Here is a 453,945-nt window from a genome sequence, read left to right as displayed (position 1 = left end):
GGCGCCGCCGATGCCGTCGCCGCCGGTCCTGGCGCCGTACAGGATGACCTTGTTGCCGGGCCCGGAGGCCTTGGCGAGGTGGATGTCCTCGTGCCGCATGACGCCGATGGCACCGGCGTTGACCAGCGGGTTGCCCTGGTAGCAGGCGTCGAAGACGACCTCGCCGCCGATGTTGGGCAGGCCGAGGCAGTTGCCGTAGCCGCCGATGCCGGCGACGACGCCGGGCAGGACGCGCTTGGTGTCGGGGTGGTCGGCGGCGCCGAAGCGCAGCGGGTCCACGACGGCGACCGGGCGGGCGCCCATCGCGATGATGTCGCGGACGATGCCGCCCACCCCGGTGGCCGCGCCCTGGTAGGGCTCGACGTACGACGGGTGGTTGTGCGACTCGACCTTGAAGGTGACCGCGTAGCCCTGGCCGACGTCGACGACACCGGCGTTCTCGCCGATGCCGACGAGCATCGCGTCGGACTCGGGGGCCTTCTCGCCGAACTGGCGGAGGTGGACCTTGGAGGACTTGTACGAGCAGTGCTCGGACCACATCACCGAGTACATGGCGAGCTCGGCGCCGGTCGGGCGGCGGCCGAGGATCTCCACCACCCGCTCGTACTCGTCCTTCTTGAGGCCGAGTTCGGACCAGGGCAGCTCGACGTCGGGGGTCTTCGCCGCGTGCTCGACCGTGTCCAGAGGCGTCCGGCTCATGCGTTGACCAGCTTCTTGAGGATCGAGGTGAAGAACGGGAGGCCGTCGGTGCGACCGGTGCCGATCAGTGACTCGACGGCGTGCTCGGGGTGCGGCATCAGACCGACGACGTTGCCCGCCGCGTTGGTGATGCCGGCGATGTCGTTGAGCGAGCCGTTGGGGTTGAAGTCGAGGTACCGGAAGGCGACGCGGCCCTCGGCCTCCAGCTCGTCCAGCGTGTACTGGTCGGCCACGTAGCGGCCGTCCATGTTCTTCAGCGGGATGTGGATCTCCTGGCCGGCCGTGTAGTCGGTGGTCCAGGCGGTCTCCGCGTTCTCCACCCGCAGCTTCTGGTCGCGGCAGATGAAGTGCAGGTGGTCGTTGCCCAGCATGCCGCCGGGGAGCAGGTGCGCCTCGGTGAGGATCTGGAAGCCGTTGCAGATGCCGAGGACCGGCAGTCCCGCCTTCGCCTGCTCGACGACGGTGTCCATCACCGGCGAGAAACGGGCGATGGCCCCGGCGCGCAGGTAGTCGCCGTAGGAGAATCCGCCGCACAGCACGACCGCGTCGACCTGCTTGAGGTCCTTGTCCTTGTGCCAGAGCGCCACGGGTTCGGCGCCCGCGAGCCGGATCGCGCGTTGCGAGTCCCGGTCGTCGAGGCTGCCGGGGAAAGTGACGACGCCAATACGAGCGGTCACTTCACGGCCTCCGAGACTTCCTCGACCCTGACGGTGAAGTCCTCGATCACAGTGTTGGCGAGGAAGGATTCCGCAAGATCACGAATGCGGGCGAGCGCGGCCTCGTCGACCGGCCCGTCAACTTCCAGTTCGAATCGCTTTCCCTGACGGACGTCCGAGATCCCCTCGAAACCCAGTCGCGGCAGTGCGCGCTGCACCGCCTGGCCCTGGGGGTCGAGGATCTCCGGCTTGAGCATGACGTCGACTACGACGCGTGCCACTGGCACTCCCGGTGTGTGGTGCTGAGCAGGTCCCTTCAGACTACCCGCACAAAATTTCTACGCGAGTAGAGTTGGAGGAATCTACGTGACCACGATCACGATTCGGCGTCACGGGGAGGTGCTCGGGAAAAGATCCGGGAAAGATCCGCGATCCGTCACGTATCGCTATTGCGCACCGGACACGCGGGCAGATTTAGTCGAGCTTCACAATGCATTGCCGAGCACTGTACAAATGAATTGTCATTAGCAGATGGTTTGCCCGTTTACAGGCGGACGCCGACATCTCCGCGACACCCGGGGCGTCATCACCGACGTCGACACAGAGGCGTCGCACGAAGGGACCGATTATTCGTGGCGCAGAAGGTCGTGGTCACTCTCTTTGACGACATCGACGGCTCGGAAGCGGCGGAAACGATCGCCTTCGGACTCGACGGCAAGTCGTACGAGATCGATCTGAACGAAGCCAACGCCGACGGCCTGCGGAAGGCGCTCGCGCCCTACGTGCAGGCCGGCCGCAAGCGCTCCCGCTCGGGCCGGGCGTACCGGCAGACGGAGATCGCCCCCGATCCGGCGGCCGTGCGCGCCTGGGCACTGTCGAACCAGATGGACGTCCCCGCGCGCGGACGGATCCCCAAGCGGATCTACGAGGCGTTCGCCGCGGCGCGGTGAGACCGGCGCGGCGGGACGGGTGTGACGGGGCGCGCGGTGCGGCGGGGTGCGTCCCGGCCACCCGGGCCCCGGTCGTCCGCGCTCCGGCCATCCGGCCCCCGTGGCAGCCGACTTGCACAACACCCCCGTTGATCAGCTAGAGTCTGGAGCACACCGCGAGGCCAGGCCGAAAGGCCCAGCTCACGGAGTACATGCGGGTGTAGTTCAGTAGTAGAACATCCCCCTTCCAGGGGGAAGGCGCAGTGTGCGATTCCTGTCACCCGCTCTGCTTGGCCGTACCGATCGGCGCATTCGATCAGGTAGGCTGGTGCTCGCACCGACCGGTGAAAGCTGGTCGGAGGCAATGCGGACGTAGCTCAGCTGGTAGAGCGCAACCTTGCCAAGGTTGAGGTCGCGAGTTCGAACCTCGTCGTCCGCTCGGGAATCAGACCCCGGTCCATCGGACCGGGGTCTTTTCGTGTCGCCGTACCCCTCTCGGTGCCCGTGCGGGACGGCCCGGCACCGTTCTGACATTTGTCACCCCCAGTGATGACAGCCCGCACGGCTGCCTGGCCGATTGATCCTGAATGATCGAAGCATGCGAGGAAACGAACATGAACACGTGATCGAGGTCACTGACCTGCGCCGTGTGTACAAGGGCGGGTTCGAGGCCGTACGCGGGATCGGCTTCTCCGTACGGCGCGGGGAGGTCTTCGCGCTGCTGGGCACCAACGGCGCGGGCAAGACCTCCACCGTCGAACTGCTGGAGGGCCTCGCGGTACCGACCGGCGGACAGGTCAGGATCTTCGGTCACGACCCGTACACCGACCGCGCCGTGGTACGGCCTCGCACCGGCGTGATGCTCCAGGAAGGCGGCTTCCCCTCCGACCTGACCGTCATGGAGACCGCGCGGATGTGGGCCGGCTCCGTCAGCGGGGCCCGTCCGCCGCGGGAGGTGCTGCCGCTGGTCGGACTGGCCGGGAAGGACGACGTACGGGTCAAGCAGTTGTCCGGGGGTGAGCGGCGCCGCCTCGACCTGGCCCTCGCGCTGCTCGGCGACCCCGAGGTGCTGTTCCTCGACGAGCCGACGACCGGCCTGGACGCCGAAGGGCGCCGCGACACCTGGCGCTTGGTGCGGGCCCTGCGCGACAACGGCACGACCGTGCTGCTGACCACCCACTACCTCGAGGAGGCCGAGGCACTGGCCGACCGCCTCGCGATCATGCACAAGGGGCGCATCGCCACCACCGGCACCCCCGCCGAGGTGACCGCCGCGCAGCCGTCGCGGATCACCTTCGAACTGCCCCACGGCTACTTCCCCGGTGACCTGCCGCCGCTCGACGACCTGGGCGTGACCGGGCACGAACTGGACGGACGGATCATCCGGCTGCACACCCGTGAGCTGCAACGGGCGGCCACGGGCCTGCTGGTGTGGGCGGAGCGGACCGGTGTGGAACTGAAGGGACTGGACGTGCGCTCGGCGTCACTGGAGGAGGCGTTCCTGGGCATAGCCCGGGAAGCCTCCGCACGCGAAACCCTCGAGCAGAGGGAGAGCACCACCACGGCAAAGGAGTACGCGGCATGAGCGGGACGGTCAGCACGACCAAGGGGGCGACCGGGGGAACGGCCGGGGCCGCGAGCGGCGGGAACACCTCGGCCAGCACCCCCGTGGGACGCATGCGGGCCCTCGCCCGAGCCGAGTTGACGCTGCTCGGACGCAGCAGGGGCACGCTCTTCGCCGCGCTCTTCTTGCCGCTGGTGCTTCCGCTCAGCCTGTACTCGGCGGCCGACGGGATGGACCTCGACGAGGTGGGTCTCAGTCTCGGCGCGGTGATCCTGCCCGGCGCGATCGGCTTCTCCCTGCTGTTCGCCGTCTACACGTCGCTCGTCAGCGTCTTCGTCACCCGCCGCGAGGAACTGGTGCTGAAGCGGCTGCGCACCGGGGAACTGCGGGACGCCGAGATCCTGTGCGGGGCCTCGCTCCCGGCCGTCGTCACCGGGCTGGTGCAGTCGCTGCTGCTGGCGGTGGGCTGCGCGCTGCTCCTGGACGTGACCGCGCCGCAGGCCGTCCATCTGTCCGTACTGGGGCTGCTGCTGGGCCTGGGGCTGTGCGCGGCACTCGCCGCCGTCACCGCCGGCTTCACCCGGACCACCGAGAGCGCGCAGGTCACCGCGATGCCGGTGCTCATGGTGTCGATGCTCGGCTCCGGGATGATGGTCCCGCTGGAGGTGCTGCCCGACCGGCTGGCCTCCTTCTGCGAACTGCTGCCCCTCACCCCCGTCGTGACCCTGCTGCGCGGCGGCTTCACCGGCAACCTGTCCGGCTCCGAGACGCTGTTCGCCGTGGCGACCGGCGCGGCCTGGGCACTGCTGTCGGTGTTCGCCGTCCGCCGGTGGTTCCGCTGGGAACCGAGGCGCTGACATGCCGGCGGCGGGAGGCGGGGGCACGAGCGGGCCGGGCGGCTGGTGGGGGAGCAAGAGCACCCCGGCCAAGGTGGAGACGTACACCCGGTGGTCGTTCCACTCCTTCGCGTTGGTCGAGTTCGTGGCGGCCGGCGGCCCGTTGATCGGGCGGTTCGAGCACCTCGGGCCGAGGCTCGCCGCTCCACTGCTGCTCGTGATCGCCGTGCACTGCGCGCTGTGCGCCGTGACCGGCTCGCGGGCACTGGACTGGGTGCGCGGGCAGCGGGAGCAGCCGCTCCGGCTGCTGTGGACGCTCGGGGTCGTCTCCGCGGTCGTCACGGTGACGGCCGTGGCGATCGCCGAGCACGGGCCGGCCGACCGCGACGTCGCCGAACCGGTCGTCGGGATCCTGATGTTCGTCCCGTCCTTCGGCGTCGGGATCGTCGCACTCGGGGTGCGCAGCCGGCCGCGGGTGCTCGGCTGGGTGGCGGGCTTCGCGGTGGGCGCGGGACTGGTGTCACTGCCCTTCGGCATGCCCGCCCCGGCCGCGCTGCTCTTCGCGGTGATGATGCTGCTCGGCGGCGGGTTCGTCGCCTTCACCTCGGTCTTCTCTGTCTGGCTGCTCAACGCCGTGTACGAACTCGACGAGGCCCGGGAGACCCGTACCCGGCTCGCCGTCGCGGAGGAGCGGCTGCGGTTCGGGCGGGATCTGCACGACGTCATGGGCCGCAACCTCGCCGTGATCGCGCTGAAGAGCGAGTTGGCCGTCCAGCTGGCCCAGCGGGAGCGGCCGGAGGCGGTGACGCAGATGGTCGAGGTGCAGCGGCTGGCACACGAGGCGCAGCGGGAGGTGCGCGAGGTCGTCCGCGGCTACCGCGATGCCGACCTGGGCAGCGAACTCGCGGGTGCCAGGGGCGTCCTGGACGCGGCCGGCATCGACTGCACGGTCACCGGTTCGACGACCGGGCTCCCGGCACAGGTGCAGTCCGCGCTGGGCTGGGTCGTACGGGAGGCGGTGACCAACGTGCTGCGGCACGGGGACGCACGGTGGTGCGCAGTGGGGATACGGGTGCTGAAGGGGCGGACGGTACTGACGGTGGAGAACGACGGTGCACCGGAGAACGGCGGCTCGGGCCGGGGGTCCGGGCTGGTCGGGCTGCGGGAGCGGCTGGCCGAGATCGGGGGGACCCTGCGGGCCGGCCCGGCCGGGGACGGACGGTTCCTGCTGACGGCCGAGGTCCCGTCGCCGTCGGCCGCCGGTTGGGAAACGTTCCCCTCGGGGGAGTCCACCGCGTCGCCCGCGCCCCGCACGAGCGTGAGCGAGGTCACGCCATGACGACACCTCGGCCCGCGCACCCCGTCCGGCTGCTGCTCGCCGACGACGAGCATCTGATCCGGGGCGCGCTCGCCGCGCTGCTGTCCCTGGAGGACGACCTCCTGGTCGTCGCCGAGGCGGCCTCCGGTCCGGAGGCGCTGGCGATGGCTCGGGCGCACGCCCCCGATGTCGCCGTACTGGATCTGCAGATGCCCGGCGCCGACGGCGTGAACGTCGCCACATCTCTGCGGTCGGAACTCCCCGGCTGCCGGGTGCTGATCGTGACCAGCCACGGGCGGCCCGGGCACCTGAAGCGGGCGCTCGCGGCGGGTGTGCGCGGCTTCGTCCCCAAGACCGTCAGCGCACAGCGCCTCGCGGAGATCATCCGCGCGGTGCACGCGGGAAACCGTTACGTGGATCCCGAGTTGGCCGCCGACGCGATCGCCGCGGGTGACTCGCCGCTGACCGCGCGCGAGGCCGAGGTGCTGGAACTCGCGGCCGACGGGGCGCCCGTGGCGGAGATCGCGGAGCGGGCCGCGCTGTCCCAGGGGACCGTGCGCAACTATCTGTCGTCGGCCGCGTCGAAACTCGGTGCGGAGAACCGTCATGCCGCGGTACGCCTCGCCCGCGAGCGAGGTTGGGTATAGTTGGCCTCGCGCCACGGCGCAACGCGGACGTAGCTCAGCTGGTAGAGCGCAACCTTGCCAAGGTTGAGGTCGCGAGTTCGAACCTCGTCGTCCGCTCCGCACCAAGGCCCCGGTCATCGACCGGGGCCTTCGCCGTTGCCTCAGCTCCAGCTCATGCCGGTCAAACGCTCGTACGCCTCCACGTACTTCGCCCGGGTCGCGTCGACGACGTGCTGCGGCAGCGCCGGCGGGGGCTGCTCGCTCGCGCGGTCCCAGCCCGACTCGGCGGAGGTCAGCCAGTCCCGCACGTACTGCTTGTCGTACGACGGCTGCGCGTGGCCCGGCTCCCACTGATCGGCCGGCCAGAAGCGGGAGGAGTCCGGGGTGAGCACCTCGTCCGCGACGACCAGGGTGTCGCCGTCGAAGCCGAACTCGAACTTGGTGTCCGCGAGGATGATCCCCCGGTCGCGGGCGATGTCCCGGGCACGGGTGTACGCGGCGAGGGTGGCCTGCCGCAGCCGCGCCGCGGTGTCGGCGCCGACCTGCCGGGCGACCTCCTCGTAGGAGACGTTCTCGTCGTGCTCGCCGACGGCGGCCTTGGTGGCCGGGGTGAAGATCGGGGCCGGCAGTTCCGATCCGTCCACCAGGCCCTCGGGCAGGGCGAGACCGCAGACCGTACGGGACTCCCGGTACTCGGCGAGACCCGAGCCGGTGAGGTAGCCGCGGGCCACGCACTCCACGGGGGCCATCCGCAGGGACTTGCAGACGAGCGTGCGGCCCGCCCAGTCGGCGGGGGCGCCCGCGGGGAGTTCGGTGCTCAGGATGTGGTGCGGGACCAGGTCGGCGAGCTGGTCGAACCACCAGAGGGAGAGCTGGGTGAGGACCCTGCCCTTGTCCGGGATCTCGGTCGGCAGCACCCAGTCGTAGGCGGAGATGCGGTCACTGGCGACCATGACGAGGTCGCCGGCCTCGTTCCGGTACAGCTCGCGCACCTTTCCGGTGTGCAGATGCACCAGGCCCGGAACCTGGATCGGCTCGGGCTTCTCGACGAATCCGGACACGGTTCCTCCGCGTGGCTCGGAACAGCAGGACACCCGCGGGGCTCGCTCCGCTCGCGAGGGGTGGCGGTGGGAGACGGCGGGACAGTGACGCCAATTGTCCCGTACGAACAGCCGCCCCCGCCGCTCGGGGGCAGCCGCGGGGCCCACGGGCCGGAGCCGGTCAGGTCAGTCGTGTTTGCAGATGCGGTCGAGGAGGTTGGCCGTGGCGCGCTGGATGCGGGGATCGCTCCGGCCGGGGCCGTCCAGGGCCGGGGACCAGGCGAGCGTCCCCGACGCGAAGACCCACGCGCCGGAGGGCGCCCGGTAGAGGGAGGTCTCCTGGTGCCGTCCGCCGTCCGCCCGGTCGGTGTACGGGGAGTGCGCGAGCAGGACCCGCTCCTCGTGCTCGGGCAGCGGGGTGCGCGGGAAGTAACGGTCGGCCCCGACCGCGACCAGCCCCTCGATCCCGTCGCCCTCGGCCGCCCCCGTCCCCTCCCACATCCAGTGGTCGGCGTTGCGCACGATCAGCGGATGCGGTGCGGGGACCTGACCGGCGTACTGGATGCCGAGCAGTTGCTGCTCCGCGCGGTCCGACTCCCGCCACAGCGACGGTCTGCCCGGAGTCCTGCGTTCCGGCGCTCGGCGTTCCGGAGCCCGGCGTCTGCGGCGGGTCAGCAGACGGTCGGGGGCTCCGGACGGGGAAGGGGCTAGCTCCACCTGCCCGTACATCGTGCGGGCGGAGAGGAAGACGAGGGAGGTGCCGTACTCGCGGGCGTGTTCCACGCTGTCGCGCATGGCCTGGGACCAGTACACGTCGGGGCCGGGGAAGACCATCCCTCGGTAGCGGGTGGGATCGACCCGGCCGGCGTGCAGGTCGCCGGCGCCGGCGTAGGCGAGGTCGTAGCCGTAGCGTTCGGCCCAGCGGATGACGTCATAGGTGTGACCGCCGTACGGCGGCAGGCCGGTGCCCGTGTACGGGCGGTCGAAGGAGACGGTGGTCGTCGCCGCGTCGGCCTCGTCGAGCGGCTGTCCGTCCCCGCCCCACGGGTAGCGGTTGTGGGCCTGCCAGGTGATGTCGGGCAGCACCAGGAGCAGATCCGCCGGACGGTCGTCGCGCACCGTGAAGGGGACGTGGGAGCGGTGGCGGCCGTCGGCGGTGGTCAGGACGGCCACGTAGGCGCCGACGCTCCAGTCCGACGGGACCCGCAGCCGCCAGGACAGCCACCAGTGGTGACAGGAGACCGTACGGTCGGCGGTGAGCGGCGGCGGCTGCGCGATGCCTGCCAGGCGGGGACCGGACGTGATCCGGGCGGTGCGCCGCCCGTCGTAGTGGCCGACGCGGTGGACCTCGACGCCGAACTCCTGGGGTGGGTCGACGGAGACGTGGAAGTCGATCGTCCCTCCGGGTGCCACCCCGCCGGTGGAACTGAACCCCTCGATCCGGCGGCGGCCCTGCTCCGGTCCCATGGTCGCTCCCCTCCCCCGGCCCCGTCGGCCCCATTGCCGGCGGTCGGCAATGCGCTTGTCGTATGCCGCAAGCCCTGGTCACGGAGCACGAACAGGCCAAGCACATCACATGGGGCGCATATTCCATCACCCTTCGTCGCGAACCGGTCAAAAGCGGAAGCCGGAACTCCGGGCGATGGGCGGGAGTGGTGGTGGGCGGGAGTGGTGGGGAGTTCGACTCAGACGAGTCGTACGGGCTTCTCCGGGCGTATGCCCTGCCGGGTCAGCCACAGGCGCAGGGCCACGGGATCGCCGTTCTCGATCAGCGTCATGACCTGGGCGGGGAGGTCCGTGACACGTACGCCGCCGATGAAAAGGGCCGGGCCGTCGAGCCAGTCGAGCCCGGGGGTCGCGCCCGCGGTGTCCATGGCCGCGCAGCAGACCATCGCCATGATGTGGTCGGCGAGCAGTTCGCGGCCGGTGCGCGGGGGCTGGAGGGGGAGCAGGGGCAGCGCCCTGTCGTCCCAGAGGGAAGCGGGGTCGGCCGGTGCGGGGGGAACGGTCGGAGCACTCTCGGCCGAGGTGAGTGCGGAGGCGGGTATGGACGCGGAAGCGAGTATGGACGCGGACGCGGCCCGCTCGGTGGCCGCGGCGCCCTCGCGGGCCACTTCGGCACTGATCCGGGCGGCCAGGGCGGCACTGCGCGGGGTGGTTCCGGCGAGGTCCTCGTCGTCGGGGTCCTCGCCGTAGTCGACGGCGTCGGCGTCGGCGTCGGCGTTTTCCGGTCCCGCATGTACGGGCGGTTCCGCGCGCGGGACCGGCACCGGGTCCGTCAGGTGGTCGAGGACGCGGGAGAGGGTCGGGCCGTCGGAACCCAGGCCCTCCCCACTGTCGGCGGGGCGTACGCCGAGGGCGTCCAGAACGCGGTGGAGCCGGGCCGCGTCCGTACGCCATTTGCGGTCGACGACCTCCTCCGGGTAGTCGCCCCAGCGGACGGGCGACCACTCGGGCCCACTCCCGGCGGGACCGCCGTGGAAGAGGCGGGCGGCGAGGAGGGAGGTGGCCTCGTCCACCGCGCCGGGCTCTTCGAGCAGGTCGCAGGCGGGACGCTCACCGAGGCGGGAGGCGAACCCCTCGGCCAGCCGGTCCCGGCGGGACAGCTCGGTGAGCGCGGCCACCACCCCGGCGTTGAGCCGGGAGGGCCAGCGGCCCATCCGCCAGGCGGGCAGCGCCACCCGGGTGAGCAGCCGGTCCCAGCCCGCGTACGCCAGCCCCACCTGTTCCTGGGCGACGATCCTCAGCCCGTAGTCCACGGCCTGGGCGCGATCGGCCGCCGCCGCGGCGACCCCGCGCTCCATCTCGGCGGTGTGCACCCGGCAGCCGCGCAACAACGACCGCGCGACCCAGCCGACGCCCGCGAACACCGCCCGGCACACCGGCCCGCGCCGAGGCTCCGAGGCCACGGCCACCGCCGCGTCGAGGCCCCGGACGAAACGCCGGGCGGCGGCTATGTCCGGGTGCGCCGAGGGTCCCGTACCGGCGACGACCGGGGCGAGGACCGCGCGCAACTCGCCGACACGCATCCACCACAGGAACGGGGAGCCGATCACCAGCACGGGCGCGGCGACGGTCGTCCGGCGGTGCGGAGGCCGGCCCGAGCCCGCTGTGTCGCCGTGTTCCTCGACGGGCGGGGGGCCGTGCGCCGGGTGGGTGCGGTCCTCCAGCCAGCTGTCGCAGTCCGGGGTGAGCGCTATCGCGGACGGAACGGGAACGTCGAGCCGGTCGGCGAGGTCGCGCACCATCCGGTACAGGTCCGGGGCCGCCCCCTCGGCGATCGGGACCGTCGGGCTCAGGGCGGGCCGGGCACGGGCGACGACCAGGGCGACTCCGGCGGCGGCGAGCAGGACCAGCACCGCGAGCGGCGTGAGCGTCCAGCGGACGGCGTCCCAGCCGGTGCCGACGAAATGGCCGGTGGAGCCGCCGACGAGCAGGATCACGGCGACGGCCGCGGGCAGCAGGGCGACGGCCAGTGCCCTGCTGCGCAGGCGGAGTACCGCGAGCGCCCGTGAACGCGCCGACTGCGCGCCCGCATCCCTGCCCATGCCACCTCCGCTCATGCTCATGCCCCTGCCTCACCCCCCTCCCGACGGTCCTGACGCTCTCCTGGCGTTGCCCACTCCCCCCACTGTGACACCCGTCACTGACATCGCAATGCCGGTGAGCCAAGTGCCGGAGCGTGCCGGAACGCTTGCGCGGCACCCTAGTTGGGGCCCCGGCCCTCGTCAGCCGGATGGCGCATCGGTCACTCGATGGAATGGCTCAGGGCAAAGGTGAGTGACGGACGGCAAAGTTCGGGCCCCGGATCCTGAGGCGGATCGGGGCCCATGGGGTTCATCGGTGTCCGCGAGGGCTCATGCGCCCTTGGCCGCCTCCGCCGCGATGTCCGTGCGGTGCTGGGAGCCGTCGAGGCGGATGCGGGAGACCGCGCGGTAGGCACGGTCGCGGGCCTCGGTGAGATCCGCGCCGGTCGCCGTGACGGACAGCACCCGGCCGCCTGCGCTGACGATCTCGTCGCCCACCTGCTTCGTCCCCGCGTGCAGCACGTACGCGTGTGGGGCGTCCTGGGCGACGACCTCGTCCAGGCCGGTGATCGGGTCGCCGGTGCGCGGGGGGCCGGGGTAGTTGTGCGAGGCGACGACGACCGTGACGGCGGCGTCGTCGCTCCAGCGCAGCGGCTCCAGGTCGGCGAGACCGCCGGTGGCGGCGGCCATCAGCAGCCCGGCCAGCGGGGTCTTCAGACGGGCCAGCACGACCTGTGTCTCGGGGTCGCCGAACCGGGCGTTGAACTCGATCACGCGCACACCGCGCGAGGTGATCGCGAGACCGGCGTAGAGCAGACCGGAGAAGGGGGTACCGCGCCGCCGCAACTCGTCGACGGTCGGCTGCAGGACCGACCGCGTGACCTCGTCGACCAGCTTCGGATCGGCCCACGGCAGCGGGGAGTACGCCCCCATGCCGCCGGTGTTGGGGCCCGCGTCGCCGTCCAGCGCGCGCTTGAAGTCCTGGGCGGGCTGGAGGGGCAGCACGGTCTCGCCGTCGGTCACGGCGAAGAGGGAGACCTCGGGGCCGTCCAGGTACTCCTCGATGACCACCTGCCGGCAGGCGTCGGCGTGCGCCCTGGCCACCTCGATGTCATCGGTGACGACCACGCCCTTGCCGGCGGCGAGCCCGTCGTCCTTGACGACGTGGGGAGCGCCGAAGGCGTCGAGGGCGGCGGCGGTCTCGGCAGGGGTGGTGCAGACGTACGACCGTGCCGTGGGCACGCCCGCACCCGCCATGACGTCCTTCGCGAAGGCCTTGGAGCCCTCGAGCCGCGCGGCCTCCCTGGAGGGGCCGAAGGCGGCGATGCCCGCTTCGCGCACGGCGTCGGCGACACCGGCGACGAGGGGGGCCTCCGGGCCGACCACTACGAGGTCCACGCCGAGCCGTGCGGCCAGCGCGGACACGGCCGCGCCGTCCAGGGCGTCGACCTGGTGCAGCTCGGCCACCCCGGCGATACCGGCGTTGCCTGGGGCGCAGTGGAGCGCGGTGACGTCGGGATCGAGGGACAGAGAACGGCACAGGGCGTGTTCGCGGGCACCGCTGCCGATGACGAGGACCTTCACGGGGCCAGCCTAACGGGACCGGCGGCGTTCGCCTTGTGCGGGCTTCCGAAGGGCCGGGGCGGACGGGTTCGTGCGTTCCTCCAATCCGTCCGGCCGCTCCACTCGTCCGGGTCCACTCGTTCGGGTCTACTCGTTCATGAGTTCCTCGATCACGGTCGCACCCAGCTCCCGGACGATCAGCTCCTGGCCGGAGAGGGCGGACTCGTCCAGGTCGGGGTCGTCCTCCTCGGGGACGTCGTCCTCGGGGGAGACGGGGGGCGGTGGTTCCGGAGCGGAGGGCCGGGGCGCCGGTGCCGGTGCCGGAGCGGGCACGGGGGACGCCTGTTGCGCGGAGGCGTACCCGGACGGACCGGACGGGCCGGACGTCCCCGACGGCTGGGCGGCCCCGGAGCGTTGACCGGCGCCGGCACCCCCGTAACCACCACCACCGTCGCCGTAGCCCGCAGCGCCCCCGCCGCTCCGGCCGCCTCCGGGGGCCGGAACCGCCGCGCCGCCCCCGGACGGGTCGACGACGGCCTCGATCTTCCACTGCACGTTGAACTGCTCACCCAGGGCCTGCCGCAGCACGTCCTCGCTGCCGCTGCTCAGGAAGTTGTCCCGCGCGCCGGAGTTCACGAAGCCGATCTGGAGGGTCGTACCGTCGAAACCGGTCACCTGGGCGTTCTGGCTGAGCAGGATCCAGGTGAACCGACGGCGGTTCTTGACCACCTCAAGGATGTTCGGCCAGAGCACGCGGGGATCGAGCCCGCCGCCACCGCCCCCGGAGGGCCCGGGGCCCGCCTGGGGCACCTGGGGCGCAGGGGCGGAGGCGGGAGCGGGAGCACCCGGAGCGGCGGCCTGGGGCCGCCCGCCGCCCGCCGCCGCGGCCGTGGGCCAGCCGCCGGGCCGGCGCCCGCCTCCGGCGGAGGCCGCGGTGGGCCAGGCCCCCGGGGCGGGCGCACCGGGGGCGGGCTCGCTCGGCCCCGCAGCGGGCGGAGCCGCCGAAGCCGCAGCCGGGGGCTGAATGGAAGCCGGAGCCGGAGGCACGGCAACCGGAGGCACCGGAGCCGGAGGCTGCACCGGCGAGGAAGAGAGCGAGGGCGAGGGCGAGGGCGAGGGCGGGACCTGCCCCCGTGCCGCGGCCCGAGCCGCGGCCGGACCGCCCCCCGGCGGCACCGGGGCGCCCTCGGCTCCCCCGTGGGCACCGCCCCCCGGCACGTACCCCATGGCCGGCATGCCGGCGGCGGGACCACCCGCCGAGAAGTTCACGCCCCGCTCGATCCGGTCCAGGCGGGCCATGACCGACCGCTCGTCGCCGTACGCGGCGGGCAGCAGCACGCGGGCGCAGATCAGCTCGAGCTGGAGCCGGGGCGAGGTGGCGCCCCGCATCTCGGTGAGCCCCTCGTTGACGAGGTCGGCGGCGCGGCTGAGCTCGGCGGCACCGAAGACACCGGCCTGGGCCTGCATCCGCTCGACGACATCGGCGGGGACGTCGATGAGCCCCTTCTCGGCGGCGTCCGGGACCGCGGCGAGGATCACCAGGTCGCGAAGGCGCTCGAGCAGGTCGGCGACGAACCGCCGGGGGTCGTTGCCGCCCTCGATCACGCGGTCGACGACCTCGAAGGCCGCCGCGCCGTCCCCCGTCGCGAACGCCTCGACCACGGAGTCGAGCAGCGAACCGTCGGTGTACCCGAGCAGGGAGGTGGCCATGGCGTACGTCACACCGTCGGGCCCGGCGCCGGCGAGCAACTGGTCCATGACGGACATGGAGTCACGCACGGATCCGGCACCGGCCCGCACGACGAGCGGCAGCACGCCGTCCTCGACGGGGCTGCTCTCCTTGTCGCACACCTCGCCGAGGTAGTCCCGGAGGACCCCGGGCGGCACCAGCCGGAACGGATAGTGGTGCGTACGCGACCGGATCGTCCCGATGACCTTCTCGGGTTCGGTGGTCGCGAAGATGAACTTCAGGTGCTCCGGAGGCTCCTCGACGACCTTGAGCAGGGCGTTGAAGCCCTGCGGGGAGACCATGTGGGCCTCGTCGATGATGTAGATCTTGTACCGGCTGTGGGCGGGCCCGAAGAACGCCTTCTCGCGCAGGTCACGGGCGTCGTCCACACCACCGTGGGACGCGGCGTCGATCTCGATGACGTCGATCGAGCCCGGCCCGTTGCGCGCGAGGTCCTGACAGGACTGGCACTCGCCGCACGGCGTCGGCGTGGGGCCCTTCTCGCAGTTCAGGCACCGGGCCAGGATGCGCGCGCTGGTCGTCTTGCCGCAGCCTCGCGGACCGCTGAACAGGTACGCGTGATTGACCCGGTTGTTCCGCAGCGCCTGCTGCAGCGGGTCGGTGACATGTTCCTGCCCGATGACCTCGGCGAACGACTCCGGGCGATAGCGGCGGTACAGCGCGAGAGACGACACACCTACGAGGTTATAGGCGCCCACCGACATCGGGCCCCGCCCTCGGGACGCCCCCGCGCGTGCGGGGCCGGAAACGCGAACGCCCCCCACGCACCCGCCAGAGCCGACCTACCCTTGCTGCCTTCCGGCCCTGGGGGAGTTCAGTCAGATAGCGCCGCGTGAGGGGCTGCGCAAAGGCTACCTCATGTCGCGGGGAGGGAACGAGTTCGCGAGCACTCCCCTCGGTCATGTAATGTTCCTGCCGGAGGATTCGCCTAGTGGCCTAGGGCGCACGCTTGGAAAGCGTGTTGGGGGCAACCCCTCACGAGTTCGAATCTCGTATCCTCCGCCAGTGCCTCACCGGGCACGATGCCGAAGGGCCCCACCGTTCGCGGTGGGGCCCTTCGACGTGTTCCAGCCCTCCCTGCGGGTACCTCGCCCGCGCCCGTGCCCGTCAGTCGCGAAGCCGTGCCCCCTCCCGCGCCGGCTGCGGCAGGAGACTCGCCGTGAGCGGCGCGACCGGGCGCGAGGTGGCCCGGGCCGTTCTTTCGAAGCGGCTCGGGAACGGGTACTTCCGCTCCAGGAAGGCGCGGATGGCGGTCCCGGCCGCCGCCCTGTCCGCCGGGGCGGTGTCCACGTCGTTGAGGCAGAAGAAGTCGATGTCCTCACCGGCCGCGAGGCGGGCCAGGTGCCGCCGCATGTCCGGTGCGCCCAGTTGCACGTAGCGGAAGCGGTAGTCGGCCGGGACGGCCCGGCCGGTCGCGATCGCCCAGTGGTGGTGGAGCGTGGACGCCGGTGCGACGTCGGAGGTGGAGCGGAAGCGCGAGCGGGAGGTCCGCTCGCGCTCCTCGATGCCGAGGCTCTCCATCTCCCGCAGGACCGACAGCAGCCGGGGATGCGGAGTGTGCAGCGACTTGTGGGTGATGTGTCTGCCGTGGAAGCGCCTGATCACCTCGCGGGTGTTCTTGCCCGCGGAGTTCGGGGCCGGCTCCAGTGGGTGCGGGGCACCGACGCCGAGCTTCAGCGGGGACAGCGGGATCCGGGCGATGCCGTTGCCGTGGAAGAAGTGCTCGGCCCGTACCGGGCGATTGATGAAGACGTCGTCGTTGAAGCAGAGGCAGTGCTCCGACAGACCCGGGATGTGATGCAGCCGACTCTCTGTCGCGTGCGAGTTGAAGACGGGAAGCGCGTCGGCCGGGAGGATGTCCCGGTGGTCGACCACGGTCAGACCCTCCGCGTCCGGGTCCAGCCAGGCGGGGATCTGGGAGTCGGTCACGAGGTAGACGTGCCGGACGAACCCGGCGTACATCCGCAGCGAGCGCAGCGAGTACTTCAGCTCGTCGTGGCTGGCGTAGCGGAAGGCGTTGGTCTCCTTGTCCAGGATCTCGACGATGCCGCGCTCCTGGTGCCGGGCCCGCTCGGCCCGCATCTTTGGCTCCTCGCCGTCCACCCAGGTGTAGACGACGTCGACGGGGAAGGTCACGTCGTTCACGGTCGGCAGGGTGAGCGGGACGAAGCTCGGCAGCTCCCGGTCGCCGACCCGCACCGTGACCGGCTTCTGCTCGGACGCCGGCAGTACGTCCGTGATGCCGTTGTTCCGCGGTGCGACGAGGGACTCGGCGAAGATGTCCTCGGACGCCTGCGGCTGCACCTTGGCCAGTCGGCGAGGCCCGTCGGCGGAGGCGAGGAGCTGTGCCCCGTCCTCCCAGAACTCGATGTCGCAGGCGAGTTCCGGCCCGGCGAGCAGTTGGCCCGAGGGCCCCAGGTGGTTCTCCCCGACCCGCAGTACGGGGGCCGTACGCAAGGCGGTCGGCAGTACGCCGTCCATGGACAGTGCGGGGTGCTTGAGCTTCGCGCCGGGCAGCGGTCTGCCGATGAACACCGCCTTCCCCGCGTTCTGCGCCTCGAGGGCGGTGAGGAAACGCTCCCGGTCGACGGCGTTCACGCCGACCGTGTGGCGCGTACGCGAGGCCGGCACCAGGAAGTAGGGGATGCCTTCCTGCTCCAGCGCGGCGACGACCAGGTCGAGGTTGGCGGCGGCCGCGGCGGCGGCGCTGAACCGCGTCACGACCCGTCCGTAGAGCTGCTGGCCGCGCACCGCCACCGGGCGGAGCACCGGGTCCGTGGTCGCTGCCAGGCGGCGCCGCCGCATGGTGCGCAGCTGTCACACCCTTTCGGCGGCTTTCCGCTCGACTCGCGGTCGCATCCGCCGGGCAAAGGAACGCGCGGTCACGTTCTGAGCTCCTCTACATGAAGCCTCATGAACCCTTGAACATCTCTGCGCTGACCAGGCAGATACATGCGACGAAAGGCTGCAGAAGAGTTCCCCGAGAGTTCATAAATGGCGGACTGCGTGCACAACTGACCCACAGTCGGGCATCGTGGGGAGCCGTTGCCCGATGGGGCGGTCGCAAGGCACCGGGCGCATACGGACACGTGCGACCGCCCGGCTCACCGGATGCGTGCGCGCCTTCGACGATCACGCCCTGGGCCCCCACGGGCACACAGGCCCATACTGGTGGCGATGACAAAGCCAGCTGCACCGAAGCGCACTCTGCCCACCAGCCCCTTCAAGGCCCCGGTCGCTCCGCCTCCCAAGCATTTCGCGGTGGGCGACCAGGTCACACACGACATGTACGGTCTCGGCCGCGTGATCGGCGTCGAGGACGGAATCGCGGCACTCGTGGATTTCGGTTCGGCGCGGGAGCGGATCCTCAGCCCGTACGCCAAGATGAGCAAGCTCTGACCGGCTCCCCGGGCCGAAGCCCGGGGACTCCCGGCCTCCTCGCCGGTGCCGTGCGGGTCCGTTCCCGCACCGGTGCGGTCCCGGTGAGGGCGCCTCAGGGGTCGATGCGAATGGGGTGGGATTCGGTCACCTGGTCCACGTCCGAGACCCTGATGGTCGCCTTCATCGTCCAGGTGCCGGGAAGGGGGAGGGTGAGATCGCTGGTGGCCCAGTAGCCGCCGCGGTCGGTCAGGCCCGCGTCGATGGGGCCGACGTCCTTCTCCTCGAGGGTGAAGGACAGGCGGAGCTCCGGGATCGAGTCCAGGGCGCCGTTGGGGGCGAACGCCACCGCCTGGATGCCGTTCTCCCCGACCCGGCCCGGGTCCAGGGTGATCTGCACGCTGCCCCTCCCGCCGGGGGTGCCGATGGCGTAGGGGATGGTGACCACCGTCGCCGCGGGCAGTCCGGCGATCGGGGCGCTCTCGGCCGCATCTGCCGCCTCGGCCTCGGCACGGGCCGGGAGGGTGCTGGTCAGCACCGACGTGATCAGCAGCACCACGGTCGCCACGACCGCTTCCGCCAGGACGGAGACACGCAGACCTCGCCGACAGCGGTCGGGAGCGGACGCCTCGGGGGCGGGGGCATCCGGTTCGGGTGACGTCCGGGCGTCGGGGGGCAGGTGTGCGGGAGGTACGGGGGGTGTCTTGCCCGGGGCGGAGGCGGTCACGAGTTCCGGGACCCGTTGCCGCGTCGCCGACGGTGCCTTCTCCGCAACCACAACCGCTGCCGGTGCTTCCGCCGTCTCCCCGTCCCCCGCGCCCGTCGCCGTCGCCGTCGCCGACGCCGCGGCCGTCGCCAGGCGGATGGTCCAGCGGCGGGACAGGGCCGCCGCCAGGAGCAGTACGGCCGTCATCACGAGCTTGGCGGTCAGGACCCTCCCGTACGCCGAGTCCCCGAGCGCCGTCCAGGAGCCGAGACCCCGCCAGGACTGGTAGACGCCGGTGACGACCAGCACCGTCACGGAGAGGAAGGCGAGGCGGGAGAAGCGGATGACCGTGGTGACGGGCAGCGGGGTCTCGGCACGGAACAGGGTGGTGAGCAGGGCCACGAGGCCGCCGAGCCAGCAGGCCATCGCCAGCAGGTGCAGCACGGACGACGTCATCGCCAGCGGGACCTGGATACCGGCCGAGGCGTGCTCGGCGGCCGCCCAGGTCAACGCCAGCGCGACGGCCAGGACGCCGCCCACGGCGAGCTGGGCGGGCGGTGTCCGGTCGCCGGCGTCCGGGTCACGGCGGCGGGTGAGGCGGGGCAGCCACAGGAGGACGGCCGCCGTCAGCACCAGCAGCGCCACCCGGGCCAGCATGGCGATGCCCGGCCGCCCGGTGAGGATGCCGGTGAAGGCCGAGAGGTCGAACGCCGTCGTGGGTGACGTGCCCTTCTCGTACGGGGCCCGCAGGACGAGGAGGACCGAAGTGGCCGTCAGCAGCGTCCACCAGCCCGTGACCAGCGGCATCCGCAGCGGGGCGGTGTCCGGCGGGCGGCACAGGGCCGCGAACGCCACCGTGCCGATGAGCAGGGCGGCGGCGACGTACGCGAGGTAGCGGCCGGTGTTGTAGAGGCTCGAGGTGACCGGGTGCTCCGTCGGGGCCTCGGGTGCGGCGGGCGCGGAGGGCGAGGGCTTGCCGATGGAGAACGTGAAGGCACCGGAGACGGGGTGGCTGTCCGCGGAGACCACTCGCCAGGCGACCGTGTAGGTGCCGTCGTCGAGCCCGTCGGGCAGTTCGACACGCGCGGTGTCGGACCTGCCGTCGGCGTGCCGCGGCTCGCCCAGCTTCACCCGGTGGTTGTCGGGGCTGTAGACGCGGAACGAGTCGTCGAGCAGGGCGACGGACTCCGTGAAGGTCAGGGTGACGTGCTGCGGGGCGGACTTGACGACGCTTCCGTCCTCGGGGACGGCCTCGCGGACGGCCGCGTGCGCGCTCGCCGGTCCGGCGCTGCCGAGGAGGAGCAGGACCAGCACGGTGCCCAGCAGCACCAGCCCTTGAAGCCGCCGGGTTCCGCGGCTCGTTCCTGCGTCGCGCCCGCCGTCGCCCACCGCCCGGCCGCCCCGTCGCTGCACCTTGTTCCCCGCCTTTCGGCAATCCGGCAATCCGACTTCAGGCTGAGTACGGACGGGAGGCGCAGAACACTCACCTGCCCCGGGAAACCACGGCTTCCCGACGGAAACCACGGCTCCCCGGGGAAACCACGGCGGCACGGGCAAAGCCGTCACCCGCCGAAGGCCGCCTCCCGGGTGAGGAAGGCGAGTCGGGCCCTCTTCTCCGGCAGGTACACGTCCGGCAGGTCGATCTCGGGCAGGACGACCGCGGGGCCGGCCGTGAAGCCCTGCCGCAGGAAGCGGGCGATCGCCTTCTCGTTGGCCACGTCCGGGTCGACCACCACGCGCTCGCGGTCCAGGCCCAGCAGCACGAACGTGACGACGGCGGCGATCAGCGCGGCCGTCCACCCGGGGCGCGCGCCGCCCGGTGCGGCGGGCGCGAGCAGCAGATGGAGGCCGATGTCGCCGGGTTCGACGGGGTAGCACTCACCGACCCGGTCGGCCTCCGGTTCGTAGGTCTGGAACAGGGCGGCCGGCTCACCGTCCTTGGCGAGGAGGTACGCGTGGTGGGTGTCGAGCGTGTCCATGTGGGCGTAGCTCTCGGCCACTTGCCGCTCGGTGAGGCCGTTCATGCCCCAGAAGACGGCGCGTTCCCCGCTCACCCAGCGGTGCAGCAGGGGCGCGTCGGCCGACGGGTCGAGCGGCAGGACGCGCAGGGAGCCGAAACCGTCGACCACCTGCTCGTGGACGGCCGCGCGGGAGTCGTACGGGTCAGACATCGGTCTCCTTCCGCAACCGCGCCCAGTCGGTGACGACCGGGACGAGATCTCCCTTGAGCCACAGGGCCAGTTGGTCTCGGTGATGGGGCGATCCGGGGACGCCCGAGGCGCCGAGCGGCACCACCCAGCGGCTGTCCTCACGGCGGGCCAGGTCCCAGACGTACCGGGCGGCCGGGCCGCGTGCCGCGAGGTCGGTGAGGCCGGGCACTGAGGAGGTGCACAGCACGCAGTCGTGGTCGCCCGACAGACCGGGTTCGTCGTACGGCGTCGTGGGCGGCAACGCCCGCCAGGGCGCCGACCGGTGGGTGTCGCCCCAGGTGCCGGCGGGCGGCCGGACGGCCACCTCCTCCAGTGCCGCGCGGACCGCGGCCGGGCGGTCGATTCCGTACGACTCCTCTGCGGTGAGGAGGTGTTCGAGCGCGAAGCCGATGCGCGGGAGCAGCGCCAGCCAGGGCAGGAAAACCTCCGGCCAGGCCGGGGACGTGGTCAGTGCGGCGAACGCGGGGTGCTCCGCGAGCCGCCGTACGACCGCGCCGCGCACCGCGGCGAAGACAGCCGCGTCGGCGCTGTCCGCGTCCATGCGCCGGTCCCAGCGCAGCAGCCGGTCGCGCAGACCGGCCGCCGGACCGGTCAGGCCGTCGAGGGCGGCGAGGTGGTCCAGCAGGGCGGTGGCGGAGGCGAGGTGGGTGTCCATGTGGAGGGCGGACATGTCGGCCGCGGACCAGTGCTCCTTCCGCGCGAGCAGGGCGGCGATGCGGTCGGCGCGGTGCGGCGGCGCGAACTCGACCCCGAGGGGGGAGGCCGGGCCGCGCTGGTTCGCCATCACGGCGACACCGTCGGTCAGCCCGGCGCGCGGTGGCTCGTGCCATCCCTGCCAGTCGTGGCCCGGCTCCCACGCGGGCACCGGACGGGTCCCGTTGGCCTCGGCCCGGACCGGCACCCGGCCGGCCACCCGGTGCAGCGTGCCGCCTTCGGTGTCGGCGGCCTGGAGCACGTTGACGGGCTCGGCCCACAGGTCGACGGCCCGGTCCACGTCGGCGACCCGACGGGCCCGCAGCAACGGCAGCAGGGCGCCGAAGCCGAGGTCCCCGGTGACGCGCGGCGGGTAGCGCAGGGCGAGAGCGACCGGGGGCACGCCGGGCTCGGGCACGCCGTCGTCGAGGCCCTCGGGGCCACCGATGACCACCGGCCCGCGGTCGGTCTCGATCACCTCGACCCCGACCGGTTCCTCGCCGGCGACCTCGATGGTCTCGGTGTGCCGGGCGGCCCGCCGCCAGACCCCGTCCGGACCGAGCGCCTCCACGCCTGCGCCTGTGCGCCGAAGTTGCTCTCGGTAGAGGTCCTGGTAGTCGGCCATGGCGTTGGTGATCGCCCAGGCGACCGTGCCGGTGTGACCGAAGTGGGCGATGCCGGGGACACCGGGCACGGCGAGGCCGACGACGTCGAACTCCGGGCAGGACAGGTGGATCTGCTGGTAGACGCCGGGGTCCTCGATGAAGCGGTGCGGGTCCCCCGCGATGACGGCCCGCCCGGTCACCGTCCGCTCCCCGGCGACCAGCCAGCCGTTGCTGCCGGAGGTGCCCGGGCCGTCGGCGGCGAACAGCCCGACGGCGTCCGCGCCGAGGTGCGCGGCGACCCGCTCGCGCCAGAGCTTCGCGGGGAAGCCGGCGAACAGGATGTGCGTGGCGATCCAGACCGCGAGCGGTGTCCAGGGCTCCCAGCGGCCGGGCTTGAGGGCGGTGCGGGCGAACTCGGGGGCGGTGGCGGAAGGCAGCCCCTCGTTGACGCCCGCCACGTACGCCCGTAGCCAGTGCGCCGTCTCCGCATCCCGTCGTCCCCGTTGCCCCCGTTGTCCCCGTTGCCCCCGTCGTTCCAGCTCGGCGAAGCAGCGGCGGGCCGTGTCGGCCAGGCGGGCGCGGCGGGCGAAGCGGTCCCAGGGGAGGGCCTCGGGGCCGAGGAAGGACGCCGAGGTGCCCTGCGCCCTGTGTCGCTCGACCTCCAGCTGCCAGGCCCGGTCGAGGGCGGTGACCCGGCCCTGGAGACGGGCGAGTTCGACCGCGTCGCCCGCGCGCAGATGCGGAATTCCCCAGTCGTCCCGAAAGATCTCACCGGCCACTGTGCCCCCATTCCTTTAGGTTAGGCTCTCCTAAGTAAACCGTGGGCGGAATCGTACGCGAAGGGTGAGTGCGCGACGGGGCGGAGCCGGCAGGGCCACGGAATCCGCGAAGGCGACCGCGAAGTGGTCACGGTGTCAGCCACGTGTCCTGCCCCAGGTGATGGGCCGCTCGGGAGATCGTCCACGGGAGGAATGCGTCGGCAACCCGGCCACACCCACCCCCTTTGACGGAAATCGGCCACGACTCTCCCGGACTTGCCCACGTGTCCGAGCCGTGAGGCTGCGCCCGGAACGTCTTGACCGGTAGGCTTTCCGTGTGATCTTCAAGCGCATCGGAAACGGCCGGCCGTACCCCGACCACGGCCGGGAAAGCACCCGGCAGTGGGCGGACGTCGCGCCGCGCCCGGTCCGCCTCGATCAGCTCGTCACGACGAAGCAGCAACTCGACCTCGAGACCCTCCTCGCCGAGGACTCGACCTTCTACGGCGACCTCTTCGCGCACGTCGTGAAGTGGCAGGGCGATCTCTATCTGGAGGACGGCCTGCACCGCGCGGTGCGGGCGGCGCTCCAGCAGCGCCAGGTGCTGCACGCCCGCGTCCTCGAGCTGAGCTGACCCTCCCCCGGAATCCGTCCGGGGGGACCCCCACCCGCCGGCACGTCCGCGCGGAACCGCCCCCGGCCGAGGAGCCCTCGGCGTGCCGCCGGGCACCTCCGGCTTCCCCCGGTCGACCCGCCCGCGGCCTCGGATGAAACCCGACCGAGCCCGCTTTGGCCCTTTCGGGTTGGACTGCGTGGAATCCGATGATCATCTAGTAGGCATTACCGTCGGAGCGCACTACGCTGCGCCCATGAGCATGCTGACTCCTCCCGGCATGGGCGGCCAGTACCGGATCCGGGGTGACAAGTACCCGCGGATGCGCCGACCCCGTCGCCGCGGCAGGCTCGTCGCCCTGGCCACCGCGTCCGTCGCGGCGCTCGGCGTGGCCGGCTGGGGCACGCTGCAGCTCTTCGACGTCTTCACCGGCGACAAGAACCCCGCATCCGCGGTCGGCGTCAAGGCTGGCTGTGCCCCCAAGGCGAGCCCCTCGCCGAGCCCCAGCCCCGCCCGCAGCACCGCGCTCCCTGAACCCGGCCGGATCACGGTCAACGTCCTCAACGCCACGACCCGCAGCGGCCTGGCCCAGAAGACCGCCGACGAGCTGGAGAAGCGCGGCTTCAAGATCGGCGACGTCGGCAACGCGACCGAGGAGTACGACAAGAAGGTCAAGGGCACCGGTGTGCTGCTCGGGCCCACGTCCGCGCTCAAGTCCTCGCTGCCGGTGCTCGGCGCTCAGCTCGCCGGCGCCGAACGTCGTACCGAGGTCTCCCGCAAGGGCGGCGAGCTCGACCTCATCATCGGCGACGGCTTCACCCGGCTGACGGCGAAAGCGGACGCCGACCGGGCCCTGACCGCACTGACCGCCCCCGAGCCGGCGCCCACCGCGAAGAAGAGCTGCTGAAGCCGCGGCGGCCGCACGGGAGCACCGGCACCCGGACGGCCGCGGGACAGGCACCCACGCGCGCACCGACGAGGGTCCACGCGCACTGCCGGGCTGCCGCTCGGCCCCTGTTCGGCTATTCGGCCGCCCCGTACATCCGGTCCCCCGCGTCGCCGAGGCCCGGCACGATGTAGCCGTGCTCGTTGAGGCGCTCGTCGACCGACGCGGTCACGACGGTCACCGGGGTGCCGGCCAGCTCGCGCTCCATGACCTCGACGCCCTCCGGCGCGGCCAGCAGCACCACGGCGGTCACGTCGTCCGCGCCCCGCTTGATCAGCTCCTGGATCGCGGCGACCAGCGTGCCGCCGGTGGCGAGCATCGGGTCCAGGACGTACACCTGGCGGCCGGACAGGTCCTCCGGCATCCGGCTGGCGTACGTCGCCGCCTGCAACGTCTCCTCGTCGCGGATCATGCCGAGGAAACCCACCTCGGCGGTCGGCAGCAGTCGGACCATGCCGTCCAGCATGCCGAGACCGGCCCGCAGGATCGGTACCACCAGCGGGCGCGGGTGGGACAGCTTGACACCCGTGGTCGGCTCCACCGGCGTCCGGATGTCGACCTGTTCGGTGCGCACGTCACGCGTGGCCTCGTAGGCGAGCAGGGTGACCAGCTCGTCGGCGAGGCGGCGGAAGGTCGCGGAGTCGGTGCGCCGGTCGCGCAGCGTGGTGAGCTTGTGTGCGACCAGGGGGTGGTCGACGACGTGGAGACGCATGTCCCCACATTAACCGGGCCGAGCCGGGCCCTGCTCCCCCGTGGGTGGCAAGCCCTTCGGCCCGCGACCACTCCTTCGCTGGCGTCAAACCGCCTGCCCGGGGGAAAGTGGGAGGGACGGACTGGGGTGATGAAGCAATGCCTGAACAGGATTCCCGAGACGAGCCGTCGACACGCGGGACATCCGGAGCACGCGCAATACGCGCAGTACGCGGAACAAACGGAATAAACGGAATACGCGGGATACGCGGGATACGCGGAATATCCGGAGCACCCGGAGCGCGCGGAAGACGCGAGGCACCCGGCGGCCCGCGCGGCACATCCGGCACGCCCGGCCCCTCCGACACATCGGAGGCGCCCGATGTGTCCGGCGTGTCCGGTGTACCCGGTATGACCGGGCCGCCCGGGGCGGACGAGACGGAGGCCGAGCGGCGGCAGCGCCGTGCCCTGTTCCTGCGCGAACTCGCCGAGGCCAGGGAACTGCGCAACCGGGTCCAGCCGCGCCGCGCCAAGGCGGCCCGGCTGCGGCACGCGATGCGCATGCGGACCTTCCGCTGGTAGGGCCCCGTGAGGGGATCCCCCGCCAGACCCCCCGGTGGGCGCGGCGCCGAAAGGGTGAGCCGGGCGCGGGAAGCTCACGGCGCATGCGGGTGTTTGCCGCAGTGGCCCTACGGGCTGGACGGGCAGAGCCGCGTACGATCCGCGTATGGCGAGGGCGAGCGCGCCGACGGGTCCCCTACGGGAACACCTGGCGGCGTGGGTGCAAAACTGCCGGACACAGGGGGCCGAAGACATCCCCTGACGGCCTTGTTTCTGCCACGATTCCGAGTGGGCGGGGGCGGGGCTCGAAGAGCACTCCCCGTCCGCTACCTCCGCCGGGGGGACCCCCGACCGGCACACCTAAGACCAGTGGGAGAGTCACGGTGTACTTCGCCGCACTGCTCGCGCGCACCGAAGACGGGTGGGAAGCGAGCGACACGGAACTCGACGATGTGGAGACCCTGTCGGATCTGGCCGACCTGGCCCGGGAGGCCGCACCCGACGAGGACACGGTGCTCGTACTGATCGAGCAGGAGGACGGCTGGTTCGGCGTCGTCCGCGTGGACGGCGAGGAGGACCCTCGTATCTACGTGTCCGACGCCGCGGCCGCCGCCCGCAGCAGTTACGGCGAGATCCTGCTCACCGACGAACTGCTCGGCCGGGAGCCCGGGGACGACGGCACCGACCTGGACGCCCTCGACCTCGACGGCACGGAGGACGGTGAACCGGACGACGAGAGCGCCGACGAGGTCGTCGCGGGCACCGGCTCCGGCGAGTCCGTGCCGCACGGGCCGGTCGGCGACGCCCGGGTCCTGGACGACCTGGGCGTGAGCGAGAAGGAACTGCGTTCGCTGTCCGGAGACGCGCTCGGTGAGATCGCCGAGGTCCTGGGCGCCTCGGAGGTCCTGGAGACCGTCCGCTGACCGGGAACACCCATCCGCCCGACCCCGTGCGCGACCCCTGGCGGGCCGCGATGCGGCTCGCCCTGGACGAGGCCGAACTGGCCGTCCGGGGCGGGGACGTGCCCGTCGGCGCGGTCGTGCTGGCACCGGACGGCAGCACCGTGCTGGCCTCCGGGCACAACGAACGCGAGGCTGGTCCCGACCCCACGGCCCACGCGGAACTGCTCGCCCTGAGGCGGGCCGCCGCGAAGCTGGGGGAGTGGCGGCTGGCCGGCTGCACCCTCGTGGTGACGCTGGAGCCGTGCACGATGTGCGCGGGCGCGATCCAGCAGTCGCGGGTGGACCGGGTCGTCTACGGCGCCCGGGACGAGAAGGCCGGCGCGGTCGGCTCCCTCTGGGACGTCGTCCGCGACCGGCGGCTCAACCACCGGCCGGAAGTCGTCGAGGGAGTGCTCGCCGAGGAGTGCGCCGACCTGCTCACGGCGTTCTTCCGGAGCCGCTGAATACCGATTTCGAACCATCGCGCCCGTGCTGTAAGGTCTCCCTCGGTAGCGTGTCCGAGCGGCCGAAGGAGCTCGCCTCGAAAGCGAGTGTGGCGCAAGTCACCGTGGGTTCAAATCCCACCGCTACCGCCTCTGAAGGGCCCCGTCGTCAGACGGGGCCCTTCGTGCGATCATGGGCCCGCTCGGCACGTACGGGTGACGCCGGTGCATCACAGTGACAGGGGGAGGGCCGCGATGGCGGTGAACGCGAAGAAGGTCGCCTTTTTTGTCCTCGCGGTCTTCGCGCTGTATGTGATCATCACGGATCCCACCAAGGCGACCGGCTACGTCGGGACAGTGTTCGAGGGCATCTCCGACGCCGCGAACGCCGTCGGTGACTTCATGACCTGGCTCGCGAACGGAGGAGGCTGATGATCCGCCACCTGGTCCTCTTCAGGCTGAACGAGGGCGTCGAGCGCGACGATCCGCGCGTCGTGCGGGGCGTGGAGGCGTTCCGTTCGCTCGACGGCGAGATCCCGGAGATCCGTTTCTGGGAGTGCGCCTGGAACATCAGCGACCGGCCCATCGCCTACGACTTCGTCATCAACTCGGCGTTCGAGGACGCCGACGCGCTGCGCCGGTACGTGGAACACCCCAGGCATCAGGCGGGTGTCGGGCTGTGGCGCGAGTTCGCCACGTGGGTGATCGCCGACTACGAGTTCTGAGCCTCCGCCCCGGAAGCCCTCCACCATGACGGTGGAGGGCTTTTGCGCATCCTTAGGAATGAACCGTCCCTCAACACGGAATATGCGGTGCTTGCGCACAGTGAGCATGTCTTGTGATGCTATGACCGCTTTTGACGGATGAGTCGACCGATGAAGAGGTGGCGTTGACCGTGTCGGCCAGTACTGCGCCGCCCCAGGACCAGGTGTCCGCCCTGACCCCGGCTCCGGCTCAGTTCCCGGACTCGACCACCCCGGACCCGACCCCAGCCCCGGCCTCGACCCCGGCTCACCCCTCGACGCAGCCCTCTGCACCCCCGCCCACACCTCCGCCGACGGCCGAACAGCCACCGGCCCCGAAGCCCGCCCCGTCACCGGCCAAGCGTCGCGGCGCCGACACCCGGGCCCTGACCCAGGTGCTGTTCACCCAGCTCAAGGATCTCGAGCCGGGCACGCCGGAGCACACCCGGGTGCGCACGGCGCTCATCGAGGCCAACCTGCCGCTCGTGCGCTACGCCGCCGCCCGCTTCCGCTCCCGCAACGAGCCGATGGAGGACGTGGTCCAGGTCGGCACCATCGGGCTCATCAACGCCATCGACCGCTTCGACCCGGAGCGGGGCGTGCAGTTCCCGACGTTCGCGATGCCCACGGTGATCGGCGAGATCAAGCGGTACTTCCGCGACAACGTCCGCACCGTCCACGTACCTCGCCGGCTGCACGAGTTGTGGGTGCAGGTCAACAGCGCCACCGAGGACCTCACGACCGCCTTCGGGCGCTCCCCGACGACCGCCGAGATCGCCGAACGGCTGCGCATCAGCGAGGAGGACGTGCTCTCCTGCATCGAGGCCGGGCGGTCGTACCACGCCGCCTCCCTCGAGGCCGCACAGGAGGGCGACGGGCTCCCCGGCCTGCTGGACCGGCTCGGCTACGAGGATCCGGCGCTGGACGGCGTCGAGCACCGCGACCTCGTCCGGCACCTGCTCGTCCAGCTGCCCGAGCGGGAGCAGCGGATCCTGCTGCTGCGGTACTACAGCAATCTCACCCAGTCGCAGATCAGCGTGGAACTCGGCGTCTCGCAGATGCACGTGTCCCGGTTGCTCGCGCGCAGCTTTCAGCGGCTGCGGTCCGCGAACAGGATCGACGCATAACCCGAAAGGGGCAATCGCTCACCAGTGCCCATCTCGGTGCTTCTGGGCTGAAACTCCGCCAGTTCCCTTGTTTCCAGGGCTGATTCGTCACTCGGATGTCGACATGTCACTACAGCGCGTTGCCGACATGTGACATTCTGCGGGAAGCGCGTTTGCCGAGGCTCCGGCTCCGGTATTCAGGTGAGGGCTGCGTTCCTCGGACGGGAACGTTCGCCCCGACCGTCCCGCGACCCAAAGGGGGTGGCATGTCCGCAGACCAGGGCAGCTCGAAGGTGCTCACGCTCGCGGAGAGCGAGACAGCTCCCAATGCTCTCGACGCACTCGGCCCCATCGATGACGTCCCGGCCCTCGCGGCCGCGCCCGCTCCAGAGCTTCCGGACACGGCGGCCATCGACACCCGCACCCTGTCCCGCTCCCTGTTCCTGCGGCTCGCCGCACTCGACGAGGACAGCCCGGAGCGCGGCTATGTCCGGGACACCCTGATCGAACTCAACCTCCCGCTGGTGCGGTACGCCGCGGCGCGCTTCCGCTCGCGCAACGAGCCGATGGAGGACATCGTCCAGGTCGGCACCATCGGGCTGATCAAGGCGATCGACCGCTTCGACTGCGAACGGGGCGTGGAGTTCCCGACGTTCGCGATGCCGACGGTGGTCGGCGAGATCAAGCGGTTCTTCCGCGACACGTCGTGGTCGGTGCGGGTGCCGCGCCGGCTGCAGGAGCTGCGCCTGGCGCTCACGAAGGCCGGCGACGAGCTCTCCCAGAAGCTCGACCGCTCCCCGACGGTTCCCGAACTCGCCGCGGTGCTGGGCGTGTCGGAGGAGGACGTCGTCGACGGACTCGCGGTCGGCAACGCGTACACGGCGTCCTCGCTGGACTCCCCGGCCCCCGAGGACGACGGCGGCGAGGGCTCCCTCGCGGACCGCCTCGGCTACGAGGACACGGCGCTGGAGGGCGTGGAGTACCGGGAGTCGCTCAAGCCGCTGCTCGCCAAGCTGCCGCCCCGCGAGCGGCGGATCATCATGCTGCGGTTCTTCGCCAACATGACCCAGTCACAGATCGGCGAGGAGGTCGGCATCTCCCAGATGCACGTCTCCCGGCTGCTCACCCGGACCCTGGCCCAGCTGCGTGAGGGCCTCATCTCGGACTGAGCACGGCTGAGCCACCGGTCGGCGGAGCGTCGGCGACTGCCGCCGCTCCGCCTCGGGAGCCCCGTCCCGGAACCATCAAGTCCCGGGACGCGGAACTCCGGCCGCCGGAACGCCCCTCGTGGGCGTGACGGCGGCCTTCGCGCGCCCGGTCGTCAGGTCAGCGCCAGCCAGGCCACCGCCGCGACGATCGCCACGGCGACGACGACACCGATGATCAGGCCGATACGCGGACCGCCACCGCTCGTCGCGGCGGCCTGCTGCCCCTGAGGGGCGTCGTCGACGAACGCGCGGAACATCTGAGTGCTGCCGGCGGGGTCGTGGTTGCCCTGGGGGGCCTGGGAGTTAGCCATGGCCCGAGACACTAGCGAATTGCCGACGCGGGCCCCAAGTGGGGGCGTGCGTAACGCGCCTGACCGCGTCCACCGTCGATCGGCCTGGTCGCGTGCTCAGGACATCCGGCCCTGAGCACGCGACGCCAGGGGACCCACCTGCGGGTTTACGATTCGCAATACTTGCCTTTGCCAAGTTTTAAGGCACCCGAACCCCATTTTGCTTGTCTGTGGCAACCATCGACTTCTATTGTTGCCCTAAGCAACAAATGGGAGGTGTGATGGCCGAGCAGGCTCAGTACGAGGAGCTCGTACGGCAGCTCAGCGCTTTCAGCGCGGTGAAGCGGGAGCTCCGCCGGAACATGCCGGCCGACTGTCACAGCGGCTCCGCCGCCGTACTGACGGCCCTCGGCCGCCACGGCGACATGCACATGAGCAGGCTCGCCGAGCTGCTCGTCCTCGACCTGTCGGTCACCAGCCGCCACGTCGCCCATCTGGCCGAGCGCGGGTGGATCGAGCGCTCCCCCGACCCGGCCGACAAGCGCTCCCGCATCCTGCGCGTCACCCCGGCGGGCCACGCCCGGCTCGACGAGTTGTTCCGGCGGACCACACACCTGCTCGCCGAGCGCCTGGACGACTGGTCCGACGAGGAGATCGGGCAGCTCACCCAGCTCATGGCCCGGCTCAGGGACAGCTTCGGCGACTGCCGTCCCGCGCCCCGCGCGACGCCGCCGCCCAGACCCGCGGAGACCGCGTACACGCCCGCACACACTTAAGAGAAGGAAGCCCATGGCAACGACCACACCGACCGGTGTGCGAGCTCATGCCAAGCACGGGGGAGGCTCCACGGACAGCACTGCCCCGATGACCCACCGGCAGATCCTGGAGGCACTGTCGGGCCTGCTGCTCGGCATGTTCGCCGCGATCCTGTCCTCCACCATCGTCTCCAACGCCCTGCCCGAGATCATCACCGACCTCGGCGGCGGTCAGAGCGCCTACACCTGGGTCGTGACGGCCGCGCTGCTGTCGATGACGGCGTCCACCCCCCTGTGGGGCAAGCTCGCCGACCTGGTCAGCAAGAAGGCGCTGGTTCAGCTGGCCCTGATCGTCTTCCTCCTGGGCTCCGTGTTCGCCGGCATGGCGCAGAACTCCGGCATGCTGATCGGGGCCCGGGTCGTCCAGGGGCTGGGCGCAGGCGGGCTGACCGCGCTGGCCCAGATCATCATGGCCGCGATGATCTCCCCCCGGGAACGCGGCCGTTACTCCGGCTACCTGGGCGCGACCTTCGCGGTCGCGACCGTGGGCGGCCCGCTGGTCGGCGGCGTGATCACCGACACCTCTTGGCTCGGCTGGCGCTGGTGCCTGTACGTCGGTGTGCCGTTCGCGCTGATCGCCCTGGTCGTCCTGCAGAAGACGCTGCATCTGCCGGAGACCAGGCGCAAGGTGAAGGTCGACTGGGCCGGCGCCTTCTTCATCACCGCGGCCGTCAGCCTGCTGCTGATCTGGGTCACCTTCGCGGACGACAGGTTCGCCTGGCTGTCCTGGCAGACGTACGTGATGCTCGGGGGCGCGCTCCTGCTCACCCTGGTCTTCCTCTTCACCGAGACGAAGGCCTCCGAGCCGATCATCCCGCTGCGGCTGTTCCGCAACAGCACCATCACGCTGGCCTCGGTCGCCTCGCTGTTCGTCGGTATCGGGATGTTCACCGGCACCATCTTCTTCAGTCAGTACTTCCAGCTGGCGCGGAACGAGTCCCCGACCATGTCGGGCGTCCTGACCATCCCGATGATCGCCGGCCTGTTCGTGTCGTCGACCGCCTCCGGTCTGATCATCACCCGGACCGGCAAGTGGAAGGCCTGGCTGGTCTCCGGCGGTGCGCTGCTGACCGCCGGCCTGGGGCTGCTGAGCACCATGCGCTACGACACCCCGTACTGGCACATCGGCGTCTTCATGGCGCTCATGGGCCTCGGCGTCGGCATGATGATGCAGAACCTGGTGCTGTGCACCCAGAACCAGGTCGCCCCGAGCGACCTCGGCGCCGCCAGTTCGGTCGTCACCTTCTTCCGGTCGCTCGGCGGCGCGGTGGGCGTCTCGGTGCTCGGCTCCGTGATGACGACCCGGATCAGCCACTACGCCGAGGACACCATCGGCACGCTGAGCCCGCAGGAGCAGGCCGGTGCCGCCAAGGCGCTCGGCTCCGGTGAACTGCCGGACATGGACCTGCTGCCCGCCGGCATCCGCACCTGGCTGGAGAGCGCCTACGGACACGGCATCGCCGACATCTTCCTGTACGTCGCCCCGGTCGCGTTCCTCGCCTTCCTGGTGACCCTGTTCATCAAGGAGGTCCCGCTGCGGACCACGGGCGCGCTGACCCAGGCCGCCGAGGCACGGGTCGACGCCCGGGTACCGGCGGCGGTCGCGGCGGCGGCGGTCGCGGCGGCGACGGGGACAGCCACGGTCGAGGCCTCCGGGCCGGAGTCGCGCCGTTCTCCGGACGCCGAGTCCACCTAGGCTGCCCCCATGGCACCGAACATCGCGACGAACACCCGTGTATCGCTCGACGAGCTGCTGGACTTCGTACGACCCCGGCACCGCGCGATCCTGCTGACCCGGCGGGCCGACGGCAGCCCCCAGGGCTCCCCGCTGACCTGCGGGGTCGACGACTCGGGCCGGATCGTGGTATCCACCTACCCGGAACGCGCCAAGACGCGCAACGCCAAGAGGGACAGCCGGGTGAGCCTGATCGTCCTCAGCGACGAGTGGAACGGGCCCTGGGTGCAGATCGACGGCACGGCCGAGGTCGTGGACCTGCCCGAGTCGGTGGAGCCGCTGGTGGAGTACTACCGGAACATCGCCGGGGAACACCCCGACTGGGACGAGTACCGGGCGGCCATGGTCAAGCAGGGCAAGTCGGTCATCCGGATCACCCCGGAGCGGTGGGGGCCGGTGGCGACGGGCGGGTTCCCGGCTCGGCTGGTCGAAGGGGCGTGAGCGAGGCGGAACCCGCCGGCCGCGCGCATCGCGACCTCACGCCCGTGGACGCGACCGCGGGTCCGGCGTCGTCACCTCTCACGAGACCGCCGGTTCTCACGAGACCGCGGGCCTGATCATGTATCCGGCGCCGCGCCGGGTGTGGATCATCGGCTCCCGGCCGGCGTCGATCTTCCGGCGCAGATACGAGATGTACAGCTCGACGACGTTGGCCTTTCCGCCGAAGTCGTAGGACCAGACCCGGTCGAGGATCTGCGCCTTGCTGAGCACGCGCCGCGGGTTGCGCATCAGGAAGCGCAGCAGTTCGAACTCGGTGGCGGTGAGGTGGATGTGCTCCCCGCCCCGGGTGACGTCGTGGCTGTCCTCGTCGAGGGTGAGGTCGCCGACGACCAGCACGGACTCCGGCCGGCGGTCGGCCGCGCCGGAGCGCCGGATCAGCCCGCGCAGCCGCGCGACGACCTCCTCCAGGCCGAACGGCTTGGTCACGCAGTCGTCGCCACCCGCGGTCAGACCCGCGACACGGTCCTCGACGGCGTCCTTGGCGGTGAGGAAGAGGACGGGGACGTCCGGCTGCTCGCGGCGCAGCCGCCCTAGAGTGGACAGCCCGCCCATGTCCGGAAGTGTCATGTCCAGGATGACGACGTCGGGCCGGAACTCGCGCGCGGCACGGACGGCGCCCTGGCCGTCCCCCGCGCTGCGGATCTGCCAGCCCTCGTAGCGCAGGGCCATGGACAGCAGTTCGGTGACCGACTGCTCGTCGTCCACCACAAGCACCCGGACGGGACTCCCGTCCGGCCTCAGCAGTTCGGCGCGCCCCTGGGGCGAGGTCGTGGTCATGCTCCACACCGTCGCGGGGACCTCTGAGAGGGCCCTTTCGGAAGTCTGTGATTTCCCTGAGAAACGCCCCGGCTCCCGTCCTGGGGGGCCGGATTCTCAGGAGGCCGACGGCCCCCCGCTCTCACCCAGGCCGAAGAGACGGGCACCGTTGTCGTGGCACACCGCCCGCAGCCAGGCCTGCCCGAGCCCGAGCCGCTCCAGGGCGTGGAGCTGGTGGACGTACGGATACGGGATGTTGGGGAAATCCGTGCCGAGCAGGATCCGGTCGCCGAGGTCGGCCAGCCGGGGCAGGGCCCGTCGGGGGAACGGCACCATGCGCTCGGTGAAGTCGGTGAACGCCATGGTGGTGTCCAGCCGCACCTCCTCATAGCGCGCGGCGAGGTCGAGGAAGTCCTCGTACTCGGGCATCCCGAGGTGCGCCACGATCAGCCGCAGCCGGGGATGCCGGGCCAGTACCCGCGCGATCGGCTCGGGTCCGGTGTACTTTCCGGGTGCCGGCCCGGAACCGCAGTGGATCACCACCGGGACGCCCGCCTCGGCGAGCACGCCCCAGGCCCTGTCCAGCAACGGGTCGGCCGGGTCGTACGCTCCCACCTGCACATGCGCCTTGAAGACCCGTGTCCCCGCTTCGACGGCCTCCAGGACCTGCGCCTCGGCCCCGGGCTCGGGGAAGAGCGTGGAGGTGTGCAGGCAGTCGGGCGTACGGCGGGCGAAGTCGACCGCCCAGCCGTTCAGCCACCGCGCCATGCCGGGCTTGTGCGGATACAGCATGGCCGTGAAGGCGCGGACCCCGAACTCCCGCAGCAGCCCGGCCCGTTCGCTCTCCTCCTGCCGGTAGGTGATCGGCCACTCGACCCCGCCGGTCAGCGGCCCGAGCGCGTCGAAGTAGGCCCACACCTTGCGCAGCACCCGCTCCGGCATGAAGTGCGTGTGCACGTCGACGAGTCCGGGAAGCCCGAGCCCCTCCCAGAACCGCCGCACCTCGGCGGATTCCGCTACGGATTCCGGTGCCGGTGCCCGTTCCGGCGCTGCTGCCGCTGCCGTGAGGTGATCACTCATGCTGCCACGATCACCCCTGACCGCGCCCCGGGTCCACTCCCGTGCAAGGAGAACGAACCGGAGAACCAACCGGAGACCGAACAGCAACGAACGGTCCGGCCGAGCCCGCAGGCCCGGTACGAAGCCGGGCCGGGATCAGAACAGCCCGTCCTGCACCCCCGCCCCCTCACCGGCCCCCTTCAGCGCCTTCACCGGCAGGTCGAACCCCCGCCCCGCGCCCGGCACCAGCCCCCACCCGGCCAGCAACCGCGTATCCAGCACCACGACCCCGCTCCCGCCGAGGCTCTGGTCCCCGCCCCCCGTCGCCAGATGCAGATCCGGCCCGGCGGCGGCCACCAGCTCCCCGCTCGCCGCACCCCCGGCGACCAGCTCGCCCACCTCCCCCGCGGCGGACGGCACCCCAGCCAGCCCGAACACCCGCACATGATCGACGGGCCAAAAGGGCGCACGGTCGAGCGACTCGGGCCACCCGGTCAGGGCGAGGGCCCGCGCATGCAGCTCCGCGAGCTCCGCCGACCGCTCCACCTCCGTGTCCGGAAGCACCGCCCGCACCGCCCGCTTGTCGGCGTACGGAATCCGGTCGGGCACGCGGAGCGCGGCACGCAGCAGCTCCTCGGTGCGCCGAGCCGCCATCAGCGGCCCGCTCCCCAGCCAGCTGAAGCAGACAGCCCCCTGCTCCAGCAGCCGCGCCGGCCCCCGCTCCACCGCGGTGATCCCGACCTTGACCATCCCCGGCCCGAACCACGCCAGGTATACGCGGTACGGCCGCGGATCGTCCGCGACGGTGTCGGCGGCCACGGAATGCGCCCGGTCCAGCCGCGCACACTCCTCGCAGCGCGCCCCCGTGCTCCGCCCCGGCACCACCGCGCCGAGCGGGCACGCATGTCCCCGCGCCCCCACGCATGTCCGCACACCCCCTTCCTCGACCCCGAAGGCCACCCGTTTCCCCCAGGTCAGCGCGGTGCGCCGACCGCCCTCCCACTCCAGCACGGGACCGTCCGCCGACCAGCGCAGTCCCGAGCACTTCCATGTCCGTGCCATCTCTCACGAGAGTAGGGCCGACCTCTGACATCGACGGTGGCAGGCGCCTCACCGCCCACCGAGGTGCCGCCCGCCCTGCCCGGTGCAAACCTGGAGGAGGGGCCGTACCGCTCGGGGACGACCGAAAGGGCGAACACATGGCCAGTAACGTCGGCGGAACGCAACACCGGACCGAATGGGCACCCCGGAGCACCTGGGCGACGGGCTGGACCGCGGCCGCGGCAGTGCTGATGACCTTCGGCGGGATCATGGCGATCTTCGAGGGGATCTCCGCCATCGCCAAGGACGACATCTTCGTCACCACCCCCAACTTCACCTACGCGTTCAGCCTGACCGGCTGGGGCTGGATCCATCTGATCCTCGGCGCCCTCGCACTGGCCGCAGGGCTCGCCCTGTTCAGCGGGGCGACCTGGGCCCGCGTCACGGGTGTGGTGCTGGCCGGACTGGGCATGATCTCCAACTTCGTGTGGCTGCCCTACGCGCCGGTCTGGTCGATCACCCTCATGATCGTCTACGGATTCGTCATCTGGGCCCTGTGCGCACCACGCGGCGAGCCGAGCCGCACCTAGAACACCGGAACCCTTCACCCCTGCCGACCCCCGGCACCCCATGGACAGCGGCCGCAAGCCCTTCACACCCCGGGCCCCCCTGTGGCGATGGCTCGTCCAGATGGCCGGCGCGACCCTCATGGTCACCGCCTACTTCCTGCTCCCCCTCGACGGCCTGGGCCCCCAGCGCCCCGCCCTGAGCTGGACCTTCTTCGTCCTGGCCCTGGCGCTCATAGCCGCCCTGCTGCTCCAGCAGATCGTCCATGTCCTCCTCAACCATCCGCACGCCCGGCCCGGACTGGTCATCCCCCTGCTGATGTGCCTGGCCATCCTGGTCTTCGCGACGGCCTACCAGGCCCTGGCCCGACACCCCGGCGAAATGATCGGCCTCAGCACCCGCCTGGACGCCCTCTACTTCACGCTGGTCACCCTCGCCACCATCGGCTACGGCGACATCACCCCGCACGGCCAGGCGGCTCGCCTGGTCGCCATCCTCCAGATCCTCTACACCTTCATCTTCCTCACCGCGGCGGCCACAGCCCTGAGCCGCCAGCTCCGCACGGTGTTCCTCCACCGCGGAACCGAACACCAGCACCGCAAACCCGGAACCTGAATCGGCGGTGCACGGACAACGCAAAAACCCCGCTGGACATCCAGCGGGGCTCTCACTCTGTGCACTCGGCAGGATTCGAACCTGCAACCTTCTGGTCCGTAGGATCGGGCAGCACGCCTTGAGGACGGCTCACGGCCTTGGGTTTCGATCGCGGACATCCGTGATCATGCGCGTCTGTGTGCTGCGGTTGCCGTCAGAGCCGCCGTCAGATTGGAACTACGGCGCCACCGTCAAGTGTCGGCGCCCGTCGCCGCCTCAGCGAACCCGCTGCCGGCGCATCAACCGCACCGGTCTCAGACACCGAGCTGAACAGAGCTCTCCTGTGAGTTGCAACTTCTCCCACCAGTTCAAGGCGACTCCACCGCCCTCTGGAGATGAGCCGCACGCAAGCGATGCGGCTGCACGTGCGGCTGCGGTGCTGTGCTTTGCGGGACGTGCACTGGGGTGGGGCCAGTCCGCCGGGGGAGGCGTACCGCCGCGGCGAGGCCGTCGAGTCCTATGACGGCCAGGGCGATCACCGCTGCGGTCTGGGTCCCCGTGGTCAGTCCGGAGACCAGAATGGTGCCGGCCATGGCTGTCCCGAAGGAGGAGCCGAGGTTCGACACGCTGCGGGACAGCCCCGAGACCTCCCCTTGCTGCTCTTCTGGGAAGCTCGACTGCACGACGTTGACCGAGGGGGTCAGCATGACGCCCGGTCCGGGTCCGAGTCGAAGGCCTGCTGGACGAGCTGCAGCGCTTCCGCTTGCCTTGGTACGTGCGTTCGCCCCTTCTCTGCCGCGACACGGCCGGGCGGCCGAGGTTCACTTCATTGCATGGGCGACGGCAGTAGCGCACCCCACCGGCGAAGGCACACCCAATGGTGGCGCGCAGATCGGCGGTGGCGGGCCGCCGGCCACCGTTTCGAGGAGAGCGGGGCGGGCCGGCTGTGGGGCCGGCTCTCGGCGGTCGACTTCTTCGGGCACTCCTTCCAACTGGCCTCGCTCGCGTTCTTGTGCTTCTTTCCGTTCCTGATCATCATCACCGCGGCGGCAGGCCGCGAGGCCGCCATGGTCGTCGTCAGCTGGCTGGGGCTGAATCAGCAGGCGGCACAGGCCGTGGCATCCCTGTTTGTCCCTGCAACGACGTCGTACCCCCTCACCGTGACGAGCGCCGTCCTGCTGCTGCTCGGAGCCATGGCCGTGGCCGGCACCCTCCAGAGCTGGTACCGGATGCTGTTCAACGTCCTTGGAGGCGGGTGGCGGAACACCGCGGCCCAGCTCGCCTGGCTTGCAGGGCTCCTCGCCTACTCCGCCGCGCAGGCCGCGCTCGGCAGGGCGTTCGACGGGTGGCTCTTGACCAGTCTGACCGGCTTCCTCTGGGCGGTCGTCTTCTGGTGGGGAAGCTTGTACATCTTGCTCGCCGGTACGGTGGCATGGCGCGCCCTGTTCCTCCCAGCCCTGGTCACCAGCGTCTGCTGGACCGGCCTCGGGGTGTTCTCCGCCCGCTACTTCTCGGCGACGATCGTGGCGAACGAACAAAAGTTCGGCCCTGTCGGCGTCGTCATGGTCCTCCTGTCATGGCTGGTGGCCGTCGGCGTGGTCATCCACCTGGGGGCCGTCGTGGGCCGCATGCTGCGTTGAGCCCCACCGCACGATTTGCCCTCTCACACGGAGCGGCATCACGAGACGCCCATCCGGGCCGTCCTGGGGCCGTAGGAGGGCGCTCAACGACGACCAACGGCAGCTGAGTCGCCGGTCGCAGCGTTGATCGAGGGCACGGCCCCAGGTCAAAGACCCGGTCCTTCACCTCTTCGGCCACTGATCGCGCTCGACGGCGTCGACTCGCCCATTGAGTGATCCGAATCTCCTGACGGCGCCCCCAGGGGGAGGAAATCGGGTTACGGCCGTCCGGCTGGCGTCGCGGAGCCTTGGTGCCACCAGAAACCGACATTGAGTCGTCCCGGAGAATGTCGAAGACGACCTTGGAGAGCAGGAAGAACCACAGCCTGGTCCAGAAGGCGTTCAGCAGGGGGCAGCCGTACGCGAGGTACATCTGCGTGATCCCTTCCTCTCCGTCCCGGGCCGTCACCCGGATGACCCTGTGGGTCCACACCGCGCCGGGGGAGGGCTGGAAGCCTCACACGGCTCGGGGGAGCTTGTACCGGCGGACCCCGGTCCTGCTCAGCACTTCGGGAAGCCACTCACGACTGGGAAGAGATCACCCCGGCTGGGAAACGAGATGCGTGGAAGCCGGGCCGCACCGAAATACCTGTCGTTCGCGGAAATCACCCGCGTTGGGCGAGGCCTCAGCAGGCCGGACAGAACTGTGCTGAACACAGCATGACGCCTAGGAGGGAGCGCACATGTCCGGAACACGGGGGCCGCAGGAGCATCCGAACGGGGCCGGAGCGTCCGCTGCGAGTGAGGCCGGAGCGGGTCTGACTGCGGGGGGCGGTACCCCAGGAGGGCCGGCGCAGCCCGCGCGGCACCGGAAGCTGCTGTACGCCACCCTTCCCGGGAGCTGGGGCGCTGTGGTGCTGGGGTGTCTGTCCTTCACGCCTTCGCTGCTCCCGCGCGGGGGTCTGCTCCAGGGGATGATCTGCGGAATCACGGCGGCCATCGGCTACGGGCTCGGCGTACTGGCCGCATGTGTGTGGCGCGCCTTCGCGGACCGGGAGCCCCGGCCTGCGCGACGCTGGGCCTGGCCCGCCTTCTTCATCGGCGCGCCGATCCTTTTCGGTGTCTTCTTCGGGTTCGGTCAGTACTGGCAGTACGAGATCCGCCAGCTGATGAGGGTGACGGACTACAGCGTTCCGCTCGCCGTCGCGTCGCCCTTCATCGCGGTGCTGGTCTTCTGCCTCCTCCTGCTGACCGGGCGTGGCGTTCGCGGGATTTATCGCTGGCTCTCGGACTTGCTCAAGCGCTGGGTCGGGGCACGGGCCGCCCGGGCGGTCGGCTGGATCCTGGTCACCGGTCTCGCCTATCTGATCGTCACCAGTCTTCTCCTCGACGGATTCGTCGCCCTGGCCAATCAGGCTTTCTCGGTGCGCAACACGACGACCCAGGAAGGGGTGCACCAGCCGACCACAAGCCTGCGCTCGGGAGGGCCGGGCTCGCTGATTCCGTGGGACTCCCTGGGCCTGCAAGGACGCAGCTTCACCGGAGCGGGCCCCTCGCCGTCGGACATCACAGGCTTCACCCACCGTCCCGCGGCGGAACCGATCCGCGCCTACGCCGGACTGGCGTCGTCGGACAGCACCGAGTCCCGCGCCTCGCTGGCGGTCGCCGACTTGAAACGCGCGGGCGGATTCCAGCGCAAGAACTTGCTCGTGGTGACGACCACGGGCAGCGGCTGGGTCGACCCCGCAGCGGTGGACTCTTTCGAGTACCTCACTGGCGGCGACTCGGCAACCGTGGCCATCCAGTACTCCTACCTGCCGTCGTGGATCTCCTACCTCGTGGACCAGTCGAAGGCACGGGCGGCGGGTCGCGACCTGTTCGACGCCGTCTACGACGCCTGGCTGCAGCTGCCGCAGAGCCAGCGCCCCCATCTGTTCGTCGCCGGGGAGAGCCTGGGATCGTTCGGCAGCGAGGCCGCCTTCAGCGGAGAAGCCGACCTGCGCATCCGTACCGCCGGCACCCTGTTCGCCGGGCCACCCAATTTCAACACTCTGTTCCGGCAGTTCAGCGACCAGCGTGATCCCGGCAGCCCAGAGATCCAACCGGTCTACCGAGACGGCCGGACCGTACGCTTCACAACCAACCCAGCCACGGGCATCCCCCCAGCGGACCGGCCTTGGGACGGCACCCGGGTCCTCTACCTGATGCACCCCTCCGACCCAATCGTCTGGTGGAGCCCCCGTCTCATCTTCAACGAACCGGACTGGCTCACCGAGCAGCACGGAAAGGACGTGCTCAAGGGCATGTTCTGGCTCCCCTTCGTGACCTTCTGGCAGGTCACCGCCGACCTTCCGTTCTCCACTGGAGTCCCGGACGGCCACGGCCACAAATACACCACCGAATACGTGGACGCCTGGAACGCCGTCGTGCGGCCCGCCCACATCACCGCCCAGGACCTCGCCCATCTGAAAGAGGTCATTGCCGCGGAGGACTGAACCGCACACACCCGAGCCCCCGGCAGGGGTCAGCACCCTTCTCACCGCAACAGGAATCCGACCAGGTAGCCCAGAGCGTTGACAGCCCAGTGCAGGCCCATCGGCGCCAGCAGACTGCCACTGCGCCGACGCAGTTCGCAGAAGAGCACACCCGCGGCCGCCGTGAACAGCACCGCTCCCGCGTCCGCGACGACGGAGCCGAGCGCGGAGTGGCCGAAGACCGGGATCAGCCGGGGCTTCGCCGCCACCAGGCCCAGCGACGGCAGGATGTGCCACAACCCGAACAACACACTGGACACGAGGGTGGCCCAGACGACGCCACGCGCACGATCCACCAACCCGTACAGAACTCCCCGGAACGCAACCTCCTCCAGCAGAACCGTACCCACAGGGACGGTGATCACTATGCGGAGTGCCACCTGGCCGCCCGTGAACCCGCTGTAGCGCTGGTCGGCGAAAAGTCCGCGGGCGCTCGGAAGCAGCGCCGCAGCCAGGTAGACGACGCAGACCAGCCCGATCAACGCCAGCGCCCAGCGCGCACCACGCCCCATCGCGGATGGGTCCAGCCCCGCATCCGCCCAAGTGTCGCCGGCCCAGAAGAGCACCCCCAGCAGCAGCGCGCTGACCAGTACCGCGGTCAGCAGATGGAACGACGGCGCCCAGCGGTTGTCGATCACGTTCGTGAGCGCGAGCACGGCGATCACCATGCCCACGCCCGTGCCGGAGCCGATCGAGCGCCTGGGGAAGGCCCGCCGAGGGCCGGAGGCGACCACCACGCGCCTGCTGCTGTCAGGTCCCGACGTGTCCCAGCTCGGTCCACCGGTCCACAGAGTCCCCGCTGCACGAGACATGACCGAGGACAGCCTGCGTGATCAAGCAGAGGTTTTCCAGGTCCATGATGCGCTCCGAGATCCCGCCGCCCGAGGGATTGGGGACGACCCAGGGCAGTCGCCACCATCCTGCGGCTGGGAGTCACCGCCCGCCATCCGAGCCACCAGCTGCCACGACTGGGCACAGGTCTCACAGGTGTTCGCGTGCTGCTGAGGAAGTGGTGGCCAGAGCTGAGCGGTCCGGCAGGCAGGCGGCGCCGCGGAACCGACGCCCCAGACGGCCGCCGGAGTGATCACCGCCGGGGAGACGTCACCGTGACGCTCCTGCTCTCTGCCACGGACGCTTCCACGGCCGGGAAAACGGACAGACCGTGCATGACGGCAACCTCCACAAGATCAGCACGTTCGGTCCCTTGCCCGGCTCGACGCGCGCCATCACCTGAGGGTGCCCACGCTTGAGCGGCAACTGCCGGGCAGGGGGATTTCCGAGTCAAGCGGATGGCGGTTCACCTCCCTACGGAAGCAGAAGGCGGCCCAACCATGGCTACTGCGTCTGAGACTCCCGTACTCGACACGATCGCCGCCATGACGATCGACTCCGTCGAGCACTGCCACATGGACGAGCGAACGCTCATCCTCGCCCGCGTCGCCGCACTCGTGGCCATGGACGCACCGGCGATCTCCTACCTGGCCCACATCAACCCCGCGATCAAAGCCGACTTCACGGTTGAGTAATTGCAGGACCTCCTTGTCGCCATCGCTCCCGTGGTAGGAACAGCACACGTCATGTCGGCGGCGGGCTACATCACGCAGGCGTTCGGTGTCACGCTCGCACCGGCCGAGAGCGAAGCCGAAGCCATAGCCCAAGCCGAAGCCGAGAGCCGTAACGCCTCCTGAGACAAACCCGACGCGCCGCTGTGACCGGCGGCTGGAAGAACTGACGTAACAGCCGACACCACAACACCAGAGGCCCCGGATCTCTCCGGGGCCTCTGGTCTGCTGTGCACTCGGCAGGATTCGAACCTGCAACCTTCTGATCCGTAGGATCGGGCAGCACACCATGAGGACGGCTCACGGCCCTTGGCTTCGATCGCTGACATCCGTGATCATGCGCGTCTGTGTGCTGCCGTTGCCGTCAGAGCTGCCGTCAAATTGAAACTACGGCACCACTGTCAAGTGTCGGCGCCCGTCGCAGCCTCAGCGAACCCGCTGCTGGCACATCAACCGCACCGGCCTCAGACACCGAGCTGAACAGAGCTCTCCTGTGAGTTGCAACTTCTCCCACCAGTTCAAGGCGGCTCGCTCCGCTCACCGCGCGCACCCCGGCCCCCGGCCGGGCCGGCGCTCCTGTCTCCGCCCCGCTCCGGCCCGGCCGGCGCCCGTGCCGCGCGCACAGCAGTCAGCCGCTTGCCGTAGAAGGGGGTACATCGTGGCTGGGGCGATCGGCTTCACGGCTTTACGCAGTCACTTTGGCGCGAGCCTCGCAGATCATGGCCCCACGTCGTGCTTTACCGGGCAGGTCCACAGACTGCCCGACGCGCCGGAAGCTTACGGGGCCGTGCTCACTCGCGCCAAAGCCGCTCCACCGACCGCTGCTTCGCAAAGTGCGTCGCAGTACACAGAGCAGGCGCACGACGACTAGTCGAATCATTTCTGCCTTTCTGCAATAAGCAACACCGGCTTAAGGCCTCGATGGACTCCGGCTCCGGAGATGGCGAAGCCACCCACTCAGCCTGAATCCACTGACGAAAGCCGGACCCGAGCAGCCTTCGTCCAGGTCAGCGGCCCAATCGAGCCGTTCCGCGCCTTCACCTCTCGGGTGAAGATCGACTACCGCCCGAAGGGCTGACTGACCTGGGAGGACGCAGTCTGTCCTCCATGGTCATCGGTGGATCCAGGCTCAGGCCGACCAACGATGACGCTGAAGAGTCGAAACCGATCGGGGGGTGGGGAGGGGCACGTATGATTCCGGGCGTGATCACCGGTGACATCAAAGCGAAGATCGACCGTGTCTGGGACATGTTCTGGTCAGGTGGAATCTCCAACCCTACGGACGTGATCGAGCAGATCACCTACCTGCTGTTCGTCCGTCGCCTGGACGACCTGCACACCGCCGCGCTCCAGCGCGCCCAGGTCCTCGGCCAGCCCATCACTGGCGGGATCTTCCCCGAGGGCACCGACGACCAGGGCCGGGACTGGAACGACCTGCGCTGGTCGGTGTTCCGTAACTTCGAGCCCGACCGCATGTACGAGGTCGTAGACAAGAGGGTCTTCCCGTTCCTGCAGACCCTGGGCGTAGACGGCTCCACCTTCTCCCAGCACATGGAGCACGCCCGCCTGGCGATCCCGAACGCCTACATGCTCGACAAGGTCGTCGGCATGCTCTCCGACATCCCGATGCAGAACCGGGACACCAACGGTGACCTGTACGAGTACATGCTCGGCAAGCTGTCCACGTCGGGCACCAACGGCCAGTTCCGCACCCCGCGGCACATCATCGACCTGATGGTCAACATGACCGCCCCACGCCCGGACGACGTCATCATCGACCCAGCCAGCGGCACCGCCGGCTTCCTGGTTGTGGCCGAGGAGTACGTAAGAACCCACCACGCCCAGGCGCTGCGCACCGAGGAGGGCCGCCAGCACTTCCACCACGACATGTTCCACGGCTTCGACACCGATCCGCACATGCTGCGCATCGGCTCGATGAACATGCTGCTGCACGGCATTGAGAACCCCGACATCCAGCACCGCGACTCCCTGTCCCAGCAGGCAGGCCATGATGAGGAAAAATACTCCCTAGTCCTGGCCAACCCGCCCTTCGCCGGGTCGCTGGACTACGAGCAGGTCAGCAAAGACCTACTCAAGGACGTCAAGACCAAAAAGACAGAACTGCTGTTCCTCGCACTGTTCCTGCGCCTGCTCAAGCCCGGCGGTCGCGCGGCCGTGGTCGTGCCCGACGGCGTCCTGTTCGGTTCCTCGACGGCACACAAGAACCTCCGCAAGACCCTCGTGGAGGACCACCGACTGGCTGCGGTGGTCAAGCTGCCATCGGGCGTGTTCAAGCCGTACGCAGGTGTCTCCACGGCGATCCTGTTCTTCACCAAGACGGGCGTGGGCGGCACGGACGAGGTCTGGTTCTACGACGTCAAAGCCGACGGCATGAGCCTCGACGACAAACGCACGATGCTCGTGCCCGAGGATCAGTTCGGGCCTGTGCCCTCCGCAGACTTCGTGATCGCGAACCATGAGAAGAACAACCTGCCCGATGTCCTGGGCCGCTGGCACCAGCGTGAGACCTCTGAGAGGTCGCGAGCGCGCACGGACCAGTCCTTCACGGTTCCTAAGGCGGAGATCGCGGAGAACGACTACGACTTCTCCATCAACCGCTACAAGGAGATCGTCCACGACAAGGTCGAGTACCCCGAGCCTGCTGAGGTCATCGCGAACCTGAGGGAGCTTGACGCCCAGATCCGTACTGGCCTCGATGAGCTGGAGGGGATGCTCGCGTGACCGCGATACCGACTGGCTGGAAGCTGTACAGCACGCATGCCATTGCTGGTCTTGCGAAGGACGCGCTTATCATCGGCCCCTTTGGTAGCAGCCTCAAGACGAGTGATTATGTCAACGAGGGTGTGCCTCTCGTGTTCGTCAAGGACATCCGCTCTGGAAACTTCTCTCACCCGCGGGCGTATGTCGCCGCTGATAAGGCTGCCGAGCTCGCGGCGCATCAGGTGGTTCTGGGGGATATCTTGGTCACCAAGATGGGGGACCCGCCGGGGGATGTGGCTTTGTATGACAGTGATGCGCCAGGAATCATCACGGCCGACTGTATCCGCTTGAGGCCGGCATCGGGATTTGATCGCAGGTTCCTTGTTCACGCGTTTCGAACACCGGAAGTGCGTCACCAGATCAATTTGATTACGACTGGAGCGGCGCAGAAGAAGGTCAGTCTGGACCGGTTCCGCACCCGGGTTCACATTGCTGCACCTTCATTGGAGGAGCAGCAGCGGATCGCACGTATCCTCGACCATATAGACGACCTCCGCGCCAAGCGCCGCGCTTCCATAGATAAGCTCGCTGATCTTGCACTTAGCCTTGCGGAAAATATCGCCTCGGGCCAGGAGCGGATGAGGCTTTCCGATACGGGAATTTCATTTTCGTCCGGGAAGAGTGTCGTTGGCACCGGAGGGGATGAATCTACGGCGCGGGTGATTAAGACCAGCGCAGTTTCAGGAGGTGTTTTTGACCCTCTACAGTCAAAGCCTCTTCCTGGCGGATACGAGCCACCCGCGCGTCACAAAGTTGCGCCCGGAGACCTGTTGGTTACTCGGGCCAGCGGAAGCATCGACATGATTGCGGTTCCTGCTTTCGCCACAAAGCATGAAGGGGATCTATATCTCCCGGACAAGGTTTGGCGCGTCGAATTCGAAGCCGATGCAAAGTTGCGTCCAGAGTTCCTCGCGGAATCCTTCAAGACGCCTCGATTCCGTCGATACATTGAAAACGCTGCCAGTGGGGCAAGTGGCGTCCGTAACGTATCGCAGGCCAAGTTTATGAAGTATGAGGTTGCAGTTCCTCTGTTGAGCGCTCAGCAGGAGTTCGCGGCCAAGGCTCGGCAGATCAACGTGGTTCGCCAGCAGTACCAGGCACACCTGACGCAGCTGAACACTCTATTCGCGTCATTGCAGTCCCGCGCATTCCGCGGCGAACTGTGAGGCGTTGACGTGTCGCCACGCACTGTCCGGTTCCACATAGACACCGGCCCTGCAGCCCTTTTTGAGCGGGTGCGACAAGTGATCTCATCGAACACCCAGGTCGTGGCGGATGTGGCTCACCTGGAGCAGCGCACCGCAGAGCGCGCGCTGCCCCAGGATGTCATCGAAGCCTTCGACCCTGCGGTGTGGGAGTTGATGGCGGTCGAGGCCCGCAGGGACACGGGTCGATTCGTCTCCAGTGCCTGGCGGTGCGAGTACCAGGGTCGGTACTTGTGGATTGTGCTCGGTTACCGCAACGCGGTGCGCACCGCCTACCTGGCCTCGCCGTCCAAGCGGGGCCTAGGACCCCAGATCGTCACGACAGGCCCGTTGTGGGACCTGGCGAAGCAGACCAATCAGAGCCTGCTGGAACAGGCGCATGGGGAGTGAATCGGGCTTTCGGCCCGTCATGGTCCGTCAGGCCTAGTGACCGTGGGGTAGGGACTGGTTGACTACTCCTGTCAACTTCACACGCATGCATGGGGGAGTGCCAAGGGTGGGCACGTTCGAGTTCGTCAAGGCCGAATGGCCTGTCCTGCACCAGCTGGCCGACCGCGCCGAGCAGTACGCCCGCTTCGACCCGTACGCCTCTGGCATCTACTCCCGTCGCGCTCTGGAGGCTGCAGTCGGATGGCTGTACGCCTACGACGGCACCCTGGTTACGCCCTACCAGAACGACCTCAACGGCCGTTTGGCCGAGCCGACGTTCAAGGCCCTGGCCGGCCCGGATCTGCTGGACAAGATGCACCTGGTGCGCCGGACCGGGAACCGCGCGGCGCACGACACCACGATGACGAAGGTGACGGTGCAGCACGCGGTGGCCTCCCTGCGCGCGCTTTTCCACAGCCTGTACTGGCTGGCGCGCACCTACACCCAGTACCCCGGCTCGATCCCGTCCTCATTGACGTTCGACCCGGCCGCGCTGCCGGTGCCCAAGACTGCGGCGCAGAAGCAGGACCAGGCGCGCAAGACGCACGTGGAGATCGAGGCCCTGGACGCAGAGCTTGCAACCAAGGCCAATGCCCTGGAGGCGGAACGGGCCAAGAACGCTTCACTGGAAGCCGAGCTGGCCAAGGTCCGCGCCGCGCTGGCGGCCAAGAAGGCCAACTCCAAGCTGCCGGACACGCATGACTACGACGAGGCCACCACCCGCACCGACCTGATCGACGACTTGCTAGCCGAGGCTGGCTGGCCCCTGGCTGAGGTTCGGGACAGAGAGTTCCCGGTGCCTGGGGCGGCGGCGAACGGTGGCACGGGATATGCCGACTACGTGCTGTGGGGCGACGACGGGCTGCCGCTGGCCGTCGTGGAGGCAAAGCGCACTAGCCGAGACCCGATGGACGGTCTCAAGCAGGCCGAGACGTACGCCGACGGCCTAGCGAAGATCTACGGGCGCCGCCCGGTCATCTTCACCACGAACGGCAACGAGCACCGCATCTACGACGACGACGGCTACCAGCACGGGCCCGGATACCCGCCACGGAAGGTCGCGGGCTTCTACACCAAGGATGAGTTGGAGTGGATGCAGCAGCGCCGCAAGAACCGGCGGGTGATCTACGGCGTGCCGCTGCCCGAGCGGACTGCGAAGGTCGCCACCCGTGACTACCAGGGCCGCGCGATCCGCGCGGTGGCCGAGGACTTCGACGACAAGGCCCAGCGGGGGGCGCTGCTGGTCATGGCCACCGGTACGGGCAAGACCCGCACGGTGATCGGCCTGGTCGAGACCCTCTTGAAGGCCGGGTGGGTGCGCCGCGTGCTGTTCCTGGCTGACCGGGACGCGCTGGTGCGTCAGGCGGTGCGTGCGTTCGGCAAGAACCTGCCGGACGTGCCGGCCGTGGACCTACGGGAGGCGGACAAGGCTGAGAAGGCCCGTATCTACGTGTCCACGTACCCGAAGATGATGAACGAGATCAACGAATTCAAGGACGACGGGACCCGCAAGTTCGGGCCGGGGTTTTTCGATCTCGTTGTCATCGACGAGGCCCACCGGTCGGTGTACCAGAAGTACCAGCACATCTTCCGGTGGTTCGACTCGCTGCTAGTGGGCCTGACTGCCACCCCCAAGGACGAGGTCGATCGCAACACATACTCGCTGTTCGGGCTCGAACAAGGCATCCCAACCGACTTCTACCCTCTGGACCAGGCCATCGAGGATGGGTGGCTCGTGCCCCCTCGGGTGATCGACGTGCCCTTGAAGTTCCCCCGCCAGGGCGTGCGCTACGAGCAGCTCTCGGACGAAGAGAAGGACCAGTGGGACGCACTGGACTGGGGTGAGGAGGTCGAGCCGCCTGACGGTGTGGACGGCGAGGCCCTAAACAACTGGCTGTTCAATACCGACACCGTCGACAAGGCCCTGAAGTTTTTGATGGAGAAGGGCCACCGGGTCGAGGGCGGTGACCGGATCGCCAAGACAATCATCTTCGCAAAGAACCAACTGCACGCCCGGTTCATCGTAGAACGGTTCGACCGCGCCTACCCGCACCTGGCTGGCAAGGCCGCGCGCGTGATCATCTCCTCCGACCAGCGCGCGCAGACGACCCTGGATGAGTTCTCTGATGCGGCCAAGCAGCCCGACATCGCCGTGACCGTCGACATGCTCGACACTGGCGTGGACGTGCCTGAGGTCGCCAACCTCGTCTTCTTCAAGCGTGTGTTCACCTCCTCGAAGTTCTGGCAGATGATTGGCCGCGGCACCCGGCTGCGCCCCGACCTGTACGGGCCCGGCCAGGACAAGGAGGACTTCTTCGTCTTCGACCTGCTGGGCAACGCCGAGTGGTTCAACCAGGATCTGCCCCACGCCGAGGGGCGGGTAGCCAAGTCTCTGCACGCGCGAATGTTCGCCACCCGTGTGGACTTGCTGCGCACTATCGGCCTTCTGGACGAGCCCAGCGAGGAACTGGCTGGGCTGCGCGACGACGTTGCTGTGCGGCTGCACGAGACCGTGGCCGGGATGAACCTGGACAACTTCATCGTGCGCGAGCACCACTCCTGGGTGGAGACCTACGCCAACCGGGAGGCCTGGGCGCGCGAGAAAATCCGCGCCGCCGACCCCCAGGACTTGGGCGACCTGATCGAGAACCTGGGCGACCTGCCCACCTCCGACCGCGGGGACGGCACCGACGAGAAAGCCAAGCGGTTCGACCTGATGATGCTCACCCTCCAGTTGGGCACCCTGCGTGCGGATGTGGACGTGGCACGGGTGCGGGAGAATGTGCGGGCAATCGCCTCGGCGCTGTTGGAGAATCGCGACGTGCCTCAGATCGCCACTCAGGCCGCGCTGCTGGACGACCTAGCCGGCGAGGAGTGGTGGCAGGACGTTACCGCTCCCATGCTGGAGGTCGCGCGCCTGCGGATACGAAGCCTGGTCGGGCTGATCACCAAGTCCCAGCAGAAGATCGTCTACACCGATCTGGTCGAGGAGATAGGCGAGGTGGGCGAGGTCGAGCTGACCGCCGCGGCTAAGGGCGTCAACGCCAAGCGGTTCCGCCAGAAGGCCCGGGCGTATCTCGCCGGACACCTGACCAACTTGGCCCTACAAAAGCTGCGCCGCAACAAGCCCCTAACCCAGCAGGATCTGGACGAGCTAGGCCGCATGCTCGTGGACGCCCAGATCGGCACGGAGGCCGACGTGAACGCCGCCGCCGAGAAGGCCCACGGCCTGGGCAGGTTCATCCGTTCCCTTGTCGGCCTGGAACGTGAGGCCGTCGAGGAAGCATTCGCCATGTTCCTGCAAAACACGGGTGCCACTCGCGCTCAGCAGGACTTCGTGCGCCTGGTCATCGACCACCTGACCGACAACGGCGAGCTCGACCCCAGCCTGTTGTGGGAAGACCCGTTCAACCGGGACGACCCCTCCGGGGTCTCAGGAATATTCCCCGACCCGGTCCCGCTGGTCGAGGTTATCCGCCGTTTCAACGACGGGGCCGACCTGCCGCCGTCCGTGACGGCGTAAGGACACCTGTTGCACGCTGGTGGTTTTCCCGCGCAAATCACTCATAGTGTGTACCTAACTGCGTGAGAGCAGCGCCATATAGAGATCACCTCGGGACGCAACCCAGCTGTACCAGACGTAGAGGTCAGCCACAGTCGACACAGGCGGGTATTAAGCGTGTTCCTACTCGCATCTCAGCCAAAGAAGCCCCAGTGGTCATCGAGAAGTCATCCCGGGTCCCCGTCTCCAATCCGATGGTCAAACACGCGAGAGCCCCGGACCTGCTGCATTGCCCGAGAGCCTAGCGCCCCCGGAGTTGTAGAACTAGGCGCCGTCCTGACGTGACAGTTGGATCATCGGTCTGGCCACCATCGACCGTGAAGTCGAAACGGCGTGTCGGAAGAACCGGACGAGCCGTCATGCAAGAGCGAAGCTAGTCCTGGACATACTCAGCCGGCTGCGACCTGCACTCAACCGCGCATCAAGTCGTAGGCCACCGTCATCCAGGTCGACGGCATCCCCCGTGCTGTCGGGCGTCACCGCGACTACCTACGTCGAAGCCGGGGTTGACGGTCGATAGCCGGGGTTGACGTGTGAGAATGATGCTCCGATTCGCGCCCGCGCCCACTGGAGACGACGTGACTATCGCGGACCTTATTGCAGCGCCGGACCGACAGCAGGCGCCGCTTAAGACTCTGGCTCATGTTGAGTTTCAGCTGCGGGTGCTGGGGCTGCTCTGTGCTGCCGCTGCCGGGGGACCAACCACGTTGTCCACACCGGGATCCCTCGATGTATGGTCCCGCTACATCAATCTGCAGCGCGGTTCTCTGGGTTGTGATGTCTGTCAGTCCGCCGCCCTTGACGTCGCGGACAGCGTCAATACCGAGGTGGCTACGGGCACATCGGTCCGCCAGATGCGCAACCAGGTGTTTCACGGCGGTCCCGACCCGGAGAACGTGGACCTCAGTGCTCTCCATCGGGTGGTCTCAGACAATGCGGACCATATCGTGATGATCTATGAGCACGGGCACGTCCCCCAACTGGAGCCGTTCTTCATCCTGATCAATGGTGAGCTCGCCGCCCTGCACGACTACTCCGGGGGGTTCGCGACCTATTGGCCCCGCCGTGGGTCGGCGACCGACGTCACCCGACCGGAGATCCTGGAGGCGCTTCAAAAATTGGGGCTGCAAGGCGGCGACCGGCTGCTTGAGAACTTTGCGCTGGACATTCGGAAGGATCTCCGCGGATTCGCCGAGAGAGATTCGATACAGACCTTGGTCTCTCCGCCTGATCCGATCACGGTGCGGTGGGATCTGCGCACCTCCCATGGCACGATCCGGCGCGTCGACCGGTTTGCACTTAATGCCGATCATGCTCGAGTTTGGCAGTCAGATTCAGGATTCAAACCATATAAGGCGTTTCTGGCAGAGATCTGCAACTGGGAGCTCCTCAAGGAACGGCTTCTGGAGGAACTCGAGGAGCAGGTCGCGCTTGAGAGCCTGATCAAGGAGGAGCTGTTCCCGGATCTCAAGCAGCACGTCCGTCATGTGCCGTCCCGTGTCCGCATCGTTGGGGATGGCACCGATGTCACCATCACCCAGGCATGTGAACAGATCACCGACCAGACCGGCTTCTACAGCTCGTACACGAACCTCATCACGCTGACTGGGGAGGCTGGATCGGGCAAGACGCACAGCCTGCTGCAGTTTGCTCGGGAGTCGCTCTCCCACCGCGGTGAGCTCACCCCCCTTGCGATCTACATCTCATCGAGCGGAGCCAGTGCGAACAGCCTCGACACGCTTCTCGACGCTCGCTTGGCACGGACGAAGATCCTCGACAAGAGCTCTGTGCTGGCTCTGTGCCGCGCGGGTCTCGCCATCCTGGTGATCGACGGCTTTGACGAGCTGCTCGGCTTCCGAACCTACGATAATCCGCTGACCGGCCTGAAGCCCATCTTGGACGAGCTGCGGGGCAGAGGGACAGTCATCCTGTCGGCGCGCTCAAGCTACTCCGAAGCCCGTCTTCGCCAAAGTCTTGACCTTCACGCCGCCCTGGACTGGCCGCCGTACGTGACAACGCTCGAACTACTGCCGTGGCAGCCCACGCAGCTGCGGGAGCTCACCGATCACCTGTCTGTCGATGAAGCGGGAGCGAATAAGTCTCCTGAGATCCGACAACTTCTGACTACGCCATTCTTCTGCCTGGCCTTCGCCGCCTGGGTGCGATCCGAGAAGACATCCGAGTTCTTGCAGTTCGTCGTCGAGACCTATCTGCAGCGGGAACGACGCAAACTGGTTGGCCAAGGAAGTGTAAAGCTCTTCGGATCCGAAGTGCTGGCCGACATTTTCTCCGAAGTTGCAGAGATGATAGCTCGAAACGCCGTAGCAGAGGTCTCCGAAGAGGACCTAGAGCTAGCAGCGTCTCAAGCTCTGGGCCGGGACCTCACCAAGGAAGAGAAGCGCCGGCTGATAGCGTTGTGCGGGATGAGTGCCGAATGGGCGGACGAAGAACTCTCGTTCAAGTTCACCCACCTCGCGATCGCCGAACAATTCCTTGCCCGGCAGGTCGCCAGACTACCGCTCGACCAGGCGGCCGCCCTGCTGTTCAGCGTTCCCATCTCGGCGCTCTGCGCGCAGCTGATCAATTCCATCTGGCAATCCGAGCATCGTAGGGCGCCCAACGCGCTGATCACGGCGCTGCAGGAAAAGGTAAACGCGGCAGAGCCCTATAACCAGCGTCGGTCCGGGATGATCAGCCTGGGCGAGCTGTGGGCGAGGGTCTACGGGGCAGGCGACGCCCCTCGCACTGCGCGTCGGATCACAGTCGAGAATCTGGAACTCAGCGGCTCTGGCCGAGTTACGCTCCAGGAGGCACACATCCAGAATCTGACCGTGGGGCCAGGTGTTGAACTCCTGTTGACCTCCGGCCATGTCGATCGAGTGGACCTGTCGAAGTCGTCGGGTGCCGCTCTGGTGGGGGACTCCTACAAGCAGGTACTCGAGGTACTGACGCAAGGCGAATTGGCGGTCGGGCAGTCGAGGATTAAGCACGTGCTCGGGCTACCTGAAGACACGGCCTACGACGTTAGCGAGGTCGACAACTACTTCAAGTCGAACATCGCCCTTGCCCGGGGACCGATAATCGTGAGCTCACGCGAGTATGCTCCGGACAAGGACAACCGGTTCAACTGGATTCGAGCCTACGGTCTCGACGCCTGGCAAGACTTCGTCCGCAGGATGCAGGAGGAAGGAAAAATTATCCTCGACAAGGTGAACGCGAGCGGGCGCCTCAAGGTGCGGCTCCACCTGACGGAGAAGTTCGACGAGCAGTGACCCGAACAGAACCATCACAGCACCGTCGCATGACGGCTCGGGGATCAACGCTTCGGCATAGTCGCACGATGTCCTGCACATGATCATGCGAACCGCGGGAGGGCGAGCGGCCGTTGGAGCACCATCCGGCTGCGATGTCCGTAGCGCGGGTTAGCCGCAGTGCCCCGGCGCGGCGGGGATCACGTCGAGCGAAGCCGTGCCCGACCCTTCGGCCTGTCTGCCTGCGGTGTATCGCTTGGTGTTGGCTGTCTCAGTCTAGATTCGGCCCGGGGTGTCCGCATCAGTGGTGCCGCAGCCACAGCACCCATACCGGCGCTCCCGCCACCCCAGAGCAGTCACTGGCTTCCGTCGAATGCGCGTCGAAGCTGCCCAGGCCGATCGATCACAGCGCTGCCAACCGCAGGTCAGAGGCCGTATATGGCTCGGACCACCAAGCACCTTCTAAGCGCTTGGCCCGTCATTCATCGCGCGGCTTCGGGCGGACGCGTGCCACAGTCGTGCCACAACGGGCGGGAAACAGCAGGGAATCACGGTGACAGCAACGGCACCCGAAACGGCAACGCACCCTGCATTGCAGCAGGTCAACGCCACAGCAGATCCCTGATCGCCGCAGCTTCCCAAGCTGGGGCTTCGCCTCATCTCCCCTGCCGCTGCTCCCTGGGTCCCGCCTCCTAGCACCTGGCCGCTTCAGCCAGAAGGCGGGTCACTCGCAGGCCATCTCGTCAAGGTGACGCGAAAAGAGTCGAACCAGCACCCTCCTCCGGAGCAGTCTGAGATCCTGAAGACCGATCGAGAGGGGCCGCAGGTATGGAGTGGAAGACCCACGGTGAGCGACAGATCTACACCAACCCTTGGGTGAATCTGTGTCTGGTCGACGTCCAGCAGCCCGACGGACGCAGGTGGGAGTACCACGTCGTCCGCCTGCGGCACTTGGCTGTGGCCACTGTGGTCAACGACCGCCAAGAGGTCCTGATGATGTGGCGACACCGCTTCATCACCGAGTCGTGGGCCTGGGAACTGCCCATGGGCCTGGTGGAAGTCGACGAGACGCCAGAAGAGGCGGCGGCCCGCGAGGTGTTGGAGGAGACGGGCTACCGCCCCGGCGCCATCAAGCCCCTGGTCTACGCCGAGCCGGCCAACGGGATCACCGACTCACAGCACCACGTCTTCCGCATCGACGGCGCCACGTATGCCGGACCGCCCACCGAGAAGAACGAGTCCGACCGCATCGAGTGGATCCCCCTCGCAGAGGTGCGCGGGATGATAGACCGCCGGGAGATCGTGAGCAGTGGATCGCTCGTCGGCCTGCTGTATCTGCTCATGGATGAGGCGATCCGCTGACCGGTGGGAGGAGTGCCCGTAGCCGCGCTTCGAACGCCAGGGCTACGGGCTCCTGCCTGCTCGGGGCTAACTGGTCGTAAAACTCCCTGAGATGCCCTGTCACTCGCTCCGAGGACACCGTGGAAGCAGACTCCAGGGCCTCCGTGGCCGTATGACACGCCTGGTCAAGCTTGCCCTGGTCCAGCTGTGTCCTCGCCAACCAGAACGAGTGGAACGCACGGCCGCGCTGGTTACTGCGGTCCTCTCTGCGCAGCGCATCCGCGATCAAGGGTTCGGCGGTCGCGGCCTCGCCCAACCGTCCGTGAGCGATGCCTGTGTCGACCAGGAGCTTGGGCTCATCAAAGTAGGTGACCCAGGACGGGTCGGGGTCGCTCGCTCTGATCTGTTCGAAGTGACGGTGCGCCTCCCCGATCGCCCGGTGAGTGGAGTCTCGGCTGCCGAGAGTGGCGTGGGCGAAGGCTTCACGCATGGAGAGCATGGACAGGACGCGTGGCGTCGTGCCGAGAGAAGAACGGGCCTGGTCCTGCGCGGCGGTCACCAGGGCAAGGGAGTCCGCTGGCTTATCCTGGTAGGTGGCTTGCAGGCTCATGCAGGCGAGGACGTTGGCCATGAACTGGCGATCGTCGATCTCCTTCGCCAGTTGCAGGGCTTCTGTGAAGTACGCGCGAGCCTGGTTGTACTGGCGGGCGTCGAAATGGGTCCAGCCGGTGAGGCGTGCCAGCTCCGCGGCAACTCCGTACAGGCCGTTCTGGATCGCCGGCGCTCGGCTCTCCTTCAAGAGGCCGACGACGTAGCGCAACTGGCCGACGATGGCCGGCCGCAGTGCCTCGCCCCCGTGTTGGTTGTCCCGCTTCCAGTAGTCCTCGATCGACGCACGGAAGGCTTCGAGCGTGGCTGTGCTGAGGCTGGTCCGGGTAGCCAGGGCCAAGATGCTGTCCACATCCGGACTCGGCAGGGATTCCGGCGTCTGCTGCTCCGGGTCCGGCTGTTGCGGTGCTTCGCGCTCGGTGACGACGAGAGCCTGGGGCGTTTCCCACGGACGTCGGGCCAGCCCGAGCATGTGTCCCGGGATGCGCAAGCCGTCCGCGATGCGCTCGATGACGTCCATGTGCAGCAGCTGGCGGCGGCCCGCGATCACTTCCCCGACTCGGCTGGGCGTCAACTCGCAACGCCTGGCGATCATCGACGGGTAGATACCCGCTCTCGTCTTCATCAGTCGGAAGACCCTCGCGAAGTCCCGCACTCGACACGCACTGATCATCTCGGGATCGGTGAGCAGCCTGGCAGGCAGTTCCTGCGGCCGGTCGGCGTCGGGCATTGGGCAAGCTCCCACACTTCGAGGGCTACGCAACGTCGCTGGTTCTCTACTTGCCGCGATGTTACCCAAGTTGGGTAATCAGCCTGACCTTTTAGCCGTGGTCCCTGAATCGCGATGCTCCTTGCATGGCGAGCAACCAGCAGACCAGACCAGGCATCGGTGAACTGGCGAAGGACAGTGCCAAGGGACGTCTCGGCGTCGTCATGGGTGAGGTCGGCGGCCGGGTGCAGATAAGGCCGATCGGTGGCGGCACGGAGTGGGATGCCATGCCGGACAACGTGGTGGCGCCGAGTGCGCGCGAAGAGCTGAGCGCACGCCTGGCCATCAAGAACGGCAACAGCCGGGATGGGCTGTGATGCGCGCCATCGGGCGGTACGCGGGAGTCCTGTTCATCGTCATGGTCAGCGGGTCGTGCGGCCTGGTGATCGGCATGGCTCTCAGCATCCGCCAGTAGACCGACCGCCCCGGACGGTGCCGATTCACAGGCTCCCCACCCCGTCCGGGGCGGTCCTCCAAGCCCGCTCCTGGTCGTAACCGGGCAGGACTCGGCGATCAAAGCGGGCGGTAAATGCCCCACACCGTCTCATACAAGGAGATTGAGCATGACGGCAACGGCGAACGATCAGAGGACCGGTCGCGCGGTGGCTGGCGAGGAGCTGTTCGAGAGCCTCGCCCACTTCGTGGTCGCCCACAACGGGCAGTCGCCCGAGAGGGCCCGGCGGATCGCGGATCAGGCAGTCGCGTTCCTGGTCACGGCGGCCACCGCCACCGTCCCCATGGTCCCCTCGGACGACGTGGACCTCGGCCTGCACGCGCTCATCCTGCACACGAAGGAGTACGCCGAACTCTGCGAGCAGTACGCGGGCCGCTTCCTGCACCACAACCCGAGGCCGGGCGGGGGTGCCCGCGACCCGGAGGAGGTCGCTGCTTCCGCTCGCGCCATGAAGGCCGCCGGATTCATGGTCTTCGACGACCTCTGGACCGTGAACGGTGAGAACCTCGCGCAGTGCGACTCCGACTGCGGGCGACCGTACGGCCAGGCGTAACACACGACAACAGCGACGCGGCCGGCCTGTGCTCATGGTCGGCCGCGCTCGCCAGGAAGGAGAGGCTCCCTTGTCCGGCCCGACCCCTGAATTGCCGATCGTGGTGCTCGACGCGCTCATGCCCACGGCGCAGCACCTGGTCATCAACCGCCGGGGCTCCACAGTGTGGGAGGTGGAGAGCCATCGAGGGCGGTACGCCGTGAAGCTCGGATATCCGATCGATGCCACGCCCGACTGGACTGCCCAGCCTTGGACCGCTCTTGCGCCCGCACGCGAGGGTGCCGTTCTGTATCGCCTCGGCTTCGACGACGTCGCGTATGGCGAGTGGGAACGCGGAACGTGGAACTTTCAGCCGTGGCACGAAGGGCCGGATCTGTACCGCTTGTGGGAGCCGTGCCGTGAGCGGGACTCGTCCGTCGAACCGCACACCGGCGTGGCGCTGGGCTGCGTCGAAGCGCTGGCGGAACTTCACGCGAAGGGTTGGACGCACGGTGATGTGCAGCCCGCCCACTTCATCATCGGGCCGGACCGAACCCATCTGATCGACCTTGCCCTTGCTCAGGGCGGACGCATCCCCGAGGGGTACGACTTCCCGTTCCGCGGCTGCCTCGTCCACTACGAGGCACCGGAGATCGCCCGCAGCGTGCTCGCCACTGGAGAAGCCAAACCGACACAGGCAGCCGATATCTACGCCCTCGGGGCCTCCCTGCTCATCTCCGCCACAGGCTGGCGGGTGGTCGAGTACCCCGACGACGCTCCACGCCGTGTGCAAAGAGAGGCGGTGGCGAGCGGTCGGCGACGGCGTGTGAAAGTCCCCGGTGAGCTGGGCGAACTGATCGACGCGATGCTCAGCACTGCCCCGGAGGACCGCCCCACCATCTACGAAGTGGGTAAGGCCCTGAGCTAATCCCGAACCCACGGCTCGTCCTCCGCGCCTCATGCGACGGAGGCCAACAACAAGAGGCCGGACCACCCCTCAGCCTGGACAGCAATCCGGGGTGGTCCGGTCGCGGAATCCCTGATCAGGACCCCGGTGCCGATGGTACCGGGGCGGTCGGCGTGCTCGGATGCGGGTGCGGCTGCAACTCCGGTTCCCTGTTGCTGAGTTAGAGAGGATCACTGTTGCGGTCCGGCGACCTGAATCCCAGTTCTGACCTGAGCCACCGAAAGTCAGCCACGATGGCGGGCGTGCCGACCGAGCACCCGTCACGTGTGTTTCCAGCAACCCCCCGCCGACCTCAGCCACGCTTCTTCGATTCGTCACGGCCCTCGCCACCATCCCGGCCTGGGCGTTGTCGACGCAGATGCCTTACGCATGGGCGTGCCTGCGGCTTTGCGCTCTGTCGGCTGCGGAGCGTGGGCCGGTGGGGTGGAGGGGCCCCGCTTGGTCGGTGTCGGCCTGGTCCTGGTGCTCGGACTGGTCGGGCTGCTTCCTGGTCTGGCTGTCCGCCTTGCTGGTGCTGCGCGCTGAGCGGGTGGGGGCCGGCGCAGCGGTGGCGGAGACAAGGAGCGGCGGCGGCCCTTGGCCGCCAGCGCGCGCGGACCGCCGTAGGCGGGCCGCCTTGATCCAGTAAAGAAACTCTGAACAGCTCCGGCGCGCTGTGCCTTGGTGCGTCATGCGGTCATGCACTGCCCGCGCCTTCCCCATCGGCTCCGCCGCTTCGACACCACTTCGGGCACTTATAGGCGCATTGCCGCCTATTCGTTCCGGCAGTCGGCGAAATTTATCCACAGGTTGGCCAGTCCAGGGTTGAGCCTGTGGAAAAGTCGGCGCCTTCGTTATGCGCCCGTGACCGTGGTCGCCCCTTCGCGGTCGGGGGCGTAGTCGGGGGCGAGTGGTGGGGTGGCACGGGCGCCCTCCGAAACAGGGCGGCTGAACATAGCCGACGATCGCCGGTTACCCAAACCGGCGATTTTCCAGACTATTGAGGCACTGCCCGGACGACAAGAAAGGACGACTGGCGGTGAGCGCGCAGCGATACGGGCCCGCCCGGCGGGACGCGAATGAAGGTTGTTGCCCGTCCGACGGGAGCCCGGAGCTGTGTGCCGCACACCTGTCCAGTTCGGCCGATAGACCTGACTCAACAGCCGCGATGACGGCTTGCCGAGCAGTTCGGGCAAGCCCTGATCCGGCGGTGGTTGACCGCTGGGCAAGCCTTCGGGCAAGCCCTCAGCGGTTGGCTGCACTCGATACGCGACAACGGCACAACAACGAACGGGTGGACATGACCAAGCACGAGGCGGCGCTTATCGCGGCGAAGCTCAAGAAGGTCGAGGAAAAGGTGGCGCTCCTGGAGGACCTGGCGCGTCGCGTCCTCGAAAAGGAGGCCGCTACTTCTTCGACGTCTTCTTCGCCTCGCTGATGCCTAGCCGCTCCATAAGGACGTCGATCACGTTGTCCAGTCGAGTGCTTAGGGCATCGATTCGTTCGGATAGTTCGAGGTATTCCGGCGTGGGCATGTGCCCGCTGCCTGCCGTCTCGGGAGTGCCGGCCTTCGGGTCGGCCCCTGCGGGGAGGGGGTCCGCGACGAAGTTGCCCCGACCCGGCATGGTGTGGATCAGCCCTTCGTCACGCAACATGCGCAGGGCGGAACGCGCGGTCATGTTCGCGATCTCGTAGGTCGCCTCCAGGTCGCGGGACGAAGGGACCCGCTCCCCCGGCTTGAGGCGCCCGGAGCGGATTTGCCGTCGTAGTTCCTCGGCCACCAAGCGGTACGGCGGAGTGTCGGAATCCTTGGGCAGCTTCATAGCCCGAGGGTAGCGGGCCTGGCTCGCTTACCGCAGTAAGTCCCTGATGCACCCCTGCTTCCGCACGACTCCCGTACGAAGCAGGTGCGATGTGCGCTAGGCGCTTGACGCACCCATCGGAGGTAGTGCACAGTTGATCTCGCTTCGCCGCCCGGCGGAGCACCTGCCGAAAGGACGTAACACCCATGGCTCGTATCCGTGTTGGCCTGCACTCCACCGCGTCGTTCATGGTCGGCACCCTGCCGGTGCCGAAGTACGCGGACGCTGAGAAGACCCAGTTCGCCACCGACCGCGAGACCGGCGCGAAGCTCTACACGATCACCCTCTTCTTCATGGAGGAGGGCCGCGCCGAGGCGATGAAGATCACCGTTCCGGAAACCGGTCTCCCCAACGGGCTGAAGCCGGGCATGCCGGTGATGCCGGTGGAGTTGTTCGCCACCCCGTGGGCCCGGATCTTCAACGGTCAGCTCTCGGACGGCATCGCCTACCGCGCTGACCGCCTGGACCTGGCCCTCCCTGCCCCTGCCGCTGACGCGGCGTGACCGGCACCGTCGACGCCTCCCGCACCTGCCGCGACGACATGCTTCGGCGCGTCGCGGCGGTGTGGGAGCACGAGAGCTACCCGCCCGGTGAAGCCCCCGCTCACGCGGAGATCTGCCTCATCATCACCGGGCTTCCTGTCCCCTGGGCCGATCCCCTGGCCGCACTCCGTAAGCAAAGGAAGGAAGCGAAGTGACCCTGCACGACATGAGCGAGGTGATGGGCTACGCCCCGGTTCTGGTAGGGGTGGGATTGGCTGGCCTCGTCGCATGGACTTCCGTGTGGGTGGTCCGCTACCTGCTGGCCGACACGATGATGCGAGCCAGCATCCGGCAGGCCATACGGGTACGCCGGATCTGGAAGCGGTTCGCTCCCATGGCGGGGCTGTCCGTGACAGACAAGACCCCGACCGCGATGGCGTCGCTGTCCAACACGGACGGCAAGCCGCCCAAGCCCCGGGTGCTGATACCGGCCCTGAAGGTGAAGCCCGACCCGTTCGGCGTGGTCGTGAGGGCCGGTTGCCTGCCGAAGGTGGGGCTGGAGGAGTTCCAGAAGGCTGCGCCCTATCTGGCGGACGCCTGGCGGTGCACGCGGGTGTCCGTCTCCCAGGACAAGCCCGGCCACGTCCTCATCCGCGGGGTGCGGGTGGACCCATTGATTACCAAGACCTCCCACACACCCACCGGGAAGATGCCGGAGGAGCTGGCGACGTGGAACCTGGGGATGGACGAGTACGCCCAGGCGGTGAGTGTCGACCTGGCGGAAGTGCCGGGCGTCACCGTGGCCGGCCTGCCCGGCTTCGGGAAGACCTCGCTGATCAACCGGTTCATCTGCGACTGCGCACCCTCCCCGGCGGTTCAGATCGCGGTGGCGGACGGCAAGGTGATGGCCGCCTATGAAGGCGACTACGCCGACCTCATGGGCCGCCTGTTCGCCTTCGTCGGAAGCGATCTGAAGGAAGCCAACGCCCTGTTCTGGAAGCTCGTGCGGCTGCGCCGCGCCCGGTCCACTGCAATCAAGACCGTGCTCGGCCGCAAGGACATGTGGCACGGTGGCCCGTCCGTCGCCTGGCCGTGGGTGGTGCTGATCGTTGATGAGGCGCACACCTACTTCCGCGACCACAAGGGCTCCGACAAGGAGACCAAGCAGCTCGCCGCCCTGGCCGCGCAGAACGCCCGGCTGGTGGAGGAGCTGGTGAAGATGGGCCGCTCGGTGGGCATCCTCGTCATCCTCGCCACGCAGAAGAGCACGGGCGACGCAATCCCGACCTTCATCCGCGACGTGTGCCCGGTCGGCCTGTCCTTCGCGCAGAAGACCACTGACGCGGCCGTGGCCGCCCTCGGCGACGACATCCGCGACTGGCCCGATGCCAGCCCGACCCTGCTGCAGGAGCCGGCCTACGTCGGCGTGGCGGTCATGAAGACCAACGGGCGGAAGGGCTTCACCCGCCTGCGCACCCCGTACGTCGGTGAGGACGACTCCGCCCACGTCGCTGCCCGGACGGCCCACCTCACCGCTGACCCGGACGACCTGCTCGCCGCCCAGCTCCCCGGCATCGACCTCACCAAGGACGACCCGGACGACGACTCCGTACCGCCGCTGGCGGCCTGACCACAACGCCCGTTACAGGCTGACCTTTGAAAGGAGGTGAATCCCTGTGTCTGAGGACCGGATCACCCAGCGCACCGTGACCGTGGTCATGGTCATCATCGCCCTCCTGGCGTTCGTCTTCTCCTTCGGCAACGTCTGGGCCCTGGCGCTGCGCCTGGGCGTCCCCGCCCCCATCGCACCCCTGATCGCCCCCATGGTCGACCTGTCGGTGGTCGGGCTCCTGGTCGCCCTGCGCTACCTGTCCCTGCGCGGCGTCCCGCCCGAGCAGATGAAGGCGGCCACCCGGCTGATGCACTTCTCCGGGTTGCTGACCCTGGCCCTCAACGTCGCCGAACCCATCGTCGCCGGGCACTACGGCCGCGCTGCCGTCGACGCCGTTGCCCCCTTGCTCCTCCTGGGCTGGGGAGCTGTCGGCCCACAGCTCCTGCGCTCCTTCCACACAGTCGCCGTCAATGCGGCCGACCCGGCCTCCGCTGTCGATCCGGAACCGGCCCGAACGCCCGACCTGGCCCCGGCCGAGCCGGAACCCTCCTCGACGCCGGCACCGCCCGTCATGCCGGAACCGGCCCCGGCCACTCCGGCCCCGGCAGCTCCTGCCGTCAAGGTCCCTGAGTCGCTGCTCACCGAAGCACGCTCCATCGCCGCGGCCCACCACTCCGAGCACGGCAACCCCATCACGGCGGCTCAGCTCAAGATCCGGCTCGGCATCGGCCTGCCCATGGCCACCGCCCTCCACGCCGCCCTGTAGCGCCGCCCCAGCCGCCGGCTATCCCGGCATTTCCCGCCCTCGCCCGCCTCTGGGCCCGATCCGTCATGCCTGCGGGCAGCAACTCGGACGCCTTCACCAGCAACCGGCTGCTGCCCGTGGGCCCCACCCTCGCGCCAGAAAGGAGACCCCACCACTCATGCGTCGCCCCCTCGACCTGCGCCACGTGATCAGCCCCGGCCTGCGGAACCTGATCGAACTGGCCAACACCCACGACTTCGACCGCGTACAGCAGCAGGTCCGCGACCTGCGCGGCTGCACCCGCCCCGTCAACCTCCATGGCTGGACCGTCACCACCGACCAGACCACCAAGGAAGTAGTCCGCTCCTACCGCTCCGAGGACGAACCCTCCGGACGGCTGCTGACCACCTGCGGCAACCGCCGCGCCACCCGCTGCCCCGCCTGCTCCCGCATCTACGCCGCCGACACCTACCACCTGATCAAGGCCGGGCTGTCCGGCGGCAAGAACGTCTCCGACACCGTCCGCGACCACCCCCGCGCCTTCGTCACCCTCACCGCCCCCTCCTTCGGCCCCGTTCACAACCGCCCCACCACCAACGCGGGCAAGCCCCGCCCCTGCGCCTGCGGCGACACCCACACCGAAGACGCCCCGGAACTCGGCACCCCGCTGAACCCGGCAACGTACGACTACACCGGTGCCGTGCTGTGGAACGCCCACGCCGGACAGCTCTGGGCACGCTTCACCACCTACCTGCGCCGCGCCCTGGCCGAACACCTCGGCATGACGCAGAAGGCGCTCAACGCCACCCTGCGCATCTCCTTCGCCAAGGTCGCCGAGTACCAGAAGCGCGGCCTGGTCCACTTCCACGCCGTGATCCGCTTCGACGGACCCGACGGCCACACCACCCCGCCCCCGCCCTGGGCCACCTTCGACGCCCTCCGCGTCGCCGTTGGCCTGGCCATCGAGCGGGCCCGGCTCACCATCGAGTCCGACGCCATCGGCGAACGCGTCATCGCCTGGGGCCGCCGCTACAAGGTCGACCCCATCACCGCCCTGGGCGACGGCGAACTCACCGACGCCAGGGTCGCCGAGTACACAGACGCCAAGGTCGCCGGATACATCGCCAAGTACGCCACCAAGAACGCCGAAGGCGCAGGCACCGTGGACCGCACCCTCATGTGCCGCCCCTGCGCCGGACGCGGCTACGTACGCGGCCCCGCCCGACTCCACGCCCGGTGCACCGACTGCCACGGCACCGGACAGGCCGAACCCATCAAGGCCCTGCCCGTACAGCAGCACGTACGCCAGATGATCCGCACCGCCTGGGACCTCGGCCACCTGCCCGAGTTCGCCGACCTCAAGCTCTGGAAATGGGCCCACATGCTCGGCTTCCGCGGCCACTTCTCCAGCAAATCCCGCGCCTACTCCACCACCCTCGGCGCACTCCGCGACGTACGCCGTGCCTGGCGCACCGCCCAAGCCGAAGCCGCCCGCATCCGCGCCGGCCTCCCCGTCGACGACGAGAACACCGCCCTCGTCACCGACTCCTCATGGACCTACCTCAGCAGCGGCTACCGCCCCGGCGAGGAACTGCTCGCTGCCCAAGTCCGCCACGACCTCGCTTGGGCTCAACAGCTCAAGCACGAAAGGGCTCTGCCTGCATGACGACCGCCGTGCTCACCGTGGACCAGGTCGCCGAGCGTCTCGGCATCAGCCGCTGGAAGGTCCACGACCTGATCCGCTCCCGCGAACTCGCCTCCTTCAAGATCGGCCGCTGCCGACGCATCAGCGAAGCCGCCGTGGACGCCTACGTTTCCCTCCGCACCGAACAGGAAGCCGCCTGATGGCCAAGCCGAAGAAGAACGCCAACAACGAGGGCACCATCTACCAGCGCAAAGACGGCCGCTGGGAGGGCAGTGCGTACGTCCTCACGATGGACGGCACGTACAAGCGACGCAGCGTCTACGGCAAGACCTGGGACGACGCGCACGAGAAGCTCACCAAGCTCAAGGCCGACTCCCTCAACGGTCTCCCGGTCGCCACCAACAAGATGACCATCGCTGAGTACCTGGCCTACTGGCTGACGAACGTCGCCAGGGGCAAGGTCCGCCGGACGACCTACGTGAACTACGAGTCCCTCGTCCGCAACTACGTCACTTCGGAATTCGGCCGGAAGAAGCTGGTACGGCTCACTGCCCGCGACATCCGGGCCTTCCTCGCGAAGACGGCCGTCACCTGCCAGTGCTGTGCGCAGGGCAAGGACAAGAAGCGGCCGGAGCACAAGCGGCGCTGCTGCGCCCTCGGCAGATGCTGCAAGAAGCTCCCCTCCGACCGGACCGTGCGCTTCCTCCTCGTGATCCTGCGGGCCGCCCTCCAGCACGCCGTACGTGAGGACGAGCTGCCCCGCAACGTGGCCCGGAACGTGGAGCTGAGCATGGGCACGAAGCGAGAGATCGAACCGCTCACAGCCAAGGAGGGACGTCAGCTCCTGGCGGCGGCCCGGGAGAACCGGCTGTGGGCTGCGTACGAGCTGGCGGTCCGTATCGGCCTGCGGCGCGGCGAGCTGCTCGGGTTGCGCTGGTCGGACGTGGATCTTCACGAAGGTGTCCTCACCGTCCGGCAGGCGCTCCAACGGGTCGGCGGTGAGCTGCTGATCGTCGCGCCGAAGACTCAGCGCTCAGCCCGCCGCGTCGCCGTGCCGGCCGAGTGCGTGACGGCGCTCCGTGCGCAGCGCGCGCAGCAGATAGCTGATCGGAAGGCCGCTGGTGCCAACTGGAAGGGGACAGGTCAGGGTCTCGTCTTCACCACGAAGAACGGGACCCCCATCGAGCCGCGCAACCTGAACCGGTCCTTCGAGGCGCTGTGCGCCCGCGCCGGCGTCCGTAAGGTCCGCTTCCATGACCTGCGGCACACGTGCGCGTCGCTGCTTCACGAACAGGGCGCCGATGCCCGCATGATCATGGAAGTCCTGGGCCACAGCTCGATCCGGGTGACCATGGACATCTACACCTTCGTACGGCTCGACTCCCAGCGCTCCGCCTTCGATCGCGTCGGGGATGCGCTGAGAGGTGACGGCTACGAGCCGGATGATGACGACGGCACGGCCGGAGTCCCCGTAACCGTCTAGAGGCGTTTCAGGTTCCGGTCCAGGATCGCCCGGAGCAGGTCCACGTCCGCGGGGTCCTGGGCGTCCCGCTTGGGCAGTACGGCGACTCCGGCCGCGCGGTCGCCGCCCAGCAGCACGAAGAGCCCCGGCGTCTCCAGATACTCCCGGAACACCGTCCAGTCCATGCTGAAGGACGCCCGCTCACCGGTGGTGACCGCACCGCGGTCGTCGGCCACCATGCGGCACTGCCCGTACGACTGCACCATGCTGAACATCCGGCGGGCCATGGTGCGCAGTCCTCGTACGGTGCCCCAGGACGCGATGCCTACGGAGAGCACCAGAGAGATGATCCACACGGGCAGCGGGGCATCAAGGAAGGCCGCGAAGACGACCACGCCGATTGCCGCCATCAGCGGCGCCATCAGCGCCTGGGCCCGGCCCGCCGGTGTTCGACGGGCTCGCGCACGGAGCGCCTCCTCGAAGTCCGCGGCCGTCAGCCGGTAGACGAACTCCACGGCCGTACCGCGGTCCGTGTCTGTGGAATCCCCACCCCTGGTGTCCATGGGCAGGGATCCTAGCCAGGGGGTGTCCGGTGGATCAGGGCCGCGTGCCAAGATCCACCGGACACCCCCTGATCCACTCCCGAACGCGGTTGCCGTCAGAGACTGCCGTCAAAGCAAAAGCCAGAGGCCCTGTGGATCACTCCACAGGGCCTCTGGTCTGCTGTGCACTCGGCAGGATTCGAACCTGCAACCTTCTGATCCGTAGTCAGATGCTCTATCCGTTAAGCTACGAGTGCCTGTGTCTTCAGTTTTCTCGCCGCTCCCGGGCCCGCTGGGCTCGCTCGCGGCGACAGGAAGAACATTACATGACCGCCGCCGTCATGTGAAATCCGTTTGGCTCACCCCTTGTGACCTGCGAAAACAAGGACGGAGGACCGGGAATGCGACGAAGCCCCGGTCGGGTGGACCGGGGCTTCGAAACGGTGCGGAGGCGGAGGGATTTGAACCCTCGATGGGCTTTAAGACCCAAACCGCATTAGCAGTGCGGCGCCATAGACCGGACTAGGCGACGCCTCCGTGCACAACCCTCCGCGCGCGAGCGCGGATCAAGTGGTGCGTGCCGATGATGACACAGTCACGTGTGCCCTCACCAATCGCCCCCCACGGTACTAGGCAGGGTGGCCACAGGGCAAAGCTCTTCCGACCGGCGAGTGGCGGGCGCGGCGCCGGCGCGGCGGGGGGGGGGCCGGATCGGCACGCCGGGGAAAGGCGTGGAGGTCCCGCAACGGTTCTGGCGGTGTCGGTGCAGGCCGGTGCCGGTGTGCGGCGATCCGGCAGTCACATCCCCGTCACGTTACGTGCGACCTCGGTCTCATCCGGCATCGCGAGCGCAATCCCAACCCTTAGACTCCCTCGGGTGACACGTCGCGGGCCGGTTGGCAAGATGGCCCGCGCGGTCGGCACGTAGCGGAACAGGGAGGAAGCGTCTCGTGAGCAGCAGGCCATCCCGAGGCACTGCTCGCCTCGCAGCCATACTGGACGCGCTTCCCGACGCCCTGGTGCTGGTCAACGCCAACGGGACGGTCGTCAACGCCAACACCATCGCCCTCGAGGCGTTCGAGACGCCGGGCACGGCGCTGGTGGGGCGCGGGCTGCTCGATCTGCTGCCGCAGTTCGACTCCAAGCTCATCCCCGGTTCCATGCGCCGGCCGGACCACATCGACCCGCGGGCCCGTACCAAGCCGACGCGCATGGTCGCCCGGCGGACCGACGGGACCGAGTTCCCGGTCGAGGTCACCAGTGCGAATCTGGAGACCGGCCAGCAGGCCTACGACAACTACGGCTACACCGGCGACGAACTGCTGATGCTCGTCGTACGCGATCTGTCCGGCACCGTCGACACCGAGGCCGAGCTGGCGCGTTCGCAGCGGCAGACCGAGATGATCCTGCGGGCCGCCGCGGAGGGCGTCGTCGGGACGGACACCGACGGACGGATCGTCCTGGTCAACCCGGCCGCCGCCCAGATACTGGGGCACCGGGCCAGTGACCTCGGCGGGCGCGAGCTGCACACCCTCGTCCTCCACTCGCGCGCCGACGGCTCCCCCTTCCCGTACGGCGAGTCCCCGCTCGCGGACACCCTGCGCTCCGGGCGCAAGCACCGGGTGCGCGGGCAGGTGCTGTACTCCAAGAGCGGCGACAAGGTGCCGGTCGACCTGACGACCGCGCCGGTGCGCGACGGCGACCAGCTCGTCGGCGCCGTCATGACCTTCACCGACCGGCGGCCCTACGACGCGGTCGTCAAGGAGAAGGAGGAGGCCGAGCGGCAGCACGCCGAGGAGCTGGAGCGGCTCGCCGAGGAGCACGCCTCCGAACTCACCGCCCTGCGCCAGAAGCACGTCGGCGAGCTGGAGGAGCTGCGCGAGGCGCACACCGAGGAACTCGCCGCGAACGAGGAGCGGTACGCCGCGCTCGGCGAGCGGGAGAAGGACCGCTACGAGGCCCTCTCCGGTCGGCACGAACAGCTCCTCACCCTGCTCGGGCAGTCGCTCAGGAGTCCACTGGAGGAACTGCGCCGCGAACTGACCGCGCTCGCCTCGGACGACGCCGGCCAGCTGTGGCCCGAGGCCAACCAGGTGCTCCACCACCTGTCGGCCGGCTACTCCCGGATCACCACCCTCATCGACAACGTCCTCGGCTACCAGCGGCTCGACGCCGGGACGGAGGGGATCACCCGTACGAAGGTGATGCTCGACGCCGTCGTCGCCGCCGGTGTCGACGGGGCCGTGGAACTCATCGGGCCGGGCCGGGTGCAGTTCGCCGTGCACGCGCCGCCCATCGAGGCCGAGGTCGACTCACGGCTGCTCGCCACCGCCCTCGCACATCTCGTCGCGGACGTCGCGGGCGTCGACGCCACCGGCAACACCCGCGTGTCGGCGGGCGGTTACCTGGACAACACGGTCGTGGTCGCGGCGGCGCAGCGCGGTGAGGTCGTACGCCTCGAGGTGCGCGGGCCGTACAGCGGCGGCGATCCGGTGCACGAGCCGATCGTGCGCGGGATCGTACGGGCGCACGGAGGTGTGCTGCAGACGCACGAGGTGCCGGGGATGAGCGGCAGCGCGTTCGTCCTCGAAGTGCCCATCGGGGGCGGAGCCGGTGCCGTCGCCGCAGGTCAGGGGCAGCTCGCGCTGACTTCCGGGGGGCCTGCGGAGGCTCCGGAGGAAGCGCCGGTGCCGGTGGCCGTACCGCCTGTTCCGGTGCCTTCGCAGGGATCGGGACCGGGATCGGCGTCGGCGGAGGCCTCGGCCGAGGAGGCCGGTTCGACCGCGGGCGGTCAGCGGGGTTCCGGTGGCGGGCGGCGGAGGGCCCGGCGGGCCTCGGTGGACGCGTTCCTGGAGAGCGGGGTGCCGGGGGCCGAGGACGGCTCCGGCTCCGGTGCGGAGGCCGCGGCGCCCCCCACCGGTCGGCGCAGGCGCCGGGCGGCGGCACCGGCGGAGCCCGCGCGGCTTCCGGCTCAGGCGTCCGGTGAGGGCGCGGTGGTGGTGTCCGGCGGGACCGGGCGGCGTCGTGGGCGACCGGCCGAGGGCGCGGAGGCCGCTGCCGCCGTACCGGGTGCGAGTGTGGTCGGTGCGGTCGGTGGGGCTGTCGTCACGGCCGCCGAGTCCGCGGCGGGGTCCGCCGCCTCGAACACGGGGCTGGGCGGGACCGTACCGCCGCAGGGAGTACCCGTCCCCTCCGGAGGGCTGCGCGCCGGACAGGCCTCCGGTGAGCAGCACGCCCTGCCGCCCGCGTTGCCCGCTGCGGACAGTGCGGACGGAACGGCACAGGCCGCTCAGGGCCTGGACCAGGCGCAGGAGCAGGAAGAACAGCATCAGTCGACCGGGCGGCGTCGGCGGGCGCTGGCGGCGGCCACCGAGCGGGCGGCGGCGCAGGAGGCCGCGCCCCGTACGGTGTTCGCGCTGCCGCCCGCCGAAGCGGACCAGGGGGAGCAAGCCGGGGTGGTCGAGGGTCCGCAGGAGGGCCCGGTGCCGGTGCCGCTTCCCGGACCGGCCGCTTCCGGTGACGCCCTGCTCGACGGGCGCCATGACGCCGTCCCGCAGGACCAGGCCGACGATCACACCCCGCCGCAGCCGCATCCCACCAGCGCCCCGACGGGCCGACGCCGTCGCGCCGTCGCCCAGCCGGCCGAGCAGGGCGCGGGCCTTGCGCCGGTGTCGGCCCAGGCCCAGGCCCCGACGCCGGTCCCGGCTCCGGCTCAACCGGTGCCGCCCGTGCAGGCTGCCCCGATTCCCGCGCAGGGCATGCCCGTACCGCCACAGGGCACGACCCCTCCGTCGGCCGTCCCGCCCCAGGGCGAACCTGTGCACGGTCGGGGCACCGCCGTCCCCGGGCGGATGCCTCAGGTGCAGGCACCGGCGCAGGCACAAGCGGTACAGCCACCGGCACCGGTGCCGGCACCGGCCGATCAGCCCCAGGCGGCCTCCGGCGGTCAGCCGATGCCCCAGCCCGCCGCGCCGGTCCCGGCACAGCCCGCCGCCCCGGCCGCGGAGCAGCCCGCTTCCGTCGCCCAGCCGCTGCCCGCCGAGGCCGCGCCGGGTCAGGGAACTCCGCCCGACGGCACCCCGGCCGCGCAGCCACCGTGGCCCGCCGCCGGCGCCCCCGTGCCGCCGCAGGGCGCCCCCGTGCCGCCGAGCGGTGTGGCGGCGCCCGCACCGGGCACCCCGCTGCCCCCCGAGGCCGCACCCGCGCCCGTGCCCATGCAGCGGGCTGCTCAGCCTCAGCCTCAGCCGCTACCGGTGGAGGCGCCGGCACCGACGGCACCGGTGGACCCGAACTCGACGCAGGGGCGTGCGTTCAGCGTGCGCACTCTGGGGCAGGGCGTGCCGTTCACCCGACAGGCCGTCCAGGTCCAGCAGCCGCTGCCGGCGGCCACACCTCCCCCGCATCAGCCGGGCGGCTCGGGCCGTCGCCGCAAGCTCGGCACACGTACCGACCCGGCCGCGGACCACGAACAGGGCGCGCGCCCGCACGCGACAGCCGAATCCGCCCCCGCCCAGCGGCGGGCGCAGGCAGCGCCCCAGGCACCCGCGCGCGCACAGACACCGGCACAGGCACAGCAGTCCCAGGCGCAACCCCCGTCGCCCCCGCAGTCGTCGTCGCCGTCGCAGCCACAGCACCCGCCTGCCGGGCAGCCACTACTCGCGCCGACGACCGAGGGCACGGGACGCTCGTACGCGATAGGGGCGCCGGACGCGGACGCGGCCGAGGGCCCCGAACCGCTGGACGGGCCGGGCGGGGCCGTCGAGGTGGCGGACCCCCCGCGTCCGCAGCCGATGGACGACGAACTGCCGCCGGAGCCGTTGGACAACCCGCGTCGGCTGCTGGTGTGGCCCGCGCCGGACGTCGCCACGCAGCAGGCACTGAGCGACCGCGGCTACCGGCCGGTGATCGTGAACTCGCGCGAGGAGGTCGACGCACAGATCGCGGCGTTCCCCGCCGCGCTGTTCGTGGACCCGCTGACCGGGCCGATCACCCGGACGGCGCTCCAGTCACTGCGGAAGGCGGCGGTGGCCGCCGAGGTTCCGGTGCTCGTCACGGCCGGGCTGGGGCAGGCCTCGCGCGATGCCGCCTACGGCGCCGACCCCGCCGTACTGCTGAAGGCCCTCGCGCCGCGTGACAGCGAGCAGCATCCGCCGCGGGTGCTGCTGATCGAGGAGCACGCGGAGATCGCGCTGGCGCTGACCGCGACGCTGGAGCGGCGCGGTATGCAGGTCGCGCGGGCCGCGGGCGATGCGGACGCGGTGACGCTGGCGGGGCAGTTCCGGCCGAACCTGGTGGTGATGGACCTGATGCAGGTGCGTCGGCAGCAGACCGGGTCCGCCGGGATCATCGACTGGCTGCGGGCGAACGGGCAGCTCAACCGCACCCCGCTCGTCGTCTACACCGCCGCCGTCGGACAGGCCGACCTGCCGCGGCTGGCCTCCGGCGAGACGGTGCTGTTCCTCGCGGAGCGGTCCACGAGCGACGAGGTGCAGGACAGGATCGTCGACCTGCTCGCCCGCATCGGCACCAACTGAGCGACGGCGCAAGCCGGGTGGGGACGGACCGGGGTTCGTCCCCACCCGGTGCGGCTGTGGTGCGTAACGGCGTCAGGCGTCAGGGGCGTTGAGCGTCAGAGCCGGATGACGTCCAGCGCGCCCTCGGCGTACTGCCTGCGCAGCACCTTCTTGTCGAACTTGCCGACGCTCGTCTTCGGCACCGACTCGATCACCGTCCAGCGCTCGGGCAGCTGCCACTTGGCGACGCCCCCGTCGGCGAGGAAGGCGCGCAGGGTGGTGAAGTCTGCGGTGGACCCCTCCTTGAGGACGACCGTGGCCAGCGGGCGCTCCCCCCACTTGTCGTCGGGGACGGCGACGACGGCGGCCTCCGCGACATCGGGGTGGGACATCAGCGCGTTCTCCAGCTCGACGGAGGAGATCCACTCGCCGCCGGACTTGATGACGTCCTTGGCCCGGTCGGTCAGGGTGAGGAAGCCGTCGCGGCTGATGGTGCCGACGTCCCCCGTCTTCAGCCAGCCGTCCTCGCTGAACTTGTCGGCGGGGCGCAGCGGTTCGGCGTCGACGCCGTTGTAGTAGGCGCCGGCGATCCAGGGGCCGCGCACCTCCAGCTCGCCCGCGGACTCGCCGTCCCAGGGGAGCCGTTCGCCGCCGGGGCCGGTGAGCCGGGCCTCGACACCGGCCGGGAAACGGCCCTGGGTCAGGCGGTAGCCGAACTCCGCCTCGGTGCCCACGGCGTCGGCCGGCGGACGGGCGATGGTGCCGAGCGGGGAGGTCTCCGTCATGCCCCAGGCGTGGCAGACCCGCATGCCCAGCTCGTCGAAGGCCTCCATCAGCGAGGGCGGACAGGCCGAGCCGCCAATGGTGACCTGGGTGAGAGAGGAGACGTCCCGGGACTCGGCCAGCAGCTCGGCCAGCAGGCCCTGCCAGATGGTGGGGACGGCGGCGGCGTGCGTCGGCCGCTCCCCCTCGATCATCTCGGCGAGCGGGGCGGGCTGCAGGAAGCGGTCCGGCATCAGCATGTTGACGCCGGTCATGAAGGTGGCGTGCGGCAGGCCCCAGGCGTTGACGTGGAACTGGGGCACCACGACCAGGGAGGTGTCCCGGTCGGTCAGGCCCATCGACTGGGTCATGTTGACCTGCATCGAGTGCAGGTAGATCGAACGGTGGCTGTAGACCACGCCCTTGGGGTCCCCGGTGGTGCCCGAGGTGTAGCACATGGCGGCGGCGGCGCGTTCGTCCAGCTCCGGCCAGTCGTAGGCGACGGGCTTTGGGGCGATCAGGTCCTCGTACTCGTGCACCTGGGCGTCGGCGTCCGCCAGCGCGGAACGGTCTCCGGGCCCGGTCACGACGAGGTGCTGAACGGTCTTCAGGTGCGGCAGCAGCGGAGCGAGCAGCGGGATCAGCGAACCGTTGACGATGATCACCCGGTCTGCGGCGTGGTTGACGATCCACGCGAGCTGCTCGGCCGGAAGGCGGAGGTTCAGGGTGTGGAGCACCGCGCCCATGCTGGGGATGGCGAAGTACGCCTCCACATGCTCGGCGTTGTTCCACATGAGTGTGGCCACCCGGTCGTCGCCGGCCACCCCGAGGTCCTCACGCAGGGCATGGGCCAGCTGGGCCGAGCGGGCGCCGATCTCCGCGTAGGAACGGCGCTGCGGGTCGCCCTCACCGGTCCAGGTGGTCACCTGTGACGTGCCGTGGATCGTCGACCCGTGGGTCAGGATCCTTGAGATCAGCAGCGGTACGTCCTGCATGGTGCTGAGCACGGCGTCCTCCTGGGCGACATTGCCTACGCGGCGGTAACGGTTGCGCTGATTCTGCGCACATACCGCTTGGTATGTCACTAGGCGGACGGATGATCGATCACGTTCCGCGGAACTTCGTTCCCGGTCAGGACCGGACGAGCCCCAGCTCGGCATCGTCCCGCAACTTCCCGAGCGCCCGCGAGACGGCCGATTTCACCGTGCCCACCGATACGCCGAGCACCTCGGCCGTCTGGGCCTCGCTGAGGTCCTCGTAGTACCGCAGGACGACCATGGCACGCTGTCGCGCGGGCAGCCGCATGATCGCCCGCCACATCGCGTCGCGCAGCGCCTGCTGCTCGGCCGGGTCGTCGCCGCCGGGGACCGGGTCCGGCTCGGGCAGCTCCTCGCAGGCGAACTCGTCCACCTTGCGCTTGCGCCACTGCGACGTCCGCGTGTTCAGCAGCGCCCGGCGCACATAGCCGTCGAGCGCACGATGGTCCTCGATACGCTCCCAGGCCACGTACGTCTTGGCGAGCGCGGTCTGCAGCAGGTCCTCCGCGTCGCTCGGGTTCCCGGTCAAGGACCGGGCGGTACGCAGGAGCACCGGCTGCCGGGCCCTCATGTACGACGAGAACGACGGGTACGGGAGGGTCTGCTTCGCCGGAGCAGCGGCGTTCGAAGCGCTGGTGCAGACGGGTCTGGTCATGACTCAACGCTATGAGCGGGGCACGTCCGGCAAATCGGCCGCAGGTCCCGAAGCCGCGTCCCCCTCAGGTTGTAGGGGTGGGGCCTGCCGCACCTCCTGAAGGTGGATGAGCGGGTGAGGCCCCGTGCGGGTTCCCCCTTGGGGGAAGCACCGCGGAAACCCGAAAACGCCTGCGCGACGGTACCGGAGTACCGCCGAGCAGACGCCTCGCACCCCACGGATCGCACCCCACACGGCGTCAGAGGGCCGTCGGCCCTCTCACCCCATCACCACAGCGGGGTGAAGTTGACCACCACGTTGTCGTTGCCCTGGACGACGGACGTGAACGCGGAGCCGTTGACCTGGGCGGTGTTGCTCTGGTTCGAGGCACCGAAACCGACGGCCTGCTGTTGCGTGGTGGCCGCGTTGCCGAAGTTGTCGCCGCCGACGCCGCTGCCGAGCACTCCCGCCTCGGCGCTTGTGGCCGTGGCGTTCGATCCGTCGTCCGCGAGAGCGCCGGTGTCAGCCACCGCGACGCCGGCGAAGAGGGCCGCCGCGAGCGGAAGAGCGGAGACGGCGGCGATGACTCGGGCGGTACGGATGCTTGCCATGTTGTGTTCCCTCCAGAACCAAGGACGCACCGGCTCGTGAGCGTGCGTGTGTGATGTACGGCTGCCACCAGGGGAGTTGGCCGACCACCCCGGCACTGTGCACGACGTCGCGAGATCAGGATTGCCCACCGAATCCCGGTGAACCACCTCGGAAGCCGTCATTAGCACGCAAGCGTGAGCACAAGTCGATAAACCTCCCTCTCCCCCCTGAGTCACCTCTCCGCCCGACACGGCCGGCTCCGCGCCAATCCCCGCAAGAGGGGAAGCGTTTCGGCACTTTTTCCGCAAACCATGTGAACCCCGGCGCGTCGCACCCGCCCCTCTTCCCCTTCCCGAACGCGCGTACGAAAATAGATCCATGGCCACCACCGACCGGCAGGCCACCACGCTGGCCCTCGCACACGCTCTGTCAGCCGCCGAACGCGGACTGGCCGTCATCCCGCTGTCCCGGACCAAGCTCCCCGCCCTACGCTCCCCGCACCGCGACGAACCTGCCCCCCGTCCCGGCCGAACCACGCCCTGCCACGGCGAGTGCGGCCGCTTCGGGCACGGTGTGCACGACGCCTCCACCGACCCCGCCCGCATCCGCGCACTCTTCGCCGCCGCGCCCGGGGCCACCGGCTACGGCATCGCCTGCGGACTGCCCCCGCACCACCTCATCGGTGTCGACCTCGACACCAGGAGCGGTACGGACTCCTCCGCCGCCCTGCGCGAACTGGCCCTGCGTCACCTGTTCACGGTCCCCGCCACGGTGACCGTCCTGACCCCCAGCGGCGGCCGTCACCTGTGGCTCAGCAGCCCGCCGGACGTCGTCGTCCCCAACTCCGCGAGCCGCCTCGCCCCCGGCATCGACATCCGCGGCGCCGGGGGCTATCTCGTCGGTCCCGGCTCCCGCACGGACCACGGCACCTACACGACCGCCCCGGGAACCGCCCGCTCAGCCCCCGCCGCCTGCCCGCCCGCCCTCCTGCGGCTTCTCCTGCCACCGCCCCGCGCCCACCACCCCACGCCCCCGTCGGCCGGCGGTCACGGTCGGGGACTCGTCCAGTTCGTCCTCGCGGCGCACGAGGGCCAGCGCAACACCCGCCTGTTCTGGGCGGCCTGCCGCGCCTACGAGGACGGCATCGGCCCCGCCCTGGTGAACCCCTTGGTCGACGCGGCCCTCATCACGGGCCTGCCCGAACGCGAGGCCCGAGCGACCATCGCGTCAGCGGCCCGCACGACGGGCCACCACCCCTGACCCACAACCCGGGATCCACCGGTCGTCTCCTCCCCGCGCCCCACGAAAACCGAAGGCCCCGGACACCCCACCGCCCTGGAGTGCGACCACGTGACTCGCCCGCGCCGCCTCCGCTTCCGGCCGCTTCACCTCCGGCCGCGCGGTCGCCGTCTCAGCGCGAACCCCGCGCTGCGGGACGCACCCCGGGAGCAACCGGTCGAGGACGAGGAGATCCGACCGTACGCCCCGCACACACCTGGAAAGCCCAGAATGAACACCCCGACCCCCGACCCGGCCTCCACAACCCCCAGCGCCCCCGCCCCCCTCTCCCGAACAGAACTACTGCGCTGGCAGTTCGAACCGACCTGGTCCCTGTTCGAGTACCACCTGGAGCGGCTGGAGCCGGACGACTTCCTGTGGGAGCCCACCGCCTACTGCTGGACGATGCACCGCGCCGCCGACGGAACCTGGACCCCGGACTGGGCGGAGACCGAGCCCGACCCCGTACCCGTCCCGACCGCCGCCTGGGTCAGCCGGCACATCGGCTGGTGGTGGAGCGTGGCCCTGGACCACGCGCACGGGCGTCGGCCCCGGGAGCGGACCGAGATCGCCTGGCCCGGAGCAGGGCCGGCGACCGTCCGGTGGCTGCGCGACCTGCGGACGGAACGGCTCGCGACGCTGGACGGCCTCACCGACACCGACCTGGACGCCACGGCGCCGTTTCCCTGGCCGGACGACCCGGCGTACACCGTGGCCCACACGGCCGCCTGGGTGAACACCGAACTCCTGAAGAACGCCACGGAAATCGGCCAACTCCGCCTCCTGCGAGCGGCCTCATGACCCCCGGCCTGCCCGGCCGTTCTCACTGCTCAGCGTGCGGAGGCGGTGGCCGTCGGCCGCTGCACCGCATGCCAGACACGTGCAGGCACCCTCGCGGAGTCGTGTTCATCGCCTTCGTGCCCGTTGCCTGCCTCACGGGCCGGCTGCCGGGAACATGGGTCAAGTGACGAGCAAGCCTGCACTTGTTCGGCGGCAAGCGCTTCGCCCAGCTACCGTGACGTGTCGTCTGCCGTCGGTTCCCCCGTGAGGTCGGTCGGTTCCGGGTCCGTGGCCAGGCGGGCGTGCAGGTGCTCGTCGTGGTATGCCCCATCGCCGAAGCGGTGCGAGTCGCGCAGGGTGCCTTCGGGCAGGTAACCGCAGCGGTGGGCCACTCGGCAGGAGGCCTCGTTGTCGACTGCGTGGGCGATCTCGATCCGGCGGGCATCGGCTGTCCGGAAGCCCCAACTGGTGACCGCCCCCGTCGCTCGGGTGGCCACACCCCGTCCGCGAGCGGTCGGCAGTGTCCAGTAGCCGATCATCGCCAGGCCGTCCGCGCGGTCGACCCAGCGCAGGGTGACGCTGCCCAGCAGGACGCCGTCGGCGGCGTTCAGCACGGCGAAAGCGGCGCCGGCACCGCGGTCCCAGCCTCCGTCTCGAGATTCGAGCCATGCCCGGGCATCGCTGCGGTCGGTTATCGCGAGGGGGTTCCAGAGGGCGATCTCCGGGTCTGCCGCGGCGGCGATCAGGCCGTCCAGCGTCGTTTTCGATTCGGCGGCCTCGTGGCCCCACGGGTGCAGCAGCACGTCGCCGAGGTCGAGCGTGGTGCGGAGGAAAGTCCGCCGGTCGGCGGGATTCTGGAGGTCGGAAGCACTCATGGCGCTCTTCCTACCTGGTCACCAGGCCTGCCGCCAGCCTTTTCCACCGGCCACAGGCCGGGCCGGGCCCGGCGCGAGCACATCCGCAGTCGGCGCCCCACCTGCTCACGGCAACCGCCCGACCTCGCTCCTGAGCGGTGGTCATGCGTCGGGTGGGCCAGGCGTGGAACGGGGAGTTTCCAGGCGACGGACCAGTGCGCGCAATGCACGGAGTTCGGCGTCCAGTGCCTGAGCGCCGTCGCGGGTGAGGGCGATCCAGGTGCGGGGGCGCCGACCGGCGTAGCCCTTCTCCACGGTGATCAGGTCCGATTCCTCCAGCACCTTCAGGTGCCGGGAGAGGTTTCCGTCCGTGACGGCCAGTTGCTTCTTCAGGAAGCCGAACTCGACTCGGTCTGCCTCTCGGGCGATGGTGAGGATGCCGAGTCGCACACGCTGATGGACGGTGTCGTCCAGCGACTGCGTCGGATGGAGCCCTTCCTGGCCGTCCCACGCCTCCGCCGAATCCCCGACACTCATGAGACAACCGTATCCGCATCGGCACGACCGGGCCCGGCTCGATGACGTGCCACCGCCCACTCGGCCAGGCCGGAGAGAAGCAGGATCGAGGCCAGCAGGAGCGCCTTGGCCTGCGGTCCGTCGACCCAGCCTGGGTGGGCGGGGTGCTGCCAGGGGAGCCATCCGGTGCCCCAGGAGGCACCGAGGTAGCCGGTGAGCAGCAAGGCGTGAGCGACGCCGGCGGCTACGGCGATCCAACTGCGCTCGACCACTCCGAGGGCGACGAGCCCGATACCGACCAGGTACCACGGGGAGGCGTATCTGTTCTGCAGCAGGTCGACCTCCAACGGCCGGCTCCAGCCGAACAGCACGGCCGTCAGGGCGGTCGTGATCACGACGGTGACCATGGCGGTCGTGCAGATCCACAAGCCTCGGCGGGGGACCACACCCCGGGCCTCGCCACGCAGGCGGTACCAGCGGGCGAAGACGAACCACGCCAGGGGGAGGAGTGCGAACCACACGCCCCAGGCCACGAAGCGCAGGACGGCGCCGTCGAACTCGCCCCTCAAACAAGGGGTACCCGGTTCGTGGACGACGCACAGGCCGGTCAACTCGGCGTAGGCGAAGGCCGGATAGGACGCGACGCTGCGGCCGTGGGCTCCGAAGTTGAAGGCGTACCGGGCAACCGGAGCGGCCGCCAGTGCGAGGAGGCCGAAACCGAGAAGGGAGACCCACGAGCCGTTCATCTGTGCGCGGGTCCTGGCCCGCAGACCTTCCGTGGCCGCCAACAGGTCGGCCACCTGCGCCCCCGGTTCAGGCCCCCCGCTGCTCAGTGACGGTTTCCCCACGATGTCCCCCTTGTGGTCGCGCTCCGGCAGCGCCGGGAAACGGACGGCCGGGCGGCCGCCCACACCTTAACTTTGCATTACAAAGTATCTGGCGGTCAAGAGTAACTGCCCGTCAGGCGCGGGGCCGTCGGTAGGAGCGCACAGCACATCGGTGCAGCTGCCGTCGTCCTCGTGTCCGTCGAGTCGGATATCCGCCGCCTCGGTCACCCGGCCGTCGCGACCGGCGGCCCACGTCCCGTGCGAGGCTCGGAGATCGTGTGGGGTCACGTCGGTCGGCCCGGCCACAGACACCGTGGGACCGAAGTACGCCTTGCACCACCGGTCACAGCGCAGCGGCTTGCTACCGGGCGTGGTGAGAAGCCCGAAAGGGCCCGCATGTGCGGGCCCTTTTTCGCGAGGGCTGGTGCACAGCCTGTGGGAGCGCACCAGCCCTCAGCGAGGTCGCGCTGGACGCGATCCGCGGGATTCGGGAAGTCGCCGTCACCTGACCTCGCTCACCGACCGGTGGCGTCAGACGCGTTCCGCCTCGGTCGTCCCCTCGGCGGCCGCGGCCCGGGCGCGACGACGGCCCAGCAAGGCGCTTCCCACGACCACCAGGCCGATGGCGAAGATCTTGGCGGCCTGGTGGTAGCCGGTTGCCGGCTCCTCCGGAGTGCCGGGCAGCCGGAAAAAGACCCACGCTGCCGCGAGACCGCCGGTGACGATCAGCGCGACCGCTCCCCACGTCCCGATGCACGCCCACCAGGGCCCCAGGTCGTGACCTCGCTCGCCTTTCTTCTCAACTTCCTTGCCAGTCAAGGCTGTTCCCCCTGTGCGCGTGGTGAAAGTCGCGAGGAAAGACGCGGGCCCGGTACGGGCGGTTGCCCGACCGAACGTTCCCTGCCGAGCTCCCTGCGCGGGGAGCTGGGGCGATTGGTGGACTGCGGTGAGCGTGAGGCCGGTCCAACGAGGCCAAATCGCGACCTGTCAGGGCCTCGCGTGTCCGCTCACACTCGTATGCATGGGGGCATCTCAGGGCAACAGGTGTGCTTCATGCCAGATATGCGGTAAGGGTGATCCAACCGTACGGGGGCGCGGACAGATCAGCCTCCTGGTCGAGCTCTGCGAGTCCTGTTGGCAGCGACTGGCCAACGACATCGCCGAGGAGGAAGGCGCCACGACCGCGCCGCTGCCTGACTCCGACCCCGACGACGTGACGTGGATCGAGGCACCGACCTGCCCTGACTGCGGCGCCGAAGTCCGCGTGTACCCGACCGACTACGACCGGTGGGTCAGTCTTGCCGTCCGAGAACGGCCCGCCAAGGACGTGCCACCGCGGTATCGCTGGCGGCTGGTCACGACAGCCGGCGGCCTCGTCGCAGTCCGTGTTCGGGGGATCGAGCCGCCCCTCGGTGATCCGGTGGTTCCGGATCACCGGATGCTCTGCGTCCCCGACGAGGACGACCCTCGGGATGTGGGCTGACGCGTGCCCCTCTCATGCCCGATCGAGCGGCCGCGGACGGGGAACCACGGGGAACACCGGGCAGCCACGGTAGCCGGACACGAGAACGGCCCCCGACCGAACATCCAGGTCAGGGGCCGTTCTCACTGCTCTCAGAGCGGAGGCGGTGGGATTTGAACCCACGGTGACATCGCTGCCACGACGGTTTTCAAGACCGTTCCCTTAGGCCGCTCGGGCACACCTCCCCGCGCCGGCCGGGTGATCGGCGGCGCGGGACAAGGGTAACGGGTCGGTGCGGGAGGGGTGGCGTCAGCTGTCGCCGATGCGGGAGCCCAGGGTGAGTTCCGTGGTCTGCTGCTTGCCGCCGCGTTCGTAGGTGAGCGTGACCTTGTCGCCCGGCTTGTGGGTCCAGATCTCACCGATCAGGGTCGGGCCGGAGTCGATGACGCGGTCGTCGAGCTTGGTGATGACGTCACCGGGACGCAGGCCTGCCTGGTCGGCGGGGCCGCCGGGGTCGACCGCCTCGGAGCCGCCGGCGCCCTGATCGGTGATCTTCGCGCCGCCCGTTCCCTCCTCCAGGGAGACCGAGGCGCCGATCTTGGCGTACACCGGCTTGCCCGTCTTGATCAGTTCCTGGGCGACGTACTTGGCCTGGTTGATCGGGATGGCGAAGCCCAGGCCGATGGAGCCGGCCTGTCCGGTGCCGAAGCCGCCGTTGCTGGTCGACTGGATCGCGGAGTTGATGCCGATGACGTTGCCCTGCGCGTCCAGCAGCGGCCCGCCGGAGTTGCCCGGGTTGATCGAGGCGTCGGTCTGCAGGGCGCTCATGTACGAGGCCTGGCTGCCGGTGCCGTCGCTGGAGGCCACCGGACGGTTCTTCGCGCTGATGATTCCGGTCGTCACCGTGTTGGACAGGCCGAAGGGCGCGCCGATGGCGATCGTCGAGTCGCCGACGGCGACCTCGTCGGAGTTGCCCAGCGTGAGGGGTTTCAGGTTCGAGGGGGCGTTCTTCAGCTTGATGACCGCGACGTCGTAGCCCTGGGCGTGGCCGACCACCTCGGCGTCGTACTTCTTGCCGTCCGGGAAGGTCGCCGCGACCTTCCCGCCCTCGACGGCTTCCGCCACCACGTGGTTGTTGGTGACGATGTGGCCCTGTGTGTCGAACACGAATCCCGTGCCGGTGCCGCCCTCGCCGCTGCTGCCCTGGGCCTCGATGGTGACCGTGCTGGGCAGCGCCTTGGCGGCCACTGCGGCGACCGTGCCCGGGTCGCGCTTGACGTTGCCGCCGCTGGTGGACGAGGAGACCGTCGTCGAGCCGTTGCCGTCGTCGTTGTTCTTGGCCAGCGTGTATCCGAGGCCGCCGCCCAGGCCACCCGCGACCAGCGCGGCCGCCAGGACCGCGGCGGCCAGGCGACCGCGCTTGCCGCCGCCGTTCTTCGGTGCGGGCTGCTGGTACGAGCCCCAGCCGCCCGCGCCGTGACCGGCACCGCCGTCGTACGACGGGGTGCCCGGCGCCGGGGGCGGGGGCCAGGAGGGGTCGGGAGCGGAAGAGGTGCCCGCCGGGGCTCCCGAAGGGGCTCCGTACGGAGGGCCGGCGGGGGCCTGTTCCTGGGCTCCGCGCCCTCCGTATCCGGCGTGATCGCCGTATCCGGGGTGTTCCGGCGTGCCGTGGCCCGGTGCCGTCCCCGGAGCGGTCGGCGGGACCGGGGGCACGGGGGTCGTCGGGCTGCCCCCCTCCGGGGCCGGGCGCTCCTGATGCGCCGGAGCTGCGGGAGCGTCCACCGGCGTGGGCGGTACGGACGGGGCCGGGGGTACCGATGCGCCCTCGTTTGTGCCCTCGTTCTCGGTGCTCACAGCTCTCTCTCCTCGATCCACGGCTGTTGTATCGGTCACACTCGGTCTCGCCCGTTCACACTCATTCACGCTCGTTCACGCATGTCGACGAGTCCGGCGCGCTTCAGCTGTGCGTGTCTCTTTGCAGGACGTCAGCTTTTCCCATGGGCCGTCAGGGCACCATAAGCCGTTCCTGTGGGTGCGAGACCATTCTTCACATAGGGCATTACTCACTAAGGGTGCACCATCGCGATGCCTCCGATCAGACGACCGCGGCGTCCGCACCATCGGCGCCTGGACGACCGCACACGCACCCCCGTGCGGTGGCACCATGACGCGGTGACCCCTGCACGTCAGCGCCCGACCCAAGTCGTCGCCCACCGCGGAGCCTCCGAGGACGCTCCCGAGCACACCCTGGCCGCGTACCGCAAGGCGATCGCGGACGGTGCGGACGCGCTCGAATGCGACGTACGCCTGACCGCCGACGGCCATCTGGTCTGCGTCCACGACCGTCGCGTCAACCGTACGTCCAACGGCCGCGGTGCGGTTTCGGCGCTGGAGCTCTCCGACCTGTCCGCCCTGGACTTCGGCTCCTGGAAGACCCGCCACCCACTCGGGGGGCGCGCGGAGGAGCCCGACTGGGTGCACCGGCCGGAGGACAGGGAGGCGACCTCCGTCCTCACCCTGGAAAGGCTGCTCGAGCTCGTCCTCGACGCCGACCGCCGGGTGGAGCTGGCGATCGAGACCAAGCACCCCACGCGGTGGGCGGGGCAGGTGGAGGAGCGGCTGCTGCTCCTGCTGAAGCGGTTCGGTCTGGACGCCCCCGGTGCCGCCGAGGAGTCTCCGGTACGTGTGATGAGCTTCTCCGCGCGGTCGCTGCACCGCGTGCGCGCCGCCTCGCCGACGCTGCCGACGGTCTACCTCCAGCAGTTCGTCTCGCCCCGCCTGCGCGACGGGCGGCTGCCGGAGGGCGTGGACATCGCGGGCCCCTCGATCCGGATCGTCCGCAGCCACCCCGCGTACATCGAGCGACTGAAACAGTCCGGTCACCAGGTGCACGTGTGGACCGTGAACGACCCGAAGGACGTGGACGCCTGTGTCGGCCTCGGAGTGAACGCCATCATCACCAACCGGCCCCGTGCGGTGCTCGACCGGCTCGGCCGCTGACCCGTGCGGACCGCCTGACTCCCGGCGTCTGCGGGGCCTGGACCTGCGGGGTTCGTGTGGCCTGTGCGGCTCGTGCAGGGCTCTTGACCGGACACGCCTCCCGGCGCATTCTCACATCTCGGCCACATCGACGAGATCCAGCCACTCGATTACAGGGAGTGTTCCGACTACAGGGAGTGCTCCGGCGCATTCGGTGCGTGCTCGATCGTTCAAGTGCGTCACCGCACACGGATTGGCCGGTTTCCGGTTCAGGCCCGTGGGGCATTCACACCGTGGCGTGGGGCGAAGGAGGTCTCGGGGGTGGCGTTGGTGGTGGCACAGGAAGTGCCCACGTCGTCGAGCATGGCCGTACCTCATGGCCCTGCGGGCGTGGGGAAGGCGAGGCGCAGTATGCGCCTGCACTTGCGTGACGGCGGAGTGGCGGACACGGTCATCGACGATGCCGTGCTGATCCTTTCCGAATTGTTGAGCAACGCGTGCAAACACGGTCGGCCCCTGGACGGCGCCCTGGCCGGGGACGGCGCCGTCCGTGCGGCCTGGCATGTGCACCCCTGCGGCCGGCTGGTCGTGGAGGTGACCGACGGCGGCGGCCCGACCCGCCCGGCGCCGGCCACTCCGTCGGTCACCGCGCACGGCGGCCGGGGGCTGAACATCATCACGGCGCTGGCCGACGACTGGGGCGTACGCGACGAGGTACCCGGCGAGGTCACGGTATGGGTCGTCGTCCACGACGACGTGCACGACCCGGACGCCGGACACCGGCGCGACGACTTCGCCACACGGGTGGCGGCCCCCTCGGTGTCCGAGATACCGGGACTGGAGTTCGCGGAAGCCTTCGACACCTTCGACTGACCACGGCAGCCGTGCGGTGATCCCATGGTCTTCCCCGGCCACCCGCGCGGTTCTGCGCGCGTCGGGCGATCCCGGCCCCGTAGGGCTCACGCGTCACGGCCTGCTGTCCTCAGGCGGCACGTCGTCCACAGGGTCCCGTCGGTCGCGTCGTGAACGGCTAGGCTCCCGCCCGTACGAGACGAGCCGTAACCGGGAGACACCCACGATGGCCAAGAAGCGCCCCCAGACGAAGGCCAAGCGCCCCCAGCTCACAGAGGGAGAGATCCCGGTCGTCGGCGCCCGTGAGCCCTGCCCCTGCGGCAGCGGTCGCCGCTACAAGGCCTGTCACGGCCGTGCCGCCGCGCACGCCGTGACCGAGCTGGTACACCGTCCGTTCGAGGGCCTGCCGGGCGAGTGCGACTGGGTGGCACTGCGCGAGCTGGTGCCGGCGGCCACCGTCGAGCTGCACCTCAAGGGCGGCCTGCCCGAGGGTGTCCCGTCGGTCACCCTGGCCACCGTGCTGCCGATGGCCTGGCCCGCGCTGCGCCGTGACGACGGCTCGGTCCTCCTCGGCCTGCAGAACGACACGTCGTCCGGGGACATCAGCCGTGACCTCGCCGACACCCTCCAGCGCGCGCTCACCGCCGACCCGGGCACCCCGGTGCAGGCCCGCCGCGCTTCGGCCGAGGGGGCCCGCCTGCAGGATCTGCTGGACCTCGGGGGCGTGTTCGAGCCGGTCGTGCACAGTGGCTTCGAGTTCTGGGTCCCCGACCCGGAGAACGCCACGCCGGACGTGACCGCCTCCTTGGAGCGGGCCAACGCGGCGGCCATCCCGACCGTCAAGCTCTCGGGCGTGGACGCCGCGTACTGGTGCGAGACGCCGGAGAAGAACCATCTGCGGTGGGTCATGCCGCACCCCGAGGAGCAGCTTCTGGACGCCTTGGCGCGACTGCACGCGGCGGGCCGGTCCTCCCTCGGCGAGGGCACCCGTCTCGTGGGCTCCTTCCGTGCTCACGGGCTCACGGTCCCGGTCTGGGACCTGCCCAGCGGGGTCGGCGCCAAGGATGTGGAGAAGCCGGCGGCCGAGTTCGCCGAGCGTCTCGCCGCCGCCCTGGCCACCGAGGCTCCGCTCACCGCCGACGAGCGCCGCGCGCGCGGCGGGCTGACCAACCGGCAGGTCACCCTCAGCTGAGACACGCCGAGAGGCGCGGCGGCACGGGCATGCGTCCCGGTCGTGCTGACTTACCGGTCAGCACGACCGTCCCGCCGGAACCACAGCTCCCTTCGCAACCTCCGGCGTGGACAAGCCAGTCGGTGACCGGAAAAGCTGAGTTCGAATTTGCTAACAGCCGATCTCTTGTTACCGTTCCAGTAGCCCGGTTGCTGGTGCATCCCCCGTCGCCAGCAACCGGGTCTTTGCGTGACCGCCGTTGCTGACAGAGCGCAGTCGCATGCCAACCTGCGGTTTCCACCGGCGGGTTGCTCCCGGTCGGACGCGCCCGTCGACGGCAGGCCCGTCCCGCGGATGGCCACCGCGTCGACGTGGGCGAGGGCGAACGAACTCTTCCAGGGCCCCCGGCGCCGCCCTGGCGTGCGTGACGGTGCGGCCCCGGGCATGACGACTGTGCGGCCCCGGCGGGTACGCGCTTCAGCGGACGGCGTGCGCGACTCGCGCGCCGAGGGCCGCTACATCTCGGGCGCGCTCACACCCGTACGGGTGAGGGCCTCGACCACGGCGTCCACCACGGCCTCGACGTCGGGCACCCACGGCGAGGCGGAGCCGGGCAGTGGCGCACGCTCCCAGTGGACCCCGCCCCGTCCGGTACCGGACGGGGGCAGGGCGAGGTAGCCGCCCTCGCCGTGAAAGCGGAGGGAGCCGGGGACGAAGTCCTTGGCGTAGAGCAACTCGCCCAGTTGTTCCAGGGAGTACGGCTTGACCAGGATCGACCAGCGGTCCGGTGCGGCGACGACCGGGCCGAGCCGCATGCCGAGGCGGTCGAGGGCACCCAGGGCGCGGGCGGCCGGCACCGCGGGCAGGGAGACCGCACAGGGCGCCCCGCCCCCGGTGGCCAGGATGACGGGCGCCGTGGGCCGGTTGCCCCACCACCAGCGCACCATGCGCGCGTCGGTGGTCGCGGCGAGCAGGCCGGGGTCGAAGGGATGGGCGCCCGGCACTGTGCATTCGGGCTCGGGGCAGCCGCAGCGGGACCGGCCCCGCGGATCCGCCGCCACACCCGGGAGCACCGGCCACCGCCAGTCCGAGGCGAAGGTCAGAGCCGCTTCGATCAGTTCGGGCCCGCTGTCGCCACCCTGGGACAGGAGCCTGCGTCGCCTTCCGAGGATCTCGCGCATGAGCGCTCGTTCCTTTCCGTTGCACGCCTGGCAACACCGTGGTCCACGTCACAACATGAGTCGATCACTGCACTGTGCGTACCTACTGTGCGTACCTGTTGGCGCATCACACCCCCGCACCGGGCAAGGGGAGCCCCTATGGGCCGAGGCCGAGCAAGGGCTGCCTCCACGGCCGTACCACCCATACTGCGTCGAGCAGAAGCACGGGGATGGCGTGGGGTGGCGAAGTCTGGCGTTTACCGTCGCGCTTGTTTCTCTCCGCCTCCGCCACGGGAGGATGGGGCACGGTCGTCGGTGGTTAAGACGCCCGGGTCCGTCGCCAGGTTCCCGGGTGATTCCCAACCACCCCTGGCCTTCACCGAGTACGTACCCATCACGACCGCTGTGACGCTCCTTCGAGCAAGCCCAGTCGACCGCAATCAGCCTCCCCCTGAGGCAGTTTCAAGCCAAGTTCGTTTTTCGGCAAGAGGTCGGGAGTGAGTTCCCTTCAAGCCCACGGACACCAGGAATCCCAGCAGGACAATACTGGACATCTCCTCACGAGTACGTGTACATGTGGAGACACTGCCGGCGACGCAGAATGACATGGGGGTTTGCGATGCTTTTGAGCAGTAAGCACCGGCCGGAAAGCCGGATGCCATGAACGCCCCTCATCCTCCGAAAGTGGCCGGAATCGATTCAACGATCCCCGCACCCGCGCACACTGTCGCGTCCGTTGCCACGGGTACCTCCCCGGCCGCCCCGGCAAACCCCCAGAACGCCCCGGGCGCGCTGCTCCAGGACCGTCTCGCGGGATGGGTCTCCGACCTCACCACCCTCCACGAGCTGACCGAACGCCTGGCCCGTACGCGCGCCCTCGATGAAGCACTCCGGGAAACGCTGCGCGCCGGCGCCGCCCTGGTGGGCGCCCGGCGCGGTCTCGTCGTCCTGGAACCCGCCGACGGTCTCGGCCCGGACAACATGATCGGCCTCGGCCTGGCCCGCGCGGACCTCGGTCACATCGAGACCGTCCCGCGCAGTTCTCTGCCGTACGGCAGGATCCTCGACGGACTGCCCGGCGCCGACGACGGCGTCGCCGAGCCCGACCTGCTCGCCGAGAAGGGGCTCGACCCCAGGCACCGCGAGGTCGCCGCCCGCCTCGGCTACGCCGCCAGCTACACCCTGCCCCTCGTGCCGGAGACGCCGGGGCCGCCGAAGACGCCGGAAACCTCACAGCCCCCGGACACCCCGCTCACCGCAGGGCCCGGGCTGCGCCTGGGCGCGGCGGTGTGGCTCTACGACGAACCGGCCGAGCCGTCGGAGCGGCAGCGTCATCTCGTAGGCCTGTACGCCCGGTACGCCGCCGAGCATCTCGCCCGCCTGCTGGAACTCGAGCGCACGCGCGTGTCCATGGCCACCATCTCCGAGGAGCTGCTCCCCTCGCGCCTGCCCAGGATCCCCGGCGTCCAGCTCGCCGCCCGGCACCGCACCTCCTCGCACGGCGGCGGCGACTGGTACGACGCGCTGCCGCTGCCGGACGCCGCCCTCGGCCTCGCTGTGGGGTCCGTCACCGGGGCGGGGCCCAGCGCGGTCGCCGCGATGGGCCGGCTACGGGCGTCCCTGCGCGCGTACGCCGTGATGGAGGGCGAGGATCCGGTCGCCGTCCTGTCCGACCTGGAACTGCTGCTGAGGCTCACCGAACCGGCCCGGTCGGCCACCGCCCTGTTCGGCTACTGCGAACCCGCGCTGCGCAAGATCACGCTGGCCGGTGCCGGGCACAGCCCGCCGCTGCTGATCGGCGAGCGCCGCACCGAGTTCGTGGAGACGTCCGTCTCGGCCCCCCTGGGCATGCTCGCCTGCTGGGAGGCACCGAGCGTGGAGGTGCACCCGGAACCGGGCGAGACGGTTCTGCTCTACACCGACGGGCTGCTGCACCGCACCGGCGACCCCACCGACCGCGCCTTCGCGCGGCTGCACGCGGCGGCGGCAGGCGTGCCGCAGGCGCTGCGCCGTGACCCCGGCGCGATCGCCGACCACGTCCTGCGCACCGTGCTGCCCGAGGGGGCGGCCTCGTCGAAAGGGACGTCCGCGGCGGACTCCGCGGAGGACGTCGTCCTGCTGGCCGCGCGGTTCGAGTAGCGGTTCCGAAGCGCCCGGCGGCCGGTCCGGGACGTCATCCTCCGCATGCCCTCGGTAACGGGCCCTTCCGCTCTGCGACTGTTTCGCCGACGACCGTACGATGGTGGTGGTCCCCCCTGCTCGGACGAAGCCGCAAGCTCGGGGGAGTCCAGAGCCTTACCAAGGAGGATGACCGCTGTGGCAGAAGAGCTCCCGACCGCGTTCGACCAGGCTGCTGACGCAGCGGCCCCGGAAACCGCGGAAGGCCCGGAGACTGCCGAGGAAGCGCCCATCAAGCAGCGCAAGAACGGCCTCTACCCCGGCGTGTCCGACGAGCTGGCCGAGAACATGAAGAGCGGCTGGGCCGACACCGAGCTGCACGGCCTGGAGCCGATCCCCCAGGTCGCCGAGACGGCCGCCCGCCGTGCCGCGCTGTCCGCCCGCTTCCCGGGTGAGCGCCTGGTCGTCCCCGCGGGCAACCTGAAGACGCGGTCCAACGACACCGAGTACGCCTTCCGCGCGTCGGTCGAGTACGCCTACCTCACCGGCAACCAGACCGAGGACGGCGTCCTCGTCATGGAGCCGACGGACGACGGCCACAAGGAGACGATCTACCTTCTGCCGCGCTCGAACCGCGAGAACGGCGAGTTCTGGCTGGACGGCCAGGGCGAACTGTGGGTCGGCCGCCGCCACTCCCTCACCGAGGCCGAGCGGCTGTACGGCATCCCCGCCTCCGACGTCCGCGAGCTGGCCGGAACGCTGCGCGAGGCCACCGGCCCCGTACGGGTCGTGCGCGGGTACGACGCCGGGATCGAGGCGGCGCTGACCGACAAGGTCACCGCCGAGCGCGACGAGGAGCTGCGCGTCTTCCTCTCCGAGGCACGGCTGGTCAAGGACGCCTTCGAGATCGGTGAGCTGCAGAAGGCCGTCGATTCCACCGCACGCGGCTTCGAGGACGTCGTGAAGGTCCTCGACAAGGCCGAGGCGACCAGCGAGCGCTACATCGAGGGCACGTTCTTCCTGCGTGCGCGGGTGGAGGGCAACGACGTCGGCTACGGCTCCATCTGCGCCGCCGGCCCGCACGCCACCACCCTGCACTGGGTGCGCAACGACGGCCCGGTCCGCTCCGGCGACCTGCTGCTGCTCGACGCGGGCGTGGAGACGCACACGTACTACACCGCCGACGTCACCCGCACGCTGCCGGTCAACGGCCGCTACAGCGAGCTGCAGAAGAAGATCTACGACGCCGTCTACGACGCCCAGGAGGCCGGTATCGCGGCGGTCAAGCCGGGCGCCAAGTACCGGGACTTCCACGACGCCGCGCAGCGGGTGCTGGCCGAGCGGCTCGTCGAGTGGGGTCTGGTCGAGGGCCCGGTCGAGCGGGTTCTGGAACTGGGTCTGCAGCGCCGCTGGACGCTGCACGGCACCGGGCACATGCTCGGCATGGACGTCCACGACTGCGCGGCCGCGCGCACCGAGACCTATGTCGACGGCACGCTGGAGCCGGGCATGGTGCTCACGGTCGAGCCGGGCCTGTACTTCCAGGCCGACGACCTGACCGTGCCCGAGGAGTACCGGGGCATCGGCGTCCGCATCGAGGACGACATCCTGGTCACCGAGGACGGCAACCGGAACCTGTCCGTCGCGCTGCCCAGGCGGTCGGACGAGGTCGAGGCATGGATGGCCGCCCTCAAGAACTGACGCACGCAGGTCGGCCGGGTACCACTCGTGGTACCCGGCCGACCTGCGCTCAGGGGTACGACCGGCGAGCGCGTTCGAAGATCCGGTGGTGCGGTCAGACCGCCGTCAGCGGCGCGTCCTTCCGCCATTTGAGAATCTTGTCGAAGCTCACCACGGCGCCACCCAGCCCCGGTTTGTTGCCGATGTGGACGTGGTCGGCGAGTTCCTGGATGAGGCAGAGGCCGCGGCCGTGTTCCGCGTCGGACGGCACGGGGCGGGCCGACGGGCGTGCACGGCCGCCGGTTCCGGCGGGAAAGCCGGGTCCCGCGTCGGCGACCTCGATGCGGCACTTCTCGCCGTCGAGGTAGGCGGTCACCCGGTATGCCCCCGAGGAACCGCCCCTGGCGGCGCCCCCACCGTGCTCGACGGCGTTCGCGCAGGCCTCGCTGAGGGCCACGGAGAGGTCGTAGGAGATGTCGGGGTCGACGCCCGCGGTCTCCATGGCGCCGATCAGCAGACGCCGGGCGAGCGGCACGCTCGCAGCGTCGCGCCGCAGATGGAGTGACCACCAGATGCTCATGCTCCAGCCTCCCGGCCGCGGCTCGACATACCGTTACTTATTGCCCTGCGTGCTCGGTTGTAAGCGCACAGCTGACGTGACACCCCCCATACGGCGGGCGCGCCGCGGAGCCGAACGGTGTATGTGGGACGGCTGGTGACAGAGGTGATCTTCCGGTCGTACCTCATCTTGCGGACCTGCCGTACGGCGGCGGCGGGGCCAGTGCGATGATGGGCCCGCCATGACTGCCCCCCACGTGCGCACGACGCGCTCCGGACGCGGGCTCCGGACCCTGCGGGCTGCGGTGTTCGCCGCGGTCTGTGTCGTGCTGGCCGGGGCAGGTCACACGCTCGCCTCCCACGCCGCCGTCCCCCTGTGGACGCTGGGCGCAGGATTCCTCGGGACGGTCGCGGTCGCGGCGCCACTCGCCGGACGCGTGCGTTCCCTGCCGGTGATCGCGGCCATGCTGGCGGCCGGTCAGACCGTACTGCACATCGTGTTCGGCATCGGCCAGCACGGCGCGGCGCCCCCCGCGGACGCGGTGTCGCCCCTTTCCGACGCCTCGCTGATCGAGCAGGCCGCACGACTGGTGTGCGGCACCACCGCGGCGGCCATCAGTCCCGCGCAGGCGCAGCGCATCCTCATCGACGCGCGGGTCCATCCCGGCACGACCGGCGGCACCCACGCGCACGCCCAGGGGGACACGCTGTCCTCGGCCGCGGTGGACTCGTCGGTGCCGGCACTGCTGCCGACCCTGCCGATGCTGCTCGCGCACGTCCTCGTGGCGCTCGCCACGGGCTGGCTGCTGCGCCGCGGTGACCTGGCGCTGCTGCGGCTGGCCGAACTGTCGGCACACGGTGTCGCCGAAGGTGCCCTCGTACGGTCGCTGCGCGCGGCGCTCACTCTGGTGCTCGCCCTGCGCGCGGGCCTCCCGGGGACTCCACAGGTCGCCCCGTGTCCGGTGCGCACCGCACCGCCCGCGCCGCCCGTACGCCGTACCGCCGCACTCCAGCACACGGTGATCCGCCGGGGCCCGCCGACCGGTACCGCACTCGCCCTCGCCGCCTGACGCGACCGGGCCGCACTCCGCCACCGCCGGACAACCGGAGGGGAGAGGGGCGCCGGTGTGCGGCACGCGCGTGTGCGTCCGTTCTCTCGCGCATTTCCCGCGCATTTCCCGCGTACGACGAGCCGTCGGCGACCGAACCGTCGCGGACAGCGGTCGGTGACCCAGGCGCCACAGCCCCGCGGTCGGCGACCCGGCGGCCGGGCGACAGAGCCGTCACCGGCACAGGTGCGCACCGCCACAGGTGCTCACCGGCGCAAGTGCCCGCCCGTACGCGTATCCCTCACCGTCAGCGAAACCCAACTGAAGCGGAGTGCTTCTGCCATGAAGGCTTCCCGTATCGCCGCCGTCGGCGCCGTCGCCGGTGTCGCCGTCCTCACCCTGTCCGCCCCCGCCTTCGCGCACGTCAGCGTGCAGCCCGAGGGCGAGGCCGCCAAGGGCGGTTACGCGGTGGTGAACTTCAAGGTCCCCAACGAGCGCGACGACGCGTCGACGACCAAGCTCGAAGTGGCCTTCCCGACCGACCACCCGCTGGCCTCCGTGATGCCGCAGCCGGTCGACGGCTGGGACGTCAAGGTCACCAAGTCCAAGCTGGACAAGCCGCTGGAGATGCACGGCAAGAAGATCGACGAGGCCGTCACCAAGGTCACCTGGACCGCCGACGGCGACGGCATCGAGCCGGGCTTCTTCCAGAAGTTCCCGGTGTCCGTCGGCACCCTGCCGGAGAACGCCGACGAACTGGTCTTCAAGGCCCTGCAGACGTACTCCAACAAGGAGGTCGTCCGCTGGATCGAGGTGCCGCAGGAGGGCAAGGACGAGCCCGACTACCCGGCTCCCGTCCTCGCCCTGTCCGAGGCCTCCGCCGACGGCCACTCGCACGGTGCGTCGGACGACAAGGCTGACGACGCCGATTCCGCCGAGGACGCCGAGAAGGCAGCCGCGGAAACCACCGCGGCCGCCGACTCCGGCGGCACCGACACCACCGCCCGCGTCCTGGGCATCGTCGGCATCGTCGTCGGCGCCGCGGGCGTCGCCTACGGCGTGCTCGCCGGGCGTCGGCGCACCTCCGCCTGACCCCTACCCGCTGGACGGCGTGCACCGGGGTCACCCACGGTCCCGTGGAGCCCCGGTGCGCGCCGGAGAACTCACATCCCTGGAAAGCATCATGCGTAAGAAGACCTTCACCGCGGCGGCCCTGCTCGCCGCCGCCACCCTGACTCTCTCCGCCTGCGACAGCGGCGACAGCGGCAAGCCCGTCGCCGTGGTCTCCGAGGAGGCCGGCGCGGAGAAGGCGGCCACAGCCCTCGACAAGCCGTTCGAGAAGCCGGACCTCGTCCTCACCGACACGCAGGGCAAGGAGTACGACTTCCGCGAGGAGACCGCCGGCAAGCCCACGCTGATCTACTTCGGCTACACGCACTGCCCCGACGTCTGCCCGCTGACCATGAACAACCTCGCGGTGGCCAAGAAGCAACTGCCCCAGGACCAGCAGGACGAGCTGCGGATCGTGTTCGTCACCACCGACCCCGAGCGGGACACCTCCGCCGCACTCGGCAAGTGGCTCAAGGGCATCGACGACCAGGTCGTCGGCCTGACCGGCGACTTCGACACGATCCAGGCCGGCGCCCGCACCCTCGGCATCTCGATCAACGCACCGCGCAAGGACGACAAGGGCCAGGTCGTCTCCGACCACGGCACCCAGGTCATCGCCTTCTCCCCGAAGACCGACGGCGGCTACCTCCTGTACGGCGAGGACGCCACCGTCGAGGACTACACCAAGGACCTCCCCCGCATCATCAAGGGTGAGAACCCGTGAGGCGTCGTCTCGCGCTCGCCGCGGTGGCCGTCGCCGGGGCACTGACCCTGGCCGGCTGCGGCGACCCGGGCTCCGGCGGCTCGGACTCCGGCAGTGACACGGCCGAACTGTCCGTCGACTCCGCGTACATGCCGCAGCCGGTGTCGGACCTGGCGGCCGGCTTTCTCGTCATCAGCAACAAGGGCGGCGCGGACGACCGGCTGACCTCGGTCAGCAGTGACATCGCCGAACGCGTCACCGTGCACGAGACCATCGACGGCTCCATGCGGGAGGTCGACGGGCTCGACGTCCCGGCCCGCGGCAGTCTCGTGCTCGAGAGCGGCGGCACCCACCTGATGTTCGAGCAGCTGAAGCGGAAGCCGAAGCAGGGTCAGAAGGTCTCCGTCGAGCTGCGTTTCGCCCACTCCGACCCCGTCACGGTCGAGATACCGGTGAAGCCCGCCACCTACACCCCGAAGCACGGACACTGAGGGAGACACCCCCGTGACCCAGACCATCGCCCCCCGCGTCCGGATCCTGCTGCTGCTGTTGCTGGCCGTCACCGGCGCGCTCCTCGCCGGGGCCGCTCCCGCGTCCGCGCACGCCGCGCTGACCGGCAGCGACCCCCGGCAGGGGACGGTGGTCGACAAGGCCCCCACCCAGGTCTCGCTCACCTTCTCCGAACCGATCGCGGTGAGCGACGACTCCCTACGCGTCCTCGACCCCAAGGGCAAACGGGCCGACAAGGGCGCCCCCGCCAACCCGAGCGGCACGACGTACACCGTGCAACTGCTCAGCGGACTGCCCGACGGCACCTACACCGTCACCTACCAGGTGGTGTCCGCGGACAGCCATCCCGTCGCCGGCGCCTTCACCTTCTCCATCGGCGCCCCCTCCGAGACCTCCGTCCAGGCCTCCGCCCAGGCGTCCGACGACGGGCCGGTGGGCTGGCTGTACGGCTTCGGGCGGTACATGTCGTACGCCGGGTTCGTGGTCATGGCCGGTGGAGCCGCGTTCGCGCTGGCCTGCTGGCGGCCCGGCGCCGGTGTACGGGCGGTACAGCGGCTGGTCGTCTCCGGGTGGCTCACCCTCACCGCGGCCACCCTCGCGCTGCTGCTCCTGCGCGGCTCCTACACGCGCTCCGGCAAAGTCGGCGACATCTTCGACATGTCGCTGCTCGGGGAGGTGCTGCAGACCAAGACCGGCGCGGCACTGGTGTCGCGGCTGCTGCTGCTCGCCGCGGCGGCGCTGTTCATCGCGGTGCTCTTCGGGGCCGCCCAGGACCAGCGGGACGACGCGGAGAAGCGGGACCTGACCTTCGGGCTCGCGGTCGGGGGGACGGTCGTGGCGGCCGGGCTCGCCGCGAGCTGGGCCATGTCCGAGCACGCCTCCCAGGGGCTCCAGCCCGGCATCGCGATGCCGGTCGACATCGTCCATCTGCTGGCCGTCGCCGCCTGGCTCGGCGGACTCACCGCCCTGCTCGTGGCGCTCTACCGGGCCCCCGCCGAGACCGCCGTCGACGCGGCCGCCGTCCAGCGGTTCTCGCGGCTCGCGTTCGGCAGTGTGGTCGCCCTGGTCGTCACCGGGATCTACCAGAGCTGGCGGCAACTCGGCTCCTGGTCGGCGTTGACCGACACCCGGTACGGGCAGTTGCTGCTCGCCAAGATCGGGCTCGTGGTGGTCATGGTCGGGCTGGCGTACTTCTCTCGGCGGTGGACGGCACGACTCGTCGGGACGGGCGAGCCGGCGGGCCGCCGGGAGACGGCCGAGACGGAACCCGTGGCGGCCGTGGCCACTGCGAAGACCGGTGCCGGGGAGACCGGTACTGAGACGGCCGGTGCCCGGGAAGCCGGGACCGGGACGAAGAAGGCCGGGCCCGAAGCCACGGCTCACACCGACACCGACACCGACACCGACACCGATGTGGAACGGGTGACGGCCGCGGTCGGCACGGGGCAGGCCGAGATCCGGACGACGGAAGCGTCCGGCCCCGGGGCGAAGGCCGGCGAGGACTCCGCGCGGGCCGCTCAGCTCGCCCGGCAGCGGGCAGCCGTGGAGACCACCCGGCAGAAGCGGCTGCGGGACGCCGACCCGAACCGCTTCGGGCTGCGTCACTCGGTGCTCGCCGAGGCCGGTGTCGCCGTCGTCCTGCTCGCGATCACCACCGTGCTGACGCAGACCGAGCCGGGGCGTACGGAACAGGAGGTCAAGGCCGCTTCCTCGTCCTCCGCCCCCTCGTCACCCTCGTCCGCTCAGGGAACCGGTGCGGTGACCCTGAACATGCCGTTCGACACCGGCGGCAAGGAGGGCGAGGGCGTCGTCACGATCGATCTGAACCCCGCGCGCGTGGGCGGCAACGACATGCACATCTATGTGGAGCGAACCGACGGCGAGACCCTCGACGTCCCCGAACTGAAGATCGCCTTCACCCTCTCCTCCAAGGACATCGGGCCGCTGCCCGTCGTGCCCGACCGCGTCGCCGCCGGGCACTGGTCGGCGAGTGGTGTGCAGATCCCCATGGCGGGCGACTGGACGGTCGAGGTGACCGTGCGGACCTCCGACATCGACCAGGTGACCGTCTCCAAGAACGCGCAGATCGGCTGAACCACCATGACTGACCAGTCCACTCCGGAGGCCCGCATTCCCGCGGCGCCGGCAACCCGGGAAGGAGTCGCCGTACCGGCCGACCGGAAGGGCATCTCCCGCCGCCGTCTGCTCGGCACCGCCGGGGCCACCGGGCTCGTGCTCGGCGCGGCGGGCAGCGCCGCGGGCTACGCCGCCGCGCCCTCCGGGGCGACTCCACTGGCCTCGGTGGGTGAGGGCAAGGCAATGTTTCACGGGAAACATCAGCCCGGCATCACCCAGGGGCTCTCGGCCCGCGGCCATCTCGTCGCCTTCGACCTGGCGCCGGGCGCCGGGCGCAAGGAGGCCGCTGCCCTGCTGCGCCGCTGGTCGGAGACGGCCCGGCGGCTGATGGCGGGCGAGCCGAGTGCCGACGGCGACACCGATGTGGCCCGCGACGCCGGTCCCTCCTCGCTGACCGTCACCTTCGGCTTCGGCCACAGCTTCTTCGAACGCACCGGCATGGAGGAACAGCGTCCGGTCGCCCTGGACCCGCTGCCCGACTTCTCCTCCGACCACCTGGACAAGGCACGCAGCAACGGCGACCTGTGGGTGCAGATCGGCGCCCATGACGCCCTCGTCGCCTTCCACGCACTGCGCGCCGTACAGAAGGACGCCGGTTCGGCGGCCCGGGTGCGCTGGCAGATGAACGGCTTCAACCGCACACCGGGTGCCACCGCTCGGCCCATGACCGCCCGCAACCTGATGGGCCAGGTCGACGGAACCCGCAATCCGAAGCCGGCCGACCCGGACTTCGACCAGCGGATCTTCGTACCGGAAAACGGCGAGCCCGCGTGGATGGCGAACGGCTCATACGCCGTCGTACGGCGCATCCGCATGCTTCTAGACGACTGGGAGGAACTCGCGGTCAAGGAGCAGGAGGCCGTCATCGGGCGCCGCAAGTCCGACGGGGCACCGTTGTCCGGAGGCACCGAGACGTCCGAGATGGACCTGGAGAAGACGGACTCCAGAGGAAATCTGGTGGTCCCCATCAACGCCCACGCCCGGATCACCCGCCCCGACCAGAACGGCGGCGCGGCGATGCTCCGGCGCCCGCTCTCGTACCACGACGGCATCGACGCGGACGGCTTGCCCGACGCGGGTCTGCTGTTCATCTGCTGGCAGGCCGACCCGCTGCGAGGCTTCGTACCGGTACAGCGCAAGCTGGACCGGGGGGACGCGCTGACGCCGTACCTCCGGCACGAGGCGAGCGGACTGTTCGCGGTGCCGGGCGGCGCGGCAGAGGGTGAGTATGTGGGACAGCGGTTGCTGGAGGGGTGAAAGTCGCCTCGCGTCACTCCTGGGAGCACAGACGAAGATGCGGTCGGCGTGAGCCCATTAGGGTGAGGCCATGCCAGCGAGCTATGCGTATCTCGGCCCCGAGGGCACCTTCACCGAGGTGGCCCTGCGTACCCTTCCGGAGGCGGCCACCCGGGAGCTGATCCCGTATGTGTCCGTGCAGTCCGCACTCGACGCGGTACGCGCCGGTGAGGCCGAGGCCGCGTTCGTCCCCATCGAGAACTCCGTCGAGGGCGGCATCACCACCACCCTCGACGAACTGGTCGCGGGCACCCCTCTGATGATCTACCGTGAGGTGCTGCTGTCGATCACCTTCGCGCTGCTCGTCCGCCCCGGCACCGAGCTGTCGGACATCAAGACGGTCACCGCCCACCCTGCCGCCCAGCCACAGGTACGCAATTGGCTGAAGCAGCACATCCCGAACGCCGCCTGGGAATCGGCCGCCTCCAACGCGGACGGGGCCCGTCTGGTGCAGGAGGGCCGGTACGACGCGGCCTTCGCCGGCGAGTTCGCAGCGGCCCGGTACGGGCTGGAGGTCCTGGAGACCGAAATCCATGACGCCGAGAACGCCCAGACCCGCTTCGTGCTGGTCGGACGCCCGGCCCGGCCCGCCGCACCCACGGGTGCGGACAAGACGTCCATCGTGCTGTGGCAGCGCAACGACCACCCCGGCGGCCTGCGCGACCTGCTGGGCGAGTTCGCCACACGGGGCGTCAACCTGATGCTGCTCCAGTCCCGGCCCACCGGTGCCGGTATCGGCAATTATTGCTTCTGCATCGACGCCGAGGGCCATATCTCGGACCGCAGGGTGGCCGAGACGCTGATGGGACTCAAGCGGGTCTGTCTTCAAGTGCGCTTCCTCGGTTCGTACCCGCGTGCGGATGTGCAGCCGGCAGAGGTACGGGATCCGTTGCCCGGGACGTCGGACACCGAGTTCGCGTCCGCGGCGGACTGGGTGGCGCGATGCCAGGACGGCCGGTTCTGAGGGGCCCCAGCCGGGGTAGGGCCGGTCCTACCTGCTGATTTTCGTTATCCACAGAAGTTATCCACAGGTCCGCTTCTCGACCTGGGGACAAGTCGACAGCATTGCCCCATTCGGTCGATAAATCTCCCCAGTGTCCTGGATTGCATTCACGCACCCATGGATCGCCCTTCGTCCACTCTTTCCCTTTCGGCAACCCTTTGGAACGACCTCTACCGCCTCGAAAGTGGAGGTAAGGGGAGTTCGCACCGGGAATCCCCCCCTCCGGCCACGCGTTTCGGAGCGATCGATTCCAGCGTCCACAGATTCCCTTCACACCCTGTGGATAACTTTCGAAAGGCCGTGGACACCTGTGGACAACCAGACCTCGAGCCCCGTTTCTCGCAAGGAATTCCAGTCAACGGGCCCCTGTGTGACTGACTCCTTCCGAGGAGTGGACCTCTCGCATTGACCACCCAGGACACCTTCCGGCGACCACCCGTCGATCACCCCGTCACCCCCGTTGATCCCATCGACTTCGAGGACATATTGCACACATCCCCCATAACGGAATGTGATCGATCCCCTCGGAATAGTGAGTCGTGTGCTGTCACCGCGCACCGGTAGCCTTGACCGCGTGATTGACCTTCGCCTGCTCCGTGAGGACCCCGACCGTGTGCGCGCTTCGCAGCGTGCCCGTGGAGAGGACGTCGCGCTCGTCGACTCCCTCCTGTCCGCCGACGAACGGCGGAGGTCGTCCGGCGTCCGCTTCGACGAGCTGCGCGCCGAGCAGAAGGCGCTCGGCAAGCTCATCCCCAAGGCCACCGGCGACGAGAAGGCCGAGCTGCTGAAGAAGGCCGGCACACTCGCCGCCGACGTCAAGGCGGCCGACGCCGAGCGGGACACGGCAGCGGCCGAGACCCAGGAGCTCCTGGGCCGGCTGAGCAATCTCGTCCACCCCGACGTCCCCGTCGGCGGTGAGGAGGACTTCGTCACGCTGGAGACGCACGGCACCGCCCGCGACTTCGGCGCCGAGGGATTCGAGCCCAAGGACCACCTGGAGCTCGGTCAGCTCCTCGGCGCCATCGACGTCGAGCGCGGCGCCAAGGTCTCCGGCTCGCGCTTCTACTTCCTGACCGGCGTCGGCGCCCTGCTCGAGCTGGCGCTGGTGAACGCCGCGATCGCCCAGGCCACCGCGGCCGGCTTCACACCGATGCTGACCCCGGCCCTGGTCCGTCCCCAGTCCATGGCGGGCACCGGCTTCCTCGGCCAGGCGGCCCAGGACGTCTACCACCTCGAGAAGGACGACCTCTACCTGGTCGGCACGTCCGAGGTACCGCTCGCCGCGTACCACATGGACGAGATCATCGACGCCGACCGGCTGCCGCTGCGCTACGCGGGCTTCTCGCCCTGCTTCCGCCGCGAGGCCGGTTCGCACGGCAAGGACACCCGCGGCATCTTCCGCGTGCACCAGTTCGACAAGGTCGAGATGTTCTCCTACGTCACTCCCGAGGAGTCGCAGGCGGAGCACCAGCGGCTGCTGGAGTGGGAGAAGCAGTGGCTGACGTCGCTGGAACTGCCGTTCCGTGTGATCGACGTCGCCTCGGGCGACCTGGGCTCCTCGGCCTCACGCAAGTACGACTGCGAGGCGTGGATCCCGACCCAGGGCAAGTACCGCGAGCTGACCTCGACCTCGGACTGCACCGAGTACCAGTCCCGCCGGCTCCAGATCCGGGTGCGTGACGGCAAGACGGTGCGTCCGCTGGCCACGCTCAACGGCACCCTGTGCGCCGTGCCGCGCACCATCGTGGCGATCCTGGAGAACCACCAGCAGGCGGACGGCTCGGTGCGGGTGCCCGAGGTGCTGCGTCCGTACCTGGGTGGTCGGGAGTTCCTGGAACCGGTTGCCAAGTGAGTACGCCGTTCCCCTACCAGCTCATCGCCACCGACCTCGACGGCACGCTGCTGCGTGACGACCACTCGGTCTCCCGCCGCACCCGTGACGCGCTCGTCGCGGCCACCGCGGCGGGTGCCGCCCACATCGTCGTCACCGGGCGCGCGGTCCCCTGGACCCGGCCCATCCTCGACGACCTCGGCTACCAGGGGCTCGCCGTCTGCGGACAGGGTGCCCAGGTGTACGACGCGGGAGCACACCGGCTGCTCACCTCGGTGACGCTGGACCGGCAGCTGGCCGCGGTGGCGCTGGCCAAGATCGAGGCGGAGGTCGGTCCGCTGCACCTGGCCGGGAGCCGTGACGGGCTGGACGGCGAGGTGCTGGTGGGACCCGGCTACGAAGTGCGGGGACCGCTGCCCGCGATTCCGTTCACGGACGCGTCGGACCTGTGGGCTGCGCCGCTGAACAAGGTGTACATCCAGCACCCGACCCTCACCGACGACGAACTCGCCGATGCGGCCACACGCACCGCGGGCGGCTTCGTCACCGTCACCTTGGCGGGCGAGGGCATCGTCGAACTGCTCCCTCTCGGTCTGTCCAAGGCCACCGGGCTGTCCCTGGCCGCTCGTCGGCTGGGGGCGAAGGCCACGGGGACGATCGCGTTCGGCGACATGCCGAATGACATCCCGATGTTCGCCTGGGCCGCGCATGGCGTCGCCATGGCCAACGCCCACCAGGATCTGCGGGCGGTGGCCGACGAGGTGACGTCCTCCAACGAGGAGGACGGAATCGCGGTGGTGGTGGAGCGGTTGCTGGGCTGAGGCCCGGCGTTCGGCGTTCGGCGTTCGGCGTTCGGCGTTCGGCGTTCGGCGTTCGGCGTTCGGCGTTCGGCGTTCGGCGTTCGGCGGAGGATGCACGGATCGAACGTGCGCGGGCTTCCAAGCCCGACCATGGCTTGAACCAAGCCAGTGCCTTACCACTCGGCCAATCCTCCGGGTGGGCGGCCCACGCGACGATGTGCGCGTGCTCGAAGCGGCCGCCCCGGGCAGGTCCCCGTGCGGGACGGACTCGACGGAGCAGTAGGGATTACTCCGGAATCCGCCGTGGGCTGCCCTGACGGGAGCCGGACGTACTGCCGTGCATGGACATCGCCCCGCTCCTCTCCCAGCAGACGGCGCCGGACCTTCCCGGCGATGCGGACACCACCACTCTGCCCGCCGAGGGGGTCCGGCGCCACCGAATTTGAACGTGGCGGGCGGCGCCTGCCCGGCCGCCGCCCGCCACTCGACCGGAAGCCCTCACTCCTCGCCTGCGAGCGTGAGCGTGCGCAGCTTCTGACCGGCGTACCAGGTGGCCAGCACGGTGACGACGACCAGCAGGATCGTCGCGGTCGTCAGACCGACGTCCGAGGTGACCAGGTCACCGCCGGCGACCTTCTGGGCCACCGCCAGCGACCACTGCTGGACGCTCAGCGTGCGGGCACCGGGCACCAGGGAACCGAACAGGGCCTCCCAGACCAGCGCGTAGACCAGACCGAACACCACCGCGTGCCGGGAGACCGTGCCGAGCAGCAGGAAGAGCGCCGCGTACGCGATGGAGGCGACCAGCGCGGCCACCGTGTAGGCGACGGCGATCTGCTGGCCGTTGCCGTTCAGGATGAAGCCCGCGACCAGGGTGGGCACCGCCGAGAAGACCATCGTCACGGCGATCGCCACGATCAGCTTGGTGTAGATGATCGTGGGCCGTTTGATCGGCTTGGACAGCAGGTAGACCACCGAGCCGTCGTCGATCTCGGGGCCGATCGCACCGGTACCCGCGATGACACCGATGATCGGCACCATGGTGGCGAGCGCCAGCCCGCCGAGGATGTCGGCCGCGGTCTGGTCGTCGGCACCGGCGAGGGCTCGCACCGCCAGGGAGATCGCGATCAGCAGCAGCGGCAGGGCGCCCAGGATGAGGGCCCGGCGACGGCCGAGCAGGGCCCGGTAGGTGAGCCGGGCGACTGTGGGGTCGTACATAGTGTTCGGCCTCCTACGCCGCGACGAGATACGAGAAGACGGACTCGAGGGACTCGTCGGACGGCGAGACCGTGAGCAGGCGGATGCCGTGTTCCTTCGCGACCCTGGGCAGCAGGGACGTGAAGCGGCCGAAGTCGACGGCCTGGATCCGCAGCACGCCCTCACCGTGGTCGACCTCGATGCCGGACGTGGACGGGTCCGCGATCAGCGCGGCCGCGAGGGCGCGGTCGTCACTGGAGCGCACCAGGTAACGGTGCGGGCGGTCCGTCATCAGCCGGCGGATCTTGCGGAAGTCACCGCTGGCCGCGTGCCGGCCGGCGACGACGACCTCGATGTGCCAGGCGAGCTGCTCGACCTCCTCGAGGATGTGGGAGGAGAACAGCACGGTGCGGCCCTCGTCGCCCATGCGCCGCAGCAGGTCCATCAGCTGCATGCGCTGGCGCGGGTCCATTCCGTTGAACGGCTCGTCCAGCAGGAGCAGGGACGGCTCGTGGACCAGCGCGGAGGCCATCTTCACTCGCTGTCGCATGCCCTTGGAGTACGTGGCGATCTTGCGGTCCTGCGCGTACTCCATCTCGACCGTCGCCAGTGCCCGCTGAGCCTCCTTGGCGCCCAGCCCGTGCAGTTCGGCGTTGGCGAGGACGAACTCGCGGCCGGTGAGGAAGTCGTACATCGCCTCGCGCTCGGGGACGATACCGATGTGCCGGTAGATCTTCTCGTTGCGCCACACCGCCTGCCCGTCGAGGGTGACGGTGCCGGTGGAGGGAGCGAGGAAGCCGGCCATCATGTTGATGAGGGTGGACTTTCCGGCGCCGTTGGGGCCGAGCAGGCCGGTGACGCCGGGGCCGACGGTCATGGTGATGTCGTTGACGGCGACCACGTTGCCGAACCAGCGGGAGACATGGTCGATGGAGAGCGTGGTCACAGGCCCACCTTCCGGTAGCGGCGCGTCAGGAGGCCGTAGCAGGCCGCGATCAGGCCGAGGGTGAAGAGGACGTACACCACGCCCTCGCCGTTCGTCGGGCCCACTCCGCCCGGGAAGGTGGAGCTCGCGCCGAGGAAGGCGGACTGCACACCGTCGATGAGAGTGACCGGCGAGAACAGCCCGATCCAGGCGATCGCCCCGGAACTGCCCTGGAACTCGGCGATCGCCTGGAGGGTGGAGACCGCTCCGTAGGAGATGGTCAGGACGGCGATCACGGCGGCGATGCCGAAGCCGCGGCGCGGGGTGACCGCGGCGATGACCAGGCCGATACCGGCGAAGAGCAGCGAGAGCAGTGCCACGGAGACGAGTCCCTGTGCGAATCCCTTGGTCTGGTCGGTGAAGTCGAGTTCGGCCAGCAGCGCACCCACGTAGAGCACCAGCAGGGGAGTGGCGGTCAGGATGAACAGGGCCGTGGCCAGGGCCGCGAACTTGGCCCGTACGTAGTCGGCGGTCTCGATGGGCCGCGAGAAGTACAGCGGCACGGTCTTGAAGCGCAGGTCGCGCGAGACGGACTGGGGTGCCTGCGAGGCGACGTACAGGCTGATGACGGCCTGCATGATGATCGCGTAGCGCGTGTAGTCGACGGGCAGTTCCTTCGCCTTGGTGGCCACGGCGACGGCCACCATGATGGCGGCGGGCACGCACATCACCACGAACAGCAGCATCGGCAGCACCTTGGACTTCACCGAGCGGCCGAGGCCGTAGGAGCCGCGCAGGGACTGCGAGAACAGCGAGAGCCTGGCGTAGGAGCGGCCGAGGCGGGGGCCGTCGTAGGAGCGGTAACCGATGTTGTGGATTCGGGTCTGGTCACCCGACGTCGGTGCGGGTGTCCGCAGGGGCTGCTCAACCGCCATGGCCGACCGCCTCCTTCCGCTGCTCGCCGTTGCCGGTGTCGGCCGCGGTGTCGGTGTCGTTCTTGAAGACCTCGGAGATGTGGTGGCGGCGCTGTTCCATGCGCACCAGGCCGAGCCCGAGATCGGCGATCACGTCCCGCACCAGGTCGTAGGTCTCCTCACCCTGTGTCGTGAGCAGGAGGATGTGGCCGGCGCCCGGCAGTCCGCTGCCGTCCTGGACGGTCACCCCGCGTGTGTGGAGCGCGTCACGCACCGCGCGGGTGCCGTCCGGGTGCTCGTCGGTGTCGGTGACCTCGATCGCGAGGGTCGTCGTGATCTGGGTGAAGTCCGTGGTGGAGCTGGAGCGCAGCAGCTTGCCGCCGTCGACGACGACCACGTGGTCGCAGGTGCGCTCGAGTTCGCCCAGCAGGTGGGAGGTGACCAGGACCGAGATGCCGAAGTCGGTGTGGATCCGGCGGATCAGGCCGAGCATCTCGTCGCGGCCGACGGGGTCGAGACCGTTGGTCGGCTCGTCCAGGAAGACCAGTTCCGGGTCGTGCACCAGGGCCTGTGCGAGCTTCACACGCTGCTTCATGCCGGTGGAGTAGCCGCCCATGGGGCGGTAGCGCTCCTCGTACAGGCCGACATGGCGCAGGGTGTCCGCGGTGCGCTCCCGCGCGGCGGTGGGCGGCAGGCCGGACATGCGGGCCATGTGGACGACGAACTCGGTGGCCGAGACGTCCGGCGGCAGGCAGTCGTGCTCCGGCATGTAGCCCACCCGCTCGCGGATGGCGGCGCCCTTGGTCGCGACGTCGAGGCCGAGCACTTCTGCGCGGCCCTCCGTGGCGGGGGACAGACCCAGAAGGATCTTGATCAGTGTGGACTTGCCGGCTCCGTTGGCTCCGACGAGTCCGGTCACACCGGGCCCAACATCCATGGAGAGCCGGTCAAGCGCGGTCACCCTGGGGAACCGCTTGCTCAGGCTTTCGGTCGCGATCACAGTCACGTCCCCGACGTTAGTGGCCCGCACCACGTGAGTCGTCAGACCGGAGAGCCGTCTTGGAGTCCCCCTGGAGTCGTACGGGCCCGTAGGGGGTCCTTCACCGGGGAGTGGTGCGGGACATGGGCGGTGCGCCGGATCGCCCGGAGGAAGCCGTCCTTCTGAGAAGGCTGGTGGAACTCCGAAGCGGTTGTCCACAGGGGAACCCCATCCCGCTGTGGATAACCACACTTGGCTGTGGATCAAACATCCTGGGCGAAATTGATCGCGTGATGCACATCTCTTCCGGCAGGCTGGACGGATGGATGGGAGACGCACCGTGAAGGTGTCGAAGTACCTCGCCAGGCATCTGCGCCATACGCCTGAGGAGATCGGGCTCGCCCTCGACGAGGCCGGCTGGGTCGAGATCGAGGCGCTGATCGCCGCGGCGACCGCACACGGTTTCCGGTTCACCCGGGCGGAACTGGAGCACGTGGTCGCCGCCAACGACAAACAGCGCTTCGCGATCGAGGGCACCCGGATTCGCGCCAGTCAGGGTCACAGCGTCGAGGTCGACCTGGGACTGCCGTCGGCCGTCCCACCGCCGTACCTCTTCCACGGCACCGTCGGCCGTCACTTGCCCGCCATCCGCGCCAAGGGTCTTCTGCCCATGGACCGGCACGACGTGCACCTCTCCGCCGACCGCGCGACGGCGGCCCGCGTCGGCGCCCGCAGGGGCCGCCCGGTGGTGCTCTCCGTGGACGCGGCAGCCATGCACCGCGACGGCCACGTCTTCCGGGTGAGCGCGAACGGCGTATGGCTGACCGCCGCCGTACCCGCTCGGTATCTGCGGTTCTCCGAGAGCCACTGACACGGCGGTTCCCCCGGCTCCGCCACCCGCGAGTTCCTCCTGGGTGTTGCTGCCGCACTTTCCCGACGGTCGACGCCACCGCATGATCAGCGGTATGGACCGTCTGCCCATCACCGAGGCCGCCGTCGCCGCCCTTCGGGCGCTCGCCGAGAGGTTACGATCGCGAGATCCTCGAGATCAAGGTCACCCATGACGTGGGCGCCGACCAGACGTCACGCCGCACCGCGGCGGGCGTGGGAGTCACCACCGACCCGGCCGGCTCCCTCCCTCATGAGGCCTACGTCGAGTTCGGCGGCCTGCCCAGGGTCAGTGTGCGGCTCTGTCCCGAGGACGACGCACTGATCGACGTGGAGGGCGTGGAGTGCCCCGACATCCCCCGCGACGAGGTCCCGGCCTTCCTTCGCTCCGTCTTCGGCGGCCTCGCCCACGTCAAAGGGCGGCGCTTCCCGCCGGGTCACTTTCTGATGGTGCCGCTGCCCGGGGACCGGACGCGCAAGGAGTTCATCCCGATGATCGTTCTCACACCCTGACTGAGCGCGCGCGGTGAGCTTTTTGCATTGATCGTTTCACGTGAAACACCAGGGTGCTCAGAGTCGAGCAGGCTCTGGTCTCGAAGGCATGGGCCTGCGCCTGAACACCCTGATCCTTCCGGTACGGGCCGTGGTGCGCTGCGCTCCCGATCCTGACCGGCGGCCCCGGCGGAACCACCGGGGTCCGTTGCGGACCGCCGGGCGGATGGCCCCACGTGCCGAACGAATCCGTCACCGCATGATGAATCCGTCACCGCATGCGGGGAAGACAGGCGGTATGGGAGAGATCCGGGTCGGAACCTGCTCGTGGACGGACAAGGCGCTGGTGTCCAGCGGCTGGTATCCGGCAGGCCACCGTGACACGGAGGGCAGACTGCGGCACTACGCCACACTGTTCCCGGTGGCAGAGGTGGACTCCACCTATTACGGGCTGCCCAGCGCCCGTAACAGTCTTCTGTGGACCGACCGCACCCCTGAGGGCTTCCGGTTCGACGTGAAGGCGTTCTCCCTGCTCACCGGACATCCGACACGGCCCGAAGCGCTGCCCGCCGAGCTGCGACCGGCCCTGGCACGGCAGCGGGGGCGGGCAGGTGTCGATCCCGGGCTGCTCGACGAGGTGTGGGACCGGTACAGCGCGGCCCTCGAACCACTGCGCGCGTCCGGCCGTCTGGGGACGCTGGTTTTCCAGTTCCCGCACCGGCTCGTACCGGGGAGGCCGGCGGTGGAATTCCTGCGCCGGTGCCGTGAGCGTGCCGCGGGATGGCCGATGGCCGTGGAGTTCCGCCACCCCGGCTGGTGGCGCGAGGAACAGGTCGATGCGACGACCGCCCTGCTGGCGGAGCTGGACACGGCCGCCGTGGCCGTGGACATGGTGCAGACGCTTCCCGCTTCCGTGCCACCGGTCGTACGGGTCACCACCCCGAAACTCGCCCTGGTGCGCTTCCACGGCCGCAACAGCGCGTGGGGGGCCGGTACCAAGGAAGAGAGGTTCCGCCACTCGTACACGCCCGAAGAGCTCTCCGAGTGGACACCGCGCGTCCGCAAGATGGCCGAGCAGGCTCGGGAGGTCCACGTCCTGTTCAACAACTGCTGCGGTGACGCCGCCGTCCGCGCCGCGCAGTCGATGCGGCACCTGCTCGGTCTCTCGTAGGGTCGTCCCCCATGCGACTGAGCACTGTGATCCTGCCGATCGACCGCTGGCACGAGGGGGACCGCGACAAATGGCGGCGCGCCGAGGAGCTGGGCTCCCACGCCGCCTACACCTACGACCACCTGTCCTGGCGGACCTTCCGGGACGGCCCCTGGTTCGGCGCGGTCCCCACGCTCACCGCCGCCGCGGCGGCCACCGAACGGCTCCGGCTCGGCACGCTCGTCACTTCAGTCAAGCCTTTTTCACCTATCGCAGCGTGACCTGAGAAGATTCCCTTCGGTCAGCGAGCGCAGTTGCCCGCTCAGATACCGATGAGCCGGACGCGGTCGCCGCACAATCGGGCCATGTCGTCGACATCGGACGTCAGCATGGCCACCGGACCCGGCTGGCGCAGTGCCACCTCAGCGACGGTCGCGTCGATCGCGTACTTGTGGCCGTGCAGCCCTGCAGCCTTGAGTAGTTCCGCGGATGCTTTCGCGGCGCCCTCGGTCACCGGCTCAACCTTGACGCGGGAGAGCACCCACTGCAGTCGAGGCATGTTCACCCGCGCATGGCTGACTTCCACGATGGTGTTGGCGTCGATGACGAAATCGGCACCCATGGTGTGGAACACCTGAAATATCGCGAGAATCTTGCGGTCCTGGGCGATCCAGGTGGAGAGCCCCCGGGAGTCCAGGACGACGGTCTCGACGTGCTCAATCACGCCGCGCTCGCCGATCCGCCGACATCCGCCGTGCCGAAGATCCTGGAGCGGGCCTCGGCCAATTCTTCCTCGGTGAACGCCCCGTGCTCTTCCTGGTGACGCTGCAGGTCGGCGCCGAGCAACTGGTGCCGTAGCTGACGCGCCACCGCCTCGGCGACATATCCGGAGACGTTGTCGGTGAGCTTCCTCAGTTCGGCGACCTGGTCGGTCGGCAGGGTCACCGTAATGCGTGTCGTGTCCGCCACGCTCTGAGCATACTGCGGTATGCGCGGCCTGCGGTCGTCCGTCGGCAATCCTCACGCCCAAGGACGCAGCCGGCGACCCCATCCGCCCAACGTATACAGGCCCGCGGCCGACAAGCCCCGTTCCCACCCGTGAGGGCATGGCCCGAGCTTGCCGGTGGGTGACAGTGCGTGGTGAAGTCCGGTGGTGGCGTGGGCCGCGAGGGCCACCCGGATGACGATGGAGCGGAAAAGAGTGGCACGGATCGTCGTACGAGAACCGGGCACAATGAGCGCACCACCACTGGTTACCCCCGAGGCGGCCGCCTGGGCGCGGGAGCTTCTCGACGGGGGCTGGGCAGCGGTGTTCCTGCCCGGAGAGCCAGCCCGTCTCGGGCGGCTCCTGCTCTGGCAGCCCTCCGGGGCGGTCACCGGGGGCGGTGTCAGGCCAGCGGGCGTGGAGACCAGCTCGGTGGAACTGGTGCTGCCGCATGGCCGCTCGGTAAGACGACGCAGGGTGGACGGCTACGCGCTGCCCGTCGCCGTTGCCGTGTCCGCCCTGGTCGGGGCGCAGTCGGCACATCCGTCCGCCGCAGCCTGGCAGGCCGCCGCCCGCTTCGCGCTGCGGCTGCTCGCCGACGGACGGCTCCATCCCACCCTCACCACCGCCGGCTACGACACCTGGCGGGCGGGCCCCTTCACCGCCGCGCAGCGGCAGACGCTGGACGCCCTCGCCGCCGCCTTCCCGCCCCACGCCCACTGTCTGCCCGAGCCCGGTACCGCCCCACTGCGGATCGTGGAACCGGCCGCGTTGGTACGCCAGTTCTGCGATGCGGTCGCCGACGACCTGGTCCGCACTCCGGCCGCGCCACTCGCCATGGGAGCGCTGCCGTACGCCTGGCGCGAGACGCGTGCCGTGCCCGCCCTGCGCGAGTGGGCCGAGGAGACCGCCGCCGCGTTCACCGCCGAGGTCGGCGTCTCCCTGCGCGTCGACCTGCCCGGGGGGCGGCACCGGCAGTTCCGGGCCGCCCTGCAGCTGCACACCGCGGCGGATCCGGCGCTCGTCGTCGAGGCCGCACGGCTGTGGAGCAAGCCGGCCGAAGTGGAGCGGCTGCTCGGCCCGCGCGCCGAGACCGAGACACTGCTCGCACTGCGCCGCGGTGCCCGTGTCTGGCCACCGCTCCAACGGCTACTGAAGGACACCGCACCCGACGTGCTCCGGCTGACCGACGACGAAGCCTTCGACCTGCTGGGGGACGCCACCGACGCGCTGCGCGCGGCCGGTATCGACGTGCACTGGCCGCGCGAGCTGGTCAAGGCGCTCACCGCGACCGCGGAGATCGGGCAGCGCACCGCCCCTGGCTCCAGCGCGGGCGGTCTCCTCGACGCCGACGCTCTCCTCGGCTTCCGCTGGCAGGTCTCGCTCGGCGGCGAGCCGCTCACCGAGGCCGAGATGGACGCCCTCGCCGAGGCCCGCCGCCCCCTCGTCCGGCTGCGTGACCAGTGGGTGGTCGCCGACCCGAAGCTGGTGGCCCGCGCCCGGCGCCGCCGGATGGAGCCGCTCACCCCCATGGAGGCGCTGAGCGCCGCGCTGACCGGCGAGATGGAGAGGGACGGCGAGCCGATCCCCTGTGAGGCGGTCGGCGCACTCGGCGACCTCGTCGCCCGTATCCGCGATCCCGAGTCGCGTACTCCCGCCCCACAGCCCGCCGCGCTCAAGGCCACACTGCGCGACTACCAGAAGCGGGGCCTCGCCTGGCTGGCCGAGATGTGCGGACTCGGTCTCGGCGGCTGCCTCGCCGACGACATGGGCCTGGGCAAGACCATCACTCTTCTCGCCCTGCATCTGCACCGCCAGACCGACCCCGCCACCGCGGGCCCCACGCTCGTCGTCTGTCCTGCTTCCTTGCTCGGCAACTGGCAGCGCGAGGCGGCCAGGTTCGCGCCCTCCACTCCCGTGCGCCGCTACCACGGCGGCGACCGCCACCTCGACGATCTGGCCGGCGACGAGATCGTCCTGGTCACCTACGGGGTGCTGCGCCGCGACCGCGCAGTCCTCGCCGAGGCCGCCTGGTCGCTGGTCGCCGCCGACGAAGCCCAGCACGTCAAGAACCCCTACGCCGTCACCGCCCGCGAGCTGCGCGCCTTGCCCGCCCGTGCCCGCGTCGCCCTCACCGGTACCCCGGTGGAGAACAACCTCTCCGAACTATGGGCGCTCCTCGACTGGACCACACCCGGACTCCTCGGCTCGCTCACCGCGTTCCGGGACCGGCACGCCCGCGCCATCGAGTCGGGCGAGGATCCCGAGGTCGCCGAGCGACTGTCCCGTCTCGTCCGTCCGTTCCTGCTGCGCCGCAGGAAGTCCGACCCGGGCATCGCGCCCGAACTGCCGGCCAAGACCGAGACCGACCGCGTCGTCTCGCTGACGGCCGAGCAGACCAGCCTGTACGAGGCGGTGGTCCGCGAGACCCTGGCGGAGATCACGGCATCCGAGGGCATCGCCCGCCGTGGTCTGGTGCTCAAGCTGCTCACCGCGCTGAAGCAGATCTGCAACCACCCGGCCCAGTATTTGAAAGAGCACAGCCTGCGCCAGTCCACGCCGCTGCGCGGCCGCTCCGGCAAGCTCGACCTGCTCGACGAACTGCTCGCCACCATCACCGCCGAGGGCGAGTCGGTGCTGGTCTTCACCCAATACAAGCAGATGGCGACCCTCCTGGAGAAACATCTCGCCGAGCGCGGCATCCCCACCCTCTTCCTGCACGGCGGCACCCCCGTCGCACGGCGCGAGGAGATGGTGGAACGCTTCCAACGCGGTGAAGTGCCGGTGTTCCTACTGTCGTTGAAGGCCGCGGGCACCGGACTCAACCTCACCCGCGCCACCCACGTCGTGCACTACGACCGCTGGTGGAACCCGGCCGTCGAGGACCAGGCAACCGACCGCGCCTATCGCATCGGTCAGGACAGGCCCGTCCAGGTGCACAAGATCATCGCGGAGGGCACTGTGGAGGACAAGGTGGCCAAGCTGCTCGAATCCAAGCGCGCGCTCGCCGACGCCGTCATCGGATCCGGTGAGGCCGCCCTGACCGAACTGTCCGACGCCGACCTCGCCGAACTCGTCGCCCTGGGGAGGCAGTCATGAGCCCCTCGCTGCCCGGCCCGCGCCGCGCGCCCGCCCGCGGCAGGCGCGCCTTCGCCGCGACCTGGTGGGGCCAGGCATGGGTGGCGGCCCTGGAGGACTCCACCCTGGACGCCGGGCGTCTGTCCCGCGGACGTACCTACGCCCGCAAGGGCATGGTCGGCCCGGTCACCATCTCCCCGGGCCAGGTCAAGGCCGCCGTCCAAGGCAGCCGGCCGCGCCCCTACCGCTCCTCGGTCCACCTGCCCGTCCTCACCGACACCCGGTGGGACACCCTGCTCGACACCATCGCGGCCCGCGCCGGGCATCTCGCCGCGCTCCTCGACGGCGAGATGCCCGCCGAACTCGTCGACGACGCCCGCCGGGCAGGCGTCCCCCTGCTCCCGCAGCCCACCGAACTCGACCCGGACTGCTCCTGCCCCGACTGGGGATACCCCTGCAAGCACGCCGCCGCGCTCTGCTACGCCATAGCCGCCACCATCGACGCCGACCCGTTCGTGCTCTTCGCGCTGCGCGGCCGCAGTCGCGAGGAGGTTCTCACCCAGCTGCGCTCACTCCGTACGGCAGCCCAGGAGACCACCGCCCCACCGGCCCCGACCGGCATCCCGGCTGCCGCCGCGTACGCCCACTGGGCCGAACACACCGCCCGGCTGCCCGGACCTCCCGCCCCGGCCGGCCACGCCATCGCGCTGCCTGTCGCCCCGCCCTCCGGCACCGGCCTGGCCACCACGGACCTGGAACGCCTCATGACCGACACCGCCGCACGCGCCGCGCAAATCCTGGCCGGCGACACCGCCAGCCTGCACCTGACCCAGCACCAGGACGCCGTACGCATCGCCGCGAGCAGCCCCGGACCCGAGTGGTTCCACCACCTGACCCAGAACACCGGCACCAAACCGACCACGTTCGCCCGCCTCACCCGCGCCTGGCGCCACGGCGGCCCCACCGGCCTCACCGTCGCCGAACAGCCGCACACCCCCGACCCGGCGATGATGACGGCCGCCCGTACCGCCCTGACCGCGGCCCTCACCGAGATGGCCACCGCCCCTGTCCCTCTTCGGGCCTGGCGCAACCGCCTCACCCTCACCGACCACGGCATCCAGCTGCGCCTGGGTCCCGACGCCCGCTGGTACCCCTGCCTCCAGGACGACGGCGAATGGTGGCCCGCGGCACCGGCCGACACCGACCCGGTCTCGGCACTGACCGCGGTCTGGCAGCAAACCGGGACGTGACACCGACGGTGGCGAGCACGGCACCCACCGTTACCGGATACGGTGGCAGCCACCACGGATGGGGGAGGTCCGGATGAGACAGGGCGACGCCGAATACGAGGCAGCGCTGAACGAGACGATGGAGATCCTTCGGCGCTGGGCACGGGAGGGCCGTACCGATGGCTGGTACAAGTCCCTCAGCGAAGAGCTGAAGGCGAAGGGCCACCACGTCCACTACCGCGGCCTGATCATCAGCCACCTGCTCGGTGATGCCTGCCGCCGGGACAGCGAGGGGATCGAGCCCATGCTCTCCGCCATCGTGCTCCTGAAGGCGACCGGCAGGCCGGCGGGCCAGTTCTTCGAACTGGCGGGCGGAGCCCCGTTTCACCGGATGGCAGCGGACTGGACCTGGGAACAGGAGCGCGCCCGCGTCTTCGCGCGCTACCGCGAGAACTGAAGGGCGCCGGTACCGCTCCGGAGGGCACGGACTCCACGCGTACCGACGCAGCCCCAGCCGGTGAGGTCTGCCTCCCCCCTCGCTCGCAGTCACGGGAGCATAGGGTCCTAGGCATGCGACTGAGCACCGTAATCCTTCCCATCCATCGTTGGAGCGAGGGACAGCAGATCTGGCGGCGCGCCGAAGACCTCGGGTTTCACGCCGCCTACACCTACGACCACCTGTCCTGGCGCAGCTTCCGGGACGGGCCGTGGTTCGGGGCGGTACCCACGCTGACCGCAGCAGCGATGGCTACACAGAGTATGCGATTGGGTACCCTCGTCACCTCGCCGAACTTCCGGCACCCGGTGACCCTCGCCAAGGAGCTGATCTCCCTCGACGACATCTCCGGTGGGCGCGTCACCCTCGGTATCGGCGCGGGCGGAACCGGTTTCGACGCCACCGCGCTCGGCCAGGAGCCGTGGACACCGCGCGAGCGGGCCGACCGCTTCGCGGAGTTCGTTCCCCTGCTCGACCGGCTGCTCACCGAGGACTCCGTGTCGTACCAGGGCGACTTCTACGCGGCGCACGAGGCCCGCGACATCCCGGGTTGTGTGCAGCGGCCCCGGTTGCCGTTCGCCGTGGCCGCCACCGGACCGCGCGGACTGCGGCTCGCCGCACGGCACGGGCAGGCGTGGGTGACCACGGGAGACCCGAAGCTGTACGAGAGCGGCACACCCGAACAGTCGGTTCACGCCATTCGCGGTCAGGTGGAGAAGCTGGCCGACGCCTGCGCCGAGCGCGGGCGGGACGTGGCCGAACTGGACAAGATCCTGCTCACGGGATTCACCCCGGACCGGGGCCGTCCGCTGGAGTCCCTGGACGCGTTCGTCGACTTCGCGGGCCGCCACACGGAGCTGGGCTTCACCGAGATCGTGCTCCACTGGCCCATCCCGGACTCGGACTTCGCGGCGGACCAGAAGATCTTCGAGCGGATCGCCATGGAGGCGCCGACGCAGCTGTCCTGAACAGGAGCCCGACCGGGCGGGACAATGCCCGTGCCCCCACGGCAACCGCTTCATCGAGGACTCCGGGGAGCGTCGAAGAGCGGTAACCACTCACATGTGCGGAGTGCCGCACGGTCGTGCGGGCGCATACGGGACAATGACCGGGTGACCTCAGCGATCCGACAGCCCGCGGCTCCGGGCTCTCCCCAGTTCTCGACCTCGCTCGAGCAGGAAGGCAGCCCCGTCACCCCACCGCGGCTCATCGCCACCGACCTCGACGGCACCCTGCTGCGCGACGACAAGTCGGTGTCCCCCCGCACGGTCGCCGCACTGGCCGCCGCCGAGGAGGCGGGCATCGAGGTTTTCTTCGTCACCGGCCGCCCGGCCCGCTGGATGGACGTCGTCAGCGACCATGTCCACGGCCACGGGCTCGCCATCTGCGGCAACGGCGCCGCCGTCGTCGACCTGCACGGCGGCCCCGGCACCCACCGCTTCGTGAAGGTGCGGGAGCTCGCCCGGCAGAACGCGCTGGACGCGGTGCGGCTGCTGCGCGACGCCGCACCGGGCACCGTGTACGCCGTCGAGCAGACCTACGGCTTCAACCAGGAGCCGGCGTACCCGAAGCTGCACATGGAGGTCCCGGACCTCCTGGCCCCGGCCGAGGAACTGCTGGCGCCGGACGCCCCCGCCGCCGGCGAACCGGTGCTCAAGATCCTCGCCCACCACCCCGAACTCGACCCCGACGCCTTCCTCACCTTGGCACGGCTGGCCATCGGCACCCGTGCCAACGTCACCCGCTCCAGCCCGAGCGCCCTGCTGGAGATCAGCGGTCCCGACGTGTCCAAGGCGAGCACGCTCGCCCTGTGCTGCGCCGAGCGCGGAATCTCACACGAGCAGGTCGTGGCGTTCGGGGACATGCCCAACGACATCGAGATGCTCACCTGGGCGGGCCGTTCCTATGCGATGAGCAATGCCCACCCGGACGTCCTCGCCGCCGCCTCGGGGCAGACGGTCGCCAACAACGAGGACGGAGTGGCCGTGGTGATCGAGCAACTGCTTGCGGAACACTCCTGAGCGTCGGGGCCCGCTCAGAGGGTCAGGCCTCGTTGTGCCAGCCACGACACCGGATCCACCGCCGAGCCCATCTCCGGTGTGACCCGCACCTCGAAATGCAGATGTGGTCCGGTGGAGTTGCCGCTGGTCCCGGACTGGCCGATCCACTGCCCGGGCGAGACACGGTCGCCCTGGTCGACGGCGACGGCGGCCAGATGGGCGTACTGCGTGTAGTAGCCGCCCGTGTGCTGGACCACGATCTCGATGCCGAAGGCCCCTCCGCAGGACACCTTCACCACCCTGCCCGTGCCCACGGACCGCACCGGCGTGCCGATCGGCACCGCGAAGTCCTGCCCGGTGTGCCGGTTCGCCCAGAGTGCGCCGCCACTCCCGTAGGACGCGGACAGCACATAGGTCTCCACCGGTGACACCCAGGAATCGGTGAACCGGAACTCCGGCTGGTCGAGCCGCACCGCACCACGGCAGGAGCCGGCCGTGACCGAGGCGTCCGCCTGCCCCTGCAGCTGCCACCGCGCCGTCTCGAGTTTCTGCTCGATGCCGTTCTTCAGGTCGGCGAGTTCCTTGTTCCGCTTTTCCAGCGCTTTCCACGCTCCCGCCGCCTTCGCCTCGTCACGGGCGATCCGTGCCTCGGCCCGTGCGTTCTTCTCGATCGCGTGGTCGAGGATCACATGCGCCTTCCACAGGGCTCGCTGACCTCGCATCATCTCCTCGGGATCGTCCGCGAGGAGGATGTGCGCGGTCAGCGGCACCCCACCACCGGTGCGGTACTGGGACCGCGCGATCCGGCCCAGATCCCCGCGCAAAACAGCGGACTCCTCCCGCTCCCGGTCGAGCAGCTTCTCCAGCCGCTGTGCCTCGGCCCGCTGCCGGTCGGCCTCGCGCCTGCCCGCCTCGTACTTCAGGGTCGCCGCGGCCGCTTCCTCATAAAGCCGCACCACCTGTGTGCTGATACCGGATTGCGGGCCATGGCCGGGGGCCTGGGGCACCTCGCCGTCGATGGGCCGGGCGGCGAGCACGGCGAGCGCGCACAGCGGCACGGCGACGAGCAGCGGATGACGGCGGGTGAGGCGCATGACAGCGATCCTTGCGCCGCTCGGGCACCCGGTCCTGTTCATGTCGTACGCCTGGGGGAGCGTACGACCCGGATGGACCAGCGATACCGCCGAAAAGGGGCTCATCCGGTCGGGGTTGACGCCTTGTCACGCGTGCCCCCCGTGGTCACGCTTGTGGCGTCCCGGACTCCGCGTCCCGGTCAGTTCACCACCGCCAGCCGGTCCGACTCGGCCTCGCGCCGCAGCATCCGCCGCAACGGCCCGGCCACAGCGGCCAGTTCCCCGTATGCTCCGCGCTGCACCACGCGTCCCTCGTCCAGCACGATCACCTCGTCCACCGCCGCCAGTCCGGCCAGCCGGTGGGTGATGAGCAGTGTCGTACGGCCCTCGGTGGCGGTCAGCAGATCGGCGGTGAGCGCGTCCGCGGTCGGCAGGTCGAGGTGCTCCGCGGGCTCGTCCAGCACCAGCACGGGGAAGTCCGCGAGCAACGCCCTGGCCAGCGCCAGGCGTTGCCGCTGGCCCCCGGAGAGCCGTGCCCCGTGCTCGCCGACGAGGGTGTCCAGGCCGTCGGGCAGACTGTCGGCCCACTCCAGCAGCCTGGCACGGGCGAGCGCGTCGCGCAGTTCGCCCTCGGTGGCGTCCCGCTTCGCGAGCAGCAGGTTCTCGCGCACCGAGCTGTCGAAGAGGTGGGCGTCCTGCGCGCACAGTCCGACCAGCCGTCGCACGTCGTCGCCGTCCAAGGCGTACGCGTCCACACCGGCCAGCGTGTACGAGCCCGCCCCCGGGTCCAGGAACCGCAACAGCACCTGTGCGAGCGTCGTCTTGCCGGAGCCGGACGGGCCGACCACCGCGATCCTGCGGCCCTGCTCCAGCCTCAGGTCCAGCCCGGCGAGCGCGTCCCGTTCCTGCCCGGCGTGCCGGGCCTCGAGCCCCTTGACCACGAGCGGGAACGGCGACGCGGGCGCCTGCCGGGGCCGTTCCGGCTCCTGTACGGGCACCGGGGCGTCCAGTACCTCGTACACGCGCTCGGCGCTCTTGCGCACTCGCTGCCGGTGCTGCATGGCGAGCGGCAGTCCGAGTACGGCCTCGAAGGCCGCCAGCGGGGTGAGGACGACGACGGCCAGCGCCACGCCGTCCAGTCGGCCGGCGGCCACCGCCTGTACGCCGACGAGAGCCGCGGCCGTGACGGTCAGGCCCGAGATCAGTGCGGTGAGTCCGTCTCCGAGGGCGGTGGCGGTGGCCGCGCGCGAGGCGATCCGGGTGAGCACTCCGTCGGCCCGTCGTGTCTCTGTGGTCCGCGTGGGCAGGGCGCCCGCGACCGTCAGCTCCGCGGTTCCGGTGAGCAGGTCGGTGACGCGGGTCGCGAGGACTCCGCGGGCGGGCGCCAGTCGGCGCTCCGCACGCCGGGCCACGGCACCCGTGATCGCCGGTACACCGGCTCCCGCCGCGAGCAGCCCGGCCACGAGCACGGCTCCGGCCTCGGGGAGCAGCCAGGCCGTGAAGCCGACGGACAGAGCCGAGACGACCATCGCCGCACCCGCCGGAAGCAGCCAGCGCAGCCAGTAGTCCTGCAGCTCGTCCACGTCGGCGACCAGTCGGGAGAGCAGATCGCCCCGGCGTGTCCCTCGCAGTCCGGCAGGTGCCAGCCGCTCCAGCCGCCGGTACACGGCGACCCTGGTGTCGGCCAGCATCCGCAGCACCGCGTCGTGCGACACGAGTCGCTCGGCGTACCGGAACACGGCCCGTGCGAGGCCGAAGGCCCGCGTCGCCGTCACGGCGATCATCAGATAGAGCACGGGCGGCTGCTGCGAGGCCCGGGAGATGAGGTATCCGGACGTCGCCATGAGGCCCACGGCGCTGCCCAGCGCGACACTGCCGAGCAGCAGCGCGAACGTGAGTCGCCCTCGTCGGGCACCGGACAGCGCGCGGACGCGGGCCAGCACGCCACGCGCGCCGGTCTCCGCGGCAGCCTCTGCCCGGACGCCCTCCGGTCCGGACCGCGCCGAGCCTTCGGCGGAGGAGGGAGCGGCACCGGGGGTGCGTTCGGTGAGCAGAGGCTCCCGGTCGACGCCGACGTGGTCCGCCGGTCCGGGCCGCGCCCGGTCACCGGGAGCGGGTTCCGTCACGCGCACCACGCGGTCCGCCACCGCCAGCAGAGCCGGCCGGTGCGCCACCAGCAGCACGGTCCGACCGGCCGCCAGCCGCCGTACCGCTGCCACGACCTCGGCCTCGGTGGCTCCGTCCAGCGCGGCCGTCGGCTCGTCGAGCAGCAGCACGGGCCGGTCCGCGAGGAAGGCGCGGGCCAGCGCGAGCCGTTGCCGCTGCCCTGCGGACAGTCCCGACCCGTCCTCGCCCAGCGCGGTGTCGGCGCCCTCGGGCAGCGCGTCCACGAATTCCAGGGCGCCCGCGTCCAGCAGGGCGCGGCGAACGGCGTCGTCATCCGCGTCGGGCCGGGCCAGGCGTACGTTCTCGGCGATCGTCCCGGCGTACAGGTGCGGTCGCTGCGGCACCCAGGCCACCCGGCTGTGCCACTGTGTCGGATCGACACCGGCGAGATCGGCTCCCCCGATCCGCACCCGTCCCTCGGTCGGCCGCACGAAGCCCAGCAACACGTTCAGCAACGTCGACTTGCCGGCCCCGCTCGGCCCGACGAGCGCGACCGTCTCCCCCGGCTCGACGGAGAAGGACACGTTCGACAACGCGTCCGCCGACCGTCCGGGATGGCGGACGGTCACGCCCTCGAAGGACAGGGCACCCGACGGCACCGCGCCGGTCCCCGGCGTCGGCACGGGCGTTTCCAGGACCGAGAAGATCTCCTCGGCGGCGGCCAGTCCCTCCGCCGCGGCGTGGTACTGCGTACCGACCTGCCGCAGCGGCAGATACGCCTCGGGCGCGAGGATCAGGATGAGCAGGCCGGTGTACAGGTCCATCTCGCCGTACACGAGCCGCATGCCGGTCGTCACGGCGACCAGCGCCACCGAGAGGGTGGCGAGAAGTTCCAGCGCGAAGGAGGAGATGAAGGCGATCCGCAGGGTCCGCATGGTCGCCCGGCGGTACTCGGCGGTGATCCGTCGGATCGACTCCGCCTGCGCCTTGGCCCGCCCGAACACCTTCAGCGTCGGCAGGCCGGCGACGACGTCCAGGAAGTGGCCGGACAGCCGGGACAGCAGCTCCCACTGCCGGTCCATCCGGGACTGGGTCACCCAGCCGATCAGCATCATGAAGACCGGGATGAGCGGCAGGGTGACGACGATGATCGCCGCCGAGACCCAGTCCTCGGTGACGATCCGCGCCAGCACCGCCACCGGAACGACCACAGCGAGCCCCAGCTGGGGCAGATAGCGCGAGAAGTAACCGTCGAGGGCGTCGACCCCACGGGTCGCCAGGGCGACCAGTGAACCGGTCCGCTGCCCGGTCAGCCATCCCGGGCCGAGTGCCGTGGCCCGCTCCAGCAGCCGACCCCGAAGCTCCGACTTGACCGCCGCGCTCGCCCGGTGCGCGGCCAGCTCGGTGAGCCAGCCGACCAGGGCACGGCCGACCGCGACACAGGCCAGGAGCACCATGGGAGTGCCGAGTTCGGTCAGGTCCAGGCCGTGTTGGAAGGCACCCACCACCACCTCGGCGATGAGCATGGCCTGAGCGATCACCAGTCCCGCGCCGACGACGCCCAGGGTGACGACCGCCACCAGGAAGAGTCGTGTGGCACGGGCGTAGCGGAGCAGTCGCGGGTCGATTGGTTTCACGTGAAACACACCTCAGTGCACGGGATCGGCGATGTGCTGGGTGCCGATCCGCTTACGGAAGACCCAGTACGTCCAGCCCTGGTAGAGCATGACGAACGGAACGGCGATCACCGCGAGCCAGGTCATGATCTTCAGGGTGTAGGGGCCGGAGGAGGCGTTGGTAACGGTGAGGCTCCAGTCCGCGTTCAGCGTGGACGGCATGACGTTCGGGAAGAGCGTCAGGAAGAGCATCGCCACGGCGGCCACGATGGTGACACCGGACAGGGTGAACGACCATCCCTCGCGCCCCGTCCGGTTCGCCACCAGGGCGCCGACCAGCGCGGCGACCGTGACCACCAGTGCGACCAGACTCGCGCCGTCACCGCCGTCGGCCTGCGTCCACAGCAGGAAGACCAGTGCCAGTACAGCCGTGACCAGCCCCACGCGCTGCGCCAGCTGCCGCGCCCGTCCCCGGATCTCACCGACGGTCTTGAGCGACGCGAACACCGCACCGTGGAAGGTGAAGAGCGTCAGCGTGACCAGGCCGCCCAGCAGGGCGTACGGGTTGAGCAGATCCCAGACGTTGCCCACGTACTCGAACCCGGAGTCGATCTTCACTCCGCGCACGATGTTCCCGAACGCCACGCCCCAGAGGAAGGCGGGGATGAGCGAGGTCCAGAAGATCGCCGTCTCCCAGTTGCGCTGCCAGCGCTCCTCCGGCCGCTTCGCCCGGTACTCGAAGGCGACACCTCGGACGATCAGGCAGACCAGAATGACCAGCAGCGGCAGGTAGAAGCCGGAGAAGAGCGTGGCGTACCACTCGGGGAAGGCGGCGAAGGTCGCGCCGCCGGCCGTGAGCAGCCACACCTCGTTGCCGTCCCAGACGGGGCCGATGGTGTTGATCAGCACCCGCTTCTCGGTGCGGTCGCGGGCGAGCAGCCGGGTGAGGATCCCGATCCCGAAGTCGAAGCCCTCCAGGAAGAAGTAGCCGATCCACAGGACGGCGATCAGAACGAACCAGACGTTGTGCAGTTCCATGACTGTGGCTCCCTCGGCCTAGTACGAGAAGGCCATCGGCTTGTCGGCGTCACGGGGATCGCCGCCGATCTTCGTGGGCGGGTTGAGGTCGGCCTCGGTGAGCTCGGGCGGACCTGCCTTGACGTACTTGGCGAGCAGCTTGACCTCGATGACGGCCAGGACGGCGTAGAGCAGGGTGAAGACACTCATCGAGGTGATGACCTCGGCCTGGGACACACCGGGGGAGACCGCGTGGCGGGTCTGCATCAGGCCGTAGACGACCCAGGGCTGCCGGCCCATCTCGGTGAAGATCCATCCCCAGGCGTTGGCGATCAGCGGGAACGCCATCGTCCAGAGCGCCAGGCGCCAGTACAGCCGGGTGAGCCGTGTCCCGAGCGGCTTCTTCAGCAGCACCAGATGCGGGACCTCGTCCTCCCCGGTGCGCAGGGCGGCCGGCAGCAGGAACCTCTTCCGCGTGAGCCAGAGTCCCAGCAGGGCGAGCGACAGGGACGCCATGCCGAAGCCGATCATCCATCGGAAGCTCCAGTAGGCGACGGGGACGATGGGCCGGTAGTCACCGGGCCCGAACTCCTCCTGCAGGGCCTCATTGGTGTCGTTGATTCCGGGCACATGCGACTCGAAGTCACCGTGGGCGAGGAAGGACAGCAGCCCGGGGATCTCCAACGCGACCTTGTTGTGTCCCTTGTCGACGTCTCCGTACGCGAACACGGAGAACGGTGCCGGGCCCTCGCCGTCCCACAGCGCCTCCGCGGCGGCCATCTTCATCGGCTGCTGCTCGTACATGACCTTGCCGAGGGTGTCCCCGCTGACCGCGGTGAGCAGCCCGCCGACCGCCATGGTGACCAGGCCGAGCCGGAGCGACGTCCGCATCACGGGTATGTGCTTCTTGCGCATCAGGTGGAAGGCCGCGATGCCCACCACGAAGGCGCCGCCCGTCAGGAAGGCCGCCGAGAAGCTGTGGAAGACCTGGTTGAGCGTGGTGTTCTGGGTGAGCACCAACCAGAAGTCGGTGAGCTCGGCGCGGCCCTTCTCCTCGTTGATCCGGTAGCCGACCGGGTGCTGCATCCAGGAGTTGGCCGCGAGGATGAACCAGGCGGACAGCAGGGTGCCGAGCGAGACCATCCAGATGCAGGCCAGGTGGATCTTCTTGGGCAGCTTGTCCCAGCCGAAGATCCACAAGCCGATGAAGGTGGACTCGAAGAAGAAGGCGAGCAAGGCCTCGAAGGCGAGCGGGGCGCCGAAGACATCACCGACGAACCGCGAGTAGTCGGACCAGTTCATGCCGAACTGGAACTCCTGCACGATGCCGGTGACCACGCCCATCGCGATGTTGATCAGGAAGAGCTTGCCCCAGAACTTCGTCGCCTTGAGGTACTTCTCCTTCCCGGTGCGCACCCAGGCGGTCTGCAGCCCGGCGGTGAGGGCGGCCAGCGAGATCGTCAGGGGAACGAAGAGGAAGTGGTAGACGGTGGTGATACCGAACTGCCATCGCGCCAGGGTCTCCGGCGCCAGAGCCAGGTCCACGTCGTCGCTCCTTACATCGCTGTGTCACAGCAGCCGCTTGATCCCGTTCGTCCCCCACATCTCGGAAGAAACAGGATGCGCTTGTGAACGCGTTCACATTCACAAGCAATTATGGCCTACTGCTTTTCGTATCCGGAAGGGGGGTCCCCTGTGACGTCAACCCCCTTGGGGATCACTTCGGGGAGACAGGAGGTGACAGGAGGTGACAGGGGGTGACAGGGGGTGACAGGGGGTGACAGGGGGTGACAGGGGGTGACAGGGACGACATGAAGGCGACACGCTGCCAGGGGAGGAACATCAACAGCCGGCCGACGGCTGAACCGTCGGCCGGCTGCTCCGGTTGCGAGACTGGGGCGGTCCGAGGCCCCGGGCGGCTACAGCTCCTTCCGGAAGGCCTCCGTCACCTTCAGGAAGATGTCGTTGGCCTCGGTCTCGCCGACCGTCACTCGCGCCCCCTCCCCAGGGAACGGCCTGACGACCACGCCCGCCTGCTCGCACGCCTGCGCGAACGTCGCCGTGCGCTCCCCCAGCCGCAGCCACACGAAGTTGGCCTGGCTCTCGGGCACCTTCCAGCCCTGAGCACGCAGCGCGTCCATGACCCGGTTGCGCTCACACACCAGCGAACCGACCCGGCCGATGAGCTCGTCCTCGGCACGCAGCGAGGCGATCGCCGCGTCCTGCGCGACCTGGCTCACACCGAACGGCACCGCCGTCTTGCGCAGTGCCGCGGCCACCGGCTCATGGGCGATCGCGAAACCTACGCGCAGCCCGGCCAGCCCGTAGGCCTTGGAGAAGGTCCGCAGCACACAGACGTTGGGCCGCTCCCGGTAGATCTCCACGCCGTCCGGTACCTCGGGGTCACGGATGAACTCACGGTAGGCCTCGTCGAGCACCACCAGGACATCGCGGGGCACCCGGTCGAGGAAGCGCTCCAGTTCGGCCCGCCGGACCACCGTGCCGGTCGGGTTGTTGGGGTTGCAGACGAAGATGAGCCGGGTCCGATCGGTGACCGCCTCGGCCATCGCGTCGAGATCGTGCACATCGCCCGGGGTCAGGGGCACCTGCACAGGGGTGGCACCGCTGATCCTGGTGATGATCGGATACGCCTCGAACGAGCGCCAGCCATAGATCACCTCGTCGCCGGGGCCCGAGGTGGCCTGCAGCAGTTGCTGGGCGATGCCGACCGAGCCGGTGCCGGTGGCCAGGTGGGAGACCGGGACGGCGAAGCGCTCGGCCAGCTCCGCCACCAGGGCCGTGCAGGCCATGTCGGGGTAGCGGTTGAAGGAGGACGCCGCGGAGGCGATGGCCTCCATCACACCCGGCAGCGGTGGATACGGGTTCTCGTTGGAGGACAGTTTGTAGGCCACCGGACCACCGGCCGCCGCCGGCTTGCCCGGTTTGTACGTAGGAATACCCTCCAGCTCGGCGCGCAGCTTGGGGCTCGTCTCGCTCACCGCAGTCCTCCTCCGAAGACCGGCGGCCCATGACCGCCGCCGACATCCAATACTGCTCACCTTATGAGGATTCGACGCGGCGGAGTAGAGAAGCCGTTACGGGGAGACGCCGCTGCGTGGGCGCGTACAGCGGCAACAGAAATGCCTCCGTGTCATCCGCCCCTTCAGCAACAGGGGCATCACTGTGTGAAGGTGCACAAAGGGCGTCCGAGCCGGGGGGCGCGCCGCACATATATCTACGCGCCGGTGGCTCGCGCCGTGGCGCGCATCCCCCGTGCAGGTGAGTTGAGACCTCTTCGCAACATCGCCCCCTCAGCAGGCCCGCATGGGCCGACACGCCAGATCTTGGCATGGGAGCATTCAACATCCTTGCTTTGCAAGGAACTTACCCTTTAATGATCATGCAGAAACGTGCCTGTCAACGCATGCATATGCGTCCGCCCTACCCCACCGCATGAGCCCTACTATCGGCTCGCCATGACAGCAGCAGGGAAGCACCAGGTGAGCCGCGCGGAAACCTCACGCCGAGGCAGCAAGCCGGGTCGAGCGGGCATCAGGGACGTGGCCGCCGCCGCCGGAGTCTCCATCACGACCGTCTCCGATGCCCTCAACGGCAAGGGCAGGCTCCCGGACGCCACCCGGCGCCACGTCCGCGAGGTCGCCGACAGACTGGGCTACCGGCCCTCGGCCGCCGCCCGCACGCTCCGTACCGGCAAGTCGGGACTCATCGGCCTGACCGTGACGACATACGGGGAAGAACCTTTCACCTTCACCGAGTTCGCGTACTTCGCCGAGATGGCGCGTGCCGCCACCTCCGCCGCGCTCGCCCGCGGCTATGCCCTCGTGATCCTCCCCGCGACCTCCCGACACGACGTGTGGTCCAACGTCGCTCTGGACGGCACGGTCGTCATCGATCCCTCGGACCAGGATCCGGTCGTCAGTGAACTGGTCCGGCAAGGTTTACCGGTGGTCTCCGACGGCCGTCCGGCCGGTTCGCTCCCGGTCACGGCCTGGGTGGACAACGACCACGAGGCCGCAGTCCTCGGCATCCTCAACCACCTGGCCGCCGCGGGCGCCCGCCGCATCGGCCTGCTGACCGGGACCACGACCGACACCTACACCCACCTGTCGACCACCGCGTATCTGCACTGGTGCGAGCGCGTCGGCCAGGACCCGGTGTACGAGTCCTATCCGGCACACGATCCGTGCGCCGGCGCCGTCGCCGCCGACCGGCTGCTCGCCCGCCCCGACCGCCCCGACGCCGTCTACGGCCTGTTCGATCCCAACGGCACCGATCTGCTCGCCGCCGCGCGCCGCTACGGCCTGCGCGTCCCGGAGGACCTGCTGCTCGTCTGCTGCAGCGAGTCCACCGTCTACGCCAACACCGAGCCGCCCGTCACCACACTCTCGCTCAAACCACGGCGCATCGGCACGGCGGTGGTCCAGCTGCTCATCGACGCCATCGAAGGGGTCGATCCGGAACACACGGTGGCGCAGGTGATACCCACCGAGCTGATCGTGCGCACCTCGTCGCAGCGCCGACCACCACGCACGACGGTCAGCCCGCCGCGGTCGCCGGCCTGACCGGCAGAAAAACCGCAGGCCCCCGGAAAGGACGACCGGGCCCGGCTCCCGGAGGGGGGAAGGGACGACTCCCCCTCCGGGAGCCGCTGCTCACGGAAGTGTGCCGACTGTCCCAAGACGGACGTACGCGGTCCCAGGAGGAGTCGGCGCGGCCGGGTGACCGCACTGCGGGCGAATCACCGACCAAATGGGGCGAAAGCCGCGGCGGGCTGGAGTCTTGCTCCGATTCACCACCCCTGGGTCATCACATGGCACGATCCGCGTTCCTATGATGGGCCCACGACACCGCGGGCCGCTGCGACCAGGCAGTCCGACGCGGTGCAGTTGCGGCTTGATGGTGGAGGGGTCGATGACTCAGGGGGCCGGTCAGGGACCCGGGGTGGAGCGCACACCGACGGTGCGCGACTTCCGGGTGCCCGCGTACATCCACGAGACCGGTCCGTACGCCCACAGCATGCACCCCGGCGACGCGGCGGCCCCGCCGCCCTCGGAGAGCCTCCCGGAGGGATACACACCCACGCGTCGGGACCTTCCGGTCATCAATCGGGGTGACACTGTGCAGGTGATCGTCGACCCCGCGTCCGTCTCCGTCCCACAGCCCCCCACCGGGCCCGGCCCGCTGTACGTGGTCGGTGACGTCCACGGGTACCTCGACGAATTGGTCGCCGCCCTCCAGGAGCAGGGCCTCATCGACTCCGCGGGCCAGTGGTGCGCCGGCCCCGCACGGCTGTGGTTCCTCGGCGACTTCACCGACCGGGGACCGGACGGCATCGGCGTCATCGATCTCGTGATGCGGCTCTCCGCCGAGGCCGCCGCGGCCGGCGGCTACTGCAAGGCCCTGATGGGCAATCACGAACTGCTGCTGCTCGGCGCCAAGCGGTTCGGTGACACCCCCGTCAAATCCGGCGCGGGCACCGCCACCTTCCAAGCGGCCTGGCTCCTCAACGGCGGGCAGAAGACCGACATGGACCGGCTCCAGGACCACCACCTGCAGTGGATGGCCCGCCTGGACGCCGTCGAGGCCGTCGACGACCACCTCCTGCTGCATTCCGACACCACCGCCTACCTCGACTACGGCCACTCCATCGAAGAGGTCAACGACACCGTCCGCGAGACGATCACCCGCAACGACGCCGACGAGGTCTGGGACCTGTTCCGCAAGTTCACCAAGCGGTTCTCCTTCCGCGACGAGGGCGGCGCCGAAGCGGTGCGCTCCCTGCTGAATACGTACGGTGGCACCCGGGTCGTTCACGGCCACAGCCCCATTCCGTACCTGCTGGGCGAAGTCGGCTCCGAGGACGGCGGGGACGACAGCGGTCCCGTTGTCGAGGGTCCGCACGTCTACGCCGAGGGACTGGCCATCGCGATGGACGGCGGCGTGACGATGGCCGGAAAACTGCTGGTCCAGAAGCTGCCACTCGCCGAGTGAGCGGATCCCGGGCCAGGCGTCACCGGCCCGGGACCGCACCGGACAACGGCCAATTTCGGTAAACCCCCTGTCACGGCGCACCGTCAGCGCTCTACCATCGGCTTATCCGTAGCAGGCTCCCCTCCGTTTCTGCCCAGCGGCTCGTCAGCATGCCGAGCCACAAGCCCTACGGAGCATCGGGGGATGCACATGAACAGCGTTCCGCAGCACCTGTTGACCGAGGACCGCCAGGAATACGAGCGGATTCTCGACGAGGCGCTGCGCTCCGCACCACACCGCCCGGAACTGACCGCTGTCGGTCAGCGGCTCAACTCCGAACAACTGCGCACCATGGCGCTCAATGCCACCGCGGTCATCACGGCGGCCGCGGCGACCGAGTACCAGCACTACATCAAGGTCCGCGAGGAACTGCGCCGGCCACCGGCGTCGGCCACCCCGGCCGTGCGCGAGTCGGGCTCCTCCGAGCCGGAACCCGGCACAGCGGGGCTCGCCGCCGCCATGGGGGAGGTCACCGAGACCGCCGGCGCGGGTGCGGTCGCCGTCATCGCCGTTCTGGCACCCGTCCTGGCCGGAACGGCGGCCGTGCTCTTCCTGCTCGTCGGCTACCTCCTGCGCGTGCTCGACCTCAGCGCGGCCTTCGCCCGGACCATGCTCACCACGGGCTGGACGTTCGGCGCCGTGACCGCGGTCGCCATCCTGGTCGCCGCTGTGGGCCTGCTCCTCACCGCGCTGCGCAACAAGCCCTCGGCCCGGAGCGGGCCGTACGTGGAAGTCGACAAGGAATTGGCCCTGGCCAGGGATGCCTGGCACGAGGCACTGCTGGAGCGGGGGATCATGCCGTTCCTGCGAGACACCCTCACCGATCCCGGCACGGCAGCCGCACTGCGCTACGCGGCACCGTCCGAACCGACCGGCCGTATCCCGAACCTCGGCTACCACCGGCCGGGATTCACCAGCCCCGGGGAAGGCCCGAGCCGCGGCCCGCGGCCGAGCTACTCGAGTCCGGACTACAGCAGCCCGGACTTCGGGGGGCCGGAACACCAGCCCGAGTAGTCGAACGGCCGAAGTATCGGCCCGGGTCCGTAGTCGTCGGCCGGCACTCCCTCACCGGCGGAGCCCTCTCGAGAGGCTCCGCGAGGGGGGTGTGTGCCGGGCGCACGGGTCAAGCCATGCCTGGGTCAGATCATGCCCGGGTCAGATCATGCCCCTGGTCATAGAATGCCCGCCCGGCTCGCAGATGTGATCCACAGCGGGAACTCGGACAGCAGACGGTCGTACAACTCCGGGTCCGGCACGGTGCTGATGTCGTCGACGGCGAAGAACCCGACGTTGTCGACGCGGCGTCCGGGCAGCGTGTCGAATCGTTCCAGCACGCCGTAGTTCGACCGTCCGAGCCCCACGAACTGCCAGAAGACGGGTTCCTCCACCGCTTCGCGGAGTTCACGCTCGATCTCGGTGTTCCGGTAGACCCCGCCGTCGGAGAAGAACAGCACGAGCGTCGGGGCCGCCGCGGGATTGCTCCCGACGAACGAGCGGACCTCGGCGATGACCTTCTGTTCCTCGTTCTGGATGCCGACCTCCCGCATGTCGACCTGGCTCGGGTCCAGGCCCTTCTTCCGCCCGCGCCGGAAGAGGCTCATCTCCCCCACCCGCACGTGCAGCCGGAGCCAGTCGGGCAGCTCGCCCAGCCGCAGGTCCGGCAGCCGTGCCGGATGCGAGGCGAACGTCCAGGCCTGCATCTCGCCGTCGTCGTCCAACTGCGCGGCGACCGCGGCCATGCGCTCGACGACGTCCGCCACGACTCCCTTGGAATACTGGGGTGCCATGGAGCCGGAGGCGTCCAGTACGAGGATGACGCGCGCGGTGACCTCGGCGGCCCCGTGCTTGCGCAGGCTGACGGCAACCTGCTCCTTGCGCAGCGACAGCCGCTTGCGCATGTCCACGGGCAGCCGCTCCTCTCCCTTGGTGAGGAGCGGAGCGGCTGGGGGAACGGCCGGGACCGGAGGCACCGGAGCGGAGACGGCAGGCGTGACGGGGGACGCGACGACCGGAGGCACGGCGGCAGGGGCCGCCGGGGGAGCGTCGTCCACGGTGATACCGAAGTCAGTGGCCAGCCCCGCGAGCCCGGAGGCGTACCCCTGGCCCACCGCGCGGAACTTCCACTTCCCCTGGCGCCGGTACAGCTCGCCACCGATGAACGCGGTCTCCGTGTCGGCCACCATGTCGAACCGGGCGATTTCGGTCTCCGCCCCGGCGTCGAGCAGCCTGAGCACCAACCCCGGGACCTGGCCGAAGGTCCCGCCGTCGGACGACGCGCACAGCGCGATCCGCTCGACGGCCGGTTCCAGCAGGCGCAGGTCGACCTCCACCGTGTCGGTCGCGGTACCGACGGTGCTCCGCTTTCCCCGGTGTGTCACAGCGTTGGAGGCGTGCCGCGGCTGGTTGTAGAAGACGAAATCGCCGTCGTCCCGCACCCGTCCGGTCGCCGTGAGCAGGAGAGCCGACGCGTCGATGTCGGGCATACCGGCCCCGGCGGTCCAAGCAAGCTCGACGCGCACCACCGGGGCATCGACGGGAAGGTTGGACCCCTTGCTCATTGATTGCGCTGTCATGGCATACAGTCTGCCGATCCGTCCCCATGAGCGGCGAGAGGGGCGGGCCCGAGCGACCCGCCCCTCGCCCGTTCAACCAGTTCGATTCAGTCAGTTCAGTCCGTCAGCGGCAGGTACACGCGGTTGCCCGCCTCCGCGAACTCCTTCGACTTCTGCAGCATCCCCTCGGCGATCTCCTCGGCCGAGGCGCCCTTTGGCGAGGCACCGCCGAACCGCTCCGTGATGCTCTGGCTGATCTTCATGGAACAGAACTTCGGCCCGCACATCGAGCAGAAGTGCGCGGTCTTGGCGGGCTCTGCCGGAAGGGTCTCGTCGTGGAACTCCCGTGCCGTGTCCGGGTCGAGGGCGAGGTTGAACTGGTCCTCCCAACGGAACTCGAAGCGCGCGTCGGACAGCGCGTCGTCCCACTCCTGCGCACCCGGATGTCCCTTGGCCAGGTCAGCGGCATGGGCAGCGATCTTGTAGGTGATGACGCCGGTCTTGACGTCATCACGGTTGGGCAGGCCGAGATGCTCCTTGGGTGTGACGTAACAGAGCATGGCGGTACCCCACCAGGCGATCATCGCGGCACCGATACCGGAGGTGATGTGGTCGTACGCGGGCGCGACGTCCGTCGTCAGCGGGCCGAGCGTGTAGAACGGGGCTTCATCGCAGATCTCCTGCTGAAGGTCGATGTTCTCCTTGATCTTGTGCATCGGGACATGCCCCGGCCCCTCGATCATGGTCTGCACATTCAAACGCTTCGCGATCCGGTTGAGTTCCCCGAGTGTGCGCAACTCAGCGAACTGGGCCTGGTCGTTGGCGTCCGCGATCGACCCCGGCCGGAGCCCGTCGCCGAGCGAGTACGTGACGTCGTAGGTCGCGAGGATCTCGCAGAGTTCCTCGAAGTTCTCGTACAGGAACGACTCCTTGTGGTGCGCCAGACACCACGCCGCCATGATCGAGCCACCGCGCGAGACGATGCCCGTCTTGCGGTTGGCGGTCAGCGGCACGTACGCCAGCCGTACGCCCGCATGAACCGTCATGTAGTCCACGCCCTGCTCGGCCTGCTCGACGACCGTGTCCTTGTAGATCTCCCAGGTCAGCTCCTCGGCCCTGCCGTCGACCTTCTCCAGCGCCTGGTAGAGCGGCACGGTGCCGATGGGGACGGGGGAATTGCGCAGCACCCACTCCCGGGTGGTGTGGATGTTGCGGCCGGTGGACAGGTCCATGACCGTGTCGGCGCCCCAGCGGGTCGCCCAGGTCATCTTCTCCACCTCCTCCTCGATGGAGGAGGTCACCGCGGAGTTCCCGATGTTGGCGTTGACCTTCACCAGGAACCGCTTGCCGATGATCATCGGCTCGGTCTCCGGATGGTTGACGTTGGCGGGCAGCACCGCGCGGCCCGCCGCGATCTCCTCACGCACGACCTCCGGCAACACGTTCTCCCGGATGGCCACGTACTCCATCTCGGGTGTGATCTCGCCGCGGCGTGCGTACGCCAGCTGCGTGACCGTCCCGCCCACGCGGCCGCGGCGCGACTGACGGGGCCGGCCCGGGAACACCGCGTCGAGGTTGCGCAGGCCGCCGCGCGGCGAGGTGTGCTTGATCCCGTCGTCCTCGGGACGGACGGGACGGCCCGCGTACTCCTCGGTGTCACCGCGCGCGATGATCCAGTTCTCCCGCAGCGGTGCGAGCCCCCTGCGTACATCGGTATCGACCAGGGGGTCGGTGTACGGGCCCGATGTGTCGTACAGCGTGACCGACTGGCCGTTGGTGAGGTGCACCTGACGGACCGGCACCCGTAGACCGGGGCGCGTGCCCTCGACGTACGCCTTGTGCCATCCGATGGACTTCCCGGCCTTCTCCTGCTCCGACGTCTCCGTCGGGTTCTGCGTGGAGGCAGGCGTGCGCGCGTCCTTGTTGGTCATGAGACCTACTCCCTACGCCGGCATTACCCGGTAACAGGTTCAGCGGTCGACGCAGCGGTTTCCGTCGGTCGGCGTTCCGTGGGGAACATCACTCGGACAGCAGTGATGTTTCATGTGAAACGTCGCTGGGACGGAGGTCAGCGCCCTCTCAGCCCGGTGCTCCGAGCTCCCGCGTGTACAAAAGGTGCCCCCCACGCTAGCGTCAATTCTGGCGCGGTGAACAGAGGGCCCTCGTTGTTCTTGCGATGATCGGGCGGTGACCTCGACGCAACATCCCCCGTACCCACCGCCCGAACCGCCCCTCGGCTCCGGCGACCGAAACGGCGGCGGCCGTGACAGAGGGCCCGCGGTCGGCAACGGCATGGGCCGTGGCGACGGCCGGGGAGGCGGCCCCGGTTCCGGAGACTGGTTCGGGCGCGGGCCCGGAGCCGACCACCCGAGCCAGGAGCAGGGGCGGCGGGGGCAGGGGGCGGGACAAGCGCGGGGTCAAGGTCACGGCCGGGGCCCGGAGCCGGGCGGCGGCCACCACGGCCGTGGCCCGGACGGGGACGGCCACAGCGGCGGCCACGGTGGCCCCCCTCCGGGCGACGACGGACACGAGCACGGTCCGGACTCCGGCGGCGGACACGGCCACTCGCACGGGCACGGGCACAGTCACAGTCACGGCCCCGCGGCCCCCGTCTCGAAGCACCTGCGCAAGGTCATCGCGGCGGTCCTCATCCCGTTCACCGCGGCGGTGCTGGTCGGCCTCGTCGTGCTGTGGCCGGGCGGCGCACCGGGGCATGAGCGCACCGGCGTCGGTTTCGACCGGCAGACGCATGAGGCCACGGTCACCAAGGTGGTCGAGGTGAGCTGTTCCTCCGTCAACGCTTCCGGGGGCGTCCCGACCGGCGACACCTCGACGGCCGAGGGCTCCTCCGCGCAACAGCAGGCGGACGGCACGTGCAAGAGAGCGACGATCCGGGTCGACAGCGGCAAGGACCAGGGCCGCACGTTCACCGAGATCGTGCAGCCGGACCAGTCCCGTCAGCTGAGCGAGGGTCAGGAGGTCGTGGTCGCCTACGAACCTTCCGCTCCGAAGGACCTGCAGTACTCGGTCGCCGACGTGAACCGGCGTCTCCCCTTGGCCCTGCTCGCCGGTATCTTCGCGGTCGCCGTCGTGGCCGTCGGGCGGCTGCGCGGCATGATGGCACTGATCGCGCTGGCGGTCAGCTTCCTGGTGCTGAACTTCTTCATCCTGCCCGCCATTCTGCAGGGATCGAACCCACTGGTCGTGGCGGTGGTGGGGGCGAGCGCCATCATGCTGCAGGCCCTGTATCTCTGTCACGGACTGTCGGCGCGCACATCCGTGGCGGTGCTGGGCACTCTGGTCTCGCTGCTGCTGATCGGCATTCTGGGCTCGGTCTTCATCGACTGGGCCGTGCTGACCGGCAACACCGACGACAACACCGGACTGATCCACGGCCTGTACCCCGAGATCGACATGAGCGGTCTGTTGCTGGCCGGCGTCATCATCGGGTCGCTCGGTGTGCTCGACGATGTGACGGTCACCCAGACATCGGCCGTCTGGGAACTGCACGAGGCCAACCCGTCGATGGGCTGGCGGGGGCTGTACCGCGCGGGCATCCGTATCGGCCGCGATCACATCGCGTCCGTGGTCAACACTCTCGTTCTCGCCTACGCGGGCGCCGCGTTGCCGTTGCTGCTGCTGTTCTCCATCGCGCAGAGCAGTGTGGGGACGGTCGCCAACAGCGAGCTGGTCGCGGAGGAGATCGTGCGTACGCTGGTCGGCTCGATCGGTCTGGTGGCCGCGGTGCCGGTCACCACGGCTCTGGCCGCCCTGGTGGTCTCGGCCGACCGTGCGGCGGCGCAGACACCCGAGGAGAGCGTCCGGGCGGTTCCGGCGCGGGGCGGGAGGGGCAGGCGCCGGAAGAGGTGACCCCGTTACGGCGCGGCGCCGGAGAGCCTGCTGCCGACACATGACCGGCTGCGACCCCGCCTCCGGGCGACCGGCCCACCGGGGTGGCTCGTCCACCGGCGCAAAAGCGTTCCTGCACCGATGTGGCGGAACGCGATGAACGGTTCCGCCACCGGCTGTCCGAGTGGCGGAACCCTTTACCCGGCCCCCTGCTCCGCCAGGATGCGGTCCAGTGCGTCGTCGAGATGGGCGTCGAAGTCGGCGAGCGCTCCCTCCTGGCCCAGCGGCACCAGCTTGTCGGTGCGGTCGAGAAAGGCCACGAGCGGCGCCGTCGACGAACGGAACAGCGCGTGGTCGCCACCGACCTGAAGCCGGATCAGCACCTCGCCCAGCGCGTCGGGCTCGACCGGTGACACCCGCACGTCGCCCTCGCCGCATGGTCTGCCGACGCCGTCGATCAGCAGCTCTCTGCCGAACACCCAGGTCACAGGCGCGTCACCGGGAAGATGGAAGGTCAGCCGCACGGCGTAGGGATCACAGGTGTCATAGCGAAGCTCCACCGGGATGCGGAAGGACAACTCCTCCGACACGAGAAAGCTCATCATGACCTCTGCCTGTACGGACTCGCGCATCGCCTACCCCGTCATTAGCCGCGGACCAGCCGGGAATGGACCCCTGACACTGGGTGAATCTTGCTCAACGTACACGGTGAATCACAAGGAGTGAGTTTTCAGATAGTGATAGCGAGCCCCAATGGCCCGAGCAGACGGCCCACTTCCGTCTGCAGTTGTTGCGCGGCGGGGAGCAGCCGGTGGGCCTGATGCGCGGGCAGGGAGATGGCGATCGTCGCAGCCGTGGTGCCGGCCGTGATCGGGATGGCCGCGCACACCGTGCCCAGGGCGTATTCCTGGCGCTCGATCACCGGTTCCATGCGCCGGGTCCGCTCCAGGCGTCGGAGAAGACCATGTGCGTCGCGCACGGTGTACGGCGTGACGGGTTGCACGGGGAAGCGGTCGAGATGGTCGCGGCGGGCGGCCTCGTCGAGCTGGGAGAGCAGGCACTGCCCGATGGCGTGCGCGTGACCGGTCGCCCGGAAGTCCGCCCATTCCTGGACCGCGGGATTGCCGGGAGTGTCGGAGACGCACACGAGGTCGATCTCGCCCTCGCGGTACACCGCGTAGTACACGGGAGCCCCGATCGCGTCACGCCACCGCGTGAGCGCGTCGACGACCGTGCTGCGACGTTTCTGCGGGGCCCCGCTGCTGCTCAGCCTCTCGGCTGCGTCGCCGAGGAAGAACAGCCCTTTGTCACGGCGCAGATAGCCCTCGTGCACAAGGGTGCGCAGCAGGTGGTACGTCGTGGGAAGGGCCAGTCCGGTCTCGCGGGCCAACTGTTTGGCCGGGGCTCCGTACTCATGCCCGGCGACGGATTCCAGCAGGCGCATCGCGCGCTGCACGGAGCCGATGAGGGTAGCGGTGGGCGCCGGCTCGGAGACCGCCCGCGCACGGGGCTGGCAGGGAACAGCAGGCAGATGTGCGGTGACGGTGTCAGCCGTGGCCAAGGGTCACTCCCGAAGCGAGGGGGCAGCCCGTGCGGGGGAACACGGGTGGGGGTGTACGCCGTTCGCGGGGATTGTCCCCGCATGGCGTTCCGGACTCTAACCGTCTGTCACCGCACGCGGACGGCCCGTCCAGGAAACTTCCCCCGCCAGAGGGAACCGGTGTCGCCCGTTACCGCTTCACCGGCTCCCCGTGGGGCTCACCAGTCGCCGCGCGACGACGAACTCGACGTGAACTTCCGTACGACATAGATGACTCCGCCGACCAGGGCAGCGAAGACCAGCACCTTGAAGAGCAGGGCGATCACGAAGCCGACCACACTCGCTATCAGCCCCCCGAACACGACCAGGGCGATGACCGGCACCGCGATCCACTTCACCCACCACGGCATTCCCGTGAAGATCTCTCGCATCGCCTTCGTCCTTACCTCTCCGCCCGTCTCGTTCCGGGTCGCGTGAATGATGTCCTGCACTCGATGCTAGGTCGCCAGGAGCCCCACCGGGGGCCTCGGATCCCTTGTCCTCCCCTGACCGGTCCCCTAGGGAACCCCGAGACCGCGGCTCAGCTCTCGGGGGGAGAGAACACCACCAGGACCCGCAGGTCCTCACTGATGTGGTGGAACTTGTGCGCGACCCCCGCCGGCACGTACACCACGCTGCCGCGTGCCACCTGCGTGGTCTCCATGCCGACGGTGATCGCCGCCCTGCCGCTGACGACGAAGTACACCTCGTCCTGGTTGTGCGGCTGCTGTGGATCCTGCCCGCCCGCGTCCAGGGCGTACAGGCCGACCGACATGTTCCGCTCCCGCAGGAACTGAAGGTACGCGCCCTCGTTGGCGGCGCGTTCGGCCTCCAGTTCGTCCAGCCGGAATGCCTTCATAGCCTGTCCGCCCCTGCCTCACTGCTCATGTCCGGTCCTGTCTGCCACGATCAGACACATGAAGAATTTCGTAGTCAAGACGATCGCCAACGCCGCCGCCCTCGCGGTGGCGGTGTGGCTGATCGACAAGATCACCCTCACAGGTGACAGCACGGGCAAGGAGATCGGCACCCTCATACTCGTCGCGTTGATCTTCGGCGTGGTGAACTTCCTGGTCAAGCCGATCGTGCAGCTCCTGAGCCTCCCGTTGCTCATCCTGACGCTCGGGTTGTTCACACTGGTGGTGAACGCGCTGATGCTGATGCTCACCTCCTGGCTGGCCGGCCAGTTCGATCTGAGCTTCCATGTGGAGGGCTTCTGGACGGCAGTGCTGGGCGGTCTGATCATCTCGGTCGTCTCCTGGGCCCTCAACGTCGTTCTGCCCGACGGGGACTGAGCACCATGACGTACCGCGTCTGTTTCGTCTGCACCGGCAATATCTGCCGCTCCCCGATGGCCGAGTCCGTCTTCCGCGCGCGTGTCGTGGAGGCCGGCCTCGACGGCACGGTCGAGGTGGACAGCGCCGGCACCCACGGCTGGCACGAGGGCGACGGTGCCGATCCCCGCGCGGTGGCCGTCCTGGAGGAGAACGGCTACGCCGCGGGCCATACGGCCCGGCGGTTCGACCCGTCGTGGTTCGCCCGTCTCGATCTCGTCGTCGCGCTCGACACGGGCCACCTCGAAGCACTGCGCCGCCTGGCACCCACTCCACAGGACGCGGACAAGGTGCGCCTGCTGCGCTCGTACGACCCCGGGGCGGGCGACGATCTCGACGTACCGGACCCGTACTACGGAGGTGCGGACGGCTTCGTCGCATGTCTTGAGATGGTGGAGGCAGCGAGTACCGGGCTGCTCACTGCGGTACGCGAGCAGACGGAAGGACGAGCGGCATGAGCGATCCCACGACGGACGGCGGCTACGGGACGGACCCGAGGCGGCCCTTCCTCGGTGACGGCACACGCGCGGTGCGGGCCGGACTGCCCGAGCCGGTCAAGCACGAACCGACCCTGCCCGGCCCCGTCTTCGCCGCCCATTTCCACCTGCCCGGCGACCCTACCGGCCCCTACACCTACGGCCGGGACGAGAACCCCACCTGGACGCTGCTGGAGCAGGCCATCGGGGATCTGGAGGCCCCGGGGCAGGACGGCGCCGAGACCCTGGTGTTCGCCTCGGGCATGGCCGCGATCTCCTCGGTGCTCTTCTCGCAGCTGCGCACCGGGGACACGGTCGTCCTGCCGAACGACGGCTATCAGGTGCTGCCCCTGGTGCGCACCCAACTGGAGGAGTACGGCATCGAGGTGCGTACCGCACCGACCGGCGGCGACGCCCAGCTCGCCGTCCTCGACGGCGCGCGGCTGCTGTGGATCGAGACGCCGTCGAACCCTGGGCTCGACGTGTGCGACGTGCGGCGACTCGCGGAAGCAGCACACGCGCGCGGCGCGCTGGTCGCCGTCGACAACACCCTCGCGACACCGCTCGGCCAGCGTCCGCTGGAGCTCGGTGCCGACTTCGCCGTGGCCAGCGGAACCAAACAGCTCACCGGCCACGGGGACATCCTCCTGGGGTACGTCGTCGGCCGCGACGCCGAGGCGATGGCCGCCGTGCGCCGCTGGCGCAAGATCGTCGGCGCCATCCCCGGCCCCATGGAGGCATGGCTCGCGCACCGCTCGATCGCCACACTCCAGTTGCGGGTCGACCGGCAGAACGCCACCGCCCTGGCGCTCGCCCAGGCCCTGCGGGAACGGCCCGAGGTGACGGGGCTGCGCTATCCGGGGCTGCCGGACGACCCCTCGCACCGGGTCGCCTCGCAGCAGATGCGGCGCTTTGGGTGCGTGGTGTCCTTCACGCTGCCCACACGCACGCGTGCGGACCGCTTCCTCGAGGCGCTGCGGCTCGTGGACGCCGCGACCAGCTTCGGCGGCGTGCGGTCCACGGCCGAGCGACGCGGCCGCTGGGGCGGGGACGCGGTTCCGGAGGGCTTCGTCCGTTTCTCCGTCGGAGCCGAGGATCCGGCCGACCTGGTGGCGGACGTGCTGCACGCACTGGACGAAGCGGCCGCCTGACCGAGCCGTCCGGGCAGGTGACAGGCGTCCTGCTCCGGACGACGGGCGGTCCGAGCCTCCCCCCTCGTGGCTCGGACCGCCCTCGGTTCTGCGCGCGAAGAACCGCGCGACCAAGGCTAGTTGACTCAGTGTCAGTGTCCAATCACCGTAGCGACAGCGACCTATCGACATATTTATAGTTGGGCCAAGGTGGCAACGGGGCTGGCGAAGAGGAGGGCTTGCTGTGGACCTGGCCTTGTTGCGGACCTTCGTGACCGTGCACCGAGCCGGCTCCTTCACCCGGGCCGCCGCCCTGCTCGGCCTCTCCCAGCCGGCCGTGACCTCACAGATACGGACCCTGGAACGGCAGCTGGGTCGACCCCTGTTCCTGCGGCAGGCCCGCGGTGTGACACCGACGACCATCGGGGACGAACTCGCCCACAAAGCAGCGCCGCATCTCGACGCTCTGGTGGAGATCACCGAGACCGGACTCGAAGAGGACTCCTCCTCGCGGACACTGCACCTGGCAGGGCCTCTCGAGTTCACTGCCGAGCGGGCGGTGCCCGCGCTCACTGCGCTGGCTCGCGAGAACGGCCACAGCTTCGCCTTACGCACCTCCTTCGGGACCGCCGAGGAGACACTGGAAGGGCTGGCCGCGGGGCGACATGATCTGGCCATCAGCACGGTCCGGCCGCGTGGCACGCTGCTCTCGGCGACCGCGCTCTGCGACGAGGAACACGTCCTGGTCGCCGCGCCCCGCTGGGCTCGGCAAGCCGGCTCCGACAGGCTCCGCCCCACCGAGGGGTCCGCGCTGGGACAGATCCCGGTGATCGAGGTGCACGAGTCACTGCCCCTCGTCTCCCGCTACTGGGTCTCTGTCTTCGATTCCCGCCCTACCACCCCGGGCACCGTCATCGTTCCGGATCTACGCGCGGTGCTGGCCTGCGTCGCCGCGGGTGCCGGGCTGGCCGTACTGCCCCGGTACCTGTGTACGGCCGCACTCGAACGCGGAGAGGTGATCGCGCTGCACGAGCCCGCCGTGCCACCGCTGCGCACGTACTTCCTGGTGGTCCGAAACGGCACGCTGGCGATGCCGCATGTCGCGCGCGCTCATGAGTGGTTGCAGCAGACAGCCGCCGACTGGTGCTGATCCTTCGGCCGCGCGGGCTCATCCGGGAAAACCGGCCGGGGGCGTGTCGCGATGTTTCACGTGGAACAAGCTGGGCCACATTTCCTCCATGACCGTCCGCCCCGTGGTCAAGCGCACCGCCCGTGCCGTCCTGCTGGACGGTGACCACTTGATCCTGATCAAGCGAACCAAGCCCGGCGTGGATCCCTACTGGGTCACCCCTGGTGGAGGAGTCGAGCCGGGGGACCCGACCGTCGTCGACGCTCTGCACCGAGAGGTGTACGAGGAACTCGGCGCCAAGATCACCGACGTGGTGCCCTGCTTCGTCGACACGGTGGAGCACATCGGCGAGGACGGTGGAGCCACCGGTGTGAAGGTGCAGCATTTCTTCGTGTGCCGTCTGGAGTCCATGGATCCGTCGTTGCGACACGGCCCGGAGGTCGACGAGCCCACCGGCGAGTACCAGATCGTCCGCGTGCCGTTCACCCGCGTGGGCATCGCCTCCGTCCATCTCGTCCCGTTGTCACTACGGCACTACCTGGACGGCAACATCGAGGGCGTACGCGCCATGCACGCTCCCGACCTGGGATGACGCGGGCATCACGCGAAGGACACCGGCTCGTGGGCATCCCGGAGCTCTCGGAAACAGGTGGACACCAACAGCCTCTGTCCGACAGCCTGGCCTGCGTGCCGACATCCTCCCTTGCTTCTCTGCCCATCCGTCGCCTCACCCCCCGCGATCTCTCGGCCTGCGCCGACCTGTCCGAGGATCGCGGGTGGCCGCGTGAAGAGCACAAGTGGGGGCTCCTTCTCTCCGCGGGGAAGGGCTATGGGATCGACGATCCCGACGGCGGTCTGGGCACCGCCTGTGTCGTCACCGAGTACGGCCCTCAGGAGCATCCCGCGCTCGGGGCCATCGGTATGGTTCTGGTCGCCGAACGGCATGCCCGCCAGGGCATCGGACGCCGCCTGATGCGCCACGTCATGTCGGCGATGAGCGCCACGCCCCTGACACTGCACGCGACACCGAACGGCCTCCCCCTCTACGAGGAGCTCGGCTTCAAGGTCACCGGCCGGGCGGAGATGCTCCGCGGGCACTTCGTCCCGAACGGGGCAGATGTGTCAGGGATCTTCACCCGCACCGCCACCGCCGCGGACCTGCCCGCCCTCCTCCGGCTCGACAAGGAGGTGTTCGGGGCGGACCGTACGCACATCGTCACCCGGCTGCCCTCATTCGCCGACCAGGTGCGCGTGGCCGAGGAGGACGGCCGGATCATCGGTTACGCGGCCGCATGGCCCAATATGGACACCCATGTCGTGGGCCCGCTGATCGCCCGCGACACCCCTACAGCCATGGCGCTCCTCGCTTCTCTCGCCGCTCACACCGACCGGCCGCTGCGGACGGACATCGATGTACGGCATGGAGAGCTTCTGGCCTGGGCGAGGGACCATGGTCTGGCGTCCATCGCCTTCAACGCGGTCATGACGTACGGAATCACGGAGATGCCCGGGGACTGGACCCGAAGGTTCGCCCCCGTGACGGTCGCGGCCGGCTGAGGCTCCGGACACGACGACGCCGGTTCCCGAAGGTTTCGGGAACCGGCGTGCTGTGTGGGGACCGCCCGTCAGACGAGGGCGTCCACGGCAGCCGTGGCGAAGGAGTGGTCCTGCTCCGGCGCACCGCCGCCGACGCCGACCGCGCCGATCAGACGGCCACCGCGCCGGACGGGCACACCACCGGCGATGAACAGCAGCGGTCGGTCCAGTGCGGTGGGCAGGGTGTGGAAGAGCCCTCCCGGCTGCACGACCTCGACGAGGTCCGCGGTGGGCGCGTCCAGCTGAAGTGCGGTGTATGCCTTGCGGGTGCTGGTCTCACCGGAGATCAGCACGGCGCGGTCGTCCCGCCGGAAAGCGAGCAGATGCCCTCCTGCGTCCAGGACGGTCACGCTGACCGTGACCCCGGCAACCTCGGCCGCCTGGTGTGCGGCCGTGACCAGGGCTTCGGCGTCGGCGGTGGTGAGCGGGGCGACAGCGGTGGTGGTGCTCATGAGCAAGTACTCCTTGGTGTAAGGGCGATGCCGGGTGGCAGCGGTGACGTCGGTGGTCGTGGTGAGGGAGTCGGCCGGTGGTGGCCGAAGACGGGGCGAGGACGGCCCCGGGCTTGTTCTCACCGGCGTTCAGATCAGTGGGGGACCGAGGTCCGCCGTGCGGTGGGCGCCGAACCCGCGCTCCTGGTGCTGGAGGCCTTGTCCCGGTGGTCGAGGGCGGCGGACACGAAGGCCAGCACCAGGGCACCCGCCGCAAGGGCGGCGCCGACCCAGTTGGGAGCGGTGTAACCGAGCCCTGCCGCGATCACGAGACCACCGAGCCATGCGGCCAGGGCGTTGCCGAGGTTGAAGGCGCCGATGTTCATGGCCGAAGCCAGGGTGGGAGCGCCGTGAGCCTGGTCGAGAACCCGCTTCTGCAGGGGCGGGACGGTGGCGAAGCCCAGGCCGCCGATCAGGACGATCGTGACGGCCGCCAGGATCTTGTGGTGCGCGGTCAGCGTGAAGAGCGCCAGGACGACGGCGAGAGCGCCCAGGGACACGTACAGCATGGGCATCAGGGCGCGATCCGCGTACTTGCCGCCGATGAGGTTGCCCCCGACCATGCCGAGGCCGAAGAGGACCAGCAGCCAGGTGACGGATCCGTCGGCGAAGCCGGCGACGTGCGTCATCATCGGCGCGATGTAGGTGATGGCCGCGAAGACACCGCCGAAGCCCAGGACGGTCATCGCCATGGCCAGCAGGACCTGGACGTTCTTGAACGCGGCCAGTTCGTCACGCAGCCGTACGCCCTCTGGCCGGGGAAGGTCGGGAACGAGCTTGGCGATGCCGACCAGACCGACGGCACCGAGCGCGGCGACGATCCCGAACGTGACGCGCCAGCCGGCGGACTGGCCGACGAGAGTGCCCAGGGGAACACCGACGACATTGGCGACGGTCAGTCCGGTGAACATCATGGCGATGGCCCCGGCCTTCTTGTCGGAGGCGACCAGGTCGGCCGCGACCACGGAGCCGATACCGAAGAAGGCACCGTGGGCCAGCGAGGCGATCACCCGCCCGAGCAGCATGGCGCCGAAGACGGGGGCCAGAGCCGAGAGCAGGTTCCCGGCGATGAAAAGGCCCATCAGCAGCATCAGCATCCGCTTGCGGGAGACCTTGGTGCCGAGCACGGTCATCAGCGGGGCACCGAACATGACACCCAGGGCGTAGCCGGTCACCAGATGGCCGGCGATGGGAATGGAGACGCCGAAGTCACCTGCGACCTCGGGCAGCAAACCCATGATCACGAACTCCGTCGTTCCGATCCCGAAAGCCCCGATCGCGAGGGCAAGGAGCGCGAGAGGCATGAGGGAAACAGACCTTTCAACTGATTGCACAAGCGCCTTACAGGCAAAGACAATAGTTGCACACGCGGGTTACTTGCAAGCGCGGTCTATTTCGTTCTTGCTCTACCCTGGCCTCAGCAGCTCCTGAACGGAGGGAACGCCCATGACCGCCACGGACCCCGCACTGACCGCCCTCACTCAGGGCTGGTGCGCGCTCTCGCTGCTGCACGGGAGAATCGAGGCCCATATCGAGCGGGCTCTCCAGGCTCAGCACGATCTGAGCGTGCGGGAGTACTCCCTGCTGGACGTCCTGAGCCGACAGCACGACGGCGTCGGGGGGCATCTCCAGATGAAGCAGGTGGCCGACGCGGTCGTACTCAGCCAGAGCGCCACCACCCGCCTGGTCACCCGGCTCGAGAACCGCGGCCTGCTGGAGCGCTACCTGTGCCCCACGGACCGGCGCGGCATCTACACCAATGTCACGCAGGCCGGTCTCCTGCTTCTGGAGAAGGCACGGCCGACCAATGACTCAGCGCTGCGCGAGGCTCTCGACGCGGCTGCGAAGAACCCCGATCTGGCCCCGCTGGTCCGCGCAGTGGAGACACTGAAGACATCGGTATCGGTACCTGCATGAGGCAACCGCCTCGGCACATGTCTGCGTAGGGTGCGGTCATGGGAGATCTTGAGATACGCCCCGCGGCCACCGATGACATCCCGGCGATCGTCGACATGCTTGCGGACGACCCCCTGGGCGCACAGCGTGAGTCGCCGGACGACCACCGCCCGTACCTGGCCGCTCTGGAGCGGCTCAGTGCCGATCCGAACCAGCATCTGGTCGTCGCGGTCCGCCAGGGCCGTGTCGTCGGCACGCTCCAACTCACGATCGTCCCCGGGCTGTCCCGGCGCGGTTCCACGAGGTCGATCATCGAAGGCGTCCGCATCCACGGCGACGAGCGCGGCAGCGGCCTCGGGACCCGGCTCATCGAGTGGGCCATCGACGAGTCCCGCCGCCAGGGCTGCCAGTTGGTCCAGCTGACCTCCGACAACACCCGCACCGACGCCCACCGCTTCTACGAGCGGCTCGGCTTCTCGGCTTCCCACGTGGGTTTCAAGCTCACACTGTGAAGGCAGGCAGGGGCTGTTTCACGTGAAACAGCCCCCTGGGCAAGTTGCCGTGCAATCGGGCCCTATCCGACCCCCCGCCATCCCTCGGGATCCACTCCGCCCGGCACAAAAGCTTCCTCGTCATACGGTCGACGGCTGAACACGAAGGACCCGAGGTCCAGATGGCTCACCGATCCGTCCGGCCGTCGTACGGGCTTCAGGAGCTCTCCGGCGTAGTAACCCTCCAGCCCTGTCCAGGTGCCGTCGCCGTTCGATCGGAAACTCGAGCTGCGGCCCTTACCGGACAGCGGCTCCAGCGACACCAGTCCGTCGGCCGACAGCCGCAGGGCAAAGCCGAGCGTCCCCCAGTACCACTGCCCCACCAGCTCCAGCACAGCGGAGTCCGCCTCCCGCAACGGCCTCCAAGGCGCGGGGATACGGGGTTCCGCATCGGCAACGATCCGAACGAGATCGGCGGCGACCGGGAACAGTAGGGGTCCGGACGTGCAGTTGGCCAGGACCACTGCGGCTACGTCGTCCTCCACGCTCATCACAAGACAGGCGAGGAAGCCCGGCAGTGATCCGGTGTGCCCGATGAGGGCCCGCCCGTCCCGGTGACGCACCTCCATTCCCAGGCCGTACGCATAGCCACTCGCCACGTCCGCCGCCTCCGCCGGTGCCGCCGGCCTCCTCATCTCTCGCAACGACCCGAGACCCAGTACCCGCTCGTCACCGCGGGCCAGAAACGCGGCAAAGCGCGCCAAGTCGTTCGTGGTGGACCAGAGTTGCCCTGCGGGCGCCATCCGTCCGAGGTCCTCGGCGGGCTCACGCTGCATCACGTCGGCCCACGGATGCACCGCCCAGCCATCCGCGTACGGCACCTGCGGGAGCACAGCTGTCCGATGCAGACTCAAGGGCTCGAGAACTTCACGTCGGAGAACGGCCTCCCACGAAGCGCCGCGCACCTTCTCCACGAGCGCGCCGAGCAGCGCGTATCCGGGGTTCGAGTAGTGGAACCGCCTGCCGACCGGGTGCACCAGGGGGTGCTCGCCCAGCACGTCGGCCAGGTCGGGCCGCAGGGAGCCAGGAGTGCGCTCCCACCAGGGGCCCGGTGTCTCAGCCGCCAGACCACCGGTGTGCGCGAGCAGTTCGGCGATGGTCGCCTCTCCCGCGCCCGTACCCGGCAGGTACTTCTCCAACGGCTCGTCGAGGTCGATCGCCCCCTCGTCACGCAGCCGGAGCACCAGAACGGCGGTGAAGGTCTTGGTGAGGGAACCGATCCGGTACTGCGTGTTCCCGTCCGGCGCGTGCCCTTCCAACGACGTCCGCGCACCCGTCCACACCGCTTCTCCGTCCCGCACCACGGTCGCGACGAGAGACGGGGCCCGCTCTTCGGCCTGGGCGACGGCGATCCGGCGCAACAACGCCCGACGCGTACCGGCCAGCAGTTCTTCCTGAGGTGTCGTCATGCCCTCAGTTCAGCAGGAATCCGATCAGGTCTGCGCCATGTCCACGAAGCGCGAGTAATGCCCCTGGAAGGCGACCGTGATCGTCGCCGTCGGACCGTTTCGGTGCTTGGCCACGATCAGGTCGGCCTCACCCGCACGCGGGGACTCCTTCTCGTACGCGTCCTCACGGTGCAACAGGATGACCATGTCGGCGTCCTGCTCGATGGAACCGGACTCTCGCAGGTCGGAGACCATCGGCTTCTTGTCGGTGCGCTGCTCGGGACCACGGTTGAGCTGGGAGAGCGCGATGACCGGTAGTTCCAGTTCCTTGGCGAGCAGCTTGAGGTTACGGGACATGTCCGATACCTCCTGCTGGCGGCTCTCCGCTCGCTTGGAGCCACCGGACTGCATCAGCTGAAGGTAGTCGATGACGACCAGTCTCAGGTCGTTGCGCTGCTTCAGCCGACGGCACTTGGCACGGATCTCCATCATCGACAGGTTCGGGGAGTCGTCGATGTAGAGCGGCGCCGCGGATACGTCCGGCATCCGGCGTGCCAGGCGGGTCCAGTCCTCGTCGGTCATCGTGCCGGACCGCATGTGGTGCAGGGCGACCCTGGCCTCGGCGGACAGCAGGCGCATCGCGATCTCGTTGCGCCCCATCTCGAGTGAGAAGACGACGCTCGGCAGGTTGTGCCTGATCGACGCCGCGCGGGCGAAGTCCAGCGCGAGCGTCGACTTGCCCATCGCGGGACGCGCGGCGATGACGATCATCTGCCCGGGATGCAGCCCGTTGGTGAGCGAGTCGAAGTCCGTGAACCCCGTGGGTACACCGGTCATCTCACCGCTGCGCGAGCCGATCGCCTCGATCTCGTCGAGCGCGCCCTCCATGATGTCGCCGAGCGGCAGGTAGTCCTCACTCGTGCGCTGTTCGGTGACGGCGTAGATCTCGGCCTGCGCACGGTTGACGATCTCGTCGACATCGTCGTCGGCCGCGTATCCCATCTGAGTGATGCGGGTACCGGCTTCGACCAGGCGGCGCAGCACGGCGCGCTCGTGCACGATCTCCGCGTAGTACGCCGCGTTGGCCGCCGTGGGCACCGTCTGGACGAGGGTGTGCAGATACGAGGCCCCGCCGACCTTGTTGATCTCACCGCGTTTGGTCAGCTCCGCGGCGATCGTGATGGGGTCGGCCGGCTCCCCCTTCGCATATACGTCGAGGATGGCCGTGTAGACGGTCTCGTGAGCCGGTTTGTAGAAATCGTGGCCCTTGAGGATCTCGACGACATCCGCGATGGCGTCCTTGGACAGCAGCATGCCGCCCAGAACGGACTGCTCGGCCTCCAGGTCCTGTGGTGGCACCCGCTCGAACGCGGCGCCTCCGCCGTCCCACGCTCCGGAGTCCCGGCCGCGGTCGCGTTGGCCCTCGCGGCCCCTGCCTCCGTCGTCACGGCGGCGGGAGGCAGGCAGACGATCACTGGGGCCGCTGTCGGCCCACGGGTCGTCCAAGGGCTCGGAAATGCTCACCGAGCCACCTCCTCCCGTCCGCCGAGCGGACCTAGCCGTGGCCCTCTTTCTACGGCACGGCGCTGACAAATAGGACGCCCGACTCCGGTTGTCGCGCGCCGGATTTGCGGCCATTCGGAAACCGGCGGACGGAGCGGGCGCCGGACCACCGTAGGCCCGTCTGCACCGTCAGCCAATCTGGTTATCCACAGGCCCTGTGGACGACCGGGCCAATGCTGTGGAGAAGTCCGCCAAACCTGTGCACGACCCGGTGGACAGCCCTGTGAACAAGGAACCCCTGGCGTTGCAACAAGCCCGCTGACCTGGGATTTCGTAGTCCACTGCCTGTGTAGAAGAAAAACTTTCCCAGACGGGCCAAGATCCCTTCGATCGCTGTGCGCATGCACACACTCTGCGCCGTCAAGTAAGGGTCTACAGAGCTTTGCATCTCTTACCTGTGGACGATTAGATTGGTGCGCATGACACAGGCCCCCGCGCGCCCACGCGCCGTCCGACGGCAGCACGACCGTGAGATCATCATGCTGGCCGTCCCGGCTTTCGGCGCACTTGTCGCCGAGCCCCTTTTCGTCTTGGCCGACAGCGCCATCGTCGGCCATCTCGGCACCGCACAGCTCGCCGGTCTCGGCATCGCGTCAGCCCTTCTGGTGACCGCCGTGAGCGTCTTTGTCTTCTTGGCCTACGCCACCACCGCCGCCGTCGCCCGGCGCGTCGGCGCCGGCGATCTCCCTGCCGCCATCCGCCAGGGCATGGACGGGATCTGGCTCGCCCTGTTCCTCGGTGTCGCCGTCATCGCTGTCGTCCTGCCCACGGCACCGGCCCTGATTGACCTCTTCGGCGCCTCGGACACAGCGGCCCCCTACGCGATCACCTATCTGCGCATCTCCGCCCTCGGTATACCGGCCATGCTGATCGTGCTCGCCGCGACCGGTGTGCTGCGCGGGCTGCAGGACACAAAGACGCCTCTCTACGTCGCCGTCGCCGGCTTCGTCGCCAACGGCATCCTCAACGTCGGGCTGGTCTACGGCGCCGGCCTCGGCATCGCGGGCTCCGCCTGGGGCACGGTCATCGCCCAGTGCGGCATGGCCGCCGTCTATCTGATCGTGGTGCTCAGAGGGGCACGCCGACACGGCGCCTCACTGCGCCCGGACATCGCCGGGATCAGGGCCTCTGCCCAGGCAGGCGCACCGCTGCTGGTGCGCACTCTCTCACTCAGGGCCATCCTCATGATCACGACCGCCGTCGCCGCCCGACTCGGCGACTCCGACATCGCGGCTCACCAGATCATCCTCTCCCTGTGGAGTCTGCTCGCCTTCGCGCTGGATGCCATCGCGATCGCCGGACAGGCCATCATCGGCCGCTATCTGGGAGCCGGCGACGCGCAGGGCGCCCGTGAGGTATGCCGTCGCATGGTGGGGTGGGGCATCGGCGTCGGAGCCGTTCTCGGCATGCTCATGATGCTCTCCCGGCCGATTTTTCTGCCCCTGTTCACCAGCGATTCCACGGTCACCGACGCGGCACTGCCCGCTCTGGCGATCGTCGCCCTGTCCCAGCCGATCTCCGGCATCGTCTTCGTTCTGGACGGAGTGCTGATGGGCGCGGGCGACGGGCCGTACCTGGCCTGGGCAATGCTCATCACCCTGGCGGTCTTCACCCCGGTCGCCCTGCTGGTCCCCGTGTTCGGGGGCGGTCTCACCGCGCTCTGGGGCACGATGACGCTCATGATGACCATTCGGTTGCTGACCTTGTGGATCCGTACCCGTTCGGGCCAGTGGGTCGTCACCGGCGCCACGCGCTGACACGTTTCCCGCGGAACGCCATGTTTCACGGGAAACGACGGTGGGGGCCGCACCCCGAAGGGTGCGGCCCCCACCTCACTGCTTCAGTGAGCAGTACTTACTCCGAGACGACCTCGATGTCGACCTTGGCGGCAACCTCGGGGTGCAGACGCACGTACGTCTCGTGGGCGCCCAGAGTCTTGATCGCCGTGCCCAGCTCGATGCGGCGCTTGTCGACCTGGGGACCGCCGGCAGCCTTGATCGCGGAAGCGATGTCGGCCGGGGTGACGGAACCGAAGAGACGACCGGCGTTGCCGGAGCGGACCGCGAGGCGGACCTTGACACCCTCGAGCTGAGCCTTCACCTGGTTGGCCTGCTCGATGGTCTGGATCTCGTGGATCTTGCGAGCACGACGGATCTGCTCAACGTCCTTCTCGCCACCCTTGGTCCAGCGGATCGCGAGCTTCCGCGGAACCAGGTAGTTGCGAGCGTAACCGTCCTTGACGTCGACGACGTCGCCCGCGGCACCGAGGCCGGAGACCTCGTGGGTGAGGATGATCTTCATGAGTCGGTCACCCTTCCCTTATCGCGCGGTGGAGGTGTAGGGCAGCAGCGCCATCTCACGGCTGTTCTTGACGGCCGTGGCGACGTCACGCTGGTGCTGCGTGCAGTTGCCGGTCACGCGGCGGGCACGGATCTTGCCGCGGTCGGAAATGAACTTCCGCAGCATGTTCGTGTCCTTGTAGTCCACGTACGTGACCTTGTCCTTGCAGAATGCGCAGACCTTCTTCTTCGGCTTGCGCACAGGCGGCTTCGCCATGATGTATCTCCTGTGTGATCAAGAAGTGTGGGTGCGGCCCCGCCTAGAAGGGGGGCTCGTCCGAGTAGCCGCCACCGCCGCCGGAGCCTCCGCCCCAGCCGCCGCCACCCTGGCCACCGCCCTGGTTGCCACCGGCGGGAGCGCCGGTCGCCCAGGGGTCGTCGGCCGGGGCGTTGCCGCCCTGCTGGCCGCCACCAGGGCTTCCGCCCCAGCCGCCGCCCTGCTGGCCGCCACCGCCGTAACCACCCTGCCCACCGCGGCCGGTGGTCTTGGTGATCTTGGCCGTGGCGTTGCGCAGGCTGGCGCCGACTTCCTCGACGTCCAGTTCGTAGACCGTGCGCTTGACGCCCTCACGGTCCTCGTAGGACCGCTGCTTCAGCCGGCCCTGCACGACGACGCGCATGCCTCGCTGGAGCGACTCGGCGACGTTCTCCGCCGCCTGACGCCAGACCGAGCAGGTCAGGAACAGGCTCTCGCCGTCCTTCCACTCGTTCGTCTGGCGGTCGAAGGTGCGGGGAGTCGACGCGACACGGAACTTCGCGACGGCCGCACCGGACGGGGTGAAGCGCAGCTCGGGGTCATCGACAAGGTTGCCGACGACCGTGATGACGGTCTCGCCTGCCATGGGGGAACCTCTCGGCGGGTTTGCTGCTGGCTGCTGGTACTGCTACTCGGATCCCGAGAGCTGCTGAGCGGAAACGCTCAGTGGTTCTCGGGACGGAGGACCTTGGTCCGGAGGACCGACTCGTTCAGGTTCATCTGGCGGTCGAGCTCCTTGACGACCGCAGGCTCGGCCTGCAGGTCGATGACCGAGTAGATGCCCTCGGGCTTCTTCTTGATCTCGTACGAGAGACGACGACGGCCCCAGGTGTCGACCTTCTCGACCTTTCCGCCGCCGTCACGGACGACGGAAAGGAAGTTCTCGATCAGCGGGGAGACAGCACGCTCCTCGAGATCGGGGTCGAGGATGACCATCACCTCGTAGTGACGCATGTGGAACCCACCTCCTTTGGACTCAGCGGCCACGGTCGTTCCGTGGCAGGAGGGTCGTGATGCGTTGCGCAACGATGCCTGTCAGTAGAACAGCCGCCACTGACAATCGATGCCGGGCGGCGGTTTCCCAGGCCGACCGGGGCGGACCGTGGTCCTGCCCTGATCCTGACTGGATCTGTCCGGACAGACACCGGTGCAGACAGTACACAGTACCCGCACAGTGGCTTCCGGTTGAAATCCGGCCCGGAAGCCCGTCAGTCTGTACACATCGGGTGTGTACGGCGCTACGATGCGCCGCCTTTCGCAGGAGGTGCCCATGGCACAGGCATTGCGACCCAACACCGCCGGAGGCCTTTTCGCCACGGACGGAAAGCCCCACCCACTCCAGGACACCCTGCTCGCGGTGACCCTGGTGCTGGGCATCACATCCTTCGTCACAGCGATGTTCCAGCAGCTGCACCTGCTCAGCTCCTGGACCGGCCTGGTGGGAATCCTCACCGGCGCGTACGGCCAGTGGGTCTCGCAGACGACACGGGCGCGCTTCGGCCTCATCGTGGGCCTGGGCGCATCGGCCGTCGGCTTCTTCCTGGGCATGGCCCACGGCGGCCTCTTCGGCGGGCTCCTCGTCTGACTCCGGGCACCCCCTCCTGAATACCGTGGAGCGCCCCGGCCGACGACCGGCCGGGGCGAAGGTCCGTGCGCCCAACCGGGTCGGCCCCAAGGCGCAGTAGGCTTCGCGCGAGAGCCGGAGCCCCTGATCCCATGGGGACACACCAGCCCGAGGAGCGCCCCGAATGACCCTGACCCTGAGGACCATCAGCCGAGAGCAGCATCTGGCGTACATCCAGAGCCTGCCGTCGGCGAGTCACATGCAGGTCCCGGCCTGGTCGGACGTCAAGGCGGAGTGGCGCGCGGAGAACCTCGGCTGGTTCGACGACCGGACCGGTGAGATGGTCGGCGCCGGTCTCGTCCTCTACCGGCAACTGCCCAAGATCAAGCGCTACCTGGCCTATCTGCCCGAGGGCCCGGTCATCAACTGGTTCGCGCCAAATCTTCAGGAGTGGATCGAGCCGATGCTCGCGCACCTGAAGCAGCAGGGCGCGTTCTCGGTGAAGATGGGCCCGCCGGTGGTCATCCGACGCTGGGAGGCGGCGACCATCAAGAAGGGGATCCAGGACCCGGACGTAAAGCGTCTGCGTGACCTGGAAGCCGACTTCATCGAGCCCCGTGCCTTCGAGGTCGCCGACAAGCTGCGCCGCATGGGATGGCAGCAGGGCGAGGACGGCGGGGCCGGCTTCGGCGACGTCCAGCCCCGCTACGTCTACCAGGTGCCGCTGGCGAACCGGTCCCTGGAAGAGGTCCACAAGAACTTCAACCAGTTGTGGCGCCGCAACATCAAGAAGGCCGAGAAGGCCGGCGTCGAAGTCGTCCAGGGCGGCTACGACGACCTGCCCGAGTGGCAGCGGCTGTACGAGATCACCGCCGTGCGCGACCGCTTCCGGCCGCGCCCGCTGTCGTACTTCCAGCGCATGTGGACCGCCCTCAACGCCGAGGATCCCAACCGCATGCGGCTGTACTTCGCCCGGCACAACGGTGTGAACCTGTCGGCGGCCACGATGCTGATCGTCGGCGGCCACGTCTGGTACTCCTACGGCGCCTCCGACAACATCGGCCGTGAGGTCCGGCCCTCGAACGCGATGCAGTGGCGGATGCTGCGCGACGCCTACGCGCTCGGCGCCACCGTCTACGACCTGCGCGGCATCTCCGACTCGCTGGACGAGACGGATCACCTCTTCGGCCTGATCCAGTTCAAGGTGGGGACGGGCGGCCAGGCCGCCGAGTACCTCGGCGAGTGGGACTTCCCGCTGAACAGGCTGCTCCACAAGGCGCTCGATATGTACATGTCGCGCCGCTGATCCCGCAACCGTCGCACTGTTCGATCCATCACTTCCCCTGTCGCTGATACACCGCAGCCACCAGAAAGGTTCCAGATCCGGCCATGGCGCTCACGCTCTACGTCGACACCGCGCGCTGGCGGGCGCACCACAAGCACGTGCAGCAGCAGTTCCCGGGGCTCGTCCCGGTCTGCAAGGGCAACGGCTACGGCTTCGGTCACGAGCGGCTGGCCGAGGAGGCCACCCGGCTGGGCTCGGACGTCCTCGCCGTCGGCACGACGTACGAGGCCGCCCGGATCAAGGACTGGTTCGGCGGCGACCTGCTGGTGCTGACGCCGTACCGGCGCGGCGAGGAACCCGTCCCGCTGCCCGACCGGGTGATCCGCTCGGTTTCGTCGGTCGACGGTGTGTACGGTCTGGTCGGCGCCCGGGTGGTCATCGAAGTGATGTCCTCGATGAAGCGGCACGGCGTCAGCGAGCAGGATCTGCCCCAGCTGCACTCCGCCATAGAGAACGTCCGGCTGGAAGGCTTCGCCATCCACCTGCCGCTGGACCGCACCGACGGATCGGACGCCGTCGAGGAGGTCATCGGCTGGATGGACCGTCTGCGGGCCGCCCGTCTCCCCCTGCACACGATGTTCGTCAGTCATCTCAAGGCCGAGGAACTGGTCCGGCTGCAGCAGCAGTTCCCGCAGACCCGTTTCCGCGCCCGTATCGGTACACGGCTGTGGCTGGGGGACCACGAGGCCACCGAGTACCGCGGCGCAGTCCTGGACGTCACGCGCATCGCCAAGGGGGAGAGGTTCGGCTACCGCCAGCAGAAGGCCGCGTCCGACGGCTTCCTGGTGGTCGTGGCGGGCGGTACGTCGCACGGGGTGGGTCTGGAGGCCCCCAAGGCCCTGCACGGTGTCATGCCGCGCGCCAAGGGCGTTGCCCGCGCCGGACTCGCCACGGTGAACCGGAACCTCTCTCCGTTCGTCTGGGGCGGCAAGCAGCGCTGGTTCGCCGAGCCGCCGCACATGCAGGTGTCGATCCTGTTCGTGCCCGCGGAGGCACCGGAACCTCAGGTCGGCGAGGAACTGGTGGCCCATCTGCGGCACACCACCACTCAGTTCGACCGAATGCTCGACCGCTGAGCGGCGGCGTGGGGACGAGGAGCGCAGAACGCGGGAGAGGCGTCTGAGCAGGCGCCCAAACAGCGAGAAAGGCCGTGCACGGTAATACCGTGCACGGCCTTTCTCATGCCTCTCGCCTGCCTCCAGGGCGACCGCCCACCAGCCGTTCGCTCAGAGTGAACCGCTGGTGGCGCCTGCCCCGCCCCACTTGACCCGTGGCCCCTCGAAGTGTGCGACGTGCCGTACGGGGCGGGCGGCGGGGCCGAACACGAAGACGTCCTCGGCTCGGTCGAGCACCCCTCCCGAAGGATCGTCGTCACCGGAGCGGCGCACCGGGTCCCGCTCGGGCAGCAGGATGTCACGCACGATCATGACGCACAGATAGAGCGTCCCGAGCAGATGCAGGCCGATGGCCCAGTGATAACCGTCGGCGGGCAGCCCCTTGTGGTCGTCTCCGCTGGTCGTGTACGCGAGGTACATCCAGATGCCGAGGAAGTAGGCCACCTCGCAGGCCTGCCAGATCAGGAAGTCCCGCCACTTCGGCCGGGCCAGGGCGGCCAAGGGCACCAACCACAGGACGTACTGGGGTGAGTAGACCTTGTTGGTGAGGATGAACGCCGCGACGACCAGGAAGGCGAGCTGCGCGAAGCGCGGTCGGCGGGGAGCCATGAGGGCGAGTGCGGCGATACCCACGCAGCACAGCAACATCAGTGCTGTGGCGAGTGTGTTCACGGTGTCCGTGCTCAGCGGGTCGGACGAGTTGTGGGCGATGATCAGCCAGAAGGAGCCGAAATCGACGCCCCGCTCCTGGCTGAACGTGTAGAACTTCGACCAGCCGTCAAAAGCGAAGAACATCACTGGCCCGTTCACCACGGCCCAGGCGACGACCGCACCGCCCAGGGCGGTTCCGTACTCCCTCCAGCGGCCGGCACGCCAGCACAGCACCAGCAGCGGCCCCAGGAGAAGCACGGGGTAGAGCTTGGCGGCCGTGGCAAGCCCCAGAAGGACCCCGAAGGCAAGGGGACGGCCGCGCGACCACATGAGCATCGCTGCGGCCGTCAGGGCGACCGCCAGCAGGTCCCAGTTGATCGTCGCGGTCAGGGCGAAGGCGGGCGCCAGAGCGACCAGGAGGCCGTCCCAAGGCCGCCGGGTGTGCGTGCGGGTCACACAGACGGCGATGACGGCCGCGCACACCATGAGCATCCCGGCGTTGACCATCCAGTACCACTGCTCCTGGTCCTGGATGCTGCCGCTGCCGGGCGTGAGCCAGGAAGCGACCTCCATGAACACACCGGTCAACACCGGGTACTCGAGGTACTGCATGTCGCCGGGGAGCTGGTCGAAGTACGGCACGAGGCCGTCGGCGAAGCCCCGCCCCTGGTAGAGGTGCGGGATGTCCGAGTAGCACGCGTGCGTGTACTGGGAACCGGCGCCGAAGAACCACGCGCCGTTGTAGCAGGGCGCCTTCTGTACCAGGCCGAGGGTGAACAAACCGATCGCCACGAGCACGATCACCCGGACCGGACTCCACCAGGACGCCCCGAGGAGGGCATGCCGCCCGAGCGGACCACCGATCAGCTCGCTGCCGGCCTCGGCGACCTTGTCCTCCCGGGTCGGTTCCACCGGCTCCGGCTCGTGGACGCTCGCTTGCGTCGATTCTCCACTGGGCATGCCGCACATCCTGCCGTACGTGCCGGGACCACGCCGAGGGCCGCCGTACCCGTGGGGTACGGCGGCCCTTGTTTCACGTGAAACACCCAAGTCGGGCAAGCGGGTGGTTACCCGGCCGGGCCTCCGAAGAGACCACCGTTGTTTCCATTTCCGTTTCCGTTTCCGTTTCCGTTTCCGTTGCCGCGGTTGCTGCCTTCCTCTTCCGATTCCGAGGCCGACGGTGAGCTGGTCACCCCGCCGTCCGTCCCACCGGCGTCCGCGCCACCCGGCCCGGTACCCCCCGTGTCGTCCCCCTCATTGCAACGGAAGCCGAACGGCCCACAGGTATTGGTCTCACTCGGCGTGGGGGTGCTGGGCTCCGGCTCCGGCTCCGAAGTCGACGGAGACGCCGACGGAGTCTCCTCCTCGGACTCGCTGGGCGATGGAGTGGGAGTCGGTGACGGAGTGTCGTTGACGATCTCGCCGATGGGCTCCGGCGTCGGGAAAGGCACCGACTTCTGGCCCTTCAGCGCGTCCTCCATGTAGTCCGCCCAGATCTCGGACGGGAACGAGGCACCGTGGATCTTCTTCTGGCCGCCCGTGCCGAACATCTTCAGGAACTCGCGGTTCTTGACGGTCTCGTCGTCGGGGTACCGGAACATGCTGATCGCGGTGGACAACTGCGGGGTGTAGCCGACGAACCAGGCGGACTTGTTGCCGTCCGTGGTACCGGTCTTGCCGGCCACCTCGCGGCCCTCGAGCTGGGCGTTGGTGCCGGTTCCCTCCTCGACGACGGTCTTCAGGACGTCCGTGACGTTGTCCGCGACCAGAGCGGTGAACGCCCGCTCGGTCTTGGTCTTGTGTGTGTAGACCGTGCCGTCCTTGCTCGTCACCTTCTTGACGGAGAACGGATCACGTTGCTCGCCACTGGCCGCGAAGGTGGCGTACGAACCCGCCATTCGGATCGCGCTGGGGCTGGAGGTACCGAGGGAGAACGACGGGTAGTTCGTTCCGGCGAGGCTGCTCTCCAGAAGCCCGGAGTCCATCGCGGATTCCTTCACCTTGTCCAGGCCGATATCCACGCCGAGCTGGACGAAGGAGGAGTTCACCGAGTACCGCATCGCCTCGCGAAGATCGATCTTGTAGTCGGGCGCGGTGCCGTACGTCTTGTCGCCGTCATTGACCTGCTCCCACTGCTCGCCCTTCTCGTTCTGCCAGATCGACCCGTCGTACTCCTTGATCTTGAGCCTGTTCTTGCCGCTGTACAGGCTCTTCTCGGACACCTTCGTCCGCTCGTCCTGGGCCTGCACCCGATCCCCGTCGGGGTCCCGGACGCCCCACTTCATGGCGGCCGCCAGCACATACGGCTTGAACGTCGAGCCGACCTGGGCACCGGTCGCGTCGGCGTTGTTGGTGAAGTGCTTGGTCGCGTCGGTACCGCCGTAGATGGCCACGATCGCGCCGGTCGCCGGGTCCACCGTGGCCCCGCCGAACTGGACGTGGGTGTCCGTCTCCGGGCGTTCCTCGGGCTTGATGCTCTTCTTGTAGACCTTCTTGACCGACTCCTCGAGTGCCTCGACCTTCTTCTTGTCGAAGGTCGTGTAGATCGAGTAGCCGCCCTGTTCCAGCATGCCGGCGGTGATGCCGGTTTCATCGCTGTTGTTGACGATGTATGCCTTGGCGAGATCCACGAGGTAACCGATCTGCCCGCTCAGCGCGGTGTTCGACCGGGGGTTCTGCACCTCGGGCAGCTTGGTGTACTTGGCCCTGGTCGCGGGATCCAGATGCCCGTACTCGACCATCTTCTCCAGCGTGTCCTGCATCTGGAGCCGGGCGCGCTTCTCGTTCTTCTGGCGAGTGGCGTTGACCGGGTCGATGGAGGTCGCGCCGGCCGGGTCGTAGTAGGTGGCCCCCTTGAGGACCGCCGACAGGAAGGCGCACTCGCCCTCGTTGAGATCCACGGCCTTCTTGTCGAAGTAGGCCTGGGCGGCAGCCTGGATCCCGTAGGCCCCCCGTCCGTAGTACGCGGAGTTCAGGTAGCCCGCGAGGATATCGCGCTTCTCCTCGGTGGCACCCACCTTGATCGAGATGAAGATTTCCTTGAACTTGCGGGAGAACGTCTGCGACGGGTCATCCAGCCTGGCGTTCTTGACGTACTGCTGGGTGATCGTGGATCCACCCTGCGTGTTGCCGCCACTGGCCATGTTCAGCACAGCTCGGGCGATGCCCTTGGGGTCAATGCCGCTGTCCTTGTAGAACGTCTTGTTCTCCTGGGAGATGACCGCGTTCTGCATCGCCATGGGGATCTCTTCGAGATTGATGATCTGGCGGTTGCGCTCACCACCCGTGGCGACCATCTGTGAGCCGTCGGCCCAGTAGTAGACGTTGTTCTGCGCCGTGGCGGTCTTGGCGATGTCGGGTACGTCCACCAGCGCGTACCCGATCCCCGCGGCAGCCACCATGCTGCCGAAGAACGCGATGCACAGACCGGTGACGAGCCTCCAGGACGGCATCCAGCGGCGCCAGCCGTACTTGTCGTGGCGCGGATAGTCGATGATCCGGTTCTGGCCGGGAGGCGCCGCCCGGCCCCGGCCGGGCCCGGTGGAACCGGCCCGGCGGCCCCCGCCTCTCTGTGCCGCGCGTCGCGCTTCGGCGCGGCTTCCATAACTGTGGCCCTCACCACCCGAGTCTTGGGAGTCCGACCCGTAGGAATCGGACAGCGACCCAGTGGCGCCGCGCGGCGCCGCGCGGCGGCCGGAGGACGAGCCTGACTGGCCGCGTCGGGCCGCGGCACGTCCGCCACCCTGCGGCTGCGGCGGTTTGCGACGGTGCTCGCTCATCGAACGACTACTCCTCGGGCAGGCGCGTCTCGCGCGCCTGGAAACGGCAGCTGGTTTCCGGTCCCCCCGAAGTACGGATGCGGTGGGTTCCGCATTCATCCCGTACTGCACCGGGGACGAGGACGCCCCCAGGCGTCACTCGGTTCCCGGTGTGTTGTGCATGGCGCACAGACTACGCATCGTCAAAACCTGCCGAGCGCAGAAGTTCGGCCCAAATCAGGCAACTTGCTCCGATTGAATCGGTGATGTGATCCCGTTCACCACCCATCCCCTTGCTCCAGCCGGACGGCCGTTCTATCGTCGTGATGTATCGAGTCGATACATCAGCTCGGCATAAAGATGGCGATGAGCCAGACACGAGGCCGTCACGGCACAACCGCGGCAGAGAGGAGGCGACGATGAGCCGGCGTTCCGGGATCCTCGAGTTCGCCGTACTCGGCCTGCTCCGCGAGTCTCCGATGCACGGCTATGAGCTGCGCAAACGACTCAATACGTCACTGGGTGTGTTCCGTGCCTTCAGCTACGGGACGCTCTACCCCTGTCTCAAGACGCTGGTCGCCAACGGCTGGTTGATCGAGGAACCGGGGAACACCACAGAGGACGCCCTCGCCGCTCCCCTCACGGGCCGTCGCGCCAAGATCGTCTACCGGTTGACGGCCGATGGTAAGGAGCACTTCGAACAGCTGCTCTCCCAGACGGGCCCCGACGCGTACGAGGACGAGACCTTCGCCGCGCGGTTCGCCTTCTTCGGACAGACGTCACGCGACGTACGCATGCGTGTGCTGGAAGGCCGCCGCAGCCGGCTGGAGGAGCGCCTGGAGAAGATGCGCGCCTCCCTGGCCCGGACCCGGGAGCGTCTCGACGACTACACGCTCGAGCTCCAGCGTCACGGGATGGAGTCCGTGGAGCGGGAAGTGCGCTGGCTGAACGAGCTCATCGAGAGCGAGCGGGCCGGGCGAGACCTCAAGGGTCCCGCCTCCGGGGCGACCCCTCGACAGGACACCACATCTGGAACGTCGGGCGACCTGCCCCGGTCCGGGGACCACCCCCGGCCGGATTCGTCCGACGACACCGCCACGTGAGTCCCCCTCAGGGCCTCACTCGTACACACAGGGAGCAACCGGAATGGGTTCGGTTCGCGTAGCCGTCGTCGGCGTGGGCAACTGTGCCGCATCGCTGGTGCAGGGAGTCGAGTACTACAAGGACGCCGACCCGGCGTCCAAGGTGCCGGGCCTGATGCACGTCCAGTTCGGCGACTACCACGTCCGCGACGTCGAGTTCGTCGCCGCTTTCGACGTGGACGCCAAGAAGGTCGGCCTCGACCTCGCTGACGCCATCGGCGCCTCCGAGAACAACACCATCAAGATCTGCGACGTCCCCAGCACCGGTGTGACGGTCCAGCGCGGCCACACCCTCGACGGTCTCGGCAAGTACTACCAGGCCACCATCGAGGAGTCCGCGGAGGAGCCGGTCGACGTCGTCCAGGTCCTCAAGGACAAGCAGGTCGACGTCCTGGTCTGCTACCTGCCCGTCGGCTCCGAGGACGCGGCGAAGTTCTACGCCCAGTGTGCCATCGACGCCAAGGTCGCCTTCGTCAACGCCCTCCCGGTGTTCATCGCCGGCACCAAGGAGTGGGCGGACAAGTTCACCGAGGCCGGTGTGCCGATCGTCGGTGACGACATCAAGTCCCAGGTCGGCGCCACCATCACGCACCGCGTCATGGCGAAGCTGTTCGAGGACCGCGGCGTCGTCCTGGACCGCACGATGCAGCTGAACGTCGGCGGCAACATGGACTTCAAGAACATGCTCGAGCGCGAGCGCCTGGAGTCCAAGAAGATCTCCAAGACGCAGGCCGTCACCTCCCAGATCCCCGACCGGGACCTCGGCGAGAACAACGTGCACATCGGCCCGTCCGACTACGTCGCCTGGCTGGACGACCGCAAGTGGGCCTACGTGCGCCTCGAGGGCCGTGCCTTCGGCGACGTCCCGCTGAACCTGGAGTACAAGCTCGAGGTCTGGGACTCCCCGAACTCCGCGGGTGTCATCATCGACGCCCTGCGCGCCGCGAAGATCGCCAAGGACCGCGGCATCGGCGGCCCGATCCTGTCGGCTTCGTCGTACTTCATGAAGTCCCCTCCGGTGCAGTACTTCGACGACGACGCCCGCGTCAAGGTCGAGAAGTTCATCCAGGGCGAGGTCGAGCGCTAGAACCTCCCCGCTGTGGGCAGTTGAGGGCCCCGGGTCGTGTGCCCCGGGGCCCCTCCCCGTATGTGAGGCTGTGGCTCATGGCCGTCGTCCGTGACCTGCGTGTCCTGCTGCGTTTCCAGGGCTTCAGACGCCTGCTCGCCGTCCGGCTGCTCTCTCAGGGCGCCGACGGTGTCTACCAGGTCGCCCTCGCCGCCTACGTGGTCTTCTCACCGGAGAAACAGACGTCCGCCGTGGCCGTCGCCTCCGCGATGGCGGTCCTGCTGCTCCCCTACTCCCTGGTCGGCCCTTTCGCCGGTGTCCTGCTGGACCGCTGGCGCCGCCGTCAGGTCTTTCTGTACGGCAACCTGCTGCGCGCGCTGATGGCCTCGGTGACCGCCGTCCTGATCCTCGGCCAGGTCCCGGACTGGCTTCTCTACGTCTCAGCCCTGTGTGTCACCGCCGTCAACCGCTTCGTCCTCGCCGGCCTGTCCGCCGCCCTGCCGCGCGTGGTGGACTCCGAACGGCTGATCGTCGCCAATTCCCTCTCGCCGACGGTCGGCACGCTCGCCGCGACCGCGGGCGCCGGTCTGGCCTTCGTCGTACGCCTGGTCGTCGCCGACTCCGACGCCGCCGTGGTGCTCGTGGGCGCGGCACTGTACCTGTGCGCGGCCCTGGCATCGCTGCGCATCGCGAGGGAACTGCTCGGTCCTGACCGAGCGCTGGTCCATCCACGGCTCGCCACGGCGCTCACCGGCACCGCTCGCGATCTGATGGCAGGTCTGCGCCACCTTGCCGCATCCCCGCGCAGGGAGGCAGCCTGGGCGCTCACCGCGATGTCCCTGATGCGGTTCTGCTACGGCGCCATGCTCGTCATGGTGCTGATGCTGTGCCGGTACGCCCTGACCGACACCACGGCCGAGGGACTCGCCCTTCTGGGAGTGGCGTTGGGTGTGTCCGGCGCCGGCTTCTTCGTTGCGGCCGTCATGACCCCTTGGGCCGCGGGGCGGTTCGGGCCCGGCCGATGGATCATGCTGTGTGCGGCGGCCGCCGCGGTCCTGGAGCCCGCGCTCGGACTGCCCTTCGCCACCGGCCCCCTGCTGATCGGGGCGTTCGTCCTGGGGCTGACCACCCAGGGCGCGAAGATCGCCACGGACACCATCGTCCAGGCCTCCGTCGAGGACGGTTTCCGAGGCCGGATCTTTGCCCTCTACGACGTCCTGTTCAACGTGGCTTTCGTCGGTGCCGCCGCGGTGGCCGCCCTGATGCTGCCACCGGACGGCCGGTCGGCCCCACTGGTGGTAACGATCGCCGTTATCTACGGAGCAGTAGCTGTGGCTATCAGCCGGTTTGAGCGCCGGTAAGTGTCACATCAATGCCACAGAGCTCCAGCACGGCGTGGCGTTGTCAGTGGCACCCGATACCTTACGTGCGTCTTATCAACGCGCTTTTCGCGCCACGCACTCATGTTCCAGGGGGACCTCCAAGTGACCACTCCGCCGCCTCAGGGCAACCCGTTCGCCCAGGGTCAGCAGCAGCCCTACGGCCAGCCCCAGGGCCAGGCTCCGCACCCGCCCCAGGATGGTTTCCCCCAGCAGGCCGGTCAGCCTGGCTTCCCCACGCAGGGCGTCCCGGTTCCTCCGCCCGCTCCCGCCGGGCGTTTCAGCAAGAAGCTGCTGCGCATCGTCGGCTTCATCGTCATCGCGGTCCTCATAGCCGTGGGCAAGTGGTTCTTCGGGCAGACGGACGCAGAGACCACGTCTGTGGGCAGTTGCATGCACAACGAGGGCACACAGACAAGTGCGGACCTCAAGACAGTCGACTGCTCTTCAAGCGATGCTCAGTACAAGGTCGTCGAAAAGTTCGACAACACCAGCGACGACAGCAAGTGCGAGGCCGTCGAGGAAGCGACGATCTCGTACTACCAGACGGGCAGCAGCAGCCACAACGTGGTCCTCTGCCTCAAGGAAGTGAAGTAACACTTCCACTCAGGCCACGTGGGGGGCGGTGTTTCACGTGAAACACCGCCCCCCACGCATGTCAACGGGGGCTACGTTTCACGTGAAACATAGCCCCCGTTCCACGCTCTCAGCCCTGATGCCCGGCCCACCACTCCTTGAGGGCCGCCACCGCCGCGTCATGGTCCATCGGACCGTTCTCCAGTCGAAGCTCCAGCATGTGCTTGTACGCCTGGCCGACTGCCGGTCCGGGCTTGACACCGAGGATCTCCATGATCTGGTTGCCGTCGAGGTCCGGGCGAATGGAATCCAGCTCCTCCTGCTCCTGGAGCTTGGCAATGCGCTCCTCCAGGCCGTCGTACGCACGGGACAGCGCGGCCGCCCTGCGGCGGTTACGCGTCGTACAGTCCGAGCGGGTCAGCTTGTGCAGCCGATCCAGGAGTGGCCCCGCGTCCCGGACGTAGCGACGGACGGCGGAGTCCGTCCACTCTCCCGTGCCGTAGCCGTGGAAACGCAGATGAAGCTCGACCAGGCGCGAGACGTCCTTCACCAGTTCGTTGGAGTACTTGAGGGCCGTCATGCGCTTCTTCGTCATCTTCGCGCCCACCACCTCGTGGTGGTGGAACGAGACCCGGCCGTCGCCCTCGAAACGGCGCGTGCGCGGCTTGCCGATGTCATGCAGCAGAGCCGCAAGGCGCAGTGTCAGGTCGGGGCCGGTGTCCTCCAGCGCCATCGCCTGCTCCAGGACGATCAGCGTGTGCTCATAGACGTCCTTGTGCCGGTGGTGCTCATCGCTCTCCAGACGCAGGGCCGGCAGTTCAGGCAGCACGTGATCGGCGAGCCCGGTGTCGACGAGCAGTGTCAGTCCCTTGCGGGGGTGAGCGGACAGGACCAGCTTGTTCAGCTCGTCCCGGACTCGTTCGGCTGAGACGATATCGATGCGTCCGGTCATCTCCCGCAGAGCCGTGACCACCTCAGGAGCCACCTCGAAATCGAGCTGAGCGGCAAAGCGCGCGGCTCGCATCATCCGCAGCGGATCGTCCGAGAAGGACGCCTCAGGGGTGCCCGGTGTGCGCAGCACACGGGCCGCGAGATCGTCCAGGCCGCCATGCGGGTCGATGAACTCCTTCGTGGGAAGCGCAAGGGCCATCGCGTTCACCGTGAAGTCACGGCGGACGAGGTCCTCCTCGATGGAGTCGCCGTACGCCACCTCCGGCTTGCGTGACGTGCGGTCGTAGGCCTCCGAGCGGTAGGTCGTCACCTCGATCTGGAAGCTTCGGTCAACGTCTCCGACGCGGACATCCTTCTGGGCTCCGACGGTGCCGAAGGCGATCCCCACCTCCCAGACGGCGTCCGCCCACGGGCGGACGATCTTCAGAACGTCCTGCGGGCGGGCGTCGGTCGTGAAGTCGAGGTCATTGCCGAGCCGGCCGAGCAGAGCGTCCCGGACCGAACCGCCGACCAGGGCGAGTGAGAACCCGGCCTCCTGGAAGCGGCGGGCGAGGTCGTCGGCGACAGGGGCGACCCGCAGCAGTTCGTTGACCGCTTGGTCCTGCACCTGGCTCAGGGCACTGGTTTGTTCGTTGGCGTTCGGCACAACAGAAAAGGGTACGTGGCTCGGGCGGCCGGAGGCTCCCCCTGGGGCAGGCGCGGTCACCTCCGGCGAGACCCGCACAAGGCTTGCCGCCCGAGGCACGGGACGTGCTCCCCTTATACAGCCACATAGAGGGCAGGGCGGCGCTCCTCCGATCTTGTGGACCGGTCCGCGGCACTCACCCCCGCCGCTCCTCGTTACCATGCGTGGACGTACATTCCGACGACCACTGACGACGACAAGGGACGGGCGAGCGCGTGGCCGAGGCGGCAGACTTCCAGGGGACGAGTGCCTCACCTGCCCGCCGCTGGCTGCGGCGCACCGGAGCCCTGTTCGCCGGAGCACCCCTGCTGGCCGGCCTGCTCCAGTTGCCCGCCGCGTCTCCGGCGGACGCCACCGTGCAGAGCACCCGGCAGGCTCCCTCCGGTGCGGGCTCGGTCTCCGTCTCCGTGAACTCGCTCACCCCGAGCGCCCCCACCGAGGGAGACACCGTCACCGTGTCCGGCACGGTGACCAACAAGGGCGGTAAAGCGGTCACCGACGCCCACGTCGGCCTGCGTGTGGGCCCCCTGCTGAACACCCGCTCCGGGATCGAGACCGTCGCCAGGAACAGTGACGACATCCAGGGCTCCGTCGGTCCGGAGATCGATGAGAAGTACTCCCAGGAGTTCGAACGCCTCGCTCCGGGCATCCCGCAGCCCTTCAGTATCTCCGTGCCGGCGGACGAGCTGAGCCTCGGAAAGAACGGCGTCTACCAGCTGGCGGTGGCCCTCTCCGGGCAGACCTCCGCCCAGCCGTGGGAACAGACCCTCGGCGTCCGGCGCACGTTCCTGCCGTGGCAGCCCGAGGAAGCCGACAAAAAGACGAGAACGACGTTTCTGTGGCCGCTGATCTCCACGGTCCACACGACGGCGGAGACCGGTTCAGACGAACAGCAGACCCCGGTCCTCCGCGACGACGACCTGGCCAAGGAGATCTCCCCGGGCGGCCGTCTGGACCGGATGGTGGCACTGGGCAAGGACCTCGATGTCACCTGGGTGGTCGATCCGGACCTGCTGGCGTCCGTCGACGCGATGACCGAGAGCTACGAAGTCCGAAGTGAGGGTGACACCACCACGGCGGGCCGTCATCAGGCTGTCGCCAAGAGATGGCTCGCCCAGGTGCAGAGCGCGGTGGCGGACAACGAGGTCGTCGCGTTGCCCTTCGGTGATCCGGATCTCGCCTCCCTCGCCCACAACGGCACGCCGGTCACCGGCTCCCTGAGTCATCTCAAGGAGGCCACGGATGTCGTCGTCAACACGGTGGAGCCGATACTCCACGTGAAACCGACCACCGACTTCGCCTGGCCCGTCAACGGCGCGGTGGACCCCTCCATCGTCAAGGTCGCCACGTCCGCCGGTGCCGACAAGGTGATCGCCCGCAGCGACAGTTTCCGGGAGACCGGTGACCTGCCGTACACGCCTTCGGCCGCACGCCCCATCGGGGGCGGCACCACGGCGGTGGTCGCGGACGCCCGGTTGTCCACCCTGTTCCAGGGCGATATGACCAAGGCCTCCACGTCCACGTCCACGGTGCAGCGGTTCCTCGCACAGAGCCTGACACTCAGCCTTCAGACCGGTCGGCAGCGCAGCATCGTCGTGGCCCCGCAGCGCACCCCCTCCGCGAGCCAGGCCCAGACGATGGCCGAGGTGCTGAAGGCCGTCCAGGACGGAAACTGGTCGGAGTCCCAGGACCTCACCGCCGCCGCGAGGGCGAAGCCGGACCCCGCCGCCGCCACCGAGGTTCCCTCGGCCTCCTCGTATCCCTCCTCGCTGCGCAAGCAGGAACTGCCGCAGTCGGCGTTCGAGCAGATCGCGAGGACACAGGACAAGCTCGACAAGTTCCAGGTGATCCTCTCCGACCCGTCCCGGGTGGTGACCCCGTTCGGCCGGGCCCTGAACCGGGGGATGTCCGTTTCGTGGCGCGGCCGGATCGCCGAGGCGGCCACCTACCGCAGCGAGGTCGAGGCGTACCTCGACGGACTCCTCGACCAGGTGAAGCTGATCGAGAAGTCGGAGACGAAACTGTCCGGCCGCAGTGCCACGATCCCCGTGACCGTCCAGAACAACCTGGTACAGGGCGTCGAACACCTGACGCTGCGGCTCACCTCGACCAACCCGACCCGCCTCGAGATCGATGGGGCCGCCTACGAGGAGCAGCCGGTCACCGTCTCGGGCGGTCACAGCCAGTCGGTGAAGTTCACCACGTCCGCCAACGCCAACGGCCGGGCAACGGTGATCGCCCAGCTGTACACACAGGACGGCCAGAAGTACGGCGAGCCGGTCACCTTCGACGTCAAGGTCACCGAGATCACCGCCACGGTGATGCTGGTCATCGGCGGCGGTGTCCTGTTGCTCGTCCTTGCCGGCTTCAGGATGTACACCCAGCGCAAGCGTGCCGCGGCCCACGAGGCCCAGGAGGAGAAGCGCGCGTTGGACGGGGGTACCGAAGGTCCGCAGAACCCGGACGCCCCCGCGGTACGTCTCACCAAGGAGCCGGAGGACGGTTCGGAAACGGACGCCCCGGAGCAGCCGAGTGACCCGGCGTCGGACACCGCACCGGAAAGCGCAGACCCGTCCGACACGGGTGAGAGAGTGGACCGTTGAGGATGTCGTGGCCGGGTGGACCAGAGACAATGAGGTGGGGTAACCATGAACGCGCCGTACGACGGTGACCGCGGCCGTGCCGCGGGCGACTCGGGCCATCCCGAGTCGGACCCGCCCGAGGGTCCGCCGCCCGGGCACGACCAGGCTCCGCAGCCGCCCGCTGATACGTATCTCCAGGACGCCTACGACCAGGACGCCTACCGCGCGCAGGACATCGCCGCCCAGGACCCGGTCGCGGAGGCCCTGTACGACCGCGCGGCGCACCCCCCGCCTCCGCCGGGCGTGTACACCCCTCAGCAGCCGCTGTACGGGCAGCCTCCCCAGTCGCCCCACGCGCCCGACCCACGGGTGTGGGCCCAGGCTCCGGCGCCGGAACCGGACGGCCCGACCCAATACCTCCCGTACGGTGACGATCCGCGCACGACGCAGTTCGTGGGCGTGGACGACCTGGTCGGCCAGGCCGGAGACCAGCGCCGTGAGCCGGACGCCTTCGCCCACCTGTTCCGCGATCAGCAGCAGGACGGCGGCTACACCGAACAGCACGGCGGTGGGCATCCCGGCTACCAGCCGGTGGCCGGCCGACAGTCCCCCGAGTCGGTTACGGTACCCGGCCCGGCCTCCGCTGCACCCGGCCACTACGCGGGAGCCACACCACCGCCTGCCGCCGAGTCGCCCGTACCGGAACCGGCTCCCGTGCCGCCCGCGAAGAAAGGCGGCCGGGCCGGAGGTCTGCTGAAGTCCAGCGCCGTGATGGCGGCGGGCACGATGGTGTCCCGCCTCACGGGATTCATCCGCTCCGCCTTGATCGTCTCGGCGCTCGGCCTGGGTCTTCTCGGTGACTCGTTCCAGGTCGCATACCAGTTGCCGACCATGATCTACATCCTCACCGTCGGCGGTGGTCTCAACTCCGTCTTCGTCCCGCAGCTCGTCCGCGCCATGAAGGAGGACGACGACGGCGGCGACGCGTACGCCAACCGGCTGCTGACCCTCGTGATGGTGGCCCTGGTCGTGCTCACCTCCGTGGCATGGCTCGCCGCGCCACTCCTCGTGCGTGCGCTGTCCAACCCGGTCGCCTCCGACCCCGCGGCCAACGAGGTCGCCATCACCTTCACGCGCTACTTCCTGCCCTCGATCTTCTTCATGGGCGTGCACGTGGTGATGGGACAGATCCTCAACGCGCGCGGGAGGTTCGGCGCGATGATGTGGACCCCGGTCCTCAACAACATCGTCATCATCGTGACGCTCGGTACGTTCATCTACGTCTACGGCACCGCCGCCGACTCCCAGATGACGGTCACCAGCATCCCGCCCGAAGGCCGGCGCCTCCTCGGCATCGGTGTCCTGCTCGGCCTCGTCGTTCAGGCCCTGGCCATGATCCCGTACCTGCGCGAGACCGGGTTCCGCATCCGTCTGCGCTTCGACTGGAAGGGCCACGGACTGGGCAAGGCGGCGATGCTCGCCAAGTGGACCATCCTGTTCGTGCTCGCCAACCAGGCGGGCGCTCTGGTCGTGACCCAGTTGTCCACAGCGGCCGGCCTGAACTCCGATGTCCAGGGCACCGGCTTCGCCGCCTACGCCAACGCCCAGCTGATCTGGGGCCTTCCGCAAGCCATCATCACCGTCTCCTTGATGGCCGCTCTACTGCCCCGTATCTCCCGCTCGGCGGCGGAAGAGGACAGCGGCGCCGTCCGGGACGACATCTCCCAGGGCCTGCGCACCACAGCCGTCGCGATCGTGCCGATCGCCTTCGGCTTCATCTCGCTCGGCATCCCGATGTGCACGCTGATCTTCGGCTCCTCGGGTATCAGCGAAGCGACCAACATGGGTTACATGCTGATGGCCTTCGGCCTCGGTCTGATCCCCTACTCCGTGCAGTACGTCGTCCTGCGTGCCTTCTACGCCTACGAGGACACCCGGACCCCCTTCTACAACACGGTCATCGTGGCCGCGGTCAACGCGATCGCCTCGGCCGTCTGCTTCTTCGTTCTCCCGGCCCGCTGGGCCGTGGTCGGCATGGCCGCCGCGTACGGCCTTGCCTACGTGACCGGTGTCGGTGTCGCCTGGCGTCGGCTGCGCAAGCGGCTGGGCGGGGATCTGGACGGTGCCCGGGTACTGCGGACGTACGCCCGGCTGTGCATCGCCTCGGTTCCGGCCGCACTGCTCAGCGGTGCGGTCTGCTACGGCATCGGGCACAGTCTCGGTCAGGGCGCCGGAGCTTCGTTCGCCGCGCTGCTGGCCGGTGGGGCCGTCCTGCTCGGCGTCTTTTTCGTCGCCGCCCGCCGGATGCGCATCGTGGAGGTCAACTCGCTGGTCGGTATGGTCCGCGGACGCCTGGGACGCTGAGTCACGGGTAACCGCACAACCATCGTCAGCCCTTGTGTGTCGTGCATAGCGGCGGACTGTGGGCACAATTGGTTTTGGCGTCGGACGGCGCGCGAGGGCAGTCGCCGACGCGCATTGGATGGGGAGGCAGGGAACGACGGTGGCGGAACGGAGCACAGCTGCCGTCGACGTGGCAGACAACAGCGGCGAGCAGCCGCTGACCGCGCAGGCGGACCAGTCCACGGCCGACGGGGTGGTCAAGAACCGGGAGCAGGACACGGACAGCGACGCGGTACAGAAGAACACCGGGACCGACGGTTCCGGGGCGACGTCGCCACTCGAACTGCACAGCGGTCACAAGCTCGCCAGACGCTACCGTCTCGAAGAGTGCGTCACCCGTCTGGACGGATTCAGCAGTTGGCGTGCCGTGGACGAGAAGCTCCGCCGCGCCGTCGGTGTGCACATTCTGCCCGCGGACCACTCCCGTGCCCGCTCCGTCCTGGCCTCGGCCCGCGCCTCCGCCCTGCTGGGCGACCCTCGCTTCGTGCAGGTCCTGGACGCCGTCGAGGAGAACGACGTCGTCTACGTCGTACACGAATGGCTCCCCGACGCCACCGAATTGACCACGCTCCTGGCGGCCGGCCCGCTCGAGGTGTACGACGCCTACCAGATGGCCAGTCAGATCTCCTCCGCCATGGCCGCGGCCCACCGCGAAGGACTCGCCCATCTGCGGCTGAACCCCAATGCGGTCCTGCGCACCTCGACGGGCCAGTGGCGCATTCGGGGTCTCGCCGTGAACGCGGCGCTGCGCGGCATCGAATCCGACACCCCGCAGCGCACCGACACCGAATCCATCGGCGCCCTGCTGTACGCGGCGCTCACCCAGCGCTGGCCGTACGAGAGCGACGCCTACGGTCTGTCAGGGCTGCCGAAGGACATCGGTCTGATCCCGCCCGACCAGGTGCGGGCCGGTGTCCACCGCGGCCTGTCCGAGCTCGCCATGCGCGCACTGGCCAACGACGGCGCCACCGCCTCCCGCCATGAGTCCCCGTGCACCACGCCGGAGGAACTGGTGAAGGCAATCGGCGAGATGCCCCGCATCCGCCCGCCGGAGCCGGCCTTCACCACCCCGCCGGACTACCAGCGCACGACGTACCAGCAGGGCTCCTACGGACGTCCGGCGCCCGGTTTGGGCGTCACCCAACCGGTGCCGGCCCCGCCGCCCCCGCTGCAGAGCCGCACGGGCAAGGCGCTGAAGTGGGCCGTGTCAGCACTGCTGATCGCCGCGCTCGGTCTGGGCAGCTGGCAGCTCGCTGACGCCCTCATCGGCCAGGGCGGCAGCGCGGACGACACGAACAAGACGCAGACGACGGACGAGGACGACAAGAGCAGCAGTACACCCAAGCCGGCTCACCCCATAGCCATCACGAGTGCTAACGACTTCGACCCCCTGGGCGACGGTTCCGAAAAGCCGTCTGATGTGGCGAAGGTCTATGACGACGCTCCCGGTACGTACTGGCAGACCGACTTCTACCTGAGTTCGGACTTCGGCCGACTTAAGCCCGGGGTCGGCGTCGTCCTGGACCTCGGCAAGGTCCAGGAAGTCGGCAAAGTCACCGTTTCCTTCATGGGGAACACCTCGGTCGAGCTTCGTGCGGCTTCCAGCAACGCAGGAGGGCAACCGACGTCCTTGGACGGATTTGCCAAGATCGCCCAAGGGTCTGGCAGCAGCGTCACCCTCAAGCCCGAAGAGACGCTCAAGTCCCAGTACTTGCTGGTCTGGCTGACCGAGCTGCCGATACAGCCGGACGACGGGAAATGGCGCGGCAGGGTCGTGGACGTCAAGGTCAGCAGCTGAACTCAGTGGACCGCGCGGTCCGCGGTTACCGAAAACCGCGGACCGCCACGATTCAATCGCCTTCGGCGAGCAGCTTCCGAGCGGATTCCACCTTGGCCGTCTGCAGACTCAGAAACCTGCCCAGAACCGCCTTGTTGTTGTTGATCATGCGCGTCTGTATGTCGGACTCCACGGCGTTCCAACGCGTGACCAGGTCAACCTTCTTCTTGCAGGTGATATCGCGCTGAGCGACCGCCTTTTCGTGCCTCACAATGCGACCTTCGGCGAATTCTGCGCCGCCTATGGCATCCAGCGGAGAGTCATACACGTAGCCCTTGACCTGCATGCAGGCGGACCACTCCACGAATATTTTCTTCACTCGTGGGTCATTGAGGGATTCTTTGAAACCGTCGAAGTCGATGGTTCGAGCGGCCGCCACGCCCTCGGTATGGTCGTAGGGCGCCCTGACAATCCGGTCGGCTTCGCCCCTGCACCCGCCCTGGGGGATTGACTCGCCGTTGTCGGCCCTGGCTGACCGGGGCAGGGCCTTGCCCTGCCTGTTCCTGCCCCCAGTGCGGCGATCTCGGCGTCCGTGTAGGTGCTCTCTGTGTCTTCCGGCGGATGAACCACGGAGATCGGGCGGTAACAGTAGGTGAGCGCACGTTGGGGCCCCGGATGCTGTAAGGACGATTCTCCTCCACACCCCACTCATCGGTTCTGACTCTGCTTGCCCTGTAGGCAAGACCAAGGCTCTTCATACACGCCTCGGTTGCCTCGGCGCTTTTGGGTGGATCTGCTCGCCATGCGCAATTAGCGCAGTGCAGGGCGGACCTCTCCCTACCCCGTTACATCCCGACCCACTGTGTGCCATTCTGTCGGTCAGGATCACGAGTTGGGTAGCAGTGTCACGGCTGCCTCCCCAGGGACGCGGGGAATTTGTGTGGACAATGAGTCGCGCCGAGCTGATCACTCAGACGCCGAACTCCTGGCTTCCCATGTCTCGGGAGACAAGGACGCCTTCGGTGAACTCGTGCAGCGTCATCGCGACCGACTCTGGGCGGTGGCCCTGCGGACGCTGGGGGACCGGGAGGAGGCCGCTGACGCGGTTCAGGACGCTCTTGTCTCCGCCTATCGGGCCGCCCACACCTTCCGAGGCCAGTCGGCCGTCACGACATGGCTGCACCGGATCACGGTGAACGCGTGCTTGGACCGTGCGCGCAAGGCTGCATCCCGGAAGACCTCCCCTGTCGACGACACAGAGCGCCTGGAGCAGCTGCTGGAGCCCCACGAGTCCGCCTCGGCTCCTGCGGAACGCAATGATCTGCACCGCCAGCTCATAGCGGCCATGGGAACTCTCCCACCCGATCAGCGAGCGGCTCTCGTACTGGTGGACATGCAGGGCTACCCCGTCGCGGAGGCCGCCCGCATCCTCGATGTGCCCACCGGCACGGTGAAGAGCCGCTGCGCCCGAGGCAGAGCCAGGCTCCTGCCCCTTCTACAACATCTACGGCCGGACGGGAGCGGTGACAGCAGGAAGCGGTATGAGGAACGGAACCGGCCGCAGGGGGCATCCGTCCCATCCGCAGCGGGACCGCGTCGAGCGGATCCGCCAAATACCGGACCGAGTGACCCAGCGGCAGTGAAGGGCGGAGGTGGGAAAGCGTGACATCGACGACAGGCATGACGGAGCACCCGGACGTCGCGGAGATCTCTGACCTCACCGAGGGACTCCTGCCGCCCGCTCGGACCGCCGCTGTACGCCGACACCTGGACGAGTGCGACCTCTGCGCAGACGTCCATTCGTCGCTGGAGGAGATCCGGGAACTGCTTGGCACGATGCCGGGTCCACCGCGTATGCCTGCCGAGGTGGCAAGCCGTATCGACGCCGCACTCGCCGCGGAAGCGCTGCTGCATGCCAGGGCACCGGGGTCCGAGAGCGTCGCAGAGCCGGCCGGTGTCTCCCCTTCCCAGTCCGATGAGGACCGCGCGCATGTTTCACGTGAAACATCGACGCCGACGGACCGCCCCACAGGGCGTCCTCGCCCTTCCACTACCGGTCCAGGTCGCAAGGGCCGTATGCACAGCGGCCGCCGTAGGGCCGCTGTGCTGGGGACCGTGTTCACCGTTGCGGCTCTGGGGCTCGGCACGCTGTTCGTGACGTCCCAGAACGACGAAACGGGCCCGGGTGGCGTTCAGCAGACGGCCTTGGACACATTCTCCGAGGGTGAGCTGGGGAAGCAGGTCTCCGATCTCCTCGCGCAGAACCAGCGGAAGGGCGAATCCTCTCGCACGCCGCAGACCTTGGAAATGGAGTCGGAGGCCAGAGCCGCCAGCCCCAGGGTTCTCCAGCAACCCACGGTCCCGGCATGCGTCCGTGAGGGAATCGGCCGTAATGACGCCGCACTCGCCACAGAGCAGGGCATCTACAAGGGGCGAAAAGCCATCCTGGTAGTACTCCCCGACCCCTCCGACGACACCCGTGTGGCCGCCTACGTCGTCGATGCCACCTGCGTCGGCAACCCATCCTCGGCCACCACGGCGAAGGTTCTGCTGGAGAACTCCTACACCCGCGGCTGACAGTCGACGCTTCGTCTCCGTCCTGAGTGGTATCTCGTACGGTGTGCACCTGCCCGCGCCCACCCGAGAGTCGCGTCCGTCAGCTCCTTCGGTGTGCTCAGGCACAGCGGGAATGCTCGCCCCTTAGGATCCGTTGGGGGAGGTGAGAGTTCCGACAGAAGCTCCCACCGGTCGGATGACACAGACCAGAGACGAGGAAACAAGCCGTGAGCGACGTCCGTAACGTGATCATCATCGGTTCGGGGCCGGCCGGCTACACGGCGGCCCTCTACACCGCCCGTGCGTCGCTGAAGCCCCTGGTGTTCGAGGGCGCCGTGACCGCCGGTGGTGCGCTGATGAACACCACCGATGTCGAAAACTTCCCCGGCTTCCAGGACGGCATCATGGGCCCCGAGCTCATGGACAACATGCGCGCCCAGGCAGAGCGCTTCGGGGCGGAGCTCATTCCGGACGACGTGGTCGCCGTCGACCTGACCGGAGAGATCAAGACCGTCACGGACACCGCGGGCACGGTCCACAAGGCGAAGGCCGTCATCGTCGCCACCGGCTCGCAGCACCGCAAGCTCGGCCTGCCGAACGAGGATGCCTTCACCGGCCGCGGTGTCTCCTGGTGTGCCACGTGTGACGGCTTCTTCTTCAAGGACCAGGACATCGCCGTCATCGGCGGCGGCGACACCGCGATGGAGGAGGCCACCTTCCTCTCACGGTTCGCCAAGTCCGTCACGGTCGTCCACCGCCGCGACACCCTGAGGGCCTCGAAGGCAATGCAGGAGCGTGCCATCGCCGACCCGAAGATCTCGTTCGTCTGGGACAGCGAGGTCGCAGAGGTCCAGGGCGACCAGAAGCTCTCGGGTCTGAAGCTGCGGAACGTCAAGACCGGCGAGCTCTCGGACCTGGCGGTGACCGGCCTGTTCATCGCGATCGGGCACGACCCTCGCACGGAGCTCTTCAAGAGCCAGCTGGAGCTGGACGGAGAGGGCTACCTGAAGGTCGATGCGCCCTCGACGCGTACAAACCTCACCGGAGTGTTCGGTGCCGGTGACGTGGTCGACCACACCTACCGCCAGGCGATCACCGCGGCCGGTACGGGCTGTGCCGCCGCCCTCGACGCCGAGAGGTTCCTTGCCGCTCTCGCGGACGGGGAGCAGGCCGAGCCCGAGAAGACCTCTGTCTGACCTCCACCCTCACCACGCACCAACCAGTTAAGGAGCCCGCCGTGGCCGGCACCCTGAAGAATGTGACTGACGACTCCTTCGACCAGGACGTCCTCAAGAGTGACAAGCCCGTCCTGGTGGACTTCTGGGCCGCCTGGTGCGGCCCGTGCCGCCAGATCGCCCCTTCCCTCGAAGCGATTGCCGCGGAGTACGGGGACAAGATCGAGGTCGTCAAGCTGAACATCGACGAGAACCCGGGTACGGCCGCCAAGTACGGCGTCATGTCCATCCCGACCCTGAACGTCTACCAGGGTGGCGAGGTCGCCAAGACCATCGTCGGTGCCAAGCCGAAGGCCGCGATCGTCCGCGACCTCGAGGACTTCATCAGCGAATGAGCGTCGACCGCCTCGTCAGCGGCGCATGTTTCACGTGAAACACGAATGGGCCGACCCATCTGGGTCGGCCCATTCGCATGACGCACACCAGCACGTGACGCATCAGAGGGGGCGCAGCACCGGCTCCTTCTGGACGGCTCCGAGCAACCGGTCCAACGCCATCTCAACATCGTCCTTCCACGACAGTGTCGTCCTCAGTTCCAGTCTGAGCCGGGGATACGCGGGATGTTGACGGACCGTCTTGAACCCCACAGCCAAGAGGTGGTCAGCGGGCAGAACACAGGCCGGTTCTTTCCAACGCGCGTCGCCGAAGGCTTCGATCGCCTTGACCCCGCGACGCAGTAGGTCCTTCGCCACCGTCTGCACCATCACCCTCCCCAGGCCTTGCCCCTGGTAGCCCGGCACGACAAACCCGGTCATCAGCTGCACGGCATCAGACGACACAGGGCTCGTGGGGAACGCCATGGCACGCGGCACATAAGCAGGCGGGGCGTAGAGAACGAAACCCACGGGGCTGTCGTCGACATAGACGACCCTTCCACACGACCCCCAGTCCAGCAGCACAGCCGAGATCCACGACTCCTTCTCGACCTCTGACGTTCCCGCTGTTACTGCTGCCTCACCACTGACGGGGTCGAGCTCCCAGAAGACACACGAGCGACAGCGCCGGGGAAGGTCCTGAAGGTTGTCCAGCGTGAGCGGTACGAGCCGACGCCCCATGAAGCCTGTTCCTCGCTTCCTCCGCCTGCTGCCTCACAGGCGGCTGCCAGAGCGTGCCGCTCCTTGAGCAGGCTGCCGATGAACCCTCCGAAGGCGGCAATCGCCAGCCCCGCTCCCACCCATCCGGTGCGACTCATCATTCGCATGGCCCTGCCTTGCGCTCAGAGATTCAGGTACTGGCGGTGGACACACCCTGTCTCACCGCATCGTATCCATGAAGCGATTCCGTCGATACCGCCAGAAAGCAAAGGGCGGACCGTTTCCGGCATATACCGGACGCGATCCGCCCACAGGCGACTGTTCGGCTGACCGAGCCGAAGCCTCAGGAATCTTCCACGGAGTCGTCGTCCACAAGGCTCTTCTGCAGAACCGGCCCCTCATCAGGAGCAAGGGTGCCAAGAATGCGCTCGAGGTCCTCCATGGAGGCGAACTCGACGGTGATCTTCCCCTTCTTCTGTCCCAGGTCGACCTTCACCCGCGTCTCGAAACGATCCGAAAGACGGGTGGCCAGATCGGACAGCGCCGGAGACACCAGGGCACCCGCCCTCGGCCCCTTGGAGCGCGGCGACTTCTGCGGCCCGGACCCCATCAGGGTCACGATCTCCTCGACAGCTCGCACCGAGAGACCCTCGGCCACGATCCGATGGGCCAGCCGGTCCTGCTCCTCGGAGTCCTCCACAGAGAGCAAGGCCCGCGCGTGCCCGGCGGAGAGCACTCCGGCAGCCACCCGGCTCTGAACCCTCGGCGAGAGCTTCAGCAGACGCAGGGTGTTGGAAACCTGCGGGCGGGAACGACCGATGCGGTCAGCCAGCTGATCATGCGTGCAGTTGAAGTCCTTCAGCAGCTGGTCGTAGGCGGCTGCCTCTTCCAGCGGATTCAGCTGGGCACGGTGCAGATTCTCCAGAAGGGCGTCCAGGAGGAGCTTCTCGTCCTCCGTGGCCCGCACGATCGCCGGGATGGCTTCGAGCCCCGCACTACGGCACGCCCGCCAGCGGCGCTCACCCATGATGAGTTCGTAGTGCGCGGGCCCGACCTGCCGTACGACGACAGGTTGGAGGAGACCGACCTCCTTGATGGACGTGACAAGTTCTGCCAGCGCATCCTCGTCGAAGACTCCGCGCGGCTGACGCGGATTCGGCTTGATGGATTCGAGGGGAATCTCCGCGAAGTGTGCCCCCAGGGGAGGCATGGGCATCTCCGCCGCGCCATGCGTCGACGACTCCTCTGTTTCACGTGGAACAGAAGGAAGTGCGGCCAGTTTGGCCACGGCCACCCCGCGCTCGTTCGACAGCACCGGAGGCGCGGCGGAAGAGGCGGAAGCCGCGCCTCCCGTCACGGTCGGGGAGACCGTCTTCTCTGCCGGGGCAGTAGGGATAAGTGCGCCAAGACCACGGCCCAGCCCCCTCCGTCGCTCACTCACTGGACGCCCTCCACCATGCTCGGATCGTTCTGCTGTGCACCGATGTGTGCGTTCGATGCGTCATAGCTGACGCCAACGCCCCTCAGCGCGATCTCGCGTGCCGCCTCAAGGTAGGAGAGGGCACCGCTCGATCCAGGATCGTAGGTCAGCACCGTCTGCCCATAACTCGGCGCCTCCGAGATGCGCACAGAGCGAGGAATGCTTGTCCGCAGCACCTCGTCGCCGAAGTGACTACGCACCTCGTCCGCAACCTGGGACGCAAGGCGCGTCCGGCCGTCGTACATGGTGAGCAAGATCGTCGATACGTGCAGAGAGGGGTTGAGGTGGCCCCGTACCAGATCGACATTGCGGAGCAGCTGTCCCAGGCCCTCCAGGGCGTAGTACTCGCACTGGATCGGGATCAGGACCTCCTGTCCCGCCACCATCGCGTTGACCGTCAGCAGGCCGAGGGACGGAGGGCAGTCGATGAGGACGTAGTCCAGCGGCTGCTCGTAGGCATGGATGGCGCGCTGCAGCCGGCTCTCCCGTGCCACCAGCGACACCAGCTCGATCTCCGCGCCGGCGAGATCGATCGTGGCGGGTGCGCAGAAGAGACCCTCCACGTCGGGGACCGGCTGGACAACCTCCGCCAGTGGCCTGCTCTCGACCAGCACGTCATAGATGGAAGGAACTTCGGCGTGGTGATCAATCCCCAGGGCCGTAGAAGCATTGCCCTGGGGGTCGAGGTCGATCACCAAGACCCGAGCGCCATGGAGCGCAAGCGACGCGGCGAGGTTGACGGTCGTCGTCGTCTTGCCCACGCCACCCTTCTGGTTGGCGACCACGATGAGGCGTGTCTGCTCGGGCCGTGGCAGGCCCTCGCCTGCGCGGCCCAGTGCATCCACCGCCAGCTGGGCAGCACGACCGATGGGAGCGTCGTCCATAGGAGGCGGTGTTTCACGTGAAACATCCGCCCCCATCGATTCGGCACGGGGACCGGGGACCGGGTCGGTCATCGGTCCCGCGATGTGGGCGTCGGACCGCAAGGTGGATTCACTCTCCTCGACTTCAGGCTCGCAATGAACAGAGCCTCCCATGCCTTCGGGGTCGTGAACCAGTGAGGCCTGACGTTCTGTGGAGAAATCCACTTCTGTGGACAACTCCGCACCCCCTGAGGGGGGCGAAGTCTCGTCGGGAACAGGCCTCTCTCCGAGTGAACCGAGAGGCTTACGATCGCGGGGTTCGGCCGCGGCGCGACCGCGACTGATGATGCCGTGCAGCAGGGAGCGACGTTTCACGTGAAACACGATGCACAGCAGCCGGGGTTGCGCTGCCGCGACACTCCGGCCTACGGAGGTTCGGCAGCTTGTGTGGAGTACGTCTGCCCCTTCAGGGGGTAGGCCTGCCCGTCAGATGTCCTGCCGCCCGGCAGACCACGCCTCTATCCGCGTCGGCGCCGTGCACGCCCGGTACGAGCGGCCTTCGCGCGCTTCGCCGCGAAACGCACACCGCCGGGGCTTTCCCCCACCTCGACCCGTACCACCGTGGACATCGGATCCACCACACCCTCGCCCACATGCACGACCGATGTCGCCACAGCGCCGAGCTTGCTCAGCGCCGAGGTCGCATTCTTCAGCTCCTCCTCGGCGGCGTCACCCTTGAGCGCGAGCATCTCTCCGTACGGCCGAAGGAGGGGGATGCCCCACGTGGCGAGGCGGTCAAGCGGCGCCACGGCTCGTGCGGTCACCACGTGCACCGGAGACATCGTGCCCATGACCTCCTCGGCCCGGCCACGCACGACCGTCACATGATCCAGTCCCAGCAGCTCCACGACTTCGGTCAGGAAGGTGGTACGCCGCAGCAGTGGCTCCAGCAGTGTGATCTTGAGGTCCTCGCGGACCAGCGCCAATGGGATGCCCGGCAGACCGGCACCCGAACCGACATCGCACACCGTGACACCTTCGGGCACGACTTCCGAGAGCACCGCACAGTTCAGCAGATGCCGCTCCCACAGGCGCGGCACCTCCCGCGGGCCGATCAGACCACGCTGAACGCCCGCCTCAGCGAGCAGTTCCGCGTAACGCACCGCGTCCGCGAAGCGCTCGCCGAACACCTCGCGAGCCTGCTCGGGCGCGGGGGGAAGCTCCGCTGCCTCCGTCACGGGGGACCGTCCTTCCGTAGCGTGCCGACATCGGGCGCCGACACCACAGAACTATCAGGCTGACAAAATTCGGCCCCGCCTGCGCAACAGACGGGGCCGGTGGAACGTGGAACCGCTCAGGCGGGAAGCACGACGACGAAGCGCTGAGGCTCCTCGCCCTCGGACTCACTGTTCAGGCCGGCGGCCTTGACCGCGTCGTGCACGACCTTGCGCTCGAACGGCGTCATCGGGTCGAGCTTCACGGGCTCACCGCTGCTCTTGGCCTCGGCGGCGGCCTTCGCCCCCAGCTCGGACAACTCGGCCCGCTTCTTGGCGCGGTACCCCGCGATGTCGAGCATGAGCCGACTGCGGTCTCCGGTCTCCCGGTGCACGGCCAGACGCGTGAGCTCTTGGAGCGCTTCCAGCACCTCACCGTCCCGACCGACCAGCTTCTGCAGGTCACGGCCGGCCGAGTCGCTGATGATCGAGACGGAGGCACGGTCGGCCTCGACGTCCATGTCGATGTCACCGTCGAGGTCGGCGATGTCGAGCAGACCCTCCAGGTAGTCTGCTGCGATCTCACCTTCCTGCTCCAGGCGGGTCAGGGTGTCTGCGCCCTCGGCAGCGGTGGAGGTGGTGCCTTCCGTCACGGGATGGACTCCTTCTTACTTCTTGGACGGGGACTTGGGCCGCTGCGGGCCCTTGCGCTGTCCGGACTGGGCCCTGCTGCGGGTGCTTCCGCCGGACTTCGCGTTGCCCTTCTTGGCAGCGGCGGCAGGCTTGTCGTCGTCCTGAGGCGTTTCGGTCTTGGTCAGCGAGGTGGGCTCACCAGCTGCCTTCGCTGCACCGCCCTGCCGCTGGGACTTGGTCTGCCGCTTGGGCTGCTGACGCTTCGCGGTCTGGAGCGTGGCCGTGGAGCCGTCCTCGGCCTGTGCGGCGGCCGTGGCATCGCCCTTGCTCACCGCGCCATCGGTCTGGGCCACGAGGCCCACCTTGCTCAGACCGTTGATGAACTTGCGCTCGTATTCGTTGCGGTCCCGGCCCTTGGCCATGATGGCCTTGACGATGGCACGCTCACGGCGGTTGCGGGTCTTGCCGTGGTGGGTGACGTGCTTGGCAAGGCGCTCCAGGTAAGCGGCCTGCGCCTTCGAACCCGGCGTCGGGTTGTTGTGGATGACGTACATCTGCTGGCCCATGGTCCACACGTTGGTGGTCAGCCAGTAGACGAGGACACCGACCGGGAAGTTGATGCCGAAGACGGCGAAGATGACGGGGAAGACGTACATCAGCATCTTCTGCTGCTGCATGAACGGCGTCTTCACCGTGGTGTCGACGTTCTTCGTCATCAGCTGGCGCTGCGTGTAGAACTGCGACAGCGACATCAAGACGATCATCAGGGCCGTGACGATCCGCACATCGGTCAGCGAGGCGTTGAGGGCTTCGACCTTGTCCGCGTTGTCCGTGAACTTCGCCGCGAGCGGGGCACCGAAGATGTGCGCCTTCTGCGCACTCTCCAGCAGACGCTCGTTGATCACACCGATGGTGTCGTTGGACGCGATGCTGTTGAGCACGTGGTACAGAGCGAAGAAGAACGGGGACTGCGCCAGGATGGGAAGGCACGAGGAGAGCGGGTTGGTGCCCGCGTCCTTGTACAGCTTCATCATCTCTTCGGACTGACGCTGCTTGTCGTTCTTGTAGCGCTCCTGGATCTTCTTCATCTCCGGCTGGAGCGTCTGCATCGCGCGCGTCGCCTTGATCTGCTTCACAAAGAGCGGGATCAGGCAGATACGGATCAGGATCACCAGGGACACGATGGACAGGCCCCAGGCCCACCCGGTGTCGGGGCCGAAGATGGCCCCGTACACGGAGTGGAACTGGACGATGACCCAGGAGACAGGTGTCGTGATGAAGCTGAAGAGGCTGGCAATCGTGTCCACTAATCATGCTCCTTGGGCATGGGGCGAGGTCTCTGCGGCCGGACTCGAAGGGCTCGTCGGACTTACGGAGGAAGTCTGTCCTTCGGTGGCCGGTTCGGCGGAGGCAGGCCCGCCCTTGCGTGCACGCCGGGCGTCACGCAGCATTTCGTGCCACCGCGGGCGCTTGCGCGGCGGGACATGGTCCACGCCACCCAGCGACCACGGATTGCACCGCAGGATGCGCCAGGCCGTGAGTGCTGTGCCCTTGATGGCACCGTGCCGGTCGATGGCCGTGTAGCCGTAGTGGGAACACGACGGGTAGTACTTGCACACGGGCCCCAGCAGCGGACTGATCGTCCACTGATAGAGCTTGATCAGAGCCAGCAGCGGGTACTTCATCGCGTGCCCCCTCCCAGCAGCCGCTGCAGAGCGGCATCCAGGTCTTGGGCCAGTTGTGCATGGTCGGCGTCGCCCGCTCCGGGCAGCGCTCGTACGACTACCAGGCTACCGGGGGGCAGCAGGGCTACTCGATCGCGCATCAGGTGGCGAAGTCTGCGCTTCACCTTGTTCCGCACGACCGCTCCACCCACAGCCTTGCTCACGACGAAACCCGCACGTGTCGGGGGAGCGCTCTCCCCAGGCACATGCGGGTCCGTGACACCGCTGCGAAGGTGTACGACGAGGTGCCTGCGTCCGGCCCGGCGTCCTCGTCGTACCGCGATCGCGAAGTCCTCGCGCCGCCTCAGCCGGTTGTCGGTGGGCAGCACGACGTCATGACCTGATCGGGATCAGGCGGACAGGCGGGCGCGACCCTTGCCACGGCGGGACGCGAGAATCGCGCGGCCGGCACGGGTGCGCATACGCAACCGGAAGCCGTGGGTCTTCGCGCGACGACGGTTGTTCGGCTGGAAGGTGCGCTTGCTCACTCGGGGGCTCCAGAAAGATGTCGTTGATTGCGGGGTGCCGTCCTGGCTGTCACCGTGCGCCCACGAGTAGCTCGCGTTACGCCCGAGTGCACCGCTGACCGATCATCTTGCGCGATCTGTGCCCATCGGAGGCAGGCGGCAGCAGCCATCGACAACTCGACCTCGTCACGGTACGCGCGGCTGCCTCCTTCGGTCAAACCAGCAGCCGCGGGGAGATACTTGTCCACAGGCTGGGGACAACGACTTGAACAGCACCGGCCGCCCTGACTACCGTGACGGAACTCCGATTCGTTCCTTTGTCCCTCGACCACCCCCTTTACAACCCCGACCCGTCCCCGAATCACACGTTCGAGGGATCTGTGAGAGAGCGTGCCCTGTGGCTGACGTACCTGCCGATCTTGCTGCAGTGTGGCCACGCGTACTGGAAGAGCTGCTCGGAGAGGGCCGGGGCCAGGGAGTCGAGGGGAAGGACGAACACTGGATCCGGCGCTGCCAGCCGCTGGCGCTGGTCGCCGACACCGCGCTGCTCGCCGTGCCGAACGAGTTCGCCAAGGGCGTGCTCGAGGGCCGCCTCGCGCCGATCGTCAGCGAAAGCCTGAGCCGGGAGTGCGGGCGCCCCATCCGCATCGCCATCACCGTCGACGACTCCGCGGGAGAGCCCCCGGCTCCGCCGGCCGCCCGCCCCCAGCCGCGCTACGAGGAGCCCGAGCTCCCTCCCACCCGGCAGGACCGACCGGATCGACAGGACCGCCAGGAGCACGAGCAGTACGAGGGCTACGGCCGGCGCCGCGCCGACCAGGACCCCGGATCGCCCGGCGACCAGCTCCCCACCGCCCGCCCCGCCTACCCCTCGGAGTACCAGCGCCCGGAGCCCAGCTCCTGGCCGCGACCGGGCCAGGACGAGTACGGCTGGCAGCAACAGCGCCTCGGTTTCCCCGACCGCGATCCGTACGCCTCGCCCTCGCAGAACGCCTACGGCTCCCCGGACGGCTACGGCGGCGCGCCCTCGCAGGACTACCGTCCGCAGCCGATGGAACGCCCCTCCTACGAGCAGCAGCGCTCCGACTACGAGACGTCACGCGCGGAGTACGACCGCACCAACTACAACCGGGGCGGCTACGACCGCGGTGACTACGACCAGCGCGACACCGCCCGCCGCGAGCTCCCCGAGCCCCCGCCCGGCTCGGGGCACGTCCACCGCGGTGGCCCCGTCGGCCCGAACCTGCCCACGAGCGGGGCGCCCGGCCCACTGGCCGCACAGCCCGCGCCGGCGACCGGTCCCGGTGAGCCGACCGCGCGACTGAACCCGAAGTACCTCTTCGACACGTTCGTCATCGGCGCCTCCAACCGCTTCGCGCACGCGGCGGCGGTGGCGGTCGCCGAGGCACCCGCGAAGGCGTACAACCCCCTGTTCATCTACGGGGAGTCCGGGCTCGGCAAGACCCACCTGCTGCACGCGATCGGACACTACGCGCGCAGTCTCTACCCCGGCACGCGGGTGCGGTACGTGAGCTCGGAGGAGTTCACCAACGAGTTCATCAACTCCATCCGCGACGGCAAGGGCGACAGCTTCCGCAAGCGCTACCGGGAGATGGACATCCTGCTCGTCGACGACATCCAGTTCCTCGCGGACAAGGAGTCGACGCAGGAGGAGTTCTTCCACACCTTCAACACGCTGCACAACGCCAACAAGCAGATCGTGCTCTCCAGTGACCGGCCGCCCAAGCAGTTGGTGACGCTGGAGGACCGGCTGCGGAACCGTTTCGAGTGGGGTCTGATCACCGACGTCCAGCCTCCGGAGCTGGAGACGCGTATCGCGATCCTGCGCAAGAAGGCGGTGCAGGAGCAGCTCAACGCCCCGCCCGAGGTGCTGGAGTTCATCGCCTCCCGGATCTCGCGCAACATCCGCGAGCTGGAGGGCGCGCTGATCCGGGTGACGGCGTTCGCCTCGCTCAACCGGCAGCCGGTGGACCTCGGGCTGACGGAGATCGTCCTGAAGGATCTGATCCCCGGTGGCGACGACTCCGCGCCGGAGATCACCTCGACGGCCATCATGAGCGCGACCGCCGACTACTTCGGGCTCACGGTCGAGGACCTGTGCGGCACCTCGCGCGGCCGCGCCCTGGTGACCGCACGGCAGATCGCGATGTACCTGTGCCGTGAGCTGACGGACCTGTCGCTGCCGAAGATCGGCGCGCTGTTCGGCGGCCGCGACCACACGACGGTGATGCACGCGGACCGGAAGATCCGCAACCTGATGGCGGAGCGACGTTCCATCTACAACCAGGTCACCGAGCTCACCAACCGCATCAAGGCCGGCTGAGCACCCGCAGGCACCCACAGAGGGCGTTCCCGGAGCACATCCGGGAACGCCCTTCTTCGTGCGCCCGCCGACCGGCCTTCGTGCGCCCGCCGACCGGCCTTCGTGCGCCCGCCGGCCGGTGAGGGCCGACCCTCGCGGCCCTCGGCGTCCTGTCCACTGTTCGATTTCGGCACCGGGTTACGGCTGTCCTCCACAGATGTGGCAACTTTCTCCCGTCCACATCCTGGGGACTGTGAAGTTGTCCCGAAACTATCCACAGCCGTGCTTGCCGGGGCAGCATCGAGCCAGGTCAACCGGCTGTGAATCCGTGGACAAGCGATCTCCACAGGCTGTGGACAAGACAGTGCCCCACAGGCTGTGCACAAAGTTTTCCACCAGCAACCCACAGGCTGAGGCCAGTTGTCCCCAATGATCAGGCGCTTCTCCACACGCCTGTCCACTGTTCGGCAACGCCACGCGCCTCCTCACCGGGTCGAGTGAAAGGCGTCACAGCAAGGTGCCGAGGCCGCCTGTGGGAAAGACCGGCAAACCTGGGGACGGAGCTGGGGAGAACTCGCCCCTCCCTGTGCACGGAGTGTGCAGAACTTTTTGTTCTCCACAGAAACCCCGAGTTGTCCACCGCCTCCACCCACAGGCCCGGTGGACAAAATCTTGGCTCTGAGCTGGGAAAACAAGGTTATCCACGGTATCCACAGGCCCTACTACTACTCCCAACTAGAGAGAGTGAGGAATCCGTTTCGAAGAGGGTCCTGTGCACAACTCACCGGTTCGACGCCGACTGCCGCTCGTCACGACTTGACCCCGAGGGGCGCCTACTGTCAGTGCGGTGCGTCAGACTGGTCTCCGGTGTCCTTCCCTCACAGAGGCCGATGACACCGAGGCAGACGACGAAGGCGAAGCAGGGCGTGAGAACGCCGGCAACAGCAGGAGGCGGCTTACGGTGAAGATCCGGGTGGAACGCGACGTACTCGCGGAGGCAGTGGCCTGGGCTGCGCGCAGCCTCCCGGCCCGTCCGCCGGCGCCGGTCCTCGCCGGCTTGCTGCTGAAGGCCGAGGAGGGGCAGCTGAGCCTGTCCAGCTTCGACTACGAGGTCTCCGCACGGGTCTCGGTGGAGGCGGAGGTCGAAGAGGAGGGCACCGTCCTGGTCTCGGGCCGTCTGCTCGCCGACATCTCCCGCGCGCTCCCCAACCGGCCGGTGGAGATCTCCACAGACGGTGTACGGGCGACGGTGGTGTGCGGTTCCTCGCGGTTCACGCTCCACACCCTGCCGGTGGAGGAGTACCCGGCCCTGCCCCAGATGCCGAACGCGACGGGCACGGTCCCCGGTGAGGTCTTCGCGTCCGCCGTGCAGCAGGTCGCCATCGCGGCCGGCCGGGACGACACCCTGCCCGTCCTGACCGGTGTCCGCATCGAGATCGAGGGCGACACAGTGACGCTGGCCTCCACCGACCGCTACCGCTTCGCGGTCCGCGAGTTCCTGTGGAAGCCGGAGGACCCGGAGGCCTCGGCGGTCGCCCTGGTGCCCGCGAAGACGCTCCTGGACACCGCCAAGGCGCTGACCAGCGGCGACCAGGTGATCCTCGCGCTGTCCGGCTCGGGCGCGGGCGAGGGTCTGATCGGCTTCGAAGGAGCGGGCCGCCGCACCACAACGCGGCTGCTGGAAGGCGACCTCCCGAAGTACCGCACGCTGTTCCCGACCGAGTTCAACAGCGTCGCCGTCATCGAGACCGCCCCCTTCGTGGAGGCCGTCAAGCGCGTGGCCCTGGTCGCCGAGCGCAACACCCCGGTGCGGCTCAGCTTCGAACAGGGTGTGCTCATCCTGGAGGCCGGCTCCAGCGACGACGCACAGGCTGTGGAAAGGGTCGACGCCCAGCTGGAGGGCGATGACATCTCGATCGCCTTCAACCCGACGTTCCTGCTGGACGGCCTGAGCGCCATCGACTCCCCGGTGGCGCAGCTGTCGTTCACCACGTCCACCAAGCCCGCGCTGCTCAGCGGCAGGCCTGCGGTGGACGCGGAGGCGGACGACGCCTACAAGTACCTGATCATGCCGGTGCGGCTCAGCGGCTGACCCGCACCACCTGGCCGCGGCTGCCCCCGGCAGTCCACAGTTGTGCACAGTCCTTCCGGGCCCGGTGGACACCGGATCGTGGATACCGGTCAGAGCCGGACCCGGAAGTGGCCGTGAGCGAAGCCGCAGGTGAGGGCGTGCGCATGAGCGCGTATGCCCACAGATGTGCGTGAGCGCCCGGGTTTAGGGTCGTGTCGGTACGTAAGTGCCGCGGCACGCCCGTGCCGCCATGCCACGTCGCAACCTAAGGAACACAACTGATGGAGCTCGGTCTCGTCGGCCTCGGCAAGATGGGCGGCAACATGCGTGAGCGGATCCGCCGCGCGGGCCACACCGTCGTCGGATACGACCGCAACCCGGACCTCGCCGATGTCCACAGCCTGGAAGAACTTGTGGGCAAGCTCGAGGGCCCGCGTGTGGTCTGGGTGATGGTCCCGGCCGGCCAGGCGACGCAGTCGACCATCGATGAGCTCGCCGAGCTGCTCCAGCCCGGCGATGTCGTCGTGGACGGCGGCAACTCCCGCTGGACGGAAGACGAGAAGCACGCCGAGGAACTGGCGGCCAAGGGCATAGGTTTCGTCGACTGCGGTGTCTCCGGCGGCGTCTGGGGCCTGGAGAACGGCTACGCGCTGATGTACGGCGGCGACAAGGAGAACGTCGCCAAGGTGCAGCCGGTCTTCGACGCCCTCAAGCCGGAGGGCGACTTCGGTTCGGTGCACGCGGGCAAGGTCGGCGCGGGCCACTTCGCCAAGATGGTCCACAACGGCATCGAATACGCGATGATGCAGGCCTATGCCGAGGGCTGGGAGCTCCTGGAGAAGGTCGACTCGGTGACCGACGTCCGGGAGGTCTTCCGTTCCTGGCAGGAGGGCACCGTCATCCGCTCCTGGCTCCTCGATCTCGCGGTGAACGCGCTTCACGAGGACGAGCACCTGGACAACCTCCGGGGTTATGCACAGGACTCCGGTGAGGGACGCTGGACTGTGGAGGCCGCGATCGACCACGCGGTCCCGCTGCCGGCGATCACCGCGTCGTTGTTCGCGCGGTTCGCCTCCCGTCAGGAGGACTCGCCGCAGATGAAGATGATCGCAGCGCTGCGCAACCAGTTCGGCGGTCACGCGGTCGAGAAGAAGTAGTCCGAAGAGCTGGCCCGAAGAAGTAATCCACAGACCACAGAGCGGCCAGGAGTGGCCAGAGCACAGCCGTAGAAGCAGTCACAGGGCATCCCCCTGGCTGTCCGTCCGCAGGACCGTACGACGGTCCACAACGTCGGGGAGGTCGGCGCACGACCATGCACGTCACGCATCTGTCGCTGGCCGATTTTCGTTCCTACCCCCGGGTCGAGGTCCCGCTCGACCCGGGGGTGACGGCCTTCGTCGGCCCCAACGGGCAGGGCAAGACGAATCTCGTCGAGGCGGTCGGCTATCTCGCCACACTCGGCAGCCACCGTGTCTCCTCCGACGCCCCGCTGGTTCGTATGGGCGCCGATCGCGCGATCATCCGGGCCCAGGTCCGGCAGGGCGAGCGGCAGCAGCTCGTCGAACTCGAGCTGAACCCGGGCCGTGCCAATCGCGCCCGTATCAACAGATCCTCGCAGGTCAGGCCCCGGGACGTGCTGGGGATCGTCCGCACCGTGCTGTTCGCACCCGAGGATCTCGCCCTCGTGAAGGGTGATCCCGGCGAGCGGCGCCGCTTCCTGGACGATCTGATCACGGCCCGTTCCCCACGCATGGCGGGTGTCCGTTCCGATTACGACCGGGTCCTCAAGCAGCGCAACACGCTGCTGAAGACGGCCGCGCTGGCCCGCCGGCACGGCGGGCGCACCATGGATCTGTCCACCCTCGACGTCTGGGACCAGCATCTCGCCCGTGCGGGTGCCGAACTGCTGGCTCAGCGTCTGGATCTGATCGCCGCGATCCAGCCACTCGCCGACAAGGCGTACGAACAGCTCGCGCCGGGCGGCGGGCCCGTCGCCCTGGAGTACAAACCGTCGGCGCCCGGTGAGGCGCACACACGCGAGGACCTGTTCGAGCAGTTGTCGGCGGCTCTCGTCGAGGCGCGCAAGCAGGAGGTCGACCGGGGCGTCACCCTGGTCGGCCCGCACCGGGACGATCTGCTGCTCAAGCTCGGTCAGCTGCCCGCCAAGGGCTACGCCTCCCACGGCGAGTCCTGGTCCTACGCCCTGGCACTGCGCCTGGCCTCCTACGACCTGCTGCGTGCCGAGGGCAACGAGCCGGTGCTGGTGCTCGACGACGTCTTCGCCGAGCTGGACGCACGCCGCCGCGAGCGCCTCGCCGAGCTCGTCGCGCCAGGGGAGCAGGTCCTGGTGACCGCGGCCGTCGACGACGACGTTCCCCATGCGCTGTCGGGGACGCGGTTCGTCGTGGCCGAGGGGACGGTGCGGCGGGTATGAGCGAGCCCGGCCGGCCCGACGGCCCCCCTACGGGGATGCCCGGGGCGGCTCCTGAGCCCTCGGGCGTCGACCTGGCACGCGTGGCGTTGCGCGCGGCCAAGGAGGCGGCACGCGCGCGTGGGGATGTGGCGCAGCAGAAGAAGCAGGCACGGCGCGGTGGCCTGCGCTCCGGCGCGCGCGGCGACCGGCGCGATCCCATGGCGCTCGGTGCGGCGATCAACCGGCTGCTCACCGAGCGTGGCTGGGAGGCCCCGGCCGCGGTGGGCGGTGTGATGGGGCGCTGGCCCGAGATCGTCGGTGAGGACGTGGCCAAGCACTGTGAACCGGAGCGCTACGACGAGGACGAGCGAGTGCTGTTCGTGCGCTGCGACTCCACGGCCTGGGCGACGAACCTGCGGCTGCTCGCCCCGACCCTGGTCGCCCGGCTGAACGAGGACCTGGGCCACGGCACGGTGAAGCTGATCAAGGTCAATGGACCGGGTGGCCCCGCCCGCCGCTACGGCCCCCTGCGTGCTCCCGGGAGCACCGGTCCCGGGGACACATACGGGTGACCCGGAGCCCTGTTCCGGGCCGTCCACGAAAAGGTGATCGACGTCACACCGAGGCTTCTCGGGAGTGCGTTCGGTCCACCGATGCCCCTTTCGTCGTACGGCCGGACGGGGTGCAGAATCGCCACCTGACTCCTAAGTAGCCAAGGGTTGACGGTCGGAAGCGCTGGGTGCCCTCGTGAGCCCCTTGGAGCCCCCATCCGCATACCGGGAGTCGGACGAGACCGGTTGAGGGCGGCACATGCGGACTCAGGCACCGGCAAACCCCCATCAATGTCAGAGCTACCGGTAGACTGGAGGCAATCCCGCCCCGACCGTGGGGACCGCCCGGGAAAAGCTGAGCAACGCTGATCAAGGCTTACCAACGCAACATGCCGCAGCCGCTCCGGCAACCCGCCGCCGAGCCTGGCTCGTGGTGTGCCAGAAAGGGCGCTTCGTGGCCGATTCCGGCAACCCCAACGAGAACATCCCGTCCACCGACACCGGCGTGAACAGCGAGGCGACCGCCCTCGACAGCGAGGTCACCGCCTCGTACGACGCCAGTGCCATCACCGTCCTCGAGGGTCTGGACGCGGTCCGCAAGCGACCCGGTATGTACATCGGTTCGACCGGTGAACGAGGCCTGCACCACCTGGTGCAGGAGGTCGTCGACAACTCCGTCGACGAGGCGCTGGCCGGGCACGCGGACACGATCGATGTGACGATCCTGGCCGACGGCGGCGTCCGGGTCGTCGACAACGGCCGAGGCATTCCGGTGGACATCGTTCCCTCGGAGAACAAGCCGGCCGTCGAGGTCGTGCTGACCGTGCTGCACGCGGGCGGCAAGTTCGGCGGCGGCGGCTACGCGGTCTCCGGCGGTCTGCACGGCGTCGGTGTGTCCGTGGTGAACGCCCTGTCGAGCAGGGTCTCCGTCGAGATCAAGCGTGACGGCCACCGCTGGACGCAGGACTACAAGATGGGCGTCCCCACGGCCCCGCTGGTCCGGCACGAGGAGGTGGAGGAGACCGGGACGACGGTCACCTTCTGGGCCGACCCGGACATCTTCGAGACCACCGACTACTCCTTCGAGACGCTCTCCCGGCGTTTCCAGGAGATGGCGTTCCTCAACAAGGGCCTGCGGATCAACCTCGTCGACGAGCGCGAGTCGGCGAAGGCCACCGCCGGAGCGGACGAGGCGGGTGAGGACGAGAAGCACGAGGTCAAGAGCGTCTCGTACCACTACGAGGGCGGCATCGTCGACTTCGTGAAGTACCTCAACTCCCGCAAGGGGGATCCGGTGCACCCCACCGTGATCGACCTCGAGGCCGAGGACCGGGACAAGCTCCTGTCCCTCGAGGTCGCCATGCAGTGGAACGGCGGCTACACGGAGGGCGTGTACTCCTTCGCCAACATCATCCACACCCACGAGGGCGGTACGCACGAGGAGGGCTTCCGCGCGGCGCTCACCAACCTGGTGAACAAGTACGCGCGCGAGAAGAGGCTGCTGCGCGAGAAGGACGACAACCTCACGGGTGACGACATCCGCGAGGGACTGACCGCGATCATCTCGGTCAAGCTGAGCGAGCCCCAGTTCGAGGGCCAGACCAAGACCAAGCTGGGCAACACCGAGGTGAAGACCTTCGTCCAGAAGGTCGTCTACGAACACCTCAACGACTGGCTGGACCGCAACCCCAACGAGGCCGCGGACATCGTCCGCAAGGGCATCGCGGCGGCCACCGCGCGAGTGGCGGCCCGCAAGGCCCGCGACCTGACCCGCCGCAAGGGCCTGCTGGAGTCGGCGTCCCTGCCGGGCAAGCTCTCCGACTGCCAGTCGAACGACCCCACCAAGTGCGAGATCTTCATCGTCGAGGGTGACTCCGCCGGCGGCTCGGCCAAGTCCGGCCGGAACCCGCAGTACCAGGCGATCCTCCCGATCCGGGGCAAGATCCTCAACGTCGAGAAGGCGCGCATCGACCGGATCCTGCAGAACCAGGAGATCCAGGCGATGATCTCCGCGTTCGGCACCGGTGTGCACGAGGACTTCGACATCGAGAAGCTCCGCTATCACAAGATCATCCTGATGGCGGACGCCGACGTCGACGGCCAGCACATCAACACCCTGCTGCTGACGTTCCTGTTCCGGTTCATGCGGCCGCTGGTCGAGGCGGGGCACGTGTACCTCTCCCGTCCCCCGCTCTACAAGATCAAGTGGGGCCGGGAGGACTTCGAGTACGCGTACTCCGACCGCGAGCGCGACGCGCTGATCGAGATGGGCCGCCAGGCCGGCAAGCGCATCCGCGAGGACTCCGTCCAGCGTTTCAAGGGCCTCGGCGAGATGAACGCCGAGGAGCTGCGCGTCACCACGATGGACCAGGAGCACCGCGTCCTCGGCCAGGTCACCCTCGACGACGCCGCCCAGGCCGACGACCTGTTCTCGGTCCTCATGGGCGAGGACGTCGAGGCCCGCCGCGCGTTCATCCAGCGCAACGCCAAGGACGTCCGCTTCCTCGACATCTGAGTCGGTCTCAGCTGACCGCACCAGGAAGGATCTTCACCAGCAATGACCGACGAGAACACTCCCGTCACGCCTGAAGAGGACGGCCAGATCGGCCTCCGCGTCGAGCCCGTCGGGCTCGAGACGGAGATGCAGCGCTCGTACCTCGACTACGCGATGTCCGTCATCGTCTCGCGTGCGCTGCCGGACGTCCGTGACGGGCTCAAGCCCGTCCACCGCCGCGTGCTGTACGCCATGTACGACGGCGGCTACCGCCCCGAGCGCGGCTTCTACAAGTGCGCGCGCGTCGTCGGCGACGTCATGGGCAACTACCACCCGCACGGCGACTCCTCGATCTACGACGCGCTGGTCCGCCTCGCGCAGCCGTGGTCGATGCGGATGCCGCTGGTGGACTCCAACGGCAACTTCGGCTCCCCGGGCAACGACCCTGCGGCGGCCATGCGGTACACCGAGTGCAAGATGGCGCAGCTGTCGATGGAGATGGTCCGCGACATCGACGAGGAGACCGTCGATTTCAAGGACAACTACGACGGCCGCTCGCAGGAGCCGACCGTCCTGCCCGCACGCTTCCCGAACCTGCTGATCAACGGATCGGCCGGTATCGCGGTCGGTATGGCGACCAACATCCCGCCGCACAACCTGCGTGAGGTCGCCGCCGGTGCCCAGTGGTACCTGGAGAACCACGAGGCCTCGAACGAGGAGCTGCTCGACGCGCTCATCGAGCGCATCAAGGGCCCCGACTTCCCGACCGGCGCCCTGGTGGTGGGGCGCAAGGGCATCGAGGAGGCGTACCGGACGGGCCGTGGCTCGATCACCATGCGCGCGGTGGTCGAGGTCGAGGAGATCCAGAACCGCCAGTGCCTGGTGGTCACGGAGCTGCCCTACCAGACCAACCCCGACAACCTCGCGCAGAAGATCGCCGATCTGGTGAAGGACGGCAAGATCGGCGGCATCGCGGACGTCCGTGACGAGACGTCGTCCCGTACCGGGCAGCGCCTGGTCATCGTGCTCAAGCGGGACGCGGTCGCCAAGGTCGTCCTGAACAACCTCTACAAGCACACCGAGCTGCAGACCAACTTCGGTGCCAACATGCTGGCGCTGGTCGATGGTGTCCCGCGCACGCTCTCCCTGGACGCGTTCATCCGCCACTGGGTGAACCACCAGATCGAGGTCATCGTCCGCCGTACGCGGTTCCGGCTGCGCAAGGCCGAGGAACGCGCGCACATCCTGCGCGGCCTGCTGAAGGCCCTGGACGCCATCGACGAGGTCATCGCGCTGATCCGGCGCAGCGACACCGTCGAGATCGCGCGCGGGGGCCTGATGGACCTCCTGGCGATCGACGAGATCCAGGCCAACGCGATCCTGGAGATGCAGCTCCGCCGGCTGGCGGCACTGGAGCGTCAGAAGATCGTCCAGGAGCACGACGAACTCCAGGCGAAGATCAACGAGTACAACGAGATCCTCGCCTCCCCGATCCGTCAGCGGGGGATCGTCAGCGCGGAGCTGACCGCGCTCGTCGAGAAGTACGGTGACGACCGCAAGACCAAGCTGGTGCCCTATGAGGGCGACATGTCCATCGAGGACCTGATCGCCGAGGAGGACATCGTCGTCACGGTCACGCGCGGCGGCTACATCAAGCGCACCAGGACCGACGACTACCGGGCCCAGAAGCGCGGCGGCAAGGGCGTACGCGGAGCGAAGCTCAAGGAAGACGACATCGTCAACCACTTCTTCGTGTCCACCACGCACCACTGGCTGCTGTTCTTCACCAACAAGGGCCGGGTCTACCGGGCGAAGGCGTACGAGCTGCCCGACGCCGGCCGGGACGCACGCGGCCAGCACGTGGCCAACCTGCTGGCCTTCCAGCCGGACGAGTCGATCGCCGAGATCCTCGCGATCCGCGACTACGAGGCGGCGCCCTACCTGGTTCTGGCCACCAAGGCGGGCCTGGTCAAGAAGACGTCGCTGAAGGATTACGATTCACCCCGCTCGGGTGGTGTGATCGCGATCAACTTGCGGGAGCAGGAGGACGGTTCCGACGACGAACTGATCGGGGCTGAACTCGTCTCGGCAGATGATGATCTACTACTGATCAGCAAGAAGGCACAGTCGATCAGGTTCACCGCGACGGACGAGACTTTGCGGCCCATGGGCCGTGCGACCTCGGGTGTAAAGGGCATGAGTTTCCGCGAAGGGGACGAGCTGCTCTCGATGAATGTTGTTCGACCCGGTACGTTCGTGTTCACTGCCACAGACGGCGGGTACGCGAAGCGGACCGCTGTCGACGAGTACCGCGTCCAGGGTCGCGGCGGCCTCGGCATCAAGGCCGCCAAGATCGTCGAGGATCGTGGGACCCTCGTCGGCGCGCTGGTGGTCGAGGAGACCGACGAGATCCTCGCCATCACGCTGTCGGGCGGTGTGATTCGCACGCGGGTCAGCGGAGTCAGGGAGACGGGCCGTGACACCATGGGCGTCCAACTGATCAATCTGGGCAAGCGCGATGCCGTGGTCGGCATCGCGCGTAACGCCGAGGCGGGACGCGAGGCGGAGGAAGTCGACGGCGACGTGGCCGTGGACGAGACCGACGAAGGTGCCGTGACCACCGGCACGGACGAGGGTGAGGCGCCCTCGGCCGAGTAGCACGAGGAGTGAGTCAGCGTGAGCGGAGCCACGGGCACCGGGCCGACCGGTACCAATACGGGCACGGACGGCGGTGGCCGTGGCTCTGCCACGCGGGCGACAGATCCGCACACGACCAACCTGAAAGCGATCAAGTCGCCCGGCAAGGACTCGCCTTCGTCCGACAGACATGGATCCCAGGGGGGGACTGTGACGGACACCCGAGGTCATCAGCAGAGCACGCCCGGACAGGGCGCCGCTGCTCATACGACCTCACCGCTGCCGGGGGAACGGCAGCAGCAGCAGGCGGGGCCTTACCACCCGCCGCAGGCCTACCAGGCGCAGGCCGGTACGGCAGAGGGTCCGGGCGGCGCGGTACGCCGCCCGCGCACCGGGGCGCGCACCACACCGCGCGTGCGCAAGGCGCGCCTGCGGGTGGCCAGGGCCGACCCCTGGTCGGTGATGAAGGTCAGCTTCCTGCTCTCCATCGCCCTGGGCATCTGCACGATCGTCGCGTCCGCGGTGCTGTGGATGGTCATGGACGCGATGGGCGTCTTCTCGACGGTCGGCGGCACGATCTCCGAGGCGACGGGCTCCAACGAGTCGAACGGCTTCGACCTCCAGTCGTTCCTGTCGCTGCCCAACGTGCTGTTGTTCACGACGATCATCGCGGTCATTGACGTCGTCCTGGCAACGGCTCTGGCGACCCTCGGCGCGTTCATCTACAACCTCTCCGCAGGCTTCGTGGGCGGTGTCGAGCTCACGCTGGCCGAGGACGAGTGAGCGGCGCCCGGCGGCTTCCCGGCCTGCTCTGACGGTCCCCCGGCAACCGATTTTGGGACTGCCCGGGTCGTGCGCTAATCTTCAGGAGTCAGCGCGCGGAACACATACCGCAGAGCGCGGCGGGGCTATAGCTCAGTTGGTTAGAGCGCATCCCTGATAAGGATGAGGCCACAGGTTCAAATCCTGTTAGCCCCACATCGTCATGAGACCCTCGGCCATTGCGGCCGGGGGTCTTTTGCGTCCGCCTCGGCCTGCTTCGCCTCGGCCTGCCGGCCCTCACCTCGTCCCACCCGGTCTGCTCCATGCCCTTGCGCGGGGTGTGAGCGCTGGTGTGGGAGGGGTGGGGTTCCGCTTCCTCCGATCCCGTTCGCCGGTGGGGCGGGGTGCGGTGGCGGCCGGGCCCTGACGTGTTCGGTGGTGAGGGCATGGGGAAGGCCCGGTTGCCCGTTGCCGGGCAACCGGGCCTTTCGCGTGCCGTCGGGGCTGTACGCGAGTTCGCCGGGACTTCGGGGGAGCCGGAGACGGCACGGGTGGGGTGTGATGGGGCAGCGGGCCTCCATGGGCCCGGAGGCTCAGCGCTGGAGCGGGAGGTGGCCGGTGCGGGGCGCCGCGGGGGATGTGGTGTCGTCGGAGCAGGGGGTGGAGGCCGGGTCAGGGGCCGGGTTCGCGAGCGGGCGATGGCGGCACCTGGGGGATCCTCCGTGGGCCTCCGCGCGGATGCGCTGTTTCATCGTGGGGGGCAGGGCCCTCGTATGGGACCAGGGCCGGACGGACGCGGTCGGCGTCGTCACGTCCGGGGCGCTCTTGCTGTTGCGGGTCGTCTCGGTCTGGGATACCGCCGCGGCGGAGGCGGTCGTGGTGATGAGTCCGAGCGCCGTGCACAGCGCGAGGAAGGCGGTGACGATGGCGGTCCACAGCTTCATGACCTTGTTCCGGGCCATGGCCCCTCACTTTCGGGTCGGGCGATTTGCGTACTTTCCTCATCATGTGTATGTGGGCCGCGAAGTGGTGGACCGACGTCCGTGGCGCGTCGATGTTCAGATGAACACCACCCGGATGGTCGCAAGAGGGGAGAAAAGTGAAAGAGTGCGGAGGGATGCGGTCAAATTCACCGACTGTGTGAGTGCGGTCACCCTCTGGCACAGGTCGGTGTGCTCCGCTCCTACTGCACAGTAAAGATGGGGAGTTGCACGGCCGACACAGGTCACTGATCGGTATCGGTCGGTGTGTATAGTCGGGCGCCAGAGGTCCCCTACGTCAAGAAAGACGAGGTCGCGCGGTGAAGAAGCTTCTCCTGGTCGCACTGGCCGCCATCGGCGGGCTCCTCGTGTACCGCCAGATCCAGGCGGATCGCGCCGAGCAGGATCTGTGGACGGAGGCGACTGACTCCGTGCCCACGGGTTCGTGAGTACCGACATACGACGCTGAACAGACCCCGGCCGCGCTCGCGGTCGGGGTTTTGTGTGTCGTGGGGCCTTGTTGACGGGCCTTGTCCGCGGGGCAGGATGGGGCGGTGCGACGTCCGGGCGACGACGAGGGGTGGCGCGTGAGGGGACGGCGGTGTATGGCGTGGGGGCGGCGCGCCCGGGCGGGGCGTGGTCGGGCGCCGGCTGCCCTGCGCGCGAGTGTGGTGACGCTCGCGTCGGTGATGCTGCTGGGGGCGCCGGGTGTGTCCGCGTGGCCGGAGGCGGTCGCCGCCGGGGCCGCCGAGACGGTTTCCCGGGCTTTTGGGAACGCCGGGGCCCCCGAGGCCTTCCGCGCTGCTTCCGGGGCTCCTGGAGCCTCTGAGGGGTATGCCTTCACCGAGGGCGCGCAACGGATCGACGGGGCGGGGAGCACCGCCGACGCCGTACGGCTGGAAGCCGGTCGGACCTACCGGAGCACTCTTCCGGAGAGCGGCAGGATCCACTACCGCCTGGAACTCGACGCCGGCTCGAACGTCTACGTCTCCGCCACCGCCGTCCCCCCGGGCCGTGGCAGCGCCGCCGTCATCGACGGCGTCAAGGTGTCCGTGCAGGACGCGGACGGCCGCTCCTGTGACGTGGACACCGCGACCTTCGGTGCCGCCGCCAGCCCGCACCCGGTCGCCGCGTCGGCCGTGCGCGAGATCTCCCCCAGGAAATCCCTCTGCCAGGACGCCGGTACGTACTACGTGACCGTCGAACGCGCCGATCCGGACGGAAAGGGCGCCTCCCCCGACGCCTGGGAGCTGGAACTCACCACCGCGTCGGAACCGCGGCTGGAGCGGGCCGGAGCGACGGCCGCGCCCGAGGAGTGGAACTCCGCCTCGCCCCGGCCCGTCACCGGGGAGGCCCAACGGCGCGCGGGCGGCCGTGGTTTCGCCGAGGCCACCCCGCTCAAGGAGGGAGTCTGGCGGGACGACATCCGGCCCGGCCAAACGCTCTTCTACAAGGTTCCCGTCGACTGGGGGCGGCAGTTCCACGCCACCGCCGAACTGGGCAGTTCGAGCTCAGAGGGTACCGGGTTCGTCCCCGCCGCCCTGGACCTGGACCTCTACAACCCCGTACGCGGGCACGTCGCGGACGTGGGCGTCGGCTACGACGGCAGACAGAAGACGGGCAGCCTCCCCCCGCTCCCCCACGTCGCGTACGCCAATCGCCATGCCACCGGCGCCCAGGTCGGCGCGATGCGCTTCGCAGGCTCCTACTACCTCGTCGCACACCTCACGGCGGAGGTGGCGGACGACTTCGGGGACGGACCCGTCCCGCTGACGCTGCGGGTGCGGGTCAGCGGTGCGGCACAGGACGGGCCGGAGTACGCGGGGGAGTCCGCCCCGGCGGACATCTTCGCGGTCACCGCGCAGGACCGCGAGGCGGCGACTCGGGGCCGGTCCACGGGTGACGACACCGCGATGACGGCGCTCGCGGTGGGCGGTATCGGAACCGGCAGCGCACTGCTGGTGGGACTCGCTGTGTGGACGATGGCCGCTCGACGAAGAACCGCTTCCCAGGACGATCCGGGCATCAGATCCGCGTGAGGGCCCAGAACCCCACGGCATAGCAGGCCAGTGCCAGGAGCAGGAGAGGGACGGCCACCCGTGCGGGAGGGCCGGGGCGGTGCCGTCGCCGTCGCCGACCGGTCGCCCCGTGCCGTGAAACCGCCTTGTCCGAAGACGGAACCTGCGGGACGCGGGCGGTGTACTCGGCAGTGGAGGCATCGGCGCGATGCGACGCGGAGCCGGGATACGCCGACGGCGGGAACGACGGCGGGAACGACGGTGGGAACAGGGGGGAGCGCGGCGGGTGAGTGCCGTCGGGCGGGGACACGGGGTCGGCGTGGGCCACCTGCTGTGCGCCGTGAGAAGGCTGGGACGGTGTCCGGCGCTGGGACTGTGCCCGGGCGTGCACCTGTCCCGGTACCCGTCCCTGTCCCTGACTCGGTGGGGTGTGCGCATGGGGCGGTCGAGCGGGCGCGGGGGAGGACGTGACCGTGGCCTGGGGCGGTGGCAGGTGAAAGCTGCCGGTGTCCGACATCGAGGGCTGTAGCGGCGGGGCGGACGGTGCCGGGCCGGTGCCGGCGACACCGGTCGCGGTGGACCGGCTCGCGGGAACCGGGCGGCCGGTCCCACCGCCGTGGGGGGAGGTGCCGCCGTGGCCCGGGTCGGAACGGGAGGGGTAGTCGCCACGCCCGGAGGTCTCGAGCAGAGCGCCTGCCGCTCCGGCCTCGGGCGGGCGCTCCGTCTCCCCGCCCTCCGGGTGCTGTCCCGCCCCTCCCGGACGGCTCGGGGCCGAGCGCACGCCCGAAGCCGCCTTCAGCGGGCCTTCGGGGCCGAAACCTGGGGGGAGCGGGCCGAGCTGGTCGAAGATCTCGATCAACTCGTCGTCGGGACCGGGCGCCGGGAGGAGCTCCCTGGCCGCGGCCAGGGCCTTGCGCGCCCCCGCGGCCGTACGGAACCGGGCCTGCGGGTCCGGCTGCAGCAGGGTGGCCACGACCTGCCACAGCGGGTCGGGGATGCCCTGGGGAGCCCCGGGCGTGCCGTGCTCGGCGAAGTGCTGGATGAGCGCCTTGGCGTCCGGTTTGGCGCCCTCCAGCAGATACAGCGCGACCAGGCCCACCGCGAACAGGTCCGCGGGGAAGTCCGGTTCGGAGCCCATCAGCTGCTCCGGCGCGAGATAGCCGGGCGTGCCCACCACCAGGTCGGTCTCGGTCAGGCGCGGTTCACCGAGCCGCATGGCGATACCGAAGTCGGACACCCGCAGACGTGGTCTGCCCGTACCGGTGGCTTCCAGGAGCAGGTTGGCGGGCTTGATGTCGCGGTGCACGACGCCTTCCGTGTGCACCGCGGTGAGCCCCGCCAGCAGCTGGTCGAGCAGGGTACTGACGAACGCCGGCGGCAGGGGTCCGTAGTCGCCGATGAGGTGGACCAGTGAGCCGCCGGCGACCAGGTCCATGGTGAACAGGACCTTGTCGTCGTCGGCGGCCCAGCTGCTGGGGGCGAGCACATGGGGGTGGTCGATCCGCAGGGCCTGCTCGCGCACGAAACGGAGCAGGGAGTGGGCGTCGCTCTGCAGCAGGACCTTGGCCGCCACATAGCGGCGACGGCGGTGGTCCCAGGCACGCCAGACGGCACCGACACCCCCGCGCCCGATCGGGTCGACCAGTTCGTACCGGCCGGCAAAGACCTCACCCATGGCTGTGCGTCGCTCCTCCCCCAGCGGGATCTCCCCTCGCCCTACTTCTTTGCTTACCCCTTCTGCCCCTGCCTCTACTGCGGCCGGGGGATCAGTTCTGGTGGGACTGGTAGTGCGCGACCGCGTCGGAGGTGCGGCCGGCGCCGTAGACCCGGAGGAACTCTGCCAGCTCGGGGTGGGTCGGGGCGAGGGCGTCGGCGGCGTCGATGATGTCGCCGGCAGCGGCCACCGAACGCAGTAGTGACTGGATCTCCCGCACCACCCGCTTGACCGTGGGCGCGCCCGAACCGCTCGTCGTCTGCGTGGTGTTGCTGAGCACCGAACCCCCCTGAGACTTCTTGATCTCCTCCATGCGCTCGGTCGCCTCGGCCGCGCTGACACTGCCGTCCGCGACCTGGCCCGCCAGGTCCTGCAGCAGCTGCACCCGCTGGACCACCGCGGGGTTGCCGATCTTCGCCCGCTGACCGCTCATCAGCTGCGACAGCATCGGTGCGGACAGCCCCAGTACCCCAGCGAGACGAGCCTGGTTGAGGCCGAGGTCGTCTATGAGCTTACGGAAGAGCGTCCCCAGCGGCTCCCCGTACCAGTTCCGCTGCAGTTCCCGCGCTCTTGCGGTGGCTTCCTGCTGTGCGGCGTCCATTGCGTCTCCCCATCGCTTCCCCAAGAACCGTGGTTCGCTGTAGCGAACCACGCCGAGCATCTTACGGAGAGTGGTTGGTCACGGGGAGCCCCAATCTTTTTGCGGAACCCCCCGGGGGACCCGGTACTCTTGTTTCCGGCGCCCACCCGGATGTGCTTGTTCCTGGTGGACGCTTCACACGCGGGGCCTTAGCTCAGTTGGTAGAGCGCTGTCTTTGCATGGCAGATGTCAGGGGTTCGACTCCCCTAGGCTCCACTCCAGGTCACAGGCCTTTTCAGGGGTCCTCCCACGGGAGGGCCCCGGGGTCGCAGTACACATTCAGTACACATGCTCAGTGATCTTCCCTCGTTGCCATGTAGCGGCTGACGACCGTTGCCACGTCCCGCAGAGCGTCCCGGTGGGCGCGCTCGCGGTCCAGGCGGTCGGCCACCTCGTCCAGCCGGTCGGGGAACAGATGCCCGTAGGTGTCCAGCGTCATCGCCGCGGACTTGTGCCCGAGCATCGTCTGTACGACCTTCACGTCCGCGCCGCTCGCGATGCTCAGCGACGCTGCGGTGTGCCGCAGCTTGTGCGGGGTCACGCCGGCGCCTGCCAATCCCGCGGCCTTCACAGCCGGGTTGAACACGCGGGTACGGAAGTTGTCCCCGTACAGCGGTCCTCCCCCAGGGGCCGTGAACAGCAGCTGCTCCGCGGTGCGGTCCTTGGTGACCTCCCCCAGCTCGAGGGCCAGTGACCGCAGGATCGGAACCTTCCGACGCTCGTGCGTCTTCGGCATGCCGAGAATCAAGCCGCCGCGCGTCTTCTTGTAGGCCTGCCGCACCGCGAGTCGCCGCGCGCTGATGTCGACGGCGCCGACGGTCACGGCGGACACCTCACCCCAGCGCAGGCCTGTGTAGGCGAGCAGCAGGACGAGCAGCCGGTACTCATCGGCGGCCTCCGCGATCCGGTCGACCTGGGCGTGCGTGAGGTAGACGTGATCCTTCGGGACCGGGCGGGGGAGCGGGACGCCGGCCGCCGGGTTCGCGGCGATGCGCTTCGCCCGGACCGCATGCCCGAGCACGAGGGACAGCACCAGGTGGACCTTCTGGATACGGCCGGGGCCAACCTTGCGGCAGCCGTGGGAGCCCTCCGCGAGGTGACCCACCCACTCGGCAATGTCCTCCCATTCGATACGGCGGACCTGGTAGTCGCCCCACCGCGGGTCGACGTGCACGCGCCACGTGTCCAGGTACGTCTCCCGGGTGGTCGGTTCCAGGCCGCCCAGGGTGCCCTTCCACTTCTCGTAGACGTCCCGCAGCGTCGCCTTCCCAGCGGAGGCGTCTCGGTACGAGCCATCCCGCATCCGGGCCTCAACCTCGTGCACGTGGTTCTCAGCTTCGGGCAGCTTCGCGAACGTCGCCGACTTCGGCATGCCGTCCGGGCCGTACCAGCGGACCCGCCAACGGCCGGGCGGCTGGCGCTTGCTGCCAGCCTTCTTCGCGGCCTTCCACCGCTCGATGGCCGTCTGGTATTCGGCGTGCTTCGCGCGGTCCTCGATCCAGACCCTAGCCATCGTCCCCCCCGCCCTCTCGCTTGAACCGGTAGCGGTTGGTGGTCCCCTCCACGCGCTCGATCCCAGCTGTGCGCTTCAGCCGGTCGCCGAGGTTGCGATCCGCACCGCCCGCCTCTTCCTCGTCCTCCAGGTCGACGAGCCAGTGTGGACGGCCGTAGAGGCGGTAAAGCATGTGTGCTTGGTACGCCGCGTGCCCGGATGCCGGATCGTCCAGTGTGGCGCGACCGTCCACCCACTCCCATGCCTTGAGCGCGGGAACCGCGCGGCTGCGGCCCGTGATCTCGATCTCCGCAAGCGGCTCGGTGTCCACCGGTAGCAGCAGCCCCGACGGCGCAACGTTCAGCGCGACCGCGAGGGCGATGAGGTCGCCGACGTCCACCCGGCGCTCCCCTCGCTCGATCTTCGCGAGGGCGGACGGGGAGACAGGCCGGCCTCCGTCCTTCAGCTTCTTGGCCAGTTCATACGTCGACCAGCCGCGCGATTCGCGGACGCGGCGCACGTTCGCAGCGACGGTGAGGCCGCTCGGGTCAGTGATCCGGGTGGGGGTGCGTGAGGGCTGCGTCATGGCGCTCAGCTTAGGCGCCGGACGAATCTTCAACCGTCCCGGTTGGTCTGCTAGTGTCCTTGGCATGCGTCGACTGTAGACGCATTTGAGTCTCTAATCAACTCATGCGAGGTGGAAAGTGGCAGACGTAAGGCTGACCCCCCGGCAGTTGGCGGAGGAGCTGGGCGTGAGCACGCGCACCCTGGCCAACTGGCGTTGGTCGGGTATCGGCCCGCGCTACACGAAGCTGGGGGACGGACGCGCCGCGCGCGTCCGCTACCGGCGCACGGACGTCGACGCGTGGCTGACGGCGCGGGAGTGCGGGGACGCGGCATGACGACCGAAAAGACGAACGCCCCCGCGGCAACGGGGGCGAACGAGGAAGACCAGCTGATGACCGGGTCTTCCGACACCGTAGCGCAACAGCGGGCCGCCGACACGCCTCTCGACGGCGCCCTGTGGCTCGTCCGCCACGGCTTCGCCGTCTTCCCCACCGACCATCCCGGCCTTGACCGGTGCGCGGGCATCGGGCAGGGCCACGACCCGGTCACCTGCACCGACCGGGGCAAGCACCCGTGCGTGCCCTTCACCCGCGCGCACACCCTCGACGAGGACCAGGTCCGCCGCACGTTCGGGGAACGGCTCCGTAACGTCGGCGTGGCTATCGGCGCCGTCGACGGCCCGGACGGCGCCCGCCTCCTGGTCGTCGACTCTGACCGCCCGGGAGCCCTTGAGGACGCCGCCGGCGCCTTTGGCCACCGGCACACGCCGACGATGCGCGTCACCACGGCGAAGGGGCACCACGACTACTACTGGGTGCCCGGCAGTCTCCAGCTCGGCAACGGGCTCGGTGCCCTGCGCGGCAAGTTCGACGGGGACGTGCGCGGCCCGCGCGGGTACGTCATCGGCCCCGGCTCCGTCCACGCCACCGGCGTGATGTACGAACTCGTCGACCCCGAGCAGCCGCCCGTGCCCGCCCCCGCCTGGCTGCTCACCGCCCTACAAGCACCGGCCACCCCGCCCATACCGCGGCCCGCCGGCGCCCCGCCCCGCGAGGGCGGCGGCGCCCTCGTCGGCCTGGTGCGCTCCGTCCTCAACGCCCGGCAGGGCAACCGAAACAGCTGCCTGTACTGGGCAGCCTGCCGCGCCTTCGAGCACGCCAGGAAAGCGCAGCTCGACGCGCGCGCGGTCGCCGGCGCCCTGGCCGACGCGGCCACCCACGCAGGACTCACCGAGGCGGAGGCGCGCACGACGATCGCCTCCGCCTACCGATCGGCCGGAGGCACCCCTTGAACGAGCACGACCAGGCCGAGGCGATCTTGCGCAACGCTGGGATCACGCTGGACGAGCCGCAGCCTGCCCGGTCCCTGCGGATCACCCGCGCCTCGGACATCGAGCCGGAGCCTGTGGTGTGGGCGTGGCTCGACGAGGGCGAGGGCCGCATCCCCGCCGGCACCCTGACCGTCGCCGCCGGACGCGAGGGCACCGGCAAGTCGTCGTTCGGCATGTGGATGGCCGCGCAGATCACCCGCGGCACCCTGCCCGGCAACTTCCACGGCCGCCCCCGCGCCGTCTTCTACGTGGCCATTGAGGACTCGTGGAAGCAGACCATCGTGCCCCGGCTCATCGGGGCCGGCGCGAACCTCGACCTCGTGTACCGCGTCGAAGCGGTCGAAGCCGAGTACGGCGAGACGACGCTGAGCCTGCCGCAGGACAACAGCCTGATGGAGAAGGCCATCGCAGAGCATGACGTCGCCCTGGTCGTCCTCGACCCGCTCATGTCGTGCATCGGCAAGGGCATCGACACCCACCGCGAGCGGGACGTGCGCACCGCCCTGGACCCGCTCGCCCGCATGGCCGACCGCACCGGCGCTGTCCTGCTCGGCATCGCCCACTTCAACAAGGGCTCCGGCACCGACCCGGCGTCGCTCATCACCGGCTCGGGCGCGTTCAAGAACGTGCCCCGGGCCGTGTTCGGGTTCGCCCGCGACGACGACAACGACTGTCGGGTGATGACCCAGGCGAAGAACAGCCTCGGGCGCGCGGACCTGCCCTCGCTCTCCTACAACATCCTGTCCACCGAGGTGCCCACCCGCACCGGCATCGCCTACGTCGGACGGTTCGTGTTCACCGGCCAGTCGTCCCGCTCCGTGGACGAGATCCTCGCCGCCGGATACGAGACCGACCGCGGCGAGCGTGACGACGCTGCCGAGTGGCTGCGCGGCTACCTGATGGACCAGGGCGGCGAGGCACCGGCGAAGGACGTGAAGAAGGCCGCAGCCGCCGACGACATCTCAGAACGGACGCTGCAGCGCGCCATGCGAAAGGCCGGTGTCGTATCCGCCCGAGCCGGGTTCGGCAAGGGCGCCGTCTGGCGTATCGAGGCACTGACCACCGACACGCAGAGTGACGCCGGTTCGGGAGTCGCGCCACAGTCGCGCCATTCGCGCCAACCCTCAGACCCTGGCGCGAATGGCGCGACTGATGGCGCCAATGGCGCGGACGACAAACCGGCATCACAGAACGTGACCGGCGAAACGGCGCGCTGCACCGTGTGCAGTGACCCGCTCGACCCCTTGCACGCTGCCAACGGAGAGACCACCTGCCCCTCTTGCTTCGACCCGCTCGACCGAGCCTGACACGGAAGGAACGCCATGCCCGAGGAGATCCCCGAGGAGACACCGGCCACCGGCCGCAGGGTGCCCCTGCGGTTCATCAACGACGCCGGACAGCACACCGTCCGCACCAACACCGACCGCACCGAGCACGGGGAGGGCGACCCCGAGTCGTGGGCGAGCCTGCCCGCGGACACCGTCGACCAGTGGGACGCCACGTGCTGGCTCCCCCTGGACACGGCCGGAGAGGCCGGCCGCCCCGAGCTGCTCCCCATCCCCCTTCACCCGGGAGGCACCCCGTGAACGACATGACCCCCGAGCAGGAAGCCGAGTTGCTCCAGGGCCGCGCGGACGCCGCAGGCCTCGCCCTCGCGTGGGCCGACAACCCCGACGGCGCACAAGCCATGCTCGCCACCGTGACGTTCGGGGAGGCCGCCCGGCTGCTGATCTCCCTGTGCGGCACCGTTGCCGACATGGTCCGCATCGGGGACAAGGCCACGGCCGGTGGGCACGTCCAGCCGTCCGCGCGCGAGCAGTTGGCCGCGCTCATTGAAGCCGCCCATCAGGGCGTGCGAGACTGATCACGAGCCCCTGACGGGCAGGTCCGCCGCCACCTTCGGTGTCCGCGTAGACCGCCGTCAGGGGGGCTCAGCCCCACGACGCGAAGTCGTGTGAGGCCGCCGCTGCCAGGCATCCGCCGGCCGCCGCGAAGCCCTCAACGCCGCCCCGTGGTGGAGACACGTCACTCCACACCGAGGCCGCACGCCGCGGCCAGAACGGACCATCATGACGCTGCGCGAAAAGCTCCAGGCACTGCTGAAGGAAGCGGCGGACATCGTCGCCAAGGCCAAGGAAGAGAACCGGGACTTCACCCAGGCCGAGATGACCCGCATCAACGAGCTGAAGGCCGAGACCGACGTTGTCGCGGCGAAGGTGAAAGCCGCCGACGATGCCCAGGAACTGGCTGCCAAGCACGCCGGGAAGCGGGACGCAGGACAGATGAAGGCCGAACAGCCCGACGGCCTGGCCCGCGCCTTCACCGACGCCATCACCCAGCGCGGCATGACCCACGGAGAGAAGGCGCTGCTCCCCACCTCCGGGTCGGTCATGCTGCCCGTCGACATCGGCACCGTCGTCCTGCCCTACGCCTCCAACGGGCTCGCCCAGGTCATCAGCAGTCAGGAGATGACCGGGGGCGACGCCTTCACCTACATGCGGCAGACGGCCCGCACCCACAACGCGGCCACCGTCCCCCGGGGGGCCCAAAAGCCCACCTCCCCCTACTCCCTGGAGAGGGTCCCCGGGCAGGTCATGACCCTGGCCCACCTCTCCGAGGAGATCCCCAAGCAGTGGCTGGCAGACATGCCCGCCCTCCAGGACTTCCTCCGCTCCGAGATGACCGCCGGCCTCCAGCTCGAAGCGCACTCGGTCATCCTCAACGGCGGCACCGCCGAGGACGGCACCGCGGTCGCCGGACTGCTCGGCACCACGGGCGTCCGCTCGCAGGCCTACGTCACCAACCCGCTCATCACCACGCGCAAGGTGCTCACCACGCTGCAGCTCGCCGGAGAGAAGCCGACCGCGTGGGTCTTCAACCCGAACGACTGGGAGACCATCGAGCTGCTGCGCAACGAGCAGGACCAGCCCGAACTGTCCGGCACACCGTCCGGCCGCGCCCCGCTCCAACTGTGGAGCGTGCCCGTCGTCCTGGACGCCGGCATGGAAGCCGGAACCGGACTCGTCGGCGACTGGTCCACCGTCACCCTGCTCACCCGACAGGGCGTCAAAATGGACTGGTCCGAGGCCGGACCCCTGTTCGAGAAGAACCTCGTGAAGTTCCGCGCTGAGGCGCGCATCGGCGTCGCGTTCAAGCGGCCCGGGGCGCTCGCCACCGTCGACCTGACGGCCTGACCGCGGCCTCCCCTACCCCTCGTCGGGGGCGACGACGAACGTGCCCTTGTTCGGCAGGGTGACGACCAGGCCGCGCTCCCGGAGTTCCTGGACGGCCCGCCGGGCGGTGCCCGGGGCGACGCCGTACTGAGCGCCCATGTCCCGCTCGTTCGGCAGGCGCGCCCCGTGCGGGAGCCGGCCGGATCGGATCTCGGCTTCCACTTCGTTGGCGACGCGCACGTAGACGTAGACGAACGGGTCTTCGCTCATGCTCCGGAACGTAGGGCGGCACCCCGTGACAGGCACCCGTAGGTGGCACCGTATGGCCGTATGGGGTGCCATGTGGTGGCCTATAGCGGTACCGTCCGACCAGCGAAAACCCCCGCGGCTGCCGGGCCCGGGGGTATGGCCACCGCTACGAGGGAGCGACGACATGGACGAGAGTACGCGCAGACCGAGCCCACCACGGACACCCCCGCCACCCCTACGGCGTTCGGCTGGTGCCACTGGCATCACGCCCACTCCGACGGCGTGCGGCTGATCGACGTCATCGAGCAGGGGACCGGCGCGGGCATCACCACCTACGCCTGCGAGCCGTGCCGCAGCGTCCACGGCCTGGTGCCGTTCGCGGACCGGCCGTGAGCGCGGCGAGTCGGCGCTCACCGAACCCTGCGGCGGCAGGCACCTACCGGGAAGGGCCCGCGGGACTGGCCTACCGGGCGCTGCTGGAGCACACGCAGCAGTGCGAGCAGTGCGTGGACGACGTCCGCGGGTGCGGGACGGGGCGGGCACTGGTGCGCACCCTGCGGGAGGCCGCGCGCGGGAAATGAGACTCCGGTCCGGCCGCTGAAGCTCCCCCCGGGCGGCGGCCGGGCCGGGCAACGCAACGGCCCCTGTCCTCGAGGACAGGGGCCGTTGCCGTGGGCGGGGTCAGATGCAGGGGAAGTGCGACGGCGGGTAGTGGCCGGCGCAGTTAGCGCAGTAGTTCAGCGGCTTCTGCTCGTAGCCGAGGACGGCGAGGATGCGGCGGATCATGCCTGGTTCACCTCCCCCTCGACGAAGTGGATATGGGTGTGGTTGGGCCGGTCGGGGGGCGACGTCTTGTAGATCAACATCCCCTTCTGGGTTTCAGAAGGGGTCACGCTCACGAAGTCGTGACCTGCGCATTCACTGCAAGAGGGGCGGTCCTCCCCCGGTGGGGGAGGGGCGGACGAATCGGACACAGGGCGGCGGGCGGCCCGCCACACCGCCGTCACGCCGACCGCCCACACGGTGAGCACACCGGCCTCCGAGGAGAGCGCGAAGACGACCGCCAGGGCGGCCCCGCCGAGGACGGCCAGCACGCAGGCGCCGGCCGTCCTCGACGGCTCGGGCGCTGTCACAGCGCACCGAACAGGACGGCGCCGACCCAGTTGACGGCCTGGGCGAGCGGGACCGCGGCGAAGCCCGCGATCCCGGCCGACGTGCCGAGGGTGATCCCGCACCAGGCGCCGAGCTTGATCGCGCTCCCGTGGCGGGACTTCTTCACGAGGGCGACCATCACCGCGGTGAGGATGAGGACGACCGCCCCGCCGGTCTGCGTGAGAGGCAGGTAGACCGTGCCGCCCGCCCGCTGCCCGGCGTCCGCGCCGACGCCCCAGACGAGGGCGACGTCGCCGAGCCAGTTGGAGATCCACAGGGCGGTGTCTGCCGTCCAGCCGATCAGGCCGCCGATGCCGAGGACGGTCAGGCAGCCGTAGGCCCAGGCGAACAGGAACGGGGCGAGGACGGCCGCATGCTTCGCGGGGTCCTTGGTGAGCTGCTTGGTGCCGGGCCACCAGGTGGTGAGGTAGTAGCCGAGGATGCACAGGCCGACGGTCACGCCGCCGATGGTGACGATCTGCATGACGGGGTCCTTCAGCGGGTGATGGCCACGGCGAGCGCGGCGAAGGTGAGCACGAGGGCGCAGGTGCCGGTGATCGGGGGCACGGTGCGGGCGTCGACCAGGGCGAGGCCGAGCAGGGCCGCGAGGGCGGCGAGCGCGAAGACGACGGCGAGGATCATCCGTCCGTCGCCTGCCTGGCGCGGGCAGCTGCTTGGGCCTGCCAGTGGCGGCGCACGCCTTCCGCGGTCTGGTAGATCGCGAAGCGGGCAACGTCCTCGGGCCGCGCACGGAATGCGGCGGTGAGCACGTTGAGGTCCTGGCGCAGCTGCAGCCCGTCGGGGAGCAGCAGACCGGCCGCAACCGGCGGCGCAGGCTCGGGCTCGGCGGCGGGCGTCGGCGGGGGCGTCTCCGTCAGGTCCCTGCGCACGGTGTCGCGGGAAACGCCCAGCTCAGCGGCGATTTCGGCCGGGCTCATGCCGCGGTCGGTGAGGTGCGCGACGATGATGCGGCGGGTCGCACGGGACAGCGCAGCCATCACGCATCACCCCCGCGGCTGTCGCGTGCGTTCAGGCGGGCGTCGTCCAGGTCGACGCTCATGCAGTCGAGGGCGTCCGCGTAGGCGCGCAGCCGGTCGGCGAACTCGTGCGCCTGGTCCGGGCCCATGTCCTCGCTGGCCGACGAGACGCCCATGACGGGCTCCCGGAGGATGCTGCTGAACGGGGCGTGCGTGATCTGGGCGGACAGCATGGTCTCGCCGCCGCCGGGGGCGAGGAAGACCAGTTCCTCCCCCCGGTGCGTGAAGTCGGGCGCGAACGTCCCGCGGGTCTTCTCGTCGGCGTGGTCGGAGACGCACCACTCGGGGCAGGTGACCGTGAGGGTGGCGCCGGGGGCGTCGAGGAGGCGGATCACGTGCACCCGCTCGCCCTCGTTGACCTGCGGCGCATCAACGCGCATCAGGTCCGCATCAGCGGATGCGGGGGAAGGGCCGTCCCAGGCCTGGGCGAAGGCGTCGCGGTGGTCGCCGTTGTGGCCGGCGGGGAGTATGCAGGGGAGGCGGCGGCGACCGGGGCCGGGACGCTCCCAGCCGGTGCGGCGGGCGCCGCACGGGGGCGCGGTGGGCTGTACGTTGTGCTGCATGGCTCGGGTTCCTTGCTGGTGAAGGGTCCGGCCGTAGGCCCCGTGGTCGGTGGTAGGACACCGCCCGGGGCCGCCCCGTTCTCGTACACATTCCGTACACGTGAGAACAGGATGAGCCGGGATTACTTGGGATCTAGCGGGATGCCAAATCCGCAGGTCAACCGGCCTGTGACTGGATTCATGCAGGTAGCAGAGCTACCCCAAACGCCTTTGCATGGCAGATGTCAGGGGTTCGACTCCCCTAGGCTCCACAAGGAAACCCCTCCCACCTGCGGAAAGCAGGTGGGAGGGGTTCTTTCTCAGTAGCTCCGGGAGCCCGGCGTCACGGCTCCAGGGAACCTTCGGGGCCCTGGCTTCAGGGCCGGGGTTCCGGGCCCACCGGGCTGTTTCACGTGAAACAGCCCGGTGCGGCAGAAGACGCTGAAGTCTCCCGCCTCACCAGGCTGTTGGTACCGCAGACGATGGATGTCGCAGACCGACGGCACCGGGATCTTTCGACGCCGCCCGAGCGTCAGGACTGCTCGTCGCGCTTGGCGGCCTCCTCCTCGGCCTCCTTCGCCCGGACCTCGGGATCGAGGCTGGAGCCGCGGCTGCCGTCCACGGACGACAGCGCGCCCGGCTCCCCGACATCGGTCGCGGCCGGCGGTTCCACCAGCCAGTCCGGGTTGGCCTGCTTGTCCCACCACTTCCAGGCGGCGAACGCACCGCCGACGACGGCACCCAGGACCACGAGCACCTTCGCGGCCCGGCCGGCCTTCGCGCGCCGCCGCTGCTTGCGGACGAGTTTCTGGATCTGTTTGGCCGAGACCTGACCGCGCAGTGCGGCCAGTACCGCCGCACTGCGAGCCGCGGCCTCGTCCCGCGCCGGACCGGCGGCGGCCTTGGCCTGCTCGATCCTCGGCCGGGAGTAGTCCGCCGCCTGCTGGGCAGCCTTGCGGGTCCGGACAGCGGCCTCGTGAGCAGCCAGATCGACCTTCGGGGGCACATGGCTCCGAGCCTGCTCCAGATACGGCTGCACATGGGCGCCGTACTGGACACGGGCCTGCCCCGCGGCCTGGGTCATCTTGGGCGCCAGCCGTACGCGCGCCTCCTGTGCGTAGTGCGCGGCCTTCACCTTGGCCGTGTCGGCGTAGGGCGCCACCACTTCCGCGGCATGCAGCACGCTGTCCTTCGCCGAATCAGTCGCGGCGCGCACGCTATCGATGCGGGTCACGGTTCCTCCTCCTCGGTGGCGTACGTTTTTCGACTGTCCACCCATTGACGGATCATGCCTTCCGCCTCGCCGCCGGGCATGTGCGGAGGGGCATACGGGTGCCGATGGCACTGATCGAGTGCAATAGCGGATGAATACGGGAGAACGGGAGCTTGTCGTCGACAATGCCACGGATCTTTCCCGAGTGCCCCCCTCACGGAAGGACTCACCCGGTTTTCTGCAAGTGGTTCGGCCCTGTCGCCCTCCTGTGAACGGGCGACCGGACGCCCCGTCCGTGCGAGGATCGGGGAGTTACGGAAAGACAACGGAAGGCACATCGTGGCTGATCAGCTCTACGCCACCCTGAAGACCAACAACGGCGACATCGAGGTCCGGCTCTTCCCGAACCAGGCGCCGATCACCGTCAAGAACTTCGTCGAGCTCGCCAAGGGCGAGCGGGAGTGGACCCACCCGGAGACGGGCGCCAAGTCCACGGACAAGCTCTACGACGGCACGGTCTTCCACCGGGTGATCAGCGGCTTCATGATCCAGGGCGGTGACCCGCTGGGCAACGGCACCGGCGGTCCCGGCTACCAGTTCGAGGACGAGTTCCACCCGGACCTGCGCTTCGACAAGCCCTACCTGCTGGCCATGGCCAACGCGGGTCCGGGCACCAACGGCTCGCAGTTCTTCATCACCGTCTCCCCGACGGCGTGGCTGAACCGCAAGCACACCATCTTCGGCGAGGTCACCGACGCCGCGAGCCAGAAGGTGATCGACACCATCGCGGCCACGCAGACCAACCCCCGGACCGACCGTCCGGTCAACGACGTCGTCATCGAGTCGGTCGAGATCCGCGAGGGCTGAGGACGCCGCAAGGGCCGAGTACGGCCCTGCCCTCAGGAGCGCGGAAAGCCCCAAGAGGGAACCAATCGCCCCGCTCATCCGTAAGGATGGGCGGGGCGGGGCTTTTCCACACGACCTAGGGGATCCCATGGACGACCAGGCTGTAGGACGCCCGCAGGACGCCCGCGGTGTCCCGGTCTGCTATCGCCACCCGGACCGCGAGACTGGCGTTCGCTGCACCCGCTGCGAACGTCCGATCTGCCCCGAGTGCATGGTCAGCGCCTCGGTCGGTTTCCAGTGCCCCGAATGCGTCCGCGGGAGAGGCCCGGGCGCGGGGCACGCGCCCGCCGCCTCGATGCCCCGCACGATCGCCGGCGGCACCGTCGCCGGGGACCCCCGGCTGATCACCAAGATCCTGCTCGGGATCAACATCGCGGTGTTCATCGCGGTGCATGTCTGGTCGCCGCTGCTGGACCACCTTGTGCTGATCGGGGCCTGGCCGCCGCTCAGCCCCGTCGAGGGCGTCGCCGAGGGCCAGTGGTACCGCCTGGTCACCTCGATGTTCACACACGAGGCGATCTGGCACATCGCCTTCAACATGCTCGCTCTGTGGTGGCTCGGCGGTCCGCTCGAGCAGGCCCTCGGCCGGGCCCGTTACCTCGCGCTGTACCTGATCTCGGGCCTGGCGGGTGGTGCGCTGACCTATCTGCTGGTCCCGGGGACCACGGCCTCGCTCGGTGCCTCCGGTGCCATTTTCGGGCTGTTCGGTGCGATGGCCGTTCTGGTGCGCCGGCTCAATTACGACATACGGCCGATCATCGCCCTGCTGGTGATCAACCTGGTCTTCACCTTCAGCCCGGGATTCAACATCGCCTGGCAGGCCCATATCGGAGGGCTCGTCGCCGGTGTGGTGATCGGGTACGCCATGGTCCACGCCTCGCGCGAGCGGCGGGATCTGATCCAGTATGGAACCTGTGCACTGGTACTTGCCGTGATCGTGTTGATGACCCTGCTGAGGACGGCCCAGCTCGCCTGAGCACCGGTTGTCCACAGTCTGTGCCGGATCTTGTGCACAGTGTGCAGGAACATCTGTGCCCGCTGTCACTGACCCGTGTTTCCGCAGGTCAGCGATGCGCGAACGTGCTTTCGATTGCTGGTGCTTCTGTCACACCGGAGTCAATCTCCGACAGGTTATCCACAGATCGTCGTTTCTTTTCCCCATGCTGTGGACATGCCTGTGGATAACTCGGTGGACAGTCCTGCCCAGAGCTGGTGGACAACTCTGCCCTGAACCGCCGGGCGGTCCAGGGCAGGGCTGGGGCAGAGCCGTACTGCTCAGCGCTACTTCCACTGAGTCGAGACGCCGAAGCCGGCGGCGATGAATCCGAAGCCCACCACGATGTTCCAGTTGCCCAGCGAGTCGACGGGCAGCTTGCCGTCGGTGACGTAGAACACGACGATCCAGGCCAGGCCGATCAGGAACAGGGCCAGCATCACCGGTGCGACCCAGGAGCTGCTGGTCAGCTTGAGATCGGTCGTCTGCTTCGCGGGCGGGGGCGTGTAGTCGGCCTTCTTGCGGATACGTGACTTCGGCACGAGGGTCTCTCCTGTCGATGCGCTGCGTGGCCGCGCAGGGAACTGGGTCGTGCTCGGGGCGGTTGCAAGGGGACTCCGAGCGCTCCCCCGGGCGTCAGTTAGCGTAGTGCTTCCGTGGCGCCGAAGGAGATAAGGGTACGTTGAGCAATTCTGCCGACTCCCCAGGGACGGAATCCAGCCCTGTCCGCCGACACGGCTTCCGGCCCGTCCGGATGCTCACCGCGGGTGTGTTCGCCCTCGCGGGTCTCCTCTTCTTCACCAGCTTCAACACGGCGAAGGGCACCAACATCCGCACGGACGACTCCCTGCTGAGGCTGTCCGACCTCATTCATGAGCGCAGCCACAAGAACGGCGAGCTGGAGGAGTCCAACGGGGCGCTCCGGGGAGACATCGAGTCCCTCGCCGAGCGTGACGACGGCAGGACCGAGGCGGAGGACGACCAGCTCGCCGACCTGGAGCACCGCGCGGGCACGCGGGAACTCAAGGGCGAGGCCATCACGGTCACGCTCGACGACGCCCCGCCGAACGCCACCGCCAAGCTTCCCGGATATCCCGAGCCGCAGCCCGACTACCTGGTCATCCATCAGCAGGACCTCCAGGCCGTGGTGAACGCGATGTGGCAGGGCGGCGCCGAGGGCATCAAGGTCATGGACCAGCGGCTGATCTCCACCAGTGCGGTGCGCTGTGTGGGCAACACCCTGATCCTCCAGGGCCGCGTCTACTCGCCGCCGTACAAGATCACGGCGGTCGGCGATCCGGAGAAGCTGAAGAACGCGCTCGCGGCCTCCCCGTCGATCCAGAACTACATGGTGTACGTCAACGTCTACGGGCTCGGCTGGAAGGTCGAGGACGAGGGGTCGGTGACCCTGCCCGGCTACTCGGGCACAGTGGACCTGCACCACGCGAAGCCGGTGCGGTAGAGCCCACGGGGCGGACCCCGGACCGGACGGGCTCCGGGAGCGGGGTCGCGAGCCGCCGATGAGCCGCGTCCGTACGAAACCGTGCCCTCGGGCATCGAGGTGATCGACCCTGCGCCACGTACTTCCGGATACACGCGTCCCGGCCGCTGTCCGACGCTGACGACGTGCGAACCGGAACGGGGGCACGGTCATCGGCTGACCGTCCGGGCGCATCCGGACTCCACGCAGCCTGTGGAGGCCGGGAAACCGGAGGCGTTGCGCCGTTAGTCTGGTGACGAACGGCGTGGGTCCGGTGCCGTGGTGCGACGGAAGGGACGGCATGTACAGCTGGATCTGGCGGCATCTGCCGGGGAACGGATGGGCGAAGGCGCTCATCTCACTCGTGCTGATCATCGCTGTGGTCTATGTCCTCTTCCAGTACGTCTTCCCCTGGGCCGAGCCGCTGCTGCCCTTCAACGATGTGACGGTGGACAACCAGTGAGCGCGCGCATTCTCGTCGTCGACAACTACGACAGCTTCGTCTTCAACCTGGTCCAGTACCTGTACCAGCTGGGCGCCGAGTGCGAGATCCTGCGCAACGACGAGGTGTCGACGGCGCACGCGCAGGACGGTTTCGACGGCGTGCTGCTGTCCCCGGGGCCGGGTACTCCCGAACAGGCCGGTGTCTGCGTGGACATGGTGCGGCACTGCGCGTCGGCCGGAGTGCCCGTCTTCGGCGTCTGCCTCGGTATGCAGGCCATGCAGGTGGCCTACGGCGGTGTGGTGGACCGCGCACCCGAGTTGCTGCACGGGAAGACCTCGCCGGTCGAGCACGGGGGCAAGGGCGTTTTCGCGGGCCTGCCCTCGCCGTTCACGGCGACGCGCTACCACTCCCTGGCGGCCGAGCCGGCCACCGTACCGGCGGAGCTGGAGGTGACGGCCCGGACACCGGACGGCATCGTGATGGGTCTGCGCCACCGTGAACTGCTCGTCGAGGGCGTGCAGTTCCACCCCGAGTCGGTGCTCACCGAGCACGGGCACCGGATGCTGGCCAACTGGCTGGCGGAGTGCGGGGACGACGGGGCGGTGGCGAGATCGGCGGGGCTGGCCCCGGTGGTGGGCAGGTCGTCGGCGTGACCGCGCTGCGCCCCGAGCGCGAGTCCGGTGCCGGATACGGGCAGTCCTTCACGGACGGTTCCTCGTACGGCGCCGGCGGCGAGCAGGGGACCCCGTACGGGCAGCAGCCGTACGGGGGGCCCGGCGCGTACGGGGCGCCCGGCACGTTCGGGGACGGCGGCTGGTACGACACCACTCAGCAGGGCGCCTACTCCTACGGCGGTGCGGGCGCGGTCGGGGGCGGTGCTGCCGGGGCCGACGACAGTACCGCGTATCTGCCGCCCGTCGACGAGGAGACGGTGGCGCTGCGGATCCCCGATCCGCCGGAGCGCGCGGGGTACGACACGGGCGCGGAGTACGACGCGGGCTCGGGGCCCGCGACGCACGGCTCGCGCGGGCAGTCCTCGGCGGCTTTCGCGGCTTCCGGGGGCCGGGCGGCGCGCAGGAAGGCCGCCAAGAAGCGTCAGGGGCGCCGTGGCGGCGCGAACCGGCCCGCCGAGTCCCCGGACGCACCCCACGGCCACGACGCGCCGCAGGAGCCGCTCTCGCGTGTGGAGGCGCGACGGCGGGCACGGGAGCGGAAGCCGAGTGCCGCTGTCGTCGCGAGCCGGGGGATCGGCGAGGTGTTCATCACCTGCGGCGTGCTGATGCTGCTGTTCGTCACCTACCAGTTGTGGTGGACGAATGTGCGCGCGCAGGCACAGGCCGGGCAGGAGGCCAGTGACCTCCAGAGCGACTGGGCCAACGGCAAGCGCAGTCCGGGGGCGTTCGAACCGGGTAAGGGGTTCGCGCTGCTGCACATTCCGCGGCTGGACGTGGTCGTGCCGATCGCCGAGGGGATCGACAGCAAGAAGGTGCTCGACCGGGGCATGGTGGGCCACTACGCGGAGGGCGCACTGAAGACGGCGATGCCCGACGAGAAGGAGGGCAACTTCGGGGTCGCGGGGCACCGCAACACGCACGGGGAGCCGTTCCGGTACATCAACCGGCTGGAGCCGGGCGACCCGATCGTGGTGGAGACGCAGGACACGTACTTCGTCTACAAGATGGCGTCGATCCTGCCGGTGACCTCGCCGAGCAACATCAGCGTGCTCGAACCGGTCCCGAAGGAGTCGGGCTTCAAGGAGCCCGGCCGCTACATCACGCTGACCACCTGCACGCCGGAGTTCACCAGCAAGTACCGCATGATCGTCTGGGGCAAGATGGACGAGGAACGGCCGCGCAGCAAGGGCAAGCCGGATGCGCTCGTCAGTTAAGGGCAGAGGAAACGTGGCAGCGACCGCCGACGACACCGAAGAGCACACCGCCATGCCCGCGTCACCGTCGCCTCCGGCGCGCCGCCGCATGGGGCCGGTCGCGATCGCGGTGAGCGCGCTCGGAGAACTTCTCATCACCGTGGGGCTGCTGCTCGGCCTGTTCGTCGTCTACTCGCTGTGGTGGACGAACGTGCTCGCCGACCGCGCGGCGGACGAGCAGGCGGACAAGGTACGGGACAACTGGGCCCAGGGGCCCGGCGCCGGCACCGGCGACGGCCCCGCCTCCTACGACAGCAAGGACGGGATCGGCTTCCTGCACGTGCCCGCGATGGGCAGCGACATCCTGGTCGAGAAGGGCACCACGATGGAGGTGCTCAACGACGGCGTCGCCGGCTACTACACCGACCCGGTGAAGGCGACCCTGCCGACGTCCGGCAAGAAGGGCAACTTCTCGCTGGCCGCGCACCGGGACGGCCACGGGGCCAAGTTCCACGACATCCACAAGATCGAGGAAGGCGACCCGATCGTCTTCGAGACGAAGGACACCTGGTACGTCTACAAGACCTACGCGATCCTTCCCGAGACCTCGAAGTACAACATCGAGGTCCTCTCCAAGGTCCCCGAGGAGTCCGGCCGCAAGAAGGCCGGCCACTACATCACCCTGACGACCTGCACCCCGGTGTACACCAGCAAGTACCGCTACATCGTCTGGGGCGAACTGGTCCGCACGGAGAAGGTCGACAAGGACCGGACCCCGCCGAAGGAACTGCGCTGACCGAGGTTCTGCAGGACTTCGGTCCCCTAACATGACGAAGGCCCGAAGCCGCAACTTGCTCTTGCGGCTTCGGGCCTTCGTGATTCGTCGTTACCGCAGAGCCTTGAGACGCACTCCGGCGGTCCAGGCCTCCACTTCTTCCCGGTTGACCGTGACGACTCCGGTCAGGTCGGCGATCGCCTGGGACTCGTGGCTGAAGTTGCAGGTGGCGACGAAGAGTGCGAGGTCCACACGGTCGATGGCACACGTCGCGCCCGCGAACTTCTGCATATCGGCACTGGGCACGGTCCAACGGCCGGACCGGTTCTTGCACTGGACTGCCACGGTCCGCCCGTCCGCGGTGCGGCCGGTGATGCCGATGCCCCTGTCGCTGCGGGCCTGACGTACGACGACATCGGTGCAGCCGTCGCGCCGCAGCAGTTCGGCGACATGCTGTTCGAACGCCTGCCAGGTCATTGCCTTGAGTGTCGACCTGACGTTCTCCGCGGGGGCTTCTCCTTCGAGGGTGGCGAGGCGTTTGTGGTGCCAGCACAGCCTGCGTTCGACGTTCTCGATGTCCTCGCGGAGTTCGAGGAGCTCGCGGCGGTGCTCACCGGACGTGGCGATCAAGGTGTTGAACATCGGCACGACCGTCCTGCCGAGGATGTGGGTGATGCGCTGGTCGATGCGGTCATCGAGGCTGACGGGTTCTGTCGGGACCTGGTTGCCCACAGGCTGTGTATGGGCCAGGTGCTCCATGTCCAGGAGATACGCACGCACCTGACGGGCGACATGGCTGTCGCGGAGAAGCATCGCGACATTGAGCACGGCTCGCCGGGAGTAGAGAGTGAGGCTCGACCGAGGCTGTGGATAACTTCCAGGAAAGAGTGACAGGACGTCACGCTTAAATCGTGCGAGCTCAGGGCCTTGGAGTGTAGTCATTCCGTTGCATGAGAGTTCCCCGCGATGCCGTGCCTTGAGCTGCCGGATCACCTCAGTGGTGACACCGAAGTACGCCGCCACCATCGCCGTCGTCACATGCATGCCGTCCGGCAGCAGCGACAGGGCCTTGACCCTGTCGAGCACGTCCGTGCGGTCCAGCACGCTGCTGCGCAGCGACGGCGATTCCAGCAGGACTGATTCCTTGATCATCGTCTGTCCCTTCGGATCTCGTGATCGGGGCAGAACTCAGCGCGCCACCCCACCCGTTCAACGACCCGTGGCACGCGAAGGCACGAGCGAGGTGAGGACATGCGTGCAAGGGTCGGGGCTCCGCCGTGGGTGGGTGAGAGGGGGCTCCGGTGGGCCTGTGGATGACTGGCCAGTGGGAGTGACACGTTGTCACCCCGGATTGCCGCAGGTCAGCGCGTTCAGGACATCACAGAGGGAGGCTCGGGAGCGGGACTGGATCCCACTGGCCCCCTTGGAGGGGGTCAGTTCTGTACATGCCCGTACGCGGGTACGTCAGAGCCCCGGCGCCCTCCGGAGAGGGGGCCGGGGCTCTTCTGGGTGTGTTCGGGGCGTCCCGGGAGGCGTCAGTCGTTCCTGTTGCCGCCGGTGAGGCCGCCGAAGATGCCGCCGGGGCCGCCGTTGTTGTTGCCGTTGTTGCCGTCCTGCTGGCCAATGGCGGTCAGGGTGACCTTGTCGCCCTTCTTGACCTCCTGGCCTTCCCGCGGGTTGCTTTCGAACACCAGGGCGTTGTCGTTGTCCATGCCCTGGACCTTCTCGAGTTGCAGGCCCGCCCCGGCGAGGACCTGCTTGGCCTCGCCGACCGTCATCTCGGTGACCTTCGGCATCGCGAACTTCTCGTTCGCCGGCGCCTTGGCGATCTTGATCGTGACCGTGCTGCCCCGGTCGACGTCCGTGCCCGGGCTGAGGCTCTGCTCGAAGACCGTTCCTTCGGGCTGGGCCGTCGACTCCTCCTCCGTCTGGGCGCCGAGCACCAGGCCCTGCGACGCCAGCAGTGTCCTGGCCGAGTCGGGGGTACTGCCCAGGAGGCTGGGCACGGTCACCTGGGACGTCTCCCTGGCGACGGTGAGGGTGATGGTGGTCCCCTTTTCCCGGGTGGTTCCGCCCTCGGGGTCCTGGGAAAGCACGGTGTCCGGCGTCTCGCTGGACTCCTGGCTCTCCTTCTCGGCCTCGAAACCCTTCTCCTTCAGGGCCTTCTCCGCGTCGGCGAAGGCGAGGCCCTTGACATTCGGAACCTCGACCTTGGGTGCCCCGGTGGACACCACCAGGTTGACGGTGAACTCCTTCTTGACGTCGGTGCCCGGCTCGGGGTCCTGGTCGCAGATGTTGCCCTTGGCCTGCTTCTCGCAGGGCTCCTCGGTGAACTTCAGGATCAGGTCGGTGTTGATGGCCTTTTTCTCGGCGGCTTCCTTCGTGAGGCCGACGAATTTCGGGACCCGGACGTCGTCGTTGCCCACGCCGCCGTTGCCGCTGAAGATCGAGCGGCCGAGCAGGATCGCGCCGATCAGGACCAGGACGCCCGCCGCGACCAGCAATATCGTCGAGGTGTTGTTGTTCTTCTGCTGCTGGCGGCGCCTGTTGGGGCGGTCGTCGTAGCCGTAGCCGCCGTCGTCCGGGTTCATGGGCGGCAGCATCGAGGTGGCGGCGCCGGCGTCCGTGCGCAGAGCCGTCGTCGCCTGGCCGTCGGGGTAGCCGCCGTAGCCGACCGCGCCCATCGCCGCGGTGGCCGCGACCGGCTGGCCGTCGAGGTAGGCCTCGATGTCGGCGCGCATCTCGTCGGCCGACTGGTAGCGGTAGTCGGGGTCCTTGACGAGCGCCTTCAGCGTGATCGCGTCTATCTCGGGTGTGACCTCGGGGTCGAAGACGCTCGGTGCCTGCGGTTCCTCGCGGACGTGCTGGTAGGCGACCGCGACGGGGGAGTCGCCGACGAACGGGGGACGGACGGTCAGCAGTTCGTAGAGCAGGCAGCCGGTGGAGTAGAGGTCGGAGCGGGCGTCGACCTGCTCGCCTTTGGCCTGCTCGGGCGAGAGGTACTGCGCGGTGCCGATGACCGCGGAGGTCTGGGTCATCGTCATGCCGGAGTCGCCCATCGCGCGGGCGATGCCGAAGTCCATGACCTTGACCTGGCCGTTGCGCGTCAGCATGACGTTCGCCGGCTTGATGTCGCGGTGGACGATGCCGGCCCGGTGCGAGTACTCCAGTGCCTGGAGGATGCCGATGGTCATCTCCAGCGTCCGCTCCGGCAGCAGCTTGCGGCCGCTGTGCAGGAGTTCCCGGAGCGTGGAGCCGTCGACGTACTCCATGACGATGTACGGGATGGACACCCCGTCGATGTAGTCCTCGCCCGTGTCGTAGACCGCGACGATCGCGGGATGGTTGAGCGAGGCGGCCGACTGGGCCTCCCGGCGGAACCGGGCCTGGAAGGACGGGTCGCGCGCGAGGTCGGCGCGTAGCGTCTTCACAGCAACGGTGCGGCCGAGGCGGGTGTCATGCGCGAGGTAGACCTCCGCCATGCCACCGCGGCCGAGCACGTGGCCCAGTTCGTACCGGCCGCCGAGGCGACGCGGCTCTTCCATAGCTAACTACCAGCCCTCTCCGTCGGTCCCGGTCGGCACGTTCGTGCGGCCGGAGGCTGCCGTCCGGGCCCTACCGTACCCGGCTCGCTTTGTGTGACCTGGCCAAGTTCCGCAGCCGATACAGGACTGGTACCGCAGCGTGCACCGATGTGAAGCGGACGTGATCGGGGTCACTGATTGCCCTTGAGGACCGCCTCCATCACGCTCTTCGCGATCGGGGCCGCGAGGCCGCCGCCGGAGATGTCGCCGCGCACGGCGTCGTCGTCCTCGATGATCACGGCCACGGCCACCGGCGAGCTGCCGTCCTCGCCCTTGGCGTAGGAGATGAACCACGCGTAGGGGTTCTCGCTGTTGTCCACGCCGTGCTGGGCGGTACCCGTCTTGCCGCCGACGGTGACGCCGTCGATCTTCGCGTTGCTGCCGGTGCCCTCGGAGACGACGGTCTCCATCATCGACTGGAGGATCTGCGCGTTCTCCGCCGACATCGGCTCGCTCAGCTTCTCCGGGTCCGTCTTCTCGATGGTGTCGAGGCTCGGGGCCTGGAGTTCGTCGACCATGTACGGCTTCATCAGGGTGCCGTTGTTGGCGATGGCGGCGGTGACCATGGCCATCTGCAGCGGGGTGGCGGCGGTGTTGAACTGGCCGATGGAGGAGAGCGCGGTCTGCGACGGCTCCATGTCGTCGGAGAAGACCGAGGCGCTGGAGCGGACCGGGACGAACTGCTCCTCGGTGAAGCCGAACTTCTTGGCGTACTCGAGCATCGTGTCGTTGCCGAGGTCCGATCCGATCTTGCCGAAGACGGTGTTGCAGGAGACCCGGAGCGCTTCGCGCAGGGTGGCGTCCTCGCAGGGGATGTCGCCGTCGTTCGGCAGCTCGGTCGTGGTGCCCGGCATGGTCCACGGCAGGGGGGTGTCGGTCTTCTCGTCCGCGCTCGTGTACAGCCCCTCCTCCAGGGCGGCGGCGGCGGTGAGGACCTTGAAGGTGGAGCCGGGCGGGTAGACCTCGCGCAGTGCCCGGTTCTGCATCGGGTCGGCGGGGTTGTTCTTCTTCTGCAGCTTCTGCCAGGCCTCGGCGTCGGAGTTGCTGTAGCCGGCGAACACGGACGGGTCGTAGGAGGGGAAGGAGGCCAGGGCCAGGATCTTGCCGGTGGACGGCTCGATCGCGACGACGGAGCCCTTGCCGCCCTGCTTCTTCAGGCCCTGGTAAGCGGCCTTCTGCGCGTCGGCGTTGAGGGTGGTGACGACGTTGCCGCCTTCCTTCTTCTTGCCCGTGAGCATGTCGAGCGTGTTGCGGAAGAAGAGGCGGTCGTCGTTGCCGGTGAGGATGCCGTCCTCGATGGCCTCCAGCTGGTTGGCGCCGTAGGCCTGCGAGGCGTAGCCGGTGACCGGTGACCACATCGGGCCGTCCTTGTAGGTGCGCTTGTACTCGAAGTCGCTGCTCGATGTCTGCTTGGAACCGGTGATCGGCTTGCCGTCGACGATGATGTCTCCGCGCGGCTGCGCGTAGCGTTCGATGGAGATGCGTCGGTTGTTCTCGTTCTTCTGCAGGGAGTCAGCCTGGACGTACTGAAGCCAGTTGCTGCGGATGAGAAGGGCGAGGACGAGGAGCCCACAGAAGATCGCGATGCGGCGCAGGGGCTTGTTCACGGTCGGACCACCTGAGTCATCTCGGCGTCTGGGTTGGTGGCGGGCGCGGGAGCCGGGCGGCGGGCGGTGTCGCTGATCCTGAGCAGGATGCCGACCAGGGCCCAGTTGGCGATGACCGACGACCCACCGGCGGCGAGGAACGGCATCGTCATACCCGTCAGCGGGATGAGCCCCATGACACCGCCGGCCACCACGAAGACCTGAAGGGCGAAGGCTCCGGACAGACCGATCGCGAACAGTTTGCCGAAGGGGTCACGCGCTGCCAGGGCAGTGCGTACACCGCGCTCGATGATCAATGCGTAGAGCAGGAAGATGGCCATGACGCCGGCCAGGCCGAGTTCCTCGCCGAAGGTGGAGAAGATGAAGTCGGAGTTGGCGGCGAAGCCGATCAGATCGGAGTTGCCCTGTCCGAGGCCGGTGCCGATGACGCCGCCGGAGCCGAACGACATGATCGACTGGCCGATCTGCTCACAGGCGCCGGAGGTCTTGTAGCAGCCGAACGGGTCCAGCCAGGCGTCGACGCGGGCCTGGACGTGGGTGGCGAACGAGGCCACGCCCACGGCGCCGGCGGCGGACATCAGCAGACCGATCACGATCCAGCTGGTCCGCTCGGTGGCGACGTACAGCATGATCACGAACATGCCGAAGAACAGCAGCGAGGTGCCGAGGTCGTTCTCGAAGATGAGGATGAGCAGGCTGACGGCCCAGATCGTGATGATGGGGCCGAGGTCCCGGCCGCGGGGCAGGTAAAGGCCCATGAACCGGCGGCTGGCCAGTGCCAGTGCGTCCCGCTTCACCATCAGGTAGCCGGAGAAGAAGATCGCGATGATGATCTTGGCGAACTCGCCGGGCTGGATGGAGAAACCGGCGACGCTGATCCAGATCTTGGCGCCGAACACGTCGGCACCGACTCCGGGCACCAGCGGCAGCAGCAGCAGGAACAGTGCTCCCACCATCGAGATGTAGGTGTACCGCTGGAGGATCCGGTGGTCCTTCATGAAGACGAGGACCGCCACGAACAGAGCCAGCCCCACAGCCGAGTACATCAGCTGGTTCGGTGCCGACGGGCTGAACACCCCGTACAGGCGCTCTGCGAGGTTCTGCAGCCGTTCGGACTGGTCCAGCCGCCAGATCGCGACCAGTCCGAGGCCGTTCAGCAGCGTGGCGAGCGGCAGCAGCAGGGGGTCGGCGTAGGGGGCGAACTTCCGCATCACGAGGTGACCGACGCCTCCCAGCAGGCCGATTCCCAGCCCGTAGGCGAGCAGCCCGGAGGGGACGGAGCCGTCGAGGGCCAGCCCGACGTTGGCGTAGGCGAAGACCGGGATGACGACGGCGAACGCCAGCAGCGCGAGCTCGGTGTTGCGCCGGCTCGGCGCCCCGATCGCGCCGATCGTGGACGTGTGCTGCGCCGATGGGTTGGTAGTACTGCTCATCGTGTGACAGGGCCTCTCACGGCTTGCCTACTGCTTACCGCACAGCGAGACGACCTTCTGCTCTTCCTCCGAGAGGCTGGGGCCGGGGCTGGGAGTAGGTGCGGTCGTGGACTGGGGCGTGGACTTCTGCGGAGCCTCGGTCGAACCCGAGGGGTTCGGCGTCGGCGTGTTGGACGTGAAGGAGGCGGGTGTGGTTCCCGTGGTGCCTCCGGCCTCGCCCTCGCCGGTCTTCGCGTTGCTCTCGCTCTCTGCGGTGCGTCGCTCGGCCTCCTTCCTGCATGCGGAGGCCTGTACCGCGAGTTCGTCGATCTTCGACCGGGCGCCGTGCAGGTCGCCCTCGGCGATGGTCGCCTCGACCAGCTTCCGCTGGTAGGGCGGCAGGTACTTGAGTTCGATCTCGGGGTGGTCCTTCTCGACCTGCGAAAGCGAGACCCAGGCCAGGTCCTGGCTGATGCCCTGGTAGAGCGCGACGTGTTCGCCGTTGGTGCCGACGTAGTACTGGGTCTGCGTCCAGCGCCAGCCGCCGTACACGCCGCCGCCGAGGACGGCGAGGGTGAGCAGGCTGAAGAAGGAGCGCTTGATCCACTTTCGGCTCTTGCGGGGCTTGACGAAGTCGTTCTCGTCGTAGCCGAAGCCGTCGGTCTGGATGAAGCCGGTGACGTCCCCGCTGCCGGGCGGGCCGAACTCGCCCCCGCCGCCGCCCTGGCCGCGTCGGCGGCCGAGACCGGCGGCGCGGCCGGCCGGGGTCTGCATGGCGCTGCCGTCGTGCGGCTGGTTCTGGTTCTCGGCGACGGCGCCGACCACGACCGGGGTGTCGGAGAGCTGGCCGGCCAGGGTGTCACCGGTGTCGAGGTCGAGGACGTCGGCGACGATCACGGTGATGTTGTCCGGGCCGCCGCCGCGCAGCGCCAGCTCGATCAGGGTCTGCACGGTGTCCTCGGGGCCCTGGTAGCCCGCCAGGGCCTCTTCCAGGGTCTGGTGGGAGACCACGCCGGACAGGCCGTCGGAGCAGATCAGGTACCGGTCGCCGGCCCGGACCTCGCGGATGGAGAGGTCGGGTTCGACGTGTTCGCCGCTGCCGAGGGCCCGCATGAGCAGGGACCGCTGGGGATGGGTGGTCGCCTCCTCCTCGGTGATCCGGCCCTCGTCCACCAGCCGCTGCACCCAGGTGTGGTCCTGGGTGATCTGGGTGAGGACGCCGTCGCGCAGGAGGTAGGCCCGGGAGTCGCCGACGTGCACCATGCCGAGGCGCTGGCCGGTCCACAGCAGGGCGGTCAGGGTGGTGCCCATGCCCTCGAGCTGGGGGTCCTCCTCGACCATCATGCGCAGCTGGTCGTTGGCCCGCTGCACTGCCGCACCGAGGGAGGTGAGCAGGTCGGAGCCGGGAACGTCGTCGTCGAGCGCGACGATGGTGGAGATGGCCTCGGAGGAGGCGACCTCGCCGGCCGCGGCGCCGCCCATGCCGTCGGCGATGGCGAGCAGGCGGGGACCCGCGTAACCGGAGTCCTCGTTGCCCTCCCGGATCATCCCCTTGTGTGATCCGGCGGCGAAGCGCAGGGACAGGCTCATGCGCACCTCGCCCGTCGGCTCCGGGTACAGCCGGTCGTGTCGAGCCACACTGCCCACCCTCCGGTCGGGAGCGCGCCGGGGTCCTGGGTCGGGACCCCCACCGTGTGCTCGCTCCGCTCGCGTTCTGTCATTGGTGTAGCACTACTTCCGCAGCTCGATGACGGTCTTGCCGATGCGGATCGGCGCACCCGGTCCGATCGGTGTGGGTGTCGTCAGCCGGGACCGGTCCAGGTATGTGCCGTTCGTGGAGCCCAGGTCCTCGACGATCCACTGGCCGTCGCGGTCCGGGTAGATCCTGGCATGGCGGCTGGAGGCGTAGTCGTCGTCCAGCACGATCGTGCTGTCGTGCGCCCGGCCCAGCGTGATGGTCTGGCCCTGGAGCGCGACGGTGGTGCCGGTGAGGGTGCCCTCGGTCACGACCAGCTTGGTGGGGGCGTTGCGGCCGCGGCGGCCGCCCCCGGACTGCTGGCGCTGCGGCGGTGGTGCCTGCCGGGCGCTCTGTTGCGGCCGGGTGGCCTCCCGGCGTGCTCCGCGCTGGGTGACCCGCGTACCGAAGAGGTCACTGCGGATGACCTGCACGGCCACGATCACGAACAGCCACAGTACGGCCAGGAAACCCAGCCGCATGACCGTGAGGGTCAGCTCTGACATTGCCCCCGCTTCACCCTTCGGCTTGCCGGTAAATGATGGTGGTGCTGCCCACGACGATCCGCGAGCCGTCGCGGAGCGTAGCGTGGGTGGTGTGCTGTCCGTCCACCACGATGCCGTTGGTGGACCCGAGATCCTGGATCGTCGAGGGCGTTCCGGTCCGGATCTCGCAGTGCCGGCGGGAGACGCCGGGGTCGTCGATCCGTACGTCGGCCTCGGTGCTGCGGCCCAGTACCAGCGTCGCGTTGGAGATCTGGTGGCGGTTGCCGTTGATCTCGACCCAGTAGCGGGTGCGGCCGGCGGACGGGGGTGCGACGGGGGGCCGCTGGCCGCCCGCGGCCGGCGGGTAGCCGTAACCGCCGGGCGGCGGCGAGGCCGGCATGGGCGGGGTTCCCGCGGGAGCGGCCGGCGGGTACCCGTAGCCGGCGGGCGGGGAGCCCATGCCGGGGCCCGCGGGGCCGGGGCCGGTGGGCCCCGCCTGGCTGCTGGAGGAGGCGAGCGTACGGCTGCGCACCCGGTACAGGCCGGTGTCGAGGTCCTCCGCCTTCTCCAGGTGCACCTTGATGGGGCCCATGAAGGTGTAGCGCTGCTGCTTGGCGTAGTCGCGCACCATGCCGGCGAGTTCGTCACCGAGTTGCCCGGAGTACGGGCTGAGCCGCTCGTAGTCGGGGGTGCTCAGCTCGACGATGAAGTCGTTGGGGACGACGGTGCGGTCACGGTTCCAGATGGTCGCGTTGTTGTCGCACTCCCGCTGGAGTGCTCCCGCGATCTCCACGGGCTGCACCTCGGACTTGAACACCTTGGCGAAAGTGCCGTTGACCAGGCCTTCGAGCCGCTGCTCGAATTTCTTCAGGACTCCCATGGGGCACCTCCTCCGTCGTCGCCGTCCTGTGTACTGCCCTGTCCACTGCGTCTACTGCCCGGTGCGCCGATCCGCGCACCGTCTACCTGGTACTGCTTACTGATCGTATCCACGCCCCGGTCGATCGGCTGGTTCCCCCTGCTTGCCCGGCCGACCGGTGTCGACACCTGACGGGGTTCCCTCGAGGGTTCCCTCCGGGGCCCTTCGAACTCCTTCGGCCGTGCTCGTGCGAGCCGCCCTGCCATGGATCGTAGAGGGGGCTGTGGACCAGTGTCCCGCACGCGGCTGTGCACTCCGTCCGGCACCCGGGGAGACGGGGGCTACCGGTACGAGGTTGATACGTGAAGTGGTTCTTGTGGAGGGGATGGGAACAGATCCATGCGCATCCATGCCCATCCATACCCATTGACACCTGTCCATGCGTGCGTGTCCGGGACGTGGCACCGTTTCTGTTCGAGGTGTGACGTCACCGTGCGGCGATGCCGCTCAGGCGGGTGGGGTCCGGGGCGGGTGAGAAGGGATGTGAACCCACCCCGATCAGCGTGCTAATGTTCTGGTGTCGGAAGGCGCCGAACCACTACGGGGAGGGGCCGAGGACACACCCAATGCGCGGGTGGCGGAATAGGCAGACGCGCTGGATTCAGGTTCCAGTGCCCGCAAGGGCGTGGGGGTTCAACTCCCCCCTCGCGCACATCGAGAAAACGGCGAAACGGGTCGCTGCGAGTGACGAAAGTCACGGCAGGGGCCCGTTTCTCGTTTGCCGAGAGTTGTGAGGCGATGCACAACCCGGCTGAAGCACGTAGGGGCCCCGTCCGTGAGGTATCTCACGGACGGGGCCCTGCTTCGTTTGCCCGTGGTTCGTCGATGTTCGCCCTGCTCGCGACCGTGTCCTCGTCCTTCGTGGCTTGCAGGCCCGCGCCTGGAAGCCGTCCAGACCGGTCTGCCGGTTCGACGGAGCAAGGTGCGCTGAACCGGCCGTTTCGAGCGCCCACTTCAGATACGGCTGGATCTTTTCGACCGACTTCGTGAACGTGTCGGTGGACTGGGCCCCCGGATTCCGTCGGGCGCGCCGATCCTGCTGAGATGCACCGCACCGCCCTCCTGGTCGGCCCGCCCGGCCAGGCAGGTCACCAACAGCACGGTCCGAGGATCGCCCGGTGCCGGATCGAACCCGAGACGCGGGTACTTCGACGGACCCACGCTTCGTCTCTCCCCGTGCAGCTCTGCCGTGTTCCCGGCGCGAGGGGGCGCCGGTTTGCCCAGGCGGCAAGGGGCTCCCTGCGAGACGAGTGGTTTCGCCGTCATCGCGACGGCATCGCTACGACACCCCGACACGGCCCGATGGCGCCGTCCTGGTGGACGAGAAGCTGCTGGCGCCCGGCTCAAGGAATTGCCGCGGGACGGTACACAGGGTGCCGAACGGCATGACGTCCGCGCCCCGCAACACTCCTGGCGGAAGTTCGCGGCCTTCGTCCACCTTGCCGGGCGGTGCGGATACCGGTACGGGGGTCCGTGCCGGCTCTCGCCCAGGGGCGGCCCCAGCGCCTGCTCCGCCTTTCGACGCCTGCCGGACGCGTGGGAGCGGGGCCGCCCGCACCGCCCAGCGGTGTCCCACCGTGCTCCAGGGAGGCCAACCGCCCCGGCATGCGGCCCGGCGGGAACCGACTCCGGCAGCTGGTCGAGACCCGACGTGAGGCCGGCCTCCCGTGAACCCGGATCATGGTGGACTACAGCCGTACGCATCGGCGGCGAGGTCTGATCGCCCTCGTGGACTTCCCCGCGACCGTGCTCGTCCCGCTTCGCCCGGACCGGCTTCCCAGTCACGGCACTCCTGGCTCGTTCCGTTGTCCGGTCCTTCTTCGCCGCCCTGCGGGCGTGAGGCCGTTCCTCGCCCGATGCCGGTAAACGGATCCCCGCCCGGTGCACAGCCGCCGCGCAGGCCACCCCTTCAGGCGTCCGGCGCGATTCCGGGTGCCCGCGCCTCGTGTCCTTTTCTCTGGGGCCCGGCCGTGGTGGCGCGGTAATCACGGCAGTCCAACGGACGTGAGCGCTGCATCCTCCGACTCCCGCACCGCGGGCCCGCGCGCCGTCCACTCCGACCGCAGGCGATGGACACGGCGGCGTACGCCTGACGGCCGACCGAGCGTCGCGCAGGTCCTGAAGCAGGTGCGTCGGGTCCGCCCGATTCGCATGCCGAGAAAGTTACCTCTCGTTACGCAACCGTTCACCCGATCTGCATGTCGAACACATGTATCGCCCGTCTCTCGGTCGGCTTTTGAGCCGCCTCCTGGAAGGAACATCGAGCAACCATGCTCCAACCGCTGCGTGCCGCGCTGCGCATACGTACAGGGGGCGGATTTGCGCTGGCGCTTCTGCTCGGGGTGAGCTATGCGGCGCTACCGTTGTTCGCTCTGCTCCCCCATCTGTGGGGGTTCATCGCCGCGTCAGCCGTCAGCTATGTCATGGACGCGTGGCTGCACCGCGTCGAGCCCGCTTTCATCCGCCGACTGGCCGCGCTCAGGGTCGACCGGGTCACGCGATTCCTGGCCCGTGACGTGCTGCTTCTCATGCTGGCGGTACGCATGGAGGCGCCCGAGCCCGTGCTGGCCGCCGGACTGTTCGTCCTGGGTGCCCAGTTCGGGATACTCGTGTTCTACACCGCGCTGCACCGCATCATCCGCCGGGAGCGGACGCTCCCGGTCGCCGTGCGCAATATGGACATGAGCGACGCAGGCATCCCCAAGGCTCCGCCGCCCCTGCTGTTCCGCCGCTACCTGCGCCGGATGCTCCACCTCGACCTGCCGATGCACGCGGGGCTGCTCGCCGGTCTGGCGACCGCCGGCTGGTCCTTCACCAAGGCCGGATACGCGGTGAGCCTCGGACTGTCCGCTCTCCTGCTGCTGGCACTGGCCGCGCAGGTGCGAACGGCCCGCCGGACGCCGCAGCGGGAGGAGGTCATCGCCACGCTCAACCGGCAGCTGGCCGACTACCGGCCGGAGGTGGCCCTGTACTTCAGCTTCGCCGCGGTCTCCCGGGACTTCATGTACCAGGTCAACATGTGGATCGAAACCCTGGAGAACCTCGACCGCCGCCCGCTGATCATCCTGCGGGAACGTGCCTCCTTCTCCTACCTCAGCCGCACCCGCCTCCCGGTCGTGTGCGTGCCCAGGGCCGACGACCTGGCCCAACTCGACCTGCCCGACCTGAAGGTGGTGCTGTACCCGGGCAACGCGGGCAAGAACGTCCACATGCTGCGCGTCGCTGAGGCCAAGCACGTCTTCATCGGCCACGGCGACAGCGACAAGCTCGCCAGCAGCAACCGGGTCAGCAAGGTGTACGACGAGATCTGGGTGGCCGGACGCGCAGGCCGCGACCGCTACCAGCGGATCCGGCACGCCATCGACGACGCCGCGATCGTGGAGGTCGGCCGTCCCCAACTGGCTCCGATCCGACTGCACGCCGAGCACATACCCGGTCCGCTGCCCACCGTGCTGTACGCGCCGACCTGGGAAGGCTGGAGTGACGACGACTGCCACACCTCCCTGATCCCCATGGGTACGGACCTGGTCAGTGCCCTGCTCGACGAGGGCGTGCGGGTTCTGTACAAACCGCATCCGTTGACCGGCAAGCGCTCCGCCGAAGCCGCGGCCGCCGATCGGACCATCCGCGAGATGCTCGATGCCGACAACCGCCGACGCCAGTCCGTCGACGCCCTGCCTGACCTCGACACCGGGCCGGAGCCGCGGATGCGGGAGATCAGGGAACGGCTCAACGAACTCGCCGGCCGCAACCGAATCGGCGACGACGCCCAGCAAACGCGCGACGCGCGGATGCCGGACCACACGGGCTCCGACGAGTGGTACGCGCTGGAAGCTGAATGGCACCACCTCTTCTGGAGCCGCACCGGCCCCTTCCGCCACCAGGTGATCACCGGTCAGCTTCCCACCCTGTACGAGTGCTTCAACCAGGCGGACATCCTCATCAGCGACGTCTCATCCGTTGTCGCCGACTTCGTCGCAAGCCTCAAGCCGTACGTCCTGACCAACGCGCACGACCTGTCCGACGAGGAATTCCGCGCCGCCTACACCACTGCGGGCGGCGCCTACCTCCTCGACCGGGCCTGCACCCGACTGCCGGAGATCCTGCGGTCGGTGCGAGAGCCACGCCATGACCCGATGGCACTCGACCGGCACACGCTCAAGGAGTACGTCCTCGGTCCCGATCAGCCCACCTCGATGGAGCGGTTCAACACCGCCGTCAACGCCCTCGCCGACACGGCCCTCCTCCACCAGCAGGAGCATGAACCGAGCGGCACGCTGTTGGGACCGGCCCGCGACGCAAACCGAGCCGACCTGAGCTGACAGACAGGGTGATCGGCGGCTGGTTCACGGTGGCAGGCGGACCGCTGAGGCGAGGATGCCGTGGCGGTCCTGCTGTCACGCCCGCTGATGGATCCCGGCGAGTACGACCGGGCGCGGACGCAGTGGGATGCGGTCCAGGACCTGTGATGGAAATCTCATGATGTTTCGGGTGGGAAGGAGCTGGACGTGCAGGTGTTGGTGCTGTCCGCTTTTTCCGGGTGCTGTGAGGCGACAGCGGCTCGGTGACCGGACAGCGGGGTGAGGTGTTGTGGGCGGAGGAGCAGTCCGATCAGGTGGCGGATCTCCGCGGCGGACAGGGAATCGGACGGGTCTGTCCAAGAGCGCTTCTCCCTTTGACGGTTCCCGGGTGCGGGCGGCGGTCAGCGGCCGCCGCATCCCGATCGGATGGACCTCCCCAGCGCGTCCAGCCGTCGACCAGTCGGTTGTGTGCTCCAAGGGCGTGATCGACCCGGCCGTGTACTCCGGCGTCCGGCCGCGCGGCTCGGATCGGAAGAACCGCGAAGCGAACCGCGAGTTCGACCACGCCGGAACTCCGCGTCAGGAATCGACTTGACGCGCACCAAGATCCACAGAAGCCAGGGCACTCCATCACGCCTGACCCGACTGCGGTTGCAGCATCAGGCGTGATGCGAACTTTTGCCCCAGTTGACAAACCGACGAATTGGTTTGATCCCGGGGTGACGGACGGGCACAAGCGCGGGCCGGAGTGCGGGGGAGTCGGTCAGGGAGCCTCGACGAACGACCGGTACCAAGAGGCTGCACGGGGGAAGGCGTGGGCGAAGGCGTCGCCCGAGGAGCAGTTCAGGGTGCTCCAGAAGGTGTCGTCCCTGAACCGGTGATCGACGGTGAGCATGCCGAGGTGATGCAGCGCGCGAGGGGAGCCGGCGGCTCGTGCGTAGGCGGTCGTGACGTCCACCGACGTGCCCTCGCCGGGCTGTTCCACGTGCGCGCACACGGCCGCGAGCAGCTCCGAAGCGGGGACGGGGGCCGGGTGGTTGACGTAGTGGTGGACACCGGGCCCGTGGGCCGGTGAGAGCGCCGCGGCGACGGCGGCGCGGCCCAGGGTGCCCACGTCGATCATCGAGTGCAGGGCTTCGCAGCCCGTCACGGTCGCCGACAACTCCCGCAGGAGTCCGACCAGTCCGGGCACCAGCCAGCGGTCGCCCTCGCCGTACACCAGGTGGGGTCGTAGCACCAGGCCGCCCGCGTCGAGGACGCGCCGCTCGGCGGCGGCACGGGTGCGGCTGGTGGCGGAGGCGGGGGCGACGGGTGCCTCGCCCGGCCGCACGCCGTGGAAGGGGCCCCGGCCGTGGACGGCGGCGGTGCTCATGTAGAGGATGCGGCGCACCCCGCTGCGTACCGCTTCCTCCACCAGGGCTTTCGTGCCCCGGTCGTTGACCGCCGCGAGCGATTCCGGGTCACCGCTCACGCGTGAGGCGCAGTGGACGAGTACGTCGATGTCGGTGCAACTTCCGTACAGGGAAGCGGGATCGGCGAGGTCGCCGGGTACGGTATCGGCCGTGGCCTCGGCGGGTGCGCGGAGGGCGCGGCGGGACAGCAGGCGGACGTGGGCGTCCGGGCGTTGGTGCGCGGCCGCCGCGACCCGGCTGCCGATGAAGCCGGTGCCGCCCGTGATCAGAAGGTTCACCGTTTTCAGCGTCACAGTGGCGAACGTACCGGGGCGTGGTCCGGGGTGCGGCCGTGAGGTGCCGAGGTGAGGGTGGCGGTGAAGACGGGCTTGTCGTTCTGCCGGCCGGAGACCCGTACGGTCACCTCGCCGTTCTCGGTATCGGTATCGGTATCGGTGTCGGCCTTGTTCTCGGCCTTGTCCTCGTCCTTGTCGAGGACTTCGGCTTCGAGCAGGCAGGGGCTGTCCAGTTCGGCGTAGCGGCTGAAGGAGACGGCCATGTCGACCGGCAGGAAGGACCGCCTGCCGGATGCCGCGGTCGCCGCCTGGCGGGCCGCCTCGAACAGGACCATGCCGGGGACGTGGTCGCTGGGCCGGGGGAAGAGCACGGGGTGGCCGGTGTCGACCCGCAGGAGCCAGGTGGCGGGGCGGTCGGCGAGGGAGAGGACGACGTCCTCCGCGCGGTCGCGGCCGACCAGTTCGGGGGGAACGGGGGGCAACAGGGGTATCGCGCTGTCCGTGGCGTCCAACTGCCGGGCCCGCAGGCGGCGGTAGGCGGCCGGTGAGGTGCAGCCCGTGCTGCCGGTGCCCCGGGCGACGAGCCGTCCCGCGCGGCGGAACTCCATGGTCGTCCGCATGCTGCTCAGACCACGTCCCCGGCGGCGCACCTCGGAGCAGACGACGTTGATGGTGACCGGCTCGGTGGCGTCCGCGAGTAACAGCCCGGAGGGGTCCGCGGTGACCGACAGGTCCCACATGACGAAGTGTGTGTCGAGTGGGGTGCCGAACTCGGCGTGGGCGAGGGCCATCGTGGTCTGGCGCAGGGTCTCGCCGATGATCATCGGGTCCTGGTGGCGATCGTCGGCCGGGCCGAAGAAGGAGTGGTCGGCGGGCCAGTGCGCGGTGACGCGGAAGGCGAGGTCGGAGAGGCGTGTCCAATCCGCGGGGAAGACGTCCGCCGCGCGGGTGCGGTGCGCGAGCTGCTCGGTGATCCGGGTGGTGCCGGGGCCGGTGCGGGCACCGGCAGCCTGTCCGGCCGCGCTTGCGGGCTCGCCCCCCTGTCCGGTCTGATCCTCCGTGGGTGTACTTGAGGGACCTGACTGCGGCATGGAGAACCCCTCGGATGGACGGCCTGGATCCGGTCGACTTTCGCACTAAGATACGGACGAGCCGGTTTTTTTCAAGGGTGATCCATACCGTTGGAGACGAGCCCACGCGCCCGCACGGCATCACGCATGGCGCCTGCGCGGCGACTTCACGGCGATCCGCGAGATCCACGGAGATCAGGAGGCACCCGATGGCGCGACAGGAGCGCGCGATCCGCACGCGGCGGACCATTCTGGCCGCCGCCGCGGCCGTCTTCGACGAACGCGGCTACACCTCCGCGACCATCGGGGAGATCCTGGACCGGGCCGGGGTGACCAAGGGCGCCCTTTACTTCCACTTCGGCTCCAAGGAGGAGCTGGCGCTCGGCATCTTCGAGGAGCAGCTGGCGGTCACCCTGCCGCCCCAGTCGAGCAAACTCCAGGAGCTCGTCGACTCCGGTCTGGTGCTGGCCCTGCGGCTGCGTACCGATCCGCTGGTACGGGCCAGTGTCGGACTGGCCCTGGACCAAGGAGCGTTGGGGCTCGACCGAACCCCGGCGTTCCGTATGTGGATCGACCAGACCACCCGGACCCTGGCCGAGGCGAAGGCGGGGGGCGAGCTGCTGCCGCACGTCGAAGTGACGGAGACGGCGGAGCTGTTGGTCGCGAGTTACTCGGGGGTGCAGCTCCTCTCGCAGCTGCGCTGCCAGCGGCAGGATCTGGAGCACCGGGTCGTCGTGCTGTTCCAGCACATGCTGCCGGGCATCGCGGTCCCGGCGGTGCTGGCCCGGCTGGACATCTCGGCGGACCGCGCCCAGCGGGCCCTCGCGGAGGGACGGTTGGAACCGGTTGCGGGAGATGTCGCCGAGGCGGGGTAGACGGGCACGGGCGTGGGCACGTGTGGGCGCGGTGAGGCTGAGGTCGGCGGCTGCAGCGGACAGTCACAAGGGCGCCTGTGGGTGAGGGCGTTGTCCACAGCCCGGGAGTTGTCCACAAGACCTGACGCGTTTCGTCCACCGGGTTGTACGGTCGGCACGGTTGATGTCATGGCCTGCGCCGATGCCTGTGTCGACGCAGGGTCGGCGGTCGTTCGTTTCGGTTGTCGATGCGTGCGCGTGGTCGAGCGTGTGCAAGGACGTACGTGTGGGCGTACGGGGGAGGCGGTTGTTGTGACCGAGATCGTTGCCGGTGGGGTCGGCACGGAAGAGGTGCCGACGCAGGTGGGGCCGGACGGACGGGCGGCCGGTGAGGTGCGGCGGCTGCCGCGCGTACGGGGCTTCGCCGCATGGCCGCCCGAGGGCTCGGCCAAGGAGGACGGCAAGGCCCTGCGCCGGCTGGTCCCCCGCAGCGCCCACGCCGGTCTCGACCTGGACCCCTCCCGCCCCGACGCGGTGAGCGCGGTCGAGGAGTCCAGCCGCGGTCGGCTGCCCGAGTTGACGCCGATACGGGTGGGCAGGATGGCGGCGACACCGTTCGCCTTCCTGCGCGGCGCGGCGGGGCTCATGGGTTACGACCTGGCCCGCACCCCCATGACGCGGATCCGCGCGCAGATATGCGGCGACGCGCACGCGGCCAACTTCGGCCTGTACGGCGACGCGCGCGGCGGACTGGTCATCGACCTGAACGACTTCGACGAGACGGCGTGGGGCCCCTGGGAGTGGGACGTCAAACGGCTCGCCACCTCGCTGGTGCTCGCGGGACGGGAGGGCGGCGCGGACGAGGACACCTGCCGCAGGGCCGCTCGTGACGTGGTGGGCGCCTACCGTCGCACGATGCGGCTGCTGGCCAAGCTGCCGGTGCTGGACGCCTGGAACGCCATCGCCGACGAGGAGTTGGTCTCCCACACCGACGCGCACGATCTGCTGGGCACGCTGGAGCGGGTCTACGCGAAGGCCCGCGCCAACACCAGCGGCCGTTTCGCGGCCAAGTCCACCGAGACGACGGCGGACGGCGGACGCCGCTTCGTCGACGCCCCGCCGGTACTGCGGCGCGTCGACGACGCCGAGGCCGCCGCGGTGGCCCGCTCCCTGGAGGAGTACGTCGGCACCCTCCAGCCGGACCGGCTTCCGCTGCTGGCCCGGCACGCGGTGCAGGACGTGGCGTTCCGCGTCGTCGGCACGGGCAGCGTGGGCACCCGCTCGTACGTGGTGCTGCTCCTGGACCACCGGGGCGAGCCCCTGGTCCTCCAGGTGAAGGAGGCCCGCGCCTCGGCGCTGGTCCCGCATCTGCTGACGGCCGGCTTCGCCGTCCCCGACGCCGACCACGAGGGCCGGCGCGTGGTCCTGGGTCAGAAGAGGATGCAGGTGGTCAGCGACAACCTGCTGGGCTGGACGACCGTCGAGGGGCGGCCCTTCCAGGTCCGGCAGTTCCGCAACCGCAAGGGCAGCGTCGACCCGACGGCCCTGGCCGCCGACCAGGTCGACGACTACGCCCGCATGACCGGAGCCCTCCTGGCCCGCGCCCACTCCCACAGCGCCGATCCCCGCCTGATCGCCGGCTACTGCGGCAAGAACGACGAGCTCGACGAGGCGATGGCCGACTTCGCGCTCCGCTACGCCGACCGCACGGAGGCCGACCACGCGGACCTGGTGGCGGCGGTGCGGTCGGGCCGGATCGCGGCGGAGACGGGGGTCTGAGCAGCGGGGCCGGCAGGGGGCAGGGCCGGATGGCCGGATGTCTGCGTTCCGTTTCCGGCGCCTCCTCGGTGGGCCGACAGGTGGTCCGGCAGGTGGTCCGGCAGGTGGTCCGGCCTGCGGTTCGGCGGGCCGGGCCGGTGTCGGGAGCGGGCCGGGTGGGCTCCGGTGGTGGCGGTGGTGGCCTACGCTGTGCGGGTGACGACCTCGGAGGGTGAGCAGGGTGGTGGCGGCGCCGGTGCGGAGCAGGAGCAGGTGACGGCCGAAGGCGGTGCGCAGCGGCCCGAGGCGCGCCTGGAGCAGGCCGTGCGGGCTGCCGAGCAGGCGCTGATCGAGTTCGAGATCGCGGTGGACACCTTCCGCATCGAGGTCGAGAACTTCTCCCGGCTGCACGAGCAGCGGCTCGGCCCCATGTACCTGCGCCTCGAGGAACTGGATGCCCGGATCCTGGAGGCCAAGGCCGACCGCACCGGTGATCCCGAGGACCGACGGCTGGCCGAGGACGCGCGCTCCCGGTTGCTGCCGATCCCCGATGTGGAGCAACTGCTGAACGGCTGGATGGACGGCGACGGTCTCTTCCCGGAGGCCGCGGCCATGCTCACGGACCAGCCTGTCCGGACCCCGGAGCGGGTGCGGCCCAGCGAGGGGGCCCGCAAGCTCTACCGCGACCTCGCCCGCAAGGCGCACCCGGACCTGGCGCAGGAGGAGTCGGAACGCCGCCGCCGCGAGGATTTCATCACCCGCGTCAACGCCGCCTACGCCCGCGGCAGCGAGGCGGAGCTGCGTGAGCTCACCGAGGAATGGGCCGCGGGCCCGAAGCCGAAGGAACAGGCCCCGAGTGCCGTCGACGAGCTCTACGCCCGGCTCGAGTGGCTCGCCCAGCGCAAGGAACTGCTCACGCTGGTCGCGAAGGAACTCGAGGAGGGTGCCATCGGCTCGATGCTCCGGCTGGCCCCGGACGACCCGGACCGTCTTCTGGAGGAGATAGCCGAGCAGCTGCGCGCCCAGGTGACCGAACGCGAGGCGGAGCTGGCGGCCCTGCAGGGCTGAGCCGCGGAGCGGCCGGACCCCACACCCGCGGAGCGGCCGGAATCTCGGCCGCCCCGCGGGTGTGGGGTCCGGCTCGGTTGCTTCCGGTAGCGTCGGGGGCATGAGTTTTGCGACTGGGGTGCCCACGGTCGGGGTCACGGACCTCGAGGACGGCGATTTCCTGTTGGACGTCCGAGAGGACGACGAGTGGAAGTCCGGCCATGCCGAAGGGGCGCTGCACATCCCGATCAGCGAGTTCGTCGCCCGTTACGGCGAGCTGACCGAGGCGGCCCCGCAGGACGGCCGGGTGCATGTGATCTGCCGTTCCGGCGGGCGCTCCGCCCAGGTCACCATGTACCTGGTCCAGCAGGGCATCGACGCCGTGAACGTGGCGGGCGGGATGCAGATGTGGGAGTCGGCGGGGCGCTCCGTGGTCACGGATGACGGGCAGCCCGGACACGTGCTGTAGTCCGGATGCCGGAACAGGCTCCGGAAGCGGGGAACGGGCGTCAGCGGTCGAAGTCCAGCTCCACTCTCTCCGTCACCGGATGCGACTGGCAGGCCAGTACGTAGCCCGCCTCGGTCTCCTCCGACTCCAGCGCGAAGTTGCGGTTCATCCGCACCTCGCCCGAGACGAGAAAGGCACGGCAGGTTCCGCACACCCCGCCCTTGCAGGCGTAGGGGGCGTCGGGGCGGTTGCGCAGCACCGTTTCCAGCAGGGACTCGCCGTCCTGGACGGGCCAGGTGCCGCCGCGTCCGTCGAGCAGGGCGGTGACCGTGCTGTGGGCGGGGGCGGGTGCCGTGGGGGCGACCGGTGTGCCGGTGTCCACGTGGAAGATCTCTTCGTGGATGCGGGAGCGGGCCACGCCCAGGCCGCGCAGAGCCCGCTCCGCCCCCTCCACCAGTCCGTACGGGCCGCACAGGAACCAGCCGTCCACCTGCTCCACGGGCAGCAGCGCCGGCAGCAGTGCGGTGAGCCGCTCCTGGTCGAGCCGCCCGGACGGCAGCCCCGCCTGCTGCTCCTCCCGTGACAGCACCGTCACCAGCTGGAGCCGCTCGGTGTAGCGGTCCTTCAGGTCGGCCACCTCTTCCAGGAACATCGTCGATGCGGCCGTGCGGTCACTGCGGATCAGGCAGAACCGGGCATCGGGCTCGCGTCTCAGCAGGGTCGAGACGATGGACAGCACCGGTGTGATGCCGCTGCCGCCGACGATCGCCGCGTACCGGCCGGGCGCGGGCCGGAGGGTGAACCGGCCCGCCGGGGTCATCACCTCCAGCTCGTCCCCGACGCCGATCTCCTTCAGGGCGTACGTCGAGAAGGCCCCGCCGTCGACCAGCCGCACGCCCACCCGCAGCGTGCCGGGCCCTTGGCCGTCGGGCGCCGGGGAACAGATGGAGTAGGTGCGCCGGATGTCCTCGCCGTCGGCCCTGCGCCGCAGGGTGAGGTGCTGGCCCGGGGCGTGGCGGTACTGCTCGCGCAGTTCCGGGGGGACGGTGAGGGTGAGGGCGACGGAGTCGTCGGTGAGCCGCTCGACCGCGGCCACCCGGAGCCGGTGGAAGCGCGCCATCACAACTCCTTGAAGTGGTCGAACGGTTCGAGGCAGGCCAGGCACCGGCGTAGCGCCTTGCACGCCGTGGACGAGAAACGGCTGAGCAGTTCGGTGTCGGCGGAGCCGCAGTGCGGGCAACGCACCGGCTCCGGAGCGGCGGACGCCTCGCCGACCGACGGGTCGTCGGCCAGCGGGGCGCGGGTGCGGGTCGGCCCGAGGTCCACCGGGACCGCGCCGGACGGCGGCCGTACACGAGGCGGGGCGATGCCGAACTCCCGCAGCTTGCGCCGCCCCTCCTCGGTGATGTCGTCGGTCGACCAGGCGGGCGCGAGCACCCTGCGGACGGTGACCTCACGCACGCCGTGTCCGCGCAGGACCCGCTCTATGTCCGCAGACATCGCCTCGACGGCCGGGCAGCCCGTGTACGTGGGGGTCAGCTCGACCTCGACGGCGTCCGTTCCGCGCGCGTGCACCGCGCGCACCACGCCCAGCTCGCGCAGGGTCAGCACGGGCAGTTCGGGGTCGGGCACCGAACCGGCCAGTTCCAGGAGTTCGGCCTCCAGCGGGGTGGTGGGCGCCGTGGTCACCATGTCGCCCCCGGGTGGCTGCGGTGCAGGTGCTGCATCTCGGCGAGCATCCGGCCGAAGGGCTCGGTGTGCAGTCCCTGGCGGCCTGCACCGGCCGTCCAGGCCCCGGTGCGCGGTCCTCCGGGCACGGTGAGGGTGGCCCGGCGCAGTACCTGGGTGATCCGCTCCAGCCAGGCCGTCTCCAGGGTCGGCCAGTCGATGTCGAGGCCCTCGACCGGCTGGAACATCTCGCCGGTGTACCGCCACAGGGCGTCCACGGCCCGCTGGGTCCGGGCCCGGCTGGCGTCCGTGCCGTCGCCGAGCCGCAGGGTCCACTGCTCGGCGTGGTCGCGGTGGTAGGCGACCTCCTTGACGGCCTTGCCGGCCAGCGGCGCGAACGGCCCGTCCCCCGCGGCGAGCTCGGTGTGCAGGAGGTGCTGGTAGGTGGAGAAGTACAGCTGGCGGACGATGGTGTGGGCGAAGTCGCCGTTCGGCTGTTCCACCAGCTGGAGGTTGCGGAAGGCGCGTTCCTCGCGGAGGAACGCCAGCTCGTCCTCGTCGCCGGCCGTCGACAGCAGCACCCGGGCCTGGCCCAGCAGGTCCAGCGCGATGTTGGCGAGGGCGACCTCCTCCTCCAGCACCGGGGCGTTGCCCGCCCACTCGCCCAGGCGGTGGGAGAGCACCAGGGCGTCGTCGCCGAGGGCGAGTGCGGCCGTCGTGCGGGCGGTGTCGTCCTCGGAGGCTGTCTGCGCGGGGGCGCTGGGTGGCGTCGTCACAGGTGCCGCACCCCCTCGGGGATCTCGTAGAACGTCGGGTGCCGGTAGGGCTTGTCGGCGGCGGGTTCGAAGAACGGGTCCTTCTCGTCCGGCGAGGACGCGGTGACCGCGGAGGACGGTACGACCCAGATCGAGACGCCCTCGCCGCGGCGGGTGTACAGATCGCGGGCATTGCGCAGGGCGAGCTCCGCGTCCGGGGCGTGCAGGCTGCCGGCGTGGGTGTGGGAGAGCCCCCGGCGGGAGCGCACGAAGACCTCCCACAGGGGCCAGTCGGTGTCGGTCATGTACGGGTCGCTCCTGTCTCGCCGTTCGCGTGCTTGGCCGCGTGGGCCGCTGCCGCCTCCCTGACCCAGGCGCCCTCCTCGTGGGCGCGCCTGCGCCGGGTCAGCCGCTCCTCGTTGCACGGGCCGTTGCCCTTGAGGACGTCCCGGAACTCGGTCCAGTCGATCGGGCCGAAGTCGTGGTGCCCCCGCGTCTCGTTCCACCGCAGGTCCGGGTCGGGGAGGGTGAGGCCGAGCGACTCGGCCTGCGGGACGCAGATGTCGACGAAGCGCTGGCGCAGCTCGTCGTTGGAGTGCCGCTTGATCTTCCAGGCCATCGACTGCGCGGAGTGCTGCGACTCGTCGTCGGGCGGGCCGAACATCATCAGGGACGGCCACCACCAGCGGTCCACCGCGTCCTGGGCCATCGCGTGCTGCTCGGGGGTGCCGCGACTCAGGGCCAGCAGCAGCTCGTAGCCCTGACGCTGGTGGAAGGACTCCTCCTTGCAGATGCGCACCATGGCGCGCGCGTACGGGCCGTACGAGCAGCGGCACAGGGGCACCTGGTTGGTGATCGCGGCGCCGTCCACCAGCCAGCCGATCGCACCGACGTCGGCCCAGGTCAGCGTGGGGTAGTTGAAGATCGAGGAGTACTTCTGGCGGCCGGAGTGCAGCTTGTCCAGCAGCTCCTCGCGGCTGGTGCCGAGGGTCTCGGCGGCGCTGTAGAGGTACAGGCCGTGTCCGGCCTCGTCCTGCACCTTGGCCATCAGGATCGCCTTGCGGCGCAGCGACGGCGCGCGGGTGATCCAGTTGGCCTCCGGCTGCATGCCGATGATCTCGGAGTGCGCGTGCTGGGCGATCTGCCGGACGAGCGTGGCGCGGTAGGCGTCGGGCATCCAGTCGCGCGGTTCGATCCTCTCGTCGGCGGTGACGGCCGCGTCGAAGGCCTGCTCGTGCCCCGCGCTGTCGACGAGCGGATCACCGGTGCTGTCGACGGCGCCGTCCGGTGCGTCGTGCGTACGGCCGCCGACCGTGCCGCGAGCGGCTGCTGTCGCCATGAGGTCCCCCTCGACCTTGGTTCTTCTCGACCTTGGTTCTTCTCGCTCTGGTTTCTTCCCGGAACACGCTCCCGACCGATCGTTCGGTTCGTGCGATTCCATGGTGAGACGGCCGCCGCAAGGTGTCAACAGCTGTGGATGACCTCCGGGGCTGTGCCCCGGCGGCCGGTGCTGAGTACCGTTCCCGTGCGACACGGTGAAGCCGCGAAGCGGTATGCGGGCGGTACGACGGCGCTGCGGCCGGGACACGGACCGGGAATGTGGGAACGGGGCGGGATGAACGCGCACGACGAGGGCTCGCACGCCCGGCAGGGGCGGACCGGGCCGGAAGGGCCGGACGGACTGGAGGAACCGAGCGGCCCCGCCCCGCCGCCCGAGCCCGCCACCGGCGTGGCCGCACTCTCCCCGCTTCATCGGATCGCCGCCGCGGTGGCCCTCGGGGTCGTCGCGGTCGTGGTCTGCGTGCACCTCGGCATGACGTTCCTGCACGTCGCGCCCGCGAACACGGTCTCCAAGGAGCACGGCACGGCGATCGAGGACTGGATCTACCCGGAGTTCGAGCAGAACTGGAAGCTGTTCGCGCCCAATCCGCTGCAGCAGAACATCTCCGTCCAGGTCCGCGCCGAGATCCTGACGGCGGACGGGGGAGTGCGGACCACCGGCTGGTACGACCTGTCCGCCCAGGACGGCCGGGCCATCGACGGCAACCTCCTGCCCAGCCACACCCAGCAGAACGAGCTGCGCCGGGCCTGGGACTTCTTCGTCGCCGCGCATGACGCCGACGACCGTCCGGTGGGCATGCGGGGCGCGCTGGCCGAGTCGTATCTGCGCCGGATCACGGTGATGCGGCTCGAACGGTCGGACGCGGCCGGGCCGGGCGACGTCGTCGACCGGATCCAGGTCCGCTCCCGCACCGTCGACGTGCCGCCGCCCCGGTGGAGCGAGGAGCGGGTCTCGACGAAGCCGGTTCACCGCACCCTGCCCTGGTGGCCGGTACCGGAGGACGAGGCCCGGGGAGGCATCGGGTGAACCGCTTCTCCCGCATGGTCTCCGGCGCCGTCGCACGGGTCACCGACGCCGCTCTCGGCCCGCACCAGACCGCCGTGATCCGGATCGGCTTCAGCGCGACCTGGCTGCTGTTCCTGCTCCGGGAGTTCCCCCACCGCCAGGAGCTGTACGGTCCCGACGGCCCGTGGGACTGGGATCTCGCCGATCAGCTGGTCGGGTCCAACGGTGCCTTCACCGCGCTGCTGTGGTCGGACGGCCAGGGCTGGTTCGAGGCCGGCTACGCGCTCGCGGTGGTGTGGAGCGCGCTGCTGCTGCTGGGCTGGCGCACCCGCACCATGTCGGTGCTGTTCATGGTGGGCGTGCTGTCGCTGCAGAACCGCAGTGTCTTCATGGGCGACGGCGGCGACAACGTCCTGCACCTGATGTCGATCTACCTCGTGTTCACCCGCTGCGGCCGGGTGTGGTCGCTGGACGCGCGGCGTGCCCGGCGCGAGGAGCGGGCACGCGCGTGTGGGGAGCGGCCGCGGGACCGGGTGGGCCCCGTGCTGTGGGGTGTGCTGGGCGTCCTGCTGCTCGTGGCGACCCTGGCCGGCCGGTTGGACGGCGACTGGTTCATACCGGCGCTGCTGTGGGCCGTCTGGGGGGTGCAGGCGCTGTGGTGGCTGGTGGGGCGTCGCGCGAGGACCCCGCAGCCGCGCGTCCTGCTGGACGTCGTCGCCAACGTCGTGCACAACGGGGCCCTGCTGGTGATCATGGCCGAGGCCTGCCTGATCTACGCCACGGCCGGCTGGTACAAGATCCAGGGCTCCCGCTGGCAGGACGGCACCGCGGTCCACTATCCGCTCCACCTGGAGTACTTCTCCCCCTGGCCGGCCCTCGGCGACCTGCTGACCGCCAGCGGCACCCTGGTGATGCTGGTGACGTACGGGACGGTCGCCGTGCAGGTCGCCTTCCCGTTCACCCTGTTCAACCGGCGGGTCAAGAACGTGTTCCTGGTGCTCATGATCACTGAGCACGCCGTGATCGCCGTCGTCCTGGGACTGCCCTTCTTCTCCCTGGCGATGATCGCGGCCGACGCCGTCTTCCTGCCGACGACGTTCCTGCGCCGCCTGGGCGACGGCTCCACCCGCGCGTACGAGTGGGTGCGGGCCCGCGGACGGCGGCCCCGCACGCGCGCGGGCGGGCCGTCCGTCCCGGGGCCCCGGTCCGCCGAACCGGGGACGCGGGTGGAAGAGCGGCCGGCCGCCCCCGCGTCGGAGAAAGCACCCGGCCCACGCACGTAGGCTGCACGTCATGGCCGCCCCCGACCCCGTCTCCGCACCCGACCCCACCCCCGTGCCCGAAACCCCCGCCCCCGACCGGGCCGCCGGCCCCGTGGCCCGCTGGCACCGGCGGAGCGGTACCGCCGTCCTGCTCGACGGCTTCCACGCCCTCAAGCACGCCGTGCGCTTCGGGGCGGAGGTCGAGGTGGCGGTCACCGCGGACCGGGCCGCCGCGCTCGCCCTCGCGGACGAGCTGGCCCCGGACGTCCGGGACGCGCTGGCGGCGCTGCTGGCCGAGGTGCCGTACGAGACCTACGCCTCGCTGGTCCCGCGCCCGCACCCCACCGCCGTCGCCGCCCTCGCCGTACGGCCCTCCCGCGCGGGCAACCTCGAGAGGCTGGCGCACACCCCGCGCACCGCCCCCGTGGTGGTCCTGGACCTCCCGCGCAACCTGGGCAACGCGGGGGCCGTGATCCGGCTGGCCGCCGGTTTCGGGGCGACCGGCGTCGTCACCACCGGCACCCTCGACCCCTGGCACCCCACGGTCGTGCGGGGCGGGGCCGGGCTGCACTTCGCGACCGCAGTGGAGCGGCTGCCCGTTGCCGAACTGCCCACCGGCCCGGTGTTCGCGCTCGACCCGGAGGGGGACGACATCCGGTCGCTGAAGCTGCCGGACGACGCGCTGCTCGCCTTCGGCTCGGAGCGCAGCGGGCTCTCGGCGGAACTGCGCGCGCGTGCCGACCACCTGGTGGCGCTGCCGATGCGCCCCCAGGTCTCCAGCTACAACCTCGCGACCAGTGTGGCCATGACGCTGTACCACTGGAGCGCCACCGGGGGCGCACCCGCTTAGGGCTCCGAACAAAACGGGCGTCCGATCAGCTTGCGGCGTCATGCGGGTCCCCCCGCTCGAGCGGAGCCGAGAGCTTGGGGGAGTGAGTGCCAGGCGTCGCGAGCCGGGCGCCCGTTTTGTTCGGAGCTCTCAGGGCCTGTCCGGGCGGGGTCCGCGCGACCGCGGTCGCCGCACCGGTCCGTCACGCCTCCCGGCGTACCTCGATCACCCGGAAGCGGTTGGCCACGAACGCCGCGTCGGTGAGGGCCGCGTTGGCCGCCGGGTTGCCGCCGGAGCCGTGGAAGTCGGAGAACGCGGCCGTCTGGTTGACGTACACCCCGCCGGTGAGGTTGAGGGAGAGCTGGGCCGCCTCCTCCAGGCACACCTCCCGCACGGTCTCCTCGACCTCGGGGGAGGTCGTGTACGCGCCGACGGTCATCGCGCCCTTCTCGCGGACGGTGCGCCGCAGGAGCTCCGCCGCGTCCGAGGCGGAGTCGACCGCGACGGCGAAGGAGACCGGTCCGAAGCACTCGCTCATGTAGGCGGCCTCGGCGTCCGGCTTCGAGCCGTCCAGCTTCACGATCACAGGGGTGCGGACCACCGCGTCCGGGAACTCCGGATGGGCGATCTCCCGGGAGGCGAGGGCGACCTCGCCGAGACCGGCGGCGGCCTCCAGACGGGCCTTGACGCCGGGGTTGACGATCGCGCCGAGCAGCGCGTTCGCGCGCGCGTCGTCGCCGAGCAGGCCGTCGACCGCCTTCGCGAGGTCGGCGGCGACCTCGTCGAAGGACTTGGGGCCCTGGTCGGTGGTGATGCCGTCGCGCGGGATCAGCAGGTTCTGCGGGGTGGTGCACATCTGGCCGCTGTAGAGCGAGAGGGAGAAGGCCAGGTTGGCGAGCATGCCCTGGTAGTCGCCGGTCGACTCCACGATCACCGTGTTGACGCCGGCCTTCTCGGTGTAGACCTGCGCCTGGCGGGCGTTGGCCTCCAGCCAGTCGCCGAACTCCGTGGAGCCGGTGTAGTCGATGATCCGGATCTCCGGGCGCGTGGCGAGCGTCTTGGCGATGCCCTCGCCGGGCCCCTCGGCGGCCAGCGCCACCAAATTGGGGTCGAAACCGGCTTCGGTCAGCACCTGGCGCGCGATCTGCACCGTGAGCGCGAGGGGCAGCACCGCGCGGGGGTGCGGCTTGACCAGGACCGCGTTGCCGGTGGCGAGGGAGGCGAACAGGCCGGGGTAGCCGTTCCACGTCGGGAAAGTGTTGCAGCCGATGACCAGGCCGATGCCGCGCGGGACCGGGGTGAACCGCTTGGTCAGTGTCAGCGGGTCGCGCTTGCCCTGCGGCTTGGTCCACTCCGCGGTGTCGGGGGTGCGCGTCTGCTCGGCGTACGCGTACGCCACCGCCTCCATGCCGCGGTCCTGCGCGTGCGGGCCGCCGGCCTGGAACGCCATCATGAACGCCTGGCCGGAGGTGTGCATGACCGCGTGGGCGAACTCCATCGTCCGGTCGCTGATCCGCTTGAGGATCTCGAGGCAGATCACCGCCCGGGTCTCGGCGCCCGCGTCCCGCCAGGCCCGCATCCCGGTCCGCATGGCGGGCAGCAGCACGTCGAGGTCCGCGTGCGGGTAGCTCACGCCCAGCTCGACTCCGTACGGGGAGGTCTCGCCGCCCACCCAGTCGTCCGTGCCGGGCTGGCCGAGGTCGAGGCGGGTGCCGAGCAGGGCGTCGAAGGCGGCCCTGCCCGCCGCCAGGTCCAGGCTGCCGTGCTCCCCGTAGGCCTTGGGGTGCTCGGGGTGCGGGGACCAGTACGCCCGGGTGCGGATCGCTTCCAGCGCCCGGTCCAGGGCGGGCCGGTGCCGGGTGATCAGCTGCTGCGCGGTGAGTTCGGCGGCCATCGGGGACCAACTCCTCGTCGAGTTCGTGGGCCGGGCCCAAGCGTGGGCGGGGGGATGTCGGAACACGGGCGGTCAGGGTTAGAGTAACCGAACGATCGGTCGGGACAAGGGGTCCGCCGCATCTGTGGACCGGCTCGTGCGGGAGGATCGCGCACATGACAGCACTCGACCTCAGCAGCCCCGTGGCCGTCGTCGGCACCGGCACCATGGGCCAGGGCATCGCCCAGGTCGCACTGGTCGCGGGTCATCCCGTGCTGCTGTACGACGCCGTTCCCGGCCGGGCCCGGGAAGCGGCCGACGGGATCGTGGCCCGGCTCGACCGGCTGGTGGCCAAGGAGCGGCTCACCACCGCCGACCGGGACGAGGCCCGCGCCCGCCTGCGGCCCGTCGACGACCTCGCGGGACTCGCGGACTGTGCCCTGGTGGTCGAGGCCGTCCTGGAGCGCCTGGACGTCAAGCAGGAGCTGTTCCGCGCACTGGAGGACGTCGTCGGCGACGACTGCCTGCTCGCCACCAACACCTCGTCCCTGTCGGTCACCGCCATCGGTGGCGCGCTGAGAGCCCCCGGGCGCTTCGTGGGCCTGCACTTCTTCAACCCGGCCCCGCTGCTGCCGCTCGTCGAGGTCGTCTCCGGCTTCGCCACCGAGGTCGCGCACGCCACGCGTGCGTACGAGACGGCCCGCGCCTGGGGCAAGACGCCGGTCGCCTGCGCCGACACCCCCGGCTTCATCGTCAACCGGCTCGCCCGGCCCTTCTACGCCGAGGCCTTCGCGGTGTACGAGTCCCAGGGGGCGGACCCGGCCACGATTGACGCGGTGCTGCGCGAGTCCGGAGGCTTCCGGATGGGCGCCTTCGAGCTGACCGACCTCATCGGGCAGGACGTCAACGAGTCCGTCACCCACTCGGTGTGGCAGGCCTTCTTCCAGGACGTGCGCTTCACGCCCTCCCTGGCCCAGCGCCGGCTGGTCGAGTCCGGCCGTCTCGGCCGCAAGAGCGGCCGGGGATGGTACGACTACTCCGAACACTCCGAACACTCCGGACACCTCGATGGCGCCGGGCGTCCCGAGCCGCACACCGCGGAGCAGGCGGCGCCGCCCGAGTACGTGGTCGCCGAGGGGGACCTGGGCCCCGCCTCGGACCTGCTCGCACTGATCCGGGAGGCGGGCATCCAGGTCCGCGCGGAGGACGAGGACAACGGCACCCGCCTGGTGCTGCCCGGCGGTGGTCAGCTGGTGCTCGCGGACGGTCAGACGTCGGTGGAGTTCCGCGACGTCGTCTATTTCGATCTCGCCCTCGACTACCGCGAGGCCGGCCGGATCGCCCTGTCCCACTCCCAGGACACCTCCCCGCAGACCGTCGCCGAGGCCACCGGCCTGTTCCAGGCGCTCGGCAAGAAGGTCAGCGTCATCGGCGACGTCCCCGGCATGATCGTCGCGCGCACGGTGGCGCGGATCATCGATCTGGCGGTCGAGGCCGTGGCCAAGGGGGTGGCCACCGAGGAGGACGTCGACACCGCGATGCGCCTGGGCGTCAACTACCCGCTGGGGCCGCTGGAGTGGAGTCGGCGGCTCGGTGGCACCTGGGCCTGCTCCGTGCTGGACAACCTGCACGAGTGCGACCCGTCCGGACGCTACGCGCCGTCGCTCGCGCTGTACCGCCACGCCTATACCTCGGACAAGCGGGAGGGCACCCCATGACCACCGCCAGGCGCGACACCTACACCCCGGAGACCCTGCTGTCCGTCGCCGTGCGGGTGTTCAACGAGCGGGGCTACGACGGCACCTCGATGGAGCACCTCTCCAAGGCGGCGGGCATCTCCAAGTCGTCGATATACCACCACGTGGCGGGCAAGGAGGAACTGCTGCAGCGTGCGGTGAGCCGGGCGCTGGACGGTCTCTTCGGCATCCTCGACGAGGAGCACGCGCGCGTGGGACGTGCCGCCGAGCGGCTGGAGTACGTCGTACGGCGCATGGTCGAGGTCCTGATCGCGGAACTGCCGTACGTGACGCTGCTGCTGCGGGTGCGCGGCAACACGGACACCGAGCGGTGGGCCCTGGAGCGGCGGCGCGAGTTCGACCACCGGGTGGCGGCCTTGCTGAAGGCCGCGGCGGCGGAAGGGGACGTGCGCGGCGACATAGAGGTGCGCCTGGCGACCCGGCTGGTCTTCGGGATGATCAACTCGCTCGTCGAGTGGTACCGGCCCGACGGACGCGGCACCAGCGAGCGCGAAGTGGCCGACGCGGTGGTTCAGCTGGCCTTCTCGGGGCTGCGCAGGGCGGCCTGACCGGACCGGTGTCCTGCGGCCGCCCCCGCTTCAGCCCTGCGGTTCCAGGTCCTCCTCCTCGAACACCAGCAGCGTGCGTGTGCTGAGCACCTCGGGGATCGCCTGGAGCCGGGTCAGCACCAGCTCGCGCAACGTCCGGTTGTCCGGCGTGTGCACCAGGAGCAGCACGTCGAAGTCGCCGCCCACCAGGGCGATGTGGGAGGCGCCGGGGAGCTGTCTGAGCTGCTCGCGGACCGTGCGCCAGGTGTTCTGGACGATTCTCAGGGTGATGTACGCGGACGTGCCGTGGCCGGCGCGTTCGTGGTCGACGCGGGCTCCGAAACCGCGGATGACGCCGTCCTCCACGAGCCGGTTGATCCGGGCGTAGGCGTTGGCGCGCGAGACGTGCACCCGCTCGGCGACCGACCGGACCGAGGCGCGGCCGTCCGTCTGGAGCATGCGCAGGATGTCCTGGTCTATGGCGTCCAGGGGGCGTGCGGGCGGCAGCGGCCCGGTGCCCCCCGGTCCTTCGGCCATTTGTTCAGACGACACGGGCCCCCGCCTCTCCGCCATGGACGTACTGCGTCCATCTCAGGCTGTGGAGAACCGTTTGTCCACAGCCTGGTACCACCCGTAGCCAAAATGTGCCGACGACCGAACAATCGGTTGGTGAGGCGCGTCACGGACGCCGCGCCTCCACAGCCGCTCCCACGAGGAGGTGCCGTCATGACGGTCATGGAGCAGCGGGGCGCGTCTCGGCCGACCCCGCCGCCCGCCTGGCAGCCCCGTACCGACCCCGCGCCGCTGCTGCCCGACGCGGAGCCGTACCGGGTGCTCGGCACCGAGGAGGCCGACCGGGCCGACCCGGAGCTGCTGCGCCGGTTGTACGCGGAACTGGTGAGGGGCCGTCGCTACAACGCGCAGGCCACCGCCCTCACCAAGCAGGGCCGTCTCGCGGTCTACCCCTCCAGCACCGGCCAGGAGGCCTGCGAGGTCGCCGCCGCGCTGGTCCTGAAGGAGCAGGACTGGCTCTTCCCGAGCTACCGCGACACGCTCGCCGTCGTCGCACGCGGAGTGGACCCCGTGCAGGCGCTCACCCTGCTGCGCGGAGACTGGCACACCGGTTACGACCCCTACGAGCACCGGGTCGCACCACTGAGCACCCCGCTCGCCACCCAGCTGCCGCACGCCGTCGGACTCGCGCATGCCGCCCGCCTCAAGGGCGACGACGTGGTCGCGCTGGCCATGGTCGGCGACGGCGGCAGCAGCGAGGGCGACTTCCACGAGGCGCTGAACTTCGCCGCCGTGTGGCGGGCCCCGGTCGTCTTCCTCGTCCAGAACAACGGCTTCGCGATCTCCGTTCCGCTCGCCAAGCAGACCGCGGCCCCGTCGCTGGCCCACAAGGCCGTCGGCTACGGCATGCCCGGCCGGCTGGTCGACGGCAACGACGCCGCCGCCGTGCACGAGGTCCTGGCCGACGCCGTGAGCCACGCGCGTGCGGGCGGTGGTCCGACCCTGGTCGAGGCGATCACCTACCGCGTGGAGGCCCACACCAACGCCGACGACGCGACCCGCTACCGCAGCGACGCCGAGGTGGAGGCCTGGAAGAAGCACGACCCCGTCGTGCTTCTGGAGCAGGAGCTGACCCGGCGCGGCCTCCTCGACGACGACCGCGTCGCCGCCGCCCGCCAGGACGCCGAAACCATGGCCGCCGACCTGCGGGAACGCATGAACCAGGACCCCGCGCTCGACCCCATGGACCTGTTCGCCCACGTCTACGCCGAGCCCACCCCGCAGCTGCTGGAGCAGCGGGAGCAGCTGCGGGCCGAGCTGGCGGCCGAGGCCGGGGCCGAGCCGGAAGGGACGCAACGATGACCACCGTCGCCGCCAAGCCGGCCACCATGGCGCAGGCACTCACCCGCGCGCTGCGCGACGCCATGGCCGCGGACCCGTCCGTGCACGTCCTGGGCGAGGACGTCGGCACCCTCGGCGGTGTCTTCCGGATCACCGACGGGCTCGCCGAGGAGTTCGGCGAGGACCGCTGCACGGACACCCCGCTGGCCGAGGCGGGCATCCTCGGCACGGCCGTCGGCATGGCGATGTACGGCCTGCGACCGGTCGTGGAGATGCAGTTCGACGCGTTCGCCTACCCGGCGTTCGAGCAGCTGGTGTCGCACGTCGCCAGAATGCGCAACCGCACGCGCGGCAGGATGCCCCTGCCGCTCACCATCCGCATCCCCTACGGCGGTGGCATCGGCGGCGTCGAGCACCACAGCGACTCCTCCGAGGCGTACTACATGGCGACTCCGGGGCTCCATGTCGTCACGCCCGCGACCGTCCCGGACGCCTACGGACTGCTGCGCGCCGCCATCGCCTCCGACGACCCGGTCGTCCTGCTCGAGCCCAAGCGGCTGTACTGGTCGAAGGACTCCTGGGACCCGGAGCGGCCGGCATCCGTCGAACCGATGGGCCGCGCGGTGGTGCGGCGCTCCGGCCGGAGCGCCACGCTCATCACGTACGGGCCGTCCGTTCCCGTCTGCCTGGAGGCGGCCGAGGCGGCCCGGGCCGAGGGCTGGGACCTCGAGGTCGTCGATCTGCGCTCCCTGGTGCCGTTCGACGACGAGACGGTGTGCGCCTCGGTGCGGCGGACGGGACGCGCGGTCGTCGTCCATGAGTCGGGCGGCTTCGGCGGCCCCGGCGGGGAGATCGCGGCCCGGGTCACGGAGCGCTGCTTCCACCATCTGGAGGCACCGGTGCTGCGGGTGGCCGGGTTCGACCTCCCGTATCCGCCGCCGATGCTGGAGCGCCACCACCTGCCCGGCGTGGACCGGATCCTGGACGCCGTGGGGCGTCTGCAGTGGGAGGCCGAAAGCTGATGGCACAGGTGCTGGAGTTCAAGCTCCCCGACCTCGGTGAGGGGCTCACCGGGGCGGAAATCGTGCGCTGGCTGGTCGAGGTGGGCGATGTCGTCACCGTCGACCAGCCGGTCGTCGAGGTCGAGACGGCCAAGGCGATGGTGGATGTGCCCTGTCCGTACGGGGGTGTGGTCACCGCCCGCTTCGGCGAGGAGGGCACCGAACTGCCGGTGGGCGCCCCGTTGCTCACGGTGGCCGTGGGCGGACCGGACGCCGACCGGCCGCCGGGTGAGGACCGCCCGTCCGCCGCCCCGAGCGAGGGATCCGGCAACGTCCTGGTGGGTTACGGCACCTCGGAGGCTCCGGCCCGGCGCCGCAGGGTGCGGCCGGGACAGCCGGTGTCCGCCACGCCCGCCACGCGCACAGCGTCCGCGGCCGGGGCGATGGACGGTCCGGTTCCCGTGATCTCACCCCTGGTGCGCAGGCTGGCCCGGCAGAACGGCCTGGACCTGCGGGAGATGACGGGTTCCGGGCCCGAGGGGCTGATCCTGCGGGCGGACGTGGAGCACGCGCTCCGGGCCGCCGGCGCGCAGCAGGTCCGCAAGGACCGGACGGCCGGCACCGAGCCGCACGCGCGTGTGGCGCAGGCCCACACGCCGACCGCCGGTACCGCGGTCCCGGATGTCGTCCGCGTCCCCCTCAAGGGCATCCGCGGTGCCGTGGCCGACAAGCTCTCCCGCAGCCGCACCGAGATACCGGACGCGACCTGCTGGGTGGACGCCGACGCGACCGAGCTGATGCGGGCGCGGGCCGCGATGAACGCCTCGGGCGGTCCGAAGATCTCCGTGCTCGCCCTGCTGGCCCGGATCTGCACCGCCGCGCTGGCCCGCTTCCCCGAGCTCAACTCCTCCGTGGACAGGGAGGCCAGGGAGATCGTCCAGTACGCGGCCGTGCACCTGGGCTTCGCCGCGCAGACCGAGCGGGGGCTGGTCGTCCCCGTCGTCCGGGACGCGCACACGCGGGACGCGGAGTCGCTCACGGCGGAGTTCGCCCGGCTGACCGAGGCGGCCCGGTCCGGGGCACTGACGCCCGCGGAACTCACGGGCGGCACCTTCACGCTGAACAATTACGGCGTCTTCGGTGTCGACGGCTCCACCCCGATCATCAACCACCCCGAGGCCGCCATGCTCGGCGTCGGCCGCATCGTCCCCAAGCCCTGGGTCCATGAGGGCGAGTTGGCGGTGCGACAGGTCGTGCAGCTCTCGCTCACCTTCGACCACCGGGTCTGTGACGGCGGCACGGCGGGTGGTTTCCTGCGCCACGTGGCGGACTGCGTGGAGCAACCGGCGGTGCTGCTGCGGACGCTGTGAGGCCCGGCTCTCCCTGCCGTGCCCGTTCCCGGACACCGTGCCCCCGCGTTCCCCGTGATCGCGGGGGCACGCATACTCGAGGGGTGACCGAGTACGAGCTCCCGGGGGCTCCCGGTGCCGGACCCGATGCCGTTGGTGACCGTGACCGCGACCGGGACCCCGCGCCGGGCGCGGCGGTGTCGCTCGAGCCCGCCGCGTACGACGCCCTCGTGCTCGCCGGTGGCGGTGCCCGACGGCTCGGAGGAGCGGACAAACCCGGCGTGCGGGTGGGCGGCCGGGCGTTGCTCGACCGGGTGCTCGCGGCCTGCACCGACGCCCGCACCACCGTGGTCGTGGCCGAACCCCGTCCCACCCCCCGGCCCGTGCTCTGGGCGCGCGAGGAGCCGCCGGGCGGCGGACCGCTCGCCGCGCTCGACGCCGGGATCCGGCTCAGCACCGCGGAGTACGTCGTGCTGCTCTCCGCCGACCTGCCGTTCCTCGACGGACGCACGGTCGGCGAGCTGCTGACCACCCTCCGTGCAAGCCCGGCCGACGGGGTCGTGCTGACCGACGCCGACGGCCGGGACCAGCCGCTCGTGGCCGCGTACCGCACGACGGCCCTGCGCCGCGAACTCGCCGCGCTCAGCGAACGGCACGGTCGACTGGCCGGACTGCCGCTGCGCCGGCTGACCGGCTCGCTCGACCTCACCCGGATCTTCGGCCCGGTGGCGTCTTTCGACTGCGACACCTGGGACGACATCGCCACCGCCAGAGCACGCATCAGGGAGCATGGACACGTGTTGGATGAATGGATTACCGCAGTCAAGGACGAGCTGGGCATCGAGCTGGACGTCGACACCGGTGCACTCCTCGACCTCGCCCGTGACGCTGCCCACGGTGTGGCCAGGCCGGCGGCGCCGCTGACCACCTTCCTCGTCGGTTACGCGGCGGCCCGTGCGGGCGGTGACCGGGAAGCCGTGGCCGAGGCCGTCCGCAAGGCCGCGGCCCTCGCCACCCGCTGGGCCGACGAGGACGCCCCCGCCACCCCCGACGCCGCCCCCGGCACGAGCCCGGACGCCCGATGACCGCGCCCGACGCCCGAGCCGACGGGAACGCCGGGAACGCCGGGAACGCCGGGAACGCCGAGAACACCGAGGACGCCGAGGACGCCGAGGACGCCGATGATCTCGACGTAGAGGAGGCTCTCGCCCTCGTGAACGAAGCTTACGGCCGCACCCCCGGCCGCACCCCCGGCCGCACCCCCGGTGCCCCCGGGCACGCCCCCTCCACGCACCGCCCGCGCCACCACGGCGTCCCCTGGACCGACGCCCGCGCCATCGCCGAGCGCGCCGGCCGCAACGGCGCCGCCCGCTTTGTCGCCGGAGGCCGCGCCACCCGCCGTGCCCCGGTCTCCGTGCCGCTCGACGCCGCCCTCGGCCTCACCCTGGCCACCCCCCTCACGGCCCTCACCGACCTGCCCTCCTTCGACACCTCGGCCATGGACGGCTGGGCGGTCTCCGGCCCGGGGCCCTGGACCGTGCGGAAGGAAGGCGTCCTCGCCGGGCACGCCGCGCACGCGCCGCTCACCGACGGCGAAGCCGTCCGTATCGCCACCGGCGCCCGGGTCCCCCCGGAGACCACCGCCGTCCTCCGCAGCGAACACGGCCGCACCGACACCAAGGGCCGCCTGCACGCCACCGTGCCCCGGGGCGGCAGCACGGCCCAGACCGGGCCCGCCGCCACGGTGGCGCACGGTCAGGACATCCGTCCCCGCGGCCAGGAATGCCGCAGCGGCGACCAGCTGCTGTCCGCCGGCACCCTGGTGACGCCCGCCGTGCTGGGCCTCGCCGCGGCCGCCGGATACGACACGCTCAGCACGTTCCCCCGGCCCCGCGTCGAGGTCCTCGTCCTCGGCGACGAGCTGCTCACGGCGGGCCTTCCGCACGACGGGCTGATCCGGGACGCACTCGGTCCGATGCTGCCGCCCTGGCTGCGCGCACTCGGCGCCGAGGTCACCGCGGTCCGCCGGGTCCGCGACGACGCGCACACGCTGCACAAGGCGATCACAAGATCCGACGCCGATGTCGTCGTCACCACCGGCGGCACCGCCGCGGGCCCGGTCGACCACGTCCACCCGACGCTGAGCCGCATCGGGGCCGAACTCCTCGTGGACGGGGTCGAGGTGCGCCCCGGCCACCCCATGCTCCTGGCCCGCACCAAGGAGAACCAGCACCTCGTCGGCCTGCCCGGCAACCCCCTCGCCGCCGTCTCCGGACTGCTCACGCTCGCCGAACCCCTGCTGCGTACCCTCGCTGCCCGCCCGGCTCCCGAGCCGTACACGATGCCGCTGCGGGACGCGGTCCACGGGCATCCGCACGACACCCGGCTCATCCCCGTCGTGCTGCGCGGGGACGTCGCCCTGCCGCTGCACTACAACGGTCCCGCCATGCTGCGCGGCATCGCGGCGGCCGACGCCCTCGCCGTCGTACCGCCGGGCGGCACGCGGCCCGGTCAGGAGACGGAACTGCTCGACCTCCCCTGGGCGTCCGGGGGAATCGGGGTGTGTTTCACGTGAAACTTCCGGGCAATGACGCCATTGCTCGCCAGGCGGACGAGCACTTGGTGACACATCGGGTGAAACTGCCGAGGAAGGTGCTCGAGCACCCGATCCGCCAGGTCGCCAAGCGGCTGTCCATGGCTTTGCTGATCCTCGTGGTGACGGCGTTGATCGTGTACCTCGACCGCGGCGGCTACAACGACGGCGCCGACGGCACCCTCGACTTCCTCGATGCCTTCTACTACGCGACCGTCACCCTCTCCACCACCGGATACGGCGACATCACGCCGGTCAGCGACAGCGCCCGGCTGACCAATATCCTCGTCATCACGCCGTTGCGTGTGATGTTCCTGATCATCCTGGTCGGCACCACCCTCGAAGCCCTCACCGAACGCACCCGGGAGGAGTGGCGACTGAACCGCTGGAGGTCCACGTTGCGTGATCACACCGTTGTCGTCGGATTCGGCACGAAGGGCAGGTCCGCGATCCGGACCATCTGCAAGACGGGGCTCCGCAAGGAGCAGGTCGTGGTGGTCGACCCCAGCGGCAAGGCGATCGAAGCCGCCGCGGCCGACGGATACGCGGGCGTCATAGGGGACGCGACGCGCAGCGAGGTGCTGAAGCGGGCCGAGGTGTACCGGGCGAAGCAGATCATCATCGCCACGCAGCGCGACGACACAGCCGTACTGGTGACGCTGACGGCCCGACAGCTCAACCGCGGCGCGAAGATCGCGGTCGCGGTGCGCGAGGAGGAGAACGCTCCGTTGCTGAAGCAGTCCGGCGCCGACGCGGTCATCACCAGCGCCAGCGCGGCCGGCCGGCTGCTCGGGTTGTCGCTGCTCAGCCCCGCGGCCGGCGTGGTGATGGAGGACCTCATCCAGCAGGGCACGGGACTCGACATGGTCGAACGGCCGGTCATAAAGGCCGAGGTGGGCAAGACGCCGCGAGAGGTCGACGACCTGGTGGTGAGCGTCCTGCGCGGGCACCGGTTGCTCGGCTACGACGACGCGAACGTCGGGACGCTCGAGCTGACCGACCGGCTGATCACGATCGTGCGGAGGACGCCGGCCAGACAGGTGGCGCCCGACATGCGCCCGCTCCCCCGGGACTGACCGCAAGCTCCGCGGACGGTGCGGGCCCCGGAGCCCGCACCGTCCGCGGAGCTTGCGTCACTTGCGGTTGTAGAGCCGCATCGTGATCGGTCCGAAGACCAGGACGAACAGGGCGGACCAGCCCAGTGACCAGGCGATCTCGTCGGCCGGCCAGTCACCCGCCATCAGCCCGCGCACCGCGGACGCCAGGTGCGTGACGGGACTGTTGTTGACGAACGCCTGGAGCCAGCCCGGCATGGTGCGCGGGTCGACGAAGACGTTGGACAGGAAGGTGAGCGGGAAGATCACCATCATGCTGACGCCCATGACCGACTTCTCGGTGCGCAGCATCAGCCCGAACATCGTCCAGATCCACGAGAACGCGAACGCGAAGGCCACCAGCAGTACGATCCCCGCGAGCACGCCGACCACCCCGCCGTCCGGGCGGTAGCCGAGGATCACGCCCACGGTGAGCATCACGACCGACGCGATCGTGTAGCGCAGGGCGTCGCCGAGCAGATAGCCGACCATCGTCGACGGACGCCAGATCGGCAGGGTGCGGAACCGGTCGAACACACCCTTCTCGATGTCCGTGTTGACCGAGACACCGGTGTACATCGTGATCATCACGACCGACATCACCAGGATGCCGGGCAGCAGGAACTGGACGTACTCCTTCGGCGAGCCGGCCAGCGCCCCGCCGAAGAGGTACGTGTACATCAGCACCATCATGATCGGGAACGCGGTGACGTCGAACAGCTGCTCCGGCACATGCTTGATCTTGAGGATCGCGCGCCAGCCGAAGGTCAGGGAGGCCGACCACGCGCTGGGCCGCGGCGGGCGCTCCTCGGCGACCAGCAGCTCGGCCAGGGAGTCGGTGCGGACCGGGGCGAGTTCCGCGCTCTCGGTCGTCGTCGCGGTACTCATGCCGCCACCTCGTCCTTCGGGGTGTGGGAGTGGTCGCCACCGGAGCCCGGACCCGGCCCCTGTCCCGAGCCCGATCCGGATGCGTGTGTGTCATGGCCGGTGAGGGCGAGGAACACCTCGTCCAGGCTGGGCTGGCCGAGCGAGAAGTTGTCGACGGTGATGCCGGCCGCGGCCAGTTCGCCCAGCGCGCGGGCGGCCTGTTCGGCGGCGGTGTCGTGGTCCGCCGCCGCACCCAGGCGGGCGGTGAGCGTCACCGGGTCGGGTTCGAGCTGAACCTGTGCGTCGAGTGCCCGGCGCAGCAGGTCCGCCGCGCGGGGCCGGTGGTCCGGATCGCGCAGCCGCAGATGTACGGAACCGGCCCCGACGGACGCCTTCAGCTCGCCCTTGGTGCCCTCGGCGATCACCTTCCCGCGGTCGATGACGGCGATCCGGGACGCCAGCTGGTCGGCCTCGTCCAGGTACTGCGTGGTCAGCAGCACGGTGGTGCCCTGGGCGACCACCGCGCGCACGATGTCCCAGACCTGGTTGCGGCTGCGCGGGTCCAGACCGGTCGTCGGTTCGTCGAGGAACAGCAGGTCGGGGGTGTTGAGGATGGACGCGGCGATGTCGATACGCCGCCGCATGCCCCCCGAGTAGTGCTTGACCTGTTTGGCCGCCGCCTCCGTCAGGCCGAAGGCCTCCAGGAGCTGGGCGGCACGGGTGCGGGCGGCCGGTTTGCGGTGGCCGAGGAGCCGGGCCAGCAGGATCAGGTTCTCCGCGCCGGTGAGGTCCTCGTCCACGGACGCGTACTGCCCGGTGAGACTCACCAGGCCGCGCACCGTGTCGGCCTCGCGCACGACGTCGTGACCGAAGACATGCGCCGTCCCGCCGTCCGGTCGTAGGAGGGTGGCGAGCATTTTCACGGTGGTGGTCTTGCCGGCGCCGTTCGGTCCGAGGACGCCGTACACCGTGCCGGCCGGCACGGCGAGGTCGACCCCGTCCACGGCCCGTGTCTCACCGAAGGTCTTGACCAGGCCGGCGGTCTCGATCGCCAGGCCGGACGTCTGCGTGCTCATGCTGGGGTCCTTCCGCATGCTTGGGCTACGCATGGAGAGACCATCACCGTCGCGCGAATTCATCGCTCTCGCAGGTGGTTCTCCCCGAGAACCCGTCCAACGGCGGACCCGTCTCCACCCATTGACCCAAGCCGACCGGCGGATGGTGCGCGGGCGGCGCGGGTGAAGAGGGTCAGGGAGTAGCGTCGCCCTCATGTATGCGATCACGATTCCCGAACCCGGTGGGCCCGAGGCGCTGGTGTGGGAGCAGGTCCCCGACCCCGTCCCCGGACCGGGCGAGGTGCTCGTCGAGGTGGTGGCCGGTGCCGTCAACCGCGCCGACATCATGCAGCGGCAGGGCTTCTACGACCCCCCGCCCGGCGCCTCCCCCTACCCCGGCCTGGAGTGCTCCGGACGGATCACCGCACTCGGACCCGGTGTGACCGGGTGGGCGGTCGGTGACGAGGTCTGCGCGCTGCTCGCCGGCGGCGGCTACGCCCAGCAGGTCGCCGTCCCGGTCGGACAGCTGCTCCCCGTCCCCAAGGGGCTCGACGTCAAGCAGGCGGCGGCGCTCCCGGAGGTCGTCTGCACGGTCTGGTCGAACGTCTTCATGGTGGCCCACCTCCGCCCCGGCGAGACCCTGCTCGTGCACGGTGGGTCCAGTGGCATCGGCACCATGGCCATCCAGCTCGCCAAGGCCGTCGGTGCCAAGGTCGCCGTCACCGCCGGAACCAAGGAGAAGCTGGACCACTGCGCCGAACTGGGTGCCGACATCCTGATCAACTACCGCGAACAGGACTTCGTCACCGAGCTGAAGGAGGCGACCGACGGCGCGGGCGCGGACGTCATCCTCGACATCATGGGCGCCAAGTACCTGGACCGTAACGTCCAGGCCCTCGCGGTCAACGGTCGGCTCGCGATCATCGGCCTCCAGGGCGGAGCCAAGGGGGAGCTGAACATGCGCGCCCTCCTCGGCAAGCGCGCCGCGATCAGCGCGACGTCACTGCGTGCCCGGCCACTGGAGGAGAAGGCGGCGATCGTCGCGGCCGTCCGGGAACACGTGTGGCCCCTGATCGCCGACGGCCATGTCCGTCCCGTCGTCGACCGCGAGCTCCCGATGTCGGAGGCGGCCGACGCCCACCGTGTCGTGGAGGAGAGCGGCCACGTCGGCAAGGTGCTGCTGGTCGCGCCGTAGGGCCGCCGGACCACCGGGTTCGTGGGTCCCGGGTTCAGCTCCGTCGGAGCCTCAGGCCCACGAACGCCAGCGCCAGCCCGAGCCCCATGAGGACCAGCCCGCTCCCCAGCGGCAGGATGCGCACCACGGGCTCGGCGCCGGTGGCGGTGTTCGACGCGGGACTCCGCGACGCCCCGGAGGGCACCGGAACGGCCTCCCCCGACTTCGGCGCCCGCCGGGCGCCGTCGGCGCGGCCTTCCTCGGGCACGCGCGTACCGGCTGCGGTGTCCGCGGCGCCCGACGCTTTGGGCAGAACACCGACGCCTGCCTCCTTCGGCCGCCCGGTGTGCGCGCCGTCCCCGAGGCCGGAGGAGTCCGGCACCGCGTTCACACCGCCGCGCTCGGCCTCGCTCCCGCTGTCACGTGGTCCGCCGTCGCGTCCGCCACGCGGATCCGCCTCCCTGGATTTCCCGGATTCTTCAGGTGTCCCGGGCTCCTCGGGTTTCCTGTGATCGCCGGTCTTCTCCGTCTCCTCGCTCCGCTCCGTCACCTCGGGCACCTCCCGCCCCGGCCGCTTCCGCCCTTCCCCCGGCCGGCTTCCGGCCCTGGAGGGCTCGGCGGAGGGCGCCAGCGACGGCGAATCCGCAGACGAGAGGGGCGAAAGGGGTGAGAGGGGCAAGAGGGGCAAGAGGGGAGAGAGGGACGAGGGAGGCGAGAGGGGTGAGAGGGGTGAGAGGGGTGAGAGCGGCGAGAGGGGTGCGTGGAAAGGAGAGGGCAAGGGCTCGCGGGACAACACGTTCGTGTGCTCGTCCGGCGCCTCCTGGCGTCCGGTGCCCGCCCTCTCGGCCCCGAAAGCCGCAGTCGTACCGAAAGGCTCCAGGGCAGGGCCGTACGGCATCACCACCCCCGCCCCCACCGCCATCCCGAGCACGACGCCCGCTCGCAGGGCGATTCCCGCTCCCACTGCACGCAGCCATGGAGCCACGACCGTGACCTCCCGCGCCGGGCCGGTGCTCGTTCACACCGTCGGCTAGATGGGCCGGATGGACTCCCACAGGTTCCCATTCCTGCGCGCACCCGGCATTACGGATACCTCCGTCAGGGGGGCCCGGAAGAGTGCGGCGGGCGTGCGAGAGAATGGCCGTATGGAGATGCCGAGGAACGAACGGTTGCCGGACAATCCGCAGGTACTGGTCGTCGGCCAGGACGGCATGGCGCTCGGTGGCGGCACCGGGGACGAGGACTCCCGCGAGGTTCCGGTGACGGAGCAGGTGGAGCAGCCCGCGAAGGTCATGCGGATCGGCAGCATGATCAAGCAACTGCTGGAGGAGGTGCGCGCGGCTCCTCTGGACGAGGCCAGCCGGGTGCGGCTCAAGGAGATCCACGCCAGCTCGGTGAAGGAACTGGAGGACGGGCTCGCGCCGCAGCTGGTCGAGGAGCTGGAGCGGCTCTCCCTGCCCTTCACGGACGAGGCGACCCCGAGCGACGCCGAACTGCGGATCGCGCAGGCCCAGCTGGTGGGCTGGCTGGAGGGCCTCTTCCACGGCATTCAGACCACGCTCTTCGCCCAGCAGATGGCCGCGCGTGCCCAGCTGGAGCAGATGCGCCGCGCCCTCCCGCCGGGCATGGGGGACGGCGGCCATGAGGAACCCCCGATGAGTGGCCGCGCGGGCGGCCCGTACCTGTAGTCGCCCCGGCGCGGTACATGGACCCACGCGGCACATGAACCCCGCGATACATGAACACAGCCCATGAACACGAAGGGGTCCGGCCCAAAAGCCGGGCCCCTTTCACTTGAGCCGTACCCGGGAGTACCCGGTCAGGCGGACGGCGGGTTGCCCGTGGAGACGTAGAGCTGGATCTTGGGCATGTCCTCGGGGTCGACGGCCGTGCCGGCGGCGGGGAACTGGTTCATGACCGCTCCTTCGCCGTAGGTGTTCTCGTCGACGTTGCGCACGTCCAGGTCCCAGCCGGCTTCCTGGAAGCACTGCTTGACCGACCTGATGTACTTGAACTTCAGGTTCGGGATCTCGATCTTGTCGGGGTCGTTGTACGACTCCTCCGGCTCCGTGCACTTGTCCGGGTCGATCGTCCTGGACGGATCGGGCCCCCGGTAGTCGGCCGCCTTGTCGGCGGACGCGGACGCCGACGCGGTGCTGCCCCCGCCGCCCTGGTCGTCGCCGTTCCCCCCGCTGTTGGACAGCAGCGCCGCGACCAGGCCGCCGACGGCGAGCACGGACACGACGATCGAGCCGATGATCACCGGCTTGTTGTTCCTGCCGCGGCCCGAACCGCCCGGAGCCGGGTTCTGCGGCGTCAGGTCGTACGGCGGCGGGGTCGCCGGGCCGCCCTGCTGCGGGACGTACGGCGACGGGTGGGGCGTCTGGTAGCCGCCCTGCTGCGGATAGCCGTAGCCCACAGACGGCGCGGGGGCCGGAGTGCCGTACGGGTTCGGGTGCGGGGCCGGCTGGTACGGCGTCTGGACGCTGCCCCGGGCCCCCGGCGCCGACGACTGGTCGACCGGCGGGAACACCGCGGAGCCGATGCCCGAGCCGCTCTGCCCGTGGGTACCGGGGACGATGCTCGGCGGGGCCGCCTGGAAGGACTGGCTCACCCGCAGGCACTCGCCGCGCATGGCCTCGGCGCTGGGGAAACGCTCGTTCGGATTCTTCTTCAGCGCGCGGGTGATCAACGCGTCGACGGCCGGGGGCAGCGAGCGGTTGACCGAGGAGGCGAGCGGCGGCTCCTCCTGCACGTGCGCGTACGCGATGGCCAGCGGCGAGTCCGCGTCGAACGGGAGCCGCCCGGTGACCAGTTGGAAGAGCATGATGCCGACCGAGTACAGGTCGGAGCGCGCGTCGACGCCCCGCCCGAGCGCCTGCTCGGGCGAGAGGTACTGCGGGGTGCCGACGACCATGCCGGTCTGCGTCATCGACGTCACGCCGGACTGCATGGCGCGGGCGATGCCGAAGTCCATCACCTTGACCACGCCGCGCTTGGTCGTCATCACGTTGCCCGGCTTGATGTCCCGGTGGACCAGGCCCTTCTCGTGGCTGATCTCCAGGGCGGCCAGCACGTCGGCGGTGATCTTCAACGCCTTGTCGGCGGGCATCGCGCCCTGCTGCCGTACGTCCTCGTCGAGCACGGAGCCGAGCGGGCGGCCCTCGACGTACTCCATGACGATGTACGGCGTCGTCATGCCGTCCACATCGTCCTCGCCGGTGTCGAAGACCGAGACGATGTTGGTGTGCGTGAGCTTCGCCACGGCCTGGGCCTCGCGGCGGAAGCGCTCGCGGAAGGCCTGCTCCCGGCCGAGTTCCGTGTGCAAGGTCTTGATGGCGACCTGACGGTCGAGCACGCTGTCGTACGCGAGGTGGACCGAGGCCATGCCGCCCTGGCCGAGCAGGTCCCGCAGCTGGTAGCGGCCACCGGCGAGCGCCCGCCCCGCGTTCCGGCCCTGTGCGCCGTCCTGGCTCATGTTCCGCGTCCCCCGTAGCCTCTCCGGCGCTGCCGTCGGCGACCGATGCCTCGTAGATCTGAGTAGATCGAATGCGCTATTCCCGGCCAAGTCTGCCGCAGGCCACCGACACGTCAAGCACGGGGCCCGTTCCGTGACGGTACGGAAAAGAAGCGTCGCGGAAGCGTTATCGAGGACGTGCGGCCGAAGCACTCCCTGGTACGCAGAATTTGCATGACGATACGGAGAGCAGGTTTCATGGCCGGTCCGTCTCGTGCTGGTCCTGGCAACCCGTCTCGGACCGGAGGCCCCCGTAGAGGCTGTAGCGTGGCCGACGGAGACCGTGACAACACCGCGCGCACCGCGGGCAGAAACGACGGCGAGGACCGATGGCACAGCAGCAGCGCGCTCAGGGCCCGTCCGACCCCGAGGCGACTGGCGGCGGAATGTCGGACGCGCCGGACAACTGGGGTAACGGCGGGCTCATCGGCGACGGCCGTTACCGGCTGACGCACCGACTCGGCCGGGGCGGCATGGCCGAGGTGTTCGCCGCCGAGGACGTGCGCCTCGGGCGTACGGTCGCGGTCAAACTGATGCGTGCCGATCTCGCCGAGGACCCGATCGCCAAAGCGCGTTTCACGCGCGAGGCGCAGTCGGTGGCGGGTCTCAACCACCATGCGATCGTCGCCGTGTACGACTCCGGTGAGGACACGGTGGGCGGCCAGGCCGTGCCGTACATCGTCATGGAGATCGTCGAGGGCCGCACGATCCGCGATCTCCTGCTCAACGCCGAGGCGCCCGGCCCCGAACAGGCGCTGATCATCGTCTCCGGTGTGCTGGAGGCGCTGGCCTACTCGCACCAGCACGGCATCGTGCACCGCGACATCAAGCCCGCCAACGTCATCATCACCAACAACGGCGCCGTGAAGGTGATGGACTTCGGCATCGCCCGCGCGATGCACGGCGCGTCCACGACGATGACGCAGACCGGCATGGTCATGGGCACCCCGCAGTACCTCTCGCCCGAGCAGGCGCTCGGCAAGGCCGTCGACCACCGGTCCGACCTGTACGCGACCGGCTGCATGCTGTACGAACTCCTGGCGCTGCGGCCCCCGTTCACCGGTGAGACGCCACTGTCCGTGGTCTACCAGCACGTTCAGGACATCCCCACGCCCCCGTCGGAGGTCTCGGACGCCAGCCCGCCGGAACTGGACGGGCTTGTCATGCGCTCACTCGCCAAGGAGCCGGACGACCGTTTCCAGACGGCCGAGGAGATGCGCGGGCTGATCCAGTACGGGCTGCAGATGCTCTACGACCAGGGCGGCCACACCGGTACCTGGAACACCGGCGTGGTGGACATGCACGACGGCCGGCACACCCCGTCGGCCGGTTTCGCCGGTACGACGGCGATGCCGCACCCGGACGCCACCGGCACCGCGGCCATCCCGCAGCCGATCCTGCCCAACCGGTACGGCGGTGGGGACGACGGCGGCTTCGAGGGCGGCGGCAACCGGGGCAGCGGCCGCGGCAAGCTGTGGATCCTCGCGGTGCTCGCGGTGATCGCCATCACGGCGGGTGTCGCACTGGCGTTGAACAGCAGCGGGGCGGACAAGGACACCGACCGGCCGATCGAGTCCCCGAGCTCCTCGCAGTCCAGCGAGGAGAAGGAGAAGAAGCCCAGCGAGTCGCCGAGCGACGACGCCACCGAGGAGCCGCAGGCGCCGAACACGGACACCGGCACCGGGAACGGCAACGGCTACGGCAACGGGTCCGGTGGTGGCAACTGGCCCCCGTCGTACCCCCAGTCCCCGACGCCGTCGGACGACCATTCGCAGACCGAGGAGCCGACGGACGACCCGACGGACGTCCCGACCACGCCGACGGACAACCCGACGGACGAGCAGCCGCCGCCACCGACGAACCCGGACCCGGAGACGGGCGGCGCGGACGGCGGCCCGGTCAACGGCGGCACGGAGGGTGGCGGAGACGTCGGCGCCGTGACCGGCGGCTGACCGAGGGCGGGCCCCGCCCTGCGCCCGACCCATGAGCGTCCCGCCCCCATGAGCGCCTCCGGTAGCCGTTGAGGCGCATTCACCCCACGCGGCGCACCGCCGCGGCCGCGACCCCGCCCCGGCCGAGCAGGCCGAACGGGTGGACGTCGCCGCGCACACCCCGCGTGCCCCGCGCGGCGGACGCCGGTCGGCGTGCCGCTGCGCCCAATGGGGGCGCGTGAGGCGCGGGGGCGGCGCACACAAGCGCGACACCCCGCCGGATGGCCGAGTCTCGCGCACCCCTGTGAGCTGCGATTTGTCCCCCTCAGCGGTTATTGGTCGCATGATGTGCTCACTCTGGCGCGGGGCGCGACACTCAACCCTTCCCGAGCCCGGGGTCCCCGGGATAACGTGCCGTTGCTCCGGCCTCCTGCGAGGCTGTGACCAGCGCGCCTTCCCGGCCTTTCCGATTTACTTGGAAATCCAAGCAAAATCCCAGGTCAGGGGGGGTTTCACAGAAATGTGGCGCACTGGGTAACGTGCTTGTTGCAGGTCGCTCGCCGGGGCACCTGTCACGCCTGTTCCCGGCCGAGCGGCACCCACCCCGTGCCCGTGGTCGAGAAGAGGTGAGCCTCCCCCAGGCCTTGACGAGCTGGAGGAGGACCCCAGACCTACCGGCAACCCCGGGGGTCGGACCGACGGAGGAGCACACGTGACCGTGGAGAGCACTGCCGCGCACGCACCGCGACGCAGCGCCGGAAGCAACGCCGGCGCCACAGGCACCAAACGCACCACCAGCACCACTGCCAAGAAGACCACCGCGGCCAAGAAGGCCACCACGGCCAAGAAGGCCACCGCCGCGAAGAAGGCCGGCGGCACGGTGAAGAGTGCCGAGCCCCACCTCGTGCAACTGCTGACGCCCGAGGGCGAGCGCGTCGAGAACGCCGAGTTCGACCAGTACGTCGAGGGCATCACCGCCGAGGACCTCCGCGGCCTGTACCGCGACATGGTGCTCACCCGCCGCTTCGACGCCGAGGCGACCTCGCTGCAGCGCCAGGGCGAGCTGGGCCTGTGGGCCTCGCTGCTGGGCCAGGAGGCGGCGCAGATCGGCTCCGCCCGGGCGCTGCGCGACGACGACTACGTCTTCCCCACCTACCGCGAACACGGCGTCGCCTGGTGCCGCGGGGTGGACCCGACCAACCTGCTCGGCATGTTCCGCGGCGTCAACAACGGCGGCTGGGACCCGAACGGCAACAACTTCCACCTGTACACGATCGTCATCGGCTCCCAGGCGCTGCACGCCACGGGCTACGCGATGGGCGTCGCCAAGGACGGCGCGGACAGCGCGGTGATCGCCTACTTCGGCGACGGCGCCTCCAGCCAGGGCGACGTGGCCGAGGCGTTCACCTTCTCCGCGGTCTACAACGCCCCGGTGGTGTTCTTCTGCCAGAACAACCAGTGGGCGATCTCCGAGCCGACCGAGAAGCAGTCCCGCGTCCCGCTGTACCAGCGCGCGCAGGGCTTCGGCTTCCCGGGCGTGCGGGTGGACGGCAACGACGTGCTGGCGAGCCTCGCCGTCACCCGGTGGGCCCTGGAGCGGGCCCGCAGCGGTGAGGGGCCGACGCTGATCGAGGCGTTCACCTACCGCATGGGTGCCCACACCACCTCCGACGACCCCACCCGCTACCGTCACGACGACGAGCGGGCCGCCTGGGAGGCCAAGGACCCGATCCTCCGCCTTCGCCGCCACCTGGAGTCCGCACACCACGCGGACGAGGGATTCTTCGCGGAACTGGAGAGCGAGAGCGAGACGTTGGGCAAACGAGTGCGCGAAGTGGTCCGCGCCATGCCGGACCCGGACCACTTCGCCATCTTCGAGAACGCGTATGCGGACGGACACGCCCTCGTCGACGAGGAGCGGGCACAGTTCGCCGCCTACCAGGCGTCGTTCGACGACGCGGACGGGGGCAAGTGACATGGCGGAGACCGTGACATCCAAGAACATGGCCCTGGCCAAGGCGATCAACGAGTCGCTGCGCCGTGCCCTGGACACCGACCCCAAGGTCCTCGTCATGGGCGAGGACGTCGGCAAGCTCGGCGGCGTGTTCCGGGTGACGGACGGGCTGCAGAAGGACTTCGGCGAGAGCCGCGTCATCGACACCCCGCTCGCCGAGTCGGGCATCGTCGGCACGGCGATCGGCCTCGCCCTGCGCGGCTACCGCCCGGTGGTCGAGATCCAGTTCGACGGTTTCGTCTTCCCGGCGTACGACCAGATCGTCACGCAGCTGGCGAAGATGCACGCCCGTTCGCTGGGCAAGGTGAAGCTCCCGGTCGTCGTGCGCATCCCCTACGGCGGCGGCATCGGCGCGGTCGAGCACCACTCCGAGTCCCCGGAGTCGCTGTTCGCCCATGTGGCGGGCCTGAAGGTGGTCTCCCCGTCCAACGCGTCGGACGCGTACTGGATGATGCAGCAGGCCATCCAGAGCGACGACCCGGTGATCTTCTTCGAGCCCAAGCGGCGCTACTGGGACAAGGCCGAGGTCAACACCGAGGCGATCCCCGGACCGCTGCACACCGCGCGCGTGGTCCGTGAGGGCACCGACCTGACGCTGGCGGCCTACGGGCCGATGGTGAAGCTCTGCCGGGAGGTCGCGGACGCCGCCGCCGAGGAGGGCCGCTCCCTGGAGGTGCTGGACCTGCGCTCGGTCTCCCCGCTCGACTTCGACTCGATCCAGGCGTCGGTGGAGAAGACCCGCCGCCTGGTCGTCGTCCACGAGGCGCCGGTGTTCTTCGGTTCGGGCGCGGAGATCGCCGCGCGGATCACGGAGCGCTGCTTCTACCACCTGGAGGCCCCGGTCCTGCGGGTGGGCGGCTACCACGCCCCGTACCCGCCGGCCCGCCTGGAGGAGTCCTACCTCCCGGACCTGGACCGGGTGCTGGACGCCGTCGACCGCTCGCTGGCGTACTGAGGGAGAGGGCCGTGACGACGATGACGAACGCGTCCGTACGCGAGTTCAAGATGCCGGACGTGGGCGAGGGCCTCACCGAGGCCGAGATCCTCAAGTGGTACGTCCAGCCCGGTGACACGGTCACCGACGGCCAGGTGGTGTGCGAGGTCGAGACGGCGAAGGCGGCCGTCGAACTCCCCATCCCCTACAACGGCGTGGTCCGCGAGCTGCACTTCCCCGAGGGCACCACGGTGGACGTGGGCACGTCCATCATCGCGGTGGACGTCTCGGGCGGTGCGGCACCGGCGGCGGAGGAGGCACCCGCCCCGGTCGCCGAGCCCGCCGCCGCACCGGCCGAGCAGTCGGCGGAGCCGGAAGCGGAGCCGGCGGCGGGCTCGGGCCGCCAGCCCGTACTGGTCGGCTACGGCGTGGCGACGTCCGCCACGCGCCGCCGCCCCCGCAAGGCGGCGCCCGAGGTCTTCGCCCAGCAGGCGGCGGCCACGGCGGTCCAGGCGGAGCTGAACGGCCACACCCCGGCCCCGGCACCCGTCCCGGCGTCCCCCGTCGGGCAGCCGGTCGCCGACGGACGACTGCGCCCGCTGGCCAAGCCGCCGGTGCGCAAGCTGGCGAAGGACCTCGGCGTCGACCTGGCGGCGGTCACCCCGACCGGCCCGGACGGCATCATCACCCGCGAGGACGTCCACGCGGCGGTGGCCGCGGCCCCGGCACCCGCGGTCCCGGCTGCCACCCCGGCCGTCCCGGTCCCGACTCCGGTCCCGGTGTCGTACGACACGGCGCGCGAGACCCGCATTCCGGTCAAGGGCGTCCGCAAGGCGACGGCGGCGGCGATGGTCGGTTCGGCGTTCACGGCGCCGCATGTCACCGAGTTCGTGACGGTCGACGTGACGCGCACGATGAAGCTGGTCGAGGAGCTCAAGCAGGACAAGGAGTTCACCGGCCTGCGGGTGAACCCCCTGCTGCTGATCGCCAAGGCCCTGCTGGTCGCGATCAGACGCAACCCCGAGGTCAACGCCTCGTGGGACGAGGCGGCCCAGGAGATCGTGGTCAAGCACTACGTCAACCTGGGCATCGCGGCGGCCACCCCGCGCGGCCTGATCGTCCCGAACATCAAGGACGCCCACGCCAAGACGCTGCCCCAGCTCGCCGAGTCCCTCGGTGAACTGGTGTCCACGGCCAGGGAGGGCAGGACCTCCCCGTCCGCGATGCAGAACGGCACGGTGACGATCACCAACGTCGGCGTCTTCGGCGTCGACACGGGCACGCCGATCCTCAACCCCGGCGAGTCGGCGATCCTCGCCGTCGGGGCGATCAAGCTCCAGCCGTGGGTCCACAAGGGCAAGGTGAAGCCACGTCAGGTCACCACCCTGGCCCTGAGCTTCGACCACCGCCTGATCGACGGCGAACTGGGCTCCAAGTTCCTGGCCGACGTGGCCGCGATCCTGGAACAGCCGAAACGGTTGATCAGCTGGGCGTGACGGCTGTGAGCCGAGTAGGTTCATCAAGGAGGGGCGCCGCAACTTCGGATTGCGACGCCCCTCCTGCCGTACCGGTCCCTCAGACCTGATGGAGCACGTACACCGGAGCCCCGTCCTCGGTCCCGCCCCGCGAGCGAATGCAGGCGTGCTTGCGCAGCAGCCGGAGGCATTCGTTGACGCGGTGCACGGAGAGTCCCGTACGAGCGGCGATCGACTCCAGCGGCTCGCGCAGTTCACCCTTCTCGACGAGTACCGGGGCGATCACCACGGCCACCGTCCACACGTCCTCCGTCACGGACAGCCGCTGCCGCCAGTCGGCCAGGACCGTTTCGGTGGTGGGCAGCGCGGTGAGGTGGACCTTGGGCGGCCGACGTTCGAGGACGAGGGTGTCGAACCGGTCCGCGATCTGTTCCATCGCCCGCACCATGGCCTGCTGCACGGCGAGGGTCGCCTGTTGTACGGCGAGCGTGCCCTGCTGTGCGGCCAGCATCTTCCTCTGCAGGGCCAGCGTCTCCTTGTGCAAAGCGATCGATTCGCGCTGCCCGTCGGCCAGTTCCTCGTCCGTCTGGAGGTTGTGCGCTTCCAGCCGGACGATGGCCTCGGCGACCTGTTCCGGCATGGCGTAGGCGATGGGAGCACCTGGCTCGGGTGACTGCACCTCGGCCTCGTCGAGAGAGTAGGAGCCCTCGCGCTGAACGGTCTCGATGACTTCGGCGACCCATTGCTTGAAGGGGGCGCAGGCCGGTTTGGTACAGGCGTTGACGAGGAGAATGAGACCTTGGAGAGAGATGACATTCAGGTCTCGACGCCACTCTCTACCTGCGGGAATGCTGAGACCGTAAGCTCCACTTACGGTCTCGAGAATCTCTCGGTGCTCGTCGGGAAGATGATCTGAGAGCGCCTGCCGAGAGTTGGTGTGTCCGAGTTCCTTGCAGACATCCACCGCCGGGAACCAGTGCGTCCCGTCCGGCATCGTCAGTCTCCGGATCCGGGCGCCGGTCGCCGCGTACACGAAGTCGCTGACGTCGATCGCCTCGTGCCGCTCGGCGTGCTTCGGTCGTTTGCTGGGTTCGTTCATGCGAACCACCTCCGCTGCGGAACGTAGAGCGGGGCTGAGTGCATATGCCAGCCAGTTCGAGGAGGTTCACGACTGCGAGCGAAGAAGATCGAAACCGCTGTACCGGCCGATGGAAGTGTGTATGGCGGACGGCAGCGTGAGGCAGGGGAAAGGGGCCCACCGGAAGGGGGTGGGCCCCGTGTGCGTGGGCCGTTTACGCGGAGACGCCCTGGTTGTCCGTCTGGGTGGACAGCAGGTGTCCGAACAGTCCGCCGGCGCGGAGCCAGTCCAGTTCCAACGGGGTATCGATGCGACAGGTGGCGGCGCCGTCCCACAGCACGTGGTCGCCGCGACGGACCCGGACGGTGGCGTTCGTCGAGGACGCCAGGTCGTCGATGCCGAGGAGATCGATCTCCTCGGTGCCGTCGAACAGTTCGGGGGACGGGCCGTCCCATTGGACCGGCAGGACGCCGAGGGCGACCAGGTTGGTGCGGTGGATGCGTTCGAAGCTCCGTGCCAGCACCGCGCGCACACCGAGGAGCCGAGTGACCTTGGCCGCCCAGTCGCGTGCGGAGCCCGCTCCGTACAGGTCGCCCGCCACGACGACGAGCGGGGTGCCCCGCGAGCGGTGGTACTCGGCCGCGATGTGGACGGGCACCGGGGGCTCGTCGGGCGCGGTGCGGGTCCAGCCGCCTTCCCTCTCGGGGGCCAGGTGGTTGGCCAGGCGTGGGTTCGCGAAGCCGCCCCTGATCATGACGTCGTGGTTGAGGCGGCGGGAGCTGAAGGTGCCCAGGGCCCGCTCGTCGACTCCTCGCTCGATCAGCCATCGGCCCGCGGCGGAGTCGGGCAGGATCCGCGCGACCGGCGAGATGTGATCGGTGGTCACCGCGTCACCGAGTACCAGCAACGGACGGGCGCCCAGCAACTCTCCGCCGACCGCCGACCCGGTCAGGTGCGCGTCGGTGAAGGGGGGCCGCCGGATGCTGCCGGCTTCGCCGTCCCACGGGTAGGTGTCGTCCCGTGGATGGTCGAGCGCCAGCCATCGCTCGGTGGTCAGGGGCCGGCGGGCTCCGCGACCCAGCGAAGCGGCCTCATGGGCGGACAGCAGCTCGTCGATCTCGCTCTCGTCCGGCCAGAGGTCGGCGAGGACGACCGGTGAGCCGTCGGCGGCATGACCGAGGGGGTCGACCTCCAGGTTCGTCCGGACGTTGCCCGCCAACGCGTAGGCCACGACCATGGCCGGCGAGGCGAGGTAGGCGTGCGCGACCTCGGGGTGGATGCGGCCGGTGAAGTTGCGGTTCCCGGAGAGGACCGCGGCCAGGGCGGTGTCCTCGGCCCGCGCCGTCGCATCGAGTGCCGGGCTCAGGGGACCGGAGTTGCCCATGCAGGTGCCGCACCCGAATCCCGCGACGTGGAAGCCGAGTTCGTCGAGGTGCTTCTGCAGACCGGCCGAGGTCAGGAGGTCGGCCGCCGACCTGGAGCCCGGTGTCAGTGAGGTCTTCGTCCAGGCCGCCGACCGGAGACCCGCCTCGACCGCGTTGCGTGCCAGGAGGCCTGCGGCGAGCAGGGAGCGCGGGTTCGAGGTGTTGGTGCAGCTCGTGATCGCCGCGATGGCCACGTCGCCGTCCTGAGGCCCGGCGGCACCACGGGATGCGGGGACCTCGGCCGGGCTGAGCGCTTCGTGTGGCCGCGCGGGTCCTGCGAGGGTGGTCGAGATCGAGTCCAGTGCGACGGTCAGCTCGGTGTCGTAGCGCGGGACCGGGACGGCCGGACCGTGCAGCAGGTCCTGTGCCTTCAAGTACTGCTCGGTCAGGTGGACCTGTTCGGGCGAACGACCGGTGGTCGCCAGGTAGGCGATGGTGCGGCGGTCGGCCGGGAACCACGCCATGGTCGCGCCGTACTCCGGAGCCATGTTGGCGACCGTCGCGCGATCGGGCACCGACAAGGAGGACAGACCAGGGCCGTGGAATTCCACGATGGACCCCACGACGTTCAGCTCACGCAGTCGTTCGGTCAGGGTCAGGGCCAGGTCGGAGGCGAAGACGCCCGGGGCGAGCCGTCCGGTGAGCTCCACACCGACGACGTGCGGCACACGGATCATGATGGCCTGACCGAGCGCGGCGGCGGTGGCCTCGATCCCTCCCACGCCCCAGCCAGTGACGCCCAGGGCGTTGATCATCGTGGTGTGCGAGTCGGTTCCGACCAGTGCGTCGAGCGCGGCGATCCGCGTGCCGTCGGACTCCTCGGTGGTCACCACCGGGGCGAGGACCTCGAGGTTCAGCTGATGACAGATGCCCACGCCGGGAGGCACGACCCGGAGTCCGGGAAGCCGTTCCTGGGCCCACCGCAGGAACCGGTAGCGATCGTGGTGCCGCGCGTACTCCAGGTCGATGTTGCGTGACGCAGCGGCTCCGCTCGCGTACTCGTCCACCTCCAGGGCGTGGTCGACGACCAGGTCGAGCGGCAGCACCGGCTCGAGCGCCGAGCCGTCCAGGCCGTCGGCGGCGGCCCGCTCGAGCAGGGTGATCAGGTCGGCCAGGACCGGGATGCCGGACGCGTCCTGCAGGAGGACCCGGCCGGGGAAGAACGGGACCGCCGCGGTTTCGTCCCGTCGAGTGATCGCATGTACATGCTCGGGGAGCACCTGCGGATGTCCCTGGTGGCGCAGGATGCCCTCCACCAGCGTCCTCAGCGACCAGGGCAGATCACTGAGGGGCCCGGCGCCGTTGGCCTCGGCGTCGGCCAGACTGTAGTACTGCAGGGGAACCCCGGGTGCGTCCTCGACCGGCAGCTCCCTGAGGCACCCGAACGCGTCCGGCGCGGTGAACGGCGTGCTCACGGTGTCTCCGTGGTCGCGGTGGTCGCGGCGGTCTCCGTGGTCGCGGCGGTCTCGGTGGCCCATGTCCGTTCCGCGTGGCCGACATAGGTCGGGAGGAGCGGCGGAGGCATCGGACCCTTGATACGGCGGCCGCTCTGGGACTCCTCCCAGCTGTGGGCCAGCACGCCGACGGACCTCGACAGGATGAAGAGTCCACGGGCGAGTTCGGCGGTGAAGCCGAGCTCGGCGTAGATCACGGCGGTGGCGCCGTCGATGTTCATCGGGACGGGGCGCTCCCGCCCGACCGACAACCGGGCCTCCAACTCCAGGGCCGCGGCGAGGTGACGACCGGCGACGACCCCGGCGTCGACGGCTTCCTGGACGAACTCGAGGAGCGGGTCCCGGCGCGGGTCGCGGGGGTGGAACCGGTGGCCGAAACCGGGGATGTAGGCCCGGCGTTCGCGGTGGGCGGCGACCTCGGCGGCAACGGCCTCCCGCAGGGAGACCCCGTCAGCGCTCTCACCGCCCTCGCCGTCTCCGCTCGCGGTGACCAGTCGCTGCAGGAGCTCGACGCACTGCTGCCCGGCACCGCCATGGACGTCCCCGAGCAGTCCGACACCGGTGGACATCGCGCCGTGCAGTCCCACACCGCACGTGGCGGCCATGCGGGCCGCCGCGATGGAGGGCGCCTGTGGTCCGTGGTCCACCGCGGCCACGAGTGCCTTCTCCAGAAGCGCCGCCTGGGCGGGGGACGGCATCGAGCCGCGGACCATGGTCCAGATGGTCTCCACGAAGCTTGCCCGGCGGATGAGGTCCTGGACCGGGTATCCGCGGAACCGGATGACGCCGGGCTCGATGTCCGACACCTCGGTGGTCCACCAGTCGGCCACCTTGCGGGTGGTCACGGCGTCGAGTGCCGCGGCGCGTGCCGGCGTGGTCCGGTCCACGGGCTCGTTCCGGCCCGCGCCTGCGTTGTCGGTGGTGTCCGGTCGGGTTCTCATATGGCTCCCTCCTCGCGGAAGTCCTCGATCTGGTCGGCGGTGAACCCGATCTCGCGCAGGATCTCCTCGGTGTGCTCGCCGAGTGCGGGGGGCGGCGAGGAGGGTTTCACCGCCTGCCCGTCGACATGGGTCGGCAGTCCCAGGACCTGGACGGTTCCGGCCGGCGCGACGGGCATCCGCACCTCGGAGACCAGTTCCCGGTGCTCGACCTGTGCCGAGGTGAGCGTTTCGGGGACCGACATCACCGGAGCGGCCGGGACCCCCGTGTCCAGCAGGACCTCGTCCCATTCGGCGGCGGTCTTCTCCTTGAGCGAGATCTCGAGCTCGTCGCGCAGGAGTTCACGGTTGCGCTTGCGGTCCTCGCGGGTGACGAAGCGGGGATCGGTGACGAGTTCCTCGCGGTGGAGGACCGTGCACAGCGTCTCGAACTGTTCCTGCTTGTTGGCCGCGATGTTGAGCATGCCGTCAGCGGTGGCGAAACTGCCCGACGGCGCCGAGGTCATGTTCTCGTTGCCCATGGGTACGGGCTCCTGGCCGGTCACCAGGTGGTTGGAGACCACCCAGCCCATGGAGGTGATGGCCGCGTCCAGCATGGAGGTGTCGAGACAGGCGCCCTGCCCCGTGCGCTGCTGCCTGACGACGGCGGCGCACACGGCCATGGCGGCGGCGAGGCCGCCGAAGCTGTCGCAGACCGGGTAGCCGACGCGCAGAGGCGCGGATCGGGTGTCACCGGTCACGCTCATGATGCCGGAGAGGCCCTGGATCACCTGGTCGTACGCAGGGCGGCCGCGCATCGGCCCGGTGGCGCCGAAGCCGGAGACGGCGCAGTAGATCAGACGGGGGTTCAGTTCCCGCAGTCGCTCCCAGCCGAAGCCGAGGCGCTCGAGGACCCCTGGGCGGAAGTTCTCCAGGAGCACGTCGGCATCGGCCAGCAGCTCTTCGAACACCTTCTTGCCGCCGTCGGTCTTGAGGTTGACCGTCACGGACCGTTTTCCGGAGTTCTGGGCGAGGAAGGAGACGCCCATCCGCGCGGCGCTCAGTTCGGGATCGGCGCCGAGCTGGCGTGCCAGGTCACCGCTCCCGGGTGTCTCCACCTTGATCACGTCGGCGCCGAGCAGGGCGAGTTGATAACCGGCGAACGGTCCGGCGAGCACATTGGTCATGTCCAGGACTCGAACGCCCTCGAGCAGGTCTGCGGTCACAGGAAGGCCTCCACGGTGCCGAGCCCGACAGCGCTGATCTGCCGGGCTGCTTTGGTTGCGGCGTCGACGTACTGGGTGACTCGGTCGGCGGTGAACCGAGAGGTGGGGCCGCTCATGGAGAGCGCGGCGAGGAGACGACCGTCGGCGGCCGTGATCGGAGCCGCCACCGCGGAGGCACCCAGTTCGCGATCGCCGTGCGTGATGGCGAAGCCGGCCTCGCGGGTGCTCGCGGCCCCGGTGCGCAGCTCCTTCGCGTCGACGCGTGCGTCCTGTTCGGACAGGGCGTCCAGCACGGTGTCCGGGCAGCCACCGAGAAGCACTCTGGCCGCGGCACCCCCGGTCATGGGGTACGGCTCACCGACTCGCACCACGCTCCGTACGGTCGTGGTGCCCTCGACCTGGGCCACGCAGATGCGGTGCAGGTCCTGACGGATGTAGATGTTCACCGTCTCGCCGCACTCGTCGCGCAGGGCCGTCATCACCTGCCGGGCCTCGGCGCCCACTTCCCACATCGCCTCGGCCAGCTTGACCCACCGCAGGAACGCGGGACCGACGCTGTAGGTCGATTCGCTGGGGCTGGTGATGATCCCCGGGTTGCTGAGCGTGCTGAGCAGACGGACGACCGTCGACTTGGGCAGACCGGTGAACTCGACGAGTTCACGCAGTGAGCGGACCCTGTGCTCGCCGTCGAAAGCTCTCAGAAGGTCGAAGGCGCGAGTCACGCTGCGCACGCCGCCGTCGGCTGCGGCCGCTGAAGGCAATGTCATGCCGCCAGCATAGGTCCATCAGATGGTTCACGTAAACCACCTAATGGATTGAGTATGCATTGACGCGGCGAGTTCCGCGTGATTCCATCCGTGACACGCGCCACGGAACCGTCAGGTGATTGAAGCGAACCATCCAGTGGTCAGTGCAGGCCGGCGAGGAGAACCCATGACCATCACCTCGAACCTCGAGGAACAGCGCAGAACCGAAGCCGGTGATCCGAGCATGGCGCGGCGAGCCGCCGTCGCCGGCGGTGTCGGCACCGTCATCGAGTACTACGACTTCAGCGTGTACGGCTTCCTCGCGCTGACCCTGGCACCGCTGTTCTTCCCTCAGCAGGACCCGGCCACGGCGACGTTGGCGGCGCTGGCCCTGTTCGCCTCGTCCTACGTGGTGCGGCCGGTCGGCGGATGGTTCTTCGGCATCCTCGGCGACAAGCGGGGCCGGCGCTTCTCGCTCGTGGCGACCGTCATGATCATGTCCGCTGCCTGCGTCGCGATGGGCCTGCTGCCCACGCACACCGACATCGGGATCGCGGCGACGGTGGCGATCGTCCTGGTGCGCCTGGTGCAGGGATTCGCGGCCGGCGGCGAGATCGGCGGCGCGGCCACGTATGTCGCCGAACTGGCGCCTCCCGGCCGCCGTGGCCTGTACGGCAGCTCGACCGCGATCGGGGCGACGCTCGGCTTCGCCGTGGCCGCGGCCGTGGTGGGAGCGGTCCGCCTCGGGGTGAGTCCCGAGCAGATGGCGTCCTGGGGGTGGCGGGTTCCGTTCCTGCTGTCGGCCGTCTTCGCCGTCCTGGCCCTGTGGGCGCGGCTGCGCATCGAGGACAGCCCGAAGTTCAAGGAACTGGAGGAGCGTCGCGACGGAGCGGCCGTGGAGAAGCGCCCGCTGGTGTCGGTGATCCGGGAGCACCCGGTCTCGGTGCTGCGCGTGCTCGGCCTCTCGATCGCCCTGAACGGAACCGTCTACATCGGGCTCACCTACTTCGGGATCTTCCTGGAGCTGAAGGGCAATGTCTCGCCCACCGCGGTTTCCTGGACCGCTGCCGTGGGCATCGCGCTCGCGGCCATGACCTATCTGTTGCCCGGCCTGCTCTCGGACAGATTCGACCGGAAGCCCGTCCTGGTCGCCGCCTACCTCGCGTTCATGGTGATCGCCTGGCCCGCGTTCCTCGTCCTGTCCCACACGAGCAGCCTGCCGGCGATCGGCCTCGTCTACTTCGTCTTCATGTTCTTCAGCGGATGGGTGCAGGTGCCCACCTGGGCGCTGGTCGCCGAACTCTTCCCGACGAAGGTCCGCTTCACCGGCATCGCGCTGGGATACAACCTGGGGGCGATCGTCGCCGGCGGAACCGCGCCGTTCATCGCCGAGACCCTCGTGCAGAGCACCGGGTACGACACCAGCCCCGCGGGCTGGATCATCCTGGTCGCACTGATCGGTCTGCTCAGCGTCGCCTCAGTGGGACGGACCGCCTCCAAGTCGCTTCCGCACCTCTGAGGGAGAGGGGAACCCATGGGCAACACCACGGCGAACAGCCACATCGCACCGCCTGACCCCACCCTCGATCCCGAGGAGCGGATCGCCCGCTTCGTGGCTCACACGCAAGCAGCCGACATTCCCGCGGACGTGCTCGACGTCGCCCACCAGGTCCTGCGGACCGTGTGCGGTACCGCGGTCGCGGGAGCCGCGCAGGACGGGATCGCCGAACTCCGGCAGTTGGTCGTCACCCAAGGGGGGCGAGCGGAGGCCAGGTCCTTCGTCCACGGAGACCACCTGACGGCCCAGAGCGCCGCGCTGCTCAACGGCTCCATGGCGCGTGCGCTGGACTACTGCGACACCATGGTGCCCGGACTTCATCTCGGGTCCTCGGTCGTGCCCGCGGCATTCGCCGCCGCGGAGCTGCGTGGAGGCTGCACCGGGGCCGAACTCCTGGCCGCGCTGGCCGTGGGTCTCGAGGCAGGTGTGCGGTTCAACCTCACCGAGGAGCAGTACGGCGGGCTGGACCCGACGGGCGTCGCCGGCCTGATGGGAGCCACCGCTGCCGCGGCGCGGGCCGCCGGTCTCGACGCGGAGCACACGCTGCACGCGCTGGCGTTCTCCTTCAACCGTTGTTCGGCGAGTTTCCAGAGCAATGTCGACGCGTCCCTGGCGGTGCGGCTCATCCAGGGATGGACCGCGGCCTCGGCTGTGCAGAGCGTGCAGTTCGCCCAGGCCGGACTGACCGGGCCCCGTCACTTCATCTCCGGCCCGTTCGGATACGCGCGACTGTACGCACGAGGCGAGCGCTCCCCGGAGTCGTTCGCCGACCGGATCGGCCGTCACTACGACCTGGAGGGGATCTTCTTCAAGAAGTACCCGAGTTGCGGGCTCACCCAGGGAATCACCGAGTCGGCCCTCCTGGCACTGGGGGACGACTCGGTGAACACGCGGGAGATCGAGCGGGTGGACGTCTTCCTGCCCGACTTCGCCTTCAAGCTCATCGGCAAACCCTTCGAGGCCGGTACCAACCCGCGGGTCAACGCCCAGTTCAGTGCGCAGTACTGCGCTGCGAACGCTCTGGAGCGGGGATCGTCGTCGCTCAGACACTTCGAACCCGAACAGGTCGCCGAACTGGGCGCGTCCGCCATGATCTCGCGGATCCACGTGCACTTCGACCCCGCACTCACCGGCCATTCGGCGTCGCGGTTCGAGCTGCGCACCGCTGACGGAGGCCGGTGGGTCAGAACCCTCGAGATCGGTCCGGGATATCCGGGCAACCCGCTCACTCCTGAGGACCACGCGCAGGGGTTCGACGACTGCGTGGGCTACGCGCCCTGGGGCCTGCGGCCCGAACAGGTGCGGGACCTGAAGAGAATGACCTCGGACCTTGCCGCGGTCCAGGACATACGTGATGTCGTGTCCGCGTTGATCAGTCCGAGCGCGGTGCCACTGGCGACTCGTGGGAGTCGTGCGGCGTGATCGAGCGAGGAGTCCGTGCGGATCGATTCCGCACGGACTCCTTGTCGTTGTGCCAGGCTCGCCGTGTCAGGCCGTGTCAGGCCGTGTCGGGGCGGATCGGAGCCGGCGAGGGCCGGCGCCGTCCTCTCCGCCGGCTCACGGCCCCGGGCGTGCCCGGCGCCGTCGACCGGGAGACCCGGCGCGCCGGCCACGACCGAGACCTTCACACAGCCGCCTCAGGAGCGGCATGATCATCACAACGGGGAGGCGGGGCAGGCCGCATGGCCTGCCTAGACTGTTTCCCGAGCAGAAGAGACCGCGCAGCCACGGATGTGAGACAGCCGTCTCGCATCGACAAGACTCCGGGAGGCCACCCCATGGGCGACGAGCTCGATGAGTTCTTTGTCGAGGAGGTCGAGGGGGGCGACGGGGAGAAGTCCAGGACGCTGAACCTGGCCGACAACCCGACAGTCCTGCTGGTGTGGGCCGCCAACCGTTTCAACCGGAGCTTCTCCCGGCATTACCAGAACGAGTTCGGCATCAGCGCGATGGAGTGGCGGATGCTGGTGATGCTCTGCAAGGAACCGGATGTCCCGGTGACCGCCGCCAGCCCTGTCGTGGGCTACGACAAGGGCGCGGTCAGCCGGTCGCTGAGCAAGCTCGCCAAGCTCGGCCTGGCGGAGGCCAAGGTCCTCGGCAACAACCCGCGCAACCGGCTGTGGCATCTCACGCCCGCAGGGTACGAACTCCACGACCGGATCCTCAGGTCGGCTCTGGAACGCCACAAGCAGGTGCTCGCCGGATTCACTCCCCAGGACGTGGAGAAGTTCAACGAGATGCTCAGGCTCTTCGGCGAGAACGCCGAGAACCTGCCGGAGTGACGGCAGGCCGGGGCCGGCGCCATGGGAATGGCGCCGGCCCCGGCCGGAACACCGCCTCAGGCGGGACGTCGCTGATCCTCGACCACTCCGAGCGGTGTCGGCACGACGGTCCCCGTGGTGTCGAGGAGCGGGCCGATCCAGTCCGTCGCCCGGGCCTGGTAGTTGTTGATCGCGTGGGTCTGCGTCGCCATGAGGTCCGTCAGATAACGCCCGAACGGCTGTGCGTTGTAGATGCCGGTGCCGCCCGCGACGCGGTACAACTCGGTGCCGTACCGGGCCGCGCGTGCGGGGATGTGCGCGGACTGGAAGCGGAACTCCTCCAGTCGCTCGTCGCTGACCTCGGGACCTCCGCCGGCCTCGGAGATCATCGCGGCGTAGTTGGCGTACAGCCGCCCCTTCGCCTCCGAAACGAAGGAGTAGGCCTCGGCCAGCGCGAGGGCGGTGGCCGGGTCGACCCTGGGCCGGCGCTTGCCCCTGTTGAACTCCACCAGGGCGTCCGCCATGCCCTTCAGGGCGCCGAGCGCCGTCGGTGCCTGGGTGGCCCGTGAGAAGACCTGGAAGAACGGGAGCCTGAACAGCAGACCCGTGTTGAGCGCCAGGCCCGGTGCGGTTCTCCGGTGCACCTCGGTCCAGGTCAGGCTCCGGTGGTCGGGAACGAACGCGTCCTCGACCACGATGTCGTTGCTGCCGGTGGCCCGCAGACCGGACACGTCCCAGTTGTGGACGATCTCGTAGTCCTCGCGCGGGAGCAGCAGCACGTGGCTGCCGACCGGCCCCGGTCCGGGGGTCGGTTCGCCCTCGATGTTGGCCCCGAGCAGCGCCCAGTCGCAGTAGTCGCTGCCGGAGGAGAAGGACCACCGTCCGGACAGGCGGTACCCGCCGTCCACCCGCCTGGCCGTCTGGGGTGCGTACGGCGAGCTGATCAGGGTGGTCGTGTCCGAGGACCAGACGTCGGACTGTGCGCGGGGGTCGAAGAAACCCAGGTGGAAGTGGTGGATGCCGACCACGCCCAGGACCCACCCCACCGAGGGGTCGCCCTCGGCGAGGATGGAGGTCACCTCGAAGGACTCGATGGGAGTGAGCTCGTACCCACCGTGGGCCCGGGGCTGCAGCATCTGGAAGAAGCCGGCCCGCTGCATGTCCGCGATCGTCTCGGGCAGCAGCCGGTCCTGCCGGGCCTGCCGTGCCGCTCGCTCCTTGAGGACCGGGACCAGGTCCCGGGCCCGCCGCACCAGCGGCGAGGTGCTGAAGTCGCCCAGGAGGAACGCGTGGATGTCTCCGGTCGGTTCGACGTCACCGGTCAACCGGTCGGGGTGCAGCGCGAGGAGCTCGGTCATGGGGCGTTCCTTTCCGCGGTCGTGCAAGGCTGCTGTGGCAGGTCCACTGACGGGACGTGTGAGGGGTTCACCTGGGCTCGGGCCGGGCCGGCTGCTGATCGGCGGGGACGTCGACCTCGCGGGCCCGGTCGCGCAGAGTGGCGTCCGCCCTCAGGAGGTGCTTGGCGACCTTCCCGGTCGGCGTGAGCGGCATGTCCTGGGTGAGGAGGACGTAGCGGGGCCGCTTGATCCGGGCCAGCCGGGCGCCGCAGAAGTCGGCGACCTCCTGCTCGGTCAGGAGGGAGTCCGCACGGGGCGTGGCGACCAGCAGGATGTCCTCGTCGCCCATCTCGGACGGCACTCCGACCGCGGCCGCCAGCACCACCTCCGGATGCTCGGCGACCACCCGGTCGAGCTCGGCTCCGGAGACGTTCTCGCCCCGCCGGCGGATGATGTCCTTCTTCCGCGCGACGAAGTAGTACCAGCCGTCCTCGTCCCGTCGCACCAGATCGCCGGTCCTGAACCAGTCGCCCTCGAAGGCGTCGGCCGTCTGTCCGGGTTCGCGGAAGTACTCCAGCATCACGACGGGCGTCCGTACCCAGAGCTCCCCGACCTCGCCGTCGGGAACGTCCGCACCGGCTTCGTCCACGATGCGGCACTGCGCCCACGGCCGTGCGGGATCAGGATGCCGGCAGAGCCTGCCCATGCTGCCCGGCCTGGCCTCCGCGTCGTACGGGGTGCTCAGGATGCCCGGGATCTCGGTCATGCCGTACCCGCCCACCAGGTGGGGCACCTCGAACCGCTCCCGGAACGCTCGGGTGCTCGCCTGCCGGATCCCGTAGATCTTGCGCAGACCGTGGCCGGGCACGTACTCGTCGGCGGGCCGGTTGAGCAGGATCGCGCTGATCGCCTCGATCATGTTGACCTGCGTCGCGCCGAGCCGCTCGACCGTGGGCCAGAAGCGCGAGGCGGAGAAACGCGGTTCCAGCAGGAGGGTGGCACCGGCGGCGAGCGCTCCGGCCACGGAATAGAGCAGGCCGTTGACGTGGAACAGCGGAAGGACGGTGAGCACCCGGTCGTGCGGCTGCAGTCGCACCCGTTCCACGAAGCTCTCTCCGGCGGCGATCACGCTCTGCTGGCTGTGCAGGACGCCCTTCGGGAAACCGGTGGTCCCCGAGGTGTAGATCATGACGCACGGAGCCTGCCGGTCACCGCCGACCGGCTCGATCGGCTCGGCGTCGAGGAGCCCGCCGTCGAGCCGCTGGATCCAGGCGGAGCTGTCGACGTCGTCGCGTGCGGCCTCGGCGACCGGTTCGGCGGCCTCGTCGCAGAGGATCGCCCGGGCACCCGACTGACGGAGCACGTAGGCCGCTTCCTCCACCTTGAAGTCGGGGTTGACGGGCACGAACACCGCACCCAGCCCGGCGGCGGCCAGCAGGGCGAGTACGTGCCAGTCGCTGTTGCGGCCCATGACGAGCACCCGGTCCCCGGCCTCCACCCCCCTGTGCCGGAGGTGGCCGGCCAGCCGTCCCGTCGCGTCGGCGGCCTGGGCCCAGGTCCACGAACGCTCACCGCACACCAGCATCGGACGGTCCGGATCCGCCGCGGCCCGGCCGGCCACCAGGTCGGTCAGGGTGCCATCGTGCTCCCGGTAGAGAGCGAGCACCTCGGCCGAGGTGTACCGATCTCCCCACTCGTCAGTCATGCGTGGTCTCCTGGGGATCCGAGTACGGGATGCCCTCCCTGGTGAGCTGCCAGATGGTGCGGGCGGAGGGCTGGGCGAACTCCTCCACCACGTGGCCGAGCAGACCGCCGGCCCGGGACACCACGGCAAGTCCGCGACCGGCCTTCAGCGGGATCCCGATCTCCAGGAACAGCGCGGCGATGGCCCCCGTGGCGTTGACGGTGAGGTGACGGCCGCCCCGGGCCGCGTCCACCTCGCGGCTCAGCCGCCGCAGCAGGTCGACGTAGCGGCCGGTGATCCCGTTCTCCTCGGCCACCTTGAGGAGGGTGACCGCGCGCGGGTCGTCGGGCTTGTGCAGGCGGTGCCCGAATCCCGGTACCGGCCGCTTGGCGCTCACGTACTCCTGCGCCACGCGCTTGCAGTAGGCGTCCGGGTCCTCGCCGCTCTCGACACCCTCCACCAGCAGTTCGGCGCAGCCCTCCATGGTTCCGGCGAACACCGGCCCGACCGACAGCAGTCCGGCGGCGATCGCCACCTGCACGTCGTCCGGCACGCTGTCGGCTGCCAGCCTGGTGATGATCGACGTGGGGGTCCACCCGTGCTCCATGAGCGTGACCAGGCAGGCGTCGAGAACCCGTGCTTCGGGCGGCGTGGGCATCCGGCCGACGGACAGGAAGTAGATCATGTCCGTGAAGCTGTGCCGGCCGATGAGGTCCTCGCACAGGTCCTTCCCGCGGACGGTGATCGAGGTCGCGTCGGAGGTCGCGATGTGGGTGCGGCTGCCGGTCATCGTGCGGTTCCTGACTCCGGTGCCGGCGCGGAGCCGACCAGTTCGTCGTGATATTCGTCGAGCGCGGGCGCCGTGGTGCCGAAGCCTGCTCGCACGCCGTTGATGCTCAGCGGCAGCCCGGTGAGCTTGAGCCGCTCGTCGGCGTTGTCCAGGACGATGTCCATGGCGTGGGTCTGGGGGTGCTCCAGCACCTGCGGGATCGAATGGATGGGTGCGCACGGTACGCCGGCGCGCTCCAGACACGCGATCCAGTCGGCGACGGTGCTGCGGCCGACGAGTTCGGAGATGAGCGGAAGCAGCGTGGCCCGGTTCTCGTTGCGCGCGGCGTTCGTGGCGAAGCGGGGGTCGCTCGCCCACTCGGGCTTCTCCAGGGCCGCGGCCAGCTTGGCGAACAGGCGGTCGTTGCCCGCGGCGATGATGAACGGGCCGTCCGCCGCCTCGAACGCGCCGTAGGGGGTCAACGAGTTGTGACCGGTACCGACCCGGGGCGGGATGGTGCCGGTCGCCCCGTAGTCCGCGATGTGCCGTCCCGCCCAGCTGACGGCCGTCTCCAGCAAGGAGGTCCTCACCTCACCGCCGACCCCTGTCGACTGGCGTTCCAGGACCGCGGCGAGCACGCCGATCACGGTCCACATGCCCGTTCCGAGGTCGACGACCGACGGACCCACCCGGGAGGGCGGACCGCTCGGGTCGCCGTTGATGGCGATGAGACCGGAGAAGGCCTGCAGCAGCGGCTCGTAGCCGGGGCGGTTCGCCATCGGACCGGTGTGACCGAACGCCGACATCGAGCAGTAGATCAGCCGGGGGTTCACGGCCCTGAGCGTCTCGGCGTCGGCCCCGAGCTTGTTCTCGACCCCCGGGCGCAGGTTGTGGATGAAGACGTCGGCGTCGCGGATGAGGTCGAGGAAGACCTTGTAGTCGGCCTCGTCGTCCAGCGACAGCACGACGGACCGCTTGTTCCGGTTCATCATGTGGAAACTGACCGAACTGTCGCCCACGAACGGCGGGCCCCAGCCGCGCGCGTCGTCCCCGCCGGGCTTCTCGACCTTGATGACCTCGGCACCGAGGTCACCGAGGATCAACGAGGCGTACGGGGCGGCCAGGTTCTGGCCCATCTCGACGACCTTCAGGCCCGGAAGCATTCCGAGCGGCTTACCCGCTCCCTCGTTTCCCCGAACTCCCACAGCTTTCTCCTAGCGGCTTGGGCCCGGGCACTGGAGAACCCGGCGCGAACCAATCAAGTTGTTGTGGTGTCAACAACATCCTCAGGTCATCTTGTTGTGTTGTCAACAGCAATCCGGGGCGCTCCCCCGACCACTCGGATTCCGGTACGGAATTCCGACGCGGAGAAGCGCCCCGGATGCTCGCGGCAGCGGCAGCGGCAGCGGCAGCGGCTGCGGCTGCGGCTCAGCGGTCGGACATCGACTCCTGCGGCTCCGCGGAGCGGTCGGGGAGGAAGAAGGCCGTCACCAGACTGATCAACGCCATTCCCATCAGGTACGGCGCGACCGCGACGACCGTGCCGAATCCCTGCGTCAGCGCCTCGGCGATCATCGGCGCGAACGCGCCACCGAGGACGGCTCCGACGGCGTAGGCGAGGGACGCCCCGGAGAGCCGGATCCTGGCCGGGAACATCTCCGCGAAGAGTGCCGACTGGGGGCCGTAGGTCAGTCCCAGCGGCACCGCCAGGGTCAGCAGGGCCACGCCGACGCCCGGCCCGGTGCCCTGGCTGAGCAGCCAGAACTGCGGGAGGAGCAGCACGAACAGCAGTGAGTAGCCGAACTTGTAGACGACCGGACGGCCGGAGAGGTCGCTCCACCGCGCGCCGACGTAGGTGAACGCGATCCACACGACGCTGGCCGCGAAGAGCCACATCAGCACCTGAGCGCGAGGAAGGTCATGGGCGCTGGTCACATAGGCCAGCGCGAAGCCGCCGACGATCATGTAGCCGGCGGCGATGTTGCCCACCATCGTGGCGGCGGCCTTGAGGACCTTGGTGCCGTGGGCGCTCAACAGCTCACGCAGGGGCGTCTTCGCCTTGGCCTTCGACTCCTCGAGCTCGGTGAAGACCGGCGACTCGGCGACCTGGGACCGCACGTACTGCCCCACCACGACCAGCACGACGGAGAAGAGGAACGGCAGTCGCCAGCCCCACGCGTCGAAGGCCTCCTTGCCGAGCAGGGCGTTGAAGGAGCCCATCACGGTGATGGCGAGCATCATCCCGAGCGGCACGCCCATCTGCGGGAAGGATCCCATCCGCCCTCGGTGACCGGTCCTGGCGTGTTCCACGGCGAGCATGGCCGCGCCGCCCCATTCGCCACCGGCGGAGAGCCCCTGGAGGCAGCGCAGGAGGATGAGCAGGATCGGGGCCGCGATTCCGATGGCCGCGGTCGTCGGCAGCAGGCCGACCAGCGTGGTCGACACGCCCATCAGCCCGAGCGTCAGCACCAGGACGATGCGACGGCCGAACCGGTCGCCCAGATAACCCGAGACGACGGCGCCGAGCGGACGGAAGAAGAAGCTCACCCCGGCGGTCGCCAGGGCGGTGAGCTGGCTCCACTGGCCGAGCCCGCTGAAGAAGAGGTCACCGAAGAGCAGGGCCGCGACCTGCGCGTAGACCAGGAAGTCGTACCACTCGATGGTGGTGCCCACCAGCGTGGCGTAGACGACCCGGCGGCGTTGCTTCTCCTCGCCCCCCGGAGCGGGGCCGGTCGCCAGGGCGACCGACGCTTTGGGCTCAGCAGTCTGATTCGCTCCCATGACGTCCTCTCTCGACTGGATACCGCTACGGAAGTGCCGCCCCCGAACCGACGATGAGCCGCGACACGAGAAAGCTCGTTCCGGGCACGGGACAGCGCGGCTCAGCAAGGTGTTGAGTGATCAAGGGCACACGTTCTCCCCCCTTTCTTGACTTGTCAAGGGTCAATTTGACAACCGCGGAAAAGGTGCATCCATCCGCGGTCGGGATGCTTCAGGGGCTCTGCGGGCTCCGCGGGCTTCGCTCGCGGCCGGTCGGCGGGCTTCGGCGCACCCCTGGTCGGCGCGATCGCGTGCAGGTCGGGCCTTGCGACCGCCTCGGTCGCCGAGATCCGTTGACAAATCATCAAGCGCCGGGACAGACTCGGCCGCCTGTTGACGAAACAACAAGCGGCCGTCGCGGCTGCTGAGGGAGGGTGGAGACGGATGGCGGTGGTGGATCAGCGACCGGCGGCCGCACGATGCCCCGTGACCAGTGGTTTCAGGCCGTTCGACCACGACGGCACCTACGAGTTCTTCTCGACGGCCCGTCGCGAGGCGCCGGTGTTCTACAACGAGGAGACCGACTACTGGGTCGTCACGAAGCGGGAGGACGTCCTCTCGGTGTTCAAGGACCCCGAGCGGTTCTCCGCCTCGAACGTCCTGGACTCGCTGGAGGGCTACCCCGAGGAACTGACCCGGTTCCTCGCCGACAACGGCTTCACCGTCGAACCGGTGCAGTCCAACACGGACCGGCCCCGGCACACCCGGATCCGGCAGAGCGCCGGCCAGTTCCTCAACCCCAAGCGCTATCGCGAGTGCGAACCGCGGATCCGCGCGCTGGTGCAGGAGTACGTGACCGGCCTGCGCGGCAAGGACGAGGTCGACATCGTCGCCGAACTGACGCACGAGATGCCCGCGCGCGTGGTGTTCATGCTCCTCGGTGTCGACGACGTGGACCCTCTGATGATCAAGCGTTGGGCGCTCAACCGCGCCACGATGATCTGGGGCAAGCCGACCCGGCAGGAAATGATCGATGCCGGCCACGAGCTGAACGACTTCTTCCACTTCTGTCGGGAGATCGTCGAGGACCGCAAGCGGGCACCGCGTGACGACTACCCCAGCAAGCTGCTGGAACTTCGCGGGGGCGACGACTCGGTACTGACCGAGAACGAGATCGTCTGTCTGGTGTTCGCGCTGCTGCTGGCCGGTCACGAAGCCGTGACCAACGGTCTGACCATCAGCATCCTCACGCTGCTGGAGAACCGCGGGGCCTGGGAGGAACTGGTCGCGGATCCGGCACTGATCCCGCGTGCGATCGAGGAAGTCCTCCGGCACAGCACCCCGGTCATGACCTGGCGGCGCAGGGCCCTGGAGGACGTCGAACTCAGCGGCGTGACCATCCCCGCAGGAGGCAAGGTCCTGCTGAGCCTGGCATCGGCGAACCACGACGAGGACCGGTACGAACGGCCGTCGGACTTCGACATCCACCGCCCCGACGCACGAGGTCACCTGTCCTTCGGATACGGCATCCACGTGTGCATGGGCGCCCCTCTGGCACGCATCGAAATGAAGATCGTGCTGGAAGAACTCATCAACGCCTTCCCCGGCATGGAGCTGGTGAAGGGACAACGACCCGCATGGACGAAGACGATGGCCCACCGCGGTCCGCAGAGTCTGCTGGTCCGGCTTGGAGGTTCTGACCATGGCTGAGGTGACATGGATCACCGCCGACGGCGAGCGCATCACCGCCGAGGTCGGCGACGGCGTCAACCTGATGGAGGCGGCCGTGGCCAACGGCGTGCCCGGCATCGTCGGTGAATGCGGTGGCGGGATGATGTGCGCCACCTGCCACGTCTACGTCGAGTCCGACCACCGGACCGGCGAGCCCGGCCCGATCGAGGCCGACCTGCTGGACTTCGCCGACGCTCCTCGACGCGACGGCAGCCGTCTGAGCTGCCAGATCTCCGCCCGGCCCGAGCTGGACGGAATCACCGTCGAAGTACCGCCGGCCTGGTGACACCGCGCCATGACACACGGAACCGTGATCGTCGGCGCCGGACAGGCCGGTCACACCACGGCCATGCACCTGCGCGCCGCGGGCTATGACGCGCCGATCACCCTGATCGGCGCCGAAGCCGCCGTCCCCTACCAGCGCCCGCCCCTGTCCAAGCGCTACCTGCTGCGAGAGATCGGGCAGGAGCACCTCACGCTGGGTACACCCGCCGGCCGCGCGAAGCCCGAGGTCGACCTGCGCACCGGCGAACGGGTGGCCCGGATCGACGTCGACCGGCAGGTCGTGGTCCGGGCGGACGGCAGCACTCTTCGCTACGACAACCTGGTCCTGGCGACCGGTGCGCGGGCCCGACGACTGCCAGACCCGCTGGTCGACGGAGTCCAGGGCGTGCACGTGCTGCGCACACTCGCCGACGCCGACGCCCTGTCCGGGGCACTCGACGAGGCGAAGTCGGTCCTCGTCCTCGGTGGCGGTTTCATCGGTCTCGAGTTCGCCTCGGTGGCGGCCCGCCTCGGACGTCACGTCACCGTGGTCGAACGTGACCGGCTGCTCCAGCGAGTCGTCAGCGAGCAGGCCGCCGACCATCTGCGGTCGGAGCACCTGCGCAACGGGGTCGAGATCCTGGAAGGCCGCGAACTCCGGTCGCTGGAAGGCGAGAACGGCCGCGTGGTCGCCGGCGTGCTCACCGACGGGACGCGGATCGACGCCGATCTCGTCCTCGCGGGGATCGGCGCCGAACCGGAGGTCGAACTCGCCGCTCAGGCCGGCATCACGGTCGACAACGGCATCACCGTCGACGAACTCGGCCGGACCAGCGCCCCGTCGGTCTACGCGGTGGGCGACTGCGCCAACTTCGTCTGGCAGGGCGGCAGGCTCCGCCTGGAGTCGGTCCAGAACGCGGAACACATGGCAAAGGCGGCGGCGGCGCACATCGCGGGTCGCACGGCGCCCCCGCGGCCGGCGCCCTGGTTCTGGTCGGACCAGTACGACGTCCGACTGCAGATCGTCGGCCTGACCGGCGACGGCGACCACGTCGTCAGGAGAACCGCGGAGGACGGTGCGGGCTTCTCGCTGTGGCACTACCGCGGGGACGACCTGAGGGCCGTCGAGGCACTGAACGACCCCGGCGCCTTCCTGACGGCCAGGAGGCTGCTGGACCGCGGCGTCAGTCCCGCGCGTCACCACCTGGCGGACGGGAGCGTCGGCATCCGGGCCATCGCCGCACAAGCACTGGGGAGGGCAACCTCATGATCGAATCGTTCGATCCGCCGTTGGCGGACTCCAACTCCAGCGTCAGTACGCTGCGCGTGCCGTTGGCGGCACCGGTCCATCTGGACAAGGAGTGGTTCCACCACCTGCCGGGCCCCGCCTTCGGGCAGTTGAAGCTCGGCGCGTTCGACCACGACCTCACGGTGCAGGGCGTCTCGGAGCCCATCGGCACCCGGGTCATCGTGCACGGAACGGTCACCGACAGCGGAGGCATCCCGGTCAAGAACGCCCTGGTCGAGATCTGGCAGGCCAACGCCGCCGGTGGCTATCGCGACTCCATGGACGTGTCGGGCTTCCCGCTCGACGCCAACTTCTACGGAGCGGGCCGCTGCCTGACCGACAGCCGGGGCGCCTACCGCTTCGTGACGATCCGTCCGGGCCCGTACCCGGCGATGTTCAAGGACGGCGCGCGTGCCTGGCGGGCGTCCCACATCCACTTCTCCGTCCTGGGCGCCGGGACTGCCGGCCGGCTCGTCACACAGATGTACTTCGAGGGCGACCCGCTGATCCGCATGGACCGCATGATCAACGCCGTCCCGGACCGACGAGGCCAGGAGCGCCTGATCGCCAGGCTCGACGAGGAGAACTCCGTCGCCGAGTCGTTCGGCCCCCGGCGGACGCTGGCCACCGTCGACGGCAGCGGCGCGGTCGTCCACCCACCGGAGCGGACCGACCCCGGCGCCCTGCTGACCAGGAACCCCTCGGCGCTGGCGTACCGGTTCGACATCGTGCTTCGCGGCTCGGCCGCGACCCCGTTCGAGTGAGGGATGGTCATGATTCTCACCCCCGCGCAGACCTGCGGCCCCCTGTTCGGCTTCGCCATGACCCCGCCGGGCATCACCCAGGCCGTCGCCGAGGACGATCCGGGTGCCGTGGTGATCGAGGGCACGGTCCTGGACGGTCGAGGGGACCATGTCGACTACGGCGCGTTCCTCGAGTTCTGGAGCCGGGAGCAGGCGTGCCGGGTCCGCACCCTCGAAGGCCGCTTCCGCGCCGTCGTGCGGAAACCGGAACCGGTGACGCTGCCCGACGGCAACCGGTTGGCGCCGCACCTGAGCATCTTCCTCTTCACGCGCGGCCTGGCCGGGCCGCTGGCGACGAAGGTGTACTTCCCCGACGAGGAGCAGGCCAATGGGTCCGACGCGATCCTGCGGCAGGTCCCCGAGGCCAGGCGGCCCCTCCTGATCGCACAACTCACCGACGTCGAGCGGCACCTGCGGTACGACATCAGGCTGCAGGGCGAGCGCGAGTCCGTCTTCTTCTCCATCGACTAGAGCACGAACGAGGCTGAACCGTGGAAGCGAACCTCATTGTCGAGCGCCAGGGCCATGTGCTGGTGCTCACCCTCAACCGTCCCCGCAAGCTCAACGCCATGGACAGCGCGCTCTACGAGCGCCTGATCGAAGAGCTCCGGGGAGCCGACCAGGACGACGAGATCCGTGCGGTGGTCGTGCGCGGGGCGGGGACGTCCTTCTGCACGGGCGCCGACACCGGTGAGTTCGCCGAGCTCACGCCCGACAACACCGAACGCGTCGAGTACCGCGCCGGACTCACCTACGGTCTGCACAAGACCATTCCCGAGATCTCCAAGCCGGTGATCGCCGCCATCCACGGTTACGCCGTCGGCGGCGGCTGCGGGCTGGCCCTGGCCTGCGACATCACCATCGCGTCGGCCGACGTGCGCATGGGCTACCCGGAGATCAAGCACGGTCTCGTCGCAGCGGTGGTGATGGCCAACCTGACCAAGCAGCTCGGCCGCAAGGCGGGGTTCGAGCTGGTGGCCAGCGGGCGCCTGGTCGACGCCGAGGAAGCCGAGCGGATGGGCATGGTCACGCGGGTCGTCCCGGCGGGCGAGGAGTTCGCCGAGGCGATGAGGACCGCCGAGGTCCTGGCGGGACAGGTGCCCATGTCGCTCCAGGCCACCAAGCGGCTGTTCCACGCGGTCGCGGACCTCCCGCTGGCCGAGGGCCTCGTGCGGGGCCGTGAGGCGAACGAGGAGATGCGTGAGTACCGTGCCGAGGCGCTGAAGGAGTTCGGCGCCTCCGTCAAGGCCGCGAAGGCCGGCTGAGGATGCCGATGACCGATCAGTCGAGCGCCGGGCCCTCGGAGCCCCGCGCACACATCGTCGAGGACACGCTCCGGGTGAGCGACCTCGACTTCCAACGCCACATGGGCAACACCGCGTTCACCGAGATCCTCGCCAATGCGCGCTACGCGTTCATGAACGAGCGGGTGAGGCCGACGGTGGGGTTCGAACCGATCATCGCGCTGGTCCGGCTGGAGGTGGATTTCAAGGGTCAGGTCCACCACCCCGCGACGATCACCACCGAGACCCGCCTCGACCGCGTCGGCCGCAGTTCGCTGGCACTGGCGCAGCGCATGTTGGTGGGCACGCGGCTGGTCGCGACGTCTCGATCCGTCTTCGTGCTGACCGACCGTTCCAGCGGTGAGGCCACGCCCTGGCCCCAGGAGATCCGCGCGTCGGCCACCACCCCCGAACTCGAAGCGAGCCACCCGTGAGCGGCGGCGCGGTGGACTCCGCCGCTTTCCGGCAGGCCCTCGGGCATCACCCCACGGGGGTGGCCCTGATATCCAGCACCGACGCGGACGGGGAACCCGTCGGGATGATCGTGGGCACGTTCACCTCGGTGTCCCTCGATCCGCCCCTCGTCGGCTTCCTGCCCACGCGGGACTCCGCGAGCTTCGCCGCGATCAGGAAGTCGGGGCGCTTCACCGTCAACATCCTCGCCCATGACCAGGAAGACACCTGCAGGGCGTTGTCCCGACCTGCGGACAAGAGGTTCGAGGGACTGGCGTGGTCGCCTTCCGGCAACGGGTCGCCGGTTCTCCCGGACGTGGTGTGCAGCATCGACTGCAGCCTCGAGGCCTGCACCCCGGCAGGAGACCACTACTTCGTGACCGGCTCGGTCGAGAGCCTGGAGATCCATCGTCCGGTCGCCCCGCTGTTGTTCTTCCAGGGTGGTTTCGGAGGCTTCGTCCCGGGGTCCTTCGTCGTGCCGAGCGATGCGATCGTGGCCGAGAGCCTGCAGACCGTGCAGCACATCCGCGACGGCATGCGACGCCTCGCGCACGCGGCCGACGGGGAGGTGACCGTTTACGCCAAGGTCGCCGACCACGCGGTGGCCGTGGCGACGGTCGCCGACCCGGACGTGCCGACGTCCACGCTCCTCGGTTCGAAGTGGCCGCTCACGCCTCCTTTCGGCGAGGTGTTCCTGATCGGTGCTCCCGAAGCGGAGGTCGAACAGTGGATGAACAGGGCGAGGTCCGCGGGCGAGGAGCTGCTGCGCACATCCCGGGAACGTCTGGACCACGCGCGCAAACACGGCTGGGCCGGCTCCTACGCCGGGGACACACGGGACACGCTGCTCTTTCCCGCTATGACCGAGTACGGCGTGGAGGGGGTCACGCCGGCGAGGCAGCGTGAGATCCAGGCGATGTTCCGGGCCGCGGGGGAGGACCTCCGGCCGGTGGACCTCGAACCGGAGGGGCGGTACCGAGGCGCGAGCCTGGTGGCACCCGTCCGCGACGGGCGCGGACGGTGCGAACTCATGATCCGGCTGTGCCGGATCCCTCCGGTCTCCGGATCCCGGATCGAGGTCCTGGCCGACGAACTGTGCCGCCTCGCCCGGGAAGCCGAGAAGTCCGTCGGCGGTTCACCCGACCCGCGGGTCCTGGTTCCCTCCCCGTGACCCCGCACGTGACGGGGGCTCACCCGGTGCGGGTGAGCCCCCGTGTGCGTCCGGTGCGGGTCAGGCCTAGGCCTTGCTGAAGCCGTAGCCCAGGAGCTTCTTGGCGTCCGTCTCGCGCTGGGTGGACGAGGTGGAGGCGAGGACCGTGCCGATGACGGTCTTGCCGTTCCGCGTCGCGGCGAAGACCAGGCAGTACTTGGCCACCGCACCCGATCCGGTCTTCACGCCGATGGTGCCGCTGTAGCTGCTGAGCAGACCGTTGGTGTTGGTCCACGGCGCCATCGTGCGGGTGCTGCCCGTCTTCGTGGTGGTCTTCGCCGTGTACTTCTTCGTCTTGACGATCGCGCGGAAGTTGGCGTTCTTCATCGCACTGCTCGCGATCTTCGTCAGATCGCGCGGCGTGGAGTAGTTGTTGCCCTTGCCGATGCCGTCGAACGAGTCGAAGTGGGTGTTCTTCAGGCCCAGGTTCTTCGCGTCGGTGTTCATCTTGCCGATGAAGGACTTCACGCGTGCGGCCCGCGTCGAGCCGGTGCCGAACTTGTCCGCCAGGGCGTACGCGGCGTCGCAGCCGGACGGCAGCATCAGCCCGTACAGCAGCTGGCGCACGGTGACCTTGTCGCCGACGATCAGCCGCGCGGACGACGCGTTGTTCGCCACGATGTAGTCGCTGTACGCCATCTGGATCGTGACCTTGGCGTCGAGGTTCAGGTTCTTCTGCGCGAGCACGACCTTCGCGGTCATGATCTTCGTCGTGGAACCGGTCGAGAGGCGGGTGTCGGCGGCCTTGGTGTAGAGGGACTTGCCGGTCCCGTTGTTCATCACGTAGCCGCCCTTGGCGGCGATCGTGGGCGCGGCGGCGGCCTGCGCGGGCGCCGCGTGGAGGGCTCCGGAGGCCAGCACGGCGCCCGTGGTCACGACGACGCCGACGGCTCTGCGGAGACGGATGCCCTGAATTGCGGTATTCAAGTGAGGTACCCCGATTGCGTTGAATGCCCTAGTGGTGCGGCCGAGTTGAGGCGCGGCCGACAGGGGCCGCACGTTTCTGACGCATACCTGGCGCGGATGGTTGTGCGCGAGGGTCTGTCCGGCGCGATCCGCCGGACAGACCCTGGGGGCGGGTGACTTCGGGGTCCGCATCGTGGACGGCTGCTTCCATGGGTACATGTTGTATCTATCCTGTCGGCATGAGTCTGGCCCCTGTGAAGCAACCCCCTGCCGCCGATCGCGTCTACACCCATGTCAAACAGGGCGTCCTCGACCGCCGTTACGAGGGCGGCACGCTCCTGACCGAGGGTGAGCTGGCCGAGGCCGTCGGGGTCTCGCGCACACCGGTGCGTGAGGCGCTGCTGCGGCTGGAGGCCGAAGGGCTGATCCGGCTCTACCCGAAGAAGGGCGCCCTCGTCCTGCCCGTCTCCGCGCAGGAGATCGCCGACGTAGTCGAGACCCGGCTGCTCGTCGAGGAACACGCGGTGCGCAAGGCCGTGCCCGCGCCCCCCGGGCTCATCGAGCGCCTGGAGGGACTGCTCGCCCGGCAGCGGGAACAGGCCGCCGCCGGTGACTTCGCCGCCGCGTCCGTCACCGACCGCTGCTTCCACGCGGAGATCGTCCGCAGCGGCGGCAACGAGATCCTCTCCCGCCTCTACGACCAGCTCCGCGACCGCCAACTGCGCATGGGCGTCGCCGTCATGCAGTCGCACCCCGACCGCGTCGCCAAGACCCTCGCCGAGCACCAGGAGATCCTCGACGCGCTGCGCTCGGGGGACCCGGAGGCGGCCGCCGGCGTGGTCGACCGGCATGTCGGCTGGGTCTCCCACCTGGCCCGGGGAGAAGTGCGATGACCCGCACGAACGGAGGTGCCCCGAGCGCCCGTCCGCCCGGTGACCCCCTGGGCGGACGGCGCGCCCTCGCGGTGTGGGGGGTGGGTGTGGCGGTCTACTTCGTCGCGGTCATCTTCCGTACGTCCCTGGGCGTGGCCGGTCTCGACGCGGCCGACCGCTTCGACGTCAACGCCTCCGCCCTGTCCACCTTCTCCATCCTCCAGCTGCTGGTCTACGCGGGCATGCAGATACCCGTCGGCCTGCTGGTCGACCGGCTCGGTACCAAGAAGGTGCTGGGCATCGGTGCCGTGCTGTTCACGGTCGGACAACTCGGGTTCGCGCTCTCCCCGACGTACGGTATGGCGCTCGCCTCCCGCGCCCTGCTCGGCTGCGGGGACGCCATGACGTTCATCAGCGTGCTGCGGCTGGGCAGCCGGTGGTTCCCGGCCCGGCGCGGTCCGCTGATCGCGCAGTTCGCCGCGCTGGCCGGAATGGCGGGCAACCTCGTCTCCACGCTGCTCCTGGCCCGGCTGCTGCACGGCATCGGCTGGACGGCCGCCTTCGCGGGCAGTGCGCTCGCCGGGGTCGTGGTGCTCGTCCTGCTCGTGCTGTTCCTCAAGGACCACCCCGAGGGGCACGAACCGGAGCCCGCCCCGCACCAGGGCGCCGCCTATGTACGCCGTCAGATCGCTGCCTCCTGGCGGGAACCGGGGACCCGGCTCGGGATGTGGGTGCACTTCTCCACCCAGTTCCCGGGGATGGTGTTCCTGCTGCTGTGGGGCATGCCGTTCCTCGTCGAGGCACAGGGGCTGTCCCGGGCCACGGCCGGTGAGCTGCTCACCCTCGTGGTGCTGTCCAACATGGTCCTCGGGGTCGTCTACGGCCAGGCCATCGCCCGGAACCACGGTGCGCGGCTGCCGCTGGTGCTCATCACCGTGGGCGCGACGGCGCTGCTGTGGGCGGCCGTGCTGCTCCACCCCGCCGAGACGGCGCCGATGTGGCTGCTGGTGGTGCTGTGCACGGGGCTGGGTGCCTGCGGTCCGGCCTCGATGATCGGCTTCGACTTCTCCCGCCCGGTGAATCCGCCGGAGCGGCAGGGCACCGCGGCCGGCATCACCAACATGGGCGGTTTCACCGCCTCGATCACGACCCTGCTGGCCGTCGGTGTCCTGCTGGACGCCACCGGTGACGACTACGCCGTCGCCTTCTCCGCCGTCTTCGTCCTCCAGGCCCTCGGGGTAGCCCAGATCCTGCGGTTGCGCGGGCGGGCGGCGCGCAGGGAACGGGAGCGGCTCGTCGCCGCCCGGGTGGAGAACGTGCGCGTGCCGGCGTGAGGCCGCGTGCGGCGGCGGACACGGCGCGCCGGGCCCGGGGAACGGCGTCCCGGGCCCGGCGCGCCGTGTCGCGCGGACCTTACGGCGTCACCGCGAAGTGCCGCAGGATCGCCGCCGCCAGGTCCGGGTCGCCCTCCGTCTTCACCCGGTCCGACACCGCCTCCGGCGTCACCCGGCCGCAGGCCATGCGGACGTACGTCTCCCAGTCGAGGGTGAGGGTGACGGCGGGGCCGAGCGCCGGGGCGGTCTCCAGCGTGCCGCGGCCCTGGATGTCGACGCGGATGGTGCGCAGGAACTCCACGGGCCCGTGGACGTCGATGACCACGGCCGAACTGCGCGGGGCCTGCGCCAGCTCGGCCACCACCCGGGGCAGCTCGGCGAGCAGCTCGTCGCGGGCGACGTGCGCGCCGGGGGAGTCGAGGTTGCCGGGGCGGCCGAGGGCCGCGCGCAGGTCCTGCTCGTGCACCCACACGTCGCACGCGTGCCGGCGCATGGACTCCTCCAGCGTGAGTTCCGTGCCGAACGGGCCGCGCACCTTCGCGGCCGGGTCCCGCGACTCGTTCCGCAGCTGGCGGTTGCGGCGGATGATCATGTACTCCAGCTCGGAGGTCATCTCCGGCGCCGTGTGGTGGCGGCGCACGTCGACCTGCATCTCCGTGTAGCGCTGCTGGTCGTTGGTGACGTGGAACAGGTCGCGCGGCAGCGTGTGGATGGGGCGGGGGTCGCCCAGCATCTCGGAGTCCAGTCCGATGACGTGGGAGACCACGTCCCGGACCGACCACCCCGGGCACGGCGTGCGCCGGTTCCAGTCGGCCTCCGCGAGCGGCTGCACCAGCTCGGATATCGCCTCGACGGAGTGGTTCCAGGCGTCGGCGTAGGGCTGGAGGGTGGGATGCAGGCTCACGGAACGGGACCCCTCGGCGGTCGGTACACGGGCAGGTGGTGGCGGCGGTGCCAGTGGGCGGTGGCTGCACTCGGCGGGCGTCTCGGGACTCCCCAGGTTCTCGGCTTCGCTCGAACCGGGAGGGCCCCAAGTTACGCTGTCGTGAGGCACCCCGGCAGTGCTTTCGTGTGACGATCGTAGGCCGTGCCGACAAGTCGAATGCCAGGACGGTGGTATTGTGCGCGCTTCTTTGCTCCAAGTCGCCGTGAACGGGGACGAATCGGTCGAATCGCGTCGACGTCGGGTCGCCGCCCTGGTACGGGAACAGGCCGGAGCCGATCTCGTCGTCCTGCCGGAGTTGTGGACGACGGGCGCGTTCGCCTACGAGGACTTCGGGCGCGCGGCGGAACCCCTCGACGGGCCGACCCACCAGGCGATGGCCGAGGCCGCGCGGGACGCCGGCGTGTGGCTGCACGCGGGCTCCGTCCCGGAGCGCGGCGCCCCGGACAGCGGCTCCGACGCGGACGACGGGCCGCTCTACAACACCTCGCTCGTCTTCTCCCCCTCCGGTGAGCTGGCCGCCGTCTACCGCAAGATCCACCGCTTCGGCTTCGACAAGGGCGAGGCCGTGCTGATGAGCGCGGGCGACGCACTGGTGACGGTGCCGCTGCCGCACACCACGCTCGGTGTGGCGACCTGCTACGACCTCCGTTTCCCCGAACTCTTCCGCTCTCTCGTCGACGCCGGTGCCGAGACGCTCGTCGTCCCGGCGGGCTGGCCGGACCGCCGCCGGTCCCACTGGACGCTGCTGGCCCGGGCGCGGGCCGTGGAGAACCAGGCGTTCGTCCTCGCCTGCGGAACGGCCGGGACGCACGCCGGGGTTCCGCAGGCGGGTCACTCGATCGTGGTCGACCCGTGGGGCGAGGTCCTCGCCGAGGCCGGTCCCGACGAGCAGGTCCTCACGGTCGACTTCGACCCGGCGAAGGTCGCGAAGACCCGCGAACAGTTCCCGGCCCTGAAGGACCGGGTGCTGGGGCTGCCGACCCCGGCCCCGCGACCTTGACCCGAACGACAGCGGGGGCCGGTCCTCAGCCCACGCGGTCCTCGCGCTCCTTCTCCGCCAGGTGGATCACGCACACCGCCACCGCGATCAGCAGGGCCGGGTCCGCGTCCTCGCGTACGACGTCGACGCCGTAGGTCTCCCGGACGTGCAGCCAACGCCGCGAGATCACGGCGAGCAGTTCGCCGTCGTACTCGACGGCGAACTCACGGTCGAGGATCCTGCCGCTGACGTCCAGCTCGGAGCCGTCGGCCAGGGCGACCCGGTAGTGGTTGCGCAGCAGGGACAGGCGCTTGCGCCGGATCGTCGCCAGCGCCTCACCGTCCCGCTCGATCACCATCGTGTCCCGCAGGGCGAACATCTTCTCGCGGATGTCGATGAGGACGCGGCCCTGGACGTCCTTCAGCTCGAAGGTGTCCCGCAGCCGCATGGCCTTGCCGTCGACGAGGAAGACCTTGTTGCCCCGGTCGTCCTCGATCCAGTAGTCGTCACCGATCCCGAGGATCCGGTCGCGTACGAGGAATCTCATGACACCAGGGGTGCCCTTTCTCCCGTTCTCCGACGCCGCCGCTGGGCCGATTGCCGGAGCCGGCCGTCGACGTCCCGTCAGGCTCCGTACCCGTCAGACTCCGTACCCGTCAGGCTCCGTACCCGTCGCTGTAGCCGTCGCGGCCGTGCGGCCGGGTGTCGTCGACGACCGGCGTGGCGGGCGGTACGACGACCCGCCGACGCCGGGCGATGCTGCTGAAGACCGCCACACCGATCAGTCCGACGACCATGAAGATGACGCCGACCAGGTTCACGTTGACGCCCTGCATGTCCCAGTCGGTCGCGAACGTGAGAATCGCTCCCACGGCGATGAGGATGATGCATCCTCCCCCAAGCTCTCGGCTCTGCTCGAGCAGGGGGGACCCCCATGGCCCATGAGTGCCGCCTTCCTGCCCGGTCCTTCCGGTTGCATCCGGGTACCCGGTCGGCCGTCACTCATGCAGCACCGGCGGGTCGACCGGCCGTCGGCAGCCCGCGGCTACGACTCCAGGAACGCCACCAGCGCGTTCGCCAGCAGGAACGGGTCCTGGGCGCCGCACAGTTCGCGCGCGCTGTGCATCGACAGGATGGCCACGCCGATGTCGACCGTCCGGATGCCGTGCCGGGCCGCGGTGATCGGGCCGATGGTGGTGCCGCACGGCATGGCGTTGTTGGAGACGAACGACTGGAAGGGCACGCCCGCCTTCTCGCAGGCGGCGGCGAACACCGCCCGGCCCGAACCGTCCGTGGCGTAACGGTTGTTGACGTTGACCTTGAGGATGGGGCCGCCGTCGATGCGCGGGTGGTGCGTCGGGTCGTGCCGCTCCGCGTAGTTGGGGTGGACGGCGTGACCGGTGTCCGAGGAGAGGCAGACGGTGCCGGCGAAGGCGCGCGCCCGGTCCTCGTACGAGCCGCCGCGGGCGAACACCGAGCGCTCCAGCACGCTGCCGAGCAGCGGCCCGTCCGCGCCGGTGTCGGACTGGGAGCCGTTCTCCTCGTGGTCGAAGGCGGCGAGGACGGGGATGCAGGACAGCCCGGCCGGTCCGGACGGTCCGGCCCCGGCCGTCGCGACCGCCGCCAGTGCGGCCGTACCGGCGTGCACGGACAGCAGGTTGTCCATGCGGGGGCCGGCCAGCAGTTCCTTGTCGCGGCCCAGGTACGCCGGCGGCTCCACCGAGTGCACCATCAGGTCCCAGCCGGTGACCTCGCCGGACGGGATGCCCGCGGTCTCCTCGAGGAAGGCGATGAGGTCGCCGTCGCGCACGTCGTCGCCCAGGCCCCAGACGGGCTGCATGTGGCGCTGCTTGTCGAGCTTGAGGCCGTCGGCGTTGACCGAGCGGTCCAGGTGGATGGCGAGCTGCGGGACGCGCAGCAGCGGCCGGTCGACGTTCACCAGCCGGGTGGAGCCGTCCCGCAGGGACAGCCGGCCGGCCAGGCCCAGGTCGCGGTCGAGCCAGGAGTTGAGCAGCGGACCGCCGTAGATCTCCACGGCCGTCTGGCGCCAGCCGTGCGCCCCGCTGTCGGGCCGCGGCTTCACCCGCAGGTTGGGGGAGTCGGTGTGGGCGCCGACGATCCGGAACGGGGTGTGCGGGTCCGCGCCCTCGGGGACGTACCAGGCGACGATGGCGCCGCCGCGCAGCACGTACTTGCCGCCCGAGGTCCCGTCCCAGGCGTCCGTCTCCACGACCTGCCGGAAGCCTGCCTTCTCCAGCCGCTCGGCGGCGTTCGCCACCGCGTGGTACGGCGTGGGGGAGGCGGCGAGGAAGGACATGAGGTCGTCGGTGTGTCCGCGGCCGAAGGGGGAGGGTTCGCTCATGGGTTCACTTTAACGAGGACGAGGGCCCGCTTCCCCGGTGTGGAAGCGGGCCCTCGTACGGGCTCCGACGCTCGCGTGCGGACGCGCGCGATCCCGTTCGGGCTCGTTCGATCCCGTTCGGGCTCGCGCGGTCTGCCGCAGGATCTCTCGCAGGAGGTCCTAGAAGGCGGCCTCGTCCAGTTCCATCAGGTCCAGGTCCACGCCCTCGGCGACCTTGCGGGCCAGCGTGACACCGGGCAGGACCTCGGCCGCGAAGAACCTCGCCGCGGCGATCTTGCCGGTGTAGAAGGCGACGTCCTTGGCGGAGGCCGTCTGGAGCTTGTCGGCGGCGACCGCGGCCCCCTTGAGCAGCAGGTAGCCGACGATCACGTCACCGGAGGCCATCAGCAGACGGGTGGTGTTCAGGCCCACCTTGTAGATGTTCTTGACGTCCTGCTCGGTGGCCGCGAGGTCCGTGAGCATCAGGCCGACGATGGCCTCCAGCTCGACGGCGGCCTTGGCCAGGTGCTCGCGGGCGCCCGCCAGCTGCTCGCCGCCGGTGCCGAGGGCGAGGAACTGCTTGATGTCCTCGGCGAGCGAGTTCAGGGCCGCGCCCTGGTTGCGGACGATCTTCCGGAAGAAGAAGTCCTGGCCCTGGATCGCCGTGGTGCCCTCGTACAGGGTGTCGATCTTGGCGTCGCGGATGTACTGCTCGATCGGGTACTCCTGCAGGAAGCCGGAGCCGCCGAAGGTCTGCAGCGACTGGGCGAGCTGCTCGTAGCCCTTCTCGGAGCCGTAGCCCTTGACGATGGGCAGGAGGAGGTCGTTGAGCGCGTGCTCCGCCGACACGTCCTCGCCCGCCGCCTCCTTGATCGCGATGGTGTCCTGCACCGAGGCGGTGTGGAGGACGAGCGCGCGCATGCCCTCCGCGTACGCCTTCTGCGTCATCAGCGAGCGGCGCACGTCGGGGTGGTGGGTGATGGTGACCTTGGGCGCGGTCTTGTCCAGGAAGTTGGCGAGGTCCGGGCCCTGGACGCGCTCCTTGGCGTACTCCAGCGCGTTGAGGTAGCCGGTGGAGAGGGTGGAGATCGCCTTCGTGCCGACCATCATGCGGGCGAACTCGATGATGCGGAACATCTGGCGGATGCCGTCGTGCTTGTCGCCGATCAGCCAGCCCTTGGCGGGGTGCCGGTCGCCGAACGTCATCTCGCAGGTGTTGGACGCCTTCAGGCCCATCTTGTGCTCGACGTTCGTGGCGTAGACGCCGTTGCGCTCGCCCAGCTCGCCGGTCTCGGCGTCGAAGAGGTACTTCGGGACGAGGAAGAGCGACAGGCCCTTGGTGCCGGGTCCGGCGCCCTCGGGGCGCGCGAGCACGTAGTGGAGGATGTTCTCCGACATGTCGTGCTCACCGGAGGTGATGAAGCGCTTCACGCCCTCGATGTGCCAGGAGCCGTCCTCCTGCTGCACGGCCTTGGTGCGGCCGGCGCCCACGTCCGAGCCGGCGTCCGGCTCGGTGAGGACCATGGTGGAGCCCCACTGCTTCTCGACGGCGATCCGGGCGATCTTCTTCTGGGTGTCGTTGCCCTCGTCGTACAGGATCCCGGCGAAGGCGGGACCGGACGAGTACATCCACACGGCCGGGTTGGCGCCGAGGATCAGCTCGGCGTACGACCAGATCAGCGAGGGGGGAGCCGTCGTGCCGCCGATGGCCTCGGACACGCCCAGACGCCAGTACTCGGAGTCCATGAAGGCCTGGTAGCTCTTCTTGAAGGATGCCGGGACCGGCGCGGTGTTGGTCTCCGGGTCGAAGACCGGCGGGTTGCGGTCGGCGTCGGTGAAGGACTCGGCCAGCTCGTTCTCCGAGAGGCGGGTCAGCTCCTCGAGGACGCTCTTGGCGGTCTCGACGTCCATCTCCTCGAACGGCCCGGTGCCGTACAGCTTGTCGCGTCCGAGCACTTCGAAGAGGTTGAACTCGATGTCGCGGAGATTGGACTTGTAGTGCCCCATGGTGACGGCTCCCGGCTCCGTAGAGAGATCGGCGAGGCACTTCGTTCCTCGCACGGGTTTGCATACCAGCAAGTAGCTACGACTATGCTACCCGCCGGTAATAAGAAGCAAGCCCGATCCGGTCATCTGTGACGCGTTACGCGCTCCGGCGGCGGTCGGCGGGCGTTTCGCACCGGTGCCGCGGACGCCGAAATGCCCTCGAAATGCCCTCGGCGCGGCCCGTACCCGCCCGTACCGGCCCGGGGCTCCGGTGCTCTCGGTACGCTTGCGCGCATGTACGGCTACGACCAGAACGTAGGGGCACAGCAGGGGTATGTCCCGCCGCAGCAGCAGATGCCGGGCGGCTACGGGCAGCAGCCGCCGCTGTACCCGGAGCCGTCCCCGCCCTCGCTCGCGGACGCGGTGCGCGCGTTCACCACGGGCCAGGTGGCCGCCGAGGACTTCCAGCAGGTCTTCGCGACGTCCAAGGTGTACTGCCCGCGCGGCGACAACCCCGGGTTCCTCGCCCTGCACAACACCCAGCAGCCGGTGATCCCGATGTTCACCTCTCTGAAGGAGCTGCGGCGGTACGCGGGCAAGGAGTCCAAGTACTTCGTGATCACCGGCGCCGAGGTGATCGACCTGCTGCCCACCGGCTACGGCTTCGTGCTCGACATGGAGGGTGAGCACCGGATGGTGTTCGACGCGAAGGCCGTCGAGCAGATGGTCGAGTTCGCGATGCGACGCATGTATGGCTGAACGCCGCGGTCGTAGCCGTCGGCGCCGTGATCGCTGCGATCGCCACCGCGACCGCGGCCGCCACCGTCACGTGCCGGGAGGGTGACCCCGCCCGCCCCGGAATCTCTGCAGCCCGGAGGGAATGCCCTCCGGGCTTTCTTCGTTGCGGGTGGCAGGAAGTTCAACGTTCAACTAAGATGGCCGTACAAGAGGAGGTACCGACATGCCTGCAGTGACCGTCGAGAACCCGCTGACGCTGCCCCGTGTGGCCGCGCCCGCCGACGCCGTGGCCCGACCCGTGCTCACCGTCACGACCGCGCCGAGCGGTTTCGAGGGTGAGGGCTTCCCGGTGCGCCGGGCGTTCGCGGGGATCAACTATCGGCACCTGGACCCGTTCATCATGATGGATCAGATGGGCGAGGTGGAGTATCAGCCTGGGGAGCCGAAAGGGACCCCTTGGCATCCGCACCGCGGATTCGAGACCGTCACGTACATCATCGACGGCGCCTTCGACCACCAGGACTCCAACGGTGGCGGCGGCTCCATCACCAACGGTGACACCCAGTGGATGACGGCCGGTGCGGGTCTGCTGCACATCGAGGCGCCGCCGGAGCAGCTCGTCATGTCCGGCGGGCTCTTCCACGGCCTCCAGCTGTGGGTGAACCTCCCGGCCAAGGACAAGATGATGGCGCCGCGCTACCAGGACATCCGCGGCGGCAGCGTCCAGCTGCTCACCTCCCCCGACGGCGGCGCGCTGCTGCGCGTCATCGCCGGTGAGCTGGACGGCCACGAGGGCCCCGGCATCACGCACACGCCGATCACGATGATCCACGCGACGCTCGCGCCGGGTGCGGAGCTGACCCTGCCGTGGCGCGAGGACTTCAACGGGCTGGCGTACGTGATGGCCGGGCGCGGCGCGGTCGGCACCGAGCGCCGTCCGGTGCACGTGGGGCAGACGGCCGTCTTCGGCGCCGGTGGCACGCTGACCGTCCGCGCGGACGAGAAGCAGGACTCGAACACGCCGGACCTGGAGGTCGTCCTCCTCGGCGGCCGGCCGATCCGTGAGCCGATGGCCCACTACGGCCCGTTCGTGATGAACACCCGCGAGGAACTCCAGCAGGCGTTCGAGGACTTCCAGAAGGGCCGTCTGGGCACGATCCCGGCGGTGCACGGGATGGAGGGCTCGGGGCCGCGGGAGTCCTGACCGGCCGAGTGTGTGGAGTGGCCCCGTCCGATTCCGGGCGGGGCCGCTCGCCGTTCCCGGGGCCGGGGCCTGGGCGGGGCGGCGGAGTTGGACAGGGTGTGCCGGGCGTGATCGGCTGAGGGGATGCAGGACTCCTCTCCGCCTCCGTTGCTGCCCGAATCCGTCCGGCGTCTCGCCGCCTGGTGTGCCGTCGCCCTGCTCGTCTCCGGGGTCGGCTACGTCGGGATCCTGCTGTGCGTGCAGTTCCGGGCGGCCGTGATCCCCGTACTGCTGGCCCTGCTCGGTACGGCGCTGTTGCTGCCCCTGCACCGGCGGCTGGTGCGGGCCGGGGTGCAGCGGTCCCTGTCGGCGGGGCTCACCTGTGTCGCGGTCGTCGCCGTGGTCGGCGGCGCGGTGTACATCGTCGTGTCCGCGCTGATCGACTCCGGGGACCAGATCATCGCCTCGCTCAGGATCGCGGCGCGGGATCTCACCCGGCACTTCGGGGCGGCCGGCACCTCGCTGGACGACATCGCGTCGAACGCGCGCGAACTGCTGTCCAGGTTCGGCGGTACGGCCGCGTCGGGTGTCATCAGCGGGGTCAGTGTGGTGGGCCAGGCGCTCGCCATGGCGGTGCTCGCGCTGCTGCTGGTGTTCTTCTTCCTGCGTGATTCCGACCGCGCCGCAGGCACACTGCGCGCGCTGGTGCCGCGCGGCTCCGGGGACACGGTGACGGCCGTGGCCCGCCGGGCCTTCCAGGCGGTCGAGGGGTTCATGCGCGGGACCACCTTCATCGCGCTCATCGACGCCCTCTGCATCACCGTCGGGCTGCTCGTCCTCAAGGTGCCGGGCGCCGTCGGACTGGGCGCGCTGGTCTTCGTCGGGGCGTACATCCCCTACCTGGGGGCGTTCATCTCCGGGGCGGTGGCCGTGCTGGTGGCGCTGGCCGACCGGGGGTTCGTCATCGCGCTGTGGGTGCTCGGCGTGGTGCTCGCGGTGCAGTTGCTGGAGGGGCACGTGCTCCAGCCGATGATCCAGAGCCGCACCGTGCAGATGCATCCGGCGGCCGTGCTGCTCGCCATCACCGCGGGCGCCTCGGTCGCCGGGATCGTCGGCATGCTGATGGCGGTGCCGCTGACGGCGGCGGCCGTCGGCGTCCTGAGCGAACTGCGCCGACGCCACACCGCACCGGGGGAACAGGCTCCGCCGCCGGCATCACCGTGAGGGCCCGGCCCTCGTCCGGGCGGCGGCGTCCGGCACGGCTCCCGGCTCGTGCGGCTCGTCAGGCTCCTGCAGCTCCTGCAGCTCGAACCAGATGCTCTTCCCCTTGCCCCGGGGGTCGACGCCCCAGGTGTGGGCCAGGAGTTCGATCAGGAGGAGGCCGCGGCCGGACGACGCCAGCTCGCCGGGTGTGCGCCGGTGCGGGAGGTCGTCGCCCGCGTCGGTGACCTCGATCCGCATCCGGCGTCCCTCCCGCCCGCCGATGACCTCGGCGACGAGCAGTGCGTCGGTGTCGGTGTGCACGAGGACGTTGGTGAGCATCTCCGACAGCAGCAGTACCGCCGAGTCGACCTGGTCCGGTGAGCACCAGTCGTGCAGCAGTTCGCGCAGGTGCTGCCGGGCCTCCGAGACGCGTTCCGGCTCGGCCTGCTCCACCGTCAGCATGGTGCGGCGTATCCACGGCGGCCTCACCAGGTCCTGTTCGGTGCCGTGGCCCTGTCGGGAGAGCAGCAGCAGGGCGATGTCGTCCTCGCGGCGGTCGATCAGGGGTCCGGGGGTGTGGTGTGAGGAGGGGCCGTGGACGGCCTGCATCAGGGCGTCGGCCAGTTCCTCTAGGTCGCCCCGGTGGTGTTCGAGGATGCCACGCAGCCGCTGCCAGCCGGTGTCCAGGTCATGGCCGCCGGTCTCGATCAGACCGTCCGTGCAGACCAGCATGGTCTCGCCGGGTTCCAGGACGATGCGGGTGGTGGGGTAGTCGGCGTCCGGGTCGATGCCCAGCGGCAGCCCGCCGGCCGTCGGCCGGGTCAGCACGGTCGCGTCGGGCATGCGGACCGCCGGGTCGGGGTGTCCCGCGCGGGCGACCTCCAGTGCCCCGCCGACGGGGTCGACCTCGACGTACAGGCAGGTCGCGAAGCGCAGCTCGTAGGGGTCGGCCTCGCTGATCCCGTACAGGAAGCGGGAGGCGCGGGAGAGCACGGCGTCGGGCCGGTGCCCCTCGGAGGCATACGCCCGCAGGGCTATGCGCAGCTGGCCCATGATCCCGGCCGCCTGGACGTCATGGCCCTGCACATCCCCGATGACCAGGGCGAACCGTCCATTCGGCAGCGGGATGACGTCGTACCAGTCACCGCCGACCTGGAGGCCACCGCCGGTGGGGACGTACCGGGCGGCGACGCTCATTCCCGGGATGCGCTGCGGGCCGAGTTTCGGCAGCATCGAGCGCTGCAGGCCGTCGGTGAGGGCCCGCTCGCTCTCGGCGGTTCCCGCGCGGGACAGCGCCTGGGCCAGCATCCGTGCCACGGTGGTCAGCACCGACCGCTCGTCGGGGGTGAAGGCGACCGGGTGGGCGAAGGCCGCCAGCCAGGTGCCCATCGTGCGGCCGGACACGACCAGCGGCAGGAACGCCCAGGACCGGCGGCCGAAGCGCTCGGCGAGCGGCCAGGTGAGGGGGTAGCGGGCTTTGTACTGCTCCGGGCTGGACAGATAGACGGCGCGGCCCGTTCGTATCACCTCGGCGGCCGGGTAGGCAGTGTCCAGCGGCATGTGGAACGAGCCCTCGGCGCCGGGTTCGTGCCCGTGGTGGCCGATGACGGTGAGCTGGTCGCCCGCGACGCCGAACAACGCGAACCCGTCCGGTGAGAAGCCCGGCATCGCCAGGTTGGCCGCGACCCGCAGTACCTCCTGCGTCGAGCGCGCCTCGGCCAGCGCCCGGCCGGCGTCCAGCAGGAACGCCTCCCGTGACCGGCGCCAGTCACCGATGACCGCCCTGCGCCCCGCGGGGGTGTCCGGCGCCGGCTCGGCGACCTCCTGAAGGGTGCCGGTCATTACGCACGTCTTGCGCAGAGGGGCGAAGGCCGGCTTGGAGCGGCTGCGCACCACCCGCACGACCTGCCCCTGGTCGTCCATGACCCGGATGCGAACCTCGGTGAGCGTGCCCTCGGCGACGGCGAGCCGGATCACCCCGGTGATCTCGTTCCAGTCGGCCGGGTGCAGCCGGGACCGGACCTGGGGCTCCGTGAGGGTGGTCTCCTCGGCGGGCAGCCCCAGCAGTCGTGCCGCCACCTCGTCGACCACGACCAGCCCGGTTGCCGTGTCCCAGTGCCACCTGCCGGTGTCGAGGAGGGCGAGGACATCTGTCATGGGCGGCAAGGGCTCGCCAGTTCGCATTGCCCCACTTTATGAATATTCGACGGGAAAACGCCACCGGCGTTGTTCTCATGGCCGCCGGATCGTCCGGGGCAAGTGATCTTGGGGTGGCCGGTAGGCTTGGGGGAGTTTCACGTGAAACAAAGACCCTGACACCAAGACCCCGATCCGCGAAGGCTGGATGAACGACGATGCATCGGTACAGGTCCCACACCTGCGGCGAGCTCCGCGCCACTGACGTCGGCACCGACGTCCGGTTGAGCGGCTGGCTGCACAATCGGCGCGACCTGGGCGGCATCCTCTTCATCGATCTGCGCGATCACTACGGCATCACGCAGCTCGTGGCCCGCCCGGGTACGCCCTCCTACGAGACCCTCGACCGGCTCTCCAAGGAGACCGTCGTCCGGATCGACGGCAGGGTCGTCTCCCGTGGCACGGAGAACGTCAACGCCGAGCTGCCGACCGGTGAGATCGAGGTCGAGGTCGGCGAGGTCGAGGTGCTGGGCGCGGCGGCCCCCCTCCCCTTCACGATCAACACCGAGGACGGGGTCAACGAGGAGCGGCGCCTGGAGTACCGCTTCCTGGACCTGCGCCGCGAGCGCATGCACCGCAACATCCTGCTGCGCACCTCGGTGATCTCGGCCATCCGCCACAAGATGACGGCGCTGGGCTTCAACGAGATGGCGACGCCGATCCTCAGCGCCACCTCCCCCGAGGGCGCCCGTGACTTCGTCGTCCCGTCGCGTCTCAACCCGGGCAAGTTCTACGCGCTGCCGCAGGCTCCGCAGCAGTTCAAGCAGCTGCTGATGATCTCCGGCTTCGACCGCTACTTCCAGATCGCGCCCTGCTTCCGCGACGAGGACGCCCGCGCGGACCGCTCGCCGGGCGAGTTCTACCAGCTCGACGTGGAGATGTCGTTCGTCGAGCAGGAGGACGTCTTCCAGCCCATCGAGAAGCTCATGACCGAGCTCTTCGAGGAGTTCGGCAACGGACGGCACGTGACCTCGCCGTTCCCGCGGATCCCGTTCCGCGAGGCGATGCTGAAGTACGGCTCCGACAAGCCGGACCTGCGCGCCCAGCTGGAGCTCGTCGACATCACCGACGTCTTCGAGGGTTCGGAGTTCAAGGCGTTCGCCGGCAAGCACGTCCGCGCGCTGCCGGTGCCGGACGTCTCCGCTCAGCCGCGCAAGTTCTTCGACCAGCTCGGCGACTACGCCGTCGCGCAGGGTGCGAAGGGCCTGGCCTGGGTGCGGGTGACCGAGGACGGTTCGCTGACCGGCCCGATCGCGAAGTTCCTGACCGAGGCGAACGTCGCGGAGCTGACCAAGCGGCTGGCTCTGGCCCCCGGCCACGCGGTGTTCTTCGGCGCGGGTGAGTTCGACGAGGTCTCCAAGATCATGGGTGCGGTCCGGGTGGAGGCCGCGAAGCGGGCCGGCCACTTCGAGGAGGGCGTCTTCCGCTTCTGCTGGATCGTCGACTTCCCGATGTACGAGAAGGACGAGGAGACGGGGAAGATCGACTTCTCCCACAACCCCTTCTCCATGCCGCAGGGCGGTCTGGAGGCCCTGGAGACCCAGGACCCGCTGGACATCCTGGGCTGGCAGTACGACATCGTCTGCAACGGCGTCGAACTGTCCTCCGGCGCGATCCGGAACCACGAGCCGGAGATCATGCTCAAGGCCTTCGAGATCGCGGGCTACGACCGCGACACCGTCGAGGAGCAGTTCGCCGGCATGCTGCGTGCGTTCCGCTTCGGCGCCCCGCCGCACGGCGGCATCGCGCCCGGCGTCGACCGCATCGTGATGCTCCTCGCCGACGAGCCCAACATCCGCGAGACCATCGCCTTCCCGCTCAACGGCAACGCCCAGGACCTGATGATGGGCGCGCCGACTGAACTGGACGAGGCCCGCCTGAAGGAACTCCACCTGACGGTCCGCAAGCCGCAGCCGAAGTAGTCCCACAGTGGCGAGGGCCCGGAACCGATCTCCGACATCGGTCCGGGCCCTCGCCGTCGTTCACGACGGATGTGAGCGGCGTCTGACGTTACTTCTTCACGGCTGTTCGGAGGCATCGTCCATCGGCACGGCCGAGCCCTCCTCGAGAACGTCCTCGGCCGTGGTGGCCGTCAAGGAGCGACCGAACCAGGCGGTGAGCGTGTCGAGGTCCGTGCAGGTGGTGATGCGCTCGCGGACGCTGTCGGAGACCGTGAGCCCGCGTACCTGCAGTGCGCGCAGGATGTCCTCGGCCTTTCCCTCGGCCTTGCCCTCCAGGTATTTCTCCTCGAAGAGCGTTCCGTGCCCCGGGAAGTGGGTGACGACGTTCTGCACCAGCTTCCTCCAGTTCTCCTTGGCCGGAGTGGACTCCAGACCGACCTCCACCACCTCGAACCAGTACTTCGTGATGTCCGGCTCGAAGGACACGAGTCCGCGGGCGACCGTTTCCAGTATGGCGGCCGCCCTCCGGCCTTGGCTGTGAACGATGGCCGACAGTGCCCCCATGGCCGGCTGCTGGACCACCACTGACTCGTCGGTGACCTCCGGGACGGTCTGCGGGCCCAGGACGAACGAGCGGGTGACCTGGGTGGTCCAGGGGCCTACGGGGCACTCGAAGGGGCCCATCGCCCAGGCAGCCGTCGAGCGGTCGCGGCAGACGGCGACCAGCAGGACGGGAAGGTCGTACTCGGCACGCAGGTAGGCGACGTGCACCTGTTCGCCGTGGCCCAGGAGGCGGGCGTAGTCCTGCTGAGCGGATGCGGGTCCACGGTGTGCGCGTTGCCGAAGAGTGCCCTTGTTCACTCCCTTACCCGTACTGATCTCGTGTTCGTCGGTCGAGCTGCGTTGGCGCGCCGGCCGGCCGCCGTCTCATACGGACTGAGTGACCGAACTCCTGCCAGGGCAAGCAGGAACAGCCCGCCTCGGCACGTCGCTTCATGCGAAGCGCATGGCGCCGAGGTCGCGCAGGCTGTTGAAGTAACCGACGAGGGTCATGCACGGGTCGGTCAGCTCACTCGCCCCGTACGTCTCGTAGAGGTGCTGAGCGGCGGCGAGCTGGGCGACGAACACCCTGATCGCCACGGACTTGGTCCGTACGCCTTGCGCGCAGATGCCCACGTGGCGGCGGCCGGGCGTGGTGGCGGTGTCCCGGCGGCGGGCGAAGAACGTGTCGTCGGCGTTCGGTCCGGACGGCCGGAGCCGCGGCCCTTCGTCGAGCCAGGCGTTCGGAGCGTACTCCCGTGCCGCCGCCAGCAGGCTCGCGCGATGGTCCGCCTCGATCTCCTCGTCGTCCCGGTCCTCGGTGCCCAACTCATCAAGGAGACGTGCGATGCGCTCGGCCTCGGCCGGGTCGTCTCGAAGGAGCGCTCGCCTGCGCTCGCGCCAGCTGTCGCCGGTCACAGTCGTTCCTCCGGGTATCCGCGTGCCGAGGACGCACTTTCTTCGGACGGCGAGCGGTCCTTCCCGTCGGGCAGTCCGTTGACGCGCATCCCCGGCAGGCAGCGCGGGGAGGTCCCTCCGACAGCCGTGACTACTCGTCTTCGAAGACCTCTACGGCCGGCGGGGCCGTGACGGCACGCCGGTGCCAGCGGCGCAGGATCTCGGGGTCGCCACAGTCGGTGATGCGTTCCCGGACCGCTTCGGGGACGTCGATGCCGCGCACTTCCAGGATGTCCAGGACGTCCTCGGCGGCACGGCGCGCCTCGCCTTCGGCTCGGCCCTCGTCCCGGATTTCTTCGGAGAGGTCTGACTTGTAAAAGGAGAGGTCCACGGCCACCAGTTTCCTCCACAGTTGTGCGGCCGGGTGCTTGCCCAGGTCTTGTGCGACGAGTTCGATGATCGGGTCGGCGATGTCCTGCGGGGCAGGTCGTCGGCCAGGGCCTTGCGTACGGCGGTGGGGTGAAGTCCCGTTCCAGCCAGGCGGCGACGCCGGGGGCGAGGTGCTCGGCGTCGGTGGCGGAGAGCAGCAGGCGGGGATCCGCTTAGGGGCGGCCACCGACAACGGGTACGGACTTCCGTGCGGAACCCGATCAGCCGCCTCACCCGGCGGTGGTTCCACGCCGTCCGACGCATGGGGCTGGACGCTCTTCCGATCTTCACGCTCGGTCCGCCACAACGACCGAAAGGTGACTGTCTCCGTGTCGCAGCACGGTGGAAGATCTCCCCGACCCATCCAAAAGCGAACTCAGGTTCGATACTTGCACCAGGGGGAAGATCATGCCCAGGCCTCACAGATGGTTAGCGGCAGTCAGCACCATGGGCTTCGCCCTCATGCCGACGGCCGAGGCTCAGGCCGCCTCGGCGTCGGACACCCTCCAGCAGGAGATCAATCAGGTCCTCGACACCACTGAAGGCGGCGTTCAGATCAGCCGAAACGAGATCGCCTGGAATGACGGCAACGTCATCATGGCCTTCCCGATGCCAGGCGAGACCACGGCCCCGGTCAGCAGCCCTGCGGCGCAAAAGCTTCAGGCCAAGGCGGCGGGCCTCCCCGGCACTCCGACCGAAGAAACGACGGTAGGCCTGGCAGCTTCGGATAATTGCCCGACGCAGGTCTTCGGTAATGACTGGTACTGCTTCTATCAGAACCGAGACTTCGGGGGTCGCAGACTGCAGTGGAACGAGAAGCACGACCCGATTGCAGTGAGGTTCTCCGACTACGGCTTCGCCAATCAGGCGTCATCTTGGTCGAATAAGGGCGCAAAGACGATCAGAGTGTTCGACGGTTGCAAGTCGGGCTTCAGCCCCATCCTTTGGACAGAGGCTGCGCACAGCCGGTCTTCCTACGTCGGAGATTCGAAGAACGACAAGGCGGATTGCTTCCAGGCCTCTTGACGTGCGGCGGTGGGGGTGCGCAGCAGGGCGTCCCCCACCGCACTGCTAACCTTTGAGGTAAGTGCAGTAAGAGATCACGGCGGGAATTTCGACGTTCAACTTCCCTGCGGAGCCCGTCAGCTCTTCTTCATAGGACAAGAGCTTTCCGGAGCTTTGATCAAACACCATGCTGTACTGGGTCGCGAGACCACTGTAGGCGGAATCTACAGAGAACGCGGCACCGCTCCGGCCTGCACGGTCGATCACCATTCCGCGATACCTGATTCCGTTTGCGCTCTTGAGTTCGCGTAGGATCGCAGCGCGTTGTTCGGGCGAGAATGCGTGATCCAGGTAAACGTCGTGGATTCGACTGAACATCTCACCTGGACCGAAGCTGCCCGAAGCCCCGGCCAGCCACTTGCGCATACCTGCCGCGTCTTGCGGCGGAGGTTGTTCATCGGTAGCAGCGCCAGAGCTGCCTGAGTGGTGCTCTGGTTCCCTTCCCGCCGCGCCGGCGGCCTCCCAGGCTTGGCGTTGGTCTTCGGAATGAAACTGCGGAGGGCGGGTCCGGACCTTCCACTTACGGGATCCGTCCGCTGCCACCCAGGTCTCGCGACGTTCGGGAATCACCGCTGAAGTGACCCGGGTGCCGTCAATGGTGGTCGCGAGAGACCAACTGTCCTGCACGAATCGGTTGGTTGTGTCAGCCCTGGAATCATCGGGGAGCTTCGCCGTATGTTTCGCGATTCTTTCCAGAACTTCAGCCGCTGTCACATCGCTGTTCCGATACTTCAGTGGTGTGGGAGTGGCAGCATAAGCAGGCTGGACAGCCGTTCCGAGCATGTTGGTGGCAACCAGACCCAGCGCTCCGGCTGCCACGGCGGCGGCAGTGGCGAGTATCCACCTCCGCGTTGGTCGACGTGATCGATCACTTCCAGCGTCCTGGGCGCGTCCCGAGGAGAGGATGCGCTGGAGAGCGACTTCATCGGGCTCGTCAGCCGACCCCGCCGCGGGGTCCAGGGCCTGGAGGGCTCTGTCCATGTCACGCATCTCCTCTACTCCCATTTCGTACGGCCGCATCGCGGTGCAGAACCGAGAAACGCGACGAGACATCTGCGGATGCGGCCTCCAGATTGAGTCTGAGGCGCTTCCGAGCGCGGTGCAGACGGACATGGAAGCTGGCAATACTGCATTCCAGCGCCTTGGCAGCCTGAGTAGCGGAAAGTCCCTCCCAGGCAGTCAGACGCAACGCCTCCTGGTCCGTTTCGCTCAGGGAGTCGAACGCTGCTGCCAAGGCGGCACTCTCCACCACACTGTCGGCATGGTCACCAACCGTCTGACGCGGCTGGGCTGCTAAAGCTTGGACGAGACCGAGCCGACGCTCATCCGACCGGTATGTGCTGGAGAGCGTATGCCGCGCTACCCCGTACAACCAGGGCAACTCGGCGTTCCCGGGCATCGTCTCGAACCGGCGCCATGCAACGAGGAAGACCTCGGACACCACGTCGACCACCTGGTCGGGCGAGATCCGGCGGCGTACGTAGGCAGCAACAGCTGCATAGTGCTGCCTGTACAGCCGGGTGAACCGCTGTTCGTCAGTCGCAGTATCCACATCGCCTCCACTCCTGCTTATGTCCGGACCGAGCCCCTTCTTACAGCCCGAAGGCGAATCCGTGGCTGGGCCCTGACGCCCTCGGCAGCGACGCCCTGGCCAGCACCGGTCGTCCGCGTCAACCAGTGACTGCTGCCCTGGGCCTTCTGCCGTCTCGCCTGACCCCCCCGCCGTCAGCCTGCAGCTGTTTACGGACACTTTGACCACCTCTTCGGCACCTTCCGGACAGCGGGCGCAGTTCAGAGGAATGTCGTCGCCGTGGTCAGGACGGGGTCGACACGCAGCCCTGGCAGTGGTGGGGGTCGGGGCCGCGGTAGCCGTGGTCGCAGGTGTCGCAGGTGTCGCAGGTGTCGCAGGTGCGCAGGGGGTACCGGACGGGCGGGAGTGGCCGCGTTCGCGGCGAGTTCGGCGACGAGGTGTTCGGCGGCCTCGGCGACGCGGTGGGGCAGGTCCCGGTCGCGCATCCAGTCCGTGGCGAGCAGCCGGGCGAGACGGGCACCGCGGGGCGTGGGTGGCAGGAGCACGCTGAAGTGGTCGGCGGGCGACAGAAGTTGGGTGGACTTTTCGCTGTTCACATCACCGAGAGTGGCCGGACGTGCTTACCGTGAACAGTGACAATCCCGACACGTAGGGTGACTGTCGGAGCTTGTCGGCCGCTGTCCGGACCGTCAGAAACCGGCTTACGGACAAGGGCGTTGCGGCACGGCGGTACGACAGAGGGGTGCGGTACGTCGGTGGACGGCGAGGCGGTACGGCTCCGGACCGAGGCGGACGAACCGGGGTGGGAGGTGGACCCGGACGACGAGTGGGGCGTGGCCGTTCTCGCCACGGTGGGTCGTCAGTTGAGGCTGCGGCGGGAGGCCGTGGGGATGCGGGTCGCCGACTTCGCGGTGACGGTGGGGTACGGGGACGACCTGGTCTACAAGGTCGAGGGCGGCAAGCGGATTCCCCGGCGGGAGTACCTGGACAGGGCCGACGAGGTGTTGGGCGCGGACGGACTCATCGCGGCGGCCTGGGAGGACGTGAAGAAGGTCCGGTATCCGAAAACGGTTCGGGAGCTGGCCAAGCTGGAGGCCCAGGCGGTAGAGATCGGCATCTACGAGAGCAACGGCATCAACGGACTTCTGCAGGTCCCCGACCACGCACGCGCCCTGTTCGAAGCCATGCAGCCTCCCTACTCCCCGGAGGAGGTGGAGCGGATGGTGGCCGCACGCGCGGCTCGTTCGTCGATCTACGAGCGTTCACCCGCGCCTGCGCTCAGCTTCGTCCTGGAAGAGGCGGCTCTGCGCCGCCCGATCGGGGGCGCAATGGTGTTGCGCCAGCAGCTCGAACGTCTGTTGGAGGTGGGTCGGCTGCACAACGTCGTTCTTCAGGTGATGCCGCTGAACTGCGAGACGCACTCCGGTATGGACGGCAAGATCGAGTTGCTGAAGTTCGCAGACGGTTCGGCAGTGGGCCGCTCCGATGGTGCGTTCAACGGTCGGCCGACCTCGGAACCCAAACACCTGCGCATCCTTGAGTTGCGGTATGGCACCATCCGGGCTCAAGCCCTCTCGCCACGGGAGTCGCTGGCCTTCATCGAACAACTGCTGGGAGAGACATGATCCGCAAGACCACGGCCGGGGACGCCTCCGAGCTGGCGTGGTTCAAGAGCAGCTACAGCAGCGGCAACGACGGCAACTCCTGCGTCGAGCTTGCTCTCACCCCCGGCACCGTGCACGTCCGCGATTCCAAGAACGTCGACGGCCCCCGTCTGGCGCTCGCGCCCGGCGCGTGGGCCGACTTCGTGGCACACGCGTCGGGAAGCTGACCGTTCGACTGCGCACCGCCCCGCGGGATGCCGTTGGTCGATCCGGGCCTGTGCGTGGCGTCGGCTCCCGGGACCCGGTTGTGGTCGTGGTTCCGCTCGTGGTCGTGATGGGGGCGGTGGGCTCCGTCCGGGTCAGCGGGCCACGAACTGGGTGAGGATGGCCTGGACCTCGTAGATGTCGACGCCCTTGGTGAAGGTCTTCTCCACCGGGGCCGGGGTGCCGGAGATCCAGATCTTGAGTTCGGCGTCGAGGTCGAAGTGGCCGGCGGTCTCGACGGCGAAGTGGGTGATGCTGCGGTACGGGATCGAGTGGTACTCGGTCTTCTTGCCGGTGATGCCCTGCTTGTCGATCATGATCAGCCGGCGGTCGGTGAAGAGGATGGTGTCGCGGATCAGCAGGTAGGCGGCGTGCACCTGCTCGCCGTGGCCCAGGAGACGGGCGTAGTCCTGCTGTGCCGACGCCGGGTCGATGCTGTGTGCGTTGCCGAACAGTGCCATGAGTGCTCCCCCTGGGTGACGTGGTCGTACCGCGACGCTAACGGACGCGTCAGGGCCCGGGAACCTTTGTTCCCGGGCCCTGACGTCGGTGGTACGCGGTCGTTACGCGGACTCGGGCTCGCCGCCGAAGCGCTCCTTGTACGCTTCCAGGTCGTCGTCCGTCAGCTTGGCGAAGAGGACCGGCGGGACGGTGAAGGGGGTGCCGGCGGGGACCGACGTGAGAGCGCGGGCCTCCTCGGCGGTGACCCAGGCCGCCGTGTCGTCGGCGAGGGAGAACGTCTGGCGCATCGCCGCCGCCGCCGTCGGGATGAGCGGCTCCGACACCACCGCGTACAGGCGGATCAGGTTCATCGCCGTACGCAGGGTGAGGGCGGCGGCGTCCTTGTCGGTCTTGATCTCCAGCCAGGGGGCCTTCTCCTCCAGGTAGGAGTTGCCCGCGGACCACAGGGCGCGCAGCGCGGCCGCCGACTTGCGGAACTGCTTCGCCTCCATCTGGGACTCGTACTCCGCGAGGAGCGCCGCGATCTCCTCACCGAGCCGGGTCTCCGCCTCGCCGGGCTCGCCGCCCGCCGGGACCTCCTCGCCGAAGCGCTTCTTCGAGAAGGACAGGACGCGGTTGACGAAGTTGCCGAGGGTGTCGGCCAGGTCCTTGTTTACCGTGGCGGTGAAGTGCTCCCAGGTGAAGGACGAGTCGTCCGACTCGGGCGCGTTGGCGATGAGGAAGTACCGCCAGTAGTCCGCCGGGAGGATGTCCAACGCCTGGTCGGTGAAGACGCCCCGCTTCTGGGAGGTGGAGAACTTGCCGCCGTAGTACGTCAGCCAGTTGAAGGCCTTGACGTAGTCGACCTTCTTCCACGGCTCGCGGACTCCCAACTGGGTGGCCGGGAACATCACCGTGTGGAAGGGGACGTTGTCCTTCGCCATGAACTCCGTGTAACGGACGGTGTCGTCCGCCTCGTACCACCAGGACCTCCAGTCCCGCGTCTCGCCCTCGGGCGCGGAGTCCGCCCATTCCTTCGTCGCGGCGATGTACTCGATCGGGGCGTCGAACCAGACGTAGAAGACCTTGCCCTCGGCCGCCAGCTCCGGCCAGGTGTCGGCCGGCACCGGGACGCCCCAGTCCAGGTCGCGGGTGATCGAACGGTCGTGCAGGCCCTCGGTCAGCCACTTGCGGGCGATGGAGGCCGCCAGGTGGGGCCACTCCTCCTCGTGCCGGGCGACCCACTCCTCGACCTCGTGCTGGAGCTTCGACTGGAGGAGGAAGAGGTGCTTGGTCTCGCGGACCTCCAGGTCCGTGGAGCCGGAGATCGCCGAACGCGGGTCGAGCAGGTCGGTCGGGTCCAGTACGCGCGTGCAGTTCTCGCACTGGTCGCCGCGGGCCTTGTCGTAGCCGCAGTGGGGGCAGGTGCCCTCCACGTAGCGGTCCGGGAGGAAGCGGCCGTCGGCCGGGCTGTAGACCTGCCGGATCGAGCGCTCCTCGATGAAACCGTTCTCGTTCAGACGGCGGGCGAAGTGCTGGGTGATCTCGACGTTCTGCGGCGACGAGCTGCGGCCGAAGTGGTCGAAGGCGAGGTTGAAGCCGTCGTAGACCGCCTTCTGCGCGTCGTGCGCCTGCGCGCAGAACGTGTCGACCGGGAGGCCCTGCTCCTTCGCCGCCAGTTCGGCGGGGGTGCCGTGCTCGTCGGTCGCGCAGATGTACAGGACCTCGTGGCCGCGCTGGCGCATGTAACGGGAGTAGACGTCCGCCGGGAGCATGGACCCCACCATGTTGCCCAGGTGCTTGATCCCGTTGATGTAGGGAAGGGCGCTGGTGATGAGGTGTCGAGCCATCGGTGGCTGCTCCCAGGTCGAAACGTACGGAACCTTCAAATCGTAGCCGACACGGGTGCGCCGCCCGCTTCTCGTTCTACGTGCTGAGAAGCGGGCGGCGCGGGACGTGCTGGGGGTGCCCCCCGTGGGGCTACGGGCGCCAGGACTTCAGGACGGCCTCGTAGAGCTCCTTGTCGGTGAGTTCCAGGGGGGACGGGCCTGCGAGGAAGTGGGCCGTGTTCGGCGTCTTGAGCTTGCGGAGGTAGTCGAAGGCCTTGTTCTCCGGGTCACCGAAGGCGACGAAGGAGAAGAAGACCGCGGGGTGGGTCCTCGCCGCCTCGGTGAGGGCCTGGGTGGCGGGGGTCTTCGCGTCGGGGGCGCCGTCCGTCTGGAAGACCACCAGGGCGGGGGTGCCCGCGGGGGCGGCCTTGTCGTGCAGGGCGAGGACCTCTGCCACGGCCGCGTGGTAGCTGGTCCGGCCCATGCGGCCGAGGGAGGCGTGCAGGGTGTCGATCTTGTTCTCGTGGTCGGTGAGGGTGAGCTCGCCGGTGCCGTCGACCTCGGTCGAGAAGAAGACGACCTTGACCGTGGTGGTCTCGGGGTCGCTGGTGAGGTGGGCGGCGAGGGCGAGGGTCTGCTCGGCGAGGGCCTGTGCGGAGCCGTCCTTGTAGTACGGGCGCATGGACGCGGAGCGGTCGAGTACGAGGTAGACGGCGGCGCGGGTGCCGGTGAGGTCGTGCTCCGCGAGGGTGGTGGCGGCGGTGGTGTGGGCGGTGAGGAGTGCCTGCGGCAGCGCGGGGGTGGTCGGCTCGGCCTCGGCTTCGGTGTGGTTCCCACCCGCACCACCCGTGCGGCTTTCGTTGTCGGGTGCGGGTGGCCCCTGGGGGGTGTCCTCGCCGTCGGCGGGTGCGGGTGCGGGTGCGGGCTCCGGTTCCGTTTCCGGTTCCGGTTCCGGCTGTGCTTCCGGGGCGGCAGCCGTCGCGGGCTCCGGCTCGGTTTCGGCCTCGGGCTCCTTGTCGGGCTTCGCCTCCGGCTCTGCCGCGACCTCGGGCTGAGGCGTCGGCTCGGTTACGGGTGCCGCCGTGACCTCAGTCTCGGGGGTCTCGGGCGCGCTCTCTGCCTCGGCTGCGGCCTTGGGTGCTACCTCCGGCTCGGGTGCGGCCTCGGCCTCCGCCTCGACCTCGGTCTTCGCCTCGGGTGCCACCTCGGGCTCGGGTGCGGTCTTGGCCGTGGCCTCGGGCTCGGCCTCTGCCTCGACATCGGCCTTTGCTTCGACCTCGGCCTCTGCCGCGGACTCCTCCTTGGCCGCGTCCTCGGGCTGAGGCGTCGGCTCGGCTGCGGGTGCTGCCGTGACCTCGGTCTCGGGGGTCTCGGGCGCGCTCTCTGCCTCGGCTGCGACCTCGGGCTTCGCCTCCGGCTCGGGTGCGGCCTCAGCTCCGGGCGCGGCCTCGGCCTCGACCTCGGGTGCGGTCTTGGCCTCGGGCTCGGGTGCGGCCTTCGCCTCGGGCTCGGTTGCGGGCTCGGCCTCGGCCTCTGCCTCGGCGGCCTTGGGCTCGGGGGTCGGCTTCGGCTCGGGGGTTTCTGCCGAGGGGGCCGGGGTGGTGGGGGCCGGGGGCGTTACGTTGTCGAAGGCCGCTGAGACGAGGTCGTGTTCGTCGGTGCGGGGTTCCGGTACGGAGACTTCGGCCTTCGGCGTCGGCGTCGGTGCCGGCGTGGGTGTCGGTTCGGGGGAGGGGGACGGAAGCCTCGGGGCCGCTGACGCGGCCGCGGCAGGCTCGTCGGTCCGATCGGACGGCGTCGGGGTGGCCGCGGTCGCCTCGTCCGCACGGGCGGACTGTTCCGCACCGTCCGTTTCGGCGACCGGCGTCGCACCCTCCGCCTCTGCGGTGCTCGCTCTGCGTGACCGACCGAACGCGTTCCGCAGGAGAGTGAGAATGCCCATGTGCGCAACCCTTCGCATGAGTTGTAGCCCGTCAATCCCTGGCCAGGACGGACACGTAAGGTTAGCGGCCCTTGTGGGTGATCTTGGGTAGGGTCGGGTATCGGGCGCCGCCCTTGTCAAGGGCGGCATTCGGCCTGCGAGGGGCCGTCGGGCCGCCCTCCCGGCAACTCCCTTTACGCTGCCGCAGTTTCACTCTCCGTTTACCCCGATGCCCGACTGTCGCACATATGTGCCCCTACGGTCGCGTTGACACCCCGGGTTTCCAAGGAGAGAACACGTGCGCAAGCTGCTGCCGTTGATCGGAACGCCGTCCGGTTCGCACCCCGGCGGCCGGTCCGCCATGACCTGTCGTTTCCGGTGTGGTGACGCCTGCTTCCACGAGGTGCCCAACACCAGCTCCAACGAGTACGTCGGTGACGTCATCTCCGACGCCCTCAGCCGCCGTTCGGTGATGCGGGCCGCCGCCGCCGTCACGGTCGTCGCGGCCGGTGCCGGTGCCGTCAACCTCGCCGGTGCCCCCGAGGCCCAGGCGGCGCCCGCGGCCGGAAAGGGCCACGGTCACGGCCACGGCAACAACAAGGCGAAGGGTGCCCGCGGTCTGCGGTTCACGCCGGTCCCGCCCAACACCGCCGACACCGTCACCGTCCCGGCGGGCTACGACCAGAACGTCGTCATCCGCTGGGGCGAGCCCATCCTGCGCGGAGCGCCCGCCTTCGATCCCGAGAACCAGACCGCCGCGGCGCAGGCCGGGCAGTTCGGATACAACGTCGACTTCCTCGCGCTGCTCCCCCTCAAGGGCGAGCGCGGCCGGCAGGTACTCGTGGCCAACCACGAGTACACCGACGAGATCCTCATGTTCCGCGACTACGACTCCGCGAACCCCACCCGTGAGCAGGTGGAGATCGCCTGGGCCGCGCACGGGCTCGCGGCGGTCGTCGTCGAGGAGGACAAGAAGAGCGGCAAGCTGACGCCCGTCACCCGGCACCACCTCAACCGGCGTCTCACGGCCACCTCCGAGTTCCGCCTGACCGGTCCCGTCGCCGGGTCCGACCTGGTGAAGACCTCCGTCGACCCGAGCGGCACCAAGGTGCTCGGCACCCTCAACAACTGCGCCGGCGGCACGACCCCGTGGGGCACCACGCTGCACGCCGAGGAGAACTTCAACCAGTACTTCGCCAACGGCAGCCGCGCCACCGACAAGCGGTACGGCATCGGCACCGGCGCCACCGACCGCAAGTGGGAGCGCTTCGACAAGCGCTTCGACCTCGCGCAGGAGCCCAACGAGGTGCACCGCTTCGGGTACGTCGTCGAACTCGACCCGTACGACCCGGACTCCACCCCGCGCAAGCGCACCGCGCTCGGCCGGTTCAAGCACGAGGCCGCGACCGTGCGGCTGACGCACGACGGTCGGCCGGTCATCTACTCCGGTGACGACGAGCGGTTCGACTACATCTACAAGTTCGTCGGCAGCAAGCGGATGAAGAACGGCAACAGCCGGGCCGCGCGCGAGCACAACCTCACGCTGCTCGACGAGGGCACCCTGTACGTCGCCAAGCTGACCGGTGACTCGCCGGCCATCGAGATCGACGGCACCGGCAAGCTCCCGAAGGACGGCGAGTTCGACGGCAGCGGTCAGTGGATCCCGCTGGCCACCGCCACCGCCCGCGGTGCCGTCTCGCACGTCGAGGGCATGACCGCCGAGGAGGTCTTCGTCTTCACGCGCCTCGCCGGTGACAAGGTGGGCGCCACCAAGATGGACCGGCCCGAGGACGTCGAGCCCAACCCGGTCACCGGCAAGGTCTACGTCGCCCTGACCAACAACTCCAACCGCGGTGTCGGCTCGAACCCCAAGGCGGACGAGGCCAACCCCCGCAACGCCAACAAGCACGGCCACGTCCTGGAGCTGACCGAGAGCCGGAACCGGCCGGAGAGCACCGAGTTCGCCTGGTCGCTGTTCCTGGTGGCGGGCGACCCGCAGGACCCGGCGACCTACTTCGCCGGTTTCCCCAAGGAATCCGTCAGCCCCATCTCCTGCCCGGACAACGTCGCCTTCGACGACCACGGCAACCTGTGGATCTCCACCGACGGCAACGCCCTCGGCTCGCACGACGGGCTCTTCGGTGTCGCCACGCGCGGAGAGCGGCGCGGTGAGCTGAAGCAGTTCCTGACCGTGCCGAAGGGCGCGGAGACCTGCGGCCCGATCATCCAGGACCGGCGCGTGCTGATCGCCGTGCAGCACCCGGGCGAGGTGGACGGGGCGTCGGTCGACAACCCGGGCAGCACCTGGCCCGACGGACCCGGCACGTACGTCCGGCCGTCCGTGGTCGCCGTGTGGCGTGCCGACGGGCAGGACATCGGCGTCTGACGCCGACGCCGGCGGACACCGAGCCGGCGGACACCGGTACGCACACGGCCGGGGTGCGGGCTCCCGCGGGGGCCCGCACCCCGGCCGTCTCCGGGCCCGGCCGTCTCCGGGCCCGGCCGTCTCCGGGCCCGGCCGTCTCCGGGCCCGGCCGGGGGCCGGGTCCGGGTCAGCCGCCGCGGTGCAGCCTCAGGTCGACGACCAGCGCGCGGTGGTCGGTGTCGGCGAGGTCGAGGAAGCGGGCCCGGTCCGCGGTGAACCGCTCGGACACCAGCACGTGGTCGATCTGGGCGCCGAACGTCGGAGTGGTCCTGGCCGGCCAGGTCGGAATCCGGTACGAGCCGTCCAGCCGGGCGGCGTCGCTGAGACCCGTGTCGAGGATGCGCCGGAAGGCGGCGTGGTCCTGGGAGGCGTTGAAGTCCCCGGCGAGCACCGTCGGGGTCGTCCGGTCCGCGGCGGCCGCGTCGCGCAGCCCGCCGAGCTCGCGCTGCCAGACGTCCACCTGGCCGGGGAGCGGCGGCATGGGGTGGGCGAGCTGGAGCCGTACCGCGTGCCCGTCGACGTCGGCGACGGCGCCGGGCATGCCCATGGTGCCGGGGACGCCGTCGGTGCCCTCGAGCGGGAAGCGGCTGAGGATGACGGAGCCCTCGGAGCCGCCGCCCGCCACGGCCCGCCGGTGCGGATAGGCGGCCGCCAGCTCCCGCTTCAGCACCGCGTCGCAGGTGTACTCGCACTCCTGGACGAACACCAGGTCGGGTTTCTCCCGGAGCACGGCGTCGACCAGCCCTTCGGCGGCCCGGCCGAACTCGACGTTGGAGGTCATGACCCGCAGCTCGGCGACGGGGGGCCCGACGGGCGCGCCGGTCTTCCCGTACGGCTCGATGAACCAGGCCAGCAGCCCGAGCAGGGCGACGCCCCACACCGCGCCGGTCCACCACCGGGCGAGCACGGTGCACAGCAGTCCGGCGGCGGTGGGGACGAGCAGCCAGGGCAGGAACGCGAGCAGCTGGGGAACCGGGGTGACGCCGTCGGTGCCGACGGTCCGGCAGCCGACGACGGCGCTCACCCCGGCGAAGAGCAGCGCCGCGCACCACGCGCCGAACCGCCGCCCGCCGCCGCGGCGTCCGGCGCCGTCCTCGGTGGCCGCCCACTCGGCAGTCGCAGTGTCCAACGTCCGGCCTTCCGCTCGCGGGTGGGATGCACCGGGATGCACGGAGATCCTCCCTCAAGGACGAGGGCGCACGACGGGAGGTTGCGGCGATCCGCGCTCAGACCCGCGCCCGGGGCGGGGCGGCCGTGGGAGGTGCCGTCGTTCCGCGGAGCCGCGGGGCACGGCTGCCGTGCCGGGCGGTGCGACGACCGCGGAGCCCGGTCAGCCAGGAGGCGAGGGCCATCGCCAGGCCCAGCGCGAGCAACAGCCAGGACGCGGGGCGCAACGTGGCGGTGAGGGCGTCGTACACCGCGCCCGCCGCGGGGCGGTGGGCCCGCTCGGGCAGGTCGGCCAGGGTGAGGTGGCGGCCGATGACGACGGCGACGGCGAGCAGACCGCCGCCCAGCGCGATGCCGAGTCCGGTCGCGGTGACCGCGCGGCGGCGGCGGACGGCGACGGCGATCCCGGCGACGGCCAGGACGACGGCCGCGGGCGGCAGCCAGAAGGCGGCGGCGGCCAGGACGCGGTACCCCTGCCGGAGCCCGGCCACCTCCCCCGCCGGCACCACCGCGACCTCGATGTGCCGGACCGGAATGCGCTCGGCCCACGGCATGTGATCGGCGACGAGTCGCTGCTTCACCCGGGCGGTGACGGGCGCGAGGTCGACGGTGACCGGGCCGGGGGCCGCCCGCTCGTCACGCAGGGCGTGCAGGACGGCGTCGTGGACGGCCCGGTTCCCCGCCTCCCACGCCGTGGCGAACGCCTCGGTGCGGGTGAACGAGCGGACCGCCTCCCGTACGAACGGCTCGAACGTGCTGCGCGCCGGTCCCGGGTCCAGCTCCCGCAGGACCTCGTCCCCGACGGCCTCGGCGACCGCGTCGCGTACGCCGGGGTCGGCTGCCAGCGGCGCCATCGTTTCGACGTACCGTCCGGTGTCGGCCAGCCCGTACGCCGCCCAGGCCGCGAGCGCGCCGCAGGGCGCGAGCAGGCACGCCAGGGCGAGGAGCGCCGCCGACAGGGCGTTGCGCAGACGTGCGGCGGTCGGTTCGCGGCGGGGCGCTTCGGCGGCGGGAGGCATCTCTCCAGCCAAGGTGCCGGGGGCCGGACGCGCGAGCGCGGGGCGGGCATCCGGAGTACCCGGAGGTCCGGAGTACCCGGAGGTCCGGAGTACCCGGAGGTCCGGAGTGCTCGGATCACCCGCCCCGTGCCCGGCGCCCGCGATGCCGGACCGGAGGCAGCGGCTAAGGGGCCGGCGGCCGCCGCGAAGGAGGCCACCGGGGCGGACGAGGAGGCCGCGTCACTCGATGCGGTGACCCTTCGCGTCCTCGTGCGTGTAGTAGCGGTAGAAAAGGAACGCGAAGACGAACGCCGCGGCCGCCACCCCCAGCGCCGCCGACCGCAGCACGCTCGTGTCGGACTGGTTGACGAGGAAGCCGACCGCGACGCCGGAGAAGGCGCCCCACAGCACCGCGTGCACTTCGCGGGGCAGCTTCGGCGCGACGCTCAGCAGGGCCGCGCACAGGACGGCGAACACCAGCGCGGTGAGGAACCCGAACAGGATGTTCCCACTGGTGACGGGCCCGCCGTGGCGGGCGTTGGCCGCCGCCCAGTAGCCGTACACGAGCCCGAGGACGACGGGCACCGCCAGCCTGGCGACGCCGTGGGCCCGGTCGCTGAAGAGGCGGATCGTGCCGGGCCGCCCGCTCACGGTCCTGGATCCGGGTGCCGCATGAGCCATGAGAGCGCTCCTCTTCCTCAGCTTTCCTCAGCTTCCCCTGGATGGGTGGACGGGCTTCTCCTCGCTTCCTCCTCCAGAGCACACCGGTACGGGGCCGTCGGCAAGTCGGCGTACCGACCGGATGCGTCCGGTGCGGCCGCGTGCTTCGCTGGGGCGGTGCGCCAGGGCAGCAAGGGACACGACCGGTACTCCCGAGCCGGTCGCGGGAATGCCGTGCACCGGTACGAACTGCTGCGGGTACGGGGACGCGGTGTCGCCTGGGTGCCGCCGCTCCTGCTGCTGGTCGTCATCGCGGTGGCCGACTACCACACCGGCGGACAGTTCCGGATCATCTCCTGGATCGTGCTGGTGCCGGGCATCGCCGCCGCGATCTGCGGGGTGTGGGGCACGGCCGTGTTCGCGGCGCTCGCGATCGGCACCTTCTCGGTCGTCGACAGCGCCTGGCCGCACGAGTTCCAGACGGGGCTGCCCGATTTCATCCTCGTCGCCGTCGGAGGTGTCCTGGCGACGCTGGCGTGCGCGGTCCGGGTGCGCGGTGAGCGGCGCACGCTGTACATGCGGGACGTGGCCGACACGGTCCGCCGCACGGTGCTGCGCCCCCTGCCGCCGCTCTGGGGCGGCCTGGAGCACGCGGGCGTCTACCTCAGCCCGGAGGTCGGTGCCCGGGTCGGCGGTGACTTCTACGACATCCAGCCGGGCCCGTACGGCACCCGGGTCCTCGTCGGGGACGTCCAGGGCAAGGGGCTGGGCGCGGTCGAGACGGCGTCGGTGCTGCTCGGCACGTTCCGCGAGGCGGGCTGCCACGAGCCGCAGCTGAAGACCGTCGCCGAGCGACTGGAGGAGCGGATGCTGTCTCACCGGGACTACACCAGGGCCCTCGGCCGGGCCGAGGTCGACCGCTTCGCCACCGCCGTGCTGCTGGGCTTCCCCGCGGCCTCCTCCGACACGGTGGAGACCGTCGTCTTCGGCCACGAACCACCGCTGGTCGTGGGGCCCGGCAGCGTACGGTCGCTGCCCGTGACCGGTGCTCTTCCGCTGGGTCTGCGCGAGCTGGACCCCGCCCCGGTGCGCGTGCACCGGCTGCCGCTGGCCGCCGACGAGACGCTGCTGATGGTCACCGACGGGGTGACCGAGGCGCGGGACGCCCACGGGGCGTTCTACCGGCTCTCCGAGGAGGTGGCGCGGGCGGTCACGCGGGACCCGGGCCTCGCCGAACCGGGCCGGCTGGTCGCCTTCGTGAGGGAGGGGACACTCCGGCACAGCGGCGGCCGGCTGACCGACGACACGACCGCCTTCGCCGTCCGTCGAACCCGCGCACCCGGGGGCGAACGCCCCGAAGGAGGACGTTCACGGATCTGAGCCCCCCGGCGGGAGCCACAGCGGTTACGGTGCTGGTCTGGCCGATCGACGGGCCGATCGGCGGGCCGATCGACAGGGTGATCGACAGAGGGAGGGAATCGTGTCAGGGACCATGCCCGGGACCGTGCTGCTGCTGGCGGCCTCGCCGCTGGGACGGGGGCGGCTGGTGGACGCGGCGTCGGTGCTCCCCGTCCTCGCGGCCGTACCGCCCGCCGTGCTGTCCGGCACGGACACCGCGAACGTCGTCGAACTCGCCGACCCGCTCGAGCCGCAGGCCGTCCTGACCCGGCTGCGCGCCGCCGCGACCGCTCCCGGACCGCTCACCGTGTACGTCACCGGACAGTTGCTGCTCGACCGCCGCCAGCGCCTGCCCCATCTGGCACTGGCCCGCACCACCGCGTCGACCGCGCGCTACACGGCGTTCCCGTGGCACTGGTTCCGGGAGGAGCTGCGGCTGCGGCCCCCGGGCGCCACGACGTTGATCCTCGACCTGTACGCGGACCCGGAGACCTGGCAGGCACTGTGCTCCCCGCGGACACCGGGTTCCCCGCAGGCCCCCCGGCTGCTGCCCCACCAGCAGCCCGTCCCGCGGACCCCGGTGCCGGCCCCGGCGCCGCTCGTGCTCGACTCCGGCCGGGACACCGCCGTGTACGGCCGTGTCGCGCCGCCGCACTCCCGTCGTACGGTCGCGGTGCCGGCGTACATGAAGGCGGTCGCGACGCTGCTGCGCAGCGGACGGCGCCCGTCGGACGAGGAACTGCACCAGCAGGCGCTGACCCGGGTCGCCGCGGAGGGCGCGCACCCCGGTCTGGTACTGGCGCGGCGCGGGTCCGGGCCCGCCCCGGGGGACCCGCACGCGGCCATCACGGCGGCCGTGCGGTCCGGCCGTCACGCGGACGCCGACGCGCTCGCCGCGCGGCACGAGCACAGTGCCGTTCTCGCGTACGGGCCCGCCTCCGAGGAGGCGCTGCACTGGGCCGAGGTCCGTGCCGATCTGGCGATGCTGGCCGGGGACGCGGCGCTCAGCTGCCGTACCTGGCTGACGGTGGCCGCCGCACGGCTGAACACCGGCCAGGCGGTGGACGCCTCCGTCGTCGAAACGGCCGTGGACCGGGCGCACCACCAGTGGGGCCGGATCGAAGACCCGGTACGGGCTCGTGAACTCGGCTTGCGGCTGGCGGAGTTGCGCGCCCGCGTGCCCGGACGGCAGCAAGGGGCCCTGGACCACGTGCGGCGGCAGCTGAGCCAGTTGCAGACGCAGAACTGAAGAGCCCGCACGGTGGTGAGGCATGGCTGAGACGGCTCCTGCCGGAGGAGCGGGGGCCGGGGTGCCCCGGGGCCTGTCCGGCGGGTCATGCCGCAGACGCGGGGGCCGGCACGCCCTTCCCCAAGCCCTTCGAGCAGAGGGGACCCCAGGAGCGGGAGGGACCCCGTGAGCGGTGCACCCCCATCGCCCCCGCTCACCCGCGCTGATGAGGCGCCGTCGATTTCCCGCGCCCTGCTCCGCCGGACAGGCCCTAGCGGACCGCGGCCTCCACCGGGGCCGTGGTGCGCTGCTCCGACTCCTCGACGTGGGTGGCCTTGGCCGGACCCGCGTTGGCTGCCAGGACCAGTGCGGCGACGGCTGCGACGGCCGCGACGAGGCCTCTGGCGTAACGCCTGGTGGTGCGAATGCGTTCCAGCACGGCGACCTCGCAACAACGACGGGTTAAGCGGGTTTAATCCGCGGTTTAACCTAGGGGCTGTCGGTCTCGAACGGCAAGAGGAACAGGGGGAGTTGGCGGTGGGGGAGCGTGACGATCCGGACATCATCGGGCGTCGGGTGCAGCGGCTGCGCGTGCAGCGCGGACTGACCCAGAAACAGCTGGCCGAGCCGGTGTACACCCCCGCTTACGTCTCCACGCTGGAGGCCGGACGGGTGCGGCCCTCCGACGACGCCCTGCGGCATCTCGCCGACCGGCTCGGAGTCACGTTCGACGAACTGGCGACCGGGCGTTCGGCGCGGCTCGTCACCGAGTTGCGGTTCCGGCTGACCGAGGCCCAGCGCTCCCTCGCCCTCGGCGAGGCCGCGACGGCGGTGCGGCAGTACTCCGGGCTGCTCGCCGAGGCCGAGGCGCTGGGCCTCGCCGAGGAGCAGGCCGCCGCGCTGCTCGGGCTCGGCGAGTGCGCACTGGAGGCCGGTGAACTGGAGCCCGGTCGCGAGTACTTCGAACGGGCGGAGAAACGCCTCGTCGACGCCCCGCTGCCGGCCCGGGTGCCGGCGCTGCGCGGACGGGCCGTCGCGCACTACCTCGCGGGCGAACTCCGGTACGCGGTCTACCTGCTGGAGTCCACCATCGACGAGCTGAACCGGGCCGGGCTGCACGACCCGGACGCGCTGCTGCTGCTCTACGCCAGCGTGATCGGCCCGTACATGGACATGGGCGCACACGCGCGTGCCGCCCAGGCGGCGGAGCTCGCACTGACGCTCGCCCCGCAGGCCGGTGACCCGGCGCTGGTGGCGCGCATGCACCGGTCGGTGGCCCGCACCCTGCTCGCCGAGGGCCGGATCGCCGAGGCCGACGCCTCGCTGGCCAAGGCGGCCGAGCTGTACCGCGGGCTGCACCTGCGTACGGAGCTCGCCAACTGCCACTGGATGCGCGGGTACGTGTATGCGCAGAACGGCGAACTCGACCTGGCGGAAGGAGAGTTGCGGCAGGCATTGGAGATGCTGTCGGCCTCCCGTGCCGTCCTCTACAGCAGTCAGGTCACCGTGGAGCTGGCCGACGTACTTCACCGGCGCGGAAGTTCGCGGGAGGCGGCCGCCCTGCTGCGGGACGTGCTCGGCGGCCTCTCCCCCGAACGGGGCGCGGTGCACGCGGCGGCGGCGCACCGGCTGCTCGGCATCATCGCCGAGGACGTGCGTGACCCCGAGCAGGCCGAGGAGCACTACGTCCGCGCGATGAGCCTGCTGGAGCGGGCGGGGGCGGCCGGCGACCTGGCCGACCTGTGCCGCCTCCTCGGCGACCTGCTCCGCCGCACCGGCCGCGTCGAGGCCGCCCTGGACGCCTACCGCACCGGTCTCGGCCACCGCACGGCCCCGGGCACCACGACCCTGGGACCGGCCCCGGCCCAGCCGCCGGTCTGAACACGAGCCCGAAGCCGAAATCCTCCGGCAGCGCAGCCTCCACCGCCTACGCTGCCGGAATGGACATAGCCGTGCCCTTCCTCATCGTGTTCCTCGGCATCATCACCATCAAGGTCGAGATCTCCCGGGCCGACCGCCGTGCCGCCCGTCTCGAACGCAAGCTCGACCTCGTGCTCGAGCACCTGGACCTGCACGAGGAGGTCCCGCGCCGGGAGGAGATCGTCGCGCTCGTGCGGGAGGGCAAGAAGATCCAGGCGGTCAAGGCCTACCGCGAGGCCACCGGAGCGGGCCTGGCCGAGGCCAAGGAGGCCGTGGACCGTCTGGACTGAACGGCACCGGGTGAGCGGCACCGCGGTCAGACCTCCGCGCGCCCCTGCTTCCTGATCTCCGTCAGTCGGCCCGCCCCGAACTCCGCCATCACCTGGGTGAGTTCGGACAGCACCTCGCCGAACCCGCCGTTGGTGAGGGTGATGGTGTCCGCACCGATGCGGACCACCGCGACGTCCAGGGTGAGATGCGTCGGCTCACCGTCGGGCGCCTTGCCGGTCATGCTGACCCGCAACGCCTGCCGCGCGTCCCCGATCTCCGGCAGCCGCAACGCGTCGACCTCGGTCTCCTGCACGCCGTCCCGCTTGGTCGTCGCCTTGAAATCCCCGCACTTGTCCGGCAGTCCGCCGAGCCACTTCAGTGTGCGGTCCACGTCGGCGGGCCGGTACGCGGCGACCTGGTAGCGCAGTTGGGCGCCGTTGTAGGCGTCGTCCAGGGCGACCACGGCCCGTGGTCCGGTCGGCGTGCCGAACAGCTCCTCGGTGTAGAGGACGTCGAGCAGACGCCGGCAGTCGGCGTTCTTCGTGCTCGCCTTGAGCAGCCCGTCCCGCCAGGTCGCCGCGCCCCGCGTCGGCACCCAGGGCTGTCCCAGGTCCGTCTCCGTGATCAGTGCGGCCCGGACCTGTTCCTCGCTCAGCCCGGCGTCGGGCGGTGACGCGGAGGGCTGCTCGACGGCCGGCGCGGCGGAGGACGCCGGGGCGGAGACGGACGACGGCACCACCGTCCCGGGCCCGTCCTGCCCGCCGACGGAGCAGGCGGCCGTGGCCAGCAGCGCGGACACCGACAGCGCGGAGGCGAGAAGGGCGCGGGCGGCGGCCTGGGAGTGCGTCATCGGGGGTGCCTCCTGGTGGAGCCTGGCTGCGGCTGTGTTCTGCTCGCCCAGGGTCGGGACGTGCTCTTACGGCACCACCGAGCCGCCCGCCCCACCAGCGCGGCGGTCCGTCCGGGTGAGCGCGCCGGGGGAACCGTCCCCGCCCCCCTCGCGGCTCCTCTGTGTCACCTTTGTGTTCCCTTCCCGCCCGTGGTTCCCGTCCCCGGCTCTTCCCCGACCCCGCCCCGAAGGAGTCCGCGCCGTGCCGAACGGTCTGCCCATCCCGGTGATCATCGACTGTGACACGGGTGTCGACGACGCCCTGGCCCTGCTGTTCGCCGTCCGCCACCCGGGGATCGACCTGCGCGCGGTGACCTGTGTGGCCGGCAACACGGACGTGGACGGCGTCGTCCGCAACACGCTCACCGTGCTGGAACAGGCGGGCGCGCCCGGCATTCCGGTCGCCCGGGGCGCCGAGCGCCCGCTGATCGAGGCGCCGCGTTCCGCACGGCACGTCCACGGCCACGACGGGATGGGCGACCTCGGCCTGCCCGCCCCGCGGCGCCTCCCGGCGGACGTGGACGCGGTGGCCCTGCTGCGCCGCGAGATCCTCGCCTCCCCGCGCCCGGTCACCCTGGTGCCCACCGCCCCGCTGACCAACGTCGCGCTGCTGCTGCGGACACATCCCGAGGTCACCCGCAACATCGAGCGGATCGTGTTCATGGGCGGCGCGGCGGGCACCGGCAACGCCACCGCGGTGGCCGAGTTCAACGTCTGGCACGATCCGGAGGCCGCCGCGATCCTGCTCACCGCCGGGGTGCCGATCACGATGTACGGCCTGGACGTGTTCCAGCGGGTCGTCGTCCCGGCGGCCGAGGTGCGCAGGCTGCGCGCGAGCACCGAACCGGGCGCCCGGCTGGCCGGTGACCTGCTGGCCCACCGGCCCGCGACACCCGGCAGCGGACCCGAGGACCCCACCGAGGACGCGGGCGGGCTCGGCGACGCGGGTGCGCTGTGCGCGGTCGTCGATCCGGAGGGCCTGACCACCCGCCGGCTCCCCGTCGAGGTCTCCCTGGGCCCCGGCCCGGCCCGCGGCCAGACCGTGGTCGACCGCCGCCCCCGGACCGGCGAGTCCGAACTGCACGGGGGCACGCGCGGGCAGTGCCTGGTGGACGTCGGGCTGGACGTGGACGTACGGCGCTACGTGCGGCTCTACCTGGCGACCGTGGAGGGAGGAGGGGCCGGAGCGCAGCGGTAGGCCCGCCGGCCGCCCCGGACCCGAACGCCCGGCCCGCGGGGGACGGGCCGGGCGTGTATGCGGGCGCTACCGGTTACTGACCGTCGGCGCTGGTGCCGGCGCGCTTGCGGCGGGTGACCACGACGAGCGCCGCGCCGCCCGCCAGCAGAACCGCCGCGCCGATCGCGAACGGGCCGGTGTTGCCGTCGGCTCCGGTCTCCGCGAGGTTGTCGCTGCCGCCGTTCGGCGAGACACCCGGTTCGGTGGCCGGCTCGGAGGGGGACTGGTCGGGCGCGTCGGTGCCGGGCGTCGTGGACGGCTCGCCCGGCGTCCCGGAGGCCGGCGCGGTGGTGTCCTCGGCGGGCTCCGAAGGCTCCGACGGCTCCGGTGCGGAGGTGGACGGCTCGGGGGCCGGCTCCTCGGCCGGGGTGTCGGCGGTGCAGTCCTTCGTGCCGCCGTTCCAGGCCGCGATCAGCTTGTCCTTGATGACCGGACGGTCCGGCCCCTTCGGCAGCTCACCGTGCTCGAAGCCGTCGTTCGCGTCCGGTTTGCCGTCGAACCTCACGGCGCCCCGGTAGAGGTCGATCTGCGCGAAGCAGCCCTTGTCCGGGACGGCGATGTCGAGGGAATCGGTCGTGCCGGGCTTGACCGTCACCGTGTCGAAGTCGACGAAGACCTGCTCGCCGGAGGAGGCGAAGGTGGCGCCGTGCGCCAGGTAGGAGGCGAGCGAGGCGGTGCAGGTGGACGCGTCACCGGCGGTGCGGACCTCGATGTGGACCTTGCCGTCCTCGCTGGGCCGCAGGTTCTGGTCGTCGACCTTGACGGAGTCGAAGAAGTTCTTGCCGTCGAGCGAGAACTGGCAGCGGTCGGTCTCGGTGACCGTGCCGGCACCGGTGCCCGGCCGGTAGTCGCCGCCCGACTTCCAGCCGTCCCCGCCGGGAGAGCCGTGGGCGGAGGCGGAGGTCGCGGCGACGGCGGTGGCCGCGCAGAGGGCGAGGGTCGCGGCGCCCGTCCCCAGCAGGCGGCGGGTGAGGACACGTCTCGCTATGGACATGCGGATCCCATTCTTGGCGTGTGCCGGAAACCGGGGCACGGCGGCAGGGCAGCACGCGGCGGCCGGCCGTCCCGGGCATGAGTGGTCGAAGAAGCACGAGGCTCATTGGTCACATGTGCCTCAGTGCGCCTTCATGGTGGCCGCGCCGCATCACCCTGTCAACCTGCGTCTACACAAGGGGAGTTGCTTGCTCTTCACGTGCCCGCCACACAAGGAAGGAATGCCTCCGCTCCGCCCGTGTGTTCACTTTTGCGGTCTTCCGGAAGGATTCATGCTGTCGCCCGCCCCACCCGGCGGAGACCGCGTGACCGACCGCACCGATCCGCCCGCCCCCCGGCCGACCCCGCCGGCCTCCGCCCCGGCCCCACCCGGCCCGGGCGTTATGTCCGACGCCGCCCCCGACCTCTGCTCACGCAACCCCGACTGGTGGCGGCAGGCCGTCGTCCACCAGGTCTGTCCACGCAGCTTCGCCGACGGCGACGGTCCGGCGACCCGCGCGGCGTCACCCGGCTCCTCACCCACCTCGCCGCCCTGGGCGCGGACGCCCTCTGGCTGAGTCCGTTCCACCCGTCCGAACTCGCCGACGGCGGCTACGACGTCTTTGACCCGCGGGACGTCGACCCGCGCCTCGGCACCCTCGACGACTTCGGCGCGCTGGTCGCCGAGGCGCACCGCCCGGGCCTCAAGGTGATCGTCGACATCGTCCCCGACCACACCTCCCACCAGCACGTCTGGTTCCAGGAGGCGCTGCGCGTCGGCCCCGGCTCCCCGGCCCGCGAGCGCTCGGTCTTCCGCGACGGGCGCGGCCCGCGGGGCGAACACCCGCCCACCGACCGGCAGTCCGTCTTCGGCGGCAGCGCCTGGCGGCGGGTGCCCGAGGGGCAGTGGTACCTGCACCTCCTTCCGTCCCGAGGGACGGGGCGGGGTGAGCGGGAAGGCCGGGGCGAGCCCCGAGCTGCACACGTGGGGACGCGACGGCCCGTCCCGGCCTTCCCTCCGTCGGTAATTTGTCATGGCACCAAGGCCCCCGCCTGCCGGAGCGGCCGAATGAGCGCGGGGCACCCGCCGGGACCTCCCGAATGGGTAAATGGGGCATTCGTGTGCTTTATCTCACTTTCTCATCCATAATCGGACCATGAACGCGACATCGTATGAACTGCTGGCCGCGAGCCAGCAAGTACTGAGTCTGCTCGCGGCCTTCGTCGGCGGGCTGGTCGTGGCCGGCGCGCTGATCTGGGCCGTACGTGTCGGCATGAAGGTCATGGATCAAGAAGAAAGCCGCCCCAGTCCCGAGGAGCAGCCGAAGCTGCCGGAGACCGGCGCGGTCCACGAGACGCGGGAGATGCGGGAGCCGGACGAGGTGCCGGTGGTGTCCAGGGACGGCGAACGGCTCATGCCCTACCAGCTCCATCACTCCGCGACCAGAACCGGGAAGGACCAGCAGCGGCGGCGCTGGCTGCCCGGCTCCAGCGGAGGCTTCGGCAGTGGAGGTCCCGGGCACGTCTGAGTGCTCTCCCTCGCGAGAGGGGGATTCCCGTCTCCCCGCAAGCGGAACAGGGGCAGACACGGACATCTGTGTGCGCCGCGACAGTTTTTCCGCCGAGGCGATTAGAGTTCCGGTGCGGGGAACCCGTCCCCGTGGCGGTCCGTGTCCCCTGCGGTCCGCAGGAAGGTGTGCATGCCCCCGGAGAGTCAGCCGTATGCCGACGCCTCGCAGCCGGACGACGCCCGGCTGCCCGTCGCCGACCGGCTCGACGACGACCACTTCCCGGCCTACACCATGGGCAGGGCCGCCGAACTGGTCGGAGCGACACCCGCCTTCCTCCGCGCCCTGGGCGAGGCGGAGCTGATCACCCCGATGCGTTCGGAGGGCGGCCACCGCCGCTACTCGCGCCACCAGCTGAAGCTCGCCGCCAGGGCCCGCGAGCTCGTCGACCAGGGGACTCCGGTCGACGCCGCGTGTCGCATCATCGACCTGGAGGAGCGGCTGGAGCAGGTCGAGCGGCTCAACGAGGAGCTGCGCCGACGGGGCGCGGATGCCGTGCGCCAGCACCACTGAAAATCTGTTCCCGCCGGAACAGAAATCCAGTATCCGTCATGGAAATCTATTTCCTTAAACGCGTTGTCGACGTTGTTTTTCGGTGATTTTCCTCGCTTGCCGTGGATATGGTCCATGCTAAGCTGGCGTCAGTTGCAGTTGTGGTTGCCATTTTGCTACCGGTTCTCCGGGCAGGTGATCATCGCGACGATGAGGGAATTCGTGAAGTGCGTTTTCCCAGCACTGTCTCAGGAGATTTGATATGGCCACCGGTACGGTGAAGTGGTTCAACTCGGAAAAGGGCTTCGGCTTCATCGAGCAGGACGGCGGCGGCGCCGACGTGTTCGCCCACTACTCGAACATCGCCACCTCGGGCTTCCGTGAGCTCCAGGAGGGCCAGAAGGTGACCTTCGACGTCACGCAGGGCCAGAAGGGCCCGCAGGCCGAGAACATCGTTCCCGCCTGACCCGTACGTACGCGAGTACGCAGGGATTTCAGCAGGGCCCCGCACATCGGTGCGGGGCCCTGCTCCGTGTTTTCCGGGCTCCGGTTCCGGCATGTGTTTCCGCTGCCCGGGAAAGAAAGGGCCGGCGGATCGAGGCCCGCGCTTTCCGACGAGTGTCCACTCGTCGGCTCGTACGCTTCTCCGCCGGACGAGTGACCGACGTGTACACGGTCCGGGTGGACGCGGGGGCGCCGCAGCGGTGGGTCAGGCCTGCTTGGGGCCGGTCTGCTGGACCACCTCGAAGGACCACAACGTCGCCCCCGTGGCCGCGGGCTTCGGGCGGTCGCCCTGCGCGCCCTCACCGCCGTGTGCGGCCTGGGCGCGGCCCTCCATCCAGCGCTGGAAGTCCTCCTCGGACCGCCAGCGGGTGTAGACGAGATAGGTGTCGGTGCCCTCCACCGGGCGCAGCAGCTCGAACCACTCGAAGCCGTCCGAACCCTCCACCGCTCCCGCCCGCGCGGCGAACCGCTGCTCCAGTGTCTCCCGCTGCTCTTCCGGGACCGTGAGTACGTTGATCTTGACGATGCTCATGTTCCGATTGTTCCGCAGCACGGCGCGGAACACGTGCTGGGGGCGGTCAGCCGAGGCAGATCACCAGCAGGCACAGTTCGGAGCGGGGCGTGCCCGGTGAGTCGGGCGAGGGCGTCGAGGGAGCCTGCGTGGCGGGCTGCGAGCCGCTCTCGCCTCCCGACCTCCCGCTCCCGCCGCCGCTGCCGTCCCCGTTGCCTCCGTTGCCGGAGGCGGCCACGGGCGGGCTCGTCGGACGGGTCGCCGCGGCGGAGCCGGAATCGGCACCGGTGCTACCCCCGGCGGAGCCGGAGCCGGCTTCCGCACCCGAGCCGGTGGACGGCGAGGTGGTCCGCGGCGGGGGCGTCGCCGTCGTGGGCGTGCCGGTGACGCCGTCCGGCGGGGTGTCCGACGCGACGGCGGGTGTCGACTCGGCGCCGGTCGGCTGCGGGTCCGGGGCGTCGTCCGAGGCCGACTGCGGGGGCCGGTCCGGGGAGGACCGGTGCGTGCCGGGCGGGGGCACCGCGGGTGCGGGGTCGCCGTACTGCTCCGCGGGCTCCTTCGCGCCACCCATACCGGTGACCTCGGGTGCCGTCGCGGCCTGGGTGCGGTCGCCGGAACCCCGGTCCATCGAGGCGACGGTGAGACCGCCGCCGACGAGCGCCACCGCCGTGGCGACCAGGGCGCGGCGCTGGGTCTTCTTCCACCGCGCCAGTTGCCGTCGCCGCGCCGCCCGACCCGTGGGAGCGGACATCGCAGGTATGACGGCCATTGCAGACACGGATGCGCGCGCCGCCGCGGGGGCGGGGTCGAGGCCGGAGTCATGGAACGTACCGATGCCCGCGTCGACATGCTCCGTGGCCTCGGCGACCCCGGTGGCTTCCGCGCCCGGGGGTGCGGTCGTCGTCACCGGGGCGGTGACCGTACGGCCGCCCATGGCGCTCGGCGCGATGTCGGGAGCGTAGGCGCCGCATCCGGGGCACACCAGGGCGCCGTTCAGATGCCGGCGACACGTGGAGCAGTAGTCCATCCGTTGTCTTCCTGAGTCGACATGCGCGCACCCGCCGAGCCGGAGGCGGCCCGTTCGCGTTCGCACGCGAGAGCGAGTGGAGCAGGAACAGCAACGCTAACGACACCCGCGAGCCACTGTGTGCAGTCCGTGTGTCACTCCTGCGCACGTTCTCTGCCCGCTTCGCGTGAATGTCGTGAGCATGTGCGGCGCCCGGTGCGCGGGGAGCTCCCGGCTGAATGATGTTCAGTGAAAATCCCCTGGAGCAACGGCGGTTCTGGGGCGGGGAGCACAGCCCATTTGGGTCGTCGCTGCCATGAATCGGACCGGTGGCAGCCGCTCAGGCCGTGGAACCGACAGGTGGGGCCGCGTGACGGGCACGGCTTGACGCTGCCGGGCCGCGCGGCGTTGGCTGCCCCTCACCGGTCGCCACGCTGCCCCCTCGCCCGGAAGGCACCTGATGTGAACCCCTGCACTTCTCGCACCACCCGCACCACCCGCACCACTCTTGTGACGGCCGGCCTCACGGCCCTCTCGCTGCTCCCGCTCTCCGCGTGCGGTGCGCTCGGCGACACCGGCGGGAGCAGTGACTCCGCGGCGCCGAGCGAGCGCAACGACATCACGGTGGGCCTCCTCCTGCCCGACAAGGACGCGGCGCGCTACGAGAAGTTCGACCGCCCCCTCATCGAGGAGCGGGTCGGCGTCCTCACCGGCAAGAAGGGCAGGGTCGTCTACGCCAACGCCGGGGGGAGCGCGGCCGAGCAGAGTCGGCAGTTCGGCCGGATGATCGACGACGAGGTCGACGTGGTCCTGGTGAACGCGGTGGACTCCAAGGCCGTCGGACCGGACGTGAAGAAGGCCAAGGCCGCCGGCATTCCCGTCATCGCCTACGACCGGCTCGCCGAGGGCCCGATCGACGCGTACGTGTCGCACGACAACGAGCTCGTCGGCGAGGTGCAGGGCCGTGCGATCGTCGACGCGCTCGGCAGCGAGGGGAAGGACAGCAAGGTCGTCGTGATGAACGGCGCGCCCGCCGACCCGAACGCGGCCCTGTTCAAGAAGGGCGCGTTCAACGCGTTGAACGGGAACGTGGACGTGGCCAAGACGTACGACACCGAGAAGTGGAAGCCCGAGGTCGCCAGGGCGAACATGGAGAAGGCGATCGACGCCATCGGAGCCGAGAACGTCGCCGCCGTCTACTCGGCGAACGACAGCATGGCCGGAGCCGTCATCGAGGCGCTGGAGGAGGCGGGCGTCTCCGACCTCCCGCCGGTGACCGGGCAGGACGCCGATCTGGAGGGCGTGCAGCGGATCGTCGAGGGCACGCAGCACATGACGGTGTACAAGTCGTTCCGGCTCGCGGCGGGCGGCGCCGCGGAGATCGCGGTGGCCCGGGTCCAGGGGCGGGACATCCAGTTCGACTCGCTGACCGTCGACCGCGTCGACAGCTCGACGCAGAAGGACATCCCGACGATGCTGATACCGGTGGTCGCCCTGACGCGGGACAACATCGAGGACACGGTGATCCGGGACGACGTCTACGACGTCAAGGACATCTGCACCGCCGAGTACCGGGCGGCCTGCGCCTCGATCGGCCTCATCCCGTAGACCACCGGCCGACCGGCCCCGTCCGCGCGCTACGTCAACTGGTCCGCATAGCCGATGTCCCCCACCGTCCAGGCGCTCACCTCGGCGAGGGCGACGCGGTACATCCCCCCGGTGTCGGGGATGCCGTAGCTCCCCTGGAGGATGCGGGCGACGTGGAAGTGGAGGTGGGAGGGGCGTGACGGGCTCCCGCCTCCGCCGGCCTCTTCGAACGGGACGGCGAAGTGGGTCAGCCGCGCGGAGTCGCGCAGCACCTCCGCCACCCGCTCCCTCCACAGGGCTTCGGGGGCCAGCCGTCCGGTGATGACGGCACCGGGGATCACCACGGTGAGTGACATCTGGCTGTCCCGATCCGCCTCGACCATCGCGGCGACGGCGACGAGCAGATCGTCAGGGTGCGACATGGTCGAAGAGCGTAGCCGAGCCCCGGCCCGGCGGGGGGCCGGCGGCCCGGATCACTTCGACGTGGCGGCACTTCGCGGTGGTGCCCGGGCTGTCGGGAGCCGCGGACCAGGACCGATCGCCGTCGTCAGGGCTGTACGGGCATGCTCCGGCAGTCGGAGGCGGCCCGCTTGCCGGACAGCCGGTCGACGGCGCTGCCCTGGTCGGTCAGCAGCGGTGCGAAGTGGTTGAGCAGTGCGCTGCCGACGTCGGGCAGGACGACGGCCTTGTAGGTGACGTCGGCGCCCTTGCGGCACCGGTCGACGGCGAGGTCGCGGGCCTGTCCGTGCGGTACGAGGTCGTCGCTGACGCCCGTCGCCACGCGGACGGGACCCGGACGGTCTCAGCGTGCCGATGCGTGTCCTGGACGGAATCGAGGCGGCCCGCCTGCCGGCCGGCCCGGGTGTCGCCGAGCCGATGGAGGTCCTGGTGGTCACCACCTTCGACCTCGACGAGCACGTGTACGAGGCGCTGCGGGCCGACGCGAGCGGATCCCTGCTCGGGGACCCACCGCCGCGCGACCCGGTCGACGGCATCCGTACGGTCGCCGTCGGCGAGTCGCTGCTGTCGCCCGCCGTCACCCGCAGGCTCGCCGGCAGGTTCGCCGACCCCGCGGGCCCCCGCCGCCGAGGCGCCGTCCGCCCGGTACCCCGCGAGACCGGGGTGCTGAAACCCGTCGCCGAGGGTCTGTCGAACGCCGAGATCGCCGACCGGATGGTCAGCAGCCGCGAGACCGTCGAGACGTACGCGTCGCGCGTCCCGACCCAGCTCGACCCGCGCGACCGGAGCCTGCCCTACCCCTTGGCGGACTGGCGGCGGCGCCCCTGGCCGGGGCGGCCGCGTCGGCCGCGGGACGAGGACCCGGAACGCGCGGGCTTGTTCTGGGCGGGCGGCGGAGCGAGGACGACGGGTACGCCCGAGGGCGCCTGGGCTCCGGTGATGCGGTTCAGCTCGGTCCCGCCGGGGCGTACCCGGGTGGTCTGCGGGGTGATGCCGGCGTCGTTCATCAGACGGGTCATGTCGCGGCGCTGGTGCGGCAGGACCAGGGTGACGACGGTGCCGGACTCACCGGCGCGGGCGGTGCGCCCGCCACGGTGCAGGTAGTCCTTGTGGTCGCTGGGCGGGTCGACGTTGACGACGAGGTCCAGGTTGTCGACGTGGATGCCGCGGGCCGCGACGTTGGTGGCCACCAGGACCGTGACGTGGCCGTCCTTGAACTGGGTCAGGGTCCGGGTGCGCTGGGACTGGGACTTCCCACCGTGCAGGGCCGAGGCGCGCACCCCGACGGCGAGGAGCTTCTTGGCCAGCCGGTCGGCGGCGTGCTTGGTGTCCAGGAACATGATCACGCGTCCGTCGCGGGCGGCGATCTCCGTGGTGGTGGCGTGCTTGTCGTCGTCGTCCACATGCAGCAGGTGGTGCTCCATCGTGGTGACCGCCCCCGCGGACGGGTCGACCGAGTGGACCACGGGGTCGTGGAGGTAGGTGCGCACCAGACGGTCGACATTGCGGTCCAGCGTGGCGGAGAACAGCATGCGCTGGCCCCCGGGGCGCACCTGGTCGAGCAGGGCGGTCACCTGCGGCATGAAGCCCATGTCGGCCATCTGGTCCGCCTCGTCCAGGACGGTGACGGCGACCTGGTCCAGGCGGCAGTCGTCCCGGTCGATGAGGTCCTTGAGCCGGCCGGGTGTCGCGACGACGACCTCGGCCCCGCCGCGCAGGGCGCTCACCTGCCGGCCGATCGACACCCCGCCGACCACGGTGGCGATGCGCAGGCGCAGCGCGCGTGCGTAGGGGGTGAGGGCGTCGGTGACCTGCTGGGCGAGTTCCCGGGTGGGTACGAGGACGAGGGCCAGCGGCTGCCGGGGCTCGGCCCGCTGCCCGTCGGTGCGGGCCAGCAGGGCGAGGCCGAAGGCGAGCGTCTTGCCCGAGCCGGTGCGCCCGCGGCCCAGAACGTCCCGGCCGGCCAGCGAGTTCGGCAGCGTCGCGGCCTGGATCGGGAACGGGGTGGTCACCCCCTCGGCTCCGAGGGCGGTCAACAGCCGCTCGGGCATGTCGAGTTCGGAGAAGGAATCGACCGGCTCCAGCGCCGGGGTGAGGGTGACCGGCGGGGCGAACTCCCCACCGGACGCGGCGGGACGGCCGCCGCGGCCGCCGCGGCCTCCGTCGCGCCCGGCCTTGCCCGAACGGGAAGCGGCGCCCTGGCGGCCCGCCCCCTGCGAGCGGACGCGACCGCCCCGGCCGGAGCCCGTGGAGGCCTTGTCCGTACGGGAGCGGGAGGAGTTGTTGTTCGAACGGGCTGTGTGGTTGCGGTTCATGCGGAACCTTCCTCGATGCGGCACGTATCGAGGAATTCCTCCCAGCGGGGACCTGCGCGGCCGCATGAGGATTCGCAAGAATGAGCCGAAGTAACAGTGAGACGAAGAATCGGTCGGCGGCCGGGAGCGTCGGATCGCAGGAGCGAGAGCGGGGCGCGCCGTGGGTGCGGGAACGGCGCCGGCTTCGTTGCCGGGCCGAGGACCGGGGGGAGAGGGAGAACGCAGTGGGCCGGGGCCCGCATCACAGAGGTGCGGGTCCCGGCCACGCGGTGTGCGTCGGCGTCGACGTCAGGCGGGAACGATGTTCTCGGCCTGCGGGCCCTTCTGGCCCTGCGTGACGTCGAAGGTCACCTTCTGGCCCTCCTGAAGCTCGCGGAAGCCGGAGGTGGCGATGTTCGAGTAGTGGGCGAACACGTCGGGGCCGCCGCCGTCCTGCTCGATGAAGCCGAAGCCCTTTTCCGCGTTGAACCACTTCACGGTGCCAGATGCCATATTGAATCTCCCTTGAGAGCAGTGCTCGGGGCCCACACCCTGTGGGCCCGTCGTTGCAGCAACGATCCACCCGGCCGTATTCCTGGCGAGCCGCGAAGCTTTCCAGCAACAAAAAAGAGTGCTCGTCGACGGAAGGCCGGAAGAGCACTCGAAGTCTCACTCGACGTCTCGAAGTATCGACATCTCGAAAGATCGATGTCTCGAAGCATCGAAGGATCGAAGTCTCTGGTAACCGAAACTGCAACTCTTCACGGTAGCACGGCCCCCGGTGCGCGCCGGCCCGGCCGCGCACAGGACTGGACCAATGCCGCGCCGACCCTCATGATGGTCACAATGTGAGAATGGGCATGACAACCCAGTCCTCGGGGTGGTGACCGTGCGCGGATTCTTCGGCAGGGCGGCTCTGGCCGCCGTACTCGTCCTGGCGCCCATGACGTCCATGACGCCCGCCGCCGCGACCGCGGCGCCGCAGGGGCCCGCCCCCGGGCCGGCGTCCGCCTCCGCCGAGGACTGGACGGCGCCCCTCAGCACCCGGGGCCGCTGGATCGTCGACGCGGACGGTGACCGTTTCAAGCTGCGCTCCGGCAACTGGCACGGAGCCAGCGGCACGTGGAACGGCTCGGGAAGCAGGGACGAGGACGCCCAGCACCACGCCGGGGAGAACGCCGGCCGGATACCCCTCGGCCTGGACCGCGCCCCCATGGCCGAGATCATCGCCGGCTTCCGGGAGATCGGGATCAACAGCATCCGGCTGCCCTTCTCCAACGAGATGATCCACGACGACCGTCCCGTCACGGACGGCTCCGTCGCCGCGAACCCCGTCCTGCGCGGAAAGACCCCGCTCCAGGTCTACGACGTCGTGGTCCGCGAACTCACCGCCTCCGGACTCGCGGTGATCCTCAACAACCACACCAACACCACCCGTTGGTGCTGCGGCGTCGACGGCAACGAACGCTGGAACGCGAGCCAGTCCACCGAGAGGTGGGAGAACGACTGGCTGTTCATGGCCCGCCGCTACAAGGACAACCAACGAGTCGTGGGCGTCGACCTGTACAACGAGGTCCGCCGCACCGTCTGGGACGACCCCAACTGGGGTCTGGGCGACAACCACGACTGGTTCACCGCCTCCCAGCGCCTGGGCGACCGCATCCTGACGGAGGCGGACGCCGACCTCCTCATCATCGTCGAGGGCATCAACTGGACCGGCATCCCCGTGGACGGCTTCGCGCACGGACGCCCCACGCTGGAGCCCGTACGCCGGCTCTCACACACCCTCGTCGACTCCGGCAAGCTCGTGTACTCCGCCCACTTCTACGGCTACACCGGACCGAACCACAGCGGCGCCACCGGAATCGGCGAGACCAGCGACCCCCGCTACCAGGACCTCACCCCCGCCGAACTGATCGACGTACTGAACCGCCAGGCCTTCTACGTTTCGGCCGAACAGGACCGGCACTTCACCGCCCCTGTCTGGATCAGTGAGTTCGGTGTCGGAGGCCGCGGCGAGACGGGCGCCGGGCAGCGCGCCTGGTTCGAGAACTTCGTCGACCACCTGATCCGTACCGACGCCGACTTCGCGTACTGGCCGCTCGTCGGCTGGCACGACAACCGCGCGGGCAACGGCTGGGCGCTGCTGCACTGGGATGCCGCGGGCCACCGCATGGGCCTCTACGACGGCGACGACTGGCGTGCCGCCGCCTGGACCCGGCTCATCGGGGCATCCGGCCGCACCGGCCGCATCAGCCCCGTGGCCGACTGGTCGATGCTCAGCCCCGACCACGCCGACTTCGTCGCCTCGCGGCGCATGCGCGCGCTCCCCGACTGGGACTCCGGCGCCCGCAAGGCCGTCTGTCCCGACGGACAGCGTCTCCTCGGCCTCAGCCACACGGGCAACCGGGGCCTGTGCTCCGACGTGACCGCCGGGCCCTTGTGGGACCCGGCCCGCGGACACCAGGTGGTCACCGACGAGCGGCACGTCGCTCCGGGCGGCGACTGGGCGTCCGGCTACACCAAACTCCAGTGCCCCGGCGGGTACTTCCTCACCGGCTACAGCGTCCGCGGCTCCGCCGTCTCGGCCGCCCTGTGCGCGCCCGCCCGGCCCGGCGCGATCACTGCCACGACCGGCCGTACGGTCTGGTTCGACCGGGGCGACGACAGGGGCCCGGCCCCCGGCGGCGGCGACTTCGGGCATGGCCACCACAAGGGCCAGTGCGCGGACGGTGAGTACGCGGCCGGTATCGCCTACACCGGCCGCCTCGGCTCCTTCCGGACCCCGGACGCGCTGTACTGCCGCCCCCTCGGCTGACCGGTCCCCCCGTGGTCGAGGGGCGGGCGGTCCCGGCGCTCGGGGGCGCAGCGGGAAGTACGGGTCCCGTCACGAGAAGTTGCCAGGGGGCTGAGGGCCGGCCGGGTCGGCGGGTGGGCGGGTGAAGTCGATCTCCTTCGCCGTGGTGACCCGGGCGCCCATGTTGCGCTCCATCATCTCCAGGGCGGCGGACTCCAGATGGGGATGGATGGAGGCGACGGCGTCCCTGGGCACGGTGACCTCCAGGTGGCGGATGTGCGCGTCCAGGGCGGAGTAGAGGACGCACTGCTCGGTGACCTGACCGCTCAGCACCACGTGTCCGACGCCCAACCGCCACAGGAGGTAGGACAGGGGTGTCTCGTAGAAGACGGAATGGCGGGCCTTCACCACGAAGAGCGACTCGTCGTCGGGCGTTATCGGCTCGATCAGGTCGGCATGGGGAGCGTCCAGAGCGGTGCCCACGAGTTCCCCCTGGTGGGAGCGCCACAGGCCGAAGTTGTCGTTCGCGTAGATCACCGGCACGTCCGCCCCGCGGGCCCGTCCGATCAGCTCCGCCAGGACGGGTACGACACGTCGCACGGACGGTACGAGCAGCTCGGCGTCCTCGTGCTCGTAGGTGTTGATCATGTCGATCACGACGAGAGCGGGGCTCGTCGTGCCCGCGGGCCGGTCCATGGCTCCACCGCCGTCCCTCGGTACGGGTCAGTCGCGCAGTCGCGGCAGGACCTTCGTGCGGTAGAAGTCGAAGAAGCCCTGCTGGTCCTTGCCGATCTGGTTGACGTACACGGTGTCGAATCCCGCGTCGACGAACGCGGACAGGGCCTCGATGTGCGTGTCCGGATGGTCTCCGCACGGTACGGAGGACGCCACCCGGTCCTCGGTGACCAACTCGGACGCCTGCTCGAAATGGCGTGGGGTCGGCAGGATCTGCGGCAGCTCCCCGGGCAGTTGCTCATTGGCCCACAGGTGGTGTGCGGTGCGCAGCGCCTCCTGCCGGTCCGCGCCCCAGCACACCTTCAGTCCGCCGTACACCGGCTTGGTGCCGCCGCCACCGCGGCGGAAGCGCTCGACCATGGCGGCGTCGGGCGTCATCGTGATCAGACCGTCGCCGATGCGTGCCGCGACCTCGGCGGCCTGCGGGCCGAAGGCGGAGACGTCGACGGGCACCGGCTCGTCGGGCAGGGTGTACAGCCGGGCGTTCTCCACGGTGTAGTGCTTGCCGCGGTGGCTGGTCTGCTCGCCGGTGAACAGCTGCCGGATGATCTGGACCGCCTCCTCCAGCATTTCCAGGCGTACCGACGCCTCGGGCCAGGGTGTGCCCAGGATGTGCTCGTTGAGCGCCTCGCCGGTGCCCACCCCCAGTCGGAAACGGCCACCCAGCTGGGCGGCGGAGGTGGCGGCCGCCTGGGCGATCACCGCGGGATGAGTCCGTACGAGTGGGCAGGTCACCGCCGTTTCGACGGGGAGCGAGACGGCCTGTGACAGGGCGCCGATCACCGTCCACACGAACGGGCTCTGGCCCTGCCGGTCGTTCCACGGATGGTAGTGGTCCGATATCCAGAGGGAGTCGAAGCCGGCCTGCTCGGCCATTCTGGCCTGCTCGACGAGTTCTGCCGGGCTGTGCTCCTCGCACGACAGGAAGTATCCGAAGTCGGCCATCGTCTCTCCTGTCTCCCATGTGAAGCGTGTGGCGATCGGGGACGTACCGCCGAGTACCCGGTGGTACGAGGCCTAACAGCGCGCGGGCGCGGCGTGCGGGGAGTCGGGTTCCCGCGGCCCGGCCCCATGCCGTCGGGCTTCCGGCCGGGGGCGGAACACACCCGCCTCGCCGGGCACCCTTTTATGGATGAGGCGGCACCACTGGTGGGACTTCGCTGCGCTGATGTCGCCGAGAGCCGACTCGGGGTCGCGCTCGGCGGTGCTCTCACCGCCGCTGGGCCTGTCGGGTACCCGGCGGAGTCCGTTCCCCACACCGTCGCCGGCGGATCCGGTCACCGGGGAGCCGGGAAGTGCCCGAGGCGTCCCTGACGGCGTTACAGGAGTGGAACGAGGGGGACCGGGGACGAGGCGGCGGACGCCGTCGGTGTGTGCTGGGAGGCGTACATGGAGGCTGCAGAGGCTTCGGTGGACCGGATCGCCCACCCCTGGGGCAGCCGTACCCCCCACGGTGCGGACGAGCCGTGGCCCGTACGCGCGGACACGTATCTCGAGCCGGGTGTCGAGGCGAGCCGGGTGCGACGATGGGTGCAGGCCTCGTCGATCCTCCACCCACGCACGCCATGCAGATGTTCCGCTACGCCGAGCAGGGCTCGATCCACATGCTGTGGATCAGCGGCACCAACCCGGCGGTGTCGCTGCCCGAGCTGTCCCGGATCCGCTCGATCCTGGCGCAGGAGCGGCTCTTCACGGTCGTGCAGGACCTGTTCCTGGCCGAGACCGCCCAGCTGGCCGACGTGGTCCTGCCCGCCGCGACCTGGGGCGAGAAGACCGGGACGTTCACCAACGCCGACCGCACCGTGCACCTGTCCGACAAGGCGGTCGAACCGCCCGGCGGGGCCAGGCCGGACCTGGACATCTTCCTCGACTACGCGGCCCGGATGGACTTCCGCGACAAGGACGGCGACCCGCTGATCACCTGGCACGACCCGGAGTCCGCGTTCGAGGCGTGGAAACGCCGCAGCGCCGGCCGGCCGTGCGACTACACCGGCCTCACCTACGACAAGCTGCGCGGCCGAAGCGGCATCCAGTGGCCGTGCGACGAACAGGCCCCCGACGGCACGCAACGGCTCTACACCGACGGAATCAGCTGGACACACCCCGACGTCTGCGAGAGCTACGGCAAGGACCTGCTGACGGGCGCGACCGCCGAGGCCGTCGAACACCGCTCCCTCAACCCGGACGGCAAGGCCGTGATCAAGGCGGCCGGCTACCTGCCGCCCCACGAGGCGCCCGACGAGGACCACCCGTTCCAGCTGACCACCGGCCGCACCGTCTACCACTTCCACACGCGGACGAAGACCGCGCGTGCGCCCCAGCTGAACGCCGCCGCACCCGAGGTGTGGGTGGAGGCGTCCGTCTCCGACGCGGCCGCGTCGGAGACGGCGAAGGCGATCTGGTCGAGGTCACCACACCCCGTGGCGCCCTGCGGGGCCGGCTACGGGCGACCGACATCCGTACGGGGCTGCTGTTCGTCCCCTTCCACTACGGCTACTGGGACACCGAGGCCGGGCACGGCCCGGACGGCGGGACACCCCGGCGCGCCGCGAACGAGACGACGGTCACCGACTGGGACCCCGCGTCGAAGCAGCCGTTGTTCAAGACCGCCGCGGCCGCGCTGCGCCTGGTGGAACGCGCGGACGGTCACCACGCCCCCGCACCGACCACCACCGCCTCGGCCGCCTCCCGCGCCGACGCCGTACCGCCCACCACCGGCGGAACGCCCGCCCTCGTCACCGAGTCGGGCGACATCTTCCCGGACCGTGAGGAGGGCGCCCGGTGAACGGCCTCACCCTCACCCTCCGCACGCTCCACCACGGCGAGCAACGCCTCGCCGGGCAGCTGACGACCGTGGCCGAACGCCACCGTGCCGAACACGAGGTCCACCACGTCGCCACCGACCTCGCCGAGTGGTCCCACCGGCACATCGAGCGCCTGGCCGACGCCGCCCGCGCCCACCACCTCGACCTCGCCCTCGACCCCCGGGCGGGAGCCGCCCGGGCCGCCGGGGCGGTGCCGCGACGCCCCGAGCCCGGTCTGCTGCTCCTGCGGGACCTCCGGGAGCTGCACCTGAGCGCCGCGGAGAACTCCCTGCACTGGGAGATGCTCGCGCAGATCGCGCAGGCCACCAAGGACGGGGGACTGCTCGCCGTGGTCTCCGAGTGCCATCCGCAGACCCTGCGGCAGATGCGCTGGACCAACACCCTGATCAAGACCCTCGCCCCGCAGATCCTGACGAGCCTGTGACCGGACGGCCCCGGGCGGCAGCTCGTCGTCCACCCGCGCCGCCGCTGAACGCTCCCGGCGACGCCCCGGCCGCCGCACCGGCGCCGAGGCAGGCCCGGTCGCCGGTCCGTGGCCGGGCCGCTAAGCCGAAGAGCGGATGCCTGCTTCCAGCGGTCTGTCCCCGCGCAGTGCCGTGGCGCCCTCGCGCCAGGCGCCGAGCAGCCTGGCCGCCAGGCGGTCCTCGAGATGGGCGGTCGCGCGGATCCCGAACACCACCTCGGCATCCAGGTGCGGTTCGCCCTCCAGGAGCCCGCCGACGACGTCGTGGCGTACGACCTGCTCGTGCACCGCGTCCGCCTCCACGTGCTCGGCGTAGAACCGTACGGCCGCCGGGCCCGCGCCCACGCGGCGCAGCGCCTCGGCGAGGCGGCGCGCACCCGGGGACGAGGTCGTCTCGACGGCGGCGAAGTGCCCGACGAGCGCCGCACGCAGTGCGCGGTGCAGACCGAACAGGGACATCAGGTTGACGGTGGCGAGCGCCTCGGCCGGCGCGGCGTCGACGTAGTGGCCGTACGCCGGGTCCAGTCGCAGGTCCTCCATGAGGTCGGCGAACAGTTCCGCGTGGATCTCGTCGGTGCGGCCCGCACCGAACTCGTCGAACTCGACGGCGACCATGGCGGCCTTGGCCCGTCCGTGGAGCCGCGGGAGGACCCAGGCGTGCGGATCCGCCTCCTTGAGGTGGTACAGCGAGCGCAGCGCGGCGTACTCACGCAGGTGGTCGAGGCTGCCCTCGTCGCGGAGGAAGTGGGAGACGCCGCTGCCGTCGTCGCCGACCGGTTCGAGCTGGAGTTCGTCCAGCGCCTGCCGGGCCGTGTCCGTGTCGTCCACCGGCACGTCCTCGCGCAGCGCGCTCAGGAAGCGACGCTCGAGCGCACCGCGACAGGCCAGCAGACCGCTGTCCCACTCGAGGCTGTCGGGGACGCCCTGGAACCCCTGGTAGTGCAGTTCGTAGAGGACGTAGAGGGCGAGTTGCAGATCGTCGGCGTAGGCGGAACACCGCTCGGGAGACGGCACACTCCCGGCGTCCGCGCTGGTGGGGTCCGATCCCCGCAGCAGGGCCGTCACCGCGGCGGAGAGCGGGCCGCGCGGCTCGGGCAGCGGCGGAGACAGCAGCCGGAGCCGGCGCCGGGCGGCGGAGCCGGTCACGGGGCCTCGCCCTCCTTCACACGACCCGGTTCCGTATCGGGACGTTCGGGATGTTCGGGATGTTCGGGATGTCCGGGCTGTTCGGGCTGTTCGGGCCGTTCGCTACGGGAGCCCGGGCCGGAGGGTTTGCAGCGGCGCCGATGGCTGGTGTCGCACCAGGGGAAGACGCGGCTCCGGCGACAGGTGCAGACGGCCACGGTGAAGCGCTGGGAGACCATCACCTCGCCGTGCTCGTCGACCACTTCGACCGGCCCCTCGATGAGCAGCGGCCCGTCGCGCTGGACGCGGACGCGGCGCGGACGTTCAGGCGTGTTCGGCACGGATGACCACCAGCTCCTCCGTCGTTCCGTCGGCCGTCAGACCCTGCTCGCGCAGCCAGGCGAGCCGGGAGCGCAGCACCCGGCCGAAGGGCAGCCGGGCCCGGTCGACCACCTCCGGGCGCAGACCGGCTTCCTCCAGACGGGTCAGGGAGGCGTCGACGCCGCACAGGTGCGAGTGCACGATCAGGAGCGTCCCCGTCGGCCGCAGGACCGTCGGCGCGCTGTCGCAGATGCGGTCGATCAACAGGCGGCCGTCCGATCCGGCATCCCAGGCCCGGGCGGGGCCCCGCGGCGGCGCGGTGCTCGGAGCGGGCACATAGGGCGGGTTGGTGATCACCAGATCGAAGCGGCGGCCGGGCACGGCCGTCGCCAGGTCGCCGTGGCGCACCCGCAGGGACTGCCCGTTCAGCCGGGCGTTCCACCAGGTGGTGGCGAGCGCCCTCCACGAGATGTCGACCGCGGTGACCCGGCCGCCGAGCCGGGCCGCCTCCACCGCGAGCAGGCCGCTTCCGGTGCCGAGGTCCAGTACGTCCGTCTCTCCTGTGATCCGCTCGCGGCGCAACGCCCGCCTCAGGAGCCCGGTGTCGGTCTGCGGGGTGTACACGCCCCGGGGGGCCCAGCAGCGGAGACGGGGGGCGGCGGTGCGGGGTCCGGCCTGCTCGGAGGCCGGCAGGGGGGCTGTCATGGGCGCCTCCCTCAGCCACCCGCCCGCAAGGGCAACGCCGACAGGGCCCGCGCGACACCGAGGAGGTTGTCGGCCCTGGCGTGACCGGTGCTGTGCGCCCGGTCGCGGCCCCGCTGCTCGTCCAGGCAGTCGGGCCCCGGACCGGGGCCGAGGTGCCAGTACGTCCGGGCCTGGCCGGGGATCGTGCAGCCGATGTCGGCGAGGCCCCCCGAGATCTCGCTGATGACGTGGTGCGTGCCGTCCTCGTTCCCGGTGACCACCACGCCGGCCACACGGTTGTAGGCGACGGGGCGGTCCTCGTCGTCGGTCTCGGACATCATCGCGTCCCTGCGTTCGAGGACGCGCTGGGCCACCGAGGACGGCCGGCCCAGCCAGGTGGGCGAGGCGATGACCAGGATCTCGGACTCCAGGAGTTCCGAGTGGACCCGGGGCCACTCGTCGCCGTCGCCCGCGTCGGTGACCACGCCGGGGGCGATGTCGAGGTCGACGGCCCGTACGGACGTGACCCGCACGTTCTGTTCCGAGAGCCGCTCCGCGGCCACGGAGGCCGGCGCCTCGGTGTCGGAAGGCTCGGGGGACCGCTCGAGAGTGCAGTCGACGACGAGTGCTTTCACGACCGCTCCGACATCGGGGACAGGTGGCCCGCTGCGCGCACATCCACCGGCAGCGCCCCACGAGTACCCCGTGGCGCCGGACGTAACGAGCTCGAAGGAGTCGCCGACCCGCCCCCGGGTGTTCCCACGACGCCACCTTGACTCCGGGCCACGGCACACGCCCCGGCCCTCATGCCTCATGGGCGCAGGTGGTCCAGGAGCCCGTCGGGAACGGGGTAGGGCGGCTCGTGGGGGAGGAGCCGCCGGGCGGCCTCCAGGTCGCCGTCCCGCACCTGCCCGTGGATCTCGTGCGCGAGGGCGGTGATGTCGGTGACGGAGACCGTCCACTCGTCCGCGTAGCGGCGTGCCGCCTCACCGGTGAGCCCGAGCTGCAGCGAGCGGTGGGCAAGCGGCCGCAGGTGCACATCGCGCCCGGGATCCCACTGGACCCGCGCCGGGGCCCGCTTCACCTGCCGCTTCCAGGTGGCCCGGTCGGCGTGCAGTCCGCGCTCGTGGTGCGACAGGCAGGCGTGCTCCAGTGCCCACTCGAAGCCCTCGCGGGTGACCTCGACCGCGAGGACGACCTCCTGCCCTTCCTTGGCCCCCCACCCGCAGCGGTACATCATCCAGAGGAAGGACGGCTTGACCCACGTCAAGCCGCGCTCGCAGACTTTGTCGCGCTGCGAGCGAGGTGTTCGCAGGTGAACCTCACGTCTTCCTCAGGAAATGCGAGGAAGCTGGTAGCCCATCTCAAGCACTGGCACGATCACGTCAACTGCCTCCCGAAGTGCCGCAAGGGCAGCAACCCCACCACCCTCTACGCGCAGCCTCTGGGAGGACCGACATGTCTCGCCGGACCCGTACAGGACTGATTCTCCTGTGCGCTGCGATGGCCTTGCCCGTCGCCGCGTGCACGACAGATCATCCGGATACCAGGCAGGCTACGCAGCCCCTGCATTCCTCCTCGCCCAGCCCGGCAACGGCAACCGCCGCGCCGATCACCACACAGCCCTCCGTGCAGAAGCCGCCGGAGCTGGACGACGGCGAGACTCTCGCCGGCCGCCAGGAAGCGACCAGCGGGAATGCCGACATCGCCTACAGCAAGGGCAGGAAGGGCGACGCCCTCATTGTTGCGGTGCGCTGCCAGGGCGAAGGGAAGATCAAGGTTGTCGTACGGTCCGTACACGCCTCCTTCTCGCAGCCATGCGTCGCCGACAAGATCAGCACCATCCACAACCAGGTGGCCCTGACAGGGGCAGACCGGGGCGGCGTCGTCTCGGTCGAAGCACCCTCAACCGTGCGTTGGTCCATGACCATCGGCCATGGCGCACCAGTGCAGGAAGAGTCGCCCGAGGGCGGCTAAGAGGTTGTCAACGCGGCTTGATGATTCACGTCATCCGGTCCCGCTTCCAGGCTGCCGGGAAGCGGCCCTCCCGGGCTGCGGGCAGGCCGATCTCCGGTGGGTACGCCTGGTGGACGACGACCGTGGAGTCGGTGTGGCGGGCGCGGATCCGGTGCTTGAGTTCTCCCACGGTGACAGAGTGCAAAACCCGTCCGACGCGCGCCATCGAATTACCCGGGCACTCGGTTGCCGATGGAGAGACCGGGTCTCACCGGAAACACCCGTGGCTTTCGGCTACTTGCCGGGGGCGCGGAAGGTGGCCTGTCGGCGGGTGGCCTCGTCGATCTCGTCGAGGGTGAGGAGAGGGGTGGCCCGGGTCTGGAGGGCGCCGCTGGCCTTGACGGCGAGACTGACGGCGGCCATGGAGACCGCGTCGGGGAAGTCGACGATGATCACGGTGTCGTTCTCCCCGAAGGCGAAGTACATGGACTCGACCTTCCCGCCGAGGCCGGTGACGACCTGGTCGACGGCGGCGCGGCGGCCGCTCGCGCCGTCCTTGAGCAGGCCCTTCGCGCCCTCGGACGTGTAGGTGGCCTGGATGAGGAACTTCGGCATGGGGAACGCTCCGTGCTCATCGATTGTCGGTGTGCGGAATGACCTTCCCGCTGTCACGTCGGTTCTCGGCCACCGAGCGGCCGGATTCACCCGTTGGAAGCCGAACCGCGGCGTAGGGCCGACGGAGGCGCGGGCACGGCCCGCCGCGTTCTTCGCGATCGGAGCACCAGGATCCGACCGGGATTCCGCCGAAACCCGGTCGGAGGTGGGCCACGAGGCCGGCCAGGGCAGGCCCTGGCCGGCGCGGCTCAGCCGGACGGGTGGAGGGTGGCGCCGGCCACGACCGACCTGTCGGCCGCGAGCAGGTGCACCTCGGTCACGGGCGAGGAGCCGGCGGGATAGGGGGCGACCCACTGGGCGTAGCCGGCGGCCGGGGAGAAGGTGCCGATGGTGGTGGTGGAACCGTCCGCCCGTTCGATCTGGCAGGTGAGTGGGCCGTGAAGGGCCGCCCGGGCGCGTGCGGGGAGGTTGTCGGCGTCCACCGACACGTACAGCCAGTGCGGCCGACCCGTGTAGGCGAAGACACGTCCGACGTCCTGGCGGTGGGAGGTGAGGCCGGCGCTGAGCAGCCGGTCGGGCCGGGCGGGGCCGGTGTCGGACGGTGAGGACGCGGAGGTGACGCCGATCGCCCATCCGCCCACGGCCAGCGCCGCGGCTGCCGCAGCGGCTGCGAGGCCGAGGGCGAACCGTTGGCGCAGTGTCCGGCGGCGTCGGGGTGACAGTCCGATGCGCTGGAGCACGCGGGTTTCGAACCCCTCCGGCGGCTCGCGTCCGGGGATCAGGTGGAGCAGTTCGTCGGCCGTGCGCGCCAGCTCCCGGACGTTCTCCCGGCAGGCGGGGCAACGCTGCAGGTGGGCCAGGGCAGCGGCGCGCTCCTGGGCGGGCAGTACTCCCAGTGCCACTTCGGCGGCGCTGTCCCGCAGCCGTCGGCACGCGAAGGTGTCGTCGCCGGTCATGATGTCGTGTCCTGCCTGTGCGTCAGGGTCTCGCGCAGCTTGGCCAGCGCCGTCCTGATCCGGGTCTTGGCGGTGCCGAGGGGTATCCGCTCCAGGTCCGCCACTTGCTGCGCGGTCATGCCGTAGATGCCGGCCATGACGATGGCACGGGCCTGGCCCGGCGGCAGCTCCGCGATGGCCCGCCGCAACTCGGCCGACTCCTCGTCGGCCACCGCCAGCCGCTCGGGGGTGTCGGTGGTCACTTCCAGCAGCGGCGCCATCCGGGTGGGGTCCACGGGGACGGCCCTGCGGGAGCGCACGGCGTCGATCGCCAGGTTGTGGGCGATGGCCGCCAACCAGGTACGGACCGATCCGCGGCGCGAGTCGTAGACCTGGGCGTGGCGCCAGGCCTGTTCGAAGGTCTGCTGGGCCACGTCCTCCGCGAGCTGGGCGTCGCCGGTGACCGTCATGGCCACCCCGAAGACCTTGTGCTGGAACCGGCGGACGAACGCCACCGCGAACTCGGGGTCGCCGGTCGTCAGCCCCGCCAGCAGCGCGTCATCGGGCATCTGCTCCAGAGAAAGCCCAAAATGGTGCATATTTCTCATACGTAGCACCATTGCGCAGGGATTGTCTGGTGATCGGCTCGGGCGCCGGTGGTTCCACGTCCCTGCTGTGGGAGGGCGGCAGCGCGTCGAACGCCGCGGCGAGGGAACCGATGCCGGGCCGGGCGGCGGGGTCCGGTTCCAGGCACGCGTCGATCGCGGTGGCGAGCGCACGCGGCAGGCGACGCCGGGTGCTCACGGGCGCGTCGCGGATCATGGCCCGGGCGATCGCCAGGCGCTGGCGCAGGCCTCCGGGCAGCAGCCTGCCGCGCCGGCCCACGACGGTGTCGTAGCCCTCCGGCAGAGCGGTGACGAAGTCGTGCGCGTCCGCGGCGCGGGCCACCGCGAGGACCTCCCGCTCCCGGGTGACCCGCGTCGGCACGGACCGAGCACGGACCAAGCACGGACCGGGCACGGGATCACCGTCGGCTCCGGCGCTCCCGGCGAGGTCGCCACGCCGACGACCGGCCGGGAAGTCACCGCCGAGCGACGGCTCGGTGCGCTCCTGGAGCCCCTGCGCATCGCGGGAAGCGTCACGTGACCAGGGCCACCACCATGGCGATCAGTCCGATCGCCACCAGCGCCACCACCACCATGATCAGAACGATCGCCATCGTTCCCCAGCCTTTGCGCGGTTCGTGCGGCTCCGGGTACGAGATGCCGTAAGTGCCGCCTTCGGCGGGTGGCGTATCGCCGGGGGACACGCCGCCGCCTGGTTCGATCCCCGGGGTTCGCCTCGGGTCGGGATCAGGAGTCGTCATGGCGCACGCTCCTCTCGGCGCTCGTCTGCCATCTGCGCATGGGTTGGTTCCGCGGAAATCGCACCACCCTCATATGGAGGCGCACTACTGGTTGGGCTCGGCGGCGCTGATGTCGCCGAGGGCCGACTCGGGGTCGCGTTCGATGGCCAGGTCGCCGAGGGAGACGATGCCCACCACGTGCTGCCCTTCGTCGACGACCGGCACCCGGCGGACCGCGTGCTCGCGCATCACCCGCACCACGAGAGTCAGTTCGTCGTCGGGGCCGACGGTGACCAGGTCGGCGCTGCACGCCTCGGCCGCCGTCGTCCGGTCGGGGTCGCCGCCGCCGGCCAGGGCGCGCACCACCAGGTCGCGGTCGCTGACCAGGCCGCGCAGCCGCTCGCCCTCGGTGACCAGGACGGCACCGACGTCCTCGTCCCGCATCATCCGGGCCACGGCCGTCACCGAGGTCTGGGGTTCGACGGTCACCGGGGCACTCGTCATGACGTCGCTGACATGCTGAGTCATGGGACCATCCCTTCGTGGGGTGGACGGTGCGTTCACCGCCGCTGGGCCTGCCGAGTACCCGTGGGCGACCGGTCCTCACGTTGTCACCAGGGGCGTGTGAGGTGGGCCGCGCCCTGCCGGTCGTCCGGTGTCGAGGCCGAGGTCGGCAAGAACGCCGATGGCGAATCGGACGGACTCGTGCGCTGCGGTCCGTACGGTCGTCCGGCCACCCTCACCTGCACGCGGATTTCGACGCACAGGTTCTGCGGTCGTTCTCAGCCCGCCACGCCGGTGGCCCCGTGGGCCGCGCCCACCGGCTTCGACTCCGGGGAGCCCCGTTGCCGCAGGCAGATCGAGGAGACCGCCATCGAGGCGACGGCCGGCAGTTCGGACTGCCAGTTCTGCAGGGTGCGGTTCCAGAAGTCCGCCGCGCCGAGGTGATCGGCCCAGCTCAGCGGGGCCTGCAGCTGCCGTAGCCGCTGTTCGTCGGCGCACCTCACCCGACCGGATCACCTTGTACGAGTCGGTCGGGGCGGCCGTCCAGGACGCCGTTGCCGTCGCGTGGGCCGTCACCGCCGGCCGCGCACAACCGGACGGCGAGGACATCGCGCCGGCTCGACGTACTCCCTGACCCGAGGGGGAGCTTGCCCGGGATATGCCGGGTGGGAGCCGAGTACTGCTTCACAGGCGCGCTATGAGAGCGCCATGGGGTGCCTCAAGAGTCGCCGAGCCGGCCGAGAGCGGCGCTCAGCGGATCTGCGGCGAGCCCGACGCCTTGCCGCAGGGGCCGCCCGGAGACGGCCCGTTGTGGCCGCACAGGGTGGGTGCGTTCAGCCGTGATCTGGCAGCACCACGGCTCCCCACCCGCTGAAGCCCTGTGCCCGCAGCGGGAAGACGGCCCGGCTCGATTCGGGGCGTGGTACCGAGGCACACGTGCCAACGGCCGTCCCGGCAGGACAGGGACACCGTGGCCGGCGGCACCCCGATGTGCCAGAACGCGCGCACCGGTTCCGACAGGGCGTGGACCAGCGCGGCCCGGGCCACGGCCGGTTCGGTGACGGCCACCACGTGCCCCGCGTGTGACGGCAGGCCGTTGAGCCAGGCCGCGACTCGCCGGCAGAACTGGCGCACGGATTCGCCCCCGTGGGGCACGGCATCCGGGTCCGTCAGCAAGGCGGAGAGCCCGTAGGGATCGGTGGCGGCGACTTCGGCCGCGGTACGGCCGCGCCACCTGCCGTAGTCGAAGTCGCGCAGCGCGGGCTCCACCTCGGTCGTGAGGACGAGAGCGTGAGCGGTCCGCGCGCAGCGGAGGGAAGGCGCCCGGACGGCCGTCGGGTGTCGGGGCAGGACCGCTCCGATGACGTCTGCGTCGACCGTGCCGTGCTCGCGCACCGCACCGTCGTCGAAGAGCGGTCTGCTCGTGTCGTCCGTGGCGATCGAACAGAGAAACGTCAGAGTGATCGGCATCCGGCTGCTCTCCTTACTGTGAGCAAGCTCCTGGGAGCAGGCGTGTGGTCCGGGTGGTGGGACAAGGCACCGACTGCTGCCTCCACAGTCGGGCACTGCCGCTCACGAACCCATCCGGCACATGTCCAAAGCCGTCCCGCCGACCGGCTGGAACAGCCCCGCCACCTGGCGGCTGTCGGTCTTCGCACCGGGAAGCGCGCCCGGCGGTGGGTACGCATCGGACGGTGGGTCCCGATGGCGAGTGGAGCACGCATGATCCGGGTGATGGTGGTCGACGACGAGGCGCTGATCCGTACCGGTTTCCAGCACATCCTCGAGGCGGCGGACGACATCGAGGTCGTGGCGGCGGTCCCCGGCGGCCAGGCGGTCCGAACGGCACAGGAGCGACGCCCCGCCGTCGTACTGCTGGACATCCGCATGCCCGACGTGGACGGCCTCACCGTCCTGGCCGACCTCCGCGGACTGCCGCACCCTCCGGTGGTGGCCATGCTCACGACGTTCGGCATGGACGAGTACGTCACCGCGGCACTTCGCTCGGGCGCCGCCGGCTTCCTGCTCAAGGACACCGACCCGGAGCAACTGCCCTCCCTGGTACGGACTCTGGCAGACGGCGGCACCGTCCTGTCGTCGGAGGTCACCCGAACCGTCGTGGACGGCTACCTGAGTGCCGGCCCGCAGCAGGAGGCCGTCCGCAGCCTCGACCGGCTCTCCGACCGCGAGCGTGCCGTGCTCGCAGCCGTCGCCGAAGGCCTGACCAACGCCGACATCGCCGCCCGGATGCACCTGAGCACCGGCACGGTCAAGGACCATGTGAGCGCCGTCCTCACCAAGCTGGAGGTGGGCAGCCGCGTCCAGGCCGCCCTGCTCGCGGAACGCGCCGGCTTCCTCAGACCGCTGCGGGACCAGGAGGAACCATGAGCACCCGCCGCCCGCCCGCCCCACTGCTGGACGCCGCCCTCATCGCGGCGGCATTGCTCGATGTCTGGGCCCATGCCGAGGCCTCCGAGCCGCTGCGCACGGCCTGCGCCCTGGTCGCCGCGTTCGCCCTTCTCCTGCGCCGGCGCCTGCCGAAGCCCACGTTCCTGCTCACCCTTCCCGCCGTCATCCTCTCCGACTCGGTCTTCGCCGCCCTGGCCGCGCTGTACACGCTCGCCTCGCTCACCCGTGGCCGCACCCTGCTGGTCGTCTGCGCCGTGACGTTCACCCTCAGCGATCTCATCTCGTTGCCCTCGCCGGGATACGACTTCTCGACGCCGGCGACCTTCATCGCCCTGGGCTACACGGCGGCGACGGCGGCCGCGCCGGTCTTCCTCGGCCAGCTCGTGCAGGCCCGGCGCGATCTGTCGTTGCGACTCGTGGAGATCTCCCGGGCACGCGACCACGAGCGGCAGCTGACCGCCCAGACCGTGCTGGCCAGGGAACGCACGACACTCGCCCGCGAAATGCACGACGTCGTCGCTCACCAGGTCAGCCTCATCGCGGTGCGGGCCGGGGCACTCCAGGTCGGCAGCCGTGACCCCGAAGTCCGGCAGGCCGCGGCCACGATCCGGAAGCTGAGCGTGCAGACGCTGGAAGAGCTGCGGCACATGGTCAGCGTCCTGCGCACCGCCGGGGGCGATCCGGTGGAACTGGTTCCGCAGCCCTCTCTCGCCGATCTCCAGCGGCTGGTCGACAGCAGCGGTATCGAGACCGAGCTGCGGACGGACCTGCCGGACAGCCTGCCACCGCCGGTCCAGCGCGCCGTCTACCGCACCGTCCAGGAGGCGCTGACCAACGTGCGGAAGCACGCGCCCGGCGCGACGGCGGTCGTACGCATCCGCCACGAGCACGCGACGGTCCGCGTCACCGTCACCAACTCACGGCCGACGCGGTCCGCCCTTTCCCTCCCCGGCGCCAACCACGGCCTGGTCGGCCTGCGCCAGCGTGCCGAGCTTCTCGGTGGCACCGTCACCTGCGGCCCCACGACGGACGGCGGCTATCGACTGAACCTGACCCTCCCGGCCACCGGCACACGGTGACGAGGCGAGCCGGGTGCTCAGCAGGCCCGCGTGCACACACCTCGCGCCGTTTCCGTGACTCCTCCTACACTCACCGTCACACGACGCGCCGACGTGAGGGGGGCCGAAGGGTGCTGGACGGAACGGCCGGGCAGGGGGACGCCGCAGCGGGGCCGACGCTGGAAAGACTGCTGTCGGTCATGGGGGCCGGTGCGCTGGAGCCGTGCGTGGCTCCACGTGGCCCGGGGGGCGTGGTCGAGGGGATCACGGTGCTGGACCCGCTGGAGCCGGGGCTGCCGCGGGGGCAGGTGTTGCTGGCAGTGGGCATCGATCCGCAGTCGGCCGCGGCCGTCGACATCGTGCGCGGTGCCGCCGGCTCGGGAGCGGCCGCGGTGGTCTTCGGGCCGGACAGGTCGGGGCGGCCCCCGGACGCGCTGCGGACGGCCGCCGAGGACTCCGGTACGGCGGTGCTCCTCCGGACGGCGTGGTGCGGCTGGACCGAGTTGGTCGGCGCGCTGCGGGCCGGTCTGGTCCTGTCCGGAGTCCCCGCCGATCCGGCTGTGGCGGCCGTGACGCCGGGCGACCTGAACGGACTGGCCGACGCGGTGGCGGTCCTGGTCGGCGGCGCGGTGACGATCGAGGACGTGGAGTCCCGGGTCCTGGCGTACTCGTCCACGAAGGAGGACGTGGACGAGTTGCGCCGACTGACGATCCTCGGCCGCCGGGTGCCGGAGTGGCGTGTGGCCGCCATGCGGGAGGCCGGGTTCTTCCGGGCGTTGTGGGGCTCGGGGGACGTCATCCACCGCCCGGCACACGGGGAGAATCCCGAACGTCTGGTGGTGGCCGTCCGGGCGGGCGGAGAGATCCTGGGATCGATCTGGGTGGCGGCCGCGGGCGGCGACCTCCCGCCACACGCCTCCGACACACTGCGGTCGGCGGCGCGGGTGGCCGCCGCGCATCTGCTGCACCACCGGTCGCACCGCACGCACGCCCGGCTGGTCGAGGACGCGGCCCGTGCGCTGCTCGACGGACGGGGATCCGCCGGCGTACTGGCCGAACGCACCGGGATTCCGGCACACGGGCACTGCGCCGTCCTGGCGGTATGCCCCGGAGCCTCCCGCAAGGGGGAGGAAACCGGAAGGCTGTGCGCCCTGCTGGCGGTGTACTGCGGCGCGAACGACCTCACGCCGGTGGTGGTGCCGGTGGGCCGGGGAGCCCTGGTCCTGGTGGGCGGACTGCATGAGGACGTGCGGCGGGCCGTCGAACAGGTCGCACGTCTGGGGAGGTCACTGGTCCGGCAGGTGGCCGACGCGTTCGGGCCGGAGGCGAGGATCGGTCTGGGCACGGTGGTCGAGGCCCTGGCGGACCTGCCCGGGTCCCGCCGGTCGGCGGACCTGGCACTGAGAGCCCTGCTCTCGACGGGAGAGCACCGCACCATCGCCTTCGCGAGCGAGGTGGCCGAGACGATCGCCCTGAACCAGATGCTGGACACGCTGCCGGGGCCGGCTCCGGCCCCGGAGACACCGGTGGCACGCCTGGTGGCGTTCGACGCCGGACACGGCGGCGGCACCATGGTGCAGACCCTGCGGGCGTACCTCGACCACTTCGGTCACGTGCCGGACACCGCCCGGGCGCTGGGTGTGCACGCGAACAGCCTGCGGCACCGGATCAGCCGGCTCACCGAGGTGTCCGGGCTCGACCTCCGCAGTCCGGACGCCCGGCTCCTCGCCCACCTGCAACTGCGCCTTCTCGAGCGCGGCGGCCCAAAGGAGTGAGCCTTCGGGCACCGCCGGAGAAATGGGCCTTCGGACACCGCCACGAAGAAAGGGCCGCTTCTCCGTGCCCGAGCACGACGGCGGCCGTGCCGCGTCCGCGGTTTCGCCCCGTGGTGAGAACCGCGCGGCGGAACACCGGGACTCCCGACGAAGACACCCGCACCGCTTTGACGGGAGTCTGGTGGTCCGCCCCACGGCAGCCGTGGGGGAGACCTCGGCTCAGGGAGGGTGCACGATGAGCGGTTCCGACAAGGCCGACCGGCGTGAGCGGATTCTGCGGGCAGCCGTACGGCAGGGACTCCTGGAACCCGAGACGGCCGTACTGGCCGGGTTCGTCGACCTCGACGGCGTCGACGAGACCGTCACGTCCCTGCGGAGCGCGTTCCCCGACTCCCTCCGGGTCCTGCACGCGTTCGCGGCCAAGGCGAACTGCCTGGTTCCCGTGCTCGAGGAACTGCGCCTGAACGGCATGGGCTGCGAGGTCGCCAGTGCCGGCGAACTCGCCCAGGCGCTGGAGGCGGGCTTCGAACCCGCACACATCGTGTTCGACTCCCCCGCCAAGACGCGGGCCGAACTGGCCCGGGCACTGAGCCTGGGGATCGCGGTGAACGCGGACAGCTTCCAGGAACTCTCGCGGCTGGACGAGATCCTGGCGACCCGCCGTTCCGACTCGCGCATCGGCGTGCGCGTCAACCCCCAGGTCGGCGCCGGTTCGATCACCGCCATGAGCACGGCCACCGCGACCTCGAAGTTCGGTATCCCCCTGGAGGACGAGAACAACCGGCGACGACTGCTCCGGACGTACCGGGACCGTCCCTGGCTCACCCGGGTGCACACGCACGTCGGCTCGCAGGGCTGTCCCCTGGACCTGATCGCCCGAGGCGTCGCGAAGGCGGTGGAGTTCGCCGAGGAGGTCAACGCCCACCTCGGCCGCCGGCAGGTCACCGGCATCGACATCGGGGGAGGACTGCCGGTCAATTTCGACAGCGACGAGACGACGCCCGGCTTCGACACCTACGTGGACCACCTGCGCGAGCACGCACCTGCCCTCTTCTCGGGCGAGTACGAGATCATCACCGAGTTCGGCCGTTCCGTGCTGGCCAAGAACGGGTTCACCGCCGCGTACGTCGAGTACACCAAGACCGTCGGCGGACGTCCCATCGCGATCACCCACGCCGGCGCCCAGGTGGCCACCCGGACGGTGTTCGCCCCCGACGCATGGCCCCTGCGGATCGAGGCCCACGATGCCCGCGGCCGGGCCAAGCACGGGCGGCCCGTGGCGCAGGACATCGCCGGCCCGTGCTGCTTCGCAGGTGACCTGCTGGCACGCGACCGCGCGCTGCCCCTCCTCGACGTCGGCGACCTCGTCGTCGTCCCGGACACCGGCGCCTACTACTTCTCCACGCCCTTCCACTACAACAGCCTGCCCGAACCCGCCGTGCACGGAGCCCGCGTCGACGCCGACGGCCGGGTCACCTTCCGGCAGCTCCGCCCCGCACAGGCCGTCCACCCGGCCCCGGCCCTTGCCGGACGGTGACACTCGCTCTCCCGCGTGACCCCACCGGAACGCCGATCGCAGCCACTCGAGCCGGCGTGACCCGGGCGAGCACGCCCGGCTGCCCGGAGAGAACCACAACGCCAGGAAAGGACGGTGCAACCGCCATGAAAGTACGGTGCGCCCGGTCAGGGTGTCCCACGGGGAAAGCGGGCCCCCCCGGCCGACGGGGGGCCATCGGACGACGGCTGTCCGCCACGGGCGTGCGCTGCGGCCGAGTGACGTGTGATGTCGCGCGGTGGATCTCACGGCGCCGGCGCATCGCGGCCGACCAGTTCCTCCGGGGCGCGTGCTACGGGGCGGGCACGGCCGTGGTGGGTCTGCTGGCGGTGTGGGCGCGGACCCGCTGACGACGAGGAAGCCCCGGACCGTCGGTCCGGGGCTTCCTCCGTTTCCGGTGGAGCGGGTGACGAGAACCGAACCCGCGCTCCCGGCTCGGGAGGCTGCGGGCATCTGCGGCGGACTCGAGGCCGGGTGAGACGGAAAGCGGGACGGGCGCGGCGGTCGTTGCCGGTACGGCCTGATGCTGGGCCGCACTCGGCTGTTCGGCCGACGAAACGAGACGCCGTGCCGGGCGTCGCGAGCGTCGAAGGCCTTCGACCTGTGACCATGGGGCGTTCATTGAAGGTGATCGACGAGGAGCTCCAGGCCGCGGGGCCGACGTGTCGCCACCGCGGGGTGCTCGTGCGAACGCGCTGTGGGTGATGTGGTGGACTGGTTGACCTCGCTGCCGCCGGTGGTGCTGGTGGTGGGCGGGCTCCTGCTCGCCTTGCTGGTCGCGGCCGTGGCGCGGATCGGCGTCCGGATGCTCGTACCGGTCGAGGAACGGGACCGGGTGCCGCAGATCGTCACACCCCTGATGCCGACACTCGGCGCTGCCTTCGCGATCTTCGCGGCACTCTCCCTGGCCAGCGAGGCCGGCTACCTGCGCGCGGCGGAGGGGCTGGTGAGCGACGAGGCGGCCGCGGCCTCCCGCCTGGCATGGGCGTCGACAAGTCCGCGAGTCCGGTCGGAGCCGATCCATGCGGCGCTGCTGGACTACCTGCAGACCACGCGTGCCATGGAATGGAAGAGTCCAGCGGCGGCGTCCGGTGACGACCCGGCCACCGCTCGCGCGGTCGCGGGGCTGGAGCGGAGCGTGCGCGCCGAGGCGGCCCGGCCCGAGGTGGGCAGCACGACGGGTACGGAGCTGGTGGTTTCCCTGGACGAGGTCACCAACAGCCGTCGCGCCCGCATCGCGGCCGCCTCGCGCGAGGTTCCCACGCTCTACGTCGTCACGCTCGTGGTCAGTGGACTGGCCCTGATCGTGAACTCCGGCGCACTGGTCTTCCGCAGCAGTCTGCGAACGTCACTGCTCGTCGCGGGTGTGGCGAGTGTGGTCGGGCTGAGCCTGGCGTTGCTCTTCGCACTCAGCGCGCCCTGGAGCGGACCGCTGGTCGTCAGTGGGCATCCACTCGACTCCGTCATCGGGGATCTGAGGTCAGGCTTCTTCCACAGCGGGCCGTAGGCGGCGGGCGCGATCAGTACGCCGACCATTGATCACCGGCCCGGCCGACCGGTGGCTGTACTGTGCCGCCCATGCGGAGGGGCGCTGTCAGGGACCAGGGGGCACGTGAACACCGGTATGGTCGGGCCGCTTGTCTCGCCGTGAACACTGTTCCGAACTGTCAACAGCTGGGAAGAGAATGACCGTCACCAAGTTTCTGAGACCCGCTCTCGCCGCCGCGTTCCTGGCCTCGGTCACCGCCTGCGGCGCCTCGTCCGCGCCGGACGTTCCGGTGACCACCCCGACCGGCTCGGGGGCCGCCGAGACGCGCAGTCCGGCGAACCCGAGGCCGGTCACCGCCGGCATGCCCGACCTCGTCGGCGGCAACGCCGGGCGTGCGCAAGAGCAGATGGGCTCCAAGATCGACATGGTCTTCGAGGACGCGAGCGGACAGGGCCGTCCGGTGGACGACCCGGCTGCGTGGAAGATCTGCAACTCCCAGCCGGGCCCGAACCAGCAGATCACCGATTACCCGGTGGTCCTCGGCGTGATGAAGGTTTCGGAGAGCTGCCAGGACACGGTGCCGGAGTGATGTGCCCGAGGACTTCGGCATCCTGACGCGGTCTGCATCGACCCACAGCCCACCGACCCCGCACGCACGCCACGATGGGCCCGTGGTCGGGAACAGTGCCCCGTCCCGATGCCGGCCGATCCCCGCCGGAGGCATCGTCTTTGACCGTGGCCGTGCGGTGCGCGTGCTCGACTCATGGCCTACCGCCCTTTCCGCACGCCGACGGCCGCAGGCCCGACGCCCGGTCGTCCGCTGGTCGACCGGAGCAAGGGTGCCGACGACCATCACTTGAAGGAGCTGAGACCGGGTTCGTCCGGGAGCGGTGAGAGCCGGATCCTCCCCGCTTTCGACCCGGTGCGCATCGCCATCGCCTCCGACGAGGCGTTCACCGGCTGGAGCAAGACCTTCACCGGCCCACGGCTCCGCGCGGCGATCGTGGACCGGCTCACCTTCGAGGCCACCCTCGTCGAGACCGGCGCCGAGTCCTACCGCTTCCACCCGCCGGTCACCCCGGCTCCCGTCCCGTCCGCCGTCGACCCACACACCGTGGAGCGGGCGTGGTCCACGCTGTCAGATGGAGCGCGCCACTGCACGAACGACCTGGACGCCAGGTGCCGGACGGTGTCCCGCTGGGCGGTGCGGGGGATTTCCGCGGTCCCTGCGCTGCGGGGCCGGAGACGGGTGCCTTGCGGAAAACCGTGAGCAGTCGGCGGGTATGTGTCACGTGAGTGCTCAAACGAGCGGTGTCAGGACAGTGGTGGCCGAAGTGCTCACGGTTTTGGGGTGGTGTGTCCTCCCCGGGGTGTGGGCGAGTGTCCGGGCATCGCCCATGTCGAGACCGCCGTGCCCCGCCGGGCGGTCGCGGAAAACGTCCGCACGAGCAACGGACCGCCTTCGGCAGGGCCTGATGTACCGTCACTCGATCTCCCGCCCGCCGAGCAGCACGACCGGCCCCGACCCGCGACGCCACCTCCAGATTCCTTGCACCACCCGGAGGGGCACCATCGCATGGAGCGGGTGACGAGCATCGAAATCGCGCTCTCAGCTCGGGAAGCTGCGATCACCTGTGGCCGGTTCGGTCCGTTGACCGAGAAGGCCGTCACCGATTTCCAGAGCAGCGAGAAGCTTGCCGTCGACGGCTCGGTCGGGCCCCGGACCTGGGCCGCCCTGGTCTGATCGACGGCGCGCCGGTGGGCGCCCGCGATCCACGAACGGCCCGGCGGAACCCCCCCGTCCGCCGGGCCGCGCAGTGGCTCAGCTCCCGAGCCGCACCGGCAGCGTCGAGGAACTGTTCGAGAACAGGGACGGCACCGGCACGAGGTCGTCCGGGTCGACGGCCAACGACAGATCCGGATACCGCTCGAACACCGCGGGGAGGGCAAGTGCCGCCTCCAGACGTGCCAGTGGTGCGCCGAGGCAGAAGTGCGGACCGTTGCTGAAGGCCAGGTGCCTGCGCTGCTCCCGGGTGATGTCGAAGCGGTCGGCGTCCTCGCCGTGCTGGGCGGCATCACGTCCGACAGCGCTGAACGGAGCCATGATGGCCTCGCCCTTCGGGATGCGTACTCCGGCGATCTCGACATCCTCCAGCGGATAGCGGAACGGGAAGTTGCCGATCGGAGCGTCCCAGCGCAGCGTCTCCTCCACCACGTTCGCCCAGGTTTCCGAGTCCCCCCGTACGGCGAGCTCCCGCTGGTCGGGATGGGTCAGCAGCGCGCGGACCGCGTTGGTGATCAGGCTCAGCGTGGTTTCCTGCCCTGCCGAGAGCATGAGCAGCAGCGTGCCGACCAGCTCCTCCTCGCTCAGCGCGTCCGGGTCGGCGGCACGGGCCGCGATCAGCGCGCTGGTGAGGTCGTCGCCCGGCTCCTGCCTACGGCCCTCGACCACCCGCGCCAGCAGCTCGTACTGCTCGATCTGGCTCGCCTGGACCTCCTCGGGCAGCAGATCGGAGCGGAAGATGTTGTCCATCAGCTCCTGCAGACGAGGACGCTCGTCGGCCGGCACCCCGAACAGTTCGCAGATGACCTGCATGGGCACGGGGTGCGCGAAGTGCCGGCGGAGGTCGACGCTGCCGTCGGCCGCGGCGTGCGACGGCAGGTCGTCCAGCAACTGCCCCACGATCTGCTGGATACGGGGACGCAGCTCCTGCACCCGGCGCGGGGTGAACGTCTGGGTGACGAGTTTGCGCAGGCGGCGGTGCTCCTGGCCGTCCGAGGTCACCATGTTGGTGACCTTCACCATGCCGATGAGCGGCCAGCCGTCCGCTATCTCACCCCGGATGATGGCGTTCCAGTTGCGCCAGTCCTTGCTGAAACGAGCATCGGTGACCATGTCGTTCAGCAGGGCGTGGTCGGTCACCGACCAGGCCATCACCTCCCCGGGCAGCCGGACCCGCACCACGGGGCCCAGCTCGCGGAGCCTGGCGGCCTCGCCGTGATGGTCCTTTCCGTGCGGATCCAGAGTGATGACGGGTACGTGCCCCTCGGCGGAGGAGTTCGTGGGCGACGTCATGCTGGGCTGCTCCTTGTATTGAGGGTACTGAGGTTCTTGAGGGTCTTGAGGACCCGCCGCCGTGCGGGGGTCTTCTCGGATGTGAGGGCTCGAGGATTCACAGCCCCGTGCCGGTCGGCACGCGGGTCGATATGCGGGCCGCGGAGAACGCCGTGGGCAGTGCCACCGGCACCCTGGTCCAGGGAGAGGGGCGCCAGGCCAGCTCGTCCGCGGAAACGGCGAGTCTCATGTCCGGCAGCAGATGCAGAGCGGTCTGCACCGCGGTACGGGTGATCAGCCGTGCGGGCACCTGTGCGGGACACATGTGCGGGCCCGCGGAGAAGGCCAGATGAGAGCGGTTGCCCCACCCGTCGTCCGGACCGTCCTGCCGGACCTCCGGATCGTCGTTCGCGGCGGCGAGCCCGAGGATGAGGCAGTCGCCGCGGCGGATGAGCCGGCCTCCCAGCTCGGTGTCGTGGAGCGCGTACCGGGCGGGCATGTTGTTCATGGGCGGATCGCGCCACAGCGCCTCGTCGAGGGCGTCGTCCACGCCGAGCTGTCCGCCGTGCAGCCGGGCGGCGAACCGCGGATCCGTGAGCATGAGGCGGAGCGTGTGGGATATCCACGCCGTGACCGTCTCGTTGCCCGCGGAGATCATCACGACGATCGACTGCAGCCGCTCCGCCTCATTGCGCAGATTCGGGTGGTTGATGAAGACCGTCGTCATGTCGTCGGCCGGATTCCGCCGACGCTCGCGCACCGTGTCGAGAAGGATCTGCTCGAAGGTGCGGTTACCCGCCTGGGAGTCGTCCGCGCTGCCGAACAGGGCGATGAGCGCGTCGAGCAGTTCGCGGCCCTCCACACTGTCCAGGCCGAACAGCGAGGCGAGGGAGAGCATCGGGACGATCGTGGCGTACTCGTTGACCAGATCGGCGCTGCCGCGTTCGGAGAACGCCGCGATCAGATCCGTGCACAGCGCCTCCACCTCACGACGTACCCTGCGCTGGTCCATCCGCGCGATGCCGTCGTCGAGAGGCTTGCGCAGGCGCCGGTGCTCGGGGCCGTCGGCCCCGATGACGTTGGCACGCCAGCCCATCATCGGCAGGAGCCCCGAATGCGGCGGGACGATCCCCTCGCTGAGATCGCGCCAGTTGCGGGCGTCGCGGGAGTACAACTGCTCCTGCCGGGTGATGGTCAGCATCTCCCGGTACCCCATCACCAGCCAGGCGGGCACACCCGGCTCCAGCTCGACCTTCGCGACGCTGCCCCACTTCTCGCGGAGGTCGCGGTACACCGCACGCGGATCGGAGGACCCGACCACGGCGGCGAGCGGAACCGGACCGGTGCCGTGGTGTGCGTGCGCCGGGCACCCCGGCGGCGGCAGCATGCTCACGAGGCGGCTCCCGCGGCCCCCGCCGCACTCATGCCCGACACGTGTTGCACCAGGGTGATCAGGGCATCGGCCGATGAGGTCCGGTCGCGGGCGTCGCAGGTCACGATGGGTGTCTCCGGGAGCAGATCGAGCGCGCCGCGCAGCTCCTCGTCGGAGTACAGCTCGCTGTCCGGGAACTGATTGACCGCCACCGCGAACGGCAGTCCCCGGATCTCCAGTTGCTCCAGGACGTCGAAGCTGTCCTCCAGTCTGCGGGTGTCGATCAGCACGAGCACCCCCAGCGCACCCTCGGCCAGCCCCTCCCACAGATCCCAGAACCGCCGCTGCCCCGGGGTTCCGAACAGATACATGACCAGCCGGGAGCTGAGCGTGACACGGCCGAAGTCCATGGCGACGGTGGTGGTCGTCTTGCCTTCCAGACCGGCCAGTTCGTCGACGCCCACACTCGCTTCCGTCATGACCTCCTCCGTGCGCAGCGGTTCGATCTCGCTGACGGACCCGACGAACGTCGTCTTGCCCACGCCGAACGCGCCCACGACGAGGATCTTGACGGCCTGCTGCACCGTGTCGGGCAAGTAACGGTCAGCGGAGCCGACGGAGACCATCCAGTACCTCCTGTAGCAGTTGCTTGTCGGGCTGTGCGGCCCGTGGAACACCGGAGCGCGCGGACAGGTGTCCGCTGTCGACGAGGTCGGACGCCAGCACCTTCACCAGACTGACGGGCAGCTGGAGATGGGCGGCGGCCTCCACCAGCGACAGGAGTCGCTCGCACATCCGCACGAGGGCGATCTCCTCCCTGGTGGCGGAGAGGGGGAGGGCCCTGGGAGGGTCGACCGCGATCAGGAGCGTTTCGACGCCGATGGTGTTGCGGGAGGGCCGGGAGCGTCCCTTGGTGATCACGTACGGGCGTAATGCGTTGTTCGTGAAGCCCGCTCCCGACCCGCTCACGCGGAGCCCTGGCGCGGCGGGCTGCTGAGGTTGTGCGCGCCGATCTTCATCACCTGCGCCTGCATCTGCCGCGCGACGAGCTTGGGGTCGACCACCGGTCCCGTCACCACGGCGAGATGCGCGCCGCTGGCACTGCGCATGAACAGGAAACCGCCGTTGAACTCCACCATCTGCTGGTGCACGGTGCCGCCGTCCTCACCGAACTCCCGCCCGAGACCACGGCCGAGCGACTGAAGGCCCGAACAGCTCGCCGACAGCCGATCGGCCAAGTCACGGTCCACCCCCTCCGAGTTGGCCAGCAGCAGACCGTCGGAACTGAAGACGATCGCCAGCCGTACGCCGGGCACCGCGGTGACCTCGGAGATCATCCAGCCGCGCTGCTCGGGGTTTTCCACGTAATTCATGCTCACATCTGTCCTTCTGAGGAATCGGATTCGGGATCGGGGGAGGGGTTGTACGGGGGGTCGTACGAGGTGGGGTCCGGAGGCACGGCTCCGGACGGCGGGGGCGCGGATCCAATCGAGGGGGACGTGGTCCGGCCGCCCTCGAAGAACTGCTCCATCCAGTCGCCCGCGTCCTCCGGCGAACCCGGCGGAGTGACGGCGGTCGGCGCCTCCTCCACCGCGGGGACGTACCCGTCACGCCGCGACCGGCGCTGGGGCAGCCGGCGGTGACGGGCGCCCGGAGCACGCATGGCGGGCGGGGGCGGCTCGGCCGGGGCGGGCTCGGCGGCGGGCTCCGGGGCCTGTGCGGGAACGGCGTGGTCGGAGGCGGCGGCCGGCGGGGACTCGGGGAAGGGCGCGGTGGCCGGCGGCGTCGGCGCCGGTGGAGCAGGGGGCTGTGCGGGGAGCACGCGCCCGCCGGGCGCCCCGGCGGGTTCGAGAGCCTTCAGTAGTTCGAGGGGCACCAGGATCACCGCACGGACGCCACCGTACGGTGACGGACCGAGGTCGACGCCGAAGCCGTGACGGTGCGCGAAGCGGCCGACCACCGCGAAACCGGTCTGCGGGATCTCTCCGACGTCTCCGACGCCCAGGAGGCGGCGGCCCGAGACGATCTCGCGCGCCTCGGTCAGCCGGTACTCGTCCAGGCCCAGGCCGCCGTCGTCCACCTCGATGACCGCGCCGCGCTGCACCGTGCGCACGGTGACCGACACGCTGGTCCTCGGCGGTGAGTACTCGGTCGCGTTGGCGAGCAGTTCCGCGACGAGGTGGATCAGGGGTTCGACCACCGACGCGGTGACGCCGACATCGGGATCGCCGGTCACCTCGACACGCTGGAACGAGACGATCCGGCCCGAAGCGGCGCGCACCACGTCGACCAGCGCCAGCGGCTTCTGCCACTGCTGGCCGGGCCACTCCCCGCACAGCACCTTGAGACTCTGGGCGTGCCTGGCCTGCTGCGTCGCCGCGTGGTCCACCTGCATCGTGGCCTCGAGCAGGCCCGAGTCGCCGGGGTGACGCTCCGCCACACCCGTGATCGTGGCCTGGATCCGGTGCGCCGAGGTCTGAACCCGGCTCGCCAGCTCCACCAGCGCGATGCGCTGCGACTCCTCACGGTCGTCGAGCGCCTCGGACACATCCGAGAGCAGCTTGTCGAACCACTTGGAGAGCTCCACCACCAGCGGCTCCTCGCTCTTCGGGGACGAGGGGACCTCGTTCCTGGCGAGAGCGGCGGGAAGCCGCTTCGCCACGAGGAACTCCGCTTCCTGGAGGGCCGCACCGGATTGCTCGCGCACATACGTGTGCCAGTGGGCATCGCGGCGCGCGGCCTCCGCCTCCCGCTCACGTGCCTCGGTGTGCAGGCGTGCCGCCTCCGCCACGCTTGCCCGGTGCTGCCCGCTCAGGCGGACGAGGCAGCCGAGGGCCAGAAGGGAAACGGCCGCATGGGCCACGGCCGCAGCCACGCCGACGCGGGCGACGGGCACCACGGCCGCCGAGAACGCGAGGAACGTGAACACGAGAGCCACTGCCCAAAGGGCTCTGCCCCCTCGGGGTTCGAGAGTGGACGCGGAGGAACGAGCCATGGAAAACCTTTGGGTCGGCGGTGGGTCGGTGTCCGGTGGACGCGAGGCGTAGGACGTCAAGAGCTGTGCGATGGAGGAAGGACCGGGGGAGCGGCGGTACGGGGGCGTGAAGCCCCGGACGCACCGTCGGCATGGCCCGGGTCGGTCATCGTCTTCATGGAGGAACCACTTCTGCACAGAGGTTGTTTGAAGATCGTATCTTCGATTCACCGCAACGGAAGAGTGACGTTCCGTGAACTTTCTTTGCCTACTTTCCACTTGGGTACGCCGACCCGCGGGTCACCGGGTGCGGGACCCCTGTCGGGCGGGCGGGCAAGGGAACGGGTGCGGTGAAGGGCGACCGTCCGACGGCTCGTCAGGAGCCGCTGTATCTCCGCTTCCTGTTTATTGACGGGTCGTCAGATGCGGTTGCCGCCGTGGTCGGCCCGACCGCCCTCACGGCCGCGCCCGCACTCGTCCGGGAGGGCCCGCCGGTCGAGGTGCCGGACTCCGCGTCCAAGGAGGGCGCGACCGACCAGCCGACCGCGGTCGTCCGTGACATCACCGTCACCGCTGTTGCGCCGCGGGTTTCCACGGGTGTCACCCGCGACGACGACGGACCCGTCGCAACCCGGGCTGTGGCCTTTCCGTCTTGCTTCGACGGGCGGCTCTTCGTGGAGGGGAAGCGGTTCCGGCCGGAAGGGAACAAGCGAAACTTGCCCTGACATGACCAACGTCTGACAAAGAAGCCAGAAGTGAGACACATGCCACCGCAGGACTTTTCGCGAATAAACCAGAGAACCGCGCTCTCCGCGATGCGTCGACCACGGGCGAGACTCTGGGCCGTGGCGGGTGTCGCGGCCCTCGGACTCCTCATCCTGCTGGAGTTCACCGCGCGCCGCCACGGCCTGCCGGGGCCGATCGCCGGCCAGGTGCGAGAGCTGGTGTTCGCACCCAAGTCGGGCGGCCTGCTGTACGCCGCCATGGCGTTGATGACGGTGGTCCTCACCTGGCGGCAACGGTTCATCGCGATGGGTGCGGCGATCGGCATCGACATCGCCTTCTGGCTGGTCCGGTGGGCGGTGGACGCCGGGACGACCGGCGGTCACCCCTTCGGCAACGGCGCGTTGTGGGTGATCCTGGGCCACGCGGTCGTCGCGGTCACTCGCCGCACCGGCCGGGAACGCGTCCTGCTGCTGAAGGGCGTCGGGCTGGGCCTGCTGCTGGTGGCCGGCCGCAAGACCGGCGACACCTGGCTGCTCATCACCTCGAAGACCCGCCCGATGGTGCTCGACCAGTACGTGGCGACAGCCGATCGCGCGCTGGGCGATCCGTCGTGGCTGGTGGGCCGGGTCGTCACCGCCACCGGCCCCATCGGCTTCAACGTCCTCGACATCGTCTACGGTCAGCTCGCGGTGGCCGCGGTCGTCGTCGCGCTGTACCAACTGCGCGGCGTGGCGGTCGAGCGCCGCTTCCCGGGCCATCACCTGGTGCGCACCTTTCTGGTGATCGGACTCCTCGGGCCGGCCTTCTACATGGTCTTCCCGGTGGTAGGACCGCTCTTCGCCTACGGCACCGGCACCGACTACTGGGCGGCGGTCAGCCTGTGGGCGCCGGACATTCCGTCCAGCGAGCACTGGGCGGTGGCCGACCTGTGGCCGCGGACGCCGCCGCCGATCAACACCCCGCACCCCATGCCGTTCGACGGGATCACCCCGCGGAACTGCATGCCCAGCCTGCACACGGCGTGGGCTGCCGCGCTCTTCATCCACACCCGGAAGGGCCCACGCGTCCTGCGGTACGCGGGAACGTTCTGGCTGATCGCCACGCTCACCGCGACGCTGGGCTTCGGCTACCACTACGGCGTGGACCTCATCGCCGGCGTGGTGTTCGTGCTCACGGTCGAGGCGGCTCTGCGGTCGTTCGACCGCGGCTGGGACCGATCGGGGATCCGGCTGGTCGCTCACGGAGCGGCGGTCTTCGCCGCGCTGCTGGTGTCCTACCGCTTCCTGCCGTCGCAGATGGCCGAGCATCCGTGGGTGTCCGGACCCCTGCTCGTGCTGGCGATGACCTCCGTGGTCCACGGCTACGTACGGACCACCGCGGCGTGGGAACCGGGGACCGCACCAGCGCGACGACCGCAACCGCAACCGGAACCGATCTGAACCGTGTCGCACCGGGTCGCCGGCTGCGGGTGGTCGCGGGCTTCGGAGAAACGGAGTACACCGTCGCCTGAGCCGGCCGCCGCTCCTGACGCCCGGCACGGGGAGCTCTCCGGCGCCCTCCAGAACCGTGGGAGCACCCGCGCGGGTAGGGAAAGCCCTCGGCGACGCACAAGGCCCAGGCCGCCGGCCTGAGGTTTCGCTCCGGAGCGGGTGGTGAGGATCGAAGTCGCGCTCTCAGCTCGGGAATCCACGCCGTTTGGCCGGGAGCGGGATGGTGGCCTGCGGAGGTACGCACCGTCATGTCAGTCGCGGAGGTGGTGGGGCGCCGCTGGGTACCGCTGTTCGTCGTCCTGAAGGGCACTCGGTGGGCGTGAAGCGCAGACGCGGCCCCCGACGGGGCTGCGTGATTCCCGGGGTCGTCAGGATCTTCGACCTCGGTGCCGGCGCTGGGGGAGTCGTCTTGAGCCGGAGCCCGCCTGCCGTGAACGAACGGTGTCGATGCCATCGGCGGGCCGCGAAACGCCTTATAGGTTGGGCCAGTTGATGGCTGGATGGGTTTGTGACGATCTTCGAGTGCAAAGGACTGCGGCGTGATGCGGATCGGGGAGATGCGGCTCGATGACGGGACCGCGGTGCGGGTCGAGGTCGATGGTCAGCAGGACAGTGGGATCGACCGGGTGGGCCGTGGGTCGGTGTCCGGGGTCGTCCGCGGCTCGGCACACACCCTCCAGGAGGCACTCGCGCACATCAGACCCGCGGTCGAGGCGGTGGCTGACAGCGTTCGGGGCCTGACGAGCCGACCCGACTCGGTGAGTGTGGAATTCGGGATCAAGCTGTCCGCGGAAGCGGGCGTCGTGGTGGCGAAGGCGGCGAGCGAGGCCAACTTCGCCGTACGTCTGGAATGGGACGCCCGCGACCCGGGATAATCGGGTACATGACAGCGTTACGGGGGGAAGCGGCGCTGGAATCGGGCCTCGTCCGCATACAGGGTGCCGATGAGGTCGCGGGGCGGGTTTTCTCGTGGCGGCTGACGTCGTCTGCACCTGCGCACATGTCGTCGCGGACGCGCTGGGGCTGCCGCGGGACACCGTGACCGCGCCCTCCGAGGCCGTACAGGTGGAGTTCCCGCTGGTGCGCGATGCGGAGGGAGGGATCCCCGCCCGTCGTGCCCGGGTCGTCTCCTGGCAGCCGCCGGCGGAGGACGACAGCGGTGACGTGGCCCTGTTGCGTCTCGATGCACCCGTCTCCCACGCCCGTCCGGTGCCACTGGTGGACGGGACGTCCGTATGGGGGCACTCCTTCCGCGCGTACGGGTTTCCGGGCGGCGGCGACCACGGGGTGTGGGCGACCGGCATGCTGCGGAGCGTTCAGTCGTCATGGGATACTCCCGGTTGTCGGTTGCACGACCGAACGGGCCGCACTCTCCTTACTTTTGGCTTGCTCGTCCGGATGCCCCGTCAAGACGTTTCCATGTCGACGCCCCGTCAGGTGCGAAGCCCGTCCTGCGAACTCCCTTGTTCCCCTGGACAGTCAGGAAGGGCCGCTCACCGCGCTGCCTCCGCCTCCCGGGCCGACATCATGCCGAAGGCTTCTTCCAGCGCCTCCAGGTCCGTGGCCGGCGTTGTGACCAGTGGTCGGCCCACTTACATGGAGTGGATGCCGTCAGAATGCAGCCCATGCCCGGACAAACACACCCCTCCCTCGGAGCTCCGCTCACCGAAACCGATGTGCTCGCTCTGACGGGTGCGGATGCCACGGCGGTCGAGCGCCATGTCCTCTCCGGCACGGAAGTGCTGTCCGGTCCGGAGGGGGCGGTGTTCACCGTGGAGGCAGGGGATCAGCCGGGCCGGAGCGGGGTCTGGAACGCCGACGAGATACGGCTCGTCGGCCCCGCGTCGGAGCCGGTCGTCGCGTTGCTCCGGTGGAACCCGTGGCGCGGGGAACACCCTCCCCTGCACTTCGCCGTGCGCACTCCGCAGGACACCCTGTACCTGGGCAAGGGATATGCGGGTCAGTACGGAAGGCTTGACGGCGCGTTCATCGATGCCCGAATCCGCCCCCTCACCAGTCTGCCCCGTGTCCTCCTCGACCGTGCCCGCCCGCCCCTGCCGCCCGTGGAACTGCCCGGTCTGGCGTGGCTCGACCATGTGAACGGTGATCGGGCGAAGGCCCTTGAGCTTTTCGTCACCGCCTGGCACCCCGTCGAGAACCCGGAGGAGACCCCGAGACCGGAAGCGTCCGCTCCCTCCCTGCCGACCGCCCTCCGGCACTTCTACCGCCTGGCGGTCGGTCGCCCCCAAGTGCTCGGTCAGCAGAACCACATCCGGCCCGCCGACATTCTCCGCGTCGACGACGCCGGGGAAATGATCATCCTCGGTCACGAGAACCAGGGAGGTTTCCGCTGGCTCCTCCGCTGGACCCTGGACGACTCCGAACCCGACCCGACGGTCTGGTACGACGAGGACGGCGAGACCCTCGTCCCGGAGGCGGAGCCCCTGAGTGGATTCCTTCTCCAGTTCTGCCTCTTCGAAGCGGCCCTGTGCTCCGCATACCGTGGTTGGGCGTACCCCATGACCGTGGCCGAAGTCGCACAGCTCACCGCCCCCCTCCGGGAGGTACCGCTGCACCCTTTCTGGCCCGGGACGCGCACCCGCTTCTTCGTCGCTCCCGGCCTGGTCGCGGCGATCGGTGACGGCTGGGAGAACGGCACCTTCGACGTCACTGTCGGCGCCACTCACCGCCAGGCTCTGGCACCCCTTGTGGACGTCCCCGTCAACTGGTCCGGCTTCGACGGCTGACCTGCCTCGAAGAGCCGGCATCCCAGCGGTCCTTGCTCTCTCCCGGTGAGCGACAGACCGCCCCAGGTCGCCGACCCGGGACTTCTCTCTGGAGCGGGTGACGAGAATCGAACTCGCGCTCTCAGCTTGGGAAGCGACGGTGCTTGTGCGGCTGTATGGCCGCTGACCTGGGCAGACTTGTTGTGCTGCGGCAGGCGTGAGGACCTGGTGGCACCGCTGTACGCCGGCACGTGGTGGCGTGCCTGCGCTCACCCCGGACGCGGCGGCGGTCTTCGCCTCCCACCGCGACCGGGTGGCGGGCCGCTCACCGGGCGGCGGCCCCGCGGGGCCGGGCGCTCCGGCGGGTTTCGCCGAGCCTCAGTCCTTGTAGTCGGGGGCGATCCGGTCGAGGAGGCGCAGCATGGCCGCCCACGCCAGGTCGTGGGCGTCGTCGTCCTCGAAGTCGCCGGTCTCCTCCCCGGAGAGCTGCCGGGCGGTGTACTCGCACACTTCCTCCGACGGCACGACCAGCGGCCCGCCGCCTGCCTGTGCGGTGACCTGGATCTCGCACGCCTTCTCCAGGTAGTACATGCGCAGAAAGGCCTGGGCGGCGTTCTCGCCGACCGTCAGCAGGCCGTGGTTGCGCAGGATCAGCGCCGGGTGGGTGCCGATGTCGGCGACGAGCCGCTGCTGCTCGTCCAGGTTGAGGGCGACCCCTTCGTAGTCGTGGTAGCCGACACGGTTGTGGAACTCCATCGACATCTGGTTCAGCGGCAGCAGTCCGCCCTGCTGGGCTGCCACGGCGCAACCGGCCTTGGTGTGGGTGTGCAGGACGCACCGGGCGTCCTGGCGCGCCGCGTGGATGGCGCTGTGGATGACGAAGCCGGCCGGGTTGACCGGGTACGGCGTCGGCTCCACCGGATCGCCCGACAAGTCGATCTTGACGAGGTTGGAGGCGGTGATCTCCTCGAAGAGGAGCCCGTACGGGTTGATGAGGAAGTGGTGTTCGGGACCGGGCAACCGCAGCGAGATGTGGGTGAAGATCAGGTCCGTCATCCGGAAGTGGGCCACGAGCCGGTAGACGGCGGCGAGTTCGCGACGCAGCCGCAGTTCCTCGTCGGCCGTGGCGGGGGTTTCCGCGGCTGCGGCGGGAAGTACGGCGGTCATACGGCGGCTCCTTCGACGGATGTGGCGGGGGCGGTGGGGTCGACGACCGGGGTGACCGGGCGCCCGGTGCGGTGCCAGGCGATCACGTTCTCGGCCGGCTTGCACACATAGGCGCGGCGCGAGGTGTCGGACAGATAGGCGCTGTGCGGGGACAGCCGGATGTCCGGGTGGCCGCGCAGCGGATCGCCCGGCGGCGGGGGTTCGACGGGGAGGACGTCGAGCGCGGCGCCGGCCAGGCGGCCGCTGTCGAGGGCGTCCAGCAGGGCGGCGGTGTCGACGAGTTCGCCGCGGGAGACGTTGACGAACAGGCCACCGGGCCGGAGCCGGCCGAGCAGCCGTGCGTCGGCGATCCCGTGCGTGGCGGGGGTGAGCGGCACGTGCAGGGACAGCACGTCGGTGGCGGCGGCCAGGGCGTCGAGGTCGTCGTACCGCTCGACGCCGGCCGGCCAGTCCGCCTGTGCGGCGTGCGGGTCGTAGGCCGCGATCCGGCCGAAGACGGGGGCGGCGAGGGTGGCGAGGTGGCGGGCGATGCGGCCGAGGCCGACCAGGCCCAGGGTCAGTTCGCTCGCGCGGCGCGGCAGCCCGCCCGCGGCGAACTCCTCGTTCCAGCCGCCCGCCCTGACCACGGCGTCGGCCTGCGGGAGGCGGCGGATCAGCGACAGCGCGCAGGCGAAGGCGTGCACGGCGACGTCCTCGGTGGCCGCCGACGGCAGGTTGGTCACCCACAGGCCGCGTCGCGCGGCCTCCACGGTGTCGATCATGTCGTAGCCGGCGGACATGGTGGCGATCATCCGCAACCCGGGGAGGCGGTCGAGCAGCGCGGCGTCGACGCCGGCGTATCCGACGATCAGGGCGACGGCGTCCACGGCGAGCGACGCGATGACGTCGGGGTCGCGGCTGTCGCCGATCCGCACCTCGAAGCCGGCGTCCTCGAGCATCCGCACCGCCGGCTCAGGATCGAGGTCCTCCGTGTCCGTGAAGACGACTACGGGCTGTTCCATCGATCCTCCACAGATGCTTCGTCGGCGAATGTCGAGCCGAACGTACGTTTCGTCTCGATGTCTTGTCCAGGGGAGGTCATGCCGTCTGCCCGTGACACCGGTCACCCCGACGGGTGACGGGTGACGGGTGACCGAGAATGGCAGCGGACCCGGGCGGGGCACGGACCCCGGGCCGCCGAACCGAGGGGATCAGCCCAGGTGGATCTGGACCGCATCGACCTGGCCGTCGTCCGCGAACTGCAGAACGACGGCCGCCTCACCTACGAGACGCTGGCGCAGCGCGTGGGCCTGTCCCGGCCGGCGACCCGGGCCCGCACGCAGCGGCTGCTCGCCTCCGGTGCGGTCCGGATCGTCGCCGTCGTGCACCCGGTGATCCGCGGGCTGACGGCGTCCGCGCACCTGTCGATCGACACGCGCGGTCCGGCGGAACCGGTGGCGCGGGCGATCGCGGCGATGCCCCAGGCCCCCTTCGTCACGCTCACCGCCGGGCGGCGGGCGATCATGGCTGAGCTGCGCACGGAGAGCTTCGACGCCCTGGACCGCACGATCGAGCAGGTGCGGTCGCTGCCCGGCGTCTCCGCCGTGGACCCGCTGATCAGCGTCCGGCACATGAAGGACCCCTACCTGCTCGCCGCGAATCCGGGCGCGCACGAGCTGGACGACACCGACCGGAAGATCCTTGACGAGCTGGAGCAGGACGGTCGGCTGCCGTTCGCCGAACTGGCCGAGCGAGTCGGCCTGTCGCCGGGCGCCACCCGATTCCGCACCCTGCGCCTGCTGGACGACGGTGTCGCGAAGGTGCTCGCCCTGGTGCGGCCCGAACTGCTGGGCCTCGGCTACCTCTGCGGTTTCGCGGTACAGGTCGACGGGGCGCGCGAGCCGGTCGCCTCCACGCTCGCGGCCTGGGAGCGGGTGTCGTTCCTGTCGGCGTGCAACGGGCGCGCCGAACTCGTCGGCACGATCAGTGCGGAGTCGCTCAGCGCGGTACGTGCGACCCTCGACGCCATGCGGGCGTGCGAGGGTGTGCGCGGCGTGGAGAGCTGGGTGCACCTGGAGCTGATCAAGGAGCGCTACGACATGGGCGCGCCGAACGGTACGGCCGCGCCGTGAGCGGACCGTTCGGCGCCACGAGAGGGCCTCGAAGGGCGATCCGTAAGCGAGAGGGCTCAAAACTTCCCAAGATTAATTTCCGTCACCCTCTGGCCAACGTGTCGTTCGTTATCTATCGTCCAGGCGAACGAATCAGCCGTCTGCGCGTCGCCTCGTCGACCCCCGGCGCCCCCTTGGCCGAAAGCAGGACCCCCCCATGCACCACGCTCCCGCCGAACCCCGTACCGACCGCACCTTGCTGGTGACCGGTGCCGCCGTGGCGGCGGCCGGCACCGCCGCTCGCGCGGAGGCCCTCGCCGTTCGCGGCGACCGCATCGTGCACGTCGGCACGGCCGAGGACGCCCGCGCGGCCCTCGGCGGCCGGGCCGACGAGACGCTGGAGCTGGACGGCGGCCTGGTCCACCCCGGGTTCGTCGACGCCCACTGCCACCCGGTGATGTACGGGCAGGCCCTGGCCTGGGTCGACTGCCGCCCCGAGCGCGTCCCCGACATCGACACCCTGGTCGCCGTACTGTCCGAGGCCGCACGCGAACTGCCCGCCGGCGTGCCCGTCCGCGGCTTCGGCTACGAGCACCGCCGCCTCGCCGAGCGCCGCCACCCCACCTGCCACGACCTCGACCGGATCGCCACCGACCGCGAGGTGTACGTGATGAACGCCTCCGGCCACGGAGGTGTCGTCAACACCCACACCCTGCACGCCTGTGGGATCACCGCGGGCACCCCTGACCCGGAGGGCGGTTCCATCGGCCGCTTCGAGAGCGGTGAGCCCGACGGGCAGCTGTGGGACGCGGCCTGCGACCTGCTCACCGGTCCCGCCGGAGTGAAGATCGGCAACCACGGCCCGAACTTCCACCTCTCCGAGCCCGACGACATCATGGCCGACCACCTGCTGCGCGCCCAGGAGACCTTCCTGGCCGCCGGTGTGACCACCGTCGGCGACGCCCAGGCCTCACGTCGCGAGATGGAGACCTACCTGCGGGCCCGTGAGAGCGGTGCGCTGCGGATGCGCGTCTCGGCGTACCTCACCTCCGCCCTGCTCGACGTGGCCCTCGACCTCGGCGTCGTCCACGGTTTCGGCGACGACCTGTTCCGCATGCAGGGAGTGAAGTTCTACGCGGACGGCACCCTCGGCGGCTGGACGGCCTACTTCCCGGAGGGCTACGCGGCCGACTGCTGCCACCACGGGCAGCTCTACCACTCGGCCGAGGAGTACGCGGAGCTCGTGCGCCGCGCCCACGCCGCCGGACTGCAGACGGCGACCCACGCACAGTCGCCGTTCGCCATCGGGATGGTGCTCGACGCCGTCGACAAGGCACAGGCGGACGTCCCGCGCGCCGACATGCGCCACCGCATCGAGCACTGTGGGCTGCCCACCGACGAGCAGATCACGCGCATGGCCGGTCTCGGCGTCGTGCCGGTCATGCAGCCGCAGCACCACCTGCGCACCGGCGACGGCACCCTCACCGCGATCGGCGACCTCGGCCACCGCTACAACCCGGCCGGGCCGTGCCTGCCGGCCGGCGTCCCCGTGGTGTTCTCCTCCGACGCGCCGGTCGCACCGCCCGCGCCGCTGGAGGCCGTGTCCGCCGCCGCCACCCGGCGCACCGTCCTCGGCACCGTCCTCGGCGACGCGTCACTGCGGCTGCCGGTGTCCGACGGACTGCACGCCCACACCGCCGCCGCCGCCCGCGCCCTGCACCGGGAGCGCTCGGTCGGCTCCCTCGCGCCCGGCCTGCTCGCGGACTTCGTGGTCCTCGACGCCGACCCGCTGGACGCGAACCCGTCCGAGCTCGCATCGATCGGCGTACGGGAGACCTGGATCGGCGGCTCCCGCGCCTGGGCCGCCCCCGGTCGCTGAGACCCCGTCCGCCGCCCCTCCCCCCGCCACCCCTCTTCCCGCCGCTCCTGCCGGAGGCTCCCGTGTCCAAGCAAGCCAAGCCAGCGAAGCAGCAGAACCCGCTGAGATCCGCCTTCGCCGCTCTCGCCGGAACGTCCATCGAGTGGTACGACTTCTACGCCTTCGCCACCGCCGCGGCCATCGTCTTCGACGACGTCTTCTTCCCCGCGGACATGCCGCCCGTGCTCCGCACCATGTCCGCGTTCGCCACGTTCGCCGTGGGCTTCCTGCTCCGCCCGCTCGGCGGCATCGTCTTCGGGCACATAGGCGACCGTGTCGGCCGTAAGAACACGCTCGTCATCACCCTCCTGATGATGGGTATCGCGTCGTTCGCGATCGGCCTGCTGCCCACCTACGCGCAGGTCGGCGTGCTCGCGCCGACACTGCTGATCATCCTCCGGCTCATCCAGGGCATCGCCATCGGCGGCGAATGGGGCGGCGCGGTGCTGATCGCCGTCGAGAACGCACCGAAGGGCAGGGCCACGTTCTTCGGCTCCTTCGCCCAGCTGGGCTCCTCGGTCGGCGCGCTCCTGTCGACCGGCGCGTTCTCGCTGATGCACCTGTGGGGTGACGAGGCGTTCAAGAGCTGGGGCTGGCGTGTGCCGTTCCTCGCCTCCGCCGTGCTGGTCGTCATCGGACTGCTCATCCGGCTGAAGCTGGAGGAGGCACCGGTCATGGACGAGATCCGCGCCCAGCGGACGGTGCAGGACAAGCTCCCGGTCGTCGAGGTGTTCCAGACCTCCTGGCGCACCGTCCTCGTCGGCGTCTTCGCCCTGGCCACGGCCACCGGCGGCTACTACGTCGTCACCAGCTACCTGCTGACGTACGGCACCGACGAACTGGGCCTGTCCGAAGCCATGCTGCTCAACGGACTGACCCTGGCCGCCTTCGTCGAACTGGTCGTCACCCCCGGCCTGTCCTGGCTGGGCGACCGGGTCGGCGCACACAAGGTCGTCATCGCCGGTCTGATCGGTGTCGTCGTCCTCTCCATCCCGCAGTTCCTCGTCATGGGCACGGGAAGCGTCTTCCTGATCTACGCGGCCATGATGGCGATGCGCTTCACGATGTCGGCACTGTACGGACCGATCGCCGCGATCCTCGCCGAGGGCTTCGCGCCCCGGGTCCGCTACACCGGGATCTCGCTGTCCTACCAGATCTGCAACATGATCTTCGGTGGGTTCGCCCCGCTGGCCGCGCTTTCGCTGACGGCGCTGGTCGGAGGCCACTACTGGCCGGCCGCGGCGCTGCTGATGCTCATCTCGGCCGTCGGCATCTGGTGCACGGCGCTCCTGCGCCGGATGCGGGACACCTACCCGGAGCCGCTGACGGCCGACCGGGACGCGGTGCCGGCCGGAGTGTGACCGAGCATCGAGTGGCGTGCGCCACACCGCGCGCGGCCTGCGGCCCTCCCCGCAGGCCGCGCGCGGCGTCCCACCTCCGTCGCCCAAAGAACCCCGGGCCCCGGGCCTATGACGCGCAAATAGATCGGTTCCAAGGTCACCAAGGCCCCGGCGCCTTCGACTTGCCCACCCCACGGCGGGCGGCGAAGCCGCCCTGGATCGCTGACCTGAGCCTTCTTCGTGGAGCGGGTGACGAGAACCGAACTCGCGCTCTCAGCTTGGGAAGCGACGGCGCTTGCGCGGCCAGATGGGCGATGACCTGCGTTGATTCGCTGCGCTGCCGCTGTTTCACGGGTCTGGTCGCACCGCTGTCGACCGTGGTTGTCCGCCCTTACGGGCACGGATGGGGCACGGCCTCGAACCGCGCCGCTCGGCATTCCCCTCTTGCCGGTGGAGAGCCGTACCGGCGGCACGTCGACAGCCGCCCCCGGCCGTCACGGCGATCGTCATGGCCTCGTGCTTCCGCATCCTCGGGAGCGGTCACCACCTGGTGAGCAGCAGGTGGTTGAGGAGCAGGGCGAGCAGCGCCTGGGCGGTGAGCCAAGCGCGGACGGAGGGCCCTCCTGCTGGAGCGGAGCCGGAAGCTCGGGTGGGGGTCCCCCCTGCTCGTGGGGGTCCCCCCTGTTCGAGCAAAGTCGAGAACTTGGGGGAGGAGCCGGAAGCTCGGGGGAGGGTGAGGAATGCGCACGCCGGGAGCAGCCACAGCGTGAAGGGCAGCCAGATGCGTTCCGTCTCCGCCTTGCTCATGCCGGACAGGTCGGCGACCAGCAGGGCGAGGAGGGCGGCGGACACGAGGAGTGCGAGACGGGCCTCGGCCGCCTGGCCGGCGCCACCGCGACGGCGCCGGACGAGCACCGCACCGGTTCGCCGCAGGCCCGCCGCCGTCGCCAGGCCCGTGACGAGTACCGTGCAGGCGAGGTCGGCCCACACCCAGTAGCCGTAGGGGCGGATGCCGCCCACGCCCTGGTGGTAGCGCGTGACCAGCAGGTGGTACGCCTCCCACCAGTTGAACCCGGCGAGCGTGAACGCCGTCGGGACCACCGCCAGTCCGGCGAGCAGGGGCACCAGCAGGGCGGGGCGCCCCCGGATCCCGTGTCGGCCGAGCACCAGTACCGCCGCCGCGATCAGCGCGACGAGCGTGAGGCCGTACGACAGGTAGCAGGTCAGGCCGAACAGCAGCCCGGACGCCCCCGCCCACCACAGGGACCGCCCGGTGACCGCCAGGGCGAGCAGCGCCACCGCCCACGCGGCCACCGCCGCGAAGTACGCGTCGGCCGAGGTGCCCATCCACACGGCGGCCGGGGCCAGGACGAGGAAGGGCGCCGCCCCTCGCGCGAGCCCCTCGCCGGCCAGGGCGCGGACCGCGACCAGCACGGCCACGCAGGCCGTCGCCCCGACGGTGATGCACCACATCCCGGCCCAGCCCCCGCCCCGCAGTCCGATCCGGTCGAGCAGGACGAAGGTGAGCGTGGCCGCGGGCGGGTGGCCGGCGATGTGGGCGGGCCAGTGGTCGGGGGAGCCGAGCAGGATGTGCCCGGTGAAGCCCCGCAGCGCCGCCGGGATGTCGTGGAAGCGGTCGATGACCTGGAGGTACTCGTGGGGGGTGGTGAGCCGGCCGGCGATGCCCCGCTGCCAGCCGTCGACCAGGGCGAGGGAGCAGGTCCACGCCGTGGCCGTGCCCCATGTCAGGGGAACCAGGGCCCGCCAGGGGAGACGGGCCGCGAGGACGGGGCCGTACGCCACGGTGGCGACCGCCACCAGGACGGCCGCCGGAGTGCCGGGGCCGAGGTGGGGCTCCCAGGACGCCAGCAGCGGGGGCCAGTCGGCGAACAGCGTACGGCTGGTCCCCTGGATGTGGCGGCCGACCAGCACGGCCGTCGTCACGAGCAGCACGGCGGCCCCGGCCGCGCACAGGTCACGGCCCGGGCCACGGGGCACGCCGGAGTGCTCGGTGCCGGGCTCGGTGGAGGGCAGGGGGCGGATCACACCGGAACGCTAGGCCGCCCGGCCGGTTCCGGACCGCCGTCCGGGCCCCATGTCAGCGTTTCGGCAGGGGTCGCTCACCCTTTCGCGGGGTGGTCGCGGCCTACCGTCGTGACATGCGCGACCCCGACGCCCCACGGCTTCCCTCCTCGCCCGGTTTCTGGCGCAGCCCCCTGCGCGGCCCCTGGTTCACCTCGGTGCTGGGCCTCGTCCTGCTCGCCGGCATCACCGTGCTGTTCGTGACGGGCCTGGTCTCGTACGCCGCTTACAACCCCGATCTGTCGCCGGTGAACGACAAGACGCCGGACAAGGGGATCCTCGGCTTCTACCTCTTCGCCTGGCCGACGGACCCGCACTGGCTGTACCGGCTCAACCAGGGCGTCCACGTCACCCTCGGCATCACCCTGATCCCCGTCCTGCTCGCCAAGCTGTGGTCCGTGGTGCCGAGGCTGTTCACGCTGCCGCCGGCCCGCTCGCTCGCGCACGCCCTGGAGCGGATCTCGCTGCTGCTCCTGGTGGGCGGCGCGCTGTTCCAGTTCGTGACCGGTGTGCTCAACATCCAGCTCGACTACGTCTTCCCCGGCTCCTTCTACCGGCTGCACTTCTACGGGGCGTGGGTGTTCTTCGCCGCGTTCGTCGTCCACGTGCTGCTGAGGATGCCCACGGCGCTGCGCAATCTGCGGCACCTGCGGGAGGAGAAGGACGACCTGGTGTCCCCGCGCCCCGACGGGCCGACCTTCTCCCGGCGGGGGGCCCTGCGGTTCGTCGGGGGCGGCTCGCTGCTGCTGTTCGCCACCACGGTGGGGCAGAACTTCGACGGTCCGCTGCGGCGCACCGCCCTCCTCGCACCGCACGGCGGCGGCGATCCCGGCAGCGGCCCGAACGGCTTCCAGATCAACAAGACCGCCGCGTACGCCGGTATCGACGCGGCGGAGACGGGCGAGGACGTGTGGCGGCTCGTCGTCACGGGGCGTACGGGCACCGTCCGCCTCCGCCGGGCCGAGCTGCTCCGGCTCCCCCTGTACAGCGCGGCGTTGCCCATCGCCTGCGTGGAGGGCTGGTCGACGTCGGACCAGTGGTGGCGCGGGGTGCGGCTGCGCGACCTCGCGGCGCTCGTCGGGTACGACGACGACCCGCCGGACGTGTTCGTCGAGTCCCTCCAGCGGAGCGGCGCCTTCCGGGAAGCCGCCCTGCGCGCCAACCAGGTGGCCGACCCGCGTTCCCTGCTCGCCCTGTACGTCAACGGCGAGGAGCTGTCCCCCGACCACGGCCACCCGGCGCGGATCATCGTGCCCGCCGCGCCCGGTGTGCTCAACACCAAGTGGGTGGCCCGGATGACGTTCGGAGATCTGTGATGCGTCCGCGGCTTCCTCGGCTTTTGCGCGTTCCGGTCGGCAGCCCCCTGCAACTCCTGCTGCTCGCCTGTTCGTTCGCGCTCGCCGCCTACGCGGGGGTGCGACTGCTCGCGGACGACTGGTTCGGCGTGGCGCTGTGGTTCGTGGGGGCGGCGCTGCTGCACGACCTCGTGCTGCTGCCCCTGTACACGGTCGCGGACCGGGCGGTCGTACGGGGGCTCGGTGCGGTCCGGCGCCGGGAGTGGGTGCCGTACGTGCGCGTACCGGCGGCCCTCTCCGCGCTGCTCCTTCTCGTGTGGTTCCCGCTGATCAGCGGGAGGGTGGAGCGGCGCTACCGAATCGGCACCGGGCTGTCGGCGGACGTGTTCCTCGCCCGCTGGCTGCTGATCACCGCCGTCCTCTTCGGCGGCTCGGCGCTGCTGCTGGCGCTGCGGCTGTTGCGGCTGCGCAGGGCGGCGGAGTAGGGGCCGGCAGTCGTCAGGGCGAGGGCGGTGGGCGGGGTGCTCGACGGGGGTGTGGCCGGGGCGGAGTCGGCCCTGCGACGGGCCGGGGCCGGGGAGAGTCCGGTCGTTCGGTGGGGAGTCCGGTCAGTCGTTCGGTGGGTCGACCCCCGTGACCGGTCGCGCATCCGGCCCCGCGACCGCCGTGCACCGGGCCAGCCGTGCCGCGAAGCGGCCGTGCGGGGCCAGGGCGGCGACGGCGTGGGCGTCGGCGGCGGTGTCGACGTCGCGCAGGGGCGGCAGGTCGCGCACCCGCAGGCCGGCGGTGAGGAGCCGGTTCCGTTGGGCCGCTCCCGTCACCGAGGTCGACATGGGCACGCCCCGCAACAGGGCGGGATCGGGGCGAGCCAGGCCGAGGGCCCAGAAACCGCCGTCCTCGGCCGGGCCGAAGTGGGCGTCGCAGTCGGCGAAGTCCACGGTGAGCAGCTCCGGCGTCACCTGCGGGGTGTCCATGCCGATGAGCAGGGCCGGGCCGTCGCAGCGCGCGAAGGCGTCCGCCAGCCGCTCGTCCAGCCCGCCCGCGCACTGCGGTACGACGTCGAAGCCGGGTGGCAGCCAGGGGCCGGGGGCGCCGTCGAGGACGAGCACGCGCCGGGAGGCGGGTGTGGCCGCCACGGCGTGCAGGGTGTCCGCGAGGGCCGCCTCGGCCAGCTGAGCCGCCTGACCGGGCGTGAACGGCGGGGTGAGCCGGGTCTTGACCCGGCCCGGCCGCGGCTCCTTGGCGATGACGAGGAGCGTGGTCAACGGACGGTTCCTCCTCCGCGCACGGGGGGTTCGCTCAACACGCGGCTCATGTCCCGTACGGCCTGCCAGGTGCCGCGCCAGGTGCCCGTCACCTTCGAGGCACCGGCGCGCGGCAGGTACGGCACGTCGTGCTCGGCGATCCGCCAGCCGGCGTCGGCCGCGCGGACGACCATCTGGAGCGGATAGCCGCTGCGCCGGTCGGTGAGGCCGAGGGCGAGCAGGGGCTCGCGGCGGGCGGCGCGCAAGGGACCGAGGTCGTGCAGGCGCAGCCCGGTGCGGCGGCGCAGCATCCGTGCGAGTGCGAGGTTGCCGGCGCGGGCGTGTGCGGGCCACGCGCCCCGGCCCCGCGGGCGCCGTCGGCCGAGCACCAGGTCGGCCTCGCCGTCCCGGACCTCACGGACGAAGGGGACGAGGAGCGACGGGTCGAGGGAGGCGTCGCCGTCGCAGAAGCACACCACGTCGGCGGTGGCGGCGGTCAGCCCGGCGTGGCAGGCGGCACCGAAGCCCCGGCGCGGCTCGTGCACGACGGTCGCGCCGCACGCGCGGGCGACCTCGGCCGAGCCGTCGGTGGAACCGTTATCGACGACGAGCGCGCGCCAGCCCGGCGGGATCCGTTCGAGCACCCAGGGAAGGGCCTCGGCCTCGTTCAGGCAGGGCAGCACCACGTCGACGTCCGAAGGAGCCGTTGTCACGGTCGTACCCTACGAGCGCGAACCGGGCATACCGGGCTTCCGCTCCTTGTGAAACGCGGGCCGCCGGAGCCAGGGTGGCGTTCGGGGGATCGTGCAGGCGCACCAGGGCCGGGCCGCCGTACGCGACGTTCCCGGCGGTTGCCGCTTCGAGGTGGTGCCGCCCGCCGCCGCTTCCTGAGCGCGGGCGGCACCACCGGTCCACCGCGGTCCTACGCCCCCCGCGTTCCGGCCCGCGCGAACTCCGCCATGCCCTCCTCGAAACCGACCTCCGGCTTCCACCCCAGCCCGGCCCGCAGCCGTGACGAGTCCGCGATGATGTGCCGCACGTCCCCGAGCCGGTACTCGCCGGTGACGATCGGCTCGGGTCCGCCGTGCGCGGTGGCCAGCGCCCGTGCCATCCCACCGACGGTGTGCGGTTCACCGCTGCCGGTGTTGTACGCCGTGAGCACGCCCCGGGCGGCCTCCGCCTCCAGTGCCACCGCGTTGGCCGCCGCCACGTCCCGGACGTGCACGAAGTCCCTCAGCTGCCGCCCGTCCTCGAACACGCGCGGTGCCTCACCCCGGGCGAGCGCCGAGCGGAAGAAGGAGGCGACACCGGCGTACGGGGTGTCGCGGGGCATTCCGGGGCCGTACACGTTGTGGTAGCGCAGCGACACCGCCGACCCGCCGGTGCAGCGGGCCCAGGCGGCGGCCAGGTGTTCCTGGGCGAGCTTGGTCGCCGCGTACACGTTCCGGGGGTCGGCCGGGGCGTCCTCGCCGACCGGGCCGGGGGAGAGGCCGTCCCCGCACACCGGGCAGGTGGGCTCGAACCGGCCCGCGTCGAGGTCGGCGACGGCACGCGGCCCGGGCCGTACGACCCCGTGCCGCGGGCACTCGTACCGCCCCTCCCCGTAGACGACCATCGACCCGGCCAGCACGAGGCGCCCGACGCCGGCCTCCGCCATGGCGGCGAGCAGCACGGCGGTGCCCAGGTCGTTGCGCGAGACGTACTCCGCCGCGTCGGCGACCCCGTCGCCGAGCCCGACCATCGCGGCCTGGTGGCACACGGCGTCCACACCGGACAGGGCGCGGCCGACGGCAGCCTGGTCCCGCACGTCGGCGCCGGGATCCTCCCGCACGTCGAAGACGAGCGGCTCGTGTCCGCGCTCCCGGAGCGCGGCGACGACACGGGACCCGATGAACCCGGCACCGCCGGTGACCAGTACGCGCATACGGCCACGCTAGGTCCGCACCGGCGCCGCACCACGGGACCGCGTCCGTATGCCGCAACTCCGTAAGGCATACGTGGGTGCGTCGAATCAGGGCGAACCGGGAAACGTGCGAGAGGCTGCCACCCGTGACAGCCTCACCATCCACCGGTGCCCCGTACCGCTACGACGACCTGACCGCCCTCTACGTCAACTGCACCCTCAAACCGTCCCCGCAGCTCAGCCACACCCAGGGCCTGATCGACAGGAGCCGGGCCGTCATGGACGCCGCCGGCGTGACCACGGACCTGATCCGCGCCGTGGACCACGACATCGCCCCCGGCGTCTACCCGGACATGACCGAGCACGGCTTCGCCACCGACGCCTGGCCCGGGCTGTACGGGAAGGTGATGGCCGCCGACATCCTCGTGCTCGCCGGCCCGATCTGGCTGGGCGACAACAGCTCCGTCACCAAGCAGGTCGTCGAGCGTCTCTACGCCTGCTCCTCGCTGCTCAACTCCCAGGGGCAGTACGCCTACTACGGCCGCGTCGGCGGCTGTCTGATCACCGGCAACGAGGACGGCGTCAAGCACTGTGCCATGAACGTCCTCTACAGCCTCCAGCACCTCGGCTACACGATCCCGCCCCAGGCAGACGCCGGCTGGATCGGCGCGGCCGGCCCCGGGCCGTCGTACCTCGACCCGGGCTCGGGCGGCCCGGAGAACGACTTCACCAACCGCAACACCGCCTTCATGACCTGGAACCTGATGCACCTCGCCGCCCTGCTGAAGCACGCCGGAGGCATCCCCGCCCACGGCAACCAGCGCACACAGTGGGACGCCGGCTGCCGCCCGGACGCGGACAACCCCGAGCACCGCTGACCGCTCCCCGGCGGACGTGAGGGTTCCGTCATCCGCCAAGCGGCCCAGGACGGCCGCTCGGCCCGTCGAACGGGAGTGAGACGAGACGGGCGCACCCGTGTTCGGCACGGAGCGCGCGGGGCTTGCGCCGAGGCCGGCCCACTCGCCTCGTATCGGCGGCAGACCGGCGGTCGGCGGCAGGGGCCGGACGACGTCTTCGCACCGCGCCGCCGCCTTCCGCGGCCCCGGGGTGTCGGCAGCGGCGAACGAGGCCGCGGCGAACGAGGCAGCAGCGGCGACGGCTGGGCGGAAAATCGCCGTCCTGGTGTCCTTTCCGGTCCGGTCGGCCGACGAGATCACCACCATTGAGGCACCAGGATTTCCGCATTCCGTAAGTGGATTATCGATTCGGCTTCGTTTCTCTTTCCCCATCCGCCCCTGGTGAACCTGTCGTCCGTCAAGAGGGACCCGAGAAAGTCGAATTTTCGTCAAGCGGTGCGATCGGTGTTTTTTGGACTTTGTCTGCCGGGAGAACCGGAAAACCGTTTCTCTGTCTCTACGATCGCAAGTCATGACCGACATTTCACGGGAAAACTCGGCCATCCGTGCAAGCCGGCAGACCTGCCTCAAGCTTGCCCGCGAACTCCTTCTCGTCGGGCCGGACGACGAGGACCTCACGCTCGGTCATCTCCACACCCTGATCGACACGGGCCACCTCGGCCCCACCCGCCACCCGCGCAAGAAGATCATCGGCATCGGCGCCGGCATCACCGGCCTCGTCGCCGGTCGCCTGCCCAAGGACGCCGGTCACGACGTCACCGTCCTCGAGGCCGACACCGGCCGCGTCGGCGGGCGCATCAAGACCTTCCGCGCCACCGGGCACCACCAGCCCTTCGCCGATCCCGCCCAGGCCCCGCCGGTGACCACGCCGGGCCCGAGCGAGGAGGACCGCCCGTGACCGCGGTCACCCCCGGGTGCACGGTCGCCCGTTACCTCGCCCTGCGCCTGGCCGAGCTGGGCATCACCCACCTGTTCGGCGTCCCCGGCAACCACCTCGGTCCGTTCCTGACCACCCTGCGGGCCGAGGGCGGCATCGAGTGGGTCGGCACCCCCACCGAGGGCGGCGCGGGCCAGGCCGCCGACGCCTACGCCCGCCTCCACGGCGTCGGCGCGGCCGCGGTCACCTACGGCGTCGGCGCGTTCAAACTACTGGGCGCCTGCGGCGGCGCCTACGTCGAACGAGTCCCGCTCGTCGCCGTCAACGCCTCCCCGCCCTACGGGCAGTGGCAGGACCACCGCGCCCTCGGCGTGCTCACCTCACACATGAGCCCCCGCCCGGAGAGCAACCTGGACGTCTACCGGCAGGTCACCGTGGACGCCCAGGTCATCTCCCACCCGGGCCGCGCCCCCGGCCAGATCGACGCCGCGCTCACCGCGTGCCTCTCCGAGCGCAGGCCGGTCTACCTGGAGGTCATGGAGGACCTGTGGGACGAGCCCTGCGCCAGGCCCGAAGGGCCGATCCTCCGCCGCGAGCGGCCGTTCGGCGCACGCGACCAGACCATGCTGGACAGTGCCGTGAACGCGATCCTCACCCTGATCGAGGAGCATCCCGGCCCGGACGGCAGGCCCCGCCCGATCCTGTGGGCCGGCGAGGAGGTCGACCGGTTCTTCCTCGGCGGGCGGCTCACCGATCTGGTGGAGGCCACCGGAGTGCCGTTCTGCACCACCGTCGGCGCCAAGGCCGTCGTCGACGAGGACCAGCCGCAGTTCCACGGCGTCTACAACGGCCACGCCAGCCACCCGGACGTGCACTGGATCTTCAAGGACTGGGCCACCTGCCGGATCGGGCTCGGAGCCTGGTCCACCTCGAAGAACCTCGGCGGTGAGCAGTGCGTCGGCGGCGACTGGGTGATGGCCGCGAACGGCGGCGTCAGCGTCGGCACCTCCCACTTCCCCGACGTCCGGCTCGAACAGCTGCTGCCCGCCCTCCAGGACGCGCTGGTGAAGGGATACGGCTCCGGAGGGCTGGCCGCCGACTACTACGCCGAGGCCCATGCCCACCACGGCGCACCCGACCACCGCCCCGCCGGCCTGGATCACCACCGAGCCTCACTCCGCGTTCCGGGCTCGTCCCGGCACGTCGAACGGCTCAGCTACGACGGCGTGTTCGACCGGATCAACCACTTCCTGGGCCACGAGACCCGGGAGGACTGGACGGTCGTCTCCGACGCCGCCTTCTCCCTCATCGGCTCGATGAACCTGTCCCTGCCCGCGGGCGGGTTCCTGTCGCAGGTCAGCTGGCTGTCCATCGGCTGGTCGGTCGGCGCGGCCACCGGCGCCGCACTCGCCCCCGAGCGCACGCCCGCCCGCCCGATGGTGTTCGTCGGCGACGGCGCCTTCCAGGAGACCTGTCAGGAGCTCTCCACCCACACCCGGCTCGGGCTGCGGTCGGTGGTGTTCGTCATGGACAACGGACACTTCTACGGCATCGAGCAGATGCTGGTCCACCCGTCCTACTACACCGACCCGGAAGGTTCCACCGGTTCCACCGACCCGGACTTCTACAACGTCCTCCACCCGTGGCACTACGACCGCCTCGCGGCCGTCTTCACCGGCAAGAACACCCCGGCGAACGGGGTCGTCATCGCGGACACCTCCGAGATGGACGCCCTGCTGGCCCGCCTCGCCGACCCGGCCGACCCGGTCAACGCCGGACCGCTGCTGGTCCGCGTCCGCCTGCGCCGGCACGACTACCCGCGGGCGATGGCGTACAAGGTGCCGAAGCCCACCGCGACGGCCTGACGGGCCGGAGGGGCGGAAGGGAAAAAGGGCGCGTCAAGACGGCGCGTCCCAGGGAATCCTCGTGTTCGAAGGAGCAGGAAATGGCTGATCTCAACGTACTGATCGCGTTCGACGCGGCCACGATCGTCGAGCAGAATCCCAACGCGTCGAGGAACCCCGACGCGCCGACGTACGTCGACCACCGCCTGATCTACATGACGACGCGTCAGGACCACATCATCGGCACGTCGGGGGCCGAGTTGAACCTCCGGGCCGAACCCGGGGACAGCATCAGGTGGCGTGAGACGACGCTGTCGCTCAGCAGCGACTACAAGTCACTGCTGTACAAGTACGTGAGCAGCGACAGCAGCCACGTGCTCATCAGGACGCCGGAGATCGAGGTGATCGACGGCATCTACCCGATGCCGCAGGAGGGGGCCGAGGGCAGGCCGGAATTCGTGACGCAGAATTACCAGGACCATTACTGGCGGACGACCGTCAAAAGGGCCGGCAAGGTCGTGTACCACTTCTCCTTCCAGGTCCTGGACCGCCACCGGCAATTGAAGGGGTACTTCCAATGGGACCCCTTCATCACCATCGAAAACCCCTGACGAATCGGGTGAGGGCGGCGGCCGGCCCGGCCACCGCCCTCACCATCGGGGTGCCGCCCTCCGCGGACCGCCGCTGTGCGGAGACCACCACTTCCACGCGAGCGGGGGAGTGGTGCAGACAGGAGAGAAACCCCCAGGCCACTGACCCGGGGGTTTCATCACGGAGTGGGTGACGAGAACCGAACTCGCGTTCTCAGCTCGGGAAGCGATGGCGCTTGCGTGGCCGTATGGCTGCTGACCTGCGGTGGCGCAGGACCAGGACTCCGTGGCCGGATCGGGATCGCACCCTTGGCGACCGCTGTTGCCCGATCTGAAGGGCATGGGTGGGGCACGCGGTTGAAACGAGGGCTGTGTGGGCGCCTGCAGCGGGACATCAACGGGCATTCCGCCGAAGGCGAGTTGAGCGGTGGCGTGGCGCTTTGCTCGGGCGCCGTCTCAGGTATTCGCGGGCCGGGAGCCTCTGTCAGGGGACCCTGATGGTGAAGAGAGGCATCAGGCAGGCATGTCGACGGTCAGTCCGGCTGCTTGGGCGGCATCGGCCAGCCGTTTGTCGTAGGTGACGAAGGAGGTGAGCTGGGAACGGATACGGAGAGCCGTTGCCAGGTGGATGGCTTCCAGACTCCGTACGGTCGCCGGTTTCACCGTCTGGGCCAAGATGCGAATACCCGCGTCCAACTCCACCAACTCGATCAGGTCAAGGACCGGGTGGAGCCGGGCAACGGCTTCCGGGGCGTAGCGTGCCAGGGCCCGTGACGACTCGATCTCCACCAGAACCGAACTCGTCCATCCGGTCTCGGCCCGTTCGTCGAGCCAGTTGCGCAATGCCTGCGACTCGGACTCGGCGTGGACGAGTTTCACGACGGCGGCCGGGTCGAGAGAGAGCATCAGCGCTCGTCCTCGCGGCTGCGGGCGATCTCCGCGGCGATGTCGATGCCGTCCGGTTCGCCGAGCGGCATACGCAGGACAGCGCGGCGCATCGCAGCGGCCCGCTCTTTGCGCAGGGCGGCTTCGAGCACGGCTTGACGGATGGCTGCCGAGCGTGAGCTGCCGTCATGGGTGAGAACGTCCAGAGCGTGCTCGGTCTCCGAGTCGCTGCGGATCGTGACGGTGTCAGCCATGCGATCAATGTAAGACGATTTGTCTTACGTCGTAGGTCCCGGCCTGCCGCACCCCCGGGGCGCAGGAAAGCGCCAATTGGCTCCGCCGAGGGGTGGCAGGCCGGGGGCTCTCATCGGCGACAGCCGGGGCCCGACCCCGGGTTACTTGCCTGCCTCCGCATGCTGTCCGCGCTGGGTGAGGGCGTCCGCACCCGTCAGGCGCGGTCGTCGACAGGTATCGGTCCGGAGAGGGTGCGGGATCGACCGTCTCACACGCCGAGACCGTCGAGCAGTATGGCGAGTCCTCCCAGGAACTCCTGGTCGGCACCGACGTTCCGGGCGTCTCGGGCGGTCTCGGTCATGTGCGGGAACTCGACGGGCGACAGCTCGGTGATGGCTGTCGTCCCCGGACCGGACAGGGCTCCGAGGTGTTCCAGTTGGATCGCTCCGATGGCATAACTGAGCAGGCCGCGCAGAGCGACGACCCGCCGCTCGCCCTCGACACCTGCCTCGGTGAGGACTGCGAGCACGGTCTCCGCCCAGCGCAGCACCCCAAGGGAGTGGTGCCGGTGAGCGATGGTGAGGGGGACGACCTCCGGATGGGCGCCCACGGTGTCGCGCAGGCGCCGCACCAGGACCTCGAGCTGCTCGCGCCATGACGCGCCGGGATCCGGCGGCGCGGTATCCACGGCGCTCAGTACGAGTTCGACGACGAGCCTTTCGAGCTCCTCGCGGTCGCGCACGTATCGGTAGAGCCCCATGGTGCTCATGCCCAGTTCCTGGGCGACGGCGCGCATCGACAGCCCGGCGAGTCCGTCGCGGTCGATGACGGCGAGAGCGGCCGAAGCGAGCTGATCGGGGGTGAGGGAGCGAGGGCGTGGCATGACGGTTGACAGCGTACGCCATACGCCTACGCTGGTAGGTGTATGGCATACGCCTACGGAGGGAATGTTCATGCGCATGTCCCGCAGTCCGATCGAGCCCGGCTCCACCGTGGACGAACGCAGTCTCACCGCCGTCTCCGGCGGCCAGGTCGTCGTTCCCGACCCCGACCGTCTGATCCACCTCCAGTTCCGGCGCTTCGCCGGATGCCCGGTCTGCAACCTGCACCTGCGGTCGGTGGTACGGCGGCACCGGGAGATAGAGGTCGCCGGTGTGCGCGAGGTCGTGGTCTTCCACTCACCCGTCGAGGAACTGGCGCCCCACACCACCGATCTCCCGTTCGCCGTCGTCGCCGACCCGGCCAGGCGGCTGTACGCGGAGTTCGGCGTGGAACGGTCGCCCCGTGCCCTGCTCAGCCCGCGAGCCTGGGGGCCGGTCGTCCGGGCGGTCCTCAGCGGCGTTCGGAACGTCGTCCGCGGGCGGGAGCACCTGCCCTCCATCAGCCCGCACGGCGGCCGACTCGGCCTTCCTGCCGACTTCCTCATCGCACCTGACGGCCGCGTCCTCGCCGCCAAGTACGGCGAGCATGTCTACGACCAGTGGTCGGTCGACGAACTGCTGGAACTGGCGGCCCGCAGGGATGCACAGACGATCGACCGGGTGGCCGATGTCGAACGCTAGGAGGCGGTCGGCGCGGGAGCGGTCGAGCTCGGTGCCGACGAGGTGCTGATCGGCCTGGTCAGGGCCCGGGGGACCTGTCCCCGGAGCGCCCTCTTTCCAACTGTGTCGGTGTGGGGGTGGGCTGTGTGCGGGGGTGTTCACCAGCGTTCATGGGCGGCCGGACGCTGGGGCGAGCCCGCCGCGTGGCTCCCTCTGAACAGCCATGAACGGGGTTGACTGGCACGGGAACTGAGGCGGTGGGGGGTGACAGGAGCGGTAGGACTTCCCAATGACGTTGTCAAGCCGACGCCGTGACCGGTGGTGTGGCTTGATAGCACGCTCCGTCGCGGATCATGGCCCACAGGACGTTGGCCCGGCGTCGGGCGAGCGCCAGCAGCGCCTGCTTGTGCCCCTTGCCCTCGGCCCGCTTGCGCTCGTAGAACCGCTTCGAGGCCGGGCAGCCTCGGAGACTGGCGAACGCGGAGAGGTAGAAGGCGCGGAGCAGGCCGCGGTGGTAGCGGCGAGGACGGTGGAGGTTGCCGCTGACGCGTCCGGAGTCGCGTGGGACGGGGGCGAGGCCGGCGTAGCCGGCCAGGCGGTCGGCGGTGCCAAAGGCGCCCATGTCACCGCCGGTTGCGGCCAGGAACTCCGCGCTCAGCAAGGTTCCCATGCCGGGCAGGCTCTGGATCACTTCGGCGTGCGGGTGCTCGCGAAACCGGGCCTCGATGAGAGCGTCGAGCTCGGCGATCTCCTCATCGAGGGCCATCACCCCCTTCGCGAGTCGGGCCACCATGGTGGCCGCGAGTTTCTCGCCGGGCAGCGCGGTGAACTGGGCCTCGGCCGCCTCCACGACGCTCCGGGCCAAGGCCGCGCTGTTGCGGACCTTGCGGTTCTTCAGCCACGTCGCGATACGAGTAGCTCCGGTGCGACGGATCGCGGCCGGGGTCTGGTAACCGGTCAGCAGCACGACCGGCCCCTTCTTCGTCAGATCCAACGAGCGTTCCAACGCGGGAAAGATTTCAAGGAGTTGGGCACGCATCCGGTTGATCTGCCGGGTCCGGTCGCAGATCAGATCGGTGCGCCGGGTGACCAGGGTGCGCAGGTCCACCGATATCTCGTCGCCGGGCCGCAGCACGCCGAGGTCGGTGCGCATGCGGGCCTGGTCGGCGATGACGAAGGCGTCCTTCGCATCGGTCTTGGCCTGGCTCCGGTAGCCGGCCGAGGCGCGGTGGACGGCCAGGCCGGTGATGTAGGTGATGTGCTGGTCGTGGCTCACCAGCAGGCCGAGCAGGAGTGCGGCCCCGCCGTGGTTGATGTCCACCGCCCACAGCACGTCCCGCGACAGCTCCAGCACGTCGGTCAGGAGCTGGAGCTGTTCGGTCTCGTCGTTCAGGACGCGCCGCGACAGCAGCTGCTGGCCCTGGGCGTCGATCACCACGCAGTGGTGATGTTCCTTGCCGATGTCCACTCCGGCCCAGATCTCGGGCACAGCCACCTCCGCACGCTCGTCGTACATGAACCCAGCAGACGACCTCGCCGACGTTGTCCTACACAGCGATCGCGTCGCGTCTCCCAATTAGCGGTCGAGTCGTCGCGGGGTTCCGGGCGGCCAAGTCTCCTGAGCCATCCAACGGCGACACCATGCCAGCCATACCCGGAGCCCCTGGGCCCGCTGATCCTACGAATGACCAGCTCAGACCCACAACAAGAAGGTAGGACGACCGTGCCCACGCCCCGCAGGATCAGCCGCCCCACCACCGCCTTCCGACCCGGCAGGTTCCAGGCCGTCGGTGGTGCACTTGCCGGCACGGCCGCGGTCGTGGCACTCACCGGATGTGCCGCCCTGAAGTACCAGGAGCACGTCTGCAGCAGAGGCGAGTACCCCGTCTTGCAGGTAAACGGCCCCGGTGGGGATTGCGTGACGAACGGTGATGAACCCCCGGCGGGATACACGCGATACCCGGAGGGCAAGGTGCCGCAGCAGGTCAACGACAAGTGGGACGTCTATTGGATTACCCGCACGCTCGACAAGGACGGCAACGTCATCGACCTGCCGGACACGTACTGACTGGACGGCCCGAGCCCCAGACGGGGAGTCATGTCGTGGACCACGGGAGGTTGGCGGAGTCTCAATGGGCGAGGCAAGCTCCACCGAGTGCGATCAGTAGCCGAAGAAGTGAGGGAGGGGCGGCAACGGGAGGTCTCCACCGGGCTCGACGACCTCGTACGGGCCGAACGTGCGAAGCACCACAGCGGCGACCGCGCACTACAGGGAGGAGCCGCCGGAGAACTGATGGTGCGGCTGTGGTGCGTGCACTGCCGACCGGTCTGGACAGCAAAGAACCCCCGGGTCTCTGACCTGGGGGTTTCGCGTGGAGCGGGTGACGAGAATCGAACTCGCGCTCTCAGCCTGGGAAGCGACGGCGCTCGCACGGCCGGATGGCTGCTGACCTGCGCGGATTCGTCGTGCCGACACCGTTGCGCGGGTCTGGCACACCGCTGTTGACCGTGGTTGTCCGCTCTTACGTGCACGCCATGGGCACGGGCACCACCAGCGGCTGAGTGATACGTGCACGCGGCGCTTCTCGCCGACCGGCCGGCATCGTCTGCCGCGCTTGTCTGAAGTGTCCGTTGCGACCGTGGACCGACGGTCAGGCGTGGACTCGTAGATGTTGGCGACGTGTTCTTCTCCATACATCACCGACATTGTGTGGGAGGTGCCCCATGTCTGTGACCCAGATCGACATCGATGACGAGGCGCTGGAACGTGCCATGGCTCTGGCCAAGGTCAGGACCAAGAAGGAGGCGGTCAATCTCGCTCTGCACTTCTACGCAGAGCAGCAGGAGCGTGCGGCGCGCATCAGTCGTCACTTCGAGCGTGCGCGTGAGTGGGGTGCCGTCGAGGACGCCGAGCGCCTGCACCGGGCGGAGAAGCACAGCCGATGATTTACTTGCTCGACACGTCCGGCCTGGTCCGGCTGCTCCGCGATCCAAAACTTCAGTCGGTTTGGTACGACGCGGTCGATGTCGGGGCCATCGCATCCTGTTACGCGCAGCGCGCCGAGTTCCTGTACAGCGCCCGGAACGGACGCGAGTACGACGAGGTCGCGGAAATGTTCACCGACCTCTACCCCGACGCCTCGGTGCCGAAGAACGCGGGGCGCTGGGTCAGCGCGGTGCAGCACCGCATGGCCCGGGCCGGAGAGCACCGCAACGCCTCGGCGGTGGACCTCATCATCGCTGCCACTGCGGCCCACCACGGTCTGACAGTCCTCCACGACGATGCCGACTACCGCGCCATTGCCCGGCACGCATCCGACCTGACCGAGCACAACGTCCACGACATCGCCTGAGCCGCTTTCGCCGCTCGACAGGTTGTGGTCGCCCGATGTCGGGCGAAGGCGGCGATCGAAGACGGAGTGGAATTCACGAGGGATACGAGTCCGGGGACGCCGTCGCACTTGGTCAGATCTGTTCCAGCGTGGTTCTCGCCATGGAGCGGTCGGCGGTCCGCGCCGTGGGCGGGGCCCGGCTCATGCGGGCCGCGTCGTCCTGCTCGGCGAAGGCCGCCGGTGCGTGGGTCGTGGTGCCGCTTCGTCTACGTGTCGCCGTGCCCCTGCGTGAGTGCTTCGCCGACCACCAGGCCGAGGGCGAGGGCGGTGACGATTGTGACCAGCTTCAGCAGGTCCTGGAAGCCCTCGACATAGCCGCCGGCCAGAGTGGTCAGGCCGCGCATGCCGAGCGAGCCGACGGTGAGCGCGAAGAAGCCGGGCAGGATCAGGATCAGCCGGGGTGGGCGGTGCGGCCCGCGCGCGATCAGCGTGGCCGTGGCGGCGAGGACGACCGCGGCGACGAAGGTGCCGCCCGTCTCCCCGGCGAGCTTCGTGAACGCCGACTGCACACCGACGGTGACGTAGACGAGCAGGAGCAGCGGCCAGAAGAAGCGCAGGGGGATCGCGAAGGCGAACAGAGTGCCCGCTGTGAAGACGATCCAGGCCAGGAACAGCGTCCACCGGGGCAGGTCGGAGTGGGCGGCGACGTCGAAGAGGGCGTGGGGGGAGGCGCCGGCGAAGAGGACGCCGAGCAGGACACCGACGTACAGCTGGACCAGCAGGAAGACGGAGTAGACGAGCCGTATCGCACCGGTGGTGATCAGACCGGCGACCAGCTCGGCGGTCGCCGCGCTCAGGTAGTCGCCGGGGACGAAGTAGAACAGCGCCGGGAGCATCAGCAGGACGGGACCGCCGTGCGCAGGGTTGTCGGCGAACAGCTCGATCGTGACGACGGAGACCACCGTCGACACCGCCAGCGGAAGGAACCGGTGCAGCCGGGGCACGCGGTCGGCGGTGACCGCGAGAGCCGCGGCGAGCGCGCCCAGCACGGCCGTGGTGGCGATCTCGTACCAGGTGGGCTGCATCAACGGCGCGAAACCCAGCGCGAACAGCACGATGCCGAGGAACTTCAGCCACCACGGGTACGGCACCGCCGCCTCGATCTCCCTCAGCCTGTGGTCGGCCTCCGCGATCCCGGTCCGGCCTGCCCGCACGTCGGCGAGGAACGGCTTGAGCGCGGCCACCTGGTCGAGGCGGAAGACCTCCGGGAAGCCGTGCACGATGACGGCGCGGGTACCGCCGTCCGCCGCGGTGACCGTGAGCACCGCCGCCTCCGGCACCAGCAGCAGGGACGCGGCACCGCCGAAGGCACGGGCACTGTCGACCACGGCTCGCTCGACGAGATGGGCACCCTCGCCTGACGAGCGCAGCAGCAGGCCGGTCAGCCGGGCCAGGAACGCCGTGAGGGCGTCGAGGTCCATGACCGATCGCTGCTCCACGCCCGCCTCCTCGCTCCGGGACCAGGAGTTCCAGCCTGGGTGGACGGCTGGCTCCCGGCATCTCGGACAGCACGGTCCCCGTCACCCGAACGGCTGCGGATCACGGGCGCCAAGACGATCACAGCCGAGGCGTACCGGCTCCTGAAAGCCACCACGGAAATTGCCGTCGATGGCGAGCTGATCCAGCGCAACCCGTTCCGGATCAAGGGCGCCGGTAGCGAGAAGGGAGCGCCGTTCCGGCGCAGCACCTTCGGGCGGAAGTGGTGACGGGCGCGTGAGATCGTCGGCATGCCCGAGGGCTTCCGGTTCTACGATCTCCGCCACACGGGGCACACGCTGTCCACACGGTCCGGTGCCACCCTCAAGGACACGATGGTGCGCGCCAGGCAGTCCTCCGAGAAGGCTGCGCTGATCCATCAGCACTCCGACGACGAGCGTCAGGAAGAGGTGGCCGCCGACCTCGACGCCACCGTCCGGAAGGCTCGGGCCGCCGCTGCCCGGGAGGCCGACGAGAAGCGTTCTGGCACGGATCTGGCACGCGACGAGTGATCATCATGGACAGCAGAAAGGCCCAGGTTTCTGACCTGGGCCTTCTTCGTGGAGCGGGTGACGAGAATCGAACTCGCGCTCTCAGCTTGGGAAGCTGATGTTCTACCATTAAACTACACCCGCGTGTGATCCAGGCCACCGGAAACGACCGGCGACCGGATGCTCGGTCACTCTACCCCATGGCAGGTCCCCGGTGTTTCAGGTCCCGGGGGCCTGGTGGCGTTCAAGGTGCGGAAGTGGGTACGGGGGGCTGGAGTTGGGGCGTACGGTGGGGTGTTGGTGAGGGGCTGGGCGAGGCCGGGGTGCCGCCTGGAGGGTTGTCTCTTTGATCCCGTAATGTGCCTTTCGGCGTCAGGGCAGGAAGCCAGGCGCGGCTCTTGGGGAAGGGACTCTTGGACTTGATGGAGCGCACCGTCGTCCGCTGTGCCGATGGGCACGTGTTCACCGCCGCCTCGTTCCCGATGCAGCAGGCCGAGCGACTCGGCCCCGGCCGGCTCTTGCGGTGTCCGCGCTGTGCGCGGCTTCGCAGCGTCGTGCCGGTCGCTCACCAGAAGCGGTAGCGAGGGCACGGGGACCCGGCAGGGGCAGCAGGGCGTGGGCGCGTGGGACGGCGATTGTGGCCGGTCCGCGCGCCTTGCGTATCCTCGGGGAGTGCTTCTCTCAGACAGGGACATCCGGGCCGAGATCGATGCCGGGCGGGTACGGATCGATCCCTACGACGAATCCATGGTGCAGCCGTCCAGTGTCGACGTGCGCCTCGACCGCTTCTTCCGGGTGTTCGAGAACCACCGGTACCCGCACATCGACCCGTCCGTCGAGCAGGCGGAGCTGACCCGGCTCGTGGAACCGGAAGGGGATGAACCGTTCATCCTGCATCCGGGCGAGTTCGTGCTGGCCAGTACGTACGAGGTCATCTCGTTGCCCGACGATCTCGCGTCGCGGCTGGAGGGGAAGAGTTCGCTGGGGCGGCTCGGGCTGGTCACGCACTCGACCGCCGGGTTCATCGACCCCGGGTTCTCCGGGCACGTGACCCTGGAGCTGTCGAACCTCGCGACGCTTCCGATCAAGCTGTGGCCCGGGATGAAGATCGGCCAGCTGTGCCTGTTCCGGCTCAGCTCGCCGGCCGAGGCCCCGTACGGCAGTGAGCGGTACGGCTCCCGGTACCAGGGGCAGCGCGGGCCCACGGCCTCGCGGGCCTTCCTCAATTTCCACCGCACCCAGGTGTAGGCATGAGTGAGCAGGAGAGCCGTCCGCGGCGGGAGAACCTCAGTTACGAGCAGTTCGGGGTGGCCGTGCGTGAGCTCGCGCAGGCCGTCGCCGACGACGGGTACCGGCCGGACGTCGTGCTCAGCATCGCGCGCGGCGGTGTCTTCGTCGCCGGCGGGCTCGCCTACGCCCTCGACTGCAAGAACATCCACCTGGTGAACGTCGAGTTCTACACCGGGGTGGGGACCACGCTCGAGATGCCGGTCATGCTCGCGCCCGTGCCCGACGTCATCGACTTCACCGACAAGAAGGTGCTGATCGCCGACGACGTCGCCGACACCGGCAGGACGCTCAAGCTCGTCCGCGACTTCTGCCTCGACGCCGTCGCCGAGGTGCGCAGCGCCGTGATCTACGAGAAGTCGCAGTCGCTGGTGAAGTGCGAGTACGTCTGGAAGCGGACCGACGACTGGATCAACTTCCCGTGGAGTGTTTTGCCTCCGGTGCGCAAGGCGGGCGAGCCGGTCGCGCCTTCGAAAGAGGCGCTGTAGGCCGTCTGACGGACCGCCTGCCGGTGCCGGGGCCGCACGGGCGGCGACCGGTCAGGGCTGCGTCGCGGCGACCTTGACGCCGAAACCGATCAGGACGACGCCGGTCACACGGTCCATGGCCCGCCGCACCACGGGCCGCTCGAAGAGCGCGCGGGCCTTCGCCAGCACCATCACGTAGCCGCCGAGCCAGACGAGGGTGAGCGCGACGTGCAGGAGAACGAGGACGGCCATTCCCGTGTGGGGTGACAGCCCGGAGGGCGCGAGCGTCGGCAGCAGACCGGTGTAGAAGACGGCGATCTTCGGGTTGAAGACGTTGCTGACCAGGCCGGTGCGCCACGGGTTCCCCTTGGGCGCGGGCTCGGCGGTGGCGGTGGCGGTCGGAGTATCCGTACGGGCACGCCGACCGGCCAGCAGCGACTGCGCGCCGAGGAAGATCAGGTAGGCGGCTCCGGCCAGTTTGACGACCGTGTAGGCCGTGGCGGACGCGGCCAGCACGGCCGCCAGACCCGCCACGGTGAGGACGCCCCAGGTGAGCAGGCCGGCGGTGATACCGCCGACCGTCCGCAGTCCGTCCCGCCAGCCGCACGCCACGGCGCGCTTCGTCACGACGGCCATGTCCGGGCCGGGAACCATGGTCAGGACGGCGAGCACACCCGCTGCGGCGAGGAGCTGTACGAGCATGGGCGCATCATTCCACGGGACCGGCCGGCCCGCCCGGACACGCCGTGTGCTCGGGCCGGGGGCGAAGAAGGTTGGGATGAAAAAGGGGGCCCCGGATCGGGAGCCCCCTTCACGTGTGCCGTTCCGTGGCTCAGAACGTGCCCAGCTTCACGATCGACAGCAGGGCGATCAGCTGGATCGCGGAGGCGCCCAGGGCCTTCGGCCAGGGCAGGTCGTGGGAGCGGCTGACCATCAGGGTGAGCAGCGCGCCGGCCGCGATCCAGGTGGCCCAGCCGAGGAGCTGGACGAACGTGGCGTCGCCGCTCGCGAACATCGCGAAGACCAGCCGGGGGGCGTCCGTGATGGACGCGATCAGCATGGACAGGCCGACCGTGGGCTGCCAGGCGCCGTTGCCGCCGAGCTGGCGGGCAAGGCTGTGGGTGACCACGCCCAGGACGAAGAAGCTGATCACCATCGCCACGGCCGTCGTCAGCACGATCGGTATGGCGTTGGTCAGGGTGGCGCCGATCGCGTCCTCGCGGGCGCCCTCGAAGCCGAAGACCGCGAGCAGGCCGTAGAGGAACGTGACGACGAGGGCGGGGCCCCACATCGTGTAGTCGCGCATCCTCAGGAACGTCTGGTCGGGGGCGGTGACGACGCCCTTCAGCAGGGCCTTCCAGGGCAGGGGCGGGCCGACCGGGCCGGGCACGGGCTCGGGGGCACCGCCGTGGTGTGTCCCGCCGCCCTGCAGGTAGGGGTCCTCGCTGACCGAGAAGGCCTGGGTGTGGCCGGGGTTGTTGGCCGCGTACGGGTCGTACCCGGCCTGCGGGCCGCCCGGGTACGCGCCGCCGCCGTCGCCGAAGTACTCCGGCTCGCCGTGGCCGCCGCCGTTGCCGCCGCCGGGGCGACCGGGGCCGCCGCCGGGGCCGCGGTTCACCTGCGGCCACGGGCTGCCGCCGCCGTTGCCGCCGCTGCCGTACGGCGGCTGCTGTGGGTACGGCTGCGGCGCCTGCGGGGAGCCGTACGACGGTCCCTGCGGCGTCTGCTGCCCGTACGGAGGGTGTTGCGGTCGCGCGTGAGGAGCGCCGTCGTTGTCCCGGCCGCGTCCGATCCTGAATCCAGCCACTCGTCGAACGTACCTGGTCCGGGGGAGTGGTGGGCCGGGCCCGGGGTTCCGGGGCCGCCTTTGCGGCCGAGCTGTGACATCCCCTAAGGGGCAGTCAGCTCGGCTCTCCGTCCCGCGGAGGGGTGCGGTCCTCCGCAGGACGGACCGGCCGGTCCGTCAGTCGTGGAAGCCGCCGCCGAACCCGGGGAGGACCACCGCCGCTTTGGTCGTCGGCACGGTGCTCGTGCCGCGCAGCAGGATCCCGCGGTCCTGCGCGCCCAGCGCCAGGTCCGCGCGGCCGTCGGCCGTGAGGTCGCGCAGGCGCACGGAGCCTCCGAAGGAGGAGTACGCCTCGGCCGGGCCCAGGACCGTCTGGGGGATCCACGACGAACGGGAACCGCTCAGGCCGCCCGAGCCGCCACGGAAGAAGTGGACGCCACCCTGGTCCACCCGGCCGTCGACGTCCTCGTGCGGGACGCCGACCGCGAGGTCCGCGTAGCCGTCGCCGTTCGCGTCGGCGGCGGACACGGCGTAGCCGAAGTTGTCGTACGCCTCGGGGGAACCGGAGACGCCGGAGGTGGCCTGGGTGAACGTGACGGAGCCGCTCGGGCCGGCGGAGGTGCCGCGCCAGACGGTGACCGCGCCCCGGCCGTTGTTCTGGTCGGGCAGGCCGACGGCGATGTCGCCGTAGCCGTTCTTGTCGTAGTCGCCGATCGCCGCGACCCAGGGTTCGCTGGTGAAGGTCTTGTACGGACCGGAGGTCAGACCGGAGGACGAGCCCTTGAGGAACCAGATCCGGTGGAGGGGCTTGTCGCTGCCGGAGGCGAACTGGGTGCCGAGGAGCACCAGGTCCGTCCGGCCGTCGCCGTTGACCTTGCCCACGGCGAGGCCGTGCGAGTACCAGCCCCCTCCCGTCTTGTCGACCTTGCTCACGCTGCCGGTCTTGCCGGACTTGGTGAACGGGCCGCGGTACAGCCATGCCTCCCCGCCGCCGATCAGCGCGAGGTCGGGGGAGCCGTCGCCGGTGAAGTCGCCGGTGGCCACGTCGCGGCCGAAGTGGCCGGCGGCTCCTGGCTTGGGGGTGACGTTGGTGCCGCCGGACAGGCCGGACTTCGAGCCCCAGACGATGGTGACCGCGCCCCGGTACTTGGTCTTCCCGACGTGCTCGGTGGGGTTGCCGACGACGAGGTCCGCGTAGCCGTCCTTGTTGAGGTCGGCGCTCGCGAGGGACTCGCCGAACTGGTCGTCCTCCTCGCCCGCTCCCGGGATGCCCGGGCTGTCCTGGTGGATCAGCTGGGGGCGGGTGGTGTCGAGGCCGCCCTTGGTGCCGTACACCACGGTGACGGTGCCGCCCGCGCGGTCCACGTCGTTGTGGCCGAGGTAGGCGAGGTCGCGGTGGCCGTCGCCGTTGAAGTCGTCGTAGTGCTTGGCGACGGCGGCGGAGGCGGGGGTGGCCAGGACGGCGGGGGTGAGGCCGCTCACCAGAAGAACGGCGGCCAGGGCGGCGGTGCGTCTGCGCATGTGGGTCTCCGGGGGAGGGATCGGCCGGGCGGGTGGACGGCCTGCGGATCACGGGTGATCGCCGACGAGGAGACCCGCGGAGGGCGCGGATGGTTGTACGTGAACATGACGGAGGGGCCGCCCTCCGGGCGGCCCCTCCGTGCCTACGTACCTCGTGCCTACTTCACCGGCTCCGGCTCCGGGGCGTTCTCCGCCTCCGACTCGCCCGCCGGGTCGAGCGGCGTCTTGACCGACTCCAGCAGCAGCTGGGCGACGTCGACGACCTGGATGGACTCCTTGGCCTTGCCGTCGTTCTTCTTGCCGTTGACCGAGTCGGTCAGCATGACCAGGCAGAACGGGCAGGCGGTGGAGACGATGTCCGGGTTCAGGGCGAGGGCCTCGTCGACGCGCTCGTCGTTGACGCGCTTGCCGATCCGCTCCTCCATCCACATCCGCGCGCCGCCGGCGCCGCAGCAGAAGCCGCGCTCCTTGTGGCGGTGCATCTCCTCGTTCCTGAGGCCCGGGACGTTGGCGATGATCTCGCGCGGCGGCGTGTAGATCTTGTTGTGCCGGCCCAGGTAGCACGGGTCGTGGTAGGTGATCAGGCCCTCGACCGGGGTCACCGGGATCAGCTTGCCCTCGTCGATGAGGTGCTGGAGCAGCTGGGTGTGGTGGATGACCTCGTAGTCGCCGCCGAGCTGCGGGTACTCGTTGCCGAGGGTGTTGAGGCAGTGCGGGCAGGTGGCGACGATCTTCTTCGCCGACCTGGGCTTCCTCGACTCCTCGGTGACGTTGCCCTCGTCGTCCGTCTCCTCGCCGAACGCCATGTTCAGCGCGGAGACGTTCTCCATGCCGAGCTCCTGGAACAGGGGCTCGTTGCCGAGGCGGCGGGCGGAGTCGCCGGTGCACTTCTCGTCGCCGCCCATGATCGCGAACTTGACGCCCGCGATGTGCAGCAGTTCGGCGAAGGCCTTGGTGGTCTTCTTGGCGCGGTCCTCCAGGGCGCCGGCGCAGCCGACCCAGTACAGGTACTCGACCTCGGACAGGTCCTCGATGTCCTTGCCGACGACCGGGACCTCGAAGTCGACCTCCTTGAGCCACTGAAGGCGCTGCTTCTTGGCCAGGCCCCAGGGGTTGCCCTTCTTCTCCAGGTTCTTGAGCATCGTGCCCGCCTCGGACGGGAACGCCGACTCGATCATGACCTGGTAGCGGCGCATGTCGACGATGTGGTCGACGTGCTCGATGTCGACGGGGCACTGCTCGACGCAGGCGCCGCAGGTGGTGCAGGACCACAGGACGTCCGGGTCGATGACGCCGTTCTCCGCCAGGGTGCCGATCAGCGGGCGCTCGGCCTCGGCCAGCGCCGCCGCGGGCACGTCCTTCAGCGCCTCGGCCGACGCCTTCTCCTCGCCCTCCATCGTCTTGCCGCCGCCGGCCAGCAGGTAGGGGGCCTTGGCGTGCGCGTGGTCGCGCAGCGACATCATCAGCAGCTTGGGGGAGAGCGGCTTTCCGGTGTTCCAGGCGGGGCACTGCGACTGGCAGCGGCCGCACTCGGTGCAGGTGGAGAAGTCCAGCAGGCCCTTCCAGGAGAACTGCTCGACCTGGGAGACGCCGAAGACGTCGTCGTCACCGGGGTCGGTGAAGTCGATCGGCTTGCCGCCCGAGGTCATCGGCTGCAGGGCGCCCAGCGCGGTGTCGCCGGTGGCCTCGCGCTTGAACCAGATGTTCGGGAAGGCCAGGAAGCGGTGCCAGGCCACCCCCATGTTCGTGTTGAGGCTGACCGTGATCATCCAGACCATGGTCGTGCTCAGCTTGATCATGGCGAAGAGGTAGACGAGGTTCTGCAGCGCCGTCAGGCTCAGGCCCTTGAAGGCCAGGACCAGCGGGTACGAGGCGAAGTACGCGGCCTGGTAGCCGTCCACGTGGTGCAGGGCGCCCTCGAGGCCGCGCAGCACGTAGATGGCGAGGCCGATGGTGAGGATGACGTACTCGACGAAGTAGGCCTGGCCCATCTTCGAGCCGGTGAACCGGGACTTGCGGCCGGGCCGCGAGGGCAGGTTCAGCAGGCGGATGACGATCAGCACGGCGATGCCGAGGGTCGTCATGGCGCTGATGAACTCGATGTACATCTCGTACGGCAGGAAGCCGCCGATCACCGGGAGCGTCCAGTCGGCCCGGAACAGCTGGCCGTAGGCGGTGATGATGGTCGGCGGCAGCGTCAGGAAGCCGATGGCCACGAACCAGTGGGCGATGCCGACAACACCCCACCGGTTCATGCGCGTGTGGCCGAGGAACTCCCGCACCAGGGTCACGCTGCGCTGGTAGGGGTTGTCGGTCCGGGTGCCGGCCGGGACCGGCTGGCCCAGCTTGAAGTACCGGACGAACTGGCCGATCGCGCGTGCGAGCAGGGCAACGCCGACCACGGTCAGGACCAGCGACACGATGATCGCGGCGAGTTGCATAGGGGCTCCTCGGGCCTGCGAGGGTTTGGTCGGGGGGCTCCTGCCACGGGATTCCCGACATTACTAAGCGGTAACTTATACAGTCCGTCTGAGACTACCCCCATCTTCGGCCGCACTGTAGCCGGGCGCGGAGTGATCTGAGTCGCTGAGGGTTGCCTTGGGGGCCGCCCTGGAGGTGGCCGCGTCACGCCCCGTGAATCCGGGCATACGCCACTAATTTATATCCGTGCCGCACACTTGTGTCCGTAGGCCGTTGGCTTGAGGTCCCATGACCGTCCGCCTCGGAGCCACGCCTGGCGGTCGGCTCCCGCCCCGCTCCTGCGCCGGCGTCGACGTCCCGAATCCGCAGGTCGGACCCTCCTTGCGTGTAAGGAGCGGATAAGAGTTGAGCCTGCTCGACTCAGCTCTGTTGACCCCGCGCCGGACCTCGGGCATGCTTGAGTCTGTTCCACTCAAGTCAGCTGGAGGAATCGAAATGGCACGTGCGGTCGGCATCGACCTGGGCACGACTAACTCCGTCGTCAGCGTTCTGGAGGGCGGTGAGCCCACCGTCATCACCAACGCTGAGGGCGCCAGGACCACGCCTTCCGTCGTCGCCTTCGCGAAGAACGGCGAGGTGCTGGTCGGTGAGGTGGCCAAGCGCCAGGCCGTGACCAACGTCGACAGGACCATCCGGTCGGTCAAGCGCCACATGGGCACCGACTGGAAGATCAACCTGGACGGCAAGGACTTCAACCCGCAGCAGATGAGCGCCTTCGTGCTCCAGAAGCTGAAGCGGGACGCCGAGGCCTACCTGGGCGAGAAGGTGACCGACGCGGTCATCACCGTCCCGGCGTACTTCAACGACGCGGAGCGCCAGGCGACCAAGGAGGCCGGCGAGATCGCCGGTCTGAACGTGCTGCGCATCGTCAACGAGCCGACGGCCGCCGCCCTGGCGTACGGCCTCGACAAGGACGAGCAGGTCATCCTGGTCTTCGACCTCGGTGGCGGTACGTTCGACGTCTCGCTCCTGGAGATCGGCGACGGCGTCGTCGAGGTGAAGGCCACCAACGGTGACAACAACCTCGGTGGTGACGACTGGGACCAGCGCGTCGTCGACTACCTGGTCAAGCAGTTCCAGGCCGGGCACGGCGTGGACCTGGGCAAGGACAAGATGGCGCTCCAGCGCCTGCGTGAGGCCGCCGAGAAGGCCAAGATCGAGCTGTCCGCGTCCACCGAGACCACGATCAACCTCCCCTACATCACCGCCTCCGCCGAGGGCCCCCTGCACCTCGACGAGAAGCTGACCCGCGCCCAGTTCCAGCAGCTGACCGCGGACCTGCTGGAGCGCTGCAAGACGCCGTTCAACAACGTCGTCAAGGACGCCGGCATCGCGCTGTCCGAGATCGACCACGTCGTTCTCGTCGGTGGTTCCACCCGTATGCCCGCCGTCGCCGAGCTCGTCAAGGAGATGACCGGCGGCAAGGAGGCCAACAAGGGCGTCAACCCGGACGAGGTCGTCTCGATCGGTGCCGCGCTCCAGGCCGGTGTCCTCAAGGGCGAGGTCAAGGACGTCCTGCTGCTCGACGTCACCCCGCTGTCCCTCGGCATCGAGACCAAGGGCGGCATCATGACCAAGCTGATCGAGCGCAACACCACGATCCCGACCAAGCGCTCCGAGATCTTCACGACGGCCGAGGACAACCAGCCGTCGGTGCAGATCCAGGTCTACCAGGGCGAGCGCGAGATCGCGGCGTACAACAAGAAGCTCGGCATGTTCGAGCTGACCGGTCTGCCCCCGGCGCCGCGCGGCGTCCCGCAGATCGAGGTCTCCTTCGACATCGACGCCAACGGCATCATGCACGTCACGGCGAAGGACCTCGGCACCGGCAAGGAGCAGAAGATGACCGTCACCGGCGGCTCCTCGCTCCCGAAGGACGAGGTCGACCGCATGCGTGAGGAGGCCGAGCGGTACGCGGAGGAGGACCACCAGCGCCGCGAGGCCGCCGAGTCCCGCAACCAGGGCGAGCAGCTCGTCTACCAGACCGAGAAGTTCCTCGCGGACAACGAGGACAAGGTTCCCGGCGAGATCAAGACCGAGGTCGAGGGCGCCCTCGCCGAGCTGAAGGAGAAGCTCAAGGGCGAGGACACCGCCGAGATCCGCACCGCCACGGAGAAGGTCGCCGCCGTCTCCCAGAAGCTGGGCCAGGCCATGTACGCCGACGCCCAGGCGGCCCAGGCCACGGGCGGCGCCGCCGGAGCCGACGCGGGTGCCGGTGGGGCCAGGGCGGACGACGACGTGGTCGACGCCGAGATCGTGGACGACGAACGTAAGGACGGTGCGGCGTGACCGAGGAGACCCCGGGCTTCGACGAAAAGTCGCAGCAGCCCGACGTCCCCTCAGGCGTTCCGGCCGACGACGCCGAGCCGAAGGCCGCCACCCCCTCCGCGGAGGAGGCGGCGGCCCCGGCCGGGGACTCGGGTCCCGATGCCGGGCTGGTGGCCCAGCTGGACCAGGTACGTACGGCGCTCGGTGAGCGCACCGCGGACCTCCAGCGGCTCCAGGCCGAGTACCAGAACTACCGCCGCCGGGTCGAGCGCGACCGGATCGCGGTCAAGGAGGTCGCCGTGGTGAACCTCATGACCGAGCTCCTGCCCGTGCTCGACGACGTCGGCCGCGCGCGGGAGCACGGCGAACTGGTCGGCGGGTTCAAGTCCGTCGCCGAGTCGCTGGAGTCGACCGTGGCGAAGATGGGCCTGCAGCAGTTCGGCAAGGAGGGCGAGCCCTTCGACCCGACGATCCACGAGGCCCTGATGCACTCCTATGCCCCGGACGTCACCGAGACGACGTGCGTGGCGATCCTGCAGCCCGGGTACCGCATCGGTGAGCGCACCATCCGCCCCGCGCGGGTGGCCGTGGCCGAGCCGCAGCCGGGCGCTCAGCCGGGCAAGCCGGCCGAGGAGGAGACCGAGACGGCGGCGGACGAAAAGGAGACCGGTGGCCCTCAGGAGGGCTGACGCCTCGACGGGCGTGAGGAAGCCGGGGCGGGCCGGGCAGGCAGGACCTGCCGGACCGCCCCGGCGGGCAAGGAAGGAGGGACGTCGGGGATGAGCACCAAGGACTTCATCGAGAAGGACTACTACAAGGTCCTCGGCGTGCCTCAGGACGCCACCGAGGCCGAGATCAAGAAGGCGTACCGGAAGCTCGCCCGCGAGTACCACCCGGACGCCAACAAGGGCAACGCCAAGGCGGAGGAGCGGTTCAAGGAGATCTCCGAGGCGAACGACGTCCTCGGCGACCCCAAGAAGCGCAAGGAGTACGACGAGGCCCGGTCCCTCTTCGGCGGCGGAGGCTTCCGGCCGGGGCCGGGGCCGGGCGGCGCCGGATCGTTCAACTTCGACCTGGGTGACCTCTTCGGAGGCGGCCAGGGCGGCCAGGGCGGCGCCGGCGGGTTCGGTGACGTCTTCGGCGGGCTGTTCAACCGCGGCGGCACCGGCACCACGCGTACCCAGCCCCGGCGCGGCCAGGACATCGAGTCCGAGGTCACCCTGAGCTTCACCGAGGCCATCGAGGGGGCGACGGTCCCGCTGCGGATGTCCTCCCAGCAGGCCTGCAAGGACTGTTCGGGCACCGGCGACAAGAACGGCACACCGCGGGTGTGCCCGACCTGCGTCGGCACCGGGCAGGTCGCCCGGGGCAGCGGCGGGGGCTTCTCGCTCACCGACCCGTGCCCGGACTGCAAGGGCCGCGGCCTGATCGCGGAGAACCCCTGCGACATCTGCAAGGGCAGCGGCCGGGCCAAGTCCTCGCGGACGATGCAGGTGCGCATCCCGGCGGGCGTCAGCGACGGCCAGCGGATCCGGCTGCGCGGCAAGGGCGCACCGGGCGAGCGCGGCGGCCCGGCGGGCGACCTGTACGTCGTCGTGCACGTCGGCAGCCACCCGGTGTTCGGCCGCCGGGACGACAACCTCACCGTCACCGTCCCGGTCACCTATCCGGAGGCGGCCCTCGGCGGGGAGATCCGCGTCCCGACGCTCGGCGGTCCGCCGGTCACGCTGAAGCTGCCCCCGGGCACGCCCAACGGGCGGACCATGCGGGCCCGCGGCAAGGGAGCGGTCCGCAAGGACGGCTCGCGCGGCGATCTGCTGGTCACCGTCGAGGTGAGTGTTCCCAAGGACCTGCCGGGGAAGGCTCGTGACGCACTGGAGGCGTATCGCGAGGCGACCGCGGGTGAGGATCCGCGGGCGGAGCTGTTCCAGGCAGCGAAGGGAGCTTGAGGGAGATGGACGGTCGTCGACGCAATCCGTATGAACTGACGCAGGACACACCGGTCTACGTCATCTCGGTGGCGGCCCAGCTCTCCGGCCTGCATCCGCAGACCTTGCGCCAGTACGACCGTCTGGGGCTGGTCTCGCCGGACCGGGCCGCCGGCCGGGGCCGCCGCTACTCGGCCCGTGACATCGAGCTGCTCCGTCAGGTGCAGCAGCTGTCGCAGGCGGAGGGCATCAACCTGGCCGGCATCAAGCGCATCATCGAACTGGAGAACCAGGTCGCCGCGCTGCAGGCCCGGGTGGCGGAGCTGGAGGGCGCGCTGGACGGCGCGGCGGCGACCATGCGGCAGCGCGAGGCCGCGGTGCACGCGTCGTACCGCCGGGACCTGGTGCCGTATCAGGAGGTGCAGCAGACCAGCGCGCTGGTGGTGTGGCGGCCGAAGCGTCAGCAGCAGGCCGACTGACCCGACTGAGCGGTCCGGCTGACGGGAAAGTTCCGTTTGGCTGAAAAGTGAAGTGTCCTGAAGGGCCCGGAGGTTCGTCCGAACCTCCGGGCCCTTCACATGTGTGCGCACGGCTGACGCTCCCTCACTCACCGTCCCGTGCGCTCGGCGAACGCCTGTGATCAGCAGATGTGTGCGTCTTCAGGAGATCTGTGCGAGTCTTTCGCCGGCCCCTCACGACTTCAGCGCACCGTGTTGTGTTCATCTCGTTAAGTAGCTGGTCTTGACGCCAGTGGTAGCTGAAGCGTTGGCTTTTCAGTCACATGGGCCGCAATGTTGTGCCCACGTCCAAAACGCACCTGAAGTGAGCCCTCGCATGCGTCGTATCGCCATATCAGTGGCCGTCACCTCGATGTCCGTCATGCTTGCCGGTTGCGGCGTAATCAACGCGACAGGGAGCAGCGACGACGCGAGCCCCACGAAGGGGAACGACATCACGGTCGGACTGCTGCTCCCGGAGAAGGCCAACACCCGGTACGAGCAGTTCGACTACCCCATCTTCAAGAAGAAGGTGGAGTCGCTCACCAACGACAAGGGGAAGGTCGCCTACGCCAACGCCGAGTCGGACGCCGGCAAGCAGTCGAACCAGATGCAGCAGATGATCGACGACAGGGTCGACGTCATCGTGCTGGACGCGGTCGACTCGAAGGCCATCGCCGAGGACGTGAAGAAGGCCAAGGACGCGGGCATCCCGGTCATCGCCTACGACCGGCTGGCCGAGGGCCCCATCGACGCGTACATCTCCTTCGACAACGAGCTGGTGGGCGAGGTCCAGGGCCGTTCCCTGCTGGAGAAGCTCGGCGGCGACGACGCGGCCACCAGCAAGATCGTCATGATGAACGGCTCCCCGACCGACCCGAACGCCAAGCAGTTCAAGGCCGGCGCGCTGTCGGAGCTCAAGGGCAAGGTCATCATCGCCAAGTCCTACGACACCAAGGACTGGGCGCCGGAGAACGCCGAGGCCAACATGGCCGAGGCGATCAACGTGATCGGCAAGGACAACGTCGCCGCCGTCTACTCGGCCAACGACACCATGGCGGGCGCCATCGTCAAGGCGCTCGAGGCCGCCGGTGTGACCGAGCTGCCCCCGATCACCGGCCAGGACGCCGAACTGGCGGGAGTGCAGCGGATCATCGCGGGCGAGCAGTTCATGAGCGTCTACAAGTCCTACCCGCTGGAGGCCGACAACGCCGCGGAGATGGCCGTGGCCCGGGTCCAGGGCAAGGGCATCCAGTTCGACGCGCTGACCCGCGAGCGGGTGGACAGCCCCACGGACAAGGACATCCCGGCGCAGCTCGTGCCCGTGGTCGCCCTGACGAAGGGCAACATCAAGGACACGGTCATCGCCGACGGGTTCTACAAGGTGGAGGACATCTGCACGGCGGAGTACAAGGAGGCCTGCGCCGCGGCCGGCCTGAAGTAGCCGACGGCCGCCGGGCTTTCCGCCCGGGGTGCGTGGACGTTCCGCCGGGGAGCACGGATCACCGTGCTCCCCGGCGGTGTTGTCCCGTCACCATCCCAAGTCCCTTGGTTTTCCAGCGTTCTGGGCTTCCCATAGCCGCCCGTCCGGTAGTTGTGATGCGGCCGCGCGAGGCAGGGAGACAGCGGGGCGTACCGATGCATATCGGCTGCCGCGCCGACGGGAGCCGTGTTGCGGAGCCGGGTGCGGCCGCGCATAGTGGCGCATCGGAAAGTGGCGGAACCGGGGGTGGGACGGGCGATGGCCGGGCGCGGGACGGACGAGCATCCACATGGTGCTGACCGGCTGTGCGACTCCGGGGACCGCGTGTACTCCCGGGCCGTACGGCGCGGACGGGTGCCGCGCCGGGACGCGGAGCCGGTGCCCTGTCTGCTGGACCTGGCCCTGCTGCACCCGGACCCCGACGACATGGACTGGCTGGTGCCGACCGCCCCGCAGGAGGTCATGACCCGGCTGCTGCGCGGGATGTACGAGGAGGTCAGCGCGAGTCGGCGCCGGGTCGGCTCGGTCGTCGCGGCGTTCGAGTGGTACGCCGGCCTGGGCCACCGGGTGCCCGCCTCCCCCTCGGTCGCGGAGGGCCCGGCGATCAGGGTGCTGGACGGACTGGCCCGTATCCAGGCCGCGATGGACGAGGCGACGCAGGCGTGCACCACCGAGGTGCTCACCGTCCAGCCGGGCGGTATCCGGCGCGAGGCGGAGCTGTCGGAGGGCCTGCACCGGGCGACGGCGCTGCGCGGGCGCGGGGTGCGGATGCGGGACCTCTACACGCATGTGGCCCGGCACGGCCAGGGCCTGCACACCTACCTGGAGCTGATGGGCGACGCGGTGGAGGCGCGGACGCTGGACGAGGTGGTCGAGCGGCTGATCCTCTTCGACCGCACGGTCGCCTTCATCCCCGCCAACGCCGAGCGCACGATGGCGCTGGAGCTGCGGCACCCGGCGCTGGTGCTGTACCTGGGCACGGTCTTCGAGCGTCTGTGGCGCCTCGCCATCCCGCTGACCGCCTCGCTGCCCGACACCGGCATCGAGGGCATCTCGCACCGGGAGCGGTCCATCGCGACGCTGCTGGCGGAGGGTCACCAGGACGCGGTGATAGCGGAACGCCTCGGCATCAGCGTGCGCACCTGCCGGGCGCACATCGCCCGCCTCTCGGAGACCCTGGGTGCGGCCAGCCGCACCCAACTGGGCGTCCGTATCGCACAGGTCGGCCTGGACGACGCGCGCCGGACGGTGGTCACCCCTCCCGGTCGAGAATCCCCGAGCGCGCGATGAGATACCCGAGCTGAGCACGGCTGCCGCTGCCCAGCGTCGTCGCGAGCTTGGCGATGTGCTCGCGGGCGGTGCGGACGTTCATGCCGAGGCGGTCGGCGATGACGGCGTCGGTGTGGCCTTCGACGAGGAGCGCGGCGATGGCGCGCTGACGGGGCGTCACGCCGTTCAGCGTGGGCTGCCGGACCGCCCGGGGGTGCATCGGTGTGGCGAGGCGCCAGAGTCGGTCGAAGGTGGTGGCGAGGTACCCCACGAGTGCCGGGTGGCGGACCTCCAGGGCCGAGGTGCGGTCGGCGCCGGCGGGGACGAACGCGACGGCGCGGTCGACGACGATGAGGCGTTCGGTGATCTCGTCCAGCGTCCGGGCCTCGACGTCACCCGTCAGCCGCTCGTAGCGGGCGGCGAGCGAGGGCAGGTGGCGCAGGGTGTGCTGGTAGAGGGCGCGGATGCGGCCACCGCGGTCGAGCAGGGCCTGGTCGCGCCGGATCGCGGCCTCGTGGAAGTCCGGCTCGGGGTGCGCGTAGCTGCTGTGCGGCTGGATGCCCAGGAGTTCACCGGCGTCGGTCATCGCCTCGTCGATGACCCGGCTGATGCGTTCCTTGTCGCTGTGGAGCGTGAGCAGGGGCCTCGTCGGGACACCCTCGTGCCGGCCCGCCCGCAGCAGCGGCTCGAACGCCTCGACCAGTCGCTCCTCCCGCTGCCGTTCCCCGGCGATCCGGTCCGCCGAGGCCCGCAGGAGCCGGTACAGGACGATGTGCGGCGCGACGGGCTCCCACCGGCTCGGGTCGTCGAGGGCGGGGTCCAGGAGGCCGAGGTCGACGAGGCGCGCCGCCTCGTCGGCCCCGTCGGTGGGTAAGCGCCCCTGACGCAGTGCGCGGGCGTACAGCTCCAGGTCCCCCTCGCGCGGCTCCGCCGGTGCGTCGTCGTGCGCGTCACCGTTCATGCGTGGCCCGCTCCCCGGCTCGGCTTCTCCTGCTGGAGGATCCCCGACTGGGCGATGAGGTAGCCCAGTTGGGCGCGGCTGCCGCTGCCGAGGGTGGCGGCGAGTTTGGCGATGTGGGCGCGGCAGGTGCGGACGTTCATGCCGAGACGCCGGGCGATGGCCTCGTCGACGTGGCCTTCGACGAGGAGCTTGGCAATGGAGTGCTGGATGTCGGTGATGCCGCCGGGAGCGGTCTCGTAGGGCGCTCCGGCGGTCAGCGGCACCGACCGGCTCCACATGAACTCGAACATCTTGATGAGGTACCGGACGAGCCCGGGCTGGCGGAGTTCCAGCGCGACCTGCTGGTCGTCGCGGGCGGGGATGAAGGCCACGGACTCGTCGCACACGATGAGGCGCTCGACCACCTCGTCGATCGTGCGGTACTCCACCCTGCCGTTGGCGAGCTGCTCCACGTAGGCCCGCTTCTCCGGGCTGTAGCGGGCGGTGTGCTGGTACAGCGTCCGGATCCGCACGCCCCGCTCGATGAGGGGCTTGTCCCGCTCCAGGCCCTGGATGAGGCTCCGCTCGGAGAAGCGGTCGTCGCTCGGCTGGATGGTGATCATCTCGGTCCGGCACTGCGAGGTCGCCAGGTTGAGGGCGTCGTTGATCCGCTCGCTCCCCTCGAGCACGGTGATCGAGCGGTCGGTGGTCACCGCCTGGGTGCCCAGGGCCATGAACGGCTCGAACACGTCCGCGAGCCGGATCGAGAGCCGTCGGCGTTCGGCGATGTCACGCTCGATGGGATGCAGCCGTTGGGCCAGGGCGATCGCCGGCGGCACGGGGCGCAGCCAGCCCTTGTCGTCCGGATCGGGGTGGAGGAGGGCGAGTTCCATCAGGCAGGGAGCGGCCTCCGCCTCCTCGCGCGAGACTCTCCCCACACGCAGGGCGTTGGCATAAAGTCGGCTGCCTGGCTCACACAGTTCGGTCACCGCATGGGGATGCGCCGCATCTGTCTGATTTGCCACTGAATCTCCACCCCCCAGGGTCCTGAACATGCAGGAACATGATGCACCGATTGTGTGGCCATGATGTGTTCGAATGAGCCATCGTCTTACTTGACGGGGGACTGAGGAGACTTACACGTGAGGACGAAGCCGACTATGCGCAAGAGACTGCTTCGCTCGGTGCTCGCTGCCGCCCTCTCCGCCGTTGCGGCCTTCGGAGCGCTGAGCGGTTATTCCGACGCAAAGGGTGACACGACTGCCGACAGCCACTGGCCGTCGATCGTCGTGGACTCGGGGCGCTGAAGTGACCACTCCACCCGACGACCGATCCTTTCGCAGGGAGATGGCGACCGCCTACCGATCCGGTTGGCACTTCATCGACCTGGTCACCGCCATCCCCCACAGCGGTGATTCGCTGATGGTGACCGTGTTCGGTGAACCGGTCGTCGTCACGCGGGACGAGGACGGAGACGTACGGGCGTACCGGTGCCTGCGGCGCCCTCGGGGGGCGCCGCAGCCCGTGCGGTGTGCCATCCGGTACGGAATGATCTTTGTGAACCTGGACCAGCGGGACCATGAGCAGGCGGAGCCCGACTCCTCTGCCCGCCGGACCATCTCGGCCACCCCCCGCAGTGCCTGACGCGATTCCCCCGTCGTAAAAGATCGCGCAGGTGCTTCCCCCCGCAGTGGCGTCACCGTGACCTGAACACGGTGACGCCACTGCAGTTTTCGGGGATATCTCCGGGTGTGGGTGGAATCGAGCGATGGCCGAAACGGGCCGTCCGGCCGTACTGGCTCCCACCTCGGTCTCACCCCTGCCTTCTCGCACGTGTGAGCGTGCCCTCCATGATCCCCCGCGCCGCCGGATCGGGCGAGGGTGGCGTCCCGCCTGGATCGAGCGACGGTGGCGTTCCGTCCGCGGCGCTCCGGCCCCACCGCGCGCCCCCGGGCCCCGCCCGTGTCGCCCCCGTCGTCGGCCGTCGGCCGTCCTCCTGTTTCCGGGGCCCGTTCCGTTCCCCGGGCCCCTCTCGGCTCGGGTGGTCCCGTCCGGCCGGCGCCTCGCGTCTCCCGTCTCGCTCTTCTCCTCGCGCCGCTGCCTCAGCGGTCCCCCGTCCGTCAACGGCGTGCGTGGGGCGTGGTCGCGCCGGAAGGGGGAGGTCGGGGAAGCGGGAACAGGGGCCCGTCGACCCTCCCGTCACCACCTTGAGTGGAATAGACTCAAGTTTGTGTACGCTGACCGAGTCAGCCAGGCCGGGCTGCCGAGCCGGCCATGAGGGCCGCTGTACGGTCGTCGCAAGGAGGAGAACGCGAACGTGGACGCCGAGCTGACCAACCGGAGCCGGGACGCGATCAACGCCGCCGGAAACCGGGCCGTAACCGAGGGGCACCCCGACCTCACCCCCGCCCATCTGCTCCTCGCCCTGCTTCAGGGTCAGGACAACGAGAACATCACGGACCTGCTCGCCGCGGTCGACGCCGACCAGGCGGCCGTACGCGCCGGAGCCGAGCGCGTCCTCGCCGGCCTGCCGAGCGTGACCGGGTCCACCGTCGCGCCGCCCCAGCCGAACCGCGAACTGCTCGCCGTCATCGCCGACGCCCAGTCCCGTGCGCGGGACCTGGGGGACGAGTACCTCTCCACCGAGCACCTGCTCCTCGGCGTCGCCGCGAAGGGCGGCGCCGCCGGCGAGGTGCTGACGGGGCAGGGCGCCACCGCGAAGAAGCTGCAGGATGCCTTTCAGCAGGCGAGAGGAGCACGCCGGGTGACGACAGCCGACCCGGAGGGCCAGTACAAGGCCCTGGAGAAGTTCGGGACCGACCTCACGGAATCCGCCCGCGAGGGCAGGCTCGACCCGGTCATCGGACGGGACCAGGAGATCCGGCGGGTCGTGCAGGTGCTGTCCCGCCGCACCAAGAACAACCCCGTGCTCATCGGTGAGCCCGGCGTCGGCAAGACCGCCGTCGTCGAGGGGCTCGCCCAGCGCATCGTCAAGGGCGACGTCCCCGAGTCGCTGAAGGACAAGCGGCTCGTCGCGCTCGACCTGGGGGCGATGGTCGCCGGGGCCAAGTACCGCGGCGAGTTCGAGGAGCGGCTGAAGACCGTCCTCGCCGAGATCAAGGAATCCGACGGGCAGGTCATCACCTTCATCGACGAGCTGCACACGGTGGTCGGCGCCGGGGCCGGCGGCGACTCCGCCATGGACGCCGGCAACATGCTCAAGCCGATGCTCGCCCGCGGTGAGCTGCGCATGGTCGGCGCCACCACCCTCGACGAGTACCGCGAGCGGATCGAGAAGGACCCGGCGCTGGAGCGGCGCTTCCAGCAGGTGCTGGTCGCCGAACCGTCCGTCGAGGACTCCATCGCCATCCTGCGCGGCCTGAAGGGCCGCTACGAGGCGCACCACAAGGTGCAGATCGCCGACAGCGCCCTGGTCGCGGCGGCGACCCTCTCCGACCGTTACATCACCTCCCGCTTCCTGCCCGACAAGGCCATCGACCTCGTCGACGAGGCGGCTTCCCGCCTCCGCATGGAGATCGACTCCTCGCCCGTCGAGATCGACGAACTCCAGCGCGCCGTCGACCGGTTGAGGATGGAGGAGCTGGCGATCGGCAAGGAGACCGACGCCGCCTCCCGCGAGCGCCTGGAGAAGCTGCGCCGCGACCTGGCAGACAGGGAGGAGGAACTGCGCCACCTCACCGCCCGCTGGGAGAAGGAGAAGCAGTCCCTCAACCGCGTCGGCGAGCTGAAGGAGAAGCTCGACGACCTGCGCGGCCAGGCCGAACGGGCCCAGCGGGAAGGTGACTTCGACACCGCCTCCAAGCTCCTCTACGGCGAGATCCCGGCCCTGGAACGCGACCTGGAAGCCGCCTCCGAGGCCGAGGAGGAGGTCGCCAAGGACACCATGGTCAAGGAGGAGGTCGGCGCCGACGACATCGCCGACGTCGTCGCCTCCTGGACCGGCATTCCCGCCGGCCGCCTGCTGGAGGGCGAGACGCAGAAGCTGCTGCGCATGGAGGAGGAGCTGGGCAAGCGGCTCATCGGCCAGCTCGAGGCCGTACGGGCGGTGTCCGACGCCGTACGCCGCAGCCGCGCCGGAATCGCCGACCCCGACCGGCCCACCGGCTCCTTCCTCTTCCTCGGCCCCACCGGCGTCGGCAAGACCGAACTGGCCAAGGCGCTCGCCGACTTCCTCTTCGACGATGAGCGGGCGATGGTCCGCATCGACATGTCGGAGTACGGCGAGAAGCACAGCGTGGCCCGCCTGGTCGGCGCCCCGCCCGGTTACGTCGGCTACGAGGAGGGCGGCCAGCTCACCGAGTCCGTGCGCCGCCGCCCGTACAGCGTGGTGCTCCTCGACGAGGTGGAGAAGGCCCACCCCGAGGTCTTCGACATCCTGCTCCAGGTCCTCGACGACGGCCGGCTCACCGACGGCCAGGGCCGCACGGTCGACTTCCGCAACACGATCCTGGTGCTGACGTCCAACCTGGGCAGCCAGTTCCTGGTCGACCCGATCAGCACCGAGGAGCAGAAGAAGGAACAGGTCCTGGAAGTGGTCCGGTCCTCCTTCAAGCCGGAGTTCCTCAACCGGCTCGACGACCTGGTCGTCTTCTCCGCGCTGACCAAGGCCGAGCTGGAGCGCATCGCCGCACTGCAGCTCGACCGGCTGGGCCGGCGCCTCGCCGAACGCCGGCTCACCCTGGACATCACCCCCGAGGCGCTGGCCTGGCTGGCGGAGGAGGGCATGGACCCGGCCTACGGCGCCCGTCCGCTGCGCCGGCTGGTGCAGACCGCCATCGGGGACCGGCTCGCCAAGGAGATCCTCTCCGGCGAGATCAAGGACGGCGACACGGTCCGCGTGGACCGCTTCGGCGAGGGCCTCCTGGTGGGCCCGGCGACGGGCAAGACGCTGTAGTACCCCCGGGCGACGGTCTCCATGGTCGACGAGATGTGATCATGGAGACCGGACCGCGGCGGAAGCCCATCGGCCAGGCAGGTTGCCCGGCACGGGCCAAGAGAGAGAGGGTGGGGAATACGTCTGGTCCCACATCCACGGCCGGACGCCAGACGACCGCAGGAGTGTCCCAGCATGTCCATCGACCCGTCCTCGATTCCCAATTTCGGGGGCCAGCCCGAGCCGCAGCCCCAAGGACCGGCGGGCCCCGTCGTCCCGGATCAGGACCTCGTGAAGCAGCTCCTCGACCAGATGGAGCTCAAGTACGTCGTCGACGACGAGGGTGACCTCGCGGCGCCGTGGGAGCAGTTCCGCACCTACTTCATGTTCCGTGGGGAGGACGACCAGCAGATCTTCTCCGTGCGGACCTTCTACGACCGCCCGCACCAGATCGAGGAGAAGCAGCACCTGCTCGAGTCGATCGACGACTGGAACCGCCGCACTCTGTGGCCCAAGGTCTACACCCACACCCACGACGACGGCACCGTCCGTCTCATCGGTGAGGCCCAGATGCTGATCGGCATGGGCGTCAGCCTGGAGCACTTCGTCTCCTCGACGGTCAGCTGGGTGCGGGCCGCGATCGAGTTCGACAAGTGGCTCGTCGAGCAGCTGGGCCTGGAGCAGGAGATCAACGACGCGGAGAAGCCCGACGACGAGTAGGGAGCCCTTTCCCCTCCCCACGCGTACGCGTGCAGGAGCCCGGCTCCGGAGCGACCTCACGGTCACCCGGAGCCGGGCTCCTTCGTTTCCCCCCGCAGACCCGCAGACCCGCAGACCCGCAGACCCGCAGACCCGCAGACCCGCAGACCCGCAGACCCGCAGACCCGCAGACCCGCAGACCCGCAGACCCGCAGACCCGCAGACCCGCAGACCCGCAGACCCGCAGACCCGCAGACCCGCAGACCCGCAGACCCGCAGACCCGCTGTCCGACGCTCCTCACCCGGAGCCGCAGAGGGCGCGGTCGACGAGGTCACGCAGGATGTCCTCCTGGCGGGCCGCCGTGTCCGGGTCTCCCGGGCGGCTGTGCGTGGAGACGGTGATGCTGCGACGGCCGTCCGTCGTGGTGGCGGCCCGGACGAGGTAGCCGAATCCGCTTCCCCCGTGACCGAGGTAACCGCCGCCGCAGGACAAGGGCGTGAAGAACAGCCCCAGGCCGCTTCGGGTGCCCGCGGGGTGACCGCTGTCCCGGGGCACCGGGACAGTGGTCCGCATGGCGGAGAGGGTGACGGGTTCCAGCAGCCGTCCGCGGGTCAGGGCGGTGAAGAAGCGGTTGAGGTCGCGGGCCGTGCCGGTCATCGCTCCGTCGGCCCCGAGGTCGAAGGGACGGTAGGGGATCGTGGTGTCGACCATCGGGCCGTCCGGGGTGAACTGCTGGTGGTCGGCCGCGTGCGGCTGCGGCAGGAAGGGCCGGGTACCGGGGATGTCCGTGTGCCGCAGCCCGAGGGGGCGCAGGACGCGGTCGCGGACCTCCTGCTCCCAGGAGCGGCCGGTGACCTTCTCGATGATCATCCCGGCGAGGACATAGTTCGTGTTGGAGTACTCCCAGTCCGTCCCCGGTGGGAAGGCGGGCTCGTGGCGCATGGCCAGGGCGGTCAGCTGTGCGGGCCGGTAGGCGTGCCACCGACGGGCGTAGTACGTCTCGGCGCTCGGGTCGGGGTACACGTCGGCCGTGTAGTCGTACAGCCCGCTGGTGTGCTGCAGCAGGTCGCGGAGCGTGATCGTACGACCGTCGTTGCCGGCGCCGGCCACTACTCCGGGCAGTAATCGCTCCACGGTCCGGTCGAGCGACAGTCGCCCCTCGTCCACCAGTTGCAGCACGACGGTCGCGACGAACGTCTTGGTGACGCTGCCCAGACGCAGATGGCCGTCCTCGGGAACCGGGCGGCCGCTGACCAGGTCCCCCACACCGGAGCGGGCGGTGACGGTTCCCCGGTGCGTCTCCAGGCGGACCGAGACCCCCGTGACCCCGGCGTCGCGCAGCGCGTCGGCGTCCTGCTGCACGGACCGGCTCACGGCGGAAGGGCGTGGCGCGGGTGGCGAGGCCGCCGCGGGCGGGACGGCAGACAGGGCCAGCGCCAGCACAGCGGCGGACAACGACAATCGACGAAGAACCATGCCCCGAGGCTAGGAACGACAAGGTTCCACCGCCTATCCAGCCAACCCCCCGCCGCATCGGGTGCCACCGGGGTGGACAGTGCCCGGAAGAAACCAGAACCGTGCTCGCGCGGTTCCCGGGGGACCTCGACCACAGCGCGGTAGGGCATCCGTCTGTGCTTCCGCGCCTTTCGGGGTAGAAGTCAGATTGCAGTCAGAGTATGGTCTGAGTATGGCTATCGCGCGCTCGGCGTCCGAATCGGAAGCCGTCACGTTCACAGACCTGTCCCGGAACCCGAAGGCCGTGGCAGCCAGGGCTGCTGCTCTGGGGTGTCTGCGCGTCACGCACCGGGACGCGCCCGACATGGTGCTGACCACGGCCGTACACGCGGAGCGCACCGAGGAGAACCTGACCACTGCGTCCCGGCTGTTCCTGGCTCTGATGAAGCAGGCGGACGGTGCCAGGTCGCTTCTGCTCGCGCTGCCCGAGGTGTTCCCGTGGGTGCGTCACCTGGACGACGAAGAAGTCCGGGAATTCACCGTCGAGCTCATGGACGCGCTGTCCGACGCCGCTGAACTGGGTGCCAGGGAGGCTGTTCACCGGGCAATCGTTTCGTGGCGGGCGACTGCCCGTATCAACGCCGACCCTGACCAGCTCAGGGGAGCACTCCGCCCGCTCGGTGACGTGGACTTCGGCCCGGTCGAGGTGCGCGAGTGAGTCCCAAGAAGGGCGACCGGGTAAGCGTCCCACCGCTGAGCGGCTGGAACGTCGTCTACGGGACGACCGAGGCCGCGACGGGTTGGGAGGAACTGTGCCGGGTGGCGTTAGCGAACGCGCACCGCTGTCTGGAAGCCCTTCGCACAGACCCGCTGTCGCGGGCCAACTGGAACCGCCAGCACCAGTTGCGCGGCAGGCACGCGAGCAAGGAATGGAAAGGCTCCCAGCTGGAACAGTGGGAGTACGAGATCACCAGTGGCGGCCGGGTCCGCTACCTGGTCAGCCCGGAGATCTCGACCGTAAACCTGGTGTACGCCTCCACGCGACACCCGAAAGACACTGAGTAGCCCCCGTCACCCCAAGTGGCTGCAAGGAGGGGGCGGTTGTACTGGCGTCAGCCGAGCCGGGCGAGGCGGGTGGCTGCTGCTTCCAGGACCTCGTCCTTTTTGCAGAAGGCGAAGCGGACCTGGCTGCGGCCGGCTTCCGGGTCGTCGTAGAAGACGGAGTTGGGGACGGCGACGACGCCGCAGCGTTCGGGGAGGGCGCGGCAGAAGGCGTAGGCGTCCTTCTCGCCGAAGGGGGCGATGTCGGTGGTGATGAAGTACGTGCCCCGGGGTTGGTAGACCTCGAAGCCGGCGGCGCTCAGGCCCTTCGCCAGCAGGTCGCGCTTGCGCCGGTGGTCGGCGCGGAAGTCGTCGAAGTACGCGTCCGGCAGGGCGAGGGCCTCGGCGACGGCGTACTGGAAGGGGCCCGCGGAGACGTAGGTCAGGAACTGCTTGGCCGAGCGGACCGCCGTCACCAGCGCGGGCGTGCCCGTCACCCAGGCCACTCCTTATTCGTACACCTACTGGCCCGCGGCGCGGGTCAGGTCGCGAGGAGGGCGGTCAGGACGACGGCAGGGTCGGCGTCGGGTGGTCCGGCCGGCCACCAGGTGCCTCGGTCCTTGGTGTACGGGTACCACAGTCCGTCGCGGCCCAGCCGCAGTTGGCTGTCGCGGCCCTCGACGGTCCAGCGGTTGCGCCAGGAGCGGAGCCGGGGTGGTCTGCCGTCGGCCCAGTCTGCGCGCAGCGCCTCGCGGGCGCGTTCCAGGCGGGAGGCGGGTGGGTTCCAGGGGCTTTCCAGTACGTCCAGGGATGCTGCGCCGCCGTATCGCCACGCACGGGTGGCGGCTGCGAGTTCGCTGGGGGTGCGGCCGTAGTTCGAGGCGATCCTGGCGAAGACGTCCGTGGTGGGGTGAGTGGCGGCGAGACGGACGGCGTCCTGCCATTCGGTGAGCGGGGCGGGTGGGGCGGTATCGGCGTGCCGCGCACCGAGAGCTCCAGCGAGGAAGTGATGGGCACGCGTCGCGGTGTCGACGGCGAGCAGTTCCAGGGCGGCCGGGTCCACACCGGGCTCCGGGACGGCGGAATCCACCAGCGAGGGGCCGCGGCCGGGCCGATCGGGGAGCGGCGGCGGGCCGGGCAGGGGCGGTAGCGCGGTACGGGAGGCGAAGGCGGGCCCGGCTGGATCACCGGGCCGGGCCGGGAGCGCGGTCGGAGCCGCGCCTGCGGTCGCTGCGGACGCGGCGGCTTCAGCGGAGGCGCGGGCGGTGTTGCGGCGGCCGAGCTCGTCCATCAGCTCCCGCTCGCCGCGACCCCGCAGGAGCAGCAGCACGAAGGGGTCGCGGTCCAGGAGTCGGGCGACCTGGTAGCAGAGGGCGGCGGCGTGTTTGCAAGGGTAGCCCCAGTCGGGGCAGCTGCACTCGGGGTCGAGGTCCCGGGGGCCGGGCAGCAGCGGGACACCGGCGGCTGCGGCGTCGTCGGCGAGCCCGGTGGGCATCTCGCCGTCCAACAGCGCGGCGATGTTGGCGGCACGCTCGGCGATCATGTCGAGCAACTGGTCCCACTGCCGATCCGTCAGCTGCTCGACCTGGACCGTGGAGCGGTACGGGGTGCGGCGGCTGCCCTGCACCGGGGCGGCGGCCGAGCCGGGAGCGACGGTGACCGGTCCGACCGCGCCGCCGCGCGCGTAGGTCCGGCCGCGCGAAAGGCGGCCGGAGTCCAGGGAGGACTCCTCCAGGGAACGTAGCCATTCGCGGCCCCACCAGGACTCGGCGAAGGGTGCACGGCTGCCCTTGGCCGGCGGGAGTGCCTCGAAGGTACGGGCGGCCGACTTGCCCGGCCGACTACGCCTGGTCATCGTCCCGTCTTTCGCAGTGTGACCAGTTCGGCCAGTTCGCTGTCGCTCAGTTCGCTGAACGCCGCCTCGCCCGAGCCGAGCACCGAGTCGGCCAGTTCCCGCTTCTGCCGGAGCATCTCGGCGACCCGGTCCTCCACGGTGCCCTCGGCGATCAGCTTGTGCACCTGGACCGGCTGGGTCTGTCCGATCCGGTAGGCGCGGTCGGTGGCCTGGTCCTCCACGGCCGGGTTCCACCAGCGGTCGTAGTGGATGACGTGTCCGGCCCGGGTCAGGTTCAGACCGGTCCCGGCGGCTTTGAGGGACAGCAGGAACACCTTCTTCTCGCCGGTCTGGAAGGCGTCGACCATCTCCTCGCGGCGTTTGACCGTGGTGCCGCCGTGCAGGAACAGGGTGTCCACACCGCGGTCGGCCAGGTGGCGCTCGATCAGCGTGCCCATGGCCACGTACTGGGTGAAGACCAGGGCCGACCCGTCCTCGGCCAGGACGGTGTCCAGGAGTTCGTCCAGGAGTTCCAGTTTCCCCGAGCGGCCCGGGAGCTTGACGTTCGCGGGTTCCTTCAGGAACTGCGCGGGGTGGTTGCAGATCTGCTTCAGGCCGGTGAGGAGCTTCATCACCAGGCCGCGCCGGGCGATGCCCTGCTTCTCCTCGATCTCGGCCATGAGCTCGCGTACCAGCGCCTCGTACAGCGAGACCTGCTCCTTTGTCAGGGACACTGGCTGGTCGGTCTCGGTCTTGGGCGGCAGTTCGGGCGCGATGCCGGGGTCGGCCTTGCGCCGGCGCAGCAGGAAAGGGCCGACCAGCGCGGCCAGCTGCCGGGCGGCCTGTTCGTCGCGGTCGCCCTCGACGGCCGTGGCGTAGCGGTCACGGAAGGAGGTGAGCGTGCCGAGCAGGCCGGGGGTGGTCCAGTCGAGCAGTGACCACAGTTCGGACAGGTTGTTCTCGACCGGGGTGCCGGTCAGCGCGACCCGCCCCCGCGAGGGGATCCGGCGCAGGGCCTGGGCGGTGAGCGCGTGCGGGTTCTTGACGTGCTGGGCCTCGTCGGCGACGAGCAGACCCCACGGCTGCTCGGTGAGGCGTTCGGTGTCGCGGCGCATGGTCCCGTAGGTGGTCAGGACGAAGCCGCCGTCCGCTCCGCCGTCGAGACCGGCCAGGTCGCGGCCGGGGCCGTGGAAACGGCGCACCGGGGTGGCCGGTGCGAAGCGCTGGATCTCGCGTTCCCAGTTGCCGAGCAGCGAGGCGGGGCAGACCACCAGGGTGGAGCCGGCGGTGGTTTTCCGTTCCTGGCGACGCAGATGGAGAGCGATCAGAGTGACGGTCTTGCCCAGGCCCATGTCGTCGGCGAGGCAGCCGCCCAGGCCGAGCGAGGTCATCCGGTGCAGCCAGTTCAGGCCGCGCAGCTGGTAGTCGCGCAGCGACGCGGCCAGGGCTTTCGGCGGCCCCTGGGGCTCGCGCGCGGCGTGATCCTCGGGGGCGGCGATCCGGGAGCGCAGCTCCTCCAGTACGCCGCTCGCAGTGACCGCCACCTGTTCGCCGTCCACCTCGACGCTGCCGGTCAGCGCGGCGCCCAAGGCGTTGATGGGGGTGAGCGAGGTCGTCCTGGACTGCGCGGTCCGTCGCAGCCGGCGGACCAGCTCCGGGTCCACGACCACCCACTGGTCGCGCAGCCGCACGATCGGCCGGTGCGCCTGGACCAGCCGCTCCAGCTCCTCCTCCGTGAGCTCCTGGTCCCCGAGGGCGACCTGCCAGCGGAAGTCCAGCAGCCCGCCGGAGGACAGGAAGGACGCGGCCGAGGACTGCGTCCCCCGGCGGCGTACGGGTTCCAGGACGCCGGAGGCGGTCAGTTCGCGTACCAGCTCCTTGGGCCAGTGCACGGCGACGCCGGCGGCGGCAAGGCTTTCGGCCGCGTCGCCCAGCAGCGACTGGGCCTCCTCGTCGGACAGCTCCAGACCGGCCGGGGCGGCGGAGTCCAGCATCCGGCCGGCCGGGGGCCAGGCGCGGGCGGCCCGGCGCAGCGTCAGCAGCGTGTCCACCTTGGCCCGTGGACCGAACAGTTCGGGGGCGGTGGCCCTGCCGGACCACAGGTCCGCGGCGTCGGCGAGCACCGTGGGATCGGCCAGGCTGCGCAGTTGGAGCACGGCTCGGAAGGAGTCCGCGCGGCCCAGTTCCAGTCGCAGCGACACCGCCAGACCTGCGTCGCGGCCGGCGGCGACCTCCGCCGCCCAGCCTCGCTGCTCGGGCACGGACTGCGGAGCTCGGACCGCGAACGCCGGTCCGCCGGTCACCTGGCGGGCGGCGGGAGGGCGGGCGAGGGAATCGGCCACGGCGTCCAGGAAGGCCCGCAGCAGCGGCTCGGCCGCCGGAAGCGTGAGGGGGGAGAGCCCGGGAACTGCGACCGAGCGGGCCCAGGGAGGCATGGTGGCGGCCAGGGAAGCCAGCCACTCGTGGTCCTCGGTGTCCAGCGGGCCGATCCGCCACGCGTCGAATCCTTCCGGCGACACCCCGGGCAGCATCCGGCCCCGGGCGAGCAACTGCAATCCCAGCAGGGCCGCCGTGCCCCAGAACGCGGTACCGGCCGACGCCCGCCCACTGCCGTCCGCACCGAGTGCCCGGCAGCGGGTCAACAGCGGCAGCGCCTGCTCCACCGGCAGCAGTGCGGCGACCACCCGCGCCCGGCGCACGGACGAACCGTGCGGGCGAACCACGGTGAGTTCCTCGGGTTCCACCCCGAGGTCCGGCGGCTCACTCCCGGGCGTCCAGAACGCCATCCGTCCCATCCGGGGCGGATCCGCGGGAAGGAACACCGCCTCGCCCCGGGCGAGCTCCGGCAGCCAGGCGACCATCCGTTCCCGGTCCGGAGCTGTCGACTCGTGCTCCGCCGACGGGTGAACCTTCGCTACTACGCCCACTCCTGGCCCAGGCTCCTGCAACTGTTCGGAAGGGCGCGGGTCACCCGCGAGCCCTCGGCGGGTCAAGGTTATCCCCGCAGACGGGCAGCGCGTGCCAGAAGTGCTTCGCTCACTCGGCGCAGTGCGGGAAGATGCCACCGGCACCCAGCAGAGACGGCCGCGACACCTTTGCGGTTGTGGCCTCTCATCGGTGTCGGAATCCGTCTCCGCCTTGAGGGAACCCTTCGCCGTGACCGCCAAGCTCGTGCCGACCTACCAGTTGAAGATTGTTCTGCGAGACACCAGCCCGCCGATCTGGCGCCGGGTCACCCTGCCCGCCGACACCTCGCTCGGCTGCCTGCACGACATCATCCAGGCATGCTTCGGCTGGGACGACTCGCACCTGCATTCCTTCACCGAACCTTCCTCCGGTCACCAGTTCGTCGACTTCGACGGCCCGTTGGACCACGATCCTCTCCGCGACGCCGACGAGGAGTCCGTGACCGTGGCCGAGGTACTGCCCTGCGAAGGCGGCCGGCTGGAGTACACCTACGACTTCGGTGACGACTGGCGGCACCGGATCACCCTGGAGAAGACCCTCCCCGCCTCCACCCCCGACCGACGCGTCCGCTGCACCGGTGGACGCCGCGCCATGCCCTATGCCGAGGACACCGGCGGCGCCTGGGGGCTGCAGGCCGTACTCGACGCCGTCGTGGACGGTGGCGCACCGGCCCCCGAGCCATGGACCGACCTGGTCGAAACCCTGCGCGAGGAGGGGTTCGACCCCGCCTGCTTCGACCGTGACGCCCTGGACCGGGAACTGGCCGAACTGGACCCGCGGCCGCCCGCGGCCACCCCGGCACAGCGGGGAAAGCCCAGCCTGGCCGAAGCCGCTTCCACCGGGCGGCGCTGTTCCTGCGGCGAGGTCCACGACGACGAGTACGACGAGGACCTCGCCGTGGAGCTCGTCCCGGTGCGACCCGTCTCCCTGGCACCGCGCGCGGAGCTCGCCGCAGCCGCCCGGCAGGTTCCGCTGATCGCCTCAGCGCTCCGCCTGGCCCACTGGTGCCAGGGCGGACGAGCCGTCACGTCCCGGGACGTGCTCAAGCCCGCACTGGGCCGCCTGGCTGTCCAGGAACTCGAGCTGTGGGCCCAGGACGACGAGCTGAGAGCACTGCGGCCCGCGGAGCGCGACGAGCGGCTGGCCCGCCTGCGCAGCTCTGGCGACCTGGCCTGCCTGGACGGTCCCTGGCAGCTCGCTCTGTACACGGACCTGGTGGGGATCAGCGCGGGCACCGCCCGTCCCGGTGCCGACCTGCCCGCCACCGCAGGGGACGAGGGAGTGTTGAAGATCTGGTGTCAGGCGCTCGAGGACGAACTCGACGCCCTGAACGAGCTCGAGAACCTCGGTCTGCCTCCGTGGCTGCCGGCCGCGCTGGGCATGCAGGACGAGGACGGCGACGGCTTGGCAGCGGTGGTGCTGCGGGCACTGTACGAGGTTCCCGACGGCGAATGGCTGGACCCGGCGCTGCTCGTCGGCGCACTCCGCGAGGGCCTCCCGAAGCAGGAGGCACGGCTGGTCGAGCTGTTCCTCCTGCAGATCCTCGACCAGGCGGCCCTCATCCTCACCGAGTACCAGGCAGCGGAGGTCGAGACCGGCCCGGAGACGAACCGGCAGCGCGATCACATCCTCCTCGGCATCCTCGGCATCGAGGCGAGCACCGAAGACAGCGACGGCACTCCGCCGGTCGGGGCACGGCTCATGCTCACGCCACTGGGACGCCACGGACTGCGCGAGTACCTGCTCGCCGAGGGATTCCAGGCCCCGCTGATCGGCGAACTGGCCGACGCCGACGCCCCGACGCTGCTGGACGCCCTGCTCGACTACGACCAGGACGCCGCCCACGCCGAGATCACCGGATGGATCAGCCATCGGGGCCAGGGCTCGGCCGCTGTACAGCTCATCGACGCCTGCGCCGGGTTGGAGGCCGATGCGGCCCTCCGCCGCCTGGCCGCCCCGCCGGTGCTCGCAGAACTCGATGAGCCCAAGGCGCTCGCCGTCCTGCGTAAAGCCGCGGCCTCACAGGTCCCCGGCTGCGCCGAGACCGCGGCGATCGCGCTGGCCGGTCGTGGTGAGATCCCCGAGGGGCAGGGTCGGGAACTCCAACTGTGGGGGCTCGTGGACCATCTGTGGGGCCCGCTGGGCGTAGCGGACGAGGCGCTTGCCGCGTTCCTGGACCAGGAGGAGGACATGGTGCTGCCCCTTCTGGAGCAGGCCGCCGACGATCTGTGGCGCTGCGACCATCCCGCCACCGGGGCCGTCCTGGAAGCGGCAGGTCGACAGCTGAGGGATCGGGACAAGGCGCTTGCCAAGCGGCTGCGCCGGTCCGCGACCAAAGTCGGATCCCGGCGCCGACGATGAGGTGCCGGCACGGGTGAGCGCTGAGCGACGATGGTGCCGGCAGGGGCTGTGCCCGATCCCTGGGTTCTGTCAGCTCTCGTAGTGGTAGCGGCACTGTGCGATCAGGACGCCGTCCTCGGTGGCCTTGTAGATCAGTCGGTGTTCGTCGTTGATGCGGCGCGACCAGTAGCCCTGGAATCCGTGCTTGAGCGGTTCCGGTTTGCCGATCCCCTCGTTGCCGTTCCGGGCAATGTCCGCGATGAGCGTATTGATGCGCTTCAGGATCTTCCGGTCCTGAAGCTGCCACCACAGGTAGTCCTCCCAGGCGCGGGAGGAGAAGGTGATCTTCATTCGCGGCTCTTATTCGTCGGTCGCCAGCTCGCGTACGGTGCCGCCGCCGTTTTCCAGCTCGTCGATGGACGCGAGCAGGCGTCGGGCGTTCGCCGGGCTTCGCAGCAGGTACGCCGTCTCCTTCAGGGACTCGTAGTCCTCGAGGGAGACGATGACGACCGGCTCATGTCCGGCCCGGGTGATGACGACCTCCTCGCGGTCGTCGGTGACGGAGTTGAGCACCTCGGCGTACCGTGCGCGCGACTCGGAGTACGTCATGGTCTTCACGATCGACCCTCCTTCTACGTACAGGAAATTGTACGTCGATCCCTGTGGTGCGGCAAACACCGGAATGACGACCGCGACCGGGCGGCCGACGGCGCGAAAGTTCCGGGCGGGTGAGGTGCGGCAGGCAACGAGGAATGCAACGACCGGCCCCGCAGGGCGGCAAGTCAGTGCTCGAACGCCTTGCGGAGCCGTTCCGTCGCGCCTGCCAGCACATCGACGCGTTTGCAGAACGCGAAGCGGACGTAGGGTGTCCCGGCCTCTTTGTGGTCGTAGAAGACCGAGGTGGGGATGGCGACGACGCCGGCGCGTTCCGGGAGGGCGAGGCAGAAGGTCTCGCCGTCGGTTTCGCCGAGGGGGCGGATGTCGGCGGTGATGAAGTAGGTGCCGGCCGGTCGGAGGACGTCGAAGCCCGCCTCCGTCAGGCCCGTCGCCAGCAGGTCCCGCTTGGCGCGCAGGTCCGCGCGCAGCTCGGTGTAGTACGCGTCCGGCAGCGACAGGGCCTCGGCGACGGCGTACTGGAAGGGGCCCGCGGAGACGTAGGTCAGGAACTGCTTGGCCGAGCGGACCGCCGTCACCAGCGCGGGCGTGCCCGTCACCCAGCCGACCTTCCAGCCGGTGAAGGAGAACGTCTTGCCCGCGCTGGAGATGGTCACCGTGCGCTCCCGCATGCCCGGGAAGGTCGCCAGCGGTACGTGTACGGCGTCGTCGAAGACCAGGTGCTCGTACACCTCGTCGGTGACCACCAGCAGGTCGCGCTCCACCGCCAGCGCGGCGATCGCGGACAGCTCCTCGCGGGTGAGGACGGTGCCGGTCGGGTTGTGCGGGGTGTTGATCAGCAGCAGGCGGGTGCGGTCGGTGACGGCGTCGCGCAGCTCGTCGAGGTCGAGGCGGAAACGGCCCTCACGCGGGCGCAGGGTGACCGGCACGCGGGTGGCGCCCGCCATGGCGACGCAGGCCGCGTACGAGTCGTAGTACGGCTCCAGGGCGATCACCTCGTCGCCGGGTTCCAGCAGCGCGAGCAGCGCGGCGGCGATCGCCTCGGTGGCGCCCGCGGTGACCAGGACCTCCGTGTCGGGGTCGAGGGACAGGCCGTAGCGGCGCCGCTGGTGCGCGGCGATCGCGGTGCGCAGCTCGGGGACGCCGGGGCCGGGCGGGTACTGGTTGCCGCGGCCGTCCCGCAGCGCCCGCACCGCCGCCTCCCTGATCTCCTCGGGGCCGTCGGTGTCGGGGAAACCCTGGCCGAGGTTGATGGAACCGGTCCGCAGGGCCAGGGCGGACATCTCCGCGAAGATCGTGGTCCCGAACTCGGCGAGCCGGCGGTTCAGGAGGGGGCGCGCGCTGGAGGTCATGCCGGTCATCCTGCGCCGAACCTCCGGAGTTCCTCAACACTGCTTCATCGATGGGCACCTGCGCCGTACCTGAACCACCATCGCTGAGCAGGGGAAGGGGCCGTCATCTGTCGTCGTCGGCCGCCCTCGGACGGCCCGGAGACGGCCCGGCCAGTCGGCCGCCTGGAGTCACCGACGGTCGACCGCGGTCGCGGTGGTTGCTGTACTCGACCGCTGTACAGCAACCACGACGTACTGACCGCTGCCCCGTAAGCCCGGTGGTGATCTACGAGGTGTCTTCGCCGGTCACCCGGCCTGCCACCTGGGTATGGCCGAAGCTCGGCCCCGCTGCTTCCGGACGCCCGCGTCGACCGTGACCGACCGCTTGGCCTGTCACACATGTGGCACGCGGGCCGTGATCGCCGCCCAAGGAGTCCGTCACCGGCGAAGGGCCCCAGCGGTGGCCCCGGACCGGGACATGCCGGAAACTGGAGCCCGGAACGGTACGGGACGACCCGAGGGCCAGATGGATGGAGCGGTACCGGCACGAACGCGCCTCCAGGGAAATGCGGTGGTCCCGGTGCCTGCCTGCCGCCGTGCTCCTCGCCGCGGTCGTCGTTGACCTCGCCTGGCCGGAAGTCAACACCTTCCCCCTCCTGGCGGCTGTCTCCGTGATCGCGGCACCGATGCTCTCCCTGGCCTGGACGGTCGCCAGCGGTGTGGCGGCCTGCCTGGTCGGGCTGCTCCTAGGTCTTCGCGAGAGCCCGATCTTTTCCACCCGCTCGGATCTCATCGGGCTCTCGACCATCGCCATCCTGACGGTCGTCGCGGCGTTCCTCAACCGGATGTTCGCACGCGAGCGGGAGCAGCTGAGAACGTCCCGTCAGGTGGCGGAGGCCGTCCAGCGCGCGGTGCTGCCGGCCATGCCCGACCGTGTCCGAGGACTGGCCGTCGCCGCCCGGTACCGGGCGGCCCAGGAAGAGGCCCTGATCGGCGGCGACCTCTATGCGGTCCACGACACCCCCTACGGCCTCCGCATGGTGATCGGCGATGTCCGCGGCAAGGGCATGCGGGCGGTCACCCTGGTCAACACCCTGCTGGGCTCCTTCCACGCGACGGCCCTTCAGCTGCCGGGCCTGCCCGACGTCGTCCGGGGCGTGGAAGTTCAGTTGCAGGATGTCAAGAGCCGCCAGGACGATGCGACGTACGAAGACTTCGTCACTGCCGTTCTCGTCGAGATCTCCCCCGACCATTCCGTGCTGCGCATGGCGAACCGGGGCCACCCGGCGCCGCTGATGGTCCACGAGGGCAAGGTGACCGTCCTGGAGCCAAAGGAGCCGTCACTGCCGCTGGGCCTGGGCGACCTGGCCGGGCCCGAGGTTCCGGTGGACGAGTTCGAGTGGCCGCCCGGCGCCACGCTCGTGATGTTCACCGACGGCATCATCGAAGCCCGCGACCGGAACGGCACCTTCTTCGACCCCGTCCCCCCGCTGACCGGCCCCCTTCCCTCAAACCCCGGGGTCGTGCTGGACGCCATGCTCGCCGCTCTGTTCCGGCACACCGAAGAACTCGAAGACGATGCCGCGGCCCTCGCGATCACACGTGTCCCGGTCGGCAGCGTTGGACGAGACCCCTCCGTCGCACCGCAGGTCGGTGGACCGTGGAAACGACGGCAGCGGAGTCTCAACGGCCCGGTCGGCTGACGGGCTGCCGACCATCAGCTGAAGGACGGCAGCCTGCGCCGGGCGCAGATTTCAGGTCGATGGTGGGGAGCCGTCAACGTCGGTCGACTGGCAGGAGCCCCCGGCTGGTGCTCCGTCCAGGTCCGGTGCTGACCGTTGCCGTCCCCGCCTGTCGGTGTCGGCCGTCGGTGTCAGCCGACCGACTCGGTCCAGCTCGGTCGCTGTGGGCATCCGGGAGAAGATCTTCTCCCGGATTTCTCCCAGCCCCGACAGGATTCGGCCCCACGTTCACTGCCGCCTACGACGCGCCTGGCCGTCCTGGCTGACCTGGCTGTCCTGGCCGGGGGCGGAGGGCACGGAAAGCGGGGGCGGCGTGGCAGCGGACAGTGCGCCGAGCACGTGAGGCAGGTCCTCGCTGCCCGCGCCGATCAGCACTCGCGCGCCGGGCACCGGTCCGTCCAGGGCCTCGCACTCGGCGACGAGCGCGAGTTGTGGCTCCTCCGCCCCGTCCGTACGCCGGTAGCGGCCGAACCGCAGCCGCAGCGGGTCGTCCCGGTGCGGTGGCCGCACCCGGACCAGGCGCAGAGCCCCGGGGAAGGGCCGCACCCCGAAGCTGCCGGTACCCGAGGCCGGTCCGGATACGGCGGCAAGTCCCTGCGGGCCGGTCCGCAGCCACCCCATCGACAGCATCTGCCACGGGCCCGGTCCCCACACGGTGCCCAGGAAGCGGCGCTCGGTCACCGGCGCGACGGGCTCCATCCGCTCCGGTGCCGGCAGCCTGCGCCGCACCAACCGGTACGCCCAGCAGGCCATGCCCACCGCGCTCACCGCACCCACGACACCCGCGGTCCACGCCATCGTCCAGGGCGCGTGCACCGCGAACAGCGCGCCGAGGGCCCCACCCAGCCCTGCCAGGGTGAAGGCCACCCCCGGCACCGTCGTCTGCCACGGCCAGTTCAACCGGGACACGCCCCCGCGCACGATCCGCCACAGCCCCGCCCACAGGGCCGCCGCGCCCAGCCCGGCGAGGACCGCCCCGAATGCGGCGGGGGGTACGAACTCCCGGCCCGGGTAGTGCGCTGTGCGCAGCGTCCGCTGTTCACTGCCCGCCGACACATCCAGCAGCCGCACCGAATCGCGCCACCAGTACAGGGTTGCCTTTCCGTGCCTGCCGGCGGCTTCGACAAGGTCCTGGTCCGCGTAGTCGACGTCCAGCTTGAGGGCCAGCGTGCGCCCGCCGGACCGGCCGAACTCGAACCGGTAACGGGCCCCGCTCTTCTTGTTCAGCTTCAGCAGTACCTCGTCCACCGTCACATGCTCCGCCCGCAGGCAGAACGGCTCCTGGTACCGGTCCCCGCACACCTTCAGACTGCCCGTGTCCCGCCCCTGAGCGTCGTGTATCTCCAGGCGTGGGAAGTCGAGGTCGGCAGAGCGATCACGCTCCGCGCTCCGTGCCAGCTGCCACGCCGCCCCCAGCAGCACGACGGCCAACACCACCCGCACCGTCCCCCACACCACGTCATGCACCCGCCCGTGCACAGGCCACACCTTCCTGCCCCCCCCGGACGTCCCTCGCGCCGGTACGGCAGATCGGAAGTCTGCCACTCCCCGTGTCGGACCCTCAGAAGTTCCTCAAGTCTGCTTTGGCCCGCGCGGGCAGCGGGCATCTCCCGTCCACACGCGTGAGAGAGGCACCCACGGGGGGCTGCTTCGGGGGATTCACGGGGACGAAAGGACGGTGGCGCCATGGTCATCGGCATCACCTTGGTTCTGCTCTTCGCTCTGGTCTTCGTGCTGTACAAGGCGTTCGCGGTGGCACCGGCGCGCACTTCCGGCCGCCGGGCGGGGGCGTCCGGGCAGCGGCGCGGCAGTTGGTGGGCCGGCGAGGCAGGGGGGAGTTCCGACGGGGTGTCCTGCGGAAGTGACTCGTCCTCCGGCGGTTCGTCCTGCGGGGGCGGTTCGTCGTGCGGGGGCGGCGGCGGATGCGGTGGAGGCAGCTGACGGGGGCGGCTTGCCTCTGTACGGGGATGACGCGTCCGCGACGGTGGGGTCCGCGCCCGGGGCGGGCCCCACCGTGCTGTGCACCCGCGTGTGCGCCCGCGTACGCGCCAGGTGTGTGTCAGGAGTGCGCTGGGTTGAACAGGTGATCTGGAGAGCCCCCGAGGGGATGGAAAGCCCACGAAGTTGGGTAAAAACGCTGTGGCAGCACCACAGTTCGTGATTCCCTCTAAAACACCGACACAGCCCTCGGACTCCCTGCGGATCCCCTTTCCGACCGGCCGACCGGGCTGACGGGCCGAACTCCCCGGCGCGATCGGGGCGCGACGGTGCCTCCATCTCCTTCTCCTGCCCCTTCTTGTCCGCTTGCGGAGCCGATTCATGCTCACGACTCTGACCACCTCCTACACCGACACGCGCGCGGCCGACCTCGCCTGGGCCCTGGGGCGCGAGCCGCTTCCCGCGCTGGCCACGCTCGACCTCGAACTGACCGGGTCCAAGGTCCAGTTGAGGCTTCTCGGTGCGTCCCACCAGGTGCTGCTGGAAGAGGATCGGGGGATCTGTTCGGAGACGGTGGCCTGCCTTCCGGGCAGCAGTACGCCCCTTCCGCTGGGCGTCGCCGAACAGGTGGGCGACTGGGAGTACGAGTTCGCCGCCCATGTGGAGATGCTCTCCCCCGGTTCCTTCGGGGGCCGCGCACAGGAGTTGCTCGCCCTGGTCTCCGACCATCCGCACGGTCTCGCCGGGGTGTTCCCCGGGAGTCCGCACGCGTTCACCGCGATGCTCGCCCAGCGCCACGAGAACCAGGTCCACTGGCGGACCTGGCACGCCTATCCCCAGGACGGCCAGTTGGTGATGACCCGGACGAGGGTGGGTGCACGGGTGAGGGAAACCGTGTGAGGACCACGGGGACGGGCGCCCGCAGCGGTAAACAAACACCACACGTGTGGGTGACGGTCCGCACCGGAGGTGTAACGTAACGTCGCAGGGGTGATCGAACCGCAGGCCCCCGCCCCGCCCCGCCCCACGCAACCCCGGGACAGGCCGGGAGGCAACGGCGGCAGCCCCCCGGACAGCGCGCTGAAGCTACCGGTGCGACAGGGCACCGGCCGGTTCCTGGTCCTCGCCGGTGTGTTCGTCTGCGCGGCCTGCGGACTCGTGTACGAGCTCGAACTCGTGGCGCTCGCCTCGTACCTGATGGGCGACTCGGTGACCCAGGCCTCCGTCGTGCTGTCCGTCATGGTCTTCGCCATGGGGATCGGCTCGCTGGCCGCCAAGCGGCTGCGCCGGCACGCGGCGGCCGGTTTCGGCGCCGTCGAGGCCGCGCTCGCCCTGGTCGGCGGATGCAGCGCGATGGCTTTGTACGCCGTCTTCGCCTGGACCGGGTCCTGGGGCGGGCCGTGGGCCCACGGCCCGCACGTTCTGCTGGTCGCCTTCTCCCTCGCCGTCGGCCTGCTGATCGGGGCCGAGGTGCCGCTGCTGATGGAGCTGATCCAGCGGATCCGCCGCCAGGACGCGGGCGGAGCGGTGGCTGACCTGTTCGCCGCGGACTACGTCGGCGCTCTCGTCGGCGGGCTCGCCTTCCCCTTCCTCCTCCTGCCGTTCCTGGGCCAGTTGACGGGGACGCTGATCACCGGCGCGGTCAACACGGTGGTCGGCGGCGCGCTGGTGCTCGGACTCTTCCGACAGGATCTGACCCGCCGTGCCCGCCGACTGCTGCTGATCGCCAACCTCTGCGTGCTGGCCGTCCTCGCCTCGGCGGTTCTCCTCGTCGACGACTTCGAACGGGCCGCCCGCCACGCCATGTACGGCTCGGACGTCCGGGTCGCCCTGCAGACCGACGTGCAGGAAGTGGTGCTCACCGGCGGCCTCGACGGCCGGCCCCTGGACCTGTTCCTCGACGGCCGGCTGCGGACCGGCAGCCGGGACGAACTCCGTTACCACGAGGCGCTCACGCACCCCGCGATGACCGGTCCGCACGCGCGCGTGCTCGTCCTCGGCGGCGGCGACGGACTGGCCGCCCGTGAGGTGCTGCGCCACCGCGCCGTGCGGCGGGTCGACGTCGTCGCATTCGACGCGGGCGTCGTACGGCTGGCCCGCCGCGACCCGGCCCTGTCCGCGTTGAACGACCACGCCCTCGACGACCCGCGCGTACGCGTCAGCACCGCGGACGCCTTCGCCTGGCTGCGCCGGGCGCCCCCGGCGGCGTACGACGTGCTGGTCTCCGACCTTCCGCGCCCGGAGGTCACCGAGAGCACCAAGCTGTACTCGCAGGAGTTCTACGGCCTGGCCCGGCGCGTCCTGACGCCCGGCGGGCGGCTCGTGGTGCACACCGGGCCGGTGGTGTCCCGGCCCCGGATGTTCTGGACGGTGGAGTCGACGGTCCGCTCGGCCGGCTTCCGCACCAACCCGTACAGCAGGGGAGACCGGGGCTTCGTCCTGGCCGCCCGCACCGTCCCAGAACTGCGCCTGGACCCCTCCGGCCCCCGTCCGCGCATCCTTACCGACGGCTCCCTCGCGGCCGGCGCGCGAGCCGCCGCACGCACCCGTGTCCCCGGCCTGCCCCCGTCGACGCTGCTGCACCCCAGGTACGCCCGCTGAGCCGGCTCGCCCCCCGATGTACCGATGTACCGCTGTACCGCCCTTTCGCACCGACGGGGATACAGCCCGGCGTCGCCATGGGTAGGCTCCGCAGTCATGGAGCACGAGGTGTTCGTTCCGGTTCCGGTGGAGCGGCTCAGGGAGGCGCTGGACGACCCCGAGCGGGTCGCCCGCGCGGTGCCGGGGCTCCAGCACGACGCCGGGGCGGATCCGGTCGCAGGCCGGCTGAAGTTCCGCGTCGGCAGCCACTCCATCACCTACCGGGGCTCCGTACGGGTCTCCCGGCGCGAGGACGGTTCCTACGCCGTCGAGGGCGATGCAGTCGAGACGCGCGGCACCGGCGCGGTGAGACTGGCGCTGCGGCTGCGCCCGCTGGCCGCGGAGGGCGGCGCCAGGCTCACCGTCGACGGCACGGCGACGGCCGACGGCCGGATCACGGAGCTCCCGGCGGACGCGGTGGCGTCGGCGGTGGCCCGCCTACTGAACCGTTTCGCGGAGAACCTGGGAACGGCGGCGGGGGAGCCCCCCGCACCCGAGCCGCCCGCGGGCGAGCCTCCGGCCCCCGCACCGGCCCCCGACTTCGACACGGAGGCCCCCCTGCCGTCCCTCGCCCCCGAGGCCCAGGGCGAGGCCGGGGACGACGTCGGGGATGGCGTGGACGACATGGGCGAGGTGGACGACACAGATCTCACAGACGAGGTGGACGAGGTCGTCGGTGTTGACGGTGTCGACGCCATCGACGATGCCGACGCCATCGACGATGCCGACGACACCGTCGCCGAGGCGGCGCACGCGCGGCGCACGATGATCGGCCGCAGCGCCGAGGAGGTGGACCACGCCCCGCCCCGGGGCCGTTACGCACCCGTCCCCGCCCCGCAGACCGTCTCCACGGCCACCCCCCTGCGCTGGGCCGTCCCGGCGGCCGCCCTGGCGGTGGCCTCGGCGGTCGTCGCCGTGCGGGCACTGCGCAGACGCCGCTGACCCCGCCCCGGGGCACGCGGGTCCGGCCGGACCTCGGGAGGCCCTCTTGATCACCCCAGTAGGGTCGTCCCGTGAGCAACGAGGACATCACTCTGACCGCGGGCGACGCGGAGGTCACCGTGCGGCCGGAAAACGGCGGGCGGGTCTCGGGACTGCGGGTCGGGGGCGTCGAGCTGCTGCGCCAGGGCGACCGCTACGGGTGCTTCCCGATGGTTCCCTGGTGCGGGCGGATCCGGGACGGCCGGTTCCGGAACGGCGCCACCGTCCACCAGATGCCGCTGAGCGCCCCGCCGAACGCCATCCACGGCACCGCCCGTGACACCGCCTGGCGTACCGCCCGAGCGAGCGGGAACGAGGCCGCGATCACGTACGACCTCGGGGAGCCCTGGCCGTACTCCGGGCGGGTGACGCAGGTGATCACGCTCGGCGCGGACTCCCTGACCCTGGCCATGGCAGTCGAGACGTACGAGTCCTCCTTCCCGGCGCAGATCGGCTGGCACCCCTGGTTCAACCGTGTCCTCGGCGGCACGGACACGGCAGGCACGGCGGACGCGGCGGGCGCGGCGGACGTACGCATCGACTTCACGCCCGCGTGGCAGGAGGAGCGGGGCGACGACCACCTGCCCACCGGCCACCGGATCGATCCGAAGCCCGGCCCCTGGGACGACTGCTTCGGTATGCCCGGCGGCGTCGACGTCACCCTCACCTGGCCGGAGCGGCTGGAGCTGAAGGTGACCAGCCGTGAGGAGTGGGTGGTGGTCTACGACGAACAGCGCGAGGCCGTCTGTGTGGAGCCGCAGACCGGCCCGCCCGACGGGCTGAACACCCACCCGCGCCTGGTCACCCCACTGGAGCCGCTGGAGGCCACGACCACCTGGACCTGGCGCAGGCTCTGAAGCCGTCTACCCTGGCTGCCATGAGTGAGGTACGTAGCGCACTGCTGCAGCAGATCAAGGACAAGGCCGTGGTGCACGGCAAGGTGACCCTCTCCTCGGGTCTCGAGGCCGACTACTACGTCGATCTGCGCCGCGTCACCCTGGACGGCGAGGCCGCCCCGCTGGTCGGCCAGGTGCTGCTGGACCTCACCGACGGGCTGGAGTTCGACGCGGTCGGCGGGCTGACCATGGGCGCCGACCCGGTGGCCGCCGCCATGCTGCACGCCGCCGCCGCGCGCGGCCGGAGGCTGGACGCCTTCGTGGTCCGCAAGGCGGCCAAGGCGCACGGCCTGCAGCGGCGCGTGGAGGGCCCGGACATCAGGGGCCGTCGGGTCCTGGTCGTCGAGGACACCTCCACCACCGGCGGCTCCCCGCTCACCGCCGTCGAGGCCGTGCGCGAGGCCGGCGCCGAGGTGGTGGCCGTCGCGACCATCGTCGACCGGGCGACCGGCGCCGCCGAGAAGATCCAGGAGGGCGCCGGGGTGCCGTACCTGTTCGCCTTCGGCAAGGACCAGCTCGGCCTGGACTGAGGTCGCGACCGACCAGCCGGTTCTCCGTCCGACATCATCCGGCATAACGACTTGACCTGCGCCGTCGACCAGCCGGGCAAGTCTGGGAGGATGGGGCCGACAATGACGTCGCATCCAAGGTTCCAGGTCAGGGCCGACAGCACCCAGTACGCCACACCGCACGCATAAGGAGCGGACAGATGCCCATCGCAACTCCCGAGGTCTACAACGAGATGCTGGACCGGGCGAAGGCAGGAAAGTTCGCCTACCCGGCCATCAACGTCACCTCGTCCCAGACCCTGCACGCGGCACTGCGCGGCTTCGCCGAGGCGGAGAGCGACGGCATCGTCCAGATCTCCACGGGCGGCGCCGAGTTCCTGGGCGGCCAGCACAAGAAGGAGATGGTGACCGGCGCGGTCGCCCTGGCCGAGTTCGCGCACATCGTCGCCGAGAAGTACGACGTCAACATCGCCCTGCACACGGACCACTGCCCGAAGGACAAGCTCGACGGGTACGTCCGTCCGCTGCTCGCCGTCTCGGAGGAGCGGGTCAAGGCCGGCCGCAACCCGCTGTTCCAGTCCCACATGTGGGACGGCTCCGCCGAGACGCTCGCCGACAACCTGAGCATCGCCCAGGAGCTGCTGGAGCGCGCCCGCGCCGCGAAGATCATCCTCGAGGTCGAGATCACCCCGACCGGCGGCGAGGAGGACGGTGTCTCGCACGAGATCAACGACTCCCTCTACACCACGGTCGAGGACGCGATCCGTACGGCGGAGGCGCTCGGCCTCGGTGAGAAGGGCCGCTACCTGCTGGCCGCGTCCTTCGGTAACGTGCACGGTGTGTACAAGCCGGGCAACGTGGTCCTCCGTCCCGAGCTGCTGAAGGAGCTCAACGAGGGCACCGCCGCCAAGTACGGCAAGCCGGCCGGCTCGCAGCCGTTCGACTTCGTCTTCCACGGCGGCTCGGGCTCCAGTGAGCAGGAGATCCTGACCGCCCTGGAGAACGGCGTGGTCAAGATGAACATCGACACGGACACGCAGTACGCCTTCACGCGTCCGGTCGCCGACCACATGTTCAAGAACTACGACGGTGTCCTGAAGGTCGACGGCGAGGTCGGCTCCAAGAAGACCTACGACCCGCGTACCTGGGGCAAGCTGGCCGAGGCGTCGATGTCCGCCCGCATCGTCGAGGCCTGCCAGAACCTGCGCTCCACGGGCACCCGGATCAAGTAGGTCGCGCGTACGCCGTACGTACGCGTTCGCACGTCGCTCGTACGCGTTCGTCGGGCCCGGCACACATGGTGCCGGGCCCGACCCGTTTCCGTATGCTCCCTGCATGCCCGATGTCCGGCTGGCCTCCCCGCAGGGCAAGTGGATCCTGCTGACCACGGTGCTCGGTTCCAGCATGGCCCTGCTGGACTCCACCGTCGTCAACGTCGCCCTTCCGCGCATCGGCCGCGACCTCGACGCGAGCCTCGCCGCCCTGCAGTGGACGGTCAACGCGTACTTGGTCACGCTGGCCGGGCTGATCCTGCTGGGTGGTGCGCTGGGTGACCGGTTCGGCCGCCGGAAGGTGTTCGTCGTCGGGGTGCTGTGGTTCGCGACGGCCTCCCTGCTGTGCGGTATCGCCCCGAACACCGGTGTGCTGATCGCCGCCCGCGCACTGCAGGGCGTCGGCGGCGCGCTGCTCACGCCCGGCTCGCTCGCCCTGATCCAGGCGTCCTTCCACCCCGACGACCGGGGCCGGGCGGTGGGCCTGTGGTCCGGCTTCGGCGGGATCGGCGCGGCGGTCGGCCCGTTCCTCGGCGGCTGGCTGGTGGACGGACCGGGCTGGCGCTGGGTGTTCCTGATCAACGTGCCGCTGGCCGTGGTGTGCGCCCCGATCGCCGTACGCCACGTACCGGAGTCGGACAGCGGACAGCAGGCCACCGGCCGTTTCGACGTGCTCGGCGCGGTCCTCGGCGCGCTCGCCCTCGCCCTGGTGACGTACGCGCTGATCGAGGCCGGTGGGGGCTCCCTCGTGGTCGCGGTCGCCGCCGTCGCCGGACTGACCGCCGCCGTCGCCTTCGTGGCCGTCGAGAAACACCGCGAGCACCCGATGGTGCCGCTGGACATCTTCGCCTCCCGTCAGTTCACGGCGGTCAACCTCGTCACGCTGTGCGTGTACGCGGCCTTCGGCGGCTTCTTCTTCCTCGCCGCGCTCCAGCTCCAGGTCGCCGTCGGCTGGTCCGCGCTCGCCGCCGGTACGGCCCTGCTGCCCACGACCGCGATGATGTTGCTGCTCTCCGCCCGCTCCGGTGAACTCGGCGAGCGCATCGGGCCGCGTATCCCGCTCACCGTCGGACCGCTGCTGTGTGCCGCCGGGATGCTGCTGATGACCCGGGTGGGGCCGGGCGCCTCGTACCTCACCGATGTGCTGCCGGCGCTGCTGGTGCTGGGCCTGGGCATGGTCACCCTGGTGGCGCCGCTGACCGCGACCGTCCTCGCCGCCGTGGACACCGCGCGGGCGGGCCTGGCCAGCGGCATCAACAACGCGGCGGCCCGCGCGGCCGGCCTGGTGGCGGTGGCCGCGCTGCCGCTGCTGGTCGGGATGGGGCCGGAGGCGTACCGGGAGCCGGACGCCTTCAACGACGCGTTCCGGCGGGCGATGGTGCTGTGCGCCGGGGTCCTGGTGGTCGGCTCGGCCCTCGCCTTCGCGACCGTACGGCGTCCCGCGCCGGGCTGCCGGCGCCCGGAATGCCACACCCACGGCAGCGTGGCCGTACCCCCGCTGGAACCCGAGACCGAGATCGAGCCCGAGCCCGGGACGGGGCGGAAAGGTGGTGTTTCACGTGAAACACCACCGCCACCTGGGCCCCGGGAGTCCTGAACCTAAGCCCGCCTCAGCTCCTCGTACGCCTCGGCGCTGCTGTCCTGGAGGAACTGGCGGCACCGCTCCGCCTCGTCCTTCTCGTCGATCGCCTCGGCGGCGCGGGCGAGGGCGGCGAGGCAGCGCAGGAAGCCGCGGTTGGCGCGGTGGCTCCACGGGATGGGGCCGTGGCCCTTCCAGCCGGACCGGCGCAGCGCGTCGAGCCCTCGGTGGTAACCCGTTCGGGCGTACGCGTACGACTCCACCACTCGCCCCGCCTCGAAGGCGTCGTCGGCGAGCATGGCCCAGGCCAGCGAGAACGTGGGGAACCTCGCCACCACCTCGGCCGGCGGCAGGGAGTCCTCGGCGAGCAGGCGGTACGCCTCCTCGTTCTCCGGCAGATGCGTCGGGTCGGGGCCGCCGAGCAGGTTCTTCTGAGTGGTCATGCCGCCAGTCTGCCATCTACGGCAAGGCGTCCTTCCGGGGCCGTGCGGTGAAGATGCGGGCGGTCGGGACGCGGGCGACCATCGGACCGATGGCGGTCCCGCGCCGGCCGCAGACCGTGCCCTGCCGCCTGTGACCGCCCCACGGGCGCCACTCTCCCGGACGGAGTTGCCATGCCCAGGAACAGTGGGGCACAGCCTGCCCTCAAGGCCCGACGACCGCCCGCACGACCGCCTTCACGACCGCCCTTTCGAGGCCCCGCTTCGCGAGGACGGCCGGCGGGCCCTGCCCCAGAGCCGTCTCGACCGTCCGACGAACCGATCGGCCCAGCGGTGCAGTCGGCCGGGTGGCATCCTGGCGGGGTGCACGCGCCGGTCCAGCGCGCCCGTGCGGATCGCCTCGAGCGCGTCGGCGAGGTCGACTCCCGCGAACGTGATGACGTCGGTCGCGACCGTGCGGAGGCTGTGGGCCAGGAAGGCGAGGTCCGCGTCGGCGGGTCCGGCCGCCTCCGCGGTGATCCTCGTCGCGAGTTCCAGCGAGCGGTCCGCGGCGCGCTGGCGCGTGTCGCGGTCGTCGAGCCCGTCGGCCAGCGAGGCGATGACGGCCGTCAGGTCGCGCACCGGTTGCTGGAGCCGGCCACGGGTGTCGGAGCCGGCCGACGCGACGAGGCGCGCGAGCATGAGGCAGCTGGCACCCAGCAGATCGAGGTGCTCCGCGTTCTCCTTCTCGCGCACCACGACCTTCGCCCGCCAGGTCAGCACACGACGCGTGACACGCGTGTTGGTCCGCCCGACCCGGCGCAGCTCCAGAAGGTGATCCAGCACCTCGCGGAGTTCCCCGACCGCCTGTCGGGCGAGCCCGTCGTCGTCCTGGTCGATGGAGTCGGCCAGGGTGGTCAGGCCGTCGGCGATCGCGTCGAGCGCGGCTGTCTCGGCGCGACGCAGCAGCGCCAGGGGCTCGGCCGGGAAGAGGAGTTGGGAGAACACGAGAGCGATGCCCGCGCCGGTCAGTGCGTCCACCAGGCGCTGGACACCGTTCGCCTGGTTGCCCAGCGCCACCACCAGGATGGAGCTCACCGCGGCCTGGACGACGACGACCTGTGCGCTCCGCAGGGCGCGGGCGGTCGCGAGCGAGACGAAGACGGCGAGTGCCATCGCGCCCGGTCCCTTTCCCAGGACGGCGAGCACGAGTTGGCCGACCAGCAGGCCGAGGAGCACGCCCTGGAGGAGCCGGATCGCGTGCAGGCCGCGTTCGCCGAGGTTCGCGGTCAGCGCGACCATCGCCGTGATGGGCGCGAAGTACGGGGCGGGGTGGTCGAACACGTAGCGGGCCACCAGCCACGCCGCTGCGGCGCTGGCGGTGGCCTGAAGGATCAGCCACACGTCCAGGGCGACCCGGCGGCCGCCGACCGAGAGGCCCGACACCGCCCGACGTGCCACCGCGCCGGCTCCGCGGGCTGTTCTGCGGGACCGCGGCGCGCTCACCCGGCTCATCATGCCAGCAGGCCACCCCGCCCGCCGGGCGCCGACCGCCCCCGGCGAGCCACGCCGGTACCGGTGCCTGTGCTCATGTCCGCGCCGGAGGGGAGGAGGCGACGGTGAAGGTCGAGCAGGTGACCGAATCGATCGCGTACCACGGTGAGGGACCGGTCTGGTCCGAGGCGTGGGGCGGCCTCCGGTGGCTGGACATGCTGGCGGGGGACGTGCTGTCGCTCGCCGCGGACGGGACCGTGACGCGGCGGCACGTCGACACCGTGGTGGCCGCGGTCCGGCCCAGACGACGAGGCGGCGCCGTCATCGGTGTCACCCGCGGGTTCGCCCTCGAAGACACGGACGGAAAGGTGACCCTCTTGGAATCCCTGTGGAGTGATGAGCGTGTCCGCATGAACGAGGGCGGATGCGATCCCGACGGGCGGTTCTACTGCGGCTCGATGGCCTACGACGACCGGCAGGGAGCCGGCTCGGTCCACCGCCTGGACCCCGACGGCTCGACGACGACCGTCCTCGACGGAGTGACGATCTCCAACGGTCTCGAGTGGAGCCCCGACGGCGGCCGCGCCTACTACGCCGACACCGCGACGGACCGCGTCGACGTCTTCGACTACGACCGTGAGCACGGGCTGAGCGGACGGCGCCCGTTCGCCGCCGCACCGGGCGGTCCGGGCGGCAGTCCGGACGGACTGACGGTCGACGCGGAGGGCGGCGTGTGGGTCGCCCTGTACGGCGGCGGCTCGGTGCGCCGGTACGCGCCGGACGGCACCCTCGACGAGGTCGTGACGCTCCCGGTCACCAAGGTCACGGCGTGCACCTTCGGGGGGCCGGAACTCGACCGGCTGTTCATCACGACCTCCCGCGAGCACCTGGAACCCGGCGCCGAGCCGGAGGCGGGCGCGTTGTTCACCTGCACACCCGGTGTCCGGGGTGTGCCCGTCCGGGAGTACGCCGGATGAGCGGCGCCGACGCCCCCCGCGGCGGCTCGAAGAGTGAGCGGACCGGGCAGGCCGGGAAACAGACCGAGTCCGAAACCGGACAGACGCAGACGCAGACCCTGCTCATCCTCGGCGCACGCGGCGACCTGACGGCCAGGCTGCTCCTTCCGGGACTGGGCGGCCTGGTCGCCCAGTCCTCGCTGACCGACCTCTTCCTCGTCGGCAGCGACCGGGGCGAGGAAGGCGACGAGGCGTGGCAAGCGGTCGTCGCGCAGGCGTTCGCGGCCGGTGAGGCGAGCGGGCCGGCCGTCGACACCGTCGTCCGCGACGCGCGCTACGTGGCCGCGGACGCCACCGACGACGGTGACCTGCGCCGTCTGCTGGAGTGCCGCCGTGGCCGTCTCACGCTGTACTTCGCGCTGCCGGCGGCCGTGACGGTCGATGCCTGCCGGGCGCTGGCCCGGATCGGTGTGCCGGAGGGTACGCGCCTGGTGCTGGAGAAGCCCTTCGGCACCGACGCGGCCAGTGCGACCGCGCTGAACGAGCTGCTGCACGGCTTCGTGCCCGAGGACCACGTGCACCGCGTCGACCACTTCCTCGGCATGTCGACGGTGCTGAACATCCTCGGCGTCCGGTTCGCCAACCGGGTGGTCGAACCGCTGCTCTCCGCGGAGCACGTCGAGGCGGTCGACATCGTGTTCGACGAGACGCTCGGCCTCGAGGGCCGGGCCGGCTTCTACGACGTGACGGGCGCCCTGCGCGACATGATCCAGAGCCATCTGCTCCAGGTGCTGGCGATCGCGGCGATGCCCCCGCCGAGCACGCTGGAACAGCTCGAGGTACGGGACTCCAAGGCGCACATCCTCCGGGCGACCCGGGTCTGGGACGACCGTCCCGAGCGGTTCAGCCGCCGCGCCCGCTACACCGCCGGAACGATCGACGGCCGTTCACTCCCGTCGTACGTCGACGAGGAGGGCATCGACCCCGCCCGGGGGACGGAGACCCTGGCCGAGGTGGTGTTCGCCGTCGACACCTGGCGGTGGGCCGGTGTGCCGTTCCGCGTCCGCTCGGGCAAGGCGATCGGCTCGCCCCGGCAGGAGGTCACGTTCTGGTTCAAGGCCCCCCAACACGTCCCGGACGGGCTCACCGGCGAGGCCCGCGCCAACAGGCTGCACATCGGCCTGGGCCCGCGTCACCTCCGGATGGACCTCAACATCAACGGGCCGGGCGACCCGTCCACCATCTCCCCGGTCACGCTCGACACGCGTTTCGGCCCCGGCGAGCTGTTCGAGTACGGCGAGGTGCTGCGGGGCGTCCTGGAGGACGAGAAGCCCCTGTCGGTGCGCGACGACATGTCGGTCGAGTCCTGGCGCATCGTCCAGCCGGTGCTGGACGCGTGGCGCGACGGCCGGGTCCCGCTCGAGGAGTACCCGGCGGGGAGCGCCGGCCCGGTGGCGTGGGAGGACAGGACGCCATGAGCGAAGCGCTGAACACGCGCCCCGCAG

At 70.0% G+C, this 453,945-nt stretch carries 407 protein-coding genes, 13 tRNA genes, 1 other RNA gene and 16 pseudogenes (2 of these 437 cut by a window edge); 240 read left to right on the top strand and 197 right to left on the bottom strand.

Features of this window, described 5'->3' with window-relative positions; all coding sequences use genetic code 11:
* The 3 genes in view from purL to purS are tightly spaced (each overlapping or abutting the next) and all read right to left on the bottom strand, a layout consistent with a single transcriptional unit that may run on beyond the window.
* A protein-coding gene (purL, locus tag AC6F7H_RS14215) for a phosphoribosylformylglycinamidine synthase subunit PurL (protein ID WP_500757362.1) crosses the window boundary here: on the bottom strand, window positions 1-699 show its beginning. 1,560 nt of this gene lie to the left of the window's left edge; 699 of the gene's 2,259 nt are visible here — the first part of the coding sequence; the start codon lies at window positions 697-699; the stop codon falls past the left edge of the window.
* Entirely contained in the window at window positions 696-1,376 is a 681-nt protein-coding gene (gene purQ / locus AC6F7H_RS14210) for a phosphoribosylformylglycinamidine synthase subunit PurQ (RefSeq protein WP_500757361.1), read from the bottom strand. The genes purL and purQ overlap by 4 nt, the downstream gene beginning before the upstream one ends.
* Window positions 1,373-1,636 carry a phosphoribosylformylglycinamidine synthase subunit PurS gene (purS, locus tag AC6F7H_RS14205; RefSeq protein ID WP_500757360.1) on the bottom strand — a complete coding sequence of 88 codons (264 nt, stop codon included), beginning with the start codon at window positions 1,634-1,636 and terminating at the stop codon, window positions 1,373-1,375. Before purS ends, purQ begins: the two co-directional genes overlap by 4 nt.
* 351 nt (window positions 1,637-1,987) lie before the next feature.
* Between purS and AC6F7H_RS14200 the strand changes: the two genes are divergently transcribed.
* From AC6F7H_RS14200 to AC6F7H_RS14165, 8 genes are all read left to right on the top strand, one after another.
* Window positions 1,988-2,305: a histone-like nucleoid-structuring protein Lsr2 gene (locus AC6F7H_RS14200; protein ID WP_500757359.1), complete on the top strand. Its 318-nt coding sequence runs from the start codon at window positions 1,988-1,990 to the stop codon at window positions 2,303-2,305.
* Between the two features lie 193 nt (window positions 2,306-2,498).
* Window positions 2,499-2,570: transfer RNA gene (locus AC6F7H_RS14195), tRNA-Gly, on the top strand.
* Between the two features lie 80 nt (window positions 2,571-2,650).
* Window positions 2,651-2,723, top strand: a tRNA-Gly gene (locus AC6F7H_RS14190).
* Between the two features lie 159 nt (window positions 2,724-2,882).
* Window positions 2,883-3,869, top strand: a complete 987-nt coding sequence (locus AC6F7H_RS14185; protein ID WP_500757358.1) for an ABC transporter ATP-binding protein — start codon at window positions 2,883-2,885, stop codon at window positions 3,867-3,869.
* Window positions 3,866-4,705 carry an ABC transporter permease gene (locus AC6F7H_RS14180; protein WP_500757357.1) on the top strand — a complete coding sequence of 280 codons (840 nt, stop codon included), beginning with the start codon at window positions 3,866-3,868 and terminating at the stop codon, window positions 4,703-4,705. Before AC6F7H_RS14185 ends, AC6F7H_RS14180 begins: the two co-directional genes overlap by 4 nt.
* 1 nt (window position 4,706) lies before the next feature.
* Window positions 4,707-6,023: a sensor histidine kinase gene (locus tag AC6F7H_RS14175; protein WP_500757356.1), complete on the top strand. Its 1,317-nt coding sequence runs from the start codon at window positions 4,707-4,709 to the stop codon at window positions 6,021-6,023.
* Entirely contained in the window at window positions 6,020-6,649 is a 630-nt protein-coding gene (locus AC6F7H_RS14170; protein ID WP_109376455.1) for a response regulator transcription factor, read from the top strand. Before AC6F7H_RS14175 ends, AC6F7H_RS14170 begins: the two co-directional genes overlap by 4 nt.
* Window positions 6,650-6,672: 23 nt before the next feature.
* A tRNA-Gly gene (locus AC6F7H_RS14165) sits at window positions 6,673-6,745 on the top strand.
* Between the two features lie 44 nt (window positions 6,746-6,789).
* Here the strand turns inward: AC6F7H_RS14165 and AC6F7H_RS14160 are convergent.
* The 6 genes from AC6F7H_RS14160 to ffs form a co-directional block, all read right to left on the bottom strand.
* Window positions 6,790-7,689, bottom strand: coding sequence for a phosphoribosylaminoimidazolesuccinocarboxamide synthase (locus tag AC6F7H_RS14160; RefSeq protein WP_500757355.1), 900 nt, complete (start codon window positions 7,687-7,689; stop codon window positions 6,790-6,792).
* Window positions 7,690-7,854: 165 nt separating this feature from the next.
* A complete protein-coding gene (locus AC6F7H_RS14155) occupies window positions 7,855-9,135 on the bottom strand; it encodes a N,N-dimethylformamidase beta subunit family domain-containing protein (RefSeq protein WP_500757354.1) in 1,281 nt (426 codons plus the stop codon).
* A gap of 218 nt (window positions 9,136-9,353) precedes the next feature.
* A complete protein-coding gene (locus AC6F7H_RS14150; protein WP_500761809.1) occupies window positions 9,354-11,231 on the bottom strand; it encodes a M48 family metalloprotease in 1,878 nt (625 codons plus the stop codon).
* A gap of 294 nt (window positions 11,232-11,525) precedes the next feature.
* Window positions 11,526-12,779 carry a phosphoribosylamine--glycine ligase gene (gene purD / locus AC6F7H_RS14145; RefSeq protein WP_500757353.1) on the bottom strand — a complete coding sequence of 418 codons (1,254 nt, stop codon included), beginning with the start codon at window positions 12,777-12,779 and terminating at the stop codon, window positions 11,526-11,528.
* Window positions 12,780-12,905: 126 nt separating this feature from the next.
* Window positions 12,906-15,182 carry a DNA polymerase III subunit gamma and tau gene (locus AC6F7H_RS14140; RefSeq protein ID WP_500757352.1) on the bottom strand — a complete coding sequence of 759 codons (2,277 nt, stop codon included), beginning with the start codon at window positions 15,180-15,182 and terminating at the stop codon, window positions 12,906-12,908.
* A gap of 72 nt (window positions 15,183-15,254) precedes the next feature.
* Window positions 15,255-15,353, bottom strand: an RNA gene (gene ffs, locus AC6F7H_RS14135) — signal recognition particle sRNA small type.
* 72 nt (window positions 15,354-15,425) lie between these two features.
* Between ffs and AC6F7H_RS14130 the strand changes: the two genes are divergently transcribed.
* A tRNA-Ser gene (locus tag AC6F7H_RS14130) sits at window positions 15,426-15,513 on the top strand.
* Between the two features lie 102 nt (window positions 15,514-15,615).
* Here the strand turns inward: AC6F7H_RS14130 and AC6F7H_RS14125 are convergent.
* Window positions 15,616-17,313: a stealth family protein gene (locus AC6F7H_RS14125; RefSeq protein WP_500757351.1), complete on the bottom strand. Its 1,698-nt coding sequence runs from the start codon at window positions 17,311-17,313 to the stop codon at window positions 15,616-15,618.
* 372 nt (window positions 17,314-17,685) lie between these two features.
* Here AC6F7H_RS14125 and AC6F7H_RS14120 point away from each other — a divergent pair, with 372 nt between their 5' ends.
* Window positions 17,686-17,907: a hypothetical protein gene (locus AC6F7H_RS14120; protein ID WP_500757350.1), complete on the top strand. Its 222-nt coding sequence runs from the start codon at window positions 17,686-17,688 to the stop codon at window positions 17,905-17,907.
* Between the two features lie 94 nt (window positions 17,908-18,001).
* On the opposite strand, the gene AC6F7H_RS14115 is transcribed toward AC6F7H_RS14120, so the two are convergent.
* From AC6F7H_RS14115 to AC6F7H_RS14105, 3 genes are all read right to left on the bottom strand, one after another.
* A complete protein-coding gene (locus AC6F7H_RS14115) occupies window positions 18,002-19,921 on the bottom strand; it encodes a copper resistance CopC/CopD family protein (RefSeq protein WP_500761807.1) in 1,920 nt (639 codons plus the stop codon).
* 233 nt (window positions 19,922-20,154) lie between these two features.
* Complete coding sequence (locus tag AC6F7H_RS14110) at window positions 20,155-20,763, bottom strand: GNAT family N-acetyltransferase (RefSeq protein ID WP_500757349.1); 609 nt, start codon at window positions 20,761-20,763, stop codon at window positions 20,155-20,157.
* On the bottom strand, window positions 20,756-22,879 hold the full coding sequence (locus AC6F7H_RS14105; protein WP_500757348.1) for a penicillin acylase family protein: 2,124 nt from the start codon (window positions 22,877-22,879) through the stop codon (window positions 20,756-20,758). Before AC6F7H_RS14105 ends, AC6F7H_RS14110 begins: the two co-directional genes overlap by 8 nt.
* A gap of 316 nt (window positions 22,880-23,195) precedes the next feature.
* On the opposite strand from AC6F7H_RS14105, the gene AC6F7H_RS14100 reads away from it, so the two are divergent.
* Together AC6F7H_RS14100 and AC6F7H_RS14095 are read left to right on the top strand one after the other, a co-directional pair.
* Window positions 23,196-23,492, top strand: coding sequence for a type II toxin-antitoxin system VapB family antitoxin (locus AC6F7H_RS14100; protein WP_202275276.1), 297 nt, complete (start codon window positions 23,196-23,198; stop codon window positions 23,490-23,492).
* A gap of 259 nt (window positions 23,493-23,751) precedes the next feature.
* Window positions 23,752-24,378, top strand: coding sequence for a LytR C-terminal domain-containing protein (locus AC6F7H_RS14095; RefSeq protein WP_500761805.1), 627 nt, complete (start codon window positions 23,752-23,754; stop codon window positions 24,376-24,378).
* 115 nt (window positions 24,379-24,493) lie between these two features.
* On the opposite strand, the gene upp is transcribed toward AC6F7H_RS14095, so the two are convergent.
* A complete protein-coding gene (upp, locus tag AC6F7H_RS14090; RefSeq protein ID WP_500757347.1) occupies window positions 24,494-25,129 on the bottom strand; it encodes a uracil phosphoribosyltransferase in 636 nt (211 codons plus the stop codon).
* Between the two features lie 371 nt (window positions 25,130-25,500).
* Between upp and AC6F7H_RS14085 the strand changes: the two genes are divergently transcribed.
* From AC6F7H_RS14085 to AC6F7H_RS14050, 8 genes are all read left to right on the top strand, one after another.
* Entirely contained in the window at window positions 25,501-25,689 is a 189-nt protein-coding gene (locus AC6F7H_RS14085) for a hypothetical protein (protein WP_500762198.1), read from the top strand.
* Window positions 25,690-26,051: 362 nt separating this feature from the next.
* The gene (locus tag AC6F7H_RS14080) at window positions 26,052-26,591 is read left to right on the top strand and encodes a tRNA adenosine deaminase-associated protein (RefSeq protein ID WP_500757346.1); all 540 of its coding nucleotides are present in this window, start codon (window positions 26,052-26,054) and stop codon (window positions 26,589-26,591) included.
* Between the two features lie 50 nt (window positions 26,592-26,641).
* Window positions 26,642-27,073: a tRNA adenosine(34) deaminase TadA gene (tadA, locus tag AC6F7H_RS14075; RefSeq protein WP_500761803.1), complete on the top strand. Its 432-nt coding sequence runs from the start codon at window positions 26,642-26,644 to the stop codon at window positions 27,071-27,073.
* A 44-nt stretch (window positions 27,074-27,117) separates the two neighbouring features.
* Window positions 27,118-27,202: transfer RNA gene (locus AC6F7H_RS14070), tRNA-Ser, on the top strand.
* A gap of 105 nt (window positions 27,203-27,307) precedes the next feature.
* Complete coding sequence (locus tag AC6F7H_RS14065) at window positions 27,308-27,484, top strand: hypothetical protein (protein WP_500757345.1); 177 nt, start codon at window positions 27,308-27,310, stop codon at window positions 27,482-27,484.
* The gene (locus AC6F7H_RS14060) at window positions 27,484-27,777 is read left to right on the top strand and encodes a Dabb family protein (RefSeq protein WP_500757344.1); all 294 of its coding nucleotides are present in this window, start codon (window positions 27,484-27,486) and stop codon (window positions 27,775-27,777) included. Before AC6F7H_RS14065 ends, AC6F7H_RS14060 begins: the two co-directional genes overlap by 1 nt.
* Window positions 27,778-27,947: 170 nt before the next feature.
* Window positions 27,948-28,922, top strand: coding sequence for an RNA polymerase sigma factor SigF (locus AC6F7H_RS14055; protein ID WP_500757343.1), 975 nt, complete (start codon window positions 27,948-27,950; stop codon window positions 28,920-28,922).
* Between the two features lie 245 nt (window positions 28,923-29,167).
* Window positions 29,168-30,070 carry an RNA polymerase sigma factor SigF gene (locus AC6F7H_RS14050; protein WP_109376473.1) on the top strand — a complete coding sequence of 301 codons (903 nt, stop codon included), beginning with the start codon at window positions 29,168-29,170 and terminating at the stop codon, window positions 30,068-30,070.
* 152 nt (window positions 30,071-30,222) lie between these two features.
* On the opposite strand, the gene AC6F7H_RS14045 is transcribed toward AC6F7H_RS14050, so the two are convergent.
* Window positions 30,223-30,420 carry a hypothetical protein gene (locus tag AC6F7H_RS14045; RefSeq protein ID WP_500757342.1) on the bottom strand — a complete coding sequence of 66 codons (198 nt, stop codon included), beginning with the start codon at window positions 30,418-30,420 and terminating at the stop codon, window positions 30,223-30,225.
* 260 nt (window positions 30,421-30,680) lie between these two features.
* Between AC6F7H_RS14045 and AC6F7H_RS14040 the strand changes: the two genes are divergently transcribed.
* The 3 genes and pseudogenes from AC6F7H_RS14040 to AC6F7H_RS14030 all read left to right on the top strand — a co-directional run bounded on the left by AC6F7H_RS14040 (window position 30,681) and on the right by AC6F7H_RS14030 (window position 33,390).
* Window positions 30,681-31,175, top strand: a complete 495-nt coding sequence (locus tag AC6F7H_RS14040) for a MarR family winged helix-turn-helix transcriptional regulator (protein ID WP_500757341.1) — start codon at window positions 30,681-30,683, stop codon at window positions 31,173-31,175.
* Between the two features lie 88 nt (window positions 31,176-31,263).
* Window positions 31,264-32,853, top strand: a pseudogene (locus tag AC6F7H_RS14035) (MDR family MFS transporter); the annotation flags it as partial.
* A 66-nt stretch (window positions 32,854-32,919) separates the two neighbouring features.
* Window positions 32,920-33,390: a PPOX class F420-dependent oxidoreductase gene (locus AC6F7H_RS14030; RefSeq protein ID WP_500757340.1), complete on the top strand. Its 471-nt coding sequence runs from the start codon at window positions 32,920-32,922 to the stop codon at window positions 33,388-33,390.
* A gap of 96 nt (window positions 33,391-33,486) precedes the next feature.
* On the opposite strand, the gene AC6F7H_RS14025 is transcribed toward AC6F7H_RS14030, so the two are convergent.
* The 3 genes from AC6F7H_RS14025 to AC6F7H_RS14015 all read right to left on the bottom strand — a co-directional run bounded on the left by AC6F7H_RS14025 (window position 33,487) and on the right by AC6F7H_RS14015 (window position 36,327).
* Window positions 33,487-34,227 carry a response regulator transcription factor gene (locus tag AC6F7H_RS14025; RefSeq protein ID WP_500757339.1) on the bottom strand — a complete coding sequence of 247 codons (741 nt, stop codon included), beginning with the start codon at window positions 34,225-34,227 and terminating at the stop codon, window positions 33,487-33,489.
* 96 nt (window positions 34,228-34,323) lie between these two features.
* Window positions 34,324-35,286 (bottom strand): amidohydrolase family protein, encoded by a 963-nt coding sequence (locus AC6F7H_RS14020; protein ID WP_500757338.1) that lies wholly within the window; start codon window positions 35,284-35,286, stop codon window positions 34,324-34,326.
* Between the two features lie 135 nt (window positions 35,287-35,421).
* Entirely contained in the window at window positions 35,422-36,327 is a 906-nt protein-coding gene (locus tag AC6F7H_RS14015; RefSeq protein WP_500757337.1) for a DUF2797 domain-containing protein, read from the bottom strand.
* 137 nt (window positions 36,328-36,464) lie between these two features.
* Here AC6F7H_RS14015 and AC6F7H_RS14010 point away from each other — a divergent pair, with 137 nt between their 5' ends.
* Window positions 36,465-36,896 carry a DUF7144 family membrane protein gene (locus tag AC6F7H_RS14010; RefSeq protein WP_500757336.1) on the top strand — a complete coding sequence of 144 codons (432 nt, stop codon included), beginning with the start codon at window positions 36,465-36,467 and terminating at the stop codon, window positions 36,894-36,896.
* Between the two features lie 40 nt (window positions 36,897-36,936).
* Window positions 36,937-37,488 carry a potassium channel family protein gene (locus AC6F7H_RS14005; protein WP_500757335.1) on the top strand — a complete coding sequence of 184 codons (552 nt, stop codon included), beginning with the start codon at window positions 36,937-36,939 and terminating at the stop codon, window positions 37,486-37,488.
* A gap of 347 nt (window positions 37,489-37,835) precedes the next feature.
* Here AC6F7H_RS14005 and AC6F7H_RS14000 read toward each other — a convergent pair whose 3' ends face one another.
* Entirely contained in the window at window positions 37,836-38,174 is a 339-nt protein-coding gene (locus AC6F7H_RS14000) for a hypothetical protein (protein WP_500757334.1), read from the bottom strand.
* Window positions 38,175-38,300: 126 nt separating this feature from the next.
* On the opposite strand from AC6F7H_RS14000, the gene AC6F7H_RS13995 reads away from it, so the two are divergent.
* Both AC6F7H_RS13995 and AC6F7H_RS13990 read left to right on the top strand, forming a co-directional pair.
* A complete protein-coding gene (locus AC6F7H_RS13995; protein ID WP_500757333.1) occupies window positions 38,301-39,107 on the top strand; it encodes a ribonuclease BN in 807 nt (268 codons plus the stop codon).
* A 722-nt stretch (window positions 39,108-39,829) separates the two neighbouring features.
* The gene (locus AC6F7H_RS13990; protein ID WP_500757332.1) at window positions 39,830-41,581 is read left to right on the top strand and encodes an alpha/beta hydrolase; all 1,752 of its coding nucleotides are present in this window, start codon (window positions 39,830-39,832) and stop codon (window positions 41,579-41,581) included.
* Window positions 41,582-41,622: 41 nt separating this feature from the next.
* Here the strand turns inward: AC6F7H_RS13990 and AC6F7H_RS13985 are convergent, their stop codons facing one another.
* Window positions 41,623-42,357: a CPBP family intramembrane glutamic endopeptidase gene (locus AC6F7H_RS13985; protein ID WP_500757331.1), complete on the bottom strand. Its 735-nt coding sequence runs from the start codon at window positions 42,355-42,357 to the stop codon at window positions 41,623-41,625.
* A 594-nt stretch (window positions 42,358-42,951) separates the two neighbouring features.
* Between AC6F7H_RS13985 and AC6F7H_RS13980 the strand changes: the two are divergent.
* The 7 genes and pseudogenes from AC6F7H_RS13980 (at window position 42,952) to AC6F7H_RS13950 (ending at window position 55,772) form a co-directional block, all read left to right on the top strand.
* Window positions 42,952-43,308: pseudogene (locus AC6F7H_RS13980) on the top strand (carboxymuconolactone decarboxylase).
* Window positions 43,309-44,385: 1,077 nt separating this feature from the next.
* Window positions 44,386-45,924, top strand: coding sequence for a type I restriction-modification system subunit M (locus tag AC6F7H_RS13975; protein WP_500757330.1), 1,539 nt, complete (start codon window positions 44,386-44,388; stop codon window positions 45,922-45,924).
* Entirely contained in the window at window positions 45,921-47,129 is a 1,209-nt protein-coding gene (locus AC6F7H_RS13970) for a restriction endonuclease subunit S (protein WP_500757329.1), read from the top strand. The genes AC6F7H_RS13975 and AC6F7H_RS13970 overlap by 4 nt, the downstream gene beginning before the upstream one ends.
* Before the next feature lie 78 nt (window positions 47,130-47,207).
* Window positions 47,208-47,558, top strand: a complete 351-nt coding sequence (locus tag AC6F7H_RS13965; protein ID WP_500757328.1) for a hypothetical protein — start codon at window positions 47,208-47,210, stop codon at window positions 47,556-47,558.
* 106 nt (window positions 47,559-47,664) lie between these two features.
* A complete protein-coding gene (locus AC6F7H_RS13960) occupies window positions 47,665-51,120 on the top strand; it encodes a DEAD/DEAH box helicase family protein (protein ID WP_500757327.1) in 3,456 nt (1,151 codons plus the stop codon).
* A gap of 617 nt (window positions 51,121-51,737) precedes the next feature.
* Window positions 51,738-54,431, top strand: a complete 2,694-nt coding sequence (locus AC6F7H_RS13955) for an NACHT domain-containing protein (protein ID WP_500757326.1) — start codon at window positions 51,738-51,740, stop codon at window positions 54,429-54,431.
* 807 nt (window positions 54,432-55,238) lie between these two features.
* On the top strand, window positions 55,239-55,772 hold the full coding sequence (locus AC6F7H_RS13950) for an NUDIX hydrolase (RefSeq protein ID WP_500757325.1): 534 nt from the start codon (window positions 55,239-55,241) through the stop codon (window positions 55,770-55,772).
* On the opposite strand, the gene AC6F7H_RS13945 is transcribed toward AC6F7H_RS13950, so the two are convergent.
* Complete coding sequence (locus tag AC6F7H_RS13945; protein ID WP_500757324.1) at window positions 55,750-57,090, bottom strand: helix-turn-helix domain-containing protein; 1,341 nt, start codon at window positions 57,088-57,090, stop codon at window positions 55,750-55,752. The two genes, AC6F7H_RS13950 and AC6F7H_RS13945, sit on opposite strands and share 23 nt — an antisense overlap.
* A gap of 125 nt (window positions 57,091-57,215) precedes the next feature.
* Between AC6F7H_RS13945 and AC6F7H_RS13940 the strand changes: the two genes are divergently transcribed.
* From AC6F7H_RS13940 to AC6F7H_RS13925, 4 genes are all read left to right on the top strand, one after another.
* Window positions 57,216-57,446: a hypothetical protein gene (locus AC6F7H_RS13940; protein WP_500757323.1), complete on the top strand. Its 231-nt coding sequence runs from the start codon at window positions 57,216-57,218 to the stop codon at window positions 57,444-57,446.
* A gap of 246 nt (window positions 57,447-57,692) precedes the next feature.
* The gene (locus tag AC6F7H_RS13935) at window positions 57,693-58,136 is read left to right on the top strand and encodes a glycine-rich domain-containing protein (RefSeq protein ID WP_500757322.1); all 444 of its coding nucleotides are present in this window, start codon (window positions 57,693-57,695) and stop codon (window positions 58,134-58,136) included.
* A gap of 70 nt (window positions 58,137-58,206) precedes the next feature.
* Window positions 58,207-59,043 carry a protein kinase domain-containing protein gene (locus AC6F7H_RS13930; protein WP_500757321.1) on the top strand — a complete coding sequence of 279 codons (837 nt, stop codon included), beginning with the start codon at window positions 58,207-58,209 and terminating at the stop codon, window positions 59,041-59,043.
* A gap of 1,312 nt (window positions 59,044-60,355) precedes the next feature.
* Window positions 60,356-60,499, top strand: coding sequence for a hypothetical protein (locus AC6F7H_RS13925; RefSeq protein ID WP_500757320.1), 144 nt, complete (start codon window positions 60,356-60,358; stop codon window positions 60,497-60,499).
* Here the strand turns inward: AC6F7H_RS13925 and AC6F7H_RS13920 are convergent.
* Window positions 60,468-60,884 (bottom strand): GntR family transcriptional regulator, encoded by a 417-nt coding sequence (locus AC6F7H_RS13920; RefSeq protein WP_453756533.1) that lies wholly within the window; start codon window positions 60,882-60,884, stop codon window positions 60,468-60,470. The two genes, AC6F7H_RS13925 and AC6F7H_RS13920, sit on opposite strands and share 32 nt — an antisense overlap.
* A 185-nt stretch (window positions 60,885-61,069) precedes the next feature.
* Between AC6F7H_RS13920 and AC6F7H_RS13915 the strand changes: the two genes are divergently transcribed.
* From AC6F7H_RS13915 to AC6F7H_RS13885, 7 genes are all read left to right on the top strand, one after another.
* Window positions 61,070-61,426, top strand: a complete 357-nt coding sequence (locus AC6F7H_RS13915; RefSeq protein ID WP_109376497.1) for an SCO3933 family regulatory protein — start codon at window positions 61,070-61,072, stop codon at window positions 61,424-61,426.
* Window positions 61,423-61,620, top strand: a complete 198-nt coding sequence (locus AC6F7H_RS13910) for a hypothetical protein (RefSeq protein ID WP_500757319.1) — start codon at window positions 61,423-61,425, stop codon at window positions 61,618-61,620. Before AC6F7H_RS13915 ends, AC6F7H_RS13910 begins: the two co-directional genes overlap by 4 nt.
* Window positions 61,617-63,035: an FtsK/SpoIIIE domain-containing protein gene (locus AC6F7H_RS13905; protein WP_500757318.1), complete on the top strand. Its 1,419-nt coding sequence runs from the start codon at window positions 61,617-61,619 to the stop codon at window positions 63,033-63,035. The genes AC6F7H_RS13910 and AC6F7H_RS13905 overlap by 4 nt, the downstream gene beginning before the upstream one ends.
* 46 nt (window positions 63,036-63,081) lie before the next feature.
* Window positions 63,082-63,783, top strand: a complete 702-nt coding sequence (locus AC6F7H_RS13900; RefSeq protein ID WP_453756536.1) for a DUF2637 domain-containing protein — start codon at window positions 63,082-63,084, stop codon at window positions 63,781-63,783.
* 157 nt (window positions 63,784-63,940) lie between these two features.
* Window positions 63,941-65,428, top strand: a complete 1,488-nt coding sequence (locus AC6F7H_RS13895) for a replication initiator (protein WP_500757317.1) — start codon at window positions 63,941-63,943, stop codon at window positions 65,426-65,428.
* The gene (locus tag AC6F7H_RS13890; RefSeq protein WP_093781320.1) at window positions 65,425-65,607 is read left to right on the top strand and encodes a helix-turn-helix domain-containing protein; all 183 of its coding nucleotides are present in this window, start codon (window positions 65,425-65,427) and stop codon (window positions 65,605-65,607) included. The genes AC6F7H_RS13895 and AC6F7H_RS13890 overlap by 4 nt, the downstream gene beginning before the upstream one ends.
* Window positions 65,607-66,890 (top strand): site-specific integrase, encoded by a 1,284-nt coding sequence (locus AC6F7H_RS13885; RefSeq protein WP_500757316.1) that lies wholly within the window; start codon window positions 65,607-65,609, stop codon window positions 66,888-66,890. The genes AC6F7H_RS13890 and AC6F7H_RS13885 overlap by 1 nt, the downstream gene beginning before the upstream one ends.
* Here AC6F7H_RS13885 and AC6F7H_RS13880 read toward each other — a convergent pair.
* The 3 genes from AC6F7H_RS13880 to AC6F7H_RS13870 all read right to left on the bottom strand — a co-directional run bounded on the left by AC6F7H_RS13880 (window position 66,887) and on the right by AC6F7H_RS13870 (window position 67,948).
* Complete coding sequence (locus AC6F7H_RS13880) at window positions 66,887-67,432, bottom strand: YcxB family protein (protein WP_500757315.1); 546 nt, start codon at window positions 67,430-67,432, stop codon at window positions 66,887-66,889. The two genes, AC6F7H_RS13885 and AC6F7H_RS13880, sit on opposite strands and share 4 nt — an antisense overlap.
* 163 nt (window positions 67,433-67,595) lie before the next feature.
* A tRNA-Arg gene (locus AC6F7H_RS13875) sits at window positions 67,596-67,668 on the bottom strand.
* A gap of 189 nt (window positions 67,669-67,857) precedes the next feature.
* Window positions 67,858-67,948 (bottom strand) — tRNA-Ser (locus AC6F7H_RS13870).
* Between the two features lie 413 nt (window positions 67,949-68,361).
* Here AC6F7H_RS13870 and AC6F7H_RS13865 point away from each other — a divergent pair.
* Entirely contained in the window at window positions 68,362-72,945 is a 4,584-nt protein-coding gene (locus AC6F7H_RS13865) for a hybrid sensor histidine kinase/response regulator (RefSeq protein WP_500757314.1), read from the top strand.
* Between the two features lie 95 nt (window positions 72,946-73,040).
* On the opposite strand, the gene AC6F7H_RS13860 is transcribed toward AC6F7H_RS13865, so the two are convergent.
* From AC6F7H_RS13860 to AC6F7H_RS13850, 3 genes are all read right to left on the bottom strand, one after another.
* On the bottom strand, window positions 73,041-74,693 hold the full coding sequence (locus AC6F7H_RS13860; RefSeq protein ID WP_500757313.1) for a long-chain fatty acid--CoA ligase: 1,653 nt from the start codon (window positions 74,691-74,693) through the stop codon (window positions 73,041-73,043).
* Between the two features lie 124 nt (window positions 74,694-74,817).
* A complete protein-coding gene (locus AC6F7H_RS13855; protein WP_109376505.1) occupies window positions 74,818-75,378 on the bottom strand; it encodes a SigE family RNA polymerase sigma factor in 561 nt (186 codons plus the stop codon).
* A 266-nt stretch (window positions 75,379-75,644) separates the two neighbouring features.
* Window positions 75,645-75,968 carry a hypothetical protein gene (locus AC6F7H_RS13850; protein ID WP_363042148.1) on the bottom strand — a complete coding sequence of 108 codons (324 nt, stop codon included), beginning with the start codon at window positions 75,966-75,968 and terminating at the stop codon, window positions 75,645-75,647.
* Between the two features lie 358 nt (window positions 75,969-76,326).
* On the opposite strand from AC6F7H_RS13850, the gene AC6F7H_RS13845 reads away from it, so the two are divergent.
* On the top strand, window positions 76,327-77,208 hold the full coding sequence (locus AC6F7H_RS13845) for a bifunctional DNA primase/polymerase (protein ID WP_500757312.1): 882 nt from the start codon (window positions 76,327-76,329) through the stop codon (window positions 77,206-77,208).
* Between the two features lie 249 nt (window positions 77,209-77,457).
* Window positions 77,458-78,027, top strand: coding sequence for a DinB family protein (locus tag AC6F7H_RS13840; RefSeq protein WP_500757311.1), 570 nt, complete (start codon window positions 77,458-77,460; stop codon window positions 78,025-78,027).
* Window positions 78,028-78,236: 209 nt separating this feature from the next.
* On the opposite strand, the gene AC6F7H_RS13835 is transcribed toward AC6F7H_RS13840, so the two are convergent.
* The 5 genes and pseudogenes from AC6F7H_RS13835 to AC6F7H_RS13815 all read right to left on the bottom strand — a co-directional run bounded on the left by AC6F7H_RS13835 (window position 78,237) and on the right by AC6F7H_RS13815 (window position 81,022).
* A complete protein-coding gene (locus AC6F7H_RS13835) occupies window positions 78,237-78,881 on the bottom strand; it encodes a GNAT family N-acetyltransferase (RefSeq protein ID WP_500757310.1) in 645 nt (214 codons plus the stop codon).
* Between the two features lie 141 nt (window positions 78,882-79,022).
* Complete coding sequence (locus AC6F7H_RS13830; protein ID WP_500757309.1) at window positions 79,023-79,397, bottom strand: transcriptional regulator; 375 nt, start codon at window positions 79,395-79,397, stop codon at window positions 79,023-79,025.
* Window positions 79,394-80,287 (bottom strand): hypothetical protein, encoded by an 894-nt coding sequence (locus AC6F7H_RS13825; RefSeq protein WP_500757308.1) that lies wholly within the window; start codon window positions 80,285-80,287, stop codon window positions 79,394-79,396. Before AC6F7H_RS13825 ends, AC6F7H_RS13830 begins: the two co-directional genes overlap by 4 nt.
* Before the next feature lie 137 nt (window positions 80,288-80,424).
* A pseudogene (locus AC6F7H_RS13820) lies at window positions 80,425-80,584 on the bottom strand (tyrosine-type recombinase/integrase); the annotation flags it as partial.
* A gap of 150 nt (window positions 80,585-80,734) precedes the next feature.
* The gene (locus tag AC6F7H_RS13815; protein WP_500757307.1) at window positions 80,735-81,022 is read right to left on the bottom strand and encodes a hypothetical protein; all 288 of its coding nucleotides are present in this window, start codon (window positions 81,020-81,022) and stop codon (window positions 80,735-80,737) included.
* 202 nt (window positions 81,023-81,224) lie between these two features.
* Between AC6F7H_RS13815 and AC6F7H_RS13810 the strand changes: the two genes are divergently transcribed.
* Window positions 81,225-81,686, top strand: a complete 462-nt coding sequence (locus AC6F7H_RS13810; RefSeq protein ID WP_500757306.1) for a DUF6083 domain-containing protein — start codon at window positions 81,225-81,227, stop codon at window positions 81,684-81,686.
* 137 nt (window positions 81,687-81,823) lie between these two features.
* On the opposite strand, the gene AC6F7H_RS13805 is transcribed toward AC6F7H_RS13810, so the two are convergent.
* Together AC6F7H_RS13805 and AC6F7H_RS13800 are read right to left on the bottom strand one after the other, a co-directional pair.
* A tRNA-Ser gene (locus tag AC6F7H_RS13805) sits at window positions 81,824-81,910 on the bottom strand.
* A gap of 64 nt (window positions 81,911-81,974) precedes the next feature.
* Window positions 81,975-83,519 carry a S1C family serine protease gene (locus AC6F7H_RS13800; protein WP_500757305.1) on the bottom strand — a complete coding sequence of 515 codons (1,545 nt, stop codon included), beginning with the start codon at window positions 83,517-83,519 and terminating at the stop codon, window positions 81,975-81,977.
* Between the two features lie 318 nt (window positions 83,520-83,837).
* On the opposite strand from AC6F7H_RS13800, the gene AC6F7H_RS13795 reads away from it, so the two are divergent.
* The 3 genes from AC6F7H_RS13795 to AC6F7H_RS13785 all read left to right on the top strand — a co-directional run bounded on the left by AC6F7H_RS13795 (window position 83,838) and on the right by AC6F7H_RS13785 (window position 86,688).
* A complete protein-coding gene (locus tag AC6F7H_RS13795) occupies window positions 83,838-84,665 on the top strand; it encodes a glycerophosphodiester phosphodiesterase (RefSeq protein WP_500757304.1) in 828 nt (275 codons plus the stop codon).
* 213 nt (window positions 84,666-84,878) lie between these two features.
* Window positions 84,879-85,517, top strand: a complete 639-nt coding sequence (locus AC6F7H_RS13790; protein WP_500757303.1) for an ATP-binding protein — start codon at window positions 84,879-84,881, stop codon at window positions 85,515-85,517.
* A gap of 205 nt (window positions 85,518-85,722) precedes the next feature.
* The gene (locus AC6F7H_RS13785) at window positions 85,723-86,688 is read left to right on the top strand and encodes a DUF5926 family protein (protein ID WP_500757302.1); all 966 of its coding nucleotides are present in this window, start codon (window positions 85,723-85,725) and stop codon (window positions 86,686-86,688) included.
* A gap of 494 nt (window positions 86,689-87,182) precedes the next feature.
* Here the strand turns inward: AC6F7H_RS13785 and AC6F7H_RS13780 are convergent, their stop codons facing one another.
* Window positions 87,183-87,848 carry a bifunctional DNA primase/polymerase gene (locus tag AC6F7H_RS13780; RefSeq protein WP_500757301.1) on the bottom strand — a complete coding sequence of 222 codons (666 nt, stop codon included), beginning with the start codon at window positions 87,846-87,848 and terminating at the stop codon, window positions 87,183-87,185.
* Window positions 87,849-88,487: 639 nt separating this feature from the next.
* Between AC6F7H_RS13780 and AC6F7H_RS13775 the strand changes: the two genes are divergently transcribed.
* Together AC6F7H_RS13775 and AC6F7H_RS13770 are read left to right on the top strand one after the other, a co-directional pair.
* Entirely contained in the window at window positions 88,488-89,966 is a 1,479-nt protein-coding gene (locus tag AC6F7H_RS13775) for a PP2C family protein-serine/threonine phosphatase (RefSeq protein ID WP_500757300.1), read from the top strand.
* 168 nt (window positions 89,967-90,134) lie between these two features.
* Entirely contained in the window at window positions 90,135-91,646 is a 1,512-nt protein-coding gene (locus AC6F7H_RS13770) for an aminopeptidase P family protein (protein WP_500757299.1), read from the top strand.
* 94 nt (window positions 91,647-91,740) lie between these two features.
* Here AC6F7H_RS13770 and AC6F7H_RS13765 read toward each other — a convergent pair whose 3' ends face one another.
* Complete coding sequence (locus AC6F7H_RS13765) at window positions 91,741-92,205, bottom strand: ATP-binding protein (protein WP_500757298.1); 465 nt, start codon at window positions 92,203-92,205, stop codon at window positions 91,741-91,743.
* 220 nt (window positions 92,206-92,425) lie between these two features.
* On the opposite strand from AC6F7H_RS13765, the gene AC6F7H_RS13760 reads away from it, so the two are divergent.
* From AC6F7H_RS13760 to AC6F7H_RS13720, 9 genes are all read left to right on the top strand, one after another.
* Complete coding sequence (locus tag AC6F7H_RS13760; RefSeq protein WP_500757297.1) at window positions 92,426-93,253, top strand: hypothetical protein; 828 nt, start codon at window positions 92,426-92,428, stop codon at window positions 93,251-93,253.
* A 321-nt stretch (window positions 93,254-93,574) separates the two neighbouring features.
* A complete protein-coding gene (locus AC6F7H_RS13755) occupies window positions 93,575-94,324 on the top strand; it encodes a YcnI family copper-binding membrane protein (RefSeq protein ID WP_500757296.1) in 750 nt (249 codons plus the stop codon).
* Between the two features lie 91 nt (window positions 94,325-94,415).
* On the top strand, window positions 94,416-95,066 hold the full coding sequence (locus AC6F7H_RS13750) for an SCO family protein (protein WP_500757295.1): 651 nt from the start codon (window positions 94,416-94,418) through the stop codon (window positions 95,064-95,066).
* Complete coding sequence (locus tag AC6F7H_RS13745) at window positions 95,063-95,536, top strand: copper chaperone PCu(A)C (protein ID WP_500757294.1); 474 nt, start codon at window positions 95,063-95,065, stop codon at window positions 95,534-95,536. Before AC6F7H_RS13750 ends, AC6F7H_RS13745 begins: the two co-directional genes overlap by 4 nt.
* A gap of 13 nt (window positions 95,537-95,549) precedes the next feature.
* Window positions 95,550-97,649 (top strand): copper resistance CopC/CopD family protein, encoded by a 2,100-nt coding sequence (locus AC6F7H_RS13740; protein WP_500757293.1) that lies wholly within the window; start codon window positions 95,550-95,552, stop codon window positions 97,647-97,649.
* A 6-nt stretch (window positions 97,650-97,655) separates the two neighbouring features.
* Window positions 97,656-98,948 (top strand): iron uptake transporter deferrochelatase/peroxidase subunit, encoded by a 1,293-nt coding sequence (gene efeB, locus AC6F7H_RS13735; RefSeq protein ID WP_500757292.1) that lies wholly within the window; start codon window positions 97,656-97,658, stop codon window positions 98,946-98,948.
* A 70-nt stretch (window positions 98,949-99,018) separates the two neighbouring features.
* Window positions 99,019-99,951, top strand: a complete 933-nt coding sequence (gene pheA, locus AC6F7H_RS13730; RefSeq protein WP_500757291.1) for a prephenate dehydratase — start codon at window positions 99,019-99,021, stop codon at window positions 99,949-99,951.
* 613 nt (window positions 99,952-100,564) lie between these two features.
* Window positions 100,565-101,842, top strand: coding sequence for a serine--tRNA ligase (gene serS / locus AC6F7H_RS13725; protein WP_500757290.1), 1,278 nt, complete (start codon window positions 100,565-100,567; stop codon window positions 101,840-101,842).
* The gene (locus tag AC6F7H_RS13720; protein WP_500757289.1) at window positions 101,839-102,642 is read left to right on the top strand and encodes an HAD family hydrolase; all 804 of its coding nucleotides are present in this window, start codon (window positions 101,839-101,841) and stop codon (window positions 102,640-102,642) included. Before serS ends, AC6F7H_RS13720 begins: the two co-directional genes overlap by 4 nt.
* Before the next feature lie 84 nt (window positions 102,643-102,726).
* On the opposite strand, the gene AC6F7H_RS13715 is transcribed toward AC6F7H_RS13720, so the two are convergent.
* The 5 genes from AC6F7H_RS13715 to AC6F7H_RS13695 all read right to left on the bottom strand — a co-directional run bounded on the left by AC6F7H_RS13715 (window position 102,727) and on the right by AC6F7H_RS13695 (window position 106,657).
* A tRNA-OTHER gene (locus tag AC6F7H_RS13715) sits at window positions 102,727-102,815 on the bottom strand.
* Window positions 102,816-103,119: 304 nt separating this feature from the next.
* A complete protein-coding gene (locus AC6F7H_RS13710) occupies window positions 103,120-103,839 on the bottom strand; it encodes an ABC transporter permease subunit (RefSeq protein WP_500757288.1) in 720 nt (239 codons plus the stop codon).
* 13 nt (window positions 103,840-103,852) lie between these two features.
* On the bottom strand, window positions 103,853-104,764 hold the full coding sequence (locus AC6F7H_RS13705; RefSeq protein WP_279335041.1) for an ABC transporter ATP-binding protein: 912 nt from the start codon (window positions 104,762-104,764) through the stop codon (window positions 103,853-103,855).
* The gene (locus AC6F7H_RS13700) at window positions 104,761-105,678 is read right to left on the bottom strand and encodes an ABC transporter permease (protein WP_500757287.1); all 918 of its coding nucleotides are present in this window, start codon (window positions 105,676-105,678) and stop codon (window positions 104,761-104,763) included. The genes AC6F7H_RS13705 and AC6F7H_RS13700 overlap by 4 nt, the downstream gene beginning before the upstream one ends.
* Window positions 105,668-106,657 carry an ABC transporter ATP-binding protein gene (locus AC6F7H_RS13695; RefSeq protein ID WP_500761801.1) on the bottom strand — a complete coding sequence of 330 codons (990 nt, stop codon included), beginning with the start codon at window positions 106,655-106,657 and terminating at the stop codon, window positions 105,668-105,670. The genes AC6F7H_RS13700 and AC6F7H_RS13695 overlap by 11 nt, the downstream gene beginning before the upstream one ends.
* A 301-nt stretch (window positions 106,658-106,958) precedes the next feature.
* On the opposite strand from AC6F7H_RS13695, the gene AC6F7H_RS13690 reads away from it, so the two are divergent.
* The 4 genes and pseudogenes from AC6F7H_RS13690 to AC6F7H_RS13675 all read left to right on the top strand — a co-directional run bounded on the left by AC6F7H_RS13690 (window position 106,959) and on the right by AC6F7H_RS13675 (window position 109,447).
* On the top strand, window positions 106,959-107,507 hold the full coding sequence (locus tag AC6F7H_RS13690) for an RNA 2'-phosphotransferase (RefSeq protein WP_500757286.1): 549 nt from the start codon (window positions 106,959-106,961) through the stop codon (window positions 107,505-107,507).
* Between the two features lie 82 nt (window positions 107,508-107,589).
* A pseudogene (locus AC6F7H_RS13685) lies at window positions 107,590-108,037 on the top strand (hypothetical protein).
* A gap of 277 nt (window positions 108,038-108,314) precedes the next feature.
* Window positions 108,315-109,187 (top strand): DUF72 domain-containing protein, encoded by an 873-nt coding sequence (locus AC6F7H_RS13680; protein ID WP_500757285.1) that lies wholly within the window; start codon window positions 108,315-108,317, stop codon window positions 109,185-109,187.
* An 11-nt stretch (window positions 109,188-109,198) separates the two neighbouring features.
* The gene (locus AC6F7H_RS13675; RefSeq protein ID WP_500757284.1) at window positions 109,199-109,447 is read left to right on the top strand and encodes an LLM class flavin-dependent oxidoreductase; all 249 of its coding nucleotides are present in this window, start codon (window positions 109,199-109,201) and stop codon (window positions 109,445-109,447) included.
* A gap of 41 nt (window positions 109,448-109,488) precedes the next feature.
* Here AC6F7H_RS13675 and AC6F7H_RS13670 read toward each other — a convergent pair whose 3' ends face one another.
* Together AC6F7H_RS13670 and AC6F7H_RS13665 are read right to left on the bottom strand one after the other, a co-directional pair.
* Complete coding sequence (locus AC6F7H_RS13670) at window positions 109,489-109,890, bottom strand: DNA-binding protein (RefSeq protein WP_500757283.1); 402 nt, start codon at window positions 109,888-109,890, stop codon at window positions 109,489-109,491.
* Window positions 109,887-110,135 (bottom strand): type II toxin-antitoxin system CcdA family antitoxin, encoded by a 249-nt coding sequence (locus AC6F7H_RS13665; RefSeq protein WP_500757282.1) that lies wholly within the window; start codon window positions 110,133-110,135, stop codon window positions 109,887-109,889. The genes AC6F7H_RS13670 and AC6F7H_RS13665 overlap by 4 nt, the downstream gene beginning before the upstream one ends.
* A gap of 265 nt (window positions 110,136-110,400) precedes the next feature.
* On the opposite strand from AC6F7H_RS13665, the gene AC6F7H_RS13660 reads away from it, so the two are divergent.
* From AC6F7H_RS13660 to AC6F7H_RS13640, 5 genes are all read left to right on the top strand, one after another.
* A complete protein-coding gene (locus AC6F7H_RS13660) occupies window positions 110,401-113,250 on the top strand; it encodes an SCO1167/SCO6262 family helicase (protein ID WP_500757281.1) in 2,850 nt (949 codons plus the stop codon).
* On the top strand, window positions 113,247-114,479 hold the full coding sequence (locus AC6F7H_RS13655) for an SWIM zinc finger family protein (protein WP_500757280.1): 1,233 nt from the start codon (window positions 113,247-113,249) through the stop codon (window positions 114,477-114,479). The genes AC6F7H_RS13660 and AC6F7H_RS13655 overlap by 4 nt, the downstream gene beginning before the upstream one ends.
* Before the next feature lie 73 nt (window positions 114,480-114,552).
* Window positions 114,553-114,915 carry a hypothetical protein gene (locus AC6F7H_RS13650; protein WP_500757279.1) on the top strand — a complete coding sequence of 121 codons (363 nt, stop codon included), beginning with the start codon at window positions 114,553-114,555 and terminating at the stop codon, window positions 114,913-114,915.
* A 113-nt stretch (window positions 114,916-115,028) separates the two neighbouring features.
* The gene (locus AC6F7H_RS13645; RefSeq protein WP_500757278.1) at window positions 115,029-115,922 is read left to right on the top strand and encodes an LLM class flavin-dependent oxidoreductase; all 894 of its coding nucleotides are present in this window, start codon (window positions 115,029-115,031) and stop codon (window positions 115,920-115,922) included.
* A 144-nt stretch (window positions 115,923-116,066) separates the two neighbouring features.
* Window positions 116,067-116,975, top strand: a complete 909-nt coding sequence (locus AC6F7H_RS13640; RefSeq protein WP_500757277.1) for an HAD family hydrolase — start codon at window positions 116,067-116,069, stop codon at window positions 116,973-116,975.
* A 14-nt stretch (window positions 116,976-116,989) separates the two neighbouring features.
* Here the strand turns inward: AC6F7H_RS13640 and AC6F7H_RS13635 are convergent, their stop codons facing one another.
* The 5 genes from AC6F7H_RS13635 to hisC all read right to left on the bottom strand — a co-directional run bounded on the left by AC6F7H_RS13635 (window position 116,990) and on the right by hisC (window position 125,765).
* Entirely contained in the window at window positions 116,990-118,048 is a 1,059-nt protein-coding gene (locus tag AC6F7H_RS13635; RefSeq protein WP_500757276.1) for a M23 family metallopeptidase, read from the bottom strand.
* Window positions 118,049-118,227: 179 nt separating this feature from the next.
* Entirely contained in the window at window positions 118,228-121,770 is a 3,543-nt protein-coding gene (gene cydD, locus AC6F7H_RS13630) for a thiol reductant ABC exporter subunit CydD (protein WP_500757275.1), read from the bottom strand.
* A 12-nt stretch (window positions 121,771-121,782) separates the two neighbouring features.
* Window positions 121,783-122,787: a cytochrome d ubiquinol oxidase subunit II gene (cydB, locus tag AC6F7H_RS13625; protein ID WP_500757274.1), complete on the bottom strand. Its 1,005-nt coding sequence runs from the start codon at window positions 122,785-122,787 to the stop codon at window positions 121,783-121,785.
* A gap of 18 nt (window positions 122,788-122,805) precedes the next feature.
* Entirely contained in the window at window positions 122,806-124,311 is a 1,506-nt protein-coding gene (locus tag AC6F7H_RS13620) for a cytochrome ubiquinol oxidase subunit I (protein ID WP_500757273.1), read from the bottom strand.
* A gap of 374 nt (window positions 124,312-124,685) precedes the next feature.
* Window positions 124,686-125,765 (bottom strand): histidinol-phosphate transaminase, encoded by a 1,080-nt coding sequence (hisC, locus tag AC6F7H_RS13615; protein WP_500757272.1) that lies wholly within the window; start codon window positions 125,763-125,765, stop codon window positions 124,686-124,688.
* A gap of 477 nt (window positions 125,766-126,242) precedes the next feature.
* On the opposite strand from hisC, the gene AC6F7H_RS13610 reads away from it, so the two are divergent.
* The 3 genes from AC6F7H_RS13610 to AC6F7H_RS13600 all read left to right on the top strand — a co-directional run bounded on the left by AC6F7H_RS13610 (window position 126,243) and on the right by AC6F7H_RS13600 (window position 129,831).
* The gene (locus AC6F7H_RS13610; RefSeq protein ID WP_500757271.1) at window positions 126,243-127,349 is read left to right on the top strand and encodes a LacI family DNA-binding transcriptional regulator; all 1,107 of its coding nucleotides are present in this window, start codon (window positions 126,243-126,245) and stop codon (window positions 127,347-127,349) included.
* Window positions 127,350-127,683: 334 nt separating this feature from the next.
* Window positions 127,684-128,778 carry a metallophosphoesterase gene (locus AC6F7H_RS13605; protein ID WP_500761799.1) on the top strand — a complete coding sequence of 365 codons (1,095 nt, stop codon included), beginning with the start codon at window positions 127,684-127,686 and terminating at the stop codon, window positions 128,776-128,778.
* A gap of 183 nt (window positions 128,779-128,961) precedes the next feature.
* A complete protein-coding gene (locus AC6F7H_RS13600) occupies window positions 128,962-129,831 on the top strand; it encodes a hypothetical protein (protein ID WP_500757270.1) in 870 nt (289 codons plus the stop codon).
* A gap of 158 nt (window positions 129,832-129,989) precedes the next feature.
* On the opposite strand, the gene AC6F7H_RS13595 is transcribed toward AC6F7H_RS13600, so the two are convergent.
* Both AC6F7H_RS13595 and thiC read right to left on the bottom strand, forming a co-directional pair.
* Window positions 129,990-131,390 carry a VWA domain-containing protein gene (locus tag AC6F7H_RS13595; RefSeq protein ID WP_500757269.1) on the bottom strand — a complete coding sequence of 467 codons (1,401 nt, stop codon included), beginning with the start codon at window positions 131,388-131,390 and terminating at the stop codon, window positions 129,990-129,992.
* Window positions 131,391-131,485: 95 nt separating this feature from the next.
* Entirely contained in the window at window positions 131,486-133,300 is a 1,815-nt protein-coding gene (thiC, locus tag AC6F7H_RS13590; RefSeq protein ID WP_500757268.1) for a phosphomethylpyrimidine synthase ThiC, read from the bottom strand.
* Window positions 133,301-133,556: 256 nt separating this feature from the next.
* On the opposite strand from thiC, the gene AC6F7H_RS13585 reads away from it, so the two are divergent.
* Window positions 133,557-135,239, top strand: coding sequence for a YibE/F family protein (locus AC6F7H_RS13585; RefSeq protein WP_500757267.1), 1,683 nt, complete (start codon window positions 133,557-133,559; stop codon window positions 135,237-135,239).
* A 176-nt stretch (window positions 135,240-135,415) separates the two neighbouring features.
* Here the strand turns inward: AC6F7H_RS13585 and AC6F7H_RS13580 are convergent, their stop codons facing one another.
* The 4 genes from AC6F7H_RS13580 to AC6F7H_RS13565 form a co-directional block, all read right to left on the bottom strand.
* Complete coding sequence (locus AC6F7H_RS13580; RefSeq protein WP_500757266.1) at window positions 135,416-135,850, bottom strand: SsgA family sporulation/cell division regulator; 435 nt, start codon at window positions 135,848-135,850, stop codon at window positions 135,416-135,418.
* Between the two features lie 98 nt (window positions 135,851-135,948).
* Window positions 135,949-136,662, bottom strand: coding sequence for an IclR family transcriptional regulator domain-containing protein (locus AC6F7H_RS13575; protein WP_500761797.1), 714 nt, complete (start codon window positions 136,660-136,662; stop codon window positions 135,949-135,951).
* 314 nt (window positions 136,663-136,976) lie between these two features.
* Window positions 136,977-137,189: a DUF5326 family protein gene (locus AC6F7H_RS13570; protein ID WP_500757265.1), complete on the bottom strand. Its 213-nt coding sequence runs from the start codon at window positions 137,187-137,189 to the stop codon at window positions 136,977-136,979.
* Between the two features lie 149 nt (window positions 137,190-137,338).
* Window positions 137,339-137,656, bottom strand: a complete 318-nt coding sequence (locus AC6F7H_RS13565) for a cupin domain-containing protein (protein WP_363038994.1) — start codon at window positions 137,654-137,656, stop codon at window positions 137,339-137,341.
* Between the two features lie 58 nt (window positions 137,657-137,714).
* Here AC6F7H_RS13565 and AC6F7H_RS13560 point away from each other — a divergent pair, with 58 nt between their 5' ends.
* The 6 genes from AC6F7H_RS13560 (at window position 137,715) to AC6F7H_RS13535 (ending at window position 142,423) form a co-directional block, all read left to right on the top strand.
* A complete protein-coding gene (locus tag AC6F7H_RS13560) occupies window positions 137,715-138,092 on the top strand; it encodes a phage holin family protein (protein WP_500757264.1) in 378 nt (125 codons plus the stop codon).
* Window positions 138,093-138,097: 5 nt separating this feature from the next.
* Window positions 138,098-138,589: a low molecular weight protein-tyrosine-phosphatase gene (locus tag AC6F7H_RS13555; RefSeq protein WP_500757263.1), complete on the top strand. Its 492-nt coding sequence runs from the start codon at window positions 138,098-138,100 to the stop codon at window positions 138,587-138,589.
* On the top strand, window positions 138,586-139,758 hold the full coding sequence (locus tag AC6F7H_RS13550) for a cystathionine gamma-lyase (RefSeq protein WP_500757262.1): 1,173 nt from the start codon (window positions 138,586-138,588) through the stop codon (window positions 139,756-139,758). Before AC6F7H_RS13555 ends, AC6F7H_RS13550 begins: the two co-directional genes overlap by 4 nt.
* A 223-nt stretch (window positions 139,759-139,981) precedes the next feature.
* Window positions 139,982-140,887 (top strand): LysR family transcriptional regulator, encoded by a 906-nt coding sequence (locus tag AC6F7H_RS13545; protein ID WP_500757261.1) that lies wholly within the window; start codon window positions 139,982-139,984, stop codon window positions 140,885-140,887.
* Between the two features lie 88 nt (window positions 140,888-140,975).
* The gene (locus AC6F7H_RS13540; RefSeq protein ID WP_361457264.1) at window positions 140,976-141,458 is read left to right on the top strand and encodes an NUDIX domain-containing protein; all 483 of its coding nucleotides are present in this window, start codon (window positions 140,976-140,978) and stop codon (window positions 141,456-141,458) included.
* Window positions 141,459-141,553: 95 nt separating this feature from the next.
* Window positions 141,554-142,423 carry a GNAT family N-acetyltransferase gene (locus tag AC6F7H_RS13535; protein WP_500757260.1) on the top strand — a complete coding sequence of 290 codons (870 nt, stop codon included), beginning with the start codon at window positions 141,554-141,556 and terminating at the stop codon, window positions 142,421-142,423.
* A gap of 68 nt (window positions 142,424-142,491) precedes the next feature.
* On the opposite strand, the gene AC6F7H_RS13530 is transcribed toward AC6F7H_RS13535, so the two are convergent.
* Both AC6F7H_RS13530 and AC6F7H_RS13525 read right to left on the bottom strand, forming a co-directional pair.
* The gene (locus tag AC6F7H_RS13530; protein ID WP_500757259.1) at window positions 142,492-142,914 is read right to left on the bottom strand and encodes a GlcG/HbpS family heme-binding protein; all 423 of its coding nucleotides are present in this window, start codon (window positions 142,912-142,914) and stop codon (window positions 142,492-142,494) included.
* Window positions 142,915-143,048: 134 nt separating this feature from the next.
* Entirely contained in the window at window positions 143,049-144,257 is a 1,209-nt protein-coding gene (locus tag AC6F7H_RS13525; RefSeq protein ID WP_500757258.1) for an MFS transporter, read from the bottom strand.
* Window positions 144,258-144,399: 142 nt separating this feature from the next.
* Between AC6F7H_RS13525 and AC6F7H_RS13520 the strand changes: the two genes are divergently transcribed.
* On the top strand, window positions 144,400-144,870 hold the full coding sequence (locus AC6F7H_RS13520) for a MarR family winged helix-turn-helix transcriptional regulator (protein ID WP_109376556.1): 471 nt from the start codon (window positions 144,400-144,402) through the stop codon (window positions 144,868-144,870).
* Between the two features lie 38 nt (window positions 144,871-144,908).
* Window positions 144,909-145,361 carry a GNAT family N-acetyltransferase gene (locus AC6F7H_RS13515; protein WP_500757257.1) on the top strand — a complete coding sequence of 151 codons (453 nt, stop codon included), beginning with the start codon at window positions 144,909-144,911 and terminating at the stop codon, window positions 145,359-145,361.
* A 62-nt stretch (window positions 145,362-145,423) separates the two neighbouring features.
* On the opposite strand, the gene AC6F7H_RS13510 is transcribed toward AC6F7H_RS13515, so the two are convergent.
* Together AC6F7H_RS13510 and dnaB are read right to left on the bottom strand one after the other, a co-directional pair.
* Complete coding sequence (locus AC6F7H_RS13510; RefSeq protein WP_500757256.1) at window positions 145,424-146,809, bottom strand: serine hydrolase domain-containing protein; 1,386 nt, start codon at window positions 146,807-146,809, stop codon at window positions 145,424-145,426.
* Between the two features lie 24 nt (window positions 146,810-146,833).
* Window positions 146,834-148,312, bottom strand: a complete 1,479-nt coding sequence (dnaB, locus tag AC6F7H_RS13505; RefSeq protein ID WP_500757255.1) for a replicative DNA helicase — start codon at window positions 148,310-148,312, stop codon at window positions 146,834-146,836.
* 458 nt (window positions 148,313-148,770) lie between these two features.
* On the opposite strand from dnaB, the gene AC6F7H_RS13500 reads away from it, so the two are divergent.
* Window positions 148,771-150,108: an MATE family efflux transporter gene (locus AC6F7H_RS13500; protein ID WP_500757254.1), complete on the top strand. Its 1,338-nt coding sequence runs from the start codon at window positions 148,771-148,773 to the stop codon at window positions 150,106-150,108.
* A gap of 97 nt (window positions 150,109-150,205) precedes the next feature.
* Here AC6F7H_RS13500 and rplI read toward each other — a convergent pair whose 3' ends face one another.
* The 4 genes from rplI to rpsF all read right to left on the bottom strand — a co-directional run bounded on the left by rplI (window position 150,206) and on the right by rpsF (window position 151,900).
* A complete protein-coding gene (gene rplI, locus AC6F7H_RS13495; RefSeq protein WP_109376561.1) occupies window positions 150,206-150,652 on the bottom strand; it encodes a 50S ribosomal protein L9 in 447 nt (148 codons plus the stop codon).
* A gap of 18 nt (window positions 150,653-150,670) precedes the next feature.
* Window positions 150,671-150,907 carry a 30S ribosomal protein S18 gene (rpsR, locus tag AC6F7H_RS13490; protein ID WP_003949403.1) on the bottom strand — a complete coding sequence of 79 codons (237 nt, stop codon included), beginning with the start codon at window positions 150,905-150,907 and terminating at the stop codon, window positions 150,671-150,673.
* Between the two features lie 43 nt (window positions 150,908-150,950).
* Window positions 150,951-151,532, bottom strand: a complete 582-nt coding sequence (locus tag AC6F7H_RS13485; RefSeq protein ID WP_500757253.1) for a single-stranded DNA-binding protein — start codon at window positions 151,530-151,532, stop codon at window positions 150,951-150,953.
* Window positions 151,533-151,609: 77 nt separating this feature from the next.
* On the bottom strand, window positions 151,610-151,900 hold the full coding sequence (rpsF, locus tag AC6F7H_RS13480) for a 30S ribosomal protein S6 (protein WP_062188887.1): 291 nt from the start codon (window positions 151,898-151,900) through the stop codon (window positions 151,610-151,612).
* A 316-nt stretch (window positions 151,901-152,216) separates the two neighbouring features.
* On the opposite strand from rpsF, the gene AC6F7H_RS13475 reads away from it, so the two are divergent.
* The 3 genes from AC6F7H_RS13475 to AC6F7H_RS13465 all read left to right on the top strand — a co-directional run bounded on the left by AC6F7H_RS13475 (window position 152,217) and on the right by AC6F7H_RS13465 (window position 154,931).
* Window positions 152,217-152,531, top strand: coding sequence for a hypothetical protein (locus AC6F7H_RS13475; protein ID WP_500757252.1), 315 nt, complete (start codon window positions 152,217-152,219; stop codon window positions 152,529-152,531).
* A 163-nt stretch (window positions 152,532-152,694) separates the two neighbouring features.
* On the top strand, window positions 152,695-153,816 hold the full coding sequence (locus AC6F7H_RS13470) for a lipid II:glycine glycyltransferase FemX (RefSeq protein WP_500757251.1): 1,122 nt from the start codon (window positions 152,695-152,697) through the stop codon (window positions 153,814-153,816).
* An 83-nt stretch (window positions 153,817-153,899) separates the two neighbouring features.
* A complete protein-coding gene (locus AC6F7H_RS13465; RefSeq protein WP_363039023.1) occupies window positions 153,900-154,931 on the top strand; it encodes an alanine racemase in 1,032 nt (343 codons plus the stop codon).
* A gap of 150 nt (window positions 154,932-155,081) precedes the next feature.
* On the opposite strand, the gene AC6F7H_RS13460 is transcribed toward AC6F7H_RS13465, so the two are convergent.
* Window positions 155,082-156,590 (bottom strand): glycosyltransferase family 87 protein, encoded by a 1,509-nt coding sequence (locus tag AC6F7H_RS13460; RefSeq protein ID WP_500757250.1) that lies wholly within the window; start codon window positions 156,588-156,590, stop codon window positions 155,082-155,084.
* Between the two features lie 98 nt (window positions 156,591-156,688).
* Window positions 156,689-159,400 carry a transglycosylase domain-containing protein gene (locus AC6F7H_RS13455; protein WP_500757249.1) on the bottom strand — a complete coding sequence of 904 codons (2,712 nt, stop codon included), beginning with the start codon at window positions 159,398-159,400 and terminating at the stop codon, window positions 156,689-156,691.
* Window positions 159,401-159,798: 398 nt separating this feature from the next.
* Between AC6F7H_RS13455 and AC6F7H_RS13450 the strand changes: the two genes are divergently transcribed.
* The 4 genes from AC6F7H_RS13450 (at window position 159,799) to AC6F7H_RS13435 (ending at window position 163,563) form a co-directional block, all read left to right on the top strand.
* Window positions 159,799-160,482, top strand: coding sequence for a PadR family transcriptional regulator (locus AC6F7H_RS13450; protein ID WP_500757248.1), 684 nt, complete (start codon window positions 159,799-159,801; stop codon window positions 160,480-160,482).
* 43 nt (window positions 160,483-160,525) lie between these two features.
* The gene (locus tag AC6F7H_RS13445; protein WP_500757247.1) at window positions 160,526-161,608 is read left to right on the top strand and encodes an inositol-3-phosphate synthase; all 1,083 of its coding nucleotides are present in this window, start codon (window positions 160,526-160,528) and stop codon (window positions 161,606-161,608) included.
* A gap of 77 nt (window positions 161,609-161,685) precedes the next feature.
* Window positions 161,686-162,948: an MFS transporter gene (locus AC6F7H_RS13440; RefSeq protein WP_500757246.1), complete on the top strand. Its 1,263-nt coding sequence runs from the start codon at window positions 161,686-161,688 to the stop codon at window positions 162,946-162,948.
* A 123-nt stretch (window positions 162,949-163,071) separates the two neighbouring features.
* Window positions 163,072-163,563: an LppU/SCO3897 family protein gene (locus AC6F7H_RS13435; protein WP_500757245.1), complete on the top strand. Its 492-nt coding sequence runs from the start codon at window positions 163,072-163,074 to the stop codon at window positions 163,561-163,563.
* A 109-nt stretch (window positions 163,564-163,672) separates the two neighbouring features.
* Here AC6F7H_RS13435 and AC6F7H_RS13430 read toward each other — a convergent pair whose 3' ends face one another.
* The gene (locus tag AC6F7H_RS13430; protein ID WP_500757244.1) at window positions 163,673-165,139 is read right to left on the bottom strand and encodes a CCA tRNA nucleotidyltransferase; all 1,467 of its coding nucleotides are present in this window, start codon (window positions 165,137-165,139) and stop codon (window positions 163,673-163,675) included.
* A gap of 254 nt (window positions 165,140-165,393) precedes the next feature.
* Between AC6F7H_RS13430 and AC6F7H_RS13425 the strand changes: the two genes are divergently transcribed.
* The 3 genes from AC6F7H_RS13425 (at window position 165,394) to AC6F7H_RS13415 (ending at window position 171,961) form a co-directional block, all read left to right on the top strand.
* Window positions 165,394-167,781, top strand: coding sequence for a DUF6049 family protein (locus tag AC6F7H_RS13425; protein ID WP_500757243.1), 2,388 nt, complete (start codon window positions 165,394-165,396; stop codon window positions 167,779-167,781).
* Between the two features lie 45 nt (window positions 167,782-167,826).
* Window positions 167,827-170,124 carry a murein biosynthesis integral membrane protein MurJ gene (murJ, locus tag AC6F7H_RS13420; RefSeq protein WP_500757242.1) on the top strand — a complete coding sequence of 766 codons (2,298 nt, stop codon included), beginning with the start codon at window positions 167,827-167,829 and terminating at the stop codon, window positions 170,122-170,124.
* 139 nt (window positions 170,125-170,263) lie between these two features.
* Entirely contained in the window at window positions 170,264-171,961 is a 1,698-nt protein-coding gene (locus tag AC6F7H_RS13415) for a protein kinase family protein (protein WP_500757241.1), read from the top strand.
* A 52-nt stretch (window positions 171,962-172,013) separates the two neighbouring features.
* On the opposite strand, the gene AC6F7H_RS13410 is transcribed toward AC6F7H_RS13415, so the two are convergent.
* Window positions 172,014-172,379, bottom strand: coding sequence for a hypothetical protein (locus AC6F7H_RS13410; protein WP_500757240.1), 366 nt, complete (start codon window positions 172,377-172,379; stop codon window positions 172,014-172,016).
* 501 nt (window positions 172,380-172,880) lie between these two features.
* Between AC6F7H_RS13410 and sigM the strand changes: the two genes are divergently transcribed.
* The 4 genes from sigM (at window position 172,881) to trxA (ending at window position 176,066) form a co-directional block, all read left to right on the top strand.
* Window positions 172,881-173,606 carry an RNA polymerase sigma factor SigM gene (gene sigM / locus AC6F7H_RS13405; protein WP_500757239.1) on the top strand — a complete coding sequence of 242 codons (726 nt, stop codon included), beginning with the start codon at window positions 172,881-172,883 and terminating at the stop codon, window positions 173,604-173,606.
* Complete coding sequence (locus tag AC6F7H_RS13400) at window positions 173,603-174,517, top strand: anti-sigma factor family protein (RefSeq protein WP_500757238.1); 915 nt, start codon at window positions 173,603-173,605, stop codon at window positions 174,515-174,517. The genes sigM and AC6F7H_RS13400 overlap by 4 nt, the downstream gene beginning before the upstream one ends.
* 206 nt (window positions 174,518-174,723) lie before the next feature.
* A complete protein-coding gene (gene trxB, locus AC6F7H_RS13395) occupies window positions 174,724-175,692 on the top strand; it encodes a thioredoxin-disulfide reductase (RefSeq protein ID WP_500757237.1) in 969 nt (322 codons plus the stop codon).
* A gap of 41 nt (window positions 175,693-175,733) precedes the next feature.
* The gene (trxA, locus tag AC6F7H_RS13390; RefSeq protein ID WP_109376577.1) at window positions 175,734-176,066 is read left to right on the top strand and encodes a thioredoxin; all 333 of its coding nucleotides are present in this window, start codon (window positions 175,734-175,736) and stop codon (window positions 176,064-176,066) included.
* 102 nt (window positions 176,067-176,168) lie between these two features.
* Here the strand turns inward: trxA and AC6F7H_RS13385 are convergent, their stop codons facing one another.
* From AC6F7H_RS13385 to rpmH, 9 genes are all read right to left on the bottom strand, one after another.
* Window positions 176,169-176,786, bottom strand: coding sequence for a GNAT family N-acetyltransferase (locus AC6F7H_RS13385; protein WP_500757236.1), 618 nt, complete (start codon window positions 176,784-176,786; stop codon window positions 176,169-176,171).
* 322 nt (window positions 176,787-177,108) lie between these two features.
* Window positions 177,109-178,206, bottom strand: a complete 1,098-nt coding sequence (locus AC6F7H_RS13380) for a ParB/RepB/Spo0J family partition protein (RefSeq protein WP_500757235.1) — start codon at window positions 178,204-178,206, stop codon at window positions 177,109-177,111.
* Entirely contained in the window at window positions 178,203-179,282 is a 1,080-nt protein-coding gene (locus tag AC6F7H_RS13375) for a ParA family protein (RefSeq protein WP_500761794.1), read from the bottom strand. Before AC6F7H_RS13375 ends, AC6F7H_RS13380 begins: the two co-directional genes overlap by 4 nt.
* Window positions 179,283-179,626: 344 nt before the next feature.
* Entirely contained in the window at window positions 179,627-180,346 is a 720-nt protein-coding gene (gene rsmG, locus AC6F7H_RS13370) for a 16S rRNA (guanine(527)-N(7))-methyltransferase RsmG (protein WP_452978683.1), read from the bottom strand.
* Between the two features lie 116 nt (window positions 180,347-180,462).
* Window positions 180,463-180,975, bottom strand: a complete 513-nt coding sequence (locus AC6F7H_RS13365; RefSeq protein WP_109376581.1) for a Jag family protein — start codon at window positions 180,973-180,975, stop codon at window positions 180,463-180,465.
* A 15-nt stretch (window positions 180,976-180,990) separates the two neighbouring features.
* The gene (gene yidC, locus AC6F7H_RS13360; protein ID WP_500757234.1) at window positions 180,991-182,262 is read right to left on the bottom strand and encodes a membrane protein insertase YidC; all 1,272 of its coding nucleotides are present in this window, start codon (window positions 182,260-182,262) and stop codon (window positions 180,991-180,993) included.
* Between the two features lie 3 nt (window positions 182,263-182,265).
* On the bottom strand, window positions 182,266-182,640 hold the full coding sequence (yidD, locus tag AC6F7H_RS13355; protein WP_500757233.1) for a membrane protein insertion efficiency factor YidD: 375 nt from the start codon (window positions 182,638-182,640) through the stop codon (window positions 182,266-182,268).
* Window positions 182,637-183,008 (bottom strand): ribonuclease P protein component, encoded by a 372-nt coding sequence (gene rnpA, locus AC6F7H_RS13350; RefSeq protein ID WP_500757232.1) that lies wholly within the window; start codon window positions 183,006-183,008, stop codon window positions 182,637-182,639. The genes yidD and rnpA overlap by 4 nt, the downstream gene beginning before the upstream one ends.
* Window positions 183,009-183,029: 21 nt before the next feature.
* Window positions 183,030-183,167, bottom strand: coding sequence for a 50S ribosomal protein L34 (gene rpmH / locus AC6F7H_RS13345; RefSeq protein ID WP_003949374.1), 138 nt, complete (start codon window positions 183,165-183,167; stop codon window positions 183,030-183,032).
* A gap of 376 nt (window positions 183,168-183,543) precedes the next feature.
* Here rpmH and dnaA point away from each other — a divergent pair, with 376 nt between their 5' ends.
* The 9 genes from dnaA to AC6F7H_RS13300 all read left to right on the top strand — a co-directional run bounded on the left by dnaA (window position 183,544) and on the right by AC6F7H_RS13300 (window position 196,613).
* Window positions 183,544-185,490 (top strand): chromosomal replication initiator protein DnaA, encoded by a 1,947-nt coding sequence (gene dnaA / locus AC6F7H_RS13340; RefSeq protein WP_500757231.1) that lies wholly within the window; start codon window positions 183,544-183,546, stop codon window positions 185,488-185,490.
* Window positions 185,491-186,430: 940 nt separating this feature from the next.
* A complete protein-coding gene (dnaN, locus tag AC6F7H_RS13335; protein WP_109376586.1) occupies window positions 186,431-187,561 on the top strand; it encodes a DNA polymerase III subunit beta in 1,131 nt (376 codons plus the stop codon).
* A gap of 260 nt (window positions 187,562-187,821) precedes the next feature.
* A complete protein-coding gene (gene gnd / locus AC6F7H_RS13330) occupies window positions 187,822-188,697 on the top strand; it encodes a phosphogluconate dehydrogenase (NAD(+)-dependent, decarboxylating) (RefSeq protein WP_500757230.1) in 876 nt (291 codons plus the stop codon).
* 155 nt (window positions 188,698-188,852) lie between these two features.
* Window positions 188,853-189,974, top strand: coding sequence for a DNA replication/repair protein RecF (recF, locus tag AC6F7H_RS13325; RefSeq protein ID WP_500757229.1), 1,122 nt, complete (start codon window positions 188,853-188,855; stop codon window positions 189,972-189,974).
* Window positions 189,971-190,525, top strand: a complete 555-nt coding sequence (locus tag AC6F7H_RS13320) for a DciA family protein (protein ID WP_500757228.1) — start codon at window positions 189,971-189,973, stop codon at window positions 190,523-190,525. The genes recF and AC6F7H_RS13320 overlap by 4 nt, the downstream gene beginning before the upstream one ends.
* A gap of 433 nt (window positions 190,526-190,958) precedes the next feature.
* Complete coding sequence (gyrB, locus tag AC6F7H_RS13315) at window positions 190,959-193,019, top strand: DNA topoisomerase (ATP-hydrolyzing) subunit B (RefSeq protein ID WP_500757227.1); 2,061 nt, start codon at window positions 190,959-190,961, stop codon at window positions 193,017-193,019.
* A 42-nt stretch (window positions 193,020-193,061) separates the two neighbouring features.
* Window positions 193,062-195,656, top strand: a complete 2,595-nt coding sequence (gyrA, locus tag AC6F7H_RS13310) for a DNA gyrase subunit A (RefSeq protein ID WP_500757226.1) — start codon at window positions 193,062-193,064, stop codon at window positions 195,654-195,656.
* Window positions 195,657-195,674: 18 nt separating this feature from the next.
* A complete protein-coding gene (locus tag AC6F7H_RS13305; protein WP_500757225.1) occupies window positions 195,675-196,418 on the top strand; it encodes a DUF3566 domain-containing protein in 744 nt (247 codons plus the stop codon).
* Window positions 196,419-196,539: 121 nt separating this feature from the next.
* Window positions 196,540-196,613: transfer RNA gene (locus tag AC6F7H_RS13300), tRNA-Ile, on the top strand.
* A gap of 377 nt (window positions 196,614-196,990) precedes the next feature.
* Here AC6F7H_RS13300 and AC6F7H_RS13295 read toward each other — a convergent pair.
* Window positions 196,991-197,359, bottom strand: coding sequence for a DUF6344 domain-containing protein (locus AC6F7H_RS13295; protein WP_500757224.1), 369 nt, complete (start codon window positions 197,357-197,359; stop codon window positions 196,991-196,993).
* Window positions 197,360-197,697: 338 nt separating this feature from the next.
* Here AC6F7H_RS13295 and AC6F7H_RS13290 point away from each other — a divergent pair, with 338 nt between their 5' ends.
* Window positions 197,698-197,826 carry a DLW-39 family protein gene (locus tag AC6F7H_RS13290; RefSeq protein ID WP_003999697.1) on the top strand — a complete coding sequence of 43 codons (129 nt, stop codon included), beginning with the start codon at window positions 197,698-197,700 and terminating at the stop codon, window positions 197,824-197,826.
* Window positions 197,827-198,048: 222 nt separating this feature from the next.
* Entirely contained in the window at window positions 198,049-199,416 is a 1,368-nt protein-coding gene (locus AC6F7H_RS13285; RefSeq protein ID WP_500761792.1) for a hypothetical protein, read from the top strand.
* Here AC6F7H_RS13285 and AC6F7H_RS13280 read toward each other — a convergent pair.
* Together AC6F7H_RS13280 and AC6F7H_RS13275 are read right to left on the bottom strand one after the other, a co-directional pair.
* The gene (locus tag AC6F7H_RS13280; RefSeq protein WP_500757223.1) at window positions 199,403-201,070 is read right to left on the bottom strand and encodes a protein kinase domain-containing protein; all 1,668 of its coding nucleotides are present in this window, start codon (window positions 201,068-201,070) and stop codon (window positions 199,403-199,405) included. The genes AC6F7H_RS13285 and AC6F7H_RS13280 overlap by 14 nt on opposite strands.
* Window positions 201,071-201,161: 91 nt before the next feature.
* A complete protein-coding gene (locus tag AC6F7H_RS13275; RefSeq protein WP_500757222.1) occupies window positions 201,162-201,710 on the bottom strand; it encodes a helix-turn-helix domain-containing protein in 549 nt (182 codons plus the stop codon).
* Window positions 201,711-201,892: 182 nt separating this feature from the next.
* Between AC6F7H_RS13275 and AC6F7H_RS13270 the strand changes: the two genes are divergently transcribed.
* Window positions 201,893-201,965 (top strand) — tRNA-Ala (locus AC6F7H_RS13270).
* 76 nt (window positions 201,966-202,041) lie between these two features.
* Here the strand turns inward: AC6F7H_RS13270 and AC6F7H_RS13265 are convergent.
* Both AC6F7H_RS13265 and AC6F7H_RS13260 read right to left on the bottom strand, forming a co-directional pair.
* A complete protein-coding gene (locus AC6F7H_RS13265; RefSeq protein ID WP_500757221.1) occupies window positions 202,042-203,262 on the bottom strand; it encodes a tyrosine-type recombinase/integrase in 1,221 nt (406 codons plus the stop codon).
* Window positions 203,255-203,827, bottom strand: a complete 573-nt coding sequence (locus AC6F7H_RS13260; RefSeq protein ID WP_500757220.1) for a helix-turn-helix domain-containing protein — start codon at window positions 203,825-203,827, stop codon at window positions 203,255-203,257. Before AC6F7H_RS13260 ends, AC6F7H_RS13265 begins: the two co-directional genes overlap by 8 nt.
* Window positions 203,828-203,945: 118 nt before the next feature.
* Here AC6F7H_RS13260 and AC6F7H_RS13255 point away from each other — a divergent pair, with 118 nt between their 5' ends.
* The 6 genes from AC6F7H_RS13255 (at window position 203,946) to AC6F7H_RS13230 (ending at window position 208,332) form a co-directional block, all read left to right on the top strand.
* Window positions 203,946-204,143, top strand: a complete 198-nt coding sequence (locus AC6F7H_RS13255; RefSeq protein ID WP_406355038.1) for a helix-turn-helix transcriptional regulator — start codon at window positions 203,946-203,948, stop codon at window positions 204,141-204,143.
* Entirely contained in the window at window positions 204,140-205,099 is a 960-nt protein-coding gene (locus AC6F7H_RS13250; RefSeq protein ID WP_500757219.1) for a bifunctional DNA primase/polymerase, read from the top strand. Before AC6F7H_RS13255 ends, AC6F7H_RS13250 begins: the two co-directional genes overlap by 4 nt.
* Window positions 205,096-206,445 (top strand): AAA family ATPase, encoded by a 1,350-nt coding sequence (locus tag AC6F7H_RS13245; protein WP_500757218.1) that lies wholly within the window; start codon window positions 205,096-205,098, stop codon window positions 206,443-206,445. The genes AC6F7H_RS13250 and AC6F7H_RS13245 overlap by 4 nt, the downstream gene beginning before the upstream one ends.
* 15 nt (window positions 206,446-206,460) lie before the next feature.
* The gene (locus AC6F7H_RS13240) at window positions 206,461-206,724 is read left to right on the top strand and encodes a hypothetical protein (protein ID WP_500757217.1); all 264 of its coding nucleotides are present in this window, start codon (window positions 206,461-206,463) and stop codon (window positions 206,722-206,724) included.
* Window positions 206,721-207,002, top strand: a complete 282-nt coding sequence (locus AC6F7H_RS13235; RefSeq protein WP_500757216.1) for a hypothetical protein — start codon at window positions 206,721-206,723, stop codon at window positions 207,000-207,002. The genes AC6F7H_RS13240 and AC6F7H_RS13235 overlap by 4 nt, the downstream gene beginning before the upstream one ends.
* Window positions 207,003-207,207: 205 nt before the next feature.
* Window positions 207,208-208,332 carry a phage major capsid protein gene (locus AC6F7H_RS13230; protein WP_500757215.1) on the top strand — a complete coding sequence of 375 codons (1,125 nt, stop codon included), beginning with the start codon at window positions 207,208-207,210 and terminating at the stop codon, window positions 208,330-208,332.
* 12 nt (window positions 208,333-208,344) lie between these two features.
* Here the strand turns inward: AC6F7H_RS13230 and AC6F7H_RS13225 are convergent, their stop codons facing one another.
* Window positions 208,345-208,581, bottom strand: coding sequence for a GntR family transcriptional regulator (locus AC6F7H_RS13225; RefSeq protein ID WP_500757214.1), 237 nt, complete (start codon window positions 208,579-208,581; stop codon window positions 208,345-208,347).
* A 135-nt stretch (window positions 208,582-208,716) separates the two neighbouring features.
* On the opposite strand from AC6F7H_RS13225, the gene AC6F7H_RS13220 reads away from it, so the two are divergent.
* Both AC6F7H_RS13220 and AC6F7H_RS13215 read left to right on the top strand, forming a co-directional pair.
* Complete coding sequence (locus tag AC6F7H_RS13220; protein WP_500757213.1) at window positions 208,717-208,953, top strand: hypothetical protein; 237 nt, start codon at window positions 208,717-208,719, stop codon at window positions 208,951-208,953.
* Window positions 208,950-209,141, top strand: a complete 192-nt coding sequence (locus AC6F7H_RS13215) for a hypothetical protein (RefSeq protein ID WP_500757212.1) — start codon at window positions 208,950-208,952, stop codon at window positions 209,139-209,141. The genes AC6F7H_RS13220 and AC6F7H_RS13215 overlap by 4 nt, the downstream gene beginning before the upstream one ends.
* A gap of 201 nt (window positions 209,142-209,342) precedes the next feature.
* Here the strand turns inward: AC6F7H_RS13215 and AC6F7H_RS13210 are convergent, their stop codons facing one another.
* From AC6F7H_RS13210 to AC6F7H_RS13185, 6 genes are all read right to left on the bottom strand, one after another.
* The gene (locus AC6F7H_RS13210; RefSeq protein WP_406355025.1) at window positions 209,343-209,693 is read right to left on the bottom strand and encodes a hypothetical protein; all 351 of its coding nucleotides are present in this window, start codon (window positions 209,691-209,693) and stop codon (window positions 209,343-209,345) included.
* Window positions 209,690-210,196, bottom strand: coding sequence for a hypothetical protein (locus AC6F7H_RS13205; protein ID WP_500757211.1), 507 nt, complete (start codon window positions 210,194-210,196; stop codon window positions 209,690-209,692). The genes AC6F7H_RS13210 and AC6F7H_RS13205 overlap by 4 nt, the downstream gene beginning before the upstream one ends.
* Before the next feature lie 11 nt (window positions 210,197-210,207).
* On the bottom strand, window positions 210,208-210,354 hold the full coding sequence (locus tag AC6F7H_RS13200) for a hypothetical protein (RefSeq protein ID WP_500757210.1): 147 nt from the start codon (window positions 210,352-210,354) through the stop codon (window positions 210,208-210,210).
* Window positions 210,351-210,710, bottom strand: a complete 360-nt coding sequence (locus tag AC6F7H_RS13195) for a winged helix-turn-helix domain-containing protein (protein ID WP_500757209.1) — start codon at window positions 210,708-210,710, stop codon at window positions 210,351-210,353. The genes AC6F7H_RS13200 and AC6F7H_RS13195 overlap by 4 nt, the downstream gene beginning before the upstream one ends.
* Window positions 210,710-211,312, bottom strand: coding sequence for a DUF6907 domain-containing protein (locus tag AC6F7H_RS13190; protein ID WP_500757208.1), 603 nt, complete (start codon window positions 211,310-211,312; stop codon window positions 210,710-210,712). The genes AC6F7H_RS13195 and AC6F7H_RS13190 overlap by 1 nt, the downstream gene beginning before the upstream one ends.
* Window positions 211,313-211,823: 511 nt before the next feature.
* A complete protein-coding gene (locus AC6F7H_RS13185) occupies window positions 211,824-212,525 on the bottom strand; it encodes a DUF5324 family protein (RefSeq protein WP_500757207.1) in 702 nt (233 codons plus the stop codon).
* Between the two features lie 318 nt (window positions 212,526-212,843).
* Between AC6F7H_RS13185 and AC6F7H_RS13180 the strand changes: the two genes are divergently transcribed.
* Entirely contained in the window at window positions 212,844-213,371 is a 528-nt protein-coding gene (locus AC6F7H_RS13180; RefSeq protein ID WP_109376611.1) for a peptidylprolyl isomerase, read from the top strand.
* 127 nt (window positions 213,372-213,498) lie between these two features.
* Entirely contained in the window at window positions 213,499-214,386 is an 888-nt protein-coding gene (locus AC6F7H_RS13175) for a rhomboid family intramembrane serine protease (RefSeq protein WP_500757206.1), read from the top strand.
* Window positions 214,387-214,691: 305 nt separating this feature from the next.
* Here AC6F7H_RS13175 and crgA read toward each other — a convergent pair whose 3' ends face one another.
* Window positions 214,692-214,946, bottom strand: coding sequence for a cell division protein CrgA (gene crgA, locus AC6F7H_RS13170; protein WP_500757205.1), 255 nt, complete (start codon window positions 214,944-214,946; stop codon window positions 214,692-214,694).
* A gap of 140 nt (window positions 214,947-215,086) precedes the next feature.
* Here crgA and AC6F7H_RS13165 point away from each other — a divergent pair, with 140 nt between their 5' ends.
* The 6 genes and pseudogenes from AC6F7H_RS13165 to AC6F7H_RS13140 all read left to right on the top strand — a co-directional run bounded on the left by AC6F7H_RS13165 (window position 215,087) and on the right by AC6F7H_RS13140 (window position 218,992).
* Complete coding sequence (locus AC6F7H_RS13165; protein ID WP_500757204.1) at window positions 215,087-215,866, top strand: DUF881 domain-containing protein; 780 nt, start codon at window positions 215,087-215,089, stop codon at window positions 215,864-215,866.
* A 69-nt stretch (window positions 215,867-215,935) separates the two neighbouring features.
* Window positions 215,936-216,133: pseudogene (locus AC6F7H_RS13160) on the top strand (class E sortase); the annotation flags it as partial.
* 52 nt (window positions 216,134-216,185) lie between these two features.
* A complete protein-coding gene (locus tag AC6F7H_RS13155) occupies window positions 216,186-216,347 on the top strand; it encodes a hypothetical protein (protein ID WP_109376615.1) in 162 nt (53 codons plus the stop codon).
* Window positions 216,344-216,982 (top strand): aminodeoxychorismate/anthranilate synthase component II, encoded by a 639-nt coding sequence (locus AC6F7H_RS13150; protein ID WP_500757203.1) that lies wholly within the window; start codon window positions 216,344-216,346, stop codon window positions 216,980-216,982. Before AC6F7H_RS13155 ends, AC6F7H_RS13150 begins: the two co-directional genes overlap by 4 nt.
* A complete protein-coding gene (locus AC6F7H_RS13145) occupies window positions 216,979-218,217 on the top strand; it encodes a class E sortase (protein WP_500757202.1) in 1,239 nt (412 codons plus the stop codon). Before AC6F7H_RS13150 ends, AC6F7H_RS13145 begins: the two co-directional genes overlap by 4 nt.
* Before the next feature lie 13 nt (window positions 218,218-218,230).
* The gene (locus AC6F7H_RS13140; RefSeq protein ID WP_500757201.1) at window positions 218,231-218,992 is read left to right on the top strand and encodes a class E sortase; all 762 of its coding nucleotides are present in this window, start codon (window positions 218,231-218,233) and stop codon (window positions 218,990-218,992) included.
* 90 nt (window positions 218,993-219,082) lie between these two features.
* Here AC6F7H_RS13140 and AC6F7H_RS13135 read toward each other — a convergent pair whose 3' ends face one another.
* The 7 genes from AC6F7H_RS13135 to AC6F7H_RS13105 all read right to left on the bottom strand — a co-directional run bounded on the left by AC6F7H_RS13135 (window position 219,083) and on the right by AC6F7H_RS13105 (window position 228,674).
* On the bottom strand, window positions 219,083-220,123 hold the full coding sequence (locus AC6F7H_RS13135) for a restriction endonuclease (RefSeq protein ID WP_500757200.1): 1,041 nt from the start codon (window positions 220,121-220,123) through the stop codon (window positions 219,083-219,085).
* Window positions 220,124-220,506: 383 nt separating this feature from the next.
* On the bottom strand, window positions 220,507-222,516 hold the full coding sequence (gene pknB, locus AC6F7H_RS13130; protein ID WP_500757199.1) for a Stk1 family PASTA domain-containing Ser/Thr kinase: 2,010 nt from the start codon (window positions 222,514-222,516) through the stop codon (window positions 220,507-220,509).
* 170 nt (window positions 222,517-222,686) lie between these two features.
* Entirely contained in the window at window positions 222,687-224,162 is a 1,476-nt protein-coding gene (locus AC6F7H_RS13125) for a peptidoglycan D,D-transpeptidase FtsI family protein (protein WP_500757198.1), read from the bottom strand.
* On the bottom strand, window positions 224,159-225,595 hold the full coding sequence (locus AC6F7H_RS13120) for an FtsW/RodA/SpoVE family cell cycle protein (RefSeq protein WP_500757197.1): 1,437 nt from the start codon (window positions 225,593-225,595) through the stop codon (window positions 224,159-224,161). Before AC6F7H_RS13120 ends, AC6F7H_RS13125 begins: the two co-directional genes overlap by 4 nt.
* A gap of 27 nt (window positions 225,596-225,622) precedes the next feature.
* Window positions 225,623-227,164, bottom strand: coding sequence for a Stp1/IreP family PP2C-type Ser/Thr phosphatase (locus AC6F7H_RS13115; protein ID WP_500761790.1), 1,542 nt, complete (start codon window positions 227,162-227,164; stop codon window positions 225,623-225,625).
* Between the two features lie 141 nt (window positions 227,165-227,305).
* Window positions 227,306-227,815 carry an FHA domain-containing protein FhaB/FipA gene (locus AC6F7H_RS13110; RefSeq protein ID WP_109376622.1) on the bottom strand — a complete coding sequence of 170 codons (510 nt, stop codon included), beginning with the start codon at window positions 227,813-227,815 and terminating at the stop codon, window positions 227,306-227,308.
* A 10-nt stretch (window positions 227,816-227,825) separates the two neighbouring features.
* Window positions 227,826-228,674, bottom strand: a complete 849-nt coding sequence (locus AC6F7H_RS13105; RefSeq protein ID WP_500757196.1) for an FHA domain-containing protein — start codon at window positions 228,672-228,674, stop codon at window positions 227,826-227,828.
* 607 nt (window positions 228,675-229,281) lie between these two features.
* On the opposite strand from AC6F7H_RS13105, the gene AC6F7H_RS13100 reads away from it, so the two are divergent.
* A tRNA-Leu gene (locus AC6F7H_RS13100) sits at window positions 229,282-229,365 on the top strand.
* A gap of 1,618 nt (window positions 229,366-230,983) precedes the next feature.
* Window positions 230,984-233,035: a hypothetical protein gene (locus AC6F7H_RS13095; protein ID WP_500757195.1), complete on the top strand. Its 2,052-nt coding sequence runs from the start codon at window positions 230,984-230,986 to the stop codon at window positions 233,033-233,035.
* Between the two features lie 742 nt (window positions 233,036-233,777).
* Here the strand turns inward: AC6F7H_RS13095 and AC6F7H_RS13090 are convergent.
* Both AC6F7H_RS13090 and AC6F7H_RS13085 read right to left on the bottom strand, forming a co-directional pair.
* Window positions 233,778-234,704 (bottom strand): NAD-dependent epimerase/dehydratase family protein, encoded by a 927-nt coding sequence (locus tag AC6F7H_RS13090; protein WP_500757194.1) that lies wholly within the window; start codon window positions 234,702-234,704, stop codon window positions 233,778-233,780.
* An 11-nt stretch (window positions 234,705-234,715) separates the two neighbouring features.
* Window positions 234,716-235,792, bottom strand: coding sequence for a ScbA/BarX family gamma-butyrolactone biosynthesis protein (locus AC6F7H_RS13085; protein WP_500757193.1), 1,077 nt, complete (start codon window positions 235,790-235,792; stop codon window positions 234,716-234,718).
* Window positions 235,793-235,980: 188 nt separating this feature from the next.
* Between AC6F7H_RS13085 and AC6F7H_RS13080 the strand changes: the two genes are divergently transcribed.
* The 4 genes from AC6F7H_RS13080 to AC6F7H_RS13065 all read left to right on the top strand — a co-directional run bounded on the left by AC6F7H_RS13080 (window position 235,981) and on the right by AC6F7H_RS13065 (window position 239,899).
* Window positions 235,981-236,646 (top strand): ScbR family autoregulator-binding transcription factor, encoded by a 666-nt coding sequence (locus tag AC6F7H_RS13080; RefSeq protein ID WP_500757192.1) that lies wholly within the window; start codon window positions 235,981-235,983, stop codon window positions 236,644-236,646.
* 291 nt (window positions 236,647-236,937) lie between these two features.
* A complete protein-coding gene (locus AC6F7H_RS13075) occupies window positions 236,938-238,404 on the top strand; it encodes a DUF2252 domain-containing protein (protein ID WP_500757191.1) in 1,467 nt (488 codons plus the stop codon).
* A gap of 195 nt (window positions 238,405-238,599) precedes the next feature.
* The gene (locus AC6F7H_RS13070) at window positions 238,600-239,451 is read left to right on the top strand and encodes a hypothetical protein (protein WP_500757190.1); all 852 of its coding nucleotides are present in this window, start codon (window positions 238,600-238,602) and stop codon (window positions 239,449-239,451) included.
* 118 nt (window positions 239,452-239,569) lie between these two features.
* On the top strand, window positions 239,570-239,899 hold the full coding sequence (locus AC6F7H_RS13065; RefSeq protein WP_363033565.1) for a rhodanese-like domain-containing protein: 330 nt from the start codon (window positions 239,570-239,572) through the stop codon (window positions 239,897-239,899).
* 40 nt (window positions 239,900-239,939) lie between these two features.
* Here AC6F7H_RS13065 and AC6F7H_RS13060 read toward each other — a convergent pair whose 3' ends face one another.
* The 5 genes from AC6F7H_RS13060 to paaA are packed head-to-tail and all read right to left on the bottom strand — an operon-like array spanning window position 239,940 to window position 243,640.
* On the bottom strand, window positions 239,940-240,998 hold the full coding sequence (locus AC6F7H_RS13060) for a 2Fe-2S iron-sulfur cluster-binding protein (RefSeq protein WP_500757189.1): 1,059 nt from the start codon (window positions 240,996-240,998) through the stop codon (window positions 239,940-239,942).
* Window positions 240,998-241,570 carry a 1,2-phenylacetyl-CoA epoxidase subunit PaaD gene (paaD, locus tag AC6F7H_RS13055; protein ID WP_500757188.1) on the bottom strand — a complete coding sequence of 191 codons (573 nt, stop codon included), beginning with the start codon at window positions 241,568-241,570 and terminating at the stop codon, window positions 240,998-241,000. Before paaD ends, AC6F7H_RS13060 begins: the two co-directional genes overlap by 1 nt.
* Entirely contained in the window at window positions 241,564-242,322 is a 759-nt protein-coding gene (paaC, locus tag AC6F7H_RS13050) for a 1,2-phenylacetyl-CoA epoxidase subunit PaaC (RefSeq protein WP_500757187.1), read from the bottom strand. The genes paaD and paaC overlap by 7 nt, the downstream gene beginning before the upstream one ends.
* Window positions 242,319-242,606, bottom strand: coding sequence for a 1,2-phenylacetyl-CoA epoxidase subunit PaaB (paaB, locus tag AC6F7H_RS13045; RefSeq protein ID WP_055574617.1), 288 nt, complete (start codon window positions 242,604-242,606; stop codon window positions 242,319-242,321). The genes paaC and paaB overlap by 4 nt, the downstream gene beginning before the upstream one ends.
* Window positions 242,603-243,640, bottom strand: a complete 1,038-nt coding sequence (paaA, locus tag AC6F7H_RS13040; protein ID WP_500757186.1) for a 1,2-phenylacetyl-CoA epoxidase subunit PaaA — start codon at window positions 243,638-243,640, stop codon at window positions 242,603-242,605. Before paaA ends, paaB begins: the two co-directional genes overlap by 4 nt.
* A gap of 276 nt (window positions 243,641-243,916) precedes the next feature.
* Here paaA and AC6F7H_RS13035 point away from each other — a divergent pair, with 276 nt between their 5' ends.
* From AC6F7H_RS13035 to AC6F7H_RS13025, 3 genes are read left to right on the top strand one after another with little or no spacing between them, the layout of a single operon-like run.
* Complete coding sequence (locus AC6F7H_RS13035; RefSeq protein ID WP_500757185.1) at window positions 243,917-244,669, top strand: DUF5819 family protein; 753 nt, start codon at window positions 243,917-243,919, stop codon at window positions 244,667-244,669.
* Complete coding sequence (locus AC6F7H_RS13030) at window positions 244,666-245,931, top strand: HTTM domain-containing protein (protein ID WP_500757184.1); 1,266 nt, start codon at window positions 244,666-244,668, stop codon at window positions 245,929-245,931. Before AC6F7H_RS13035 ends, AC6F7H_RS13030 begins: the two co-directional genes overlap by 4 nt.
* Before the next feature lie 10 nt (window positions 245,932-245,941).
* Window positions 245,942-246,760 carry a TrmH family RNA methyltransferase gene (locus AC6F7H_RS13025; protein WP_500757183.1) on the top strand — a complete coding sequence of 273 codons (819 nt, stop codon included), beginning with the start codon at window positions 245,942-245,944 and terminating at the stop codon, window positions 246,758-246,760.
* A gap of 181 nt (window positions 246,761-246,941) precedes the next feature.
* Here AC6F7H_RS13025 and paaN read toward each other — a convergent pair whose 3' ends face one another.
* Window positions 246,942-248,633, bottom strand: coding sequence for a phenylacetic acid degradation protein PaaN (gene paaN, locus AC6F7H_RS13020; protein WP_500757182.1), 1,692 nt, complete (start codon window positions 248,631-248,633; stop codon window positions 246,942-246,944).
* A 155-nt stretch (window positions 248,634-248,788) separates the two neighbouring features.
* On the opposite strand from paaN, the gene AC6F7H_RS13015 reads away from it, so the two are divergent.
* Window positions 248,789-250,330 (top strand): 3-hydroxyacyl-CoA dehydrogenase, encoded by a 1,542-nt coding sequence (locus tag AC6F7H_RS13015; RefSeq protein WP_500757181.1) that lies wholly within the window; start codon window positions 248,789-248,791, stop codon window positions 250,328-250,330.
* Window positions 250,327-250,917 (top strand): TetR/AcrR family transcriptional regulator, encoded by a 591-nt coding sequence (locus tag AC6F7H_RS13010; RefSeq protein WP_500757180.1) that lies wholly within the window; start codon window positions 250,327-250,329, stop codon window positions 250,915-250,917. The genes AC6F7H_RS13015 and AC6F7H_RS13010 overlap by 4 nt, the downstream gene beginning before the upstream one ends.
* A gap of 30 nt (window positions 250,918-250,947) precedes the next feature.
* On the opposite strand, the gene AC6F7H_RS13005 is transcribed toward AC6F7H_RS13010, so the two are convergent.
* Window positions 250,948-251,433 carry an Lrp/AsnC family transcriptional regulator gene (locus tag AC6F7H_RS13005; RefSeq protein WP_500757179.1) on the bottom strand — a complete coding sequence of 162 codons (486 nt, stop codon included), beginning with the start codon at window positions 251,431-251,433 and terminating at the stop codon, window positions 250,948-250,950.
* Window positions 251,434-251,622: 189 nt separating this feature from the next.
* Between AC6F7H_RS13005 and pdhA (AC6F7H_RS13000) the strand changes: the two genes are divergently transcribed.
* The 6 genes from pdhA (AC6F7H_RS13000) (at window position 251,623) to AC6F7H_RS12975 (ending at window position 258,769) form a co-directional block, all read left to right on the top strand.
* A complete protein-coding gene (gene pdhA / locus AC6F7H_RS13000; protein ID WP_500757178.1) occupies window positions 251,623-252,771 on the top strand; it encodes a pyruvate dehydrogenase (acetyl-transferring) E1 component subunit alpha in 1,149 nt (382 codons plus the stop codon).
* Window positions 252,768-253,772: an alpha-ketoacid dehydrogenase subunit beta gene (locus tag AC6F7H_RS12995; RefSeq protein WP_500757177.1), complete on the top strand. Its 1,005-nt coding sequence runs from the start codon at window positions 252,768-252,770 to the stop codon at window positions 253,770-253,772. Before pdhA (AC6F7H_RS13000) ends, AC6F7H_RS12995 begins: the two co-directional genes overlap by 4 nt.
* On the top strand, window positions 253,772-255,121 hold the full coding sequence (locus AC6F7H_RS12990; RefSeq protein ID WP_500757176.1) for a dihydrolipoamide acetyltransferase family protein: 1,350 nt from the start codon (window positions 253,772-253,774) through the stop codon (window positions 255,119-255,121). The genes AC6F7H_RS12995 and AC6F7H_RS12990 overlap by 1 nt, the downstream gene beginning before the upstream one ends.
* 83 nt (window positions 255,122-255,204) lie before the next feature.
* On the top strand, window positions 255,205-256,185 hold the full coding sequence (locus AC6F7H_RS12985; RefSeq protein WP_500757175.1) for an NTP transferase domain-containing protein: 981 nt from the start codon (window positions 255,205-255,207) through the stop codon (window positions 256,183-256,185).
* Window positions 256,182-257,675, top strand: coding sequence for a molybdopterin molybdotransferase MoeA (locus AC6F7H_RS12980; RefSeq protein ID WP_500757174.1), 1,494 nt, complete (start codon window positions 256,182-256,184; stop codon window positions 257,673-257,675). The genes AC6F7H_RS12985 and AC6F7H_RS12980 overlap by 4 nt, the downstream gene beginning before the upstream one ends.
* Window positions 257,672-258,769, top strand: a complete 1,098-nt coding sequence (locus AC6F7H_RS12975; protein WP_500757173.1) for a potassium channel family protein — start codon at window positions 257,672-257,674, stop codon at window positions 258,767-258,769. The genes AC6F7H_RS12980 and AC6F7H_RS12975 overlap by 4 nt, the downstream gene beginning before the upstream one ends.
* Before the next feature lie 57 nt (window positions 258,770-258,826).
* Here the strand turns inward: AC6F7H_RS12975 and AC6F7H_RS12970 are convergent, their stop codons facing one another.
* Together AC6F7H_RS12970 and AC6F7H_RS12965 are read right to left on the bottom strand one after the other, a co-directional pair.
* Window positions 258,827-259,675, bottom strand: coding sequence for an ABC transporter permease (locus AC6F7H_RS12970; RefSeq protein ID WP_500757172.1), 849 nt, complete (start codon window positions 259,673-259,675; stop codon window positions 258,827-258,829).
* Complete coding sequence (locus AC6F7H_RS12965; protein ID WP_500757171.1) at window positions 259,672-260,730, bottom strand: ATP-binding cassette domain-containing protein; 1,059 nt, start codon at window positions 260,728-260,730, stop codon at window positions 259,672-259,674. The genes AC6F7H_RS12970 and AC6F7H_RS12965 overlap by 4 nt, the downstream gene beginning before the upstream one ends.
* A gap of 193 nt (window positions 260,731-260,923) precedes the next feature.
* On the opposite strand from AC6F7H_RS12965, the gene AC6F7H_RS12960 reads away from it, so the two are divergent.
* Window positions 260,924-261,904, top strand: coding sequence for an NAD(P)H-quinone oxidoreductase (locus AC6F7H_RS12960; RefSeq protein WP_500757170.1), 981 nt, complete (start codon window positions 260,924-260,926; stop codon window positions 261,902-261,904).
* Between the two features lie 34 nt (window positions 261,905-261,938).
* Here the strand turns inward: AC6F7H_RS12960 and AC6F7H_RS12955 are convergent, their stop codons facing one another.
* Window positions 261,939-262,433: a hypothetical protein gene (locus AC6F7H_RS12955; protein WP_500757169.1), complete on the bottom strand. Its 495-nt coding sequence runs from the start codon at window positions 262,431-262,433 to the stop codon at window positions 261,939-261,941.
* 595 nt (window positions 262,434-263,028) lie between these two features.
* On the opposite strand from AC6F7H_RS12955, the gene AC6F7H_RS12950 reads away from it, so the two are divergent.
* Window positions 263,029-263,571: a bacterial proteasome activator family protein gene (locus AC6F7H_RS12950; protein WP_500757168.1), complete on the top strand. Its 543-nt coding sequence runs from the start codon at window positions 263,029-263,031 to the stop codon at window positions 263,569-263,571.
* A 131-nt stretch (window positions 263,572-263,702) separates the two neighbouring features.
* Here the strand turns inward: AC6F7H_RS12950 and AC6F7H_RS12945 are convergent, their stop codons facing one another.
* The gene (locus AC6F7H_RS12945; protein WP_500757167.1) at window positions 263,703-265,361 is read right to left on the bottom strand and encodes a protein kinase domain-containing protein; all 1,659 of its coding nucleotides are present in this window, start codon (window positions 265,359-265,361) and stop codon (window positions 263,703-263,705) included.
* Window positions 265,362-265,729: 368 nt separating this feature from the next.
* On the opposite strand from AC6F7H_RS12945, the gene AC6F7H_RS12940 reads away from it, so the two are divergent.
* The 4 genes from AC6F7H_RS12940 (at window position 265,730) to AC6F7H_RS12925 (ending at window position 271,775) form a co-directional block, all read left to right on the top strand.
* A complete protein-coding gene (locus tag AC6F7H_RS12940) occupies window positions 265,730-267,352 on the top strand; it encodes a protein kinase domain-containing protein (protein WP_500757166.1) in 1,623 nt (540 codons plus the stop codon).
* Between the two features lie 691 nt (window positions 267,353-268,043).
* Entirely contained in the window at window positions 268,044-269,306 is a 1,263-nt protein-coding gene (pdhA, locus tag AC6F7H_RS12935; protein ID WP_500757165.1) for a pyruvate dehydrogenase (acetyl-transferring) E1 component subunit alpha, read from the top strand.
* A gap of 1 nt (window position 269,307) precedes the next feature.
* The gene (locus AC6F7H_RS12930; protein WP_500757164.1) at window positions 269,308-270,300 is read left to right on the top strand and encodes an alpha-ketoacid dehydrogenase subunit beta; all 993 of its coding nucleotides are present in this window, start codon (window positions 269,308-269,310) and stop codon (window positions 270,298-270,300) included.
* An 11-nt stretch (window positions 270,301-270,311) separates the two neighbouring features.
* Window positions 270,312-271,775: a dihydrolipoamide acetyltransferase family protein gene (locus AC6F7H_RS12925; RefSeq protein ID WP_500757163.1), complete on the top strand. Its 1,464-nt coding sequence runs from the start codon at window positions 270,312-270,314 to the stop codon at window positions 271,773-271,775.
* 79 nt (window positions 271,776-271,854) lie between these two features.
* Here the strand turns inward: AC6F7H_RS12925 and AC6F7H_RS12920 are convergent, their stop codons facing one another.
* The 5 genes from AC6F7H_RS12920 to AC6F7H_RS12900 all read right to left on the bottom strand — a co-directional run bounded on the left by AC6F7H_RS12920 (window position 271,855) and on the right by AC6F7H_RS12900 (window position 278,620).
* Window positions 271,855-272,853, bottom strand: coding sequence for a BRO-N domain-containing protein (locus AC6F7H_RS12920; protein WP_500757162.1), 999 nt, complete (start codon window positions 272,851-272,853; stop codon window positions 271,855-271,857).
* A gap of 193 nt (window positions 272,854-273,046) precedes the next feature.
* Window positions 273,047-275,671, bottom strand: a complete 2,625-nt coding sequence (locus tag AC6F7H_RS12915) for an aconitate hydratase (protein ID WP_500757161.1) — start codon at window positions 275,669-275,671, stop codon at window positions 273,047-273,049.
* Window positions 275,668-276,651, bottom strand: coding sequence for a citryl-CoA lyase (locus tag AC6F7H_RS12910; protein ID WP_500757160.1), 984 nt, complete (start codon window positions 276,649-276,651; stop codon window positions 275,668-275,670). Before AC6F7H_RS12910 ends, AC6F7H_RS12915 begins: the two co-directional genes overlap by 4 nt.
* Window positions 276,648-277,853, bottom strand: a complete 1,206-nt coding sequence (locus AC6F7H_RS12905; RefSeq protein ID WP_500757159.1) for a CaiB/BaiF CoA transferase family protein — start codon at window positions 277,851-277,853, stop codon at window positions 276,648-276,650. The genes AC6F7H_RS12910 and AC6F7H_RS12905 overlap by 4 nt, the downstream gene beginning before the upstream one ends.
* Window positions 277,850-278,620, bottom strand: coding sequence for an IclR family transcriptional regulator (locus tag AC6F7H_RS12900; protein ID WP_500757158.1), 771 nt, complete (start codon window positions 278,618-278,620; stop codon window positions 277,850-277,852). Before AC6F7H_RS12900 ends, AC6F7H_RS12905 begins: the two co-directional genes overlap by 4 nt.
* Before the next feature lie 166 nt (window positions 278,621-278,786).
* Between AC6F7H_RS12900 and AC6F7H_RS12895 the strand changes: the two genes are divergently transcribed.
* The 3 genes from AC6F7H_RS12895 to AC6F7H_RS12885 all read left to right on the top strand — a co-directional run bounded on the left by AC6F7H_RS12895 (window position 278,787) and on the right by AC6F7H_RS12885 (window position 282,439).
* A complete protein-coding gene (locus tag AC6F7H_RS12895) occupies window positions 278,787-280,118 on the top strand; it encodes an MFS transporter (RefSeq protein WP_500757157.1) in 1,332 nt (443 codons plus the stop codon).
* Between the two features lie 15 nt (window positions 280,119-280,133).
* Complete coding sequence (locus tag AC6F7H_RS12890; protein ID WP_500757156.1) at window positions 280,134-281,579, top strand: MmgE/PrpD family protein; 1,446 nt, start codon at window positions 280,134-280,136, stop codon at window positions 281,577-281,579.
* 356 nt (window positions 281,580-281,935) lie between these two features.
* Window positions 281,936-282,439, top strand: coding sequence for a MarR family winged helix-turn-helix transcriptional regulator (locus tag AC6F7H_RS12885; RefSeq protein WP_500757155.1), 504 nt, complete (start codon window positions 281,936-281,938; stop codon window positions 282,437-282,439).
* Between the two features lie 56 nt (window positions 282,440-282,495).
* On the opposite strand, the gene AC6F7H_RS12880 is transcribed toward AC6F7H_RS12885, so the two are convergent.
* The 5 genes from AC6F7H_RS12880 to AC6F7H_RS12860 all read right to left on the bottom strand — a co-directional run bounded on the left by AC6F7H_RS12880 (window position 282,496) and on the right by AC6F7H_RS12860 (window position 288,989).
* Window positions 282,496-283,776 (bottom strand): acyl-CoA dehydrogenase family protein, encoded by a 1,281-nt coding sequence (locus tag AC6F7H_RS12880; RefSeq protein WP_500757154.1) that lies wholly within the window; start codon window positions 283,774-283,776, stop codon window positions 282,496-282,498.
* Between the two features lie 67 nt (window positions 283,777-283,843).
* Window positions 283,844-285,460 (bottom strand): class I adenylate-forming enzyme family protein, encoded by a 1,617-nt coding sequence (locus AC6F7H_RS12875; RefSeq protein WP_500757153.1) that lies wholly within the window; start codon window positions 285,458-285,460, stop codon window positions 283,844-283,846.
* Window positions 285,453-286,229 carry a citryl-CoA lyase gene (locus AC6F7H_RS12870; protein ID WP_500757152.1) on the bottom strand — a complete coding sequence of 259 codons (777 nt, stop codon included), beginning with the start codon at window positions 286,227-286,229 and terminating at the stop codon, window positions 285,453-285,455. Before AC6F7H_RS12870 ends, AC6F7H_RS12875 begins: the two co-directional genes overlap by 8 nt.
* On the bottom strand, window positions 286,226-287,413 hold the full coding sequence (locus AC6F7H_RS12865; protein WP_500757151.1) for a CaiB/BaiF CoA transferase family protein: 1,188 nt from the start codon (window positions 287,411-287,413) through the stop codon (window positions 286,226-286,228). Before AC6F7H_RS12865 ends, AC6F7H_RS12870 begins: the two co-directional genes overlap by 4 nt.
* Before the next feature lie 223 nt (window positions 287,414-287,636).
* On the bottom strand, window positions 287,637-288,989 hold the full coding sequence (locus AC6F7H_RS12860; protein WP_500757150.1) for an MFS transporter: 1,353 nt from the start codon (window positions 288,987-288,989) through the stop codon (window positions 287,637-287,639).
* 465 nt (window positions 288,990-289,454) lie between these two features.
* Here AC6F7H_RS12860 and AC6F7H_RS12855 point away from each other — a divergent pair, with 465 nt between their 5' ends.
* The 8 genes from AC6F7H_RS12855 to AC6F7H_RS12820 are packed head-to-tail and all read left to right on the top strand — an operon-like array spanning window position 289,455 to window position 295,961.
* Window positions 289,455-290,678: a cytochrome P450 gene (locus tag AC6F7H_RS12855; protein ID WP_500757149.1), complete on the top strand. Its 1,224-nt coding sequence runs from the start codon at window positions 289,455-289,457 to the stop codon at window positions 290,676-290,678.
* Entirely contained in the window at window positions 290,671-290,985 is a 315-nt protein-coding gene (locus AC6F7H_RS12850; RefSeq protein WP_181383740.1) for a 2Fe-2S iron-sulfur cluster-binding protein, read from the top strand. Before AC6F7H_RS12855 ends, AC6F7H_RS12850 begins: the two co-directional genes overlap by 8 nt.
* A gap of 9 nt (window positions 290,986-290,994) precedes the next feature.
* Window positions 290,995-292,233 carry an NAD(P)/FAD-dependent oxidoreductase gene (locus AC6F7H_RS12845; RefSeq protein ID WP_500757148.1) on the top strand — a complete coding sequence of 413 codons (1,239 nt, stop codon included), beginning with the start codon at window positions 290,995-290,997 and terminating at the stop codon, window positions 292,231-292,233.
* Window positions 292,230-293,015, top strand: coding sequence for a dioxygenase family protein (locus AC6F7H_RS12840; protein ID WP_500757147.1), 786 nt, complete (start codon window positions 292,230-292,232; stop codon window positions 293,013-293,015). Before AC6F7H_RS12845 ends, AC6F7H_RS12840 begins: the two co-directional genes overlap by 4 nt.
* A 9-nt stretch (window positions 293,016-293,024) precedes the next feature.
* On the top strand, window positions 293,025-293,525 hold the full coding sequence (locus tag AC6F7H_RS12835; RefSeq protein ID WP_500757146.1) for a peptidase associated/transthyretin-like domain-containing protein: 501 nt from the start codon (window positions 293,025-293,027) through the stop codon (window positions 293,523-293,525).
* Between the two features lie 20 nt (window positions 293,526-293,545).
* Window positions 293,546-294,319, top strand: a complete 774-nt coding sequence (locus tag AC6F7H_RS12830; RefSeq protein WP_500757145.1) for an enoyl-CoA hydratase/isomerase family protein — start codon at window positions 293,546-293,548, stop codon at window positions 294,317-294,319.
* Between the two features lie 8 nt (window positions 294,320-294,327).
* Window positions 294,328-294,771, top strand: coding sequence for an acyl-CoA thioesterase (locus AC6F7H_RS12825; protein ID WP_500757144.1), 444 nt, complete (start codon window positions 294,328-294,330; stop codon window positions 294,769-294,771).
* Window positions 294,768-295,961, top strand: coding sequence for a flavin reductase family protein (locus AC6F7H_RS12820; protein ID WP_500757143.1), 1,194 nt, complete (start codon window positions 294,768-294,770; stop codon window positions 295,959-295,961). The genes AC6F7H_RS12825 and AC6F7H_RS12820 overlap by 4 nt, the downstream gene beginning before the upstream one ends.
* Before the next feature lie 66 nt (window positions 295,962-296,027).
* Here AC6F7H_RS12820 and AC6F7H_RS12815 read toward each other — a convergent pair whose 3' ends face one another.
* Window positions 296,028-296,927, bottom strand: a complete 900-nt coding sequence (locus tag AC6F7H_RS12815; protein WP_500757142.1) for a D-alanyl-D-alanine carboxypeptidase family protein — start codon at window positions 296,925-296,927, stop codon at window positions 296,028-296,030.
* Between the two features lie 218 nt (window positions 296,928-297,145).
* On the opposite strand from AC6F7H_RS12815, the gene AC6F7H_RS12810 reads away from it, so the two are divergent.
* The gene (locus AC6F7H_RS12810; RefSeq protein ID WP_500757141.1) at window positions 297,146-297,799 is read left to right on the top strand and encodes a GntR family transcriptional regulator; all 654 of its coding nucleotides are present in this window, start codon (window positions 297,146-297,148) and stop codon (window positions 297,797-297,799) included.
* Window positions 297,796-299,112 carry an MFS transporter gene (locus tag AC6F7H_RS12805; protein ID WP_500757140.1) on the top strand — a complete coding sequence of 439 codons (1,317 nt, stop codon included), beginning with the start codon at window positions 297,796-297,798 and terminating at the stop codon, window positions 299,110-299,112. Before AC6F7H_RS12810 ends, AC6F7H_RS12805 begins: the two co-directional genes overlap by 4 nt.
* A gap of 79 nt (window positions 299,113-299,191) precedes the next feature.
* Here AC6F7H_RS12805 and AC6F7H_RS12800 read toward each other — a convergent pair whose 3' ends face one another.
* Entirely contained in the window at window positions 299,192-300,016 is an 825-nt protein-coding gene (locus AC6F7H_RS12800; protein WP_500757139.1) for a maleylpyruvate isomerase family mycothiol-dependent enzyme, read from the bottom strand.
* A gap of 217 nt (window positions 300,017-300,233) precedes the next feature.
* On the opposite strand from AC6F7H_RS12800, the gene AC6F7H_RS12795 reads away from it, so the two are divergent.
* Entirely contained in the window at window positions 300,234-301,058 is an 825-nt protein-coding gene (locus AC6F7H_RS12795; RefSeq protein ID WP_500757138.1) for a carbon-nitrogen family hydrolase, read from the top strand.
* A gap of 25 nt (window positions 301,059-301,083) precedes the next feature.
* Here the strand turns inward: AC6F7H_RS12795 and AC6F7H_RS12790 are convergent, their stop codons facing one another.
* From AC6F7H_RS12790 to AC6F7H_RS12775, 4 genes are all read right to left on the bottom strand, one after another.
* Window positions 301,084-301,584, bottom strand: coding sequence for an LURP-one-related/scramblase family protein (locus tag AC6F7H_RS12790; RefSeq protein ID WP_500757137.1), 501 nt, complete (start codon window positions 301,582-301,584; stop codon window positions 301,084-301,086).
* A 109-nt stretch (window positions 301,585-301,693) separates the two neighbouring features.
* Entirely contained in the window at window positions 301,694-301,960 is a 267-nt protein-coding gene (locus AC6F7H_RS12785) for a hypothetical protein (RefSeq protein ID WP_500761788.1), read from the bottom strand.
* Between the two features lie 122 nt (window positions 301,961-302,082).
* Window positions 302,083-303,399 carry a M18 family aminopeptidase gene (locus tag AC6F7H_RS12780; protein WP_500757136.1) on the bottom strand — a complete coding sequence of 439 codons (1,317 nt, stop codon included), beginning with the start codon at window positions 303,397-303,399 and terminating at the stop codon, window positions 302,083-302,085.
* Window positions 303,400-303,558: 159 nt separating this feature from the next.
* The gene (locus tag AC6F7H_RS12775; RefSeq protein ID WP_500757135.1) at window positions 303,559-305,385 is read right to left on the bottom strand and encodes an acyl-CoA dehydrogenase; all 1,827 of its coding nucleotides are present in this window, start codon (window positions 305,383-305,385) and stop codon (window positions 303,559-303,561) included.
* 273 nt (window positions 305,386-305,658) lie between these two features.
* On the opposite strand from AC6F7H_RS12775, the gene AC6F7H_RS12770 reads away from it, so the two are divergent.
* From AC6F7H_RS12770 to AC6F7H_RS12760, 3 genes are all read left to right on the top strand, one after another.
* The gene (locus tag AC6F7H_RS12770; protein ID WP_500757134.1) at window positions 305,659-306,123 is read left to right on the top strand and encodes an SseB family protein; all 465 of its coding nucleotides are present in this window, start codon (window positions 305,659-305,661) and stop codon (window positions 306,121-306,123) included.
* A gap of 202 nt (window positions 306,124-306,325) precedes the next feature.
* Complete coding sequence (locus tag AC6F7H_RS12765) at window positions 306,326-307,306, top strand: pirin family protein (protein ID WP_500757133.1); 981 nt, start codon at window positions 306,326-306,328, stop codon at window positions 307,304-307,306.
* Between the two features lie 123 nt (window positions 307,307-307,429).
* Window positions 307,430-308,509 carry an AI-2E family transporter gene (locus AC6F7H_RS12760; RefSeq protein WP_500757132.1) on the top strand — a complete coding sequence of 360 codons (1,080 nt, stop codon included), beginning with the start codon at window positions 307,430-307,432 and terminating at the stop codon, window positions 308,507-308,509.
* Here the strand turns inward: AC6F7H_RS12760 and AC6F7H_RS12755 are convergent.
* Entirely contained in the window at window positions 308,501-310,672 is a 2,172-nt protein-coding gene (locus AC6F7H_RS12755) for a SpoIIE family protein phosphatase (protein ID WP_500757131.1), read from the bottom strand. The two genes, AC6F7H_RS12760 and AC6F7H_RS12755, sit on opposite strands and share 9 nt — an antisense overlap.
* A 170-nt stretch (window positions 310,673-310,842) precedes the next feature.
* On the opposite strand from AC6F7H_RS12755, the gene aspS reads away from it, so the two are divergent.
* Window positions 310,843-312,606, top strand: coding sequence for an aspartate--tRNA ligase (aspS, locus tag AC6F7H_RS12750; protein ID WP_500757130.1), 1,764 nt, complete (start codon window positions 310,843-310,845; stop codon window positions 312,604-312,606).
* Window positions 312,607-312,702: 96 nt separating this feature from the next.
* On the opposite strand, the gene AC6F7H_RS12745 is transcribed toward aspS, so the two are convergent.
* The 3 genes from AC6F7H_RS12745 to AC6F7H_RS12735 all read right to left on the bottom strand — a co-directional run bounded on the left by AC6F7H_RS12745 (window position 312,703) and on the right by AC6F7H_RS12735 (window position 314,413).
* Window positions 312,703-313,446 (bottom strand): hypothetical protein, encoded by a 744-nt coding sequence (locus AC6F7H_RS12745; protein WP_500757129.1) that lies wholly within the window; start codon window positions 313,444-313,446, stop codon window positions 312,703-312,705.
* A 132-nt stretch (window positions 313,447-313,578) separates the two neighbouring features.
* Window positions 313,579-314,043, bottom strand: a complete 465-nt coding sequence (locus AC6F7H_RS12740; protein ID WP_500757128.1) for a hypothetical protein — start codon at window positions 314,041-314,043, stop codon at window positions 313,579-313,581.
* Between the two features lie 130 nt (window positions 314,044-314,173).
* On the bottom strand, window positions 314,174-314,413 hold the full coding sequence (locus tag AC6F7H_RS12735; RefSeq protein ID WP_500757127.1) for a hypothetical protein: 240 nt from the start codon (window positions 314,411-314,413) through the stop codon (window positions 314,174-314,176).
* A gap of 485 nt (window positions 314,414-314,898) precedes the next feature.
* Here AC6F7H_RS12735 and AC6F7H_RS12730 point away from each other — a divergent pair, with 485 nt between their 5' ends.
* Window positions 314,899-315,477, top strand: a complete 579-nt coding sequence (locus AC6F7H_RS12730; RefSeq protein ID WP_500757126.1) for a peptidase inhibitor family I36 protein — start codon at window positions 314,899-314,901, stop codon at window positions 315,475-315,477.
* A 45-nt stretch (window positions 315,478-315,522) separates the two neighbouring features.
* Here AC6F7H_RS12730 and AC6F7H_RS12725 read toward each other — a convergent pair whose 3' ends face one another.
* The 3 genes from AC6F7H_RS12725 to AC6F7H_RS12715 all read right to left on the bottom strand — a co-directional run bounded on the left by AC6F7H_RS12725 (window position 315,523) and on the right by AC6F7H_RS12715 (window position 317,643).
* The gene (locus AC6F7H_RS12725; RefSeq protein ID WP_500757125.1) at window positions 315,523-316,497 is read right to left on the bottom strand and encodes a CU044_5270 family protein; all 975 of its coding nucleotides are present in this window, start codon (window positions 316,495-316,497) and stop codon (window positions 315,523-315,525) included.
* Window position 316,498: 1 nt separating this feature from the next.
* Complete coding sequence (locus tag AC6F7H_RS12720; protein WP_500757124.1) at window positions 316,499-317,068, bottom strand: RNA polymerase sigma factor; 570 nt, start codon at window positions 317,066-317,068, stop codon at window positions 316,499-316,501.
* Window positions 317,069-317,307: 239 nt separating this feature from the next.
* Window positions 317,308-317,643, bottom strand: a complete 336-nt coding sequence (locus tag AC6F7H_RS12715; protein WP_500757123.1) for a hypothetical protein — start codon at window positions 317,641-317,643, stop codon at window positions 317,308-317,310.
* 159 nt (window positions 317,644-317,802) lie between these two features.
* Between AC6F7H_RS12715 and AC6F7H_RS12710 the strand changes: the two genes are divergently transcribed.
* Together AC6F7H_RS12710 and AC6F7H_RS12705 are read left to right on the top strand one after the other, a co-directional pair.
* Window positions 317,803-318,672, top strand: a complete 870-nt coding sequence (locus AC6F7H_RS12710) for a helix-turn-helix domain-containing protein (RefSeq protein WP_500757122.1) — start codon at window positions 317,803-317,805, stop codon at window positions 318,670-318,672.
* Window positions 318,669-318,878 carry a DUF397 domain-containing protein gene (locus AC6F7H_RS12705; RefSeq protein ID WP_452978873.1) on the top strand — a complete coding sequence of 70 codons (210 nt, stop codon included), beginning with the start codon at window positions 318,669-318,671 and terminating at the stop codon, window positions 318,876-318,878. Before AC6F7H_RS12710 ends, AC6F7H_RS12705 begins: the two co-directional genes overlap by 4 nt.
* A 132-nt stretch (window positions 318,879-319,010) precedes the next feature.
* Here AC6F7H_RS12705 and AC6F7H_RS12700 read toward each other — a convergent pair whose 3' ends face one another.
* From AC6F7H_RS12700 to AC6F7H_RS12690, 3 genes are all read right to left on the bottom strand, one after another.
* A complete protein-coding gene (locus AC6F7H_RS12700) occupies window positions 319,011-319,376 on the bottom strand; it encodes a PH domain-containing protein (protein WP_109381492.1) in 366 nt (121 codons plus the stop codon).
* A 102-nt stretch (window positions 319,377-319,478) separates the two neighbouring features.
* Entirely contained in the window at window positions 319,479-321,206 is a 1,728-nt protein-coding gene (metG, locus tag AC6F7H_RS12695) for a methionine--tRNA ligase (protein WP_500757120.1), read from the bottom strand.
* Window positions 321,207-321,336: 130 nt separating this feature from the next.
* Complete coding sequence (locus AC6F7H_RS12690) at window positions 321,337-323,127, bottom strand: VWA domain-containing protein (protein WP_500757119.1); 1,791 nt, start codon at window positions 323,125-323,127, stop codon at window positions 321,337-321,339.
* 277 nt (window positions 323,128-323,404) lie between these two features.
* On the opposite strand from AC6F7H_RS12690, the gene AC6F7H_RS12685 reads away from it, so the two are divergent.
* Window positions 323,405-325,492, top strand: a complete 2,088-nt coding sequence (locus tag AC6F7H_RS12685) for a PhoX family protein (RefSeq protein WP_500757118.1) — start codon at window positions 323,405-323,407, stop codon at window positions 325,490-325,492.
* A 166-nt stretch (window positions 325,493-325,658) separates the two neighbouring features.
* Here AC6F7H_RS12685 and AC6F7H_RS12680 read toward each other — a convergent pair whose 3' ends face one another.
* From AC6F7H_RS12680 to AC6F7H_RS12670, 3 genes are all read right to left on the bottom strand, one after another.
* A complete protein-coding gene (locus AC6F7H_RS12680; protein WP_500757116.1) occupies window positions 325,659-326,660 on the bottom strand; it encodes an endonuclease/exonuclease/phosphatase family protein in 1,002 nt (333 codons plus the stop codon).
* 97 nt (window positions 326,661-326,757) lie between these two features.
* Entirely contained in the window at window positions 326,758-327,717 is a 960-nt protein-coding gene (locus tag AC6F7H_RS12675) for a hypothetical protein (protein ID WP_500757115.1), read from the bottom strand.
* A 219-nt stretch (window positions 327,718-327,936) separates the two neighbouring features.
* Window positions 327,937-328,377, bottom strand: coding sequence for a hypothetical protein (locus tag AC6F7H_RS12670; protein WP_500757113.1), 441 nt, complete (start codon window positions 328,375-328,377; stop codon window positions 327,937-327,939).
* 156 nt (window positions 328,378-328,533) lie between these two features.
* On the opposite strand from AC6F7H_RS12670, the gene AC6F7H_RS12665 reads away from it, so the two are divergent.
* Both AC6F7H_RS12665 and AC6F7H_RS12660 read left to right on the top strand, forming a co-directional pair.
* Window positions 328,534-329,736: a PP2C family protein-serine/threonine phosphatase gene (locus tag AC6F7H_RS12665; RefSeq protein ID WP_500757111.1), complete on the top strand. Its 1,203-nt coding sequence runs from the start codon at window positions 328,534-328,536 to the stop codon at window positions 329,734-329,736.
* 112 nt (window positions 329,737-329,848) lie between these two features.
* Entirely contained in the window at window positions 329,849-331,003 is a 1,155-nt protein-coding gene (locus AC6F7H_RS12660; RefSeq protein WP_500761786.1) for a hypothetical protein, read from the top strand.
* 250 nt (window positions 331,004-331,253) lie between these two features.
* Here AC6F7H_RS12660 and AC6F7H_RS12655 read toward each other — a convergent pair whose 3' ends face one another.
* On the bottom strand, window positions 331,254-331,421 hold the full coding sequence (locus tag AC6F7H_RS12655; protein WP_500757110.1) for a hypothetical protein: 168 nt from the start codon (window positions 331,419-331,421) through the stop codon (window positions 331,254-331,256).
* 98 nt (window positions 331,422-331,519) lie between these two features.
* Here AC6F7H_RS12655 and AC6F7H_RS12650 point away from each other — a divergent pair, with 98 nt between their 5' ends.
* Window positions 331,520-332,863 (top strand): helix-turn-helix domain-containing protein, encoded by a 1,344-nt coding sequence (locus AC6F7H_RS12650; RefSeq protein ID WP_500757109.1) that lies wholly within the window; start codon window positions 331,520-331,522, stop codon window positions 332,861-332,863.
* A 59-nt stretch (window positions 332,864-332,922) separates the two neighbouring features.
* Window positions 332,923-333,192, top strand: coding sequence for a ribosomal protein L7/L12 (locus AC6F7H_RS12645; RefSeq protein ID WP_500757107.1), 270 nt, complete (start codon window positions 332,923-332,925; stop codon window positions 333,190-333,192).
* Between the two features lie 26 nt (window positions 333,193-333,218).
* Here AC6F7H_RS12645 and AC6F7H_RS12640 read toward each other — a convergent pair whose 3' ends face one another.
* Window positions 333,219-334,022 carry a hypothetical protein gene (locus tag AC6F7H_RS12640; protein WP_500757105.1) on the bottom strand — a complete coding sequence of 268 codons (804 nt, stop codon included), beginning with the start codon at window positions 334,020-334,022 and terminating at the stop codon, window positions 333,219-333,221.
* A 241-nt stretch (window positions 334,023-334,263) separates the two neighbouring features.
* On the opposite strand from AC6F7H_RS12640, the gene AC6F7H_RS12635 reads away from it, so the two are divergent.
* Entirely contained in the window at window positions 334,264-335,259 is a 996-nt protein-coding gene (locus AC6F7H_RS12635; RefSeq protein ID WP_500757104.1) for a nucleoside hydrolase, read from the top strand.
* A gap of 73 nt (window positions 335,260-335,332) precedes the next feature.
* Here AC6F7H_RS12635 and AC6F7H_RS12630 read toward each other — a convergent pair whose 3' ends face one another.
* Entirely contained in the window at window positions 335,333-336,292 is a 960-nt protein-coding gene (locus AC6F7H_RS12630; RefSeq protein WP_500757103.1) for an LAETG motif-containing sortase-dependent surface protein, read from the bottom strand.
* Window positions 336,293-336,674: 382 nt separating this feature from the next.
* Between AC6F7H_RS12630 and AC6F7H_RS12625 the strand changes: the two are divergent.
* From AC6F7H_RS12625 to AC6F7H_RS12610, 4 genes and pseudogenes are all read left to right on the top strand, one after another.
* A pseudogene (locus tag AC6F7H_RS12625) lies at window positions 336,675-337,192 on the top strand (alpha-amylase family glycosyl hydrolase); the annotation flags it as partial.
* A gap of 235 nt (window positions 337,193-337,427) precedes the next feature.
* On the top strand, window positions 337,428-337,799 hold the full coding sequence (locus tag AC6F7H_RS12620; RefSeq protein ID WP_500757102.1) for a DUF6479 family protein: 372 nt from the start codon (window positions 337,428-337,430) through the stop codon (window positions 337,797-337,799).
* A 171-nt stretch (window positions 337,800-337,970) separates the two neighbouring features.
* Complete coding sequence (locus AC6F7H_RS12615) at window positions 337,971-338,351, top strand: MerR family transcriptional regulator (RefSeq protein WP_500757100.1); 381 nt, start codon at window positions 337,971-337,973, stop codon at window positions 338,349-338,351.
* A 241-nt stretch (window positions 338,352-338,592) separates the two neighbouring features.
* Window positions 338,593-338,796, top strand: a complete 204-nt coding sequence (locus AC6F7H_RS12610; protein ID WP_004985680.1) for a cold-shock protein — start codon at window positions 338,593-338,595, stop codon at window positions 338,794-338,796.
* Window positions 338,797-339,039: 243 nt separating this feature from the next.
* On the opposite strand, the gene AC6F7H_RS12605 is transcribed toward AC6F7H_RS12610, so the two are convergent.
* The gene (locus tag AC6F7H_RS12605) at window positions 339,040-339,366 is read right to left on the bottom strand and encodes an antibiotic biosynthesis monooxygenase family protein (RefSeq protein ID WP_500757099.1); all 327 of its coding nucleotides are present in this window, start codon (window positions 339,364-339,366) and stop codon (window positions 339,040-339,042) included.
* Between the two features lie 46 nt (window positions 339,367-339,412).
* Complete coding sequence (locus AC6F7H_RS12600; protein ID WP_500757098.1) at window positions 339,413-340,372, bottom strand: SCO2400 family protein; 960 nt, start codon at window positions 340,370-340,372, stop codon at window positions 339,413-339,415.
* Window positions 340,373-340,813: 441 nt separating this feature from the next.
* Between AC6F7H_RS12600 and AC6F7H_RS12595 the strand changes: the two genes are divergently transcribed.
* On the top strand, window positions 340,814-341,959 hold the full coding sequence (locus tag AC6F7H_RS12595; protein ID WP_500757096.1) for a sugar ABC transporter substrate-binding protein: 1,146 nt from the start codon (window positions 340,814-340,816) through the stop codon (window positions 341,957-341,959).
* 29 nt (window positions 341,960-341,988) lie between these two features.
* Here AC6F7H_RS12595 and AC6F7H_RS12590 read toward each other — a convergent pair whose 3' ends face one another.
* Window positions 341,989-342,360, bottom strand: coding sequence for a GvpU-like protein (locus AC6F7H_RS12590; RefSeq protein WP_500757095.1), 372 nt, complete (start codon window positions 342,358-342,360; stop codon window positions 341,989-341,991).
* A 125-nt stretch (window positions 342,361-342,485) separates the two neighbouring features.
* Window positions 342,486-342,756, bottom strand: a pseudogene (locus tag AC6F7H_RS12585) (lipase family protein); the annotation flags it as partial.
* On the opposite strand from AC6F7H_RS12585, the pseudogene AC6F7H_RS12580 reads away from it, so the two are divergent.
* Window positions 342,752-343,111: pseudogene (locus tag AC6F7H_RS12580) on the top strand (transcriptional regulator); the annotation flags it as partial. The pseudogenes AC6F7H_RS12585 and AC6F7H_RS12580 sit on opposite strands and share 5 nt — an antisense overlap.
* A gap of 80 nt (window positions 343,112-343,191) precedes the next feature.
* On the opposite strand, the gene AC6F7H_RS12575 reads toward AC6F7H_RS12580, so the two are convergent.
* Window positions 343,192-344,712 (bottom strand): DEAD/DEAH box helicase, encoded by a 1,521-nt coding sequence (locus tag AC6F7H_RS12575; RefSeq protein WP_500757093.1) that lies wholly within the window; start codon window positions 344,710-344,712, stop codon window positions 343,192-343,194.
* A 288-nt stretch (window positions 344,713-345,000) separates the two neighbouring features.
* Entirely contained in the window at window positions 345,001-345,204 is a 204-nt protein-coding gene (locus AC6F7H_RS12570) for a cold-shock protein (protein WP_109379033.1), read from the bottom strand.
* A 367-nt stretch (window positions 345,205-345,571) separates the two neighbouring features.
* Here AC6F7H_RS12570 and AC6F7H_RS12565 point away from each other — a divergent pair, with 367 nt between their 5' ends.
* Window positions 345,572-347,509, top strand: coding sequence for a glycoside hydrolase family 5 protein (locus AC6F7H_RS12565; RefSeq protein WP_500757092.1), 1,938 nt, complete (start codon window positions 345,572-345,574; stop codon window positions 347,507-347,509).
* Between the two features lie 69 nt (window positions 347,510-347,578).
* Here AC6F7H_RS12565 and AC6F7H_RS12560 read toward each other — a convergent pair whose 3' ends face one another.
* Both AC6F7H_RS12560 and AC6F7H_RS12555 read right to left on the bottom strand, forming a co-directional pair.
* On the bottom strand, window positions 347,579-348,184 hold the full coding sequence (locus AC6F7H_RS12560) for a cysteine hydrolase family protein (RefSeq protein ID WP_500757091.1): 606 nt from the start codon (window positions 348,182-348,184) through the stop codon (window positions 347,579-347,581).
* Between the two features lie 27 nt (window positions 348,185-348,211).
* Window positions 348,212-349,168 (bottom strand): LLM class F420-dependent oxidoreductase, encoded by a 957-nt coding sequence (locus AC6F7H_RS12555; RefSeq protein WP_500757090.1) that lies wholly within the window; start codon window positions 349,166-349,168, stop codon window positions 348,212-348,214.
* 605 nt (window positions 349,169-349,773) lie between these two features.
* On the opposite strand from AC6F7H_RS12555, the pseudogene AC6F7H_RS12550 reads away from it, so the two are divergent.
* Window positions 349,774-351,008: pseudogene (locus tag AC6F7H_RS12550) on the top strand (molybdopterin oxidoreductase family protein); the annotation flags it as partial.
* Window positions 351,005-351,472 carry a hypothetical protein gene (locus tag AC6F7H_RS12545; RefSeq protein ID WP_500757089.1) on the top strand — a complete coding sequence of 156 codons (468 nt, stop codon included), beginning with the start codon at window positions 351,005-351,007 and terminating at the stop codon, window positions 351,470-351,472. The pseudogene AC6F7H_RS12550 and the gene AC6F7H_RS12545, both read left to right, overlap by 4 nt.
* Before the next feature lie 120 nt (window positions 351,473-351,592).
* Here AC6F7H_RS12545 and AC6F7H_RS12540 read toward each other — a convergent pair whose 3' ends face one another.
* The 5 genes from AC6F7H_RS12540 to AC6F7H_RS12520 all read right to left on the bottom strand — a co-directional run bounded on the left by AC6F7H_RS12540 (window position 351,593) and on the right by AC6F7H_RS12520 (window position 354,956).
* The gene (locus tag AC6F7H_RS12540) at window positions 351,593-352,657 is read right to left on the bottom strand and encodes an iron-containing redox enzyme family protein (protein ID WP_500757087.1); all 1,065 of its coding nucleotides are present in this window, start codon (window positions 352,655-352,657) and stop codon (window positions 351,593-351,595) included.
* Window positions 352,654-352,977 carry a CDGSH iron-sulfur domain-containing protein gene (locus AC6F7H_RS12535; protein ID WP_500757086.1) on the bottom strand — a complete coding sequence of 108 codons (324 nt, stop codon included), beginning with the start codon at window positions 352,975-352,977 and terminating at the stop codon, window positions 352,654-352,656. Before AC6F7H_RS12535 ends, AC6F7H_RS12540 begins: the two co-directional genes overlap by 4 nt.
* Window positions 352,961-353,662 (bottom strand): HemK2/MTQ2 family protein methyltransferase, encoded by a 702-nt coding sequence (locus tag AC6F7H_RS12530; protein ID WP_500757084.1) that lies wholly within the window; start codon window positions 353,660-353,662, stop codon window positions 352,961-352,963. The genes AC6F7H_RS12535 and AC6F7H_RS12530 overlap by 17 nt, the downstream gene beginning before the upstream one ends.
* A gap of 11 nt (window positions 353,663-353,673) precedes the next feature.
* Complete coding sequence (locus tag AC6F7H_RS12525; protein WP_500757083.1) at window positions 353,674-354,276, bottom strand: flavodoxin family protein; 603 nt, start codon at window positions 354,274-354,276, stop codon at window positions 353,674-353,676.
* 176 nt (window positions 354,277-354,452) lie between these two features.
* Window positions 354,453-354,956 carry a DUF4291 domain-containing protein gene (locus tag AC6F7H_RS12520; RefSeq protein WP_500761785.1) on the bottom strand — a complete coding sequence of 168 codons (504 nt, stop codon included), beginning with the start codon at window positions 354,954-354,956 and terminating at the stop codon, window positions 354,453-354,455.
* A gap of 314 nt (window positions 354,957-355,270) precedes the next feature.
* Between AC6F7H_RS12520 and AC6F7H_RS12515 the strand changes: the two genes are divergently transcribed.
* Window positions 355,271-355,618 carry a hypothetical protein gene (locus AC6F7H_RS12515; RefSeq protein WP_500757082.1) on the top strand — a complete coding sequence of 116 codons (348 nt, stop codon included), beginning with the start codon at window positions 355,271-355,273 and terminating at the stop codon, window positions 355,616-355,618.
* Between the two features lie 28 nt (window positions 355,619-355,646).
* Here the strand turns inward: AC6F7H_RS12515 and AC6F7H_RS12510 are convergent.
* The 9 genes and pseudogenes from AC6F7H_RS12510 to AC6F7H_RS12470 all read right to left on the bottom strand — a co-directional run.
* Window positions 355,647-355,823 (bottom strand): annotated as a pseudogene (locus tag AC6F7H_RS12510) (DUF4291 family protein); the annotation flags it as partial.
* Window positions 355,824-355,891: 68 nt separating this feature from the next.
* The gene (locus AC6F7H_RS12505) at window positions 355,892-356,212 is read right to left on the bottom strand and encodes a GYD domain-containing protein (RefSeq protein ID WP_500757081.1); all 321 of its coding nucleotides are present in this window, start codon (window positions 356,210-356,212) and stop codon (window positions 355,892-355,894) included.
* A 248-nt stretch (window positions 356,213-356,460) separates the two neighbouring features.
* Window positions 356,461-357,168 (bottom strand): hypothetical protein, encoded by a 708-nt coding sequence (locus AC6F7H_RS12500; RefSeq protein WP_500757079.1) that lies wholly within the window; start codon window positions 357,166-357,168, stop codon window positions 356,461-356,463.
* Window positions 357,165-357,716 (bottom strand): RNA polymerase sigma factor, encoded by a 552-nt coding sequence (locus AC6F7H_RS12495; protein WP_500757077.1) that lies wholly within the window; start codon window positions 357,714-357,716, stop codon window positions 357,165-357,167. Before AC6F7H_RS12495 ends, AC6F7H_RS12500 begins: the two co-directional genes overlap by 4 nt.
* Window positions 357,706-358,134 carry a hypothetical protein gene (locus tag AC6F7H_RS12490; protein WP_500757076.1) on the bottom strand — a complete coding sequence of 143 codons (429 nt, stop codon included), beginning with the start codon at window positions 358,132-358,134 and terminating at the stop codon, window positions 357,706-357,708. Before AC6F7H_RS12490 ends, AC6F7H_RS12495 begins: the two co-directional genes overlap by 11 nt.
* A gap of 151 nt (window positions 358,135-358,285) precedes the next feature.
* Complete coding sequence (locus tag AC6F7H_RS12485) at window positions 358,286-358,513, bottom strand: DUF6480 family protein (protein WP_500757075.1); 228 nt, start codon at window positions 358,511-358,513, stop codon at window positions 358,286-358,288.
* Between the two features lie 84 nt (window positions 358,514-358,597).
* Window positions 358,598-359,020, bottom strand: a complete 423-nt coding sequence (locus AC6F7H_RS12480) for a CBS domain-containing protein (RefSeq protein ID WP_500757074.1) — start codon at window positions 359,018-359,020, stop codon at window positions 358,598-358,600.
* A gap of 254 nt (window positions 359,021-359,274) precedes the next feature.
* Window positions 359,275-359,484: pseudogene (locus tag AC6F7H_RS12475) on the bottom strand (DUF6766 family protein); the annotation flags it as partial.
* 262 nt (window positions 359,485-359,746) lie between these two features.
* Entirely contained in the window at window positions 359,747-360,466 is a 720-nt protein-coding gene (locus AC6F7H_RS12470; protein ID WP_500757073.1) for a histidine phosphatase family protein, read from the bottom strand.
* A gap of 252 nt (window positions 360,467-360,718) precedes the next feature.
* Between AC6F7H_RS12470 and AC6F7H_RS12465 the strand changes: the two genes are divergently transcribed.
* The 8 genes and pseudogenes from AC6F7H_RS12465 (at window position 360,719) to AC6F7H_RS12430 (ending at window position 369,026) form a co-directional block, all read left to right on the top strand.
* Window positions 360,719-361,384, top strand: coding sequence for a response regulator (locus AC6F7H_RS12465; RefSeq protein WP_500761783.1), 666 nt, complete (start codon window positions 360,719-360,721; stop codon window positions 361,382-361,384).
* Entirely contained in the window at window positions 361,381-362,484 is a 1,104-nt protein-coding gene (locus tag AC6F7H_RS12460; protein WP_500757072.1) for a sensor histidine kinase, read from the top strand. The genes AC6F7H_RS12465 and AC6F7H_RS12460 overlap by 4 nt, the downstream gene beginning before the upstream one ends.
* Before the next feature lie 110 nt (window positions 362,485-362,594).
* Window positions 362,595-364,238, top strand: coding sequence for a PucR family transcriptional regulator (locus AC6F7H_RS12455; protein ID WP_500757071.1), 1,644 nt, complete (start codon window positions 362,595-362,597; stop codon window positions 364,236-364,238).
* Window positions 364,239-364,473: 235 nt separating this feature from the next.
* Window positions 364,474-365,775, top strand: coding sequence for a type III PLP-dependent enzyme domain-containing protein (locus AC6F7H_RS12450; protein ID WP_500757069.1), 1,302 nt, complete (start codon window positions 364,474-364,476; stop codon window positions 365,773-365,775).
* A gap of 727 nt (window positions 365,776-366,502) precedes the next feature.
* A complete protein-coding gene (locus AC6F7H_RS12445; RefSeq protein ID WP_500757068.1) occupies window positions 366,503-367,300 on the top strand; it encodes a bestrophin-like domain in 798 nt (265 codons plus the stop codon).
* Window positions 367,301-367,478: 178 nt separating this feature from the next.
* Window positions 367,479-367,871, top strand: a complete 393-nt coding sequence (locus AC6F7H_RS12440; RefSeq protein ID WP_500757067.1) for a hypothetical protein — start codon at window positions 367,479-367,481, stop codon at window positions 367,869-367,871.
* 339 nt (window positions 367,872-368,210) lie between these two features.
* Window positions 368,211-368,342 (top strand): annotated as a pseudogene (locus AC6F7H_RS12435) (ATP-binding protein); the annotation flags it as partial.
* 516 nt (window positions 368,343-368,858) lie between these two features.
* The gene (locus tag AC6F7H_RS12430) at window positions 368,859-369,026 is read left to right on the top strand and encodes a peptidoglycan-binding domain-containing protein (RefSeq protein WP_500757066.1); all 168 of its coding nucleotides are present in this window, start codon (window positions 368,859-368,861) and stop codon (window positions 369,024-369,026) included.
* Between the two features lie 78 nt (window positions 369,027-369,104).
* On the opposite strand, the gene AC6F7H_RS12425 is transcribed toward AC6F7H_RS12430, so the two are convergent.
* The 6 genes from AC6F7H_RS12425 to AC6F7H_RS12400 form a co-directional block, all read right to left on the bottom strand.
* Window positions 369,105-370,358: a cytochrome P450 family protein gene (locus tag AC6F7H_RS12425; protein ID WP_500757064.1), complete on the bottom strand. Its 1,254-nt coding sequence runs from the start codon at window positions 370,356-370,358 to the stop codon at window positions 369,105-369,107.
* A 97-nt stretch (window positions 370,359-370,455) separates the two neighbouring features.
* Window positions 370,456-371,730, bottom strand: a complete 1,275-nt coding sequence (locus tag AC6F7H_RS12420) for a cytochrome P450 (RefSeq protein ID WP_500757063.1) — start codon at window positions 371,728-371,730, stop codon at window positions 370,456-370,458.
* Window positions 371,727-372,335, bottom strand: coding sequence for a GTP-binding protein (locus AC6F7H_RS12415; RefSeq protein ID WP_500757062.1), 609 nt, complete (start codon window positions 372,333-372,335; stop codon window positions 371,727-371,729). Before AC6F7H_RS12415 ends, AC6F7H_RS12420 begins: the two co-directional genes overlap by 4 nt.
* Complete coding sequence (locus AC6F7H_RS12410) at window positions 372,313-372,678, bottom strand: DUF742 domain-containing protein (protein WP_500757060.1); 366 nt, start codon at window positions 372,676-372,678, stop codon at window positions 372,313-372,315. The genes AC6F7H_RS12415 and AC6F7H_RS12410 overlap by 23 nt, the downstream gene beginning before the upstream one ends.
* The gene (locus tag AC6F7H_RS12405; protein ID WP_500757059.1) at window positions 372,675-373,082 is read right to left on the bottom strand and encodes a roadblock/LC7 domain-containing protein; all 408 of its coding nucleotides are present in this window, start codon (window positions 373,080-373,082) and stop codon (window positions 372,675-372,677) included. The genes AC6F7H_RS12410 and AC6F7H_RS12405 overlap by 4 nt, the downstream gene beginning before the upstream one ends.
* A gap of 2 nt (window positions 373,083-373,084) precedes the next feature.
* Window positions 373,085-374,647 carry an ATP-binding protein gene (locus AC6F7H_RS12400; RefSeq protein WP_500757058.1) on the bottom strand — a complete coding sequence of 521 codons (1,563 nt, stop codon included), beginning with the start codon at window positions 374,645-374,647 and terminating at the stop codon, window positions 373,085-373,087.
* 386 nt (window positions 374,648-375,033) lie between these two features.
* On the opposite strand from AC6F7H_RS12400, the gene AC6F7H_RS12395 reads away from it, so the two are divergent.
* From AC6F7H_RS12395 to AC6F7H_RS12375, 5 genes and pseudogenes are all read left to right on the top strand, one after another.
* Window positions 375,034-375,408: a hypothetical protein gene (locus AC6F7H_RS12395; protein ID WP_500757057.1), complete on the top strand. Its 375-nt coding sequence runs from the start codon at window positions 375,034-375,036 to the stop codon at window positions 375,406-375,408.
* Between the two features lie 90 nt (window positions 375,409-375,498).
* A complete protein-coding gene (locus AC6F7H_RS12390; RefSeq protein WP_500757055.1) occupies window positions 375,499-376,848 on the top strand; it encodes a DUF5933 domain-containing protein in 1,350 nt (449 codons plus the stop codon).
* A 593-nt stretch (window positions 376,849-377,441) separates the two neighbouring features.
* Entirely contained in the window at window positions 377,442-377,774 is a 333-nt protein-coding gene (locus AC6F7H_RS12385) for a CU044_2847 family protein (RefSeq protein ID WP_500761781.1), read from the top strand.
* 91 nt (window positions 377,775-377,865) lie between these two features.
* Window positions 377,866-378,588, top strand: a pseudogene (locus AC6F7H_RS12380) (S1 family peptidase); the annotation flags it as partial.
* Window positions 378,525-379,646 (top strand): hypothetical protein, encoded by a 1,122-nt coding sequence (locus tag AC6F7H_RS12375; RefSeq protein WP_500757054.1) that lies wholly within the window; start codon window positions 378,525-378,527, stop codon window positions 379,644-379,646. The pseudogene AC6F7H_RS12380 and the gene AC6F7H_RS12375, both read left to right, overlap by 64 nt.
* Before the next feature lie 357 nt (window positions 379,647-380,003).
* On the opposite strand, the gene AC6F7H_RS12370 is transcribed toward AC6F7H_RS12375, so the two are convergent.
* Window positions 380,004-380,792, bottom strand: coding sequence for a class II aldolase/adducin family protein (locus tag AC6F7H_RS12370; protein WP_500757053.1), 789 nt, complete (start codon window positions 380,790-380,792; stop codon window positions 380,004-380,006).
* Window positions 380,789-381,793, bottom strand: coding sequence for a C-terminal binding protein (locus AC6F7H_RS12365; RefSeq protein ID WP_500757050.1), 1,005 nt, complete (start codon window positions 381,791-381,793; stop codon window positions 380,789-380,791). The genes AC6F7H_RS12370 and AC6F7H_RS12365 overlap by 4 nt, the downstream gene beginning before the upstream one ends.
* A 198-nt stretch (window positions 381,794-381,991) precedes the next feature.
* On the opposite strand from AC6F7H_RS12365, the gene AC6F7H_RS12360 reads away from it, so the two are divergent.
* The 3 genes from AC6F7H_RS12360 (at window position 381,992) to AC6F7H_RS12350 (ending at window position 386,161) form a co-directional block, all read left to right on the top strand.
* On the top strand, window positions 381,992-382,903 hold the full coding sequence (locus AC6F7H_RS12360; protein ID WP_500757048.1) for an Lrp/AsnC family transcriptional regulator: 912 nt from the start codon (window positions 381,992-381,994) through the stop codon (window positions 382,901-382,903).
* Between the two features lie 196 nt (window positions 382,904-383,099).
* Window positions 383,100-384,761, top strand: a complete 1,662-nt coding sequence (locus tag AC6F7H_RS12355; protein ID WP_500757047.1) for an amidohydrolase — start codon at window positions 383,100-383,102, stop codon at window positions 384,759-384,761.
* A 62-nt stretch (window positions 384,762-384,823) separates the two neighbouring features.
* The gene (locus AC6F7H_RS12350) at window positions 384,824-386,161 is read left to right on the top strand and encodes an MFS transporter (protein WP_500757045.1); all 1,338 of its coding nucleotides are present in this window, start codon (window positions 384,824-384,826) and stop codon (window positions 386,159-386,161) included.
* A 519-nt stretch (window positions 386,162-386,680) separates the two neighbouring features.
* On the opposite strand, the gene AC6F7H_RS12345 is transcribed toward AC6F7H_RS12350, so the two are convergent.
* Complete coding sequence (locus AC6F7H_RS12345; protein WP_500761779.1) at window positions 386,681-388,138, bottom strand: hypothetical protein; 1,458 nt, start codon at window positions 388,136-388,138, stop codon at window positions 386,681-386,683.
* A 161-nt stretch (window positions 388,139-388,299) separates the two neighbouring features.
* Here AC6F7H_RS12345 and AC6F7H_RS12340 point away from each other — a divergent pair, with 161 nt between their 5' ends.
* Window positions 388,300-389,538, top strand: coding sequence for a molybdopterin-dependent oxidoreductase (locus AC6F7H_RS12340; RefSeq protein WP_500757044.1), 1,239 nt, complete (start codon window positions 388,300-388,302; stop codon window positions 389,536-389,538).
* A complete protein-coding gene (locus tag AC6F7H_RS12335; RefSeq protein WP_500757042.1) occupies window positions 389,538-390,002 on the top strand; it encodes a hypothetical protein in 465 nt (154 codons plus the stop codon). The genes AC6F7H_RS12340 and AC6F7H_RS12335 overlap by 1 nt, the downstream gene beginning before the upstream one ends.
* A 123-nt stretch (window positions 390,003-390,125) precedes the next feature.
* Here AC6F7H_RS12335 and AC6F7H_RS12330 read toward each other — a convergent pair whose 3' ends face one another.
* The 3 genes from AC6F7H_RS12330 to AC6F7H_RS12320 all read right to left on the bottom strand — a co-directional run bounded on the left by AC6F7H_RS12330 (window position 390,126) and on the right by AC6F7H_RS12320 (window position 392,685).
* A complete protein-coding gene (locus AC6F7H_RS12330; protein WP_500757040.1) occupies window positions 390,126-390,782 on the bottom strand; it encodes a TIGR04282 family arsenosugar biosynthesis glycosyltransferase in 657 nt (218 codons plus the stop codon).
* Entirely contained in the window at window positions 390,779-391,474 is a 696-nt protein-coding gene (locus tag AC6F7H_RS12325) for a glycosyltransferase family 2 protein (RefSeq protein WP_500757039.1), read from the bottom strand. The genes AC6F7H_RS12330 and AC6F7H_RS12325 overlap by 4 nt, the downstream gene beginning before the upstream one ends.
* Before the next feature lie 209 nt (window positions 391,475-391,683).
* A complete protein-coding gene (locus tag AC6F7H_RS12320) occupies window positions 391,684-392,685 on the bottom strand; it encodes an NAD-dependent epimerase/dehydratase family protein (RefSeq protein ID WP_500757037.1) in 1,002 nt (333 codons plus the stop codon).
* 125 nt (window positions 392,686-392,810) lie between these two features.
* Here AC6F7H_RS12320 and AC6F7H_RS12315 point away from each other — a divergent pair, with 125 nt between their 5' ends.
* The 4 genes from AC6F7H_RS12315 (at window position 392,811) to AC6F7H_RS12300 (ending at window position 396,913) form a co-directional block, all read left to right on the top strand.
* On the top strand, window positions 392,811-393,542 hold the full coding sequence (locus AC6F7H_RS12315; RefSeq protein WP_500757035.1) for a flavodoxin family protein: 732 nt from the start codon (window positions 392,811-392,813) through the stop codon (window positions 393,540-393,542).
* Between the two features lie 550 nt (window positions 393,543-394,092).
* Window positions 394,093-394,479: an NAD(P)-binding protein gene (locus tag AC6F7H_RS12310; RefSeq protein ID WP_500757034.1), complete on the top strand. Its 387-nt coding sequence runs from the start codon at window positions 394,093-394,095 to the stop codon at window positions 394,477-394,479.
* The gene (locus tag AC6F7H_RS12305) at window positions 394,476-396,323 is read left to right on the top strand and encodes a thiamine pyrophosphate-binding protein (RefSeq protein ID WP_500757033.1); all 1,848 of its coding nucleotides are present in this window, start codon (window positions 394,476-394,478) and stop codon (window positions 396,321-396,323) included. Before AC6F7H_RS12310 ends, AC6F7H_RS12305 begins: the two co-directional genes overlap by 4 nt.
* A gap of 80 nt (window positions 396,324-396,403) precedes the next feature.
* Window positions 396,404-396,913, top strand: coding sequence for an inclusion body family protein (locus AC6F7H_RS12300; RefSeq protein WP_500757032.1), 510 nt, complete (start codon window positions 396,404-396,406; stop codon window positions 396,911-396,913).
* Between the two features lie 492 nt (window positions 396,914-397,405).
* On the opposite strand, the gene AC6F7H_RS12295 is transcribed toward AC6F7H_RS12300, so the two are convergent.
* The 3 genes from AC6F7H_RS12295 to AC6F7H_RS12285 all read right to left on the bottom strand — a co-directional run bounded on the left by AC6F7H_RS12295 (window position 397,406) and on the right by AC6F7H_RS12285 (window position 398,894).
* The gene (locus AC6F7H_RS12295; protein WP_500757031.1) at window positions 397,406-397,798 is read right to left on the bottom strand and encodes a type II toxin-antitoxin system VapC family toxin; all 393 of its coding nucleotides are present in this window, start codon (window positions 397,796-397,798) and stop codon (window positions 397,406-397,408) included.
* A complete protein-coding gene (locus AC6F7H_RS12290; protein WP_500757030.1) occupies window positions 397,798-398,031 on the bottom strand; it encodes a hypothetical protein in 234 nt (77 codons plus the stop codon). The genes AC6F7H_RS12295 and AC6F7H_RS12290 overlap by 1 nt, the downstream gene beginning before the upstream one ends.
* A 248-nt stretch (window positions 398,032-398,279) precedes the next feature.
* Entirely contained in the window at window positions 398,280-398,894 is a 615-nt protein-coding gene (locus tag AC6F7H_RS12285) for a TetR/AcrR family transcriptional regulator (RefSeq protein WP_500757029.1), read from the bottom strand.
* Between the two features lie 70 nt (window positions 398,895-398,964).
* On the opposite strand from AC6F7H_RS12285, the gene AC6F7H_RS12280 reads away from it, so the two are divergent.
* A complete protein-coding gene (locus AC6F7H_RS12280) occupies window positions 398,965-399,573 on the top strand; it encodes a peroxiredoxin-like family protein (RefSeq protein WP_500757028.1) in 609 nt (202 codons plus the stop codon).
* A 277-nt stretch (window positions 399,574-399,850) separates the two neighbouring features.
* Here AC6F7H_RS12280 and AC6F7H_RS12275 read toward each other — a convergent pair whose 3' ends face one another.
* Window positions 399,851-401,068: an IS110 family RNA-guided transposase gene (locus tag AC6F7H_RS12275; RefSeq protein WP_500757027.1), complete on the bottom strand. Its 1,218-nt coding sequence runs from the start codon at window positions 401,066-401,068 to the stop codon at window positions 399,851-399,853.
* Window positions 401,069-401,275: 207 nt separating this feature from the next.
* Between AC6F7H_RS12275 and AC6F7H_RS12270 the strand changes: the two genes are divergently transcribed.
* The 3 genes from AC6F7H_RS12270 (at window position 401,276) to AC6F7H_RS12260 (ending at window position 402,905) form a co-directional block, all read left to right on the top strand.
* On the top strand, window positions 401,276-401,620 hold the full coding sequence (locus AC6F7H_RS12270; RefSeq protein ID WP_500757026.1) for an SCO0607 family lipoprotein: 345 nt from the start codon (window positions 401,276-401,278) through the stop codon (window positions 401,618-401,620).
* 656 nt (window positions 401,621-402,276) lie between these two features.
* Window positions 402,277-402,498, top strand: coding sequence for a type II toxin-antitoxin system VapB family antitoxin (locus AC6F7H_RS12265; RefSeq protein WP_500757025.1), 222 nt, complete (start codon window positions 402,277-402,279; stop codon window positions 402,496-402,498).
* Entirely contained in the window at window positions 402,495-402,905 is a 411-nt protein-coding gene (locus tag AC6F7H_RS12260) for a PIN domain-containing protein (protein ID WP_500757023.1), read from the top strand. The genes AC6F7H_RS12265 and AC6F7H_RS12260 overlap by 4 nt, the downstream gene beginning before the upstream one ends.
* A 245-nt stretch (window positions 402,906-403,150) precedes the next feature.
* Here the strand turns inward: AC6F7H_RS12260 and AC6F7H_RS12255 are convergent, their stop codons facing one another.
* Window positions 403,151-404,383, bottom strand: coding sequence for a threonine/serine exporter family protein (locus AC6F7H_RS12255; RefSeq protein WP_500757022.1), 1,233 nt, complete (start codon window positions 404,381-404,383; stop codon window positions 403,151-403,153).
* Window positions 404,384-404,437: 54 nt separating this feature from the next.
* Here AC6F7H_RS12255 and AC6F7H_RS12250 point away from each other — a divergent pair.
* Window positions 404,438-404,932, top strand: a pseudogene (locus tag AC6F7H_RS12250) (hypothetical protein); the annotation flags it as partial.
* Between the two features lie 49 nt (window positions 404,933-404,981).
* Here AC6F7H_RS12250 and AC6F7H_RS12245 read toward each other — a convergent pair.
* Window positions 404,982-405,055, bottom strand: a tRNA-Gly gene (locus AC6F7H_RS12245).
* A gap of 528 nt (window positions 405,056-405,583) precedes the next feature.
* Between AC6F7H_RS12245 and dcd the strand changes: the two genes are divergently transcribed.
* Window positions 405,584-406,159: a dCTP deaminase gene (dcd, locus tag AC6F7H_RS12240; protein WP_109377139.1), complete on the top strand. Its 576-nt coding sequence runs from the start codon at window positions 405,584-405,586 to the stop codon at window positions 406,157-406,159.
* Window positions 406,160-406,161: 2 nt separating this feature from the next.
* Entirely contained in the window at window positions 406,162-406,686 is a 525-nt protein-coding gene (locus tag AC6F7H_RS12235) for a phosphoribosyltransferase (protein ID WP_500757021.1), read from the top strand.
* 51 nt (window positions 406,687-406,737) lie between these two features.
* Here AC6F7H_RS12235 and AC6F7H_RS12230 read toward each other — a convergent pair whose 3' ends face one another.
* From AC6F7H_RS12230 to AC6F7H_RS12215, 4 genes are all read right to left on the bottom strand, one after another.
* Complete coding sequence (locus AC6F7H_RS12230) at window positions 406,738-407,367, bottom strand: LysE family translocator (RefSeq protein ID WP_500757020.1); 630 nt, start codon at window positions 407,365-407,367, stop codon at window positions 406,738-406,740.
* Between the two features lie 130 nt (window positions 407,368-407,497).
* The gene (locus AC6F7H_RS12225) at window positions 407,498-408,472 is read right to left on the bottom strand and encodes a Yip1 family protein (protein WP_500757019.1); all 975 of its coding nucleotides are present in this window, start codon (window positions 408,470-408,472) and stop codon (window positions 407,498-407,500) included.
* Window positions 408,473-408,628: 156 nt separating this feature from the next.
* Window positions 408,629-409,972: an FG-GAP and VCBS repeat-containing protein gene (locus tag AC6F7H_RS12220; protein ID WP_500757018.1), complete on the bottom strand. Its 1,344-nt coding sequence runs from the start codon at window positions 409,970-409,972 to the stop codon at window positions 408,629-408,631.
* Between the two features lie 158 nt (window positions 409,973-410,130).
* The gene (locus tag AC6F7H_RS12215) at window positions 410,131-412,413 is read right to left on the bottom strand and encodes a (Fe-S)-binding protein (RefSeq protein ID WP_500757017.1); all 2,283 of its coding nucleotides are present in this window, start codon (window positions 412,411-412,413) and stop codon (window positions 410,131-410,133) included.
* Between the two features lie 475 nt (window positions 412,414-412,888).
* Here AC6F7H_RS12215 and dnaK point away from each other — a divergent pair, with 475 nt between their 5' ends.
* The 6 genes from dnaK to AC6F7H_RS12185 all read left to right on the top strand — a co-directional run bounded on the left by dnaK (window position 412,889) and on the right by AC6F7H_RS12185 (window position 419,919).
* Entirely contained in the window at window positions 412,889-414,742 is a 1,854-nt protein-coding gene (dnaK, locus tag AC6F7H_RS12210) for a molecular chaperone DnaK (RefSeq protein WP_500757016.1), read from the top strand.
* Entirely contained in the window at window positions 414,739-415,410 is a 672-nt protein-coding gene (gene grpE, locus AC6F7H_RS12205; protein WP_500757014.1) for a nucleotide exchange factor GrpE, read from the top strand. Before dnaK ends, grpE begins: the two co-directional genes overlap by 4 nt.
* 90 nt (window positions 415,411-415,500) lie before the next feature.
* Window positions 415,501-416,670 (top strand): molecular chaperone DnaJ, encoded by a 1,170-nt coding sequence (gene dnaJ / locus AC6F7H_RS12200; RefSeq protein ID WP_500757012.1) that lies wholly within the window; start codon window positions 415,501-415,503, stop codon window positions 416,668-416,670.
* A gap of 5 nt (window positions 416,671-416,675) precedes the next feature.
* Complete coding sequence (locus AC6F7H_RS12195; protein WP_109377148.1) at window positions 416,676-417,128, top strand: heat shock protein transcriptional repressor HspR; 453 nt, start codon at window positions 416,676-416,678, stop codon at window positions 417,126-417,128.
* Between the two features lie 343 nt (window positions 417,129-417,471).
* Window positions 417,472-418,590, top strand: coding sequence for a sugar ABC transporter substrate-binding protein (locus AC6F7H_RS12190; protein WP_500757011.1), 1,119 nt, complete (start codon window positions 417,472-417,474; stop codon window positions 418,588-418,590).
* Between the two features lie 297 nt (window positions 418,591-418,887).
* Window positions 418,888-419,919 carry a helix-turn-helix transcriptional regulator gene (locus tag AC6F7H_RS12185; protein WP_500761777.1) on the top strand — a complete coding sequence of 344 codons (1,032 nt, stop codon included), beginning with the start codon at window positions 418,888-418,890 and terminating at the stop codon, window positions 419,917-419,919.
* Here AC6F7H_RS12185 and AC6F7H_RS12180 read toward each other — a convergent pair.
* Window positions 419,882-420,859, bottom strand: a complete 978-nt coding sequence (locus AC6F7H_RS12180) for a helix-turn-helix transcriptional regulator (protein WP_500757009.1) — start codon at window positions 420,857-420,859, stop codon at window positions 419,882-419,884. The two genes, AC6F7H_RS12185 and AC6F7H_RS12180, sit on opposite strands and share 38 nt — an antisense overlap.
* The gene (locus AC6F7H_RS12175) at window positions 420,856-421,893 is read right to left on the bottom strand and encodes a helix-turn-helix transcriptional regulator (protein ID WP_500757008.1); all 1,038 of its coding nucleotides are present in this window, start codon (window positions 421,891-421,893) and stop codon (window positions 420,856-420,858) included. The genes AC6F7H_RS12180 and AC6F7H_RS12175 overlap by 4 nt, the downstream gene beginning before the upstream one ends.
* Window positions 421,894-422,146: 253 nt before the next feature.
* Here AC6F7H_RS12175 and AC6F7H_RS12170 point away from each other — a divergent pair, with 253 nt between their 5' ends.
* From AC6F7H_RS12170 to AC6F7H_RS12160, 3 genes are all read left to right on the top strand, one after another.
* Window positions 422,147-422,482, top strand: a complete 336-nt coding sequence (locus AC6F7H_RS12170; protein ID WP_500757006.1) for a hypothetical protein — start codon at window positions 422,147-422,149, stop codon at window positions 422,480-422,482.
* 673 nt (window positions 422,483-423,155) lie between these two features.
* Window positions 423,156-425,753 (top strand): ATP-dependent chaperone ClpB, encoded by a 2,598-nt coding sequence (clpB, locus tag AC6F7H_RS12165; RefSeq protein WP_500757005.1) that lies wholly within the window; start codon window positions 423,156-423,158, stop codon window positions 425,751-425,753.
* A 174-nt stretch (window positions 425,754-425,927) separates the two neighbouring features.
* Window positions 425,928-426,452, top strand: a complete 525-nt coding sequence (locus tag AC6F7H_RS12160; protein WP_500757004.1) for a YbjN domain-containing protein — start codon at window positions 425,928-425,930, stop codon at window positions 426,450-426,452.
* A 277-nt stretch (window positions 426,453-426,729) separates the two neighbouring features.
* Here the strand turns inward: AC6F7H_RS12160 and AC6F7H_RS12155 are convergent, their stop codons facing one another.
* Window positions 426,730-427,806, bottom strand: coding sequence for a serine hydrolase domain-containing protein (locus AC6F7H_RS12155; RefSeq protein ID WP_500757002.1), 1,077 nt, complete (start codon window positions 427,804-427,806; stop codon window positions 426,730-426,732).
* 313 nt (window positions 427,807-428,119) lie between these two features.
* Between AC6F7H_RS12155 and AC6F7H_RS12150 the strand changes: the two genes are divergently transcribed.
* Window positions 428,120-428,605, top strand: coding sequence for a prevent-host-death family protein (locus tag AC6F7H_RS12150; RefSeq protein ID WP_500757000.1), 486 nt, complete (start codon window positions 428,120-428,122; stop codon window positions 428,603-428,605).
* Window positions 428,602-428,952, top strand: a complete 351-nt coding sequence (locus AC6F7H_RS12145; RefSeq protein WP_500756999.1) for a hypothetical protein — start codon at window positions 428,602-428,604, stop codon at window positions 428,950-428,952. The genes AC6F7H_RS12150 and AC6F7H_RS12145 overlap by 4 nt, the downstream gene beginning before the upstream one ends.
* Before the next feature lie 47 nt (window positions 428,953-428,999).
* Here the strand turns inward: AC6F7H_RS12145 and AC6F7H_RS12140 are convergent.
* From AC6F7H_RS12140 to AC6F7H_RS12130, 3 genes and pseudogenes are all read right to left on the bottom strand, one after another.
* Window positions 429,000-429,434: pseudogene (locus AC6F7H_RS12140) on the bottom strand (aminotransferase class I/II-fold pyridoxal phosphate-dependent enzyme); the annotation flags it as partial.
* A gap of 35 nt (window positions 429,435-429,469) precedes the next feature.
* Entirely contained in the window at window positions 429,470-430,783 is a 1,314-nt protein-coding gene (locus AC6F7H_RS12135; RefSeq protein WP_500756997.1) for an SWIM zinc finger family protein, read from the bottom strand.
* Window positions 430,780-433,623 carry an SCO1167/SCO6262 family helicase gene (locus AC6F7H_RS12130; RefSeq protein WP_500761775.1) on the bottom strand — a complete coding sequence of 948 codons (2,844 nt, stop codon included), beginning with the start codon at window positions 433,621-433,623 and terminating at the stop codon, window positions 430,780-430,782. The genes AC6F7H_RS12135 and AC6F7H_RS12130 overlap by 4 nt, the downstream gene beginning before the upstream one ends.
* A 295-nt stretch (window positions 433,624-433,918) precedes the next feature.
* Between AC6F7H_RS12130 and AC6F7H_RS12125 the strand changes: the two genes are divergently transcribed.
* Window positions 433,919-436,090, top strand: a complete 2,172-nt coding sequence (locus AC6F7H_RS12125) for an IS1096 element passenger TnpR family protein (RefSeq protein ID WP_500756995.1) — start codon at window positions 433,919-433,921, stop codon at window positions 436,088-436,090.
* Window positions 436,091-436,159: 69 nt separating this feature from the next.
* Here AC6F7H_RS12125 and AC6F7H_RS12120 read toward each other — a convergent pair whose 3' ends face one another.
* The 3 genes from AC6F7H_RS12120 to AC6F7H_RS12110 form a co-directional block, all read right to left on the bottom strand.
* A complete protein-coding gene (locus tag AC6F7H_RS12120; protein WP_067029017.1) occupies window positions 436,160-436,420 on the bottom strand; it encodes a Txe/YoeB family addiction module toxin in 261 nt (86 codons plus the stop codon).
* Window positions 436,421-436,429: 9 nt separating this feature from the next.
* Entirely contained in the window at window positions 436,430-436,687 is a 258-nt protein-coding gene (locus AC6F7H_RS12115) for a type II toxin-antitoxin system Phd/YefM family antitoxin (protein WP_037676836.1), read from the bottom strand.
* A gap of 164 nt (window positions 436,688-436,851) precedes the next feature.
* Window positions 436,852-438,045 carry a pyridoxal phosphate-dependent aminotransferase gene (locus AC6F7H_RS12110; RefSeq protein ID WP_500756993.1) on the bottom strand — a complete coding sequence of 398 codons (1,194 nt, stop codon included), beginning with the start codon at window positions 438,043-438,045 and terminating at the stop codon, window positions 436,852-436,854.
* A gap of 536 nt (window positions 438,046-438,581) precedes the next feature.
* Here AC6F7H_RS12110 and AC6F7H_RS12105 point away from each other — a divergent pair.
* Window positions 438,582-439,718: a PP2C family protein-serine/threonine phosphatase gene (locus AC6F7H_RS12105; protein ID WP_500756992.1), complete on the top strand. Its 1,137-nt coding sequence runs from the start codon at window positions 438,582-438,584 to the stop codon at window positions 439,716-439,718.
* A gap of 267 nt (window positions 439,719-439,985) precedes the next feature.
* On the opposite strand, the gene AC6F7H_RS12100 is transcribed toward AC6F7H_RS12105, so the two are convergent.
* Entirely contained in the window at window positions 439,986-441,236 is a 1,251-nt protein-coding gene (locus AC6F7H_RS12100; protein WP_500756990.1) for a hypothetical protein, read from the bottom strand.
* Between the two features lie 207 nt (window positions 441,237-441,443).
* Between AC6F7H_RS12100 and AC6F7H_RS12095 the strand changes: the two genes are divergently transcribed.
* The 8 genes from AC6F7H_RS12095 to AC6F7H_RS12060 all read left to right on the top strand — a co-directional run bounded on the left by AC6F7H_RS12095 (window position 441,444) and on the right by AC6F7H_RS12060 (window position 449,589).
* Window positions 441,444-441,698: a hypothetical protein gene (locus AC6F7H_RS12095; RefSeq protein ID WP_500756989.1), complete on the top strand. Its 255-nt coding sequence runs from the start codon at window positions 441,444-441,446 to the stop codon at window positions 441,696-441,698.
* Window positions 441,699-442,076: 378 nt separating this feature from the next.
* The gene (locus AC6F7H_RS12090; RefSeq protein ID WP_500756987.1) at window positions 442,077-442,595 is read left to right on the top strand and encodes a DUF2617 family protein; all 519 of its coding nucleotides are present in this window, start codon (window positions 442,077-442,079) and stop codon (window positions 442,593-442,595) included.
* A 90-nt stretch (window positions 442,596-442,685) separates the two neighbouring features.
* Window positions 442,686-444,296: a polyamine aminopropyltransferase gene (locus AC6F7H_RS12085; protein WP_500756985.1), complete on the top strand. Its 1,611-nt coding sequence runs from the start codon at window positions 442,686-442,688 to the stop codon at window positions 444,294-444,296.
* 96 nt (window positions 444,297-444,392) lie between these two features.
* Complete coding sequence (locus AC6F7H_RS12080; RefSeq protein ID WP_500756984.1) at window positions 444,393-445,277, top strand: SRPBCC domain-containing protein; 885 nt, start codon at window positions 444,393-444,395, stop codon at window positions 445,275-445,277.
* A gap of 71 nt (window positions 445,278-445,348) precedes the next feature.
* Complete coding sequence (locus AC6F7H_RS12075; RefSeq protein ID WP_500756982.1) at window positions 445,349-446,173, top strand: aldose epimerase family protein; 825 nt, start codon at window positions 445,349-445,351, stop codon at window positions 446,171-446,173.
* Between the two features lie 20 nt (window positions 446,174-446,193).
* Window positions 446,194-446,742 (top strand): orotate phosphoribosyltransferase, encoded by a 549-nt coding sequence (pyrE, locus tag AC6F7H_RS12070; RefSeq protein WP_384206954.1) that lies wholly within the window; start codon window positions 446,194-446,196, stop codon window positions 446,740-446,742.
* Between the two features lie 179 nt (window positions 446,743-446,921).
* Window positions 446,922-447,953, top strand: a complete 1,032-nt coding sequence (gene fbaA, locus AC6F7H_RS12065) for a class II fructose-bisphosphate aldolase (protein WP_109377167.1) — start codon at window positions 446,922-446,924, stop codon at window positions 447,951-447,953.
* A gap of 103 nt (window positions 447,954-448,056) precedes the next feature.
* On the top strand, window positions 448,057-449,589 hold the full coding sequence (locus tag AC6F7H_RS12060) for an MFS transporter (protein ID WP_500756981.1): 1,533 nt from the start codon (window positions 448,057-448,059) through the stop codon (window positions 449,587-449,589).
* A gap of 2 nt (window positions 449,590-449,591) precedes the next feature.
* Here AC6F7H_RS12060 and AC6F7H_RS12055 read toward each other — a convergent pair whose 3' ends face one another.
* Together AC6F7H_RS12055 and AC6F7H_RS12050 are read right to left on the bottom strand one after the other, a co-directional pair.
* Window positions 449,592-450,014 (bottom strand): DUF3151 domain-containing protein, encoded by a 423-nt coding sequence (locus AC6F7H_RS12055; RefSeq protein ID WP_500756979.1) that lies wholly within the window; start codon window positions 450,012-450,014, stop codon window positions 449,592-449,594.
* Between the two features lie 234 nt (window positions 450,015-450,248).
* A complete protein-coding gene (locus AC6F7H_RS12050; RefSeq protein ID WP_500756977.1) occupies window positions 450,249-451,451 on the bottom strand; it encodes an FUSC family protein in 1,203 nt (400 codons plus the stop codon).
* Window positions 451,452-451,609: 158 nt separating this feature from the next.
* On the opposite strand from AC6F7H_RS12050, the gene AC6F7H_RS12045 reads away from it, so the two are divergent.
* The 3 genes and pseudogenes from AC6F7H_RS12045 to AC6F7H_RS12035 all read left to right on the top strand — a co-directional run.
* Window positions 451,610-452,461 carry an SMP-30/gluconolactonase/LRE family protein gene (locus AC6F7H_RS12045; RefSeq protein WP_500756976.1) on the top strand — a complete coding sequence of 284 codons (852 nt, stop codon included), beginning with the start codon at window positions 451,610-451,612 and terminating at the stop codon, window positions 452,459-452,461.
* A complete protein-coding gene (locus AC6F7H_RS12040; protein ID WP_500756975.1) occupies window positions 452,458-453,918 on the top strand; it encodes a glucose-6-phosphate dehydrogenase in 1,461 nt (486 codons plus the stop codon). Before AC6F7H_RS12045 ends, AC6F7H_RS12040 begins: the two co-directional genes overlap by 4 nt.
* Window positions 453,915-453,945: pseudogene (locus tag AC6F7H_RS12035) on the top strand (sugar porter family MFS transporter); it runs 1,393 nt beyond the window's last position. Before AC6F7H_RS12040 ends, AC6F7H_RS12035 begins: the two are co-directional and overlap by 4 nt.

This window comes from Streptomyces sp. MMS24-W38 (assembly GCF_059889265.1).
This window is presented reverse-complemented; position numbering and strand designations above follow the sequence as displayed.

Coding starts and splice junctions, on each gene's coding strand:
- AC6F7H_RS14185 (WP_500757358.1), top strand. CDS start 2,883: ATGCGAGGAAACGAACATGAACACGTGATCGAGGTCACTGACCTGCGC.
- AC6F7H_RS14180 (WP_500757357.1), top strand. CDS start 3,866: ATGAGCGGGACGGTCAGCACGACCAAGGGGGCGACCGGGGGAACGGCC.
- AC6F7H_RS14175 (WP_500757356.1), top strand. CDS start 4,707: ATGCCGGCGGCGGGAGGCGGGGGCACGAGCGGGCCGGGCGGCTGGTGG.
- AC6F7H_RS14170 (WP_109376455.1), top strand. CDS start 6,020: ATGACGACACCTCGGCCCGCGCACCCCGTCCGGCTGCTGCTCGCCGAC.
- AC6F7H_RS14155 (WP_500757354.1), bottom strand. CDS start 9,135: ATGGGACCGGAGCAGGGCCGCCGCCGGATCGAGGGGTTCAGTTCCACC.
- AC6F7H_RS14150 (WP_500761809.1), bottom strand. CDS start 11,231: ATGAGCGGAGGTGGCATGGGCAGGGATGCGGGCGCGCAGTCGGCGCGT.
- AC6F7H_RS14125 (WP_500757351.1), bottom strand. CDS start 17,313: ATGCGGCGGCGCCGCCTGGCAGCGACCACGGACCCGGTGCTCCGCCCG.
- AC6F7H_RS14120 (WP_500757350.1), top strand. CDS start 17,686: ATGACAAAGCCAGCTGCACCGAAGCGCACTCTGCCCACCAGCCCCTTC.
- AC6F7H_RS14110 (WP_500757349.1), bottom strand. CDS start 20,763: ATGTCTGACCCGTACGACTCCCGCGCGGCCGTCCACGAGCAGGTGGTC.
- AC6F7H_RS14095 (WP_500761805.1), top strand. CDS start 23,752: ATGGGCGGCCAGTACCGGATCCGGGGTGACAAGTACCCGCGGATGCGC.
- upp (WP_500757347.1), bottom strand. CDS start 25,129: ATGCGTCTCCACGTCGTCGACCACCCCCTGGTCGCACACAAGCTCACC.
- tadA (WP_500761803.1), top strand. CDS start 26,642: ATGCGGCTCGCCCTGGACGAGGCCGAACTGGCCGTCCGGGGCGGGGAC.
- AC6F7H_RS14065 (WP_500757345.1), top strand. CDS start 27,308: ATGGCGGTGAACGCGAAGAAGGTCGCCTTTTTTGTCCTCGCGGTCTTC.
- AC6F7H_RS14060 (WP_500757344.1), top strand. CDS start 27,484: ATGATCCGCCACCTGGTCCTCTTCAGGCTGAACGAGGGCGTCGAGCGC.
- AC6F7H_RS14050 (WP_109376473.1), top strand. CDS start 29,168: ATGTCCGCAGACCAGGGCAGCTCGAAGGTGCTCACGCTCGCGGAGAGC.
- AC6F7H_RS14045 (WP_500757342.1), bottom strand. CDS start 30,420: ATGGCTAACTCCCAGGCCCCCCAGGGCAACCACGACCCCGCCGGCAGC.
- AC6F7H_RS14040 (WP_500757341.1), top strand. CDS start 30,681: ATGGCCGAGCAGGCTCAGTACGAGGAGCTCGTACGGCAGCTCAGCGCT.
- AC6F7H_RS14030 (WP_500757340.1), top strand. CDS start 32,920: ATGGCACCGAACATCGCGACGAACACCCGTGTATCGCTCGACGAGCTG.
- AC6F7H_RS14025 (WP_500757339.1), bottom strand. CDS start 34,227: ATGACCACGACCTCGCCCCAGGGGCGCGCCGAACTGCTGAGGCCGGAC.
- AC6F7H_RS14020 (WP_500757338.1), bottom strand. CDS start 35,286: ATGAGTGATCACCTCACGGCAGCGGCAGCAGCGCCGGAACGGGCACCG.
- AC6F7H_RS14015 (WP_500757337.1), bottom strand. CDS start 36,327: ATGGCACGGACATGGAAGTGCTCGGGACTGCGCTGGTCGGCGGACGGT.
- AC6F7H_RS14010 (WP_500757336.1), top strand. CDS start 36,465: ATGGCCAGTAACGTCGGCGGAACGCAACACCGGACCGAATGGGCACCC.
- AC6F7H_RS14005 (WP_500757335.1), top strand. CDS start 36,937: ATGGACAGCGGCCGCAAGCCCTTCACACCCCGGGCCCCCCTGTGGCGA.
- AC6F7H_RS14000 (WP_500757334.1), bottom strand. CDS start 38,174: ATGCTGACCCCCTCGGTCAACGTCGTGCAGTCGAGCTTCCCAGAAGAG.
- AC6F7H_RS13995 (WP_500757333.1), top strand. CDS start 38,301: ATGGGCGACGGCAGTAGCGCACCCCACCGGCGAAGGCACACCCAATGG.
- AC6F7H_RS13990 (WP_500757332.1), top strand. CDS start 39,830: ATGTCCGGAACACGGGGGCCGCAGGAGCATCCGAACGGGGCCGGAGCG.
- AC6F7H_RS13950 (WP_500757325.1), top strand. CDS start 55,239: ATGGAGTGGAAGACCCACGGTGAGCGACAGATCTACACCAACCCTTGG.
- AC6F7H_RS13945 (WP_500757324.1), bottom strand. CDS start 57,090: ATGCCCGACGCCGACCGGCCGCAGGAACTGCCTGCCAGGCTGCTCACC.
- AC6F7H_RS13940 (WP_500757323.1), top strand. CDS start 57,216: ATGGCGAGCAACCAGCAGACCAGACCAGGCATCGGTGAACTGGCGAAG.
- AC6F7H_RS13935 (WP_500757322.1), top strand. CDS start 57,693: ATGACGGCAACGGCGAACGATCAGAGGACCGGTCGCGCGGTGGCTGGC.
- AC6F7H_RS13920 (WP_453756533.1), bottom strand. CDS start 60,884: ATGAAGCTGCCCAAGGATTCCGACACTCCGCCGTACCGCTTGGTGGCC.
- AC6F7H_RS13915 (WP_109376497.1), top strand. CDS start 61,070: ATGGCTCGTATCCGTGTTGGCCTGCACTCCACCGCGTCGTTCATGGTC.
- AC6F7H_RS13895 (WP_500757317.1), top strand. CDS start 63,941: ATGCGTCGCCCCCTCGACCTGCGCCACGTGATCAGCCCCGGCCTGCGG.
- AC6F7H_RS13890 (WP_093781320.1), top strand. CDS start 65,425: ATGACGACCGCCGTGCTCACCGTGGACCAGGTCGCCGAGCGTCTCGGC.
- AC6F7H_RS13885 (WP_500757316.1), top strand. CDS start 65,607: ATGGCCAAGCCGAAGAAGAACGCCAACAACGAGGGCACCATCTACCAG.
- AC6F7H_RS13880 (WP_500757315.1), bottom strand. CDS start 67,432: ATGGACACCAGGGGTGGGGATTCCACAGACACGGACCGCGGTACGGCC.
- AC6F7H_RS13855 (WP_109376505.1), bottom strand. CDS start 75,378: ATGACCAGACCCGTCTGCACCAGCGCTTCGAACGCCGCTGCTCCGGCG.
- AC6F7H_RS13850 (WP_363042148.1), bottom strand. CDS start 75,968: ATGGCAAGCATCCGTACCGCCCGAGTCATCGCCGCCGTCTCCGCTCTT.
- AC6F7H_RS13845 (WP_500757312.1), top strand. CDS start 76,327: ATGGCCACCACCGACCGGCAGGCCACCACGCTGGCCCTCGCACACGCT.
- AC6F7H_RS13840 (WP_500757311.1), top strand. CDS start 77,458: ATGAACACCCCGACCCCCGACCCGGCCTCCACAACCCCCAGCGCCCCC.
- AC6F7H_RS13835 (WP_500757310.1), bottom strand. CDS start 78,881: ATGAGTGCTTCCGACCTCCAGAATCCCGCCGACCGGCGGACTTTCCTC.
- AC6F7H_RS13830 (WP_500757309.1), bottom strand. CDS start 79,397: ATGAGTGTCGGGGATTCGGCGGAGGCGTGGGACGGCCAGGAAGGGCTC.
- AC6F7H_RS13810 (WP_500757306.1), top strand. CDS start 81,225: ATGGGGGCATCTCAGGGCAACAGGTGTGCTTCATGCCAGATATGCGGT.
- AC6F7H_RS13785 (WP_500757302.1), top strand. CDS start 85,723: ATGGCCAAGAAGCGCCCCCAGACGAAGGCCAAGCGCCCCCAGCTCACA.
- AC6F7H_RS13780 (WP_500757301.1), bottom strand. CDS start 87,848: ATGCGCGAGATCCTCGGAAGGCGACGCAGGCTCCTGTCCCAGGGTGGC.
- AC6F7H_RS13775 (WP_500757300.1), top strand. CDS start 88,488: ATGAACGCCCCTCATCCTCCGAAAGTGGCCGGAATCGATTCAACGATC.
- AC6F7H_RS13770 (WP_500757299.1), top strand. CDS start 90,135: ATGACCGCTGTGGCAGAAGAGCTCCCGACCGCGTTCGACCAGGCTGCT.
- AC6F7H_RS13765 (WP_500757298.1), bottom strand. CDS start 92,205: ATGAGCATCTGGTGGTCACTCCATCTGCGGCGCGACGCTGCGAGCGTG.
- AC6F7H_RS13760 (WP_500757297.1), top strand. CDS start 92,426: ATGACTGCCCCCCACGTGCGCACGACGCGCTCCGGACGCGGGCTCCGG.
- AC6F7H_RS13755 (WP_500757296.1), top strand. CDS start 93,575: ATGAAGGCTTCCCGTATCGCCGCCGTCGGCGCCGTCGCCGGTGTCGCC.
- AC6F7H_RS13750 (WP_500757295.1), top strand. CDS start 94,416: ATGCGTAAGAAGACCTTCACCGCGGCGGCCCTGCTCGCCGCCGCCACC.
- efeB (WP_500757292.1), top strand. CDS start 97,656: ATGACTGACCAGTCCACTCCGGAGGCCCGCATTCCCGCGGCGCCGGCA.
- pheA (WP_500757291.1), top strand. CDS start 99,019: ATGCCAGCGAGCTATGCGTATCTCGGCCCCGAGGGCACCTTCACCGAG.
- AC6F7H_RS13710 (WP_500757288.1), bottom strand. CDS start 103,839: ATGTACGACCCCACAGTCGCCCGGCTCACCTACCGGGCCCTGCTCGGC.
- AC6F7H_RS13700 (WP_500757287.1), bottom strand. CDS start 105,678: ATGGCGGTTGAGCAGCCCCTGCGGACACCCGCACCGACGTCGGGTGAC.
- AC6F7H_RS13690 (WP_500757286.1), top strand. CDS start 106,959: ATGGATGGGAGACGCACCGTGAAGGTGTCGAAGTACCTCGCCAGGCAT.
- AC6F7H_RS13680 (WP_500757285.1), top strand. CDS start 108,315: ATGGGAGAGATCCGGGTCGGAACCTGCTCGTGGACGGACAAGGCGCTG.
- AC6F7H_RS13675 (WP_500757284.1), top strand. CDS start 109,199: ATGCGACTGAGCACTGTGATCCTGCCGATCGACCGCTGGCACGAGGGG.
- AC6F7H_RS13660 (WP_500757281.1), top strand. CDS start 110,401: ATGAGCGCACCACCACTGGTTACCCCCGAGGCGGCCGCCTGGGCGCGG.
- AC6F7H_RS13655 (WP_500757280.1), top strand. CDS start 113,247: ATGAGCCCCTCGCTGCCCGGCCCGCGCCGCGCGCCCGCCCGCGGCAGG.
- AC6F7H_RS13650 (WP_500757279.1), top strand. CDS start 114,553: ATGAGACAGGGCGACGCCGAATACGAGGCAGCGCTGAACGAGACGATG.
- AC6F7H_RS13645 (WP_500757278.1), top strand. CDS start 115,029: ATGCGACTGAGCACCGTAATCCTTCCCATCCATCGTTGGAGCGAGGGA.
- AC6F7H_RS13635 (WP_500757276.1), bottom strand. CDS start 118,048: ATGCGCCTCACCCGCCGTCATCCGCTGCTCGTCGCCGTGCCGCTGTGC.
- cydB (WP_500757274.1), bottom strand. CDS start 122,787: ATGGAACTGCACAACGTCTGGTTCGTTCTGATCGCCGTCCTGTGGATC.
- AC6F7H_RS13610 (WP_500757271.1), top strand. CDS start 126,243: ATGACAGCAGCAGGGAAGCACCAGGTGAGCCGCGCGGAAACCTCACGC.
- AC6F7H_RS13605 (WP_500761799.1), top strand. CDS start 127,684: ATGGTGGAGGGGTCGATGACTCAGGGGGCCGGTCAGGGACCCGGGGTG.
- AC6F7H_RS13600 (WP_500757270.1), top strand. CDS start 128,962: ATGCACATGAACAGCGTTCCGCAGCACCTGTTGACCGAGGACCGCCAG.
- AC6F7H_RS13595 (WP_500757269.1), bottom strand. CDS start 131,390: ATGACAGCGCAATCAATGAGCAAGGGGTCCAACCTTCCCGTCGATGCC.
- thiC (WP_500757268.1), bottom strand. CDS start 133,300: ATGACCAACAAGGACGCGCGCACGCCTGCCTCCACGCAGAACCCGACG.
- AC6F7H_RS13580 (WP_500757266.1), bottom strand. CDS start 135,850: ATGCGCGAGTCCGTACAGGCAGAGGTCATGATGAGCTTTCTCGTGTCG.
- AC6F7H_RS13575 (WP_500761797.1), bottom strand. CDS start 136,662: ATGCGCCTGCTGGAATCCGTCGCCGGGCATGAGTACGGAGCCCCGGCC.
- AC6F7H_RS13570 (WP_500757265.1), bottom strand. CDS start 137,189: ATGCGAGAGATCTTCACGGGAATGCCGTGGTGGGTGAAGTGGATCGCG.
- AC6F7H_RS13565 (WP_363038994.1), bottom strand. CDS start 137,656: ATGAAGGCATTCCGGCTGGACGAACTGGAGGCCGAACGCGCCGCCAAC.
- AC6F7H_RS13560 (WP_500757264.1), top strand. CDS start 137,715: ATGAAGAATTTCGTAGTCAAGACGATCGCCAACGCCGCCGCCCTCGCG.
- AC6F7H_RS13555 (WP_500757263.1), top strand. CDS start 138,098: ATGACGTACCGCGTCTGTTTCGTCTGCACCGGCAATATCTGCCGCTCC.
- AC6F7H_RS13550 (WP_500757262.1), top strand. CDS start 138,586: ATGAGCGATCCCACGACGGACGGCGGCTACGGGACGGACCCGAGGCGG.
- AC6F7H_RS13540 (WP_361457264.1), top strand. CDS start 140,976: ATGACCGTCCGCCCCGTGGTCAAGCGCACCGCCCGTGCCGTCCTGCTG.
- AC6F7H_RS13530 (WP_500757259.1), bottom strand. CDS start 142,914: ATGAGCACCACCACCGCTGTCGCCCCGCTCACCACCGCCGACGCCGAA.
- AC6F7H_RS13525 (WP_500757258.1), bottom strand. CDS start 144,257: ATGCCTCTCGCGCTCCTTGCCCTCGCGATCGGGGCTTTCGGGATCGGA.
- AC6F7H_RS13520 (WP_109376556.1), top strand. CDS start 144,400: ATGACCGCCACGGACCCCGCACTGACCGCCCTCACTCAGGGCTGGTGC.
- AC6F7H_RS13515 (WP_500757257.1), top strand. CDS start 144,909: ATGGGAGATCTTGAGATACGCCCCGCGGCCACCGATGACATCCCGGCG.
- AC6F7H_RS13510 (WP_500757256.1), bottom strand. CDS start 146,809: ATGACGACACCTCAGGAAGAACTGCTGGCCGGTACGCGTCGGGCGTTG.
- AC6F7H_RS13500 (WP_500757254.1), top strand. CDS start 148,771: ATGACACAGGCCCCCGCGCGCCCACGCGCCGTCCGACGGCAGCACGAC.
- rplI (WP_109376561.1), bottom strand. CDS start 150,652: ATGAAGATCATCCTCACCCACGAGGTCTCCGGCCTCGGTGCCGCGGGC.
- rpsR (WP_003949403.1), bottom strand. CDS start 150,907: ATGGCGAAGCCGCCTGTGCGCAAGCCGAAGAAGAAGGTCTGCGCATTC.
- AC6F7H_RS13485 (WP_500757253.1), bottom strand. CDS start 151,532: ATGGCAGGCGAGACCGTCATCACGGTCGTCGGCAACCTTGTCGATGAC.
- rpsF (WP_062188887.1), bottom strand. CDS start 151,900: ATGCGTCACTACGAGGTGATGGTCATCCTCGACCCCGATCTCGAGGAG.
- AC6F7H_RS13475 (WP_500757252.1), top strand. CDS start 152,217: ATGGCACAGGCATTGCGACCCAACACCGCCGGAGGCCTTTTCGCCACG.
- AC6F7H_RS13470 (WP_500757251.1), top strand. CDS start 152,695: ATGACCCTGACCCTGAGGACCATCAGCCGAGAGCAGCATCTGGCGTAC.
- AC6F7H_RS13465 (WP_363039023.1), top strand. CDS start 153,900: ATGGCGCTCACGCTCTACGTCGACACCGCGCGCTGGCGGGCGCACCAC.
- AC6F7H_RS13460 (WP_500757250.1), bottom strand. CDS start 156,590: ATGTGCGGCATGCCCAGTGGAGAATCGACGCAAGCGAGCGTCCACGAG.
- AC6F7H_RS13455 (WP_500757249.1), bottom strand. CDS start 159,400: ATGAGCGAGCACCGTCGCAAACCGCCGCAGCCGCAGGGTGGCGGACGT.
- AC6F7H_RS13450 (WP_500757248.1), top strand. CDS start 159,799: ATGAGCCGGCGTTCCGGGATCCTCGAGTTCGCCGTACTCGGCCTGCTC.
- AC6F7H_RS13445 (WP_500757247.1), top strand. CDS start 160,526: ATGGGTTCGGTTCGCGTAGCCGTCGTCGGCGTGGGCAACTGTGCCGCA.
- AC6F7H_RS13440 (WP_500757246.1), top strand. CDS start 161,686: ATGGCCGTCGTCCGTGACCTGCGTGTCCTGCTGCGTTTCCAGGGCTTC.
- murJ (WP_500757242.1), top strand. CDS start 167,827: ATGAACGCGCCGTACGACGGTGACCGCGGCCGTGCCGCGGGCGACTCG.
- AC6F7H_RS13385 (WP_500757236.1), bottom strand. CDS start 176,786: ATGGGGCGTCGGCTCGTACCGCTCACGCTGGACAACCTTCAGGACCTT.
- AC6F7H_RS13375 (WP_500761794.1), bottom strand. CDS start 179,282: ATGGGAGGCTCTGTTCATTGCGAGCCTGAAGTCGAGGAGAGTGAATCC.
- yidD (WP_500757233.1), bottom strand. CDS start 182,640: ATGAAGTACCCGCTGCTGGCTCTGATCAAGCTCTATCAGTGGACGATC.
- gnd (WP_500757230.1), top strand. CDS start 187,822: ATGGAGCTCGGTCTCGTCGGCCTCGGCAAGATGGGCGGCAACATGCGT.
- recF (WP_500757229.1), top strand. CDS start 188,853: ATGCACGTCACGCATCTGTCGCTGGCCGATTTTCGTTCCTACCCCCGG.
- AC6F7H_RS13320 (WP_500757228.1), top strand. CDS start 189,971: ATGAGCGAGCCCGGCCGGCCCGACGGCCCCCCTACGGGGATGCCCGGG.
- gyrA (WP_500757226.1), top strand. CDS start 193,062: ATGACCGACGAGAACACTCCCGTCACGCCTGAAGAGGACGGCCAGATC.
- AC6F7H_RS13295 (WP_500757224.1), bottom strand. CDS start 197,359: ATGGCCCGGAACAAGGTCATGAAGCTGTGGACCGCCATCGTCACCGCC.
- AC6F7H_RS13280 (WP_500757223.1), bottom strand. CDS start 201,070: ATGGGTGAGGTCTTTGCCGGCCGGTACGAACTGGTCGACCCGATCGGG.
- AC6F7H_RS13275 (WP_500757222.1), bottom strand. CDS start 201,710: ATGGACGCCGCACAGCAGGAAGCCACCGCAAGAGCGCGGGAACTGCAG.
- AC6F7H_RS13265 (WP_500757221.1), bottom strand. CDS start 203,262: ATGGCTAGGGTCTGGATCGAGGACCGCGCGAAGCACGCCGAATACCAG.
- AC6F7H_RS13260 (WP_500757220.1), bottom strand. CDS start 203,827: ATGACGCAGCCCTCACGCACCCCCACCCGGATCACTGACCCGAGCGGC.
- AC6F7H_RS13250 (WP_500757219.1), top strand. CDS start 204,140: ATGACGACCGAAAAGACGAACGCCCCCGCGGCAACGGGGGCGAACGAG.
- AC6F7H_RS13240 (WP_500757217.1), top strand. CDS start 206,461: ATGCCCGAGGAGATCCCCGAGGAGACACCGGCCACCGGCCGCAGGGTG.
- AC6F7H_RS13230 (WP_500757215.1), top strand. CDS start 207,208: ATGACGCTGCGCGAAAAGCTCCAGGCACTGCTGAAGGAAGCGGCGGAC.
- AC6F7H_RS13225 (WP_500757214.1), bottom strand. CDS start 208,581: ATGAGCGAAGACCCGTTCGTCTACGTCTACGTGCGCGTCGCCAACGAA.
- AC6F7H_RS13220 (WP_500757213.1), top strand. CDS start 208,717: ATGGCCACCGCTACGAGGGAGCGACGACATGGACGAGAGTACGCGCAG.
- AC6F7H_RS13205 (WP_500757211.1), bottom strand. CDS start 210,196: ATGCAGATCGTCACCATCGGCGGCGTGACCGTCGGCCTGTGCATCCTC.
- AC6F7H_RS13200 (WP_500757210.1), bottom strand. CDS start 210,354: ATGATCCTCGCCGTCGTCTTCGCGCTCGCCGCCCTCGCGGCCCTGCTC.
- AC6F7H_RS13195 (WP_500757209.1), bottom strand. CDS start 210,710: ATGGCTGCGCTGTCCCGTGCGACCCGCCGCATCATCGTCGCGCACCTC.
- AC6F7H_RS13190 (WP_500757208.1), bottom strand. CDS start 211,312: ATGCAGCACAACGTACAGCCCACCGCGCCCCCGTGCGGCGCCCGCCGC.
- AC6F7H_RS13175 (WP_500757206.1), top strand. CDS start 213,499: ATGGACGACCAGGCTGTAGGACGCCCGCAGGACGCCCGCGGTGTCCCG.
- AC6F7H_RS13155 (WP_109376615.1), top strand. CDS start 216,186: ATGTACAGCTGGATCTGGCGGCATCTGCCGGGGAACGGATGGGCGAAG.
- AC6F7H_RS13135 (WP_500757200.1), bottom strand. CDS start 220,123: ATGATCAAGGAATCAGTCCTGCTGGAATCGCCGTCGCTGCGCAGCAGC.
- pknB (WP_500757199.1), bottom strand. CDS start 222,516: ATGGAAGAGCCGCGTCGCCTCGGCGGCCGGTACGAACTGGGCCACGTG.
- AC6F7H_RS13120 (WP_500757197.1), bottom strand. CDS start 225,595: ATGAGCAGTACTACCAACCCATCGGCGCAGCACACGTCCACGATCGGC.
- AC6F7H_RS13115 (WP_500761790.1), bottom strand. CDS start 227,164: ATGAGCCTGTCCCTGCGCTTCGCCGCCGGATCACACAAGGGGATGATC.
- AC6F7H_RS13110 (WP_109376622.1), bottom strand. CDS start 227,815: ATGTCAGAGCTGACCCTCACGGTCATGCGGCTGGGTTTCCTGGCCGTA.
- AC6F7H_RS13105 (WP_500757196.1), bottom strand. CDS start 228,674: ATGGGAGTCCTGAAGAAATTCGAGCAGCGGCTCGAAGGCCTGGTCAAC.
- AC6F7H_RS13095 (WP_500757195.1), top strand. CDS start 230,984: ATGCTCCAACCGCTGCGTGCCGCGCTGCGCATACGTACAGGGGGCGGA.
- AC6F7H_RS13085 (WP_500757193.1), bottom strand. CDS start 235,792: ATGCCGCAGTCAGGTCCCTCAAGTACACCCACGGAGGATCAGACCGGA.
- AC6F7H_RS13080 (WP_500757192.1), top strand. CDS start 235,981: ATGGCGCGACAGGAGCGCGCGATCCGCACGCGGCGGACCATTCTGGCC.
- AC6F7H_RS13060 (WP_500757189.1), bottom strand. CDS start 240,998: ATGGCGCGCTTCCACCGGCTCCGGGTGGCCGCGGTCGAGCGGCTCACC.
- paaD (WP_500757188.1), bottom strand. CDS start 241,570: ATGGTGACCACGGCGCCCACCACCCCGCTGGAGGCCGAACTCCTGGAA.
- paaB (WP_055574617.1), bottom strand. CDS start 242,606: ATGACCGACACCGACTGGCCCCTGTGGGAGGTCTTCGTGCGCTCCCGC.
- paaA (WP_500757186.1), bottom strand. CDS start 243,640: ATGGCGACAGCAGCCGCTCGCGGCACGGTCGGCGGCCGTACGCACGAC.
- AC6F7H_RS13035 (WP_500757185.1), top strand. CDS start 243,917: ATGAACGCGCACGACGAGGGCTCGCACGCCCGGCAGGGGCGGACCGGG.
- AC6F7H_RS13025 (WP_500757183.1), top strand. CDS start 245,942: ATGGCCGCCCCCGACCCCGTCTCCGCACCCGACCCCACCCCCGTGCCC.
- paaN (WP_500757182.1), bottom strand. CDS start 248,633: ATGGCCGCCGAACTCACCGCGCAGCAGCTGATCACCCGGCACCGGCCC.
- AC6F7H_RS13015 (WP_500757181.1), top strand. CDS start 248,789: ATGACAGCACTCGACCTCAGCAGCCCCGTGGCCGTCGTCGGCACCGGC.
- AC6F7H_RS13010 (WP_500757180.1), top strand. CDS start 250,327: ATGACCACCGCCAGGCGCGACACCTACACCCCGGAGACCCTGCTGTCC.
- AC6F7H_RS13005 (WP_500757179.1), bottom strand. CDS start 251,433: ATGGCCGAAGGACCGGGGGGCACCGGGCCGCTGCCGCCCGCACGCCCC.
- pdhA (WP_500757178.1), top strand. CDS start 251,623: ATGACGGTCATGGAGCAGCGGGGCGCGTCTCGGCCGACCCCGCCGCCC.
- AC6F7H_RS12995 (WP_500757177.1), top strand. CDS start 252,768: ATGACCACCGTCGCCGCCAAGCCGGCCACCATGGCGCAGGCACTCACC.
- AC6F7H_RS12990 (WP_500757176.1), top strand. CDS start 253,772: ATGGCACAGGTGCTGGAGTTCAAGCTCCCCGACCTCGGTGAGGGGCTC.
- AC6F7H_RS12980 (WP_500757174.1), top strand. CDS start 256,182: ATGACCGCGCCCGACGCCCGAGCCGACGGGAACGCCGGGAACGCCGGG.
- AC6F7H_RS12970 (WP_500757172.1), bottom strand. CDS start 259,675: ATGAGTACCGCGACGACGACCGAGAGCGCGGAACTCGCCCCGGTCCGC.
- AC6F7H_RS12965 (WP_500757171.1), bottom strand. CDS start 260,730: ATGAGCACGCAGACGTCCGGCCTGGCGATCGAGACCGCCGGCCTGGTC.
- AC6F7H_RS12960 (WP_500757170.1), top strand. CDS start 260,924: ATGTATGCGATCACGATTCCCGAACCCGGTGGGCCCGAGGCGCTGGTG.
- AC6F7H_RS12950 (WP_500757168.1), top strand. CDS start 263,029: ATGGAGATGCCGAGGAACGAACGGTTGCCGGACAATCCGCAGGTACTG.
- AC6F7H_RS12945 (WP_500757167.1), bottom strand. CDS start 265,361: ATGAGCCAGGACGGCGCACAGGGCCGGAACGCGGGGCGGGCGCTCGCC.
- AC6F7H_RS12940 (WP_500757166.1), top strand. CDS start 265,730: ATGGCACAGCAGCAGCGCGCTCAGGGCCCGTCCGACCCCGAGGCGACT.
- AC6F7H_RS12930 (WP_500757164.1), top strand. CDS start 269,308: ATGGCGGAGACCGTGACATCCAAGAACATGGCCCTGGCCAAGGCGATC.
- AC6F7H_RS12920 (WP_500757162.1), bottom strand. CDS start 272,853: ATGAACGAACCCAGCAAACGACCGAAGCACGCCGAGCGGCACGAGGCG.
- AC6F7H_RS12910 (WP_500757160.1), bottom strand. CDS start 276,651: ATGAGAACCCGACCGGACACCACCGACAACGCAGGCGCGGGCCGGAAC.
- AC6F7H_RS12900 (WP_500757158.1), bottom strand. CDS start 278,620: ATGACATTGCCTTCAGCGGCCGCAGCCGACGGCGGCGTGCGCAGCGTG.
- AC6F7H_RS12895 (WP_500757157.1), top strand. CDS start 278,787: ATGACCATCACCTCGAACCTCGAGGAACAGCGCAGAACCGAAGCCGGT.
- AC6F7H_RS12890 (WP_500757156.1), top strand. CDS start 280,134: ATGGGCAACACCACGGCGAACAGCCACATCGCACCGCCTGACCCCACC.
- AC6F7H_RS12885 (WP_500757155.1), top strand. CDS start 281,936: ATGGGCGACGAGCTCGATGAGTTCTTTGTCGAGGAGGTCGAGGGGGGC.
- AC6F7H_RS12880 (WP_500757154.1), bottom strand. CDS start 283,776: ATGACCGAGCTCCTCGCGCTGCACCCCGACCGGTTGACCGGTGACGTC.
- AC6F7H_RS12875 (WP_500757153.1), bottom strand. CDS start 285,460: ATGACTGACGAGTGGGGAGATCGGTACACCTCGGCCGAGGTGCTCGCT.
- AC6F7H_RS12870 (WP_500757152.1), bottom strand. CDS start 286,229: ATGACCGGCAGCCGCACCCACATCGCGACCTCCGACGCGACCTCGATC.
- AC6F7H_RS12860 (WP_500757150.1), bottom strand. CDS start 288,989: ATGGGAGCGAATCAGACTGCTGAGCCCAAAGCGTCGGTCGCCCTGGCG.
- AC6F7H_RS12850 (WP_181383740.1), top strand. CDS start 290,671: ATGGCTGAGGTGACATGGATCACCGCCGACGGCGAGCGCATCACCGCC.
- AC6F7H_RS12845 (WP_500757148.1), top strand. CDS start 290,995: ATGACACACGGAACCGTGATCGTCGGCGCCGGACAGGCCGGTCACACC.
- AC6F7H_RS12840 (WP_500757147.1), top strand. CDS start 292,230: ATGATCGAATCGTTCGATCCGCCGTTGGCGGACTCCAACTCCAGCGTC.
- AC6F7H_RS12835 (WP_500757146.1), top strand. CDS start 293,025: ATGATTCTCACCCCCGCGCAGACCTGCGGCCCCCTGTTCGGCTTCGCC.
- AC6F7H_RS12825 (WP_500757144.1), top strand. CDS start 294,328: ATGACCGATCAGTCGAGCGCCGGGCCCTCGGAGCCCCGCGCACACATC.
- AC6F7H_RS12810 (WP_500757141.1), top strand. CDS start 297,146: ATGAGTCTGGCCCCTGTGAAGCAACCCCCTGCCGCCGATCGCGTCTAC.
- AC6F7H_RS12805 (WP_500757140.1), top strand. CDS start 297,796: ATGACCCGCACGAACGGAGGTGCCCCGAGCGCCCGTCCGCCCGGTGAC.
- AC6F7H_RS12790 (WP_500757137.1), bottom strand. CDS start 301,584: ATGAGATTCCTCGTACGCGACCGGATCCTCGGGATCGGTGACGACTAC.
- AC6F7H_RS12780 (WP_500757136.1), bottom strand. CDS start 303,399: ATGAGCGAACCCTCCCCCTTCGGCCGCGGACACACCGACGACCTCATG.
- AC6F7H_RS12775 (WP_500757135.1), bottom strand. CDS start 305,385: ATGGGGCACTACAAGTCCAATCTCCGCGACATCGAGTTCAACCTCTTC.
- AC6F7H_RS12770 (WP_500757134.1), top strand. CDS start 305,659: ATGTACGGCTACGACCAGAACGTAGGGGCACAGCAGGGGTATGTCCCG.
- AC6F7H_RS12765 (WP_500757133.1), top strand. CDS start 306,326: ATGCCTGCAGTGACCGTCGAGAACCCGCTGACGCTGCCCCGTGTGGCC.
- AC6F7H_RS12760 (WP_500757132.1), top strand. CDS start 307,430: ATGCAGGACTCCTCTCCGCCTCCGTTGCTGCCCGAATCCGTCCGGCGT.
- AC6F7H_RS12755 (WP_500757131.1), bottom strand. CDS start 310,672: ATGCGAACTGGCGAGCCCTTGCCGCCCATGACAGATGTCCTCGCCCTC.
- aspS (WP_500757130.1), top strand. CDS start 310,843: ATGCATCGGTACAGGTCCCACACCTGCGGCGAGCTCCGCGCCACTGAC.
- AC6F7H_RS12730 (WP_500757126.1), top strand. CDS start 314,899: ATGGGCTTCGCCCTCATGCCGACGGCCGAGGCTCAGGCCGCCTCGGCG.
- AC6F7H_RS12725 (WP_500757125.1), bottom strand. CDS start 316,497: ATGGACAGAGCCCTCCAGGCCCTGGACCCCGCGGCGGGGTCGGCTGAC.
- AC6F7H_RS12705 (WP_452978873.1), top strand. CDS start 318,669: ATGATCCGCAAGACCACGGCCGGGGACGCCTCCGAGCTGGCGTGGTTC.
- AC6F7H_RS12700 (WP_109381492.1), bottom strand. CDS start 319,376: ATGGCACTGTTCGGCAACGCACACAGCATCGACCCGGCGTCGGCACAG.
- metG (WP_500757120.1), bottom strand. CDS start 321,206: ATGGCTCGACACCTCATCACCAGCGCCCTTCCCTACATCAACGGGATC.
- AC6F7H_RS12690 (WP_500757119.1), bottom strand. CDS start 323,127: ATGGGCATTCTCACTCTCCTGCGGAACGCGTTCGGTCGGTCACGCAGA.
- AC6F7H_RS12675 (WP_500757115.1), bottom strand. CDS start 327,717: ATGCCTCCCGCCGCCGAAGCGCCCCGCCGCGAACCGACCGCCGCACGT.
- AC6F7H_RS12670 (WP_500757113.1), bottom strand. CDS start 328,377: ATGGCTCATGCGGCACCCGGATCCAGGACCGTGAGCGGGCGGCCCGGC.
- AC6F7H_RS12660 (WP_500761786.1), top strand. CDS start 329,849: ATGCCCGGGACCGTGCTGCTGCTGGCGGCCTCGCCGCTGGGACGGGGG.
- AC6F7H_RS12645 (WP_500757107.1), top strand. CDS start 332,923: ATGGACATAGCCGTGCCCTTCCTCATCGTGTTCCTCGGCATCATCACC.
- AC6F7H_RS12640 (WP_500757105.1), bottom strand. CDS start 334,022: ATGACGCACTCCCAGGCCGCCGCCCGCGCCCTTCTCGCCTCCGCGCTG.
- AC6F7H_RS12630 (WP_500757103.1), bottom strand. CDS start 336,292: ATGTCCATAGCGAGACGTGTCCTCACCCGCCGCCTGCTGGGGACGGGC.
- AC6F7H_RS12620 (WP_500757102.1), top strand. CDS start 337,428: ATGAACGCGACATCGTATGAACTGCTGGCCGCGAGCCAGCAAGTACTG.
- AC6F7H_RS12615 (WP_500757100.1), top strand. CDS start 337,971: ATGCCCCCGGAGAGTCAGCCGTATGCCGACGCCTCGCAGCCGGACGAC.
- AC6F7H_RS12610 (WP_004985680.1), top strand. CDS start 338,593: ATGGCCACCGGTACGGTGAAGTGGTTCAACTCGGAAAAGGGCTTCGGC.
- AC6F7H_RS12605 (WP_500757099.1), bottom strand. CDS start 339,366: ATGAGCATCGTCAAGATCAACGTACTCACGGTCCCGGAAGAGCAGCGG.
- AC6F7H_RS12600 (WP_500757098.1), bottom strand. CDS start 340,372: ATGGACTACTGCTCCACGTGTCGCCGGCATCTGAACGGCGCCCTGGTG.
- AC6F7H_RS12590 (WP_500757095.1), bottom strand. CDS start 342,360: ATGTCGCACCCTGACGATCTGCTCGTCGCCGTCGCCGCGATGGTCGAG.
- AC6F7H_RS12575 (WP_500757093.1), bottom strand. CDS start 344,712: ATGAACCGCAACCACACAGCCCGTTCGAACAACAACTCCTCCCGCTCC.
- AC6F7H_RS12570 (WP_109379033.1), bottom strand. CDS start 345,204: ATGGCATCTGGCACCGTGAAGTGGTTCAACGCGGAAAAGGGCTTCGGC.
- AC6F7H_RS12560 (WP_500757091.1), bottom strand. CDS start 348,184: ATGGACCGGCCCGCGGGCACGACGAGCCCCGCTCTCGTCGTGATCGAC.
- AC6F7H_RS12555 (WP_500757090.1), bottom strand. CDS start 349,168: ATGGCCGACTTCGGATACTTCCTGTCGTGCGAGGAGCACAGCCCGGCA.
- AC6F7H_RS12530 (WP_500757084.1), bottom strand. CDS start 353,662: ATGACAGCCCCCCTGCCGGCCTCCGAGCAGGCCGGACCCCGCACCGCC.
- AC6F7H_RS12505 (WP_500757081.1), bottom strand. CDS start 356,212: ATGCCGAAGTTCCTCATCCAGGCCACCTACACGTCCGAGGGCGCGAAG.
- AC6F7H_RS12500 (WP_500757079.1), bottom strand. CDS start 357,168: ATGACCGGCGACGACACCTTCGCGTGCCGACGGCTGCGGGACAGCGCC.
- AC6F7H_RS12495 (WP_500757077.1), bottom strand. CDS start 357,716: ATGCCCGATGACGCGCTGCTGGCGGGGCTGACGACCGGCGACCCCGAG.
- AC6F7H_RS12485 (WP_500757075.1), bottom strand. CDS start 358,513: ATGACGACTCCTGATCCCGACCCGAGGCGAACCCCGGGGATCGAACCA.
- AC6F7H_RS12480 (WP_500757074.1), bottom strand. CDS start 359,020: ATGACTCAGCATGTCAGCGACGTCATGACGAGTGCCCCGGTGACCGTC.
- AC6F7H_RS12470 (WP_500757073.1), bottom strand. CDS start 360,466: ATGCCGATCACTCTGACGTTTCTCTGTTCGATCGCCACGGACGACACG.
- AC6F7H_RS12465 (WP_500761783.1), top strand. CDS start 360,719: ATGATCCGGGTGATGGTGGTCGACGACGAGGCGCTGATCCGTACCGGT.
- AC6F7H_RS12460 (WP_500757072.1), top strand. CDS start 361,381: ATGAGCACCCGCCGCCCGCCCGCCCCACTGCTGGACGCCGCCCTCATC.
- AC6F7H_RS12450 (WP_500757069.1), top strand. CDS start 364,474: ATGAGCGGTTCCGACAAGGCCGACCGGCGTGAGCGGATTCTGCGGGCA.
- AC6F7H_RS12440 (WP_500757067.1), top strand. CDS start 367,479: ATGACCGTCACCAAGTTTCTGAGACCCGCTCTCGCCGCCGCGTTCCTG.
- AC6F7H_RS12430 (WP_500757066.1), top strand. CDS start 368,859: ATGGAGCGGGTGACGAGCATCGAAATCGCGCTCTCAGCTCGGGAAGCT.
- AC6F7H_RS12425 (WP_500757064.1), bottom strand. CDS start 370,358: ATGACGTCGCCCACGAACTCCTCCGCCGAGGGGCACGTACCCGTCATC.
- AC6F7H_RS12415 (WP_500757062.1), bottom strand. CDS start 372,335: ATGGTCTCCGTCGGCTCCGCTGACCGTTACTTGCCCGACACGGTGCAG.
- AC6F7H_RS12405 (WP_500757059.1), bottom strand. CDS start 373,082: ATGAATTACGTGGAAAACCCCGAGCAGCGCGGCTGGATGATCTCCGAG.
- AC6F7H_RS12390 (WP_500757055.1), top strand. CDS start 375,499: ATGCGTCGACCACGGGCGAGACTCTGGGCCGTGGCGGGTGTCGCGGCC.
- AC6F7H_RS12385 (WP_500761781.1), top strand. CDS start 377,442: ATGCGGATCGGGGAGATGCGGCTCGATGACGGGACCGCGGTGCGGGTC.
- AC6F7H_RS12375 (WP_500757054.1), top strand. CDS start 378,525: ATGCCCGGACAAACACACCCCTCCCTCGGAGCTCCGCTCACCGAAACC.
- AC6F7H_RS12370 (WP_500757053.1), bottom strand. CDS start 380,792: ATGACCGCCGTACTTCCCGCCGCAGCCGCGGAAACCCCCGCCACGGCC.
- AC6F7H_RS12365 (WP_500757050.1), bottom strand. CDS start 381,793: ATGGAACAGCCCGTAGTCGTCTTCACGGACACGGAGGACCTCGATCCT.
- AC6F7H_RS12355 (WP_500757047.1), top strand. CDS start 383,100: ATGCACCACGCTCCCGCCGAACCCCGTACCGACCGCACCTTGCTGGTG.
- AC6F7H_RS12340 (WP_500757044.1), top strand. CDS start 388,300: ATGCGCGACCCCGACGCCCCACGGCTTCCCTCCTCGCCCGGTTTCTGG.
- AC6F7H_RS12335 (WP_500757042.1), top strand. CDS start 389,538: ATGCGTCCGCGGCTTCCTCGGCTTTTGCGCGTTCCGGTCGGCAGCCCC.
- AC6F7H_RS12320 (WP_500757037.1), bottom strand. CDS start 392,685: ATGCGCGTACTGGTCACCGGCGGTGCCGGGTTCATCGGGTCCCGTGTC.
- AC6F7H_RS12310 (WP_500757034.1), top strand. CDS start 394,093: ATGACCGACATTTCACGGGAAAACTCGGCCATCCGTGCAAGCCGGCAG.
- AC6F7H_RS12300 (WP_500757032.1), top strand. CDS start 396,404: ATGGCTGATCTCAACGTACTGATCGCGTTCGACGCGGCCACGATCGTC.
- AC6F7H_RS12295 (WP_500757031.1), bottom strand. CDS start 397,798: ATGCTCTCTCTCGACCCGGCCGCCGTCGTGAAACTCGTCCACGCCGAG.
- AC6F7H_RS12290 (WP_500757030.1), bottom strand. CDS start 398,031: ATGGCTGACACCGTCACGATCCGCAGCGACTCGGAGACCGAGCACGCT.
- AC6F7H_RS12285 (WP_500757029.1), bottom strand. CDS start 398,894: ATGCCACGCCCTCGCTCCCTCACCCCCGATCAGCTCGCTTCGGCCGCT.
- AC6F7H_RS12280 (WP_500757028.1), top strand. CDS start 398,965: ATGCGCATGTCCCGCAGTCCGATCGAGCCCGGCTCCACCGTGGACGAA.
- AC6F7H_RS12275 (WP_500757027.1), bottom strand. CDS start 401,068: ATGTACGACGAGCGTGCGGAGGTGGCTGTGCCCGAGATCTGGGCCGGA.
- AC6F7H_RS12265 (WP_500757025.1), top strand. CDS start 402,277: ATGTCTGTGACCCAGATCGACATCGATGACGAGGCGCTGGAACGTGCC.
- AC6F7H_RS12260 (WP_500757023.1), top strand. CDS start 402,495: ATGATTTACTTGCTCGACACGTCCGGCCTGGTCCGGCTGCTCCGCGAT.
- AC6F7H_RS12235 (WP_500757021.1), top strand. CDS start 406,162: ATGAGTGAGCAGGAGAGCCGTCCGCGGCGGGAGAACCTCAGTTACGAG.
- AC6F7H_RS12230 (WP_500757020.1), bottom strand. CDS start 407,367: ATGCTCGTACAGCTCCTCGCCGCAGCGGGTGTGCTCGCCGTCCTGACC.
- AC6F7H_RS12220 (WP_500757018.1), bottom strand. CDS start 409,972: ATGCGCAGACGCACCGCCGCCCTGGCCGCCGTTCTTCTGGTGAGCGGC.
- AC6F7H_RS12215 (WP_500757017.1), bottom strand. CDS start 412,413: ATGCAACTCGCCGCGATCATCGTGTCGCTGGTCCTGACCGTGGTCGGC.
- dnaK (WP_500757016.1), top strand. CDS start 412,889: ATGGCACGTGCGGTCGGCATCGACCTGGGCACGACTAACTCCGTCGTC.
- dnaJ (WP_500757012.1), top strand. CDS start 415,501: ATGAGCACCAAGGACTTCATCGAGAAGGACTACTACAAGGTCCTCGGC.
- AC6F7H_RS12195 (WP_109377148.1), top strand. CDS start 416,676: ATGGACGGTCGTCGACGCAATCCGTATGAACTGACGCAGGACACACCG.
- AC6F7H_RS12185 (WP_500761777.1), top strand. CDS start 418,888: ATGGCCGGGCGCGGGACGGACGAGCATCCACATGGTGCTGACCGGCTG.
- AC6F7H_RS12180 (WP_500757009.1), bottom strand. CDS start 420,859: ATGAACGGTGACGCGCACGACGACGCACCGGCGGAGCCGCGCGAGGGG.
- AC6F7H_RS12175 (WP_500757008.1), bottom strand. CDS start 421,893: ATGTTCAGGACCCTGGGGGGTGGAGATTCAGTGGCAAATCAGACAGAT.
- AC6F7H_RS12160 (WP_500757004.1), top strand. CDS start 425,928: ATGTCCATCGACCCGTCCTCGATTCCCAATTTCGGGGGCCAGCCCGAG.
- AC6F7H_RS12150 (WP_500757000.1), top strand. CDS start 428,120: ATGGCTATCGCGCGCTCGGCGTCCGAATCGGAAGCCGTCACGTTCACA.
- AC6F7H_RS12135 (WP_500756997.1), bottom strand. CDS start 430,783: ATGACCAGGCGTAGTCGGCCGGGCAAGTCGGCCGCCCGTACCTTCGAG.
- AC6F7H_RS12130 (WP_500761775.1), bottom strand. CDS start 433,623: ATGGTCGCCTGGCTGCCGGAGCTCGCCCGGGGCGAGGCGGTGTTCCTT.
- AC6F7H_RS12120 (WP_067029017.1), bottom strand. CDS start 436,420: ATGAAGATCACCTTCTCCTCCCGCGCCTGGGAGGACTACCTGTGGTGG.
- AC6F7H_RS12110 (WP_500756993.1), bottom strand. CDS start 438,045: ATGACCGGCATGACCTCCAGCGCGCGCCCCCTCCTGAACCGCCGGCTC.
- AC6F7H_RS12105 (WP_500756992.1), top strand. CDS start 438,582: ATGCGGTGGTCCCGGTGCCTGCCTGCCGCCGTGCTCCTCGCCGCGGTC.
- AC6F7H_RS12095 (WP_500756989.1), top strand. CDS start 441,444: ATGGTCATCGGCATCACCTTGGTTCTGCTCTTCGCTCTGGTCTTCGTG.
- AC6F7H_RS12090 (WP_500756987.1), top strand. CDS start 442,077: ATGCTCACGACTCTGACCACCTCCTACACCGACACGCGCGCGGCCGAC.
- AC6F7H_RS12080 (WP_500756984.1), top strand. CDS start 444,393: ATGGAGCACGAGGTGTTCGTTCCGGTTCCGGTGGAGCGGCTCAGGGAG.
- pyrE (WP_384206954.1), top strand. CDS start 446,194: ATGAGTGAGGTACGTAGCGCACTGCTGCAGCAGATCAAGGACAAGGCC.
- fbaA (WP_109377167.1), top strand. CDS start 446,922: ATGCCCATCGCAACTCCCGAGGTCTACAACGAGATGCTGGACCGGGCG.
- AC6F7H_RS12060 (WP_500756981.1), top strand. CDS start 448,057: ATGCCCGATGTCCGGCTGGCCTCCCCGCAGGGCAAGTGGATCCTGCTG.
- AC6F7H_RS12055 (WP_500756979.1), bottom strand. CDS start 450,014: ATGACCACTCAGAAGAACCTGCTCGGCGGCCCCGACCCGACGCATCTG.
- AC6F7H_RS12040 (WP_500756975.1), top strand. CDS start 452,458: ATGAGCGGCGCCGACGCCCCCCGCGGCGGCTCGAAGAGTGAGCGGACC.